The following is a 454,414-nucleotide window of genomic DNA, read 5'->3' as shown; positions in this document are numbered from 1 at the left end:
GCAAGGCCATGTACTGCCTGAACAGTGACCAGTTCACCATAGGAGTCCGGCTTTCCGCATATCCACTCATCAAATCAGAGAACGCCGAGATAACCAGCGGCATCCTCCACTCCACATAGAGCCGATCACGCCAGCGAAGATACGACTCTCCCTGCTGCCGCGAAATGTCGTATGGCTGCTGAAGACGCACGTAGTCTTCCAGAGGGAAGGCGCCCTGATTCACGTAATCCGAGAAAGGCTCGACTCCGATATGTGACCTCGACTGCACCTCATCCAGATCGAGGCCTTCCGTGTATGGCAGATCTCCACGTACCACACTCCGGAATCCACCATGAAAGAAACCAGCCCACATTGCGAACCCATCCGTATAGGCGTTGAAGTGATCGATCCGCCCCTCGCTTTCCCTAGCGAATCGCTCAAGCACCTCGTCATGACTCTCCGGCTTGGCTGGCAGCGCCAGGTCCATTAGCGGCTTACCATAGGCGCGAGCCACGCGCCGTGCGGCGACCTTGTCGTCAAACACGCCTTTCGCTGCCGGCACGCCCCAGTTGACCAGCGTGACCTTGTCCTCGATCCCGACGCTCCGGCAAAGTCCAAGCAACAGGCGACTGTCCAGCCCGCCGGACAGCGGCAGCAGGGTCTCACTCGGACCGGACTCGCTGACCATGCTGGACAGTGTCCCGGAGACCTGCCGTTCGAACTCCTGCAGGTACTCGTCCATGCGCATGGTGCCGGAATCAGGAAGCTCCATCCCCGGCTTCGCCCGCTCCGCCAGCGTCCAGGACGCGACGTCGAACACGTACTCCTGGCCAGGGCGGACCTGATGGACTTCCCGATCCCACGAAATGAATGGCCCTTGGCTCCCGGATGACAAGAACCACGCCAAGGCTTCGTCATTGCGACAGTAACGGCCCTTCAGGCCAACCACTGCCCGTTGCGAAGTTGACACGATGAGTAGCCGCTCATCGGTGTAGTACCACAGCGAGCGCGAGCCGAACTGGTCGGTAAAGAACGACACGGCATCCTGCGCGGCCTTGACCACGGCGTAGTAGCCGTCGGATTCGACACCGACCTGCGACGTGGCAGCCTCGGGCGCACCCACGGCCCAGCCGATCACCATCTGTCCAGCATCCGGAATAGCGACACCATCGCAGTTCTGGATGGCGTAACAAGCAGCAGGAACCCCGGGCCAGTCGGCAACCACGGTCTGGCACTGATCACGAATGAGGTCCGGCGTCAGCTCGGCGCAGATCTCCTGCATTCGCTGACGCAAAGGGGCGGAATCCCCAGGGCTCCGGGTCAAAGCAAAAATGTACTGCGCCATCCTAGCCTGCTCCGTTTGAGGCAGATCTCGCCTGCCTGACTAGCTTTCGCCTAGCCGGAGACGCAAACGTCAACACCCCACGAACCGCACGAAAGCCTGCGACCGCAATTGGCTGCGGAAGCCGAAGCAATCCATTCAAAATCATCGGCTTGATTCCGGCGGAAGCGAACCTTCTCTGCGTCCTGGTTGCGTGAAAGTGAAGCCTTGCTTGCGAGACAGCTTCGTCCAGAACGCTCTCGTCGATCATCGTGAGCACGAACCATGTCCCACGATGGATCTTGTCCGGCAGGACCTCCCTGGCTGCATCCTCAACTCCGAATTCCTGCAAACACTCGGCGATCAGCCGATGCGCCGTCAACAGATCAAGCAGCTTTCGTCCGCCCGAAAGCGTTACTGCGTCGCCGTGCTGCCTGTAGACATAAACAACTTCGTTGACGAAGGCCACCCCGGGCTGTCCGTTCACCAGAATGCGGGACAGGACAACAGAATCTTCGAGATAGCCGATCTCCTCAGGAAAGCGGGCTGTCAGCATGAGCTCGCGCCGCACCAGCTTGTTCCATAGAGCACTGTGATACTCCCCGGACAGGACCCTGGTCAGAACCTGTTGCGCTGTGTTCACCGGGGCGAGGGTCTGCCTTACAGTCCGGCCGTTGTCGAAGATCAGATAGTCGCCCATGACTATGTCGGCGCCGCTGGCATTGGCCTTGCCGAGCAAATGGACCAGGCCATCTTCTGTCACCCAGTCATCAGCATCGACAAACGCGATGTACCTGCCCTTGGCAAGATCAAGCCCGCTGTTGCGGGCAGCGGATACGCCTGCGTTTTCCTTCTGAATGAACCTGGCACGCCGCTCCTTCGCCACGTATTCGCGGCATATGGCGGCAGTGCCGTCCGTTGATCCATCGTCGACCACGATGATCTCGACATCATCGAGTCGCTGCCCGGAGATGCTGCGAAGACACTCCTCAATGAACCTCTCACCGTTGTACACCGGCACTATCACCGACACGCTAGGCATAGTCATCGCGCGTGCATTCCTGCCAGGCTTCGTGAGAGAAATGCTATGCCCTGATCACGCAACGCTAGGCGCCTCTGGTTCACTTGAATCCAGTCGATTGGCCGTTGGACCAATTCGTCCGTGACCTGCGCACTGTCCTCGACCAGCCGGTCGGAAAGGCCGAAAGCCTCAAGCAATGACTCGAACCGCGCGCGCCCCCGCTCAGGGTTGGCCACGGCGACGAAAGGCTTGTTGAAGATTATCGAAAAGACGCAGCCGTGGAAGGAATCCGTAACCACGAATCGACTCGCGTCGAAGGCGGCCAGCCAATGAGAAACGGGCGGAAACACGTAGTGATCCGGCTGCTTCCTGAATCCTTCGTCGAACGGCCGAGGCATCATGGTGAACAATGGCAAGGACAGCCTTCCGGCGATACCTGGGAGGCTGGCCATGCGTGGCTCCGACGCGTCTAGGACATAGGCGAAGACGCCATCATCGAAAGCCGGAGACTGGGGCTCCTGATCGAGCAGCGCCCGATAGTCTGCGGCTTCAAGCAGCATGGTGGGGTCGCACACCTGCGCCGATTCAAAGCCAACATTATCCCGGAGAAGGTCGACGGCACTGGCCTCGCGGACTGAGACTGCATCGAACCCGTCCAGCGCGTTCGCAATCCTGCGCGTCTGCTGTTCGTCGAACCTCCAATCCGCAGTTCCGAACGATGCAGCGTAGGCAACCTTGCCGATGCCGGCCGCAGCGAACTCAAGAAAGTAGGCGGCAAGCTCAGGCGCATACTCCGGGCGCCATACCTGGTCACTGCCGACAACGATCGCGTCCAACTCCTGGCTGACCGATGCGAGATCATTAAACGAGACAGCGCCGGTTGAAGGGACGATCTCTTTATCGACGAACGCCCTGGTGTGACGGGAGATGATCGCCCTCTCCCGCCAGTTCGGGTAATAGGGCGAAGCGTTGCCGCGCAGGCGGCGCCTGGCCATCCGCTTGATGTTGCGCCATGCGCCTGCCGCTGACGCAGGCTCTTCTCTCTGGACGTCGATATGCACCGCATCCATTCCAAGGCGGCGAAGTGCAACCTGCAATGCATACGCCTGCAGAATGCCACCGTAGTTGTGCCAAAGCGGGAGAGTGAGCACGCCAACCCTCATGGCTTCAATCCCGACAACAGGGAGAGCATGAGGCCTTGGCTCAACTCGGATGGCCCTTTAAGGCGGGAGTACTTGTTGATATAGATCGTGTCGCCGGACGACTGCACCACGCGACCCCGCCGATCCACGCATAGGGCTGCAAGCGACTTCACTTCGGCACCGTCAATGTTCCAGATGCCGCACTGCTGGAATGCATGAAGAAACATCAGAGTTCCGGACGAATCGATCTGCCTGTCGTTGGTGTGACCGAGAAACTGCGGCCAGTATCCGTAGGGCTCACGCAGGTCCCCAAGGATATCCGCGTAGCGCCGCATGGCCTCCATCAGCGCCGGATCGCGCGCTTCCCGCGCCACGACTGAAAGCCCCAGCGTGAGCCAACCCATGCCCCTAGCCCAATTCACCGAACCAAGCGCCTGCTCGCTCGCAAGATCGTAGGCATGAATTGCCAGTCCTTTGCTTGGTTCAACGCAGTTAGCAAGAGCGAATTTCACCTGAGCCTCGGCGTCGGCCATGGCTATAGGAACACCTGCAACCTGCGAATACCGCACCAAGAACGGACAAAGAAGACCTACCGTGTCGATGAAGAAGACATTCAGCCCTATCCGATATCTGTACAGTCCATCCTCTCCCTTGAAGGCTTGCATCTCCTCGAAAATGCGGCGCGCCCCAGTGAGGTAGCGGTCATCTTTAGTCAGCTCGAACAACGTTAGGAACATCAAACCGAAGGTGGCTTGATCAAGCTTGTCGATAGGGAACTTCAGCACCCCGGCCTCGTCAATAAACTCCTTGCTCTTGCTCTCCACTCTTTTGAGCACATCGCTATCACCAGTGGCGACTGAATAGTCTAGAAGCCCGTTGAGGAGAAAGGCAAAGGGGAAGTTGTAATAGGCATATGCATGATGCGTGCGCCTACCGAGTACACGGTTCTTCAGCTTCGCCAGCAGGGCATAGAGGCTTTCGTCGTCGTTGAAAGACATCGTTACGCGCCGGGAGGAGAGCATTCTCCTGCCTGCAAGCGCAACCGCACTCTTGATTGATGCAGCATCCTCCACCCTGAGCATGACGGTACGCTGTCGCAACTTTCGCTCAATGATTGGGTAAGCGATCAAGAAACATTGCATAAGAATCACCGTCGAGAGCAGACCAACGATCATGCCCACTCCTGGCCACCCTTTGATGTGTTGTTACCGCTCATGGCGGCGTCCGTCCGTCACGTTGCAACTTCCGCAGCAGGTTTCGAAATCCTCGCATCGCGGCATATCCGTAAGCCTGCGGCGGGATAAATCCCGGCCTATTTTTGCCTTCACTTACAATCTCCATTGCGTGGGCGCTCTTCAGCTTCATGGCGTCGTACAGGATCCGGCCTAAGTTGCTCGTCCGTTCAGATCTGTACAAGACGAGATCAAAGACCTGCGAGTAGGAGTCGAGCAGCCCAAGCGCATCAAGCGCAACCATCGTCTTTACGCACTTAAAGCATCGGGAGCAATTTCGCACGCTGCTCAAAGACTGATCAAGGAACTGGTTTGATTCAGCAATTACGCAGACATTCAGATGATGAAGCGCAGGCGGAAATGTAGAAATGGATGCAATTTTATCGATCCTGTCGTCATGCAAACCTGCGATCATGACCTCAAGGGTTTCAGTACACAACGCCTTGGACATCAGTAAATCGTAGTGGGTCGCGGCCACCACTGAAGCGTCCAACCGAAATTCGGATACGGGATAGCCTGAGGCGTAGTAAAACTTACTGAAGAGACGAGGGAGCAGTAGCGCGAACGACAAGTTACGAATGGAGTGCGTGCGCACAAACGACACCTGCAGAATTTCGCTGATGTTCGAGTCAATCAGTATTAACGGCAACCCCATTTCCGAAGCAGCTTCAGCGACATTTTCGGCGGTTCGCCAAAACAGCGACCTTGATTCGTCACCGCCATAGTCGCCAAAGGCGCCACTATTGAACAGCGTTAAGCTGGTCACTGGAAACGGTCCATCGAGGCTGCTCGCTATTGCATGAAACGAGTCCACGCCGAGCGAAAGCGCCGTCCCTGACTCCGTCGGAGTGAAATGGAAATCCCTTGTTTCAGCGACGACGCTAATCGCTGGCAGATTTGGGCTCAGAATCCGCAGCGCGGGAAGCAAGACCTCAGTGACACCATAGTAGAGACGCGCGGATACCGGCGTGGTGAATGAGATATCTTGGCTTCTGAGATGCGCCATGAGGACGAGAGCGACAAAGAAGGCATCGCCGCACTCGACCGACATGTGAATTAAATGTTCTTCGCTGACCTCGAACCAGAGGCGTTCTTGGCTGCTGTGCATCTCATAGTCACAGTAGACTCGGACTGCTCCAAACCGGTCTTCCGTGCATACTTTGCTTACTTTGATCATTCGTTTTTTGGCGACCTTGGTGGGGGGGCAGGCTGTAGCGCGTGAATCCACGCTCTGGATTCCCTATGGAGCCGCCAGAATCCAACGGCAGCAAGAGCTCCCATCAAAAAGACGCCAACAAGGGAGAAGAGTGCTACCGCAACCAAGTCTGAGCCAAAATAGTTGAGACCGACGAGCAGTGCTGCTGACCGCGTGGCGACCGACACCAGCTCTTGCGCAAGCAGGTAGGACTGCAGCCCCAGCGCCGGAAAGGCCGCCAGCACGGCTCGCGTTGCTAAGACGCAAGCAAGCCATAGGGCAACCCATCGGGAATACTGACCGGCAACACGCCATTCTTCGCCCAGTGCGAACGCAAACAGCTCCGGTCCAAATACCACGATAATGCCGAACGCAATCACTGCCAGTCCGCTCAACACGAGAGTCGCCTTGAGCATTAGTCTCCATGCATCATGCGAGCGACGACGGATTGCGGCGGTAATTTTTGGATAGAACACTTCGCCGATAGACTGTCCAAGGAGAACCACCGGTGCTCCAAGAACTAGGACTGTCACGGAGTATTGACCGGCCGCCGCAGAACCAGAAAAGGCGGAAAGGAGAATGACCGGCAGGCCAACGGCGGCCGCGTTGATCACGCTCTGCGGCATCCGGTACAGCGCAAAGTCCCGCTGCTCCCTCGCGGCCTGCCGTATCCCAGCCGCTCCGAACCAGCGACGCACCTCGAAAGCGCCCTGGCGCGGAACGCGGGCAAGCAGCATGGAATAATTGAGCGCCTTGCCCACCATCGAGATGACAATCAGCACCAGCCCCACGGGCACCAGCAGCCCGCCGGCCAGCTTGCCAATGTTCATTACCAGTGTACTAGCGACATGGGAGCCCGCTTTTGCCTTGAAGAGTCCCTCGCGGATGGCGGTCTGGTTGGCGACCGAAAGGAGCGCACCCAGCAACAGTGAAACCGGGATCAAGTAGAGAAAGCCTGGCGACGCCTCCAAGCCAGTCCATGCGGCCAGTTCGGATTGGAAGAGAGCTACAAAGAGCAGTGCGAGCGGTGCGACCAACGCCGCACACACCAGCGATAGCCGGGCAACGGCGGTTGCCTCTTCTTCCGTCTCCGGCATGACAATGGCGTTGGCGTACCCCAGCGTGGCCAGCGGGGTGATGATGTTGACCACCGCGGTGAACGCGGCCAGCGCGCCGAACGCTTCAGGGCCGTATAGGCGGGTGAGAAACGGCATGAACGCCAGCGAGATCGCCTGGGCGGCGGCAACCCCGGTCGCCACGGCGGCCACGTTACGGATGAAGCGGCTTTTACTGAGCGTCTGGGTACGGTCACGCAGACGGGCGACTACGCTAGTCATGGTGAGGCAGGCGTCGTGGCCGAAGCAGCTTCCTGCGAGTATCCGCTCGGGTGGAGGGACTGCCGAACCAAGTGTGAGCGCATATATCGGCCATTACGTACCCAGCCTCGACCTCGGCACTGCAGTTATAGAGTCCGATGTGTCCGGCGGCGCCGGTGGTAAGCACGCACATTTCCGCTCAGAGCCTTCCGTCCACTGCTTCCCGCGGCAAGACATACTTCACGTCATACAGCACCGCCCCCGGCTTGCCATGCGCGCGGATCCCTGCCGCACCCAGCTTCCGGAACTCCTCGTGCCCCACCGCCACGATGATGGCGTCGTACTCGCCCTCGCCCGGCTTGCACAGACTCAGCCCGTATTCGTGCTTCGCCTCGCCCGCATCCACCCACGGGTCGCACACATCCACGCGCGCGTTGTAACCCTGCAGGGCGCCGATGATGTCCACCACCCGCGTATTGCGCAGGTCCGGGCAGTTCTCCTTGAACGCCAGACCCAGGATCAGGATGCGCGCACGCACCGGGTTGATGCCGTTGCGCACCATCAGCCGGATCACTTCGCCCGCCACGTATGCGCCCATGCCGTCATTGGTGCGGCGGCCGGCCAGGATCACGTCCGGGTGGTGCCCCACCTCCTGCGCCTTGTGCGTGAGGTAGTACGGATCCACGCTGATGCAGTGCCCACCCACAAGGCCCGGGCGGAACGGCAGGAAGTTCCACTTGGTGCCGGCGGCTTCCAGCACTTCCAGCGTGTCGATGCCGAGCTTGTTGAACAGGATGGCCAGATCGTTGACCAGGGCGATGTTGAGGTCGCGCTGAGTGTTCTCGATGACCTTGGCGGCCTCGGCCACCTTGATGCTGCTGGCCTTGTGGGTGCCGGCGGTGATGATGCTGGCGTACAGCGCGTCCACGAAGTCCGCGGCCGCCGGCGTGGAGCCGGAGGTCACCTTCATGATGGTGGTGACGCGGTGCTGCTTGTCGCCAGGGTTGATGCGCTCCGGCGAATAGCCGCAGAAGAAGTCGACATTGAACGTCAACCCGCTCACCTGCTCCAGGATCGGCACGCACACTTCTTCGGTGCAGCCGGGATACACGGTGGACTCATACACCACGGTGTCGCCGACCTTCAGCACCTTGCCCAGCGACTCGCTCGCCTTGCGCAGCGGGGTGAGATCCGGGCGGCGGGCGCTGTCGATCGGGGTCGGCACGGTGACCACGAACACATTGCAGTCGCGGATGCCTTCCAGGTCGCTGGTGAAGCCCAGCTGCGTGGCGCTGGCCAGGAGATCAGGCTCGACCTCGAGCGTGCTGTCCTTGCCGGCGCGCAGTTCGGCCACGCGCGCGGCGTTGATGTCGAAGCCCACGGTGGCGTACTGCTTGCCGAACTCCACGGCGAGCGGCAGGCCGACATAGCCAAGGCCGACCACGGCGATACGGGTCTCGTCTTTCGACGGAAAGGTCTGCGTCACGTTGTCATGTCCCTTTGCAATCTGTGTGCGGTGCCTGCACGTTCGCGGCCCCCCGCGCTGTTACGTGTCCTGGCAGCCTGGACGGCCTGCCCCGCCGCAATTCCCGCCAGCGCGGCCGCCACGGCCAGCATGGCCGGGGTGCGCAGCGGATAGTCCACGACCGAGTGCGCCAGTATCACGCCCAGTGCGACCAGCGCGGTCACCCCGAGGCCACGCATCTGCGCCGGCCGGAGCAACAGCGCACGCAAGCCCAGTGCCAACGCGACGGCGCCAAGCGCCATGGCCGCCACGGCGGGCACGCCGGCCTCCAGCCACCATTGCGCGTACTCGTTGTGGGCGTGGTTGACGTAGTTGGCCATGAGCAGCTCGCGCGGGGCTTCCTGCTCGAACAGCGGCACATAGCTGCCGATTCCGGCACCCATGGGCGCATAGCGCGCGGCGATCTCGCCGGTGAGCGCGCGCAGCGGGCCGCGCAGCTCGTCGATGGCGTCGACCTGCATCCAGCGCAGCGAGAGGAACAGCGCCGCGGCGGCAATCGCCATGCTGGCGACCAGCACCGCGCGGCTCCGTAGCCCGCCGCGCCAGGCCGGCCAGTGCGCCAGCACCACCAGGGCACAGGCCAGGATGATCAGCACCACGCCGGCACGCGAACCGGTCAGCGGCAGCGCCACGGCCGCAAGCAACATCACGAGAGCCGCGACCACGCCGTGCATGACGCGATGCGGGCGGCCTGGAGGCCAGGCGCCGACCACCATCGCCAGCCGGGCGCAGGCCAGGGTGGCGGCGACCACCAGCAGGGTGGCCTGGTGGTTGGGATTGGCGAAGAAGCCGTTCATCGCCGGCGCCCACTGTGGATAGGGATTGAGCGGGCTTTCCTGCGGGGCGCCGAGCTGGGCCAGGCCCAGCAGCAGGCTGGCGATGGCCAGCGCGACGACCAGCTGGGCGAGGCGGCGCTGCGCGGCGTGCGGCAGCGAGAGCGTCATGGCGAAGATGGCGAGCGCAGGCAGCAGGTGGAAGGCGGCGTCGCGGCTGGCGGCCGGGGCGAGCGACCACCGGGCGGGCGCGTCGGCACCGAACTGTGCAAGGTCGGCTGCCAGCGCCTGTCGGCCCTCTGCGCCGGCCACGGAGCCAGGAAGCAGGGCCTGCAGTGCCGGAATCGCGAGCAGCACGACTGCGAACGCCAGCCACGCATACAGATATGTAGGGGACGGCTGGTGCGTGTCGCGCAGCAGGCGCCAGCCCCCCCAGCCGAGCACCGGAAGCGACATCAGCTGGGCCGCAAACACCCCGGCTCCGGATTCCTGCGAACTGCCGCCCGTGACCACGCACAGCGCCAGCAACGCGCCCACCGCCACCAGCCCCGCAAGGGACTGGCGGTCGAGAGCGTGCCCGCCGTGGTGTGTGTCGGCATCCGCGCCGTGCATGGGTGTCCTTGCCTCCAACGAAAACGGGACGGGGTCGCCCCGTCCCGCCGATCTTGCTGCCTGACGCCGGTATCAGCGGCTGACGGGCTCCGGTTCGACGTACTCGACGTCGTCCATGGTGGCCAGCGCGGCGGCACCGGCCGCGGCGATGCCGGCCACGGTGGCCAGTCCGCCCACGTCCACGCCGGTGGCGCCGGTGGCGCCGGCGGCGCTGCTGCCGGCCGCGGCCACGCAGGTGGCGGGCACGCCGTAGACGCCGGCGGCCGAGAGCGGCTGGGTGCAGCCATTCGGATACACCAGCGTCGCCTGGCTGCCTTCGGCCAGCATCACGCGGCTGCCGGCGGGCACCTGGGTGCCGGACGGGGCCGAGACGAACTCACCGCCGTTGCTCACCATGGCGCTGCCGATGTCGACGCGGAGCGTGGCGGCGCTGCCCTGGGCGAACACGGGAGCGGCGAAGAGCGCGGCGGCGGCGATGGCAGCGAAGCTGAGGATGCGTGGCTTGTTCATGGAATCTTCCTTGGGACGGGGGAGTCCGGCGATGCTGCAGTGCAGTACAGACTACGCAGCCGAGGTGGCTGATGCAAGCTGCATTCGGGCGGATGCCCTTGTTTTATCAGGAGAATGTGACGCGCGGCGTGACGATGCCCGTGTTCAGCGGCTGACCGGCGTCGGGTCGTCGCTGCCACCGCCGCCCGCCACGGCCGCGATCACCGCCACGCCGGCCGCCGCGGCGGCCACGACGGTGCCGGTGCTGTAGCCGCGCTGGGTGCTGGCGGCATTGCAAACGGCGGTAACGGTGTACACGCCGGGCTCGGACATCGCCTTCCGGCATCCGTTGCCATAGTCCAGCGACGCGCTGGCGCCTTCGGCCAGCATGACCCGGTGGCCCGGCGCGACAGCCTGCCCGGGCGCCGCCTGGACGAACTCGCCGCCACTGCTGACCAGGACCGAGCCCCCGTCCGCCTGCAGCCCGATGGGCGTGGCGGCGGGTTCCTGGGCCTGGACGGCCAGCGGAGCGAGGGCGAGCGCCAGTCCGAGCGCGATGAGCTTGCGATGCTGTGCCATGGTGGTTGAGCGTCCTTGTTCGTGTGCTCGGGAGTCTAGCGCAAAAAGCGTGCCAGTGATCACGGTCCGACCCGGAGATCGGCGAGGTGGAGTTCGCCGCGCAGGATCTGGGCGACGCCGCGTGGTGCCGGGTTGACCAGGCGCAGCCACTGGCCTTCGCAGCCCTCGCGCGCGGGGACGGTGAAGGTGAAGGCGAGGTCGGCCCAGTCCCGCGCTTCGCGCACCCGTGCGCCGGCGCCAATCGCGGTGCGGCCGTCACTGCAGGTCAGGCGCCATTCGAGTCCCTGGTCCGAGCGCAGGCCTTGGGTGCGGGCGCGCAGGTGGAGCACGTGGTCGCCGGGGGCGAGCAGCATCGGCACTTCCAGGCCGGTATCGCCGACGGGCCGGCCGAGGAACCGCAGCCGCGCCGCGTGGCGGCCGCCGTCGAGCGCGATCCGGTCGAACAGCACGCCGGGCACGCGGCGGACGCGCCAGTCGAAACCCGAGGAAGACGGGGCGCGGCTGAAATCGCCGTTCCACGGCACCGGGAGGCGCTCGGGCGGCGTCTCGAGGCCGCTGACCCAGCGGGCGTAGGCACTGCCCCAGCGGCCGTCGCGGAGCATGCCGTCGATCCAGCGGGCGGTGTCGTCGGCGTCGAGGGCGCCCTGGGCGCGCAGGGCGCCGTGCAGGTTGTCGGCGGCTTCCGGGACGCGGCTGGCGGTCGTGGCGCGCAGGATGGCCGCGCGCCACTGGGGCCGCTGGACGAGATGGGTGGCCAGGGCCTCGGCGAACGCCGGGTCCTGGGCGAGCTGGGCGATGAGTTCGAGCAGCTGCTGGCGCTGCGCAGGCGCCACGGTCAGCAGGGCGTCGAGATGATCGGCGGCGGCGGCGAAGTCGCCGGACTCCAGCGCGTGGGTGGCGAGCCAGCCGCGCACCTGCGGGTCGCGCGGCGCGCGGCGGGCGGCGGTCCCGTAGCGGGCGCGGGTGGCGTCGGCGCCGCCCTGACCGTCTTCCGCACGGGCAATGATGCCGAAGGCCCGCCCCATGACCGGCGCGCGCGCGAGCACGTCGCGGGCGATGGCGGCGGCGCGCGGCTTGTCGCCTTGCTGCAGGGCGGCGTTGGCGGCCGCGAGGTCCTCGTGCAGGCGCTGCAGCTCGCCCCGGGTGGTGACCAGGCCGTAGCCGGCGGCGACCAGCACGGCGATGAGGGCAACGAAGGCGATCCAGCGTGCGGGGCTCATCGCGCCGGGTCCAGGTGCAGGCGGGCGATGCGCCAGTGGTCGCCGCGGCGCTCCAGGCCGACGTGGAGCACGCCGGTTTCGGCCGGGCCACGGCGGCCGCCGAAGCGGTAGGCCCCGGACATCGACGCGGACTCGGTGCCGAGAGTCCAGTTGGGGTGCGTGACCAACATGCGGCTGCGCTGGCGGACGTCGTGGCGGGCGCGGAGGTCCTGACGCAGGGCCGCGGCCTCGAGGCTGACCGGAAGGTCGAGCCAGAGCGGCTCGCCGCCGCGTGCGGAGGAGAAGTACGCGGTGACGCTGTCGACAGCGGCCTCGGCCTGCCGGAACAGCTGCAGCGGATCCGCGGTATCCCGCCCCCCTGTAGGAGCGGCTACAGCCGCGATCTCCCTCCCCCAATCACCCTCGCTCACGTCCTCCGTCGCAAACGTCGCAGCTTCCCGCACCGGGTATCCGGCTGAGTGCGCCGCCGCCGTTTCTGTCTGCGCCGCCGCCGTCTCCATCTCCGTCGCCGGCTCCGGCACGGTCTGCGTCGCGGTTTCGGTCAGGACTTCGGGCTGCCCCTCCGGCACGCTCACCACCATCGCAGGCACCCGCACAGTCACTTCCTCCATCACCTGCGGCAATGGCGCCGCCATCCGCTGGCTGACGTCCACGCCCGTCTCCTGGAACCGGCTCGCATCACGCAGGTCGTCCAGCCGGTCTTCCCGGGTCACGGCAAGCCAGGCCAGGGCGAGACAGGCGATGGTGAGGAAGGCGACGGCGATGGGGCCTGTTGGGATGGGTTTCGGGGGTTGTAGGGGGGTGTAGGTGATGGGGATAGGGATCGCGGCTGTAGCCGCTCCTACAGGGGTAGCAAGCGCCAGATGCTCGGCGTCGTAGCGGGCGCGGGCGGCGGGGGTGCGGAGGTGGTTCCAGGCCTGGTTGACGCGGGTCGAGAGGGCGGAGTCCCACTGGGCGCCCTCGCTGCGGTCGGGGTGCAGCCAGCGCATGAGGAGGTGGTGGTGCTCGCGCAGCACGGCTTGGTCGGCGTCAGGGGCGGCGCCAAGCTGGCGGTAGGCATCGGCGCCCTCGGCCAGCAGCACCTGCTGCACGTAGAAGCGCGCGGCTTCGACGAGTTCGGCTTCGGCGCGGCCAGTGCGGGAGATCGCCCCACGCGTGGCATCGGACGTTCCCGACGCGATGGCCAGCAGTTCGCCGATGCCCTGCGGCAGCGGCCGGGTGCGCAGGGCCGTGCGCAGCGCCGGCGCGCGCAGCAGCCCCAGCGCCTGGTCCAGCGCTTCGCCGCCCTGCCCCACCATCCCCGCGTGCTCCCCCACGCCGGTCCCTACTTCCCGGCCAGCCTGGGCTGGGTCCCGTAGGAGTAGTACGAGGCGTAGTCATAGCCGTAGCCGGCGACCTTGGCGTCGTAGTGGGTCAGGACCGCGCCGATCACGTGCGCGCGCGCCGCGGCCAGGCGCTTGAGCGCGGCCTGCGCGGTCTTGATGCGGGTTTCGCCCGCCTGCACCACCACCAGCGTGCCGCCGGCGACGTTCGACAGGATCGGCGCGTCGGCGATGCCCAGCACCGGCGGGCCGTCGATGATCACCTGGTCGTACTTCTCCGCGGCGATGGTCAGCATCGACAGCAGGCGGCTGCCGGCCAGCAGCTCTGCGGGGTTCGGCGGCAGCGGCCCGGCGAGGATGATCTTCAGCCGCTCGTCGTCGGTGTCCATGATCACCTGGCTGGCGCTGGCGGCGCCCGCCAGCAGGCTGGACAGGCCGGTGTCCGAGCGCACGCCCATCATGCGGTGCATCGACGGATTGCGCAGGTCGGCCTCGATCAGCAGCACGCGCTTGCCCATCTGGGCGAAGTTGCGCGCCAGCGTGGTGGCGGTAGTCGACTTGCCTTCCGAGGCACTGGCACTGGTGACCAGCAGCACCCGGGGCACGCCGTGGTCGGTGGAGAACTGCAGCGCGGTGCGCACCGAGCGATAGGCTTCGGCGAACGCCGAGCGCGGGTCAGCCATCGCGTCGGTGACGGTCTGCTTCTTGAGGTGGGGGATGATGCCGAGCACGGCCATGCGCAGGTGCTGCTCGATGTCTTCCGGACCCTTGAGCGTGTCGTCCAGGAACTCGAGCACGAAGGCCAGCAGCACGCCCAGCATCAGCCCGAGCATCAGGCCGATGGCGAGGTTGAGCGGCAGGTTGGGCTTGAAGCGCCCGCCCGGCACCACGGCACGGTCGACGATCGAGATGTTGTTGGTGCCGACGCCGGCACCGGCGGCCACGCCGACTTCCTTGTAGCGCTGCAGCAGGCTGTCGTAGAGCTGGCGGTTGGTGTCGACCTCGCGGCGCAGGATGTTGTAGTCGATCGAGCGGTTGTCGACGTCGAGCGTGCGGCCACGCGCGGAATCGATCTGCGCGACCAGCATGTTCTCGCGCGCCTGCGCGGCGTCGTACTCGGCCTTGATCGAGGCGCGCACGGCGTTGCGCTCCTGCGCGATCTGGCGGTCGACCTCGTCGATCTGGCCCTTGAGCGCGAGCATGCTCGGATACTCGGGCTTGTAGGTCTTGAGCTGCTGCTGGTATTCGGCGTTGAGCGTGGCGCGTTGCTGCTGCAGCGAGTTGAGGATCGAGTTGCTGATCGCGCCCGCCGGCAGCTGCCCGCCGCCCGAAACCTGGCTCCACGACGCCTGCGCGCGGATGCGGTCGTCCTGCGCCGCGGCCAGCGCGGCATTGAGCGCGCCGAGGTTCTGGCTTTCCAGGCTCTGGCTGCCCTCGCCGCTGGTGACGATGTTTTCCTTCGTCGCGAACGCCACCAGCGCGCGCTCGGATTCCTCGAGCCGACCCTTGGCCAGCGCCAGCTGCTCCTCGATGTACTTGCTGGCATAGGACGAGGCGTCGAACTTGCGCTCGATGGCGTGTGCGATGAAGCCATCGGCCACGGCGTTCACCACGCGCGCCGAGAACGCCGGCAGGGTGGAGTCGAAATGGATGCGCACCAGGCGCGAGTTGCGCACCGGCTCCACGGTCAGGCCGCTGCGCACGATGCCCACGGCCTGGCCGAGGTCGACCATGGCGTCGGCTTCGGCGGTGGTGGCCGGGTCATCGCCCGGCGCATTCGCGGGCTGCGGGCGCAGCGCACCGGTGGCGCGCTGCCACCACGAGGTGGCGGCGAGGCGCTCGATGGTGCCGGCGTCGATCGCCAGCTCGTTGGCCACGCGCTCGGCCAGTGCGCGGCTCTTCAACAGTTCGTACTGGGTGGTCAGGAAGTCCGGCGCGGCGGCCTCGGCGCTGCCCGTGCCTTCGACCTGCAGGATCTGCACCGACTCGCGGTCGATCTGCATCACCGCGGTGGCGCGATACACCGGGGGCATCATCAGCGTGGCGATCAGCGCCAGGGCGACCACCGTGCCGAGCACGCCCAGCACCAGCCACTTGCGCTTGACCAGGATGCGCCAGTAGGCAAGGAGATCGATCTCGTCTTCGTCGCCTGCGCGCCTGTCCTCGAAGACGTCGAGCGGGAGCCCGCGCTGGCCGGTCGCGACGGCGAGCTGGCCCGGACGCTGGACCGGGAGCCGGTCCGGATTGCCGCTTTCGGGCTGCGCGGGAAGGTTGTCGTCTTGCATCAGCTTGCGTTGTCCATAACAGGTGTGGCTCAGAGGGCCAGGAACAGGCCCAGCGCAGGCACCGAGCGGATGAATTCGCGGAACGCCGACTTGCTGCCCGAACGTTCGATCACGATGATGTCGTCGCCGTAGACCTGGGGATCGGCGAGTTCGCCACGGCGCACCTTGGTCAGGTCGTAGGCCGCCGCCATGCGCTGGCCTTCGACATTGCGGAACAGCACCACGCCTTCGAGGTCGGCGAACTCGTCGGTGCCCTCGGCCATGGCGATGGCCTGCAGCAGCGAGGTCTTGCCGGTCAGCGGATAGATGCCGGGCTTCTTCAGCGCGCCTTCGAGCGTGACCCGCTGGCTGGTGTATTCCTTGACGAAGACGGTCACCTGGGGATTCTGCAGGTAGCCATCGGCGTACTTCTCGCCCAGCTCGCGCTCCAGTTCCGGCACGGTCTTGCCGCCGGCCATGACGCTGCCCACCAGCGGCAGGTTGATCATGCCGTTCGAGTTCACGCGCGCCTGGTGCGAAAGATCCTTGACGCCGAACACGCTGATCTCCAGCAGGTCCTGCGAACCGACGCGGTAGTCGGTGGCGCCCTCGTAGGCGCCAGAGGCGGCGGTGGTATCGGGCGGCGGGAGCGTGACGCCATGGGCCGCGTTGCGCTTGCCCGCGGAGGCACACGCCGCAAGCAGCAAAGCGAAGACGGCCGCGATCAGGAGTCGGCTGGCTTGTTTCATGGGGGACCTCGGTGGAACGGCGGGACTTCGGGCGGGAAACGTCAGGCGGAGCGCAGGAACCGGGCCAGCAGCCCGCGACGTGGCGCGCGCGGCGCTGGCGCCTTCAGGGGGGGCAGTGTATCCGGTGGAGCGTTGCCGACGATGCCGGCGGGACGCGTATTCACCATGTGATCAGCCTCCTCGGCACCCACCAGGGCCGCGGCCGCCTGGCGCGCTTCGGCCAGGAAGGGCGGCCGGCGCGTCGGATGGTGGGCGTCGGTCGCGAGGATGTGGCAGTGCCCCTCTCCGACGAATTTCTGGCCCCAGTACTGCGCCCGGCTGCCGTAGCGGCCGGTCAGCGCGCCGCCGGTGACCTGGATCCAGCAGCCGCGGTGGGCCAGGGTGACGAAGGTCTGGTAGTGCTGCTCAACCCAGGTGAGACGTTCCGGATGTGTGATCACTGGCACATATCCGGCGGCGAGCAGCTCGAACAGGGTCTCTTCCAGCCGCGGCGGGGCGACGTGGTGCGGCGGCTCGAACAGCAGGTAGCGCGAGCCGGCGAGCGTGGGCACGCGGCCGTCGCGAATGCCGGCCACCAGGTTCTGGTCGAGGTGCACGTCGGCGCCCTCCACCAGCTTCAAGGCGATGCCCTCGCGGTCGAGCTCGGCCTGCAGCTCGGCGATCGCGGCGCGGATGCCCGGGCCGCTGTTCTCGTACAGGCCGGGATAGATGTGCGGGGTGCAGGCGGTCACGGTGATGCCGTCGGCCACGGCCATGCGCGCCATTTCGAGCGACATCGCCAGGTCGGTGGCGCCGTCGTCGATGGCGGGCAGCAGGTGGCAATGGAGGTCGTACAAGGTCGCGAGTTCCGAGGTTGCACGCCGGACGACCGGGCACTCTAGCAGCTGGCAGGCGGGCGGGTCGGGAGCGGAGTCACATATGGCCCGCTCCTTGCTTCCCGATCTCGGCCCGTGCGCCGCCCCGAGGCCGCGCATCCGCCCTGACCGGGTCGCCTGTTCACGCCGCCCGGGCTAGAGTGCCCGCCCCCACCCCGAGACCGCCATGCCGAAAGGCCCGCCGCTGCGCCGCACCCGATGGGCCGATCGCTGCCTGCTCGCGTTCCTGATCGCGGGCACGTCATGGCTGTCGCTGACCTTGGCGCGTGGTCCGGGTGAGCTGGCCGCGATCTGGGTCGGCAACGGCATCCTCACCGGCTGGCTGCTGTCCCGGCGCAGCGTCACCTGGCCGCCCTACCTCGCCATCGCCGTCCTGGCCGAACTGCCGGCGCGCATGCTGGCCGGCGACGGCTTCACCTACGCGCTGTCGATCGCGGGCGCGAACCTGCTGGAAGTGCTGGTGGTGGCGGGCGTGGTGCGGCGGATGGTCCCGGATGTCCGCGATCCCGAGCGCTGGGTCACCCTGGGCGGCATCGCGATCGCGGCCACGCTGGGGGCCTGCGCGCTGTCCGGGCTGCTGGCCGCCTGGGTGGCGCATGCCATGAACGCCCAGGATTACGAACGCGCGTTCGCCGGCTGGTTCGCCGCGCACGTCGTGGGCATGGTGATCGTGGCCACCACCACCCTGGTCGTCCACCGCCGCAGCCTGCGCATGGCGGTGTCGGGCCGCCGCGGCTGGGACCTTGCCCTGACCACGGTGCTGCTGGCGGCGGTGGGGACCGCCGTCTTCCTCAGCCCCTATCCGATGCTCTTCCTCACCTATCCCCCGCTGCTGCTGGTGGCGATGCGCCACCGTTTCGTGGGCGTGGCGCTGGGCGTGATCGTGCTGGCGCTGATCGCCGCCGTGGCCACCCATTTCGGCCATGGCCCCCTTGCCGACCAGCAGGGCCTGGGCGACGACGGGCGCATCGCCCTGCTGCAGATCTTCCTGGCCGGAGGCTGCCTGATGACCTTTCCGGTCTGCCTGGCGATGGCCGAGCGCAAGCGCATGGACGAGCGCCTGGCCGAGAGCGAGCGCCGCTACCGCATGCTGGCCGACCATTCGCACGACCTGATCGCCCGCATCCGGGCCGACGGCCAGCGCGTCTACGTCTCGCCCTCGTCCTTCGAGATGCTGGGCTGGACGCCGGACGAGATGCTGGGATCGCGCTGGAACCTGGTGCACCCCGACGACCGCGCGCCGCAGCAGCAGGCCATGGCCGAGGTGCTGGCCACCGGCCGGCCGCGCACCGACATCTACCGCCTGCGCCACCGCGACGGCCACCACGTCTGGGTGGAGGTGGTGTCGCGCTGCCTGCCCGCCGACGAGCCGGGCGGCCAGGCCGACGTGATGCTGACCGCGCGCAACATCACCCGCCGGGTGGCCGCCGAGGAGGCGCTCGCCGAAAGCCGGCGCGAGCTCGAGCGCATGACGCGCACGGATCCGCTGACCGGGCTGGCGAACCGCCGCCAGGTGGACGAGCGCCTTGCGTTGGCGCTGGCCCGGCTCACGCGCGGCGGCGGGCCGGTCGCGCTGCTGTACCTGGACATCGACCACTTCAAGCGCATCAACGACACGCTGGGCCATGCCGCGGGCGATGCCGTGCTGCAGGCCTTCGCGCGCCGCCTGCTCGACAGCTTGCGCGCCACCGACCTGGCGGCGCGGTTGGGCGGCGACGAGTTCGTGCTGCTGCTCGAAGGCGTGGAGCCGGCCGCGGCCGAGCGCGTGGCGCGCAAGGTGCTGGAGGCCATGGGCGCGCCGGTCGATGCCGCGGGCACGCCGGTGGTGGTGGGGACGAGCATCGGCATCGCCTGGACCGACCGGCCGCTGGCTGCCGCCGACCTGGCCGCACAGGCCGACGCCGCGCTCTATGCCGCCAAGAAGTCCGGCCGCGGCACCTGGCACCTCGCCCCGCTGCCCGCCTGACAGACGACAAAAAGCCGCCCCTGCGGGCGGCTTCTGTCTGGAGGCCTCAGTCGGAATCGAACCGGCGTACGCGGATTTGCAGTCCGCTGCATGACCACTCTGCCATGAGGCCTGAAACTGGCGCCAGGCGAATTGCAGTGCCTGACACAACAAGACCCCGTTTCCGGGGCCTTGTCAAAATCTGGAGCGGGAAACGAGACTCGAACTCGCGACCCCGACCTTGGCAAGGTCGTGCTCTACCAACTGAGCTATTCCCGCGTTGAGCCCGCCATTCTACCGTTAACCAGGTGACTGTCAACACCTTGTTGCCGGAGTCTGCCGCCGATGAATGGCGTCGGGCGCGGCGCAATTATGCATACGCGCGACGCGTCCGGCAACGGCCAGGTGCCGCCTCAGGCGCGGCGTTCGCCGGCTTTCAGTGCGGGCCAGGCGGCACGCAGGTACAGCACGGCGGACCACAGGGTCAGCAGCGCGGCCACGGCCAGCATCCAGTCGCCGACGTGGAAGATCGGCTCGCCCAGCCAGGGCTGCGGGCGCGGCGGATTCTTGTCCGGCGTGACGGCGTACAGCAGGCACAGCAGCGCGCCCATCTGCACCACGGTCTTGATCTTGCCGATGGTCGCGACCTTGACCGTGGCGCGCTGGCCGAGCTCGGCCATCCATTCGCGCAGCGCCGAAACCGCGATCTCGCGGCCGACGATCACCGCCGCCCAGAACGCCATCCACGGCGTGGGATGGCCCTGCACGATCAGGAACAGCGCCGTCGCCACCATCAGCTTGTCGGCCACCGGATCGAGGAAGGCGCCGAAGGCCGAGCTCATGCCGTAGCGGCGCGCGATCCAGCCGTCCAGCCAGTCGGTGAAGGCGGCCAGCGCGAACACGCCGGCGGAGGCGAAATTGCTCCACTGCCAGGGCAGGTAGAAGGTCAGCACCAGCACCGGGATCAGGAGGATGCGCAGCAGGGTCAGCCAGGTGGGCAGCGTCAGTTTCATGCGGTTCCGGGGGCGTCCAACCCGTGCAGTGTGGCGTAAATCCGTTCGGCGAGTGCGAGGTTGACGCCCTCCACGCGGGCGATTTCCTCGACCCCGGCGGCGCGCAGGCCGCCCAGTCCGCCGAAATGCTTGAGCAGCGACGCGCGCCGCCGCGGGCCGATGCCGGGGATGTCCTCGAGCCGGCTGGTGCTGCGCGCCTTCTGCCGCCGGCCGCGGTGGCCGGTGATGGCGAAGCGGTGCGCTTCGTCGCGCACCTGCTGCACCAGCTGCAGTCCGGGCGACGCCGCGCCGGGCTTGAGCTCGCGCCCGTCCGGCAGCAGCAGGGTCTCGTCGCCCGGCTTGCGCGCCTCGCCCTTGGCCACGCCGACCACCGTGATCGCCCCGTCGATGCCGAGCCCGGTGAGCACCGCGTTGGCCTGGGCCACCTGCCCGGCCCCGCCGTCGATCAGCAGCAGGTCGGGCAGCACCGCGTCGGGGTTGCCGGCGGCGCGCTTGAAGCGGCGCGTCAGCGCCTGGTGCATGGCGGCGTAGTCGTCCCCGGGCTCGATGCCGGCGATGTTGTAGCGGCGGTACTGGCCGCGCACCGGGCCTTCGGCATCGAACACCACCTGCGAAGCCACGGTGGCCTCGCCCATGGTGTGGCTGATGTCGAAGCATTCGATGCGCCGCGCGGGCTCGGCCAGGCCCAGCAGCTCGCGCAGCGATTCGGCGCGCGCGGCCTGCGCGGCCTGGCTGCCGAGCTGGGCGGCCAGCGAGTTCTCGGCGTTGCGGCGCGCGAGGTCGAGATAGCCGGCGCGCTCGCTGCGCACGCTGGTCTTGATCGCCACCCGGTAGCCGGCATTGAGCGCGAAGGCTTCCTCCAGCAGGGGCACATCTTCGATCACCCGGTCGAGCACGATCTCGCGCGGCGGCTGGTGCGCGGTGTAGTACTGCGCGACGAAGGCGGCCAGGACTTCGGCCGGCTCCTCGACGCCGTTGGTCCTGGGGAAGAAGGCGCGGGTGCCGAAGTTGCGGCCGTCGCGGAAGGCCAGCAGCAGCACGCAGGCGCTGGCGCGCTCGGTGGCGATGGCGAGCACGTCCAGATCCGCAGCGCGGCCATCGACGTACTGCCGCGCCTGCATCCCGCGCAGGCTGGCGAGCGTGTCGCGCAGGCGCGCGGCGAGTTCGAAGTCCAGGCGGCCGGCGGCGGCCTCCATGTCGTTGCCCAGCTCGACCAGCAGCTCGTCGCTGTGGCCTTCGAGGAACAGGCGCACGCGGCGCACCGCGGCCGCGTACTCGTCGGCTTCGACCAGGCCCACGCAGGGCGCGCTGCAGCGGCCGATCTGGTACTGCAGGCAGGGCCGCGTGCGGTTGCGGAACACGCTGTCCTCGCAGCTGCGCAGCTTGAACAGCTTGTGCAGCAGGTTGAGCGTCTCGCGCACCGCCACCACGCTGGAGTACGGGCCGTAGTAGCGCCCCGGCACCGACTGCGGCCCGCGGTGCAGGGCGATGCGCGGCCACTCCTCGCGGGTCATCAGCAGGTGCGGATAGCTCTTGTCGTCGCGCAGCAGCACGTTGTAGCGCGGCTTGAGCGACTTGATCAGCTGGTTTTCCAGCAGCAGCGCCTCGGCCTCGGTGCGCGTGACCGTGACCTCCATGCGCGCGACCTGCAACAGCATCGCCGCGGTGCTCGCGTTCTTCGGGCTGGCGTTGAAGTAGCTGGCCACGCGCTTCCTGAGCGCGCCGGCCTTGCCGACGTACAGCACGCTGTCGTCCGCCGCGAACATGCGGTAGACGCCCGGTGCGGTGCTGAGTCCGCGGACGAAGGCCTTGCCGTCGAACGGCGGCGGGGCGGGCTCAGGCGGCGCGGCGGGCCCGGTGGGGTCGCCGGGCCTGGTCATTCGCCGATCGGGACGTGCTTCAGGCTGCCGTCCCGGGTGTCGTGGCGCAGCACCGCGTGGGCATCGGTGTCGGCGATCCAGACCACGCCGTCCGCGGCCGCCAGGCCGCAGGGCGCGTGCAGCCGCTGCGGCAGCGGCACGGTGGTGACTTCGCCGCCGCCCAGGCGCAGCGCCCGCAGGCAGTCGTTGCCGCTGTCGGCGATCCACAGCACCGGCGAGGTCTGGTCGAGCGCGATCGCCTGCGGCTGCTGCAGCCGGGCCTCGGTGCGCGCGCCGTCGGCATTGCCGTGGGTCCAGGCATCGGCGCCCACCAGCGTGGTGACCTGGCCGCTGCGCGCATTGGCCGAGCGGATGGCCGAGCCAGCGGCGTCGCAGACGTACACCGCCTGCTGCACGGTGGCGAGCGAGGCCGGCTCGGCGAACGCGGCCTGCGTCCCCACCCCGTCGGTCACCGCCAGCTCGCCCGAGCCGGCCACCAGCGCGATCTCGCGCGTGCCGAGGTCGAAACGCCACACGCGGTTGTCCCCGGCGGTGGCGATGAACAGGCTGCTGGCCGCGAGCGAGGCGGCGACCGCCCGAGGCTGGTCCAGCGCCACCATGCGCGGATCCGCGACCGGACCCTCGGTGGGCGTGCCGGGCCGGCCGGCGCCGACCACGGTGTCGATGTCGCCGCTGCGCAGCTGGACGCGGCGCACCGCGTGATTGCCGGTATCGGCGATGTACAGCGTGTCGCGTTCGATCGCCAGGCCCTGCGGCCGGTTGAACGCGGCCAGCTCCATCGGCCCGTCGATGAAGCCCGAGCCGCCGCTGCCGAACTGGCGCAGCACGCGCCCGCTGAGGTCGCACTCGAGCACGCGGTGGTGGCCGCTGTCGGCCACGTAGAGATAGTTGCCCGACAGCGCCAGGCCGACCGGGAAGCACAGCGGCAGCTGCGGCTCGCCGCCGCGGCGCATCTCGATGCGCTCGGCGTTGAGCGCACGCGGCGCGCCTTCGGCCTGCAGGCGGCTGATCGCGGCGTCGATTTCGCGCAGCTGACCATCGCCGACGAAGCGCTCGCGCACGCGGCCGCGCGCATCCAGCAGGACCACGGTCGGCCAGGCCTCGATGCCGTAGTGCTGCCACAGCGCCCAGTCCGCGTCGTGCGCGACCGGGAATTCGAAGCGGTGGCGGGCGAAGCGCTTGCCGGCGCGGCGCGGCTCGCGCTCGTGATCGAAGCGCGGCACGTTGACCGCGACCACGTTCAGGCGGTCGGGGTGGCGGTTGCGCAGGTGGTCGAGGTCGACCAGGGTCTGGTTGCACCAGGCCGAGCCGCCGTTGACGAAGGCCAGCGCGGTCACCCGCCCCAGCAGCTGCGACATGCGCAGCGGCGCGGTGGTGTTGAGCCAGTCCAGGCCGGCGGGGAATTCGGGGGCGAGCGCGGCGGCATCCATGCGCCCGATTATGCCTGTCCTGCTCCGCCCCCCGCGATCGCCCCGCCCCTCCTCCTGCAGGAGCGGCTACAGCCGCGATCAGCCCCATGCCCTGTGGGAGCGGCTATAGCCGCGATCAGCCTGCCGCCAGTCGCCGCTCAGCGCGCTCCAGGTCTTCCGGCGTGTCCACCCCCGGCGGGAACGGCTCCGGGGACAGGGCCACGGCGATCCGGTGGCCATGTTCGAGCGCGCGCAACTGTTCGAGCGATTCGGCGCGCTCCAGCGGCGTCGGCGGCAGCGCTGCGAAGCGCTTCAGGAACCCCGCGCGATAGGCGTAGATGCCGATGTGGCGCAGCCACTGGTGGCCGCCGGGCAGCTGGGCGCGCCCTTCGGCGGTGGCCCAGGCGTCGCGTGGCCACGGGATCGGCGCGCGGCTGAAGTACAGCGCGTCGCCGCTGGCGGCGCGGACCAGCTTCACCGCATTCGGATCGGCCAGCGTGGCCGCGTCTTCGACCGGCGTCGCCAGCGTCGCCATGTCGGCGGCGGAATCGACCAGGGCCGCGGCCACCGCACGGATGCCGGCGGCCGGCGCGAAGGGTTCGTCGCCCTGCAGGTTCACCACCACCGTGTCGTTGCTCCAGCCGGCGATGGCGGCGCATTCGGCCAGGCGGTCGCTGCCGGACGCATGGTCCGGCGAGGTCATGGCGATGCGCACGCCGCTGCCGGCCAGCGCATCGGCGATGCGCGGATCGTCGGCGGCGACCCAGACCGCGTCCGCACCGGCCGCGAGCGCGCGCCGCGCGACATGCAGGACCAGCGGCTCGCCGCCGAGCAACCGCAGCGGCTTGCCCGGCAGGCGCGAGGCGGCATGACGCGCCGGAATGGCGACGACGAAGGGATGGCTCATGGGGCGATTGTGCCACCTGCGCCACGAGCCGCGATCAGCCACAGCCCCGGACGTCCGCGATCGCCGCGGGCGATGCAACTGTAGGAGCGGCTATAGCCGCGATCCCGAGGTGTCCCGGCAACGGATGCTGCAATCGCGGCTATAGCCGCTCCTACAGGGAAGATGTCCCCGGGGCGCAGTTGTCCCGGGTGTCGCGGGTGCCGTGGGTGTCGCGGGTGCCGCAGGTATCCCGGGTGTCGCGGGTGTCACGGGTGTCACGGGCCGCCGGGGGTGGGCGGCGTGGCAGCGATGGCGCCCCGCTTGGGCAACTTCGCCAGCAAGGCGACCCAGAAGGCTTCTGGCAGTTCGGCCTGGACCGGGACGGCATAGTGCTTGTCGGTCAGGAAGGCGGCGCACTTCACCGCGTCCTTGGCGGTCATCAGCACCGGCAGGTCGCTGCCGAAGCGCAGGTCGTCGGCGACGTAGGCGTGGTGGTCGGGGAAGGCGTGCGGCACGACGGCGATGTCCAGCGCGCGCAGCATGTCGAAGAAGCGCTCCGGATCGCCGATGCCCGCGACCGCATGCACCCGGCGGCCGGCGAAGGTCGACAGCGGCAGCGGGCGGCCGCCGACCAGGGGCACGGCGTCGCCCGGCGCCAGCCACATCGGCCATTCGCCGAAGCCGGCGGCGAGATCCGGATCGCTGCCGACGTTGAGCACGCGGAAGTCGCAGCCCTCGCCGCGCTCGGCGGGTTCGCGCAGGGGACCGGCGGGAATCGGGCGGCCGTTGCCGTGGCGGCGGCGGCCGTCAATGACTTCGATCTCGATGTCACGGCCCAGGGCGTAATGCTGCAGCCCGTCGTCGCAGACCACGATGTCGCAGCCGGCCTTGGCCAGCGCGCGGGCGGCCGCGACGCGGTCACGGTCGACGCGCACCCGGGCATCGGACTGGCGCGCGATCAGCACCGGCTCGTCGCCGCCTTCGGACGCAGGCGTCGTGGCCTCCACCCACATCGCCTTCGACGCATTGGCCCGGCCGTAGCCGCGGCTGGCGACGCCGGGCGTCCAGCCCTCGGCGCGCAGGCGCTCGACGATCGCCAAGGTCAGCGGCGTCTTGCCGCTCCCGCCCGCGACCAGGTTGCCGACCACCAGCACCGGCACCTTGAGCGACTGCCGGCGCAGCAGTCCGGCGCGGTAGAGGCGCCGGCGCAGCGCCACCGCGGCGCCATAGACCGGCGCGACCGCCGCGGCCCACAGCGGCACGCGCGCGCCGGGCTGGTACCACCATTTCGGTGCCTGGCGGCTCATGACGTAGACCCTCGTCGCGCGCACTGGCGCACCCGCGGCCTCATGTCGTCGCGCCCTCGCGGAACTGCATGGCGTGCAGGTGCGCGTAAAGCCCGCCACGCGCCAGCAGCTCCACATGCGTGCCCTGCTCCACGATCCGGCCCTGGTCGAACACCAGCACCTGGTCGGCGTGCTCGATCGTCGACAGCCGGTGGGCCACCACCAGGGTCGTGCGGTCGGGCATCAGCCGCTGCAGCGCGTCCTGCACCAGGCGCTCGGATTCGGTGTCGAGCGCAGCGGTGGCCTCGTCGAGAATCAGGATCGGCGCGTCGCGCAGGATGGCGCGCGCGATCGCCAGGCGCTGGCGCTGCCCGCCCGACAGCAGCGAGCCGTTCTCGCCGATCGGCGTGTCCAGGCCCTGCGGCAGGCGCTCGATGAACTCCCAGGCGTTGGCGGCTTCGGCGGCGGCGCGGATGGATTCGCGCGGGGCGTCGATGCCGTAGGCGATGTTGGCGGCGACGGTGTCGTCGAACAGCGCCACGCGCTGGCCCACCAGTGCGATCTGGCGGCGCAGGTCGGCCAGCGGATAGTCCGCCAGCGCCACGCCGTCGAGCGTGATCCGGCCCGACGTCGGCTCGTAGAAGCGTGGCACCAGGCGGACCAGGCTGGTCTTGCCGCTGCCCGACCGGCCGACGATCGCGGTCACCGTGCCCGGCGCGGCGCGGAAGCTCACGGCCTCCAGCGCGCTGCCGTCGCCGCGGGCATAGCGCAGGCCGACGTCGTCGAACACCAGTTCGCCGCGCGCACGCTGCAACTTGTGGCGACCACGGTCGTCCTCTTCCTCGTCGTCCAGGATCGCGAACAGGCGCTCGGCGGCGGCGACGCCGCGACCGAGCACGCTCTGCACGTTGGTAATCCGGCGCAGCGACGGGATGATGCCCATCATCGCGGTCATCAGCTTGATGAACTCGCCGGGATTCAGCCGTCCGGCCAGCGACTCGTGGATCGCCACCCAGACGATCGCCGCCAGCGCCAGCGCGGCCAGGATCTGCACCAGCGCCGACGAGGTCGCACGCGTCGCCTCGACCTTCATGTTCAGGCCAAGCACGCGGTTGGCGAGCGTGGAGTAGCGCGACTGCTCGAAGCCCTGTGCACCATGGACCTTGACGTCCTGCTGCGCGGCCAGCGACTGCTCGGCGCTGTGTGCGAGGTCGCCCATGCCGGTCTGGATGCCGCGGCTGATGCGCCGGTAGCGCCCGCCCACGTACCACACCACCACGCCGATCAGCGGCGCGATCAGGATCATCGCCAGCGTCACCTTGACGCTGGTCCAGAGCATCAGGCCGAGCAGGAAGACGATGGTCAGGCCGTCGGCGATGATCATCTTCAGCGCGTCGGCGCTGGCCTGGGTCACCTGCTCGGTGTCGAAGTTCAGCCGGCTGACCATCTGCGGCACGGCTTCGGTGTCGAAGCGGCTGCTGGGCAGGCGCAGGTACTTGCCGAGCACGAGTTCGCGCAGGTCGCGCACCACGCTGCGGCCGACGCGCGCGATGCCGTAGTCGGTGCAGAAGGTGGCCAGTCCGCGCACCAGGAACAGTCCGATGATCGCGGCCGGCAGGATCAGCGCCATGCGCGGCTGCGGATCGACGAAGCCCTCGTTGGTCAGCGGCTCCATCAGCCAGACGAAGGCGGCGCCGGCGGCGGCCTCGACCACCATGCCGACCATCGCCACGACCAGCAGCGCGCGATAGTTGACCGTGTGGCCGAGCAGGCGGCGGTAGGTCTGCCAGGCGGAGGGCTCGGCCGCGGTCACGCCCGCCTGCCGCGGCGCGGATGCCTGCCCTGCTCCGCGCGGAACGTGTCCGGCCTCCGGCTTGCTCACTGCGCCGGCGCCTGCACGGCCGCGGCGCCGGCCTCCGGCGCAGTCGCGATCGAGATGCGGCGGAAGCCGAGCTGGCCCAGCGCGTCCATCGCGGTCACCACGGCCTGGTGCGGCGTGCGGGCGTCGGCGCGCAGCAGCACGGGGCGCTCGCGGTCGTCGCCGGCGACTTCCAGGATGGTGGCCTTGATCGCCTCGACGTCGGTGCGCAGCGCTTCGCGGTCGTCGATGAAGTAGCGGCCCTCGGCGTTGACCAGGACGCTCAGCGCAGGCTCCTCGCTGTCGGCGGCACGCGCATCGGCCCGCGGCAGTTCGAGCTTCAGCATCGAGCGCGTGTCGAAGGTGGTGGTGACCACGAAGAAGATGATCAGCACCAGGATCACGTCGATCAGCGGCACGAGGTTGATCTCGGGGATGTCCTCGGCGCGGCGGTCGCGGATGCGCATGCGCGGCTCAGGCCTCGGCCGGACGGGCGGCCGTGCCGTGGCCGGCAGGCGCACCGGGTGTACCGGCCTGCGCGTGGGTGCCTGCGGCGGTGGCGGTGGCGACGCGGCGGTTGCGCGGATCCAGCGTGTCCATCAGCGCGATCGCCTCGTGCTCCATCTCGACGATGTAGCCATCGATGCGCCCGCGGAAGTAGCGGTGGAACATCAGCGCCGGCACCGCGACCACCATGCCCGCGGCGGCGCAGACCAGGGCCTTGCCGATGCCGCCGGCGAGCTCGTTCATCTCGCCCATGCCGACGTCCATGATCCCGAGGAACATCTGGATCATGCCGACCACGGTGCCGAACAGGCCCAGCAGCGGGCCGATGCCGGCGATCGTGCCGAGCGCGTTGAGGTAGCGTTCCATGCGGTGCGCGAGATGGCGACCGACGTCCTCGACGCGCTCGCGCATCTCGTCGCGCGGGTGGTTGCGCATGTCGAGCACGCTGGCCAGCAGCGCGCCCAGCGGCGAGTTGCCGCGCAGCGATTCGATGTGCGCCGGATCGAGCTGTCCGCCGCGCCCGACCCAGTCGCGCACCTCGCGGCCGAGGCCGGGCGGCAGCACCTGCGCGCGGCGCAGGGTCCAGAACCGTTCGACGATGATCGCCAGCGCCACCGCCGACAGCAGCAGCAGGGGCAGCATCGGCCACCCGCCTGCCTTGACCAGTTCCAGCACGTATCCACTCCTGGGCCGGGGGGCCCGCGGGCTAACAGGGCGCATAGGATACCGCCAGCCGCCCCGCCCGCGACCGGGGCCGCCGGGGGGCCCCTCTCGTGTAGGAGCGGCTACAGCCGCGATCGCGAGGCGGCGTCGTTGACGCTGCTGGACCGCGGGACACGGCGATCGCGGCTGTAGCCGCTCCTACAGGGGCGGGGTGTCGCGGGTCGTGGCGTCCCAGAAGCGACGGCGGCGGGCGCGTTCGGTCTGGACCTGCAGGCCGGCGCTGGTCAGGCGCAGGTGCGCCGCGCCGCCTTCGGGCGTTCCCAGCACGGTCGTGCCACGCCGCTCCCACCGTTCCACCGTGCCCGCGTCCGGATGTCCGAAGCGGTTGCCGTGGCCCGCCGACACCAGCGCCAGCGTCGCGCCGGTGGCCGCCACGAAGTCCGCGCTCGATGAGTGCCGCGACCCGTGGTGCGGTATGAGGACGACCTCCGCGGGCAGGTCTTCTGGCAGGCGCCCCACCAGGCGCTCCTCGACCGCCTCGCCAATGTCGCCCGGCAGCAGGAGCGCGCCGTGCACGGTCTCGATGCGCAGGACGCAGCTGGATTCGTTGCGCAGGTCGGGGAAGTGCAGCGGTGGATGCAGGAAGCGGAACTGCACGCCATCGTGCTGCCAGCCGCTGCCGGCCAGGCAGCCCGCGGCGCCTGGAATGGCCGCGCTCTCGGGCGCCAGCAGGCGCGCCGCGGGAAAGCGGCGGCGCACGGCCGCCAGCCCGCCGGCGTGGTCGCTGTCGGCGTGGCTGACCACCATGGTGTCGATGCGGCGCACGCCCAGCGCCAGCAGCGCCGGGACCACCGCGCGTTCGCCGGCGTCCCAGCCATCGCGCACCGCCGGCCCCATGTCGTACAGCAGGGCGTGGCCGGCGGTGCGTACCAGCAGCGACGTCCCCTGCCCCACGTCGATCATCACCAGCTCGACCTCGCCGGCGCGCGGCAGGTGGCGGTCCGGCCACAGCAGCGGCAGCCAGAGCAGCAGGGCCAGCGGCCGGCCCGGCAGTCCGCGCGGCAGCAGCAGCCAGAACGCGCCGACCAGCGCCATCGGCAGCGCGAACCACGCCGGCTCGGGCAGCCACCACAGCGCCAGCGGGCTTTCGCCCAGGCGCTCGAACAGCGGCCAGGACAGTTCGAAGGCCGCGGCGGCCAGGCGCCAGGCGGCGTCGCCGCAGCCCGCCTGCATGGCTTCGAGCGCGGTGCCGAGCAGCGACAGCGGCACCACGACCAGGCTCCACCAGGGAATCGCGACCAGGTTGGCGAGCGGGCCCGCCAGCGAGGCCTGCCCGAACAGGATCGCGGTCAACGGCAGCAGGCCGAGCGTGGCCACCCACTGCGCGGACAGGAAATCGCGCACGGGCCGCCGGCCGGCCTGCGGCAGGCACCACAGCAGCCAGGCGACGCCGCCGAAGCTGAGCCAGAAGCCGGCCGACAGCAGCGCCAGCGGATCGACCAGCACGATCGCGATCGCGGCCAGGGCCAGCGACTCCGGGATCCGCAGCGGCCGCCGCCACAGCCGCGCAGCCACGGCCACCGCGATCATCAGCACGGTGCGCACCGTGGGCAGCGCGAAGCCGGCGACCGCGGCATAGCCGAGTGCTCCGGCGAACGCAGCCAGCGCCGCGCCCTGGGGACGCGGCACGACGAGGCCGAGCGCCGGGACCAGCCGCCAGACGGCCGTGCCCAGCAAAGCGAAGGCGCCGGCGACCAGGCCGACGTGGAAACCGGAGATGGCGATCAGGTGGGTGAGCCCCGTGGCGCGCAGCAGCTCCCAGTCGGTGTCGGTGAGCGCGCGGGTATCGCCAAGGGCGAGCGCGCGCACGTAGCGGGACCCGGTACCGGGCACGGCGGCGGCGATGCGCTGGGCGATGCGGTCACGCCACGCGTCGAGCCCGCGAGCCGGCGCCAGCTGCAGGGCGGTGGCCTGCTCGCGTACGTAGCCGGTGGCCGCGATGCGCGCGGCCAGCGCATGGCGCTCCGCATCGAAGCCACCCGGATTGCGCAGCCCGCGCGGCGCGCGCAGCCGCAGCTGGAGGCGCCACTCGGCGCCTGGCTGCAACTCGTGGCGCCGCGAGGGCTCGTCCGCCCATTCGTTGTCGTACCAGGACAGCCGCAGCTTCGCGCCTCGCAGGACGTCGGGAAGCGCGGGATCATCGTGGACGCGGAACTCGAAGCGCGTGCGGCGCGGTTCGGACTCGGGCAGGCCGGTGATGCGACCGGTCACGGTGAAGTCGCCGCGCTCGTTCTCGGCAGGCAGCTGGCCGTCGAGCGACGCTGTCGCGTGCAGGCCGCACAAGGCGAAGCCGGCCAGCAGCGCGCCGGTCCATCGCCATCGGCCCGCGATCTTCCACCAGGTGCCAAGCCCCGCGACGAGCAGCACGTAGAACAGCGCCACAGCCGGCAGCCGCGGCAGGGCCAGGCACAGGACCACGCCAACCACCAGGGCAGCGGCGGCCCCCACACCCAGCAGCGGCGCCTGCCCCGCTCGCGCCGTCACAGCCCCCGTCTCTGTAGGAGCGGCTACAGCCGCGATCCCGTCTCCCTCACCTGCTGCAGGAGCGGCTACAGCCGCGATCGCATCTCCCTCACCTGCTGTAGGAGCGGCTACAGCCGCGATCGCGCGCTGCGTCGCACTTCCACTCTCTCCGCAATCGCGGCTGTAGCCGCTCCTACAGGGGGTGCCTTCGGGTTCATCGCTCATGACGCGGCGTCTGCATCAGCGCTGATCCAGACGGCGTCCCAGTAGGAATAGCCGCCGAAGCTCCGGGAAATCCCGGCGCGGATCGGATTCGCGACGACGTAGCGGGCGGCCGCCAGCAGGTTGTCGTCCGAGCGCAGTGCGCGATCGTGGAAGCCCGGCTGCCAGAGCCGGCCTGCATCCGGCTTCCAGACGCGCGTGGCGTGGGCCTTGGCGCGGCCGACGGTCCGTGACAGGGATTCGGACTCGCCCAGCTCCAGCAGGCCGTGCCAGTGGTCGGGCATGAGGACCCAGCAGAGCAGCCTTGAACCGGGCCAGGCATCCCGCCCGGCGAGTGCACGTGCGACCGCGGCCGCGGGCTCCCAGTCCTGGAACCACGGCTTGCGACCGTCGGTGACGATGGTGACCAGGTAGATCCGGCCGGGTTCCGACCAGCGGCCCGATCGGAGCTCGGGGGAACGGCGTGTGGGCATGCACACGAGCGTGCGGCCCGCGGCGGCGGCAAGCAGCCCTCCCGCTTCCGGAAACCCCCTAGGAGATTCCCGCCACCCCCCTGTAGGAGCGGCTACAGCCGCGATCCGGGCCGCCGTCCCCCTGTAGGAGCGGCTATAGCCGCGATTGCGGGACGTTGATCGCGGCTGTAGCCGCTCCTACAGCGAGAGGAGGCGCGGGGGTCAGGCGCTGGCGGGGGCGATCTCGCGGAGGCGGCCTTCGTGGAGTTCGAGGACGCGGTCGAGGCGGCGGGCCAGGCTGCGGTCGTGGGTGACGAGGACCAGGCTGGTGCGCTCGGCACGGTTGAGTTCGAGCATCAGGTCGAAAACGGTGGCCGCGGTCTTCTCGTCGAGGTTGCCGGTGGGCTCGTCGCCGAGCACGCAGGCCGGACGGTTGACCAGTGCGCGGGCGACGGCGGCGCGCTGGCGTTCGCCGCCCGACAGTTCGCCGGGCTTGTGCTCGAGGCGATGGCCCAGGCCGACGCCTTCCAGCAGCGCGCGCGCGCGCGACGAGGCGTCGGGCACCGCGGCGCCCGACAGCAGCACCGGCAGCATCACGTTCTCCAGCGCGGTGAACTCGGGCAGCAGGTGGTGGAACTGGTAGACGAAGCCGAGCGCGCGGTTGCGCAGGCGGCCGCGGTCGGCGTCGGACAGTGCGCTCATGCGCTGTCCGGCCACGTAGACCTCGCCCGCGGTCGGCGTGTCGAGTCCGCCGAGCAGGTGCAGCAGCGTGCTCTTGCCCGCGCCGGAGGCGCCAAGGATGGCGACGGTCTCGCCCGCGGCGACGCTCAGGTCGAGGCCGTCGAACACCGGCGTATGCATCCGGCCCTCGGCATAGGTCTTGCCCAGGCCGTCGGCGCCGACCACTTCGTCGGCGTGGCGCGTGTCGGCATGCGCCCTGGCGCCTGCCATCGCAGCCTGCTCACTCATAGCGCAGCGCCTCCGCCGGGGCCGTGCGCGCCGCGCGCCGCGCCGGGTAGATGGTGGCCAGGAAGGCCATGACCAGGGCGACGATCGCGACGATGGTGATGTCCTGGGCGCTGAGGTCGGTCGGCAGGCCGGTGATGTAGTAGACGTCGGCCGGCATCAGCTCGGCGCCGGTGACCTTCTCGATCAGGCGCAGGATGCGCTCGAGGTTGAGCGTCAGCGCCAGGCCGCCGATGACCCCCAGCACCGTGCCGAGCACGCCGATCAGCGTGCCCTGCACCATGAACACCTGCATGACGCCGCGCGGCGTGAGGCCCAGCGTGCGCAGGATCGCGATGTCGGACTGCTTGTCGGTCACCAGCATCACCTGCGAGGACACCAGGTTGAAGGCGCCCATGGCGATGATCAGCGACAGCAGGATCGCGATCATGGTCTTCTCGAGCTTGAGCGCGCGGAACAGGTGCGCGTTCTCCATCGTCCAGTCGCTGACCATGTAGGGCCCTTCGAGCTTCAGCGCGAGATCGCGCGCCACCGCGTATGCCTGGTCCATGTCGTGCATCTGCAGGCGCACGCCGGTCACGCCGTCGCCCATGCGCAGCAGGCGCTGCAGGTCCTCGATGTTGACCACGGCCAGGCCGCGGTCGAAGTCCTGGTAACCGGCCTCGAAGATCCCGCTGACGGTGAAGCGCTTGAGCTGCGGCACCGCGCCCATCGGCGTGGCCTGGAAGTCGGTGGTGGCGACGACGCTGTCGCCCAGGCGTACGCCCAGCCACAGCGCGAGCTCGCGGCCCAGCACGATGTTGTAGCTGCGCGGCTCGAGCGTCCCGAGGCTGCCCTCGACCATGCGCTCGCCGAGGATCGAGACCTTGGCCTCGTCGTCCGGACGGATGCCGCGCAGCATCGCCGGCTCGCGGCGCTTGCCCGACAGCAGGGCCTCGGTCGAGATATAGGGCGCGGCGGCCGCCACGCGCGGGTCGGCATTGCCGGCCTCGACGGCCTGGCGCCAGTTGGCCATCGGCTCGCCGTGCGCGCTGACAGTGGCGTGCTGCGTCATCTGCAGCATGCGGTCGCGGATCTCGCGCTGGAAACCGCTCATCACGGCGAGCGTGGTGATCAGCGCGGTCACGCCGATGGCGATGCCGAGGATCGAGGCCAGGGAGATGAAGGAGATGAAGCCGTTGCGGCGCTTGGCGCGCAGGTAGCGCAGGCCGATGGCGACAGGCAGTGGTTTGAACATCGGGTCTCGCCGGCTGAATGCCGCTATGGTGCCACCGATGGTCCGGCGCGCGCAGGGTCCAGCCGCCCGGTGGCCAGCCGGAGTTCACGGCGCCGGTGCGGCGGCAGGGTGTCGGGCCACCAGGCGAAGCGCTGGCGGCGGCCGGTCGGGCCGCGCAGGACCATGAACGCCAGTGGTCCGCGCCACTGCAGTTCGATGCCGGAAACCTCGTCTCCGTCCAGCAGCAGGCGCCCGTCCGCGGTGAACAGCAGGCTGTGCAGCGGCTGGTGCCATGCGCGCCACGCAAGGGACAGGCCGTGCAGGAGCGCCGCCGCCGCGAGCATCCAGGCCGCGCCGCGTGGAAGCTCGCTCGCCAGCACCGCGAGCGGCGCCAGCGCGGACAGCATCAGCAGCGCCGCGAGCAGCCAGCGCGAGGGCCGCCACTCAATGCGGCAGGGCGCGGATCCGCCCGACGAGGGCTTCGAGTTCGGCGTCATCCGGACGTTCGTGGCCGAGGAACCATTTCCACAGCCTATCGTCCTCGCTGTCGAGCAGGCGCAGGAAGGTGGCACGTTCGGCCGTCGGGGAAGCCCGCCATTCCTGCTCGAGCCAGCGCTCGAGCAGCCGGTCGAGCTCGCGCATGCCGCGCCGGCAGCGCCAGCGCAGGCGACGCAGCTCGGCGTCGTCGTCCTGGAGGATCATCGCGTCACCGGGTACGAAAGCGCCGGCGTGGGCCGGCGCGTCGTTCCGCTCAGACCTGGCGCTCGAGCATCAGCTGCTTGATCGCGCCGATCGCCTTCGCGGGATTGAGTCCCTTCGGGCAGGTGCGCGTGCAGTTCATGATCGTGTGGCAGCGGTAGAGCTTGAACGGATCCTCGAGGTCGTCCAGGCGCGTGCCGGTGTCCTCGTCGCGCGAGTCGACGATCCAGCGGTAGGCCTGGAGCAGGATCGCCGGGCCGAGGTAGCGGTCGCCGTTCCACCAGTAGCTGGGGCAGGACGTGCTGCAGCAGGCGCAGAGGATGCACTCGTACAGGCCGTCGAGCTTGGCGCGGTCTTCCTTCGACTGCAGCCGCTCGCGGTCCGGCGGCGCCGGGCTCTGGGTGCGGATCCACGGCTGGATCGACGCGTACTGCGCGTAGAAGTGGGTCATGTCAGGGACCAGGTCCTTGACCACTTCCATGTGCGGCAGCGGGTAGATCGGCACCTCGCCCTTGCCCTTGCCGCAGTCGTCGATCGCCTTGGTGCAGGCCAGCGTGTTGGTGCCGTCGATGTTCATCGCGCACGAACCGCAGATGCCCTCGCGGCATGACCGGCGGAAGGTCAGCGTGGGGTCGATTTCGTTCTTGATCTTGATCAGCGCGTCGAGAACCATCGGACCGCACGCATCGAGGTCGACCTCGTAGGTGTCGGTGCGCGGGTTCTCGGTGTCGTCCGGGCTCCAGCGGTAGACCTTGAACTCGCGCACGCGGGTCGAACCCGACGGCGCGGCGAAGTGCCTGCCCTTGTGGACCCTGGAGTTCCTGGGGAGTGAGAATTCGGCCATCTGCTTATCGATCCTAGTAGACGCGCGCAACGGGCGGGACGACTTCGACCTCATCGTCGAGCGTGTACATGTGCACTGGGCGGTAGTCGATGCGGGTGTTGCCCGCCTCGTCGACCCAGGTGAGCGAATGCTTCTGCCACTCGGCGTCGTTGCGGTCCGGGAAGTCCTCGCGGGCGTGGGCGCCGCGCGATTCCTTGCGGTTTTCCGCCGACACGATGGTGGCCAGCGACAGGCCGAGCAGGTTCTGCAGCTCGAAGGTCTCGATCAGGTCCGAGTTCCAGACCAGCGAACGGTCGCTGACCTTGACGTCGGCGAACGAGGCGTGGATCTCGCGGATCTTCGCCACGCCCTCGGCCAGGGTCTCGCCGGTGCGGAACACCGCGGCGTCGGCCTGCATGGTGCGCTGCATGTTGTCGCGGATGACCGCGGTCGGCGTGCCGCCGTTGGCATGGCGCAGCTTGTCGAGGTTGGCCAGCGCCTTGTCGCAGGCATCCGTGGCCAGGCGCTTGTGCGGCGCGCCGGGGGCGATGGTCTCGGCGCAGCGGTTGGCCACCGCGCGGCCGAACACCACCAGGTCGAGCAGCGAGTTCGAGCCCAGGCGGTTGGCGCCGTGCACCGACACGCAGGCGGCCTCGCCGATGGCGTACAGGCCCGGCACGACCGCGTCGGGATTGCCGTCCTTCAGCTGCACCACTTCGCCGTGGTAGTTGGTCGGCACGCCGCCCATGTTGTAGTGGACGGTGGGGATGACCGGGATCGGCTGCTTCTCGACGTCGACGCCGGCGAAGATCCGCGCGCTCTCGGCGATGCCGGGCAGCTTCTCGTGGATGTCCTTCGGGTCGAGGTGGGTCAGGTCGAGGTGGATGTGGTCGCCGTGCGCGCCGACGCCGCGGCCTTCGCGGATCTCGATGGTCATCGAGCGCGACACCACGTCGCGCGAGGCGAGGTCCTTGGCGTTGGGCGCATAGCGCTCCATGAAGCGTTCGCCCTGCGCGTTGCGCAGGATGCCGCCTTCGCCGCGGACACCTTCGGTGATCAGGCAGCCGGCGCCGTAGATGCCGGTGGGATGGAACTGCACGAACTCCATGTCCTGCAGGCCGAGCCCGGCGCGCAGCGCCATGCCGCCGCCGTCGCCGGTGCAGGTGTGCGCGGACGTGGCGGAGAAATAGGCGCGGCCGTAGCCGCCGGTGGCCAGCACCGTGCCCTGGGCACGGAACAGGTGCAGCGTGCCCTCGGCCATGTCGATGGCCAGTACGCCGCGGCAGACGCCCTCGTCGTCCATGATCAGGTCGAGCGCGAAGTACTCGACGAAGAACTCGGCCTGGTGCGCCAGCGACTGCTGGTACAGCGTGTGCAGCATGGCGTGGCCGGTGCGGTCGGCGGCGGCGCAGGTGCGCTGGGCGATGCCCTTGCCGTAGTGCGTGGTCATGCCGCCGAAGGGGCGCTGGTAGATCTTGCCCTCCTCGGTGCGCGAGAACGGCACGCCCTGGTGCTCGAGCTCGATGATCGCCGGGATCGCCTCGCGGCACATGTACTGGATGGCGTCCTGGTCGCCCAGCCAGTCCGAACCCTTGATGGTGTCGTAGAAGTGGAAGCGCCAGTCGTCCTCGCCCATGTTGCCGAGCGCGGCGGAGATGCCGCCCTGCGCCGCGACCGTGTGCGAGCGGGTCGGGAAGACCTTGGTGATGCAGGCGGTGCGCAGGCCCTTCTGGGCCAGGCCGAAGGTGGCGCGGAGGCCGGCGCCGCCGGCTCCGACCACGATCATGTCGTACTTGTGTTCGGTGATCTTGTAGGCGTTGGTCATTTCGGTCTCGTCAGGCCAGCAGCGCGATCCGGGCGATCGCGTAGAGCGACGCCAGCGCGCCGAGGCTGCACAGGAGGATGTTGAGCACCAGCAGCACGAGCTCGGTCGCGCGGTCGTGGACGTAGTCCTCGATCACCACCTGCAGGCCGAGCTTGGCGTGCCAGAACAGCGCGACCACGAACAGCGCCATCAGGATCGCGTTCCAGGGCCGCGAGAAGACCTCGTGCACCTGGGCGAGGTCGGCGCCGACCATCGACACCAGGGTGCCGACCAGCCACGGCACCAGCAGGGCAAGCACGACGGCGGTGACGCGCTGCCACCAGAAGTGGCCGGTGCCGGACTTGCCGGAGCCGAGGCGGCGCGCACGCTTGAGCGGCGTGCGGTACTCGGGGATCGCCTTGGCGTCGACGTCGGTCATGCCGCACCTCCCATCGCGAAGAACCAGATCAGCGCGGTCAGCACCACGGTCAGGCCGAACACCGCATAGCCGGAGCGGTAGACCTCGGGAAGCTCGAAGCCCCAGCCCGAATCCCACAGCATGTGGCGGATGCCGTTGAGCAGGTGGTAGACCAGCGCCAGGGAGAAGCCGAACAGCGCGAGCTTGCCCAGCGGCGACGCCAGGCAGGCCGCGGCGGATGCATAGGCGTCACCACCGGCGGCGACGGCGAGCAGCCACCAGGCCAGTCCGAACGCACCGACCACCAGGGCGACGCCCGTGGCGCGGTGCAGGATCGACATGAGCATGGTGATCTGCCAGCGGTACACCTGGAGGTGCGGCGACAGGGGACGTTTGGGGTGGGTCATCGCGGCAGGCATCTCTCGCTGGGCGGCGGTGACGCCGCGTTGGCTTTCATGGACAGGTGGGACTTGCGGCCGCGTCCTGCAGCCCGCGGCATCAGAAGTCGATGCAGCGTCCGTTCTTTTCCCAGTCCCCGTAGCGCGTCGGATCCAGACCCTCGCGGCCACCGTGTTCCGGCGCCGCTGGCGGCGTCACGGGAGTGGCCCTGGAATCGTCCGACCTTGCGTCCGGAGCGGTCCGAGGCGGCGTTTCGCCTATGATTGCGGGGTCTGGCACGAGCCGAAGTTTACGTCCCGGAGCACAGTTTGGACAAGCCAGCCGCCGCCAAGGCGCCGTTTTTCGCCCTTTCCGACCACGCGCTGCTCGCCCTGGAGGGGCGTGACGCCGTCGCCTTCGCACAGGCGCAGTGCATGAGCGACGTCGCCACGCTTTCCGACGGGCAGTGGCAGTGGAGCGGCTGGCTCACGCCCAAGGGCCGGGTGCAGGCGCTGTTCGCGCTGCTGCGCGTGGGCCCCGAAGCGGTCTGGCTGCTGCTGCCCGACGGCGACGCACAGGCCCTGAAGGCGGCGATGGAGCGCTTCGTCTTCCGCAGCAAGGTGACGCTGCGCGTGCCCGACGGCCTGACGCTCTGCGCCTCGTTCAGCGCACCGGCGGCGGCCTCGGGCGCGATGACCGCGACCGATGCCAAGGGACGCGTCGAATTCGACCTCGGTGACGGCACCACGGCTCGGACGCTGCGCGTCTGCCAGGGCTGCCTGGCACCCGCGGATCCGGGCGCCCTCGCCCGCTGGCGGGCCTTCGACCTGGTGCATGGCCTGCCCCGCCCCGGCTCCGCAGGCCTGGAGGCCTGGACGCCGCAGCAGCTGTCGCTGGATCGCCTGGCGGCCTACAGCGTGCGCAAGGGCTGCTATCCCGGGCAGGAAATCGTGGCCCGCACGCATTTCCTCGGGCAGGCCAAGCGCGGCCTGGCGCTGTTCGGGTCCGCCGGTGAGGCGTCCGTCGGGGCGCAGGTGATGGAGGGGGATCGCACCATTGGCACGGTGGCCTCGTCGGCCCCGGCCGTCGATCTCGCCGGGGCGCACGGTGCCACCGGCGCACCTGCAGGGCTGGTGCTGGCGGTGCTTCCGCTGGACCGGCCCGCGGACGCCGCGCCGCTTGCCGTCGAAGGCCTGCCGCTGGCGCCCCTGCCACTGCAGGACGGCCTGGCCCGCTGACCGCCCAGCCACCCACGCACGCCAGCCCCCTGTAGGAGCGGCTACAGCCGCGATCGCCCCTCGCAACGCACTCCGCCCTTCGCGACGCACTCGGCCCTTCGCGACGCACTCCGCTCGTCCCGACGCACTCCGCCAGTCCGCCGCGTTGCGCGATCGCGGCTGTAGCCGCTCCTACAGGGGGGAACGTCGGCGGCTGCCGGAAACGCGACTGCGGTTGCACAAGTTTCACGGGCCTTGGCTATGCTCCGGCGCAGGGGATCCGGAGGGGGATGCCAGGCATGGGGCCTGGCGCCGCTGCACCACAGCTGAGGGGACATCCATGCATCGACACACGAAGCCGCTGCTGGCGGCGTTCGCGACCGCCTGCCTTGCCGCCGCCTGCGCCAGCACGCCGGCGCCCGCGCCTGCGCCCGAACCGGCACCGCCGGTGGCCTCGTTCGACCACACCCTGTCGGGCGATGCGCTGTTCGCATTCGGCCAGGCCAGCGTGGCCAATCTGAGCGAGGCCGGCCGCGCGGAGCTCGACGCGCTGGCCGCGCGCGTGCTGGCGACGCCCGGCATCGACATGGTCCATGTGATCGGCCACAGCGACCGCATTGGCAAGGACGCGGCCAACGTCGAACTGTCGCGCAAGCGCGCGGCGGCCGTGCGCGACCACCTGGTCGCGGCCGGCGTACCGGCCGGCAGCGTCACCGCCGTGGGCCGTGGCAGCGTCGAGCCGGTGGCGACCTGCGAAGGCGAACGCGGCCAGACCCTGATCGACTGCCTGGCGCCCAACCGCCGCGTCGAGGTACGCGTGGTCGCTCCCTGATTGCAGGCCCACCCCCTGTAGGAGCGGCTACAGCCGCGATGCGGGTAGCCGGTGATGTGGCGGGTTTCCGGCAGATTGATCGCGGCTTTAGCCGCTCCTACAGGTTCTTCTGGCGGCGGTTAGGGTCGGGCGGCTTCAGGCCGCCAGGCGGTCCGCGGCGGCCACGATCTGCTCCTCCGACGGGATCACCAGGAAGGCCGCGCCCGCCAGCGGGGTGAAGGTGTCCGCACCCACCACGCGCTGCAGCGGGACACCCGCCAGCCCGCCCTCGACCAGGGCGGTGATGATGCCCTCGCCCACGCCGGCGCTGCGCCGGCCTTCGTCGACCACCAGGATGCGCTTGGCGCCTGCGGCCTGTTCGCGGATGAAAGCGTCGTTGAGCGGCACCAGCCAGCGCAGGTCGACCACGCGCACCGACCAGCCGTGCTTCGCCTCGATCGTGCGCGCGGCACGCAGGCTCATCGGCACGCCGTTGCCGAAGGTGAAGACGACCAGGTCGTCGCCGCCTTCGCCGTAGACGCGACCCTCGCCCAGGGTCATCGCCTCGCCCGGCGCCGGGAACTCCGTCAGCCAGCCGCCATCGCCCGGCTCGTGCAGGTCCTTGGCCATGTACAGCGCGATCGGCTCGAGGAAGGCGCAGACGCGCCCGTCGACCTTGGCCAGCGCCATCAGCGTGCGCAGCATCGTGACCGCGTCGTCGCCGCGGCTGGGGCAGCCGACCACCAGGCCCGGGATGTCGCGCAGCGCGGTGATCGAGTTGTCGTTGTGGAAATGCCCGCCGAAGCCGCGCTGGTAGCCGAGCGAGGCGATGCGCATCACCATCGGGTTGCGGTACTGGCCGTTGGAGAAGAACTGCAGGCTGGCCGCCTCGCCGCGGATCTGGTCGCAGGCGTTGTGGAAGTACGCCAGGTACTGGATCTCGGGCATGGGCAGCAGGCCCATGTTGGCGTAGCCCTGGGCCAGGCCCAGGATCACCGTCTCGTCGAGCAGGGTGTTGAACACGCGGCGCGCACCGAAGGCCTTCTGCAGGCCCTTGGTGACCGTGTACACGCCGCCCTTCTGGGCCACGTCCTCGCCGAACAGCAGGGCTTCCGGGTACTTTGCGAGGAGGTCGTGCAGCGCCTGGTTGATCTGGATGGCGAGGTGCCTGGGCGGCTGGCGCTCGGGCAGCTTCGCCTCTCCGCCGAACGCTTCGAGGCGCCGCGCGCCATAGTCGGCACGCGCGGCCTCGGCCGCCACCGCCCCGGGCGTGTACGGCGCAAGTGGCGCCATCACATCCTCCAGCAGCTCCAGCCGCGGCCGGCGATCGGCGTCCTCGGCCGCGGCGAAGCACTTCGCCCGCGTGGCCTCGTACAGGTCGATCACCTCGTCCTTCGACATCAGTCCGGACTCCAGCGCGATCACCGCCGAACGCAGCAGCGGGTCGGTGGCCTCGACCGCGCACAGCTCCTCGATCGAACGCCACTCGATCTCGAAGTCGGTGCCGGCGTGGCCCATGATCCGGGTGGTGCGCAGGTGCAGGAAGGTCGGACGGCGCGTGCGGCGGCAATGTTCGACCGCGCGCTGCACGTCGCCGTAGCCGCCGGCCAGGTCGAGGCCGTCGGCGGCGAAATAGTCGAGGTCGGGCCGCTGGCTGAAGTTGCGCGCGATCCAGCCGTCGGGCGTCTTGACCGAAATGCCGATGCCGTTGTCCTCACAGACGAACAGCACCGGCGCCGGCAGCTTCTGGTACGCCGTCCATGCGGCGACGTTGAAGGCCGTCTGCGCGGTGGCATGGTTGCTCGACGCGTCGCCGAAGGAACAGATGGCGATGCTGTCGTCGGGAACCGGCAGCGCATGGCCGATGCGCCGCGCCTGCTCGATCGCCACCGCCGTCCCGAAGGCCTTGGGCAGGTGCGAGGCGATCGTGGACGTCTGCGGCAGCACCCACAGCGGCTTGCTGCCCCAGACCTTGTGGCGTCCGCCCGACGCCGGGTCGTCCTTGCTTGCGGCGAACGACAGCGCCGAGTCCATCACCGGGTCCATGCCCGGCAGCTTGCGGAAGCGCTCGGCCATGAAGCCGCCCGATCGGTAGTGCAGGAAGGCCGGATCGGTATGGCGCGTGGCGCGGGCGACCATCGCGTTGCCTTCGTGGCCGCTCGAGCCGATGGTGTAGAAGACCTTGTTCTGCACCCGCAGCACGCGCGCCATCAGGTCGAGGTGGCGGCTGACCAGCTGCGACTCGAACAGCTCGCGGAAACCGCGGGCGTCGAGCGCGCTGCCCTCCAGCACCGGATCACCCGCGGCGGGCGCCTGGCCCGCACGGCCGTCCCAGCCGAGCACGAACTCGCGGAAGTTGATGTCGCAGATCTCGGCGCGGTTGAGGCCCTTCATGCGGGCCGGGATGGGCGTGGGAACGGCTGCGAACATGGCGTTGCGTGTCCTGTCGGAAGGTGTGCGTGGCGGCTTCAGGCGAAGCGCTTGCGGGTGTCCTGCCACTGCGCGCGGGTCTGTTCCCAGACCTCCACGGGCGCATCCTCGTACGGCGCCGGCAGCTGTCCGGGGCCCCTCAGGCGCGAGCCCAGGCGGCGGGCCAGGGCCTGCGAGGCGAGGTTCGCCGGTGCGATGCAGTGGATGAAGTCGTCCCAGCCGAGGTTGGCGAGCGCCCAGTCGACCGCGGCGACCGTGGCCTCGCTGGCATAGCCGCGCCCCCAGGCGTCGGGATGGAAGGAATAGCCGATCTCGTTGCCCGGCCAGCCTTCCGGCTTCCAGGGCCCCGCCTGGCCCAGCCAGAGCCCGGTGTCGCGATCGATGACCGAGAACATGCCGAAGCCCTGCAGCATCCAGGCCCCCGGCTGTTGCAGGAAGCGACGCCAGGCGGCCGCGCGCGGCGCGTGGCCGCCGATGTGCCGCGCCGCATCCTCGTCGGCCAGCAGTTCGGCGAAGCGGTCGAAGTCGCCGATCCGCGGGAGGCGCAGGACCAGCCGTTCGGTTTCGATGCGGACCTCGTGCACGGACATCGGCCTGCTCCGTTGCTGACCTTGCGTGGCCGTCCGGCACGACGTGCCGGGCCGGGACTCCCTGGATCGGGGCTCAGCCGCCGAAGGCGTTGATGCCGGTCAGCTCGCGACCCACGACCAGCTGGTGCACGGTCTCGGTGCCCTCGTAGGTGATCACCGATTCCAGGTTCAGCGCATGGCGGATCGGGCAGTGTTCGGTGGTGATGCCGGCGCCGCCGAGCAGGTCGCGCGCTTCGCGGGCGATGTCGATGGCCATGCGGCAGTTGTTCCACTTCGCCAGCGACACCTGGGTCGGCTGCATCCTGCCGGCGTCCTTCAGGCGGCCCAGCTGCAGCGAGAGCAGCTGGGCACTGGTGATGCGACGCGCCCAGTCGGCCATCTTGATCTGCGCGCTCTGGGTCGCGGCCACCGGGCGGCCGAACAGGATCCGCTCCTTGCTGTACTCCAGCGCCTCGTCCAGGCAGGCGATGGCGGCGCCGATCGGGCCCCAGGTGATGCCGTAGCGGGCCTGGGTCAGGCAGCCCAGCGGGCCCTTCAGGCCCTTCACGTTCGGCAGCCGGTTGGCCTCCGGCACGCGCACGTTGTCGAAGAACAGCGCGCTGGTGACCGAGGCCCGCAGGCTCATCTTGTGCTTGACCAGCTGGGCCTTGAACCCCGGGAAATCCTTCTCGACAACGAAGCCCTGGATGCCGTCATCGGTCTGCGCCCAGACGATCGCGATGTCGGCGATGTTGCCGTTGGTGATCCACATCTTGGAGCCGTTGATCACCCAGTCGCCGCCGTCGCGCCTGGCGTGGGTCTTCATGTTGGCCGGGTCGGAACCGCCGTGCGGTTCGGTCAGGCCGAAGCAGCCGATGACCTTGCCCGCCGCCATGTCGGGCAGCCACCGCTGCTTCTGCTCCTCCGTGCCATAGGCGAAGATCGGGTACATGCACAGCGAGGACTGGACGCTGGCGAAGCTGCGCAGCCCGGAGTCGCCGCGCTCCAGCTCCTGGCAGATCAGGCCGTAGCTGACGTAGTTGAGCTCCGCGCCGCCGTATTCGGCCGGAAGCGTCGCGCCGAGCAGGCCCAGGCCCGCGATCTCGGGGATCAGCTCGCTGGGGAAACGGCCTTCGTCGAAGCATTCGCCGATGATCGGCAGCACGCGCTCGTCGGTGAACCGGGCCACGCTGTCCTGGACGGCGCGCTCCTCCTCGGTGAGCAGCGAGCGGACGTCGTAGAGGTCGTAGGGGTTCAGGGCCATGGGAGCGCAACCGTCGGCAGGAAACCCCGCATTCTAGCCACTCCGCCCCCCCTGTAGGAGCGGCTACAGCCGCGATCGCCTCGTCGCCGTGACAGGGATCGCGGCTGTAGCCGCTCCTACAGAAAGAAAAAACGCCCCGAGTGGGGCGTCTTTCTTCGCACGGAGGGAGGCGATCAGCCGCGGCCGGAGTCGCCATCGACCGAGGCGACCTGGGTCACGACCTGGCCGTCGATCACCGGCAGGCGGTCGCCGGGGCGCTCGTCCATGCGGATGCTGCGCTCGGCGCCGTCGTAGCGGTAGGTGACGTCGTAGCCCACCGTGACCTCGGTATCACCCAGGGCGATGCGGTTCGCCGGCTTGCTGTCGGTGCGCATGCTGCCGGTGGTGCCGTCCGGGTTGCGATAGGTCACGTTGTAGGCGACCACGCGCGAGGACTGCGAGCTGTCGTTCACCGTTCGGCACTGGCGGTCGACGCGTTCGACCACGCGGCCACCGACGTGGCGACGGTCGACCTCGCGGCCGGCGAAGCCGCCGCCCACGGCGCCTGCGACAGTGGCGAGCTTGCGCCCGTTGCCGCTGCCGACCTGGTTTCCGACCAGGCCGCCGATGACGGCGCCAGCGACCGTGCCGCCGACGTTGCCGTCTCGCTCGGCCATGCGCTCCTGCACCACCACGTCCTCGCAGACCTGGCGCGGCGAGCTGGTGGTGGATGTCTCGCGGATGGCCTCGGAGCCGATCACCGTGGCGTACTGCGGCTCGCGCTCGGTGATGGGCTCGATGGCGACCACCGGGGCGTACTCGAGCCGGCCTTCGCCGGGAAGCGCCTCGTCGAGCGCGAAGGCGTCACCGATGCGCGCGGCATCGCCGGTCGCGGCGACGTCGGCGCGCGGGCCGTCATCGCGGTTGCCCTGGAAGGCAGCCACGGCGACGCCGCCAACGAGCAGCGAGGCAAGTGCAATGGCGAGCGTGTTGTTCTTCATAAGGGGGCTCCTCGGGGGCGAAGCCGGTCGTTGCGAGCGAAGATCCGGCGGTGACCCGATTCGACCACTCCGCGCCTGAACAGGTCCCGATCAGGCGGTCCCGGACTGAGCAATCCGTGAACCCTGCCGCGATCGGCCGCGTGCTAGCGTGCCGCGAAGACGCATCTCCGGAGACTGCAGTGGCCAATCCCATCCTCGCCCCCGTGCTGCGCTGGCTGGGCCGGCTCAGCTATCCCAAGCTGTTCGCCATGGCGGCCGTCCTGTTCGCGATCAGCGTGGTCGTGCCCGATCCCCTGCCCTTCGTCGACGAGCTGCTGCTCGGCATGGGCGCGCTGCTGATCGCACGGCGCAAACGCAAGCCGGAAGCGCCGAGCGGTCGGGTCATCGATGGCGAAGCGCGCCGCGGCTGAGCCGATGCTGGTCGATTCGCACTGCCACCTGGACGCCGACGAGTTCGCCCACGATCGCCTCGAAGTGATCGCCCGCGCACGCACCGCCGGCGTGGCCATGCAGGTGCTGCCGGCCACCCACGCCACGGAATGGCCGGCGCTGCGCGAGGCCGCCGCGCTGGACCCCGGCCTGCACGCCGCCTACGGCCTGCATCCGACCTTCCTGCAGCACCACCGCGACCCGCACCTGCCGGAGCTCGAAGCGTGGATCGAGCGCGAGCGCCCGGTCGCGGTGGGCGAATGCGGCCTGGACTTCTTCGTCGAAGGCCTGGACGCGGATGCGCAGTCGTATTTCTTCGAGGGCCAGCTGCGCATCGCGCGCGACGCCGACCTGCCGGTGATCGTCCACGCGCGACGCGCGGTCGACCAGGTCACCGCCGCGATCCGCCGCATCGGCGGGCTGCGTGGCGTGGTGCACAGCTTCTCTGGCAGCCGGCAGCAGGCGGAAAAGCTGTGGGAACTCGGCTTCATGCTCGGCCTGGGCGGCCCGGTGACCTACCCGCGCGCCAACCGCTTGCGCACCCTGGCCGCGACCATGCCGCTGGAGTGGCTGCTGCTGGAGACCGACGCGCCCGACCAGCCGGACGCCGGCCACCGTGGCCAGCGCAACGAGCCGGCGCGGCTGCGCCGGGTCTGCGAGACCATCGCGCAGCTGCGCGATGTGGCCGCGGACGAGGTGGCGGCCGCCACGACCGCCAATGCCCGTCGGCTGTTCGCCCTGCCCGACTGAGTCAGCCGTCCCCGGCGGCAGCGGCAGTCGCCGCGGGAACCGCGTCGCGGATCGTCGCGCGCGCAAGCAGCAGCTCCAGCGCCTTGCCCGCGGCCGCGAACGCGAACGCGCCGGTGATGTGCGTCGCCGCCCCCAGGCCGCCGCCGCAGTCGAGCTTGAAGCCGTCCTCGCCACCGACCGGCGGGCGCAGGCCGCAGACGCTGCCGTCGGCCTGCGGATAGCGCACGTTCTCAAGCGAGTAGACCGCCGGGATGCCGAAGTAGCGCTTCGGTCCCTTGGGGAAGTTGAACTCCCCACGCAGCTTCTTGCGCACCAGGGCGAGCATGGCGTCATGCTCGGTCTTAGACAGGTCGCGGACGCGGACCAGGGTCGGATCGATCCGGCCGCCGGCCGAGCCCACGGCCACCAGCGGAAGCTTGCGGCGCCGGCACCAGGCGATCATCTCGACTTTGCTGCGGAAGCTGTCGCAGGCGTCGACCACCAGGTCATAGCCGCGATCCAGCAGCGCGTCGAGGTTGGACGGCGTCAAGAAACTCGGCACCTCGTGCACCACCATCGCCGGGTTGATCGCGCGGCAGCGCTCGGCCATCGCCGTGACCTTGGCGCGTCCGTACTGCCCGGCGAGCGCCGGAAGCTGGCGATTGGTGTTGGAGACGCACAGGTCATCGGCGTCGACCAGGGTCAGGGTGCCGACCCCGCTGCGCGCGAGCGCCTCGGCCACCCACGATCCCACGCCGCCAAGGCCGATCACGGCCACGTGGCAGGCGGCGAAGCGCTCCACCGCGCCGCGCCCGTAGAGGCGGTCGATGCCGGCGAAGCGCTGGTTCCAGTCTGCGTCCATCGGTCCATTTTACCGATGCGCCGCATACAATCGCCCCGCCACCCTCTGCCCGTACAGGAACCCGCCGCATGTCGACGCCACAGCCGCAGGCCACGAAGGTCGATCCCTCCGCGCCGCGCCCCCCGCGCAAGCCGCCCTCGGCCGCCGGCCGCTACCTGTTCCTGTTCCTGCTGGGCCTGGTGATCGGCATCATCACCGTGGTGATGCTGCTGCGCTCGCTCGAAGGGCGGAAGACGTGGCAGGACCACTACCCCACCGCGGCCATGCAGCTGATGTCCGCGCATACCGCGCAGCTGCGCCAGAAGCTCGATGCCAACCGCTGCGCGGCCACCGACGTCCTGCCGCACCTGCAGGCCCTGCGCATGGTCGGCAACGACCTCGACCCGGCCTTCCCCGACCTGCGCGACAGCACGCGCTTCGCCGGGCACACCGGCAGCTACCGCGCGACGCTTGACCAGGTGCTGTCCTCGCCGCCGATGAACTGTGCCGGCCTCAAGAGCACGCTCGAGGCGATCGGCGGTGACTGCAAGGCCTGCCACGGCGACTTCCGCGGCTGACGGCCATCCGGGCGTGTTGAGTGTCCAAATGAACGGACCCTGCATGGGTTCGGGATCCGCGCGTGCGGAGCGCCACGATTGATTGGCCGTTCACGGCCGTCTGACTAACTTCGCCTGCAAGGCATCTCCCCCGGTGCCATCGCAGGAGTCCCACCGATGAAGGTCCGACTGATCAGCGCCAGTGCGCTCATCGCCGCAGCCACCCTGGTCGGCTGCGCCAGCACGTCCCCCGGCTATTCCAGCGGCGGCTATGGCAGCAGCGGCAGCTACGGCAGCGCGGCGCGTTGCGACACCTGCGGCGTGGTCACCCGCATCGACCACCGCGCACGTGCGTCGAACACGCCCAACGCGACCGGCGCCGTCCTCGGCGGCATCGTGGGTGCGGTGGCTGCGCGCGAGATCGCCGAACGCAACACCGACAGCGATGGCCGGGCCAACACCGCCACGGTGGCCGGTGCGGTCGGTGGCGCGGTGGCCGGCAATGCCATCCAGAACCGCGTGCAGGGCCAGTCGGTCTACGACGTGCACGTCCGGCTCGACAACGGTCGCATGACGGTCGTCACCCAGAACGACCTCGGCGGCATCCGCGAGGGCTCGTACGTCAACGTCGCCGGCGGTCGCGCCAGCGTGCGCTGAGCCGCCGCACAGATCCAGCGTCATCTCTCTCTTTGACGGCCCGCCCTGCGGGCCGTTTTTCTTTGGCAGACTGTGCGGATGGACCTGCAGACCCTCTACTACGCGATCGCGGCCCTCCTGGTGCTGGTCGGGATCGCGGGAACCATCCTCCCGGCCCTGCCGGGACTGCCGCTGGTCTTCGCCGGCATGCTGCTCGGCGCCTGGGCCGGCCACTTCGAGTACATCGGGGTGCCGGTGCTCGTGGTCCTCGGGGTGTTGACGATGCTGTCGCTGGCGGTCGATTTCTGGGCCACCGCGCTCGGCGCCAAGCGCGTCGGCGCCAGCGGAAAGGCGGTGGCGGGCGCGGTGATCGGCACCTTCGTCGGCATCTTCTTCGGCCCCGTCGGCCTGTTCGCGGGCCCCTTCATCGGTGCGCTGGCGGGCGAGCTGCTGCACGGTCGCGACGTCGGCCGCGCCACCCGCGTCGGCTTCGGGACCTGGCTGGGCGTGGTCTTCGGCACGGTCCTCAAGCTGGCCCTGGCCTTCACGATGGTCGGCCTGTTCGTGCTCGCCTGGGTGTTCTGAACGCTACACTCGCGCGCCAACGCCGCCGCAGGAACGAAGACGCCATGGAACGACGCCACACGACGCCGCTGCTCATGCTCCTGTGCGCCGCCCCCCTGTCCGCCAACGCCCAGCCCGCGGGCCCCGAGCCCGCGCCGGCGCTGGCCGCCTGCGTCGCCGTCGAGACCGCCGCCGAGCGCCTGGCCTGCTACGACCGCGTCGCCCAGCGCGTCGCGCCCAGCCCGCAGGAGGCCGACGCAGCCGCCGAGCAGGCCCAGGCGGTGGTCGCCGACGCCCCGCGGCAGGCGCCCGAGACCCGCAGCGACCTGTTTCCGCACGATGGCGACCCGCGCCGCGCGCTGGCCAACGCCGGCCGCGGCTCGCTGCTCGACAGCCGCTGGGAACTGGCCGCCGACTCCAAGCTCGGCACCTTCAACATGCGCGCCTACAAGCCGGTCTACCTGCTGCCGGCGTTCTGGAGCAGCCGTCCGAACGCGACGCCGACCTCGTCGCTCGACGGGGCGCCGCTGGAATCCACCGACACCGACAGCATCGAGACGAAGTTCCAGATCAGCTTCAAGACCAAGGCGGTCGAAAACCTGTTCGGCGACAACGGCGACATCTGGATGGGCTACACCCAGAGCTCCCGCTGGCAGGTCTACAACACCGAAAGCTCGCGCCCCTTCCGGGAGACCAACTACGAGCCCGAAGTGCTGCTGGTCTTCCGCAACAACTATTCGCTGGGCGGCTGGAAGGGCCGCATGGCCGCGGTCGGCATCAACCACCAGTCCAACGGTCGTCCGGATCCGGTGTCGCGCAGCTGGAACCGGATCATGTTCAACGTCGGCCTCGACCGCGAGGACTGGGCCGTGACCTTCCGGCCCTGGATCCGCATCAGCGACGGCAGCGACGACGACAACCCCGGCATCGAGGACTACCTCGGCCGCGGCGACGTCACCGTGGTGCACACCCGCGGCGACCAGGTGTTCTCGCTGATGGCACGCCACTCGCTGCGCGGCGGCGACCGTTCGCGTGGCGCGCTGCAGTTCGACTGGGGCTTCCCGATCAGCAGCCACCTGCACGGCCACATGCAGCTCTTCAGCGGCTACGGCGAGAGCATGCTCGACTACGACCACCAGGCGACCTACGTCGGCTTCGGCATTTCCGTGCTGGACTGGTTCTGAGCGGCGGGCTTCACGCGCCGCTGAATAGGCACAGCGCACAGTGCGGCTCCGGCGTTGGTCGCCGAGGGTGTCGATGAGCCTCAGAACCTGGAGCCGCAAGCACATGGCCTGGACGATCGTCCTGACCGCCGCGATCACGGTCCTCGCCGTGGTGCTGGCGATGAACTTCTCCACTCCCGAGAAGAAGATCGAACGCAAGATCGAGCACCGGCACGCGATCGCCGATCCGCAGTTCCGCCGCGAGATGTCGGTGCTGCTGGGCCCGGCCATCCTCCCGGGCAACCACGTCATCGACTACGAGAACGGCGACGAGATCTTCCCGGCCATGCTGGGCGCCATCGCCTCGGCGCAGAAGACGATCACCTTCGAGACCTACATCTACTGGTCCGGCGACATCGGCAAGAAGTTCGAGCAGGCGCTGTCCGAGCGCGCGCGCGCCGGGGTCAAGGTGCACCTGCTGGTGGACTGGGTCGGCAGCATCAAGATGGACGAGGACATGCTGCAGTCCATGAAGGACGCCGGCGTGGAGGTCGAGCGCTATCGCCCGCTGCACTGGTACAACCTCGGCCGCATGAACAACCGCACCCACCGCAAGCTGCTGGTCATCGACGGCCATGTCGGCTACACCGGCGGGGTCGGCATCGCCGACCAGTGGACCGGGCACGCGCAGGATCCGGACCACTGGCGCGAGGCGCATTTCCGCATCGAGGGCCCGGCGGTGGCGCAGATGCAGTCGGCCTTCAACGACAACTGGATCAAGACCACCGGCACCCTGCTCAACGGCCCGGACTACTTCCCGCCGCTCGAGCCGGTCGGCGACATGGACGCCCACCTCTTCATCGCGTCCCCCGCCGGCGGCAGCGAGAGCATGCACCTGATGTACCTCTCGGCGATCGCCGCGGCCGAACACACCATCGACCTCACCGCGTCGTACTTCGTCCCGGACGAGCTGATCATGAAGGCGCTGGTGGCGGCACGGAAGCGCGGGGTGCGCGTGCGCGTGCTGCTGCCGGGCGAGCACATCGATTCCGAGACCGTACGGCTGTCCTCCAAGGCCAGCTGGGGCGGCCTGCTCCAGGCCGGCATCGAGATCCACGAATACCAGCCGACGATGCTGCACGTGAAGCTGCTGATCGTCGACGGCGAACTGGTGTCGCTGGGTTCCACCAACTTCGACATCCGCTCGTTCCGGCTCAACGACGAGGCCAGCCTCAACGTCTACGACCACGGCTTCGCCGCGCGCATGACCGAGGTCTTCGAAAAGGACCTCGAGTCGGCGGTGCAGTACTCCTACGAGATGTGGGACAACCGCCCGCTGCGCGAAAAGCTCGCCGAGAAGTTCGTCCGTCCGTTCCGGTCGCAGCTGTAGGAGCGGTTACAGCCGCGATCGCTCCTCAGGCCGTGGCAATCATCTTCAGCGGGATCTTGCCGATCCGCGACTGCCACTCCCGCGGCCCGGTCTCGTGCACCGAGACGCCTGCGGCGTCGACCGCCACGGTCACCGGCATGTCCTGCACGGTGAACTCGTAGATCGCCTCCATGCCGAGGTCCTCGAACGCGACCACGCGGGCCGCCTTGATCGCCTTCGACACCAGGTAGGCCGAGCCCCCCACCGCCATCAGGTAGGCCGACCGGTGCCTGCGGATCGCCTCGATCGCCGCGGGGCCGCGCTCGGCCTTGCCGACCATGCCGAACAGCCCCGTTTCCGACAGGATCTGGTCGGTGAACTTGTCCATGCGCGTGGCCGTGGTCGGGCCGGCCGGACCCACCACTTCGCCGGCCACCGGATCGACCGGGCCGACGTAATAGATGAAGCGCCCGGCCAGGTCGACCGGCAGTGACTCGCCGCGGTTGAGCATGTCGACCATGCGCTTGTGCGCGGCGTCGCGGCCGGTCAGGAGCCGGCCGTTGAGAAGCAGGGTCTCACCGGGCTGCCAGGCGGCGACCTCGTCCCGGGTCACGGTGTCGAGGTCGACTCGGCGGCCCTTGGACGCGTCCCAGGTGATCTTCGGCCAGTCCTCCAGCGACGGCGGATCCAGCATCACCGGTCCGCTGCCGTCGAGGCTGAAGTGCGCGTGCCGGGTGGCCGCGCAGTTGGGGATCATCGCCACCGGCAGGTTGGCCGCGTGGGTCGGGTAGTCCCTGATCTTGATGTCGAGCACGGTGGTCAGGCCGCCCAGGCCCTGCGCGCCGATGCCGAGTGCGTTGACCTTGTCGAAGATCTCCAGGCGCATCTCCTCCAGGCGGGTCGACGCGCCGCGGGCCTTGAGGTCGACGATGTCGATCGGCTCCATCAGCGCTTCCTTGGCCAGCAGCATCGCCTTCTCGGCGGTGCCGCCGATGCCGATGCCGAGCATGCCCGGCGGGCACCAGCCGGCGCCCATGGTCGGCACCGTCTTCAGCACCCAGTCGACGACGGAGTCGGAAGGATTGAGCATGGCGAACTTCGACTTCGCCTCCGAACCACCGCCCTTGGCGGCCACGATCACGTCGACCTTGCCGCCGGGCACCACCTTGAAGTTGACGATCGCCGGGGTGTTGTCGCCGGTGTTGCGGCGCGCGCCGGCCGGGTCCGCCAGCACCGAGGCACGCAGCTTGTTTTCGGGCAGGTTGTAGGCGCGGCGCACGCCCGCGTTGACCATCTCTTCCACGCCCATCGTGGCGTCCGGCCACGTCACCTCCATGCCGATCTCCAGGAACACGGTGACGATCCCGGTGTCCTGGCAGATCGGCCGGTGGCCCTCGGCGCACATGCGCGAGTTGATCAGGATCTGCGCCATCGCGTCCTTGGCCGCCGGGGACTCCTCGCGCTCGTACGCGGCCGCCAGGTTCCGGATGTAGTCCACCGGGTGGTAGTAGCTGATGTACTGCAGGGCGTCGGCGACGCTCTGGATGAAGTCTTCCTGGCGGATCTGGGTCACGGCGGGCTCGGATGGCGTGCTTGGACGCCCATTTTAAGCCGGCCGCCCCCGGGGCTTGAACCTTTCGCCGCGACGCTGCATCCGACTGGGTATGCTCGATGCCGCCATGACCGAAAGCCCGCAAGCCCCGGCGACCGACGCCGGGGACGGCGACCACGCCCTGGCGCTGGCCGCCGCGGCCGGCGATACGGCGGCGTTCGAGGCGCTCTACCGCCGCCACAGCGCACGCGTCCACGGCGTGGTGCTGCGCCTGGCCGGCTGGCAGCGCGCGCGGGCCGAAGACCTGGTCCAGGAGGCCTTCCTGCGCGCCTGGCAGGCCCTGCCCGGCTGGCGCGGCGACGCGGCCTTCGGCACCTGGCTGCACCGCCTGGCGGTCAACGTCGCGCTGATGGACCTGCGCGCCAGGCGTGTCCGGCCTGCGCTCGACGGTGACGACGCCGCCGCGCTCGACGCCCTGCCGGCGGCCGGATCCCCGGGCCACGGCGGGTCGCTCGCCATCGATCTCGCGCGTGCGGTCGCCACCCTTCCGCCGCGCGCCCGCGCCGTGCTGGTGCTCCACGACATCGAAGGCTGGACCCACGGCGAAATCGGCGCGGCCCTCGACATGGCGACCGGCAGTTCCAAATCCCAGCTGCACCGCGCCCGCGGGCTGCTCCGCGCACGCCTTGGAGACACAGCATGAACACCGGCCCGAACGAGCTGAAGAACGAGACCGGACCCTTGCCCGAAACCCTTGCATGCGGCCTGCGCGGCCTGCGCGTGGACGCGGCACCGGGGCGCGACCTGTGGCCCGGCATCGCTGGCCGGCTGCAGCCGCGTGGCCCGGCCACGCAGGCGCCAGGGCACGCGCCCATGCGGGTGCCGCGACTCGTCGGGCGCCGCCCGGCCTTCGCGCTGCGCAACGCCCGCTACGCCGCAGCCGCCGCGGTGGTGCTCGCGACCGGCATCGGCTGGCAGCTTTGGCCCGGGGCGGTCGCGCCGCAGGCGCCGCCACCGGCGCCGGAGGCCATCGTGGCGACAGGCCCGGTCGCCGACGCCGACGCGCCCCTGCTGCGCGCCGCCGATGCGCTGGCGCGCGAGTACCAGGGCGCGCTGCGCGAGGTCGCGGCCGGCAGCGCCGGCCTGGTCGCCGACGCGGGCACGAGCGGCCCGCCGTTGGCCGCCGCCGGCCTGGACGCCGAGCTCGCGCGCAGCGCCACCGAAGTCCGCGCCGCCCTCGCCCGTGATCCCGACGCCCTGCACCTGCTCCACCGGCTGCAGCGCATCTACGCCCACCGCCTCGCGCTCAGCCTGCGCCAGGCCTGACCCAGGAGAGTCCCATGACCCGATCCCTTGCCGGCCTCGCCCTCGCGGGCCTTGCCCTCGGTGCCCTTGCCTCCGCTGGCCTCGTGCGCCCCGCCTTCGCGGCCACGCCGATCAACGAAACCCGGCCGCTCGACGCACGCGGCGAAGTCGAAGTGACCAACCTCAAGGGGCGGATCGAGGTCCGCACCTGGGAGCGCAACGAAGTGCGCATCAGCGGCAGCCTCGGTGACGGCGTCGAGCGCCTGGAGATCGACGGCAGCGGCCGCAAGCTCGCGGTGCGCGTGCGCTACCCGCGCAACAGCCACAACAGCGAGCCGACCACCCTGGTGCTGGAGATCCCGCGCCAGGCGAGCCTCGACGTCGACTCGGTGGCCGCGGACGTCGACGTGCAGGGCATCGCCGGCGACGAACTGGAGGTCGACAGCGTCAGCGGCACCGTGGTCGCGGTGGGCGCGCCGCGCAAGGCCTCGATCGAGAGCGTGAGCGGCGACCTGCGGCTCAACCTCAACAGCCGCGACGTCGAGGTCGACAGCGTCAGCGGCAAGCTCCTGCTGCGTGGCCGCATCGCCGGCACCGTGGACGTGGAAACGGTGTCGGGCAACATCGACGTGGACACCCGCGGCGAGCGCCTTGCGCGGCTGGAGCTGAGCACGGTGTCGGGCGACGCCAGCGTGCGCAGCGGCATCGCCGACGCCGGCCGCTTCCGCTTCGAATCGGTCAGCGGCGACCTGCGCCTGGCGCTCCCGGCCAGTGCCTCGGCGCGGGTCGAGGCCTCCACCTTCAGCGGCGACATCGACGCTCCGGGTGCCAACGTGGTGCGCAAGCGCTACGGCCCGGGCGCGAGCCTCGAGCACCGCTACGGCACGGGTGACGCCTCGATCGCGGTCGAGACCTTCTCCGGCGACGTGCGCCTGGTGATGGAGTAAGCGCCGCCGCGCGGCGTCCTTCCCGCGCTCACGCGGCAGGCGGCATCATGGGCCGATGTCGACCCCAGCCCCCGGTGCCGCCGCCCGCACCACGCCCGCACCCGATCCCCAGGCCGGACGCCCCTCGTTCCGCGAGCGGGTCGACGCACTGGGGAACCTTCCGCCCTTCCTGCGCGAGATCTGGCGCACCAGCCGCCCGCTGACCATCGCCACCATGACGCTGCGCCTGCTGCGGGCGCTGCTGCCGGTGGCGATGCTCTACCTGGGCAAGCTGATCATCGACGAGGCGATCGGCCTGGTGGGCACGGGCGCCATCGATGGCGGCATCGCCGAGGCATGGCGCAGCGGCGTGCTCGATCCGCTGGCCGTGCTGCTGGCCGCCGAATTCGGCCTGGCGATCCTGTCCGACCTGCTCGGCCGCGGGGTGTCGTACTGCGACCAGGTGCTGTCGGAGATGTTCACCAACGCCGCGAGCGTGCGCCTGATGGAGCATGCGGCCACGCTCGACCTCGAGGACTTCGAGGATCCGGAGCTGCAGGACAAGCTCGACCGCGCGCGGCGCCAGACCATGGGCCGGATGAACCTGATGGGCCAGCTGTTCGGCCAGGTGCAGGACATCATCACCATCATCAGCTTCGCCGCCGGGCTGCTGGTCTACGCGCCATGGCTGATCCTGCTGCTGGCGGTGGCCCTGATCCCCGCCTTCATCGGCGAATCGCACTTCAACGCGCTGAACTATTCGCTCAACTTCCAGTGGACGGCCGAGCGCCGCCAGCTCGAATACCTGCGCCAGACCGGCGCCAGCGTCGACACCGCCAAGGAAGTGAAGATCTTCGGGCTGCACCACTTCCTGGTGGAGCGCTTCCGCACGCTGTCGCAGGCCTTCCTGGTCGCGAACCGCCGCCTGGCGCGGCGGCGCGCCGTCTGGGGCACCCTGCTCGCGGCGCTGGGGACCCTGGGCTACTACGTCGCCTATGCCTATATCGCCTGGCGGACGGTCCGCGGCGACTTCACCATCGGCGACCTGACCTTCCTCGCCGGCAGCTTCCGCCGCCTGCGCCAGCTGCTGGAAGGCCTGCTGGTGGGCTTCTCGCAGGTGGCCGGCCAGGCCATGTACCTGGATGACCTGTATTCCTTCTTCGAGATCGAGCCGGAGATCGTGTCCAGGCCCGGTGCATCCGCGATCCCGCGGCCGGTTGCCACGGGCTTCGTCTTCGAGGACGTCGGTTTCCGCTACCCCGAGGCCACGCGCTGGGCGCTGCGCCACGTGGACCTCGAGCTGCGCGCGGGCGAGGTGCTGGCCCTGGTCGGCGAGAACGGCGCCGGCAAGACCACCCTGGTCAAGCTGCTGGCGCGCCTGTACGACCCCGACGAGGGCCGCATCCTGCTCGACGGCCGCGACCTGCGCGACTACGACCTGGACGACCTGCGCGCCAACATCGGGGTGATCTTCCAGGACTTCGTGCGCTTCCACATGACCGCGGCCGAGAACATCGGCGTCGGCCAGATCGACGCGATGGACGACCGCCCGCGCATCGAGGCGGCCGCGCGCCGCGCCATGGCCGACGAGGTCATCGCGGGCCTGCCGCGTGGCTACGAGCAGGTGATCGGTCGCCGTTTCAAGACGGGCGTGGACCTCTCCGGCGGCCAGTGGCAGAAGATCGCGATCGCCCGCGCGTACATGCGCGACGCCCAGGTGATGATCCTCGACGAGCCGACCGCGGCGCTCGACGCGCGCAGCGAATACGAGGTCTTCCAGCGCTTCCGCGAGCTGTCCGACAACCGCACCACGGTGCTGATCTCGCACCGCTTCTCCAGCGTGCGCATGGCCGACCGGATCCTGGTGATGGGCGATGGCCGCATCGAGGCCAGCGGCACCCACGACCAGCTGATGGCCGAGGGCGGCCGCTACGCCGAGCTGTTCGAACTGCAGGCCGCGGGCTACCGCTGACGGGCCGCGGCAGCGGCGTACAATGGGCCGGTTTCCCTCCCCTCCGGCCCATATCCGCATGTCTTCCGCGTTTGGCACCGAGACGGTGCTGGACGTCCGTCACTGGACGGACGACTACTTCAGCTTCACCACGACCCGCGACGACGGCTTCCGTTTCGAGAACGGGCAGTTCGTGATGATCGGCCTGCCGGTGGAACAGCCGGGCGGCGGCAGCAAGCCGCTGATGCGCGCGTACTCGATCGCCAGCGCGAACTGGGAGGAGCAGCTCGAATTCTTCAGCATCAAGGTGCCGGATGGTCCGCTGACCTCGCGCCTGCAGCACATCCAGCCCGGCGACGAGGTGCTGATCGGCCGCAAGCCGACCGGCACCCTGCTGATCAGCGATCTCCACCCCGGCCGCAACCTGTACCTGCTGGGCACGGGGACCGGGCTGGCGCCGTGGATGTCGGTCATCAAGGATCCGGCGACCTACGAGCGCTTCGAGCGCGTGGTGCTGTGCCATGGCGTCCGCCACGAGGCCGACCTCTGCTACCGCGACTACATCGTCAGGGAACTGCCGCAGCACGAACTGCTGGGCGACATCCTGCGCGAGCGCCTGGTCTATTACCCGGCGGTGACCCGCGCCGACTTCACCTTCGACGGCCGCCAGCAGCGTGGCCGCCTGACCGACCTGATGGCCACCGGCCAGATGATGTCCGACCTGGGGCTCGATGCGCTGGACCCGGCGAAGGACCGCGCGATGATCTGCGGCAGCCCGGGGATGCTGGCTGATTTCCGCGCGCTGCTCGACGGCCGCGGCTTCAAGCCCTCGATGCGCATCGGCGCCATCGGCGACTATGTCTTCGAACGGGCCTTCGTCGAGAAGTAGCCCCGGCACCCGCCGCTGGCCACCGGCGTAGAATCCCGACCCAACACGCACAAGCCGAAGGAAACCCCGCATGAAGATCCTGGTCGCCGTCGACGGCAGCGATATCAGCGTCCGCGCCGCGAAGCACGCCAACGCCCTGGCCAAGCGCCTCGCCAAGCCCGCCAGGATCGTCCTGGTCGCCGTGGACGCCGCCCCGTTCCCGGGCGTGGTGAGCAAGATCGGCCGCGAGGCGATGGAGCGGATCCATGCGGAAAACCATGAGCGCATGCTGGCCCCGGTGCGCCGCGCGCTGGCCCGCAGCAAGGCCGAGGTGCGCGAACTCGCGGTGGTGGGCGAGCCCGCCGACGCGATCCTCGCCGCCGCGCGCGACAACAAGGTCGACCTGCTGGTCATGGGCTCCCACGGCCGCGGTTCGGTCAAGGGCATCCTGCTGGGCTCGGTCTCCAGCAAGGTCATCGCGCAGACCGACATCCCCGTCACCATCGTCCGCTGAGCCGGGCCGTCGCCACCCCGCGGGAGCGGCTGCAGCCGGGCCTTCACCGACCATGGCTTTAGTCACGTTGGGCCTCCGCCCTGACCGGGTACCCTAGGGAACTCAGTCGCGCAAGGAACCACCCGATGAAGCATCCGCTGTCGCTCGCCCTGGCCATCGCCCTCGCCGGGGCCGGCATGTCGCCCGCCCTCGCCCAGTCCACCGCCGACGCGGAGTCCACCATGGCCGCCAGCGCCGAGGCCCTGAAGGGCAACCCGTTCGCGGCACGCAGCACCCTGCCGCTGCAGTACCCGCATTTCGACCGGATCCGCGATGAGCACTTCGCGCCGGCCTTCGACGCCGGCATGGCCGAGCAGCTCGCCGAAGTGCGCGCGATCGCCGACAACCCGGAACCGCCGACCGTCGAGAACACCATCCTCGCGCTGGAAACCAACGGCGAGACCCTCGGCCGCGCGATGCGCGTGTTCTTCAACCTGGTCGGTACCGACACCAACGACGCGCGCAAGAAGCTGCAGGCCGACTACTCGGCGAAGTTCGCCGCGCACCGCGACGCGATCGCGCTCGACCCGAAGCTGTTCGCGCGCATCAAGACCCTGCATGACAACCGCGCCGGGCTCGGCCTCGACGCCGAGGGCGTGCGCCTGGTCGAGGAGTACTACAAGGACCTCGTGCGCGCCGGCGCCGCCCTGGATGAAACCCAGAAGGCCCGCCTGAAGCAGATCAACTCCGAACTGGCGACGCTGGGCACCACCTTCAGCCAGAACGTGCTGGCCGAGGTGAACGACTCCGCCGTGGTGGTCGATACCGCCGCCGAGCTCGAGGGGCTGACCCCGGAGCAGATCCAGGCCGCCGCCAACGCCGCGAAGTCGCGCGGCCACGAGGGCAAGTACGTCGTCACCCTGCTCAACACCACCGGCCAGCCGCCGCTGTCGCAGCTGGCCAACCGCGAGCTGCGCGAGCGCATCCACAAGGCCTCCGTGGTCCGCGGCGCGCGCGGCAACCAGTGGGACAACACCGGCCTGGTGGCCCAGGTGCTGAAGCTGCGCGCCGAGCGCGCGAAGATGCTCGGCTTCGACACCTATGCCGACTACGTGCTCGACGGAGAAACCGCCAAGACCACCGAGGCGGTCAACGCCATGCTGGGCCAGCTGGCCCCGGCCGCCGTCGCCAACGCGCGTCGCGAGGCCGGCAAGCTGCAGGCGATGATCGACGCCGAGCAGAAGGCCAAGGGCGAGCCGACCTTCCAGCTCGCGCCCTGGGACTGGGCCTACTACACCGAGAAGGTGCGCAAGGCCGAGTACGACTTCGACGAGGCCCAGCTCAAGCCCTACCTGGAAATGAAGAACGTGCTGGAAAACGGCGTCTTCCACGCCGCCACCCAGCTGTACGGCATCACCTTCAAGCCGCGCACCGACCTGCCGAAGTACCACCCCGACACCTGGGTGTACGAGGTCTCCAACGCCGACGGCAGCCAGCTCGCGTTCTTCATTTTCGACCCCTATGCGCGCGACTCGAAGCGCGGCGGCGCCTGGATGAGTTCCTACGTCACCCAGTCGGGCCTCGAGGACACCAAGCCGGTGGTGGCCAACCACCAGAACATCCCCAAGCCGGAAACCGGCAAGCCGACCCTGCTGACCTGGGACGAAGTGACGACCATGTTCCACGAGTTCGGCCATGCGCTGCACGGCATGTTCTCGGACGTGGAATACCCCTACTTCTCCGGCACCAGCGTCCCGCGCGACTTCGTCGAGTTCCCCTCGCAGGTCAACGAGATGTGGGCCGACTGGCCGTCGATCCTCGCCAACTACGCCAAGCACCACCAGACCGGCGAGCCGATGCCGCAGGCGCTGCTGGACAAGGTGGTCGAGACCGCCAAGTTCAACCAGGGCTTCGCCACCACCGAGTACCTGGGCGCGGCGATGCTCGACCAGTACCTGCACCAGCTGCCGGCCGACAGGCTGCCGGCAAAGGGCGACATCCTCGCCACCGAGGCCGCCGCGCTCAAGGCCGCCGGCCTGGACTTCGCCGCGGTGCCGCCGCGCTACCGCACCACGTACTTCAGCCACATCATGGGCGGCTACGCGGCCGGCTACTACGCCTACATCTGGTCCGAGGTGCTGGACGCCAACACCGTGGCCTGGATCGAGGAAAACGGCGGCCTGACCCGCGCCAACGGCGACCGCTTCCGCGCGACCCTGCTGTCGCAGGGCGGCAGCAAGGACGCGCTGCAGCTGTTCCGTGACTTCTCGGGCAAGGAGCCCGACATCCGCCCGCTCCTGGTCAAGCGCGGCCTGGACGGCGCGGTCGAGGACGGCGCACCGCCGGCCGGGGCAGCGCAGCAGGACTGAGTTGAACCACTTCCCCCGCTCCGGCGGGGGAAGTTCTTTCCGGGCCTCGAGCCGCCAGCGTGGGCCGGGCTCGGCCCGCGGCCCGGCTCAGCCGGCCGCGAACAGGTCGCGGTATTCCGGGGCAAGATGCGGCAGCAGCACGGACGCCGGCACCTCGACGGTCTGCATGCCGTCGGAATACGGCCCCACCTGGTAGGGCGGGAACACGAAGCGCAGCCCGCGAAGCCGGCCGCCTTCACCCGGCAGCGGTTCGAACTGGCCGAAATTCTCCGCCAGCGAACCGGTCCCGTCGTCGATCATCTCGCTGCCGCTGCGCATGAGCTTCACGCGGTCGGCCGGCGCGACGTCGTCGGCGTCCAGCCGCTGCGACAGCGCCGCGTGCAGGGACTCGCGGCAGAAGGCCGAGACCTCGCGCCAGCCGTCCTCGCCGGCCACCAGCTTCTCCGCGCGCAGCATCTCCTTGCGCTGCGGCAGCCAGACGAAGCGCGCCACCAGCGGGTTGCCGTGGGCGCCACCGGTATAGAGCGTGCCCCAGGCCTGGACCGCGACGATGGTCGGGGTCTCCATCAGGACGTCGTAGGCCAGGGTCAGGTCGTAGGGGATGCGCTCGCCGCCCTCGGCCGGGTCGTGCGCCTCGACCGCTTCCATCAGGTCGGCGCGCGCGGCGTCTGCGTAGCGCCTGAGCTCCGCCGCCAGCCCCGGGTAGCGATCCATGCCCGGCGGATAGCTGATGCCGACGATGTAGCGCGGATCGGTCTCCATCACGTCCTCGAGCGCCACCGGTGCGGCCGCGGCCGTGTCGGCCGCCGCAGGCGTCACGGAAGCATCCGGCCCGGCGGTGCCCCCGGGCACCTCGGCCTCCTGACGGCATCCGGCCAGCGCCAGCGCCAGCAGCAGTCCACTGGTCGCGAGCCCGCGTGTCGTGCGATACATCCTGTTCCCCTGTCCCAATCAGCAATGCAAAAAGGCTAGCCCGCCGCGCGTGATGCCGGCGATCACGACCTGGCAGCGCCGCGGCGCTTTGACGCATGGCGCCGCAGCACCGCCACGCGTCCCGCCTGTGGCCAATCCAGAACCAGCGCACAAACGAAAAGCCCCGGGCGTTTCCGCCCGGGGCCTTCTGGTGTCGCGAGACGCGGGCCTTAGACGGCCTGCACCTCGTCAGCCTGCAGACCCTTCTGGCCCTGCACGACCTTGAACGAGACCTTCTGTCCTTCCTGCAGCGACTTGAAGCCGGTGCCCTGGATGGAACGGAAGTGGACGAAGAGGTCCTGGCCGCTCTCGGGGGTGATGAAGCCGAAGCCCTTGGCGTCGTTGAACCACTTGACGGTGCCGGTCTGACGATCGGACATGGTGTTACTCCTTGAAACGTTTTGGAATTGGCACGGTCCGCGAACGGATCCGAGACTGCGAAGCAAGGGGTAACACAGGAACGATGGAGCGGATCGTCAGGACCCGGCCGTTGACCGGCCTTGAAACCTTGGATCTACCGCACCGGAGCCACGATGTACCGTGATCCCGCTTTGAACAGTGGACGCACCATACCGCACTTTCGACCGCAAATGTGAATGCCCGGCACCACCCGTCATCCCGGGGACCCGGATGGCCCGGTCACCAGGCGTCCTGGCCAGGCAACAGCGCCGCCAGCTCGGCTTCGCTGAGGTTGCGCCAGCGCCCCGGCTTCAGGTGGCCGATCTGCACCGGCCCGATGCGCACCCGCACCAGGCGCTTCACCCGATAGCCGAAGTGCGCGGCCATCAGGCGGATCTGGCGGTTCAGGCCCTGGACCAGGGTGACGCGGAATCCGTAGCGTCCGAGCTTCCCGGTGCGACATGGCAGGGTCACCTCGCCGTGGATCGGGACCCCGCGGGCCATCCCGCGCAGGAAGTCGTCGGTGACCGGGTTGTTGACCCCCACCAGGTATTCCTTCTCGAGCTTGTTCTCGGCGCGCAGCACGGCGTTGACGATGTCGCCGTTGCTGGTGAGCAGGATCAGGCCCTCGGAGTCCTTGTCCAGCCGGCCAATGGGGAAGATGCGCTCCTGATGCCCGACGAAGTCGACGATATTGCCGGCGACCCCGGTTTCGGTGGTGCAGGTGACGCCGGTGGGCTTGTACAGGGCGATATAGACGTGCCGGCGCTTGCCCGGCGCGGCGCTGCGCGCGCGCAGCGGGCGTCCGTCGACGAGCACCTCGTCGCCCTCGCCCACCTCGGCGCCGACCCGGGCCCGGATCCCGTTGACCGTGACCCGGCCTTCGCCGATCAGCCGGTCGGCTTCACGGCGCGAGCAGGCCCCGGTCTCGCTGATGTGCTTGTTGAGGCGAATCGACACAGGCGGCCCCGCGTGAAAGGGGCGCAAGTCTGGCAGATCGCGGGCGGCCGCGGGCGGTTACCCGTGACCGGCCGCCCTCAACGGACCAGGTCGGCGTACTCGGGGTGGCGGCGGACCCAGGTCGCGGCGTACTCGCACAGCGGCCGGACCTTCCAGCCCTCGACACGGGCGTGGTGGAACGCCGCCTCGACCAGCTTGCCGGCGATCCCCCGCCCTCCGATCGCCTCGGGCACCCGGGTGTGGGTGATGTGCATGACTCCGTCGGCCATTTCGTAGTCGACGTTGGCGACGTGGCCGTCGACCCCGGTCACGAAGCGCCCGGGGATGCGGTGGTGTGTGATGTCGAGATCGGACATGGCCGGGTCCTATTCGGTGTCGCCGCGGTGGTCGCGCTTGCCCTGGCTGCGGCGGTCGCGCGTCGAGCTGCTGCCCTGGATGGACGCCATCCTCGACTCGCCGGCATGCAGCTTGAGCGCCTTGCCGGCCGCCTCCTGCGACTGGTAGCCGGGCTGCGGTGCATGGTCGACGACCGGATCCAGCGCGTGCCACGGCAGGGTGGCGCGGGCGCGCTGCTGCTGCTCCTCGAGCAGGCGGCGGGTGTTTTCGAGCGCGCGTGCGCGCGAAACGCGCTTGCGGGGCTGGGCGTTCGCCGGGGCGGACCGCCTGGTTCGGGATGGACCCGGCTCGCCGACCGTCCCCTCGGCTGGCTTGGCCGCAGTTTTGTTCGCCACCGACTTCCGTGCTTCGGACTTCCCCGCCGCGGACCTCCTGCCCGAGGTCTTCGTTGCCTCGGTCTTCTTTGCCTCGGTTTTTTTTGCCGCGGCTTTCTTTGCTGCTGTCTTGGTTGCCGGTATCTTCGTTGCCGCAGTCTTCGCAGTCGTCTTCGCCGCGGTCTTCTCGGCTGCGGCCTTCCCGACCGTCCTGGCCGTCGTCTTCCGCCCGACGGCCTTCTTCGCAGCCGTCTTCTTCGCAGCGGCACCCTTCGTGGCCTTCCGGACAACCGGCTGCGCCGGGGCATTCCGGCGGGCCTCGCTGAAACGCTGCAGGATCTCCACCAGCAGCGCCTCCTTGCGAGCCGTCCTTCCGGCGATGCCCTCGTCCCGGCCTTCGCCGCGCTTGCGCGCTGCCAGCCGCTGCCGCTTCAGGAGGTCGCGGGCGCGGTCGCGCGAGGCACGCGCGCGCTCGACCCGTCCGGCCAGCGCCGTGCGATCGAAGCCCCGGAGCGCGTTGGCCCGGCTGTCGTCGAAAAGCTGCATCTCGGACTTGTTGAGCAGCGCGGTGGCCTGGGCGCGAGTGAACGGCATGGGCGATCTCCTGCGGATGGGAACGGCCAATGCTTAACACGCACGGGATTCAGGCCGGGTGAGCAGGGCCTGCCCGCGTCACAGGCCGCCGGGACCGAACCGCGACTGCCGCTCAGCGTCACCTGCCCACCAAAGCGCTGGGCGGCGCGCGCGATTGGCACGCTTGATGCGTCAGCCTTCGGCAGACCGACCACCGTGGAGCTCCGCCATGCACGCGATCCTCGATACCAGCGCCGGGCACGACGCCGTCACCCGCCTGTTCGACCTCTCCCGGGCCGGCGCGGTCGACAACGTCGAGTTCAGCCAGCTCGATTCGCTGGTGTATTCGCGCCTGCTCGAAACCTACGATGGCGACCGGGCCGGCAACGACGGCGCCAGCGAGTCGATCTCCTGACTCAGAAGGACGGCGAGGCCAGCCGCGCGAGGAACACCTCGAACACCCGCGGCTCCATCATCACCGTGAACAGCACGCCATAGCCGGCGCCCCAGAGATGGGCGCTGTGGTTGACGTTGTCGCCGCCGCGACGGTCCATCCAGATCGAGTAGCCGATGTAGAGCACGGCGTAGACGATCGCCGGCACCGGGATGAAGAAGACGAAGATCAGCGTCCACGGCTGCACGAGGATGAAGGCGAACAGCACGGCCGACACCGCGCCCGAGGCACCGAGGCTGCGGTAGGACGGATCGCGGCGATGGCGCAGGTACGTCGGCAGGATCGCGACCAGGATCGCCGACAGGTAGAACAGCGCGAAGCCCAGCGCGCCGATGTACGTCGTGAACAGCGCCTCGACGTGCCGGCCGAAGAAGTACAGCGTGATCATGTTGAACAGCAGGTGCTGCCAGTCCGCATGCACGAAGCCGTGGGTGACCAGCCGGTCGTACTGGCGCTGGCGCTCCACCGCCGGCGGCCACAGCAGCAGCCGCTCCAGCAGGCGCCGGTTGCCGAACGCCTGCCAGGAGACCAGCACGGTGACCGCGAGGATCGCCAGCGTCACCATCCCGTCCATCAGGCGACGCCCGCCACGCGGTAGTTGTCCTGCATCGGATAGCGCCGTGCATAGGCCGCGAACGCCGCCGCCGCCACGAAGGCGAACCCCGCGAAGAAGAACATCAGGAAGGCGTTCTCGCTGAGGCCGGTGTTGGCGATGGCGGCGGTGACCGCGTCGTTGCGCACGCCGGCATTGGTCAGCAGCACCCAGAGGCTGCCGAAGGTGCTGGTGAGGTACCAGAAGGCCATGATCACGCCCTTCATGGCCTGCGGCGCCTGGCTGTAGGCGAACTCCAGCGCGGTGGCCGAGACCAGCACCTCGCCGAAGGTCAGCAGCAGGTAGGGCAGGCCCTGCCAGGCCAGCGAGACCTCGCTGCCGCCGTCGAGCCACAGCTGCAGCATGCCGGCCACGACCCAGGACAGGCCGGAGATCGCGATGCCCCAGCCCATGCGGCGCAGCGCCGTGACCTGGAAGCCCATGCGCCGCAGCGCCGGGTACAGCACCAGGTTGTTGAACGGGATCAGCAGCATCACCAGCAGCGGATTGAGCGCCTGCATCTGCGCCGGCTCCTTGACCAGCCAGCTCGGCCACCACCACTGGTCGTGCGGCATCACCATCGCATTGCCCTGGATGATCCAGGTGGACGCCTTCTGGTCGAACAGCGACCAGAACGGGGTGACCAGCGCGAACACGATCAGGATCCGCAGTACCGCGCGCACGCCGTCGACGGCGGCGTCGGGATGCCGGCCGCGCGCGCGTTCCAATTGCAGCGAAGCGCCCCAGCCGCCGGCGGCGATCAGCACGCCGAGCGCCAGGCAGGCGGTGATGACGAAGCCGAACGAATCCGGCCACCACGGCAGGGCCACGCCCGCGGCCTTGAGCGCCCACAGCGCCAGCATCAGCACCGCAACCGAGATGCCCGTCCAGGCCACCAGCGAGCCGGCGTTGCCCTGCCCTTCGCGGCGCTCGCGCAGCGCAGTGCGGACCACGTTGAGGAAGGAATCGGGGTCGTGTCCCGACGGCGGCACGTTGACGTACTGCTTGCGGCCCAGCCAGAACACGAACGTGGCGATGAACATCAGCACGCCCGGCACGCCGAACGCCACCGCGGGCCCGTAGCTGCGCAGCAGCAGCGGCGCCAGCAGCGAGGCGAAGAACGAGCCGAAGTTGATGATCCAGTAGAACGCGTCGAAGACGATCTTGGCCTTGGACTTGTTGGTCTGGTCGAACTGGTCGCCGCAGAACGAGACCACCAGCGGCTTGATGCCGCCCGAACCCAGCGCGATCAGGAACAGGCCGGCATAGAAGCCGTTGCGGCTGTCCTCGAACAGCGCCAGGCAGGCGTGGCCGGCGCAGTAGATGAGCGAGAACCAGAGGACGGTGTTGTACTTGCCGAAGTAGCGGTCGGACAGCCATCCGCCCAGCAGCGGGAAGAAGTACACGCCGATGACGAAGGTATGGAAGATGTCCTTCGCCGCGCCCTCGCGCTCGGGGCCGGCCGGGAGGTAGGCCAGCAGCATCGAGCTGATCAGGAACGGGATGAGGATGTTCCTCATGCCGTAGAAGCTGAAGCGCTCGCAGGCCTCGTTGCCGATGATGAAGGGGATCTGGCGCGGCATCCTGCCGGCGTCGGTGGCAACGGGGGCTGTGCTCATGCGGCTTGGCGTCTTGCGGGCGGAAGCACGAAGGCTAGCGCATCGGACGCCGCGACGCTTTGGCCGAAAGGTCATGTACCGTCATCATGGCCGGGTCTTCCCAGCCCGGCCGCCCGCCCGATGACCCGTCCCTCGCCCGCCCTGCCCGCCAGCCTCGCACTCGCCCTGCTGCTGGGCCTCGCGCCCGCCACGGCGGCGCCTGCAGCCACCACGGCCACACGCACCTCGGCCGTCGCATCGCTGGTGACCGAAGCCGAACGCTCCGGCTTCCAGCGCACTGGCCGCTATGCCGAGGTCCTGGCCCTGTGCGACGCCTTCGCCGCCCGCTACCCGCAGGCGGTGCGCTGCATCGAGTTCGGCACCACGCCCGAGGGCCGGCCGATGAAGGCCCTGGTCGCCTCGCGCAGCGGCGCGCTCACGCCCGGGGCCGCGCGGTCGCGTGGCCTGCCGGTGCTGCTGGTGCAGGGCGGGATCCACGCCGGTGAAGTCGACGGCAAGGACGCCGGCTTCCTGGCGCTGCGCGAGCTGCTGGCCGGCGAGGCCGCCCCGGGGGCGCTCGACGACGTGGTGCTGGTCTTCGTGCCGGTGTTCAACGCCGATGGCCACGAGCGCTTCGGGCGGTGGAACCGGCCCAACCAGCGCGGCCCGGAGGAGATGGGCTGGCGCACGACCGCGCAGAACTACAACCTCAACCGCGACTACGTGAAGGCCGATGCGCCCGAGATGCGCGCGATGCTGGGCCTGGTGCAGGCCTGGGACCCGATCGCCTACGTCGACCTGCATGCCACCAACGGCGCGCAGTTCGAACACGACATCTCGGTCCAGATCGAGCCGTTGCACTCCGGGGACGCCGGCCTCGCACGCGCGGGCCTGGCGCTGCGCGAGGCGCTGCTCGCCGGGCTCGCGGAACAGGGTTCGCTGCCGCTGCCCTTCTATCCCTCCTTCGAAGTCCACGACGACCCGTCCTCGGGCATCGTCGACGGCGTGGCGCCGCCGCGCTTCTCGCATGGCTACTTCGCGCTGCGCAACCGCTTCGGGATCCTGGTGGAGACGCACTCGTGGAAGGAGTACCCGGTCCGGGTGCGCATCACGCGCAACCTGGTGGTGGGCATGCTGGAGCAGACCGCGCGGCATGGCCGCGACTGGCTGGCTGCCGCGGCCGCCGCCGACGCGCGCGCGGCGACGCTGGCCGGCACCACGGTGCCGCTCGAGTGGGTCGCCACCGACCGCGTGCGCACCGTGGATTTCCGCGGCTACGCCTGGACGCGGACGCCATCCGAAGTCTCCGGCACCCTCGCGACCCGCTATGACGAAACCACGCCGCAGCTGTGGAAAATGCCGCTGCGCGACGAGATCGTGCCCGGCCGCCGCGTGCCGGTAGCCGGCGCCGGCTACCTGGTGCCGCCCGCGCATGCGGCGGCGGCGGCGCGCTGGCTGGACCTGCACGGGATCGGCTACCGGCGCCTCGCCCACGCCCTGCCGGCGGCCCGCCTCGAGGTCTTCCGCGCCAGCGAATGGCGGGCTGCGGCGGCCTCGAGCGAAGGTCGCCAGCGGCTGGAGCTCGAGGGCGACTGGGCGCCGGAGACACGCGACGTGGCCGCGGGCGCGCTCTTCGTCCCGGTCGCACAGCCGCGCGCGCGGCTGGCGATGGCGATCCTGGAGCCGCAGGCGCCGGACTCGATGCTGGCCTGGGGCGAGTTCAACAACGCCTTCGAGCGCAAGGAGTACATGGAGGCCTACGTCGCCGAGGACGTGGCGCGCGACATGCTCCGCGACCCGGCGGTCCGCGCCGCGTTCGAACGAAGGCTCGCGGAGGACGCGGCGTTCGCGGCCAGTGCGTCGGCGCGGCTCGAATGGTTCCATCGCCGGCATGCGAGCTGGGACGAGCGGCTGGGCCTCTATCCGGTCTTCCGCACCGCCGTCACCCCGCCCTGAGCGGGCCGCGCACGGCTCAGTACAGCTGTCCGGCCAGCGTGCCGTCGGGCTCGACCCGGTTCCGCCCGCCGGCCTTGGCGCGGTACATCGCGGTATCGGCGCGCGTGAGCCACTCGTCGGTGGTCACCACCGACAGGTCGGCCTGGGCCAGGCCGATGCTGAGGGTGCAGCCCTCGGCCGCGGCCTCCGCCGTGCGCTCGGCCAGGAACGCGGTCCGCACCCGCTCGGCCACGCGCACGGCCCCGGCCTGGCTGGTCTCGGCCAGCAGCACGCCGAACTTGTCGCCGCCGTAGCGCGCGGGGGCATCGATCTCGCGCGTGCAGGCACGCAGCACCGACGACACGCTGCGCAGCACGGCGTCGCCGGCCAGGTGCCCGTGCCGCTCGTTGACGGCCTTGAAGCCGTCGACGTCGACCAGCATCAGCACCGCCGGCCGGCGGGTGCGCGCATGCCGCGCGAGCTCGGCGCCCAGCGTCTCGTTCCAGCCGCGCCGGTTGAGCAGGCCGGTGACCACGTCGACCCGGTTGAGGCGTTCGAGCTGGCGGTTCTTGAGCGCCACGCTGCGGCCCAGGCCGTAGGTGAGGGTGGCCAGCGCGATCGGATAGACGAACAGGAACGGCAGCGTCGCCAGCACGTTCGACATGCTGCTCTCCAGCCGCACCGCGAACCCGAGCGCGGTCGAGGTCAGCGCGCAGGCCGCCAGCAGTGGCAGCGTGGTGCGCCCGAGGAAGCGCCAGCCGCCCACGGCGATCTTGTCCATCGACACCATCGCCAGCAGCACCGCACTGGGCACCAGGTTGAACTGCATGATCGCGATCCACATGCCGGCGGCCGCGGAGTCGAAGACCAGGAAGCGCTGCGCGCTTTGCGCGGGCTCGGACGAGCGCAGGGTCAGCGAATGGGCGAGCAGCGGCCACAGGAACCCGTTGAACGCCCACAGCGTCCAGGTCCAGGCCGGCGCGCCGTCGCGTGCGAGCACCGAGGCGACCAGCAGCGCGGACAGCGCTGCGCCGAGCGTGCGGACATGGTGGACGCGCCGGGCGAAACGCAGTTCGCGCTGGCGGACGGGTTCGTCGTCGGTCGGGTGCATGCGCGCAGAGTGGCGGCGATCGGCGGCTCCGGCAAGCGTTTCCGCCCTTCAGCGGCGCCAACAACGGAACGCCGTCACGTTTGTCAGCGCGCCGCGCCGGAGCTCCGGATCCGCGAGGCCCGCGCGCTCAGCCAGACGCCGCGTCGAGCGCCTCCCAGCGCGCGTAGGCGGCGTCGAGTTCGGCCTGCGCCTGGGCCATCGCCGCGTTGTGCGCGGTGATGGCGGCGGCATCGGCACGGAAGAAGTCCGGGTCCGACAGCGCGGCCGCCATGCCGGCGAGCCGCGTTTCCAGCGCCTCGATGCGCGCCGGCAGCTGTTCCAGCTCGCGCGCGTCCTTGAATGACAGCTTCGCGCGCCCCGGCGCCGGAGCGGGTGCGCCGGCCGACGCGACCGCGGCCGATGCCCCCTGCTGCTCCGGACGCACGTTTGCCTGCGGCAGCCCCGGGCCCGACTGGCCAGGCCCCGACCGGCTCTCGCGCAGCCACGACTGGCTTTGACGAAGCCAGTCACTGTAGCCGCCGACGTACTCGCCGACGCGGCCGTCGCCCTCCATGACCAGGGTCGAAGTCACCACGTTGTCGAGGAACTCGCGGTCGTGGCTGACCAGCAGCAGGGTGCCCGGGTAGTCGGCCAGCAGTTCTTCCAGCAGCTCCAGGGTCTCGACGTCGAGGTCGTTGGTCGGTTCGTCCATCACCAGCAGGTTGGACGGCTGCGCGAACAGCTTGGCCAGCAGCAGCCGGTTGCGCTCGCCGCCGGACAGGCGGGTGATCGGCGCGCGCGCGCGTTCGGGCGTGAACAGGAAGTCCTGCAGGTAGCCGATGACGTGCTTGCGCTTGCCGCCGACCTCGACGAAGTCCTGGCCCTCGGCCACGTTTTCCAGCGCGTTCCAGTCCTCGCGCAGGGTGGCGCGGTACTGGTCGAAATAGGCGACCTGCAGCTGGGTGCCGATGCGGATCTCGCCGGCCTGGGGCTCCAGCTCGCCGAGCATCAGCTTGAGCAGGGTGGTCTTGCCGCTGCCGTTGGCGCCGATGAGGCCGATCCGGTCGCCGCGCAGGATGGTGGTGGACAGGTCGCGGACCATCACCCGGTCGCCGAACGCGAACGACACATCCTTGGCCTCGATCACCTTCTTGCCGGAAGCTCCGGCCTGCGCGGTATCCATGCGCACGGTGCCGACCTGCTCGCGCCGGGCGGCGCGTTCGTTGCGCATCGCCTTCAGCCGGCGCACGCGGCCCTCGTCACGGGTGCGGCGGGCCTTGATGCCCTGGCGGATCCAGACCTCTTCCTGCGCCAGGAGCTTGTCGAAGCGCGCGTTCTCCTGCGCCTCGGCGTTGAGCCGCTCTTCCTTGCGCCGCAGGTAGTTGGCCCAGTCGCCGGGCCAGCTGGTCACCTGCCCGCGGTCGATCTCGACGATGCGCGTGGCCAGCGCGCGCAGGAAGCGGCGGTCATGGGTCACGAACACCAGCGCGCCGGACCAGGCCTTCAAAAAGCCTTCGAGCCAGTCGATCGCCTCGATGTCGAGGTGGTTGGTGGGTTCGTCGAGCAGCAGCAGGTCCGGGGCCGACACCAGCGCGCGCGCCAGCAGCACCCGCCGCTTCATGCCGCCGGAGAGGCGCGAGAACGCCAGTTCGCCGTCGAGGCCGAGCTTCTGCAGGGTTTCCTCGACGCGCTGGTCGGCCGCCCAGCCGTCGGCTGCGTCGATCTTCGCCTGCACCGCCGACATCGCGTCGGCGTCGTAATGGTCGCCGTGGCTCAGGTGGTGGAACTCGGCCAGCCAGGCGCCAAGCTCGCCCATGCCCTCGGCCACCACGTCGAACACCGTGCCCGAGGCGCCGGCCGGCACTTCCTGCTCCAGCCGCGCCACGCGCACGCCGCCGTCGCGGCGGATGTCACCGTCGTCGGGCCTGATCTCGCCCGAGAGCAGGCGCATCAGGGTGGACTTGCCGGCGCCGTTGCGGCCGATCAGGGCGATCCGCTCGCCGGTTTCGATGGCCAGCTCGACTTTCTCGAGCAGGAGCGGGCCGCCGACGCTGTAGTCGACGGCATTCAGGGTGATGAGAGGCATCCGCCCATTCTACCGGCCCGCGCGCGGCGGCCGGCGGCTCAGGAACTGCAGGACAGCATCGAGCAGCCGGCGCGGTCCATCGCCCAGTCCGGGCGCAGCGCGGCAAAGGCTTCGCGCCCGGGCTGCTCGCCGTAGGGATCGCGCAGCACGTCCAGCAGCTCGGCGATTCCCGCCTCGTCACCCGCCTCGGCGCGGTCGATGGCCTGCTGGGCCAGGTAGTTGCGCGGCACGTAGCGGGGATTGGCCGCGTTCATGTGCGCGACCCGCGCCTCGCGTGGCAGGCCGTCGGCGCGGCAGCGGGCGGCGTAGCGCGTCAGCCAGGCCTCGAACCCTGCAGCCTCCCCTGCCAGTCGCTGCTCGTCGTAGAACGCGCCCCGCAGCGGTTCGAGCGAGGTCTGCGGGGCATCGATGTCGACATCGGCCAGCGCGCGGAAGAACCGCGTCATGTCGGCACCGGCGCGGTGCATGAGCGCCTGCAGCTCACGCATCAGCGCGAGGTCGCCGTCCGTGCAGCGCTCCAGGCCCAGCTTGGCGCAGGCGTTGTCGCGCTCGCAGCCGGCCCAGGTCGCGGCGTAGGCGTCGAGGCCCGCCTGCAGCGGCGCGGCGTCGGCGAACAGCGGCGCCAGCGCCTGCGCCAGCCGCCCGAGGTTCCAGTGCGCCACCCGCGGCTGCCAGCCGAAGCGGTAGCGCCGGTGCTGCACATCGGTGGTGTTGGGCGTCCAGTCGGGGTCGTAGTCGTCGATCCAGCCGTAGGGCCCGTAATCGATGGTCAGCCCGAGGATCGACATGTTGTCGGTATTGAGCACGCCGTGGACGAAGCCCACCCGCATCCAGTGGCCGACCAGGCGCGCGGTGCGCACGCAGACCTCGTGGAACCAGCGGGCGAACAGGGCCTCGTCGAAGGCCCCCGCCGCGCGCAGGTCGGCGAGCGAGCCCGGCCCGGTCGCCGGCAGGCCGACGCCGCTGGATCCGGCCCCTGCCGCATCGGCGGCGCCGCCCGGCGCGTGCAGCAGCCACGGAAAATCGCGCCACACGCAGAACTCCGCCAGCGCGCGCAGCAGCTCGGGATCACCGCGGGAGGCCGGAAGCTCGAAGGTGCCGAAGCGGATGAACGAGGGTGAAACGCGGCACACGACCGCGCCGGGCTCGGGCCGCGGATGACCGTCGTAGAACATGTCGCGGACCACCGGCTCGCCGGTGGCCACCAGTGACAGGGCACGCGTGGTCGGCACGCCAAGGTGGTGCATGGCCTCGCTGCAGATGAACTCGCGGATCGAGGAGCGCAGAACGGCGCGGCCATCGGCGCCGCGCGAATACGGCGTGGCGCCCGCACCCTTCAGCTGCAGCTCGTGGCGTCGTCCGTCGGCACCCACGGCCTCGCCGAGGCTGATCGCACGCCCGTCGCCGAGCTGGCCGGCCCAGTGGCCGAACTGGTGCCCGCCGTAGTTCGCGGCCCAGGGATCCATGCCGTCCAGCCGCGCATTGCCGCCAAACACTGCGGCGAAGACGGGCGACGCGACATCGGGCGCCCCCAGCCCCAGCATGTCGGCGACCTCCGCCGCATGTGCGACCAGGCGCGGGGACCGCACCGCGGTCGGCGACACCCGCGACCAGGCGGCCTGGACCTGGCGCAGGCCGGGCCCCTCGACCGGGTCGCCCGGCAGCTCGCGCAGGAACGCGTTGTCGAAGTCGAGTCGCATGCGCGCAGTATCGTCAGCGGCGCGCGAACGCGACGTGCGGGTCAGCCGCTGCAGCCTTCCAGGCGCAGCCGCTGCCCCACGCGGATCGCGTAGGACGGCGCCTGCAGGCGGTTGGCCTGGGCCAGCTCGCGCGCCTCGCAGCCGTACTGCCGGGCGATGCCGACCAGGGTTTCACCACGGGCCACGCGGTGCTCGCGCGGCGCGGACGCCGGCGTGGGCACGCCGGTGGCCACGGTCGTGCCTTCGGGGCGCACGACCTCGATCGGCCCGGTGCGCACCAGCGCCGCGTCCACCCGGCTGCCCATCAGCTGCTGGGCCAGGTCGGCGCGCCGGCCCTGGGCGCACCAGCGCTTGTACAGCGCGGCCATGCGCGTGGTGCCCTGGAGCACGGCGCCGGCGGGAATGACCTGGTCGGCCTCGAAGCGCGGGTTGAGGTTGCGCAGCTGGCGCATGTAGCCGTGGCGGCTGCCGCTGTCGCCCATGCAGATGGTCAGCTCGTAGATCGACGCCGGCCGCGACAGCGCGAAGTGCGTTGGTCGCACGTCGATCTTCGGGAAGCTCAGCCCGTATTCCCTGGGATGCAGGTACAGCCACGCCGCCGCGATCACCATCGGCACGTAGTCGCGGGTCTCCGCCGGGAACTGGCTGTAGACGTCGGCTTCCCAGAAGGCGCGGCCGCCACTGGCGTCATGGATGCGCCGCGCGCGGCCTTCGCCGCCGTTGTAGGCCGCCAGCCACTTCTCGACCTCGTTGCCGAACTCGGCGAAGCGCTCGGACAGGTAGCTCGCCGCCGCGTCCGCGGACTGCGCGGGATCGTAGCGGGTGTCGAAGCCGCTGCCGTCCGGCCCCAGGCCGAAGCGGCGCCCGGTCGCGGGCATGAACTGCAGCGGCCCCACCGCGCCTGCGCGCGAACCCGCATGCACGCGGCCGTTGGATTCCTTGGCCATGATCCCGAACAGCAGCGCCTCGGGCAGGCCACGCTTCTCGAAAGCCGGGGCCATCAGATGGCGCATGTACTGGTAGTTCTCGTGGCTGGTGACCAGCGACACGCGCATGTCGGTCAGCCAGCGGCGGATGCCCTCCTGCACCGCCGGATTGAACTGCACCATGCGCACGAAGCGCTGGCCGTCTTCGCTCAGCAGCGCCGCGGCGGTGGCCGCCTCGGGAACGTCGCCGGTGGGCATGCCGTCGTCGCCGATGTCGCCGATGTCGTCGGTCTCGACGCCGTCGGCGCCCCCGACATCGTCGGCCTGCGCCTTCAGCAGGCGCTTCACGCCCGGGAGCAGCGCCGAAAGCTCGCAGCCGCGCTGCTTCTCGCAGGCCAGCAGCACGTCCTCCACGTCCTCCAGCGCGGCGTCGCCCTGGGCGAGCGCCTCGGGATCGGCGTTGGCGGCCTTGACCAGCGACTCGCGGTAGCGCGCCTCGGCGGCGGCCATGCGTTCGGCCAGATCGGCCGTGGCGGCCCGGTCGCGCCGGGACTGGGCGGAGGCCTCGGGAACGTGGGAGAGCGAAACGACGACGGCCGTGGCGAGCACGAGCCGACGCAGGACTGCGGAATATGGGGGCATGCGACAACCGGGGACTGCGAAAACGCGAACCGCAGGGTAACGAGGCCCCGCTGCAAGCGCAAAGCCCGCGCGCCACGGGTTTCCGGTTCGCCGGGACGGTCAGGGCATTTGGCTAGAATCGCGGCATCACCCCAGGAGCTCCCATGGACCCGATCCTCGTCGGCAAGGCCGTCACCGCGCCCGACTCGCTGCCCGAAACCGGTGGCCGCGTCTTCCTGCAGCCGAAGTTCGGCAACCGCCACGGCCTGGTCGCCGGCGCCACCGGCACCGGCAAGACGGTCACCCTGATGACCCTGGCCGAGGGGTTCTCGCGGATCGGCGTGCCGGTGTTCATGGCCGACGTCAAGGGCGACGTCGCCGGTCTCGCGGTCCCGGGCGACATCGACGACAGGCTCCGCGAGCGCGCGGCGATGATCGGCGTCGACGGCTACGACGCCGAAGCCAGCCCGGTCATCTTCTGGGACATCTACGGCAAGCTCGGGCACCCCGTGCGCACCACGGTCAGCGAGATCGGTCCGACGCTGCTGGCGCGCATGCTCGAATTGAACGACACCCAGTCCGGCGTGCTCGACATCGTGTTCAAGCTCGCCGACGACCGCGGCCTGCTGCTGCTCGACCTTGCCGACCTGCGCGCCCTGCTCGGCCTGGTGGCCGAAGAGCGCAAGGCGGTGTCGACGCAGTACGGCCTGGTCAGCACGCCGTCGATCGGCGCCATCCAGCGCGCACTGCTGCGCCTGGAGTCGGACGGCGGCGAGGCCTTCTTCGGCGAGCCCGCCCTGGAGCTGGCCGACATCATGCGCACCACCACCGACGGCCGCGGCGTGGTCAGCATCATGGCCGCCGACCGCCTGATCCTGAAGCCGCGGCTGTATTCCAGCTTCCTGCTGTGGTTGCTGTCGGAGCTGTTCGAGACCCTGCCGGAGGTTGGCGACCTCGACAAGCCGAAGCTCGCCTTCATCTTCGACGAGGCCCACCTGCTGTTCGCCGACGCACCGCCGGCGCTGCTGCAGCGCATCGAACAGGTCGTGCGGCTCATCCGCTCTAAGGGCGTGGGCGTGTACTTCTGCTCGCAGTTCCCCGACGACGTGCCCGACAACGTGCTGGGCCAGCTCGGCAACCGCGTGCAGCACGCGCTGCGCGCCTACACCCCGCGCGACCAGAAGGCGGTGCGCACCGCGGCCGAGACCTTCGTGTCCAACCCGGGCCTGGACGTGGCCAAGGCGATCGGCCAGCTCGGCACCGGCGAGGCGCTGGTGTCCACGCTGCAGGGCAAGGGCGCGCCGATGCCGGTCGAGCAGACCCTGGTGGCGCCGCCGCGCTGCCGCATGGGCGCGATCACCGACGCCGAGCGCGCGCAGGTGCGCGCCGGCAGCCCGGTGGGCGCGAAGTACGACGCCGCGGTCGACCGGGAGTCCGCGTTCGAGCTGCTGGCGAAGAAGGCCGAAGGCCTGGCGGCGCAGGCCGGCGCTCCGCAGGCGCGCACCGCGAAGCAGGACGAGGAGGAGGCCGGTGGCGGCTTCGCCCAGGCGGTCAAGGATGCCGTGTTCGGCACGAAGCGCCGCCAGGGCATGGTCGAAACCATGGCCAAGCAGACCGCGCGCACGGTCGGCAACCAGATCGGCCGCCAGATCCTGCGCGGGATCTTCGGCGGCATCACGGGGCGCAAGTGAGCGCCGCCCTGGCTCACCGTGCGCGCGGCACGACGCGCGACATGGCGCGCTGAGACAACGATGTCGCGCTGGCGCCCGCCCGCGGAGAAATCCACCGCCCTGGTCACCGCCGAAGGCCATGCGCGGCTGAAGGCCGAACTCGACGACCTGTGGCGCGTCCGCCGCCCTGAAGTGGTGCGCGCGCTGGCCGCGGCCGCGGCCGAAGGCGACCGTTCGGAAAACGCCGAGTACACCTACCGCAAGAAGCAGCTGGGCGAAATCGACCGCCGCGTGCGCTACCTGTCCAGGCGCCTGCAGGATCTGCGCGTGGTCGACACCCGGCCAAGCGATCCCGACGCGATCTACTTCGGCGCGCTGCTCGAGGTCGAGGACGTCGCCAGCGGCGACTGCGCGCGCTACCGCATCGTCGGCCCCGACGAGACCGACGCGGCGCTCGGCTGGATCAGCATCGACTCGCCGCTGGCCAGGGCGCTCCTGAAGAAGCGCGTGGATGACGAGGTCGACGTGGAACTGCCCGGCGGAAAGCGCCGCTTCGCCGTGGTCGCGGTCGACTATCCCGCCGACTGAGCCACCGGCGGCAGCGGCCCGCGGTCTCCCGCGGCGCGCCGGCGGCGCCCCAGGCGCAGGAACGGCTGCTCGATCACCAGGTAGCTGGCCACCGAGACCACGACCACGACCGCCAGCACCGTCGCCGCGGCGGCCGGGCTGCCCACCGGAAACGGCAGCCAGCCCAGGTTCTCCAGCACGATCGCGTGCCAGAGGTAGCCGCTGAAGCTGACCACGCCGAACACCCGCAGCGGCAGCCAGCCGAAGCCGGCCTGCAGCCATGCCGGGGCCTGCAGCAGGGCCAGCATGAACCCACCCCAGATCAGCCCGTACAGCGTGTACGACTGGTGCCAGTGGTTGACCGCCACCGGCGCCCCGCGCAGCAGGCTCCACAGGCTGGGCGTCATCGCGATCGCCAGGGCGAAGAGCGCGCACGCGACGACGGCGGCCGGGCCACGCAGGCCTGCCTGCCATCCGGGCCGGCGCGACAGGTGGTGGTGGGCGACGGCCACCCACGAGCCGACCAGGAAGATCGCGATATAGGTCCGCAGCTGGAAGACGTGGAACTCCGGGGCCAGCCACTCGCGCGCGGCGATCGCCGCCGCGGCCAGCACGGTCGCGGCCCAGAAGCTGCGCCGCGCCACGTGGATCCAGGCCAGCACCAGCAGCGGCAGCACCAGGTAGTACTTGAATTCGACCGCGATCGACCAGGTGAGCCAGAACGCGCGCTGCAGCGTGAGGTGGTCCCAGACCTCGCGCGCCGACATCGGCGGCATCTGGTGCTGCAGCGGCAGCAGCCAGCAGGCGAGCAGGAACACGGTGTACAGCGGATAGATCCGCAGCACGCGGCGCCAGGCGTAGCGCCACCATTCGCCCGCGTCCAGGCGTCCCAGCGCATCCAGGTGCAGGAACTGGTGCATGAGCAGGAAGGCGCTGAGCACGAAGAACAGCCAGACGCCGGTCTTGCCGGTGCCGGACATGTCCACGCCCGGGACGAGGTGCAGGCCCATGTTGCTGCCGTGGCTCGCCACCACCAGCAGCAGCGCGAGCCCGCGCAGGCCATCCAGCGCGGCCATGTGGGTACCGACGCTGGGGAATGTGCGGGTGAGCATGCCCAGCGGGCTAGCCAAGGGGCTCCCCGGCGTACTCGACCTCACCGTAGAGGTCGTGCTCGTCGCTGCCCATGATCCGCACGTCGACGAACTCGCCGGCACGCAGGCCGGCCTCGCGGCCGTCCTGCACCTGCACCAGGCCGTCGATCTCGGGTGCGTCGGCCATCGAGCGCGCGATCGCGAGGTCGCCGTCGATGGCATCGACGATGCAGCGCTGCACCGTGCCCACCTTCGCCTCCAGCCGCTGCGCGGAGATCTCCGCCTGGCGCTCCATGAAGCGCGCGAGGCGCTCCTGCTTGACCGCTTCCGGCACCGGGTCCGGCAGCAGGTTGGCCGCGGCGCCGGTGACCGGCGAGTAGGCGAAGGCGCCGACGCGGTCGAGCTGGGCGGCGTCGAGGAACTCCAGCAGCGCCTCGAACTCGGCCTCGGTCTCGCCGGGGAAGCCGACGATGAAGGTCGAGCGCACGGTCAGCTCCGGGCAGGCCGCGCGCCAGGACTGCACGCGCTCCAGGGTGCGCTCCACGGCGCCCGGACGCTTCATCAGCTTGAGGATGCGCGGGCTGGCGTGCTGGAAGGGGATGTCGAGGTAGGGCAGCAGGCGCGGGGTCCCGTCGGCCTTGTGCTGGGTCATCAGCTCGATGATGGTGTCCACGTGCGGGTACGGATACACGTAGTGCAGGCGCACCCAGGCGTCGAGTTCCGACAGGCCTTCGCACAGCGCCTTCATGCGCGTCTGGTACGCGCGGCCGCGCCAGGTGCGTTCGGCGTAGCGCAGGTCGACGCCATAGGCCGAGGTGTCCTGCGACACCACCAGCAGCTCGCGAACGCCGCCATGCACCAGGCGCTCGGCTTCGCGCAGCACCTCGTCCACCGGGCGCGACACCAGGTCGCCGCGCATCGAGGGGATGATGCAGAAGCTGCAGCGGTGGTTGCAGCCCTCGGAAATCTTCAGGTAGGCGTAGTGCTTGGGGGTGAGCTTGATACCGGCGGCATAGTCCTCGCCGCCGAGCACGCGCGGGGCCGGCATCAGGTCGACGAAGGGATCGTGGCGCGGCGGCAGCGCGGCGTGCACCGCCTGCATCACGCTGCCGTAGTCCTGCGGCCCGCTGATCGACAGCACGCCGGGATGCGCCTCGCGGATCAGCTCCGCGCGCTTGCCCAGGCAGCCGGTCACGATGACCTTGCCGTTCTCCGCCATGGCCTCGCCGATCGCATCCAGAGATTCGGCCACCGCGGAGTCGATGAAGCCGCAGGTGTTGACCACCACCACGTCGGCGTCGTCATAGCTGGCCGACAGGTCGTAGCCCTCGACCCGCAGCTGGGTGAGGATGCGCTCGGAGTCGACCAGGGCCTTCGGGCAGCCGAGGCTGACGAAGCCCACGCGGGGGGCGGTCGGGGTGGCGGTGTCGTTCATGCGCTGCGGCGGCTCGGCGGTGTGGACCGCCGGTGGGGCGGGTTTGCGGGGGATGCGTGAGGGCGTGGCCGGGAGGGGCCGGCGGCGATTATACCGGCGGGCTAGAATCCGCCGGAGGCCGGACCCCACGGCCGGGCCTGGAGGCGACGATGGGCGCACGGGTGAAGCTGCAGGTCCCCGGAATCGGCGAGGTCGGCGGCTGGCTGGCGCGGCCCGAGGGCCCGCCGCAGGGCGGCGTGGTCGTCCTGCAGGAGATCTTCGGGGTGAACGCACACATGCGCGCGGTCACCGACCGCTATGCGCGCGAGGGCCTGCTGGCCCTGGCCCCCGCCCTGTTCGATCCGGTGGAGCGCGACGCCGAGCTCACCTACGACGAAGCCGGCTTCGAGGGCGGGCGCGCCCTGGCCGCCGCCCTGGGCTTCGACCGCGCGGTGGCCGTGGCGGGGGCGGCGGCCTCGACGCTGTCCATGCTGCTGGCGCCCCCTGGGGGCCGCCCGGCGCCCGCGACCAGGGTCCAGGCCAGCCCCGAGCCCGGTGAAGCGGCCGACCGGCGCGTGGCCGCCGTGGGCTTCTGCTGGGGCGGCAGCGTGGCGTTCCTGGCCAATACCCGCCTCGGCCTGCCCGCGGTCAGCTACTACGGCGCGCGCACCCTGCCCGTCCTGGACGAACCGCTGCGCGCGCCGATGCTGTTCCACTTCGGCGCCCGCGACCACAGCATTCCGCCGGCGGACATCGAGGCCCACCGTCGCGCGCATCCGCAGGCGGAGCTGCATGTCTACGATGCCGGCCACGGCTTCAACCGCGACGTCGACCCGCGCCACCACGATCCGGCATCGGCCCGCCTCGCCCACGTCCGCACCCTCGACTTCCTGCAGCGGGCCTTCCGGCCCGGCGCAGGCCATTGACCGGGAGACCCCCATGCCCAGGCGCAAGCAGCAGCCATCCGAACCGCACGCGATGCATCCCCAGCTCGCCGCCGACAGCCATCCGGTCGCGACCCTGGCGCTGTGCGACCTGCAGCTGATGGACGACGACAACTATCCGTGGCTGGTGCTGGTGCCGCGCGTGCCCGGCGCGCGTGAGCTCACCGACCTCGACCCCGCCCAGCGCGCCACGCTGATGGAGGAGATCGCGCGCTGCGAGCAGTTGCTGCTCGACGTGGTCCAGCCGCACAAGCTCAACGTCGCCGCGCTCGGCAACCTGGTGCCGCAGCTGCACGTGCACGTGATCGCGCGCTTCGAACACGATCCGGCCTGGCCGGCGCCGGTCTGGGGCCGCGTCGCCTCGCGACCCTATGCCCCCGAGGCGCTGGTGGCGCGGGTGCGTGACCTGCAGGCGGCGCTCCTGCAGGACTGAGGCTCAGGTGCGCGGCAGGGTGACGCCGGTCTGGCCCTGGTACTTGCCGCCGCGGTCGCGGTACGAGGTCTCGCAGACGTCGTCGGCATCGGACTGGAAGAACAGCATCTGCGCAACGCCCTCGTTGGCGTAGATGCGCGCGGGCAGCGGCGTAGTGTTGCTGAACTCCAGCGTCACGTGGCCTTCCCACTCGGGCTCGAGCGGGGTCACGTTGACGATGATCCCGCAGCGCGCGTACGTGCTCTTGCCCAGGCACACCACCAGGGTGTCGCGCGGGATGCGGAAGTACTCGACCGTGCGCGCCAGCGCGAACGAGTTCGGCGGGATGATGCATTCGTCCGCCTCGATGTCGACGAAGCTCTTGGGGTCGAAGTGCTTGGGGTCGACGATCGTCGAGTTGATGTTGGTGAAGATCTTGAACTCGCGCGAGCAGCGCACGTCGTAGCCGTAGCTCGAGGTGCCGTAGCTGACGATGCGCTCGCCGCCGGCGCCGCCCTTGTCGGAGAACTTGACCTGGCCGGGCTCGAAGGGCTCGATCATGCCCTGCTCCTCGACCATGCGGCGGATCCAGCGGTCGGACTTGATGCTCATGCGGCTCCCGGGTGCGGCGCCCCGGCGGCGGCGCGCGCCCCGGGGCAGGACCGGCGATTGTAGGGAATGGTGGCCGGGGCGGCACCCCGGGCCGGGACGCGCCCTGCTACAGCAGCGACGCGGAGATCGCCGCGGGCGCGCGCGGACGCTTCGCAAGCTCCGCGGCGACGTTGGCGGCCAGCTGCCGGTAGGCCGCGGCGGCAGGGGAATCCGGCGCCGCCAGGACCACCGGCGTGCCGGCATCGCCCTGCTCGCGGATGCTGCGCTCCAGCGGCAGCGAGCCCAGCAGTGGCACGCCGTACTGTTCGGCCATGCGCGCGCCGCCGCCTTCGCCGAAGACGTGCTCGGCGTGGCCGCACTGCGTACAGACGTGCACGGCCATGTTCTCCACCAGGCCCAGCACCGCGACCTCGACCTTCTCGAACATCTTCAGGCCCTTGCGCGCGTCCAGCGTGGCCACGTCCTGGGGCGTGGTGACGATGATCGCGCCGGCGACAGGAATCTTCTGCGCGAGCGTCAGCTGGATGTCGCCGGTGCCCGGAGGCAGGTCGACGATGAGGTAGTCGAGGCCCTCCTCGCCGCCCCACAGCGTGTCGTTGAGCAGCTGGGTGAGCGCCGAGGTGGCCATTGGACCGCGCCAGATCATCGGCGTGTCCTGCTCCACCAGCAGCCCGATCGACATCGCCTCGATGCCGTGCGCGCGCATCGGCAGGATCGACTTGTTGTCCGGGCTTTCCGGGCGGCCCGACAGGCCGAGCATGGTCGGGATACTGGGGCCGTAGACGTCGGCATCGAGGATGCCCACGCGCGTGCCATCGGCCGCGAGCGCGAGCGCCAGGTTGACCGCGGTGGTCGACTTGCCGACGCCGCCCTTGCCGGATCCCACGGCGATGATGTTGCGGATCCGCGGCAGGGGCTTGAGGCTCGCCTGCACGGCATGGGCGGGGATGCGGGGGGCTCCCCTGGCGGACGGGTTACTGGTGGACAACACGGCACTCCGGCGTCGACATCGGGCCTGCAAGCTTGCGCCAAAGCCGCGATCGCTGCGAGCGGCGCGTTGTGCCGCCGTTGTTCTTTTCCGCCGCGGCAGCGCGTATAAGGGCGGAGCGCCGAGGGCGCGGACCCTACGACCCTATTGGAGTGACCGATGCGCAAGACCTTCCTTTGCGGTGCCCTGCTCGCCGTTGCCATCCTGGCCACTTCCGGCGCCAGCGCACAGGCGAACGGCGCCACCGGGCGCTGGAAGACCATCGACGACCAGACCGGCAAGGCGAAGTCGATCGTCGAGATCACCCAGGCCGCGAACGGCACGCTTACGGGCCGCATCGTCGAACTGCTCGATCCGAGCCGGCCGAACCCGACCTGCGACAAGTGCAAGGACGACCGCAAGGACAAGCCGATCACCGGGATGGAGATCATCCGCGGCATGAAGGTCGATGGCGCGGCCTGGTCCGGCGGCACCATCCTCAAGCCCGACGAGGGCAAGGTGTACAAGTCGAAGATGGAGCTGGTGGAGAACGGTGCCAAGCTCAAGGTGTCCGGCTGCGTCGCCTTCATCTGCAAGTCGCAGCTGTGGGAACGCCAACCCGCCGCGCGGCAGGCTCCGTAACGGAATCGTCACCCCACTTTAACAACGAGTTCCCGGGTGATAGGGTCGGGGTTCGGGCGCGCTGGGGTAGCGCGTCCGGATCCCAACAGATCACCACCAGGGGAGTCAGCATGTCCAACCGCACCACTTTCAGGCGCAGCCGCCTGAGCGCGGCCTTGTTCGCCGCCATCGCACTGCCTGCCACCGGAATCGCATTCGCGCAGGATGCTGAGCAGGAGGCGCCCGCCAACGAGGCCGCCGCCGAGTCCGCGACCGACCTCGACCGCGTCACGGTCACGGGTTCGCGTATTTCGCGCGCCGGTTTCGTGACCCCGTCACCGGTCACCGCGATCACCGCCGAAGAGATCCGCACCACCGGCGCGGTGAACATCGGCGACCTGATGACCAAGCTGCCTGCGCTGTCGCCCAACTACACCCTGGGCAACTCGACGCGCTTCATCGGCACCGCGGGCCTTGGCCTGCTCGACCTGCGCGGAATGGGCACGGCGCGGACCCTGGTCCTCGTCAACGGCCGCCGCCACGTCGGCTCCAGCCCGGGCTCGACCGCGGTCGACGTCAACACGATCCCCACCGAGTGGATCGAGCGCGTGGAAGTGATCACCGGCGGCGCGTCGGCGGTCTACGGTGCGGACGCCGTCGCAGGCGTGGTGAACTTCATCCTCAAGCGGTCCTTCGACGGCTTCGAGCTGCGCGGCCAGACCGGCCAGGCCTCCGAGGGCGGCTTCGACCGCTCGTTCCTGAGCTTCTCCGGCGGCAGCGACTTCGCCGAAGGCCGCGGCTCGGCGGCGTTCTCGCTTGAATACAGCAAGCAGGACCGCTTCGGCCGCGGCGACCGGAGCATCGGCCGCGAGTACCGCGTCTCGGTGCCCAACCCGAACTTCGATCCGTCGCAGCCGCCCAGCCCGAGCAACCCGCAGACCGTGATTTCGGGCCCGGGTGGCAACCACGCCATTTCCTACGGCGGCACCTTCACGATCGGCAGCTTCAACCCGGCCAACCCGGCGACCTGGGCCAACCGCTACATCTTCGACACCGACGGCAGCTTCCGCCGGAACCGCTACGACGGCACCGTCGTCAGCGCCAGCTCCTGCGTCGACTGCGACTTCGCCGACCTCAATGCCGTGGCCGACCTGCAGCCGGCATTCGACCGCTTCAGCTTCAACACGGCGATCAACTTCGACATCAACGACAACCACCGGCTGTTCTTCGAAGGCAAGTACAGCAAGACCGAGTCGCAGTTCTTCGGCCAGCCGTCATTCGACCAGCCGATCCGCATCCGCCGCGACAACGCCTACATCTCGCCCGAACTGGGCGCGCTGATGGACGCGTCGGCGATCCCGACGCTCGACGGGCAGAAGATCCTGCAGGTGTCGCGCTTCAACGTCGACGCGGGCCGCCGCGGCGAGGACGTGGAGCGCCAGACCACGCGCGCGGTCATCGGCCTGGAAGGCTTCTTCGGCGAGAACTGGAGCTACGAGACCTCGGCCAACTACGGCCAGACCACCATCTCGCGCCTCAACGTCAACAACCGCATCAACGAGCGCTGGCACGCCGGCATGGACGCGGTTCGCGACCCGGCGACCGGCAACATCGTCTGCCGCACCACCCTCAACCCGAATGCGCTGAACCCGCATACCGGCACGGTCTACTCCACCTTCGCCCGCACCGGCTGCGTGCCCTTCAGCACCTTCGGCAACGGCGCGATCAGCCCCGAAGCCGCGGCGTGGTTCAACACGGACTCGCTCAACACCTCCAAGCTCGAGCAGCAGGTGCTGACCGCGTCGGTGTCCAACAGCGCGCTGTTCACGCTGCCGGCCGGTGACGTCGGCTTCGCCGGCGGCGTCGAGTACCGCAAGGAACGCAGCCAGGAGAACACCGATCCGCTGGCGGCCCTGGGCCTGACCTTCCTCAACGCCATCCCGAGCCGCGGCGGCGAGTACGACGTGACCGAGCTGTTCGCCGAGACCACGATCCCGGTGCTGGCCGACCTCCCGGGCGTCGAGCGCCTGGCGATCGACCTGGCCGGCCGCTACTCGGACTACAGCACCATCGGTTCGGCGGTGACCTGGAACGTGGGCCTCGACTGGACGATCATCCCGTCGCTGCGCTTCCGCGCCACCCACGCGCAGGCGGTCCGCGCGCCGAGCATCGGCGAGCTGTTCAACCCGCAGTCGCAGAACTTCGCGACCATCAACGACCCCTGCAACTACCTGACCACCAACTCCAACCGCCCGAACACGGCGCCTGACGTGGCACTGCGCCAGGCCAACTGCACGGCGCTGGGCATCCCGGTGGGCTGGGTCGACACCTACTCGGCGAACCGCCCCGGCGTGAGCGGCGGCAACCCGAACCTGGCCGAGGAAGAGGCGGAGTCGGTGTCGTTCGGCTTCGTCTGGCAGCCGGAGTTCGTCGAAGGCCTGGGCGTCTCGGTCGACTACTGGCGCATCACCCTGCACGACGCGATCGGCGCCGTCACCGCGCAGACCAACGCGACCCGCTGCGTGGACTCGCCCGGCGGCATCGACAACAAGTTCTGCAGCTTCATCACCCGCGCACCGGCCGGCGGCTACACCGATCCGCAGGGGCGGGACTTCCCGGCGTACAGCATCACCAACTGGATCGCGCTCAACGAGAACCTGGCCAAGTCCCGCCGCGTCGGCGTCGACCTCGAGGTCGACTACCGCTTCGAGGCGTTCGGCGGCAACAGCACGCTCCGCTTCGTCGGCACGCGCCTGATCCAGTCGCGCGAGTGGGCGTTCCAGGACTTCCCGGACGAGTTCCTCGAGTACGTGACCTACGTGCAGGATCCCCGCTGGCGCGCGCAGCTCAACGGCACCTACCGCCGTGGCAACTGGCGCGGGTCGTGGGACCTGAACTACGTGGACGGCAACCTCCGCGTGACCCCGGCGAGCTACAGCTCCAACCCGGGTTCCACGAGCCCGATCCGCAACGGTTCGTGGGTCTATCACAACATGCAGGTGGGCTACAAGTTCGCCGACAGCGGGCTTGACCTGTACCTGGGCGTCGACAACGTGTTCGACAAGGATCCGCCGCTGAACTACTTCGGCGCCGACATCCCGAGCGCGCTGTACGACAACATCGGTCGCTTCATCTACGTGGGCGCGACCTACAAGTTCTGATCACCCGCACCACGTCCACGGGAAGGCCCGGCGAAAGCCGGGCCTTCTTTGTTTGCGGCAGGCCTTCCCGGCTTCCGGCGCGCTCCGGGCGCCTTGCCGGCCCATGCGATAATCCCCGGCCTTCCGCACGCAGTCCTGCCATGCCCCGCCCCGCGCTCGTCACCAACGCCCTGCCCTATGCCAACGGTCCCCTGCACATCGGCCATCTGGTCGGCTACGTGCAGGCCGACATCTGGGTGCGCGCGCGGCGGATGGCCGGCGGCACCGTGCACTACGTCTGCGCCGACGACACCCACGGCACGCCGATCATGCTGGCCGCGGAAAAGGCCGGGACCACGCCGGAGGCCTTCGTCGCCGGCATCCAGGCCGGGCACGAGCGCGACTTCGCCGACTTCGGCGTCGCCTTCGACAACTACGACTCGACCCACTCCGCACGCAACCGGGCGCTGACCGAGGACATCTACCGCCGCCTCGAGGCCGCCGGACACGTCAGCCGGCGCTCGGTGGCCCAGCTCTACGACCCGGTCAAGGGCATGTTCCTGCCCGACCGCTACGTCAAGGGCAACTGCCCGCGCTGCGGCACCGCCGACCAGTACGGCGACAACTGCGAACACTGCGGCGCCACCTATTCCCCGACCGAGCTGCTGCAGCCGTATTCGGTGGTCAGCGGTGCGACGCCGGAGCTGCGCGAGAGCGAGCACTTCTTCTTCGAGCTGGCGCACTTCGAGGCCTTCCTGCGCGACTGGCTGGCCGGCGACGTGGCCGTGCCGGGGGTCAAGGCCAAGCTGCTCGAGTGGGTCGACGGCGAAGGCGGCCTGCGCGCCTGGGACATCTCGCGCGACGCGCCCTACTTCGGCTTCGAGATCCCGGGCCACCCCGGAAAGTACCTCTACGTCTGGATCGACGCGCCGATCGGCTACCTGGCGAGTTTCCAGGCGCTGTGCGAGCGCGAGGGCCTGGACTACGCCGCGTTCACCGCGCCGGGCAGCACGGCCGAGATGCACCACTTCATCGGCAAGGACATCGTCAACTTCCACGGCCTGTTCTGGCCGGCGGTGCTGCAGGGCAGCGGCCATCGCGTGCCGACGCGCCTGCACGTCAACGGCTACCTGACGGTCGACGGCGCCAAGATGTCGAAGTCGCGCGGCACCTTCGTGATGGCGCGGACCTGGCTCGAAGCGGGGCTTCCCGCCGAGGCGCTGCGCTACTACTTCGCGGCCAAGTCGGGCGGCGGCGTCGAGGACATCGACCTCAACCTCGCCGACTTCGTGGCGCGGGTGAACTCCGACATCGTCGGCAAGTTCGTCAACCTCGCCAGCCGCTGCGCCGGCTTCGTCGGCAAGCGCTTCGACGGCCTGCTGGCGGCCGAGCTGCCGGAGCCCGAAATGTACGCACGCTTCGTCGCCGCCCTGGCACCGGTCCGCGTGGCCTACGAGCGCAACGAGCCGGCCAGCGTGCTGCGCCAGGTGATGGCGCTGGCCGACGAGGCCAACCGCTACATCGACGAACGCAAGCCCTGGGTGATCGCGAAGCAGGACGGCGCCGAGGCCGAGCTGCAGGCGGTCTGCACCCAGGGGCTCAACCTGTTCCGCGTGCTGGCGGGTGCGCTGCGGCCGGTGCTGCCGGAGATGGCGACGCAGGTGGAAGCCTTCCTCGGCGCGCCGCTGGCGCAGTGGGAAGACCTCGACGCGCCGCTGCTCGCGCACCGCATCGCCAGCTACCAGCCGCTGTTCACCCGCATCGACCCGAGGCAGGTCACCGCCATGATCGACGCCAGCAGGGATGACCTGAAGCCCACCACGACCGCGGCGCAGGCGCCAGCGCCGGCGCCGGCCAGTGCGGCCCCGGCCGCTTCTGCGGGCAAGACCGGCACCGCTCCCGCTGCCGGTGGCGTCGCCACCATCGGCATCGACGACTTCGCCAGGCTCGACCTGCGCATCGGCCGGGTGCTCGCCTGCGAATTCGTGGACGGCTCCGACAAGCTGCTGCGCTTCGAACTCGACGCCGGCGAGCTCGGCACACGCCAGATCTTTTCCGGCATCCGCGCCAGCTACGGCGATCCGTCCGCGCTCGTCGGGCGCAGCGTCGTGTTCATCGCCAACCTCGCGCCGCGCAAGATGCGCTTCGGCCTGAGCGAAGGGATGATCCTGTCGGCGGGCTTCGACGGCGGCGCGCTCGCCCTGCTGGGCGCCGACGACGGCGCCGCGCCCGGGATGCCGGTGCGCTGAGCCCCGGATGGGCGCGCGCGACATCGACGCCCTGGTCGAACGCCTCGACCGCCTGCTGCCGCAGACCCAGTGCGGCCAGTGCGGCTACGCGGGCTGCCGTCCCTATGCCGAGGCGATGGCCGCCGGCGCGGCGCAGGTCGACCGCTGTCCGCCCGGCGGCGATGCCGGCGCCCGCGCGCTGGCGCGCCTGCTCGGCGCGCCGCCCCTGCCCTATGACCGCGCCCTGGGCGAGCACCGCCCGCCCGAGGTCGCGCTGGTGGTGGAAGCCGACTGCATCGGCTGCACCAAGTGCATCCAGGCCTGCCCGGTCGACGCCATCATCGGCGCCAGCAAGCGCATGCACGTGGTGCTGGAACCGCTGTGCACCGGGTGCAGGCTGTGCGTGCCAGCCTGCCCGGTGGACTGCATCGTGATGCTGCCGGCCGCGCCTCAGGGCGTGGCGCAGGCCGAGCACACGCGCTCGACCGCGTAGCCCTTCGCGCGCAGCTTCTCGACCACGCCGTCGTCGCCCAGCAGGTGCATGGCGCCGACGACGACCAGGGTGTCGTCCTCGCCGTCCTCGTGCAGGCGCGCCTCCAGCTTCGGCAGCCAGGCATCGTTGCGCTCGACGTTGATCGCGCGATAGAGCTCGGGGAAGTCGCGGCGCAGCTCGGCCACGGTGCCGGCGAGGATCGCCTCGACGTCGCCGGCGCGCCAGGCGGCGTGCAGCGCCAGGGTCTGGTCGGCGCCGGCTTCAGCCTGGTCCAAGGCCTGCTCCAGCATCTGCAGTTGCTCCCCGTCGTCCATGCCGTCGAGGAAGGCGATCTGCTGTGCCCCGGTTTCCAGCCCGGTCGCCGGCTTCTGCGCCTGGTGCGCCAGCCCGCCCATGTGCGCGTCGAGGCCAAGCGCGGGGTCGAAGCCGATGCCCATCATCTGGCTGATGGTCACCATCATGCCGACGAACCAGGGCTCGAAGCGCTGCAGCACCTCGACCGTCATGCCGGTGGCCGCCAGCTGCGCGGCGTTGTCCCGGCCCCAGCTGGCGAGCTTGGCGGCGAGCTCGGGGCCCAGCTGCTGGTCCAGCGTGCTGCCGTCGGTGCGCATCGCGGCCTGGGCCATCTGCAGGCCGAGCTGCGGCGAGGCCATTTCCTCGGGCGCCATCTCGAACACCAGCTTCTCCGCGTCGGCGAAGGCCATGTCGACGTCGCGCGACAGCGGATAGTCGCCAGGCAGCAGCAGGTGGAAGGACCCGAGCAGGTACAGCGAGTTGTCCGCGTCGGACACCTTCCACAGCAGCGGCACCGGCGGCGCCGTGGCGGCCGCGGGGAGCACCGGCGTCGTCGCGGGGGCGCTGCCGGCTGCGGACCGGGAGCCCGGGGCCTGCGGGCTGGCCAGTGCGGCGGCGGTGCAGAGCGCCACCGAAGCGGCGAGCGCGGCGGCGAGGACGGAAGACGGGGTGCGCGTGCGGGTGTCGGTCATGGGCTTCCTTTCAGTGGTCGACGGGTCGGCTGGCCACGCCGGGCGGATCAGGTGGCGGGCTTGGCGTAGGCGCGCTCGCCGGCGGTCACCGCCAGGTCCAGGCGGTTGTCCGGCGGTGGCAGCGGACAGGTGGCGAAGGCGGTGAACGCGCAGGGCGGGTTGTAGGCGCGGTTGAAGTTGAGCATCACCCGGCCCTGGGCGTCGGGCGCAGCGGTATCCAGGTAGCGACCGGCGCCGTAGCTGCCCTGGCCGCTGGTGCGGTCGGCGAGCACCAGGAACAGGCCGCCTTCGCTGCCTTCGAGCGCTTCCAGGCGGTAGTCGCGGCCGTCGCGCGTGAACTCGACCGCGCCGGGATTGGGCATCGCGTCCACGCCGCCGACGATGTTGGCGATTTCGATCGTGCGGCCCGCGGGGTGCGGCGTGAACCGGCCTTCCAGCACCCAGCCGGCGTCGATCGGCCAGTGTTCGATCGCGCCGAAGCCGGTGCGCGCCGGCGCGTCGGCGTGCTTCACCCGCAGGGCGTGACGCTCGCCGCGACGGATCAGCGACAGGCGCCCGCGCCCGTCGTCGAAGCGCAGCTCGGACGGCTCGTCGGCGCGGTCGTCGTGCAGTTCGATGCGGCCCTTCACCGGCTGCTCCCCGGCGCTGACCGCCACGCCGCGCTCCGGCGTGAAGTACACCCGGCCAGCTTCGCGCTGCACCAGGCCAAGCTTTTCCGGGCCCAGGGCCAACCGGATTCCGCTGGTCGCACTGCTGCCGACGTAGTGGGCGCGCAGCTCCAGCCAGTGGAGGCCGACCAGGCTGGTCCAGCCATCCTCGGCCAGCAGCCCGGCCCGCCGGGCCTGCCGCCACTCCGCTTCGGAGGCGGCGAAGGCGGCGCTGGCCTGCGGCGCTGCGCCGGCGGCGGCGGCGTCGGCGTTGGCGTTGGCGTCGGAGCCGGTATCGGACGTCTCGCCGCCGCAGGAAGCAAGGGAGGCCAGGGCCATGAGCAGGCCGGCCGCGGCGCAGGCCGCGCGCGGGATGGATCGGGTCATCAGCGTCCCCTCAGGAACCAGCGGTCGATATCGGCAAGCGGGATGCGCGTCCAGGTCGGACGGCCGTGGTTGCACTGCCCGGAGCGCTCGGTGGCCTCCATGTCGCGCAGCAGGGCGTTCATTTCGGCAATCGTCAGGCGGCGGTTGGCGCGCACCGCGCCGTGGCAGGCCATGGTCGAAAGCAGTTCGTCGCGGGCCGCGCGCACGCGCCGGCTTTCGCCGTGCTCGCGCAGGTCGGCGAGCACGTCGCGCAGCAGGGCTTCGGTGTCGCCCTGCGCGAGCAGCGCGGGCACGCCGCGCAGCAGCAGCGACTGCGGTCCGGTGCGGGTGACCTCGAAGCCGAGTTCGGCCAGCGTCGCCGCCTCGCGCTCGGCGATGTCGGCCTCGCGCTCGCTGACCGCCACCGCCTGCGGCACCAGCAGCGGCTGCAGGCGCAGGCCGGCGCCGTCATGCGCGTTCTTCAGCCGCTCGTAGCCGATGCGCTCGTGCGCGGCGTGCATGTCCACCACGACCATGCCGTCGGCGGCCTCGGCCAGGATGAAGATGCCGTGCAGCTGCGCGACCGCGAAGCCCAGCGGCGGAATGCCGTCGTCGCCGGTCGCGGGCATGGCCGTCGTGCCCGGCATCGCGTCCGCTCCCGCCGCGGCCTGTCCGAAGGCGCCGGGAGTCCCTGCGCCATAGAGCATCGCCATCGCGTCGCGGGTGGCGTCGTCGCGCAGCGACAGGCCCGGCTGGCCGGCCACCCGCGCGGCGAGCTCGCGGCCCACCTGCGCCTGCGTGCTGACCGCGGCCACCAGCGGCGCATTGCCTGCGCGCGTGGCCGACAGCGCGTCGTGCAGCGCGCGGTAGACGAAGTCGTGGACCATGCGCGCGTCGCGGAAGCGGACCTCGTGCTTGGCCGGATGCACGTTGACGTCCACCCGCGCCGGGTCCAGTTCGAGGAACAGCACGTAGGCCGGCTGGCGGCCGTGGAACAGCACGTCGGCATAGGCCTGCTTCACCGCGTGCGCGATGCTGCGGTCGCGCACCGCGCGGCCGTTGACATAGAGATACTGCTGGTCGGCGCTGGCGCGCGAGTACGTGGGCTGCGCGATCCAGCCGTGCAGGCGCAGCGCGGGCGCGGCCTCGCGGCCGTCGTCGGCGGGACGCGACGTGGTGGCGTGCTGCACGCGCAGCGCCGACTGTGCGAACGCCTCGCCCAGGGTTTCCACCAGGCGCGTGGCGCCATCGTCGAAATCCAGCCGTTCCTCGCCGCCCCCGCGGTAGCGGCGCGACGGCTTGCCGTTGTGCGCGACGCGCAGCTCGACGTCGGGTCGCGCCAGCGCCAGCGAGCGCAGCCATTCCTCGATGTGCCCGAGCTCGGTGCGCTCGGCGCGCAGGAACTTGCGCCGCGCCGGCACGTTGTAGAACAGGTCGCGCACCTCGACCGTCGTGCCCTGCGGATGCGCGCTGGGCGTGACCTCGCCGACGCGGCCACCGTCGACCTGCAGGGTCGCGCCATGTCCGGCGCCGGTGCGGCGCGAGCTGAGGGCGAAGCGGCTGACCGACGCGATCGACGGCAGCGCCTCGCCGCGGAAGCCGAGCGTGGCCACCACCTCGAGATCGTCGAGCGAGGCGATCTTGCTGGTGGCGTGGCGCGAGACCGCGAGCGGCAGCTCGTCGGGCGGAATGCCGAGCCCGTCGTCGCGGACGCGCACCAGGCGCACGCCGCCCTCCTCCAGGTCGATGTCGACGCGGCGGGCACCGGCGTCGAGCGCGTTCTCGACCAGTTCCTTGACCACCGACGCAGGGCGTTCGATGACCTCGCCGGCGGCGATCTGGTTGACGAGGGTGTCGGGAAGCTGGCGGATGCTCAAGGAACTGCGATCACCCGGCAGGTGCGCCGGGCCGGTATGGGCCAACCCCGATGATAAGCGAGGCGCGTGCCCTCAGCGGCTGCCGCCGCTGGCACCGGTGGACGATGCGCCGCCCGACCCCGCGCCCACCGCGAACAGCGTGCCGGGCGGCGGCTGGCTGGTGAAGTAGGTCTTGACGCCGTCGAGCACCGCGCGCGCGACGTTCGCCTGGAAGGTCGGGTCGATCAGCCGGCGTTCTTCTTCCGGATTCGACAGGAACGCGGTCTCGACCAGCATCGCCGGCATGTCCGAGGTGCGCAGCACGGCGAAGTTCGCCCGCTCGATATGCGGCTTGTGGTTGTTTCCGATGCGCTTGAGCCCCGCCAGGATGTGGTTGCCGGCATCCTCGGAGGCCTTCATCTGGCCGCTCTGGGTCAGGTCCAGCAGGACGTTGGTCAGCGTGCTGTCCGAGGTCGCGACCTTGCCGCCGCCGATCAGGTCGGCCGCGTTCTCCTTGTCGGCGAGCCAGCGCGCGCGCTGCGACGAGGCGCCCTTGAGCGACAGCACGTAGACCGAGGAACCCTTGGCGTTGCGGTTCTCGGCCGCGTCCGCGTGGATCGAGATGAACATGTCCGCGCCGGCTCCGCGCGCCAGCTGCGCGCGGCGGTTGAGCGGGATGAAGACGTCGGCGTCGCGGACCAGGTGCGCCTTGAGGCCGGGCGTGGCGTTGACCTGGCGCGCCAGCTCTCGGGCGATCGCCAGAGTGATGTCCTTTTCGCGCTTGCCGGTGGGGCCGACCGCGCCGGGATCCTGGCCGCCATGGCCGGCGTCGATGGCGATCACCAGGGGCCGCGCGCTGCGGGCGGCCGCGGCCTGCGCGGCGCTGCTGCGCGGCGGCGGGACGGGCTGCGCGGCGGGCTCGCGCTGGACCGGCGCGGGGACGCCAGTGGCAACGGTGGTCGGCACCGCCTGCCGCGGCGACGGGTCGCCCGATGGCTGCGGCCGCTGCGGCGATGCCGTGGACGTGGCCGCGGGCGCACTGGCGCCTGCGGCGGGAAGGCTTGCGATCAGGCGCGAGGTGGCGTCGGCGGACGCCCGCGCGGCGGCCTCCGGCGTGGGGGCGGGCTCGACGGCTATGGCGCTGGACTGGCTCGCGGCGGCGATGCGCGCGATCGGGTCGGCGGGAGTAGTGCCGGCACCCGCCGCTGCGGCGCGGCCCGCGGGCGCGGCGGTCGCGCCGGCCGTCGCCGGACCATGGTCTCCCGGCCACTCCAGCACCAGGCGGACGCCATCAGCGCCCGACTCGAAGCGCGGCTTGAGCGCGACCACCGGCATGGCGAGGTCGAAGACGATGCGCGTGGTGCCCGGCGCAGGCTGGCCGGTGCGGACCGACGTGACCACGCCGGCGCCGGCTGGAGGCGAAACCCGTTGCGCCAGTCGGCTGCCGGGGAAATCGACCACGAGGCGATCGGGGCCGGAGAGCGGAATCAGCCTGTACTCGGCTTCGGCATCGAGCTTCAGCTCCGCGCGCGTGCCGGTCGGCCCGGCGCTGAGCCGCAACTCGTTGATTTCAGACGCCCTGGCCAGATTCCAGACGAGGGCGGCCAACAAGGCCGCACCGAGCAGGAGTTGCTGGAGGTGGATTCCCCGTACGCGCATGGGCTGAAGTGAAGCACCCCGCGACGATCTTTGCAACACGTTTTCCTTTAGGAATCCGTCACCTGCCGTCCATTCCTCTGGCTACGGTTCAGGAAGCCGCCGCAAACGACAGGCATCTTCGAACGCGGCCAGCCAGCGGCCGCCCGCATCGCCGTTGAAGGACAGTCGGCAGCCGCGACCGGTGCCGCTGACCTCCAGCTCGACCTGCAGGTCGGGGGCCGGCAGCGCGCCCAGGCCGCGGTCGGGCCATTCGACGAGCCACAGGCGGGCGTCGGCGTCGTCCAGGCCCAGGAATTCGAGCTCCCCCGCATCCCCGATGCGGTACAGGTCGAGGTGCAGCGCCTCCCCGCCGCCGGCCAGCGGATAGCGCTCGACCAGGGTGTAGGTGGGACTGCGCACCGGACCGGTCACGCCGAGGGCGCGCAGCCAGGCCCGCGCGAGCGTCGACTTGCCGGCGCCGAGGTCGCCATGCAGGTGCACGACGGCCATGGCGGGCTGGGTCGACGCGAGCGCGGCGCCCAGCGCGCCCGTCGCCTCCGCATCGACCAGGGACAGATGGCGGGTCGTGCTCACGGCGTCGCCTCCACGTGGCGCAGCGCCGAGATCAGGTCGCTGGGCAGCAGGCCGCGGGAGCCGCCTGCGCCGGCGGCCCGATCGCCGGCCACCGCGTGCTGAAGCGCGCCCGCCACCGCCGCATCGGCCGCCGCCAGGCCCTGCGCACGGAGCGCGGCGATCACGCCGGTCAGCGCGTCGCCCATGCCGCCGACGGCCATGCCGGGGTTGCCGGCGTCGATGATCCACGCGATTTCGCCGGGCGCGGCAACCACGGTGCCCGCGCCCTTCAGGACCGCCACGCAGCCGAAGCGGGTACACAGCGCATGCGCGGCGGCGAGGCGGTCGTGCTGGACCTCCGCGACCGACTTGCCGAGCAGGCGCGCGGCCTCGCCCGGATGCGGGGTGAGCACGGTGTCCGCTGGCAGGCTGCGCGGGCTGGCCGCCAGCAGGTTGAGCGCGTCGGCGTCCACGACCAGGGCGTGCGCGCCGTTGAGCGCCGCGCGCAGCATGCCGACGGCCCACGCGTCACGCCCGAGTCCGGGACCGATGGCGCAGACGTCGGCGCTGGCCGACAGCCGCACCAGGTCTTCCGGCTCCTCGATGGCATGCGCCATTGCTTCCGGGGTCCGCGCCAGCAATGGCGCCACGTGGGCGGCGCGGGTGGCGACGCTGACCAGGCCGGCGCCTGCGCGCAGTGCCGCTTCGGCCGCCAGCAGCGCCGCGCCGCCCATGCCGTGGTTGCCACCGGCCACCAGCACGTGGCCGGCGCGGCCCTTGTGTGCAGTGCGCTCGCGTACCGGCAACAGGGCCTGCAGCGCCCCGGCTTGCAGGCGCCAGGCGGCCGGACTGACGCCGTCGAAGCTGCCCTCGGGCAGGTCGAGCGCCGCCATGTCCAGCGCGCCGACGTGGTCGAGCGCGGGACCGGTCGAGAGTCCGACATGGTTGGCGATGAACTGCAGCGTGCGCGTGGCGCGCAGCGCGGCGCCCGGCACCCCGCCACCGCCGGCCGAAACACCGGTGGGGACGTCGAGCGCCAGCACGTCGGTGCCGGAGCCTGCGATCGCGGCCACCAGCGCGTCGATGCCGGCATCCGTGCGCCCGTCGAAGCCGATGCCGAACAGCGCGTCGACCACCAGGTCCGCTTCCGGCAGCGCGTCCGGCGCGGCGAGCGCCATGCCGCCGGCCTCCACGAACGCCGCGCAGGCGCGACGTGCCAGCGCGCTGCGCGGCGCATGGCCGGCGGGATGCAGGGCCGTGACGTCGCGACCGGCCTGCAGCGCATGCAGCGCGAGGACATAGCCGTCTCCGCCGTTGTTGCCAGGGCCGCAGGCCACGACGATGCGCCGCGCCTGCGGCCAGTGCCCGAGCAGGCAGCGCCAGGCCGCCGCGCCGGCGCGTCGCATCAGCTCGTCGCCGTCGCCATCCAGCAGCGCGATCGCCTGCGCCTCCACCCGGCGGACCCCGGCGATGTCGTACAGCGGCGTGGCGGCGTCGGCGCGGGAGGCGTACATGCGCGGATTCTATACTTCAGGCATGTACCCGCCTTCCGACGATGCCGGTGTCGCGCCCCCGGGCGCGCTGCGCACGGCGACTCCCGACCCCGCCGCGCTGGCCGCGCGGATCCGCGAGCTGGTGAGGGAGGCCGGCTTCCAGCGCTGCGGCATCACCGGGATCGACCTGGGCGACGACGAAGGACACCTGCGCGCGTGGCTGGCGCGTGGCTTCCACGGTTCGATGGACTGGATGGCGCGGCACGGCGACAAGCGCTCGCGGCCGCAGGAGCTCGTGCCCGGCACCATCAGCGTGCTCTCGGTGGGACTCGACTACGGGCGGCGCGACGACGTCGAAGCCTGGGAGACGCTGGCCGACGGCGAGCGCGCATACGTCGCCCGCTATGCGCTCGGACGCGACTACCACAAGCTCATGCGCAACCGCCTGCAGAAGCTGGCCGATCGCATCGCCGGCGAAATCGGGCCATTCGGCCACCGCGTCTTCGTCGACTCGGCGCCGGTGCTCGAACGCGCGCTGGCGCGCAACGCCGGGCTGGGCTGGATCGGCAAGCACACCTGCCTGATCGACCGCGACGGTGGCTCCTGGTTCTTCCTCGGCGAGATCTACCTCGACGTCCCCCTGCCGCCCGACCCGCCCGCAACCGCACATTGCGGCAGCTGCCGGCGCTGCATCGAGGTCTGCCCCACGCAGGCCATCCTCGGGCCGAACGTGCTGGATGCGCGCCGCTGCATCAGCTACCTCACCATCGAGCACGAGGGCGCGATCGACGAGGCGCTGCGGCCGCTGATGGGGAACCGCATCTTCGGCTGCGACGACTGCCAGCTGGCCTGTCCCTGGAACAAGTTCGCGCGGCGCAGCGACGAGCCGGACTTCCGCGCGCGCAACGACCTCGACACCGCGAGCCTCGCCGACCTGTTCGCCTGGGAGGAAGACGAGTTCCTGCGCCGCACCGAGGGCACCGCGCTGCGCCGCAGCGGCCACGCACGCTGGCTGCGCAACATCGCCGTGGCGCTGGGCAACGCGCCGACCACGCCCGATGTCATCGCCGCGCTGGAGACGCGCCGCGACCATCCGGATCCGGTGATCCGCGAACACGTCGGATGGGCGCTGTCGCGCCACCGGGGCCGCTGATCGCGACGACCAGATCGGGATCACTCGATCGCGACCACTCGATCGCGACCACTCGATCGCGGCCAGCTGATCGGAACCACTCGATCGCGACCACCTGCTCGGGACCACCTGTAGGAGCGGCTACAGCCGCGATGGCGCAGGAGCTGCGGCCAGCGTGATCGCGGCTGTAGCCGCTCCTACAGGGCGATGCCGGCCGCGCGTCAGCTCCGCGCGCGGATCTCGTCGATCAGCGTGCGGGTCACCGCGTCGCCGGCATCGGCTTCCCCGCGCACGGCCGGCAGCAGTTCGCCCGCGATGCGCTTGCCGAGCTCCACGCCCCACTGGTCGAAGGCATTGATGCCCCACAGCACCGACTGGGCGTAGACGCTGTGTTCGTACATCGCGAGCAGGGCGCCGAGCGAATGCGGCGTCAGCGCGTCGAGCAGGAACAGGGTCGAGGGACGGTTGCCGGGATAGGCCTTCTGCGGATCCTCGGCGGCATGGCCATTGCCCAGCGCTTCCGCCTGGGCCAGCAGATTGGCCAGCAGCGCCTCGTGGTTGCCACGGTGGCCATGCGCCGGGCGCACCACGCCGATGAAGTCGGCGGGCACCACGTCGCTGCCCTGATGCAGGGCCTGGAAGAAGCTGTGCTGGGCGCCGGTACCGGCGCCGCCCCAGACCACAGGAACGGTGGCCACGCCGGGGACGCGGCCGTCGCTGCGCACCGATTTCCCCAGGCTTTCCATCACCAGCTGCTGCAGGTAGTCCGGCAAGCGCGCCAGGCGCTGGTCGTAGGGCAGCACCGCCTGCGTCGGCAGGTCCAGCGCATTGCGGTTCCACACCGCCACCAGCGCGTGCAGGATCGGCAGATTGGCTTCCAGTGGCGCTTCGACGGCGTGCGCATCCATCTCCGCCGCGCCGGCCAGCAGCGCCGCGAAGCCCTCCATGCCGATCGCCAGCGCGATCGCGAAGCCCACCGTCGACCACAGCGAATAGCGCCCGCCAATCCAGTCCCACATCGGCAGCACGCGCGCGGAATCGACGCCGAAGGCTTCCGCCGCCGGCACGTTGGCACTGACCGCGTACAGCCGCTCGCCCCCGCCCAGCCAGTCGCGCACCAGCGCGCCGTTGAGCAGCGTCTCCTGGGTGCCGAAGCTCTTGGACACCAGGATCGCCGCGGTGCGGGCGGGATCCAGCCCGCGCAGCGCGTGCTGCACCTCGCTGCCGTCGACGTTGCTGACGAAGTGCAGGCGGAAGCGGCCGTCGTTGAAGTCCTTCAGCGCGTCGACCGCCAGCCGCGGACCCAGGTCGGAGCCACCGATGCCGATATTGATGATGTCGGTGACGCCGGACGCGCGCAGCCCGTCGACCAGGGCTGCCATGCGTTCGCGCGCGGCCAGTGCTTCAGCGTGCGCGGCGCGTGCCACCCCGCCGTGGCCAATGTCCGAACGCAGCGCCGTATGCAACGCCGGACGCCCTTCGGACGCGTTGACCTCGGCACCGTCGACCAGCGCGCGCATCGCCAGCGACAGGCGCACGTGCCCGGCGAGCTCGCCCAGGGTGGCGAGCGTGGCGGCGTCCAGGCGCTGGCGCGCGAAGTTCGCATACACCGGGCCCACGCGCAGCGACATCGCGCCAGCGCGCGACGGGTCGGCGGCGACGAGATCGGGGATGCGTGCGCCGGCGAGGCGTTCCGCGTGGTCGAGGAACTGCCGGACCAGCGCTTCCCCGGCCATGCCTCAGGCGGCCTGTGCCGGGATGGCGTCGTTGGTGTGGGTCATCCGGTTCTGGCGGTCGACGTAGACCAGGCTGGGCTTGAACTTCGCCGCCTCGGCTTCGTCGCAGGCGCCGTAGGCGCAGATGATCACGAGGTCGCCGGGTTCGGCCTGGTGCGCGGCGGCGCCGTTGACCGAGACGATCCCGCTGCCGGCTTCGCCGCGGATGGCATAGGTCGCGAAACGCTTGCCGTTGTTGATGTTATAGATCTCGATGCGCTCGTACTCGCGGATGCCCGACAGGTCGAGCAGGCGGCCGTCGATCGCGCAGGAGCCTTCGTAGTGCAGCTCGGCGTGGGTGACGGTGGCGCGGTGGATCTTGGCTTTGAGGAGTGTCAGGAGCATCGTGGGGGACCGCTGGCTGCCGGCGCTCCGGCGTCAGGCGCGGATTCTACCGGAAGGCGCACGCCGCCCCGGCGGCGCGAGGCGCAGCGTACGGCCATGCCCTTGGCCGCGATTCAGCCGCGTCCAGCACGCGCCCGCTGTAGGAGCGGCTATAGCCGCGATTGCACAGACGCTGCGGCCAACGCGATCGCGGCTATAGCCGCTCCTACAGGTCGAGTGGCCGGACGCTGCGGCCAGGGTGATCGCGGCTGTAGCCGCTCCTACAGGTTCACGGGGCGGACGCTGCGGAGGGACGGTTGCGGCTGCAGCCGCTCCTACAGGTTGGGGTGCGCGCTGAATTCGAGGTTGTCGATCAGGCGCGTGCGGCCAAGGCGTGCTGCCACAAGCGCCACACGCTGGCCGTCGTCGCCCGGCGCGGGCGCGTCCGGCGGCTCCACCAGCAGCGGCGTGCGCAGCACCGCGTAGTCGACGGCGAAGCCGGCCTGCTGCAGTCGCGCGGTGGCGTCGGCTTCGGCCTGGCGCCAGCCCTGCCCGGCCTGCAGCGCGTCGCGCATCGCCAGCAGGGCGCGGTGGATCTCCGGTGCCTGCGCGCGCTCGTCCGCCGACAGGTACTGGTTGCGCGAGCTGCGCGCCAGGCCGTCGGCCTCGCGGACGATGTCGGCGCCCAGCAGCTCGATCGGGAAGGCAAGGTCGCGGACCATGTGCCGGATCACCGCCAGCTGCTGGTAGTCCTTGCGCCCGAACACCGCGACATCGGGCCGCACCTGGTTGAACAGGCGCGCGACCACCGTGCACACGCCGTCGAAATGCCCGGGGCGGTGCGCGCCGTCGAGCACGCCGGTGATGCCCGGCACCTGCACCCGGACCGCGCGCGCCGTGCCCAGCGGATACATCGCGTCCAACGACGGCATCCAGGCCAGGTCGCAGCCGGCGGCCGCGAGGCCGGCGACGTCGTCCTCCGGCGTGCGCGGGTACTGCTCGTAATCCTCGCCGGGACCGAACTGCGTGGGATTGACGAAGACGCTCGCGACCACGCGGTCGGCATGCGCGCGCGCCAGCCGCACCAGGCTGTAGTGGCCGTCATGCAGGTTGCCCATGGTCGGCACGAAGCCGATGCGCAGGCCCTCGCGCTTCCAGTCGTCGATGCGCGCGCGCAGTTCGTCCGGCTTGCGCACCACCGCGATCGCCCCGCTCATGCGTAGGAATGCGCGGCGTCGGGGAAGCTGCCGTCGCGCACCGCGGCCACGAAGGCACGCGCCGCGCCGGCGACCGAGCCGCCCTCGGCGAGGAAATCCCTGACGAACTTCGGCCGCCGGTGGCCGGAGTCGAGTCCGAGCATGTCGTGCATCACCAGCACCTGGCCGTCGCAGCCGGCACCGGCGCCGATGCCGATGGTCGGCACCGCGCTGTCGCGGGTGATCGTGGCCGCCAACGGCGCCGGCACGCCTTCGAGCACGATCAGCGTCGCGCCGGCTTCGGCCACCGCGCGCGCCTCGTCGCGCAGCCGCGCGGCCGCGGCGTCCTCGCGTCCCTGCACCTTGAAGCCGCCGAAACGCAGCACCGACTGCGGCGTCAGGCCAAGGTGCGCGCAGACCGGGATCTCGCGCTCGACCAGGAAACGGATCACCTCGAGCTTCGGACCCGCGCCTTCCAGTTTGACCATCTGCGCGCCGGCCTGCAGGAAGCGGGTCGAGGCGTCGAGCGCGCGCGCGGGCGTCGCGTCGGCCTGGAACGGCAGGTCCGCCACCAGCAGCGCGTGGGTCAGTCCGCGGGCAACGCAGGCGGTGTGGTAGGCGATGTCGTCGACCGTCACCGGCAGCGTCGACGTGCGCCCCTGGACCACCATGCCGAGCGAATCGCCGACCAGGATCAGCTCGACACCGGCGGCATCGAACACCCGCGCGAAGCCGGCGTCGTAGGCGGTCAGCATCGACAGCCGGTGCCCCGCGGCGCGCGCGGCGGCCAGCCCGGGTACGGTCATCGGGCGGCGGACGTCGTGTCCCTGGTCGGCGGTCTTGCTCATGGCGTCATGCATCCGGGGGTGTGGGCTGGGCACGCCATGTTACGCCCGCCATCTTTCGCCCGCGCCCCTGCACCGATCCCGCTCAGGCCGGAACGATGCCACCCGTATCGATGCCTTCGAGCAGGGCGGAAACCCGACCGAGACCCGGCACCTCAAGGTCGGACGCGACCTCGGCCAGCGGCACCAGCACGAATGCACGCCGGTGCAGCTGCGGGTGCGGCACCACCAGGCCCGGTGCGTCGATGACGGCATCGCCGTACAGCAGCAGGTCGAGGTCGAGGGTCCGTGGGCCCCAGCGGCTGCCGTCGCCCGCGCGTTCGCGTCCGTGTGCCCGTTCGATCCCGAGCAGCGCGTCGAGCAGGTCGCGGGGCGCCAGCGTGGTCTCGACCAGCGCAGCGGCATTGATGAAGTCCGGCTGGGCCTCCACGCCCCAGGCCGGCGTGCGGTAGAAGCGCGAGGCGGCCAGCAGGCGCGTGCCGGGCAAGCCGTCGAGCGCGACCAGCGCCGCCTGCAGCACCGCCCCAACCTCCCCGATGTTGCCGCCGAGGCCGATGCAGGCCCGGAGCGGCATGCTCATCCCGCGGTGGCGGTCGTCGGACGGCGCCGGCGCCGGCGCGGCGTCCGCGCCGCGTCATCGTCGTCGCCGGCCGGCGTGTGCGCGATCGCCATGTCGGGATCGAGCTGGGCCTCGCGCCAGAACGCGATGTCGTCGGCGTGCTCGTCCGACCCGGCCTGGCGCACCTGCAGGAAGTCGAAGGCGGCGCGGAAGCGCGGATGGGCCAGCATGCGCATCACCCGCTTGCGCTGGCGCAGGCCGAAGCGCGACTGCAGCAGCCAGATCTCCTGCATCGGCACCGAGAACCGGCGCGGCAGCGCCACCGCCTGCAGTTCGTGCACGGTGACCCGGTCGGCCGCCCGGCGCTGGGCATCGGCCGGCGGCACGTCCTGCGCCTGCAGCATCATCAGCGTGCGGCAATAGGCCGGCCACAGCAGCAGGGCGAACAGGAACGCCGGCGACACCGGCTCGTCGCTGGCCACCCGTGCATCGGTGCCGCGCAGGCCTTCGAGCACCACGGCGCGCAGCGCGCCGCTGCGGTTGGCCTTCATCGCCGCGGCCGCTTCCGGCAGCAGCGCCGGCAGCAGGCCGTGGCGCTCGAGACCCTCGAAGCTGGCCGCGGCGTGGCCGGACAGGAACATCTTCAGGCACTCCTCGAACAGCCGCGCGGGCGCGGCTTCCGACAGCAGGGGCGCCAGCGCGCGGATCGGCGCCGCGGTCGCCGGATCGATGTCGAAGTCGAGCTTCGCCGCCAGGCGCACCGCGCGCAGCATGCGCACCGGGTCCTCGCGGTAGCGGGTCTCCGGATCGCCGATCAGCTTCAGCACGCGGTTCTGCACGTCCTCGAAGCCGCCGACATAGTCGCGGACCGAGAAGTCCTCGATGGTGTAGTACAGGGCGTTGGCGGTGAAGTCGCGGCGCACCGCGTCGTCCTCGACCGTTCCGTACACGTTGTCGCGCAGCAGGCGGCCACCCTCGTGTGTCTCGCGGTCGCCGCTGCCGTCGTCGACGTTGGCGCGGAAGGTCGCGACCTCGATGATCTCGCGGCCGAAGACCACGTGCGCCAGGCGGAAGCGCCGGCCGATCAGCCGGCAGTTGCGGAACAGCGCCCGGACCTCTTCCGGCGTGGCGCCGGTGGCGATGTCGAAATCCTTGGGATGGCCACCGGCCAGCAGGTCGCGGACGGCGCCGCCGACCAGGTAGGCCTCGTGCCCGCCTTCACGCAGGCGGTACAGCACCCGGAGCGCGTTGGGGCTGATGTCCTTGCGGGAAATGGTGTGCTGTTCGCGCGGGATCGCCCGCAGGACCGGTGCGTGGGATGAAGTGTCGTTGGGCATCTGCGAAAAAGTACCTGCTCGGGTTGCCCAGCGGCAGCCTGTCGTTGCTATACTAGCAAGCTCGCAGGGCTGCATGGCCTTTGCGGGCCGGTTGTCCAGCCGGCGCCGCGCTTCCGGGAGTCCCCCGGGCAGCACGGCACGCTCCACTGCTCCCTTCGTCTAGAGGCCCAGGACGTGGCCCTCTCAAGGCTAAAACACGGGTTCGAATCCCGTAGGGAGCGCCATATCCCCAGGGCCCGCGCCGGCGACGTCGCGGGCCCTGTCCGTTCTGGTCACTGACTCAAGTCCCTGACCGTCGGTCCGCGACCACGACCGCGCGGATCATCCGCATCGTCGGCGCTACACTATGCGCGCCCCGGACAACCCGCGCAGCGAGCCCAGCGAACCATGCCCTTTGTCGTCACCGAGAACTGCATCAAGTGCAAGTACACCGACTGCGTCGAGGTGTGCCCGGTGGACTGCTTCCATGAAGGGCCGAACTTCCTGGTCATCGATCCCGACGAGTGCATCGACTGCACCCTGTGCGAGCCCGAGTGCCCGATCAACGCGATCTATGCCGAGGACGACGTGCCCGCCGGACAGGAAGGCTTCGTCGCCCTGAACGCCGAGCTGTCCAAGGAGTGGCCGGTGATCACCACCCGCCAGGAGCCGCTGCCCGGCGCCGAGGACTGGGACGGGAAGCCCGGCAAGCTGCCGCTGCTGGAGCGCTGAGACGCCGTCAGCTCCGGGCCGGCCGGACATGCAAAAGGCGCGGCCAGGGCCGCGCCTTTCGCGTTCCAGGGGAGCGGGATTACTGCGCCAGCGCCGCGCGCAGCGCCTCGATCACCCGCACCGCGTGCTCGCCGGTCGCCGCGACGCCGCGCGGGTCGACCGCCGAGACGTAGCTGCCGGAGTCGGTCTGGCTGACGCGCACCAGGAACTTGCTGTCGCCGGCGTCGACGTCGTAAGTGCCCAGCAGCTGGGCCTTGCTGACCACGGTCACGCCTTCGATGCCGGCCAGGATCGGCTCGATGCGACCGAAGGTCTCGTCGCGCGACGCGGACACGGTGAAGCCGTTGGACGCCTGCGGAGTCGCGGCGGCCGCGGTCATCCCCGAGCGGGTCACGCTGGTGGTGCCGGTGGCGGGCACGGCCATCGCCGAGCTGGTGTCCGGACGGTCGAGGTCAGGCGGCACTTCCAGCGGGCGGTCCTGCGGGGCGGCGGCGTAAACCGCGGTGTCCTTGCGGAACCAGCTGCAGCCGGCGGTGGCGACCAGGGTCGCGGCGATGGCCACGGCAAGCGCCGGGCGGAACATGGAACGGGAAGGCTGCATAGCTGTCTCCTGCTGGATCGGTCAGGCCGCGAGTGCGTCGCGGCAGGTCTGTTCGAGTGCCGCGATGCCGCCGGCGATGCGGTCGGCAGTGGCCGCGTGCTGCGCCGACAGGGGCAGCAGCGGCAGGCGGATGCCGTCGACGTGGCCGAAGCCGAGCCGCGCCAGCAGCGCCTTCACTGGAATGGGATTGGATTCTACGCCGCAGAACTCCACGAGCGCGGTGATCGCCGCGGCGTGGGCCGCGCAGCCATCGACGTCGCCACCACGCGCCAGGTCGCACAGGCGGCGGAACGCGGCCGGTGCGGCGTTCGAGGCCACCGAGACCAGGCCCTCCGCGCCGGCGAGCATCGCGCGCCCGGCGGTGGCGTCGTCTCCGCCGAGGATCGCGAAGCCCGGGCCCGCCAGCTCCAGCAGTGCCTGCATCCGCGCCTCGTCGGCCACCGCCTCCTTGATGCCGATGATGGCGTCGTGGTTGGCCAGCGCGGCAACCGTGCCGGGCTGCATGTCGCAGCCGGTGCGCGGCGGCACGTTGTAGAGAATCACCGGCAGCGCACCGTCGTCCGCAACCGCCCGGTAATGCGCCAGCAGCCCGGCCTGGGTCGGACGCACATAGGGCGGCGTGACCACCAGGGCGGCGTCGGCGCCACAGGCGGCGGCCAGGCGCGTGCGCTCGATGGTGTGAGCGGTTCCCGACTGCCCGGTGCCGGCGGCCACGGGCACGCGCCCGGCCACCCGCCCGACCGCGGCACGCAGCAGCGTTTCGTATTCGCGCGGCGTGAGCGCGGCGGCCTCGCCGGTGGAACCGGCCACGACCAGCGCCTGGGTACCGCCCGCGAGCTGCGCGTCGACCAGGCGCAGCCAGGCGTCGATGTCGAGGTCGCCGGCGGCCGTGAACGGCGTCGCCAGCGCGGTGATGCTGCCGGAAAGATGCAAGCTGGACCTGCGTTGGGAAGCCGTGCGGGGGTGCCGCGCGACGGGCGCACGGCTGCCGTGATCTTACTTGCGGCTTCGAAGCACGGGCAAGTATGCTGGCCGCAGCCTCAGGGCGGCGACAGCGCCCGCGTCCAGGGCCGCACGGCAGCCGGCAACCGGCGCCCCCACCGCACTCCGTGGACTCCGCTTTGACCGACACCGATACATCCCGGCCCGCGCCGACCGAGAACCACCTCCTCATCAACGCCTACACGACGCACCCGCGCTCGCCCCTGCTGGCGGTGTCGCGGCGCATCGCCGACAGCGGCTGCAACCTGGTGGATACGCGGCTGTCGACCGTGGGCCGCGACGTCTCGGTGACGGCGCTGGCCACCGGTTCCTGGGACGCGGTGGCCAAGCTCGAGGCGATGCTGACCCGGCTCGAGCGCGAGGAAGGCCTGAAGCTGGTCTGGTACCGCACCGGTCCGAAGCCGATCCAGTCCAACCTGCTGCCCTACATCGTCGAGGTCGTGGCGTCCGACAAGCCCGGCATCCTGTACCAGCTGGCCGACTTCTTCGATCGCCAGGGCATCACCATCGAGAGCCTGCACTGCTCGCGCTACCGCGCCATGCAGACCGGCGCCGACATGTTCTCGGCCCAGGTCACCATCGGCGTGCCGGCGGACATGCACATCGCCGCGCTGCGCGACGATTTCCTCGAGTTCTGCGACCACCTCAATCTCGACGCGATCATGGACCCGATGAAGTTCTGACCGCAGGCGAAGGGACGAATGAACGAAGGCGACACGCTCGACCGCACCACCCTCGCGCTTCCGCTGCAGCTGTCCGGCGGCGCGACCGCGACGCTTGCCGACCACGCCGGCCGCTGGCTGGTCCTCTACTTCTATCCCAAGGACTCCACGCCCGGCTGCACCACCGAGGGCCTGGACTTCAACGCGCTGCTGCCGGAGTTCGAAGCGCTCGACGCCGGCGTGCTGGGCGTGTCGCGCGACTCGGTGAAGTCGCACGACAACTTCTGCGCGAAGCAGGGCTTCGCGTTCCCGCTGGTGAGCGATGCGGACGAGGCGCTGTGCCGCGCGTTCGACGTGATCCGCGAGAAGAACATGTACGGCCGCAAGGTGCTGGGCATCGAACGCAGCACCTTCCTGATCGACCCCGAGGGACGCATCGCGCGCGCATGGCGCAAGGTGCGCGTTCCGGGCCACGTCGACGCCGTGCTCGAGGCGCTGAAGGAAGCCCGCACCCGGTGATCCACCGCCCTGCCCGCGCGCAGCGCCGCCCCGCCCCGCGGGCCGCGGCGGCCTTCGCGTGGGACACACACGCTCCAGCGCCACCCTTCGCCACGCACACCCGCACGGACTGAGGCCTTGATGAACCACGGCAAGCGGATCTACGTACTCGACACCAACGTGCTGATGCACGACCCCACCGCGCTGTTCAAGTTCGAGGAGCACGACGTCTACCTGCCGATGCAGGTGATCGAGGAGCTGGACAACGGCAAGAAGGGGACTTCGGAGGCCAGCCGCAACGCGCGCCAGGTCAGCCGCTTCATCAACGAGCTGATCGAGGCCCACGGCGCCGACCGAATCGCCTCGGGCCTGAAGCTTGAACGACCCGGCGGGCTGCAGCTGCGCGGGGCGGGCTCGAGTGGCCTGCTGCGCTTCCAGACCACCGTGCCGAAGGAGGACAAGACCTCGTTCGGCGCGGTGGCCCCGGACAACCGCATCCTCGGCGCGATCCTCGCGCTGCGCGCAGACGACGGCGCCGACCTGCCGGTGGTGTTCGTCTCCAAGGACATCAACCTGCGCATCAAGGCCGCGATCGCCGGAATCGCCAGCGAGGACTACGAGAACGATCGCGCGCTCGACGATTTCAGCCTCCTGTACACCGGCGCCACCGCGCTGCCCGAAGACTTCTGGCAGCGCCACGGCAAGGACCTCCGGTCCTGGACCGACAAGGGCCGCACGTACTACGAGGTGCGCCGCGGCGAGGACGACGACTGGCATCCCAACCAGTACCTCTACCTGCCCGGCGACGAGGAAGCCGAATTCCGCGTGGCCGCCGTCGAGGGCGAGCGCGCGGTGCTGCAGATCGTCGACGACTACCGCAGCCACCAGCATGCGGTCTGGGGCATCGTCGCCCGCAACCGCGAACAGAACTTCGCGCTCAACGCGCTGATGGATCCCGAGATCGACTTCGTCACCCTGCTCGGCACCGCCGGCACCGGCAAGACCCTGCTGGCGCTGGCCGCGGGCCTGGCGCAGACCATGGACGCGCAGCGCTACCGCGAGATCATCATGACCCGCGCGACGATCAGCGTCGGCGAGGACATCGGCTTCCTGCCGGGCACCGAGGAGGAAAAGATGACGCCCTGGATGGGCGCGCTGACCGACAACCTCGAAGTGCTGCTGCCGAGCAGCAACAAGGATGGCGGCAGCTGGGGCCGGGCGGCCACCAACGACCTGCTGGCCTCGCGCATCAAGATCCGTTCGATGAACTTCATGCGCGGGCGCACCCTGCTCGACCGCTGGCTGATCCTCGACGAGGCGCAGAACCTGACGCCCAAGCAGATGAAGACGCTGATCACGCGCGCCGGTCCGGGCACCAAGATCGTCTGCCTCGGCAACGTCGAACAGATCGACACGCCCTACCTCACCGAGACCACCTCGGGCCTCACCTACGCCGTCGACCGCTTCAAGCACTGGGCGCACAGCGCGCACATCACCCTGCGCCGCGGTGAACGCTCGCGGCTGGCCGACTACGCGTCGGAGGTGCTCTGACGGCCCAAGGGGCAGCGACCTTCCGGGGAGGCCTGCCTGCGTCGGAGCTTGCCTCTGTAGTAGCTTGCCTCTGTAGGAGCGGCTACAGCCGCGATCGGCCCCGCGTCGAATCGCGGCTGTAGCCGCTCCTACAGAAGACGATGGCGCCGTCTGCTAGCTGGGGGCGTCCTCATCCGCGGCGCGCAGGCCTTCGACGTAGCGCAGTGCCTCCGCCAGGTCGGTGAAATAGCTTCCGGGGATATCCCGGCTGACGACGTCCGCGCGCACCAGCTTGCGCAGCACCGCCATGTTCGCGCCGTTGAGCAGCACGTGCACACCGCGTGCGCGCAGGTTACTAATGGTGGATTCCAGGCGCTTCAGCCCGGTCGCATCGATGAACGGCACCCGCTCCAGGCGCAACGCCACGAAGCGCGGCGGCTGACGTGACCACGACAGGGCGCGCTCCAGCGAATCGACCGAGCCGAAGAAGAACGGCCCGTCGATGGAATACACCACCACGTCGGCGGGCAGCGCTTCCAGGCCCGCCTTCGCCAGCTCCGCGCGCAGCCCCGCCGGCGCCTGTTCCACCACGTCGACCGACGCGCTCATGCGGCGCATGAACTGCAGCATCGCCAGGATCACGCCGATGTTCACCGCCACCACCAGGTCGGTGAGGATGGTCAGCGCGAAGGTGATCAGCAGGATCACCGCGTCGGCCGTCGGCGCCCTGCGCACCATGCGGATGAAGCGCGGCGCCTCGCTCATGTTCCACGCCACCACGAACAGGATCGCCGCCAGCGCGGCCAGCGGCACCTTGCCTGCCCAGGGCGCGACCACCAGCAGGATCAGGACCAGCACCAGCGCATGCACGACGCCGGCGATCGGCGCGTTGCCACCGTTGCGGATGTTGGTGGCGGTGCGTGCGATCGCGCCGGTCGCGGCGATGCCGCCAAACAGCGGCGAGACGATGTTGGCGATGCCCTGTCCGATCAGCTCCTGGTTGGAGTCGTGCTTCGTACCCGCCATGCCGTCGGCGACCACCGCCGACAGCAGCGACTCGATCGCGCCCAGCATGGCGATGGTGAAGGCCGCGGGCAGCAGCAGCAGGACCACGTCGAAGCTGAGCGCGGGCACCGCGAATGCCGGCAGCGCGCGCGGGATCGCGCCGAAGGTCGACTCGATGGTGGCGACGCCGGGCAGGTCGAACGCCATGACCACCACGGTGGCCACCACCATCGCCAGCAGGGGTCCGGGGACTTTCGACAGGCCCGGGATGCGCGGCCCGCCCAGCGCCAGCGCCAGGCTGCCCAGGCCGAGCAGCGCCGTCGGCACGTGCAGCTGCCCGAACGAGCCGAGCAGGCCCCAGGCCTTGAGGTAGAACGGACCCTCGCCCGGCGATGGCAGGCCGAAGAAGTACGGCCACTGCCCGACCCAGATGATCACGGCGATGCCGGCGGTGAAGCCGACGATCACCGGATCCGGGATGAACCGGATCACCCCGCCCAAGCGCGCCAGTCCCATCGCGACCAGGATCACGCCGGCCATCAGCGTGGCCGCCAGCAGGCCGCCGACGCCGAACTGCGCGACCACGCCGGCCAGGATCACGATGAAGGCGCCCGTCGGGCCGGCGATCTGCACCCGCGAGCCGCCGAACAGCGACACCGTGATGCCGGCGATGATCGCCGTGTACAGGCCCTGCTCCGGCTTCACACCCGACGCGATCGCGAAGGCCATCGCCAGCGGCAGCGCGACCACGCCGACGATCAGGCCGGCGGAGAGGTTGCGCGGCCAGTTCGCGGCGCGCAGGAGCCCAGCGCGCTTCGCTTCAAAGAGGGCGATCATCGATCCATGCTAACGCTCAGCGGCGCAGCCGTGCCCGGAGCGCGAGCAGCGGCCGCTCGAGCAGGTAGTAGCTCGCGGCCGCCGCCAGCAGCACCAGCAGCAGCCGCGGCACCAGCGCCGGCATTCCCTGCCAGGCTTCGGTATCCAGGAACAGCTGCTGCCAGAGATACAGCGAGTAGCTCATCGAACCGAGCACCATGGCCGCGCGGGAATTGAGCACGCGTCCGGCCAGGCCGGACGGACGGGTCACTGTCCAGAGGACGGTGGTCGCGATGCCGAGGTTGACCAGGGTGGCGCCGAGCGGCAGGTGGAACGAGGGCCAGTCCATGAACCGCGCCGCGACCAGCGTCGCCAGCGGTGCCGCGACCCCGGTCCATGCCGGCAGCCACGCGCCCGCCCTGGCCAGCCCGACGCGGTCGACCAGCAGGGCCATCGCACAGCCGGTGGCCAGCGAGTCGCAGACGAACTGGAACTCCTCGTCCATGCCGTCGCGCGTGGCCGGGAGCAGGATCCAGGACAGCGTGCGCACGACCGGGGCCAGCGCGAGCACCAGCAGGGCCACCGACAGCGCGCGTCGGCCGGAACGCACGAACACCAGTGGCCAGAGCAGGTAGAACTGCTCCTCGACCGCGAGCGACCACAGGTGGCCCAGCGCCCAGCCGCGGTCGTGGTGGTAGTTCATCGTGTAGGTCAGCGCGTGCAGCAGGTCGCCCGGCAGCAGTCGCACCTGCCCTGCCCAGGCCGCGAGCGCCACGACCGCGATGTAGGCATAGGCGGCGGGGAAGATCCGCACGGTCCGCCGCGCGTAGAACGCGCCCAGCGAGACCCGCCCGGTCCTGGCGCGCTCGCCGATGAGCAGGGTGGTGATCAGGAATCCCGAGAGCACGAAGAAGACGGCCACCCCCAGGTGGGCGATGTTCACCACCAGCAGTGACCTCGCCGCGCCGGGGAAACCGGGGAAGCCGGCCGCGTGTCCGACGATGACCATCAGGACCGCGATCGCGCGCAGGCCGTCCAGGCCCGGAAGGTGTCCTTGCATCGCGTGCCCTGCCCCCACCCGGACGAACCGCCCTCGGTCTCTGCTGCCCAACGCCAATCGCGCCGGCAACCGGCAACCGGCAACCGCGGCTCGGGCAGTGGCGCGCGCCGGCATAATGGGGCCATGGCGAACCCCGGCACGATCTCCGCACTGACCATCGCCGGCTCCGACTCCGGCGGCGGCGCCGGCATCCAGGCCGACCTGAAGACCTTTGCCGCGCACGGCGTCCATGGGCTGTCGGCGATCACCGCCCTCACCGCCCAGCACACGCGCGGCGTGACCGCGGTGCACGTGCCCCCGGTCGGGTTCCTGCGCGCGCAGATCGACGCCTGCTTCGAGGACTTCGACATCGGCGCGGTGAAGCTCGGCATGCTGGCCTCGGCCGAAGTGATCCACGCCGTGGCCGATGCGCTGGCGGCGCACCGTCCGTCGCAGCTGGTCGTCGACCCGGTCATGGTGGCCACCTCCGGCGCGCGCCTGCTGGAAGAAGACGCGCTGGCGGCGCTGCGGACCCGGCTGCTGCCCGGTTCCGGCATCGTGACCCCGAACATCCCGGAGGCGGAACTGCTGCTGGGCCGCTCCATCGTCGATGCCGCCGATGCCGAAGCCGCGCTCGACGCGCTGCTGGCGCTGGGTGCGCGCGCCGTCCTGCTCAAGGGCGGGCACCTCGACGAGGGCGACACCGTCATCGACCGCTACGCCGACGCCACCACGCGCCGCGCGTTCCGCGGACCGCGCCTGCAGGTGGATGGGCACGGCACCGGCTGCACCCTGGCCTCGGCGATCGCCGCCAACCTGTGCCTCGGCCTGGGGATGGCCGAAGCCTGCGCGCGCGGAGTGGACTACATCCGAAGCGCGCTACGCGCCGGCATCCGTCCCGGGCGCAGCGAGGTCCTGGTGCTGGGCCACTTCGCCGCGCGCCCCGACGCATGAGCGGTCCTGCAGGAGCGGCTACAGGCGCGATGGCCGGCGATCGCGGCTATAGCCGCTCCTACAGGGCTTCGGTGGCATCCAACCATGGGCGCGAGGTGGCGTCGCACGCACAGTCCACCATGGCCATCGAGGCCTCGGACGGCCACCGCTTCGAGCTCCTGACCCGCATTCCCGAGCGGCCGCGACGCAGCCTGCTCTGGCTCCCCGCCCTCGGGGTCGCCGCACGTCATTACCTGCCGTTGGCGGACGCGCTGGCGGCGCGCGGCGTCGCGGTGTTCCTGCACGAATGGCGTGGACACGGCAGCAGCAGCCTGCGCGCCGGCCGCGACTGCGACTGGGGCTACCGGGAGCTGCTCACCCTCGACCTGCCCGCCAGCGAGGCCGCGATCGCGGCGGCGACGCCCGGGCTGCCGCGGATCGCCGGTGGCCACAGCCTCGGCGGCCAGCTCGCCGCGTGCCGGCTGGGCCTGGACCCGGCCGCGTGCGACGCACTGTGGCTGGCGGGTTCCGGCGCGCCCTACTGGCGCGCGTTCCCGCGTCCACAGCGGCTCGTGCTGCCGCTGGCGTATCGCGCACTGCCCTGGCTGGCGGCGCGGGCCGGCAGCCTGCCTGGCCGGCGCATCGGCTTCGGCGGCAACGAGGCGCGCGGGGTGATGCACGACTGGGCCGGCACGGCGCTCAGCGGGCGCTACGCGACCGGGAGCCTGGGCGACCTCGAGCCGCGCATGGCCACGGCGGCGGTGGAGCTGCGCACGGTGCTCTTCGCCCGTGACTGGCTCGCGCCCGCCACGTCGCTGCAGCACCTGGCGTCCAGGTTCCCGCGGGCGCGGATCGCCGGCACCATCCTCGACGACGCCGCGCTGGGCGTGCGCGCCGACCATTTCGCCTGGATGAAGTCGCCAGCGCCCGTCGCGGCCTGGTTCCAGCCGCTCTAGCCGTCGGCGTAGCCGCGCGGATTGGCCGACTGCCAGCGCCAGGCGTCACGGCACATGGCGTCGATGTCGTGCTCGGCGCTCCAGCCCAGCAGCTCGCGCGCCAGCGAAGCATCGGCATAGACCTCGGCGACGTCGCCCGGGCGGCGCGCGACGATGTCGCAGGGCACGCTGCGCCCCGAAGCGCGTTCGAAGGCCTGCACCAGCTCGAGCACGCTGGTGCCGCGCCCGGTGCCGAGGTTGATGTTGGCGCTGCGGCCCTCGCGGGCGAGGAAGTCGATCGCGTCGGCATGCGCGCGCGCCAGGTCCATGACATGGATGTAGTCGCGCACGCCGGTGCCGTCCGCCGTCGGCCAGTCGCCGCCGAAGACCGCAAGCCGCTCGCGCTGGCCCACCGCGACCTGGCAGACATAGGGCATCAGGTTGTTGGGCACGCCGCCGGGGGCTTCGCCGATGAGGCCGGAGGGATGCGCGCCCACCGGGTTGAAGTAGCGCAGGTTCACCGCATGGAAGCCCGGGTCACTGTCGCAGAGGTCGCCGATCAGCTGCTCCATGACCAGCTTGGTGCGGCCATAGGGATTGGTGACGCGCAGCGGCGCGTCCTCGCGCACCGGGACCGAGTCCGGATCGCCGTAGACCGTGGCCGAGGAACTGAACACCAGGCGCCGCACGCCGTGCGCCTGCATGGCCTGCAGCAGGTGGATGGTGCCGGCGATGTTGTTGTCGAAATAGTCCAACGGACGCTCGCAGGACTCGCCCACCGCCTTGAGCGCGGCGAAGTGGATCACCGCGTCGTAGCCGGCGCCGGCGAACAGCGCCGCGACCGCCTCGCGCTCGCGCAGGTCGACCTGCACGAGGTCCGGGCGGCTGCCGCAGATGGCCTCGAGCCGCTCGAGCACGCGGGGTGAACTGTTGCAGAAGTTGTCGGCGACCACGATCCGGTGGCCGCGCGCGGCGAGCACGGTACAGGTGTGGCTGCCGATGTAGCCGGCACCGCCGGTGACCAGGATGCGCATCGGGTGTCCCAGGCTGTCCATTCGGGCCGGCAGGGTACGCCAAAGCGGGTGCGTCGCGGGCGAAGCCCGGTGACCGCAGGATGCGTGCTTTGACGTTCTTTCTGGCAACCGCTGCCGTGGATGCCTTCCGATGACCGTGTTCCGCCTGCTCGCCACTTTCGCGCTTGCCGCCCTGTTCGGGGCCTGCGCATCGTCCGGCGGCATCGCCGACGTTCCCCCCGACCAGCCGCAGGCGGCGGTCGGCGAATACCTGATTGGCGTCGACGACATCGTCCAGGTCACCGTGTGGCGCAACCCGGAGCTGGGGATCACCGTGCCGGTGCGCCCCGATGGCCGCATCTCGGTGCCGCTGGTGGGTGACGTGGTCGCCGGCGGCCTGACGCCCTCGGCGGTGGCAGCCGACATCCAGGAGAAGCTCGCCGCCTATGTGCGCGATCCCCAGGTCGCGGTGATCCTCACCGACCTGCGCAGCCACGAATACCTGTCGCGGGTGCGCGTCACCGGCGCCGTGCGCCAGCCGGTCTCGATCCCGTTCCGCCAGGGCATGACCGTGCTCGACGCGGTGTTGGCCGCGGGCGGGGTGAACGAATTCGCCGCCTCCGACCGTGCCGCGCTCTACCGCCGCAACGGCCAGTCCACCACCAGCACCTACGCCGTGCGCCTGGACCGCATCCTCGACCGCGGCGACCTCACCACCAACCACCGCGTCGCGCCCGGCGACGTCATCACCATCCCGGAGCGCGCGTTCTGATGTCCTCCAACGCACTCGCCGCCCCGCGCCGCGCCGGCGTCGCCCTGCCCCGCGCGCCCGAGCTCACGCCCAACGAACTGCTGCCGATCCTGCTGCGCGAGGCACGCTCGCGCATCGTGCTGCTGGTGGCGATCTTCACCGCGATCGCGCTGCTGACCCTGGTGGTCGGCCTGTTCGTGATCCCGCGCAACTACACCGCCTCGGTGACCATCCTGGCGCAGGACAGCGACATCATCCAGCCGCTGCTGGAAGGCCGCGCGGTCCCCACGGGCGTGGCGGACCGCGCCGGCATGGCGCGGCAGATCATCTACGGCCGCAAGGTGCTGGAAGAGGCGCTGGCCATCGGTGGCTGGCTCGAAGACAGCCCGAGCGCGGTCGCGCGCGACCGGCTGAAGGAAGAGATCCGCAACCGCACGATGATCGAGAGCCCGCGCCCGGACCTGGTGCAGATCAGCTACCGCGACCGCGACCCCGAGCGCGCGTTCCAGATCACCCAGGCCTTCGGCGACCTGTTCATGCGCGAGGCCGCGGCCACCAAGCAGCGCGAGAGCCGCGAGGCCTACGAGTTCATCGACAGCCAGGTGCAGGCCTACCACGCCAAGCTCTCGGGCGCCGAAGGCAACCTGCAGGACTACCAGTCGCGCAACGTCGACGCGCAGCCGGGCAGCGCCGCCGACGCCACCACCCGCATCGGCGCCCTGCGCACCCAGCTGGAGCAGACGCGCATGGCGCTGCTGGAGCAGGAGTCGCGCGAATCCTCGATTGAGGCCCAGCTGTCGGGCGAGTCCGCGGTGACCGCGGTGCAGACGCGCGAAAGCCTGTACCGCACGCGCCTGATCGAGCTGCAGGCCGAGCGTGACCGCCTGCTGCTGGCCTACACCGAACAGCACCCCGACGTGATGCGCCTGCGCCACCAGATCGACGACATCAACCGCATGCTCGCCGACGAGCGCGGTCGCCGCGAGGCGCCCGGCAGCGCCGGCACCCTGTCGGACGAGGCCCAGGCCAACCCGCTGTACCAGGAACTGCGCAGCCAGCTGTCGCAGGCCCGGCGCGAGACGGCGGCCACCCGCTCGCGGCTGGCGATCGCGCAGTCGCTGCTTGACGACGAACTCGACCGCAGCCGGCGCATCGCGGCCTCGGAAGGCGCGCTCGCCGAGCTGACGCGCGACTACGAGGTCAACCGCGAGATCTACCAGGACCTGCTGCGCCGGCGCGAGAACGCGCGCGTCTCGATGGGACTGGACCAGGAGAACCGGGGCCTGACGCTCCGCATCCAGGACCCGGCCACCATGCCGCTGCGCCCATCCGGCCTGCGCTTCCTGCACATCGCCGCGGCCGGACTGCTGCTGGCCATCACCCTTCCGCTGGCGCTGGTGTTCCTGGTGGCGCGCTTCGACCCGCGCGTGCGCACGCCGCACCTGATCGTCAAGCACGCCAGCCTGCCGCTCCTCACCACCGTGCCGTCCTATCCCACGCCGGGCGAGCGGAGGCGCGAGTACGCGTCGATGGCCTTCGCCGTCGCCATGGCCGGCTCGGTGGTGCTGGTCTATGTCCTCACCTACGCCTACAGGATCGTGGCCGCATGAGCTCCGCATCGCTGATCGAACCGCAGCACGTGCGCGACGCGCACGACATCGCCGCCGAAATGCCGGCACCGCGCACCGGTGCGTCCAGGCAGCTGGCCCGCGTGCAGCCGCCGCCGCTGTCGCCGCGCGCGCTCGAGGAGCGCCGGCTGATCCATCGCCAGGACTCGGTGCGGGTGCAGGCCGACGCCTTCCGCGACCTGCGCACGCGCCTGCTCAACCTGCGCGGCAACCAGAACTTCATCACCCTGGTCGCGCCGGTCGGCCGCGCCTGCGGCGGCAGCTTCGTCGCGCGCAACCTCGCGCTGGCCTTCGCCTTCGACGAGGCCAAGACCGCGCTCCTGGTCGACTGCGACGCGCTGCATCCCAGCCAGCACCTGGCGCTGGCCGCGGGCAGCGACAACTGCGGGCTGATGGACTACCTCGACGGCAGCGTCGACGATCTCGGCGACATCCAGTACGCCACCGGAATCCCGCGGCTGCAGCTGATCCCCAACGGCAGCGTGCGCGAGATCGCGGGCGAATACTTCACCTCGACCCGCGCACGCACGATGATCGACTCGCTGCGCTCCGACGACCCCAACCGCTACGTGATCCTGGATGCGCCCTCGGCCCTGAACTCGCCCGACGCGCGCATCCTTTCCGACCTCGCCGACGTCGTGGTGCTGGTGGCCGGCTACGGCAAGGTCACGCTCGAGGCCATCGACAAGGCCGCCGCCAACTTCGACCCGGCGAAGCTCGCGGGCATCGTCTTCAACGACAACCACTGACCGCCATCGGAAAGGGATCGCCATGGGAAGCTGCAGCATCCGCGTCTCGCTGGTCGCGGCCGCGCTGGCGGTGCACATCGCCGCGCCGGCGCAGGCGGCGCGCATCGACTACACGGTCGACGCCGGCGTCGAGCACGACGACAACGTCCGACTGACGCCGGTCGACGCCGACAGCCAGCGCATCCTGCGCGCAGGGCTGGGCTTCCTGGTCACCCAGGACGGTTCGGCCGTGCAGGCCGCGGTCGCCGGCCGCGCCGACTACCGCGACTTCCAGGGCGGCCTCGATGACGGCGTCGAAGGCATGCTCTCGGCCTACCTCAACTGGGTCCTGCTCCAGGACCGGCTCAGCTTCACCGTGCAGGACGAGCTCGAACTGCAGGCGATCGACCGCTACGCCGCCGATGCGCCGGACAACCGGCAACAGGTCAACGTGCTGTCGGCGGGGCCGAACTTCCTGTTCGACCTGGGCAGCCTGCACGGGCGCCTGGAGGCGCGCTGGATCGACACCCGGGCCGAGGTCACCGATGAATTCGATTCCAGCCGCGTCGGCGCGGCCCTGCGCCTGACCCGCGAGTTCGACGACCGCAGCCGGCTGGGCTTCAACGCGCAGTGGACCGATACCGACTACGACCAGCCGCTGCTCGCGCGCGACCATCAGCGGACCGACGTCTATGCCCGTTTCGAGCGCCAGCAGGCGCACATCGACTACGCGATCGACGCCGGGTATTCCTGGCTCGACTACGCCGATGGCGAAACGCGCGACAGTCCCCTGCTCCGCCTCGAGGCCGGCTGGCGCCAGGGTGAGCGCAACCGGATCTCGCTGGCCCTGGCCTACCAGTTCTCCGACGCCGCCGACCAGGCGCTGGTCGACGGCGCCGCCGGCCGGCCGGAGGCGACCGTGCCCGGCGGCGTGCTGGTGGACGGCGGCGCGATCGTGCCCTCGGTCTATCGCCTGCAGCGCGCGGCCCTGGCCTGGGACCACGCCGGCGAGCGCTTCGGCCTGCGCACCGAGGCCTATGCCCAGCGCCTGCGCTACGTGGACGCGTTCGTGCCCGACGAGGACGACCGCGGGCTGCTGCTGGCGCTGACCTACCGCCTGGCGCCCAGCGTGACGCTCGCGGGCTGGGCCGATTTCGAGTGGATCGAGTACCGCCAGCTCGGCGCCGAGGACGAGGCCCGCCGCATCGGGCTGTCGCTGGAAAAGAGCTGGACCCGGCACTGGAGCACCTCGCTCAGCTACTACCGCTACGAACGCGACAGCGGCGTCCTCGACAACGAAGTGCGGCAGAACGTCTGGTACCTGTGGATGTCGTACCGGAACCGTCCGCGGTGAGCACGCTCGCATCGCTGCGCCACTGGGCCCGCACCTCGCCGCACCCGGCGGCGGCCGTGGCCCGGCGCACGCGGGGTGCGGCGCTTGCGTTCACCCTGCCCGCGCCGCGCGTCCTGGTCCGCCCCTACCTGTGGCTGTTCCTGGGGATGCGCGGCACGCTGTTCTTCCTCCGACGGGTGCTGGTGGCCGAACCGCTGTTCAAGGCCTATTGCGCCCGCGTGGGCCGAGGCGTGACCACCGGCATCCACGTGCCCTGGGTCCAGGGCAGCGGTGAACTCGTGGTCGGCGACCATGTGCGCGTCAGCGGCAAGATCTCGATCAGCTACGCGGCAAGCTTCACCAGCCGGCCGCGCCTGGAGATCGGCGACTACTCCGACATCGCGCACGAGACGCGCTTCGTCGTGGGGCGCGAGATCCGCCTCGGGCGCCACGTGCAGGTCGCAGGCGGCGTGACCTTCCGCGACTCCGGCGGGCACCCGACCGATCCGGAGCGCCGCCGGCTCGGCAGCGCACCCGACCCGGATGACGTCAAGCCGGTCATCGTGCACGACCACGCCTGGATCGGGACCGGGGCGCTGGTGATGCCCGGCACCGAGATCGGCGAAGGCGCGATCGTCTCGGCCCATGCGGTGGTCTCGGGCAAGGTCGCGCCCTACAGCATCGTCGCCGGCAATCCCGCGCGGCGCATCGGCATGGTCGGACAGGCGGCGCCCGGGGCCGCTGCCGCGACGGCGAGCGCGGCCGCCGCCTGACACCTCAGACCAGCGCTTCGGCCGCGTCCGGATGGCCGAGGAAGTCGCGCGGGCTGGCGCTGCGGCCATAGGCGCCCGACTGGAACACCACCACCAGGTCGCCGGGCGCCGCCACCCCGAGTGCCATGCGGTCACCCAGCAGGTCCAGCGGCGTGCACAGCGGGCCGACCACGCTGGCGGTCTCGAACGCCGCGCTGCGGCCATTGACCGCCACCGGGTAGTTGCGCCGCATCACCTGGCCGAAATTCCCCGAAGCCGCGAGGTGGTGGTGCATGCCGCCATCCACCACCAGGAACACCTGGCCACGCGACAGCTTGCGGTCGACCACGCGCGAGACGTACAGCCCCGCTTCTCCGACCAGGTAGCGGCCGAGCTCGACCACCAGGTGTGCTTCCGGGGCGTCGGCGCGCAGCCGTGCCGCCAGCGCCGCCAGGTTGGCGGCCACCGGCGCGAGGTCCAGCGCCGACTCGTTGGCCGCATAGGGGATCCCGAAGCCGCCGCCGAGGTTCAGGCTCCTGAGCGGCGCGGGCAGCAGCCCGGCCCACTCCATCGCGAGGTCGTAGCTGCGTGCCTGGGCCTCGACGATCGCCGCCGGGCGCAGGTTCTGCGAGCCCGCGAACATGTGGAAGCCCTCGAAGGCCAGGCCGGCGTCGCCGATCGCGCGCAGCGCGGCGGGTACCTCCTCGGCATCGATGCCGAACTGGCGCGCGCCGCCGGTCATCTTCATCCCCGACGCCTTGAGCTCGAACGGCAGGTTCACGCGCAACGCCACCCGCGCCGGCGTGCCCGTGGCGGCGCCGGCGCGGGCGAGGATGGCGATCTCGCGCGTCGATTCGATGTTGACCAGCACCCCGGCCGCCTGCGCCTGCGCCAGCTCGGCGTCGGTCTTGCCGGGGCCGGCAAAGGACACATCCGACGGCGTCGCGCCGGCATCAAGCGCCACGCGCAGCTCGCCGGCCGAGGCGACGTCGATGCCGTCGACCAGGCCGACCATGTGGCCGACCAGGGCCGGCATCGGGTTGGCCTTCATCGCGTAATGCAGCCGGACCGTCTCCGGCAGCGCGGCGCGGAGGCTGCGCGCCCTCTCGGCGATCCGCGCGCGGTCATAGAGGTAGCAGGGCGTGCGCCCGACCTCGGCGACGACGCGCGACAGCGGCCGGCCGCCGACCAGGAACTCGCCGGCCTCGTCCACCGGCCACGAAGGCAGCCCCACGCGCGCGCCTTCACCGTTCACGTGCGGACTCCGTCCGCCTGCAGCCGGTGGTGGAAATCCACCAGCTGCAGGATGTTGTTGCGCCACTGGTGGCGCTCGGCGACCCGGCGCCGGGCATTCGCGCCCACGCGCGCGAGGCCGTCTGGATCACGGCTGCGGGCGATGACGGCGTCGACCGCGGCGTCGAGGCGGCCTGCGGGGAACATCCAGCCGGTCTCGCCCTCCTCCAGCACTTCGCGGATCGGCTCGAAATCCGGTGCCACCGGCGGCACGGCGCAGGCCATGAACTCGAACAGCTTCACCGGCGAGGTGTAGTCGCCGGCGCTGGGCAGGATGGCCATGTCCATGGCCGCCAGCAGGCCCGGCACCTCGTCGTGGGCGACGCGTCCGGTCAGCACGACCTGGCCCGAGAGCCCGCGCTCCTCGACGAAGGCGCGCAGCGGCGCATAGGTCGCACCGTCGCCAACCAGCAGCAGCTTGAGCCTGGGCACGCCCGCCAGGCGCCCGGCGATGCGGTGCACGAAGGCGTCGATCGCATGCCAGGGCACGAAGGCCCCGAGGTAGCCACAGACCACGTGGCCCTCGAGCGCGAGCCGCTCGCGCGTCTCGGCGCGCTGCGCGGCGCTGAAGGAGAACTTGGCGATGTTGGCGGCGTTGGGCGTGACGATGGCGGGGGCCATGTCCGGATGCGCCGCGCGCGCGCGGTCGCGGAACACGCCGGACACGAACACCAGGCCGTCCGCATCGCGGAACGCGCGGCGCTCGACCGCCATCGCCAGGCGCTTCAGCGACAGCGGGCGCACGCGCTCGACGATGGCCGAGTCGTTGACCTCCAGGATCACCGGGATGCCGCGTCGGCGCGCCAGCCAGACCGTGGCGTACATGAAGAGCGAATAGCGCTCGTAGATGAAGTCGACGTCGGGATTGCGCCGCAGCCAGGCGGCGACGCGCCAGCCGGCGACGAGGTTGTAGCCCAGCTCGGCCAGCTCGAACAACGGCTCCGGAAGCCGCGTCACCAGCTTCATCCATGGCCGCGCCTGGCGGGTCGGCGACATCGCCCCGGGCGACGCATACGGGTCGGCGCCGGGCAGCGAGATCACCTCGACCTCGACGCCCTCGGCGCGCAGCGCATCGGTGATCCCGCGGATGTGCACGCCCTCCACGGCCTTGCCCTGGGTCCGGTGGTGGTACAGCACCTTGCGCACGCGGACCGCGGCGTTGACGGTGTCCATGGTGGTCAATCCCCTTGCGTGGACGGTGTGGCCAGGGCTTCGGCCAGCGAAACCCCGAGTGTGTCGCGGCCTGCCAGGCCGGCCCCGATGCGCTCGGCGGTGGCGCGCATGCCGGCGCGCCGCACGTCGATGGAATGCAGGGTGACCGCGTCGGTGGACAGGCGGCGCTTGTATTCCTGCTCGCCGGCGAGGAAGTCGAAGACCTGCGCGCCCTCGGCCGCGGCCTGCTCCACCGCCGCGTACAGCGAGGCGATGCCCGGCCGGTCGTGGCGGCCGAGGATCCCGTAGTTCATCCCGGCGTTGTAGTAGTAGACCCGGCCCTGCCAGCCCAGGTTGTAGAGGTAGCCCACCAGCACGTCACCGGCCTTCACCCGCGTCATGCGCACGAACCCGTCGTCCGTCGCGCGCGCGATCAGGGCACGGTGGAAGCGCCCGAAGAAGGGGCGGGAAAAGCACCCCCCGGCCCCGCGCTGCTGCCAATGGCGCGTGTGCAGATGCTCGAAGGCATCGAACCAGGCGAGCGCCGTGCCGGCATCCGGCGCGGTTTCCGCATGCAGCGGACCGAGTGCCGCGTAGGCCCGGAGCGTCTGGCGCAGCGCGCCGCGCGCCTTGCGTCCCAGGACTTCGACGTAGCCCCCCGCAGCAGTCCGCACAGCCTCCAGGTCGACCCGGTAGCAGGGCCGCGCGCGCACGCTGGCAGCCTGCATCCCCGACGGCAGCGCCAGGGCGATCGCACTGCCCTGCGCGGAGGTGGTGATGCGCAGGCGGCGCCAGTCGCGCGGGAGGCCCTCGAGCAGTCCGGCCAGTGCACTCCACGCATCGACCAGGTCGCCAGGCCGCGCCAGCAGCCCGCCGTACTCGACGGTGACCTCGTCGAGTTCCGTATCGCCGGTTTCCTGCATGTGCCAGGAATGGCGCCCGAACCAGCGCGTCCGCCCGCGCTCCGGGGCGGCCACCAGCAACGCCAGCGCGACGATGCCGTCGGGTCCCGTCGCGCGGAACAGCAGCGGCCGCACGGTCGCGGGCAATTCCCGCAGCCAGGTCGACACCCAGTACCAGCTGAAAAACGGGGCACACTCGATCACCGCCTCGAGTGCGGTCCACTCACGCTCCAGCTCCGACAGCTGCCCGATGGGCCGCAGCTCGGCGCGAAACCCGGAACGCGCCGTCGCCTGGTGTGTCGCCGTGGCGAGCGCGGGTGTTGCGACCAGGACCATCGTCAACCGTCCTGGTCGATATAGGTGAGATGCGCCGCCGGAGGCGAAGCAGCCAGGCGGGAGTCGAGCCAGCGCACGAAGACCTGCTGCCCGCCGCGCGGCCGGAATCCGCTCGCGCACCACGGCTCCGCCGCCTCCCGCGCGATCGCGGCGCGCAGGCTGACCGCCGCGCGCCCGTCCCGCCGCGCGGCGCGCATCAGCAGGTGCAGGGCCGCGCGGTCGATCGCACCACAGCCGTCGAGCGACCAGAAATCATGCACGTCCAGGACGTGTGGCCACTGCGGTTCGACGACGCAGGCGAACCAGGCCCGAACCGCATCCGCCTCGTCGGTGACCAGGAAGTAGCGCACCGGATTGCCCACGGCCGCATCGAAGCGCCAGCGCAGCATCGTTTCGTCGCGCACGGCGGTGATCGCGGGATGGTCCGCCGCCGCCGCCCATGGCGCGTCCATGGCGGCTTCGAAGCGCGTGGCCCAGCGCCCGCGCAGCCGCGGCCGGCGGCGGAACCGCCAGGCGCCGGCGGTGGCGTCCAGCGCATCCAGCGCCAGGCCAGCCGGCCGCGCGAGCCAGCGCGGTGCGCGCCGGTCCAGGTAGGGGCCGTGCCGGACAATGCGCACCCGGCGCTCGAGCATGGTCCACGGCTGCATTCCGGCGCGCCGGAGCGCGGCGGAGGCACCTTCGTTGGCGTTGGGGATCCCGTAGACAAGGTCGAACCGCCCGGCCGAAGCGGCCAGCACGGCGTCCAGCAGCATCAGCGCCGGGCCCAGCGAACGATGCGCAGGGGCGATGGCCAGGTGGGACAGCACGCCGGCGCGCAGCTCGCGCCCGCCCGCGCGCATCCGGCGCGGGGCCACGGCCAGGAAGCCCACCACCCCGTCGTCGCCATGCTCGACGAAGCGCAGCAGGGCGGGGCCGTTCGGCGCATGCACGCACAGGGCGTCGTAACGCGCACCGAGCACGAGGTCATCGTCACCCAGGCTGCCGCGCCAGGCGCGGATCGCCGCGGCGCGCGCGTCACCGGGGTCGCCGCCACCCTCGCAGATCCGGTACGTCGCACGGACGGCTGCGGTTTCCACGTTCAAGCCGGGATCTCCTCCCGCAGCGGCTGCGCGTGCAGCAGAACGGGACGCTCGTGCAGGTAGCGGGTGGTGCGCCGCTTGTTGCCGATGTCGGCCTGCACCGCGGCGGCCTGGTCCTCGTCCAGCCCGAGCGCGCGCGCCAGGTCCGCGGCCGGCCGGCCCTGCTCGACCGACCACAGCGCGAGGTCCATCTCGGCATAGGGCAGCGCGAAGTAGAACTCGTCCTGGCCCTGCTCGAGGCTGTAGGTGTCGGTTGTCGGCACCGCCGCGCAGATGCGCGCCGGCAGGCCCAGGTGCCGCGCCATGGCGTAGACCTGGGTCTTGTACAGGTGGGCGATCGGCTTGACGTCGGCCGAGCCGTCGCCGTTCTTGACGAAGAAGCCCTGGTCGTACTCCAGCCGGTTGGGCGTGCCGACCACCGCGTAGTTCAGGCGGTCGGCGTGGAAGTACTCGATGGTCTTGCGGATGCGCTGCTTGTAGTTGGTGGCGGCGACGATCTGCAGGTACTCGGCGCGGCCCAGCCTGCGCTCGTGCATGCCGCCGTCGGGATCACGGGCCACCAGTCCGAAGGTGTTGAACTGCCCCCGCGTGCCGCCGCTGATGACGATCTTGAACGACCAGCCGTCGGCGTAGGCTGGCAGCGCCTCACGCACGGCGGCGTCGCGCGCGGCATAGCAGCCGATCGCCTCGAGCGCCGGCGCGATGTCGAATTCGATCACGTCGATGCCGAGGTGGGTGGCGAGCGCATGCGCGCGCGCGGCGCTGTCGTCCGAGGAGTCGCGCTCGGGCAGCACCAGCCCGAGCACCCGCCCGGCGCCGAGCGCGCGCACTGCCAGCGCCGCGCAGCAGGAGGAATCGATGCCGCCGGAGATCGCGACCACCAGGCCACGGCGGTGCAGCACGTGCGCGGTGGTTTCGCGCAGGCCGGCGGCGATCCGGTCGGCCTCGGCCTCGAGGTCGAGATCGAGGACGCTGCGGTCGAAGGTCGCGGATTCGGATCGGATCACGGTGTCTCCAGGGCGACTGTGGGAGCCGCGACCAGGGCGGCGCGGCGGAGCTTCCCGGACGCGGTCCGGGGGAGGGAATCGACGAATTCGACCTGGCGCGGCACCTTGTGCGGCGCGAGGCGGACGCGGCAGTGGGCGCGCACGGCATTGGCCTCGCGCGCGCCGTCGACCACCAGCCAGGCCTTGACCACCTGGCCGAGCAGGGCGTCGTCGACGCCTGCAACGGCCGCCTCGCGCACCCACGACAGTTCGAGCAGCGCTTCCTCGACTTCCAGCGGATGCACGCGGTGCGCGCCGCTCTTGATGATGTCGCTGCGGCGGCCGCGCAGGTGCAGATAGCCGTCCGCGTCCAGGTGGCCGACGTCGCCGGTGCGCAGCCAGCCATCGCGCAGCACCAGCGCGGTGGCCGCGGGATCGTTCCAGTAGCCGGTCATGACGTTGGGACCGCGCGCCCAGACTTCGCCGACGGCACCCGCGGGCTGCACGTTCCCGGCTTCGTCGCGCACCTCGATGGCCACGCCGCGCAGCGGACGCCCGACGGAGCCGCGCTTGTCGTCCAGGCGCTCCGGCGGCACGTAGGTGAGACGCGCGGTGGCCTCGGTCTGCCCGTACATGAGGAACAGCCGCGCGCCCGGCAGCTGCGCGCGCAGCCGGTCGGCGGTGGCCGCGGTCATCGCTCCGCCAGCCTGGGTGAGATAGCGCAGGCTGTCGAGGCAGCGGCCCGCGAGCACGCCGCGCTCGAGCAGCAGGGTGAAGGTCGACGGCACGCCCGAGAAGCCTGTCGCGCGGGTGCGTTCGATGGTGTCCACCACGGCGTGCGGGAACACCAGGTTGGGCTCCAGCACCACGCTGGCGCCCACCGCCAGGTGGGTGTGCAGCACCGAGGCGCCGTAGGCGTAGTGGAAAGGCAGCACCAGCACCGTGCGGTCGGAGGGTCGCAGCTCCAGGTAGGCGACGATGGCATCGACGTTGGCGGCGAAGTTCGCGTGCCCGAGGGTCACTCCCTTCGGAGCCCCGGTGGTGCCCGAGGTGTACAGGATGGCGGCCTGCGGCCACGGCTGCGGCTGCGCGCCGGCTTCCGCCGAGGTCCAGGCGGGATCGGCGTCCTCCTCGCAGACCATGGCGATGGCCGCCGGCACCTCGGCCATCGCGGCCGTGACCGCATCGGCCTGTTCAAGTCCGTGCAGTACCAGCGAGGGCGTGCAGTGCCTGAAACAGGCCGACAGTTCCGCCGCCGTCGACTGCGGGCCGAGCGGAACCACGATGCAGCCCGCCAGCCAGCAGCCATACCAGGCCGCCGCCGCGTCCACGCCGTTGGCCAGGACCAGGGCCACGCGCTCGCCCTGTCCGAGCCCGCGCGCGCGCAACAGGCAGGCGAACCTGCGCGCGCGCGCCACCAGTGCGCCATAGGTGGTGCGGCGCGCGCCGTCGACGATCGCCACCGCGTCGGGCGTCGACGCGGCGGTATCGAGCAGGCGGAGGGCCAGCGGGCGCATCGCGTCAGGCCGCGAGCTTGCGCGAGAGGAAGGCGCAGATGGTGTCGACCGAGTCGAAGTTGGCCGGAACCATTTCCTCGGCGGCGACGCGGATGCCGTAGGTCTCCTCCAGGAACTCGATCAGCTCCAGCACGCCGGTGGAGTCGACGATGCCGCCGCGGATCAGCGACGCGCGGTCGTCAAGCGCGGAGCCGTCGCTGGTGAAGAGAAAATTGTCGAGGATGAAGGGCTTGACCGTGTGCCTGAAATCCATCGTGTTGACCGTATCCATATCCCTGCCTGGCTCGTCGCTGGGCGCATCGGCGCCGGGGTTTTCCGTCCTACGCAGTAACGCGAACGGCACCCGGAAGCGGCCCACGGATCTCAGCCACCACCGGTCTCCGGTACCGACGTGCAGGCAACGGCGCCCACCGCGGCCGCCCCCAGGACCTGTCTGCAGGCGGCAAGCGTCTCGGCCGCCACCTGGTCCCAGCCGCGCGACATCGCGCGCGACATCGCCGCCGCGTCCCACTCGCGGTCCAGGGCCGCGGCAAGCGCTGCAGCGAAGGCCGGCGCGTCGCGCGCCGGCACCAGCAGACCGTTCCCGGCATCGACGATCTCGGCCGCACCGCCCACGTCGCTCGCCACCACCGGGCGCCCGCTGGCGATCGCTTCCACCAGCACGTTGGGGTAGCCCTCGGACCAGCTCGGGAGTGCCAGCACGTTGCAGGCCGCGAGCCAGCGGGCGACGTCGGGCGGCTCCATCCCGCCGGGGAAATGGATCCGCTCGCCCAGTCCCGTCGCAGCGGCCAGCGCACGGAGCTCCGCTTGCATGACGCCGTGGCCGACCAGCACCAGTTCCACCTGCCGGTCGGCGGCCGCAAGCGCGGTGAACGCCTCGATCAGCTCGCGAAGCCCCTTGGCTTCGACCATCCGCCCGACGTAGGCCACCAGCCGCGCGTCCGGGCGGATGCCGAGCGCCGCCCGTGCGCTGCTGCGGTCCGCCGGCTGGAATACTGCCGTGTCGATGCCGTTGACGATGCAGCCGACGCGCGCAGGGGCGATGCCGTAGGCGTCGATCACCGCGCGGCGCATGGCCTGGCTGACGGTCAGCACGGAGTCCGCCTTGGCCAGGGTGCGGCGCGTGAGCCATCGGAGGAGCCCGCTTCGCTGGTGCACGTCGGATCCGCGCCCACCGACGATGCAGGGCACGCCGATCGCACGCGCTGCGCGCACGGCCGCATCGCCGTCGGGGTAGACCCAATAGGCGAGGACCAGGTCGGGCATGAAGGCACGCAGTCGCGGCGCCAGCGCCGTCGCGCCGACGACGCCATTGCCCACGCGCGAGAGGCCCGGCACCGCGGGATAGGAATAGGCCTGCAGGTCGATTCCCGGCAGCCGGTAGTCGTCCGCGACCAGCCCGTGCACGAATGTGCGGGGGCCCAGGGCTGCGGGCAGGCGCGGGTAGCGGACCTGTGGGAGGAACACCCGGACCTCGGCCAGCTTCGAGAGCTCGATGGCCGTGGCGTGGATGTAGCGACCGCGGGCCAGGTCGTGCGGCACGGGAAGGTTGGGGGTCACCAGCGCGATGCGCGGCCGCTGCGCGATCAACGGATCATCCTCCGCCCATGTGCTGCAGGCGCACCACCGCATACAGCACCAGGATGCTGGCCGGAAGCGCCGCGACCGTGAGCCCGACCCAGCGCACCGGTGCCTCGGCCAGGAGGGTGGGCCCGGGTGCGCCGTCCTCGATCGGGGCCTCCCAGTCGCGCGCGAGCGAGGCCTTCACCGCGCAGTGCCAGCAGGCGTAGCAGAGCCCCAGGAGGAGATACAGCGTCGGCACGAAGCTGCGCGACAGGAACACCGCGCACACCAGGAAACCGACCAGCGAGAACTGCAGCAGCCGCGCCCAGCGCGCCTCGTCGCTTTCCGGCTCGCTCATCCGCCTGGCCACCGCAAGCTCGCGGAAGGCCAGCACCAGCAGCGCCAGCCAGAACATGTAGCCGACCAGGCCGAGTTCGGAGAACGCCAGGACAAAGGAGTTGTGCGCGGTGTACGCGTGGTGCTGGGTGAAGTTGCCGTAGCCGACGCCGAACACAGGGTTGTGGCCCAGCATCGTCAAACCTTCGCTCCAGGCGTCGATGCGCCCGCCGGCCGAAGCCTCGTCCGCCGAATAGCCGCGGCCACCGGTGGCGCCGGTGGCGATCGCCGCGAGCGCGAACAGGCTGGCCACGATGCCTGCGCGCACCGGGCCCGTCCGCTGCAGCATGGCGTAAGCCAGGACCACGCCGAGTCCGAGCATGCCGCCGCGCGAACGCGTCAGCCACAGCGCGTACACCAGGATCGCCGCCGGCAGCCAGATCCGCAGCAGGTTGCGCACGCCCTGCCCGTCCATGCGCGCCCCGAACATCACGGTCAGGGCGACCACGATCATCTGCGCGAGGTCGTTGGGATCACTGAGGAATCCCCAGCTGCGAATGCGCCACAGGCTGGTTCCGGTCCTGTCGTGCGCGGGGGCAAGCGTGCCGTCGTAGACGGCAAGATGGTCAACCGCGCTGCTGCTGCCTTCGCGGATCACCAGGTCCTGGACCATGAAGCCCCAGTGGTAGGCGGCGATGCCGGCAATCGACAGCGCCACCATGCACAGCACGATCAGCGTGCAGGTCGCCTTGAGCCGCGACATCGTGGTGACCACCATCACCGTGGTGAGGAACAGCAACACCGAGGGCATGAAGTCGGTGAACGCCTGGCTGGCGCCGCCCAGCCAGCCCTGCGCCACCTGCGACATCACCACCGACGCGGTGAGCCCGCTGAGCACCAGCACGTGGCGCCCCCGGATCGCCATTTCCCCCGTGCGCATGGCCGAGCCGAGGGCCAGCGCGAACACCAGCAGCGAGAGCACCATCGCGATCCGCAGGCCGGCCAGTTCCGGCGCGAAGGCCTCGACCGGCTTCAGCAGCACCAGCACCAGCATGATCAGGTAGAGCGCGAACATCACGCCGGTGTCGCCGGGTCTGGCGTGGCCGGCGCCACCGGCTTGGTGCCGAGGCGCTGCTTGATGGCGAGGAAGGGCTTCTCGACCAGGCGATGGCAGGCGTACGCGGCGATGAAGGTCAGCACGATGTTCTGCGGGAAGGCCGTCGCCCAGCCGGTGCCGCGGAAGTAGAGGAACGGCTCCTGCCACAGGTACAGCGAGTAGCTCAGCACCCCGATCGCGACCATCGGCCCGGTGTTGAGGATCCGCCCCGCAAGATCCCGCGGGCGCGTGATCACGTGCAGGAGCAGCAGCAGGATGCCGAGGTTGGCCAGCGACTGGCCGGCGACATAGGCGATCGGCCGCGAGAACAGCGCGGAGCCGTAGCCGATGGCGATGCAGGCACCCGCGATCGGGATCGCCGGCCAGCCGGTGAGCCAGGCGAACGCGCGCCGGGTGGACATGGCATTGAAGAAGATCGCCCCCAGGCAGCCGGTCGCGATGGAATCGCACACGGCCTGGAAGTTGCGGCTCAGCGCGAGCTCGGGCCACTCGCCCGACAGGTGCATGCCCAGGCGGATGAAGGGCACCACCAGCAGCGCGGCAAGCGCGACCCTTGCCCCGCGCGCCAGCCCCAGCCACGCCAGGGTGAACGGCCACAGCAGGTAGAACTGTTCCTCGACCGACAGCGACCACAGGTGGTTGAAGTACCAGTTGTAGTCGAGCTTGTAGTTGTAGGTGAAGCTGAGCGCGTGCAGCAGCCCCGGCACCGCGCTTGTCGCCTGGGTGTCGGACAGGTGCTGGTAGCGCAGGTCGATCAGCCCGGCCATGTACGCGGCCCAGATCACCCCGATGTACGCCAGTGCCGCCGGAAGGATGCGCAGCGCCCGGCGCTTGTAGAACAGCGGCAGGCGCACATGGCCGTGACGGTCGAGGTCGCGCAGCAGCAGCGTGGTGATCAGGAAGCCGGAGATCACGAAGAAGAAGCGCACGCCGACGTTGCCCAGTGACGTGAAGCTTTCGCGGTCGAAGAACTCCGGGAACCCGCGCGTCGAGGCCGCATGAGCGAACAGCACGAGCATGATCGACACCGCGCGCATGCCGTCCAGCGACGGGATCTGCAGCGGCAGGTCCGGCGCGCGCAGCGCAGGCTCAGGCTGGGGCATGGCGCTCACCAGAGATGCAGCCGCGAATTGCGCGCGAACGCGAACGGTGCCTGCGCCGCATAGAGGTTCATGTGCCAGTACGCGGCGAGCAGGCGTACCGGCCGCGAGCGCGCGAGCGGCGCCCACAGGCCGGAAACCAGCAGAAGCCCGGCCGCTGCCAGCAGCAAGGCCAGCGCGAGGGCGTAGAAGGGATGCGTCGGCGCCAGCACCGCGGTCGCAACGGCGAGCCCGACGGTCAGCCAGGGTGCCGCGAGGCGCAGCAGCTTGTGGCAGGCGAAGCGGAACCAGGCGGGATTGGCGCGCGGATCGAGCAGCCATGGGGCCAACCGGAGGAGCTGGAGGTTGCCCGCGAGCGTCCGCACCTTGCGCGCGCGCTCCTCGAGCGACGACGACGACGGCCGGTCCCAGGCCCGCGCGCCGGGTTCGAACACCACGCGCGCGCCGGCGGCGACCACCTGCATCGGCAGCAGCACGTCGTCGAGCACGGTGCCCTCGGGGAGCGGCCGGAACAGTTCGCGCCGCATGGCGTACAGCGCGCCGGTCACGCCCACCACCGATCCGCTCCGGGCTTCGGCCAGCCGGATCGCCTTTTCGTAGCGCCAGTAGGCGTCCACGCCGCGGGCGAACCCGGTCTCGGGATCCTCGAAGCAGAGTTCGCCGCTCACCGCGCCCACCTCGGGATCGGCCAGGCAGGCCACCAGCGCGCGCACCGCGCCCGGCTCGATGCGCTGGCGAACGTCGACCATCAGCAGGACCTGGCCGCTGGCCGATGCCACGGCGTCATTGAGGCATGCCGCCTTGCCGCGCCGGTACGGGTGCGAGAGGAAACGCACGCGGGGATGCAGCGCCCACGCGTCCACGCCGTCCGGCACCCAGCCGTCGCAGAACACCACGACTTCAAGCGCGTCAGCGGGCCAGTCGAGGGCCAGCAGGTTGTCGATCCGTGCCGCGAGCGCGGGCCCTCCGACCTGCGCGGCGAGCACGGCACTCACCTGCGGTTCCCATGTACCGCGCCGCCAGGGGCGGGGCCTCAGCCGTGCCTGCAGCCGGACGAGCAGCGGATACCCTGCGAACGCCATGGCCAGCAGGCCGGCGCATCCCCAGAACACCAGTTCCATCACGTGCACGCCCTCAAGTTCCGTCCTCCAGAGAACGGCGGGCGGCGGCGACCGCGGACAGCACGCGGGTCGCGCGGGCGCCCGGGTCCATCGCCGCGGACCGCGGGCATGAGCGGGTCACGGCAGGCCACCGCGGCCTGCCAGGCGCGCGGCGCAGCGGCCTGCGATCGCGCCGAGCCTCGGGAAGCGACGTGCCAGGCCCGCGAACACCTGGGCGTCCTCGCTGCGCCAGGCGCGAAACGCCACGCTGGCCACCACGTACACCAGCACGTAGGCGACCGCCGCCGCGAGACCGCCCCAGCGGTCCGGCAACAGGCGCTCGAGCAGCAGCGCGGGCACCAGCGCCGTGGCCGCCGCCGAGACCAGGCGCAGCAGCTGCGACCAGGGCATGCGCAGCTGCAGCACGCGGGAGATACCGGCCCAGGTGACGGCGAAGACCAGCAGGCGCGAGGCTGCGTGCGCCAGCACCGCGCCGTGCAGGCCGTAGCGCGGGACCAGGAAGATCGCCAGCGTCGCGGTGACCAGGAGCGACAGCACCACGAAGCCGACCCGCAACTTCTGGTTGTCGGTGGTCGACAGCAGCGCGCCGAAGGCCGCCTCGATGAGCGTCAGCCCGCCGACCACCACCATGACCTGCAGCGGCAGCACGACCTCGCCGTAAGCGTCGCCATAGAGCAGCGCCACCAGCGGGCGCGCAGCCAGCGCGCCAGCGCCGGCCAGCAGCAGTCCAAGCGCGGCGTAGCACCGCACCGCTGCGGCGACGATCACGTTGGCCCGCGCGCTGCCGCCCGCGCCGTAGGCATGCGCCATCATCGGCATCAGCACCGTGCCGAGCCCGGACGACAGCATGTCGATGCCGCCGCGGGTGAGCGCGGCGGCGATGGCGAAGTAACCGACCGCTGCGGCGCCCACGGTCCGGTTGAGCAGCCACGTTTCGATCGACTTGTTGCCCAGCGCCCAGGCCAGCACCAGCAGCACCGTCCACCACAGGTGAGTGCGCACCCGGGGCAGCAGGGCCGGATCCAGCGGCCGGTAGGCCGGCAGCAGCGCCGCGCGCCGCCGCAGTGTCCAGCCCGCCACGGCATGGCCGACACCCACGATCGCGAACAGCACCACGTAGGTCTCCAGTCCCGCGCCCATCCACGCCAGCGCGAGGACCGCGACGATGCTGAGCAGGCTCATCAGCACCGTCGATCCCGCCTCGATGCCGTAGTGGCCGTGGCCCTTGGCGATCGACACGTCGAAGATGAACCAGGCCTTGCAGAGTCCGGCCGTCAGCGTGGCGGTGGCGAGCAGGCCGATGCCGTCGTGGCCCCAGCCGGTCGGCATGAACTGGGGCAGCAGGGCGAGGAAGCCAGCGGCCACCAGCAGCGCGCTGGCGAGCTGGCGCCGCGCCAGCCAGCCGTGCACGCGCGCGGCGTCATCGCCGGCCCCGCGGCCAAGGCTTTCGGACACGAAGCGGATCGCGGTGGTGGTGATGCCGTTGTTGGCCAGAACGACCAGCAATCCGGCCAGCCACACCACGTAGGAGTACCGGCCGAAGTCGTCGGGTCCCAGCGTGCGCGCGATGACGATGCTCGCCAGCATGCCCAGCGCGTAGCTGACATAGGTCGAGCCCGTCATCATCAGCGCCCCGCGGAAGGCCGACACGCCGCTGAAAAGGTGGTTCGACGTCGGGAGTGCCAAAGGAGGTTCGCTGGGCGAAGGGCGGCTGTCCCGATCAACGTGCAGCGCGACCAAAAGCGGCCATTCGTCGGGTCGCGCTGGCCTGCGCGCGCGGGCTTTCGCGTTGCCCTGGAGACAACCGGCGGGACGCTGGGGGAACCTTTTGGCAACGCCGCCGCAAGCCATGCATTACGAGGCCTACGACCGCGACGACATCGTCCGGGATTTCGCATCGCGCGACTACCTGATGCCGGCGGAAGTCGCCGCATTGGGCGAGGTGTGGCCGCTGGTGCGCGGCGACCTGCTCGACGTGGGGGTCGGCGGGGGACGCACGACCGGCTACCTGCGTGGCGTCGCGCGCAGCTACCGGGCGCTCGACATCAGTCAGCGCATGGTCGAGGCCTGCCGCGCCCTGCATCCGGGGGCCGACGTGTGCGCGGGTGATGCGCGCACGCTGGACGGCCACGCGGACGCGGCCTACGACCTGGTGCTGTTCTCCTTCAACGGCATCGACTACATCGACCATGGCGATCGCCGTCGGGTCCTGGAGGCGGTGTACCGAGTCCTGCGCCCGGGCGGGGCCTTCGTGTACTCCTCGCACAACCTTGCCGTGCTCGGTGGACACCCGCCCGCGCTCAGCCCACCGCCGCTGGTGCCGACGGTGGATCCGATGCGCCTGCTCGTCCGTGGCGCGCGCAGGCTGACCGCCGGCCTGCGCTGCCGCGTCAATCGCCGCCGACTCGGCGGCCGCCAGTACTTCGCCGCCGACCACGCCCTGGTGAACGACCCCTCGTACGACCACTCGCTGCTGACCATTTACGTCGACCCGGGTGCCGAGCGCGTGGCACTGGCCGCTGCGGGCTTCGTCGACGCGGTGACCTTCGATGCCCGCGGCCGCCGCGATCCCCCGCGCCACGCCGACCCCTGGGTCCACTACCTGGCGCGCAAGCCGGAGCGCCCGCCGTGTCCGCGGGGGACGCTCCCGCCGCGGTCGTCCAGCGGCCACGCCATGTGATGCAGGACGCCTCGCTGCCAGACGCGATGACCCGACGCGTCCACTCGATCCTGCACGTGGTGGATTCGCTGGAGACCGGGGGTCTCGAGCGGGTGGTGGTCGACCTCGCCATCGCGCAGCGCGACCATGGACACAGGGTCGCGGTGTTCAGCCTCACCGACACCGCGGGCCTCGGTCCGGAACTCGAAGCGGCCGGCATCCCCGTGATGGCCGGAGGCAAGCGGGCGGGATTGGATCTCGGCCTGCTGTCGCGCCTGCGCGGGGCGATGGACGCGCACGGCGCCGACATCGTCCACAGCCACAACTTCGTGCCCAGCTACCAGGCCGCGCTTGCACTCGCGCCCCGGCTGCGCGCGCGCGCCGCGCTGGTCAACACCTGCCACAACATGGGCGGTCGTCTTGCGCGGCCCAGGCTGCGCCTGCTGTACCGGCTGTCGCTCACCCGCACCGCCCGCGTGGCGGGGGTGGGTCGGCAGGTGGCGGAGCATCTGGTTGCAAGTGGCCTGGCGCCAGCCGCGCGGGTGAGCGCGGTGCGCAACGGCGTGCCCCTGCCGCCGGCGTCCACCTCCGCGACCCGCAGCCGGGCGCGCGCCGCGCTCGGCCTTCCGGCCGATGCCCTCGTGGTCGCGTGCGTCGGACGCCTGGTGGCGCTGAAGAACCACCGCCTTCTGCTCGGCCAGGTGCCGGAGCTGGCAACGACCTTCCCGCGGCTGCACGTCGTGCTGCTCGGCGACGGGCCGGAGCGCGCGGCCCTCGAGCGCCAGGCGCAGGCGCTCGGGATCGCGGAGCGCGTCCTGTTCGCCGGCACGCGACGCGACGTGCCCAAGCTGCTGCCCGGCGTCGACGTGTTCGCCCTGCCCTCGCTCACCGAGGGCCTGTCCATCGCGCTGCTCGAGGCCTGCGCCGCGGGACTGCCGGTGGTGGCCAGCGACGTGGGCGGCAACCCCGAGATCGTCCGCCATGGGCGTACGGGGCTGCTCGTCCCCGTCGACGACGGCGACGCGCTCCGGGCGGCGCTTCTGCGCATCCTCGGCGACCGGCCGCTCCGGCTCGCCCTGGGCCTGGCCGCGCGCGAGTGGGTCATGACCCATGCGTCGATCGACGCGATGCGTCTGAGCTACGACCGGCTGTATGCGGATGCGCTCGCGGGCGCACGGCACGACGTGACGCCCGGCCCGGTCCGCACGGCCTGAACCTCGACGGCGCGTCAGCGTTCCGCAGCGCCCGCCAGCGTCGCGAACGTCCGCGCCATGCCCTCGCGCGTGTCGACGCGGGGCTGCCAGCCGAGGGCCTTGAGCGCCGCATTCGAGTGTTTGAACGGCCGGTAGACCGAGCGGACCACATAGGGCGTGAAGACCGCCGGCAGCTGGCCCTTCGAGCGACGGTGGTAGGCCACGAGCACGCGCGAGCCGAGCAGCAGCGCCCAGTACGGCACCGGCAGCACGCGCAGGCCGCCGCGGCCGCGGCGGTAGGCGCGCAGGTAGTCGGCGCAGCTCGGCAGCGCATCGTCGACCACGCTGTAGGCGGCGCCATCCGGCGCGCGCAGGGCCGCCACCGCGATCGCGTCGGCACAGTTCTCGACATAGGTCAGGGGCAGCTCCGCGCGTCCACCCAGGCTGAAGAACAGGCCCATCGCCTGGATGCCGACGCGCGACGAGGGACCGGCGCCCCCCGGACCGTAGATCACGCCCGGACGCAGCGTGACCGTCTCCAGACCGTGCGCCGCGCGGTACTGCGCCACCAGGTGCTCCTGGCGGGTCTTGGCGTGTGCATAGGCGCCCTTGGCGATGCCGATGTCCTCGATCGGCACCGCCTCGTCGTGGCGCCCGCCGGTCGGCAGCGCCGCCGTGCGGTAGACGGCGAACGAACTCACCAGCACCACCCGGCGCACGCCCGCGGCCACCGCGGCGTCGAGCAGGTTGCGCGTGCCGACCACGGTGTTGGCGAACATGTCGGCGGCGGCCCCGCGCATGCCGGCCGCCGCATGCACCACGCAGTCCACGCCGTCGACCAGCGCATCGAGCTCGTGGCGGTACAGCAGGTTGGCGGCCGCGACTTCGATCGACGCCTGCGGAAAGCGCGCGCGCAGGTCGTCCAACAGGCCCTCGGGCGCGCGGGCGCGCACGTGCAGCCGCAGCCGCGTGACGCCCTGCTCCAGCAGGCTGGCCGCGACGTGCCTGCCGAGGAAGCCCGCGCCCCCCGTGACCAGCACCGTCATGGCCGCGGCTCCACGGCCGCCACGATGGTGTCGATCAGCGTCGCCACCATCAGGATCTGCGCGGGTGGCACCGGGTCTGCGCCGACGCCGCGGATCGCGGCATGGAAGCGCTCCAGCAGCACCCGCATGCACTGGAAATAGTGGAAGTCGCTGCGTGCGAACGCGGCCGCGTTGCCCAGGCCACCGCGTGCGAACCGCGCGGACTGCACCCAGGCCGGGAACAGCCGCCCCAGCGCGCTCGGCTGTTCCTGGCGCTGGCTGCGTACCAGCGTCCGGGCGGCGTAGTCCAGCTCCACCGTGTCGCGCGTGCCGCGCACGGTCATCGCGTGCGCCACCGGCCTGGCGTGCGAACTCACCATGCCGGACACCGTCACCCCGGCCGCATCGGCCAGCAGGAAGCGCAGCTCGTCGGGCATCGCATCGACCAGGGCGCTGCCGCTGGCCGCGCGCCTGCGCCAGGCACGCGCATGCACCTCGACCGGGCCTTCGAGGAAGGGCACCACCTTGGCCAGCACATGGTCGATCACGTTGTGGAACAGCTTGCCGGGCAGGCGGTGCACCCAGTGCGCCGGATCGCCCATGACCGCGATGCCGTAGTCGCCGGACAGGTTGTAGCCATAGCTGGTCTCGATGTGGACGATCCCGCCCAGCCGGTCGCGGTCCACCAGCTCCTGCAGGGCGAGCGCGGGTGACTCGAAGTTGTAGAGGTAGTTCACGCAGGCCTTGCGCCCGTTGCGCGCGGCGCAGTCGAGGATCTCGCGCGCGCCGGCGGCATCGAGCGCGAAGGGCTTCTCGACGAAGACGTGGCAGCCCGCGTCGAGCGCGGCGCAGGCCAGGGCCACGTGCGAATCCGGCGGCGTGGCCACGTGCACCACGTCCAGCCGCCCGGCGTCGAGCATGGCCGCGACTTCGGTGTAGCCGGTCATCCCGGGCCAGCGGTCCATGAACTGCCCGACCATGAGCGGCTCGCGGTCGCAGGCCGCGACCAGCTCGACGCCGTCGAGCGCACGCAGCTGCTCGGCATGGCCGTCGGCGATCTTGCCGCAGCCGATGATTCCGACCCGCATCACCTGCCCCCTGGCCTTGCCGGGTCCCTGGCCGTCGCCGTCACGAAGCCACCGCGGCGGCAGGTGCCGGCGTGGCCCTGGCGGAGGGCGCCTCCTGCTCCCGGTAGCCCGGCCGCGGCACCTCGTAATCGCGCCAGGCGTCGGGGTCGCCGGCAAGCCCGTCCTCGGCCGCGCGGGCGATGTTGTACATCTCGCGCGCGCTGACGTAGTGCAGCTTCCACCGGGTGCCATCGTTGTAGCGCGACTCGAGGTGACTGAAGCCCTCGTCCATGGCCGGTCCCAGCAGCGTGTCCATGTCGCAGTCCTCGGCGCCGTGGGTATGGACCTTGACGAAGGTCCATTCCGGACGCCCTTCGACATGGATGCCGGTGCGCACCCAGGCATCGATGCGCGCGGGCAGCGGCGGCGACACCGCGCGCACGTCGCCGTTCTCGATCCGCGGCAGCAGGCCGAACTTGCGGCTGCGCCAGTTCAGCCCGAGTGGTCCCTGGATGATCATCAGGTCGCCATCGCGGTGCCCGCCCACGCGCACACGCTCGCCGGTGTCGTGCGACTTGGGACGCAGCGGATCGTCGGTGGCGCGGTAGATGCGGTTGATCGTGCGCGGCTGGCACGGATCGGGGGCCGCCGGGAAGGTGAAGTCGGCATAGCAGCCCTCCTCCCGCAGCACGATGAGCTCGTTGTCGACGCCGCAGTGGCCGCCGCCCGGGTGGCTGTTGTCCAGCGCCCAGTCGCCGTGGATGAAGGCCCAGCGTGGCTGGCCGCTGACCGGGTCGCGCGGCAGCGCGTCATGGCGTGACGCGAGGATCTCCGTGAAGCCGGCGAGCTTGGCGCGCAGCGTCGCCGCGGTGTCGTCCTGATGGTGCAGGTGCACCTCGATCTCGCCCAGGCCCATCCGGCACAGCTCGACCAGCGCGTCGAGGTGTTCGGGGCGGTACTCGTCGCCGGGAAAGAAAAAGGAATGCACCGGCGGCCGGCCATCCGCATCGCGATGGCGGGCGCACAGCAGGGGCAGGTCTCGGCGCCAGCGGGCCACGCGCGCGCGCTCGCGCGCCAGGCCCGGCGAGCCCCAGCCGGGCTCGTAATGGTCGACGAAGCAGAACAGCAGGTGGCGCGTCGTGCCCTCGGGCACCGGCGCGCGCCAGTCCTGCCGCAGCCAGGACAGCAGCCACACGCCCATGTTGCGACGCTGGAACAGCCGGGCCATCGCGGCGGTGCCGGCGAGCGCGAGGAACAACAGGGCCAGCGCAGCTTGCCCCAGGGGCGAACGGGGCAGCACGGCCAGCGCGAGTGCGGCGGCGCCCTCTGGGAGGTCGGCCGCGGCCGGCGTACCGTGTGCGTCGTCCGTCGCGCCTGCCGCCGGTGCGGGCGGCGCCGGCAGCGGCGCGACCGCACCCATCCCGCCGGACGTGCCGTACGCCCCGATGACCATGTCGCCCGAGCGCGACGCGCCGGTGACGTCATCCACGACCCCGGCCACCGCGATGCCCGGCCCGGGAGCCGCGGACCCGCCCGCCAGGCGCCCGGCCGCGTCGACGCGGAAGCCGCCGGAGACGCTGTGCGCATCGGCCCCGGCCTGCAGCTTCCACTGCGCCAGCCGCCGCGGCACCAGGCGACCGGCCACCGTGCGCTGGTCGACGAAGCCGCAGTCCTCCGGGTAGGCGTTGTAGTCCGTGCCCGGCGCGCCGTCGAGGCCGACCAGCCCGCCAAGCTCGCTGAGCTGGCGGATCTCGATGCAGCGCCCGCCACCCACCACCAGGTTGTTCACGATGCGCGGGTTCACGCTCGGCGGCCGCCCGGCACGGTCGTCCCAGTCCTGCAGCGCGATGCCGAAGAACAGCGCCGCATGGCCCTGGCGCGCGGCATCGATGATCGTGTTGTTGGCGACCAGTGCGTCCTTGGACGCGTACAGGCCGATCCCCGCATAGCCGGTGTTGCGCACCACGTTGTTGCGCACCACGGCGCGCACCGACTCGTGCCACGCGGGGTTCACCTCGGGATCCAGGTACTCGGGACTGGTGTCGAATCCGACCAGGATGCCGGCCGTGCCCGCGTTCTCGATCCGGTTGCGCTGGACCAGCACGTCGGCAGCACCGCCCTTGAAGTACAGCCCGGTCGTGGCGGTGTCGTGGATGTGGCTGTCCTCGACCCGCATGCCCGAGCCATTGACGTTGTCGATGCCGTCGGCGTTCATGTCGTCGACGTGGGTTCCCGGCGGATAGATCGTGCCGGTATTGCGGATCTCGACCCGACGGATGGTGGCGTTGTCGGATTTCGGGGTGATCTTGATGCCGTCGCGGCCGGTGTCGCGGATCAGCAGGTCCTCGAGCACCACGTCGCGTGCCCCGTGTTCGCTGGCCGGCGCCCCCTGGTACCAGTGGCTGTGCAGCATCACGCCATAGACGCTTCCGCCGCTCAGCTCCAGGTTGCTGATGCGGCTCCCGGAACCACCCGGATCCACCTTGACGACGACGGTGTCTTCCTTGCTGATCGCGCAATGCACGTGCGCACGCTCGCCGGGATGCGAGCGCAGCACCAGGGGCACGCGCAGCCGCAGGTCGCATTCCTCGTAGGTGCGGTTTCCGGGCGGCGCGCGCAGGGTGATCGTGTCGCCGCCTTCCGCCAGCCCGAGCACATGGCCGACCGTGCGGAACGGTCGCTGCAGGCTGCCGGCGCCCTGGTCGTCACCCTCGGTCGAGACGAACCATTCGCGCGCATGGACCGGTGCCGCGGCGGCGAGCATGAGGATGGCCAGGGCCACGCTGGCGCGACGCCCCTTGGCGCGACTGGCGCCGATGGAGTCGGGTATCGGCGCTCGGAGCTGGTGCATGGATGGTCCTGTCTCGATGGCTGGTTGCGGCGTGGTTTTCCGTTGACATGGACAACGCGAATCTCGGCGGCGAGAGGCCGCCCCAGGGGGACGGCGGGATGATGAAGAGGGAACTGGCGGCAAAGGCACTCGCGACACCCGGCCTGCGCAGGCTGGTGGCCGCGGCCGCGCCGCGCACCGGCGTCGTGCTGCTCAACTACCACCGCGTCGGCGACAGCGGTGCCTCGCGCTACGACCGCGGCCTGTGGAGCGCGACCGCCGACGGCTTCGACGCCCAGGTCGCCTTCCTCAAGGCCAATTGCGACGTGATCGCGCTGGACGAAGTCCAGGACGCGCTGGGCCAGCGTGGCCGCCACGTCGCGATCACCTTCGACGACGGCTACCTGGACAACCACGACATCGCCTACCCGGTGCTGCGCCACCACGGCGTGCCGGCGGCGTTCTTCATCGCCACCGGCTTCATCGATTCCAGGCCGCTGCCCTGGTGGGACGCGATCGCCATGCAGGTGCGCGAGACCGTCCGCGCTTCGCTGGACCTTGCGCCATGGCTGCCCGACGCGCTGGCGCTGGGCGACGACCGCGAGCCGTCGATCCGCCTTGTGCTCTCCATCTACAAGGGGCTCGACTTCACCCAGGTCGCGCCCTTCCGCGCCCGGCTGGCGGCGGAGACGGGGATCGAGCCGCCGGAAACGGTCGAGGGCGAATGGATGGACTGGAACATGATCCGCGAGATGGCGCGCGGCGGCATGACCATCGGTGGCCACACGGTCAACCACCCGGTGCTGTCCAGCCTTCCGGTGGACGCGCAGCGCGCCGAGATCCAGGGCTGCGCGGCCCGGCTGCGCGAAGAGCTGGGGATCGGGATGCGGCACTTCGCCTACCCGGTCGGTAGCCGCCGCGCGTTCGACGCCGCGACCATGCAGCTGCTGCACGAGGCCGGGGTGCAGCAGGCCTATTCCTTCTATGGCGGGGTCGCGCAGCCGGGTTCGGCGCCGCTGGACCTGCAGCGCGTGGCGGTGGTCGAGGACATCGGAACCGAACTCTTCCGCGCCATGGTGCAGCTGCCCCAGGTGTTCTGCAGGCGGGACGCGGCGTGAACCGCACGGCCCGCGCCACCGCCGGCGGCATCGACTTCGCCAAGCTCTATGCCGAGCTCGGGGTGGTCCCGGACTGCGGACTCGCCGCGTTCAAGCACGCCTATCGCCGGCGGGTGGCCGGCCTGCATCCCGACCGCCCGCCCAGCATCGGCCGCGACCCGGACGCGCTGGTCGCCCTCAACCTGGGCTACGCCGCGGCCCTGGAGTTCCATCGGGGTTACGGACGGCTTCCGGGCGCATCCGCGGCGCCCGCGACGCCGCCCGCACGCCCGGCGGGCAGTGCTTCGCCCGCACCCGCGGCAACCCCGCCAGCCAGGCCCGCAGCCGGCATGGCGCGAAGCGTCCCGTCCATGCGCGGGCTGCGCGTGCTGACGCTGCCGGTCCTGCTGCTGGTCGTGGCGACCTGGCTGTGGCTGCCGGCGACGGCACCGCCGCCGGCCGGCTTCGACGCGCCCGTCGACACCCCGGACCGCCACGCGGCGCCGCCCCAGGGCATGGCCCAGTTCGGCATGGATCGCGCCACGGTGGCCACGCTGATCGGCGAGCCCGTGGCGCGCAGCAGCGACGATTCGCGCTGGATTTACGGTCCGTCCTGGGTGCGCTTCGAATGCGGTCGACTGGCCGACTGGTACAGCTCGCCGCTGCGGCCGCTGCGCATCGCTGCGCGGACGCCGGTGGCGCTGGCGGACAGGCCGCGCCACCGCCGCGCGGCCGCCTGTCCGCCGGCAGCCATCGCCGGCAGCGATCGCGTGTACAGGGAGGCCTGAGCATGTGCGGACTGGCCGGCTATGTCGGTACCCGCCCGGCGGGCGAAGACGGACGCGCCCTGCTCGGTCGGATGATCGGCACCCTCGCCCACCGCGGGCCGGACGGCTTCGGCTTCCACCTCGACCAGGGCGTGGGCCTCGCCCACGCGCGCCTGTCGATCATCGACCTGGCGACCGGCGACCAGCCGATGTCCAGCCCGGACCGCACGGTCTGGACGGTGTTCAACGGCGAGATCTTCAACTTCATCGAGCTGCGCGCGCGGCTCGAGTCGCAGGGCCATGTGTTCCGCACGCGTTCGGACACCGAGGTGATCGTCCACCTCTACCAGCGCCACGGGGACGCGTTCGTCGAGCACCTCAACGGCCAGTTCGCGATCGCGCTCTGGGACGCCGCGCGCCGGCGGCTGGTGCTGGCGCGCGACCGCCTCGGGATCCGCCCGCTGTACCACGCGCGGGCCCGCGGCGCGCTGTGGTTCGCGTCGGAAACCAAGGCGCTGTTCGCGGCGCTGCCCAACCACGCACGGCTGGATCCGCTCGGCCTGGCGCAGGCCTTCACCCTCTGGGCGCCACTCGATCCCGACACGGCCTGGCAGGGCGTCTCGAGCCTTCCGCCCGGGCACGTGCTGGCCGTCGAGGCCGACGGTCGGGAACACCTGCGCCGGTACTGGGACTGGAGCTTCCCCGACGCCGGCGACGGCCAGCTGCCGTGGCGCGACATCGACCACGCCGCCGGCGAGCTGCGCGAACGCCTGGTGGACGCGGTGCGTCTGCAGCTGCGCGCGGACGTGCCGGTGGGCGCCTACCTGAGCGGCGGCCTGGACTCCTCGGGCATCGTCGCGCTCATCCGCAGCGCCACGCGCACGCCCGTGCGCACGTTCTCGGTCGCGTTCGACCAGCCCGAATTCGACGAGAGCGCACACCAGCAGGCGATGGTCCGCCACCTCGGCACCGAGCACGACACGCTGCGCATCGGCGCGCGCGAGATCGGTGACGCCTTCCGCCGCTTCGTCACCCACGCCGAGACGCCGGTGCTGCGCACGGCCGGCGTGCCGATGATGCTGCTGGCCGATGCGGTGCGCCGCCAGGGCTACCGGGTGGTGCTCACCGGCGAAGGCGCCGACGAAGTGTTTGCCGGCTACGACCTGTTCAAGGAGGCCAAGGTGCGGCGGTTCTGGGCGCGCCAGCCCGCGTCCACCGCGCGGCCGAAGCTGCTTGGCCGGCTGTACGGCTACCTGGCGAACTCGCCCGCGGCCCATCCGGGCTTCGCGCAGGCGTTTTTCGGCCAGGGCATGGAGCACCTCGACCGGCCCGTGTTCGCGCACGTGCCGCGCTGGTCGACCTCGGCGCGTGCGCTAGCCTTCCTGTCGCCGGCGCTGCGCGCGGAGGTCGCCGGCTTCGACCCCCTGGCGCTGGTGGAATCGCGCCTGCCACCCGGGGTGATGGACTGGGCGCCGCTGGCACGCGACCAGTACGTGGAGGCGAAGACCCTGCTGCCGGGCTACCTGCTGGCGAGCCAGGGCGACCGCGCCGCGATGGCGGCATCGATCGAGGGTCGCTATCCCTTCCTCGACCACACCCTGGTCGAGTTCGCCAACCGGCTCCCGCCGCAGTGGAAGATCCACGGGCTGTCGGAGAAGCACGTGCTGCGCAAGGCCCTGGCAGGCCTGCTGCCACGGGACATCCTGCAGCGGACCAAGCAGCCCTACCGCGCGCCCGACAGCCAGAGCTTCTTCGTCGATGGACGACCGCTGGACTACGTCGCCGATGCCTTCGATCCCGACGGGCTGCGCGCCAGTGGCCTGTTCGACGTCGAGGCCGTGGGCCGCCTCTACGCCAAGGCGCGCGCCGGCCGCGCCACCGGCTTTGCCGACAACCAGGCCTTTGTCGGGATCCTCTCGACGCGGCTGCTGCAGGCCAGCACCGTCGCCCCTGCGGCAGCCCCCCTCTCCCCGGAACTGGAAACCACATGAGTACCCGAGACACCGTCCTGGCCGTCCTGCGGCAGTCCATCGACGCCATCAACGCGCAACTGCCCGCCGCGCGCCGACTCGGCACGTCCCCGGACCAGGCGCTGGTCGGCGCCGGGAGCGGAGTCGAATCGCTGACGCTGATGGGCCTGGTGGTCGACATCGAGGATCGCCTGATGGACGCGTTCGACCTGGAGCTGCCGCTGGCCGACATGCTCGGCCTGCCGCTGGAACACAACCCGTTCCGCTCGCTCGACGCGCTCGCGAGCGAGCTCGCCGGACGGGTCGAAGCGCGATGAGCCGACCGGTGCCGGGCATGCCGGACGTCCCGCAGCTGCGCTGCCTGCTGCTGTCGGATTTCAACATCGAAACGCTGGCCAACCACCTGGCCGCCGATGCGCGCGGCGCGGACCTGCACATCGAAGATGGCGGATTCGGACAGCTCACCCGGGTGCTCGCGGACGGAGGACACGCTGCCTGGCGCACGGCGCCCGACTGCGTCGTCGCCTGGGGCCAGGCGCAGGCGGTGTCTCCCGCCTTTGCGCGCCTGGCGGCAGGCGAGACCTGCGACCCGGGCGAGCCTCTGGCGGATGTCGATGCCTACGCCACGGCCCTGCGTGCGGCGGCCACCCGCTGCCGCCTGCTGCTGGTGCCCGCCTGGGTCGCGCCAGCCTCCGGGCGCGGACGCGGACCATTGGAATACCGTGAGGGAGTCGGCCTGCAGATGGCGCTCGCGCGCATGAACCTGCGTCTTGCCGAGCGGCTCCAGGACTGCGGCAACGCGCATGTCCTCGACACGCAGCGCTGGCTGCAGCTTGCCGGTCCGCGCGCCTACTCGCCCAAGCTCTGGTTCATGGCCAAGGTGCCGCATGGCGCGGAGGTCTTTGCCGCAGCGGCGGCCGACATCCACGCGGCGATCGACGCGCTGCAGGGGCGCACGCGCAAGCTGGTCGTGCTCGACCTCGACGACACCCTCTGGGGCGGCGTGGTCGGCGACGTCGGCTGGCCGTCGCTGGTACTCGGAGGCCATGACCATGCGGGCGAGGCCTTCGTCGCCTTCCAGGACGCGCTCAAGGCGCTGGCCCGCCGCGGCATCGTGCTCGCGATCGCCAGCAAGAACACCGAAGCGGTCGCCGTCGAGGCGATCGACCATCATCCCGAGATGCGCCTGCGCCGCGAGGACTTCGCCGCCTGGCGGATCAACTGGGCGGACAAGGCGGCCAATATCGCCGACCTGGCGGCGGAGCTTCGCCTTGGCCTGCAGTCGGTGGTGTTCATCGACGACAACCCGGTCGAACGCGCCCGCGTGGCCGAAGCCCTGCCCGAGGTGCTGGTCCCCGCGTGGCCCCGCGACCCGATGCTCTATGCACAGGCGCTGCGCGCACTCGACTGCTTCGATACGCTGCAGCACACGGCCGAGGACGTGGACAGGGCCCGCGCGTATGCCAACGAGCGCGAGCGCCGCGGCGCCCGCGCGGCGGTCGGCGACATGGGCGCCTGGCTGCGCGACCTGGACACCCGGGTGACGATCGAACCGCTGTCGCCGGCCAACCTGCAGCGCGCGGCCCAGCTGCTCAACAAGACCAACCAGATGAACCTCAGCACCCGGCGCATGGCCGCGCCCGAGTTCGCGGCCTGGGCGACGCTGCCGGGGCACCATGCGTGGACCTTCCGTGTCAGCGACCGGTTCGGCGATTCGGGCCTCACCGGCATCGCCACGCTCGCGCTGCGCGACGCGGAGGCGGTGGTCGTGGACTTCGTGCTCAGCTGCCGGGTGATGGGCCGCCAGGTCGAGGACGCGATGCTGGGCTGGCTCGCAGGCAAGGCGCGGCAACGGGGAGCCGCGCGGCTGGTCGTCGCGTTCGAAGCCACCGCGCGCAACCAGCCCTGCCTCGAACTGCTGCAGCGTTCGCCGCTCGACGCGGCGGACGCGCCCCGCTTCGCCTTCGACACCCGCGCGACATGGTGTCTCCCGGCCTCGGTGACCCTGCTGGAAGCCGACCACGTCGAGGAAGCGCACGCATGACCGCCGCGCCGGCGACGCCAGCCTGGCCCGATGGCAAGCGCTTCGCGTTCACCATCTTCGACGACACCGATCGCGGCACCCTCGACAACGTGCCAGCGGTCTACGCGCTGCTGCGCGACCTGGGGATCATGACCACGAAGTCGGTCTGGCCCCTGGCACCGAGCCGTCCACCGAGCGTGGTCGGAGGCGCCACCTGCGCCGAGCCGGACTACCTCGACTGGGTGCTGCGCCTGCAGGCGGAAGGCTTCGAGATCGGGCTCCACAACGTCACCTACCACACCTCCCTGCGCGGCGAGATCGCCGCGGGCCTGCAGCGGTTCCAGTCGCTCTTCGGCCAGCGGCCGCGCGTTCTGGCCACGCACACCGACTGCGGCGAAGGCATGTACTGGGGCAGCGCGCGCGTCAGTGGCGCGCAGCGCATGGTCTACGACGTGCTGACCCGTGGACGCCAGCGCGGCTTCGGCGGGCATGTGGAGGGGCACCCCTCGTTCTGGGGCGATCTGTGCCTGGAGCAGGTGGACTACGTGCGCAACTTCACCTTCCCCGGCGCCAACACGCTGACGTCGTGCCCCTGGATGCCGTACCACGACGCCGACCGCCCGTGGGTCAAGGCCTGGTTCGCATCCTCGGAAGGCGCGAACTGCGGCATCTTCAACGCCACCCTGGACGAGGCCGCCCAGGAGCGGCTGGAGGACGAGGGCGGCGCCTGCGTCATGTACACGCACTTCGGCAAGGGCTTCTGCAACGACGGGGTACTCGAGCCGCGTTTTGTCGAGCTGATGACGCGCCTGTCCAGGCGCGGCGGCTGGTTCGTGCCGGTGTCGACGCTGCTGGACCACGTCGCCGCGGCGCGCGGCGGCGTCCACGCGCTGACCCGCGGCGAGCGCGGACGCCTCGAGCGGCGCTGGCTGCGGCACAAGTTCAGCCACGGCACCTCCTGACCGTGGCGATCGAGGCCTACCTGCCCCGGCACGAGGACGCCGTGGCCCGCTTCAACCATCGGCTCGCCCAGGGCGGATCGCCGTTCCGGTTTCCGGCGACCAGCCGCATTCCCTGGCTGCCCAGGGATCCGGGGCGCGACACCTTCCTCGAGGGCCACGTCGCGATCGACGGCGACGAGGTGCGCGGCGGTTACATGGTCAAGCACCAGCCCTTCGCCCTGCGGGGCGAGCCGTGCGACGACATCCGCAACCTGCAGCTGCCGCTGTCGGAAGGCAGCATCGACTCCGGCTATGTGCAGGTGGGCGTCGAACTCCTCTCGACCGCCGCCCGGCGCAACCGCCGCATGTACGCCCTTGGCATGGGCGGCGCGCATACGCCGCTGCCCACGGTGCTGCGCAGCATGGGCTGGACGGTGTCGCTGGTCCCGTTCCATTTCCACGTGGTGCGCGCGGGACCGTTCCTGCGCAATATCCGCGTGCTGCGCACCAGCCGCGCGCGGCGCCTGCTCCTCGATGCGGCCGCGGCCACCGGACTCGCCGTGCCGGTGCTCGCGGTGGCGCAGCGGCGCGGTCGCGGCCGCAACGGAGCCCGGGCCCGCGCGGAGGTGGTGACGAGCTTCGGCGATTGGGCCGACGCGATCTGGGAGGGCGTCCGCGGCCACTACGCGCTGCTTGCGTTGCGCGATGCGGCGGAGCTCAACACGCTCTACCCGCCGGACGCGCCGAAGCCGATCCGGCTGAAGGTCTCGCTGGACGGCCGCGCGGTCGGCTGGGCCCTGCTGTTCGACAGCGCGCTGCGTGGCCACAAGCAGTTCGGTGACATGCGCCTGGGCACCCTCGTCGACTGCCTGGCCCTGCCCGGGCACGAGGGCGACGTGGTGCTCGCGGCGCGCGAGCACCTGCGCGCGGCGGGCGTCGACCTGGTGGTGAGCAACCAGCAGCACGAGGCCTGGTGCACGGCCCTGCACGCGCACGGCTTCCTGCGGGGGCCCTCGAACTATGCGCTCGCGGTGTCCAAGGCACTGCGCGCGGCACTGGAGCCGTGGGCCACCACGGCCGCGCGCATCCACATGACCCGCGGCGACGGCGACGGCCCGATCCACCTGTGACCGCTGGCGGCGTTCGCTGACCGCGGTCGCGACCCGGCACGGAAGCCGCGGCGCGGTGGCATCAGGCCTCTGCGACCTGCCGCCCCTCCGCCTCGGCCTGCAGCTCGCTGCGCCGGATCTTGCCGGTGCCGGTCTTCGGCAACGCATCGCGGAACTCGACCGTCCGCGGCACCATGAATTCCTCGAGGTGGGCGCGGCAATGGGCGATGACCGCGCGCGCGTCGATGCCGGGATCGTCGACCACCAGCAGCGCCTTCAGCGCGTGGCCCAGCACCGGATCGGGTACGCCGACCAGGGCGGCCTCGCGCACGCCGTGCATCGCGTAGAGCACGTTCTCGACCTCCTTGGGGCTGACCTTCTCGCCGCGCGTCTTGAGGATGTCGTCCTTGCGCCCGACGAAGTACAGGAAGCCCTCGGCGTCCATGCGGAACAGGTCGCCGGTGTGCAGCACACGTTCCCACGGGTAACGGCCCGGCCGCAGCGTGCGCGCGGTGGCTTCGGCGTTGTTCCAGTAGCCCTGCATCACATGGCCGCCGCGCACGACCAGCTCTCCGACCACGCCTGCCGGCACCTGGCGGCCCGCCTCGTCGGCCACCCAGGCCTGGGTGCCGGGAATGGCGATGCCGACGCTGTCCGGGCGCCGCGCCAGTTCCCCGGGTGGCAGCCAGGTGCAGCGCTTGGACTCGGTCATGCCGTACATCGAGTACACCCGCGCGGCCGGGAACAGTTCCTGCAACCGGAGGATGTGCGCCGGCGGCAGGGCCGCGGCGGTGTTGGTCAGGTAGCGCACGCTGCGCGCCCAGGCCGGATCGAAGTTGCCCAGCTGCACGATCAGCGCCGCCATGGTGGGCACCAGCGGGAAGGCGGTGACCCCTTCGCTGGCCAGCAGCGGCAGCACCTTCTGCGGGAAGGCGAAGGATTTCTCCAGCACCAGCGTGGCGCCGAGCTTCACGCACATCAGCAGCTGGTACAGGCCGTAGTCGAACGCCAGCGGGAGCACGCTCAGCACCACGTCGTCGGCGCTGGCCTGCAGGTAGCCGGTGATCGAGGTGGCGGCGAAGCGGACGTTGGCGTGAGTCATCATCACGCCCTTGGGATTGCCGGTCGAACCCGAGGTGTAGACCAGCATCGCGAGATCGGTGTCGATGCCGACCTGGGCCGGCAGGCGCGAGGGATCGGCGGCTGCCAGGAACCGCGCGTAGCTGGTGAGGCGCGCGCCGGGTTCCGCACTGACGTCGCTGCCGTCCCCGCCGACGCCGGCGGGTCCGATGTCGCCGGCGCGTTCGATGTCGTCATCGCCATCGACCACCACGACGCAGCGCAGGCCCGGCGCGCGCGCCACCGCCGACAGCGCCACCGGCAGCAGGCTGGTCTGGGTCAGCAGGACCGCTGCGCCGCAGTCGCCGAGCACGAAGGCGAGCTTGTCGGCCTTGGTGGTCGGGTTGATGACCGAGAACACGCCGCCTGCGCGCAGCGTGCCGAAAACGCCCACCGCCGCTTCGACCGAATTCTCCAGGAACACCACGCAGCGCTCGCCGTCGGCGAGGCCCGCGCCGTCGACCAGTGCAGCCGCGAAGCGTTCGCTCGCGGCGTGCAGCGTGGCGTAGTCGACCCGGCGCTCGCCGCGGACGATGGCCGGCGTGGACGGATGGGCGGCGGCCGCGCGGGCCAGCCAGCGTTCGCAGCGCGCCGTCACCCTGCGGCTTCCATCTCGACGCACTTGCGCACGATGAAGCCGTCGATGGCCGCGATGCTGTCGAGGTTGTCAGGGAGCACTTCGTCGTCGTCGACCACGAAGCCGAAGTCCTGCTCCAGCCAGGTGACCAGCAGCAGCACGCCCATGGAATCGATCACGCCCGATTCCAGCAGGCTGGCGTCGGTGGCAGGCACCACGCCTGCGTCCGCCGGCGGGAAGTTCTCGTCGAGGAAGGCGCGGATCCGGGCTTCGTACTGGCTCACAGGGTCATCCCTTCAATGGTCTTGTCGAAGGAACGCAAACCGCCGCCGGGCACGGCCTTTCAGCGCGCGCCGCGCCCGAACAGCACGACCTCGACCGTCTGCACCAGGATGATGAAGTCGAACAGCAGCCCGTGGTTCTTGACGTAGAACAGGTCGAACTTCAGCTTCTCCTGGGCGTCGGCGGCCGACGCACCGTAGGGATAGCGCAGCTGCGCCCAGCCGGTCAGGCCAGGCTTCACCGAGTGGCGCACGCTGTAGTAGCGGATCTCGTCGTTGAACTGGTCGACGAACTGCGGCCGCTCCGGGCGCGGGCCGACGAAACTCATGTCGCCGGCCAGGACGTTGAACAGCTGGGGCAGCTCGTCCAGCCGCGTCTTGCGGATGAAGCGGCCCACGCGCGTGGTGCGCGCGTCCTGCTGCGTGGCCCACTGGGCCACGCCGTCCTTCTCGGCATCGGTGCGCATGCTGCGGAACTTGACCAGCTCGAAGCACCGCCCGCTCTCGCCCACGCGCACCTGCCGGTACAGGACCGGCCCCCCGCCTTCGAGGTGGACCGCGAGCGCCACCAGCAGCATCGCCGGCCAGCCGACCAGCAGCAGCACGGAGGCCGCGGCGATGTCGAAGGCCCGCTTGCTCAGCCGGCGCACCAGTGAATGGTCGAAGCCGCCGGAAAACACCAGCGAGGACGGGTCGACCACCTCGAGCTTGATCATCCCGGCTTCGCGCTCGAAGAACGACGGCAGGTTGACCACCGAGACCCCACGCTGCGCACAGGCGAGGATTTCATCCATCGGCAGGCCACCGCGGCGTTCGTCGGGGGCGACCACGATCTCCTGCACGCCCAGCCGCTGCACCAGGCAGGGAAGCGACTCCAGGGTTTCAAGCAGAAGGCGGCTTTCGACGACGACGGGCTGCCCGGGCACCGGCAGGAAGCCGACCACGGCGAAGCTCTGTCGATCCGCGCGCCTGCGCATCCGCAGGTTGATCAGATCGGCATGGACCCCGGCGCCGTAGACCAGGACCCGACGCTTGTAGGCCTCACCGCCCAACAGGCGATCCATGGCGATCCGCACCGCCAGCACGCCGGCGAAGCCGAGCGCAAACGTGATCGCCAGCAGCCCGCGTCCGATATGGGTGGCGGGAATCAGGTAGTACAGCACCAGCAGCGCCACGCCGCCGAAGGCGAAGGCCAGCAGCAGGCGCAGCAGCAGCTCGCTGCGCCTGAGCCGCAGGTGCGACTGGTACAGCCCGAACGCCGCCATCGACAGCGTGAGGCAGGCCGCCACCAGGAGCGCCGGCACCGGACCGCGAGCGAAGAGCCAATCGCGGCCCTCCGGGTCGGCATGCGCCCGCAGCCAGATCGCGGCCACGACCGACAGCACGATCAGGACCGATTCGACGACCCAGAGCACGCGCACGATCCGGTTCGCGCGGCTTGCGAACGCCGGGATCACCGACAAGCCCCGGCGGACACACGGGCACTGCACACACCTGGAACGCGCTGGTCCTGCATCGTGGCCCCCGTCTGCATCCGCCCGGGACGATCCCGGCCGCGGTGCTGTACCCGGGAAAACTCCGGACGCGAGGGAAAGCGGCCAGCCGCGGAAACAGAAAGGCCCCGGCGTCACCCACCGGGGCCTGTCCTGACGTCCTGGCGGACGGGTCAGCGCTGGACGGCGTCCCGCGCGTCGCCGGTGCCAATCCACGACTGGATCCGCTCCCAGGCCGCCATGACCGGCGGCGTGATGCGGACGTCGGGCGCGCTCGCGGGCACCGTCGCGCCGCCGACGCCCGGCGGCCTCGGCCGCGGACCGGGGCCGGGGTTGCGACCGCGGTCGGCGGGGATTTCGATGTCGCGCACGCGCGAGCCCGGGCCGTTGCCGGAATCCGGCGGCGGCATCGGCACGTCGGCGCGGCGGCGCCTGCGATCGCGCGGCGGCGGCGGCGGCGCGGGCTCGTCGACCACGGGACCGCGGAATTCGTCGGCGCCGATGTCGTAGTTCACCGGGCGCGCGTCGCCGTCGATGTCGTCGAGCACCTGCGCCAGAGCCACGCCGCGATCGATCGCCGGGCTGCCCGCGGGCAGGTGACCGGTCGACGACACGCTGAAGCCGGCGGCGGTGCTGTTGACGTCGGCGCCGTTCGCGGCGCGCCACTGCGCGAGGGTGGCGTTGCCCAGGTTGCTGCCGGGACGGCCGTCGCGGAACGTGCAGTTGGACGGGAAGCCGTTGAAGTTGCTGTCCGGCGCACCGACCAGGCCCGAAAGGCCGCCCAGCTCCGACGAATGGCGGATGTCGATGCAGCGGCCGCCATCCTGGATCACGAGGTTGTTGCGCAGCACCGCAGTGCGGTTGGCCGGACGGCCCGCGGCGTCAGCCCAGTCCTGGAAGGTCACGCCGAAGTAGAGCGCGGCATGGCCACGACGCGCGGCATTGATGATCGTGTTGTTGGCCACCACGGAATCGCGCGAGGCATACAGGCCGATGCCCGCGTAGCCGGTGTTGCGCACCACGTTGTTGCGCACGATGCCGCGGATCGCCTCGTAATAGCCGGGGTTGAGCTGCAGGTCGAAGAACTGCGGACTGGTGTCGAACCCGACCAGGATGCCGGCGTCGCCGGTGTTCTCGATGCGGTTGCGCTGGATGACGACGTCGGCGGCGCCGCCCTTGAAGTAAAGGCCCGTGGTGGCGGTGTCGTGGATGTAGCTGTCTTCCACCACCATGCCCGAACCATTGACGTTGTCGATGCCGTCGGCGTTCTTGTCGTCGTCCGGCGTACCGGCCGGATAGCCGGCGCCGGTGGTATGGATCTCCACGCGCCGGATCGTCGCGTTGTCGGACTTCGGCGTGACCTTGATGCCGTCGAACCCGGTGTGGTGGACCAGCAGGTCCTCGAGCACGACGTCGCGCGCACCGTGGTTGCCGGACGGGCCGCCCTGGTACCAGTTGGTCATCAGCATCACGCCGTAGTAGCCGCCGCTGATCTCGAAGCCACTGACGCGGCTGCCGGAGCCCGCCACGTCGATCCGCACCGCGACGTCATTCGACATGTCGTTGCAGTGGATGCGCGGGCGTTCACCCGGATAGGCGCGCAGCACGAGCCGGTGGCGCAGGCGCACTTCGCACTCGTTGTAGGTGGCGTTGCCCGCCGGGCCGCGCACCGTGACCGTGTCGCCTGCCGACGAAACGCTGTTCGACGTGGCGCGCTTGATGGTGCGGAAGGGGTTCTGCAGCGAACCGTTGCCCGAGCTGTCGTTGCCGGCCGTGGAGACGAACCACTCGGCGGCGAAGCCGGGGACGGAGGCGGTGGCGAGCAGGAAGGTGGCCGAAGCCAGAAGGTGGCGCTTTGGGGGAAGCCTGCGCGAAGGCCTTGAAGCGGGACCGCCGGCGGCAAGGTGCGCAGGCGCAAACAGGTCAGTGCGTGAACATAATCGCATCGGGTGGACTCCAGGGGATTTGCGGCGTCGCCCCTGTTCGGCGCCGCGGGAAGGATCTTCCGGCGGCGGGGGCCACCGGAACGCCGCATGCTACCGGCGGTTCCTTCACGCAATCGTGCCCCCGATCACGTTTTCCCGGCGGGCAGATCCGCCGTCAGCCGGGCGTCAGGCGCTGTACGGACCGGAATCCAGCAAGGCCGCAATGCCGAAACAAAGATGCCGGAAAAGCAAAAAGGCCAACGGGATGACCGTTGGCCTTTCTACTCTGTGCGATGGCGCGCCCGGAAGGATTCGAACCTCCGACCCCCAAGTTCGTAGCCTGGTGCTCTATCCAGCTGAGCTACGGGCGCGTCGTGCAGAAGCGGAATTATGAAGAGGCGAATGACGTTCGTCAATCATCTCGATGGAACTGGCGGAGACTGAGGGATTCGAACCCTCGATGGAGCTTTTGACCCCATACTCCCTTAGCAGGGGAGCCCCTTCGGCCTCTCGGGCAAGTCTCCGGGTGAAACGCTCGCGGCCTGCGGCCGTCGAGGTGCGTAAGAATACCGGCTCGACGCGAAACCGGCAAACGTCAGTCCGCGTCCTCCTCCTGACCGCCCGGCGCCGCGGCGTCGTCGCGGTGGATTCGCTGGTAGATCTCCTCGCGGTGGACGGAGACATCCTTGGGCGCGGTGATGCCGACGCGCACCTGGTTGCCCTTGACGCCGAGCACGGTCACGGTGACCGAATCACCGATCATGAGCGTCTCGCCGACCCGCCTGGTCAAAATCAACATGTGGAACTCCTGAGCCGGTTCTGCGCCCGGTCTGGTGGAGGCGCCTGGAGGCGCCACCCGGTTTGATCACCTAGCTGAACATCATAGCGGGCGCTCGCACGGCCGCGATGTATGCAGAAAGTAACGGAGAATGGCTGCGTTCAGGACAGGTGTGCGGCGACCCAGTCGGGCACGGCGGCCAGCGCGGCCTGCAGCGCGGGCCCGTCCTCGCCACCGCCCTGGGCCATGTCCGGCCGACCTCCGCCCTTGCCGCCGACCTGTGTCGCCACCGCCGAGAGCAGCTCGCCGGCCTTGATGCGTCCGAGCGCTGCGCCGCTGACGCCGGCGACCAGGGCCGCGCGCCCATCGCTGGCGCCGGCCAGCAGCACCACGGCATCGCCAAGCTGCTGCTTGCAGCGGTCCAGTGCATCGCGCAGCGCACGTGCGTCGAGGCCCTCGATGCGCGCGGCCAGCACCTTGATCCCGCCCACCTCCACCGCGCCGGCCGACAGGTCGGCGGTCGCGCTGCTGGCGGCGCGCGCCTTCAGGGTGTCCAGCTCGCGCTCGAGCTTCTTCTGTCGATCGAGGAGTGCGCGGAGCTTGTCGGCGACCTCGGCCGTCGTGCCACCGAGGAGGCGCGCGGCCTCTTCGAGCCGGGCCTCCTCGCGCGCAACGTGTTCCAGCGCGGCGCGGCCGGTGACGGCCTCGACGCGGCGCACGCCGGCGGAGACACCGCCCTCGGACACCAGCTTGAACAGCCCGATCTCGCCGGTGCGCCCGACGTGGGTGCCGCCGCAGAGCTCGACCGAACCGCCCATCCTGACCACGCGTACGCGCTCGCCGTACTTCTCGCCGAACAGCGCGATGGCGCCGGCGTCGATCGCGTCCTGCATGCCCATCTCGCGGATCTCGACCCCGTGGTCGGCGCGGACCTCGTCGTTGACGCTGAGCTCGATGTCGCGCAGCTCGGCGGCGCTGATCGGCTCGAAATGCGAGAAGTCGAAGCGCAGCCGGTCGGGCGCGACCAGCGAACCCTTCTGTGCCACGTGCGTGCCCAGCCGCTCGCGCAGCGCGCCGTGCAGCAGGTGGGTGGCGCTGTGGTTGAGCACGATGGTGCCGCGACGCGCGGCATCGACCCTGCCGCCCAGCCGATCGCCGACGGCAAGCGTTCCCGCCTGCAGCTCGCCGACGTGGCCGTGGAACTGGCCGGCGAACTTGCGGGTGTCGTCGACGCGGAACACGGTTCCAGGGCGCCCGGCGCCTGCAGCGTCTGGCACGCCCGGCCCGTCCGCGTTCCCGGAAGCCAGGCTGCCGGTGTCGCCGACCTGCCCGCCGGACTCCGCATAGAACGGCGTGCGGTCGAGGAGGACGATCGCCTCGTCGCCGGCATCGATGCGCTCGACCGGAACCCCGGCGCGCAGGATGGCGACGACCTCGAGCCCTGCGGCCTCGACCTGGTCATATCCGAGGAAGCCTGTGGGCGCGATCCGCGCCACGAGCTCGGCCGGCAGCGTCGTGCCGCCGCCGAACTTGCCGGCCGCGCGCGCGGTCTCGCGCTGCTGGGCCATTGCGGCGTCGAAGCCCGCGGTGTCGACGCCCATGCCGCGCTCGCGCGCCATGTCGGCGGTCAGGTCCAGGGGGAATCCGTAGGTGTCGTAGAGGCGGAAGGCATCGGCACCCGGGATCACGCCGTTTGAAGCGGGACCGGCGCTGCGGGCCGCGACCTCGTCGAAGATGCGCATGCCGCTGTCCAGAGTCTCGGCAAAGCGCTCTTCTTCCGCGAGCAGCGCGCGCTCCACCAGCGCGCGCTGCTCGCGCAGCACCGGATAGGCCTCGCCCATCTGTGCGTCCAAGGTGCCGACCAGTTTGTGGAAGAACGGCTGGCGCACGCCCAGCATCCAGCCATGGCGCAGCGCGCGGCGGATGATCCGGCGCAGCACGTAGCCGCGGCCTTCGTTCGAGGGCAGCACGCCGTCGGCGACCAGGAAGCTGCAGGCGCGGATGTGGTCCGCAATCACGCGCAGCGACTTGTTGCCGAGGTCCGCGGTGCCGGTGAGCCGTGCGGCCTCGGCGATCAGCGCCTGGAACAGGTCGATCTCGTAGTTGCCGTGCACGCCTTGCAGCACCGCGGCCAGACGCTCCAGGCCCATGCCGGTGTCGACGCAGGGCGCCGGCAACGGGTCGAGGCGGCCGTCGGGCTGGCGGTCGAACTGCATGAACACCAGGTTCCAGATCTCGATGTAGCGGTCGCCGTCCTCGTCGGGCGAGCCCGGCGGGCCACCGGCGATGTGGGCGCCGTGGTCGTAGAAGATCTCGGTGCAGGGACCGCAGGGGCCGGTGTCGGCCATCTGCCAGAAGTTGTCGGAGGCGAACGGCGCGCCCTTGTTGTCGCCGATGCGGATGATGCGGTCTTCGGGCACGCCGATCACGTCGCGCCAGATGCCGTGGGCCTCGTCATCGGTGTGGTAGACGGTGACCACCAGGCGCTCGGCCGGGATATTCCACACCTCCGTCAGCAGCTCCCAGGCCCAGGCAATGGCGTCGCGCTTGAAGTAGTCGCCGAACGACCAGTTGCCCAGCATCTCGAAGAAGGTGTGGTGTCGCGCGGTGTAGCCGACCTGGTCGAGGTCGTTGTGCTTGCCGCCGGCGCGCAGGCAGCGCTGGACGTCGGCCGCGCGCACATAGCTGCGCTTCTCCGCGCCCAGGAACACGTCCTTGAACTGGACCATGCCCGAGTTGGTGAACAGCAGGGTCGGATCGTTGCCGGGCACCAGCGGGGCGGAGGGCACGATCGTGTGGCCACGGCCGCTGAAGAAGTCGAGGAAGTCACGGCGGATGTCGGCCGTGGTCGGGCGTGCGGGAGTCGGTTCGGAGGGCATGGAGGCTGCAGGCAGGGTGGGGGCGCAGCCGCGCCGGCGCCCTGCCGGCCTCGGCCTGCGCGGGTGCCGGGCGCTGGCGCTCGGGTCCCCGTTAGGTTAGCAGGCCGGGCAGATCCAGAGGCTCCCCCCCCCCCAGCGGTCAGGCGTCGTCGAAGTCGAACGCGGTGGCCGCGCGCACGGTGTCGCCGTCGAAACCGCGGCGGAACAGGAAGTCGGCGGCCTTGCGCCGCAGCGCCGGGTCATCGGCCACGCCGGCACCATGCCGGCGCTCCACCAAGCCGCGGGCCATCGTCCGCCAGTCGTCATCGCCGGACTCGGACAGGGCGTCGAAGGCCGCCTGGACCAGATCCTGGCCCAGGCCATGGGTCGACAGCTCGGCGCGGATCCTGAGCGGCCCGTATCCGGCCAGTGCGCGCGAGCGCGCCAGTCCGGTGGCGAAGCGCGCGTCGTCCTGCCAGCCCGCCTCCGCCATGCGTGCGACGGTGGCCGCGGCCTCGTCGCCGTCCACTCCGCGCGCTTCGAGCTTGCGCGCGAGCTCCTTGCGCGAATGCTCGCGCCGGACCAGCAGGCCCATCGCCCGCTGGCCGGGCGTGGGCTCCGGCCGACGCCTGCGCTCCGGCGCGGACGTCCCCTCCCCGGCTCCCTCGGCGGAGCCGGAGCCGGAGTCGACGCCCGAGCCAGAACCGGTGCCGCGGCGACGGCGGCCGAAGCTGCCGGCCCCGCCCATGCTCAGGCCCTGGCGCCCCGGCCGCGCTTGGCGACCGTCGCGCCCTCGCCTTCGCCTTCATCCTCGGCGCCGGCATCGTCATCCTCCACGACGGCGGCGGCCGCACCCTGGAGCGGCGCCATCCTCGCGCGCAGCTCGGCCTCCAGGCGCTCGGCCACCGCGACGTTCTCCTTGAGGTACTGGCGGGCATTCTCCTTGCCCTGGCCGATGCGCTCGTCGCCGTAGCTGTACCAGGCGCCGGCCTTCTCCACGAGCTTGGCATCCACGGCCATGTCGATCAGCTCGCCCTCGCGGCTGATGCCCTCGCCGTAGAGGATCTCGGTGATGACCTGCTTGAACGGCGGCGCCATCTTGTTCTTGACCACCTTGATGCGGGTCTGGTTGCCGATGATCTCGTCGCCCTTCTTGATCGCGCCGATGCGGCGGATGTCCAGGCGCACCGAGGCGTAGAACTTGAGCGCGTTGCCACCGGTGGTGGTCTCCGGGCTCTGGCCCGGCATCATGATGCCGATCTTGTGGCGCAGCTGGTTGATGAAGACCACCAGGCAGTTGCTGCGCTTGATGTTGCCGGTCAGCTTGCGCAGCGCCTGGCTCATCAGGCGCGCCTGCAGGCCGGGGAGCTGGTCGCCCATCTCGCCCTCGATCTCGGCCTTGGGCGTCAGCGCGGCGACCGAGTCGACCACCACCATGTCGACCGCGTTCGAGCGCACCAGCATGTCGGCGATTTCCAGCGCCTGCTCGCCGGTGTCCGGCTGCGAGACCAGGAGGTCGTCGACGTTGACGCCCAGCTTCTGCGCATAGGTGGGATCGAGCGCGTGCTCGGCGTCGATGAAGGCCGCGGTGCCGCCCTGCTTCTGGCACTGGGCGATGGCCTGCAGGGTGAGCGTGGTCTTGCCCGACGACTCCGGGCCGTAGACCTCGACCACGCGGCCCTTGGGCAGGCCACCGATGCCGAGCGCGACGTCGAGCAGCAGCGAGCCGGTGGGGATCACCGGGATGACTTCGGCGACGCGGTCGCCCATGCGCATCACCGAGCCCTTGCCGTACTGCTTCTCGATCTGGCCCAGTGCGGCGGAAAGCGCGCGCTTCTTGTTCTCGTCCATCGTGGTGTCCTCAGCTCGTGTATTCGGGAATGGAATCAGTGTGCAGGCAGGTGGTCGCAGGGACTGCGACCTGGAATGCCGATCCAGATTGAAGGGTGGAAACCGGGCCGGGCAGCAGGTGATGGCCCGTGCCGGCGTGGGTGGAAGGCGGTCGCGGCTGTAGCCGCTCCTGCAGGTGGGGCACCGTCGCCAGGCGAGGGCTGCCTGGCGGGCCGGCAGCCGCTCACCGGTTCGGCCTCACCAGGCCGCAGTAGAGGCCTTCGATCGCGAAGTCCTGGCCAGGCGCGACCTCGATCGGCTCGTAGTCCGGGTTGCGCGGCAGCAGGCGGATCCGGTCCTTGCCGACCTTCAGCAGCTTGACGGTGATCTCGTCGTCGATGCGGGCGATGACGATCTGGCCCGAACGCGCGTCGGCGGTACGGTGCACCCCGATCAGGTCGCCGTCGAAGATGCCTTCGTCGCGCATGGAGTCGCCGCGCACGCGCAGCAGGTAGTCCGGCGCCGGCGAGAAGAACGCGCGGTCCATCAGCACCATCTGCTCGCTGCCGATGTCGGCGCCGATGGGGACGCCGGCCGCCACCTGGCCCAGGACGGGGAGTTCCAGAACGTCCATGCCGCGTCCTGTTGGAGAGGCTGCAGCCGCGATTCCCGATCTGGCGGTCGCATCACCGGCTATCGCGGCTGTAGCCGCTCCTACAGAGGCGGCGGGGTCCGCGGCGGGCGCGCGCAGCACGCGGATGCCCCGCGCGCGGCCCGGCACGCGCTCGATCGCGCCGGCGGCCTCGAGCGCTTCCAGGTGGTACTGCGCGGCCCGCACGCTGCTGAAGCCGAAGGCGCGTGCGATCTCGGCCTGGGAAGGCGGCATGCCCTCCTCCGCGATGCGCTCGGCGATCAGGGCCAGGACGGCCTGCTGGGTGTCGGTGATGTCCATGGTTAGTAGTAATACTACTAACGAGATCCGGAATCAACGCCTGTGGGCGCCCTTCCAGATCGAATAGACGATCCACACCCCCAGCGCCGCCGCGCCGACGAAGCCCGCCACCCCCAGCGCCATCAGCCACTGGTTGCGCGCCCCGCCACCGACGCTGTTCATCACGATCGAGGAGCCGATGATCAGCGCCGCAGTGATCACCCCCATCGTCAACCGGCTGGCCGCGCGGTCGATGCGGTCGCCGAAGGCGTCGAGGGTGGGAATGTCGATGCGCGCGCCCAGCCGGCCGCCGCGGGCGGCGCGCAGCAGCCGCCGAAGGTCGCGCGGCAGCTCGGCGCCGAATTCCAGCATGCCGGCCAGCCCGCGGCGCCCGCGCTTCGCCAGCACCGACGGCGCATAGCGCCGCAGCATCACGCGCTCCAGCCACGGCCTGGCTTCGGTCGCCATGTCGAAGTCCGGATCGAGCTGGCGCCCGAAGCCTTCCAGGGTCAGGAAGGCCTTGATCACCAGCGCCAGGTCCGGCGGCAGCACCAGGCCGTGGGCACGCAGCAGGCCCGCGGCATCGGACAGCATCGTGCCCATGCGCAGGTCCTTGAGCGGCACGCCGCGGTAGCGGTCGACCAGGGTGGCGGTGTCGGACTCCAGCCGCTCCTCGTCGACCTCGCCACCGATGCTCCAGTGCAGCAGGATGTCGGCCACCGCTTCGGCGTCCTGCACCACCATGCCGTGCAGCAGGCGTGCGATCTCCAGCCGCCGGCGGTCGCCGAGGTGGCCGACCATGCCGAAGTCGATGATCGCGATGCGTCCGTCGCGCAGGAAGAAGAGGTTCCCGGGGTGTGGATCGGCATGGAACAGCCCGTCCTCGAGCAGCATCTCCAGCACGATGCCGGTGCCCGCACGCGCCAGCGCGGTGCGGTCCAGGCCCGCCGCGTCCACCGCGGCCAGGTCGCCCGCAGGGATGCCGTCGATGAAGTCCTGCACGTTGAGCCGCTCGCAGGTCCACTGCCAGTGCACCCGCGGGATCACCACGCCGGCATCGGCGGAGAAGTTGGCGGCGATGCGCTCGGCGTTGCGGCACTCGGCGGCGAAGTCGAGCTCGCGGCGCAGTGAATCGCGGAACTGCCGGACCACTTCGACCGGCCGGTAGCGCCGGAGGTCCGGCAGCTGCGACTCGATCATGTCCGCCAGCCGGGCCATCAACCGCAGGTCCGCCTCGACCACGCCGACGATGCCGGGGCGGCGCACCTTGAGGATCACCGCGGTGCCGTCGTGCAGCCAGGCGCGATGCGCCTGGGCGAGCGACGCCGCGGCCACCGGCACCGTCTCCACGCGGGCAAAGGCCTGTTCGGGATCCATGCCCAGGTCTTCCACCAGTTGCGGACGGATCGCCTCCCACGGCAGCGCCGGCACCGCGTTCTGCAGCAGGCTCAGTTCGGCGATCCAGTCCGGCGGCAGCAGGTCCACGCGCGTGCCCAGCACCTGACCGAGCTTGACGAAGGTGGGGCCGAGTTCCTGCAGCGCGGAGCGCAGGCGCCGCGGCGGGGTCATGTCGCGTCGCGCCTCGCCCGGATCCCGGTGCAGCAGGCGCCCGGCCCGCTCGAGCGCGCCGGCGATGCCGCTGCGCCGCACCAGGTCGCCGAAGCCGTGGCGCACGAAGACGCTGGCGATTTCCTGCAGCCGGCCCAGGTCGCGGACACCCGCGAGGGCGTCGAGCATGGTCACCGGCGGCCCTCCCGGACGGCAGGACCGGAGGGCACGGGACAGGCGTGGCCAGGGGTCATCGCGCAACTATACCGGCGGTACCCGTTGCCTCGCGGAAGCGCGCGGACCCGACAGGATGCGTTCCCTGCCCCCGCCCTGCCCGCACGATCAGAACAGCCGCTCCAACCCCGACAGCGCCTCCACCACGGTCCGCCGGCGCACCGCGTCGCGGTCGCCGGCGAACTGGAAGACCTGCGCCTGCGGATAGCCGCCGCGCCGCTTCCAGGCGATCCAGACCGTTCCGACCGGCTTGTCCTCGGTGCCCCCGCCGGGGCCGGCGATCCCGGTGACCGCCACCGCCACCGTGGCGCCGGAATGCACCAGGGCGCCGGAGACCATCTCGATCACGGTCTCGCGGCTGACCGCGCCATGTTCTTCCAGCGTCTGCGGGCGCACGCCCAGCAGCGCCTGCTTGGCCTCGTAGCTGTACACCGCCATGCCGCAGTCGAACCAGGCCGAGGAGCCGGCGATGTCGGTGACCACCTTGGCGATCCAGCCGCCGGTGCAGCTTTCGGCGGTGACCAGCATGTCGCGGTTGGCCTGCAGGCGGGCGCCGGTGTCGTGCGCAAGCTGTGCGAGGGCCTCGTCGCTGGAGACGTGCATGGCGTGGTTCCGGGGGAGGGTGTGCGCAGTATCGGCGGTGGGCGCCGGGTTTGTCGCGCGCGACCGGAACGGAAACGGCCCGCGTGTGCGGGCCGTCGGGTCGTGCAGGGACCGCCTGGATCAGAAGTAGTTGACCCGGAACGTCACGCCGTAGGTCCGCGGCGCGCCGAGGAAGGCGTTCCACGAGCCGGCCTGGATCGGCGCGTCGATGCCGACCTGCTTGTAGGTCTCGTCGGTCAGGTTCTGGCCCCAGAACTCGACCATCCAGCGCTTGTCCTGGCGCCCGAAGCCGATGCGCGCGTTGAGCAGGGTGTAGGCATCCTGCTCCTTCTGCGGATCGAGGTCGGAGCCGGTGTTGTAGTCGGACATGTACTTGGCGCCGATGTTGAAGCGGCCCAGGTAATTGGCGCCGAAGTCCCACTCGTAGGTGGCCGAGGCGTTGCCAGACCACTTCGGCGCGAAGCTCATCTGGCTGCCGGGCAGCAGGGCGAGGTCGGCGTCGGGCAGCAGGTCGTCGCCATACTCGGTCTCGGCATAGGTCAGGCCGCCCTGCAGCATCAGGCCCTGCATGGGGGTCTGCCACATCAGGTCCAGCTCGACGCCGCGCGACACCACCTCGGGGATCGAGCGCACCACGAAGCTGGTGCCCAGGAAGCTGTTGAGCTGGAAGTCCTTGTAGTCCTGGTAGAACAGCGCGGCGTTGAGCAGCAGGTTGCCGTCGGCCCAGGTGCTCTTGGCGCCGAGTTCGAAGCTGCTGACGAACTCGCCGGGGAACGAGGTGTCGTCGACCGGGAGGATCCCCTGGACGCCGCTCGACAGGCCGTTGGACGACTGCACGCGGTCGAGGTTGAAGCCGCCGGCCTTGTAGCCGCGCGCGACCGAGGCATAGGTCATGACGTCGTCGGACCAGTCGTAGGCGACCTTCACCGTGCCCGACCACTCCTTCTCGGTCCGCGACTGCTCGACGTCGCGGCCGTTGTGGGCGATGTTGGCCCAGGGCAGGCACATGAAGCCGGCCACCTGCGGGGCGACCACCGGCACCAGGGCGCCGAGCAGCTGCTGCTGCAGCGCCGGTGGCAGCAGGGCGAAGTTGTTGATGCGCTGCGCCAGCGCCCCGCCCACGCGCGCGGCCGGATTGGCCAGCGTGGAGCCGCAGCCGATGCTGCCGTTGGGATTGCTGTAGACCGAGTGCAGCTCCTTCTTCTCGTGCGTGTAGCGCAGGCCCAGGGTGATGTCGAGCGCGTCGGTGGCGTGGAAGGTGTTGTTGGTGAAGATCGCGGTGGTGCGTGCGTTCTGGTCGTGCCGGTCCAGCGCCGCCAGTCCCTGGTAGTTGGTTCCGAAGGGCCGGCCCGACACCTGCGAGAGGAAGGTCGCGGGATTGGCCTGGTTCACCGTCAGCCCCAGCGGCGCCAGCTGCGCGGCCACGGCGCCCAGCACCTGGGTGCCCACGAGGGTCGACAGATACGGCTCGTAGGCGGCACCGAAGCGGTAGGAGTCGTTGCGGTCCAGGTCCTCGTCGGAATAGAAGAAGCCCACCATCCAGTCGAGGCGATCGGTCGAGCCGGTCAGGCGCAGCTCCTGGCTGAAGGTCTCGAAGCGCGTCAGCGACTCGTCGGCGTCCGGCGCGCGATACAGGATGTCGGCGCCGCTGTAGTCGAAGTCGAGGCCGTTGATCGCCTGCCAGTCGCGGAAGGCGGTGATCGAGGTCAGGGTGGCGTTGCCGAACCAGGACGAGTCCCAGTCCACCTGCATCGACACGCCCTTGTCCTTGAGGTCCTGCTCGGTCGAACGGTTGGAGTAGGCCAGGCGGCGCTCCGGGTCCGCGGTCGGGATGATGCCCTCGCCGCCCGGCGTCAGCGCGTTGATGATCGCGGCCGTCGGGCCGCGCTGCGTGGTCACCGTGACGCAGCAGTTCTCCTCGCGGCTGCTGTAGTCGGCGCTGAAGTTGATGTCGAGCGTGTCGGTGGGTTCGAGCAGCAGCTGGCCGCGCACGGTGTGGTAGTTCTGGTCGCCGTCGTCGGTCGCCTTGCGCGGGCCGCCGCCGGTCCGGACCTCGTCGACGCCGTCGCGGTCGCGCTTGGCCGCGAACACGCGGAAGGCGGCGCGATCACCCAGCGCGTCGTTGTAGCCGCCGGACACGCCGATCAGCCCGTAGTTGCCGGCGGTGATCTCCGCTTCGGCGCTCTGCGAATAGCTGGGGCGACGGGTGACCACGTTGATCACGCCGGCCGAGGTGTTCTTGCCGAAGACCGTGCCCTGCGGGCCCTTCAGCACCTCGATGCGCTCGACCTCGCCCAGGTCGCCGAAGCCGACGCTGTTGCGCGAGCGGTAGACGCCGTCGATCACCACACCGACCGAGGATTCCAGGCCGGCGTTGTCGCCGACGGTGCCGATGCCGCGGATGCGCGCGGTGGTCTGCGCCGCGGACTGGGTACTGGTCACGGTCAGGCCGGGCACCAGCACCTGCATGTCCTTGATGTCGCGAACCCCGGTGTCCTGGAGCAGCTGCGCGTCGAGGACGTTGACGACGATCGGCACGTCCTGCAGGGCCTCCTCGCGTTTCTGCGCGGTGACCGTGATGCCGGCGAGCGTGGTGGGCCGGTCCTCGACCGCGGGCGTGGCGTCCTGGGCGTGGGCCGTGGACAGCAGGGCGGGACTTGCGAGGATGGCGAGAAGCGCGGTGGCGAGCGCGTGGCGTTGCGGATGGCCTGAGACCATGGTGTCCCCCTACGGATGGATGTCATCGACGTCGGTGCGACCGCTGCCATGGCATGCGCCATGAGACAGATGCGCCGGGCCTGCGTGGGGGGACTGGCCGGGCGCTGCGGTAACGCAACCTTGCGCCGGACGCTAGCACACTTCCGGACGCATGCGTATGTGCGTTCCACTCCCGGCGCGGCGCGTTCACCACGCGCCTGGCGGAGCGGGCGACAATATCCGGATGGCCGTCCATCCAGCCCCCCTTCCCGCCGCGGGCCATGCCCGTCCCACGGCCGAATCGACGCCGGATCCGAGGCTTGCCGCCGACTGGGCGCGCCGCGTCGACGCGCTGTCCGACGAGGTCCGGGCGCTGCTGGCGGTGGTCGTGGCCGAGGGCGGCCAGGTCGTGGCCGACCATTTCTATGGCGACATGCTGGAAGACCCCCGGGCCTCGCGCTACCTCAACGTCGACCAGGTGCGCGAGCGCCTGAAGCCGTCGCTGCAGCGCTGGCTGGTGGCGCTGCTGTCGGCCCGTGCCGGCGACGTCAACGCGCTGCAGGCCACCCAGGAGCACGTCGGCCAGGTCCACGCGCGGATCGGCATCCCGGTCGACCTGGTGGCGCGCGGCGGCCGCATGCTCAAGGACGACCTCCACGCCGGGATCCGCCGGCACGCCGGCAGCGAAGCGCTGGCGATCGAGGCGATCCTGTGCGCGAACGGCCTGGTCGACATCGCGCTGGAGTCGATGACGCGCGCCTACACCCGCTCGCGCGAGGCTGCCGGCCAGGTCGACGGCGCCTTCCGCCTGTTCTCGCTGATCCAGAACATCGGCACCGAGCGCGAGCGCCAGCGCGCGTTGCTGCTGACCTGGGAGAACGCGCTGATCTACGCGCTGATGTCCGAGCACCCGGGCGCGGCCACGCCGCTGCAGATCTCCAACTCCGAGTTCGGCCTGTGGTTCCTGCACAAGGGCATGGCGAGCTTCGGCGACACCGGCGAGACCCGCGAGGTGAACCTGATCGCCGCGCGCATCGACAGCACCCTGCGCGCACGCCTGCCCGAAGCGCTGACCCATGCCGACCGCCGCGAGCTGCTCGACGAACTGCGCGTCGGCGCCGACGCCATCCGCAGCCTGGTGTCGATGATGTTCGACGGCATCGGCGACCTGGAATCGGGCCGCGACGCCCTCACCCGGCTGCTCAACCGCCGCTTCCTGCCGACCATCCTGCGCCGCGAGATCGCGCTGCAGGCCAATACCGGGCGCCAGTTCGCGGTGCTCATGCTCGACCTCGACCACTTCAAGTCGATCAACGACACCCACGGCCACGAGGCCGGTGATCGCGCACTGAAGCACGTCGCCGCGCTGCTGGTGGAGAACACCCGCGGCAGCGACTACCTGTTCCGCTACGGCGGCGAGGAGTTCGTGGTGGTGCTCGGCTCGGTGTCGCGCGAAGACGCGGTCGCGATCGCCGAAGGCCTGCGCAACGCCATCGCCCTGGCGCCGGTCGCCCTGGCCGACGGCAGCACGCTCCAGCTTACCGGCAGCATCGGCGTCGCGGTCCAGGACGGCCACCCCGACTACGAACGGGTCCTGGCCCGTGCGGACGCGGCCATGTACGCGGCCAAGCGCGGCGGCCGCGACCGCGTCGTGGTCGACGACGGCGGCCTGCCCGATCCGCCCGGCGCGCAGGCCCTGCGCCGCTGAGCGGACCGCCCCGCCCGGCTACAATCCGGTGTCCTGCGCGCGCGCCGCGCGCACCCTGCACGCCGGACGCATGACGCTGGACAAGACGCCCGAACACACGCCCCTGATGAAGCATCATAGGTATGCGGGCACAGTGATATAAGTTTTCTCCAGCGTTATCAACGGCTTGCGCGGCAACTTAGCCAGTGTAGCACCACAACAGCAGTCCCGTGGCTATTGCTTGGCTATTTTTAGCTGGTCCACAGTGGTTCACTGGGGCTTACTTGGTACTCAGATAGCCAAGATTGGCGCTGTTCCCATACCGGCTGATGCTGCCCTCCCCGAGTAGGTAGAACGCTTAGCCACGGCCTATTAGCCACAGGAAACACACTCCCCTATCGCCAGGTCAGCGGGGTACGTTTCCCTGATCAGAGGCAGTCTCAGCACATGAGAGACAAGGCCGGTATGGTCCTGAGCCAACCGCGCTCAAATCCATGGACCAGACGACAAGCCCGGCTCATCGGAAGACCACCCTGGCTCACAACCCCCATTACGGGGTGCTGGACCTGGCCACGGGTGCCAACCTCACGCTCGGGGAGTTCATTGGCGTAGGGGATTACGGGGAGCTGATCGAGCATCGCCGCCTGGCCCTGGAACACGACCTGATCGAGGGCCGAGTCCGGTACGTCTGCCAGAAGTGCCGCAAGCCCATGGTCCTGCGCTCACTGCCGGCGGACAAGCACACCGAGAACCGATTTTTCCTCAAACACCGCTACCGCTCCGACGAGTGCGGCGGGACGAAGGGGCTGACGCATGAGGCCATCTGCGCCCTGCGCTACGCCAACACCAAGGAAAGTCCCGAGCACATCCGCTACAAGCAGCTGCTCATCGAAAGCCTGGCCTGCGATCGGCGGTTCTCCGACAAGAAGACTGAGGAGAGGTGGTTTGACCAGGATGGCGTACGGTGGCGCCAGCCCGACGTCCAGGCGATGTACGGCACTCAGCGGGTGGCTCTGGAAGTCCAGTTGTCCACGACGTTCGTTGAGGTCGTGGCCCAGCGCCAGGCGTTTTACCGCCGCAACGTCGGCCGGCTGCTGTGGTTCTTCCGCGACCTGGACATTGCGGCCTTCCGCCAAGCCGAAGACGACGTATTCCACACGAACAACCGCAATGCCTTCCTGGTGGATGAGGAGTCGCTGGCCTCATCGAAGCGGGAGGGCCGCTTCATGCTGTGGTGTACCTGGGAGGAGCCAAGGCTGAGAAATGGACAAGTACACAATGCCCAGATGATCCAGCTGGTGGGGTTCGACCAGCTGAGTTTTGACACCAGCTCAATTGGCGCGCCCAGGGCGTACTTCTTCGACTACGAGGCAGCTCGAGCGCTGCTTGGCCCTAGCGTTGAGTCGGAACCGACCGCAGAGCCAGTCGTCATACCTGACTTCGAAGGCGATGAAGCCCTGCGTGCACTGATGGATGAAATGATCCGTGGCTACCCCAACCACGTCGACAACAACGCGTTGTGGAGCGTGGTGAGAGCCAAGTTCGGAAAGCGAGGCTTCGCCCTGCCAGAACATTTTCGCCTGGATCCGATCTTTCCCTTGCTCCAGGCTGCCTACTCCGCCGTCCATGGGCGGCCGGTAGGCGGCAGCCAGACTCATCTCATTGAGCTTGCCAACACCCTTTACAACTCACACAAGCCAGCCTTGTTTGTCTTCTCAGTGATGATGGGGAAGTACAACCGGGGCGCCCAGTTGCTGGCCCGAGGTGATCGGGCCGCATGGCTGGAAAAAGTGCGGACTTACCACCAGGCTTGGGCCGACGGCGCGGTGGAATACGCACCGGCGACCCAGTACGCGCCACTGCTGGAATTTTTGTTCCCCAGTGCTCGGGAGGCGCTTGCAGAGACGCCCCAATCGTATGTGGCACGGGTGCGCGCAGCGAGAGTGGCGGATACGGCATCTGGGTGAGCGTTCCCCGTTGCGGAGCCGACAATCTGCATGCCAGTATCGGCGCTCACCACCAAGGAGGGGATCAGATGAAAGCGTACAAGTTCGGGGCCATGGTTGCGCGTACGGTGCTGCTGGGTTTTGTGGTGGCGGCAGGGGCCTGTTCAAGTGAGCCGGAAACACCGATTGCTGGGGAGTACTCGTCCCAGATCGCGCAGATCGACTTCAACACCACCGCCACGGCGGACGCCGCTTTTGCGGGCACCAAGCCCTTTTCCGGCGATGTCTATGGAGCTACCTGGAAGCGGAAAGGCGACAAGCTGACGCTGACCAGTCGCCCGAACTTCAAGGGCAAGTATCAGAATACCTATCACTTCGACATCATCGACGATGGGGCGCGGCTGGCTTTGACCAAGATCGAGACACTGACCGAAGCCACCGGGGAGACTGAGATTACCGAGGTTCCGGCAGAAGCCGCTGAGGGCCTTACCCTCAACAAGCACATCTAGGGGAACCCTATGCGCATGCTATTTATCGGTGTTGTGCTGATGTCATCCCAGGTTCTGGCCGCAGAGCCTTCCAATGCAGAACTTGCCGCCCGCATTGCGGGGCTGGAAGCGCGGATGGCGCAGTTGGAGGCTCGAGGAGCTGCTGGGAAAGCTCCCAGCACTTCGACTTCAGCGAAAGCTCTGGACATGGAGAACTGGCGGGAATGTAAGGCAGGGATGACCCGTGAAGAGGTTATTGAACTGCTGGGTGAGCCCACCACTCGACAGCATGTCTCTGCTGTCAATCAGTACTCGGAGTCCGAAACGCTCATGTATGGAAATGTCATGGGAGATCCGGGTGGGACGGTCGTTCTGATGTCTGGTCGGGTTATCCAGTGTATCGCCATGAATTTCGCGGCGGATTGACAGCGGAGAAGTAGACCCCATTCTGGGATTGGCACCGGGCTTCCCTCGCCCTCGGTGCTGGGCTCTATGCGCCCCACCCCCGGCTGACGCTGGGGGTGTTTTTGTGTGTAGCAATCGACCTTGGCGTGGTTGCCAAATCCAGTGGGTTTTCTAACCTGGATGGATGCCTACTTACTTTCGAATTCCTCACGCAGATCGAGCCCAAGCGAAAGCCTTAGGCGCCCGCTGGGCCAAGGATGTGGAGCTGTGGTTTGCCCCGGATGCTCTACCTGAGGTTGCCCAGGCACTGGCAAAGCACTGGCCTGCCATAGAACCAATTGTTCCCGTTTACGTCTTTCCTGGTGAGCACACCACCTTTGGAAATGACCCGCCCCTGGCGCTGGAACTTATTCCATCGACATGCTGGCTGACGAACCTGCGCTCGTGCCTGAGTCCTGAGGATTTCAAGCGGGTGCGGATGGGTATCCGGCAAAGGTCGGGCAAGACCTGTGAAGTGTGCAAGGGGCATGAACATCCCGACGACGAGATCTATCTGGATGTCCACCCTCGCTTCGAATACATCGAGGGCGTCCAGGTCCTGCGACGCCTGGTGTGTGTCTGTACCCGCTGCCTGCGGGCCATTGAGTTTGGTACCGCCCAACTCCATGGCTACCGCCAGGATGCGTTTGCTCATCTCCAACAGGTCAACGGCTGGTCTGCCGAGCAGGCCATGGCGCACGTCCACGCCGCCTTTGAGCAGTGGGCGGGGCGTTCGCGCATGGAATGGGATGTGGACCTGTCTATCATCGAGGCCGCGGGCATACAGGTGCTACTGCCAACCCCCGAACAGCAAAAGAAAGCGTGGATCCACCTGGACGATATCCGTCCCGCGGATATGGATATCTCAGCTTTCATGGCCACTTTGGCGCTCAACCCCAGGAAGGCGTGAGACCGCCTCGCCGAAGCGACTTTCAAATCAGGAAACGATGGCTATACGCCCTGGTGTTCGACTCTGAGCGTGCGGTTTATATCGGCCAGAGCACAGACCCGAAGCGTCGATTTGCCCAGCACAGTGCACCATCAGGAGGCTGGCATCGTTCCAATGAACATCCACTCCGGATGGTCATCTTAGAGGAAATCAGCGGCACCTATGCCCAGGCAGAACGTCGGGAGTTCGTCTGGCGTTGGATTGCGCATATCCGCTGGTGGCGGGTGTACGTCCTACCTCCCAACGTCGTAGTGAGGCTGGGGCGGCGGATGGGCCCATGGCGAAGGGCCCAGGCCTGGTACACGATGCTGACGAAGGGCTGGCCGGTCAGGCGCCAGGCTTCTCATTGACGTACCTGATTGCCGTTTCGAAGAAGTTTCCGCTGGGCTCTCGGGTCGCGCGCACCCTGACCTGCGGATCGTGGCAACCCTGAGCGTTCTTGCACAGCTTCTTGCCGTAGGCAGTGGCCGCTTCTTGGGTGGAGTGGCCGGAGGACACGATCGTGCCGCGGGCGGGGTTGTCGGGGTTGCACAAGACAACTTCCACGTTCCACAACCGGCTCACTGGGCCAACGACGACAGAGCACATGGCGATATCCGAAGAGGTTTGCCGACCATTGTGCCCGCCGAACAGGGGCGTGGGTACGGCGGGCTCTAAATCTCAAGTCCTGGGCTTGCGCGCCTGCGGTACTCCGGCTCCCTGACCGGCTTGATCCTGTGGGGCTGGTCGCCGATCAAGCCCTCCTGGGTGGCGTTTTGCTTGAAGCGGTCGACACCGAGGCGGTTGCGGATTTGATCAATTTCGAGCTCTGAGCCGTACATTCGGTAGCCACGGGGTGATGTCAGTCGGGTGAAAGCCACCATCGCAGACTGGTTGTCCATCATCTTCGCGTTGGCGAAGTGGAAGATGGCAGGATTGCCCTGCCCTTGGGCACCGTGGACCGTGCGGCAGTAGCCGTGAGAGAGATGGTTCCACTCCTGTGTGTCCACCGCCACAACAAAACTGGGCGCTCCTTTCTGACCCTCAACACGAAGGTTCAACGCCAAGGAACCAGTCTCCGTGCGGGCGATACCCTCGACTTCGGCGATATCCCCGTTGACCACGCCCAAGCTGTTGTCGTTTTTCGTAATGCGTACCCGATCCCCGACTGCCACGCTCATGTTGTAGACGCGCTCATTCTTGCCTTGGCCCTGGGCGGCCTGAAAGGTGTGGTCTTCGCCTTTCAATGTGCCCTGCCCCCGCAGCGCGTCGCGAACTTTACCCGTCAGTGCCGCGATGTCGGCGTGGTCATGAGCCAACAGGAGACGGTTGTCGATGCTGTGGGGGCTTTTCATCCAGTCCGACACGCAGGCGTTCATCGCCTGGTCGCGGGTGTCGAAAGCATCAATACAGTCGTTGGCCTCCAGCTTGTTGAAGATGAAAGCACTTTTCTGGGCAACTTCACTGCGCGATTTTGGTTCTACGCGAGGGCCGAGGATGATGCGGCCGTCGGCATCCTTGTCGTAGTACGACTCAGCAGTGTCTCGATCTGCCGCGTCCTTCTGCCGTCGAATTTCGGTCAGCTCCGCGTGGCCAATCTTGTCCATGACCAAGGCCATACCTGAACCAGCCGAAATCGCCTGTAATTGTTTCAAGTCTCCCATGAGAAGTAATTTACCTTGGCTCTTGTCTACGTGTTCCATCAAGCGCCGGACCCGCTCGGTGTCCACCATTCCCGCCTCGTCGATGACCACCACGGATTTGCTGTTCAGAGTGGGATGGTCCTTGGTCAGTGGTTTGCCTTGATCCAGCCGGTGGAGCATGGACTTGATCGTCAGGGCCTCAATGCCTGACTCGTCGGTGAGCTTCCTGGCCGCACTCTTGGCTTGGCATGCGCCGATGACATGCTGGCCGTTGGCTTCGAAGACACGCTTGTACAACTCCGCCACCGTCGTCTTGCCCGCACCTGCCACTCCCGCCATGACGGCATGGCCTCCTGAGTCAACACACAGATGCTCAATGGCTGCGCTTTGCTCAGAGGAGAGAGTGAACCCCTTCTCCTTCTGGAACTGGGCCACGACTTCGTCAAGGGTGGACTTGGGTACACGAACCGACTCGTCATCCTTACGCTGCTCGGCACGCGTGAGAACATCAACTTCGGATTTGACGATGAACTCGGCGGCGTAGCGGTACTCGGAGTGGCGTCGGGCAACGCTCGTACCTTGGTCAATCGCTGCCTGCCGCTCTGGAGCGACCTTGTACATATTGGCCTTGAGCCGCTCGACGTCGGCTTCTTGCTGCTGGGGTGCTTGCCCCGCTCGGGCCTGGTAGACGGCCCAGATGATGTCGGGCTCGCTGACCACGGCCGTGGTTTCGTGCAAAGCTCGCAGGATTTCTTCATCGCTACGGGCGGGAGCCAACACGCTGGCCAGTCCCTTGTAATTCTCGATATTTGTATCCAGGCCGTGGCTTGCCACAACCTGCTTCCACTCTTCGAACAGGTCGGTCATTTCCGGCTCGTCTTTGCTCTTGCGCGTCTGGTTCCATGCCTGCTGCTTGGATATGCCTGACTTCATGGCCTCGTGGATCTGGGCCTGGCGCTCAGAGAACAACAACTCCGTATCCCTGCTCACCCCTGCCACACGCCAAGCCCGCTCACCCGTGTCCTGCCCCTGGCTGTCGAGTTTGGCGTCTTGCTCGATGCCATACCCCAACTCTCGGAGCCCTTCAGCCAAGTGGGACATGTAGATGGCATCTGCGACCTTTTGGTGGCGGTAGATCTCCTTGGACTCGTACGTGCCCCATTTCCCATCCTCCCCACGCGCCACTCCGAACAAAATATTGTGCGTGTGGAGGTGAAATCCATTCTCCCGCTCCGTGGCGTGGTCGCAGGCCACCCAGACTGCGCCATCAATGCCGATGACATCCTTCCCACCCTTGCCTCGCCTCGTCTCAATTAGCCCGGCTAAGTGCTCCATGGAAGTGTTCGCCGCAGCACGATGAGCAGCGATGATCTTGCCGCGCTCCTCTGGGGTGGCTATGGCCATGAGAAAGGAGACGGATTTGGGCGCTGTGTAGGTACAGTCGTACCCGACCTGGTGGCCACCCTCCCACTTCGTGATCGGATCACCGTTGCTGTCGAGCCTGGGGTTACCCTGGGCGTCGAGCTTGACCTTCTTTTGCGGCTTGACGCCGGCGTTTTGGCACAGGGCAGTCTTCAACCCGTCGGGCGAGTAGCCCGCAGCGAGCTCCAACATGGCTTCTCGCTCAACTTTCTTACCGCGCAATGCGAGCATTTCTGCCCCTGCTCCACCCCAGCGCATGGTGTCTTCGGCCATGCCAGCATCGCCTACAAAATATATCGACCAGGGCTGGGTATTGAGCGCATAGTCAATAACCGCATCTCCGTATGCGTTATGTCCTGTGGAGTTGAGGTCTGTGGCTTTGAACATCTATCTAGTTTCGGTCAGGGGAGGGATTTGACAAGTCATGGCTCGACGACAGTGATGGTTGTTGTGCCGTCTTCATGCCGTCGAACCTGACGAGCTTGCCCGCGGGGAAGAGGTTTGGTGGTGTCTGAAATCAGGCGAGTGTCGAGTTTGGGCAAGATGACAACCCGGAAATGCACGGCAGCGGTTGCCCGACTCTCCCCCACCCCAAAAGCTGCAAACGCCTGAGCATTCAATAGCAGCCCCAGGACCAAGAACCACCTCAAAGCTCCGGCCTCGCTGCCTCGGGTCGAGGAAGTGCAACGACATGGGCCTGGAGACTGTTTCTGTCGTGCTCTGACAGAGTCAGCAGTGTGCTCAGGTACGGCCTGCGCTGATCCTCAGGTAGGGCTGCGCACTGACGCTGTGCGGCGTCAATTGGCCTGTCCCCTCGGTCATTTCGTGTCCTGGCGTTGGCCCCGACAGATAACAGCATCCGCACCATTCGGCTGTAGCCGTTCATTGCGGCCATGTGGAGGGCAGTGTTGCCGTCGCCGTCCGCCTTGTTGGGGTCAGCCCCGGCAATAAGCAACAGGCGTACCTTGTCTTCAATCGCCGTCAGTCCCGAGCCTGAGGAAGACAGCATGAGGCACTCGCGCAGCGGTGTACGGGTGGCCATGTTCACTGCATTGGGGTCAGCGCCGGAGGCCAGCAGCAATATCAGTGAGTGATGGGTAGAACTTTGACAGGCATAGTGAAGCGGTGTGGCCAGATAGGTATCCCGGGCGTAGCAAGGAAAGCCGGCCTGTAAAAGAAGGTTCAACGCAGATCCGTTGTTGTACAGTGCGGCCAGATGAAGTGCGGTTCGCCCTTCGTGGTCCGCCTGATTTCGTGCAAGTCCGCGATGACTCAGAAGCAACCGGAGCTGAGGTAGCAGTTCCGGATCCATAGCCGCTTCCAGGACTGGGGATTTGGCGGTCAGCTCGCCGTCCCGATCGGCCGTGAACAATTCATTGGGGTCTGCGCCTGCGATCAAGCGTTCTTTGAGCAGATCAGCGGGGAGTAAGAACCCGTCGGGAGTGAAAAGCGACATGTGGCAGACCTGTGGATGTGTCTGTCCACTTTCTCTGCAAAGTCGGTTTTGGCAACCTTGGGTAGACTATCTTGCGAATAGGTCATCAATTTCTTCGGCTGAGAATGACTGACCCATTTCCTTGCCTGACAGCGTCGTTTCAACTTTGTCCTTGACGGGCTCACGCTCGAAGCCTGCGGGGCGCTTTGTCCACTCCGCGGCCACCTGGCCTTTGCGCAGGTCAGGCATGGGTTGACCGGGGAAGTCCAGCAACAACAAATCCCCGCCTTGTTGGACGATTGCCCGGATGACAAAGCCCGGCTCCTTCTTGATCTTGCGGGGGCCGAGCATATCGGTGAGCTGGTTGGGGTACACCACAGGAGTGCCCTCGTTATGGAGCTTGGCACCTGGGCCGTAGTCCATCCGCGCAACTTTGTTCGTGCCCATGAGCCTGGATAGCTCGTCTCGAGTCTCACCCATCTGCACGCGGCAGATGATCTGTGTGCCCACCATGCCCTGTATGGCTTTGACCGTGTTGTCGCCATAGATATCCCGCAGCTGGGCCAAGTCCTGGACGCCAGCGACGAAGACAACCCCTTTTGAGCGGCCTTTGTCGACCAGGGGCGCGAAGTTGATTTTGCCCACCGACGACAGCTCGTCGAGGACGAAGGCCAAGCTTCTGCCCTCCTCGTTCTCGCTCAATTGTGGTGAGTTGATAGCCAGCTCTGCCACGTTGATCAAGGCGGAGATGTAAGCCTGGGTGAGAGCCCGATCGGCACCGCTTTGAACGATGACCTTCTTGGGACCCTTGTAGTCATCACGCACCCAATCCGTGATTGAGAACAGCCGGGGATTTGCCCTCCTGTCGTCGTAGTCCGGCCACGCACGAGCCAGGTCGTCAATGATCTTGGTGTGGGCGCCTAGAGTGGCCAGAATATTGAAGCTGGTTTGACCTTCAGTGTTGGCAATCAGGTTATGGGCTTTTCGGTAGTTCTCATCGAGGATCGGTGCCAGCTCTTCGGCTCGCATTGACACCCGACTGGCCAGATCAGTCCATGTCCACCTCAATGGCTTCTCGTTTTGCAGGGATATGACCACCCCGTACAAGATCTGGCGGGCTGCTTCTGTCCAGAACTTGCCACTGCCGCTGTCCTCAGGGATAAGGCTGTTGGCGAATGCTGAGGCCTGGGTTGTCGTCTGGACATCCCGGGCTACATGCCATATCCGCGAACGGCTATCGAATGGAGAAACAATCGAACATTGTGTAAATTTTGAAGAAAAATCGCCTTTGATGTCATACAGGAAGAGCTTGGCATGCTTGTTGGCGATGATCTGTTGAAGCATCGTCAACAGGATCTGGGTCTTTCCAGAGCCAGTGCTACCGAAAATCAACATGCTTTGGCTGAGCAAGCGCTTACTCATGAACAAGTCCGGGTGGATGTACATCCCGAACAGATCGTGCTTTCGCTCCTTTTGCGGTGGCCCTCGCCTCCTGGCTTCTGCGATGGCTTGCTTGCCTTCGAGCAGCCGCGGGCCTGACACCACCCAAGAATTGGACCGGGGGATGAGGCCGAGATATCCCAAGCTAGCTCCAGCTAGCAACCCACATGCAGTCGCCACACCTAACCAGCCCATGTCATGGACCCAGGTGTAGTTGTCGATGCGGGAGTAGAACGCAGGATCCAAGCTCAGGGCCCGGACGGTGTTGCGCAGGCCGATGGTGGCAGCGGCCAACGGCGTGAAGACTGCCCCAAAGCCCAGTGCGGCATAGCTCAGCCCCAGGTCCCAGCGGCGAACCGGGATGGATGCGTCGATGTGTGGGCCGGGGCGGCCAAAAGCGTCGTAAACCTTGGTGCTCATTGCCCCAGGATGAAGGCCGGTGGCAACTTGTCCACCGGCTGTCTTATGAAAACTATCATTTTTGATAGCTTTCGCACGACTACATCAGCTTGAAGGGGTGATCGGCCACCTGTGCATACACCCGATCTGTCCACCAGACCCGCCGCCCTTCAACCAGGTTCAGGCACATTCCGGCGTCCAGATCCAGCGTCGGGTCGGAGGCATCGGGGGACCACTTCGGCTTCTTGGGTGGGCGAGGCTGCCAAGGCCAGCGGAAGCGCTCACGGATCTTCGAGCCGGAGCAGTCAGCGATAGCTTCGGCCAGACCTTCCTGGTCCCCTTCGATCCAGAGGATGGCGTTGTCCAGGCCAAAGGCATTGAGCTGGTCCATGTCAGCGTAGGAAACGGCCGGACAGCCCTCGGAGCGCCCTGCCCAGCCATCGCGAACGTACTTCGACGGGTGGAGCACTACTGCCCTCTCGCGTGCCGCATCATTAAAGCCGACCATCAGCCCGTCCAGGCGTCGACGCTTGGAGTTGTCGGTGGTGTTGACGTACTGCTCGGACACTGCATACAGGCCCACGGATGTCATCAGCGAGCCGGGGGTGTTTGAAAACACCTGTGCTTTGCCAGCGTTGGACGGATCGGAGCCGCGACCATGGGCCACTTCGGTTCGCAGGATGACCTCGCTTGTGCGAGTGTCGATGGCCCACAGCCGTGCCGCAGATGAGGGCAGGCGCATGTCGGCCACGATGAGCAGGCCAGGATCCCTGCCCAGACGCTTTGAACAAGCCAGCGCTTGCTCGGCGTGAGCTCGCGTGGTCTTGGACATACCGTCAATATGCTTGGGCACGTTGGCCCAAGCCGTGGATGAGAACATTAGTGCTGAGATGAGAAAGGCCCCCGCCTGCTTGATCATCGTTCCAGCCCCCTGCTCCGCTCCCGCTCCATGACAGGCTCAGCCTGCTGCGTCCTGGAATTGGACTGCTGCTGTTCGCGCATCTTGTTCAGCTCCATGACCTTACTGGTGCCCTCTTCCACTGACATGTTCGACGAGGCCCGGAAGGATTTCTCGGAAGCTTGCTCGACGTTCTCGAGCTGTTTGGGCTCCAACTTGCTCAGCTCCTGGGCTTTCTGACTTGTGAATTCACTGGCTGAGGCGAACTCTGACAGCGATACCCTTGTGCGTACGGGAGCCTGCTGGGCTTGCTGATCCTGTGCAGATGTCTGCTGAGCTTGCTGCTGCCTGGCACTGACGCTCTCGTGAGCGTTGACGGTCAAGCCTTCGAGATATGTGTCCTTGGAGACGATATTGGGGCCAGCCCGTTGCGCCCATTTGTCGTAAGACGGGCCGTACTTCGCGTCAACTGCTTCGAACAGTTTCTGGCCGCGATCTGAGCGCCGCTCTTCAAGACTCATATCCAGCCACTTGTTGTTCGTAGCCGGGTGCTGGCCGAACGCCGGCTCCCGATCGATTGCCCATCGGTCTGCCTGGTTGGCATCCCACATCCGCTCCTCTTTAGGTGTGGGCTTGGTACTTGAGTTGGGGTGATCCAGGTACGCCGCCCGGGCATCCCGATCGTTTCCCCGGAAGGTTTCCAGGCGTGCCCACTGCTTGGCATCGGCCGGGGCAAGCTCATCGAATTTGCGATCTTGCTTGCTGGGATCTGCAGCGAAGGTGGCGTTGTACTGAGCTTCGTACTTGCTGTACTTAGCCTTGACCTCCGCGCCTTGCTTCTCGTGGTTGGTGTATGCCGACATTACTTTGTTCCTCCTGTGTTCTGATTTGAGCCCTCGGCCAACATCTTCTCGACGTCTTCGGCCTCGATATTTTTGGTGCGTACGAAGTCCAACCGGGTGTGGTCAGCGCGGTTGAGGAAGAACAGTGCGTGCCCTTTCTCAGCCAGGTGCGTCGTCAGGTCGGTATCTTCGATCACAGGAGCCTGGACATACGATCCACCGGAGTTGATCGCGATGTAGTTCTGGTGATCCAGGTCATCGAGCTTGATTTTGCGGGACAGCCCCATATAGCCCTTCAATCCACGGGCAATCACTTGTAAGCGTGTGGACCCACGGCGGCGAAGATCACGCAGGGCATGCGCCGAAGGGTGCTTGGGGTCGAAGTAGATCGTGTTGTGCCTGGTGTCCAAGCCCCGACTGATATCAATCGTCGACTGAACTGACACAGGCAATTGGAGCTTCTTGACCTCGCCTGCCCGGTTCTGGAACATCTTGTAAGTGGCCTTCGAGGAAACGAAGGTGATCTGGGAACGGAAGTTTTCCAGATACCGCGTCTTGGCATCTTGGGATTTGAGGATTTTGTCCAGGGACTCGATCATCTGAGTGGCGTAGATGAAATACAGTCCCATTGAGCGGCCGACCGCAGTCAGGTCCACTTCCATATTCGAAACCAGCTCCTGGCACTCGTCGGTCATGTCAATGACGACGGATTGGCCAGTATTCTCCTTCCACAACCCACCGTGCGTTTCAGTGCGCAGCTTGATCTCGCGGAAAATGCGGGTCTTCACGAGCTTGGTGATGAGCTTTCCGAAGTCCCCGTACTGGGTGTACGGGAGGTTGATACCCAACCGCGCTCCGTAAACGACTCGGGTGATGTCCACGCCCTCTTCCGTGTCAGCCCAGGCTTCGTCCTCACCTACGACGCCGTCATCGAGCAGGTGGCCGCGGAGCTTGTCGGATTTGAGGAAGCCCAAAATGTCCTCGTCCACATTGATGAGGAAGGAGGAGCGTTGCTTCTCATCGGTATTGGGCCACTTGTTGGTGAAGTAGCCAGCAGCACGGCTGAGCACTCTTCCCTGGAGGCGGAAGTCCGGATGGATTGACTCGGGGTCGAGCTCGAGGCGCAGTTCCATTTCCTTGATCAGAGCCGCTTGCTGCTCGTTTGCGTCGGCAATATCTATGCCGGCGATATCACCGAACCAGCCCAGCCAGCGGAGCAATGCCATCGTCTGCCTGTTGGCCTTGAACACTCCGCCAGCACCCATCACGGGTACGGAGATCATGTCCTTCATGTCTGCGTAGCACGCAGGCGTCCAGCGGTACTTGCGCTTTGCCTTGTAGGCTCGCAGCTCTCCGTCAATCGCCTTCGTCAGGCCACTAATAGCCCTGTCTTCCAGATCGGTAGGCAATCCAAGCTTTTCGTTCTTGAGCTTCTTAGCCAAGTAATACACGACTTGATGCTCGTACTGTTCCAGCCGCTTACCAGCACGAGCAATTGCAGCCTTCTCGTGGGCAACAGCGGCTTCCAGCAGTGCCAGGGCGAAGCGGTGGAACGTTCCAGCGCCTTGGGACCAGATCGAGTCGCTGTTCAGATCGTCGTTGCGTGATTCAGCAAACGCCGTAGTGATTTCCTCCGCACCCAAGCCCTGGAAGGGTGCGAACTTTGTTTCCGGCTCAATAACAATATCCAACAGTGGCCGCATTTCCGCGACGAGCGCGCCCTTGCCGTCGGATAGAATTACTCCGACCTTCTCTTTGAGTGTGGCCAGCCACAGCAGTATTGGCCGTATCACGGACGAGGTCTTGCCTGAGCCTGTCGCGCCGAAAATGTGGAGATGGGTGGATAGATCTTTGAGTGTCAGGCCCATGACTTGCCACATGTCAGGTGCGCTGGCCATGTCGTACTTGGCCATAACGCCTTTTGCCCAGCCTAGCGGGAGGAATGGGCTCTTATCCCTGGCTGCGAAGGCGATCTGCGTCATGCGGGCAGGTGAGAGCTTGCCCAGAGCTGAGTCGTCCTCTGACATTGCTCCCGCCTGCTGCTTACTCAGACGCTCCAACTCGATGGTGCGAGCGTTGTAGTTCTCCAGCGTGTAAAGGAGCGGGTATGCGCAGGACATGACCAGCAGCCCGATCGGACGGAAGAAATCCAGCGACTCGGGCAACATACCCAAGCCAAAGTTGATCGCCAGCACGGCCACAAGCACTTTGATCGCAAGCCAGAGACGGCCGAAGAATGAAACCAATGGAGCATCTTCGCTTCCAGTTTTCAGGGTCATCGTCAGAGCGACCAGCAGAACGGCGCCGATTGCCGCTGACTTCATCCCCCCGCTGGTGAGGTTCGCGATCTCACCGGTACCGACTGGACCAATACCACCCATGAGGATTGGAACGCCCCATGACAAAGCCAGGAGCTTGACCACGGTGGCCGTGTCTTCGGACTGGTACAGCGTAATCATGTGGAGCATCAGCAACGGCAAGCAGATAGCGCCGGCTAGCCACATACCACCGGGGAATTGAGACAGGAAGTAGCCCAGTGCGAACAGGATGGGGAAAGCGCCCATCACCAGGGCAGTGGCAGTGGAGTCGGAGCCGTCGCCCAGGTCCTCCGGGATGATGTAGCCGTTTGTGGGCTTCCCGTCGGCAGTCAAACGCCAATCCCTGATTGTCGACTCGAGGTCAGGCGTTGCCCGTGGGAACCATTTCTTGAAGTTCCAACGCTCGTCCTCGTCCACTTTCGGCATAAGCCACTTGCCACCGACATTGAGGGCGCCCATTTGCGTGAGCGTTGTCTCATCGCCAGCTTCCACGTTGAAAAGCGGCTGGCCTTCCAAAACGGGCGCGATGTTGATCAGATCACCACCCAACACAAGGTGGTCGTAGCGTTCATTGGCTCGCTGGTAAACACCCTTGCGGGTATCGGTGTCCGCTGGGTTGAAAGGTCGGCGACGGATGAGGGAGATGACACGCTCGCCCAAACTGGGGAGGATGTTCAATGAGTCGTAGATGGTTGGCAGGCGCATGGGAATTGTCCTCAGTTTGCTCGGGCGCGGATTTGATTGATGAACGGTTCGAGTGAGGCACGGAGTTCAGTTCCGAAGCGGCTCATACAGCCCCCACGCCACGCAAGGTCATCGGCCCAGGTCATTGAGCCGTTGCGGCCTTCCAGGTCCTCGAACAGGTGCCGACCAAAGGCTTCGCATTTGCTCAGGTTCATTGTTTGACCGATTTGACTGATCTCTTCGGCATTCTCTCGGCAACCTTTCTCAATGGCCGAATAGCGATCGTGGTCCTCTCGCTCATGCCGCACGCGGAGCTTGCTGGTTTCATCCAGACACTTTTGTGCTGAGTACGACTGCGCCTGGACGGTCCATTGCTGGATGTTGTCCTCTCGTTGCGCTTCGTACTTGGCCGCTTTCTCTGCCGCGGATTTGGCTTGCCGTTGCTGCCACCATCCGTCGGGGTTCGTGGTGGCTTTATGGACAGCGCCACCTGCTGCCATGAGCAGGGTGCAAATGACGATCGGATAGATGTATGCGGCAATCCCTACCTGCTTTTCTTCCTCGTCGCGCAACTGTGCTGTCCACAACTGGGAAATTTCCCAGTTCGCATTCCTCTTCAAAGGCATGCGCTCTGTGGAGATGTTGAAATAGGTATCGGAGATGCGTCGCTTGACGTCATCATCTGGCCCGGGGATATCTTCGGGCTTGGGCGCTCCTATAAACAGCTTGCCGTACCAGTTCAGTACATGGCTTGCCAGGAATTTGCCCGTGGTTCCAGTCTTGCGTAGGTGAATGAAAATCTTATCGAGGATCATGGAGTGATTTCAGTTTGAGATATCACTCCACGCTAGAAGCAAAGTCGGATTTGGCAACCATGGTTTTGCGAACTCATAAGCCGTTTTCGAACGCATCGAGGGCGTTGAGCGCCTCGTCCTGCCAGGTTTTCTCCGGCTCCGTCTTCGGAGCGGGTTTAGGTGCTGCTGGCTTGGGAGCTACGGGCTTTGCTGCGACCTTGGGTTTGTCGACGGCGGGCAGGGTTTCGGCCTGGGTCGGGGCAACTGGCTCAGGCTCTGGGTGCTCCACCACTACCTGGACCTGAGGCTCGGAGAGCACGTCGCCCACCAGGTCCGCGGTGGAAACTTCCGGAGCAGGTTCGGCAACTGGCTCAGGTGTTGGCTCAGGGATGGACGCAGCCGGCTGCAGCACCGGAGCGGACGCGACGGGTGGTGCAGCCGGCTCGGGCTCGGCGCCCGGCCAGAACACGAATGTTCCGATGCCAATGGCTAAGGCGGCGGCTACGGCTCCACCGATGATCAGCGGCTTGCGTGAACGCGGAGCGGGTGGGTCTTGGATCTGTTGTGGGTCTGGAACGAAGGTCGGCTCGCCTTGAGCTTCGGCATGCTCCTCCGGTGCCGGCTCCAAGCTTGGCTCTATAGAAGGAATAGCCTGCTCAGCCTCCACGGCGACAACTTCGTGGGCGGCTTGCTCCTCTATCGACTCCTCAGCGAGTCCCGACTCCTGTGCTTGACCGCTCTCCCCCACGGCAGGCATCTCCGCCTGAGCGGGCATCTCCGCCTGGGCAGGCTCCAAGGGGTGGGATTGCTGTTCTTCCTCAACGACTCGACCTTCCAGGCCGTCTTCCAGCTGCGGCAGTTCAACAACCACAGACGGCTCTTCTTCGGCAGGCGCGGCAATCGCCGGCTGCGGTTGCGGCACTGGTTCCGACGGCTCGGGCTCGTCTGGTTGGTGGACTTGCTCTTCAATGACCGACCCCTCCACCGGCTCGATCTCTTCGAGCTCAGGGAGATCCAACTCCCCCACCGGGTGCTCGGGCAGGGTCTCCTGTTCGTCCTCGTCCATGTCTAGCAGTGGAAGGTCAGGGAGGTCGTCGAGGTCGAAATCGTCTGTGGGGTTGGTCGGGGTCATGGTGTTGGTCTGTTAGCGGCGGGGCTTGTTTCGGGTGTGCTTGCTGCGCTGTTCAAAAGCCTTCTCCACGTCCTCGGCACTCAGGCCTTGGAAAGGTGCTGGTTGACCCTTCTCAATGAGGATGTCGATGATCGGACGCACGTCATGCTCAAACGTCCCCATCCCGTCGTGGAGGAAGCCCGCAGCCGCCGCTACTGAGAAGGACATCGGTAGGTTGGTTGTCTGGTCATAGCCAGTACGCTTCTTGTTGCTCATATAGGTTTCCTCGGAAAGAGGCCGGCCCCAGTGTTGAGGCCGGCCGAGTTGGTCAGGTCAGGTCGGGCACGGGAGAGATCAGGATCCGGGCCTGGCCGCTGCCGCAGTTGTCCACCGCGGTGGCAGGAGGGAAGGTTCCGCGGAGGGTGAGCTCGGCCAACGGAACTTGGCAGGCTTTCGCGTTGCGGCCTTCCACGGCGATGGTCAGGGGAGTCTTGGACTTCTTCGCCAAGGAGGAGATGCGGTCGAACACCTGGGCTGTGCTCTCATCGCCGTTGGCGACAGTGGCCGGGTCGTAAGCGATCGCGACCTGGGCCAGGGACTGGACCTTCTCCCCGTCCGCGTCGACTTCCTTGGTCTGGACGGTGGCAGTCATGCCGGCGGCGCGTGCCCGGTCGGCCAGTTCTTCGGCTTCTTTGAGTTGGGCCCGGTAGGAGCCAACGCCCCCGACGGCGGCACCGATGGCGCAGCCAGTCAGTGCTTTATCGCGTTTGCCGGAAAGGAAGGCGGCTGCGCCACCAGCCAGACATCCCAGGCCGCCGGCCTTGAATAAACGCTTCCGGTCGGTCTTGGGCTTGGTGGTCTCTTCGGATACCTGTGGTGTGTCGCTGGATTGCGCAATGGCAGGAGCAGTGGCTGCCAGCATTGCGGCGATGGAGAGGGTAAGGATGGTTGTCTTCATGTTTGATTACCTGTGAGTCGTGGGGAGGGTTGGGTTGAGGGAGGGAAGTCATCGAACGAAGAAAGTCTTGCCTTGGTTGGCCCCTGCCCTGCTGCGACCGCTTTCTTCACCGTTTGAATTTGTTCGTCAAACAGTTGGGAGCGGAACGCTTCCTGGGCTTGGCGGTCTCTCTCGTGAGCCAGAGCTGCGGTTTCGGTGAAACGAGCCAGGGACTTGGCAACGTCGGCACGAAGGTCTGCGGCCAATTGTTTGAAGTCATGAGAGGGGTCGGCCGGTGCGAGGACTTCCTCGGTACAAAGTTTCAGGAAGGTGGAAACGGATAGCCCACGCTTGTCAGCCGCCGCCTCATACCGTCGCAACTCCTTTGCATTGAGCCAAACCGATATCGCTTTTCCTGCCATTTCCTTTTTCCAATTCGTGAGTTATCCGTTGAGATTTCACGATAAAAGGAAAACCTACTTTGGCAATGGGGCTCTCACATATCTGCGAACCGCACAGCAATGCGGCTTTGATGGTGTTTTGGAGGCTTGCCCCTCATAGGGGCTCTCACAGGCGCGCAAGACCGCGCTGCTGCTGGGTTTAGGGGCGCTTTTGCATGGGAGGCCTCATAGGGCCGGCAAAACACAGAAGGTGCGTGGTGTCCATGCTTTCGACTTGCACTGCGCTACGACGTGGCTTCACCTCGTCAGGTACCGCACATCAAGTCGTACATTTCGCTTTCGATGATCATTCTGGCGCGTGCTCTTTCCGCCACGGTTGTCAGACAACGCTCCACCGGCTGACAACCGTGGCGGCGCCCAACTCACCTTTCACCGCTTCCCACAGTTGCCAAATAGCCCCTCCCTCTCAAACTGGTTATGTCGCCCCACCCCTCCCAGACATGACGCCCGCCAACACTTCCATTTCGCTTTCAGACTTCCAGCAGGCAATTGCGCAACTCGACGTCCGCCGCCCTCTGACTGCTCCCCGATATGCCAGGCGTAAAGTTCTCGCCACTGCCGGCCCGTTTTGCGCGTTATGCGACAAACCTTTCGACCACTCCAACCCACGCGGCTTCGACCACCCCGTCATTGCCTCTTGCGTCCACACCTTCCTCGGCGGCCCACTCGTCGTCGACAACCTTTTCGTTTGCTGCCGTCGCTGCCAGCAGGCCCGCTCCTCCTCTGACTTGTTGACCCACCCCAACCTTCCAGACGACTTACTCGCTCAGCGCTCTGCCGCTTTGCTGCTGTCAGACAACCACTTGGTCCACCTGCCCAAGTCCGCAACACTCGATGATGTCCGCACCACTCTTGCTGCCCGGCATACCTTCCCTCGCTCACGGGTCTACGCCGCACAAGCCGATGACGGCTCCTGCTTCATAGGAGTTGGGTCGCGTTATGGCGACGATCAGTCGAAAGGGTTGGCCCACTTCCTGGCCAGGTTCGCCGGCTCACTGGTTCACCAGGACAAGCAATTGAAGGTGTATGAGCTGCCCGACGCTGCGTTCCGGCGAACGGTCTGGGAACTCATTGAGGCCAACGCCTTGGTGGTGGGCGTGGCCCGCCGCAGCGTGCTTCGCGATCGGCAGGACTACTGGTGGCTGACCACAGCCAGCATCGGTGAGCTACGGATAGGCAGGGTTGCCGGCGTGTCGGTGCCGTTCGATGAGGCACCCAGGCAAGTAGGTCAGCGGGCGGTGCGAGCCAGGAAGTTAACTGCCCGCAGGCGTCTCGAGCGTCAGCTACGAGAGGCCGAAGGTGTGCTTGCCCAGGCAGATGCTCAGGCTGAAATGCTCATGGAGGCGAGAGCTAACACTTCGGGGAGCGCGTTCCCCACCGATCCGGGTGAGGGGTTGGAGATGCTTCGCCAATGGGCGCTGGCCCAGGAGTTGGTCGACCAACTCCGAGCCCAGCTTGCTCAGGCACGGACCCGCTGCTCGTACCAGTCGTAGGTCTCCGAGTGCGTTTCAGAAATGTATTTCTGCACCGAAGGAGGAAGATTGCGCTGGCCCAGCGCCTGGATGATGTTCGTGCCCTCGCCTCGGACGTACATGGGTCGCCCCTTGTGGGTGCCAGCCCGAACCATTGAACGACGGCCTTGGGCCCAGACAGTAGCGCCCTCTTCAACCAGCCAACCGATGATCTGATCCAGTGCGCGGCAGGCCATGCGATCGCCAGCAATAGCCTTGGCGCGATACAGGAGGCAGGCGTACATCAACAAGGTCAGGTCGTTTTCGTCGCGGGACTCGATGACGCTGTGCGTGGCTAATTTGACACAGGAGGGCACCGCCATCTCCTGCCCGGTGAGCACACCGTCTTGTTTCAGAGTTAGAGCGCAGTGCTTCCGGGCGCTGGCCAGGGCGGCTTTTACCTTCCCCAATTCGAGCGTGTCGATTGCCTGTGAGATTGGGTCGAAATAGGTTTCAGTGATCATGATGTGGATTTCCTTTCGTTGGATTGGGTGTGGGCGAGTTGACCGGAGCGGAGTTGTGCTTCGTGGTGGAGTGAGGCAATTCGTTCGAGCGTGGAAGGCAGGCAAGCCCAGGACTCCAAGACGTCGAACTCTTCGATGATTACAATTCCCGGCGTGCGTGAGACTGACCGCAATGTGTTGGCTTGCTGGGCCCAGTTCTGATTGCTCGACCGGATGAGGCGGTAGCGAATTGCAGGCTGCCCCGCCAGACCATCAGCGATGGGGTTGGCTATAACGGCGAATACGCCGGGGTGAAACAGGTCCTGATAGGTATCTTCAATTCGCATGCTGGATCCTTACTGGGCGTGCTGGCGAGCGAGAAGCTCAGCGCGCTCGGCGTCAAGACGAGCCATTTCAATCAGCACAGGACTTGTGCCGTCATCGGCAACGGTGGTGATGGTGGTACTGAAACTGTCAACTTGATCGAAGGCTTTCCCGCCCAGCCAGAGGAGAGATGCGGAGATGGCGATTGCGATGGCGCCGACGATTGCTTGTTCTGTCATGTTCATGTGGATGTTTTCCTTGTGGATTAGGGTTAGGCGACGATTGAGGGAAGGATGGTGGCAGTGAGAACTGCCAGGCCGATGAGGGCCAATACCACTGGGGCAGCGGAACGAAGTGCGATGAAGCTGTGTTCTTGGGAGTTGAGGATGCGGTCGTAGATGCTCATATTTTTATTCTCGGTTGACAGTGTAGGTTTTACCGGTTGACTTGATATGTTTACAGCTAGTGGTTTAGCGGGTTTGGTGTTGCTTTCTATATAACCAGTATGCGGTGAGACTTGGCTTTGGCAACTTTTTAGAGGCGTATTTCTGCGTGCCAATTCGCCGTTTCCAAACGAAAAACGCCCTGATTTCTCAGAGCGCCTCAATTACCCATTTTTAGTTGTATCAATGCTTCGATGGCGTCTCGGGGCCGGAAGTCTGGTCCTTGAAAGTAGATGATGTATTCAGGTCCCCAGCCATCGGAACAGTGTTCGCGGATCCGCGCCTCCCAGCCAACTCCCTCTTGAACCCAGGCCACGGCCCATCGAGCGGCTGCGTCATTAGACGGTACTGGCTTACGAAACCTGTCAAAAACGATATTCACCCCAAGAAGCCCTGTGCCTCCATGTTGCGCAGCCAGTCCACGACCACTGGGGCCGGAGACTCTTGTGCAAGCAGATCCACCACGTTCCCGTCGAAGAATTGCTCCACGAGCACTTCGTCTGGGACATCGATAGGCAACGGGAGTAGCGACCAGCGGACCTGCCAACCAGATCCGTCGAAGTGCTCGGAGACCGTGGCATGAGTCTGGCCCCGGAGCTTATGGACGGTGAACTGATACAACGCCCCAGGAAGCTCTTGGGTAGTCAATTTCAAGTCCGGCGTTAGATAGATGTTGCACGACATGGCACTTTCCTGGTTGGGGGGCGGAGCAGGCCGCGGATACGGCCTGTCCAAATATCCAAAAAAACGTTCTTAGCTCCTAGGCACGATCCGCCAGGTTTGGCCACCTGCTTCGAGCTGGTCTAACCCCTCTTCGATGATGGCGATCAGGGCAGTGGAGATGTTCCCCTCACCCGCCACCGCAGACGCAATGCGATCGTGGAGAGACTTATCCACCCTCAGGAACACCACCTGGTCGCCACGAGGGACCCGTTTTTCTACGACGATGACAGGCTGTCCTTCTTGGCGAAGGATCCTGACCCCTGGGGGCTTGTCGGTGTAGGAGACTTGGGCCAGCTCCTCGGCGTCGATATCATTCCAGCTCACTGTCCTGCTCCTCCTGTTTCATGATTTCGTTGACCCAGTCCAGCTCCGTCTGCGAGTGGATCAGCAACACGATCTGCTCTTCAGTGGCCTCTTCCACCTCAATGATTTCGTACTGCCCAGGCCCCAGGCACAGCAGAGCGCGGGTCATCTGACGGCTCCTTCGAGCAGCGCGTCCAAAGCCTTCCGGACGGAGGCAATCTCTGCCTGTGCACGATCCAGGTAGCGCACTGGTGGGGCATCGATGACGGTCAACCCTCGCCCGTAAAGGTTCGAGTACAGCGTTCTGTCGGATACGACTGGGCAGTGCGGGTAGCGTTCCTGCCGTACCTTCCTGGGCTGGGCTCGATCGGCGCGGAAGCGAGAGACCACCTCCAAAATCCTGTGTCCGCGTTCCTGGAGAACTGTCTTGCCTCGGAGGTGGACGGTGGCCGATGGGGCGTCGAGAACAACCGGCATGACCAGAACCTGGCCGGGGTACTGCTCCTGGATCCCCGGTGGGTGGTCATGGATGTACAGATCAAACCCACTGACACGGGCATTGGTCGGCACAAAGGAAAGCTCAACTTCGGCCTTCTGGGCGATCTTGCCGAACACCAGCACTGAGCCCTGAGGGTCATGATCGACTAGGCACACCCGCAGGCCGGAGCTCGCGTAGGAAGCGGCCAAGTTGATAGCCAGCATCGTCTTGCCGACTCCACCCTTGGGTGAGGTAATCGAGACGTGTTTCATCTGAAGTAGCTGTCGACGAAGCGGTCGGTGGAAGCTGCCTGGGAGTCAATGGCCGTAGTGGTCATCTTGTCCAGGTCGACCTGGGAGGCTGCGAGGAAAAGCAGGCTAAGAACTGTGTAAAGCATGAGATTGGTGGAGGTATTTGAGGTCTTGATACGCATGTGGATTGTTTCCTTATGGGTGCATGTACTCGGCTAGCTATGGCTAGCCATACGTTGACGCTAAATCCAAAGATGGATTTGGCAACCATAAGAAAGCGAGCGAATACGAAAAAGCCGCCTTTCGGCGGCTTGCGTATGCTCATCCTCAGCGTGCTCCAACTGGCCGACTAATCCCCTGCTCGACCTTTGGCCACCCTCTCCCAAGTCTTCTTACCTTCTTCGGTAGCGAAATAACTGTCCAGATCTACTTCGATGCCTGAGCTGTAGAAGCGAGCGTAGGGGCCTTTGGGCTCTTCGGCTTTGCTGTTCCCAGTTCTAGGGGCTTGGGGCGGGCGCTTGAACAGTGCGCGAAGGATCCTTTTCATGCCTGTGCCTGCTCACCGTGCCGACGTTCCCAGTACAGCTCCATAAGCTGCTTTCTGGTCATGATCCTGGCGTTGTCCGGAGTCATTGGCTGGGTGGAGTCAGCCGGTACCATCACAAGATTGTTCGCCTCACGGTGCTTCCAGTAGCGACGCCATAGCGCCCACCACTGCGGAAGGGTCATTTCCCAGCCGGGACATACCTGGTAGCGCTTCCGATGGAGATTGTACAGGCGAGCTGGTGAGTGCGGAGCAGACAGCCAGATACCCTTTTGGATCTTGCGGACTTGTCCGAGTGAACAGCCATAGATGTGCTCGATCCGCTGGGCGTCGAGGTTGTACTCCACGATGACGGTCTGGGTATAGGGTCGCTTGGGAACGCGCTTGGTATCCACGCCCTCTTCTTTGAGGATGTTGCGAACACGCTCATGCGACAGCCCACAACGCTGGGCGATATCCCTCAGTGGAAGCTTGTGATTGACGCGAAGGTCAACAATTTTTTCACGAATATCCATAGTAAGTTTTTCGCATGTGCTCGTTTAGGGCCTCCACTTGCTCGGGCATGAACTGCTTGGCCAGCACATAGGACTCAGCACAGACGTAAACCCCATCCTCGAGCAGTGCGTGGAGCTCCTCCACTTTTCGTGCTCGGATGGTCTCGGCAAGCTGTTGCTTTTCCATTCGGGGTTCGCGGGTCATTCGTACTGGTGTTTTCATGGAGGTGGGGTATGCGTGGATGAATATCCAACATAAGATCAATGTTGGTTTTGGCAACCCGCAATTTGCGAACCCGTACAACTTTATCTATCAGCCAGTCTGACAACGCGAGTTTGATTGCCATGCCCTACCAGTGCGACCAGGTCGCCAGGTGCCACGGCAACGTTGCCTTCCTGGACGATGGCAAAGGCCCGACCGTTGGCGTCCCTGACAATGATCTCAACGCCGCGGTTGTGCCTGCGCTCCTCCATTGCTTGACCAATTTCCCGACCAATCTGGGCGGTGATCTGGTTGACCCCATAGTTGCCGTTCCCCATGGAGTTGCCCAAGGAGTAGCCCACTTGGCTGCCGATATTGGCTCCAGCGTAGGAGTTCGTTCGGTTATCAATGCGGACTGGACTGATCTGGATGACACGGGCCAAAACAAGTTCCTGAGCACCTCGAACTTGTACGTGGCCGTAATTCTGAGCCAGGGCCGGGGTGGACAGAAGTAGGAATAAGGAGATGGCCAGAAGGCGCATGGGGTCTTCTCAGGGGGATTTGACCCACGATAGTTGCCGTGCTGGTTTTGGCAATCTCAGTTATGCCCCAGTTCTCGCAGTTCCGGGGGATTTCGTCGATAGCCGCGAGGCTAGCCACGGCCACCTTGGCGCCCGCGATACTTGTAGCCATGGGCCTGAACTTCAGCGATAGTTGGCCCGTACCATTCACACACAGGGATAGCGTATGAAGAAGTTCATCTTGTTCGGCCTTCTGGCCTGCCTTGCCTCACCTGTCGTCTTCGCACAGGAGGCCACGCCCATCTTCGATGTGTCCAAGCCGCACACGGTCGACACCTGGGAGCTGCTGATCAGGGGCAAGCTCAACCGGTCTGAGGTGGTGAAGCTTCTCGGCAAGCCTGACGTGGCGATGACCGGCTCGCTGACCTTCAACAACCGTGTCCAGGACGCTGATACGGACGAGATCCAGGCGCTGCATGTCATGTTCGCCCACGGCGAGAAGTTTCCTGCCTCCTACGTTGGCTACCTGCCCAACCATGAAGCTGGCAACCCGCCTCCGTTCGCCAGGTAATTGAAGCAACTTACAAGGACGAAACGATGAGCTTGAAGGAACGGCTGTATATCGATGAGTTTCTTGAGGCATACGGCGATATCGGCAGCGAAACATGGAGCGACGAAAGTGTTTTCTTCCTGCTCATGGTTATCGTGGTGGTGTCGGCATTGGCCTCCGTGATTACTATCCTCAGCAGGAAAGCGGGCGGAAGATACGGTTGGATGCTTATATGGACTCCAATCATATTTTTGTTCGCGTCCAATGTCTTTGAGCACGTTGCCGACTCGGTGTTGCCCAGCCTGTACATCGCGACGGTCATCACCATCGCCTACCACGTCATCATGGTGAGGCGGGCAATTCGCTGACAAAAGCTAACCGGCTAGCTTCTGCTAGCCGGTTGGTCCTCGCTGAGATAGCGAACTCGCATTATTACAGCGCGGGTCTGTCGAGTGCTCGCTCCTTTACTCCTCTGCCGAACCTGTTCAATAGATCCGCCCTGCGTTGATAGGCTTGCGCGAACACATAGCCCCGCCCTGCTTTGTAGCTGTCATCAACCTTTGCCCCATAATTCAGTAGTAGCAGAGCAACCGACTCTGCCCCTTCGCGAGCCCAGTTGATATTGTTGTAGGCTGAGCTCCCTAGGCAATCTCGGGCTTCTACGTCTGCACCACTTGCCAATAGATCCTCTACTTCCTGTGCGTCAACTTCCAACGCAGCGACATGGAGGGGAAAGCACTCTTCGTAGTGCGGCCGAAAATCTTGCGCCATTACCTCCCACTTATCATCCTTCCAGCCCTCGCCCCAACTATCCCCACAATATCTCTCATGAACGGTCAGCATAACTGCGCTAATCATGTTGATATCTAGGCAATCCCACGGCCGCTGCTTATTCGATATGGTGCTCATAGCATCTCCAAGTTGATTGGCTAGCCGAGGCTAGCTATATCTTCATCATGAAAGATAACTTGGTTTTGGCAACCTTTGTAACTGCGGAAGCTCTCGCAGATGTCAGGTGCGGAGCTGCGGCGTCAGCCGCATAGCCTGCCCCCAGCGCCAAGACAAATAGCGCGAAGCGCTGCTCGCTCGCATCGATGCTCTGCTCAGTGGAATGTCGCTCAGTCCTCTCCTGGCAACATCAAGGTCAGCACCGGCTCGCCATCATCCCCGCCCGAAACAACCAGTCGCAGGCTCACTGCCACAGGAGTCGTCGACCTACCTTCCACGGGCACCATCAGCACTTCGAACTGGACCACGCTTGCCCCCGCCTTCGCTGCAGCGTCTGCCGCCAGGCGAGCCATCGTCAGAACGTCGTGGAGCCTCCCGGTAGTGGACTGACCTGTGCTGTCGGCCTTGCGCTGCTCGATGTGTTCTGCCCAAGCCACCGTGTGCCACACCGCTGACGTACAGGCCATCGGGATCTTGAAGCCGTAGGTGCGTGCCGTGTCGGTCAGATCCACGAGCACGCCATCGGCGAGCGCCTGGGCGCGGGTGTAAATCGAGATGGGCTGGCCCCAGAAGTCGTTCATATCAGTCTCCATAGACAAAGGTTTGAGCCTGATCGGCCACGTTCTCCAGCCAAGTCATGACGTCTCCGGGCACCTCGCGAGCATTGGCGTTTCGCGCCTCGTCAACTTCGGCGGTGTCCAGTACTCGGCCCAGCGTTCCGCTGGCCGTGGCCTTGGGCGCGTACACCATCAGTGGTGTGCCATTGCCTGGATCATCTGGAAAGACTTCCCGGCGGTCGGCCACCAGCATCCAGCCGTGGGGCCCGTTGAAGGTGTTGGTGTTCATCAGTGTCTCGTTTCGTTGCCGGCCACCAGGGCGGGGTCGGTGTTGCGGTTGAAATAGCCCGTCAGCCAGCAGTGCGCGGCATGATCGCCAGCGTCGAAACCAATGCGTTCGGACCAGAAATTGATCGGCCAGTCCAGCCCATAGGGCACGTTGCGGGCGTAGGTTTTGGCCAGATAGCGCAGCTGCTCCATCTCCTCCACGCTCGAGCCGGTGAAGGGCATGACCGAGCAGGCGGTGGGCGAGGTACGCCGAACGTAGCCGGGGGCGATGGGGCCAGTGCGTCGTCTCATGTCAGCTTTCCTTGAAGTAGAAGGACTCGCCCGACCAGATGACCGTGGAGTTGCCGGGGTCGCGGCGGATCTCCACACGAAGATCGCCAGCGCAATTCGGGATGTGCCCACCCTCATCACTGATTTCGCGCTCGAGGCTGTTGGCCACTTCCTCTGCGAAGCTGCGAGGATCCACCAGCTCATCAGGGCCCAGGGGCCGCTGGAGGTGGATGTGGCCTTCTTCGGGACCGGTGGGGACGTAAGCCACCACGGTGAACTCCGGCGGCGTGCCAAAGAAGGGGTTGCCACAGCGCTTATCGTTGCGCGTGGTGCAGCTCTCGCACCAGTTGTTGTCCAGAAGCGACAGCACTTCCCAGGCCTGCTCCTCGGGGTCAAACCGCGCGATGGCGTCGTGCCGGATATCGCGGCAGCCGCAGTCTTGGCAGTACCAGGTTTCGGTGGTGTTGGTCATTTCTCGTTCCCTGCCCGGGGACATGCCCTCGGAATGTTCCTGATGGGAACCGGCCGCCGGCAGGCAACGCGAAGTCAAGGGAACAAGTGAGTGGGCTGGCGCGGGACGCAGGACACGGGCCCACGAACGACCCTTGACTGGATAGCGGCGCCGGAAGGCACACAGCGAAGTTCAACCATTCCAGCTGTGCTTTTGGGCCAGCGATTGAGCCCGCAGGGGCCATCCGTGATGGCTCGAAGACAAAAAGCGCGTCCGGCCCCAGCCTCAGTCAGGCACTTTTCAATTCAACCGGAAGACAAGTCTTAGTCGCGCGCCCGACGTCGATACTTTTCCGTTGAATGAGGACACCATCGATGAAATCGTAATCGAACAGGCTTATAGACTTTTCCTTTCCCCAAGCGTCGATATAGATAATTCTTTCCATAGATTTACAATACTCTTTTATGTCGGTGGCCTCCTCAAGCAAAGGCGTATCATCGCTCCGCTGAGAGCCCTTCATACGAGCAGCCTCCAACCAGGCTTCTTCAGCCTGGCTTAGATCTACTTGGCTTTGAGCATATACTTGAGGCTGAAAAAACAAGCCTATTACCAAGGACAACGCTGTAATTGAAACTGTACGCATAGCAAAACTCCATGTGGATGTTTCACCAGCATGCGATTGAAGTTGGATTTGGCAACCTTACTTTCGAAGAAGTGCGAATTGCCTTACATCACCATTTCGGCGGCCGGGACAACGGCCCGAGCCGCCACTTTTGCGATGTCCTTGGCAGCATCTTCCAGTGCAGGGATGGCGACGTCGGAGACCTCGACCTCAGGCTCTGGGGGCAGCATAGGCTCGTAGGAAAAGCGTTCCAGACCGACGAAGTCGCACACTTTCTCCGCGGCTGCGGCTGCGGTGTACAGGAACGACGGATCCTCTCCGGCAATCTTCATCCAGTGGTGGATGTAGGCGGCATGTTGAGACGGGTCGTGTCCAATCCCGAGCTCCACACCCATGAGGTGGCTTGCCGTCTCGGCGATCATTTCTTCTTTGGCATAGGACTCGGATCCGAACGCACCTGTCAGGTCGCGAGCCAGACGCGTTTCGTGTCCGCTCCAGTGGGCCAATTCATGAAGCGCCACGGCGTAGTAAGCGTCTGGAGAGACGAAGCGCTCCGGGTAAGGCAGGCCAATCTTGTCTGCTTTTGGCGCGTAATGTGGTTGGCTGGCGCCATGAACGATGACGGCCCCGGAGGCTGCCAGAAGTGCTTCACACCGCTCAATCCGCTGAGCGGGAGTGGTTTCAGGGCGCTGCGGAGGGGGCGGGAGCCCGTCGATATCTTCGGCGTTGAACACGTTGAAGAAGAACGTCCTGGGCTTGTCCATCCAAGGTTGGACGACAGTGGCTTGTTCCGCTTCCTGGCCGTTGGGAAACATCACATAGCGCAACGGGACGGACTTGGCTCCCTTTTTCACTTGCGCGCCAACGGACTGTGCCTGCTTGTACGTCAACCAACGGTTGTCTTCGTAGCCGTTGGTCATACCCACCAGGTACAACATCACACGGTTGCCGCCCCGGTAGGCTTTCCCGGTGGTCGGGTTGTAAGGCAGGTTGGCGATGGTGGATGGATCGCCGGGTTTGAGGACGGGCAAGAAGGGCTTGCCCTGCTTCATCAGCTCGATGAGGACTTTCGCCTGGGCCAGCGCCAAGTCCGCGTACTTCATGGCTCCAGAGGAACCTCGATACTGACTTCGTCGCCTCGTTCCAGTGCAACTCGAACAATGGAGAGAGCCTGTCTGGCGTCAAGCAGGTGATCGTCGGATGTGCCAACTTCAATGGCCACACCGTCGCGAATGCGAACAATGCGGTATCGCAGTGAGGCGTCTATGGCGTCTGAGGGTGAGAGTGCGTCTTCCATCCACCCACGTTATGAGTGGGTTCCAGGCTTTCCAGAACAAAGTTGCGGATTTCCGCTGCGGTTCGCAGATTTACCGATCGTGTCCCGGAGCTGGGCGGGACGGACGATAAATAGCCTTCGGCTTGGAACCAACGGGCATGTCATCGACCAGCGATGAGCGGGACTCAGCCTTATCACCAGTCATGGCCCTGACACCATTCTCGAGCCTCTGGGTTCGATTGGGGTCCCTCATGATCTTGTCGTACGCATCCCCGCGCACCTTCTGCGCCTCCTTGAAGGTTTGCTCGACCGTGGCTCCTTCGCGCCAGCGCTTCTCAACGAACGCCAGCGTTTCGTGCAAGGCAAGCCGATCCACGGCAATTTGAACTGCGAGAGTGCGGGTTCTCTTGGCCTCCACGCGCGCCAGGTCGATCTGATCTGCCTGAGCCTCGAAGAAGTCGGCATTGGCATTGCGGTTGATCTGGTTCAAACGTGCGTTGGCAATTTCAGTGGGTGTGTTGTCCGGAATGAAAAGCTCCTCAGGAGCTTGGCTTTTGTTTGCAGCAACACCGGCTAGAAAGGCGAGAGGGTCAAAACGCATGGCTGTCTCCTGTGATGAATATTCATCGTGGTGGACCAGGTGAAATTGGCAACTGCGATTGCATGATTTGCTTCGCAGTTGCCTATAGTCAAGTGGCCGGGTTAGACCCAGCCACGGGCGGCAAGCGAGGTATATCCCTCGGTGGAAACGACGAAGTGATCCAGCAGGCGAATATCAAGAATTTTGAGAGCTTCCTTGAGACGGGAGGTTAGAGCCATGTCCTGAGCGCTAGGCTGTAGATTTCCGGATGGATGGTTGTGCGAAACGAGTACCGCTGCGGCGTTGTGCTCCAATGCTCGCTTGGCGATTTCTCGAGGATGGATCTCAGCCCCGTCGATAGTGCCGGCGAACATGTCTTCCACGGCGATAACCTTGTGCCTCGTGGTGAGGAACGCAACTGAGAAGACTTCCCGGTCATGGCTCGCCAGGCGGTAGCGGAACATATTTCCGGCCGCTGAGGGGTCGCAGACCATGAGGCCTTCGCGGACGCGGGAGCGAAGAAGGGCTTCGGCTTGCTCGAGCGTCCTGTTCTGCTCGTTTGTAAGTGGTTTTGGAAAGCGCATGTTGGTTCTCCTGGCTCGCCTGGTTGGCGTGCGCAGGACCAACGCCGGGGCATGAAGGCCGCAGCGCACCGCAGGTCGAAACGGAAGCCAGGTGGGCGTGTCGCACACCTTCCCGACGGGTGGATGGAGTGGAGAAGCCGACAGGCTTGCGCTGTGGCCCGACCCGGCAAAGTGTCCAAAGCCCGCAGGCGAGCTGGGACCTACATTCGTCCAAACACAAAAAAAGGAGGTGGTACCGAAGCACCACCTCCCCCGCGTGGGGCCATCCACATGAAACCCCTTGCGGAAGCTCAGCGACCGCCGATCCGCATGCCCACTCCGACAACCGGCTTGTTGCCACCACCGAAGGCGGCACCTGCAGACACGCTGACCCGGTCATTGATCCTGCGCGACCAGCCCACTGCCAGAGCAGTCTCGCCACCGGAGTGGCCCAAGCCCACGGTCATGCCACCTTCGCCAGGAGTTGCGGCCATCATCGACATGGCGCCCATCTGGGCTCCGAGGCCGTTGATGCGCTTGTCGGTACGCTCGAAGCGGTTGTCGATGTCCGTCCAGCGGTCATCCCACTGCTGCTGGAGCTCGTAGAGCTGGCCACCGTTGACGGCATCGGTTGAGCCACGCTCAATCCGGCCGTTGGCGACACCCGTGATGCGCTGGTTGCCAGCGTCGATACCCTGCTGGGTCATTGAAGGGCCACCTTGGATACGAACGCCTTGGGCGTCGACGGTTGTGGCACCGACTGACAGGCTGCCCTGCTCGCTCAACTCGACGTTGTCGGCAAGAGCTACGGTCTGGGAGCCATCTTCGTTGTCGGACACTTCAATATTCTTGCCAGCTACCGCCTTGCTGCCGACTCCGTCCTTGCCATCTCGGCCGTGGAGAGACTCGAGCCATTCCTGCTCATCGCCCTCGAAGCCGTTGGCAACAGCGACTTCGTAGGCTGAGCGGCCGTCATCGCCGTCGATGCCATCAATCCCATCTCGGCCGTCAATTCCATCACGACCGGCTGGACCTTCAGGGCCTTGCGGGCCTTCTGGGCCTTCGGGGCCTTCTGGGCCTTCTGGGCCTTGGCCACCCTCACCACTTCCGGGAGGACCAGGCTCGCCGCGGTCGCCCTTGTCGCCCTTATCTCCCTTGTCGCCCTTATCTCCCTTCTCACCGCGCTCGCCGTCCTGACCGTCCCGGCCGTCGGCTCCATCACGACCATCGATCCCGTCGCGGCCATCCTGGCCATCTGCACCACGCAGGGACTCGAGCCACTCGGTTTCGGTGCCAGAGAAGCCATTGTTGACAGCCACCTGGTAAGCAGACGCACCGTCGGCACCTGCGGGACCTGCTGGACCTTGGCCGCCGCCACCAGGGTTTTGCTCCAAGTTCCACACGCGGGCGTCAAGGTCGTACAGACCACCTTCTACTGTGTTGTAGGTGGCTCCGGAGAGGTAGACGTAGGCCGGAGGGACAAACTGGCCCATGGAGTTGAAGCCCGCGCCTCCGCCAAAGCCTGAAGCAACAGGAGTCATTTGACTCATGTTGACTGCGTCGTTGGGAGCCAAGCCGTTGGCCACGTTGGTCAGACGTGCGGTTGAAGTATCGTTTCCAAAAGAAACCACGCCTTCTTCATCGCATTCCGAGCCATACCCAACGGCAACACACTCTGCACTTACCTTTGTCTCGGCTCCTACGCCGGTTCCCCGAGCGGCACTGACATTCGATCGATATCCGAGTCCAGTGGCAGCCACACCGTTTACGTTGGAAATTGCACCAAGAGCTGTTGCGCCCTGTTGGTGAGCTTGGCTATTGGATCCGTAAGTCGCCGAAAACATTCCAGTGGCGTTGGAGTTGTCCCCAACTGCGGCGGAGTACTGGCCACTGGATCGAGCAAAATATCCACCAGCAAAAGAATTTGCGCCCGAAGCATTACTATTTGCTCCGAAAGATGAGGCATTTTCTGCAGTGGATCTTGCGCCAGAGCCATATGTCGAAGAGTAGGCTCCGGTAGATTGGGAGGAGGCCCCATATGTGCTCGAATTGAGTCCTGTAGCCCTCGCCAGGTGGCCAGTGGATGTTGACCGCTCAGCGGACGCCTGAGCACTTGAACCAGTCGCAGTTGATTGAAGTCCAGTAGCTGAGGCTGCATGCCCAGTCGCCGTCGAATTCCCTCCGCTAGCTGTCGACTTTGATCCAGTCGCTGTGGCGGCTGTAGCCGTGGCCTTCGCATAACTACCAGTGGCAGTGGTATCAGTGCCATTGGTCTCCGCACCGTGGCCACACACTGTGCTCAACCGAGTCTGTTCGGTGTCAGCAAGAATTGCACCTTCGCAGGCGTAGTTTCCTTCACCTGGATCGTAAACTTGTGCATACACGCCGCCGGAGGCAGCCAATAACGCAAGAGAAAGGATTGTGTACTTCATGATGTGGATGGACCAATAGTGATAGGTCTACCCACGCTAAAAACAAAACATGATTTGGCAAGCATGCAGAAACGAGTAAGGCGGCCGTAGCCGCCTTATCGTGAAAAGTCGGTTCGATTTCTCGAACTGGATCGAGTAACTACTATCAGGCTGGCTGCTCTTCGGTCTTTTCCAGCTTCTCGCGGAGGATCTTCTTCACTCGCTCGCCGATTTCCTGACCGGAAGGGTCAGCGTCGGGGTTCTCGGTGAAGATCGCCATCAAGGCGCTGATGTAAGCCTCACCCATGGCAGTGGTCAGCGCTGCTGCGGTGGTCGAGGAGATGGCAGCACCTGCGGCAGTGCCCGCACCTGGGATGAGCTTGAGGAGGTTGCTGACCACAGCCCGACCCAAGAAGCTTGCGCCTGCCACACCAACGGCTGAGGTAACCAATGAGGCCATCATGGTGTTGCTCAGCGGCACGCCAAACACACTGGTGATCTTGGCGATCATGCCAATTTGGAAGGGAGCGATGAGGAACGCGTCTGACATCGGGAGAGGGCTCAGGCCCGCGGTGCCGGCGGCGGTTGCTGCGGCATAGACGAACTTGCGGGCCTCATTGCGCTTGGCATTGAGGTCAGCTTTCTGTGCAGCAGCGAAGGCCCGGCGATGACCGTCGGGGATGGCACCGTTGGTCAACTCAACGAGTGTGTCCAAGCCCAAGGGTGGCAGCGAGTGGCCCTCATCGAATTGTTCTCCGATCGCTCGCACGCGAACGACATTGCGACACAGGGGCAGGAGCTTTTCGACCTCGGACTTGAACCCGTTGTCGGCCCTGGCCTTGGTGATGACGCCAATGACGGGCAGCGTCTTTGCCAGGGCCTGGTGGAGGGCGATCTCAGCCTCTTCCACACGCCTGCTGTCTTCCAGAACACACAGCCACACGACGTGGATGTGTTTGTTCGGGTCGGAGTCGGCAGCACGAGTGGCCACGAGATCTTCCAGGGCCTTGACCGTCTCCTGGTAGTTGGCCATCTCCAGGCCGCGGGTGTCGATGACCGATACCGGCAAGCCTTCCTTGGTGTACTCCTTGATCTCCATGGTGATCGCGCGGCCCTGCCCGGTCTCGGCCAGGTTGGCGTGGAACATGGAGTTGATCAGCGTGGACTTGCCCACGCCAGAGCGACCTGCAATGAGGATGTTCACCCGGCCCATTTCCTTCGTGGCTTCTGCCACTGCCGCGGCGATGTTGTCCAAAAGTCCCTTATCCACCATTCCCCCTGATTGTTGTTCTCAGCCGTGCTTCGGCTGGTAGACATCCTACCCGCCGGGGGTGCGCTTGACACTGTCGTTGGGTCCGAGCGGTGAGCTACAACCCGCAGGGCAAGTTTTGGCGGGGCCCAGATGGCATGGCATCGAACGGCAACCCATTGGGCTGGGACTGACCAGTACCGGGGCGCCATGTCTTGTAGGGGGCATCGAGACCTCGTCCCATGTAATACCGAACCTCATCAACTTCGACATTGATCTCGTACCGCTGATGCCGGTCTTTCGGGCAGGTTCTCACCCCAGTGATCCGGTAAAAGATGGTGTGGAGGTGGTGGTTGTGAAAGTTCGGATCCCGATTGAATCGCACTGCTCGTGTTTCAATCTCTTGGGGAGACAGTGGGATGAAGAAGTTCAAGGTGTTCTTGTAGATGCTGTAAGCATCGAGCCCGTAATCGCCATCCAACGCATTGGGTCCGACGACCTTACCAGGCAGATCGGCAAGAGCTTTTGCAGGAATGCTGATTACCACACCATCGCGGATTTTGAGCACAGTACCGGCGCCGCGGGAGTAGTACTTGTTCGTAGCCCCAAGCGTAGCCACGCGCTGCGCGTACGCTGCGGCAACTTCTCCAGGTGGGACCTTGATACCGATACCGTCGACTTGAACGACGGAAACATTGGGTTTCCCTACCCCACCAATAATTTGCGCCTCTACCTTCTTGCAGCTGTAGGGTAGATCATCGAAGGCCACGTTGATCTTCGCATGGGCGTTCGCCAGATACATCGGATCGCAGGTACCCAAGCCTCGGAACATAAACGGCTGCCATGACCCACCTCCACGCCGTACGTGGGTGTAGCCTTCAAGCTCAGGTGGAATAAAGGAAGGATCTGGTGGATAGAACGCGCCCATAACAGGGTTGGCGTCCATATCACCAAGCATGGCCAATTTGGCGACTTCAATAGGGTCAGGAAAATCGATATCAACGCCACCGTCGAGCGTTGGCCTCACACGGGGATCGACAATTTCCTCTCGTCTCTCATCTTCAATCTGGTCCCTGATTTTTCCTTCGACCGTGTCATAGATCACGCCCAAAAGTCGGGCCCGCTTCGATTGCGCCTCAACATTCGTTGAGAGCATGACCAGTCCACATGCCAATGCCAGCGTCAATACGTTTTTCATCCATGATCCCCCTGTACCAACAGACATCCTGTGGCAGGATGTCTGTCTTGGCAACCATACTCAGAATGGAATTTCCGAGTCCTTGGCTTTGCCCTTCTCAACGGCCTTGGCTCGCGTCCGTGGCGTCTTGGGCAACGCAGCCGGCTTGACCTCGGCGGCAACCTGATTGCGGTCAAGCTTGTCGTACACCAGAGCCTCTACTCCCAGCTCTTTGACCGCCTTGTTCGCCTCGTCGATGGCCGACTCCAACTCGCGCCAGTTCGGACGCTTCTCCACGTAGGGAGCCAGGTCGTCAGCCATCTTCGGATCCAGCTGACGGGGCAGACCCAACCGGGCCTGTGCAGTGAGCATTGCAAGTTCCCGGCGAAGAGTGGCTTGCGCCTGCTGTTCGGGGGTCTCTCCGGCTGGAAAGCGCTCGGCCAGAACCTGGGCTAAGCGTTCGTTGTACTGCTGGGGCGTGGGCGTCTTCTTCCGGGGCGGGATCAAAGCATCCAGTCCAGCCTGACGGGTGGCCTGCTGCTGGGGTGTCAAACCGACAGTCCTGGGGATGTCCAGGTTGGAGATCTGGTCGGCGTTGAACACGGTCATGAGGATCGGCTCGTAGGGCTTGCCGTCCTTGCCTCCCATCCACGACAGGATTTTTGTGCCTACCTCACCGCGGCGAACGGTGCCGCCACAGGCTTTGGCCTGCTCGTAGGTCATCCAGTAGGGGGACTGAAAGCCTTGGGCTTTGGACGCCATAGCCAGCTGCGTGGCGTTGTCCCCTTGGAAGGGGTAGCCGGACACTCCCCGGGGCTCACCACCGATTTGTGGCATTGGGTTTTCCGGGTCTTGCCAGCGGAAAAAGACGGGGGCTGTCGCCTCCCGCAGGTTGGCGTAAAAACTACGTGCTTGGCGGGCTTGATACTCTTGAAGATCCATGGGGCACCTCGATGTTGACTTTGTGCCCTCGCTCCAATGCCGCACCCACGAACATCAAGCAGTCATCGATGGTCGAAAGGTGCTTGTCCGCTGGCATGAAGTCATCAGCCAGGCTAAGCACAGCCCCGGTTTCCGTTTTCTGGATATGAAATCGATGGGCTGCCAGCAGTATTTCGTCAATCGTGAATTGCTCGTTGTCAATGGTCATGGCGGGTCCTCTATGCTTTGACCAGTGTGAGAGCGTCAAAGCGGTTGGCAATATCCCCCTTGCGAAGTGGTTCGGGGAATTTGCCAACGCCAGGACTCGGGGTTAGCCCGCCTTTTGGTCGATGACACCTACCACCCTTTCCATCAGAGTTGGATCTGAGGCAACTGCCAGAGCCAATCGCTGAGCAAGCTCCTCGGGCGACAAGTTCGCCTTTCGCGCAGCCGTCAGAAAATCCTTCCCCGCATCCGTCCCAATTCGAAATCGGACATGAGTCCCGCCAGGCGTAGTCTGAACTGCGGGGGTGATGACCTGAGCCAACCGGCTGATCTCATTGAGTTCCGTGGAGTCATACACCGGCACCTGCTCGAGCCTATGGCTTGTGGGCTCGAAGAAGTCATCGGAGAAGGGGTCGTCGTTGGCAATCTGCTCTTCGAAGCGGCCTTCTGCGATCGCCTGCTCCTGGAGACGCGTCAGCTTTTCCTTGGCGATATCTTCGGGCTTGATGGCAATGGTGCGGATGAGAGCCGGACCCTTACCCCCCTCAGCCAGGTTCGGCCGGCGGGTAATGTCATCGATGTTGACGCCCATCTTGCGGGCGAGGATCTTCCAGAACACTGCCTCGCCCCTGGGCTTGTCGATACAAGCCTCATGGCAGTAGGCGATGTAATGCTCATAGACTTCGCGCTTGCGGACCTCGACATTCTGGTCTCGGGTCTTGACGATCTCGCAGTCGATAATCCATGCCTCGACGCTATCGTTGTCCTTCTTCAAACGCTGGGTGAACTTGCGCATCTCCATAGGCAGATCCTTGTCCCGGACCGGACCGCCCTGACGAAGGATCTTCTGGATGCCGTCGACAATCCAGCCAACAAGCAACTGCGGCTCCTGCTCAAACACGATTTTGTCCAGGTCGTACACCACATTCCCACGCCGCTCCATGGAGCCTTCCCACATTACAACCTGAAGGCGGCGCATCACGCCCCCGGACTCGTCCCGAACGACCGGTGCCTGGTTTGAGCAAACGACCATGAAAGCTTCGCACTGGTAGGAGAAGATCTTCTCGTTCTTGGGGTTGACGTCCACGGAGTCCCCTGCCGACAGCATCTTGAACGTGTCTTCACACCAGGGGCGGGCCACGTTGACTTCGCCGACAGACAGGAAGGTCTTGTCCACAATGTTTTCCAGGTAGTGCTCACCGTCGAGCTTGGTCAGGTCCAAAGCTCCGTAGTTGGTGCGACCCTGGTCATCCTTGCCGTGGACGTGATGGAGCATCTTCACCAGTACCGACTTACCCACGCCTGCATCACCCACCCACCAACCCACCAGGTGGTACTTGTTGCGCATGAACGACATCGCGCAGTGCTGCTGGACGATAGCGCGGGTCTCGGGGTTAGAAAGCGACGAGGCCAAGTACTTGCCAAACTGGCTGTCGGCGGGAATTCCCTTCGGAGAAAACGCCTGCATGTGCCTGAGGCCCAACTCCACGTTCGCGCAATGCTTGATCCCATAGTCGGGGTTAGCCTTTTCCATCCACGCCTTGTCGGCCGTGATGTGAAGGTAGCCGTCCTTGAACGGCAAGACGACGCAATGGCTTTCATCGGGCTTGGCCGAATTTCCTTTGAACATCAGCCGAGACTCGACGACCTTGTCGCGCAGGGTCTTCCAGGAGTCGTTGACGTTGTGGGGGGTACAGGAGCTTTCAGCGAACTGTTCGAGCCACTTCTGGATCTTGGGCTTGGCCACCTCCTCGAACACTTCTTGCCAGTACGTCCCGTTCCAGGCACGAATAACGATGTTCCGACCGCGGTTCTCTGCCGCCAGCCTCATACCGTCGATGCCGTGGCCGAAAAACCAGCGAGCACACCGCAAGCTAATCGGTGGGCCGTTCTTGGCCTTCTTATCCGACGCCGGTTCGGTGCTTTTCTTGCGAGTGGCCTTGCCGGTAGTGCCATTGGCCGCAGCGAACTGGACGACGTTGTCCTTGTGTTCTTCCTGGGCCAGCTCCTCCACAAGCTCTTCGACGGGCTCATCGTCTTCAAGGTGGTGGTACAGGTCCACAGGGCGCTGGCAGCGCAGGAGCTTTTCATGGATGCGGGGCATAGCCCAGGGTTGACTAATTGCGACAGCGTTCGTACTTTCAATAGGCGACATGGGATTTATCCTGTGTTGTGGGGCCTGGAAACCCGTTTCTTAGACACCTCGTCGCTGCTAACGACGGGGTGTTTTTTATGCGGCTTGCTCGAAACAAACCCGCTCTTCAACCATCAAGCGCAGATATGCCGACAGCGTCATGCGGTTTTGCTTGGCAATCACTTCGAGCTGCTGACGCAGCTTCGGTTGGAGCTTGACCATCGTCGGCACAAGATGCTTTTCATCTTTGGGCTTGGTAGGCCGACCCACTTTGCTTGTCTTCATTTCGTTGCTCATTCGTCCGATCTCCTTGTGGAGGACTGACGATATAAGGCGGCGGGTAATCGTCAACCCTGGTAAACCGAAAAGTGCGTAAGTCAGAGCAAAATCCATTTTGGAAGGTTTGTGCTGTCCTTCCGAGAGATACATTGCATCCTGCTGCTGCACTCGCAGTTGTAGCTGTGGGCCGTCGTTGTCCAGACAGGGAGACAGGGTAAGGATTCACCCTGTCCGCTTACCCTGTCCAGAGATATACCTTTTAGATTCAACGATTTACAAGCGTCCAGACAGGGAGACAGGGTAAGAATTGAATTTAGAGCTTTTGTATTGGAAATTACTAACTAAAGACTCCATTCACTAGTTCGACTACGTTTTCAATTCCGGACAGGGGTTTTTCGGTTCTTACCCTGTCTCCCTGTCCAGAGACCCCGGAAACCGCGCCACTACTGGCTTCCAGGCTGGACAGGGTGGGAAAGACAGGGTAAAACCTCACCCTGTCTCCCTGTCCAAGCTTTACGAACCGGTACGCAACCCTTCTTCATCTGCGAGTTCGTTCGCAAACGCCTGACCCAACACCGTATCCACGTACTCGTCAGTGCGCTCAGTCGCCTCGAAAACGATATCTCCGAGGTCGAAAAGCTTCCCCTCCGCGACCACTTCCTCGATTGCCGAATACACGGCACCCGCAATCAGGTCGACGGTGTAAGCGTCTGCCTGGCCGCAATCGGAATTGGCGTTGAAGTGGTCGAAGGCCGCTTCAATAAGAGACTGCTTGGCTGCCGCACTCCTAGCCTTGTCCTCAATCAGTGCCGCTTCGTGAGCCAGATCAGTGCTGATCCGGATCATCTTCTCGAAGACAGCACCAAAAGCCTGGGAGCCGCGAATTGGCTCTTTGAGCTCCAAGGTGTACCGCAGGTCCGTCCCCTTCAGCCTCAGGGTGGAATAGGAGATGCCGTTGGAGGTGCGCTGGTCCAGAACATCGAGCTGAATATTCTGCTCGGCCCAGAAGCGAACAATTCGGTGGCTATAAGCCTCGCCGGTGCACAGCAGTGGAGCGTTATTGGCGCTTTCGCGCCCAGAGTTGGTTTTGTTCATTTGAATGCCTAGATCAGGCCACCCGTTGCAGGTGGACTTGTTTGCGATCTAGGCAATCGCGAGGTGGGCCCGATGCCCTTGCTGGTGAACCGGCCAGCCGCCTTTAGCGCCTCATCATGCCGCCCTTGCGGGTCGGTCAGTGCCAGGCACGTTTCCCTGGCTCCACGACAGGGCTTGCCCGTCGATGTGGCAAGCCTATCCCGGACGTGGCAGAAAACTCAATCGGGCAAGCCCAGGACTCGGGGTTCTCGGTAATAGACCCGACGCATTTCTTTTCGGGAAAATGCCAGGCCCTTCAGTGGCTTAGCGATACTGAATGGAGTAGAACTGGCCCTAGAAAAGGGCCAACTGAGGCGGGGTCAGGCGTGCCTGCTCAGTGAGAAGCCACAGGATTTGGGCTCGCGCCCTGCCGATGTGGCCAGCCACAGCGGTGAGAGCTTGGGCAAGACCCACCTCAGGACCCATCTGGCGGTAGGCAATACCGATGTCGTAGTTCGACAGTGCATCCAGCCGGCGGGTTCGAAGGTCTTCGAAGCGGGTGATGTAGCCGGCCAGCTCGTCGGAGTACTGGGCCAGGATGACAGGCAGTTGCTCCCGACGGGCATCGTCGTTCGCCGGCAGGTCAGGCCACAGAACAGGGCTCAGATGCGCCCAGGGCTCGATGTCCCCGGCGCTGGGGAAGGAACCTACAACTGTGTCCAGCAATGTTGAGCTGGCGTTGGTGCGCAGCGTTGAGACGGTCTGCTCGAAGCTCATGGTCTTCTCCTGCGGGTGTGAGCAGGGAAGGCACGATCGGGCAAGAGCCAGGGCACCGTAGGGCGAAACGAAAGCTGCGCGGGCTGTGGCCGCGCCCTTTAGGGGAACAGCGTGTGAAGCAGCCGCCAGGCTTGCGCTTGCTCGCGATCGTGCTGTCTGGACAGCTACCCGCAGGAAGTCCTGAGTCCTGGGCTTGACCTACTTTGCGCCCCACTTGTCGAAGTGGGCATGGGCAGATTCAAACGCAGGTCTTGCAATCTGATCCTGCTGTTGTGGATCCAGTCGACAGTGGGACATCACAACGCCTAAGCCCAGCTGGACGAATACGAGGACGTTGCCGATGTGGTGGCCCAGCTCGTCCCAAGGCACCTCGATGTCGCCCCACTCCTCGCGCTGGGTGTACACGCCCAGGACTTCGCGTCCTCCGTGGACGGCGCTGGACAGGTCCTTCTGGTGGACAACCACCGTGCGCACCAGATGCTCCTTCTCCCAACCCATGTGCTCGGCGGCCTCCTCGGCCACCTGTTTGATGTAGATAGCGTTCTTGCCACGGTTGGGCATCTTGCCTTTGGTGCGGAAGCGCATGAGCTCCGCTTGGCTTGCCGCCTTGGCGAAGAAGGCTGCCCTGAGCACGTACTCCATCTGACTGCGTTGGAGGGCCAGAGCTGCCACCCATGCACGCTCCGGGCGCGTGGCCAGCAGCACATAGATGGCGTCAGCCATGTCCAGGGAGGCCAGCACCAAGGGCACGGTCGTAGCCGTGCGCTCGTCGATCCTCACTTCCAGGTTGGCAACGGCCTTGTACGTCTCGGCCAGCACCGACATTGCCTCGTACGAGCGGGTTTTGAGATCTTCGATCGTGGACATGACTGCTCCTGTATTGGAGCAGTGTGGCACCGGTGCCAGGACTCAGAGTTGCTTAGCGCTTGCCCTTGCCCGGGGCCGGCAGAGCCCCAGGACAAATCACAGCAAGTTCCGCGTTGAGCAGGTCGACTAGGTCGCCCCGTTCGATGAGGATGTGGGCGTTGCCATTCTTGAACTGCCGGACTTCGAAGTAGCCGGTGGCGTTGTCTGCCCTGTGCCACGAGCCTGATGGCTCGGGCCTGCCATCCAGGCGATACAGGGTGCGGAGCAAGTCATCCAAGGCATTGTTGCCGTAGGTGGAGGTAAAACCCTTGTAGTCGGCGAAGTGCTTGTAGATCAGCTTGCGGCCGAACAACGCTGGCTTGTTCGTGGCGTGGTCCCAGGACAGAGTGCGGTACAGGTCAAGGATCGCGGAGGCTCGCAGCTGGCTGCGTTGTCCCACATACGTTTCGAACGTAGCCAGGGCGGCGTCGGCAGTGAACTCGGGGCAGTCTTCAATGGGCCGGTACTTGTAGTCTCCCCACCCCAGCGCCTTGTGCCAGTCCTCGCGCACGGAGCGAGGAAACAAATCCCACAGACCACTGGCCTGGATGAACACTCCCCACCAGCGGCGGTCCTCGGCCTGGATGTATCTGGCCAGCCGCTCCTGGTCTGAGACGCTGTGCATGGTGTTGCCGGTGAGGAACTCCACGAAAGCCCGTGCGTCGGCTGAGGCCTGAACTGACCTTGCGGCTTCAATTCGCCGCTGCCTGTCGGCGACCAGGGAGGCCACTGAAATGGAGCGGATCAGCTGGCTCATCGGTTCAGAAAGCCTGCTTGTGGGCCGCGCCGCCCAATGAACACCATAACCAGGGCGATGATCCAACCGATACCGGACCATCCGAAGAAGAAGTTGATCAAGGCTGCGGGCATTGCCCACTTGGCATCGCGCCAGATACCAATAATGGTAGGGAGGAAATACGCCACCGCAGCACAGGTGAAGTACAAGACAAGCCAGACGCCGGGGTATTCGTTGAAAAAGCTTTCCATGGTTATATCTCAAAGGATGGTCAATCCACGTTATTCGAACAAATGGATTTGGCAACCTTGGAGATAAGAGCCACATCGCAGGGCAGACAGGCGATGTCGCGATAGCGGATAGAATATCTTGTCCGGGATAATTGGGGATAAAAGAAGGCTACATTGCCCTGCCGTAGCGTGCTTGGCGTGCGGCTAGAGCTTGTTCTGGCGTGGCCAGGTCTTCATCGATCCTGTTCTGCTTGGCGATATTTTCCAGCTGAGCTTTCTTCTGCGCTGTGCGAATAAGACCGCGTGAGGGATGTTCAAAACCGTCCCCCGGTAGCTCGCCCCAGCCGTTTTTGGCCAACACATCGGCTCCGGCTTCGATCAATAACGCCGCTGTCTCCTCACGCCAGTGGTGGTGGAGCACAGAATTGCCATCGACATCCCGGGCTTTGAGGTTGGCCTTCGCACCAATCAATACCTCGAACGCCTCGTACTCTTCGGACACAAGCAATGCCGTACGGCCCTGACCATCTACGGCTTCAACATCCGCCCCGCTGGCTAAGAGAGCTTCGATCAACTCACCCTTGCCAGCAAAAGCCGCCAAGTGAAGCGGGGTTGATTGATCCGCCTCGAATTTCTTACCTCTGTTGAGGGGATTTGGTTGGATACGGAAGGGAATGTCTGTGCGCTCGTTTGGATCTATGCCAGCCTCGATGAGACCGAGCGCGAGATATCCCCTATCTTGATCATTTTCCCGCAGCAGGTGGCCGTACTCTCTGCGTTCCAAAGACTCGATATCCCCCACGACAGCAGCGTGGAGCACTCCCTCCATCGCGGCACCCTTGCCTTTGAGTGTGCTGAGCATCCCAAGATTACCTACTCGGGCCGCCCTCATGGCTGGGGTGTGGCCAGGCTCATCGGTTTCACTGATTTCAGGATCCGAGAATTCGTGGACTTGAACCGTGGCCGGGACCTTGGCGTCAACGTTGGCACCTGCTTTGATCAGGGCATCGAACTTGTCTTGATCCTGACGGTCCACACTGATGTGGAGCGCAGTCAGGCCCTCGTCATTGGTTCTTTCCAAGTCTGCGCCAGCTTTGATCAGCGCTTTGAGTTGCGTGGCAGTTCCCTTCTCAGCCGCTGTCAGGAGCGCATCGTGCTCATTGGGGTCAGCGCCGGCAGCCAGAGCCTCTCGGAGGTACTTGGGGGATTTGAGCTCGCGGGCTGACCGCTCGCCGTCGTCATCTCCATAGGCAGTGTCGGAGTACCAGGTACGAGTGTTCCAGACAGATGCTTTGCTCATCACATCGCCCTCCCATACTTTGCTTGCCTGGTAGCCAAGGCATCCTCGGGTGTGGCCAGGTCTGCGGCATCGGCGTTGCGTGAGGCTTTGGCCACCTTAGCTAACAACTCTTGGCGATATACAGCTTTGACTTCGTGGGGAACGGAAGGGCAGTTATCTGCTCTTTGCCCTGAGTTGTCCTTGATTGTGGGATCCCCACCTGCTGCAACGAGCGCCTGGGCAATTTCGGGTGAGCTGGCCAGGAACAGAGCTGTCCTACCCTCCTTTTGCTGAATATTGGGGTCAGCTCCGGCATCAAGCAATGAGCTCACGATCCGGTCGTTGTCTGCCCCAGTCCTTCTCATATCAAGCATGCACTCTATCAATGCCGTGTGCCCCTGATGATCGCGGGCGTTTGGGTTCGCGCCGGCTTGGAGTAAGTACTCAACCGTCTGTGAATTTCCACGCTGGGCAGCGAAGTGGAGCGGGGTACGACCCATTCCTGCCACCGCATTGGGGTCGGCGCCAGCATCAAGCAGGATCTTTGCCACGTCGGGAGTTCTGACCACCAGATGTAGAGCAGAAGTATCGGTTACTCCCGTGGGCTCGTTGGGGTCAAAACCACCTTTTTGAACCAAGACGCCCAAGACGCCTTGGCCAGAACCGGATTTGTTTACATTCTGAGTAGCGGCCCACCAGGCTCGACCCATCTTCTCATCGTCTCCCTTGAAATCCTCCACATACCGGGAAACCGTGCTGACAGTGCCTCGCTGAATTCCTGTCATGAACCTCAGATGCTTTTCGGCCAGGGGCATCTCCTTTTTAGGCGGGGCCTTGTATGTACCCAAAAGCTTTTCGCGGTCCTCGCCCTGGGCCAGGTCTGCCCCGGTGAATCTTGAACCGCCGAAAGTCTTCGTCCACGGCGTGTATGAGTAGTCATCCACCCGATACTTATGCGCGAGTTTGCCGACCTGATCGACCTTCTCTTGATCTAGAACTTTCACATCAATGGAATTGCCGCCGGCAAAACGGCTCGTCTTCACCGAAGCCGTGATGCCGACATGTTTGAGCTCGGCACGCAGGTTCTTTGCGGCGAGCGTGAGACTGTCGGCTTTGCCGCCCATGGGGGTCAGATGCGGGTGGGCCGCTATGAGTTCTTTCGGCGTGCTCACATCGCCCTCCCATAGCTGCGAGGTTGAGCCGGCAAGTGAACTTGCTGCTGGGCCAGGGAATTCAGATCAGCTCGGCGCACCGTGCTTTGAAGCACTTCGAACATGCCGTCCTTGCCATCGGTCAGTAGTGCTGCCCGACACGCGGAGCCGACATCTGGGTCAAGCTGCTGGACCCTTGATACGAGAGCCCGGCACACCCGCCCTGATCCCGTGCGCCCGATGATATCGGCTTTCAGATAATACCCGGAGCTGCCTTGGAGGAAATCCGACCCACTCGTGTGGCCGTCGGCCGACAATGCCTTTGCGCGCTTCTCATCCAATACCCGTCCTGTCAGGTGCGGAAGCACCCCAGTTGCGTCGAGCAGCTTGAAGGACGGAGAGGAGTCGTCGACCAGCGGCAAACTCACACCCATCAAAGTGCTGATGGCCAGCATTTTCCGGAAGATTTCGATGTGTTGATCCATATCCACATCGTAGTCGCTCTTGTGGTTTTGGCAATAGCTTTTAGCTCGTTTTCATTCGCAAGTCTTGTTGTTCTTGTTCTGCGTTATATATCGCAAGCCAGAAGGTTGCCAAATCCATATTTCCTGCTTGGATGGTGAACCTTCCTTTTTCCTGCGGCCATGAAACTTATTGTATTTGTTCTAGCTCTTTTAATTTCTCTTCCCGCCTCAGCTATGAGGCTGACTCCAATGGCCCAGTACCTGGACGCGTCGGCGACCACGGGCGTGCTGCGGGTGGAGAACAACACCACATCGGCCAAGAGATATCAGATCCTGGTGGACACCTGGGCGGCCGATGCCAACGGCGAAAAGGTCCGTACACCAAACAGCGACATCACCTTTTACCCCTCCCTGGTTCAGTTGGAGCCAGGCAAGACGCAAGCCGTACGCTGGAAGCGCAATTCGCCTTCTGCCTCGGGTGAGTTGGTCTACCTGATCACCGTCCGCGAGTCGGGTGTGAAGAGCGGGGAAGCTATCGAGGGCATGCAGGTTGATATTGAGCCTGAGTTTTTGCTGCCTTGGGCGTTCACTCCCCCAGGCGCTGCCTCGAAGCTTTCCGCTGACTACCAAGCAGGCCAGCTGACGCTACGCAACACGGGGACTGCCGCAGCGCGGATCTCGGACTTGGTGTTCGGCGACAACCCGCAGCCCCCTGTATTGCTACTGCTGCCAGGTGAGCGTGTCTTGCTTCCAATGAAGCAAGCCGCTCCAACGGTTCGCTTCAAGCTGGGCAAGACCGATCAGACGTTGACTCTGGACTGAGTCGTGAAACGGCTCGTTCTGGCTGTTGCGCTGGCGTTGGCTGCCCCGGGCTCGGTTCATGCCGAAGAAACCCTCGTGGCGCTCATCGTCAATGGCAAGGAGGTCAATGGCGAGCCACGACTACTGGACCCGTCCGCAATCGCGTTTTCCTCGGCGGAATGGACGGATCTTGGGGCGATCGTGCCCAGTCAGATGCAGGGACAGGAGAGCATTTCGGCCCAAGAATTGGGTGTGGCAGTGGAGTTCGACACGTCCCAGCAGGCGGTGTTGTTGACCCTGCCCCCGGCCATGTTGCCTCGACAGACGCTGGGTCGCCGACGCGCCGTGCCGACAGAGGTCTCCCCCGCCCCTCGCGGGGTGCTCCTGGATTACGACGTCGCCGTGGCAAGCGTGGGGAACGACCGGAGGGTCTCTGTGGGCCATGTGGCCCGCACCCAGTTCGGTGGTGGCGTTCTGACCACCACGGGCCAGGCGAACTGGGTCGACGGCCAAGGCGAGTACCGCCGCGGGCTGACGACTTGGCAGCGGGACAACCTCAACTCAGGAACGACAGTGCAACTGGGTGATGTATTCACCCCGGCCAACTCGTTGAATGGGCCCGTCAATCTGCTGGGCGTGCGCGCTGGTACCGATCGGCATCTGGCGCAAAACGGGGGGCTGGCCGTGCCCCTGATTGGTGGGCTGGCCGATACGCGTTCGACGGCTGAGGTGTACGTCGACGAGCAGCGGCGCGCACGCGGGGAGCTCGAGCCAGGACCTTATGACTTGGCCCCGACCGTGGCCATCCCAGGCTTGAACAACTTGGATATCGTCCAAAGCGATGCCTTCGGGCGCCAGCAGCGGATCTCCCACCAGTTCTACACCCACCCTGACCTGCTTGGTCGCCAAGACAAGGAATGGGGAGTGTCAGCGGGTGCGGTGCGCTCGGGCAACACTGACCGCTATGAAGGTACTGCGCTTCATGCCTCCGGCAGGCGCGGCCTGACAGATACCTGGACGATGGGTGCCACGGTTCAAGCCGGCGACGGCCCCCATGGAGGTGGGCGCAACCTCACTGTCCACAACACCATTTCCCTGGGTGGAGCGGGCCTGCTCCAGGCGGATGTCTCGCGAAGCCAGACAGATACAGGCGAGTCGGGCTCTGCCTTCCGTGTGGGGTATGAGCGCAAGTCCCCCAACTGGTCGGTGTCAGCGTCCCACCAGCGCAAGTCCGAGGACTACTGGGAAATTGCCGATATGCGGCCGCGCAACTTCGACGTCAGCCAGCAGTCTCGGGCGACGCTGGCCTTCCACCCCTCCGGCTCACCGTGGTCTGGATCGGTGGGCTACTCCGACATTCGCTACGGAGAGGATCGACGGCTCAGGCAGGTCATGGCCCAGGCCACTTATCGCGGAGACCGGGCCACATGGTTGGCTGGCGTATCCCATGACCTGACCGCTGGCGACACCCAGGCGTTCGTCGGCGTACGTTGGGAGAACGACCGTCGGGGCAGCACGGCTTTCACTGCTCGGAGTGCGCCTAACGTTGGGCCAAGGCTGGATGCCTCCACCACAGGCGTGGCCACGTATCAGGGCCGGGACATTCGCTATCAGGTGGCAGCGTCTGCCGGCAGCCGAGAGGAAGTGTATGGAAGTGTCTTGACCGAGCTGGCCGGGGGCGAACTGACTGTCGACGTGCGCAAGCCCCTTGACGGGGAGCTCATGGTCAACGGGCGGTATCGAAACAGTGCTTGGATCGGAGAAGGTGGCGTCATCAACGGCCACGGGTATTCCAGGCCTTCAGGCTCTTTCGTGCTCGTGGAAGTTCCAGGGCAAGAGGGTGTGGGCATCCGGGCCAACCACCCCACACCGGTGAAAACGAACAAGAACGGCTACGCACTGCTGGCAAATACTGGATCGCTGACATCGGTGAACGTGCTGCTGGATGAGGAGTCGCTGGCACACGATATCCAGTTGGAGGACACCCAGAAGCAGGTAGTAGCACCACGCCGCGGAGGCGCGAAGGCGGTTTTCCCAGCCCAGACCTATTCATTGCGCCAATTTGAGGTGCGCTTGGGCGACACCTATGCGCCCCAGAATGCCATCGTTGAAAGCGACAGCGGGGAGGTCTTCTACTTGGGGGACCGAGGTGTTTTGGTATTGGAGCAGCCAGCCACTCACGCAACCTTGCGATCAGGTGAGCAGATATGCGAACTGGTACTACCAGGGCAAGGCGGAGTGGTTTCGTGCCAGCCTTGACGAATATGCCAAAGCTGTTTGAATGAATTTGATCACCACATGGGCACTTATACCCAGATCAACTTCCCTCAACTTGGATTATCCTCTCACATGAAAAACGTTCTTTCCCCCCTCGCTCTTGCAATCGCCATGGTTGCCGCCCCTTCCGCTTTCGCAAACGACGTTACGGCCAACGTGTCGGCAACCGTACCCCAGCAATGCGAAATCGTTCAAGTCCAGGACACCGACGTTACCTTCGCAGTCGGACAGACTGGCTCCAACGTTTATCAACAGATGATGGTTCGCTGCAACCTGGACCAGGCTTTCAACATCACCACTCCCACTACCGATGCGGCTGGTCGTTTCAACATCACCAACGGCGTCCAGTCCATGGCGGTGGAGTTGACCGCTGGTGATCTGGGTGTGGACATCTGGGACTCGTCCCTGGCCGTACCTGGCGTTGGAACCGGTGAGTACCAGTACTTTGACTACGGGTTGAGCTTCAACCCTGATAGCGGGTACTTGCCCGCCGTCGGTACCTACACCGGAACCATCATGTTCTCACTGACCGCGCTGTAAGCGAAGATTCACCCATCGGCAGCGATGCCACGGTCAACTCTTGCCAGGTGGAGAGGAAATCGGAAGGATCGAACCCTGGTGAACCCCCGGAGAAATCCGGGGGTTCTTCGTTGCATGGGCTAGTTCGCGCTAGGTTTGCTCGGCTGACGTATCCCTCATGTCCAGCCCGCGGTTTGCCGCCTCTTCCTTGAAGTCAGCCAAGGTCTGAGATACATGTTCGGGTGGGGTCGTTCCTCGGGGATGTGGTCCGTCGACGAGGAAGTACTCCATGTGTTTTTCTATAGCCTCTCGACCGAACTTCCTCAGGGCTGCATCATCTAAGCCCGATAGGTAGGGATTGGCTCGATACTTAGCCTTCCGGTACTCACCCAGCGAAAGCAGCCGTGGCTGCCTCTCGGATGCCCGCTCGACCTTTAGCGTTTTCAGTGCGCTCTCGTCCGCCGTTATCAAGGGACTGTTGTTGAAGTCGGCCCACATTTTCTGGAGGAGAGTGGAGAAGTCTTCAGCCCAAGCAAATCTGTCTATCTTGCTGCTCTCGATGAACAGGCAAGGTTGGGCGCCACTCATGAAATGAGCTTCCGAGAGAAACCACACGGCATCGATCGCCCAACCGCTCTCCTGACGCTTCTCGATCAGCACACTGATGGCAGGTACGAGATCAAGAGGGTCAAAGCCCTCAATGTCAGGGTTCATCAACACGAGGATACCCATAGGGTCATCCAACCCCAGCAGCTTCTTGGTGTTTTTGATCTGTCTCCTGGCGGCGCGGAAGTCATCCTCCACTGCCCGCATCACCGTTTGATGGAGTTTGAGCAGAAGGTCATTCCCATCTGGCAGGTGCTGTAGAACCTTGGTGGCGAGAACTGACCCGAACACGACTGGGAAATCGTCCCTCTTGCCCCACTCTTCAAACAGTCGATCGACTTTCAGCTGAGGGTCGCCACGCAACACCTTCAACTCGACGACTACTGACCGGCCCCGCCACAGGTAGTCCGCACGCCTGCCCTCAGCGCCCAAGGTCATGTCGTCGACTGACTCAGCGCCCGGTACCTTCAAGGCAAACCTGTGAAACCTCTCTTCCATCTCATGCATAGGATCTTCCTTCTCCCGTCAGGTGGTTCTGGGCGCCAGACTTGGGCCATACTCGGGCTTAGGGGGGAACATGCGTATCACAGAAGCGTTTCGAGAGTTCGGGGCCCATCTTGCCCATCCCGCGTGGGAAGTGTCCGCGGTGTCTGACCAGCCACGGCAGGTGGTCGTCAGCTTGTGGAGTCATGCCTTCAATGAGGACATGACCAAGTATGAGAGCGGCACTGCTCAGTGGCGCGGAGGCAAGTCAGTTCTGTACCGCCACCTGCGTCTGGCCATGGAAGAGGGTCTTCCGATCAGGGTGGTGGTGGCAACGGCTGAGGACGCTACCCAGGTGTATGAGGGGAACGCATCCCGTACGGAAAACGACTTTGAGCCTAATTTTTCGCTCGTCGGCTGGGTGGTCCGCTTGGAGGAGAACGAACTCGAGATCGCCTTTGAGCGAACGGGGCAAGCCCCCCTCAGTCGCTACGCCAAGACAGGCGCGAAGTACTGGCATCTTGCTGAGGCGGTAGAAGCTCTACCGTCGCCAACGACAACAGCACACATCAAGGCATGGCTTGCCCAACACTACCCTGGCGACAGCCGCGCAGACATTGCGGAAAACCTGGCCCACCTGACTGTCAACGATATCAATCGCCGGCACTACGACAGGAGCCGAAAGAGCTGGCGAACTGACTCCGGCCACCCCCGCGACAGACTTTTTCGTCGTGGCAAGAATAAGGCAACGACTTACGAACCATTTCGAGCTGCCACCCACGGACACTGGGATCTTCGACCCGGCGTCGACGGAAAATGGGAGGCCTACCAGCTCCCGACTTCAGAGCTCGCGCTGGCAGAAGCACAAGCCCAGGAAGAGGCTTTTGAACATCTTCCGCCGGTATCGTCGGATCACGACGCCCGCGTATGGACATTGACCGCAATTGCCCAAAGACAGGGACAAGGTGCATTCCGGGCGCAAATTCTTGATGCGTACGGCTCACGCTGCGCAATCACCGGCTGTACAGCTGTGGCGGTGCTGGAGGCTGCGCATATCGTGCCCTACCGTGGCGAACACACCCATCGTATCGACAATGGCATTCTGCTCAGATCTGATATCCACACCCTGTTCGACCTGGGTTTGTTGTGGATCTGCGAACAACTCCGAATTGCTATCTCCGATGTACTACGTGGCACGGAGTACGAGGCGTTAGAAGGCAAGACACTGAGGCTCCCCTCAAAAAAGGAACAGCACCCCAATCCAGCCCACTTGGCCGCGCAGGCTCAGTTGGCCAAGGACAAACAAAGATAAGGGCGCCGAAGCGCCCTACCCTGCGACTTGGTTTCAGCCGGCCGCATCCTCAATCAGCGGGAACTTCTGGCCAGGGTTAGCCTCCCGCCACGCCTTGCCTTTCTCACTTTCGGCCCACTGCCTGAACTCGCGGGTGGGATGCCCCCGACCAGACCACTCCTCACCACTGTCCAGCCGGAACTTGGCCGGCACCTTGGCCTTCGAGCCAGCCTTCTTCGCGGCCTTCTTGGCGGACTTCTTCGTAGCCTTCCGGGCCACCGGGGCGGCGTCGGCCGCGGCATCGGAGGTGGTACCGATGATCTTGGCAATTCGACGCCTCTGGACGTCGGACATCACGGACTGGTACTTGGCCAGGATTTCGATTGCAGACGGGACTTCATCGTCGCGCTTGTCCAGCAAGCCCTTGAGGGCCTCGAGGCGACGCATTTCAGCTTCAATTGCCTTAGATGACCGATAAGCCACTTTGGATCTCCCTGTGAATGTCCGGCTGTTATACCAGACAAATCGAGCGATTGGGATATATAAGCTGGCAGGGAGACATTGTTGAGGCCAAGCCCGGGGGTGAAGACCACCCCCGAAGCCTGAGTCCTGAGCCAAGCCAACGCTACACCAGCGACCAGCCCTGTTGTTCAAGCTGCTCGAGTATGGCGACGGCGTCCCCCACCATCCCGATGCGGATCTCACCGGGAAGCAGGTCGATGGTCTTGAAGTACTGCGCTCTATCCCAGCCTGCTGGCAGGTCGTGGCGGTGGGGTACGGCGATGAAGTTGGTGCGGTCTTGCTGGTAGATATCGATGTTCATAAGTTTCTCCTTTAGTTGAACACGGAAGGCTGTTTGCTTTCCTATATCTATTTAGCCTGACTGCACAAATTTCCACGATAAAAGTTCAATACAGTATAAAACTGCGAACCAGCCAGCGAACTTAGGGTTGCCAAATCCATATCCCCCGAGAGGATGAGAAAAACATCCACGGGATACAGTTATGTATATGGCAAGCTCAGAAGAAGTTATCTTCGAGAAGATCTATCGCAGGCGGGGGGTGTGCTCCAAGCGCCGGAATGAGCTGGCAGACCGCCGCGGTGAGGCGAAATTGCGTTCGGGCTCGGTTGGTTGCCGCAAGGTATCTTATGCCAGCAAGGCAGATGCCCAAGGGCATATGAGCCAGATCAATTCAAAGGGGTTGCACAAGCAGCTGAGGAATTCCTATCGCTGCCCCCGCTGCCAGGCTTGGCATTTGACCAGCCAGCACAAGCGGACGGCCTAAGGCTGACGATAGTTGATGAAATCGATGATGTAGTCGGCGTTCTTTTCCAGCCGCTGCTCATCTTCGCTCAACGCCTGCTCGTGCCGGGTCAGCGCTAATGTTTTCCACTCGTCGAACCCCGCTTGATGTTCTGGTGCGAACAGTTCGTTGAACGTACCCAGTACCTGCTTGGCTGCTTCGTACTCCAACGCCAACCTCACCAATAGCGACTCGCCGTTGTTGGAGGAAATATAGGCCTCCCTCATAACCCGATCCTTCTGCGCTTGGGTCATGGACTCATCGACCGGCTGGACGTACATCGATGTGTCTTGGGTCGTGTGATTTGACGCGTGGGTCAGATCACTTGCCCAAGCCCTCAGCTTCCCGATATAGGCATAGTCCACACCTAGCTGGCTTACCTTCTCCTTTATCCGCTGAGTGGATGCCTCTACCCATCCGGCCTGTCCACGAGCTTCCCAAGTGGCGCATGCTTCACTGATCGTAGCCATTACTGCCTGCTTTTTGAGCAGCAGCTCATTGGCCTTCAGATAAGCGACACCGATACGCTTCCCTGCGGTCTTGTACAAGGCCCGGATAGTACTTTGTTCCTGCTCTTCCAACAGCTGCAGGGCCAAGTCATCAGACGCCAGATTGCCGCTGCGCCGAAGGATATCGTTGGTGCGGTGGCGCCAGCGGACTTCTGCCAGCTTGACCTGCGTTTTGCCGTCTGGAACGTGTTCGGACATACATCCCCCCTGTGTTCTGGAAAACTTAGCACACGAGCCCCGCAAAGGGATGCGGGCATTTCTGTTTCTGCGAGTGTTTCGGCACTACCGCGGTTGCCAAAGTGCGATGTTCTGCGAACTTGGTTGTAGTTGAACTACTTCCGAGTCCATGGCCAAGCGCACACCCAAAGCAGTTGTCCAGCACGCAGCAACACTTCTTAGCCGCGCCGACTTTGACAAGGACCGGGCGGCCTCCTCCGCCTGGGCCGCTTGTAGGGCGCTGGACGACTTGCGGGATGAGCTGCCCAGCGCCAAGGCGTTTGAGGAGCGTCTTCGTGCGGATATCGGCATGTCCTATGCCGGTGCGCAGATGGTGTCGAAGGTCTTCGAGGACCGCGACGAGTTCATGCGCAACTCCGCGGCCGCCGTGGCCTCGGTACCTGAAAGCGAGGCGACCACCGCAAGGCTGGAAAAAGCCCATGAGCGCCACCTGGCCGATCCGGGCACTCGGACAGCGCTGGTGCGCTCGGCCGCGTCGAACAAGGGCTGGGAAGGCGACTCAATGGCGCCTTTGCTGGACTGGATCCACTCCTCGGAGAATGGCCTGGCCAAGACCGTGAAGGGCGAGGCCATTGGATGGATGGATGTGTACATCCGTTCGGGGCACGCCCAGAAGGACCTGGGGCCTCGCAAGGACGATGAGCAGCAAACCCCCAATGCTGCCCTGCTTCGCGACGTCTTCAACCGTATGCGAGAGGGAGAGAGGGTCGACTCCCACGAGGTCAAGTCGGCGTTAGATGCCCGGTGGAAGGAAATCGTTCCCGACGCCATGCGCGTGGACAAGGCCAGGCTGTACAACGAAGACGAGCCCACGCCAATCGCATATGCCAGTGGTGTGCCGACGTTCTCCATGGATGGAAAAGGGGCCACGGAAGCCGGGGGTCGGATTGACGTCTTTATGCCCGATGCCGAAGACCCCAAGGCCTGGCATATCGGATTTTCCTCCACGTCAGAGGACAGTCGCCGGCAGGGCGACCAGATGACGCGACATGTGGGAGGCGTTCTCAATGGCATGGCTATCGGCGCTCCCCCTTTTGAAAGCGGAGATCATCGGCTGGCCTCGACGGCCTACTACGCCCCGGCCATCGTGTCCGAGCGCAGGGCTGAGGCCATGGGCATCACACCCAAAGCTCAGGAGAACATCAACCGTCTGGCGTTGTATGCCCAGCTGGACGACCCCTACATCCGGTCCCAGGTCGGTGTTGGGGATGCGGTTCTTGCCACCGCCCACTACGCAATTGGCGCGGGCAAGACGACCCACGGCCAGGCGCTGCGTCCGGATGAGCTGCGAGACATGGACCCGAAAGCCCACGCCAAGCAGGCGGTAGCGGCTGTCTATGCGCTGTCGAACGTGGACTGGCAGAAGGCGCTCAAATCCATGGGCGAGAAATCAGGGCGGGAGACCATCATCCCCCTGGCCCAGGCAGCATTGGATGGCCTGGCAAAGCACTACCCCCAGATCCTGCCGGAACTGAAAAAAGCAGTGCCGCACTTGAACCGCCTGGCCAATGCCGAGGGCATCAAGGGCACAGGATTGGAGCGGGATCTGCGGACAACGGCGTTGGGCCTCAAACACGACAAGGGGCAAGTGCTGACTCCACCGCCGCCACTGGACTTCGACCGAACGGAGCAGCTGCGCAGGCACATCGCCGACAAGCAGGCGCAGGACTCCGATCGCATGGTGGTCCAGCTGGCTTTGAGTCGCGACGTCAACGCCCGCGACGAGGAAGGCAACACGGCTCTTCATGTGGCTGCGGGGGATCGCAACCTCCAACTGGTGCAAAAGCTCATCGCACGAAATGCCGACGCCACCCTGACTAACGCGGAGGGGCAGTCGGCACTCCATATCGCCTGCGCCACGTCGGCGAGGACTGCCAAGTCCCAGACCGACCAGGCCCAGGTCGTGGCCTTGCTGGCACCCCATTCGAGCATCGACGGGCAGGACAACAACGGCAACGCAGCTATCCACCTGGCAGCCGCCAAGGGTGTTGACCGGACCGTGGGCGAGCTACTCAGACACGGGGCAAACCCCTCCCTGCGCAATGGCGAGGGAGAGAAGGCGGTGGATTTGGCTCAGGACTACGCCAAACGAGTGTCGTCGCCGAACCTGCGATATCAGGCGGACCGCTCAGCCATGACCCTGGAAATTGCCGAACAGCAGCGAGCAATGGTGCTGGCCCAGTTCCAGCGGCAAGGTCAGGCAAGCCCAGGACTCGAAGCTGAAACCTTGGCCCCGACGCGGAGGAACGTGCGGGGAGCAGGACGGTGAAGCGCTGCAAGGAGATGTCCTACCCCACCCGCCAAAGAGCTGACAAAGCCAGGATACGGCGCAATGAAGCGATGACCGACGGAAAGCCGTATATGGGTTCAGTGTTTTGCCAGAAGTGCCAAGGCTTCCACCTGTCGACTGGTCGGAATTCAGACCCCCGCTGCTGGAAGAGGAAATACGACACCCGCGAGTTAGCCCTAGGGGATATCGACTCACGAAATGCCGCGATACACCCGGCCAGTGGGAGGGAGGACTACACCACAGCCTATCTGTGTTGGCACTGCGATTATTACCACGTGGGATAGAAATACTTAGACGCTTCACACCTGCGAGCAAGGATTGCCAAAGCCAATTTCTGCGAGTTTGCCGCTTCGAAAGGGTCGAAGGACAACCATCGGTTTACTGCAACGGCCGGGCACCCCACCGCGTTAGCAAAGAGCCGATCCGCATCGAGGTTGAGGAGATGGGCGTTAGTGAAGGTCAGCGCATGCTGGTCGTATTTTGAGTTCTGCGAACGTGGCCGCAGAGCCGACAGAGTACAAGCTGACCGGCACGATCGTGCCTGTTATAGGGTTGCCAAAGCAGCGGTGCCAGCTAGTATCAAAAAGAGGCCGGTTCCTAGTCCGGCCTCTCGGTAAGATGGAAAATCTAGGCTCGTTGGTTGATTTGAGCGTCAGGTCAACGAGAGCGACGGTTTCGACGAGGGGTCTTCCTTCGTTTTCGTGCCTGTGGAGGCTTTGGGGGATGAGGTTCGCCCCTCTTCCTCCTCTTACTTTCTAAGCAGAATCACCCCCCATCCAAGCCCACGCAAGCTCTGCTACATGAGCCGGGATACATAGATATCAACGAAATTGCCTCAACTTACGCAATATCGAAGGCGCGTCCAACTATTTCATCCTGAGTCAATTGACGGATTACCATCACGCCTTATCTTGAGTCAAATGACTCAATAAAAGGATATGGAAATGGCACGCAAACTACACCAGGCAATCGCAGACGAGAACAACACATACGCAGTCATTGAAACCACAGCGTCCAGTGGTGGTCGCAAGTGGGGCAATTACGTCAACCTATCCACCGTGAAGGTCGACAACGATATGGTCGACTCGCTGGAAGGCCGCAGGATTATTGGCAACCCGCTCATCGAGGTCATCGAGACCTGGGAGGTGGACTCGGCGAACCAAGGCCCACGCTCCGGCTACGGCAAGACGCTGGCCGCAATGCTCGAAGAGTTGCCGGGACATGTCCAGGGAGACGTCCGCTACGACACTGGCGTGCTTGCCCCCGACGGATCCACGAAAGAATTTACTCCGGCTATCGATCAAATCCAGACCGTGGCCGCGCTGGGCAAGAGCCTGGATCAAGCTGCGCTGGACGCAATAGGACAGGCGGACAGGAAGGGATCGGTACAGGTCAGCGAAGGGGTATACCTGCACAATCAGGAGGACATCATTTCTGAGCAGGCTCAGTGGAAAGAGCACGACCAGGCCAGGGGAACTGATTTCATTCAGGCACCCTATTGGCTTGCTGACGACAGCGGATCGGCTCCCGTCGCTATCCGAGGGGCAGACAGTGAGGATCTGCGCCAGGTGTTCAAGGAAAACACCCGTGTAGTCCTGGAACAGGGCAACAAGAAGAGCACTCGGGCTACTGGGAGCGATGAAGACCTAGCCACCCCAGAACAAGCCCTAGCCGCACGTCAAGCACGCTACGGGAGGTCGATGTGATGTCTTACAGCGAGGAACAACTCGACCAGGCGTCAGTAGCCGTTGGGATGATTACCCACACAACGTCGCATGCATCTGTTCGTTCGGAACTACGCAGTGGAAAGCTCCAAAACAGCACGAATATCTGGTTGGACACCACCAAAGCTCCCAAGGAGCTGGTTATGGAAACGCTGGAGCACTTGGCTGCTGACCCAATGGCTTGGGATGCGGTGGGCCAGCGAAGTGGTGCGTCTTTCGATAAGGAGAAGGCTCGGGATGCCGTAGTCAGAGTGGCCGTCAAGCCGGCAGAGGAGAGGCGGGAGAAACTCCAACAGATATCAGCCGCTGCCAGACCCCCCGAAGACCTGGCCACTCCAGAACAAGCCTTAGCCGCACGCCAAGCACGCTATGGGAGGTCGATGTGATGGCCACCTCTCCGAGCCTTTGGACGTTTACGAGGCCAACCCGTCTACGCTCAGCAGCTCAAATTGCCAAGGCTATAAAGGCCGGCGCGGACCCTAATGAGGACAATGGAAACGCGTTGATGTTTGCCACGCGCGAGGGCACGGCTGACCAAGTCAAAGCCCTCCTAGACGGAGGCGCGAGCCTTACAAATCAACCAGGCTACGACCAAGACTTTGATAAGCACAATTGGCTGATAACCGCGAGCTTATATGCCAAAGAGAGCGCCGACAAACTATTACACCTGAAAGAAGCTGGCCTTGATCTGGCGCACAAAAATGCTAATGGCCAGAACGGACTAGGCCACATAGGGCAAGCGCACGATAGAAGATCCGCCGATTTCGAAGGTCAGGATGTAGTATCCGCTGACTTGTCGTCGGCTATCAATGTGCTTCTCGACGGTGGCGCGGATATTGATGGATGTACCACTCACCTCGGCCAGACCGTCCTCCACCACTTCGCTCGCGTCGGAGTGGAGCCGTATGTGCTCGAACGTGTCATAGAGTTAGGTGCAGACGTCAATGCGCGCGACGTGTCAGGGACGACGCCCCTCTTCTATGCCAACAAGGCTGAAATTGTCCATTGCCTGATTGAACATGGAGCAGACCCTACGCACAAGGATCTGCACGGGAACACGCCCGCCCGGTCGCCCTACGCGTGGGCTGCTGCTGAAATACTTGAACTCGCCGCAAAGCGGCATTCCCTGACGCAGATCGCAGCCACCCAGCGTCCCCAAGAGGACCTGGCCACACCAGAACAAGCGCTGGCCGCACGCCAAGCCCGCTACGGGAGGGGGATGTGAGCCGCCGCAGCGTGTTCGACTATGAGCAAGACCCCGAGGGGTTGGAAAGCTTCCTTCGGGGTGGCGGGACGGTCAACGAACAAATAAGCCAAGGTGGCACCCTTCTCCACACAGCCCGGGATCCGGCGATAGCACAGGTCCTACTGGATTACGATCTGGACTTGGAGAGCACCAATGGCGACGGAGAAACCGCCCTTTTATACGCCGTCTCTTTGGGAGACCGTGATGAGTACGCTGCCTGGCTATTGGAGCAGGGAGCCCAGGTAAACGTATACGACTCAAATGGATGTTTCCCCATTCTGCTGACCCAATCCCCTGAGCTTACCAGCCTGCTCATCGAAGCTGGCGCAGACGTCTCATGTCGGGACAATGAGGGCATGACCCCCCTCCACATGGCTCACAACGCAGACCGAGCCACGTTGCTCATCGATGCCGGCGCTGACGTCAACGCGGCCACTGACGACGACGAAACACCCCTATCCATGGCCAAGAGTGTGGCTGTCTCTGCTCTCCTGCTAGACGCGGGAGCGGACGTCAATGCCAGAACTTCGACTGGAAGGACGGCTTTGCATGTGGCCAACAGCGGCGACCAGGCCAGGGTTCTCATATCAGCAGGTGCGGACGTCCATGCCCAGGACGTCGACGGACAAACCGCTTTGTTTGTCTCCGGTCGAAACCTTGAAGTTGCCCGCGAACTGGTAGCGGCAGGTGCCGATATTTCGCACAAGGATGCCGGGGGCAAGACGGCGGCTGACTACAACCCACCCGCTGAGGTCGCCGCCTTCCTCGAGTCTTACAAGAGGGTCCAGGCGCTGGAAAAGCTGGCTGGCATCTCTCGTCCCGACGACAACCTAGCCACCCCAGAACAAGCCTTAGCCGCACGCCAAGCACGCTATGGGAGGTCGATGTGAAAGACTTCAACGACGCCCTGCCCCTGTACAGGGCCGCAGCCGGTGGGGACACAGAGCTTTGCCGAGAACTTCTCGACGGTGGAGCCGACGTCAACGCTCACACAGAAGAAGGCCACAACACCGCTTTGCATGGTGCGGCCAAGTACGGGTATGCCGATATCTGCGCTCTGTTGCTCAACCGCGGGGCCGATGTCGATGCCCGAGATGCCAGTGGAAGCACCCCACTCCACCCTGCGGCTTTCAACCACCACAAGGACGTTTGCCAGGTGCTCATTGAGGCAGGTGCCGATGTCAGTGTGCGTAGCCACTCGGGCATAACGGCCGCAGATAAAGCCACCACCCATCAGAACTTCATGAGCATCGGCGAGGAAATTCGCCAGCTCATCGAAGTGGCGGGCCGACGTCAGGAACTCAAGCGCTTATCGGAGAAGGGTCGGCCGGAGGAGGACTTAGCCACTCCGGAGCAGGCCCTGGAGCGTAGGCGGTCGAGCTTCATGATGTAAAAACTGCGAGTGGTGGGGCAGTTCATAGGTTGCCAAAGCCAACTCTTCTCGTACCTTGGATGTATCTCAACCAAGGATATATTTATGGACCGCCACGCAATCAAGGACATCTCCAAATACATCGAAATCCTCGGTACGACTAGCGCGGTGAAAGCCAACCACTCAACCAGGATCGCCCGCATCGTTTCTCTGGGCTACCACCTGGTGCTGTTCTCGGCATATCGTCGCCACCCTTCTCCGATCCTGGGGAGGTTTCTCAATCGGCGGATTAGGAAGGATTGTGAGCGGCTCCAAGCACTTGGTGAGCGGCTCCAAGTGCTTGATGACACCAACTCTCAAGATCCCGTCCAATTGCATCTCACGGGTTTAAAATGGCTTTGCTTTGACCCTCTGTTTGGGATCCGCATACTTCAAAATCTCATTCTGCTTGTCGGTGAGGACGCTCTGCCGATGGACTGCATCCAATTTATTGAGGTACATCTATCGGATGCCAGTGATCATTTAACCCCAGCAGCCAAGGCGTTGTCCGATCAGTTGCGAGAGTTGCTATATCTGAACCGGCGTAATGCGCTGGGTGCCATCGCGGTTGGGCACAGACTTGCGGCCGAGGACGAGGGTGCGCAAAGGGGCCCAGACCGCTCAAACCAGCCGTTGATGTGAGAGATACGCCATGAAGAGACCTCGTATCGGATACATCATTGACGACGGCCAGGAGCATTCAATACAGCGAAAAGAGAGGCGAGTAGCTGCGTGGGTTTTCGTTTTCATCGCTGCGATCCATATCCTGGCTTCTGCGTTCAACCCCGGCTCTGGCTACGAAAATGAGCGCACCAGCTGTCCTCCCGACAACGCCCGGAGTTGTTTCAAGTCTGGGACTTCCTTCTGATCTATAGAACTGCGAAATCTCCCGCAGTTCAAAGGTTGCCAAAACCAACTCTTCTAATACCTTCGGATGTACATCAACAACTACATCCACACATGTCCCATATCACTATCGTCCCTCAAATCTCCGAAGAGAAGCAGTACCGCCGCGTCATCATCGAGTCGCCTTTTGCAGGCGACGTTCCTCGCAACGAGTCATATGCCAGGGCGGCACTGAAAGATTGCCTGCTGCGCGGTGAGGCACCCTTGGCCAGCCACCTGCTGTACACCCAGCCTGGCGTTATCGACGACAACGTACCCGAAGAACGAGTCCTGGGAATTGACGCAGGCCTGGCATGGGGCTGCTTTGCCGACGCCACCGTCGTGTACACCGACTTGGGCATTTCATCGGGGATGGCCTACGGGATTGAGCGCGCCCAGCGAGAGGGCCGGCCGGTTGAGTACCGCCAGTTGCCAGCGTTCGTTGCTGCAATGAGGGAGGCTGCGTGATGGGCCTTTCCCTCCAAGACTTGCAGAACCTCGCCAACTTGAACCCCTACCGATGGCATCAACTGAGCCAAGACCAGCTCGACCAACGTGTGTCCCGCTCGGGGTTGGTGCTGTCCTGCCGTCCTCTTGCCGTCGATCACCGACGGCCTGCTATTGGCAAGTCCGTTGTTACGAGGGCCGTTCTTCAACGGATTGCTGAGAATGATACTGACCTGGCCGTTGAATTAGATGACATCCGATATGCGCCCAGGCCAGTACTTTTGCAGGATGATTGGGAGAGAGAAGTATTCGAACGCCTTGAACTGTTGGTCGAGCAGATGGTTGCTGCCATGACGCACCGCAGGGGAGCGCTTTCAAAGATCGCCCAGTGTGTCCGGGGTAAGCCGATCCGAACCACCCCCTCCCTTCCCTTCATGTGAAAACCGTCATGAGTAAAACAAACGTCTTCGAACGCAATGTCGCAAGTAGCCTGAGGAAGTCCAAGGGTAAAGCTCGCACGCCCAGGACTCGTGAACCGAGAGATTACTTCCAGCAGCAGGTCGAAGTCTTCCTGGCGAGCCTTACCAAGACAAAGCCTGCGCCTGCGAATTAGTTGACGTAGGCCGGTCTTCCGGTCGACAAATCCGGTCGTCGCCATACCCTGGAAGAGATCCAATAAGGTTCTTTTCTATGCGCCAGCGACACAGCAAAGGGTTTGGTCTTCTCGAGTCGATCATCGCACTGGCGGTGGGGGCCTTTGTCGTTGCGGGTGTCTTCGCTTTCTATCGATCGGTTTCTGGGAGCTTCCAAGCCCACAAAGCTGCCACGCAGGCCTTGGATCTGACTGACTCGATCATGCGGGCCTATGTCTCCGCCCCCAGCTTCGTGGGCATATCCAACGGCCGAGTAGTTGCCGAAGGCCTACTTCCACCTGGCAGCGACACATCAGGGCCGCGGGTTGAGCCGGTCATCACCACGGCTTTTGGAGGGCGGTTGCTCATTGATCCGGCGCGGATCGATGACCAGGAAGGCCGGGGTATGACACTGACCTTCACCGATGTCCCAGCGCGGTCGTGCCGGGGCTTCGTCAGCCGGGCCAGCAGCTATGGCTATGACTCCATATCGGTCAATTCCCAGGACGTGCTGGACCCTTCGGGCAGACTCTTGGAGTCTGTCTTGGCCAGTGAATGTGGTCAGAAGGTCGAGTCGACCGTGGTGCTGACGGTGGCGCGGGATTTTGTCGGTGGTGGACCGCCCTCCCCAGGTGGGCCTGCCCTTCCCGGCGGCCCGCTACCCACACCTGCCTGTCAGGTTCCAACGCCTGCCACCCAAGTCCACACAGAGGCCTGCCCCATGGGCTATGTGGGCACGATCACATCGAGCAGAACTGCTTCGTGTCCTTCTCCTGCCGGTGCCGCCCAGTGGGGGCCCTGGAGTGTGGTCAGAACGTGCTTGCCGGCCTGTGCCAAAGCGGTTCACAGCCCGCAGCGACGCACCAGCGCGTGCCCACCAAGGCAGCTCGGGGCTATCACTGAAGAACGAGAGTCCACGTGTCCTGTCAGCACGGGCTCGCCGACATGGAGCGACTGGATGGAAGTGTCCAACACCTGTGCACCGCTGTGTACTGCGCCTGCCGACGAGCTGGACAACTCCTTGCCCTGCCCCGCGGGTCAGTCGGGCCTGATCGTTCGCCGCCGCACAGCAACATGCCCGGAGCCTGCGGGGCAGTGGCATTGGAACGAATGGGAAGTGATGAGCGACAGCTGCGGCTAAATCGCAGCAGGGACTACCTTCCCAAGGACGGCCGCACCCAGCAGCCCCTGGACGGTTCTCAATCAATCCAAGAACGCTCGAGCGAATTCTTTCGGCAGTACGCCTCGCTATGTGGCTGGTACGTCTTTTTCCGCTCAACCCAGCGTTCTACAACACCCCCGTGGTGCGAACAGGCCCCGCTTCGGCCAATGGAAGAGGAGGCCCAGCCGTCTGCGCAGGTTTTGTAGGACTCTCTGACCGTCTTCGTCTGCGGTGTCATGCATTGCTTGAAGTGAACTTCTGCCGGCACGAACCTGTTGTTCTGAACACCATCCACGATTGCTAGCACGCCTATGAAAAGCATGTAGCCCAGGCCAACCAGCAGAACAGCCCAACGCAGAAATTTATATACCGCATGGCGAGTCGCTTCCTCCATCCAGAACAGCAAGAGCTCCAGAACGTAGTAGCTGGTGAGAGTCGCAAACGCACCCAACCCCATCACCATACCGAAGGCGAACCACGCGATCAGAGGGAGCAGGAGGAACTCCCATCCATGGAAGGCTGTGCCTGTAATGACACCGAGAACTGCGAAGGCAGCAGCTGCGCAGCCCAGCGTCGAGAGCAAGCGAAGAATGGACATCTCTTGCCAGGGCACGCTCTCTGTCTCTTTCATGCCCGCGCCCGAGGATTGATGTTGCCAGTGGCCTTACACCCTTGCCGGTAGCGGGAGCAGCCGTAGAAGGGCCCTGTTCGACCATTCTTCTTCTCGATCCTCCCTTCTTGGCAGATGGGACAAGGGTCGCCAACCTCAACGGGCTGGGTGATCCTCTGGGATCTGGCAGCTGGAAGCTGGCGGACCTGCTCGCCCTCCGCCACTCGCCGGGTGTAGTCGCAGCCGGGGAACCGAGAACAGCCGTAGAACGCCCCATGCCGTCCGGGTCGCAGCTGCAGCACCCCTTGGCCACACTGCGGACAGGGGTCTACCGCCTCCCCGTCCACCGGCTCAATCTCCAGATGCTTTGCTTTGACCAGCTCAACGAGGAACTGGGAAGGCTTGCCCAGGGTGGTGTAGAACCGCACCTGCTTGCGGGCGCGGGTCATGGCCACATAGAACAGCCGGCGTTCTTCTGCGTAGGGGAACGGATCCGGCACGGGCATAGCCAGCTGTAGCGCCGGGTCATCTTGGATCTGGCTGGGGAAGCCTCGCGTACCCTGGACGACGTTGAGCACGAAGACGTACTCGGCCTCCAAGCCCTTGGAACCGTGTGCGGTATAGAAATCCAGCTGGATGGTGTTGGCGAAGCGTGCCTTCCACTGGTCCAGCGCAACTGGCCTGTCATCCCGATAGCGGCCCAGCAGCATCACGGTCATATGCCTGCCCTTGGCGGGGGTGAGCTTGCCAGCCCTCATCGCCCAGTCCATGAGCTCGAGCTGGGCCTGGACGTGCTCGATCATCGCCCCCTCGGTCTGGAAGCCGAAGGCCAGCAGTGGTGTTTTCGTCAGGGGGTTGGTCGTCTTGACCTTCTTCTTGATCTGGGCAGGGTTGGCCTGGATGAACTGGCTGGACACATCGCACAGGTGCTGGGGGCAGCGGAAGGTCGTGTTCAAGCTCAGGCGGGTGGAGTGCTCGAAGGTCTTCTCGAACTCGGTCATCACCGAGATATCCGAGCCGGCAAAGCGGTTGATGCCCTGCCAGTCATCGCCCACCACGCACAAATGCGTTGGCACGCCCGGATTGGCTGCCAGGGCTTTCAGCAGCCGAATTCGGGCCCGGGAGCTGTCCTGGAATTCATCGGCCAGAATGATGGTGTAGGGGCTCTTGTAGCGGCCCGACTCCACATGCTCTGCAGCCAGGATGAGCATGTCTTCGAAGTCAATGAAACCGCCTGCCCGAAGCCGGCGCTCCCATTCCTTGGCGATACGCTCATAGATGGACAGGTACATGCGAAGACGAGCGGCGAAGCCTTCCTCGGACTGCTCGGCCAAGGCTGCATGAAGCTGAGCATGGGTCAGGCTGTTGTTCTTGACGTGCTGCTGGAAGACCCGGAAGGAACGGGCCAACTCTTCTTGTGAGACAGGTGGAAGACCCGGTGCCTCACGATTGGGGTCGAAGTTCAGCACGACCCCGCATCGGGTCAGCTCGGCCTCCAACTGAGCAATCCACCGCCCCGTAGAAAGCGAGTGGGAGGTGGTCTCGATCAGGGCAGTACCCTTGTCCTTGTGGATCTGTCTTTTCCACTCAACGCCAGACAGATAGCCCTTGAACTCCTTGGGCGGCTGCCCCTTGGCGTTGAGCGCGAAATGCTCGTGATACAGCTTGGCCTGGGGGTAGTAAAAGTCAGGGAAGTACTGGCGGTGGTACTCGGTGGCCGTGTCGTGCTCGTACGCCCGCTCGTACTCGTACTCCACTCCGTTGTAGAACAGCCAGTCGCAGATCGTGCGCTCTTCCTTGCTCTTGACGATGTCTCCATTGGCCGTGAGGAAGCCCTGCTTCCCGTCTCCATAGGCCTCAGGCTCTTGGCGCTGCCCCCACTTGCCCACGTCCCGGCCATAGACCATCCGGAACAGATCCCAGTCTTTCTTGAACTGGGGGTCGCCGGCACACAGCTGGTCGATGATTGCGCCGACCTCGCGAACGTCCCCGCCCGGATTGTCAGGGCTGACCCACGGGGCCAAGGACGGCCTCTTTCCCGTGGCCTTGCCGATGACTTCGATGCCGAAGGCGTGGAAGGTGTTCGACCGCACCTTGCTGACATTGGGCACGCCCCGCAGCTGTTCGGTGATGCGCTGGCCCACCTCGTCTGCTGTTGCCCGGTTGAATGCCAAGAGCAGAATTTGCTCAGGGGCTGCCAGCCCCTCTTTGAGGGCGTAGCCGGTCTTTGCCACCATGGTCGACGTCTTACCTGAGCCTGCAGCGGCTACGACCATAACTGCGTCATCCATGCACACACACGCATGGATCTGTTCGTCGGTCAGCGGATTCTTCTCGACCGTGTCGAAGAACTCCTTGAGCACCCTCTTCTTAGCGTCAAGGCAGAGTCGGTTGTGCGCCTCGAAACGGGGACGGAGGGTTTCCTCAGGCGACACCTGACCAACCAAGTGCTTCCAGGACTTGCTCGGATGGATGGGAGCGGGATTGTCGGCCAAAAAGCGGTGTATTGCGCCCTTCGCGAGCCAAGGACCTCCGTGGAGAAAGTGCCCCAGCACTGGTTTGAGCGCTTGCTCGACGATCTGCTGAGGTGGAGCAGGTTGAGCCACAAATGGACCTGCGCTCCTGCCCGTGAAGCTGCGAACCCTTGTCAGCCACTGCTGCAGCGCCTCATGGAAGGCGTCGTCCTCTTGTTTCTCCTTGGCCCTCCGCTGGGCCTCTAACACTGGATCGACGGGCGGCTTCGGCGCAGGACGTGGTGGGGGCACAGCAGGCGGGGGCGTCTTCTTTCCGAAGATCGCCCCGATGAGCCACAGCAGTCCGATAATTACGAGAAATTCCATTACGTCCCCGCCCCACGCATTCCCTGCCCCCAGCGCTACCTCCTCAGAGGGGCTGCGCTTCCCTGTACTGCTTCACGAGGATACCTGCACTGGCCACTGCGTCCCCGGTCAGGTTGGCGCAGACGTAGTTGGCAACCCCCGCGGCTGCCAGGACTCGCGCCTTACTGATCCCATCCACTGACCAGTCGTCTGGCAAGGCCGCAATAGAGCTCATGGCTTGCTGCCCGGTCAGGTACTGGCAGGCAGTCAGCAGCCCCCAGTTCAATCCCACTCGCTGTCGCATCTCCGCGTTGGCTTCCTTCTCGCCCAGGCCCGAAGCCACCAATTCGATCAGCTCCGCGGCGGCGATGACCTTGCCCAGGCGTGTCAACGGCGACTTCTTCGTGGGAAAGGGGTTTCTCATGCTGCTTCGCTGTGCTCGTAGTACGAGTGTCAGCTTAGCCACGACGGGATCAAAGACCAGCATCGGCCAGCAATCGGTCCACCTGATCATTTACCCGTTTGTTGAAAGCAGGATCAGCAGAAACCTCGGCTGAAAGTGTTCGCATTCTGGATCCGTAACCGATATCAGACTTCTGGGCAACCTGACTCATAGCGAGTGCCTGCGAGATGGCATTGAAGAGCACCTCTTCCAACGTTCTAGCCCGCTGCAGTTCAGACGCACTCATTTGGCGAAAAGCCAAATGGCGATCGTATCTAGTGATCCCAACCGCGCGCAACCGCTTGAGGAAGTCATTGTCAACATAGACCTGAAACAGGTCCTGGTGCTTGATCTCAGACTCAAGCTGCTGCGCTTGCTTCTCAAATTCGGAGCTAGATGGATCGATTACCATCTGCAATAGCAGGTTCTGGCAGATTACATCGCAGATGGCTTCCTCAATTGCGGACGAGGTGTATTTTTCAGGGTTCGCGGCTTGGACCTCCTCCCGATCTTTTTGTGCCAGGCTCTCACGCCGGCGACGCCGCCTCCTGGCTTCGTTCTCTTCGTGAATAGCGCGACCCTCGCGGCGCATGTTGCGCCCCTCAGTTTCGATATTGGTTAGCTCGGTTTGCTGATTCATATAGAACAGATGAATAAGCTCTTCCGTATCATCGGTGGTCATCCTTCCACCCCAGAACAATCCGCTCATTTCCTTCCCCCTTTGAGTGTTCTGTCAGTACGAATTCCGGCATGGGCCAGAATAGAATTTATCAAGCCGCCTGCTTGATGACTTCGTAGTACGGATGGCGCTTGTCGTCGAAGATCGCGAACAGCTCCTCGTCGGTTCTGCCCTCAGGTGTCAGCCAAGCCATGGCGTGCTCGGGCTTGATGTTGATGATGGTCCGATCGTGGCCTGCAGCAGCGACTTCCGCCTCCGGTTCATCGGTAATGGCAGCGAACGACCACAGGTCAGGCTCTTCGCCTTTCGGATCTGTCCAGTGCGAGTACAGGCAGGCGATGTACATCGTCTCGCCGGTGCGCGGACGGAACTGGATTTCCTTGGATCCACCACGGCCGTTGTCGACGTTTTCGTAGAAGGTCTCGGCCAGCATCAGGGCATGGGTGGAGCCGAACTGCCGGCGCCAGAATTTGGTCAGGTTGTCCCGCCTGGCGTTGTACTTCCCAGACGCCTTGCCGTCCTTGGTGTAGTCGGTCGACGCTGCCATACCCTGGGGCCGGCACAGATAGCGCATTGGCCGGATGATCGGCTTGCCGTCCTCGACCAGTAGCACCGGGGCATACCAGAACGGAAAGATCCGATCGTCCTGGGCAGGCTTGTGGCTGGTGCGCTTGGCGTCGGCAATCCAGCGCTCCATCTGGGCAATCTTGTTCGTGGCGATCCGCTGCTCGTTGGCCGCGGTCTTCGTGGGCTTGGTGGCAAGCTTGGCTTCGGCCGCTTCCAGGCGGGCTTGCTGCTTGGCCAACTCTGCCTCGCTTTCGGCGAGCTTGCGGCCGTTCCACTCCCCGATCAGGTCCTGGATGTTTCGTTCCAGTTCGGTCTTGGGCCTGAGGAAGTTCAGATCCATGCCTTTGGGAATTTTCGTCCCGTCGGACAGCTTCTGCCGGACCCGATAAGCCTCATCCCGGCCCAAGTACAACTCCCAGAATGCCTTGATGTCGATGTCAGCCCCGAAGGTGGCCACATAGGAATCGTAAAGCGTCCAGGCTTCTGCCGAGTAGCACATGCTCAGGCCTCCTCGAAGTCCACCCCGGCCACGTAGCGGCCGTGCTCGGCCAGCATGGCGTTGATCCGGTGCATGACATGCTGGCAGTGCTCCCCCGCCTGGTCCTCAATGACGTCAGCCTCCCCGGCAAACGTCGCCCAAAAGTCCCCGTGATCAGGGTTGTCCTCGATCATCTGGGGCAGTTGAGCTGCAAGCTCGTCCAGCTGCGCATTGATCGCTTCCAGATCAGGCATTTACATTCTCCACCCAGGCTCTGGGGCTAATATAGCGCCATGGATGAGACGCTGACCGCGGCCCTGCGGGAGTTCCAGTTGGGCACCCGCCACGAGCACTGGTACGGGAAGACCTACCGGGAATTCTGGGCGTGGTTTGGTGAGCAGGAGACAGCCCTGCTGGCCCAGGCGTCGGAGGCCGACATGGAGGCCCTGCGCGAGGAGTTGTTCGAGCTGACGGCCGACTGCGACGACGCGGGCTATGCCATGCCTCCCGAGTACGACGACCGCCCCATCGAGCGCCCTTGACACCCCAGTGCCCCTACTGCCGGCAAGACGCCCGGCTGTTGGGCTGGGAAGAGCCGGGCTATCCGTATCCGGAGAACTGGGGGCCGGCATGGAAGTGCGCCCCCTGCGACGCGTACGTTCGCTGCTACCGGGGAACGACGAAGCCACTTGGCACGTTGGCCGATGCGGAAACGCGACACTGGCGCAGCCTGGCCCATGGGGCCGTCGATCCCTTCTGGCAGGGTGGCCAGATGAGCCGGTCAGCGGTGTATCGCTGGATGGCCCAGGTGCTGGGGGTGGAGGAAGCGCACATCGGCGAGTTGGACCCGGCGGGATGCCAGAGGGTCATTGCGGCGGTGGAACACTCCCCGCCTGGCAGACCCGTTCAGCCAATTACTAAATGACGCTCCCGGGGCCGTGGCGTAGCCTGTGGCCATGCTCTCCACTGAACTTCCCAGCCCGCCGACCCTGATCGGCCCCCTGACGGACTTCTCCCGCCTGCCCCTGCCTGCGCTTCGGCAGCGGGTGGCCTGTGGCTTCCCCTCCCCGGCTGAGGATTTCTTCGTTGAAGAAGACCGGCTGGACCTGAACACCAAGCTGGTGGCCAACCCTGCCGCCACATTCTTGGCCTGGGCCGACACGGGCGGGAGCATGGTCGACTTCGGGATCCAGGACGGGGATTTGCTGGTCATCGACCGCTCCGTCCGAGCCCGCCACGGGCACACGGTCTTGGTGCTGTGGGAAGGCGGCTTCATGGTCAAGAAACTAGATATCCAGGGCGGCCGGATCCGGCTGCTGGCCAGCCGCGGCGTGCCTGCCATTGAGGTGGGCGAAGGCGTGGAGCTGGATGTTTGGGGTGTGGTGCGCTGGTCGCTGACCAAGCACGTCTGACGTTCACCGCCTGCTAGCAGGCACAAGCACACGCTCAAACGCCAACGCCCCCGAAGGGGCGCTGGCGGCTTATCGGCGCTTGTGGGACGTGGGGCTTCCCTGCCCAACCGGTTGGGCGCTGGCCTGAACCGCAAAGCCAGTGTGCCGCATAGGCCAAGGCACAGGGATCAGGCGTCCTTGATCGATCGTGTAGGAGTTGTGCTCGGGAAGTCTCAGGTTCTGAGCAGCCAGCTGCCTACGCTCCCGGCCCCGCCACGGAGAGACGACATGACGAGTGCCGACAACTGGAAACAGCAGCTCAAACCGATGGAGGGCCAGCGCTGGCCCATCCGCTGCAGCATGACGTTGACGGTTCAGGACGTGGCCCGCCTGCGGGAAGGGCTATGGCCCCGGGACATGGACGACCGTTGGGCCGTCCACCTGGATGAGGAAGTGCTGCGAGCCTGGCGCTCCTGGACGGGCATCTGCGTGTACGAAGGCCAAGTGATGCTCGCCGACGACGGCTCGGCAACCGTTGGCGTGCTCGATGTGCTCGACGAGCCTGAGAGCTACCACAGGGCCAGCACGGAAGCCGGCGAGCTCGAGCGCTTCGAGGGAGTGGTGAGCCTGGCAATCAGCCGGCAGGTGGCGTGATGTACGGCCTGATCGACGGCAACAATTTTTACGTGTCCTGCGAACGGGTGTTCGATCCGAAGCTGCGGGGTAAGCCCACGGTTGTGCTGGGCAACGCTGACGGCTGTGCCATTGCCATCTCGCCGGAGGCCAAGGCCCTGGGGGTGAAGATGGGCACACCGATCTTCCAGGTCAGTCGAGAGGTTCGCGCCCAGCTGCAGGTGCGCTCAGCCAACTTCGCCTTGTACGGGGATCTGTCCGGTCGGATTGTGTCCATCCTCCGTGAGATGTTCCCCCGGGTGGAGGTGTACTCCATCGATGAGAACTTCGTTGATGTGGCGGGGATCAAGGATGTTGAAGCGCTGGCCCTGGAAGCTCGAGAGCGAATTTTGCGCTGGGTGGGCATCCCCTGCTGTGTGGGGCTGGGCGCCACGCGCACCTTGGCCAAGGCCGGAAACAAACTGTCCAAGGACCAATCCAAGCGGGCACTCAACGCCGGGAAGCTTGCAGTCTTCCACGCCACCCCGGACAACATAGACGCCCTTGCAGTCGGCGATGTCTGGGGTGTTGGCTCTCGCTACGCCGCCCGCTTAGCCCAGGAAGGCGTTCGCACTGCGGCCGACCTGGCCGCTCTCCCCGAGCATCACATCCGGGCACGCTATGGAGTGGTGCTGGCCCGGACGCATGCGGAGCTGCGAGGCATCCCCTGCGCCGACCTCGAGCTCGAAGAGCCCGACCGCAAGCAAATCGTGGTCTCCCGCACCTTCGGCCGCGATGTTTCCGACCCGCAAGCGATCTTCGACGCACTGGCCACCTTCTCCACCGTGGCCTGTGAGCGCATGCGGGGCCGAGGGCTGGCAGCGGGCGCGATGTGGGTGTGGCTGAGCGGCAACCCCCACAAGGGAGACAGCTTCCACGCCAGTCGAGCCGTGCCGCTTCCCTTCCCCACGCAAGACACAGGCGAAGTCATCCGGGCTGCTGGCTTTCTGGCCCGATCGATGATGAAGCCGGAGCAGGCGTACAAACGAGCCGGCGTTGGCCTGACGGATCTGGTGCGCGCAGATGCCAGGCAGCCCGATCTGTTCTTCGGTCCCGACCTCAAGAGAGAGGCCAACATGGCCGTTATGGACAAGATCAACGCGAAATTCGGCCGAGGGACGTTGGGCGTTGGCACAGCCGGCTGGCGTATCGGTGGCGTGCCTTTTCAAAAAGGGAAGCCAGCAGACCAGTGGAGGCCGACCCTGAAATCGCTGTCGCCCTCATACACGACGAAGTGGAGCGATCTGCTGCGGGTGAGGTAGACCCGGTCGCAGATGGTGGGGTACAAAAGCTGAGCCATTGACGGCGAAAACAGGGGGATTGGATGAGAGTTCAGATCAACACCGCGGCCATTGATGATGTGGTGCCGAACCCGAGATTGCAGCTGATCGCAGCAAATCTGCGGCACGAGCCAGAAAGGTTGGAGCTACTTCCGCTGACGATGAGGCTCCACACCGCTTGGCAACAGGATGCCAAGCAAGTCGTGATGTTCTTCATGCGAGATAATCCGAAGCTGATTCCTGAAGCTGAGGAGCTGCTCGCCCTTGACCATTTGACGGGATGGCGAGATGGGATGTGGGAGGCGGCCGTTGAAGAGGACTCACTGTCCAAGCTGGTGGTCCTTCACTTGGCTAATGTGGAGCCATCCCGACAGCCGGCAGCAGGGCTTATCGAGGCAATCCAGGCAGAGAAATACGAAGTAGCCGCGTACTACATTGCCTACTGGGGACATGTAGCTGGCCCAGGGATTAAGCATTGCTGGACTGACTTGTGCGCCGACCTGTGGAAAGCGGGCGACGGCCGTCCCCATGCCACTGCCCAGTTGATTTGCGCCATGATGAAGCGCAGCGCTGCCATGATCTGGAAACGGGATTTCGAGCGTCTGGCCAAGAAGTTTCCCGCTCAAGGTCGTCCTATCAAAATGGTCCGCGCATACCTGGAAGAACAGGCAGAGATGTTCGAACCGCTACCGACAGTCCTCCAACTCTACGCTAGCGGATCTGACATCGGCTCAAAGGTTCATGAAAACCTTTCCGACGCAGACAAATTGGCATTTGCCGCAAGCTCCTGCTGGCTTGGAATAGAAAAAGCCCGCACGTTGGATGTAAATGACCATGATCAGAAAAAACTAGCTGAGAAGATCATGGGCTATATGCGCGACGTATCCAAGGGTTTGGATCGTGGCCAGTTGGCTCGTAAGATGGCAGAAAAAGAGGGCGCTCCAGGGCCTGAGCAAATCATGAAGGCGCTTGACAACATTGGTGCAGGAGAGACAGCAGAAGAGGTATCTTCTCTTCCACCTGACTTGATGCGTAAGCTGGCTATTTCAGCTGCCAGCCTGGCCATCCTACTCGCTCAATCTCTGGACCTAAGCGACCCCGACAATCGCTCCCAACTGGAAAAGGCATTCGAAGCAGCTCGCGGCGTTTCGGAAGACCTCGACCGCAGCGCCCTCGTCGATGCTGTCATTGAAGATTTGCAGGAGAGCCTTCCACGAGATGTGGTCATGAACCTATTCACGAAAATGGGTATTGGGAAAGCAGATTGAAGGATTGGCCGGAGGTAGTGCCTCCGGCCTTTCTCGTTCAGTTGCGCTCCTTGAGCGGCGGGAGGCTTAGGAGGTCGACTTAGAGTTTTGGCACGGTGTTGACGCCCGCGCAAGCTGTCTGACCTCGTAGCATGTCCCGGTAGTCGGGCAACGTCGCACTGAGCGACATCAATGATCGACGGGGTGGTTGTTCGTGCGACACACGAAAATGAAGGGTGAAGAACTCTGTTGGCCGTGTCCAGTGATCGAACCCCAGTTCGCCAGTATCTTCAGCAGGGCTCACTATCCATCGATTGAGCAATGGCTCGATGAGCTCATCAAGCTCTCTGCGAGTGGCGGCGTGATAAAGACTAATTCCACCCACCCGCGCCCGTTGTTGTGTATCGCCGGCACCCGGCATGTCGCGAAAGGAGACGTTGAACTGCGTCCCATCAACGGAGATGTAATACAGCCCGTTGGACTTAGTCAGATCCGCCGTGCAGTTCCGCTCCCACTTGTTGTACTCATGTTCCACGGATCGCCCAGGCAAGGCGATAACATCGGCCAACGACATACCAAGACACACGTCGCCCATGCAAAAGGAGCTTGCCAGGGCCTTGTTGGCGAAGTCTGCCAGCTGCTCGCGCCGCTCCTGCGACTGGGCGGATGCGGACGTTGAGACGATCAGTGAAGCAGTGAGCACTACCGAACTGAGTACGCGCTGCACAAAGGAAATTCGGCTACTCATCCTTATCCTCCGAGGCCTCGTCGTTGTCGGCGCCTTCGCCTAGCGAAGCGCTCATTTCAAACAGGGCACGCAAGATATCTTCTTCCTCCATCGGCCAAGTCCAGCCGTAAGCCTGTGCGACCGCCACATCGAGCGTGTGGTGGAGCGATGCCAGCCACGCCGGCATCTCGTTGTACAGGCTGGTCATCGTGCGACCCGCCAGGTCCCTCTCGTGGCCCGGCTTGGCGATGATATAGGGAGGGAAGTCAGGAACGACTTCGTCGTGAAACTCAGCCCATTCCGGGGGATTGAGCCAGCGATCTCTTGCCTGGACTAGCGCCTTGGCGGCCGTGGCGATGTTCTCTGCGAATGGGCTGCGCTGAATTTCCTCGGAGGAAAGATCTGGAGTCATTCCCTCAGGAAATGGGAAGGTCTCAAACGAGGACGTGTGGGTGTAGCGAGGTCGGTTCTCCAACGCGCTACCTTGACGCAGGCCCCATACCTTATGGATGGAGGACTGGAGGATGCCGAAGGTGGCATCGTCGTCCTTGGCGACTACCACCAGTGCACTATCGGGCAGGACCGCCGGATGGACCCAGGAGCAAACATAGTGCTTCGAGTGGCGAGGGATGGCGATATACCGGGAAAGACCTTCAAGAGCGGAGACCATTTTTGGTCTGGGCCGGGACATCAGCCACCAACTCTCCCGATCATTCTTCTCCTTCATATGAGCCCGATGGAGGCGCACGTTCTCGATTGCTTTGAAGGGCCCATCGAACATCGAAGCTTCGGCTTGGGTACGGGTGCCGAAATTGATGGTGAACCTGTCGTATGGCCGGTCGGTGATGTCATCGGCAATCATGTAGGGCCGAATGACTGCTGACATGGGCTCCCCACCAGGTGTACTGGGCTGGACGAGCATCTGGCGGGCCACCGGCCCTTCCAGATTGAAACTAGCCGGCGGCAGATCAAGCCCGAGCTTGACCCGCTGCGTTCGTTTCAGTTCAGCCCTTGGGATGACACCTTGGAATGACACGCCTCGGTTGGCTGGCAGTCTTGGTGCCTTGGCAATATCGTGGTGAACCAGCTCAGTGAGGCTGGAGGTGATCTCGGGTACCGGCCTGCCGTCGAGAACTGCGTCAGGAGTTGGAGCTTGGGCGAAAGCGATCAGGGAGACATCAACTGCCGTTCCGTTGTCCCACCACTCCAAGCTGCTCCAGGCGGCCGTGATTTCCATATCGGATTTGATGCGACCCAGCACGAGGCGGTTCTTGCCGTGGCGGATGCTGTTGGTGGCCACGAGGCCGGCCCTGGTAGTCCGGCCATCGACAATGGCTTGCCTTGCCTTCTCGAACCAGAAGCAAACGAAGTCGGCGCCGGAAGACACTCGCCCCGCGTACATTGCCCGCACCTGATCGGTGTATTCCTCCCCCAACTCACTGCGCATCCTATGCCCGCCGATAAAAGGAGGGTTGCCCAGGATCGCGTCAGCCTCAGGCCACTCGGTCTCAGTGTCGTCGTCGTTGATCAATGCATCCCGACACTGGATCTGGTCCAGAGGATGGAGGATGGGGTTCTTCCTGGCTCCGTAGCCGTTTTGCACCATCCATTGAAGCTCGCCAATCCACACAGTGATACGCGCGAGCTCAGCGGCATACTCATTCAACTCAATGCCCATGACCTGGGCTGGGCCAACGCCGAGGATCTGGCGCTCCAACCCCAACTCGGAGCCTTCAATCATCACACGGTGCTCGAGGTCCTTGAGCGCCCGCAGAGACATGAACAAGAAGTTGCCAGAACCGCAGGCCGGATCCAGGACAGTGAAAGCGCGCAGACGATCGAGGAAATCTGAGAAGCGCTGCTTGGCCTGATTGTGTGCAAGCGTTCGTGAGGCCTTTTCGGCCTTGCTCAACCCCTGCAGGGATCCATGGAGATTGGCCTTCTCCATCAGCTCAGCAATGGCCAGCTTCTCTTCGCCCCATTGGGCCAGCAATGGTTCAATCACCACGGGCCGGACAAGCCGCATGATTGTTTCAGGGTCTGTGTAATGCGCACCAAGCTGCGAGCGCTTCTCCGGATCCAGTCCGCGCTCAAAGAGAGTGCCGAAGATGGACGGGTCGATCTGGTCCCAGGACAGATGGCAGGCAGCCAGCAGCGTTCGCAGCTCTTCCCGGTTCAGCGGTAGGGTGGAGTCGTCGTTGAACAGCCCACCGTTGAACCACTCGACCTTTACAAAGCCCGCCTGACCACCCTTGCGCATGGCCTCGAACAACTGTGCGGCATTGGTCTGGAACGCTTCCGGATCATTCTGGGAGGCGGCCACCATCCGGGTGAACAACTGGTCTGGAAGCAAGCCGATGTCTTCGGCGAACATGCAAAAGACCAAGCGGTTGAGGAAGTGGGCCACTTCCAGAGCAGCGTGCCCTCGATTGCGTAGATCCCAGGCCAAATCCGCGAACTTCTGAGCGGCTTCCTTAGTGATATCCGAGCGCTTCGTCCCGGGACGCAGCTCCTCGGGGTTGTGGAACATCGCCCGGACCTTGCGGAAGATCTGGGGCTGTACCAAGTCCTCAATGGTGAAGCGGTGGACTTCTTTGACCGTGTTGGTGAAGTTGGTGTGGATTTCGAAGGCATGAAGGTCCGAAACCACCAGCAGTGGCGGGTTCTGCAGGTCATCGGAGTACATCTTCAACTGGACATAGGCGTCTTGGAGGCTGCGCCCCGTGCCCTTCGCTTCCCAGCCGAAATAACCCTTCTTCCAGGCATCGGCAAACCCTTTGCCCCCGACAGTTTTCTCCGCCCCATACTCGAAGGCGAACCAAGTGCGTGTGGGGTCGGCTTCCCTGGGCGTCTGATGCCGCACCAGATGGCACAAATCGTTGAAGAACGACTGTGCTTCGGCTCGCTCCTTGCCACCACCTCGCCACTTGTCGATGAATTCGTTAGGCGTCATTTTCCTTCTTCCCCCTGACCTGCTCCATCAGTGCCATTCTCCTGTACCAGGCCTGTGCCGTCTGCTCCACTCGCTCCATCGTTGAGCTGAGCACTTCCAGCCACTGCCCCTGGCCCTCCAGATCACTCCACTGGCAAGCCAGTGCCTCCTCAACGGTGAGCCAGTCGATGTCCCCTGCCATCAGCGCTTCCGCGGAGACGCCCAGGGCATGCCCGACCAGCCCATCGCCGTTCAGCACCCATGGATGAGGCTGGGTCAGCGATGCTAGCCCCTCGAAGTTCAGGATGTGGCGATCGCCACTGTCGGACAGGGCGCGGCGTAGAGCCTGTGCCTGCTGCTCTAGCTGGGCCAGCTGGCGGCGCAATTCGTTCCGGTGAGCCTGCTCCCGCAACTCCTGCTTGGCTTGGGGACTGTCGTATTGCGTCCTAGCCTCGTCCCATGCCACCAGATCCCGCCAGGGAAAATGGATGTGCTGGTTCGCTGCCCTCGAAGTCGCCTCGTTCTTGATGAAGGGAGGCCCCTCCCCTGCGCTCATCAGCTTGGCCAGGGTCGTAAGCGACATCCCCAGGTACCGGGCGGCAGCTGAGCGGGAAACCTTGGACACCAGTCCGGCTTGTGCGTCGGCAATCTCCGTGTCCAACCGGGCCTGCTTGTGAGCGGCCCGGTCAGTGAAGTCCTCGACGCTGCGGACGACTTCAATACTCGTCATTCTTCCTCGTCCTGATTTTTCAGCGAGCGCCAGGACAGCTGGATGGGCGGGTCGTTGGCTTCGTCCAGCATCGGCTTGTCAGCGCCCTTGAGGTAGTTCCACACCCGAGGAGACGTCCGGATCATGGCCTCCTCCACCTGTGCCATGGCCCCGCGCACATCGTCCCATTCCTGGTCGGAGTAGTACTTGGCCGTGGTGGAGGACATCTTGTCCTCCCCATCGGTGCCATGGCTATTGAAGTGCTTGAGCAACTCGGAAACCATCCGCCCGGACAGGTGCTTTGAGGCGAAGCGGCCCAGGGTGCGGCGGAAGTCGTGTAACGTCAGGCCCTGGTCGATGTCCCGGGCCAGGTCCAGCCGCCCGGTATCCACGCGCAGGTACTGGAGCAGAGACTTGCTGTCCTTGTAGTGCCCTTCCTTGGCCTTGATCGAGCGAGCGGGAAAGACCCAGCCGACGTTCTTGCGCTGGAACTCGATCCTCCGGATGGCCTTCCGGTAGATCGCAAGCTTCATCTCGTCGTACGTGCGAGCCTCGGCAGCGGCAAGCTCTGCCTTGGCCTTAGCCAGCCGCTGAGGGTAGTTTTCGACGGTGTCCAGGCGGTCATCCCAGCGCATGCGCAGGATCCGTTCTGCGAAGTACGCAATGGGGATGTGCTGGACGGTGCCGGTTTTCGTGTCGTGGAGAAACGCCTGGGACCCGGTCTGGCGGGTGGTGGGGTTTCGCTCCTGAGGGTTGGGGGCAAGCCACACCCATGACCGCGTCTCCTGGAGCAGCTCTCCGGGCGTACAGTCTTCGTACCAGCGCAGGATCGTGCCCTCGTTGCGACGCAGGGCCCACAGCAGCACGATGAACAGGTAGTCCACGCCGACCTTTTGATGGGCGTCCAGGTAGTGCTGACGCCGGCCGATGAGCGCCTTCATCGCCAGCTGCAGCGACTGATCGCCCTCGGCCTCACCCAAGGGATTGCGCACCTGAGCCTTGCGGTAATGAGCCCGCAGCTTGGTGTGGTCGCGGAAGTAGCCCCGCTTGAACAGAATTTTGGTCGGGTTGATGGACAACTCGGGGGCACGCTTCTGGAGAACTGCCTGCTGGGCTTCCTCCTCGATGACCAGATCGATTGCCCGCTTGATGTCTCCGAACGTGTGCTCGGTGGCCGCAAGACCTGACGACAGCGCCTTCTGGATGTACCGGCCCTTGAAGCCCGCGGCTTCCATTGCCCCGGCATCGTGCCTCCACCACTCTCCCATCCCCCGCAGCGTCTTCTTCTGCTCGGTGGTCAGTTGGTTGGACAGCTCCATGCAGCTAGTCCGGCAAGCGTTCCATGCCTGGATGATCCGGGGCGTGGTCTTTGCCCCCTCCACTCCACCAGCCTCATCAATGAGCAGGTCCCGGACTTGGACGTTGGCCAGGCCCACCTCAGGCCGCTGGATGCGGGCCAGGCTCAACCGCACAGCCGTAACGCTGACGGGCTTGCGGTCGCCGTTGACCACCCGTTGGCTCAGATAGTCGATGTAGCGAGCCAGGCACTCCTCCACCGTAATCGACCGAACTTCCAAGGCATGGGCATGGGTTTTTTCCGCCCGCTTGGGGCTGTCCCCTCCACCCCGGATGGCTTGGCGAGTATCCACAGCCCGCCGGAAGGCTTCCTCAATGGTCAGCTCCATGACACTGCCCAGCGCCTCGCGCTTGGTGCTCGTGCCAGTGCCGACCTGGACCTCATAGGTGGTCTTGGTCTTGCCGACGTACACGCCAAAGCCGGAGACGTTGCTGCCACCCATGGACAAGAGGAAGCGGTAAGGCTTGCCCTTGGTGTTGGGTACCAACCTGGTCTTGCCGGTCGGATCGATGTCGGGACGCTCGGCCAGCGTCAGGCGGCGCAACTGCGCCTGGGTCAGGTGGTAGCGTTGACCGCGTTTGCTCATGCCACCCCCCTGCTCCGCACCCGCATAATGAACACGCTTTTTTACAGCCATGGGAGTCTGCCTCCAAATGGGAAGTTTGTCGCCACTTAGCCAAATCCGCAGTCTGGATGGCTGCCCACCCTCCATGGCTATGCGGTGGCTAGAAAAAGCTGGTTCACTGCGGTTCACTGCGGTCCAGTCCGAAGGCGACGCCTACTCATCCATTGCTCTAACTCATTGAATAAGCAAGCAAAACCGGCAATGGCAACTGACCTGCAATCCCACACGCCACTGATGAAGCAGTTCTTCGCCGCCAAGGCGGAGCACGCCGACGTGCTGCTGTTCTTTCGCATGGGCGACTTCTACGAGCTGTTCTTCGACGACGCGCGCAAGGCGGCCAGGCTGCTCGACATCACCCTGACCCAGCGCGGCAGCTCCGGCGGGCAGCCGATCCCGATGGCCGGCGTGCCGCACCATGCCGCCGAGGGCTATCTCGCGCGCCTGGTGGCGCTGGGTGAATCGGTCGCCATCTGCGAGCAGGTCGGTGACCCGGCCACCAGCAAGGGCCTGGTGGAGCGCAAGGTGGTGCGGATCGTCACGCCCGGCACGGTCACCGACGAGGCGCTGCTGTCGGAACGCCGCGACACCCTGCTGCTCGCGGTCAGCCGCGGCCGCGACGGCTATGGCCTGGCCTGGGCCGACCTGTCCGCCGGCCGCTTCCTCGCCAACGAGGTCACGGGTGACGACGCGCTGGAAGCCGAACTCGCCCGCCTCGACCCGGCCGAGCTGCTGCTGCCCGACGAGGAAGGCTGGCCGGCCTGCGCCACCTCGCGCAGCGGCCTGCGCCGGCGCGCGCCCTGGCTGTTCGACGCCGACAGCGGGCGCCGCCAGCTGCTGCGCTTCTTCGAACTGCACGACCTCACCGCCTTCGGCATCGACGACCGGCCGCAGGCGATCGCGGCGGCGGGCGCGCTGCTCGGCTACGTGGAGGAAACACAGAAGCAGCGCCTGCCCCACCTCACCTCGATCGCGCTCGAGTCCAGCGACGGCGCGATCGCGCTGAACGCGGCCACGCGCCGCCATCTCGAGCTCGACACGCGCGTCGACGGCGAGCAGAAGCACACCCTCCTCGGGGTGCTCGACAGCACGGTGACGCCGATGGGCGGACGCCTGCTCCGGCGCTGGCTGCACCGGCCGCTGCGCGACCGGACCGTCGTCGGCGAGCGCCAGCACGCCGTGTCGGCCCTGCTCGACAGCGACGCCGGACGCGACCTGCGCGAGCGCTTCCGCGGGCTCGGCGACGTGGAGCGCATCCTCTCGCGCATCGCGCTGCGCTCGGCGCGGCCGCGCGACCTGTCCACGCTGCGCGATGCGCTGGGCATGCTGCCCGGCGTGCGCACGCTGCTGGGCCCGGTGGATTCGCCGCGCCTGCAGGCGCTGGTCGACGGTCTCGGCGAGCACGCCGCGCAGGCGGCACTGCTGGCCGACGCCCTGGTGGAACAGCCACCGGTGCTGGCGCGGGACGGCGGGGTCTTTGCCGACGGCTTCGATGCGGAGCTGGCCGACCTGCGCCGGCTGTCGACCCATGCCGACCAGTTCCTGGTCGAGCTGGAGGCCCGCGAGCGCGAGGCCAGCGGCATCCCCACGCTCAAGGTCGGCTACAACCGCGTGCACGGCTATTACCTCGAGGTCGGCAAGGCGCACGCGGCCAGGGCGCCGACCCACTACACCCGGCGGCAGACGCTGGCCAACGCCGAGCGCTACATCACCGAGGAGCTGAAGGGCTTCGAGGACAAGGTGCTGTCCGCGCGCGAACGTGCGCTGGCCCGCGAGCGCCTGCTGTACGAGCAACTGCTGGACGAACTCAACCTGCACCTGGAATCGCTGAAGCGCTGTGCCGGAGCGCTCGCCGAGCTCGACGTGCTGGCGGGCCTGGCCGAGCGCGCGCATGCGCTGGACTGGGCGCGGCCCGAGCTGGTCGACGCGCCCTGCCTGGAGATCGAGCGTGGCCGCCACCCGGTGGTCGAGGCGGTGCGCGACGAGCCCTTCGAGCCCAACGACCTGGTGCTCGGCGACGACCGCCGGATGCTGGTCATCACCGGGCCCAACATGGGCGGCAAGAGCACCTACATGCGCCAGAACGCGCTGATCGTGCTGCTGGCCTACATCGGAAGCTTCGTGCCCGCCGCGCGCGCGCGGATCGGCCCGATCGACCGCATCCTGACCCGGATCGGCGCGGGCGACGACCTCGCCCGCGGGCAGTCGACCTTCATGGTCGAGATGAGCGAGACCAGCCACATCCTGCACCACGCGACGCCGCAGTCGCTGGTGCTGATGGACGAGATCGGCCGCGGCACCTCGACCTACGACGGCCTGGCGCTCGCCGAGGCCTGCGCGCGCCACCTGGCCGGCCACAACCGCTGCTACACGCTGTTCGCGACCCACTACTTCGAACTCACGGCGCTGGCCGCGCCCGGCAGCGGCATCGCCAACGTGCACCTGGACGCCGTCGAGCACGGCGAGACGCTGGTCTTCATGCACGCGGTGAAGGAAGGCCCGGCCAACCGCAGCTTCGGGCTGCAGGTGGCGGCGCTGGCCGGGCTGCCGAGGCCGGTGCTGCGCCAGGCCCGCGGCCGCCTGGCCGAACTCGAGCAGCAGGGCCCGGCCGCCCGCCCGCCGCTGTCGGCCGAGGTGCTCGACGCGCCGCAGCAGTACGGCCTGTTCTCGCCCTCATCGGCCGCCCTCGACGCGCTCGCCGGCATCGATCCCGACGAACTCACGCCCAAGCAGGCGCTGGAAGCGCTGTACCGGCTGAAGGCGCTCACGTGACCGTCGGCGGCGAAGACGACAGGCCCCGCTCCGACCACGGCGGCCCCGCCGGCGTCCTGTCCGCGGGCGTCCGTATCGACGCCCTGCTCACCGGCATCGCCGTGCCCTATACGCGCGCGGGCAGCCGCAGCGCCATCGCCAAGGCGCCGCGCGGCGGACCGGTGCACATCGGCACCTTGGGCCTCGACGGCGACGAACAGGGCGACCCGCGCGTGCATGGCGGCGTCGACAAGGCCGTCCACCACTATCCGCGCGACCACTACGCGGCCTGGCGCGCGGAACTCGGCGACCTGCCGCTGCTGGCCGCGCCCGGTGCCTTCGGCGAGAACCTGAGCAGCACCGGCCTGGACGAGGGCAGCGTCTGCCTGGGCGACCGGTTCTCCCTCGGCGGGGCGCTGCTGGAGGTGAGCCAGGGGCGGCAGCCATGCTGGAAGCTCAATGACCGCTTCGGCGTGTGCGACATGGCGCGACGCGTGCAGGACACCGGCCGGACCGGCTGGTACTACCGCGTGCTGCGGCCCGGCCACGCCAGCGCCGGCGACGTGCTGGAACTGGTCGAACGGCCCTGCCCCGGCTGGCCCCTGCGGCGCCTGATGCGGCTGCTGGCCGATCGCGTGCTCGACGCCGCACAGCTGGCCGAGGCCCTGCAGCTCCCGTTGGTGCCGTCCTGGCGCACGGTGCTCGAGCGCCGCCTGGCGACGAGCCAGGTCGAGGACTGGACGCGGCGCATCGACGGACCGGCGGACGGGTGACCCGCGCGCGGGGTCGCGCGTACGATCGGGGTCCCGGACGACAGGAGTGCTGACATGGCCATGCTCACCGACGATCTCGCCGCCCAGCTGCAGGGCGGCCCCGCCAGCCAGCTGGCCCAGCAGCTCGGCATCAGCCAGGAGCAGTCCTCGGCCGCGATCAAGGCGGCGCTGCCGCTGATCCTGGGTGCACTCGGCCGCAATGCCAGCCAGCCGCAGGGCGCACAGGCGCTGTTCGGCGCGCTGCAGAAGGACCACGCAGGCGTCGATCTCGGCAGCGTGCTGGGCGCGGTGCTGGGGGGCGCGCCGCAGGGCCGCCAGACCGACGGCGCGGGCATCCTCGGCCACATCTTCGGCGGCCAGCAGCCGCGCGCCGAGGCCGGCGTTGCCCAGGCCACGGGGCTCGGCCAAGGCCAGGCCGGCCAGCTGCTGCGGATCCTGGCGCCGATCGTGATGGCCTACCTCGCCAAGCGGATGATGTCCGGCGGGGGTTCGCAGCAACCGGCGGGCGCGCAGGCGCTGGGCGGGCTGCTGGGCCGGGAGCAGCAGGAGATCCGGCAGCAGGGCGGCCTCGGCGGCGGCCTGCTGGGTGCGGTGCTGGACCAGGACGGCGACGGCGAACTCGGCCTTGGCGACCTGGTGAAGCTGGGAGGACTGTTCGGGCGGCGATGATCATTAGGCGGGGCCTATCAATCGATTTCCATCATTCGATTTCACCTTTCTATCGGGCGGTCCTAGAGTCGAGGCACGACTCCGACCGCCACCCACACAGAAAGGGGAACCCCGCACATGAGCAGCAGCGACAGCAGGACGTGTCCGGTCACGCACCTGACCACCGACTTCGGCGCACCCGTGCCCGACAACCAGAACAGCCTGACCGCCGGGCCGCGCGGCCCGCTGCTGGCCCAGGACGTCTGGCTGCACGAGAAGCTGGGCAATTTCGTCCGTGAAGTCATCCCGGAGCGGCGGATGCACGCCAAGGGCTCCGGCGCCTTCGGCACCTTCACCGTCACCCGCGACATCACCAGGTACACCCGCGCCGCGATCTTCTCGCAGGTGGGCAAGACGACCGAGATGTTCGCCCGCTTCACCACCGTCGCCGGCGAGCGCGGCGCGGCCGATGCCGAGCGCGACATCCGCGGCTTCGCGCTGAAGTTCTACACCGAGGAAGGCAACTGGGACATGGTGGGCAACAACACCCCCGTGTTCTTCATCCGCGACCCGCGCAAGTTCCCCGACCTCAACAAGGTGGTGAAGCGCGACCCGCGCACCAACCTGCGCTCGGCGACCTACAACTGGGACTGGTGGACGCTGCTGCCCGAGGCCCTGCACCAGGTCACCATCGTGATGAGCGACCGCGGCATCCCGGCCAGCTACCGCCACATGCACGGCTTTGGTTCGCATACCTACAGCTTCTGGAACGAGGCCGGCGAGCGCTTCTGGGTGAAGTTCCACTTCCGCACCCAACAGGGCATCCGCAACCTGACCGACGCCGAGGCCGCCGAGGCCATCGGCAATGATCGCGAGACACACCAGCGCGACCTCTACAACGCGATCGAGAACGGCGATTTCCCCAAGTGGACGATGTACGTCCAGGTCATGCCCGAAGCGGACGCGGAGAAGGTGCCGTTCCATCCCTTCGACCTGACCAAGGTGTGGTCGAAGAAGGATTTCCCGCTGATCGAGGTCGGCGAGTTCGAGCTCAACCGCAACCCGGAAAACTTCTTCGCCGACGTCGAGCAGAGCGCGTTCGCGCCCGGGACCCTGGTGCCGGGCATCGGCGTGTCGCCGGACAAGATGCTCCAGGCGCGCCTGTTCAACTACGCCGACGCGCAGCGCTACCGGCTGGGCACGAACTACCACCAGATCCCGGTCAACGCCGCGCGCTGCCCGGTGCACAGCAACCACCGCGACGGTATCGGCCGCGTCGACGGCAACTACGGCGGCCTGCCCCACTACGAGCCCAACAGCTTCCAGCAGTGGCAGGAGCAGCCGCAGTACCGCGAGCCGCCGCTGAAGATCGGCGGCGTGGCCGACTGGTGGAACTTCCGCGAGGACGACGCCGACTACTACCGCCAGCCGGGCGACCTGTTCCGCCTGATGACGCCGGCGCAGCAGCAGGTGCTGTTCGACAACACCGCCCGCGCCATGGGTGACGCGCCCGACTTCATCAAGCGCCGCCACGTGGACAACTGCAGCAAGGCCGATCCAGCCTACGGTGCCGGCGTCGAGGCCGCGCTGCGCAAGCTGGGCGCGTTCGCCGCCGGGCAGTCGCCCAACAGCCTGGGCCAGGAGGAGGCGTCCGCGCTGGCGTGAGGCCGATCGCCGTGACGCACGCCGCCTGAGACCAGGGCCGCGGTTCCCTCCAGAGCCGCGGCCCCGCTGCGTCCGGACGGGCTCAGGTGGCGTCGATGTCGCCCAGGGCGCGGATGAGCCGGCGGGCACGCTTGTCGGGCCGGTGCTCCGGCGCGCGGTAGCCGTCGCGGGCCGCGCGCCGGGCAAGGAGCGCTTCGGCGCGCGCCCGGGCCGAGGCCTCCGATTCGCGATAGAGCTGCTGCGCGACGGCCGCAGGCCCGCGGTCGTCCGACAATCCCAGCACCTCGACCTCGAACACGTCCTCGCCGCGCACCACGCGCAGCGCGTCGCCCACCCGCACCGCGCGCGACGCCTTCGGCCGCTGGCCGCCGACCTCGACCTTGCCGGTCTCCAGCGCCTGCCGGGCCAGCGTGCGGGTCCTGAAGAACCGCGCGGCCCAGAGCCACACGTCGATGCGCACGCTGTCGGGGCGCGTGCTGCCGGTTTCGTCCTGCGTCATGCGCGGATTCTAGCGCCGCCTTCAACGCCGCTCTGGCAGGATGCGCCGATGCCGAAACCGTCCACGCGTGACCTCACCGACGGCGCCATCGGGCGCACCCTGCTGGTCTTCGCGCTACCGATCCTCGCCGGCAACGCGCTGCAGTCGCTCAACGGCTCGGTGAATGCGGTGTGGGTCGGACGCTTCCTCGGCGAGGAGGCCCTGGTCGCCACGGCCAACGCCAACAACATCCTGTTCTTCCTGCTGGGCTCGGTATTCGGCATCGGGATGGCGGCGACGATCCTGGTCGCCCAGGCGATCGGCGCGAAGGATGCGGTGCAGGCACGGCGGGTCATCGGCACCAGCGCCAGCTTCTTCGGCGGCCTGTCGCTGCTGGTCGCCGCCGCCGGCCTGCCGCTGGCGCGCCACGTGCTGGCGTGGATGGGCACGCCGGAGGCCTCGCTGCCGCTGGCCGAGGCCTACCTGAAGGTGATCTTCCTGGCGGTGCCCTTCCTCTACATGTTCGCCTTCATCAGCGCGGTGCTCCGGGGTGCCGGCGACACCCGCACGCCCTTCTTCTTCCTGGCGCTGGTGGTGGTGATCGACATCATCGTCAACCCGCTGCTGATCTTCGGCCTGGGCCCATTGCCGCGCATGGGCATCGCGGGCTCGGCCGCGGCCACCCTGGTGGCCAATGCCGCGAGCCTCGCGGCGCTCCTCGCCTGGCTGCGCTGGCGTCGCCATCCACTGTGGATCCCGCGCAGCGAACGCCGCGCCTACATCCCGGACCTCGCGATCGTCCGCGCGCTGGTGGTCAAGGGCGTGCCGATGGGGCTGCAAATGATCCTGGTCTCGCTGGCGATGCTGGTGATGATCAGCATGGTCAACGCGCACGGCGTGGACACCGCGTCCGCCTATGGCGCGACGCTGCAGCTGTGGACCTACGTACAGATGCCGGCCATGGCGGTGGGCGCGGCCTGCACCTCGATGGCGGCGCAGAACGTTGGCGCCGGGCGCTGGGACCGGGTCGGCGGCACCATGCGCGCCGGCGTGGCGTTCAATTTCCTGCTGACCGGTGCGCTGATCGCGCCGCTGCTGCTGTTCGGCCCGCGGATCCTGTCGCTGTTCCTGCCGCCGGGCAGTCCGTCGATCGAGCTGGGCCAGCACATCAACGTGATCGCGATCTGGTCCTTCCTGTTCTTCGGAGTGACCTTCGTGGTGTCGGGCGTGGTGCGCTCGACCGGCGCGGTGATCCCGCCGCTGCTGATCCTGGGCCTGGCCCTCTGGGGCATCCGCGTGCCGTTCGCCAACCTGCTGCAGCCGAGCCTGGGGGCCGACGCGATCTGGCTGAGCTTCCCGGTCAGCGCGCTCTGCGCGATGGCGATGTCGCTTGCCTACTACCGCTGGGGAGGCTGGCGGGAGGCGCGGATGCTGGCCGGCACCGGCGGCCACGAGGCCGATGCGGTCGCGATCCCGGCCGAGGTGCCTTCGCAACCCCCGGGTCCGGTGGCCGACCCCTGCCCGCGGACGTCTGACGAGGAAACGCGAACGGCCGCCCTGGGGCGGCCGTCCGGATCAGCGCTGCGATAGCGCCGGGGCGTTGCTCAGCCGGCCGACTTGGCGGCTTCGGCTTCGGCGGCGGCCTTGGCGCGCGCCTTGGCGTTGCCCGCCAGGTCTTCCTTGATGCGCGCCTTGCGGCCTTCCAGCTCGCGCAGGTAGTAGAGCTTGCCGGCGCGCACGGCGCCGCGGCGCTTGACCTCGACCGAGTCGATCGCGGCGCTGTGGCTCTGGAACACGCGCTCGACGCCGAAGCCGTGGGAAATCTTGCGCACGGTGAACGACGAGTTCAGGCCGGCGTTCTTCTTCGCGATGACCACGCCCTCGTAGGCCTGGACCCGCTCGCGGTTGCCTTCCTTCACCTTGACGTTGACCACGACGGTGTCGCCGGGGCCGAAGACGGGAAGCTGGCGCGTGGCCTGCTCGGTCTCGAAGGTCTGCAGCAGGGTGTTGAGCGAGGGCTTGTTCATGGTGGTTGGATGCCTGTTGGTAGTGCCCTGTGGGCTGTTGTAGCGCGAGTGCACGTGGACCCGCGTCTTGGCGTGGTGACAGCTAGCCGCGCATTCTACCCCGATTCCGACGGGCCGCGCCAGCGCCCGGCCTAGGTCCGGCCAGGCCCGACCCGCGGGAGACCGGCCTCGGCCAGCCCCTCGTCGAGCAGCCGGCGGTCAGCGGCCGGAAGGGCGTCGAGGTCCAGCAGGTCCGGCCGCCTCCGCCAGGTCCGGACCAGCGACTGCTGGCGGCGCCAGCGCGCGATGGCCGCATGGTTGCCCGAAAGCAGGACCGGGGGCACCGTGCCGAGCGCATGTTCGACCGGGCGCGTGTAATGCGGGCAGTCCAGGAGCAGCGGGCCGGCGCCGCCGGCCGGGGCTTCGAAGCTGTCCTGGGCGGCGGACTCGGCGTCGTTGAGCGCCCCCGGCAGCAGCCGGGCCACGGCATCGACCACGACCGCGGCCGCGAGCTCGCCGCCCGACAGCACGTAGTCGCCGATCGAGAGCTCCTCGTCGACCTCGGCCGCCAGCAGCCGCTCGTCCACGCCCTCGTAGCGGCCGCACAGCAGCACCAGCCGCGGCAGCGCCGCCAGCTCCCGGGCCTTGGCCTGGTCGAAGCGGCGCCCCTGCGGGCTCATGTACACGACGCGTGCCGGCGCCGGATCGGCGGCCCGGGCCGCGGCAATGGTCGCGCGCAGGGGGTCGAGCAGCATCACCATGCCGGGGCCGCCACCAAAGGGGCGGTCGTCGACGCGGCGGTAGCTGCCTTCGGCGTGGTCGCGCGGGTTCCAGCCTTCCAGCGACAGCAGGCCACGCGCGGTTGCGCGACCGACCACGCCGTGGCCGGCGACCTGGGCCACGAAGTCGGGGAACAGGCTGATGACGTCGATGCGCAGCGGCGGCCGCGCGGCCGCGTCGCCGGCGCCGGCCAGCTCCGTGGCGTCGGGCGCCACGCTAGAACTCCGGGTCCCAGTCGACCGTGACCAGGCCGGCCTCGAAGTCGACCGACACCACGTAGTCCGGGGTCACGAACGGGATCATGCGTTCGCGATCGCCACGCGCCACCAGCACGTCGTTGGCGCCAGTGGAAAAGAGGTGCGAGACGGTGCCGAAGTCGACCCCCTCGACGGTGGCCACGCGCAGGCCTTCGAGATCCACCCAGTAGTACTCACCGGGTGCCGGCGGCGGCAGCGCCGCGCGCGGGACCCAGACCTCGGTGCCGCGCAGGGCGTCGGCACTCTCGCGGTCTTCGACGCCCGGGAACGTGGCCACCAGTCCCTTCGCGCCGTCGCGCCCACGCACGCCCTCGAGCTCGCGCTCACGTCCCTGCGCGTCGCGCAGGATCCAGGGCTGGTAGCGGAAGATGGTGCGGGCCGGGTCGGTGAACGACTCCAGCTTCAGTTCACCACGCACGCCAAAGGCGCCGTGGACCCTGCCCAGCAGGATGCGGCGCCCTTGGCTGTCCATATGCAGGATGCGGCCGCGCGCGGAGGCGCGGCCCGGACATCAGGCGGCGGCTGCCGCCGTCGCCTTGGCCGCTTCCTTGTACAGGTCGCGGACCTTGTCGGTCAGCTGCGCGCCCTGCGAGACCCAATGGTCGACGCGGGCGGTGTCCAGCACGACGCGCTGCTCGGCGCCCTGCGCGACGGGGTTGTAGTAGCCCACGCGCTCGATGTTGCGGCCGTCGCGCGCGCTGCGCGAGTCGGTGACGATGATGTGGTAGAAGGGGCGCTTCTTGGCGCCGCCGCGGGTAAGGCGGATCTTGACCATGGTGGTTTCCGTGTTGCCCAGTCGCCAGGATGGCGAGGTAAGCCGGGAATTGTAGCCCAGGCCGAAGCCGCGCGAAACCCCGCCCCGCCTCCCCGTCCCGCGCCTAGAGGTCGTCCCAGGGAACGGCGTCCAGAAGGTCCCGCAGCGCGCGGCCGAACCCGGCATCACCGGGAAACACATGGGCATCGACCGCCGCGATGGCGCGGATTCCGCTCGAATTGACCGCGAAGGCGGCGCGCTGCCCGGCCAGCTCGTCGAGGCGCAGCGGCACGCGCTGCTGGGGGATCCGGGCCTCGTGGAGCGCACGCTCCAGCAGCCGCCAGGTCACGCCCGGGAGCGCAGGAGCAAGGGGCCAGGTCACCGTGTCCCCGTCCCAGAAGGCGACGCTCCAGAAGCTGCCTTCGGCGATGCGCCCATCGGGGGCGACCAGGAGTGCATCGTCGTAACCGGCGGACTGTGCCTCCGCGCGCAGCGCGAACTGGGGTTGCAGCGCAAGGTGTTTCACTTCCGGGCAGGCGCGAAGGCCGTGATGGCTGCGCACGCGCAGCGGCGATGCGGGAACGGTGCGCGGCCGCTCGATCTCGACGTCGACACGCAGCAGACGAACCGCGTCGCCCGGTGCCGACGTGTCGTACCGGAACGGCGAAGCGACGGCCGCGTCGTCGTCCGACGACACCCGGGACCCGCCGGGACGCACGCAGACCCGGAGCGTGCGATCGGTCCGGTCGCCGTGCCGCAGACAGGCATCGCGGATTTCCCGCAGCAGCTTGCCCTTGTCCGTACCGATCCCCCACAGGTGCCCGGACGCCTGGCGCAGCCGCAGCAGGTGCAGGTCGCGCCCCTGCACACGGCCCGCGCGCATCTGCATGGTGGTGAAGTGGCCGGCCTCCACGGGATCGTCCGCGGAGGTGGCAAGGGCTTTGGGCACCGCCGGATCCTCCGCCATGCGACGGGCTCCAGCGCTCAGCGGAACGGCATCGCGCCGCGGCCGCCCATCATCCCCTGCAGGCCGCGCATCATGCCCTTCATGCCGCCGCGGCCCAGCTTGGCCATCATCTTTTCCATCTGCTGGTACTGCTTCATCAGCTTGTTGACGTCGGCCGGCGTCACGCCGGAACCGGCGGCGATGCGCTTGCGCCGCGAACCGTTCAGCAGCGCCGGGTTGCGACGCTCCTTCTTCGTCATCGAGTTGATGATGGCGACCATGCGCGGCACTTCCTTGCCGGTGACCTGGTTCTTCACCGAGTCCGGCACCTGGCCCATGCCCGGAAGCTTGTCCATCAGGCCGTGGATGCCGCCCATGCCCTGCATCTGCTCGAGCTGGTCGCGCATGTCGTTGAGGTCGAACTTCTTGCCCTTGGCAACCTTCTCGGCGAGCTTCTGCGCCTTCTCCTTGTCGACCTGCCCTTCCACCTGTTCGACCAGCGACAGCACGTCGCCCATGTCGAGGATGCGGCTGGCGATGCGGTCGGGATGGAAGACGTCGAGCCCGTCGACCTTCTCGCCGGTGCCGATGAATTTGATCGGCCGGCCAGTGATGTAGCGCACGCTGAGCGCCGCGCCGCCGCGGGCGTCGCCGTCGGTCTTGGTCAGCACCACGCCGGTCAGCGGCAGCGCCTCGCTGAAGGCCTTGGCGGTGTTGGCCGCGTCCTGGCCGGTCATGGCGTCGACCACGAACAGGGTCTCGACCGGGTTCACGGCGGCATGCAACGCCTTGATCTCGGCCATCATCGCCTCGTCGATCGCGAGGCGGCCGGCGGTGTCGACCAGCAGCACATCGATGAAGGACCGGCGGGCGTCCTCGATCGCGGCGCGGACGATGTCGACCGGCTTCTGCGCGGCGTCGGACGGGAAAAAGCGCACGTCGACCTGCTTCGCCAGCGTTTCCAGCTGGGCGATGGCGGCCGGCCGGTAGACGTCGGCGCTGACCACCATCACCTTCTTCTTGCGCTTTTCCTTCAGCAGCTTCGCGAGCTTGCCAACGGTGGTGGTCTTGCCCGCGCCCTGCAGGCCGGCCATCAGGATGACCGCCGGCGCCGGCACGTTGAGGTTGAGGTCCGCGGCGGCGGCACCCATGACCGCGGTCAGCTCGTCGCGCACGACCTTGATCAGCGCCTGGCCCGGCGTCAGCGACTTGAGCACTTCCTGGCCAACCGCGCGCACCTTGATGCGCTCGATCAGGGCCTGCACCACGGGCAGCGCGACGTCGGCCTCGAGCAGCGCGATGCGCACCTCGCGGGTGGCCTCGCGGATGTTCTCCTCGGTCAGCCGGCCGCGGCCGCGCAGGCGCTCGATGGTGCCGGAGAGGCGCTGGGTGAGGGACTCGAACATGCGGTGGACCTGCGTGGGGCGTTGGACCGGCAAGTATAGCTTTCGGCCCGTAAGCCGACGCCCGGCCCGGCCCCGGCTCCCCCCTGTAGGAGCGGCTACAGCCGCGATCGCCGACAGGGAGGACGCACCTGGTCATGCCCATGACGATGCCCGCAGGACCACGCAGGGCGATCGCGGCTGTAGCCGCTCCTACAGGGTGGGGGGTGCGGGGGGTCCGGGGGGTGCGGGGGTTCCGGGGGTTCCGGGGGTTCCGGGGGTTCCGCGGGTTCCGGGGGTTCCGGGGGTTCCGGGGGTTCCGCGGGTTCCGCGATTGCCGCGGTTGCCGGGGTTACCGGGGTTACCGGGGTTACCGGGGTCGGCGGCGCGGTGGCGGGCCGCGGCGGCGGACGCTGTCGCGGACGTCGACCTCGAAGGCGAGCGCGAGAGCGGCGTCGCCCCCGCCCAGCGTGAACTCCAGGGCATCCCGGGAAGGCAGACCGGCGACGTAGCCACGGAGGTCGTCATCGGGCAAGCCGATGTGCCAGCCGTCGGAGCCGACGGCGAAGGTCGCTGCCGCGCCCTCGACGATGCGCAGGAAGTGCCCCAATGCAGCGCCCGGGGCCCGGGTCTCGTTCGCCACCACCCCGCCATCCAGGAGACGCGCCAGCTCGTCCTCGTCGATCCGCAGTCGCAACGACTGGCCCTGCAGCTGGACCTTCATCGCGGTCCGGGCTCCGCCGCGGGCGACGCGTCGTCCACGCCGCACAGCGAGCAGCCCTCGCTCCACACGCTGTCGCCGTCCAGGTAGTGCTCCTGCTTCCAGATCGGGCTGGTGTGCTTGACCCGCTCGATCAGCTCGCGGCAGGCGCGGAAGGCCTCGTCGCGGTGCGGGGTGCCGGCGGCGATCACCACCGCCAGGTCGCCGACCCCCAGCCGTCCCCTGGCATGCGCCACGTAGAGCTTCACCTTCGGCCCGAAGCGCGCGTCCATGTCCTCGCAGATGGCGCGGAAGCCGGTCAGCGCCAGCGGCTCGAACATGTCGTAGCTGACACCGGTGACGACCCGGCCGTGGTTCAGGTCGCGCACGCGGCCGGCGAACATGGTCATGCCGCCGAAGCCCGGATCGGACACGAAGGCGATCGCCGCCGCCGGATCCAGCGGGCCGCCGGCGATGTCGCTGACCGCACAGTGGAAGCGCTCCATGCTCAGCCTCCGCTCACCGGCGGCAGCACCGCCATCGGCACGCCATCGGGCACCTGCTCGGCGTCGCGCAGCAGCGTGGTCTCGCTCGCAAACGCCGAGGCCTTGAGCAGCTCGGGCCGGTACGCCGGCCAGTGTTCGCGCCCATGGCGGTCGAGCGCCTCGCGCAGGTCGGCGACGCGCGCCCCGTCGGGCAGGTCCAGTTCCAGCCTCGCGGCGGGGTCGTGCTCGCGAAACGCACCAAACAGGCTCACGACCACCCTCATCGCGCCACCTCCTCGAACTTCAGGCCCTCGGCATGCCCGGGTGCGTAGACCTCCACCATGTCGCCGGCCGCAAAGGCCATCGTGGCTGCAGGCACCACGATCCACGCATTGGCATCGATCAGCGGCTGCACCTTGAACGACTCCTGCCCGTGCAGCACCCGCGCGCGCACCACGCCGTCGGCCAGCTCGACCCGCGCCTTCAGGTGGAAGCGGAGCGCGGCGCGCTTCTGCCAGGGCGCGGCCAGCGGCATCCACAGCGGGCGCTCGGGCGCCAGGCCGGTGAACGCCCGCAGCGCCGCCTCGGCGAAGAAGCGCAGGCCGACCGCGGCCGAGGCCGGATTGCCGGGCAGCCCGAAATACAGCTGGCCGCCGGCCAGGCGGGCGAACAGCAGCGGCCGCCCGGGGCGGATGTCGACCTTGTGGAAGCGGATGTCGGCGCCGATGCCGCGCAGCGCATCCGGCACGAAGTCATGGCGGCCCATCGACACCGCGCCGGTGCTGAGCACCACGTCGGCACCGGCCGCCAGGGCACGCCCGAGGGCGGCGAGGAAGTCCGCCGGCTCGTCGGTCACCGTCTCGCGCAGCACCAGCTCCGCGCCCGCGGCGTCCACGCGCGCGGCGAGGAAGGGCCCGTTGCTGTTGCGGATCTCGCCCGAGGACAGGGGCCGGCGGGGATCATCGACCAGTTCGCGCCCGGTGTTGAGCACGGCCACCCGTGGCCGTCGCCGCACCGCGACCTGGTCGACACCCAGCGAGGCCAGCACCATCACCGCGGCGGCATCCACCGCCCGGCCGGCCGTGAGCACGGTCGTCCCGCGCTCGACGTCCTGCCCGCGCAGGCGCACGTTGTCGCCGGGCTGCACGTCGGCCGTGAGCCGGATGCGGCGCGCGCGCCCGTCGCCGTCGCGCGCCAGCACCTCGACGCGTTCCACCGGCACGACACTGTCCAGGCCGCCGGGCATGCGCGCGCCGGTCATGATTTCCCAGGCCCCGGCGCCCGCGGCGTGCGACGCCTCGTCGCCGGCGACCTGCGAGCCGGCGACCTCGAGCTCCGTACCCGCCGGCAGCGCCCTGCCGTCGGCGAGAAGCGCGAACCCGTCCATCGCGGAATTGTCGAATGGCGGCAGGTCGGCGCCCGCCACCACGTCCTCCGCCAGCACCAGGCCGGCGGCCTCGGCCAGGCTCCGGTGCTCGACCGCGAACGGCGCGGCCTCGTGCAGGATCAGCGCCAGCGCCTCCTCGTGGCTGACCGCGCCGCTCACGCGTGGCCCCCGCCATCGACCATCGCCAGCGCGTGCGCGAGCAGCGGCGCCAGGATGTCCATGCCCTGCTTCGCCGCGCGCTCGCTGCCCGGCAGCGCGAACACCAGCATCCGCCCGACCTGGACCACCTCGGCGCGGCTCAGCCAGGCCATCGGCGTGTGCTTCGCGCTTTCGCTGCGGAACATCTCGGCCAGGCCGTCGATGCGGCGGTCGGCCACCGCGCGCAGCGCTTCCGGCGTCGCGTCGTTCGGGCCGAGCCCGGTGCCGCCGGTGCACAGCGTGATGCGCACGCCCTCGCCGGCCAGCGCGCGCAGGCGTCCGGCCAGCGGTTCGACGCCGTCGGGCAGCACCTCGGCCTCGGGCACGCGTGCGCCCAGCCTCCGCAGGCCGTCGACCAGCGCCGGCCCGGACATGTCCTTGTACTCGCCGCGGCTCGCGCGGTCGCTCAGCGTCAGCACCGCGCAGGGCACGTCGGCCAGCGGCGCGATGTCGCGCGGCCGGTAGTGCATCCGCTCGTCGTCGTCCATGCCCTCGGGGTGCAGCCACAGGCCGCTCTTGCCGCCTTCCTTGAACAGCAGGCGGATGCCGCCGATGGCCAGCGCCGGCTCCACCGGCTTGGTCAGGTCATAGAGCGTCAGCAGCGCGGCATTGGCACCTGCCAGCGCTTCCATCTCCACGCCGGTGCGCGCCTCGGTGGCGCATTCGCAGTACACGCGGATGGCGTTGCGCGCCGCCACCGGCACGCAGCGCACCCGTACCAGCTCCAGCGGCAGCGGATGGCACAGCGGCATCAGCGCGGACGCCATCTTCGCGCCCTGCAGGCCGGCCACTTCGGCCATCACCAGCGCATCGCCCTTGGGCAGGCGGCGGCCGACGATCAGCGGGAAGGCGGCCGCGCCGGCGAGCAGCTCGCCCACGGCCACCGCGCGCCGGCGGGTCGCGCGCTTGTTGCGGATGTCGGCCATGTGGAAGGCGGCCGGGCTGTCTTGGGTCGGGCTTTCGTGCGCCATGCTGTGGCTCATCCTCCGATGGATGCCAGGTGCGGGGTGAGACCGGTCTGGCCCTGGTGCAGGCCGTGGCCGGCGGCCTTGAGGCCGAGCTGGGTGCTGATACGCGCGACCAGCGCGTCGAAGTCGTCGTCGGACTGCAGCAGCGGACGCAGGCCGATGCCGAAGTCGCCGAACAGGCACAGGCGCAGGTCGCCGCGCGCGGTGACCCGCAGGCGGTTGCAGCCGGCGCAGAAGTCCTTCGAGTACGGCGCGATGATGCCCACGCGGCCGCGATAGTCGGGGTGGGCGTACTCGCGCGCGGGGCCGGCGTCGGGCGCGCGCGGGCGCAGCGACCAGCCGGCGGCCAGCAGCTGCTGCTCGATCGCTTCCGCGCGCAGGTGGTGGCGCTCGAAGAAGTCGAGGTTGTCGCCGGTGCGCATCAGCTCGATGAAGCGGATCGCGACGTCGCGCCCGCGCAGGTAGTCGAACCACGCGGGCAGCTCGTCGTCGTTGCGGCCACGCAGCAGGACGGCGTTGAGCTTGACCGAGTCGAAGCCGAGCCCAAGCGCCAGCTCGACGCCTTCGGTGACCTCGGCGAAGCGGTCGTGGCCGGTGATCTCGCGGAACCGCCCGGCATCGAGGGTGTCGAGGCTGACGTTGAGCGCGGTCAGGCCGGCCTCGCGCCACGCGCGGACATGGCGCGGCAGGTGGGTGCCATTGGTGGTGATAGCGACGCGGCGGATGCCCGGTACGGTGGCGACCGTCGAGATGATCGGCAGCAGGTCCTTGCGCAACGTCGGCTCGCCACCGGTCAGGCGCAGCTTGCTCATGCCGAGCGCCGCGAAGCCGCGGACCAGGCGCCGGATCTCGTCGGGCTCGAGGAAGCGCGCGCGGCCCTCCGCGCGATAGCCGTCCGGCAGGCAGTAGCTGCAGCTGTAGTTGCACGCCTCCGTCAGCGAGAGGCGCAGATACGGGAACGACCGTCCGAACCGGTCGACCAGGGCCACCATGTTGTGCTCCATTCCGATACAGGGAGGCCGGTCCGTTTCCAGTCCGACCCGGTGGCCCGGAGGCCACGGCCCGGGAGCCATATCCGTGAGGACACAGGCCGCCGGGCTTGGAGTCGCGGAGCCAGGGCTCCGCTTGCCGCCAGCATAGCCGCTCCGCGCGCCGACCGCGGTGCGCGTTCAGCCGGAGAGTCCGTATGCGAAACTGCGCGGATGATTGCCGTGCTCGCCGCCGTCGCGCTGTATCTCCTGGCCACCGGCCTGCTGGTGGCGGAAGTCCGCCGCGGCGGCGCGGGCCGCGCCTGGCTGCCGGCCGCGGCGGTCGCGCTGGTGATGCATGCGGCCGAGCACGTATTTGCCTGGCGCCAGATCGGCGGCGCCGACATGCACTTCTACGCCGCGCTGTCGCTGGTGACCCTCGGCATGGCGGTGCTGACCACGGCGGTGGGCGCGCGTGGGCGCATGGCCACGCTCGGGATGGTGGTGTTCCCGCTCGCCTCCGCGGCGCTGGTGGCAACCCATCTGCACGGCCATCGTCCCCCGGAGCCGCTGGACTGGCGCCTGCAGCTGCATGCCTGGATGGCCCTGCTCGCCTACGCGACCCTGGCGGTCGCGGCGCTGCTCGCGGTCGGGCTGTGGCTGCAGGAGCGCGCCCTCAGCCGCCGCGAGATCCACCACTGGCTGCGCGCGCTGCCGCCCCTGGTCGAGCTGGAGACCCTGCTGTTCCGCACCATCGCGACCGGCTTCGTGCTGCTGAGCGCGACCCTGCTGACCGGCATCCTGTTCGTCGACGACCTGCTGGCGCAGCACCTGCTGCACAAGACCGTGCTCAGCCTGCTGTCGTGGCTGGTGTTCGGGGTGCTGCTGCTGGGGCGCTGGCGCAAGGGTTGGCGCGGCCGTACCGCCGTGCACTGGACCCTGGCCGCGATGGCGCTGCTGGTCCTGGCGTTCTTCGGCAGCAAGTTCGTGCTGGAGCTGGTGCTGCAGCGCGCCTGATCCTGGCTGGGCCGGTCACCCGGCGGCGTCGATGGCGTCGGCCAGGCGCTCGACGCCAACCACCTCCAGGTCCTTGTAGCGGCCGGACTTCGGGGCGTTGGCCTTTGGCACGATCGCGCGCAGGAACCCGTGCGTCGCGGCCTCCTTCAGCCGCTCCTCGCCATTGGGCACCGGGCGGATCTCGCCGGACAACCCGACCTCGCCGAAGGCGATGGTCTTGTCGGCCAGCGGCCGATCCTGCAGCGAGGACAGCACCGACAGCAGCACCGGCAGGTCGGCCGCGGTCTCCTGCACCCGGATGCCGCCGACGACGTTGACGAAGACGTCCTGGTCGCCGGTGGCGATGCCGCCATGGCGGTGCAGCACGGCCAGCAGCATCGCCAGCCGGTTCTGCTCCAGGCCCACCGCCACCCGGCGGGGGTTGGACAGTGGCGATGAATCCACCAGGGCCTGCACCTCGACCAGCAGCGGCCGCGTGCCCTCGCGCGTCACCATCACGCAGCTTCCGGGCTGCCGCGTGCCACCCGACAGGAAGATCGCCGACGGGTTGGGCACTTCCTTCAGGCCCTTGTCGCCCATCGCGAACACGCCCAGCTCGTTGACCGCGCCGAATCGGTTCTTGAACGCGCGCAGCACGCGGAAGCGGCTGCCCGAGTCGCCCTCGAAGTACAGCACCGCGTCGACCATGTGCTCGAGCACGCGCGGACCGGCGATCCCGCCCTCCTTGGTCACGTGGCCGACAAGGAACACCGCGGTGCCGGTCTCCTTGGCGTAGCGCACCAGGCGCGCGGCCGATTCGCGCACCTGGCTGACCGAGCCCGGGGCCGCGGTCAGCGTCTCGGTCCACAGCGTCTGCACCGAGTCGGCGACGATCAGCCGCGGCCTGAGCTTCGAGGCATGCCCGAGGATGTGCTCGACGCAGGTTTCGGCGAGCGCATTGACCCCGTCCAGCGGCAGGCCGAGCCGGTATCCGCGCCCGGCCACCTGGGCCAGCGACTCCTCGCCGGTCACGTACAGCCCGGGCAGCGCCGCCGACATGCTGGCCACCGCCTGCAGCAGCAGGGTCGACTTGCCGATGCCGGGATCGCCGCCCACCAGCACGACCGCGCCCTCGACCAGGCCGCCGCCCAGCACGCGGTCGAATTCGCCGATGCCGGTGCTCACGCGCACCTCGTCGGCCTGGCGCACGTCCGCCAGCGGCATGACCTTCGGCGCCTCGGCCTTGCCGGCCCAGCCGCCGCGGCGCGCCGGCCCGGCCGCCTTGGCCGAGGCCGCGCTTTCGAGCACGATCTCGGACAGCGTGTCCCAGGCCCCGCAGGCCCCGCACTGGCCCTGCCACTTGCTGAAATCGGCGCCGCATTCGTTGCAGACGTAGGCGGTACGGGCCTTGGCCATGGATCGGGATGCCTCGGGGGAAGTGGCCGGAAGGATAGCCGGCGCCCGTCGCGGGGCGCGAGACGCGGCCCGCGCGGTGTCCGATGCGTCGGCCTGTTCACGTTTCCAGTCGGGTCCCCCGCCGTGTTCGGCGGCATCCGGAGCGCAGGCACGTGATCCTCGATTACCTCGACCCGTCCACGCCCGATGACTTCAACTGCCATGTCTGCGTCATCGGGGCCGGGCCGGCGGGGATCGCCATCGCGTCGGCCTTCGCGCAGAGCCGGTTCACGGTCTGCGTGCTGGAAAGCGGCGGACTGGAGAGCGAGCAGGACAGCCAGGCGCTCAATGACGGCGAATCGGTGGGCCCTGCCCTGCTTGACCCCGCGCTGTGCCGGCTGCGCGCCCTGGGCGGCAGCTGCCGGCTCTGGGGCGGCGGCTGCGTGCCCCTGACGCGGCTCGACCTGGAGGCCCGCCCGTGGGTGCCGTCCAGCGGCTGGCCGCTCGATTTCGACGAACTCGTGGCCTGGTGCCGGCGCGCCCGCGACGCCTGCGGCATCGACGCGCGCCACGACATCGGTGACGGTTCGTTCGCCAACGCGCGCTTCCTGCACGCCCTTCCGCTGCGCGGTGAGCACGCCATCGACCGGGTCTGCATCGAGAGCCCGGTGCTGTTCCAGACCCACTACCGGACCCTGTTCCAGGAGTCCGGCAACATCACCCTGCTGCTGCACGCCAACCTGATGGAGCTGGCCGCCGCACGCGACGCCGGCCGGGTGCAGGCCGCGCGCATCGGCGCGCTCGACGGACGCCGCGGCGCCGTGCACGCCAGGCACTACGTGCTCGCCGCCGGCGGCATCGAGAACGCGCGCCTGCTGCTGGCGTCCGACGGCGTGCACCCGGGCGGGCTCGGCAACCGCCACGACCAGGTCGGGCGCCACTTCATGGACCACCCGCGCTGCGTCGCCGGCCAGGTGGTGGGCGGCGACCTTGCCGCGCTGCTGCGGCCGTACGATCGCGACGGACAGCGCGAAAGCCGCCCGCTCTACCGGGAGCTCGGGCTCGCCGACAGCGCGCAGCGGCGCCTGGGCCTGCTCAATGCGCGGGCGCGGCCGATCCCGGTCACCGACGCCGCGCCCGCGGGGCTGCAGGCACTGCGCGAACTGCGCGCGAGCTTCCGTCCACCGGCGCTGGAGGCGGCGAACAAGGTCGATGCCGAGGTGCAGCAGGCACTGGCCAGCGGCATTGCCGGCGCCTCCATGCCGGCCCCGGCACCGCGCAGGAGCAACGGCCGGCGCGCCCGCCTGGCGCTGCGGGTCGGCATGAACGCGAGCGACGTCGCGGGTGCCTTCGCGCGCAGGCTGCGCAAGCGGCCGGTCGACCGCTACAGCCGGGTCGACCTGATGGCCTACTTCGAGCAGGCGCCCAACCCGGACAGCCGGATCACCCTGGGCGAGGCGCGCGACGCGCTGGGCATGCGCAGGGTGCGGGTCGACTGGCGCCTGACAGCGCTCGACCATGCCTCCTACCGCACCAGCGCGGCCCTGCTCGGCGAGGAGGCGGCGCGGTGCTGCGGCGGGCGTTTCGAGGCTTCGCCGTGGGTGCGCGACCCGTCGGTGGAACCCGCCGTGGTCGGGACCGCCCACCACATCGGCACCACGCGCATGGCCAGTCGGCCCGAGGATGGCGTGGTCGATCCGCACTGCAGGGTCCACGGCATGGAGAACCTGCACGTGGCCGGAAGCTCGGTCTTCCCGACCAGCGGCTGGGCCTTCCCGACCTTCACCATCGTCGCGCTCGCGATGCGCCTCGCCGACCGGCTGCGCACCGGGCTGGAGATCGTCGGCCTCTGATGCTTTGACCCCGGCGCCGGGCGCCCCCTACAATACGCGGCCACGCCGGAATAGCTCAGTTGGTAGAGCGGCGCATTCGTAATGCGTAGGTCGTAGGTTCGATTCCTATTTCCGGCACCAGTTGCAGCGATACACCAGAGGGTTGGACGGATCCCGTCCAGCCCTTTGTCGTTCATGGCCGCGCAGGTTCACACGGCCGGTCACGTGCGTCAGTGCGCCCCTACTCCACCAGCTGCAGCCGCAGCTCCTTGGGCAGCGCGAACACCATGCTCTCGGGCTCGCCTGCGAGTTCGCGCACGCCGTCGGCACCCAGCTCGCGCAGCCGCGCCAGCACGCCCTCGACCAGCACGTCCGGCGCCGATGCGCCCGCGGTCACGCCGACGTGGCGGCGGCCCAGCACCCAGCCGGGCTGGATCTCGTCGGCGCCGTCGATCAGGTAGGCCTCCACGCCCTCGCGCTCGGCCAGCTCGCGCAGCCGGTTCGAGTTGGAGCTGTTTGGCGAGCCGACGACCAGCACCAGGTCGCACTCGGCGGCCAGCTCGCGCACCGCGTCCTGGCGGTTCTGGGTGGCGTAGCAGATGTCGTCGTTCTTCGGGCCCTGGATGGCCGGGAAACGCCGGCGCAGGGCCGCGATCACGCTGCGGGTGTCATCGACCGAGAGCGTGGTCTGCGTGGTGTAGGCGAAATTCTCCGGCTGGGCCACCTGCAGCGCCTCGACGTCGGCGACGTCCTCGACCAGGTAGATGCTGCCGCGGCCGCGTTCGCGGTTCCACTGGCCCATCGTGCCTTCGACTTCGGGATGCCCGGCGTGGCCGATCAGCACCACGTCGCGGCCCGCGCGGCAGTGGCGCGCGACCTCGAAGTGCACCTTGGTCACCAGCGGACAGGTGGCATCGAAGACCTTCAGGCCGCGGCGCTCGGCTTCGCTGCGCACGGCCTGCGAGACCCCGTGGGCGCTGAAGATGACCGTGTTGCCGTCCGGCACCTCGTCGAGCTCTTCGACGAAGATCGCGCCGCGCTGCTTGAGGTCGTCGACGACGTAGCGGTTGTGGACGACCTCGTGGCGAACGTAGATCGGTGCGCCCAGGGTCTCGATCGCGCGCTTGACGATCTCGATCGCGCGATCGACGCCGGCGCAGAACCCACGGGGATTGGCGAGCAGGATGTCCATGGCGCCCATTCTACCCGGCGGCGCCTTTACCAGCCCTACGAGCCGGCGGGACCCCTACCGTCCCTCCCTGTAGGAGCGGCCATGGCCGCGATCGGCATCGGGCGCCGCCTGGCCTAGGCAATACGATGGCGCGGGTGGCGATCGCGGCCATGGCCGCTCCTACATCGGCGGGCTGCGGCCGGCTTCCGGCTTCGGCGCCAGCAGGCCGAACAGCGCGATGCCGACGGCACCGCCGACGATCGCGGCGTCGGCGATGTTGAAGGCCGGCCAGTAATGCTCGCGCCAGTGCCACTGGATGAAGTCGATCACGTGGCCATGGACCAGCCGGTCGATGACGTTGCCGATGGCCCCGCCGATCACCAGCGCGAAGGGCAGCGCGGTGCGCCAGTCGGCGCGGGGGGTGCGCGACAGCCACACCGCGAGCAGGCCGCTGATGCCGAAGGCCAGCACGGTGAAGAACCACTTCTGCCAGCCGCCGGCGTCCGACAGGAAGCTGAATGCCGCGCCGGTGTTGTAGGTGCGGTACCAGTTCCAGAAGCCGTCGATCACCGGGATCGCGGTGTACTCGGGCAGGCTCGTCAGCACCCACTGCTTGGTCAGCTGGTCGAGCACCAGGACCAGCAGCGAGAGCAGCAGCCAGGACAGTGCATTGGGCTTGGGCTTCAGAACCACTGGCGATCCTCCCCCGGACCGTCGACGTTGGATGCGCAGCGCGTGCACAGCGCCGGATGCAGGGCCACGGAACCCACGTCGCCACGCCGCTGCCAGCAGCGCACGCACTTGGGCTTGTCCGTCTTCACCGCCGACACCCGGATCGCCTCGGCGCCGTCCTCGGCGACCAGGGCCACGTCGCCGCTGATGAAGAAGAAGCGCAGCTCGTCGACCAGGCCCGACAGCCGGTTCTGGTCCGCCACGCCGCAGGCCAGGGTGATCTCGGCATCGAGCGCGGCGCCGATCTCGCCGCTGGCGCGCATCGGCTCCAGCACCTTCGAGACCTGCTCGCGCAGGCGCAGCAGCTCGTCGAACTCGCGCGCCGACAGTGGCGCGCCATCGGCCAGCGGCTCCAGTCCCTCGTACCAGGTCGCGAACAGCACGTTGTCCTCGCGCTCGCCCGGCAGGTAGGCCCACATCTCGTCGGCGGTGAAGGCCAGGATCGGTGCGATCCAGCGCACGAAGGCCTCGCTGATGCGGTACATCGCCGACTGCGCGCTGCGTCGTCCGCGCGAGTCCTCGCGCATGGTGTACAGGCGGTCCTTGGTGACGTCGAGGTACAGCGAGCCCAGGTCGACGCTGCAGAAGTTCATCAACAGCTGCACCACCTCGGCGAAGTCGTAGCGCGCGCAGGCGTCGGTGATCTTCGCCTGCAGCTCCCAGGCGCGGTGCACGATCCAGCGGTCGAGTGCGAGCATGTCGTCCGCCGCCAGCAGGTGCACCGCGGGGTCGAAGCCGTGCAGGTTGCCGAGCAGGAAGCGCGCGGTGTTGCGGATGCGGCGGTAGGCGTCGGCGTTGCGCTTCAGGATCTCCTTCGACAGCGACATCTCGTTGCTGTAGTCGGCCGAGGCGATCCACAGGCGCAGGATGTCGGCGCCGAGCGTCTTCATGATCTCCTGCGGCTCGATGCCGTTGCCGAGCGACTTCGACATCTTGCGGCCGTGCTCGTCGACGGTGAAACCGTGGGTCAGGCACTGCCGGTACGGCGCCGCCTTGTCGATCGCGATACCGGTCAGGAGCGACGACTGGAACCAGCCGCGGTGCTGGTCGGAGCCTTCCAGGTAGAGGTCGGCCGGCTTGCCGATGCCGCGCGCGGCCAGCACGCATTCGTGGGTGACGCCGGAGTCGAACCAGACGTCGAGGATGTCGGTGACCTTGTCGTAGTGCGCGGCCTCGTCGCCCAGCAGCTCCGCGGGATCCAGGTCGAACCAGGCGTCGATGCCGCCCTGCTCCACCCGGTCGGCGGCGGCGCGCATCAGTTCGCTGGAGCGCGGATGCGGCTCGCCGGTCTCGCGGTGCACGAACAGCGCGATCGGCACGCCCCAGGTGCGCTGGCGCGAGATGGTCCAGTCCGGACGGCCCTCGACCATGCCGGCGATGCGCGCCTCGCCCCAGCCGGGGAACCACTCGACGCCCTGGATCGCGGCCAGCGCATCGCGACGCAGGCCGGCCTGGTCCATCGAGATGAACCACTGCGGGGTGGCGCGGAAGGCCACCGGCGTGCGGTGGCGCCAGCAGTGCGGATAGCTGTGCTCGAGCTTGGCGTACGCCAGCAGCGCGCCGCTGGCGCGCAGCACTTCGACCAGCGCGTCATTGGCCTTCCAGATGTGCGTGCCGGCCAGTTCGACGCCGTTGGCCGCGGGCGTCGAAGGCAGGTAGACGCCACGGCCATCGAGCGGGTTCATCTGCCCTGCCGTGTAGCGCTCGACCAGGCCGTACTGCTGCGCGGCGGTGAAGTCCTCCTGGCCATGGCCGGGGGCCGTGTGCACGGCGCCCGTGCCGTCGTCGTCGGTGACGTGGCCACCCAGGATCAGCGGGATATCGCGTGCGGCATAGAAGGGATGCGCGAGCAGCATGTGCTCCAGCGCTTCGCCCTTGGCATGGCCATGCACGACCGCCTCGCCTTCGACGCCGTAGCGCGCCAGCGCACGCTCGGCGAGCGACGCGGCCAGCACCAGCCAGCGCGGCGTGTCGCCATGCGCGGGGCCTTCGACGAGCGAATACTCGATGTCCGGGCCCAGCGACACCGCCAGCGACGCGGGCAGCGTCCATGGAGTCGTGGTCCAGATCGGCACCACAACCTCGACGCCATCCGGCAGCACCGCACCGAACGCACGGGCCAGCGCCGCGGCGTCGCGCGCCACGTAGGCCACGTCCACCGCCGGCGACACCTTGTCCTGGTACTCGATCTCGGCCTCGGCCAGCGCCGAGCCGCAGTCGAAGCACCAGTACACCGGCTTGGCGCCGCGCAGCAGGTGCCCGTTGTCGATCACCTTGGCCAGCGCGCGCATCTCGTCGGCCTCGAACTTCGGGTCGAGCGAAAGATAGGGATCGTCCCAGTCGCCGAGCACGCCGAGGCGCTTGAAGTCCTGCTTCTGCAGCGCGATCTGCGACAGCGCGTATTCGCGGCAGGCCTGGCGGAACGCGGCGGCGTCGAGCTTGGCACCGACGCGGCCGTGCTTCTTCTCGATCGCGATCTCGATCGGCAGGCCGTGGCAGTCCCAGCCCGGGATGTAGGGCGCATCGAAACCGGCCACCGTCTTCGAGCGGACGATGATGTCCTTCAGGATCTTGTTGACCGCATGCCCGAGGTGGATCGGACCGTTCGCATAGGGCGGGCCATCGTGCAGCACGAAGCGCGGCCGACCCGCGGCGTGCGTGCGCAGCTGCCGGTAGAGGCCGTCCGCCTCCCAGCGCGCGAGCGTGTCCGGCTCCCGCCTGGGCAGGTCGCCGCGCATCGGGAACGCGGTCTCGGGCAGGAGGATGGTCGGCTTGTAGCGCTGGCTGTCGTCGGTCACGCGGTTGCTCGCTGGGGGGCCTGCATCAGGATGTCGCGTGCCTGCGCGGCATCGCGATCCATCTGCGCGACCAGGGTCGGCAGGTCGGGGTACTTCTCTTCGTCGCGCAGGCGCGCGACGAATTCCACCTCGATGCGGCGACCGTACAGGTCGCCGGAGAAATCGAACAGGTGGGCCTCGAGCAGGGGTTCGAGGCCGTCCACCGTGGGCCGGGTGCCGAAGCTCGACACGGACGGCCAGGGCGCATCGCCCACGCCATGCACGCGGGTGGCGTAGATGCCCTGCAGCGCCGGCACCTTGCCGCCGAAGCGCAGGTTGGCCGTGGGGAAGCCCAGCGTGCGGCCGAGCTGGCGCCCGCGCACCACGCGCCCGCTGATGGCGTAGGGGCGGCCCAGCAGGCGCGCGGCGCTGTCGAAATCCCCGGCCAGGAGCGCGGCGCGGATGCGCGTGCTGGACACGCGCTCGCCGTCGAGCTGCACCGGCGCGATCTCGCCCGCGCTGAAGCCCAGGCCTTCGCCCGAGGCGCGCAGGGTCGCCAGGTCGCCGGCGCGCCGGCTGCCGTAGCGGAAGCACGGCCCGACCCAGACCTCGCGTGCACGCAGCCGGCCCGCCAGCACGCGCGCGGCGAACGCGTCGGGCGACATGGCGGCGAAGCGCGCATTGAAGCGCAACAGGCCGACGAGGTCCGCGCCCAGCGCCTGCAGCCCCGCTGCGCGCGCGCGCGGCAGCATCAGGCGGGGCGGCGGGGCGGCAGGCGCGAAGAACTCGCGCGGCAAGGGCTCGAAGCTCAGGGCCACCAGCGGCACGTCAAGCGCGCGTGCGCGCGCCGCGGCGTGGCGCACCAGCGCGCGGTGGCCGAGGTGCAGGCCGTCGAAGGCGCCGATGCAGGCCACGCTGCCTTCGGGGCACAGGGGCCCGCCGTCGACGTCGCGGAACAGCTGCTTCATGGGATCCAGTGTGGTGTGGCGCGGCCACCCGTGGCCGCGCGCCCGACCGGGGTCGGCCGCCCAGTATAGCGGCCGCGTCCCTGCACCCGGCTTCAGTGCCGCAGGTGCCGTGGTCGCAGGCCCAGCGCCAGCATCGCCACCCCGTAGGCCAGGGCACCGGCGGCGACCACCGCCAGCAGCAGCGCGGCGCGCAGCAGCAGGCTGTCGATGGCCGTCCAGTCGCCGATCCAGCGGCTGAGCGCGAGCACCGTGGCCGCCATCGCCGCGCAGGCGACCGCCATCCGCAGCCAGAACACGCCCCAACCCGGCTGCAGCCGGGCGAGGCCGGCGCGCTTCAGGTAGCGCCACAGCAGCCAGGCGTTGACGATGCCGGCCAACCCCGTCGCCAGGGCGATCCCGCCGTGGGCCCCGGGCACGTCCCACAGCCACAGCGGCGTGGTGAAGGCGATGGTCATGACGACGTTGGCGATCACCGTGATGATCGCCGCGCGCATCGGGGTCTTCGTGTCCTGGCGGGCGTAGAAGGCCGGCGCCAGCACCTTGGTCAGCATGAAGGCCGGGATGCCGATGCTCATCGCCGACAGGCTGAGCGCGGCCATGCGGGTGTCGTGCGGCGTGAAGCGGCCGCCCTGGTAGACGACCGCGGTGAGCGGCTCGGCCAGCAGCAGCAGGCCGACCGCGGCCGGCACGCCCGCCAGCAGCGCCATCCTCAGCGCCCAGTCGAGCGTGACGCCATAGCCCTCGCTGTCCTCGGCGGCGTGCCGGCGCGACAGGTGCGGCAGGATCACCGTGCCGATGGCCACGCCGAACAGGCCCAGCGGAAACTCCACCAGGCGATCGGACAGGTACAGCCAGGTCTGGCTGCCGGTCACCAGCAGCGACGCGAACACCGTGCCCACCAGCAGGTTGAGCTGAGCCACCGAGGACGAGAACAGGGTCGGCACCATCAGCCTGGCGACCCGGCGCACGTCGGGATGGCGGAAGCCGGGCTTGAAGGCCGGCCGCATGCCGAGCCGCCCCAGCGCCGGCCACAGCAGGGCCAGCTGCAGCACGCCCGCCACCAGGACGCCCCAGGCCAGGGCCTTCACCGGCTCGGCGAAGTAGCGCGACCCCCAGACGATGGCGGCGATCATCACCAGGTTGTGCAGCACCGGCGTCACCGCCGGCAGCGCGAAGCGGCCGAAGCTGTTGAGCACCGAGGCCACCAGGGCCATCAGCGAGATGCACACCAGGTAGGGGAAGGTGATGCGGAGCATGTCGGCGATGAGCGCCAGCTTCTCCGGATCGTCGATCGCGCCCGGCGCGAACATGCGCGCCAGCAGCGGCGCGGCCAGCATGCCGACGGCCGCGAACACCAGCACCACGGCCAGCAGCGCGCCGGCCATGGCGTCCAGGAACGCCTTCAGCGCGCGCGGGTCGCCGCGTTCGCGCAGCTCGTTGAAGACCGGCACGAAGGCCATCTGCACCGAGCCCTCGGCGAAGATCCGGCGCAGGTAGTTGGGGATCCGGTAGGCGATGACGAAGGCGTCCATCGCCACCGACACGCCGAAGACGCGCGACTGCAATGCGTCGCGCAGGAAGCCGGCGATGCGCGACAGCAGGGTCATGGCGCTGAACACGGCCGTCGAACGCAACAGGCCGCCGCCCCGCCTGGGGGCATTGGCGGGCGGCGGCGCGGGCGGCGTTCCTGGAGCCGAGCCCGCCGGCGTGGCGGCGGCCGGATCCAGCCCCGCGGCCCCGACCGCGCCGTCCACGCCCTCCCCCTTGGCCCCGCCCTGTACCATTGCACTCACGCCAGCAATCCCATGACCCGGGGATTGTTGACGCAAATCCATGATTCGGCCATACTTTCCTGCTTGTTCGACCCGAATTCCATCTTTACACCGTTTCCAGGATCCCGCCGTGGCCAACATCAAGTCCTCCAAGAAGCGCGCCAAGCAGGCCGTCGTGCGCAACCTGCGCAACAACAGCCAGCGCTCGCAGATGCGCACCGCCGTCAAGAAGGTGCTGAAGGCGCTCGACGCCAATGACGCCGCTGGCGCGCAGGAGGCTTTCAACTCCGCGCAGCCGCTTCTCGACCGGTTCAGCGCCCGTGGCCTGATCCACAAGAACAAGGCCGCCCGCCACAAGAGCCGCCTGGCCGCCCGCATCAAGGCGATCGCCACCGCCGCCTGAGGCAGCACGCCCGCGACACCCGAAAGCCCGGCTCCGGCCGGGCTTTTCGTTTGTGTGCTTCGCCCTGGGCGGGGCATTGGAGCAAGGCCTTGCCACGGATCACGCGGATTACGCGGATCTACACGGATCAGGCAAGGCTTTCTCGATGGAAGCGTCTGCCCTATCCGCGCGAATCCGCGTAATCCGCGTCATCCGTGGCAAAGGCTCTTCTTCAGAACTCCCCGGCATCCGCCGCATCTGCGGCGTCGCGGGACTGTTCGTCGAGGAAGGCCTGGATCTTCAGCATCACGTCGCGGGTGCCTTCGCGGGCAAGGCCGGAGACGATGAACCAGGGGGCGGTCCAGCCCAGGGTGGCCACCACGCGCTCGGCGTGGGCGCGGGCGTCATCGGCCGGCAGCAGGTCGGCCTTGTTGAACAGCAGCCAGCGCGGCTTGTCCATCAGGCCGGCGTCGAACTTCGCCAGCTCCTGCTCGATCGCGCGCACCTGGTCGGCGGCATCGGAGCCGTCCAGCGGCTCGACTTCCACCAGGTGCAGCAGCAGGTGGGTGCGCTGGATGTGGCGCAGGAACAGCGCGCCCAGGCCGGCGCCGTCGGCAGCGCCCTCGATCAGGCCGGGGATGTCGGCGATCACGAAGCTGCGCGCCGGCTCCACGCTGACCACGCCCAGGTTCGGGTAGAGCGTGGTGAACGGGTAATCGGCCACCTTCGGCGTCGCCGCGGAGACGGCGCGGATCAGGGTGGACTTGCCGGCGTTGGGGAAGCCGAGCAGGCCGACGTCGGCCAGCAGCTTCAGCTCCAGGCGCAGCTCGCGCTGTTCGCCCTCGGCGCCCGGCGTGGCCTTGCGCGGGGCCCGGTTGACCGAGCTCTTGAAATGCATGTTGCCCAGGCCGCCCTCGCCGCCGCGGGCCACCAGCAGGCGGTCGCCGTCGCCGACCAGGTCGCCGATCACCTCCTCGGTGTCGACGTTGAGGACCTGGGTGCCCACCGGCACCATGATCACCACGTCGTCGCCGCCCTTGCCGTAGCGCTGCTGGCCCATGCCGTCCTGGCCACGCTGCGCGCGGAACAGCTTCTGGTGGCGGAAATCGACCAGGGTGTTGAGGTTGCGCGTCGCCTCCAGCCACACGTCGCCGCCGTTGCCGCCGTCACCGCCGTCCGGGCCGCCGAGGGGAATGTACTTCTCGCGCCGGAAGCCGACGCAGCCGTTGCCGCCATTGCCGGCGATCACGGTGATTTCGGCTTCGTCTACGAGTTTCATGGGGTCGGCTGCCGGATCTGATGGGATGGACGGGGCTCCGCGAAGGATGCCCGGAAACGAAAAGCCCCGCCGGAGCGGGGCCCTTCACGGAACGTGTCGCGAGGCTCAGGCCTCGGCGATCACGTTCACGGTGCGGCGCTTCTTCGGACCCTTGGTCGTGAACTCGACCTTGCCGTCGATCAGCGCGAACAGGGTGTGGTCGCGGCCGAGGCCGACGCCCGAACCCGGGTGGAACTGGGTGCCGCGCTGGCGGACGATGATGTTGCCGGCGTCGATCGCCTGGCCACCGTACATCTTCACGCCGAGGTACTTCGGATTGGAGTCGCGACCGTTGCGCGAGGAACCTACGCCCTTTTTATGTGCCATGGCTGCGTCTCCTTACTTCTTGTCGCCGGAATCAGCGATCCCGGTGATCTCGATTTCGGTGTAGTGCTGCCGGTGGCCCATCTGCTTGCGATGGTGCTTGCGGCGGCGGAACTTCACGATGCGCACCTTGTCGGCGCGGCCGTGGGCCTTGACGGTGGCGGTGACGGTGGCGCCCTTGAGCGCGTCACCGAGCTTGATGCCATCGGAATCACCGAGCATGAGCACGTTGTCGAACGTGATCTCCTTGCCCGCTTCGACGTCCAGCAGCTCCACGCGCAGGGTCTCACCCTGCATCACGCGGTACTGCTTGCCGCCCGTTACCAGGACTGCGTACATGACCAGACTTCCTCTGTAGTTATTGTGGTCGCCTGCCGCCATCGAGGGCGGACAGGAGCGGAATTGTAGAGGAATCGGCAATTTGCGGTCAAACCTCGCTGAATGGCCGCTATACGGTTGCGCTTCCCGGGCGGCTTCCGGTAGGTTCGGGTTGTCGGACGGGTACAGGGGCCCATCCGCTGCACAACCAGCTGTCAGGCACCCGATGCCGGCGCCGTGGTAAGCGCCGCAAAGGCTGCGATCGCCTTCCGGAGATCCTCTGTACGTGCTCAGCCTGAACCACCCGGGTACCCGTTCCAGCCTTCGCGGCCGCCTCGCGGCGTGCGGACGCACGCGTCCCGCAAACCCGATTCACCGCCCCCGGATCCTCCGCGATCCGCCGGCCCCCGCAGCGCAGCGCGCCGCGTTTCCACCTGCACGTCCACAGGCCGCAGCCCCAGGGGCTGCGCCATGGGCGTGCGTACAGCTTCCACTGGAGTAGCACGAGCCACGACGTGGATGGGGCCGACCGCCAAGCGCGTTCGGATCGACGAAAGGAGAGAGGAACGAAATGACAAGCACGACTCGGAGCAACACAACGACCGCACTGGCAGTGGCGATCACCGCCGCCCTGTTCGCGGCGCCCGCCTACTCGGCCATGCGCACGCCAGCGGCCGGCAAGATCGCCCAGATGCAGAAGGCGGTGGCCAAGCAGCCGGTCTTTTCCAAGCCCGCGCAGGCCTATGGCACCAACCTGAAGGCCCCCGCCGACACGCACTACGACAGCTTCCTGGTGAGCTTCCACAAGGGCGCGAAGCCCGCCGCGGACATGCAGCGCCAGCTCGACGCGATCGGCAAGGCGCTCGGTGCCCGCATCACCATCGAGCGGACCACCGGCACCGGCGCCCAGCTGATCCGCACCAACCGGGATATCGACGTCGTCGAGCGCAGGCAGCTCGAAGTCGCGCTGATGAAGCACCCGTCCGTCCGGGCGGTCGAGCCGAACGGCCGCCTGTACCGCGCGTTCGAACCCAACGATCCGATGTTCGCGCAGCAGTGGCATTACAAGGGCGGCGGCATGGGCATCAATGCCACCGAGGCCTGGGACAACTACGACGGCGACGGCTACATCGTCGCCGTGCTCGATACCGGACAGCTCCAGCACGAAGACCTCACCGGCCAGTTCGTGGCGGGTTACGACTTCATCTCCGATCCGGCCAACGCGCGCGACAGCGACGCGCGTGACCCGGATCCGACCGACACCGGCGACTGGGACGACAAGTACGACAGCAGCTGGCACGGCACCCACGTGGCCGGCACCGTCGCCGCGCTGACCAACAACAGCCTCGGCGTGGCCGGCGTGGCCCACGGTGCCAAGGTCCAGCACGTACGCGTCCTGGGCAACGCGGGTGGCTCGTTCGCGGACATCAACGACGCCATCGTCTGGGCCTCGGGCGGCCAGGTCCCGGGCGTGCCGACCAATGCGACCCCGGCGCACATCATCAACCTGAGCCTGGGTGGCTCGACCGTCTGCCCGACGGCCATGCAGGACGCGATCGACATCGCCATCGCCAATGGCACCACGGTGATCGCGGCGGCCGGCAACTCCAGCTCCGACGTCGCCAACTTCAGCCCGGCGGGCTGCGAGGGCGTGATCGCCGTGGCCGGCACCGGTCCGAACAACACCAAGTACGCCAGCACCAACTATGGCTCGGGCATCAGCGTCGCGGCCCCCGCGGGCAGCGGCGTCAACCCTGCGACCAACCAGGTGCTGTCGACCCTGAACACCGGTCTCGAAGGCCCGCAGGACGACTCCTACGCCTGGTACGCCGGCACCTCGATGGCGGCTCCGCACGTGGCCGGCACCGCCGCGCTGATGATGGAAGCCGCCGGCGAGCATCTGCCGCCGGACGAGGTCGAGGCCATCCTGCGCAACACCGGTTATGACGCCAACGGCCTCGTCACCGGCTGCAGCACCGCGTCGCTGTGGTGCGCCAGCCTGATCGACGCGGGCCGCGCGGTGGCCGTGGCCGATGGCAGCGAGGACCTTCCGGACGACCCGCCGGAGCCGCCGCCGCCGCCGCCGCCGGTCGAGCTCGAGAACGGGGTCACGGTGAACGCCGGGCCGATGGGTGCGGGCGAGGACCGCTTCTACACCCTGGAAGTTCCGGAAGACATGGGCAGCCTGGTGTTCACCATGGCACCGGGCACCGGCGATTCGGACCTGTATGTCCGCTTCGGTGCGGCTCCGACCGATGCGCTCTACGACTGCCGCCCGTACACCGGTGGCGCGGTGGCCGAGACCTGCACCATCGACAACCCCGAGGCCGGCACCTGGCACGTCCGCGTCGATGCCTACAGCGCATCCGACAACTGGACGCTTACCGGTACCTACGACGAGGACGGTCCGCCGCCCCCGCCGCCGCCGCCGCCGACCGGCGAGCTGGAGAATGGCGTCACGGTCAGTGGCCTGAGCGTCGGCACCGGCGAGCAGCTGCTGTACTTCATCGACGTGCCGGAAGGCGCGACCGACCTGAACGTGCAGCTTGCGGGTGCGGCCGGCGGTGACGCCGACCTGTACGTCCGCCGCAACGAGGTTCCGACCAACACGCTGTACGACTGCCGTTCGTGGAACACCGGGAACAACGAGAACTGCGCGTTCCCGACCCCGCAGGCCGGCCAGTGGTATGTCCGCGTCCACGGCTATGCCGCGGCGTCCGGGCTGTCGCTGACCGCCAGCTACGTCGGCGGTCCGGGCGGTGGCGTGGCTCCGGACGACCTCACGGCCCGCTATGTGTTCGTCCTGCGCGGCCAGCGCGTCCGCGTTCCCCTGACCTGGTCGGGTGGCGAGGGTGAGCAGGTCGACGTGGTGTTCAACGGCGAGGTGGCCGCCACGGTCGCCAACAACGGCGAACTCATGCACACCTTCAACGCGGGCGCCGTCGGCCCCGGCAGCGCGACCTACCAGGTCTGCAACGCCGGCACCGATGAATGCTCCGCCGAGATCACGGTGAACTACACCGCGCGTCGCTGATCCCGGACGCAAGGCGCAACACGAGGGGCCCGGTTCGCCGGGCCCCTTTCTTTTGCTTCTTCTCCCGGACGAGGGAGGCGTCCGGGAGCAGCACGGCGGGCAGCGCGCGGCGACCCGAGGCCGGGGCCCGGTTCCTGGGGCGGCCAGCCTCCGCCCGAGCTGGAAATCCCCGCGATTGCCCCCATCAAGGGGGCTCGGTAGGCTGGTTGATCGCCCTCCGCTCCCCTTACCCGACCCCGGACCCCACCCGCATGGCGCTGGACCTCATCCGCATCCGCGGAGCCCGTACGCACAACCTGAAGGACATCAGCCTCGACCTGCCCCGCGACAAGCTGATCGTGGTCACGGGCCTGTCCGGTTCCGGCAAGTCGTCGCTGGCCTTCGACACCATCTATGCCGAGGGCCAGCGCCGCTACGTCGAATCCCTGTCGGCCTATGCGCGCCAGTTCCTGAGCGTGATGGACAAGCCCGACGTCGACCACATCGAAGGCCTGTCGCCGGCGATCGCGATCGAGCAGAAGTCGACCTCGCACAACCCGCGCTCGACGGTCGGCACGATCACCGAGGTCTACGACTACCTGCGCCTGCTGTATGCCCGCGTGGGCCAGCCGCGCTGTCCCGACCACCACTACCCGCTCGAGGCGCAGACCGTCAGCCAGATGGTCGACCAGGTCATGGCGCTGGCCGCCGACCCGGCCCACGCCGAGCGGCGCTGGATGCTGCTGGCGCCGGTGGTGCGCGAGCGCAAGGGCGAGCACGCCCAGGTGTTCGAGCAGCTGCGCGCCCAGGGCTACGTGCGCGTGCGGGTCGACGGCGCGGTGTACGAGATCGATGCGGTGCCGCCGCTCGCGCTGCGCCAGAAGCACACCATCGAGGCGGTGATCGACCGCTTCCGCGTGCGCGAGGACATGCAGCAGCGTCTGGCGGAGTCCTTCGAGACGGCGCTGAAGCTGGGCGACGGCATGGCCGAGGTGCGGGCGCTCGAGGATGCCGCGGTCGAGCCGCTGCTGTTCTCGTCGCGCTACAGCTGCCCGGTCTGCGACTACGCCCTGCCCGAGCTCGAACCGCGGCTGTTCTCGTTCAATGCGCCCGCCGGCGCCTGCCCCACCTGCGACGGCCTGGGCGTGAGCCAGTTCTTCGATCCGGGACGCGTGGTGGTGCATCCCGAGCAGTCGCTGGCCGCGGGCGCGGTGCGCGGCTGGGACCGGCGCAACCATTACTACTTCCAGCTCATCGCCTCGCTCGCGAAGCACTACGGCTTCAGCGTCGACACCCGCTGGCAGGAGCTGCCCGAGGACGTGCGCCAGGCGGTGCTGTTCGGCAGCGGCAACGAGGCCATCGCCTTCACCTACATGACCGAGGGCGGCGTGCGCAGCAAGCGTCGCCACCGCTTCGAAGGCATCGTCCCGAACCTCGAGCGGCGCTACCGCGAGACCGAATCAGCCGCCGTGCGCGAGGAGCTCGCCAAGTACATCAGCGAACAGCCCTGCCCCGACTGCGAAGGCGCGCGCCTGAACCGTTCGGCGCGCAACGTCTTCGTCGCCGAACGCGCGATGCCGTCGATCGTGGTGCTGCCGATCGGCGAGGCGCTCGCGTTCTTCCGCCAGCTGGAACTGCCGGGCTGGCGCGGCGAAGTGGCCGAGCGCATCGTCAAGGAAATCCGCGAGCGGCTCGGCTTCCTGGTCGATGTCGGCCTCGACTACCTGACGCTCGAGCGCAAGGCCGATTCGCTCTCGGGCGGAGAGGCCCAGCGCATCCGCCTGGCCAGCCAGATCGGCGCCGGCCTGGTCGGCGTGATGTACGTGCTCGACGAGCCCTCGATCGGCCTGCACCAGCGCGACAACGAACGCCTGCTGGGCACGCTGACGCGCCTGCGCGACCTCGGCAACACGGTGATCGTGGTCGAGCACGACGAGGACGCGATCCGGCTGGCCGACCACATCGTCGACATCGGGCCCGGCGCCGGCGTGCACGGCGGCGAGGTGGTCGCCCAGGGCAGCTACGCCGACGTGCTGGCCGCGCCGCGCTCGCTGACCGGCCAGTACCTGTCCGGCACGCGGCGCATCGAGGTCCCTGCCACGCGCCACGCGCCGAATCCGAAGCTGGCCCTGCGCCTGCTCGGGGCCAGCGGCAACAACCTCAAGGACGTCGACCTGGTGATCCCGCACGGGTTGTTCACCGTGGTCACCGGCGTCTCCGGCTCGGGCAAGTCGACGCTGATCAACGACACCCTGTACGCGCTGGCCGCGAACGAGATCAACGGCGCCTCGCACAAGCCGGCGCCGTTCCGCACGGTCGAGGGCCTGGACCTGTTCGACAAGGTGGTCGACATCGACCAGTCGCCGATCGGGCGCACGCCGCGCTCCAATCCGGCGACCTACACCGGGCTGTTCACGCCGCTGCGCGAGCTGTTCGCGCAGGTGCCCGAGGCGCGCGCGCGCGGCTACGGCCCGGGGCGCTTCAGCTTCAACGTGCGCGGCGGCCGCTGCGAGGCCTGCCAGGGCGACGGCCTGCTCAAGGTCGAGATGCACTTCCTGCCCGACATCTACGTGCCCTGCGACGTCTGCGGCGGCAAGCGCTACAACCGCGAAACGCTCGAGATCCGCTACAAGGGCCTGAACATCCACGAGGTGCTCGAGCTGACCGTCGAGGCGGCGCTGGACCTGTTCCACGCGGTGCCGACGCTCGCGCGCAAGCTGGAGACGCTGGCCGACGTCGGCCTGGGCTATATCCGCCTGGGGCAGTCGGCGACCACCCTGTCGGGCGGCGAGGCGCAGCGCGTCAAGCTGTCGAAGGAGCTCTCGCGCCGCGACACCGGGCGCACGCTGTACATCCTCGACGAGCCGACCACCGGCCTGCACTTCCACGACATCGACCACCTGCTGGGCGTGCTGCACAAGCTGCGCGACGACGGCAACACCGTGGTGGTGATCGAACACAACCTGGACGTGATCAAGACCGCCGACCACGTCATCGACCTGGGCCCCGACGGCGGGCACCGCGGTGGCGAGATCATCGCCCAGGGCACGCCGGAGGAGGTCGCCGCCATGCCGCAGTCGCATACCGGCCGCTTCCTCGCCAAGCTGCTCGAGGAACACGCCGCGCGCGCCACCGTGCCCACCATTGCCGAGCCGGCGAAGCCGCGTGCGCGCGGCAAGACCGGCATCCCCACGCGCCGCCGCAAGGCCCGGGACATCTCATGAGCCACGAACCCGACAAGCACGCCCCCGACAGGCACGCCCCCGCCCAGCGCGCCCCCGCCGAGCATGGCGCCCTCCTCCACCGCATGCCGATCGAGCTGCGCTGGCGAGACCTGGACGCCTTCAACCACGTCAACAACTCCAACTTCATGACCTACCTGGAGGAGGCCCGGATCCGCTGGTTCGAATCGCTGGACGAGGACTGGGTGACCGACGAAACCGCGCCGCTGCTTGCCGCGGTGCAGATGAACTACCGGCAGCCGATCCCGTATCCGGGCTCGATCGTGGTCGAACTGACCGCCGACCGGGTCGGCACCAGCAGCGTCACCATCGGCCACCGCATCACCGGCGCCGACGGCGGCACCCTGCACGCCGACGGCCACGTGGTGATGGTCTGGGTCGATCGCCGCACCGGCCGGCCCACCGCCCTGCCGGGGGCGGTCAGGCGGGTCGCCGGGGGCTGAGCCGCCTCAGCCGGTTCCGGTGGCGTCCTCGCCGCCGCGCAGCCCGTGCCGGTTCATCAGCCGGTAGAGGGTGACCCGGGAGATGCCGAGGTCGCGCGCGGCCGCCTGCAGGCGGCCGCTGTTGCGCAGCAGCGCACGCTCGATGGCGGCGCGCTCGCCTTCCAGCCGCGCCTCGCCCAGGGTCTGCAGCGCCACGCCCGCCTCCTGCAGGCGCAGGTCGCGCGCGGTGATCCGCGTGCCCTCGGCCATCACCACCGCCTGGCGCACGCGGTTCACCAGTTCGCGCACGTTGCCGGGCCAGCCGTGGTCGTACAGCGCGCGCAGCGCGTCGCGGGTGAAGCCGCGAACCCGGCTCCCCGCCTCCCCCGCATGCCGGTCCAGCGCCCAGGCCGCCAGCAGCGCGATGTCGCCGCCGCGCTCGCGCAGGGGCGGCATGTGCAGCTCGATGACGCGCAGGCGGTGGTACAGGTCCTCGCGGAAGCGGCCGCGCTCGACCGCGGTCGCGAGGTCGACGTGGGTGGCGCAGATGATGCGCGCGTTCACCGCGACGTCCTCGTGGCCACCCAGGCGCTGGATCGTGCCCTGCTCGAGGAAGCGCAGGAGCGAGGCCTGGGACTCCAGCGGCAGGTCGCCGATCTCGTCGAGGAACAGAGTGCCGCCGTCGGCATGCTCGAAGCGTCCGCGCTTGCGCTGGTTGGCGCCGGTGAACGCGCCGCGCTCGAAGCCGAACAGCTCCGACTGCACCAGGCTGTCGGGGATCGCGCCGCAGTTGATCACCACCAGGGGTGCGCCATGGCGGCGGGAATGCCGGTGGATCGCCGCGGCGGCGAGCTCCTTGCCGGTGCCGGTATCGCCGCCGATGCAGACCGGCGCATCGGTCAGCGCGGCGCGCTGCAGCTGGCGGTACAGGGCCTGCATCACCGGGCTGTCGCCGATCATGCCGTCCATCGACGGCAGCGGACGCGGCGCCGACACGCCGCGGTCCTCGAGCCGCGCCATGCCGTGGGCGTGTCCCAGCACCGTGGCCAGAAGGCCGTCGTCGCAGGGCAGCACCACGTAGTCGTGGCAGTGGTCGCGCACCAGCTGGCGGACCTGCTCCAGCCGCACCTGGCCCGGCGCCAGCCCGGCGACCCAGCCCAGGCCGCCGCGACCCAGCACCTCGCGGATGCGGTCCAGCGCGTGCGCGGTCGGCTCGGCGCCGCCGCGCAGGTCGAGCAGGCCGGCGCTGCAGCTGCCGCCGTCGGCCAGCAGGCCGGGGATCGCGTCGGCCGAGGACACCATCCGCGCCTCCCAGCCCCGCCCGCCCAGTCCGGCGGGCAGCGCCTCGACGACTCCGCTCCCCGCGACGACCCAATGGATGAATCCGCGCACTCCAGTGCGTCCAGGCATGCCGTTGCGCCGCACCCGCCCCCTTCGGATGGCCTCCCGTCTCCGTGTCCACCAGCCAACGCGCCTGCCTCCGCGAAGCGGACAGCACGACGCGCCGCCGGGGCGACGATCGCGCCGCGGCGCGGTCAGAAGCGGATCGGCAGCCGCGCGACCAGGGTGACGTCGGGGGTGTCGCGGGTCATGCCGGCGCCCAGCGCGATGTTGAGGCTGGTGCGCTCGCTGATCCGGTAGGTGGTGCCCAGCATCAGCGTGCCCAGCACCACCCGCACCGAACCGGGCAGGTCACTGCCGTTCTGCTGCGAGCGCTGCACGATGTTGTGGTCGTAGCCGATGCTGATCGCGGCGCGCTCGTTCAGGGCCAGGCCGACGCCCACGTTGAATCCGATGATGTCGCCCGCATCCACTTCGCCCAGGAACTCGGTCGTGGTCTGCGGGAAGCCTTCGGGCGCGCCGGTCAGCGTGGTGCGGGACACGTCCTTGCGCGCGAAGTTGTGCAGGTAGCTCAGGCTGCCGAAGAACACCACCGGGTCGGAGGCGTACATCCAGGTGACGCCTGGTTGCACCGAAGCGAAGCCGCTGCCCGTGGGCAACTCCAGCGGCAGGCCGGTGCCGGTGGCGTTGGCCACGCAGCGGGTGACGCAGTCGGTGGTGACGTCGAACAGGTCTTCGCCGGTGCGGGTCTTGTAGCGCAGCCAGAGCACGTAGAACGGCCGGTCGGCGCCCTTGTTGGGCAGCTGGTAGCGCGCCGTCATCTCGATGTCGCCGAGCCCGCTGCCGTCGGCGCTGAAGACGCTGTCCTGGGCGGAGCCGGTGAAGATCTCGCGGCTGACGGTGTCGCCGCGGAGGTACATGTACGGCACCTTCAGCTCGAGCTCGAAGCGGTTGGCGAGGCCATAGCGCGCCGCCAGGCCGACCGAGAGGCTGGTCGTCTTGACCTGGCGCACGTCGATGAGGCCGATCAGGATCGCCGGGATCACCGTGTAGCCGATCAGCGCCACGCGGTCATTGGAGTAATAGCCGGTCTGCAGCGAGGGCTCGAGCACCAGGGTGCCGCGCGGCGTGAGCACGCCCGGCTGGTCGAAGATCTGCGCGACCTCGGGCGGCCGCGTGGACTCCTCCGGCGCCTGCCCCACGGGCACCGGATGGTCTTCGCCGGACTGGCCAGCCACGACCGCCGCGGCCATCGCCGGTCCGGCCGGAAGCGCCGCTCCTGCCGCGCCGCGCGCGCGCAGGTCGTCCAGCCGCCAGGCGTCGACGCCGCCGCCGGCGCCCTCGTCCCAGCCGGTGCGCTGGCCCTGCACGTACTCGCGCAGCTCGCGGATCTGGCGCGCCTGTTCGTCGAGTCGCGCCTCCAGCGTGCGGATGCGCGCCTCGTCCGCCGCCGGCGCCCCGGCGTCCTGGGTCCAGGCCGGCAGCGGCATCGCCAGCGCCGCCGCCAGCAGGGCGAGTGCCGGGCCGCGGCCACGCGTGGCGGTCATGGCGTTCCCGCCGGACCCAGGCCGGCACGGCCCAGGGCTTCGCTGAAATTCATCGCCTGCAGCAGGCCGAGCGCCCCGGTGCCGGCATCGACCGTGGTCTGGACGCGGATCTGGGTCGCGTCCAGCGTGTTCTGGATGACCAGGCCCGCGCCCCCCGCCAGGGTGTCGAGGTTGCCGGGTCCCACCTGCACCACCTGCGTCTGCTGCAATTGGGCGAGCTCGCCTGCCTGGGCTTGGCTCATGCGCCCGACGTCGGGGATGTCGACCCTGAGCGACGCCACCAGCGCGCCGTTCACCCAGGCCTGGCGCTCGAAGCCGAATACGACCACCAGGCCCGACGGCAGCGCATAGCCGCCGCGCATCGCCGCGAGCCGCTCCGGGGCCACCGGTACCCAGCCGTCCGGCAGGGCGGGCTCCGCGGCCTCCGAGGGTGCCGGCCACCCCACCGCGGCCAGGGCCAGCAGCGCCGTCACCAGCAGCGGCCATCCAATGCGTCTGGCGGCACGAATCTTCATGTCAGATGTCCCCCGGTCCGCGGCGGCTGAGGACCACGTCCTGCAGGCCGGTGCGCTGTACCGCGCTCGCCAGCGGCGCCATCGGCGCCAGGCGCCAGTCGCGCGCGGCATTGAAGGCCGCGAGCTCGCGGCGGTTGTGGACCACGAACAGCACGCCGTTGTCCCACAGGCGCTCGAACTGGCGCCTGGGCAGCAGCCGCGTCCCGCGCGCGGGATCGCCGACCAGCACGCGACCGGCGCGCATTCCCTTGACCACCACGAAGTGGCGGTAGCCGCGGTCGTTGAGCAGCACGATCGCCGGCAGGCCTTCCTCGAGCAGGCGGTCCAGCGGCACCTCGAATCCGTCGGCGGCGTATCCCTGCGCCTCGAGATAGGCGCGCATGTCGAGCAGCGAGAACCCCTCGCGGCGGATCCGTGCCTGGTCGCCGCGGGCATACATCTCGCGGAACACCTCGGCCTCGCCGACCGGGTGCCCGTACTGGAAGGTCAGCAGGGTCGCGATCGCGGCCGAGCCACAGCTGAAGTCGTGCTGCTGCGGCACGGTGGTGCGGTAGCGCGCGGCCTTGAGGCTGGTCACGGGCACCGCGTAGCTGCCGCCGTAGGGCACGCGCACCTCGGCGGTCGACGCCTGCGCCGCTGCCGGCAGGGCCACCTGCCAGGCCAGGCCGGCGGCCAGCAGCAGCGTCGACGCCGCCGCGGCGGGCCGCTGCCTCACGGACCGCCCCCGCCGAACTGCACGTTGACCGCGGTGCCGCTCTGGATCAGCACGTTGGCCCCGCTGTTCTGGATCACGGTGTTGATGCCGGCCGCGTTGCCGAAGGCGCCACCGGTGACCGTGTTGGGGCCACCGACCGTGCCGACGGCGCTGTTGCCGTCCACGGTGCCGGTGTTGTTGGCCTCGACCACGACCACGCTCGACGACTCGCCGCCGCGCATGGCCTCGAGCGCCTGGCCGCCCAGCGCCTCGCCGAAGCCCTCGACCGCGACCGGCTCGTCCGGCGGCGACGCCAGCGCCAGCGCGCCGACGATGACTGGAATCACGATGACGGGCATGTCCGTCTCCTGGACAGGGGCGAAGCGCGCCGCGGGGGTACCCGCGGCGCGCGCCTGGACCCGGACCCGTCAGGGACCGACGTTGAGGTTGGCCTGCACGGTCACGCCCTGCTGGATGAGCGAGGTCGCACCGCTGTTCTGCGCCAGCACCATGATGCCGGCCGCGGCGTTCGCCGAGCCGTCCATCGAGTTCGACATGTCGAAGGTGCCGCCATGCGCCCAGCTGGTGCCGCCTGCGCCGCCCGCTCCACCGGTGGCTTCCCCGCCGGTCGCGCTGCCGCCGCCCGCGCCGCCGCCGGCACCGCCGGTTCCGGAGCTGGCCGTGGCATCGCCGCTGCTGCCCGAGTTGTCGGCCGTGGAGTCGCCGCCGCTGGTGGTGCCGTCGGCCGAGGCCGTGGCGTCGCCCGCGGTGGCCGTGGCATCGGAGTCGGCCCAGCCCAGGTCGCCGTCACCGACGTCGCCGTCGGCACCGGCACTGGCCGAGGAGCCGGCCGACGACGAACCCTGCGTTCCGGCCCAGCCGGACGCCGAGGAGTCACCGTCGCGATCGCTGGACGCGTCGGCATCGCCGCTGTCGCCACCGTCACCCGCGGATCCACCTTCCGCCAGCGCCATGCCGCCGAGAGCCGCGCCGCCGGCTCCGCCGTCGGCGCCGCCGTTGTTGGTGGCGATGTTGCCGAACACCTGCACGCCATTTCCGGACACGGTGGCGCTGAGGTTGGTGGTCGCGACCGCGGTACTGGTGTTGAACGAGCTCGCGATGCTCGTGCTGGCGGCACTGCCGTTGTTCGCGGACGCGGCGGACGCGCCCGAGGCGTCGGCCATGCCGGCGTTGTCGCGGCCGTCGCCGCTGCTGTTGTCTTCGGTATTACTGGCGTTGTTGTCGCCGGCGCCGCGTTCGTTCTGGGTGTTGTCCTGCGCCCATGCCTGGGCGGACAGTCCAAGGCCCAGCACCACGGCCATGGCCAACATGCTCTTGCGGATGCGCATCGTCGTTCTCCTAGGGGGATTGTTGCGCCGGCCTGCATGGGGGAGGTCATGCAGGTCGGAGCCAAGCCACTCCCGCAGGTTTGGTGCCAGTCGCCTGCATCGATATGCAAGCAGCTGATCCGCAAGGGTTTTCGGGCTTGCGATCGATGTCGGCGGACGCTGGCGCGCCGCGAAGGCCGCATTCCGCGCCGAGAAGGTTTCAGGCCTGCAACGCGGCGGGCCGTCCAGGCGGCGCATGGCGCCCCCACGCGAGGCCGGAGACCCGAGCGGAGCCGCACCGGCGCACGCGATCGCGCCCGGCGCGCTGGCGCCGGGCGGGTGTTTCAGTGCTGCAACCTGCCACCGCCCGGGCGTCCGCGGACGCCACCGGCCGCGGGCGGTCGGGTCAGCGCGCGCCTGGCGCGCGGACGACGAAGTCGGCGCCGATGCGGCGGCCGTCCGACAGCAGGAACTCGACGCGGGCGACGTCACCTTCGGCCAGCGGCGCCACCGGACGCATCAGCATCAGGTGCAGGCCGCCCGGGCGCAGGACCGTTTCATCGCCCGCCTGGACCGGCATCCGCTGCACTGCGCGCATGCGGCTGACACCGTCGACGACGCGGGTCTCGTGCAGCTCCACGCTGGCGAAGGCGGCGCTGCGCGCACCGGTGACCACCACCGTCCCGGGGCACGGGTTCTGCACGCGGGCGAAGCCGGCCATCATCGGCATCGGCATCGGCGGCGCGCGCAGCCATCCTTCGGCGATGCGCGGCGTACAGGCGGCTCCATCCGTCGGCGGCGCGGGCTCGGCAGACCGCACAGGCGGCGCAGCGACGAGGGTCAGCGCCAGCGACAGCAACGCGTGCGGCAGGAGGCGGAGGGAAGTGTGCATGGGCCTATGATAGCCACCACTTCCAACCAGGGCCGCTGCATGCGCGCATCCATCGACACCATCGGTCACGGCCCCATCGTCGAACTGCGGCTTGCACGCCCGCCGGTGAACGCGCTCGACCCCGCGCTCTGCGAAGGCATCACCATGGCGCTTCAGCGAGCCGTCGAGGCCGGCGCGCAGGGCATCGTGCTGTCGGGCGGCGACACGGTGTTCTCGGCCGGTCTCGACGTGCCGCACCTGATGGGCCTGGGTTCGCGCGACGCCGTCGGCGCGGCCTGGACCGGCTTCCTCGACGCCGCGCGCGCGATCGCCGCCTCGCCGGTGCCGGTGGTGGCCGCGATCACCGGCCACTCGCCCGCCGGCGGCTGCGTGCTGGCGCTGTGCTGCGACTACCGGGTCATGGCCGAAGGGCCGTTCCGGATCGGCCTCAACGAGACCCGGGTGGGCCTGGTCGCGCCCGACGGCATCCAGCACCTGATGCGCCGCGCCGTCGGTGCCCACCGCGCGGAGCTGCTGCTGGTGACCGGCGAACTCGTGGACAGCGCACGTGCGCTGGACATCGGTCTGGTGGACGAACTCGCCGCACCGGCCGGGGTGGTGGCACGCGCCGTGGCCTGGCTGGAGGCCCTGCTCGCCCTGCCCCGCCAGCCGGTGCTGCGCACGCGCGCGATCGCGCGCGCCGACCTGCTGGCCGCGCTGGCCCCGGAGAACATCGACATCGAGACCTTCGTGGATGCCTGGAACGACCCCGACACCCAGGCCGGGCTGCGCGCGCTGGTGGCGCGCCTGGGCAAGTAGCGCGGCTCAGGCCGCGCCGGTGCAGACGGGGCGCGCGGGATCCTCGATCCAGCCGCTCCAGGAGCCGGTGTACAGGCAGGCGCCGTCGAGCCCGGCATGCGCCATCGCCAGCAGGTGGTGGCAGGCGGTGACGCCGGAGCCGCACATCACCACCACCCCCGACGCGTCGCGCGTTCCGAGCAGTCCCGCGAATTCGGCGGCCAGCGCTTCGCGTGGCTTGAAGCGGCCGTCGACGAGGTTGCAGGCGTAGGGACGCGACGTGGCGCCCGGCACGTGGCCGGCGCGCCGGTCGATCGGTTCGACCTCGCCGCGGAAGCGCTCGCCGGCGCGCGCATCGAGCAGCAGGCCGCCGCCCTGCAGGTGCCGGTGCACGCGCGCGGCGTCGAACAGGCCCCGGCGGTCGAAGTCGACCGGATACGGCGTGGCCGCGGGCTCGAAGCGCGGCGGCTCCGCCTCGAGCGGCAGGCCGCGCGCGCACCAGGCCTCGAAGCCTCCATCGAGCACGGCCACCCGCGCGTGGCCGGCCAGCCGCAGCAGGCACCAGGCGCGGGCCGCGAAGGCCCCGTCGCCTGCGTCGTAGACCACCACCTGGTGCGCCGGTGTGATCCCGCGGGCCGCGAGCAGGCGTCCGAACTCCGCCGCGCCAGGCCAGGGGTGCCGCCCGGCGCCGGCTGCATGGGCGCCCGACAGGTCGCGGTCCAGGTGCACGTAGCGCGCGCCGGGGATGTGCGCCTGGTTCCAGGCGTTCTCGCCGGCCGACGCATCGGCCAGCGAGAAGCGCGCGTCGAGCACCACGAGCAGCGGGTCGCCCAGGGTCGGCGCAAGCACCTCGGCCTGCACCAGGGTGGTCCATCCGGTCGATCCGTTCATGGCAGTCCTCCAGCGGCCAGCAGGCGCTGGCGCAGGTTGTACAGGATCGAGGCGGTCGCGCCCCAGACCCGCTGCTCGGGTGCCGCCGCGTGGCGCTGGTATTCGAAGACCTGGCGTTCGCGGCCGCCGAAGGTGATCGCGATCCGGTCGAGGTTCTCCGGCGCCATCAGCCAGGACAGCGGCAGGCTGAAGACCTCGGCGACCTCGTCCGGCTGCGGCCGCGGCACGAAGCCAGCCGGCAGGCGGGCGACCACCGGCAGCACGCGGAAGCCGGAGATCGTGGCCAGGGGATCGAGGTAGCCGAGCACCCGCACCGCGCGCCGCGGCAGGCCGATCTCCTCCTCGGCCTCGCGCAGCGCGGCGGCCACCGGCCCGGCATCGCCGGGATCCACCCGTCCGCCGGGGAAGCTCACCTGGCCGCCGTGGTGGCGCAGGCCATCGTGGCGGCGGGTGAGGATGACGCGCGTCTCGCGCTCGCCGAGCAGCGGCACCAGCACCGCCGCGTCGGCCAGCGCCGCGCGCGCGGGCAGCAGGTCGCGCAGTTCGTCGAGGTTCCAGGCCGGGCCCACCGGCACGGCGTTGGGCGGCTCGAGCGCGGCCTGCAGCGCGGCATCGGCGGGCATCGGCGCCATCACCGGCCGCGCCGCTCCTCGCGCGCCGGCAGCACGGTGGCCATCATGTGATCGCGCTGCGCGTCGTCCATCGACAGCCAGGCCGCGATCTCGTCGCCGCTACGCAGGCAGCCATCGCACAGGCCCTCGTCGTCGAGGGTGCAGACGCCGATGCAGGGACTCTGCACGGCGCGGACTCGGGTGTTCATCCCGCCTCCCGGCGTTCCAGGGGTCCAGACGCGAACGCGCCGGCACGGGGCCGGCGCGTCCTTGGAGCGTTGGGGTGCGCGACGCGGGGCCGCGTACCGCTGCAGGGGCGCCAGCGGCGCCCCGCGGTCACTTGACGCTGACCAGCTTGACGTCGAACACGACGGCCTGGTTGGCCATGCGGCCGGCGCGGATGTCCGAGCCGTAGGCCTTCTCGCCCGGCATGACCACTTCCCAGCGCGAGCCGGCCGGCATCTGCAGCAGCGCCTCGCGCAGGCCCTCGAGCGGCACTTGGCTGACCTTCAGCGCGACCGGGCCGGGCGTCTGGCCCTGCGGCACCTGGTTGGTGTCGACCAGGACGGTGCCGTCGGGCAGCGAACCCTTGTAGGTCAGCTGCACGTCGCTGGCCTGGGTCGGCTTGGCGCCGTTGCCGGTTTCGATGACGCGGTACTGCACGCCACCCGGCAGGCTCTGAACGCCCGCCTTGGCCTTGTTCTGGGCGAGGAAGGTGTCGCTGGCGGTCTTGTTGGCGGCGGCGAGCTGGCGGAACTCGGCCTCCATCTTGGCCTGCTGGCGCTTCTGCATGTTCTCGACCGCGGTGCGCAGCTGGTCGACGGGAACGGTGGGCTCCTTCTTGCCGTACGCGTCCTGCAGCGCCTTGATGACGGTGTTGACGTCGACGGCTTCACCGCGCGCGGTCAGCTCGGCAAGCTCGGCGCCGGTGTTGTAACCGATCGCGTAGCTGAGCTTCCCCTTCTCGGAGGAGGTGTCCTGGGCGGCGGCCGTGCCGGCAACCAGGGTGGTGGCCGCAAGGGCGGCGGCAAGCAGGCGCAACTTCATTCGTGGGACTCTCCGGGATTGCAGATTGGGTGTGTCCGGTAGTTCGGAGGAGCGCGCTTGGCGCCCCGCCTGGACACGGTAGGATACTGGCGACCGTGCTTAACCGCCACTGACACCGCTGCCTCCGACCCCGCGCGGCACCCGGAGTTCCCGGCGCCGCGCCCGACCACGAGTGATCCCATGTCCGATCTGATCCTGGCCGCCGACCACGGCGCCGTCCGCGTCCTCACCGTCAACCGCCCCGACAAGCTGAATGCGCTGAACCGGGCGACCCTGGAGGCGCTGCAGGTGGCCTTCGATGCAGCCGCCGCGGACGACGCGGTGCGCGCCGTGGTGCTGACCGGCAGCGGCAGCCGTGCCTTCGTGGCCGGCGCCGACATCGCCGAGATGTCGGGACTCAGCGCAGTGCAGGCGCGCGACTTCTCGCTGGTCGGCCAGCGCCTCATGCGGCGCATGGAGCGCATGCCCAAGCCGGTGGTGGCGATGGTCAACGGCTTCGCCCTCGGCGGCGGCTTGGAACTGGCGATGTGCTGCCACCTGCGCATCGCCGCCGACAGCGCGAAGCTCGGCCTGCCCGAGGTGACCCTGGGCCTGCTCCCGGGGTTCGGCGGCAGCCAGCGCCTGCTGCGCCTGGCCGGCCGCGCCGCCGCGCTGGAGATGACGCTCACCGGCGCGCCGGTGGATGCCGCCCGTGCGCTGGCGCTGGGCCTCGTCAACCGCGTCGTGCCGGCCGCGGAGCTGGAAACCCAAACCATGGTGCTGGCGACGCAGCTCGCCGGCAACGCGCCGCTGGCGATGCGCGGCATCCTCGACGCGATCCATGTCGGCGGCGAGTGCGCGATCGACGACGGCCTGGAATACGAAAGCGCGCAGTTCGGCCTGGCGTTCTCGACCGAGGATGCGCGCGAAGGCATGGGCGCCTTCCTCGAGCGTCGCAAGCCGGCGTTCAACAACCGCTGAGGCCGCCGTGGACGCGACACGGGCCCGGCGGATCCTGGCGCTTCTGCGCGCCGACGACGTCGACGCCGCGATCGCCGCGCGCCTGCCGGCCTTCGCGCCGCTGCCCGGGCTGACAGCAGACGAGAACCGGGCGCTGGCCGACGCCCGCGAGCGCCTGCTCGCGGCGTGGGCGGCACGCGAGCGTCATCGCGCGCGCGCAGAGCGCCTGGAGCGCATCGCGCAGGCCCGGGCCCGCGCACGCGAGACCAGGCAGGTGGCGCCGGCGGCGGATGTGGCGGCACCGGATGACGCGGGTGTGGCGGCGCCGGCTGGCGCAAGCGTCGCGAGCCCCACTGCACCGTCCCTGCCCCCCGCCGCCGCGGCGGCGCTGGCCCGCGCCCGCGCGCGTGTCGCGGGCGGCCAGGCATGAGCCTGCTGCGCGAGCGGCGCGGCCGGGTGATGCCCAACGCCCACGTCGAAGAAACCTTCGTGCGGCTGTCCGAGCTCAACCCGAGCCCCAGGACGGAGCTGGAATACAGCACGCCCTACGAGCTGCTGGTCGCGGTGACGCTGTCGGCGCAGTCCACCGACGTGGGGGTCAACAAGGCGACGCGCCGGCTGTTCCCGGTGGCCAACACGCCGGCGGCGATCGCCGCGCTCGGCGAGGACGGCCTCAAGCCCTACATCAGCACCATCGGCCTGTACAACGCCAAGGCCGCGAACGTGGTGGCGATGGCCCGGCTGCTGCTCGAGCGCCACGGCGGCGAGGTGCCGCGCACGCGCGAGGCGCTCGAGGCCCTGCCGGGCGTCGGCCGCAAGACCGCCAACGTCGTGCTCAACACCGCCTTCGGCCAGCCGACCATGGCCGTGGACACGCACATCTTCCGCGTCTCCAACCGCACCGGCCTGGCCCACGGCAAGGACGTGCGCGCGGTCGAGGACCGGCTGCTCAGGCGCGTGCCGGCGCGCTGGCTGCACGACGCGCACCACTGGCTGATCCTGCACGGGCGCTATGTCTGCAAGGCGCGCAGGCCGGAGTGCCCGGCCTGCGTGATCCGCGACCTCTGCACCTTCCCCGACAAGACGCGCGACGCGGAACCCCGCTGAGCGGCGTGCCGGCAACCGCGCTCAGCGCGCGGCGGTCCAGGTGACGGTGACGGTCGGGTCCAGCGGCAACACCGTCTTGCTGGAGAAGCGCAGGGCGTCAGGGCCGGTCCAGCTGCAGGCCGAGACCGACGAGGCCGGGCCGAGGTAGCAGACCGGCCACAGCAGGGTCGACGGAACCGCCTTGCCGGCCACCTGCTCCGGCGAGAAACGCCACGCGCGCGAGGCGGCCTCGGCCGCGCGCGCCATCGTCCTTGAGACCGTGCCGGTGGCGGCGTGCACGCCCGCGTCGCGCACGCTGCCGTCCGCGGCCACCTCCAGGCGCAGCACCACCATGCCCTCGTTGCCGGCGAGCTGGTCGCGCACCGGATACGCCGGCGGCGTCATCGCGGCCAGCGCCGGACCGGTGGTGGCGGAGACCACGCGCCAGCTGCCATCCGCCGATTCGTCGACCACCACGCGCAGGTAGGTGCGCGTGCCTGCGGCGTCGCCCGAGGCGCCCGGGTTGAACACCCAGCCGCGCGCCTCGCGGACCAGGACATCACCCACCGCGCCGGACACGGGCCCGTGCGGGGAGACCTCGGCGACGCGGCCGTCGACGCCAAGGTCGACCGCGTAGGTATAGACCTGCTGCGTCGCCAGGTCTGCGCCGGATGCGAACGCGGCACAGGGCAAGGCAAGCCCGAGAAGAAGGAAATTGGTGGTCCGCTGCATGATGGAGCTCCCGCGCAAGGCGCCAGGTGGGTGATGCCCCGATCACACTACGCGTGGCCGCCTGGCGGGTTACAGCACGATTACAAACGACGGCCCTCATGACGGACGGCGCGGATGCGCCGACAAGCGGCCGCCCAGTCGTGCCCTGACACACGCAAAACCACTTCGTCGCCACCCACTTTCCCCCGGCAACCACGGGCGCACCCGCGTGCAGGCTCCCGGTCATGCGACATCCAGCGGTCTTGCGCCTGTCGCATGTGACGCCCGGAAAGCAGCTGCCATCCGCGTGCAAGAAAGCTGTCACGCACCGCCCCTAGTCTCCATCGGCGATTCATCCGGAACGCAGCGGTCGCTGCCCAGCAGGGCGCGCGCCGGCCGCGGTTCCACCGCTGCGTCCGCAGTCCATTTCTCCCGGAGACCTACCGATGTCCATGCGCCACAGTTCCAGGACCCTTGTCATGACCTTCGGCGCGGCGATCGCGCTGAGCGCCTGTGGCGGCGGTGCCGACCGCGTCGCCTCGCCGGGCGAAGGCGCATTCCCGCCGCCGACCGCGCCGCCGCCGAGCAACCCGCCCCCGACCGAGCCGCCGCCGACCACGCCGCCGCCGACCGGCCCGGCCGCGTCCTGCCCCGACGGCTTCCGCAACATCGGCACCATCGCCGAGTCCCGCGCCTGCGAACTGCCCGAGCGCATCATCGGCGAGCTCACCGTGCGCAAGGCGGCCGGCACCGTCTACGCCATCAACGGCGCGGTCCACGTCGGCGAGGACATGGGCGGTGACGTCGCGACGCCGCGCGCCGGTGCCCGCGAAGGCATCCTCAACATCGAGCCGGGCGTAACCCTGTACGCCTCGGCCGGCCCCGACGCGCTGATCGTCAACCGCGGCTCGAAGATCTACGCGCTGGGCACCGCTGCCGAGCCGATCATCATGACCGCGAAGATTGACGTCGAAGGCCGCGCCGGCGACGAGACCGAAGGCCAATGGGGTGGTCTGGTGCTCGCCGGCCGAGCGCCGGTGAACACCTGCATCGGCGACTTCCAGCCCGGCACCGCGCAGTGCGAGACCCGCATCGAAGGCGGCGACCTGGGCATGTACGGCGGCAACGCGACCACCGACAACTCGGGCACGGTGCAGTACATGCAGATCCGCTACTCGGGCTTCGCCTTCTCGGGCGGCAACGAGCTGCAGGGCCTGACCATGGGCGGCGTCGGCAGCGGCACCACGATCGAGTACGTCCAGGTGCACAACAGCTCCGACGACGGCATCGAGATCTTCGGCGGCTCGGTCAACGGCCGCCGCATCGTGGTCACCGGTGCCAGCGACGACAGCCTGGACATCGACTCGGCCTGGAACGGCGCCGTGCAGTTCGGCATCGTGGTCCAGCGCGACAGCACCGGCGACAACCTCAACGAGTGGTCGGGCACCAACAGCAGCAACACCATCCCGCTGACGGCCGCCCAGTACTCCAACCCGCACGTCGCCAACTTCACCTACGTCGGCCGCGCCGGCGGCAGCAGCGGCAACGGCTCGGGCTTCACCGTGAACCTCGGCGCGCGCGCGGAGATCTACAACACGGTGGTCACCCGCAAGCCGGGCGGCACGGGCAAGGGCCTCACCTGCCTCAGCATCGAGACTCCGGAGCGCGGCACCACCGCGGTGCTCGAGTCGGTGTTCTTCGCCTGCCCGAACACCTTCAACAACGCCGCCGCCGAGGCCTCCTTCACCGCGGGCGTCAACACCGTGGCCGGCAACTCGACCCTGACCAACGTGTTCGTCAACGGCGCCAACGAAAGCGCCGTGCCGGCGGCCGCCAATCTGCCGGGCAAGCACCCCTTCCTGCAGCAGGTCGACTACATCGGCGGCGTCAGGGACGCGAACGACACCTGGTGGCAGGGCTGGACCTGCGGCCTGACCGCAGACAAGCCCTGCTGACCGGGCCGGATGTTCCAGCAAGGGGCGGCCTTCGTGGCCGCCCCTCCCGTATACGCCGGCCCCGATCCCGCACAGCCCAAGGTCCCACTATGAAGCGCACTCCGTCACGCAGCGGCCTGTCCGTCGCGATCACCACCCTCCTTGCCTGCCAGGTCTCATGGGCCCAGCAGCCCGAAGCCCCCGGCGGCCAGGCCACGGTGCCGTCCCAGGCCACGATCGTGCACGCGACGATCGCGCAGTCGGCGGCCAGCGCCGCCGCGCAGGCGAGCGATGCGACGACGTCCGGGCAGTCGGCGCCAGGACAGGTCGGCGCCGGACAGGCCGTGCAACTCGACGCCGTCGAGGTGCGTGGCGAGTACATCCCCGAGCCGATGCTGCAGACCGCCGAGGTCGCCTCGTTCGTCACCCGCGAGGATTTCGTCCGCACCGGCGACTCCGACGCCGCGGATGCCCTGCAGCGCGTGTCGGGCGTGAGCATCGTCGGCGACAGGTTCGTCTACGTGCGCGGCCTGGGCGAGCGCTATTCTTCGGCGCTGCTCAACGGATCGCCCCTGCCCAGCCCGGAGCCGATGCAGCGCGTGGTGCCGCTGGACCTGTTCCCGGCCGAGGCCCTGCAGTCGATGACGGTGCAGAAGACCTACTCGGCGCGGTATCCCGGCGAGTTCGGTGGCGGCGTGGTCGACCTCAGGACGCTCAACATCCCCGACGAGCCCTTCTTGAAGGTCAGCGTGGGCGGCGGCGGCAACAGCGTGACCACTGGCGAGAAGGGTCTCACCTACTACGGCGGCGGCGGCGACGACTACTGGGGCTACGACGACGGCACGCGCAAGACGCCGCGCGCCCTGCAGGATGCGATCGCCACCGGCAAGCGCATCGACCGCACCAACTTCGGCAACGAGGACCTGGCGCGCATCGGCCGCAGCTTCGAGAACGCCAGCCTGAACCTGCTGCAGGAAAACGACAGCATCGATCCCGACGCCAACTTCGGCTTCAGCGCCGGCTGGTCCGGCGACATGGGCGACGACGCGCGTCTCGGCCTCATCGCCGTGGCCGGTTTCGACAACGAATGGCGCACCATCTTCGGCGACCAGGAGCAGGGCGTGTTCCTCGGCGACAACGCCGAGACGCTCTCCTATGCCAAGGACTACGAGTTCCTGAGCACCCGCAACAACGCGCGCGTCAACGGCCTGTTCGGCGTCGGCTACGCGCGGGGCAACCACCGGGTCGACCTGACCACGCTGTACGTGCACGACACGATCAAGGAAGCACGCAGCCGCGCCGGCATGGACTACGTCTCGGGCTACGGCTACCGCGAGGACGACACGCGCTGGTTCGAGCGCGAGATGATCAACCACCAGCTCAGCGGCAGCCACGCGTTCGGCGAGTACGGCGACGTCAAGCTGGAATGGCGCGGCGCCTGGGCGCGGGCGACCCGCGACGTGCCCTACGAGAAGCAGATCGGCTTCCGCGACGAGGGTGACGGCTACTGGGCCTACTCGGTGCGCAACCAGGAGAACTTCACCCGTTTCAGCGCGGTGGAGGACCAGGTCGCCAGCGGCGGCGTCGACCTGACCTGGCGCCTGCCGGTCGAGCGCGAGCTTACGCTTGCCGCCGGCGCCTCGTACATGGACAACGACCGCAACGCCTGGTCGCGAGAGTTCCGCTTCTTCGCCGGCGACGGCCCCGGCAACGGCGCCCAGCTGCCCGTCCACTTCCCGTACCAGCGCCCCGACTACCTGTTCTCCGACTACAACCTGAGCCAGGGCTGGCTGCGACTCGAGGAGACCACGGGCCTGGGCGGCCAGGCCGCCTACGACGCGACCCTCAAGGTGCTGGGCACCTATGTGCAGCTGGAGGGCGAGATCACCCCCAACCTGCGTGGCACCTTCGGCATCCGCCACGAGGACGCCACCCAGGCGGTGCATCCCTACGACATCTACACCGGCGCCCGCGCCGGCGCAATCGCGCCACTGGAGAACGACTACGTGCTGCCGGCGCTGACCCTGACCTGGAACATCGCCGACAACCGCCAGCTCCGCTTCGGAGCCTCGCAGACCATCGCCCGGCCGCAGTTCCGCGAGCTGTCGCCGCAGCTGTACACCGACCCGGACAAGGACCGCCAGCTGTACGGCAACCCCTGGCTGGTCGACAGCGAGCTGACCAACCTCGACGCCCGCTACGAATGGTTCTTCGGCTCGGGCGAGTACTTCACCGCCGGCCTGTTCCACAAGCAGATCGACAAGCCGATCGAGGCGATCATGTTCACCGGTGGCGGCGACGCCCTGTGGCAGACCTTCGTCAACGCGCCCGAGGCCACGGTCTACGGCGCGGAGCTGGAGTTCAGGAAGTACTTCGACCCGGCGTTCGCGGCGGAGTGGTGGGACGGCAACCGCCTGTATCTCGCCACCAACTACACCTGGACGCAGTCCGAAGTGAGCGCCGCCGAAGGCGACACCGTGGCGCTCGACAGCGGCACCGGCATCACCCAGCCGGCGCGCAGCCTGATCCTCGACGGCAGCGCGCTGCAGGGCCAGTCGGAGCACATCGCCAACCTCCAGCTCGGCATCGAGAACACGGCCAAGGACCTTCAGGCCACGCTGATCGCCAACTACGTCAGCGAGCGCATCTCGGCGCGCGGCAACAACCTGCGCCAGGACCTGATGGAAGAGCCGGGCCTGACCCTGGACTTCGTGCTGCGCAGGACCATGCGCTTCGGCGAGACCCCGGTGACCCTGGGCTTCGCGGCCCGCAACATCCTCGACAACGAGGTCGACGAGTACATCGAGGGTGGCGGCGGCCAGAAGATCCACGTGCTGCGCTACGACCCGGGCGTCTCGTACTCGTTCAGCATCTCGACCGGGTTCTGAGCGGATGGCGGGCGGCGGGCCGCGCGCCCCACCTCGGAGCGGCCGCCGCCCATGCGACCGCAATGTGTCACCTGAAACCAGCCTGTCACGAAACGTTCGCATGCTGTCGCAGCGGCGCGGCCCTCGCGCCAGGACGACCGGACATGCCCACGCTTTCCGCCCTTCGAGATCCCCACGTCGTGCTGGCCAGGCTTGGCGGCCGGGACAGGCTGGTGCGCGCGATCGAAGTCGTCATCGTGGTCCTGCTGGCATGCCAGGCCGCGCGCCTGGCGTGGCTGCTGCTGCCGCCTGCACCCCCGGCGTCCGCCGCGGCGGACTCGATCCCCCGACAGCACGCCGACCCCGCGCGCCTGTCGATCGACGCCTTCCATCCCCGGCGCGATGCCACGACGCCCGCCGACACCTCGGGCCTGCGCCTGTTCGCGGTCCGCCCCGCGGCGACCGGTGGCAGCGCCATCCTCGCGCTGCGTGACGGTCCGCAGCGCAGCCATGCCGTCGGCGAGGAAGTCGCCCCGGGCGTGGTGCTGGCGGAGGTGCAGGCCGACCACGTGCTGCTCGACGACGGCGGCAGCCGGCATGCGCTGCACTTCGCGCTGCCGGAGGGAACGCCGGTGCGCGTGCGGGCGCCGGTCACGCCGGCGACCGCCGGAGCGAGCGCCGCGCCGCGGTCGGCCGCACCGGTCGCCGACGCGCCCATGCCCGAAGTCGATCCGGTGGCACTGCTGGGTGCCATGGGGCTGCGTCCGGAGGAGACCGACGGCCGCGTCGCCGGCTACACCGTGGTTCCGCGCGGCAACGACGCCGTCCTGCGCCAGGCCGGACTGCAGGCCGGCGACGTGCTGCTGTCGGTCAACAACGAGGCGCTGGATGCCGAGCGCCACGCGGCCCTGGCCGAGACCCTGGGCCGCGCCTCCACCATCACCTTCACCTACCGCCGCGACGGCCAGATCCGCAGCGCGACCCTGCAGGCACCGACACCGTGAACCCGCGATTCCTCGCCGCCGCCCTCGTCCTCGCGCTGGCGGCGCATCCCGCCCCCCAGGCCTACGCCCAGTCGGGCGCTGGCGTGACCGCGCAGGACGCCGACATCCGCGCCTTCATCCAGGACGTGGCGCGCGCCACCGGCACCACCTTCATCATCGATCCCGCCGTGCAGGGCAGCGTCAGCATCACCCGCGACGTCGCCATGGACGAGTCGGAGCTGCTCGGGGTGCTGCTCGCGGTGCTGCGGGCCAATGGCCTGGTCGCGCTGAGCGCCGGCCCCGGCGCGTACCGGGTGGTGCCCGACGCCCAAGCGCTGCAGTCTCCCGGCGGCGGCTACGGCGCATCCGCCTTCACCACCCAGGTGCTGCCGCTGTCGACCGTCGACGCGCGCATCGCCGCCGAGACCCTCAAGCCGCTGATCGGCCGCGGCGGCGTGGTGGCGCCGACGCCCCAGGGCAACGCGCTGCTGATCGCCGACTACGCCGACAACATCCGCCGCATCCGCGGCCTGGTCGCGCAGATCGACAGCGACACCGCCGGCATCGACACCGTGACGCTGCGCAACAGCTCGGCGCGCGAAGTCGCGGCCACGGTCACCCAGCTGTTTGGCGGCGGCGAAGGCCGCGGCGGCCAGCTGTCGATCCAGGCCGTCGAGGGCAGCAATTCGATCGTGGTGCGTGGCGCGCCGAGCGCCGTGCAGCGCGTGGTGCAGACCATCCTCGACCTTGACCGCCGCGCCGAGCGCACCAGCGGCGTGCGCGTGTTGCGCCTGCAGCACGCCAGCGCCGAGCAGCTGCTGCCGGTGCTGCAGCAGCTGGTCGGCCAGTCGCCCGACGGCGACGGCGCAGCCGACTCCGCGGCCGCAGGCACGGCGGCGGCGGGCGACACCACCAGCGCCCAGGTGATCAGCGCGATGCCCGGCAAGCGCCCGACGATCGTGCGCTATCCCGGCTCCAACGCGCTGATCATCAACGCCGACCCCGAGACCCAGCGGCTGCTGGTCGATGTCATCACCCAGCTCGACACCCGCCGCGAACAGGTGCTGGTGGAGGCGATCGTGGTCGAGATCTCCGACAACGCCGCGCGCCGACTCGGTGCCCAGCTGCTGGTGGCGGGCAAGGAAGGCAGCAACGTGCCCTTCCTCGCCACCCAGCACCCCGGCGCCGGCACCGGGATCATGCCGCTGGCTGGCGGCTGGTATGCCGAACAGCAGCGCCGGGCAGGCAACGGCGACGATGACGGCGTGCTCGACCTCGCCCGCCGCGCGGCGGTGCAGTCGCTGCTGGGTATCAACGGTGCGCTCGGCGGCATCGCCGGCAGCAACGACAACGCGACCTTCGGCCTGATCATCGACGCGGTGAACAGCGACACCGCGTCCAACCTGCTGTCCACGCCCTCGATCCTGACCCTCGACAACGAGGAGGCGCGGATCCTCGTCGGCCAGGAAGTGCCGACCACCAGCGGCGAGGTGCTGGGCGACAACAACTCCAACCCCTTCCGCACCATCGAGCGCCAGGACGTGGGCATCCAGCTCGAGGTCACGCCGCAGATCAACGCCGGCGGCGGCATCACCCTGACCCTGCGCCAGGAAGTGTCGTCGATCGCCGGGCCGGTCAGCGACGACTTCTCCGAGCTGGTGCTCAACAAGCGCGAGGTCGAGACGCAGGTGCTGGTCGACGACGGCGAGATCGTCGCGCTGGGCGGGCTGCTCGACCAGAGCGACCGCAACACGCTGTCGAAGGTCCCGCTGCTGGGTGACATCCCGATCGTCGGCCACCTGTTCCGCCACCGCTCGCGCTCGCGCGACAAGACCAACCTCATGGTGTTCATCCGCCCGACCATCGTGCGCAGCACCGCCGACGCGCAGGCGATGAGCGCCGGGCGCTACGGCTACATGCGCGGCCAGCTGCCGGTGATGGGCGAGCGCGAGACCGCGCTGGACGAGCTGGTCCGCGAGTACCTGCGGACGACGCCACCGTCGATGCCGGACCCTGCGATGCCCGCGCCCGCACCTGCGCCCCTCTCCGCGCCTGTCGCCGCGCCGGTGTCACCGTCTCCCGCCGCCGATCCCGAATGAGCGAACCTCTTCCCGCACTCGCCTACGCCTTCGCCAAGCACCAGGGCGTGGTGCTGCTGGCGCTGGGCGCGCGCGCGCACGTGGGCCTGCGCGAGGACGCCGATCCCGTGGCCCTGCTGGAAGCGCGACGCAGCCTGGGCGTGGAGCTCGACGTCGAAGTGCTGCCACGCAGCGTCTTCGACCGCCGCCTGTCCGAGCTCTATGCCGACGCCGCCATGGCCGGCGCCGGCGGCGAACTGGATCTCCCCGGGGACCTCGATGCGCTGGCCGGCGACATCCCCGCCACCGCCGACCTGCTCGACGCGCAGGACGACGCGCCGGTGATCCGCCTGATCAACGGCCTGATCGCCGAAGCCGCGCGCATCGGCGCCTCCGACGTCCACATCGAACCCTTCGAGTCCGGCCTGGTCGTGCGCATGCGCGTGGACGGCGTGATGCGCGAGGCGCTGCGCCTGCCCGGCCGCATCGCCCCGCTGCTGGTGTCGCGCGTGAAGGTGATGGCGCGCCTGGACATCGCCGAGAAGCGCCTGCCGCAGGACGGCCGCATCGGCCTGACGATGGGCAGCAAGGCGCTGGACGTGCGCGTGTCCACCCTGCCCGCGCGCGGCGGCGAGCGCGTGGTGATGCGCATCCTCGACAAGGACCAGGGCACGCTGACGCTCGAGGGTCTCGGGATGCAGCCACACGTGCTGGAAGCGTTGCAGCGCGCGCTGCGGCAGCCCAACGGCATCGTGCTGGTGACCGGCCCCACCGGCGCCGGCAAGACCACGACGCTGTATTCGGCGCTGGCCTCGCTCAACGACGGCCGCCGCAACATCCTCACCGTCGAGGACCCGGTCGAATACGCCATCGACGGCGTCGGCCAGACCCAGGTCAACGCGCGCGTGGGCATGAGCTTCGCCACCGGGCTGCGCGCCATCCTGCGCCAGGATCCGGACGTGGTGATGGTCGGCGAGGTGCGCGATCCCGAGACCGCGCAGATCGCGGTGCAGGCGAGCCTGACCGGCCACCTGGTGCTGTCGACCGTGCACACCAACGACGCGCCGGGCGCGGTGACGCGATTGCGGGACATGGGCATCGAACCTTTCCTGCTCGCGTCGAGCCTGCGGCTTGTGGTGGCGCAGCGGCTGCTGCGGCGGCTGTGCACGGCGTGTCGCGAACCCGTCACCGACGAGGGCCGCACCAGCGCACTGCGACTTCTCGGTGCCGGCTCCGACGCCTATCGCGTCGTGTCCGTGGCCGACGCCGACGCCGACGTCAACGCCGATGTCGATGCCGACGCCTGCATCGACATCCAAGCCACGCTCTACCGCGCCGCGGGCTGCGCGCAGTGCAGCTACACCGGCTACGCCGGACGCCTGGGCATCCACGAAGCGCTGCAGATCGACGAGCGCATGCGCCAGCTGATCGGTGCCAACGCCGATGAAGACGCCTTGGCCGCGGCGGCCTTCGCGGGCGGCCAGCGCCTGGGCGATGCCGCCCGCGCCGCCGTGCTGCGCGGCGAGACCACGCTCGAGGAAGCCATGCGCGTCACCCGCCAGGAGCTGAAGGACCATGGCGGCGTTTGAGTATTCCGCGCTCGACATGCAGGGGCGCAGCCGCGACGGCGTGATCGACGCCGGCAACGCCGCCGAGGCGCGGCGCCTGCTGGAAGGCCGCCGGCTGCTGCCGGTGCGCGTGGAGCCGGCCACCGTGCGCGCGGAGCAGGTCTCGCGCGGCGGCGGCCGCTTCCGCGCCAGGGACCTGACCCTGCTCACGCGCCAGCTCGCGACGCTGGTGGCGGTGGCGCCGCTGGAGGAAGCGCTGCGCACCATCGGCAGCCAGTCCGAACGCCCGGCGGTACGGCGCGTGGTCATGGCCACCCACGCCCGCGTGGTCGAGGGCTTCCGCCTGTCCGATGCCATGGCGCGCGAGCCCCGCGCCTTCCCGCCGCTGTACCGGGCGATGGTCGCCGCCGGCGAAGGCACCGGAGCGCTTCCCGCGATCCTCGAGCGCCTGGCCGACCTGCACGAGCGCGACCAGCAGGTGCGCGGCAAGCTGGTCTCGGCGCTGGTGTACCCGGCGGCGCTGGCGGTGACCGCGGTGCTGGTGGTGATCGCGCTGATGGTCTTCGTGGTGCCGAAGGTGGTGGAGCAGTTCGAGTCCATGGGCCGCGAGCTGCCGCTGCTGACCCGGATCGTGATCGGCTTCTCCGAACTTCTCTCCACGTGGTGGCTGCCGATGGCCGTGCTGCTGGCCGCCGCCGCGATCACGGCATCGCGGCTGCTGCGCAGGCCGGCACTGCGTCGCCGGTTCGATGCCGCGCTGCTGCGCCTGCCGCTGCTCGGCCGGCTGCTGCGCGACGTCCACGCCGCGCGCATGGCACGCACGCTGGCCACCATGTCCGACAGCGGCCTGCCGCTGATCGAGGGCCTGGCGATCACCGCGCGCACCGTCGGCAACAGCGTGCTGCGCGAGGCCACCGAGTCGATGGTCGAGGTCATCCGCGAGGGCGGCAGCCTGTCGGGCGCGATGAAGCGCGCCGCGGTGTTCCCGCCGACCCTGCTGTACATGGCCACCAGCGGCGAGGACAGCGGGCGCCTGGCGCCGATGCTCGACCGCGCCGCCGACTACCTCGAACGCGAGTTCAACACCTTCACCACGGCGGCGATGAGCCTGCTCGAACCCCTGATCATCATCGTGCTGGGCGCGATGGTGGCGGTGATCGTGCTGGCCATCCTGCTGCCGATCCTGCAGTTCAACGCCCTCGTGGCCGGCTGACCGGAGGCCGACATGCACCACCGCACCCACCCCTTCCTTCTTGCATCCCGCCTGCGTCGCCACCACGCCACGCGCGCGGGCCGTCATCGCGGTGCCGGCTTCACCCTGGTCGAACTGATGGTCGCGATCGTGATCATCGGCCTGCTGTCGACGGTGGTGATGATCAACGTCATGCCCAGCCAGGACCGCGCGATGGCCGAAAAGGCGCGCGCCGACATCTCGGTGCTCGAGCAGGCGCTGGAGACCTACCGGCTCGACAACATGGCCTACCCGACCACCGCGCAGGGGCTGGACGCACTGCTGACGGCGCCATCGGGCCTCGCGCGGCCGGAGCGCTACCGCAAGGGCGGCTACATCCGCCGCCTGCCGGAGGATCCGTGGGGCCAGGCCTACCAGTACCGCCAGCCCGGCCGCAGCGGCGGCTTCGATGTCTACTCCTTCGGCGCCGACGTGGCCGAGGGCGGCGACGGCGACGGCGCCGACATCGGCAACTGGCGCTGAGGCCGGAGCATGCGGCGCGCGCGTGGCTTCACCCTGGTCGAGCTGATGGTGACCCTGGTCGTCATCGGCCTGGCCGGCGCGGCCGTGGCGCTGACCCTGCCCACCGGTGACGACATGCTGCGGAAGGACGCCGACAGGTTCGCCGCCCGCCTGGGCCACGCACGCGACGAAGCCATCCTCGGCATGCGCGCGGTGGAGGTCGCGGTGACCGCGCGCGGCTACGGCTTCTCGCGCCGCCGCTTCGAGGGCTGGCAGCCCATCGACGGCCGCGCCTTCGCCGCCGTGGACTGGACGCGGGGCACCCGGCCGCAGCTGGCCCGGCGCGATGCGCCGCTGGCGATCCGCTTCGATCCCACCGGCGCGGCCACGCCAGCCGCCCTGGTGCTGCTGCGCGACGGCGAGCGCGTGCGGGTCTCGGTCGACGGCGGCGGCGTGGTGAAGGTCGATGGCCAGCATCGCTGACGCCGGCGCGCGTTCGTGCGGCGGGCGTTCGTGCGGCGAGCGCGGCGGCCGCCACGGCGCCGGCTTCTCCCTGATCGAGATGCTCGTCGCCCTGGTGGTGTTCGCGCTGGCCGTGCTCGGCCTGCTCAACCTGGCCGGCGAAAGCACGCGCACGGCGGTGGCGATCGAGGAGCGCGTGCTGGCCGCCATCGTCGCCGACAGCGTCGCGGTCGAAGCCGCCGTGGTCGACCTGCGCGAACTGGGTCCGGATGCCGAAGGCCACGAGGACGCCGGCGGCCGCGACTGGCGCTGGACCCGCACCACCGCCGCGACCGCCGACCCGGAGCTGCTGCGCGTCGACATCCGCGTGTCGCCGCCCGGCGAGTCACGGGTGGCGGCCGAGGTGTCGCTGTTCCGGAGCATGCCGCAATGAGGCAGGCCGGCGGCTTCACCCTGCTTGAGGTCATGGCGTCGTTGGCGATCTTCGGCCTGATCGCCGCGGCCGGCGTCGCCGTGATGGCCTACGCCGCCGACAGCCAGGGCGTGCTGCGCGAGCGCATGGACCGGCTGGGCGAGCTGCAGCGCGCGCGCGCGCTCCTGCGCACCGACCTCTCGCAGGCCGCCGTGCGTCTGGTGCGCCGCGCGGACGGCAGCGCCGGGCGCCATGCCTTCATCGGCGGACGGCCCGGCGAGGCCGGACCGCTGTTCGCCTTCGTCCGCCGCGGCCACGAGAACCCGGACGGCGCGGCGCGCGCCTCGCTGGAATACGTCGAATACCACATCGCCGATGGCCGCCTGGAGCGGAGCGCGCGCGCATCGCTCGACGGTGCCACCGCGCCGGCTGCGCGCGTCCTGCTGGACGGCATCACCGCCGCGCGCGTGGCCTACTTCACCGACCGGGCCTGGAACGACGGCTGGCGCGGCGGCGCAACCACGCTGCCCGAAGCGGTGGAACTGGAGCTCCAACTCGAGTCGGTCGGCCGGGTCCGCCAGCGCTTCCTGCTGCCGGGGATGGCGCCATGACCCGCACCCCGGCTCCGCGGCCATCCAATCGCCGGCGCCTTGCGCGCCGCCGCGCACCGCGTCGCGCGGCCCAGTCCGGCGCGGCCCTGCTGACCGTGCTCCTGCTGGTCGCGGTGATGACCGTGCTGCTGGTCGCGGTCATGGACGACATTCGCTTCGCGCTGCGCCGTACCGGCAACGCGCAGGCACTGGCGCAGGCGCAGTGGTACGCGCTGGGCAGCGAGCAGCTCGCCCGCGCCCGCATCCACCAGCTCGACCGCGACGGCCGGACCACCCTCGCTGGCGGCTGGAACGGGCGACCCTTCCTGTTCCCGATCGACGGCGGCGTGATGCAGGTGCGGCTCGACGACGCCAGCGCCTGCTTCAACCTCAACAGCGTGGTCGAGGGCGCGCCGGGCCAGTGGCGCCGGCGCGAGGCCGGCGTGCAGCAATACCTGGCCCTGCTGGAGGCGCTGGAATTCGACAGCGCCAGGGCCAACGCGATGGCCGACGCGCTGGTCGACTGGATCGACCAGGACCCGCACCCGGGCCGCGCCGGCGCCGAGGATCCGGCCTATGCCGCACGCAGCCCGGGCGACCGCACGTCGGGCGCGCTGCTGGCCGAGGCCAGCGAACTGCGCGCCATCGCCGCCCACGATGCCGCCGCCTATGCGCGGCTGCGCCCGCACGTCTGCGCCCAGCCCGAGGCGGCGCTGTCGCCGATCAACGTCAATACGCTGGAAGACGGCGATGCGGTGCTGCTGGCGATGCTGGGCGACAACCGGCTGGACACGGCGGCGGCCCGGCGCGTGCTGGCCGCGCGCCCGGCCGGGGGCTGGCCGGACCTGCAGGCCTTCGCGGCGCAGCCCGCGATCCGCGCCGCCGGCCTGCCCGACCATGCGCTGCAGCAGATCAGCCTGCGCACACGCTGGTTCGCGCTCGAAACCCGGGTCGAGCATGCCGGCGCCGAAGTGGTGCTGAGCGCGCTGTTCGACCGCGACTCCCAAGGCCCCGCGCGCCTGGTGGCGCGCCGCTGGACACACGACGAATGAGCACCCGCATCCTGTTCCTCCCGCCCGACGGCGCGGACGACGCCCGCCTGCTGGACCTGGACGACGGCGGCCGCGTGCGCGCGCAGGCGACGCTGCCACCGGGCACGGCCGCGCCCGATGCGCCGGATGCGCGGCGCACCGTGCTGGTCGTGCCCGGCGGACCGGTGCGCATCGAGCAGCTGCCGCTGGCCGCGCACAGCGAGGCGCAGGCCCTGGCCGCCGCCCGTGCGCTGCTGGCGGGCAGGCTCGCGCGCCCCGTCGCGCTGCACGTCGTGCTGGATGCCGACCACGGTGCCGCGCTGCGGACCGTCGCCGCCGTCGAGGCCGACAGCCTGCGCGGCTGGCTGGCGCAGGCGGCCGCCTTCGGCCTGCGGCCGGACGCGGCGGTGCCGGAAGCGCTGCTCCTGCCCGATCCGGATGCAGGCGCCGTGCACCTGTTCGACGCCGGCGACCGCTGGCTGGTCCGCGGCGACGGCCTGGCCTTCAGCGCCGAGCCCGGGCTCGCCCGCCGGGTGCTGGGCGACCGCGAACCGTCGCACTTCGACGGTGGCTTGGAACAGCTCGCCGCCCGCGCCCTGCAGCCGCCGTTGGACCTGCTGCAGGGCGACTTCGCACCCGCGGCTGCCGGTCGCCGCCCCTCCGGGCGGCGGCTGGCCTGGCTGGCCGTGGCCCTGGCCGCCTCGCCGCTGCTGCTGGTCGCGGCCCAGGCGCTGCGGCTCGAGCTGGCCGCGCGCGCCCTGGAGTCACGCGCCGTCGCGGTGCTGGACGCCGCGTTGCCGGCGGTCCAGGGCGGCGCGGCCACGGCGGGCACGTCCGACGGCCAGGCCGGGCGCCTGCGCGCCGTGCGCGAGCCGCGCGCGTTCGCCGCCGCCTCCGGTGCGCTGTTTGCGGCGGTGGCGGCGCGCCCCGGCACGCACCTCGTCGAGCTCGAGTACGCGCGCGGCGACCGCCTGCGTGCCCTGCTGTTCCATCGCGATGCCAGGGACCTCGAAGCCCTGCGCGGCTTCCTGCGTGGCGACGGCTGGGAGCTGGTGGAAGGCGGCAGCGTCGACGTCGCCGGCGGCCTGCACACCGGCCTGGTCCTGGAGCCTGCGGCATGAACGACACCGTGGTCCGCCTGCGCCGCTGGTGGCAGGCCCGCGAACCGCGCGAGCGCGCCATGCTCGCGCTCATGGCGGCGCTGCTGGCCTGCTTCGCCTGGTGGTACGGCCTGCTGTGGCCGCTGCGCAGCCTGTACGACGCGGCCGAGGCACGCCATGACCACGCCGCGGCGGCGCTGCAGGCCGTCGAGGCGGACGTCGCGGCCCTTGGCGGGCACGGCGGCGCGCGCAGCGCGGCCCCCGGCGGCGAAGCGCTGCAGCGCCTGGTCCTCGACAGCGCGCGTGACGCCGGCCTGGCGCCCGGCCGCCAGCGCACCACCGCCGAGGGCGCCTTCGTCGTCGAATTCGACCGCGCGGCGTCGCCGGCGCTGTTCGGCTGGCTGGGTGGGCTGGTCGAGGCGCGGGGTGTGGCGCCTTCGACGCTGCGCGTGGAACGCGCGGACGGCCAGCTGCGCGCCGAGGTCGGATTCGGCGGCGGGGCTGCGCGGTGAGCGCGCGCGGCCTGGCCCTGTGGTTCGCCGGCGCCTTCGCCGTCGCGATGCTGCTTGCTGCGCCGCTGCAGCTTGCGGTGACGCAGCTCGGGCTGCCGCCCGGCTTGTCCGCTGCCGGCGTCGACGGGAGCGTGTGGCGGGGGCGCCTGCGCCAAGCGCGGTGGCATGGCATCGCGCTGGGCGACGTGCGCACAGGCCTGTCGCCGCTGCCGCTGCTGGCGGGGCGCCAGCGCATCCGGCTGCGGACCCCGCAGGCGTCGCTGTCGCTGCATGCCGGCCCGGTGCGCGGCGTGTCCGGCGCCAACGGCCTGCTGCCGCTGCCCGCCGTGTCGGGTCTTGGGCTGCGCGCATCGCTGGAGGATGCGCGCCTGCTGTTCGACGCCGGCGGCTGCCGCGAGGCCGGCGGCCGGGTGCGGGTGGACGTGGCGGTGCCGGGCGATGTGCTGCCGCCGCTGCGGCTGGCGGGAACGCCGGCCTGCGATGGCGCCGTCGGCCGGCTCGCACTCCTGCCCGAGGACGCGGCCGGCCCGCTGTGGCTCGAAGCCACCCTGACCGTGGAGGCGGACGGCCGCCGCTCGCTGCAGGCGCTGGCGCGGAGCGACGATCCAGTGCTGCGGGCAGCGCTGGTGGCCCATGGCTTCCAGGACGCGCCGGGCGGGCTCAGCCGGCTCATCGAGGCCCCCGGATCCCACTGAACGCGCTGCAAGCCGCCCCGCGATGGGACGCACCGTCCCCGGGCCGTCACCGGCGCGCACGCTAGACTTCACGGTCCCCCGCATGACAGTCCCGCGACGATCCCATGAAATTCCTGTTGCCGCCCATCGCTCTCCTTGCCGCCGCCTGCCTGGTGCCCGCCCACGCCGAGGTGCCGCTGGGCACGGTCGCGGGCTCCGACGTGGCGTTCGAGGGCATGTTCCAGGTCGACGGCTACTGGTTCGACAACGACGTGCTCGACCTCGACGCGCGCCCGGACGGCCGTGACCGCGCCACCGGCGTGCGCCGGTTCGAGCTGGCGCTCAAGGGCAGCGGCCCCGGCGGCCTCGGCTGGGTGCTCGGCTACGACGTCTACAACGAGACCTACCTCGACAACAACCTGACCTGGTCGTTCGGCGGCGACGGTGCGCCGAAGCACACCCTGCTGTTCGGCCAGTCCAAGCAGCCCAACAGCCTCGAGGAGCTGTCCTCGTCGCGCAACAACGACTTCATCGCCAAGGCCGCGGCCACCAGCACCTTCGCCACCGGCCGCCGCCTCGGCGCCTCGTGGGGCTATGACGCCGAGGACCACGGCGCCACCGTCAGCTGGTTTGGCCGCAACCTCGACGACGACGCGGGCGGCGCCGGCTATGGCGCGCGCGGCTGGTGGGCGCCGGTGCGTGAGGACGGCCGCGTGCTGCACCTGGGCCTGAGCCACGTCGACCGCGACACCGAGGCCGATGCGCTGCGCCTGCGCGCGCGCCCGAACGCCGACATGGCGGCCGTGCGCATGGTCGACAGCGGTGCCCTGGCCGACGTCGACCGCCTGGCGACCACCGGCGTGGAGGCGATGTGGATCAGCGGTCCGCTCAAGCTGCAGGGCGAGTACTTCCTGGCCAGCGCCGACCGCATCGGCAATCCCGGCTATGACGCCAGCGGCGGCTACGCCAGCGCCCTGTGGACGCCCGGCGGTGGCACCTGGGGCTACCGCGGCGGCCTGCCGCGCACCAGCGTCGCCGACGCCGGCCTGTGGCAGTTCGGCCTGCGCTACGACCAGCTCGACCTCGACGACGGCGCGGTGCGCGGGGGCCGCATGGAAGCCTGGACGGTCGGCGTCAACTGGTACTGGCGCAACAACACCAAGCTGATGCTGAACTACGTCGACGTCGCCAGCCGGCGCACCGACCCGGCGACCGGAGCCCGCATCGACGACGATCCGTCGATCCTCGAGGCGCGCGTCCAGCTGCACTGGTAATCGCGTCACACGGGCGTCGTCAAACCGCCACACGGACGACACCCTGGCGCGCCAGGCTTCGGTCAAACCGGAGCCCTCCATGCGCTACGCCATCGTCACCGAGACCTATCCGCCCGAAGTCAACGGCGTCGCCCTGACCGTGCGCGAGCTGGAGCGGGGCCTACGCGGCCGCGGCCACGAGGTGGAGCTGGTGCGCCCGCGCCAGCACCGGCAGGACCCGGGCGGCGATGGCCAGCTGCTGACCGCCGGACTGCGGCTGCCGCTGTACGCCGGCCTGCGGTTCGGCCTGCCGGCGGCGGCGCGGCTGCGCCGGCGCTGGCGCCGGAACCGCCCCGACGCGGTCTACATCGCCACCGAAGGCCCCCTGGGCTGGTCGGCGATGCGCGCCGCACGCGCCCTCGGCATCCCGGTCTCCTCGGGCTTCCACACCCGCTTCGACCACTACATGCGCGACTACGGCCTGCCCCTGCTGCAGCCGGTGGCGTTGGCGTGGATGCGGCGCTCCCACAACCGCTCCGCGGCCACCCTGGTCCCGACCCGGAAGCTGCGCACCGAACTGGAGACGCTCGCCTTCAGCCGGGTCGTGCACCTGGCGCGCGCCGTCGACACCCGGCGCTTCGATCCCGCCCACCGCGACGAGGCGCTGCGTGCACGCTGGGGCCTGGGCCCCGACGACCTCGCCGTGATCCACGTCGGCCGCGTCGCCGCGGAAAAGAACCTCGAGCTGGCGATCCGCGCCTTCCGCGCGCTGCAGGCCCTGCGTCCGGACGCGCGATTCGTCTGGGTCGGCGACGGCCCCGGCATGGCCGCCATCCGCGAGGCCAACCCCGACTTCATCCACTGCGGCCTGCAGCGCGGCGAAGCGCTGGCCCGCCACTTCGCCAGCGCCGACCTGTTCCTGTTCCCGAGCCTCTCGGAGACCTTCGGCAACGTGACCATCGAGGCCATGGCCAGCGGGGTGGCCACGGTGGCCTTCCGCTACGGCGCCGCGGCCGAGCACCTGCGCCATGGCGCGCACGGCGCCGCCATCGACCCGCACGACGAGGCCGGCTTCATCGCCGCCGCCTGCCGCCTGTCGCTCGAGGACGCGTCGCGCCGCGCGATGGGCGCGGCGGCCCGCACCGCCGTGCAGTCGCTGCGCCCGGCGCAGGTCGCCGCGGACTTCGACGCGGTGCTGCACGGCATCGCCCGCCGCGGGAGCCCTGCCGATGCCCACGCCGCCCTCGCCTGACCGCCTCGCCGGCGACCGCCTGCTGTGCCTGCGCACCAACGCCTGGTGCGCACGGACCGGCGTGCTGCAGGTCTTCGCCACCGTCAGCCGGCTGGGCGACGGGATCGGCTGGTACCTGCTGATGGCGGCGATGGTGCTGGCCGACGGCGTCGACGGCCTGCGCGCCTCGGCACACATGGCCGCGACCGGCGCGCTGGCCCTGCTGCTGTACACGACGCTCAAGCGCCGGACGCGCCGTCCGCGGCCGTTCGCCGCCGACGTGCGGATCCGCGCCTGGATCGCGCCGCTGGACGAGTTCAGCTTTCCCTCGGGACACACGCTGCATGCGGTGTCCTTCAGCATCGTCGCCCTGGCCCACTATCCGCAGCTGGCCTGGCTGCTGCTGCCGTTCACGGCCCTGGTGGCGCTGTCGCGCGTGGTGCTGGGCCTGCACTGGCCCAGCGACGTGCTGGCGGCGCTCCTCATCGGCGGAGGCCTGGGTGCCCTGTCGCTGCGCCTCGGCCTGCCGCTGCTGCCGGGCTGAGCTCCGCGGCGCGCTGGCCGGTCCCGGCGCCCCGCCGCGTAGAACCGGGTAGCAGCCGATGCCCATCGGCCGCAGCCCACCGCAGGGGAGCCCCATGGGACTGAGTTCGAAGGACTTCCACTTCTGGACCCGGCGCGCCGCGATCGCCGGCATCAACACCCTCCAGACCATGCTGCCGCCGATGCGCAACTACCCGCGGGTCCAGTTCCACATGGACACCGTGTTCTGGCACTGCGCCGCGCACGGCTTCCCGCTGCACCGGCCGCGCATCCTCGATCCGTTCTCGGGCTCGGGCATCAACATGTCGCACAGCTACGTCGACCGGGCCGGGACCGCGCACCTGTGCGACATCGACCAGGACTACGCCAAGCTCGCCGGCAAGCTCGCGCCCAACGTCACCGCGATCCACGGCGACAGCTTCCGCATGCTCAACGAGGGCGATCCGCGGCTCGGCGTCTACGACCTGATCGTGCTCGACAACAACCTCGGCGGCGTCTACTACGACTACTGCGAGCACTTCGACGCGATGCCCGCGGTCTTCCGCTACTTCGACCCGGAGGCGCCGCACGTGGTGCTGGCGCTGAACTTCATCACCGATCCCGAGCAGATGAACGCCGACCCGCGCTTCGCCACGCCCAGCTTCGAGCAGCAGATGGCGCGACGGGCGGACTTCTACCAGACCACCGAGCGCCGGATCACGCCCGCCACGGGTGCGGCGGCCTACGCGCGCGAGGCGAAGAAGGAGGGCTGGGAGGTGGTCGGACACGCGCTGGCACCGCGCGCCGAATTCTTCCACTTCCTGCTGCTGTTCATGCGCCGGGCGACGACCGTCGGCAACTGAGCACGCCACGGCTCAGCGCGCCGTCGCCGGCATGCCCGCGCCGACGCGGTACCAGTCGATCCTGCGGGTCACCACCATGATCGCGGCCAGGACCACGAACAGCAGCCCCGCGCCCAGCACCAGGGCGTTGTCCTCGGACACCAGCAGGCCGTAGAGCGCGGCGTACAGGGTCGCCAGCATCGCGGCGAAACCGGCGCCGCGCGCCGCGCCGCCCAGCACCGCCGACAGGTAGAACCCGATCAGGCCGATGCAGGCCACCGCCGCCGCCAGGTAGGCCAGGCCGAAGGCGATGTGTTCGCCCAGGCTGACCAGCAGCAGGAAGAACACCGCGATCGCGAGTCCGACCAGGGCGTACTGGATCGGGTGGATCGGCTGCTGCCGGATCAGTTCGAACATGAAGAAGGCGATGAAGGTCAGCAGCACGAACAGCAGGCCGTACTTGGTGGCGCGCTCCGCCTGCAGGTAGGCGTTCACCGGATCGACCAGGGTCACGCCGGCGGCGTCCGGATCGCCGGTGCCGGCGGTGTGCGCCAGCGACGCATGGCGGCGGTAGCGGGCCTGGGCTTCGGTGGCGAGCGAGGCCAGCTTCCAGCGCGCCTCGAAGCCCGCCTGGCCGATGTCGTGCACCGGCGACAGTCCCTCGAAGCGCGGGTGCCGCCAGCTCGAGCGCAGCCGCAGGTCGTTGTCGCGCGCCAGCGGCAGCATCGCGAACGATTCGGTGCCGCGCACCTCGAGCTCGAGCCGGCTGCCGAAGGCGAGGCGCGCACCGGGCACCGGCGTGTCCAGCCGCGCATGCACGCCGGGCCCGTCCTCGTGGCCGATGCCCTCGACCAGGGCGAGCGGGCGCCCGTCGACCTGCAGCCGCGGCAGGTCGCGCAGGCCACGCACGTCGGCGATCCCGAAGGCCAGCCAGGGCTCGCCGATGCGGCGGTCGCTGCCCTCGGGCGCGTCGTCGGGGATGCTGGCGTCGAAGCGTGCCTGCAGCGTGCCCTGCCACTGGTACACCCGGACCTCGTGCAGCCCGCGCCGGCGGACCTCCGGCGCCAGCGCACCGTCCACGACCAGGGCTTCCGGGAAGAAGGTCCAGTGCCGCGTGCGCCGGCGCAGCGTCGTGCGCATGACCCCGGCCGGATCGGCGACCTGCTCGCGCACCTCCTCGCTGTAGGGGACCACCAGCACCGGACCGGACAGCACCTGGCGGCCGCCGTGGCTGGCCGCGATGCCGGTCACCGCCTCCGCGCGCCGCGCCTGCCGCTCCTGGACCACGCCGCGCACCATCGACAGCGGCACCAGGATCGCAACCGTCATCGCCGCCACCATCAGGATCTTCACCCACAAGCGCATGTCCCACTCCCGTTGGAAACCGGGCACAGGCTGCCGCTGCGGGATGTGCGCAGCGCGGCGCGACGGTGAGGCGGGGGTGAAGCGCCGCGATCAGCCGACGGGCAGCACCAGCGAGGCGAGCGCGCCACCGCCCGCGCGGTTGTGCAGCGCCGCGTGGCCCCCGTGCAGCTGGGCCACCTCGGCGACGAAGGTCAGGCCGATGCCGCTGCTGCGGCCGCCCTCGCCCGGGCGCGGCAGCGAGTAGAAGCGGGCGAAGACCTGCTCGAGCGCGAAGTCCGGGACCCCGGGGCCGTCGTCGGCCACCTCGATGCGCACGCCCGCGGCGTCGACCCGCAGCGCCACCGCGACGGTGCCGCCGCGCGGCGAGAAGGCGATCGCGTTGTCCACCAGGTTCTCCAGCGCCTGGCGCAGCAGGAAGGCGTCACCATCAGGGCTGGGCAGCGGTTCGTCCGCGTCCAGCGCCAGGTCGACGCCCGCGGCGCGCAGTCGCGGCATCACCGCGTCCGCGACCTCGCGCGCCACCGCGGCGAGATCCACCGGCGCGGCGTGCTCCAGCCGCTGGCGGTGCTCGACCGCCGCCAGCGCCAGCAGCTTGTCGATCATCCCCGCCATGCGTTCGCTCTGCGTGCCGATGTGGCTGGCGAAACGTCGGCGGTCGGCCTCGGGCAGCGGCGATTCGAGCAGCTCGGCCGAGCCGCGGATCGCCGCCAGCGGCGACTTCAGCTCATGGGTCAGCGTGTGCACGTAGCGTTCGACGTAGCGCCGATCCTCGAGGCGTTCGCGCATGGTTTCCAGTGCCCGGCCCAGGTCGCCGAACTCGCCGGCGGCGTCGGGCGGCGACGCGCGTTCGCCGGCGGTCACCGCGTCGGCGTAGCGGCGCAGCGCGCCGAGCTGGCGCGACAGCCACCACGCGGCCGACAGCCCCACCAGCAGCGCGGTGCCGAGCAGCACCAGGCCCCAGCGCAGGATCACGCCCTCGCTGCGCGCGATGAACGGCGCCATCGCGCGGTTGGGCTTGGACACGGTCAGCGCGCCGACGATGCGTGCGCCGTCGCGGATCGGCGCCGCCACGTGCATGACCGAGCTGGCGTCGTCGTCCGGGTCGCTGCGCGTGGAACGCGCGCCGTAGCGTCCGCGCAGGGTCAGGTGGACGTCGTTCCAGCGCGAATGGTCGGCGCCCAGTTCGCGTCCGGCGGAGTCGAAGACCACGATGCCGCGCGCGTCGGCGATGGTGATGCGGTAGCTCGACTCGCGCTTCTCGAAGCCCCAGATGCCGGCACCGATGTCGCGTCCGGCCAGCGCGCGCACGCGGCTGGCGAAGGCGCCCTCGTTGATCCGGCCCGCGAGGAAGTCGTCGGTGGCCAGCTCGGCCAGCACGTTGGCGGTATCCACCAGCGTGTCCTCCATCGCCTGGCGCACCCCCGGCTTGACCTCGCGCAGGAACACCTGGCCCAGCAGCAGCGCGGCCAGCGCCACGATCACGAAGTAGCCGAGCAGGATGCGCAGGCCGATGCGCATGCTCAGCCCGCGTCGATCGAATAGCCGATGCCGCGGTGGGTGCGGATCGGGTCGGCGCCGGCGTCGCGCTCGCGCAGCTTGGCGCGCAGCGTCTTGACGTGGGTGTCGACGGTCCGCTCGCCGCTTTCGGGCGCGTCGGGCCAGGCGCGGTCGAGCAGCTGCGCGCGGGCCAGGATCGCGCCGGGGCGGCGCAGCAGTTCGGCCAGCAGCGCGTACTCGTGCCGGGTGAGGTCGAGGGCATGGCCGTCGAAGCGGATCCGGCGCGCCTCGGGATCGTGCTCGAAGCGCCCCGCGCGCTGCGGCCCACCGGCACCCGCGGCGTGGTGCCGGCGCAGCCGTGCGCGGACCCGCGCCACCAGCTCGCGCGGGGAGAACGGCTTGGCCACGTAGTCGTCGGCGCCCAGCTCCAGGCCCAGCACGCGGTCCACCTCGTCGCTGCGCGCGGTCAGGAACACCAGCGGCAGCGCGCTGAAGGCACGCAGCTGGCGGCAGACCTCGAAGCCGCCGATATCCGGCAGGCTGACGTCGAGCAGCACCAGGTCGATGCCGCCTGCACGCACGCGCTCGGCCACGCCGCGGCCGAGCATCCGGTGCTCGACGGTGAAGCCCTCGGCGCGCAGCGCGTAGGCCACGGTGTCGGCGATCGCCGGATCGTCCTCGACCAGGAGCACGGTGGATGGCGCGGGCGCGGCGTCGACGGACATGGCGCGCAGCATACCGGGCGCCGCGGCGGCCAGCGGCCCGGTATCCTGCAGCGATGAACTACCGCCACGCGTTCCATGCCGGCAACCACGCCGACGTCCTCAAGCACGTCGTCGTGCTCGCCCTGTGCGATGCGCTGGTGGCCAAGCCCGCACCGCTGTTCGCGCTCGACACCCATGCCGGCCGCGGGCTCTACCGGCTGTCGGGTGCCAGCGCGCAGGCGACCGGCGAGGCCGACGACGGGATCGCCCGGCTGATCGCCGAGACGCCGCGCGATCCGCTGCTGCGCCGCTACCTGGACGCGGTCGCCGCCTGCCGCAAGGCGCATGGCGCCGACGCCTACCCGGGCTCGCCATGGCTGCTGGCGCATGCGCTGCGCGAGGCCGACCGCATCGTCTGCTGCGAGACCCAGCCGGAAGAAGCGAAGGCCCTGGCCAGCCACCTCGCCGGCGACCGCCGCGTGCGCGTGCACGAGGGCGACGGCTACGCCGCCGTGCGCGCCACCCTGCCGCCGCGCGACGGCGAGACGCGGATCGGCCGTGGACTGGTGCTGATCGATCCCCCCTATGAAACCCAGCTGGCGGAATTCGACGATGCCCTGGGTGCGATCCGCGAAGGATTGCGCCGCTTCCCGCAGGGGGTGTTCGCGCTCTGGTACCCGATCAAGCTGCGGCGCACGCTGATGCCGTTCCAGCGGCGCGCGGCGGACCTGCCGGGCAAGTCGGTGCTGCTCGCCGAGCTCATGGTGCGACCCGACGACTCGCCGCTGCGCATGAACGGCAGCGGCATGCTCATCGTCAATCCGCCCTGGCAGCTCGACGTGGCGCTGGCGCCGGCGCTGAAGTCGCTGGCCCGCGCACTGGGCGAGCGCGGCGGCGATGCGCGCGTGCACTGGCTGCGCAAACCGGCCTGAGCGTGACGCCGGGTGTGGAGGCGGGCTTCACCCGCGTCGTGCCAGCATCGCCCACATGGTCGCCAGAAACCGCCTTCCGCCGTGGCACGAGGAGCTCCGTCTCCGCAACGGCCACGATGTGCTGATCCGCCCCATCCGCCCCGAGGACGCCCCCGTCCTGCGCGCCAGCTTCGAACTGCTCGAGCCGGGCGACATCCGCGGGCACCTGCTGTCCGGGGCCCCGGAGATCGGCGTCGAACGCTCGCGCCAGCTGTCCCAGCCCGATACCCGCAGCGAGTTCACCCTCGTCGTCACCGAGCAGCAGCTGGCGCCGGGTGACGCGATGATCCTGGGTCTCGCGCGTGCGGCCATCCTGTCCGGAACGCGCGAAGCCACCTTCACCATCCTGGTCGGCCGCAACGTCGAGGGCATGGGCCTGGGCCGGCACCTGATGCGCCGCCTGGCGCGCTGGGCGCGCGGCAAGCGCCTGGATGCGCTGACCGGCGACGTGCCCGAGGCGAATGGACCCCTGCTCGACCTGGCGCAGTCGATGGGCTTCAGCCAGAGCGACGAAGGCGCGGATCCCGGCTTCGTGCGCATCCGCCTGCCGCTCGGGCAGGCCACCCCGTCGGCCGGCATCGGCGACGAAGGCCCCTCCGCCTCGCCCTAGGCCGGCTTCACCGCCCCGCCCGTTAGACTGTGCGGTCCCGCGCAGGCTGCGTCGAACGCATCCTGCGCTGCCCCTATTTGCGTGCCGATGACCGACCAGACCCCGCTTCGCCCCTCTTCCGCCCCGGCCTCCATTCCCCCGCTTCCCGGCCCCGGACGCCCGCGCGCCTGGTGGCGCGCCCCGGCCTCGCGCTCGGCACTGGCCTGGTTCGTGGCCGCGGCCGCGCGTGCCCATGACGGCGTGCTGCTGGCCGTCGCCCGCGACAACCACGCCGCCACCCAGCTCGAAGCCGACCTGCACACCCTGGTCGGCGACGAGCGCGGCCTGCCGGTGCTGGCGTTCCCGGACTGGGAGACCCTGCCCTACGACCGCTTCAGTCCCCATCCGGAGATCGTCTCCCAGCGCCTGGCCACGCTGCGCCGCCTGCCGACGATGACCCGCGGGATCCTGGTGGTGCCGGTGCAGACGCTGATGCAGCGCCTGCCGCCCCTGTCCTACGTGGTCGGCAACAGCTTCGACCTGCGCGTCGGACAGCGCCTGGACCTCGACGCCGAGAAGCGCCGCCTGCAGGCCGCCGGCTACCGCAACGTGCCGCAGGTGTACGACCCGGGTGATTTCGCCGTGCGCGGCGCCCTGCTCGACGTCTATCCCATGGGCGAGGCCGCGCCCTTCCGCATCGAGCTCCTCGACGACGAGATCGACACCATCCGGGTGTTCGATCCGGAGAGCCAGCGTTCGCTGGACCGGGTCTCGGCGCTGCAGCTGATGCCCGGCCGCGAAGTTCCGCTCGACGAGACCTCGCGCACCCGCGCGCTCGACGCGCTGCGCGAGCAGTTCGACATCGACACCCGGCGCAGCGCGCTGTTCCAGGACCTCAAGGCCGGCGCGGCGCCCGCCGGCATCGAGTACTACCTGCCGCTGTTCTTCGAGCGCGCCGCCACCGCGACCCTCTTCGACTACCTGGGCAAGGGCGCCCTGCCGCTGGTCGACGACGGCGTCGGCGCCGCCGCCGACCACTTCTGGATGCAGGCCGGGCAGCGCCACGAGCAGCGCCGGCACGACGTCGAGCATCCGGTGCTTGCGCCGGGCGCGCTGTGGCTGGCGCCCGACGAGCTGCGCGCGCGCTTCAACGACGTGCCACGGATCGAGGTCGCGGGCGAGGGCCATCCGCGCCGCGACGAGGCCGCCACGCTCGGCGAGCAGCCCGCGCCATCGCTGCCCGTGGCCGCGCGCCACGACGCCGCCGCGGTCCCGCTGAAGGAGTTCCTCGCCAGCTACCCGGGCCGCGTGCTGGTGTCGGCCGACACGGCCGGCCGCCGCGAGGCGCTGCTGGAGGTGCTGGACGCCGCCTCCCTGCAGCCGCAGGTGCTGGCCGACTTCCGCAGCTTCGCCGCCGGCGACGCGCGCTTCGCGATCTCGGTCGCCCCGCTCGAGGACGGCTTCGCGCTCGACCCGGGCGTCGCCGACGCCGGGCCGATCGCGGTGCTCACCGAGCGCCAGCTGTTCCCCGAGCGCGCCGCGGCCCCGCGCCGCCGCAAGCGCGCCGGCCGCGAGCCGGAGGCGATCATCCGCGACCTCGGCGAGCTGTCGGACGGCTCGCCGATCGTGCACGAGGACCACGGCGTCGGCCGCTATCGCGGCCTCGTGACGCTGGAAGCCGGCGGCATGCCGTCGGAATACGTCGAGATCGAGTACGCCAAGGGCGACCGGCTGTACGTGCCGGTCGCGCAGCTGCACCTGATCAACCGCTATTCCGGCGCGTCGCCCGAGACCGCGCCGCTGCATTCGCTGGGCGGCGAGCAGTGGACCAAGGCCAGGCGCAAGGCCGCCGAGAAAGTACGCGACGTGGCCGCCGAGCTGCTCGAGATCCAGGCACGGCGCCAGGCGCGCGCGGGGCTGGCGATCGACGTCGACCGCGGCATGTACGAGCCCTTCGCCGCCACCTTCCCGTTCGAGGAGACGCCGGACCAGCACTCGGCCATCGAGGCCGTGCTGCGCGACCTGCAGTCCTCGCAGCCGATGGACCGCGTGGTCTGCGGCGACGTCGGCTTCGGCAAGACCGAGGTCGCGGTGCGCGCGGCCTTCGCCACCGCGGCCGCCGGCAAGCAGGTCGCGGTGCTGGTTCCGACCACGCTGCTGGCCGAGCAGCACTACGCCAACTTCCGCGACCGCTTCGCCGACTGGCCGATCCGGGTCGAGGTGCTGTCGCGCTTCAAGTCGACCAAGGAGATCAAGGCCGAGCTGGAGAAAGTGGCGGAAGGCACGATCGACGTCATCGTCGGCACCCACCGGCTGCTGCAGAAGGACGTGCGTTTCAAGGACCTGGGCCTGGTGATCGTCGACGAGGAGCAGCGCTTCGGCGTGCGCCAGAAGGAGGCGCTGAAGGCGCTGCGCGCCAACGTCCACCTGCTGACGCTGACCGCCACGCCGATCCCGCGCACGCTCAACATGGCCATGGCCGGGCTGCGCGACCTGTCGCTGATCGCGACCCCGCCGGCCAACCGGCTCGCGGTCCAGACCTTCGTCGTGCCCTGGGACGATGCCCAGCTGCGCGAGGCCTTCGAGCGCGAGCTTGCCCGCGGCGGCCAGCTGTTCTTCCTGCACAACGACGTCGAGTCGATCGGCCGCATGCAGCGCGAGCTGCAGGAGCTGGTGCCCGAGGCGCGCATCGGCGTGGCCCACGGCCAGATGCCCGAGCGCGAGCTGGAACGGGTGATGCTCGACTTCCAGAAGCAGCGCTTCAACGTCCTGCTGGCCTCGACCATCATCGAATCCGGCATCGACATCCCCAACGCCAACACCATCATCATCAACCGCGCCGACAAGTTCGGCCTCGCGCAGCTGCACCAGCTGCGCGGCCGCGTCGGCCGCTCGCACCACCGCGCCTATGCCTACCTGGTGATCCCGGACAAGCGCTCGATCACCGCCGATGCGCGCAAGCGCCTGGGCGTCATCGCCTCGATGGACGAACTGGGTGCCGGCTTCACCCTGGCCACCCACGACTTGGAGATCCGCGGCGCCGGCGAGCTGCTGGGCGAGGACCAGAGCGGGCAGATGGCCGAGGTCGGCTTCAGCCTGTACACCGAGCTCCTCGAGCGCGCGGTGCGTTCGATCAAGCGCGGCGAGCTGCCCGACGTCGACGGCACCGCCGCTCGCGGCGCCGAGGTCGAGTTGCACGCCCCGGCCCTCATCCCCGAGGACTACCTGCCCGACGTGCACACGCGCCTGACGCTCTACAAGCGCGTCAGCTCGGCGCGCGATGCCGATGCGCTGCGCGAGCTGCAGGTGGAGATGATCGACCGCTTCGGCCTGCTGCCCGAGCCGGCCAAGCTGCTGTTCGCCACCGCCGAGCTCAAGCTGCAGGCCAGCGCGCTGGGCATCGCCAAGATCGACATCGGCACCGGCGGCGGGCGGGTCAGGTTCGTCGAGAAGCCCTCGGTCGATCCGATGGCCATCATCCGCCTGGTGCAGGGCCAGCCGAAGCAGTACCGCATGGACGGGCCCGACACCCTGCGCCTGGCGCTGGAGCTGCCGACCCCGCTCGAGCGCCTGCAGGCCGCGCGCGGGCTGCTGGCGCTGCTGGCACCCGCCGGGCGCTGAAGCGGCGCGTCACACCGCTCCCGATTGACAGCGCCGCGGCGCGTGCGCATCCTGCGCCGCCCCGCGTTCGGGGGGCTCCCACTTCAAGGTACAAGGAACGTCATGCACAAGCCTCTCCTCTTCGCCGCTGCGCTGCTCGCCACCGCGTGCGCGCCGGCATTCGCCGCCGACGGCCGTGGCGGTTACATCCGCGCCGAGATCGGCCAGAGCGACATCGACCTCGACTACGCCGGCGCGTCCGCAAGCGAGGACGACACGTCGTTCGTGTTCTCCGGCGGCTACTGGTTCAACCGCAACATCGCCATCGAAGGCCACGTCGGCACGCTGTACACCGAGTACCTCGGCGACGACCTGGACCTCGACCTGGTCAGCATCGGCGTCGGCGTGGCCGCGAAGCACGGCTTGGGCCAGGACGGCACCGGCTTCTTCGTCGGCGGCCGCGCGGGCATCGCGCGCATCACCGCGCAGCTGCGCGAGGACGACTGGGACGTGATCGACGACGAGCATTCGAACAAGCCGTATTTCGGCGCCAGCGTCGGCTACGACTTCAGCCCGCGCTTCGGCGTGTCGCTGAACTGGGATCGCCGCCAGGCCGAGTTCGACGGCGTCGATCTCGACATCGACACCCTGGCCATCGGCGGCGAACTGCGCTTCTGATCGGCTGCGCAGGGGGGCTCCGGCCCCCCGCGCTCATTCCTGCGAGCGCTGGACCGGCACCACCGCGGACGCGGCCGCGTCGGCGATGCGCCACAGGTACAGGGCGGCGTGGGTCCGGAACGGACCCCAGCGTTCGCCGCGTGCCGCCAACTCGCGCGGCGTGGGCATCGCCTCCGCCGAGTCCAGCAGTTGCGCGCCCTTGCGCACGCCGAGGTCGTCGACCGGCAGCACGTCCGGACGGCCGAGGCGGAACATCAGCATCATCTCCACGGTCCAGCGGCCGATGCCGCGGATCGGCACCAGCGCAGCCACGATCGCGTCCGCGTCCATCACCGACATCCGCCGCAGGTCGGGAATCTCCCCGCGTGCCTCGCGGGCGGAAAGATCGCGCAGCGCGAGCGCCTTGTTGCCCGAGACCCCGCAGGCGCGCAGTGCGGCGTCGTCGATGCGGCCCAGCGTGTCCGCGTGCAGGCGGGTGCTGCCGATGGCGGCCTCCACCCGGCCGACGATCGTGGAGGCGGCCTTGCCGCTCAGCTGCTGGAACAGAATCGCGCGCGCGAGCGCGTCGACCGGGTCGAAGCTCCGCCGCCAGCGCGGATCCGGCCCGATCGGACCCAGGCGACGGATCCAGGCGCCGAGCCGGCGGTCGCGGCGGGCCAGCCAGGCGTCGGCCTCGACGGTGTCATAGCCGCGCCGGTAGCGGGGCATGGCTCAGCGCCCCAGGACCGCTGCGGCGTGGCCCAGCCAGCCGAGCATCATCAGTCCGCCACCCAGCGGCGCCAGCGCCGTCGGCAGGCCCAGGAAGTGCGCCCCCGCCAGGGATCCGGAAAACAGCAGCACGCCCAGCAGCAGGCCGGCCATCGCCGCGAGGCCCAGGCGACCGGCGGCGCGCGGGGCCAGCGCCGCCAGCGCCAGTCCATGTCCGAACGCGAACGCCGCCGCCAGGCCCAGGCGGGCGCCGGCGTCGGGCCCCGCGGCGTGCGAGGCATACGCGGCCAGCCCGACGGCGAACGCGGCCAGCACCGCGCCCGCGGCGGCAAAGCCCTTGCCGGCGCGCGCAGCGGCGCCCGGCGCGGTGGACATGGCGGCGGTCATGGCGGGAACGTGCTCCTGAAACGCGGAACGCCGCATCGTGTGATGCGGCGTTCCGAGGGTACTGCAGGCGAACGGGTCGATCAGCCCTTCAGGTTCCAGAAGACCTTGAACTGGCCGTCGGCGGTGAAGGCCGCATCGATGCCGTTGACGTAGTACTCGTACGGGCGGCCGATGGCCTCTTCACCCTGGGTCAGGGCCCAGGCGCGGGTGGCGTTGCGGGCCACGTCGAGCTCGGCCATGTAGCCGGTGTAATCGGCGCGGGCGACGCGGGTCGGCTCGCTGCGCACGAAGGTGACCGGGCCCAGCAGCTTCACGCCCTCGGCGTCCATCGGCTCGGAGTCGGTGACCGCGAAGGCCGGCCGCGCGGCAGGCGCTTCGGCGCTCTCGTCGGCATCGGCGTCGGCGGCCGGGGCATCCGCGGCGGGGGCAGCGGCACCGCCCTTGCGGCGCACGGCCTGGACCACGTCGAAGGTGTAGGTGTCACGCGCGAACTCGGTGGTCACGATGCGCAGCGGACCGATCGGCTCGAGGCCGCTCTCGTCCATCGTGCGCTTGATCCACTCGGCGTTGTCCTTCATCGCCTTCTTGACGACCTCGTTGTTGCGCTCGATCGCGCCGGCGTTGACCACCAGCAGGTTCTCGGCCGGGATCTGCGCGATCTCGAGGTTGGCGAGGTTGGAGCCGTCGACGCGGTAGTCGAAGTTCGGCACCGCGGCCAGCATGTTGGTCAGGCGGCCGAGGCCGAACTTCATCGTGTCGCCCACGTTGCGGCTGACGTACAGGCCGGCGTAGCGGCCCAGCAGGTCCCAGCCGTAGTCGATGCTGTAGTCCTGGGTGATCTCGACGTTGCGGCCACCGCGGCCGGTCGGCTTCAGGGTGATCGTGGACTGCTTGTTCGAGCCGCGGTTCTCATCGTCGATGCGGTAGACCACGCGCGAATCCTGCTCGGACTCGACGATCTCCCAGCTGCCCTTGCCCACGCCAGAGACTTCCGAGTCGTACTCGATGCGGGCACCGACGCCCTCGTCCGGACCCGAACGGTTGAGCTTGACCTGGCCCAGCGCGAAGGGATGCCAGTCGTCGAAGCGCTTGAAGCTGTTCACCGTGTCGAAGACGATCGACATGCGGCGGTTGGTCTCGACGCTTTCGCTCAGGGAGCGGCTGGACGGCAGCACCACGCCGACGATCAGGAACAGCACGGCGACGATCGCCATGGAAATCAGGAGCTCGAGCAAACGGGTCATTCAGGGTTCTCCGGGACCAGGACCGGCCAAAGCCGGGGCGCAGACCGGCAATCCTAGCAAGATTGCCTGCGTCGTCGCGACCTTCGGCGGCCGCTTTTTCATACCAGCTGCAGCTCGAAGGCCTTGAGGACCGCGCGGGTCCGGTCGCGGACCCCGAGCTTCGACAGGATGTTCGAGACGTGGTTCTTGATCGTGCCCTCGGCCACGCCCAGCGAATTGGCGATCTCCTTGTTGGAGAAGCCCGAGGCCATCAGGCGCAGGATCTCGGTCTCGCGGTCGGTCAGCGGATCGGGGCGGTCGAGACTGACGAAGTCGTTGCGCATGTGCTCCAGGCCCGACAGCAGGCGCTGGGTGACCGCCGGCTGCACCAGCGATCCGCCGCCGGCGACGGTGCGGATCGCGCCGACCAGCTGCTCCAGCGACACGTCCTTGAGCAGGTAGCCCTTGGCGCCGGCCTTGAGGCCGGCCAGCACCAGCTGGTCGTCGTCGAACGTGGTGAGGATGATGGTCGGCGGCAGGGTGCCGGCCGCGGACAGGGCCTGCAGGGCCTCGAGCCCGGACATCGCCGGCATGCGCATGTCCATCAGCACCACGTCCGGCGCGACCGTCGGGATCAGCTCGACCGCCTGCCGGCCGTCGACCGCCTCGGCGACGACCTCGATGCCGCCGTCCAGCGCCAGCAGGGAGCGGATCCCCTGCCGCACCAGGGTCTGGTCGTCGACCAGGCATACGCGGATCGCCGGCGCGCCGGCCTCGCGGGGTGCGTCGGTACTCATGTCGTCTCCCTGGTGGGTGCCGGCGGGCCTGCTGGCTCCGCCGTGGATACCGCGATGTCGGCGACGTCGTCGAGCGGCAGCCGCAGGCGCAGGGTGAAGCCCTGCCCCGGCGCCGTGTCCGCGTCGACCTCGCCACCATACGCCGCCAGCCGCTCGCGCATGCCGCGCAGGCCGTTGCCGGCGGTGAAGCCGTCCGCGCCGCGGCCGTCGTCGCGCGCCACCAGGCGCACCGCGCCGCGCTCCAGCGCGTACTGCAGCTGGAGCACGCTGGCCTGGGCGTGGCGCACGGCGTTGGTGATGATTTCCTGGGTGCAGCGCAGCAGCACGTGCGCGCGCTCGGGGTCTTCCATCGGGAACGGCCGCGGCAGGCGCATGTCGACCTTCAGCCCCGGCACGTTGCCGGCCAGCGGTTCCAGGGTCGCGGCCATGTCGATGGTCTCGTTGCCGCGGATCTGGCTGACCGCCTCGCGCACGTCGGACAGCAGCAGTCGCGCCAGGGTGTGGGCCTGGCCGACATGCTCCTGGGCCTTGCCTTCGGTCAGGTGGTTGGCCACCTCCAGGTTCAGGCTGAGCGCGGTCAGGTGGTGGCCGAGCAGGTCATGCAGCTCGCGCGAGATCCGCGTTCGCTCGTTGACCCGCACGCTTTCGGCGAGCAGGGCCCGGGTGGCCCGCAGCTCCGCATTCAGGCGGCGCTGCTCGTCGCGGGCCTGGGCCTGCTGGCGGGCGACCAGCCCGGTGACGAAGGCGAACCCGGTGAAACCGACGTACAGGCTGGCCTGCAGCACCGCCTCGATCCAGGAGAAGTCGTAGCCGCGCACGTAGACCGGCACGATCACGAACTCGCACAGCACCAGCAGCGCCACGCCCTGCCAGACCGGCAGCAGCCAGGGCAGCACGCTGGCCACCACCATCAGCAGGATGCTGCCCAGCCCGCTCTGGCTGTAGTAGCTGATCGCGATCGCGCCGCCGGCCAGTCCGGCCAGCAGCACCCCGTCCACGGTCCGGACCCGCTGCCGCCCCAGGCCGCGGGTCAGCCAGGCGTAGCTGGCACCGAAGACCGCCCAGGCGATCCAGGCCTGCAGGGCACCGGGCGCACCCGCGGCCGCGGCGCCGTCCCGGTCCGCCTGCGGCAGGGTGACCAGCAGCAAGGGCAGGCCGATCACCGCCCAGGTGAACAGTCCCGCGTAGCGCAGCAGCCGGTTGTGGTCGAAACGCTGGAGCATGGCCGCATGGTAGGCGCAAGCGCGGCCCGGGCGACGGTCCGGAAGTCATGGCCGCGGTCCCCGCCCGGTCGACCCCCATGCGATAATCGCCGCCGTCGACCGCCGCGCGATGGCTGGCCCCGCCCCACCGCGCGCGACGTTGGCGTCTTTGGCCACATCCCGGAGTCTGGAATGTCGATTGTCGTCCGCGACGTGCTTGAGCACGAGCTGGATTCCGTCCTTGCCCTGAACAACGCCGCCGGTCCCTCGATCCTGCCGCTCGACGCGGCCCGCCTGCGCCACTTCTACGACCACGCCGACTATTTCCGCGTCGCCCTGCGCGACGGCACCCTGGCCGGCTTCCTGGTCGGCTTCGGCTCGCGCCGCGGCCACGACGGCAGCAACTTCCGCTGGTTCGCCGAGCGCCACCCCGACTTCATGTACATCGACCGCGTGGTCGTCGCCAGCCGCCGCCGCGGCGGCGGCGTCGGCCGCACCATGTACGCCGACGTCCAGAGCTATGCGGAACTGCGCTATCCGGTGCTGGCCTGCGAGGTCTTCGTCGAGCACGACAGCGACACCGCGCGCATCTTCCACGGCAGCTTCGGCTTCCGCGAGGTCGGCCAGCACGTCATGCCCGACACCGGCATCCGCGCCTCGATGCTGACCAAGGAGCTGTGCAGCTACGCCTGGGTGCACGACACCTGGGGCGAGGACCTGCCGGACGTCACCTGGCTGGCCCAGCCGCGGCCGCTGGGCGAAGCGCGCCTGGCGACGGGCACCCGGTGATGGCGACGGCACCGGGCGCGACGGCCGCCAGCTTCGAACCCGCGGGCGAACTCCGCATCGGCCAGGTCGGCATCGCCAACCTGCGCATCCGCACCCTCGACATCGAACGCCTGGCCGCGGAAATGCGCGACCGGGTCCAGCGCGCGCCCAAGCTGTTCGCGCGCGGCGCGGTTGTCGTCGACTTCGGCGGCCTGTCCGCGCTGCCCGACGTGGCCACCGCGCGGGCGCTGCTCGACGCCCTGCGCGAGGCCGGCGCCCTGCCCGTCGCGCTGGCCTGGGGCAGCAGCGAGAACGAACAGCTGGCCGTCGAACTGGGCCTGCCGCTGCTGGCCAAGTTCCGCGCCCAGTACGAGCCGGCGGGCGGCAGCCCGGCCCCGGAGGCGAACCCGGCCCCACCGCCTGCAGCCGCCGAGCGCGCGCGCGCGGCCGCGAAGGCGCCGGTGGCGGACGTCCCGGCAGCCCGCGGCGGCGAGCCCGGTCTGATGCAGGCCAGCGCGGTGCGCTCCGGCCAGCAGGTCTATGCCGACAACCGCGACCTCACCGTGCTGGCCGCGGTCGGCGCCGGCGCCGAGGTGATCGCCGACGGCTCGATCCACATCTACGGCACGCTGCGCGGGCGCGCGCTCGCCGGCGCGCAGGGCAACACCAGGGCGCGCATCTTCTGCCGCGAGTTCCAAGCCGAACTCGTGGCGATCGCGGGACACTACAAGGTGCTGGAAGACATTCCCGCCGACCTGCGCGGCAAGGCCGTGCAGGTCTGGCTGGATGGCGACCAGCTGAAAATCGCAGCGCTCGACTGAAGCGCGCATACAGGAGACAGACTTTGGCCGAGATCATCGTAGTCACGTCCGGCAAGGGCGGCGTCGGCAAGACCACCACCAGCGCGAGCCTGGCCTGCGGGCTGGCGCGCCGCGGCAAGAAGATCGCCGTCATCGACTTCGATGTCGGGTTGCGCAACCTCGACCTGATCATGGGCTGCGAGCGCCGCGTGGTGTACGACTTCGTCAACGTCGTCCAGGGCGAGGCCACGCTCAAGCAGGCCATGATCAAGGACAAGCGCTTCGACAACCTGTTCGTGCTCGCGGCGTCGCAGACCCGCGACAAGGATGCGCTGACCCGCGAAGGCGTCGAGCGCGTGCTCAAGGAGCTGGCCGACGAGGGCTTCGAGTACATCGTCTGCGACTCCCCCGCCGGCATCGAGAAGGGCGCGTTCCTGGCGATGTATTTCGCCGACCAGGCGGTGGTGGTGGTCAACCCCGAGGTGTCCTCGGTGCGCGACTCCGACCGCATCATCGGCCTGCTGGACTCCAAGACCCGCCGCGCCGAGAACGGCGAGCCGGTGAAGTCGCACCTGCTGCTGACCCGCTACAACCCGGCCCGCGTCGAGACCGGCGAGATGCTGTCGATCACCGACGTCGAGGACGTGCTGGGCCTGAAGACCATCGGCGTGATCCCGGAATCGGGCGACGTGCTCAACGCGTCCAACAAGGGCGAGCCGGTGATCCTGGACATGGAGTCGCACGCCGGACAGGCCTATGACGACGCCGTCTCGCGCATCATCGGCGAAGAGCGACCGATGCGGTTCACACAGCTGGAGAAGAAGGGTTTCTTCAGCAAGCTGTTCGGGGGTTGAGTCATGGGCATGTTCGATTTCCTCAAGGCGAAGAAGAACACCGCGTCGATCGCCAAGGAGCGCCTGCGCATCATCGTCGCGCAGGAACGCTCCAACCGCGGGGCCCCGGACTACCTGCCGCTGCTGCAGCGCGAGCTGCTGGAAGTGATCCGCAAGTACGTCAGCGTCGACGTCGACGCGGTGAAGGTGGACCTGACCAAGGACGGCGAGCACGACGTGCTCGACATCACCGTGGCCCTGACCGACGAGCGCGCCGCGGGCTGAGCGGCGTGCCTTGAGCGATCCTGCGAGCGTCCTCGTGCTTGGCGACATCGCGCTCCGCGATGCCGCCGCCCTGCTCGCGGCCCATGGCCTCGAGCTCGTGGCCGTCGACGACGGCGCGCCGATCCCCGGCAGTTACTGGGGTGCGCCCGAGGCCGGCATCATCGGCTCGCGCGTGTACGCACGCGGCGACACGCCGGTGCATTCGCTGCTGCACGAGGCCTGCCACCTGATCGTGCTGCCGCCCGAGCGCCGGGCGCTCGTGCACACCGACGCCACCGACTCGGTGCCCGAGGAAGACGCCACCTGCTACCTGCAGATCGTCCTCGCCGACGCGCTGCCGGGCGTCGGCCGCCCGCGCCTGATGGTCGACATGGATGCCTGGGGCTACAGCTTCCGCCTGGGCTCCACCCGCGCCTGGTTCGAGCGCGACGCGGAGGATGCGCGCGCCTGGCTCGCCGCGCGCGGCCTGCCCACCGGCTGAGCCCGCGTCACTTGCGGGGTCGCCACCCGCCTACTAGCCTGCGTGGGTTTCGCGCCAAAGGCGCCACCGGAGATCCACAGTGAAGCCACGCACCCGCCTTGCCCTCGCCGTCGCCGTCGGCCTGGTCCTCGCCGCCTGCTCCCGCGGCCCGTCCACCACGCCCGGTCCGGATGGCGGTCCCTCGCAGGCCCAGCTGGAGAAGGAGACCGCGGACGAGTTCGTCGCCCGCGTCAACGAGGAGATGGCACAGCTGATGCCGGAGTACACAGCCTCGCAGTGGATCGCCGCGACCTACAGCAACGGTGACAGCGAACTGGTGGCCGCCAAGGGTAACGAGCGCTACCTGGCCCGCACGCAGCAGTGGGTCGAGCAGTCGCGCCGCTTCGAGGGCAAGGAGATGTCGCCGGCCACCGAGCGCGCGATCGCCCTGCTCAAGCTCGGCACCGCGATGCCGCCGCCGCGCGACCCGGCCAAGCTGTCCGAGCTGACCACGCTGGCCAGCAGGATGGAGGGCACCTACGGCCGCGGCGAATACTGCACCGGCGAAGGCGAGGCGCGCCGCTGCCGCCAGCTCGGCCAGCTCGAGGACGTGCTGCGCAACGACCGCGACTACGACGCCCAGCTCGAAGCCTGGCAGGGCTGGCACACGATCGCCCAGCCGATGCGCGAGGACTACGTGCGCTTCGCCGCCCTGGTCAACGAGGGCGCGCGCGACCTCGGCTTCGCCGATGCCGGCGAGCTGTGGCGCGCCGGCTACGACATGACCCCGGCCGAGCTTTCCACCGAGACCGACCGCCTGTGGAACCAGGTCGAGCCGCTGTACGAGCAGCTGCACTGCTATACCCGCACCCGCCTCGAGGCGGAGTATCCCGGCAAGGGTTCGGTCAACGGCATGCTGCCCGCGCACCTGATGGGCAACATGTGGCAGCAGGACTGGAGCAACCTCTGGTCGCTGCTCGCGCCCTACCCCGATGCCGGCCAGCTCGACGTCAGCGGCGCGCTGGAGCGCCAGTACCAGGCCGGCCTCAACGAACGCATGACCCGCGAGAACGCGCTGCTGCCGACCGACGGCCGGGTCGAGATCGCGCGCGGGGCGCAGCTCGAGCACGCGAAGGCGATGACGCGCCAGGCCGAGGGCTTCTACACCTCGCTCGGCATGCCGGCGCTGCCGGAATCCTACTGGGCGAAGACCCAGTTCATCAAGCCGCGCGACCGCGACGTGGTCTGCCACGCCAGCGCCTGGCAGATGAACGCCGACGCCAGCGACGTGCGCACCAAGATGTGCATCAAGCCCAACGAGGAAGACTTCACCACGATCTACCACGAGCTGGGCCACGTGTATTACTACCTGGCCTACGGCAAGCAGCCGCCGCTGTTCCAGAACGGCGCGCACGACGGCTTCCACGAGGCGATCGGCGACACCATCGTGCTGTCGATGACCCCCCAGTACCTGCAGTCGATCGGACTGGTCGAAGGCGCCGCGCCCGGCCAGGAAGCGCTGATCAACGCGCAGATGCGCATGGCGCTGTCGAAGGTGGCCTTCCTGCCCTTCGGCCTGATGATCGACCGCTGGCGCTGGGGCGTGTTCGACGGCTCGATCACCCCGGACAGCTACAACAAGGCCTGGTGGGACCTCAAGGCACGCTACCAGGGCGTGGCGCCGGTCACCGCGCGCGGCGAGGAGTTCTTCGATCCGGGCGCGAAGTACCACGTGCCGGGCAATACGCCGTACACGCGCTACTTCCTCTCGCACGTGCTGCAGTTCCAGTTCTACAAGGCGCTGTGCGATTCCGCCGGCCACGCCGGTCCGCTGAACGAATGCAGCTTCGCCGGCAACAAGGCGGCGGGCGAAAAGTTCCAGGCGATGCTGTCCAAGGGCAACAGCCAGCCCTGGCAGCAGACGATGAAGGAGCTCACCGGCGGCGAGGCGATGGACGCCTCCGCGGTGCTGGAATACTTCGCGCCGCTGCAGGAGTGGCTGGTGGAGCAGAACGAGGGCAAGACCTGTGGCTGGCAGGCGGCCGCGCGGCCGGCGCCCGCCGCGGCGCCGTGACGGCGGAGTGAACAGCGCGCTCACGCCTCGCCCGTATCGTTCCCTGTCGGATCGACGATCCACGCACAGGGGGCAGACAGGATGGGGACACCGACGGCCCGGGAGCGCAGCAGCGCCCCGGAACATGATGACGCCCGGGGCGGCTCCGACAGCGCCATGCAGCAGATGCTCTCGGCGCTGCAGGCGATGGCCCAGGGCGATTTCTCGGTGGAGCTCCCGGGCCACTGGGAGGGCCTCGAGGGGCGCCTCGCCGACGCGTTCAATACCGTCGCGCGCAGCAACCGCGGACTCGCGCTCGAACTGGCGCGCGTCGGCGAGAAGGTCGGTCGCGAAGGCCTGACCCGGCAGCGCATCGGGCTGCCGAACCGCCATGGCTCCTGGGGCGGCATGGAGGATTCGTTCAACGAGCTGGTCGACGACCTGGTGCGGCCGGTGGCCACGATCACCGAGGCCATCGCCGGCGTCGCCAAGGGCGACCTGACCCGCAGCGTCCCGCTCGAGGCCGACGGCCGCCCGCTGCAGGGCGAGTTCATGCGCTCGGCGACGATCGTCAACCGCATGATCGAGCAGATGGGCGAGTTCAGCTCGGAGGTCACCCGCGTCGCGCTCGAGGTGGGAACCGCCGGGCGGCTTGGCGGCCAGGCCAAGGTGGCCGGCGTCTCCGGCGTCTGGAAGGAGCTCACCGACTCCGTCAACCAGATGGCCTCCAACCTCACCGCGCAGGTGCGCAACATCGCCGAGGTGACCATCGCGGTCGCCAACGGCGACCTCTCGCGCAAGATCACCGTGGACGTGCGCGGCGAGATCCTGCAGCTGAAGGAAGCCATCAACACGATGGTCGACCAGCTCCGCGGCTTCGCATCGGAGGTCACGCGCGTCGCGCGCGAGGTCGGCACCGAAGGCAAGCTCGGCGGCCAGGCGATCGTGCCCGGCGTCGCCGGCACCTGGAAGGACCTCACCGATTCGGTCAACGCCATGGCGTCGAACCTGACCAGCCAGGTGCGCAACATCGCCGAGGTCACCACCGCGGTGGCGCGCGGCGACCTGTCGCGCAAGATCACCGTCGACGTGCGCGGCGAGATCGCCCAGCTCAAGGAGACCATCAACACGATGGTCGACCAGCTCAACGGCTTCGCGGCGGAAGTCACCCGCGTGGCGCGCGAGGTCGGCACCGAGGGCAAGCTCGGCGGCCAGGCCCAGGTGCCCGACGTCGCCGGTACCTGGAAGGACCTGACCGACCACGTCAACTCGATGGCGTCCAACCTGACCAGCCAGGTGCGCAACATCGCCGAGGTCACCACCGCGGTGGCCAAGGGCGACCTGTCGCGCAAGATCACCGTCGACGTGCGCGGCGAGATCGCCGAGCTGAAGGACACCATCAACACGATGGTCGACCAGCTCAACAGCTTCGCCGCCGAGGTCACCCGCGTGGCGCGCGAGGTTGGCACGGAAGGCAAGCTCGGTGGCCAGGCGCAGGTCCCCGGCGTCGACGGCACCTGGGCCGACCTGACCGACTCGGTCAACGCCATGGCGTCCAACCTCACCAGCCAGGTGCGCAACATCGCCGAGGTGACCACGGCGGTGGCGAAGGGCGACCTGTCGCGCAAGATCGCGGTCGACGCGCAGGGCGAGATCCTGCAGCTCAAGGAGACCATCAACACGATGGTCGACCAGCTCAACGGCTTCGCCGCCGAGGTGACCCGCGTGGCGCGCGAGGTCGGCACCGAGGGCGAACTCGGCGGCCAGGCCCAGGTTCCGGGCGTCGCCGGCACCTGGAAGGACCTCACCGACAACGTCAACTCGATGGCCACCAACCTGACCACCCAGGTGCGCAACATCGCCGAGGTGACCACGGCGGTGGCGCGCGGCGACCTGTCGCGCAAGATCGCGGTCGATGCGCAGGGCGAGATCCTGCAGCTCAAGGACACCATCAACACGATGGTCGACCAGCTCAACGGCTTTGCCGCCGAGGTTACGCGCGTGGCGCGCGAGGTCGGCACCGAAGGCAAGCTCGGCGGCCAGGCGCAGGTGCCCGGCGTCGCCGGCACCTGGAAGGACCTGACCGACAACGTCAACTCGATGGCGACCAACCTCACCACGCAGGTGCGCAACATCGCGGAAGTGGCAACGTCGGTTGCGCGCGGCGACCTGTCGCGCAAGATCGCGGTCGACGCGCAGGGCGAGATCCTGCAGCTGAAGGACACCCTCAACACGATGGTGGACCAGCTCAACGGCTTCGCCGCCGAGGTCACCCGCGTGGCGCGCGAGGTCGGCACCGAAGGCAAGCTCGGTGGCCAGGCGCAGGTGCCGGGCGTGGCCGGCACCTGGAAGGACCTCACCGACAACGTGAACTCGATGGCGACCAACCTCACCGCCCAGGTGCGCGGCATCGCCAAGGTGGTGACTGCCGTTGCCACCGGCGACCTGCAGCAGAAGCTCACCGTCGAGGCCAAGGGCGAGATCGCCGAGCTCGCCGACACCATCAACGGCATGACCGACACCCTGGCGATCTTCGCCGACCAGGTGACCACGGTCGCGCGCGAGGTCGGCGTCGAAGGCCGCCTCGGCGGCCAGGCCCACGTGCCCGGAACGGCCGGCATCTGGAAGGACCTCACCGCCAACGTCAACCAGCTTGCGGCCAACCTCACCACCCAGGTGCGCGCGATCGCCGAGGTCGCCACCGCGGTGACCCAGGGCGACCTCACCCGCTCGATCACGGTCGATGTCCGCGGCGAACTCGCCGATCTCAAGGACAACATGAACCTGATGATCGGCACCCTGCGCGCGACCACCGAGTCGAACAGCGAGCAGGACTGGCTGAAGACCAACCTGGCCAAGTTCAGCGGCATGATGCAGGGCCAGCGCGACCTGCAGACCCTGGGCCAGATGCTGCTGTCCGAGCTCGCGGTCCTGGTCGGCGCGCAGCAGGGGCTGATCTACGTCGTCGAATCCGACGACGCCAGCCAGCCGCGGCTGCGCCAGCTCGCGCGCTATGCCGATGCGCCGGGCGCGCCGCAGCCGGGGACCCTCGCGTTCGGCGAAGGCCTGGTCGGTCAGTGCGCGGCCGAAGGCCGGCTGATCCTCATCGACGACGTGCCGCCGGGCTCGGTGCAGATCGAGTCGGGGCTGCTCAACGCCGTGCCGCGCAACGTGATCGTGCTGCCGGTGCTGTTCGAGCGCCAGGTCAAGGCGGTGCTGGAGCTGGCGACGCTGGCCGGCTTCACCCCGTCGCAGCGGATCTTCCTCGAGCAGCTGTCGGGCAGCATCGGCATCGTGCTCAACACCATCGAGTCGACGATGCGCACCGAGCGCCTGCTCTCGCAGTCGCAGCAGCTCGCGGGCGAGCTGCAGGCGCAGCAGGACGAGCTGCAGCAGACCAACGAGGAGATCGCGCTCAAGGCGCACATGCTGGCCGAGCAGAAGGCCGAGGTGGAGACCAAGAACCGCCAGATCGAGCACGCGCGCCGCGAGCTGGAGGAAAAGGCCGCGGAGCTTGCGCTGACCTCGCGCTACAAGTCCGAATTCCTGGCCAACATGTCGCACGAGCTGCGCACGCCGCTCAATTCGATCCTGATCCTGGGGCAGCAGCTGGCGGAAAACCCCGGCGACAACCTCAGCGGGCGCCAGGTCGAGTTCGCCAAGACCATCCACGCCGCCGGCACCGACCTGCTGAACCTGATCAGCGACATCCTCGACCTGTCCAAGATCGAGTCGGGAACGGTGACAGTCGAAAGCGAGACCGTCCAGTTCGCCCACCTGCGCGACAACCTCCTGCGCGCCTTCGGCCACGAGGCCGAGCGCCGCGAGCTCGACTTCAGCATCGAACTCGACCCCGAGCTTGGCCCGGCGCTGAGCACCGACCCCAAGCGCCTGCAACAGATCCTGAAGAACCTGCTGTCGAACGCGCTCAAGTTCACGCCGCAGGGCAGCGTGCGGATGCGCGCGTTCAAGGCGGCGTCGGGGTGGTCGCCGGACAACGCCACCCTGCGCGAGGCCGGCACCGTGGTCGCCATCGAGGTCAGCGACACCGGCATCGGCATCTCGGGAGACAAGCAGCGGATCGTCTTCGAAGCCTTCCAGCAGGCCGACGCGGGCACCTCGCGGCAATACGGCGGCACCGGGCTCGGGCTCGCGATCAGCCGCGAGATCGCCGGCCTGCTCGGCGGCGAACTGCAGCTGCGCAGCGAGGCCGGCCGCGGCAGCACCTTCACGCTCTACCTGCCGCTGCATTACGCCGCGGGCGGCCAGCTCGCGGCGCTGCGCGTGCCGCGGACACCCGGGCGCGAGCGCCCGGCCGTCGAGCCCCCGCTGCTGGCGCCTGCCGACCGCGAACGAGGCGCCGCCCAGCGGGGCGAAGCCGCGCCGCTGGACGACACCCTGGTCGACCGGCGCGTGCTCGTGGTCGACGACGACGTGCGCAACATCTTCGCCATGTCCAGCGTGCTCGAACGCCACGGCATGCAGGTGGTCACCGCCGGAAACGGCCAGGACGCCATCGCCCGGGTGTCCAATGGCGCCGAGGTCGACCTGGTGCTGATGGACATCATGATGCCCGGCATGGACGGCTACGAAACGATGCGCGCGATCCGCCAGGTGCCGGCGCTGCGCACGCTGCCGATCATCGCGATCACCGCCAAGGCGATGAAGGGCGACCGCGAGAAGTGCCTGGAGGCCGGCGCATCCGGCTACCTGGCCAAGCCGGTGATCACCGACGAACTCCTGGGGGTGCTGCGGCAATGGCTGCGTCGTTGAGCCGCGACGCCCACGTCGCCGCCGCGCGCACCGGCCTGCCCGCCCCGGCGATCGAGCCGGTGCGCATCCTGCTGGTCGACGACCAGCCCGCGCGGCTGCTCACCTACACGGCGATCCTCGAACCGCTGGGTGAATGCCTGGTGCAGGCCAGGTCAGGGCGCGAAGCACTGAAGCGGCTGATGGAGGACGACTACGCGCTGATCCTGCTCGACGTGAACATGCCCGACATGGACGGCTTCGAGACCGCGGCCCTGGTGCACCAGCACCCGCGCTACGAGAAGACGCCGATCATCTTCGTCACCGCGGTCAACCTGTCGGAGATGGACCGGCTGCAGGGCTACCAGCTGGGCGCGGTCGACTACGTCATGGTGCCGGTGATCCCGGAGATCCTGCGCAGCAAGGTCGAGGTGCTGGTCGAGCTCTACCGCAAGCGGCAGGAGCTCGAGGCGCTCAACGCCAGCCTGGCCGCGCGCAACCAGGAGCTGCAGCGCGAGAAGGCACGCGAGCTCGAGGCCCTCAACGAATCGCTGCGCCTGGCGAACGAGGCGCTGGCCAGCCGCAACTCGGAGCTGCAGACGGAAGTCGCCGAGCGCGCACGCGCCGAGGAGCGCCTGCGCGGCGTGGACCAGCGCAAGAACGTGTTCCTCGCCACCCTCGCGCACGAACTGCGCAACCCGCTGGCGCCGCTGCAGAACGCGCTCGGCATCCGTCGCCTGCAGGGCGGCGGCGCGGCCGATGCGCTGCAGGACACCATGGAGCGCCAGCTGGATCTCCTGGTCCGGCTGATCGACGACCTGCTGGACATCGCCCGCGTCAGCCAGGGCAAGCTCGCGCTGCGACCGGACCCTGTCGCGCTCGCCGACGTGCTCTCCGGCGCGGTCGAGATCGCCCGGCCCTGGCTCGATGCCGGCGGCCATCGCTTCGCGATGCAGCTGCCGGGACAGGACGTGGTCCTGCAGGCCGACCACGCGCGCCTGGCGCAGGTCTTCGCCAACCTGCTCAACAACGCCGCCAAGTACTCCGACCCCGGCAGCCGCATCGAGCTCGAGGCCGCGCTGGACGAGGCGCGCGGCGAGGTGGCCGTGAGCATCCGCGACACCGGCATCGGACTGGAGAGCGACCAGCTGGAGGACATCTTCGAGGTGTTCCGCCAGGTCGACACCACGGTCGAGCGCTCGCACGGCGGCCTCGGCATCGGCCTGACCCTGGTGCAGAAGATCACCGAGATGCACGAGGGGCGCGTCGAGGTGGAGAGTGACGGACTGGGCCTGGGCTGCGTCTTCCGCGTGCACCTGCCGTGGCGCCCGGAGGCCGCGCTGCCGGCCAGCCGGGTCCCGGTGCCGACGGTCGCCGCGGTCGCCGCCGCGCCCGCGCCCGCCGCCCCGACCCGCGTCCTAGTGGTCGACGACAACCACGACGCGGCCAGCACCCTGGCGATGATGGTGCGCCTGCTCGGCCACGAAACCGCCGAGGTCCACGATCCGCTGCTGGTGGAAGCCGAAGTCGAGCGTTTCGCGCCCGACGTGGTCTTCCTCGACATCGGCATGCCGGGGCGCAGCGGCTATGACATCGCGCGCAGCCTGCGCGCCCGCGCGCCCTCCCCGGCCATCGTCGCGGTCACCGGCTGGGGACAGCCGGCCGACCGCGAACGCACGCGCGAGGCCGGCTTCGACGAGCACCTGGTCAAGCCGCCGCGGCTCGACGCCGTGCAGCGCCTCTGCACCGCCGCCGGCCAGCGGCGCGGGGAGGCCTGAGGTGCCGCTCGACAGGACCTGGCTCGACCGGCTGGCACACGACCTGCGTGGGCCGCTGTCGCCGATCCAGACCGCCGTCTACCTGCTGCGCGCGCCGGGCGTGGATGCCGGCCAGCGCGACGAGCTGCTGGCCGTGCTCGACCGCCAGGCGCAGCGCCTGGGCGCGATGATCGACGAGTTCAGCGACCTGGTGCAGGCGGACCGCGGCGGCCTGGTCGCCAGCCACGAGGTCGTTGACGTCGGCATGCTGGTGGCCGATGCGATCGCGCGCCTGCCGGCGCGGCCGCCGCGGGTGGACTTCGCCCCCGACGCGGGGCAGCTCGAGGTCGAGGGCGACGGCCGGCGCCTGGGCCAGCTGTTCGATGCCCTCCTCGGCCTGCAGGCGGCGCGGGGCTGCACCACGCCGGTCGAGGCGCGGATCGAGCGTTCGGCCACGGGCCTGCGCATGGCCTGCACCGCCCGCTGCCCCGACGCGTCCGACGCGCTGGCCGCCTCGCTGCTGGAATCCCCGCATCCCGATCCGCCGGACGGCGCGCTGGGACTGGGCCTGGTGGTGGCCTCGGCTATCGCCCGCGCCCACGGTGGCCGGCTGCTGGCCCATGCCAGCGGTGCGGACGCGCTCGAATTCGTGCTCGAGCTGCCGGCCGTCCCCGGCTGACGCGGGGCAACGGCCTCAGACGTGTTCCGCCGGATCCGGCATGCCGGGTTCGCATTGCCCCGCCGGCAGGCGGCGGATGCGGTAGCGCTCCAGCCGCCAGACCAGCCAGCCGCCCAGGGTGAACAGGCCCGCGGCGATGGCCAGGCTCGCGGTCGAGCCACTCACCAGAGGCGACAGCAGGCCGGCCACCACGGCGTTGAGCGCCAGGCTGGTGAAGGCCTGCAGCGACGAGGCCGAGCCGCGCTGGCGCGGATACATGTCGAGGATCGCCAGCGTCAGCACCGGGAAGACCATCGCGACGCCGAACGCGTTCAGGGCCACCGGCAACACGGCCCACGGCACCGTCGGGACGTCGACCAGCAGGCCGTAGGCGACGTTGCAGGCCGCCGCCAGCCCGCAGCAGGCGAAGCCGATGTTGACCTGCACCGCGTGCGCCATGCGCCCGGCAACCCGCCCGGAGGTGAAGGCGCCCAGCATCATCCCGCCGATCATCGGCGCGAAGAACCAGGCGAAGCTGCGCTCGTCGAGCTTCAGCAGGTCGAGCACGAACGCCGGCGCCGAGGCGATGTAGAGGAACAGCGCGGCGAAGTTCAGCGCGCCGGCCGCGGCCAGGCGCTGGAAGCGGCGGTTGCCGAGGATCAGCGCGTAGTCGCGCAGCATGCTGCGCGGCGCAAGCGCGCTGCGGTTCTCCGCCGGATGGGTCTCGGGCAGCCAGGCCCAGGTGGCCGCGAGCAGCAGCACCGCGAAGCCGACCAGGAACCAGAAGATGTCGTGCCACTCGCCCACGCCCAGGATCCAGCCGCCGATCACCGGCGCGATCGCGGGCGCGATGCCGAAGATCATCGACACCTGGCTCATCAGGCGCTGGGCGTCGTCGCCGTGCAGCACGTCGCGGATCACCGCGCGGCCCACGATCAGGCCCACGCCGGCCGACAGGCCCTGCAGCGCGCGGAAGGCGAGCATGGTCGGCAGGTCGTCGGCCAGCGCGCAGCCCACCGAGGCGCCGATGAACACGACCAGGCCGGCCAGGATGACCCGACGCCGGCCCAGGGCGTCCGAGAGCGGCCCGTGCAGCAGGCTCATGGCGGCGTAGGCGACCAGATAGGCGCTGATCGTCTGCTGCATGGCCAGCTTGTCGGCGCCCAGCGAGGCGCCCATGGCCGGGAACGCCGGGAAGATGGCGTCGATCGAGAACGGGCCGAACATCGACAGGCCGGCCAGCAGCAGGGCCAGCCGGCCCATGGACTTGGGGAGGTGCGGAGGCATGGGCAGGCGCCGGCACGGGGCCGGCGCGGACAAGGCGGAGCCGACAAGGATACCGGCTACCCGCCTACCCCTGTAGGAGCGGCTACAGCCGCGATGGCGGGACGTCACAGCAAGGGCGATCGCGGCTGTAGCCGCTCCTACAGCAGGCGGCGGGCTATAATCCCCGGGCAAGACCCTCCAGCGGGAGAAGCCGTCCACGTCCACGGACCGGCTGCCGAAGGCGCAACGCCCGTAATCGCTCAGGCCCACGTACCGCCGGCGGGGACAACTCTGGAGAGACCGGTCAAACCCGGCGCCGAAGGTGCATGGATGGGGCTCGCACCCCGTCCCGAACTCTCAGGCAAAAGGACAGAGGGGCGCCCCGCGTGCGTGCACGCGGCCCCTTCGCGCCCGCCAGAGTCCATAGCCATGTCCAAGCAGCCTGCCTCCCTCCGCTCGCTCGAGCATCACGACGCGTTCGTGGAACGCCACATCGGCCCCAACGCGGACGAGATCGCGCAGATGCTGCGCGTGGTCGGCCACGAATCGCTCGACGCGATGACCGACGCCATCGTCCCCGGCTCGATCCGCTCCGGCGACGCGCTGGCCCTGCCGCCGCCGATGACCGAGGTCGACGCGCTGGCGAAGATCCGCGCGATCGCCGACCGGAACACCGTGTTCCGCAGCTTCATCGGCCAGGGCTATTACGGCACCCACGTGCCCAACGTCATCCTGCGCAACATCCTCGAGAACCCGGCCTGGTACACGGCCTACACGCCCTACCAGGCGGAGATCTCGCAGGGCCGCATGGAGGCGCTGATCAACTTCCAGACCATGCTGGCCGACCTCACCGGCATGGAGATCGCCAACGCGTCCCTGCTCGACGAGGCCACCGCCGCGGCCGAGGCGATGACCCTGGCCAAGCGCTCGGCGAAGTCGAAGTCCAACGTGTTCTTCGTGTCCAAGAACGTGCATCCGCAGACGCTCGAAGTGCTGCGTACCCGCGCCGGCGGCCTCGACATCGAGCTGCACGTCGGCGACGACGCCGATGCCGCCACGGTCGACAGCTACGGCGTGCTGCTGCAGTACCCGGACACCTTCGGCCGCATCCACGACTACCGCGCCGTGGCCGAGGCCGTGCATGCGCGCGGCGGCGTCGTGACCGTGGCCGCGGACCTGCTGGCGCTGACCCTGATCGCCGCGCCCGGCGAATGGGGCGCGGACATCGTCATCGGCAACACCCAGCGCTTCGGCGTGCCCTTCGGCTTCGGCGGCCCGCACGCGGGCTACATGGCCTGCCGCGACGCGTTCAAGCGTTCGATGCCGGGCCGCCTGATCGGCGTGTCGGTCGATGCCGAGGGCAACCCCGCCTACCGCCTCACCCTGCAGACCCGCGAGCAGCACATCCGCCGCGAGAAGGCCACGTCCAACATCTGCACCGCGCAGGTGCTGCTGGCGGTGATGGCGTCGATGTACGCGGTCTACCACGGCCCCGACGGGCTGACGCGCATCGCGCGCCGCGTGCACCGCTACACCGCGATCCTGGCCGAAGCCCTGCGCAAGGCCGGCGCCAGCGTGGGCGGCGACTTCTTCGACACCCTGCACGTGAGCGGCATCGACGCCGCCGCCGTGCACGCGAAAGCGCGCGAGGCGCGCATCAACCTGCGCATGATCGACGACGGCAGCGTCGGCATCAGCCTCGACGAGACCACCACCCGCGAGGACGTGGCCGCGCTCGCCGCGCTGTTCGGCGGCCAGGTCGACGACATCGACGCGCTCGACTCGGCGACCGCCGACGCCCTGCCGGCCGGCCTGCTGCGCACCAGCCGCTTCATGACCCATCCGGTGTTCAACACCCACCACAGCGAGCACGAACTGCTGCGCTACATGCGTGCCCTGGCCGACAAGGACCTTGCCATGGACCGCACGATGATCCCGCTGGGCTCGTGCACCATGAAGCTCAACGCGACCGCCGAGATGATCCCGATCACCTGGCCGGAGTTCAGCCAGATCCACCCGCTGGCGCCGGCCGACCAGGCCGAAGGCTACACGGTGCTGATCGACGGCCTGGAAGAGATGCTGGCGGAGATCACCGGCTATGACGCGGTCAGCTTCCAGCCCAACTCCGGCGCCCAGGGCGAGTTCGCCGGCCTGCTGGCGATCCGTGCCTACCTCGCCTCGAAGGGCGAAGGCCACCGCGACATCTGCCTGATCCCCGAGTCGGCGCACGGCACCAACCCGGCCTCGGCGCAGATGGTTGGCATGACCGTGGTGGTGACCCGCTGCGACGCGAACGGCAACGTCGACGTCGCCGACATCCGTGCCAAGGCGGAAAAATACTCCGATCGCCTGGCGGCGATCATGATCACCTACCCGTCCACGCACGGCGTGTTCGAGGAGGACGTGGTCGAGATCTGCGAGATCGTCCACACGCATGGCGGCCAGGTGTATACCGACGGCGCCAACATGAACGCCCTCTGCGGCGTGGCGCGCCCGGGCAAGTGGGGCTCGGACGTCAGCCACCTCAACCTGCACAAGACCTTCTGCATCCCGCACGGCGGCGGCGGCCCCGGCGTCGGACCCTGTGCGGTGAAGTCGCACCTCGCGCCCTTCCTGCCGCGCGCCTTCGGCGGCGAGGGCGAGGTCGGCATGGTCTCGGCGGCCACGCACGGCTCGGCCAGCATCCTTCCGATCAGCTGGATGTACATCGTGATGATGGGCGCCGAAGGCCTGCGCCGCGCGACCCAGGTCGCCCTGCTCAACGCCAACTACGTCGCCAAGCGCCTCGAGCCGCACTACCCCACCCTGTACACCGGCCGCAACGGCCTGGTCGCGCACGAATGCATCCTCGACCTGCGCCCGCTCAAGGACCGCACCGGCGTCGGTGCCGAGGACGTCGCCAAGCGCCTGATCGACTTCGGCTTCCACGCGCCCACGCTGAGCTTCCCGGTCTCGGGCACGCTGATGGTGGAGCCGACGGAGAGCGAATCGCTGCACGAGCTCGACCGCTTCATCGACGCCATGATCCAGATCCGCGACGAGATCCGCGCGATCGAGGACGGCCGCCTGGACCGCGAGGACAACCCGCTCAAGCACGCCCCGCACACCGCGGCGCAGGCCTCGGCCAGTGAGTGGACCCACGCCTATCCGCGCGAGCTGGCGGTGTTCCCGCTGCCGTCCCTGCGCCTGCAGAAGTACTGGCCGCCGGTGGCGCGCGTGGACAACGTGCACGGCGACAAGAACGTGTTCTGCAGCTGCATCCCGATCGGCTCGGCCGAGGACGAGCCCGAGGCGTTCAGCGAGCCCGACGTCGCCTGAGCCGCCGGCGCGTCGCCCCCGCGGGCGGCGTGCCGCTCAGCCCGCTTGCGTCTGCGGACGCACGCGGAACACCACGCTCATGCGCGGGCCCACGGCCCGCGCCGTCTTCGGGATGCCGTGCTCGTGGGTCAGCTGCGAGGCATGGCTCATCGACAGCAGGCTACCGTGCACCAGGTCGATGGCGTGGCGCTCGCGCGCCCCGCCCCTGGCACGGACCAGCATGCGCCGCGGATCACCCAGGGACACCAGGGTGATCGGATATCCGGGCACGATCGTGTGCAGCTTGTCGTTGTGCATGGCCACGCTGTCGCGGCCGTCGCGATAGAGATTGAGGCCGACGGCGTTGTAGGGCGCCGGCACGTGCGTGCGCACCCGTTCCAGCATGTCCGCCAGCGGCAGCTCCGGCGGCAGCGCGTCGATGCGCCATGACGCGAGCAGGCGCGGCACGTCGACCATGCGGTCGTACATCTGCCGCCGGTGCGTGGTCCAGGGCACGCCGGACACCAGGGCTTCGAACCAGGCGTCCGCCTCGTCCGGTGCGGCGAAGGACGGCCAGCAGCGGATGCCGCCTTCGGCGTCATCGACAATCTGGACGCAAGCGGCGCCGAACAGGTCGGCCGGCGCAGGTGCACGCGGCGGCTTCATCGGCTGGTGCGCGAATGGGCCATGGTGGCAAGCCTCGCACCGGACGCATGAAGCACCCGTTGCAGGCACACGCCTTCACGGATCCGCAGCACACGCCGGCTACGCTTCCACGATGTCCGCCGCCCTCGCCGACCGCTACGCCTCGGTACGCTCGCGCACCGTCGCCCTTGCCGCCCCGCTCTCGCCCGAGGACGCCCAGCTGCAGTCGATGCCCGACGCCAGCCCGGCGAAGTGGCACCTGGCCCACACCACCTGGTTCTTCTCCCGCTTCGTCCTCGGCGATGCGCCGGAGGACATGCCCGCCGGCTGGGACTTCCTGTTCAACAGCTACTACGTGGGCGCCGGCCCGCGGCACGCGCGCGCCGAACGCGGCCTGGTCTCGCGGCCGACGCTGTCCGAGGTGCTGGCCTGGCGCCGCCGGACGGATGACCGCGTCCTCGCCCGTCTTGCGCGCGACGAACTGGGGCCGGAAGCGCGCGACGTGCTGGTCCTCGGCACCCATCACGAGGAGCAGCACCAGGAGCTGCTGCTGACCGACATCAAGCACGCGTTCTGGACCAGTCCGCTGCAGCCGGCGTATGCGCCGGCGGGCCCGGACCCCGGTACGGCGCTGGACGCCTGGCCTCCCGGCGACGCCTGGCAGGCCGGCGACGCTGCACATCGCACTGGCGCCGAATGGCTCCCCCGCGACGAAGCGATCATCACCGTGGGCGCGCCCGCCTGGCCATCGGCTAGCGCCGACTTCGCCTACGACAACGAAACCCCGCGCCACCGCGTGCTGATCGCCGCCCACGCGATCGCCCGTCGGCCCGTCGACAACGCCAGCTACGCCGCCTTCGTCGCCGACGGCGGCTACCGCACGCCGAGCCTGTGGCTGAGCGATGGCTGGGACCAGCTTCAGCGTGGAGGCTGGCAGCGCCCGCTGTACTGGCACGCCGACGGCGTGCGCGAGTTCACCCTCGCCGGCTGGCAGGCGCGCGATCCCGGGGCGGCCGTGCGCCATCTCAGCCACTACGAGGCCGATGCGTTTGCCCGCTGGGCCGGCGCGCGCCTGCCCACCGAGGCCGAATGGGAGGCCAGCGCCGCCGCGCTCCAGGGCGTCGGCCAGTGCTGGGAATGGACCTCGAGCGCCTACGGCGCCTATCCCGGCTTCCGCCCCCTGGCCGGCACGCTCGGGGAATACAACGGCAAGTTCATGAGCGGCCAGCTGGTCCTGCGCGGCGGCAGCCGTGCGACGCCGCCGGGCCACGCCCGCGGGACCTACCGCAACTTCTTCGCACCCCATGCGCGCTGGCAGTTCTCGGGCCTGCGCCTGGCCAGGGATCCCGCGTGAACACACCCCGCATCACCGACCTGCATCCCAGCGACGACGACATCGCCGGCGACGTGCTCCGCGGCCTGGCGTCGTCGCCCCGGCGGCTGCCGTCGAAGTATTTCTACGACCAGCGCGGCTCCGAGCTGTTCGAGGCCATCACCTGCCAGCCCGAGTACTACCCCACGCGGATCGAACTGGCGATGCTCGCCGACCACGGCGCGGACATCGCGCGTGCGGTCGGCCCGCGCGCGCACGTGGTGGAGTACGGCAGCGGCAGCGGGCGCAAGACGCGCCTGCTGCTGGACGCGCTGGTCGATCCGGTCGCGTACACGCCGATCGAGATCTCGCGCTCGGCGCTGACCGCCAGCGCACGCCGCCTGGACCGCGAGTTCGACGACGTCGAGGTGCTGCCGGTGCTGGCCGATTTCACCCGGCCGGTGCCGCTGCCCGTGCCTGCGCGCGCCGCGGCCTCGGCGCTGGTGTTCTTCCCCGGCTCCACCCTGGGCAACTTCACCCGCGACGAGTCGGTGCGCCTGCTCGCCGCGATGCGCGACACCATGGGCGGCGACGGCGCCGCGCTGCTCGGGCTGGACCTCGAAAAGGACCCGGCGATCATCGAGGCCGCTTACAACGACGACGCCGGCGTGACCGCCGCGTTCACCCTCAACCTGCTGCACCGCCTCAACCGCGACCTGGGCTGCGACTTCGACCCCGCCGGCTTCGCCCACCGCGCGCGCTACCTGCGCGACGAGGGACGCATCGTGACCACGCTGGAAAGCCTGCGCGCGCAGGTGGTGACGGTCGAAGGCCAAGCGTTCGCGTTCGCGCGCGGCGAGGAGATGCAGGTGGAGCAGAGCCAGAAGTACACCGATGCGCGCATCGCCGCGCTGGCCGCCGATGCCGGGCTGCGCGTGGTGGACGGCTGGAACGACCCGGACGACTGGTTCGCGCTGCGGCTGCTGCGCCGCGCGTGATCCCGCGCCCGGGCGCGGAACCCGGCCGCGCGCCACGCGCCGCCTGGCTCAGGAAACGACGTCCGGCCGCTGGCGCGGCACCACCTCGGGCGCCAGCATGATCTTCGCCCCCTTGAAGTACATCATCCGCAGCTGCCTGCCGCGCGGCGACCAGCCGATGAAGTGCGCCCGCGCCTCCTCCTCGAACATGTCGCGGTAGCGCTGGGCCATCTCGTCGTTCTGCAGCTCGATCATCACGCCCACCGCTTCGGGTTTCGGCAGCGAAGCGTTGTATGCCTCGAGCGTGTCGCGGATGCAATTGAGGAACGGCATGGTCTGCTTGAGGCCACGCACGCCGACGTCGAAGAACTGCCGGTACAGGTAGGTCGGCTGGCCGAAGGACGGCACGATGCCCAGTACCGCCGTGCCCACGCCCCAGATCGCACCGCTGTCGGCGTCGCGGCCGATCGCCACCGCCTGCGACGCGCGCTCGGCGGCCTTGGTCGGATCGGGAAGCGCCCGGTTGCGCGCCCACAGCGAGATCAGCTCCGACGACAGCTCGGGCGTCACCTGCTTCCAGACCGGCACGATCTCCAGGCTCATCCTTCCACCCCGTTGCACTGCATGCGATCGGACATCGGCACCCTCCTCCACGGACTGCGCCCGATCATGGCGCAAGCGGCAATGGCCGCGCAACGCGGGGTGCGGTCCGTGGCGGTGCTCACCAGCTGTAGCCCATGCGCACCCACAGCGTGCGGCCGGGCTCGTTGATGCGCACCGCGTCGGCCGGATAGCCGAAGTCGGCGTTGCCGGCGAGGTTGAGGTGCTCGCTGTAGGCGCGGTCGAACAGGTTGTCGACGCCCGCGGTCAGCTGCACGCCGCTGTCGAAGCGGTAGCCGGCGTTGAGCGCCAGCGTCGCGAAGCCCGCGCTCGGACCGATGTCCTGGCCGACCACGTTGCCGTAGCCCTCCGCCACGCGGTCCTGGCCGTCGGCCACGCGCACCAGCGCACCGGCCGACCAGCTGCCGCTGGTCCAGTCGGCGCTGAAGCGGCCTTCCAGCGGCGGCATCTGCGGCAGCGGGCGTCCGCTGTCGCGGTCCTTGCCGCGGGCATAGGCCAGGCTTCCACCGAGCTTCCAGCTGTCCGAGGGCCGGAACTCCACGCCCAGCTCGGCGCCGCTGGTCTGCGCGTCGATGTTCGACACCGTCGAGCGCGCGCCCATCATTCCGCTGGTGTAGCGGAACTGGATGAAGTCCTCGACGCGCCCGGCGTAGGCCGAGACCCAGGCATCGAAGCGCGCACCGCGGTACTGCAGGCCGACGTCGAGCTGGGTGGTCTTTTCGGTGTCCAGGCCGGCGAAGGCGTTGACCGCGCCCGCGGGGCCCGCGTTGGCCGAGAACAGCTCCCAGTAGTCGGGCATGCGCTCGGTGTGGCCGATGCCGGCGTACCAGCTCAGGGTCTTGTCGACGTCCTGCTCGAAGCGGACGAAGCCCGCGTTGAGCGTCTCCTCGCGCGACTGGCCGGCGGTGGGGTTGGGCATCGCGTGTCCGCCGTGGCCGCCGGCGATGCTGGCCCGACCGTCCTCGGCGCCCGCGCGATCCACGCGCGCGCCCGCGATCCAGCGGTTGCGCTCGCCCTGGAACCAGGTTCCCTCGGCGAAGGCGCCGAGGTTGTCGAAGCGCGCGTCCACCGTCCACGGCACCGCCAGGTAGGCGCCCCGGCCCATCGCGCTGCGGCGGCGGTGGCGGCTGTCCTGGGCATCGATGCCGGTGACCAGTTCGAAGGCCGCGCCGCGCCACGTGGCCGCCGCGCGTCCGCCGGTGGTGCTGCGCTCCACGTTCGAGGCCATCGGCATCGGCATGGCGCCGGCCGGGTTGGGATCGCGCAGGCTGTAGTTGTCCATCACGTGGTCGGCCACGTTGTGGAACAGGCTGGCCTCGAATGCCTGGAGGGCGCCGAGCTCGAGGTTGGACTTCTCGAAGCGCAGGCTGGTGTTGGTGCGGTCGAACCGGCTGCCGTCCATGCCGCGGGTGGCGTAGCGCGCCTGGCCGTCGCCGATGCCCAGGCCGAGCTCGAGCAGCGTGTCCGCGTCGGGCGTCCAGCCCAGCGCGAGGTCGGCGTTCCACTTCTTCCAGGCCGAACCGACGCGGTCGCCGTTGCCGTCGTCGTAGTCGCCGGACTCGGAGCGGTTGGCGCTGACCCGCGCATAGCCCAGCGGGGCGCCATACGTCGCATCCACCACCTGGTCGTTGCGGCCCCAGCTGCCGCCGAGCGCGCTGCCGGCGAACTTGAACGCCGGCTCGGCGAAGTACTCGCGGTCGCGCTCGAAGCGCACCGTGCCGGCCGATGCGCCCGGACCCCAGAGCACGGTCTGCGGACCCTTGGTCACCACCAGCGCGTCATAGGTCTCGGGCGCGATGTAGGACATGGCGTTGTCCATCCGCGACGGACAGGCGCCGGGCATCGCGCCGTCGTTGGTGAGCAGGTTGAGGCGCGAGCCGAACATGCCGCGCAGCACCGGGTCGCCGTTGCTGCCGCCGTTGCGCACGGTGCTGAAGCCCGGGATGGTCTTGAGGTAGTCGGCGCCGTCGCTGGCGGGCACCGGCTGGCGCGGGAGCTTCGGGCTGGTTTCCCAGGTGAGCGCGGACACCGGCGCGGCGGCGGTGACCACCATCGCGTCGAAGTCGACGGTGCGCAGCGGATCGGTGGCGGAATCACCGCCGGCTACCTCGTTGGCGAGGACCACGGGGCTGGCAAGCGCGGCGACGATGGCGATGAAGAGGCAGGACGAACGGATCGAGGGGCAATAGCGGACCGACATGGCGGTAGCTCCATGGGACAGACACAGGGGGTTTCGGATGCGCGCGGCGGGACGCGGCGCGCGGGGCGGTCGTCAGCCGAGGCGCGGCGGACCGCGGGAGCCGAGCCCGCTGGGATGCAGCCATGGCAGCCGCGGCGCGGCGGGGCTGGCGGGCCTGGTGGTTGGCGGCAGCACGGCCGCGGGTGTCGTCGCGAACCGCGTGGTGGCAAGCAGCGAGGACAGCAGCGGGCAGTAGTCGCAGTCGGCATCGCCCGGGGCGGCGAGCGGCGCGCCCGGCGCAACGGCGTCCGTGGCGGCGGTGGCGGCGTGCGCGTGGTGGCCCGCCTGGAGCGCCGAATGCGCGCCCGCGTCGTGCGCCGCTCCGCTGGCCACGTGGACCAGGCGACCGGCGGTGGGCACCGCCACGAGCATCAGCGCCGCCAGCAGTGCCAGCCGACCGATCCACTCCTGGAATGCACGCGCGTTCATCGTGGACGGATTATCGGAATCGACCGGCGCGTCGCCCCTGACCCAGGTCAAGCAGCCGCCATTTCCGTACCACCGCGTATGCGCTTGATCCAGGTCATGGAGCCGTCGTCCGCGCGTCATTAACGTGCGTCCCATCGGCGAAGGAGCACGCGCTCCCCAGCCCCAACGGCTCAGTCAACCCGCAAGGAAACCCGCCATGAGAAACCTGGTCCTGATGTTCGCACTCGCCGCCGCAGGCGGTTTCATCCCGCACGACGTCGCCGCCCAGGGCCCGTCCTCGGTCACCCCCGTCGCCGACGTCACCTTCAGCCTGCGTACCGCGATCCAGGACGGGCAGATGGTGTTCATCGGCAACGCCGGCCCGATCAAGGACCAGGTCAACCCGGACCTGCGCGTGCCTGAAGGCGCGGTGGTCGCGATCACGCTGACCAACGCCGACGGCGCGATGCATGACATCGCGGTGCCCGAGTTCGGCGCGCAGTCCGACCAGGTGATCGGCGAAGGCGCCGCCACCACGATCGTGTTCCGCGCCACCAAGGGCGGTGCGTTCGAGTACCTGTGCACGATCCCGGGCCACAAGCTCGCCGGCATGTTCGGCAAGCTGATCGTCGGTGACGTCAAGGAAGTGGTGAGCACGGCGATCGACGTCGCCAAGGATCCGGCGCAGGTCGGCGAGCCGGTGGGCGACCGCGCACCCAAGCACATCACCTACGACCTGCTGACCACGGAAGTGGAGGGCCAGCTGTCCGACGGCAGCACCTACCGCTACTGGACCTTCGACAACACGGTCCCGGGCCCGTTCCTGCGCATCCGCCAGGGCGACACGGTGACGATCAACCTGAAGAACGCCGAGGACAGCATCAACATCCACTCGGTCGACTTCCACTCGGTGACCGGCCCCGGCGGCGGCGCGGCGGTGACCCAGGTGCGCCCCGGCGAGACCAAGAGCTTCACCTTCAAGGCGCTGCACCCGGGCCTGTTCGTGTACCACTGCGCCACGCCGATGATCGCCCACCACATCTCCAACGGCATGTACGGAATGATCCTGGTCGAACCCGAGGGCGGCCTGCCCAAGGTCGACAAGGAGTATTACGTCATGCAGGGCGAGCTCTACACCGCGCAGAAGCACGGTTCCAGCGGCCTGCAGGAGTTCTCGGTCGACAAGCTGCTCGACGAGAAGCCCGAGCACCTGATGTTCAACGGTTCGATGAACGCCCTCACCAAGACCTTCAACATGAACGCCGTGGTGGGTGAGGAAGTGCGCATCTTCTTCGGCGTCGGCGGCCCGAACCTGGTGTCGAGCTTCCACCTGATCGGCGAAGTGTTCGACCGGGTCTACGACCTGGCCTCGTTCACCAGCCCGCCGCTGAAGGACGTGCAGACCACGCTGGTGCCCCCGGGTGGCGCGACCATGGTCGAGTTCAAGGTCGACTATCCCGGCAAGTACATCCTGGTCGACCACGCGCTGTCCCGCGCCGAGAAGGGCCTGGCCGGATTCCTGACCGTCACCGGCGAGGCGGATCCGACGATCTTCGACACGAGCGAGAAGATCGACGCATCGTCCGGCCACTGACCGGTCCGCGGCTCCAGCAACACGGACGGCCCCGCACATGAGGGGCCGTCTTTTTTCGTGCCTGTCAAGCGCCCGCGCGTCATCGCCCAGTCACGCGATGTGAGACGAAGACGGGGACAATAGGCGCATGCACCAGATGATCGAACTCCACCCGAAGCCCGACGCGCTCGATGTCCTCGGACTTCCCGCCATCCCCTATCCCGTCGCCCTGCCCGTGTTCCAGGCGGCGGTCGCCAACGACGGCGAGCCGCCGCTCGCCGACATGCTGCTCGGCCTGCAGCTGCGCGCCGCGGACGCCAGGGCGGACTGGCAGCGCATGGAGCCGGCGATGGCCCGCCTGGCCGAACTGCTGGCGGGCGACGACATGCGCGAGCGCATCCCGCTCGAGTGCGCGCCGTGGCTCGAGGTCGCGCCGGTCGATCCCGACCGTGCCGCGCTGGCACTCGTGCGCGGCGACCTGGCGCTCGCGGTGCTTTTCTTCGATGAGGACCGCTGGCAGGTGGCCGCCTGTCGCCCGCTCGACGCCGGCGCGCTGCGCCTGCTGCACGCCCTCCCGCGCGATCCCGCAACCGCCGGATCGCTCGCCACGTGCGCGGACGCCGATCCCGCGGTGGGTCCGGGCGCAACCTGCCTCGTGCGCTGGTCGCCAGGCCTGGCCGCGGACGCACCGGCGACCCGTCGTGCCGCCTGCGTCGCCGCCGAGATCCGCACCTTCGTCAGGCTGGGCGGCGCGGCCGGCTGAGTTCCGCCAGCAGCGCCGGCACTTCGCCCGCGATCTCGCGGGCGAGGAAGCCCAGGTCGCCGATGCGCCGCCCGAGCCGCGCACCGGCGCGCGCATGCAGCCACACGCCCCAGCATGCCGCCTGCGCCGGCGTCGCCCCCCGCGCGCACAGGCCGCCGACGATGCCGGCGAGCACGTCGCCTGATCCCGACGTCCCCAGGCCTTCGGAGCCACCCCGGTTCACCCACAGCGTGCCCGAGCCATCGGCGATCCAGGTCGTGGCGGACTTGAGCACCAGCACCACGTCCCATTCCTGCGCGAAGGCGGTCGCGATCCTTGCGGCGTCGGCCTCGACCTCGCTGGCGTCGCAACCCAGGAGCGAGGCCATCTCGCCGTGGTGCGGGGTGAGCACCAGGCGCGGACGCTCGCGCATCCGGCGCCAGGCCCGGAGCACGGCGAGATCGATCGCGCCGGCGTCGAGCACCGCGCTGCGCTGCGCGCGCGTGAGCAGCCGCGCCGCCATCGCGCGCAGCTTCGGACCGGACTCGGCGCCCGGCCCCAGCACCACCGCGTCCGCACCCGCTGCAACCTTCGGCAGTTCGCGTCCGGTGCCGGCTAGGTCGCCATTGGCGTCCTCCGGCAGGCCCAGCACGCGGGCTTCCGGCACGGCAACCGCAAGCGCGGGCGCCGCGCCGCGCGCCACCGCGATCTGCAGCTTGCCGGCACCGGCACGCAGCGCCGCCTCTCCGGCCAGGCGCACGGCGCCGGCCAGCTCGCGATGGCCGCCAACCACCAGGACCCGGCCACGCGCCTCCTTGCCGCCGCCGTCCGGCGTCGGCAGCGGCCAGGCACGCAACAGGCCGGCGCCCAGGGCGCGTGCCGCCGACGGCGCGCGCGGGACCGCGCTCATCGCGGGCCGGCAGGCACGTCGGCCGCGCCGGTCACCGCGGCGCCGGCTTCGCGCAGCGGCAGCGCAAGGTTCGCCACCTCCAGCGAGAAGCGCGCCTCCGGGTCCGAGCGGTCGAGCGCGTAGGCGGTCACCGAACAGTTGGGCACGTCGGCCTTGCGGTCGACGCCGAGGATCTCCGCCTCGTCCATGCATTCCAGCAGGTAGCGGAAGCAGTTGACGATCACCTGGTGGGCCACGATCAGCACGCGCTCGCCGACGTAGTCGCGCCGCAGAACCTCCTGCACGCTGCGCAGGCGCAGGATCACGTCGCACCAGCTCTCGCCGCCGGGCGGCCGGAAGTAGAACTTGCCGACGCTGTCGCGCTGCGCGGCGAGGTCGGGGAACTTCGCGCGGATGCCGGCGCTGGTATAGCCGTCCAGGATCCCGAACTCCTTCTCGCGCAGGCGCTCGTCGACCAGCACGTCGTCGTCCGGCGTGCCCAGCGCGCGTGCCACCGCCTCCATCGTCTGCCGCGAGCGGACGAATGGCGAGCTCATCAGGGTGGTCGGACGCATGCCCGGCGGCAGCCGCGCGAACCACTCGCCCAGCGCGCGGGCCTGCTCATGGCCGAGGTCGGACAGCGGCGTGTCCGCGTCGCGCGTCTCGAGGTCAATCAGGTGGTGGGCGGCCAGCTCCGCGCGGTCACGCGCGACGTTTCCGGCGCTCTGGCCATGGCGCACGATCCAGAGACGGTCGGGCCAGTCGGTGTGTCGCAGTCGTGCCATCGGTCGCTCGCCTTGCGGCACTGCAGGTTCGCCGCGGGCGCGTCAACGAGGCGCGAAACGCCCGGTGCGCAGACCGGGCGCCCGATCGGGCGTCCGGCTGCAGGGCGGCGCTCCTCAGGCGTCGCGGGCGCTCGTGTCATCCGCGCCGTCCGCGGACATGGTCACCTTGGTGGTCTTCTCCATCGTGCCTTCGGCCTTGCCGAGTTCGATGCCGGTTACCGGGTTGCTGCCCGGATCGGATGCGGTGCGCGCGGCCATCGCGGCGACCAGGCGCTCTTCCGCCGGATCCAGGCCAACGCCTGGCACGCCGTCGCCACCATCCACCGCGGTGAAGGCGTCGGGATCGCTGACGTAGTCGAAGTTGTCGTCGCTGTTCCACGGACCACGCATGTCGCCGTCGCCCTGCGAGGTGTTGACGTACATCTCCTGGAACTCCGGCATCCCCGCCAGCTTGCCCGGCGGGAAATTCGGCTCGATCGCGTACAGCGCCTTCTCGAACGACTTCTGGTGCGCCATCTCGCGGGTCATCAGGAACATCAGCGCATCCTTGACGCCCGGGTCGTCGGTCACGTTGATCAGCCGCTCGTAGACGATCTTGGCGCGGGCCTCGGCGGCGATGTTCGAGCGCAGGTCCGCGGTCGGCTCGCCGATGCTGTCGATGTAGCCGGCGTTCCACAGCTGCCCGCCGGAGTTGATCAGCGCGGGGCCACCGCCGTAGAGCACCTGGGTCACGTGCGAGCTGCAGCCGTTGCCCTGCAGCGAGCGGAACAGCTCGCCTTCGGCCTCGACGCCCTCGGCCAGCCGGCCCTTCGCGCCCTTGTTGAGCATGCCGACCAGCGAACCGATCACCTCGAGGTGGCTCAGCTCCTCGGTGGCGATGTCGAGCAGCATGTCCTTGCGGCCCGCATCGTCCTCGGCCAGCGCCTGGGTGAAGTAGCGCATCGCCGCGGCGAGTTCGCCCTGCGGGCCACCGAACTGCTCCAGCAGCAGGTTGGCCAGCGCGGGGTTCGGTTCGGCGACGCGCACCGTGTACTGCAGTCTCTTGTTGTGGGTAAACATCGTTGACGCTCCTTGGGTCAGTGGTCAGTCGCGCTTCTTCTGGTCGCCCTTGTCGCCCTGGCCCGACCTGACGGTGGTTTCGGCCTTCTTCGCCTTGTCCTGCTTCTGCGAACGGCCGACGTCGTCCTGCTCCTTGAACTTGCCTTCGGCGTCTCGCCGCACGTAGCGGCTGTCGCCTTCGTTGGGGGTGATGAGCTCGCGCTTGGACATGGTTTCGACGCACCTTCGGGGGGGAAAGGACCCGTAGGGTTCTCCCCGCCACGTCAAAGGCGCGCGACGGGATGCGCAGCCCGGTATTCAGTCCCGACCGGGCGTAGGATGGGAGCGGGCTGCCAACGGGGAGGAACCCTCTGCATGCACAGCGGACTGGCGGATTTCATCGAAGGACACCGGGCCAGGATCGTCGACGAGGCGATCCTGTTCGCCAGGACGATCGAAGTCGGAAGCCCTCTCGACGATGTGGAGCTGCGCGACCACCTGCCTCAGATCCTGTCGACCATCGTCGAGGACCTGCGCACCCGGCAGACGCCCGCCGAGGAGATCGCCAAGGCCGAAGGGCGCTGCCCGTCGGACGTCAGCGACGAGCGGTCACCCGCGGCGACGCATGCCCTGCATCGCGCGCGCAGTGGCTTCAGCATCTCCGATCTCGTCGCGGAATACCGCGCGATGCGAGCCGCGGTGCTGCGTGCCTGGGCCCAGTCTCCGGAGGCGATCGGGGCCGCGCCAGCCGACATTACCCGCTTCAACGAAGCGATCGACGAGGCGGTGGCGGTCTCGGTGAAGTACTACGCGGAGGAAGTCGATCGCTGGCGCGCCATCTTCCTGGGCGTGCTCGGCCACGACCTGCGCACGCCGCTGACGGCGATCATGCTGACGTCCGAGCACCTGTCCCGCATGGCGATGGATGCCCCCGTCGCAAAGGCCGTGCAGCGGCTGATCAGCAGCGGCGAGCGCATGAGCCAGCTGCTGGACAGGCTGCTGGTCTACAACCGGGCCCGGATGGGCATCGGCTTCGACGTGCAGAGGACGCAGGTGGACCTTGCGCAAGCCTGCCGCGAAGAGATCGGGGTGCTGCTGCAGTCGATGCCCGAGGCCCGGGTCGAATTCCGCGCTCCGCCAGCCCTTGAGGGCATGTTCGACGCGGAAACCATCCGCGAGGCCCTCTCGAACCTGGTCGTCAATGCCTGGAAATACGGCCGCGACGGGACCGGGATCGGCGTCGAGCTGCGCGAAGCCGGCGAGGCCGGCGAGGCCGTGGAGATCGTGGTTTCCAACTACGGTGAACCGATTCCGCGGGAACTGCTGGAACTGATGTTCGAACCGCTGCGGCGCGGCGCGATGGCCAGCGACGAGCTGGAACGCGGAAGCCTGGGGCTGGGGCTGTTCATCGTCAGCCAGATCGCCAAGGCGCACGCCGGCACGGTCCAGGCCGACTCCGAGGACGGCACGACACGCTTCACGCTGCGGCTGCCGCGCTCTCCGGCTGCGTGAGACGCCGCGTCAGGGCGCGCGTGCGAGCGCGTCGCGCAGGGGCTCCAGGTCTGCATCGCTGACCGGACGCACCACCCGCACCAGCTCCTGGCCCGAGCGCATCAGCACCAGCGTCGGCCACAGCTTGACGCGCAGGGAGCGCCCCAGCGGGCGCCCCCGGCCGTCCTCGATCTTGATGTGCCCGACCCCCGGCCGTCGCGCAAGCAGCGCGCGGATGGCGGGCTGGGCGGCCTGGCAATGGCCGCACCACGGCGCGCCGAACTCCAGCAGCAGCGTGCCTTCCATCGCGTCCAGGTCGCTGCGCGCGGGTTCCTGCCCGGCGTAGTCCGCCTGGTATCGGCCGGGGCTGGTGGCGTCATCCATCGGCTTGCCTCAGTCGTGGCTGCGCAGCGCCGTCTCGATGTCCGGCAGCGGCGAATTGGTCAGGGTCTTCGGCACCTCCAGCTTCAGGCGCTGCTGGACCTCCTTGTGCAGCAGCGGGCGCATGCGGCCGAGCGTGGTCGGGTCGGCGATCAGCACCAGGTCCGCGTAGTCCTGCTTCAGCGCACCCTCGTTGAGCGCGTTCGCCAGCTGCTTGGCGAAGGTGGCCTCGTCGATCTGCGAGCCGGTGGACTCGTGCGGCATCCGGCCGGCGGGACCGTCGTCGTCCATGTTGACCAGCTCGCGCAGGTCGACCTGGTGGAGCGCGATCGCGCCCTTTTCACCGGCATTGCGGAACAGGCGGGCACTGGTGCCATCGGCCACGACCACGAGCGCTTCTGAGGGAACCTGGGCCATGCGGAACTCCGTCGGGAAGGAAGGACCCCACGTTGGCCGATGGACGGTCAATACGGCGTGACCCGTGTCATCTGCCGGTGCGCCGCGCGGAACCCGGGCGCCGTCCAGCCGTCGTCTTCGGCGTCCGGATCCTCCAGGTCGCCGACTTCGCGCGCCCGGTGAAGCCTGCGCCGAGGCGCTGGCCCAGCGTGCACCGCGCATCGACACCGCGCGGCGCATCCTCGCCGCATGGACCGATCACGACGCTTCCAGGCCGGGCCGACCGGCCTGCTCCTTGCCCTCTCGCTCGCCGCCTGCACCGGTGACGGCGAGGTCCCGTCGCCCGAACCGGCCGGCGCACCCAAGGCACCCGGCACCGCCGTGCTCGAGACCGGCGCCCGCGCACTGCAGGACACCGCGCCGGTGGAAGCGCTCGACATGCACCTGATCGGCTTCCATCCGATGAAGGACGCGCCGCACATTCAGATGGAGGCCCACCACTTCTGCCGGCAGGTCAACGAGGACTTCGCGCAGTGCGCCCTCTTCGACGGCAACGGTGCGGATGCCAACCTCAACGGGGTCGAATACATCATCTCCGAGGCGGCGTTCGAGCGCCTGCCGCAGGAGGAGCGCGCCTACTGGCATCCGCACAATGCCGAGATCCTGAGCGGCCAGCTGGTCGCGCCGGGCATCCCGGAAGCCGCGGAACACGCGCTGATGCGGCAGAAGATCAACAGCTATGGCAAGACCTGGCACACCTGGAATACGCGCCACGGCGTGGAGCCGGGCGATGCGCTGCCGCTGGGTCCGGCGGCACTGGCGTGGTCGTTCAACCGCGATGGCGAGCTCGATCCGGCGCTGCTGGCCGAACGCGATCGGCGCATGGACATCGACACCGGCGAGCGGCGCGAATCGCGGCGGGAGCTGCGCGACCTCGCGCGGCCGCAGTCCGGCGTCGACGCGCTGCGCGAGCACTTCCCCAAGGCGACGCCAATCGATGGGGTGCAGGAGGCTCAGCAGGCCGTGGGCGGTCACGCGGATGCACGACCCGCGGCGGCAGGACAGCCCAACGGTCGGCCGGATGCGCTGATCCGCTGATTCGACGCCGAGGCACTGGTCTCAGCCTGAAGCCATCTCCGCCTGCAGCCGCCGGTGATAGGGCCACAACGCCACCGCGCGGGCCACTACATGGATCACGAAGGCCGCCCACAGCCCATGGTTGCCCCAGGCTGCGGCCACGGGCCACGCCACCAGCAGGAAGACCGCCAGCGCAAGCAGCGCGGCATTGCGCATCTCGCGCGTGCGGGTCGTTCCGATGAACACGCCGTCCAGCTGGAACGCGGCGACCGACACCAGCACATAGAGCGCGGCCCATGGCAGGTGCAGCACCGCCGCTTCCCGCACGGCCGGCAGGCTGGTCAGCGCATGCACCGCCGGACCACCGGCGAACAGGATCGCCAGCGCCAGCAGCAGCGCCGTGGCCACGGCCAGCTCGCTGGTGAGTCGCACCGACCTCCGGAACGCGTAGAGGTTGCGCGCGCCCCACGCGGCGCCCACCTGCGCCTCGGCGACGAAGGCGAAGCCGTCGAGGAAGAACGCGCTGAACGACACCAGCTGCAGCAGGATGTGGTTGGCGGCCAGGGTCACGTCGCCGAAGCGCGCGCCGGCGCTGGCGAACCAGGCGAAGGCGAACAGCAGGCACAGCGTGCGCACCAGGATGTCGCCATTGGCCGACAGTGCCTGGCGGATGCGCGGCAGGTCGGCGATGCGCGACCACGCCAGCACCGGTCCGTGATCCTGGTGGCGTTCACGCAGCACGCGCCACGCCACCGGCAGCGCCACCGCGCAGGTGACCCATTCCGCGATCGCGGTTCCAAGGCCGATGCCGCGCGCGCCCATGCCCAGCGCGCCCGCGAACCACAGGTCGAGCCCGGCGTTGAGGCCGTTGAGCAGCAGCTGGACCAGCAGCAGCTCGCGGCTGCGTCCCAGCCCGATCAGCAGGCCGCTGACCGCGAACAGGCACAGCGCAGCCGGCGCGCCCCAGATGCGCGCGCGGAAGTACGCGCCGGACACCGACTCCACCGCCGCGCTGCCGTCCATCCAGCCGAAGTAGAGCCGCGTCACCGGCCACTGCAGCGCCAGCAGCGCCACGCCGATCCCGGCCGCCAGCAGCAGCGCGCGCGCGAACGCCGCGCGCACCTCGGCCTCGTCGCCGGCCCCGCGGGCCTGGGCGACGAAGCCGGTGGTGCCCATGCGCAGGAAGCCGAAGCTCCAGTAGACGAAGTTGAACAGCAGCGCGCCCAGCGCCAGCCCACCGAGCTCGGTCGCGGTTCCGTAGTGGCCGATGACCGCCGTGTCGACCAGGCCGAGCGCCGGCACGGCGGCGTTGGCCAGGATGATCGGCCAGGCCAGGCGCGCCACCGCGACGCGTGTCAGCCCTCCGTCGCGTCCGGCCAAGGCGCGCCTACAGGTTGGACGCGTCGGCTGGCACGATGGTGGACGGCGGCGCGGCGCCGTCTTCGACCTCGCTGGGCGGCGGACACGGCGCGCCCACGGTGTACGAGGTCATTGACAGTGATCCATAGGCCGGCCCTTCCACCAGCACGTCGGCGCCGTTCCCCGCCGCGGCGGCCATGCCGGCCAGGTACAGCAGCGGCAGGAAATGTTCCGGCGTGGGCGCGGACGCCGCGTAGTCGCGATGCGTGGCCAGCCCCGCGGCGTCACCCGGGCGCTCGGCCAGCAGCTGCTGCGCATGCGCGTCGAAGCGCTCGTTCCAGTCGAAGCCGGCGTCCGGCTGCCTCCAGTCCATCGCGCGCAGGTTGTGCACCACGTTGCCGCTGCCCACCACCAGCACGCCGCGCTCGCGCAGCGCGGCCAGCCGCGCGCCCAGCGCCACGTGCCAGTCGGGCGGCTTCTGCGCGTTGATCGACAGCTGCACCACCGGGATGTCGGCGTCGGGGAAGGCGTGCACCAGCACCGACCAGGTGCCGTGGTCGAGGCCCCAGCCATCGTGGTCCGGACCGACGAAGTCCGGCTTCGCCACGTCGGCGACTTCCTCGGCCAGCTCGGGCAGGCCGGGCGCCGGGTAATCGACCTCGAACAGCGGGCGCGGGAAACCGTAGAAGTCGTGGATGGTGCGCGGCCGCGGCATCGCGGTCACCGCCGTGGCGTTGACGTACCAGTGCGCCGAAACCGCCAGGATCGCGCGCGGCCGCGGCACCGCGGCGCCGAACGCGCGCCAGGCCTCGGTGAAGCGGTTGCGCTCCAATGCGTTCATCGGGCTGCCGTGGCCGAGGAAGGCGGCCGGCATCAGGGGCTGGATGGCCATGGGGCGACTCCGGGCGGGGTGATGCTGCAGTCTACGTCCAGCCCCGCTACAGCCGCTCGACGGCGGTCGCGCGCACCAGCACTTCGTCCTGGTCGAAGCGCTGTTCCAGCGTCCCGCGGTAGTTGCGCCACCAGGCGTGGTCGACGTTGTCGACCATCACCTCGAACAGCACCACGTCGTCGCGCTGCACCTCGCCCTCGTCGTCCTCCCACAGCCCGGAGGCCGGCGCGCGGGTGAACGCGGTGACGCCGCCGAACACGTCCGCAAGCTCGGCGCGGACGCTGTCGTACAGGGCCTTGGGGAACGCCGCGCCGGAGTTGTCGCGCAGCGGGAGGAAGAGTTCGACGAGATGCATGGCGGAGGTGAGAATCCTGCAGCCGGTGTTCCGGGGTCGTGAATGCACGGACGAACCTGCGTCCCTGGCTCGCGCCCGGCCGGATCAGCTCATCGCAGGTTGCGGTCGCACCCACGGCGCGAGCAGCCGCAGGCGCCGGGGGCGACCAGCGATCACGAGCGCCATCGCGACGGCCGCCGCCGCGAGCAGCATCACCCACACCAGCACCGCCATGGTGGCGTGGTCGCTGCCGAGGCAGCAGGCCAATGCGAGCAGCACGGCACTGCCGCCCAGCCAGCGCAGGCGCGCGAGCTGGGCCGCGGAGGGCGGTGCGCCCCAGGCCTGCAGTGCGTGCACGGGCATGGCGAGGGCCAGCCAGCCCATGCCGGCGAAGGCGCAGGCTGCGGCGGCGAGCAGCCACGTGGTGGCGCCGGGCTCATGCATGTCCCGGATCCCGCGCAGCCGCTCCGGACAGTCGCGCCGCACGCTGCACGGCGGCCCGAGGGACGCCTTGTTCAGCCGGAACCGCCCGGGCGCGTTGGCCCAGCCAGCGTGCCGTGAAGCCTGCAATGGCCGCCACGGCGAGCAGCGCCAGGTCCACGCCCGCCACCGGCCAGTAGCCGTCCGCCAACGTGCGCAGCAGATGGTCGCCGGTCGTGAGCCCGTTGAGCATCACCGCCGCAATCGCCAGCGCGGCGATCGCCCAGGTCTGTTCGCGCCATGCGGGATTCGGCAATCCTTTGGTTACCGGCGCGCTGCGCCAGCCCGCGTGCAGCAGCGCCGCAAGCCACGTGAACCAGAAGGCGCGCTGCTCCCAGTCACCGCGCGCGGGCAGGTCCACGGGCAGCAGGCGATTGGCGACAAGGATGCCGAGCGTAGCCACCACCATGCCGGTCACCGTGGTCACCGCCAGCGCATCGACCACGCGCGCGCCCTGCACGCCGCGCGCCGCGTGCTGGCGCTTGCGCTTCTCGACGAAGAACACGAAGCCCGTCGCGATGCACACCGCGCCCGCCAGCCCGCCGAACACGTATAGCCAGCGCAGCAGCCAGTGGCGGAAATGCTGCAGGTGCAGGCCGGTGAGGAACTCGGCCACGCGGCCCACGGCGGTCGGCGGCGGATCGACGCGGATCAGCTCGCCGGTGGCGGCCTTGAAGTGGATGCCGTCGCCGACCAGTGCGATGCGGTCGGTGCCGGCGCGGTACACGCTCACGTAGCCGTTGGCGTCGCCCACGTGCATCAGCACCAGGAAGCCGACGTCACCCGCCTTGCCCGCCGCCTCCCAGCGCGCGCGCGCGTCGGCCACCATCGCGTCGACGTTGGCGAGGCCACCCGGCACGCCGGCGCGCTCGTGCGGCAGGCCGGTCTGTTGCGCTTCAAGTGCGGCGGCGCGGTCGTGCAGCTCGTGCAGCTGGGTGTGCCCGAGCGGGAAGTAGTAGGTCGCCGCGAAGATCAGCAGCCCGGTCAGCGCGAAGAAGAAGTGGAACGGCAGCGCCACCACGCCGGTCAGGTTGTGCAGGTCGAGCACGCTGCGCAGCCGCTGTTTGCCCGGCCGGAAGGTGAAGAACTCGCGGAAGATCTTCCGGTGCATGACCACGCCGCTTACCAGCGCCGCCAGCATCACCAGCGCCGAGAAGCCGACGATCCAGATGCCGAGGTTCTTCCAGTCCAGCGTCAGGCCGTAGTGCATGGGATAGAAGAAGCCGCTGCCGACCTTCAGCCGGTCGTCGCGCAGCACGTGGCCGTCGCGCGGGTCGACGGTGGCTTCGGCATGGATCTGCTCACCGGGGTGCCTGGCGTTGGGCACCTCGAAGCCGGCGAACAGCGCCACCACCGGGTCGCGGTGGGTGGTGTAGGCGCTCCAGTAGGCGATGGTGTCGAAGCGTTCGGGCAGCGCGCCGTTGGCGCGCGGGCGCATGGCGTCGATGGCCTCGGGCGTCGGCTGCATGCGCTCGAAGGCCGGGCGCAGCACGGCTTCGTACGAGGGCATCGGCTGCGGCTCGATGCGCGTGGCCGGAATCGCCCAGCGGTCAAACTCGCGGTCGAACACCGACAGCGCGCCGAAGAAGAACGCGGCCATCAGCACGAAGCCCAGCACCAGGCCGAACCAGGTATGCAGCCAGGCCATCGCCTGGCGGAAGGTGGCGAACATCGGCTGCATCCTCCTCAGATCAATGCGGCCTGTACGGCCGAGCCCACGCCGGCAAGTAGCGCACCGCCGCCCAGCAGCACAGCCCACACCGGCCACAGCCGACGTGCCGCGATCGCCCACAGCAGCGCGCCGAGGAAGGCCAGCACGCCAACGAGGCTCGACAGGAACTCCGCGTCGTGGAAGCCCATGCCGGCCGCGACCGCCAGGCTGGTGCACGCGGCCACCAGGCCCCAGGCCAAGCCGTAGCCGCCGAGCACGGCGGCGGCGAGGCGTGCGAGCACAGCCAGCCGCGTCGAGACAGCGGGCGTGTTTGCTGCGTTGCGCACCGCATGCCTGGCGCGTACAGCTCGGGTAGCCGACGGAGCGGGCGTGGCGGGCGTGGCGGGCGTGGCGGGCGTGGCGGGCGTGGCACGCGACGGCATCAGAACCTCCAGTCAAGGCTGAGCGTGTAGTTCGCGGGCGCGCCGTAATAGCCGCTGTAGCGCAGCGTGTTGATGTACTTCTCGTCGGTGATATTGTTGGCGTTGAGGCGCAGCGTGGCGTCGGGCGCGAAGTCCCAGGCGACGAATGCGTTCGCCACCGCGTAGCTGTCCTGGCGCACGCGGAAGCCGCTGGCTTCGGTATTGAAGATGCCGCTCTGCCAGCGCCCGCCAATGCCCCAGGACAGCGCCTCGTAGGCCGGGAAGCGCCCGCTCAAGAGCAGGTTGGCCGTGCGGCGCGGCACCCAGGGATAGGTGTCGCGGCCGTCGAGGCCGTCCAGCCGCAGCGCGGTGTAGCCGGCAACGAGATCCAGGTGATCGGTGATCCGCCCCACCGCCTCCAGCTCCACGCCCTTCGAGCGCACGTCCACCGGCGCATAGATCGCCATGCCGAACTCGTTGTACTGGCCCGTCGGCGTGGCCAGGCCTTCCTGGTCGGCCTTGAACACCGCCACCGTCGTCAGCAGCCGCCCGTCCAGCCAGTCGGCCTTGATGCCCGCCTCGTAGTTCACGCCCTGGCTGGCGTCGAGGTAGCGGTCGTTGGCATCCACCTGGTCCTGCGGCTGATGGATATCGGAGTAGCTGACATAGCCGAGCACGCGGTCGGTGAAGTCGAAGGTCAGGCCGCCGTAGGGGCTGGTGTGCTTCGTCGTCTGGTCGAAGCCCAGGTCATAGGAATTCCCGCTGCGGCGGTAGCGCGCGTGGTTGGCGCCGACGATGGCCTTGAAGCGATCGGTGAGCGCAATGCGCGTGGCCGCGAAGGCGCGCGTGAGCTCCTGGTCGAGTTCGGAGTAGAGGTTGGGCTCGCTCCAGTCGGGCTCCGGGATGGCGTTGGTCGGATACGGAAACGGTGGCAGCGGACCCCAGGCGGGTGACGAGAAGTCCGCGGTGCGCTCGCGGTTGTCGGTGGTGCTGCGCGCGCGGGCGAGGCCCACCATCGCCTCGTGCTCGCGCCCGAACATCTGGAACGTGCCGTTGAGCGTGGCGGTGCCGAGGTGCGCCGTGGCTTCGTCGTCGCCGCCCCAGGGATAGCCGGACAGGCCGAGGCCGGTCTCCGGATCCAGGCCCGTGCCCAGACCATCGAAGGCGTAGAACATGCGCTCGTCGCCGGTGTTGCGGCGGTAGTTGTAGGAGAGCTTCAACTGCCAATCGTCGGCCACGTCGTGCGTGTACTCGGCGAAGGCCGTGTGCGCGGTGGTGTCCCAGTAGGTCCAGTCCTGGGTGGTGCTGGTATTGCGCGGCCATTCGCGCTGCGTGCCGTCGCTGTTGGTGAAGGGCAGCGCGCCCCACATGATGCCGTCGGACTCCGCGCGCTGGTACGACCAGCCCAGCGTCAGCGTGCCGCGATCGCCGACCTGCCCATCGACCACGCCGTAGAAGAAGTCGCGGGAATTCTCGTTGGCGCGCAGCCAGGAATCGCCCTGCTCGTGCGCGGCCACCACGCGTCCGGCCCAGGTGCCATCGGCGGTGAACGGCGTGGAGTAATCCACCTCCGCGCGCAGCGTGTTCCAGGAACCGTAGGACAGGCCGAACCGACCCTCGCGTTCATTGGTCGGCCGCTTGCGCACGTAGTTGATGGTGCCCGCCGCGTTGCCCACGCCGGTCAGCAGCCCGTTGGCGCCGCGGATCACCTCCACCTTCTCGTAGCCGGCGGCATCGACCGCGCCGGTGGTGGTGCCCCAGCCGTTGGGGAGGCCTACGCCGTCGACCTGCGTGTTGAGGATGTCGAAGCCGCGCGCGCTGTAGCTGGTGCGGTTGGTCTCCCACTCGTCCACGCGCACGCCCGTGGCCAGGCGCAACGCGGCGTTGACGCTGTTGGCGCCGAACTGGCGCATCTGCTCGGCGGTGACCACGCTGATGGACTGCGGCGTCTCGCGGATCGAGAGGTCGAGGTTGGTGGCGCCATTGCTGACGCGGTTGGCGCGCTGGCCGACGACGCGGATGGTGTCGAGGTCGGTGGCGGCGAGGGTGCCGGTGCTGATGGTGGCCTCGGCCGCGGGCTGGGTGGCGAGCTCGGCGGACTGGGCCGCGGCCAGGCCGGGAGCCGTGGCGAGCATCAGCGGCAGGGCGAGCGCGATGGCGGCGCGGAGCGCGCTGGTGCGGAACGCGCTGGCGCGGAACGCGGGATCGGTGATGCGATCGCGGAAGGGCCGCGAAGGGATCTGGCAGGTGGGGGGCATTGAGGGTCGCTGGTTGTCGGACGAGGGACGAGCCCTGTGTCCGCTGGCGACCTCAGCTGGCGGGACGAATCGGGTGCATAGGCAGCCGACATGGCGTCGGCCGAGGCCCATTAGATGCGAACGATTCCCATTTTGCAATCCGAACGGCAGCGTCCACCGCGCCGGGATGGCGGATCGCGCCCGGTCAGGCGTATGCGGCCGAAGCTGCCAGCTTGGGCGATGATGGCCATTGCTTGACCTCCCCCACCACCCTCCGCAGGCGCCCCATGGATCCCGCCCCGCAGCCCTCGCCCCTTGGGGCCCCGTTGCCAGCCCGCAGCCGCGTACTGCGCACCGTCCTCATTGCGTTGCTTCTGGGCGCCGTGGCCGTCGGCGTCGCCGGCCTGCGCGGCGCGTTCGGCAATGGCGCAGAACACCGCGCCAGCGCGATCGTCGACACCATGCAGGGCGGCGGTGAGCCGATGCATGCCGGGTTCCGCCGTGCCCACGCACGCGGGCTGTGCGTATCGGGCCGCTTCATCGCCTCGGGCGATGCGGCGGCGCTGTCGTCGGCACGTCTGTTCGCCGCCGGCGAGTCGCCCGTGCTGGGGCGGATGTCGATCGGCGGCGGCAGCCCGGTCGCACCCGAAGCCAGCGCCGGCGTACGCAGCATGGCCCTGGCCATCACCCAGGCCGATGGGCAGCAGTGGCGGATGGCGATGAACACCCCGCCGGTGCTGGCGGTGGGCACGCCGGAGGCGTTCCACGACCAGCTGCGCGCGATGGCGCCCGACCCCGCCACCGGCAAGCCGGACCCGGCGCGCATCGCGGCGTTCTTCGAGGCCCATCCCGAAAGCGCCGCATTCCGCGCGTGGCAGGCGGGCTACACGGCCAGCGACAGCTGGGCGAACACGCAGTACCACGGCATCAACGCCTTCGTGCTGGTCGATGCGCAGGGCCAGCGCCAGCCGGTGCGCTGGGCGATGGTGCCGGAGGCCTCGTTCGTGCCGCTGGGCGACGGCGCGCACTCCGATGACGCGCTGAGCCGCGAGTTCCAGCAGCGCCTGGCCGACGGCCCGCTGCGCTGGACGCTGCGCCTGCAGCTGGCCGAACCCGGCGATCCCGTCGACAACGGCGCCCTGCCCTGGCCTGACACCCGCCGCACCGTGGATGCCGGCACCGTCGAACTCACCGCCGCCCGTGCGCAGGAGGGCGGCGACTGCAACGGCCTCAACTTCGACCCGCTGGTGCTGCCGGAAGGCATCGAGCCATCCGCCGATCCCGTCCTGCACGCCCGCCGCGCCGCCTATGCCGAAAGCCTGCGCCGGCGCGCGCGCGAAACCCTGCTGGACGGCGCGCCATGAGCCGCTACCCGTTGTCCGCGCGCCTGCTGCACTGGGCGATGGCCGCGTTGCTGCTGTCGCAACTCAGCCTGGGCGTGAGCATGGTCGACCGCTGGCAGACCTGGACCACGCCCGCCATCCAGCTGCACAAGGCCTTCGGCGTACTTGCGCTGGTGCTGGTGCTGCTGCGCCTGGCCAACCGCCTGCGCTTCCGCGCTCCGCCACTGCCGCACAGCATTCCCGCGCTGCAGCGCGCGCTTGCGCGGGCCAGTCACTGGGCGCTGTATGGGCTGATGCTGGCGCTGCCGCTCACCGGCTGGGCGATGCACGGCGCCGCCGGACTGCCGGTGCGCGTGGGCGGATTCGTGCTGCCCGCGCTCATGGACGCCGACCTCGCCCGTTATGGGCTGCTGCGCGAACTGCATGCATGGCTGGCCTATGGGCTGCTGGCCCTGGTGCTGGTGCATGCCGGCGCCGCGCTGCACCACGCCTGGGTGCGGCGCGATGGCGTGTTCGACCATATGGCATTCGGCAAGCGGCGGGCCGTGGACTCCAGCCCAGCCGACACGCCGCCCGGTGCTGCGCGGACGCCTCCGCCGCGCTGAGACGTCCGCCGCCGCATCACCGGGCCGGGCTCAGTACATGACCCGCAGGGTCAGGCCCCAGGTCCGCGGCGCACCGAGGAAGGCGTTCCACGACCCGGTCTGGATCGGCGCGTCGAAACCGACCTGGCTGTAGGTCTCGTCGGTCAGGTTGCGGCCCCAGAGCTCCACCGCCCAGCGGCGGTTGCGCGAGCCGAGCACGACGCGCGCATCGACCACGGTGTAGGCCTCCTGGAACTTCTGTGGATCGAGGTCGGAGCCGGTGTTGTGGTCGCCGGTGTAGCGCGCGCCCAGATACACGCGGCCCAGCATGCTGTCGGCGAAATCCCACTCGTAGGTCATCGACGCATTGGCCTGCCAGCGCGGCATGAACCCCGGCGTCGCCCCGGGCAGCAGCACCAGGTCGGCGTCGGGCAGCAGCTCGCTGCCGAACTCCGCGTCCAGGTACGTCGCGCCGCCCTGCAGCGACAGGCCGTCCACCGGCGTCTGCCACATCAGGTCGAGGTCGAGGCCCTGGCTCCTGAGCTCGGGGATCGAACGCACCACGTAGCTGGTGCCAAGGAAGCTGTTGAGCTGGAAGTCGGTGAAGGTCTGCTGGAACAGCGCGGCGTTGAGCAGCAGGTTGCCGCCGGCCAGGGTCGACTTCAGGCCGAGTTCGTAGCTGTCGACGAACTCGCCGGGGAACGCGGTGTCGACCACCGGAGTGATGCCGGCATCGCCCGACGACAAGCCGTTCGACGACTGCACGCGGTCCAGGTTGAAGCCGCCGGCCTTGTAGCCGCGCGCCGCCGACGCATAGGTCATCAGTGCATCGCTCCAGCGGTACGACGCCCGCAGCGAGCCGGACCATTCCTTCTCGTCGCGCTCCTGCCAGGTGTCGCGGCCGTTGTGCATCACGTTGCTCCACGGCAGGCACATGTAGCCGATGACCGTCGGCACCAGGCCGGCGATGTAGGGCCCGGGCACGCCGCGGCCGGCGAGCGCCGCGCCGACCTGGGCCGGATTGGCCAGGCCGTTGAGGCAGCCAATGCCGCCGTTGGGGTTGGACAGCTGCGAGCGCAGCGTCTTGCTCTCGTCGGTGTAGCGCGCGCCCAGGGTGATGTCGAGCGCGTCGGTGGCCCGCCACACGTTGTTGGTGAACAGCGCCGTGCTGCGCGCGTTCTGCTCGAAGTGGTCGTGGCTGCCGCCGCCGACGAAGGTCGAGCCGAAGGGCCGGCCCGCCGCCTGCGACAGGAACAGGAACGGGTTGCTGGTGTCGACCAGGCCGGCCGGGAACGCGTTGGCGATGTTGTTCAGCAGCGCGATCGACAGGTAGGACTCGTAGGCGCCGCCCATGGTGATGCTGTCGTTGCGCACCAGGTCCTCGTCGGCATAGAAGGCGCCGACCATCCAGTCCACCCGCTCGCTCGAGCCGGTCAGGCGCAGCTCCTGGCTGAAGGTCTCGAAGCCGACGTCGTTCAGGCCTTCGCCGTAGGGGCGGACCCAGATCGGCGCCGTGGTGAAGTCGAGATCGCCGGAGTTGAGGTTGGTCCACTCGCGCATGGCCGTGATCGAGGTCAGCGTGGCATCGCCCATCCATGGCATGTCCCAGTCGACCTGCACCGATACGCCCTTGTCCACCACGGACTGGCGGCTGCCGTCGTTGCTGTAGGCCAGGCGACGCTCGGGATCGGGCACGGGAATGACGCCCGCGCCACCGGCCAGGGCATCGACGATGGCGGCGGTGGGGCCGCGCGTGGTGGTGACCGCTGCGCAGCATTCCTCGTCGCGGCTGGCGAAGTCGGCGATCATGCGGATGCGCAGGCCATCGGTCGGCTCGAGCAGCAGCTGGCCACGCAGGCCGTGGAAGTCGAGGTCGTTGTCCTCGCGGCTGGTGCGCGGCCCCGCGCCGGTCTCGACGTCGAGGAAGCCGTCACGCCAGCGCTTGACACCATAGAGGCTGAACGCCGCGGTCTCGCTGAGCGCATCGTTGTAGCTGGCCGACACGCCGAACAGGCCGTAGTTGCCGGCGGTGAACTCGGCTTCCGCGCTCTGGGTGTACGACGGCGCCCGCGTCACGACATTGACCAGGCCGGCCGAGGTGTTCTTGCCGAACACCGTGCCCTGCGGGCCCTTGAGCACCTCCACCCGCTCGACCGGACCGAGGTCGCCGAAGCCCACGCCGTTGCGGGGACGGTAGACGCCGTCGATCACCACGCCCACCGACGATTCCAGGCCCGGGTTGTCGCCCACCGTGCCGACGCCGCGCAGGCGCACCGTGGTCTGGCTTTCCGAGGCCGTGCTGGTGACGCTCATGCCCGAGACCAGGTGCTGGAGTTCCTTGATGTCGCGCGCGCCCGCATCCTGCAACAGCTGCTCGGGCAGCACGCTCATCGTGATCGGGACGTCCTGCAGCGCCTCCTCGCGCTTCTGCGCGGTGACGATCAGGCCGTCGAGCGTGGTCGCCCGTTCGTTGTCCGCAGGCGCCTCCCCCTGGTTGCCCCCGTCCTGCATGGGGGTGGCCGCCAGCGCGCTCGTCGCGAAGCCGGCCAGCGCGCATGCCACTGCCGCGGCGAGCACGTTGCGATGGATCGTGTTTCCGTTCATGGGTCTACCCTCCCGTAGTCCTGCGTTGGGCCCTCGCTGGTCGCTACCGCCTGCGGCGACCCGGAAGCCTCGAATGTTTGCCTGTGCCGCGTGTCTTCCTGTTCTGCCGCGTCCCCTGCGTACGTCCGTCTCCTCCCTCCTGGCCACCTCGCGCCGTGGACGCGGGCCGCCGGTGTTGCCGCTACGCCGCCTCCGCCCGTGCAAGCCCATGCAGCGCACGCAGGTGCTCGTCGGTCGTCCCCATGCGCAGCTCGAAGGCCAGCAGCCGCCGGAAGCAGTGGCTGACATCGAGTTCATCGGTCATGCCCATGCCGCCGTGCAGCTGGACCGCCTCCTGCCCGACCCGCCGCGCGGCCTGGCCGACCACGACCTTCGCCCCCGACACCGCCTCGCGCCGCGCCTGCGCGTCGTCGCCCAGGCAGGCCGAGGTGGCGAGATAGCTCATCGAACGCGCCTGCTCGACCTGCATGTACATGTCCGCCATGCGGTGCTGCAGCGCCTGGAAGCGGCCGATTGGCGTGCCGAACTGCACGCGGTCGCGTGTGTACTGCACGGTGGTGGCCAGCGTGCGATCGAGCACGCCCAGCGCATCGGCGCACAGCGCCGCGAGTCCATGGTCGAGCGCCTGCTCCAGCGCCGCGGAGGCCTCACCCCCCAGCCGCGCATCTGCCGGCAGGTGCAGATCGAGTTCGATGTCCGCAGCACGCTGGCCATCGACCGTGCGCAGCGCCCGCAGCTCCATGCCTTCGGCATCGCGCTCGACCAGGAACACGCCGCTGCCGTCCTGCGTGCGCGCGCTCACCAGCAGCCAGCGCGCCATTGGCGCGTGGTAGACGCGCGCCTTGCGGCCATGCAGGCGCCAGCCGTCGCCATCCGGCTCGGCGGTGGTGCTGCGCGCATCGAACCAGCCGCCGTCCTCGTCGTGTGCCAGCACCGCGACCGCGTCGCCGGAAGCCAGCGCGTCGAGCAGCATCGTGCGCCGTTCGCCCTGCCCCAGCAGCGAGATGACGCGCGTGGCCAGCACCGCGCTGGAATGGAAGGGTTCGAGCAGCAGCCCCGCGCCGGTGGCCTGCGACACCAGCATGGTGCCGACCGGGCCGGCGCCGATGCCGCCATCGGCCTCCTCGATGTCGAGCGCGAGCAGGCCCAGGTCGGCCAGCGCCCGCCAGGTGTCGGCCGACCAGCCGTCCTCGCCGGCGATGGTCTTCGCGCGGTGCTCGAGCGGATAGTCGGACGCGAGATACCGCCGGATCGAGTCATGGAGCATCTGCTGTTCTTCGGTGAAGGAAACATCCATGCGTCGTGACCTCAGAGTTGCAGGACCATCTGCGCGATGATGTTTCTCTGGATCTCGTTGGATCCGCCGTAGATGCTCAGCTTGCGCAGGTTCATGTAGTGGCCGACGGCGCGCGGCACGTCCTCGCCGTCGCCCTCGTATTCCAGCGCGCGCGCACCCAGCGCCTCGACCTGCAGCTCGGTGATGCGCTGCAGGATCTCGGTGCCGCGGATCTTGAGCATCGAGGCCTCCGGTCCCGGCGCCTGCTGCCGCGCCTCGCCGAAGATCACGCGCAGGTTGGTGACCTCCAGCGCGCGCAGCTCCAGCGCGACCTGGGCGATGCGCGAGGCGAACACCGGGTTGTCGGCCAGCGGCGCGCCGTTGCGACCGGCCTCGCCGGCCATGCGCCGCAGCCGCGCCAGTTCGCGCCGGCTGGCACCGATGCCGGCGATGTTGGTGCGTTCGTGGCCGAGCAGGAACTTGGCGCAGGTCCAGCCCGCGTTCTCCTCGCCCACCAGGTTTTTCACCGGCACGCGCACGTTGTCGAAGAACACCTCGTTGACCTCGTGGCCGCCATCGAGCAGGCGCGTTGGCTGCAGGCGGATGCCCGGCGTGCGCATGTCGATGAGCAGGAAGCTGATGCCGCGCTGCGGCTTGGCGGCCGGGTCGGTGCGCACCAGGCAGAAGATCCAGCCGGCATGCTGGCCGAGCGTGTTCCAGGCCTTCTGCCCGTTGACCACGTAGTGGTCCCCGTCGCGCTCGGCGCGGGTCTTGAGCGACGCCAGGTCCGAGCCGCTGCCGGGCTCCGAATACCCCTGGCACCACCAGTCGCTGCCGTCGAGGATCCGCGGCAGGAAGCGCTGCTGCTGCGCCGGCGTGCCGTAGCGCATGATCACCGGCGCCACCATCTTCAGGCCGAAGGGCAGCTGGATCGGCGCGTCCGCCGCGGCGCACTCGATCTCGAACAGGTACTGGCGGGTCTTGTCCCAGCCGGTGCCGCCGAACTCGCGCGGCCACATCACCGCGCCCCAGCCGTGCGCGTGCAGGATCTCCTGCCAGCGGCGCAGGTCGTCGGCCACCTGGCTCTCGTCGCCGCGGCGCACGCGATCGCGGATGTCGTCCGGCAGGTGCGCGGCGACGAAGGCGCGCACCTCGGCGCGGAACGCGAGTTCATCGGGACTGAAGTTCAGGTCCATGCAGGCTCCGGTGGCTCAGGGCGCGTGCAGCGCGTCGAGGATCTGGCGCCGCAGCTGCGGCAGCGCGGCGTAGGGGTCGGGGGGAGGTGCGAGCGACCGCAGGGCGTCGAGGCGCGCGCGCACGCCCTCCAGCGCCTGCGGGTGCGGGAGGATCCAGAAGCGGCGTTCGGCGATGGCCTCGAAGGTCAGTTGCGCCACGTCCGCGGCGGTGGTCTTCGCCGAGGACACCGCCTTGTCGACCAGCGACTGGCCCACGGCGGCCGCGCGGCTGTGGGTGCGCAACGCCCGCGGGTCGCGGTTGCGGTCGGCCCGGGCAATCCCGGTGCCGACCCAGGAAGGACACAGCACCGAGCAGCCGACACGGTCGCCGACCAGCGACAGGTCCTGGTGGAGCGTCTCCGACAGCGACACCACGGCGTGCTTGGCGACGTTGTACGGGCCGGTCAGCGGCGGATTGACCAGCCCCGCCATCGACGCGGTGTTGACCACGTGGCCGCGATAGGCCGGCTCCTTGGCGGCGACCTCAAGCATGCGCGGCACGAAGGCACGCACGCCGTGGATCGTGCCCCACAGGTTGACGCCGAGCACCCACTCCCAGTCCTGGACGCTGGCTTCCCAGACCATGCCGGTGGTGCCGACGCCGGCATTGTTGAACAGCAGGTGGACCGCGCCGAAGCGCGCCCAGGTGTCGTGCGCCAAAGTCTGCATGGCATCGCCGTCGGCAACGTCCAGCCGGCGCTGCATCACGGTCGCGCCCTTGGCTTCGAGCCTGGCCGCGGTCCCGGCGAGCGCGTCGGCCTGCACGTCCACCAGCACCAGGGCCATGCCGGCATCGGCGGCCAGGCGCGCGAACTCGCGGCCGAAGCCGGAGCCGGCGCCGGTGATCACCGCCACCTTGCCGCGCAGGTCGCCCATGGCCGCCATCGCGCTCATACCGCCGTGTACCCGCCGTCGACCGCCAGCACCTGGCCGGTGATGTGCGCACCCGCGTCGGAGGCGAACAGCAGGGCCGCGCCCTTGAGGTCGGCATCGCCGCCGAGCCGGCGCAGCGGCGCATTGCCCATCAGCGCATCCTCGCCCAGCGCGCCGATCACGCCCTGGCTCATCTTCGAAGGGAAGAACCCGGGCGCGATCGCGTTGACGGTGATGCCGCGCCCGCCCCACTCCGCGGCCAGCGCGCGGGTCAGGTTCACCACCGCGCCCTTGGAGGCGTTGTAGGCGGCGGTCTTGAGCAGGGCGCCGGCATTGCCGCGCAGTCCGGCGACCGAGGCGATGTTGACGATGCGGCCGCTGCCGCGCGGCAGCATCGCGCGCCGCGCCACCTGCTGCGACAGCGCGAACAGCGCGCGCACGTTGAGGCCGAAGACCTTGTCCCAGGCCTCGAGCGGATAGTCCTCGGCCGGCGCGCCCCAGCTGGCACCGGCATTGTTGACCAGCACGTCGATGGCGCCGAACGCGTCCAGCGTCGCCTCGACCAGGGTCTCCGCGCCGCCATCGGCGGCGAGGTCCACCGCGCAGGTCTCGGCGCGGATGCCGCGGCTGCGCAGGTGCACCAGCGCGGCGTCGAGCTCGTGCTGCTTGCGCGCGGCGATCATCACCGCGGCGCCGTGGTCGCCCAGCGCCTCGGCGATCTGCAGGCCAAGGCCGCGCGAACCGCCGGTGACCAGCGCGATGCGTCCGTCGAGGTCGAACAGGGTGCGGTGGCCGGTCATCGGCTCAGGCCACCTCGAACAGGCCGGCCGCGCCCTGGCCGCCGCCCACGCACATGGTGACCACGACGTACTTCACGCCACGGCGCCGGCCCTCGATCAGCGCATGCCCGATCAGGCGCGCGCCGCTGACCCCGTAGGGATGGCCGACCGCGATCGCGCCGCCGTTGACGTTGAGCCGCTCGTCCGGGATGCCGAGACGGTCCATGCAGTACAGCACCTGCACGGCGAAGGCCTCGTTGAGCTCCCACAGGCCGATGTCGTCGACCGTGAGCCCGGCGCGCTGCAGCAGCTTCGGCACGGCGAACACCGGGCCGATCCCCATCTCGTCGGCCTCGCAGCCCGCGACCGCGAAGCCGCGGAAGATGCCGAGCGGGCGGATGCTGCGGCGCGCGGCCTCGGCGGCCGACATCAGCACGCTGGCCGAGGCGCCATCGGAGAACTGGCTGGCGTTGCCGGCCGAGATCACGCCGCCGGGCAGCGCCGTGCGGATCTTCGACACGCCCTCATAGCTCGTGTCGGCGCGGATGCCTTCGTCGGCCGAGAGCGTGACTTCGCGCGTGCCCATCGCTTTCGTCACCGGATCGGCCACCGCCTGGCGCACGGTGATCGGCACGATCTCGTCGTTGAAGCGGCCGGCCGCCTGCGCCGTCGCGGCGCGCTGCTGGCTTTCCGCGCCGTAGCGGTCCTGGCGTTCGCGGTCGATGCCGTAGCGCCTGGCGACGTTCTCCGCCGTCTGCAGCATCGGCATGTAGATCGCCGGATGGTGGCGCTGCATCCAGGTGTCTTCCAGCATGTGCTGGTTGATGGTGTTCTGCACCGTGGAGATGCACTCGACTCCTCCGGCCACGAAAACGCCGGTTTCGCCCGCCACGATGCGCTGCGCGGTCTGCGCGATCGCCTGCAGCCCCGAGGCGCAGAAACGGTTGACCGTGGTACCCGGTGCGCTCGACGGCAGGCCGGCGCGCAGCGCGATCTGGCGGGCGATGTTGCTGCCGGTGGCGCCCTCGGGCCAGGCGCAGCCCATGACCACGTCTTCGATCTCGGCCGGGTCCACGCCGGCGCGCTCGACCGCGTGGCGCACCACGTGGCCGCCGACCGTGGCGCCGTGGCTCAGGTTGAGCGCGCCCTTCCAGCTCTTGGCCAGGCCGGTGCGCGCGGTGGAGACGATGACGGCTTCGTTCATGGCGGGACTCATGCAGCGGCGGCGCGCGGGCGCGCGACCGGATCGTTGAAGGAACGGCCGGCGTCGGCCAGTTCGACCAGCAGCGGCGCCGGCTCCCAGGCCTCGCCACGGTGGCCGCGGGCATGGCGGCGCATCGCCGCCAGCACGTTGTAGAGGCCGACCTGGTCGGCATGGAACATCGGACCGCCGCGCCAGGCGGGGAAGCCGTAGCCGGCGAGGTAGACGATGTCGATGTCCGAGGCGCGCGCCGCGATGCCTTCGGCGAGGATGTGCGCGCCCTCGTTGACCAGGGCGTAGACCAGGCGCTCGACGATCTCCTGGTCGGAGATCCCGCGGCGCGTGATGCCCAGCGCCTTCGACTGCTCGACGATCATCGCCTCGACCTCGGCCGACGGATGCGGCGTGCGGTCGCCGGGCCGGTAGTCGTACCAGCCCTTGCCGGTCTTCTGGCCGTAGCGGCCCATCTCGCACAGCAGGTCGGCGTTCTTCGCATAGACCATGTCCGGCTGCTCGAGGTAGCGGCGCTTGCGGATCGCCCAGCCGATGTCGTTGCCGGCGAGGTCGCCCATCCGGAACGGCCCCATGGCGAAGCCGAACGCCTCCATCGCGCGGTCGACCTGCTGCGGCAACGCGCCTTCCTCGAGCAGGAAGGTGGCCTGGCGCGAGTACTGCTCGACCATGCGGTTGCCGATGAAGCCGTCGCACACGCCCGAGACCACGGCGGTCTTGCGGATCGCCTTGGCCATCGCCATGGCCGTGGCCATCACGTCCTTCGCCGTCTTCGCGCCGCGCACCACCTCCAGCAGGCGCATGACGTTGGCCGGGCTGAAGAAGTGCAGGCCCAGCACGTCCTGCGGGCGGCGGGTGAACGCGGCCACGCGGTCGACATCGAGCGTGGAGGTATTGGTGGCGAGGATGGCGCCGTCCTTCACCACCGCGTCGATCTTCTCGAACACCGCCTGCTTGACCGCGTAGTCCTCGTAGACCGCCTCGATCACGAGGTCGGCATCGGCCAGCGCGGCGTAGTCCAGCGCGGGCGCGAGCAGGGCCATGCGCTGCTCGACCTGTTCGGCGGTCAGGCGGCCCTTCTTCGCGCTGCCCTCGTAGTTGCGGCGGATGGTCGCCAGGCCGCGGTCGAGCGCCTCCTGCGAGGTCTCCACGATCGACACCGGGATGCCCGCGTTGAGGAAGTTCATGGCGATGCCGCCGCCCATGGTGCCGGCACCGACGATGCCCACGCGCGTGACCGGGCGCGGCTTCACGTCCGGGCCGATGTCGTCGATGCGGCTGGCCGCGCGTTCGCCGAAGAAGGCGTGGCGCAGCGCGCGCGATTCGGGCGAGTTCACCAGCACGGTGAAGCCCTCGCGTTCGACCGCCATGCCCTCGTCGAAGGGGCGCAGCGAGGCGGCGACCGCCTCCACGCAGCGCAGCGGCGCCGGATAGTTGGCGGACGCCGCGGCCACGCCCATGCGCGCCCAGGACAGATAAGCCTGCGCATCGTCATGTTCGACTTGGCGGTCGCGCACGCGCGGGTGCGCGGCGCCCGCTGTGATCCGTTCGCGCAGCAGGGCGATCGCGGCCTCGACCGGATCCCCGTCCACCACGCTGTCGAACAGGGCGGTGCCGGCGAGCCGCTCGGCCGCGACCGGCGCACCCGACACGATCATGTTCAGCGCGGTCTCCAGTCCGACCGCGCGCGGCAGCCGCTGGGTCCCGCCGCCGCCGGGGAGGATGCCGATCCTGACCTCGGGCAGACCGACCTCGACGCCGCGGAGCGCCACGCGGTAGTGCGCGCCCAGCGCCAGCTCCAGCCCGCCGCCGAGGGCGGTGCCGTTGATGGCGACGCAGACCGGCTTGGCGCTGGACTCCACCACGGCGATGACGTCGTGCAGGTCGGGCGCCTGCCCGGCGCGCGGCGTGTCGAATTCCTTGATGTCGGCGCCGCCGGAGAAGAAGCGGCCGCCGCCGGTGATGACGACGCCCTGGATCGCGTCGTCGGCATTGGCGGCCTCCACCGCCTCGGCCAGGCCGCGGCGCACGTCCAGGCCCAGGCCGTTGACCGGCGGGTTGTCGAAGGTGACGACGGCGATGCCGTCATGCAGTGTCGTGGTTACGGCCATGTCGTTGTCGGCACCGTGGCGTGTGGGGAAAGGACGTGGCGGGCCGCGGGACTCATGCCGCGGCTCCTGCGCGCTGCGCGAAGCGCCAGCCGAGCCCGGCCAGCATCGGCACCTGCGCACCGAAGCGCGCCGCCTGCGGATCGGTGGCCATGCCGGCGCGCGCACGCGCGCCGACGCCCTGCAGGATCGCGGCGAGGCGGAACAGGTTGTAGGCCAGGCAGAAGTCCCAGTGCTCGCCCGCGCGCAGCCCGGTGCGGCGCTCGTACTCGCGCACATACGCCTGCTCGTCGGGAATGCCGAGCGCGTCGAGGTCGAGCCCGCCCAGGCCGGGCAGGAAGCCGGGCGCGATGTGCCAGGTCATCACGTGGTAGCCGAAGTCGGCCAGCGGATGGCCGAGCGTGGACAGCTCCCAGTCCAGCACCGCGCGCAGCCGTGGCTGGCCTTGGGCGAAGATCAGGTTGTCGATGCGGAAATCGCCGTGGACCAGCGCCACCGGCTCATCGTCCTCGCGCGGCACGGCGCCGGGCAGCCAGGCGACCAGCTTCTCCATCGCGGCAATGTCGCCATCGCGACTGGCGACGTACTGGCGCGTCCAGCGGTCGATCTGGCGCGCGAAATACCGGCCGGGCCGGCCGTAGTCGCGCAGGCCCAGCGCGTCGACATCCAGCTGGTGCAAGTCGGCAATGGCCGCCAGCATCGCGTCGTAGCGGCGCGTGCGGCCTTCGGGCGGCAACTCCGGCAGCGCCGGGTCGCGGAAGATTTCGCCGTCGACGAAATCCATGATGTAGAAGCCGGCGCCGACGATCGACTCGTCCTCGCACAGGGCGTGCATGGCCGCGACCGGCACGGCGCTCCCGGCCAAGGCCTGCTGCACGCGGAATTCGCGCTCGATCGCATGCGCCGAGGGCAGGAGCTTCTCCCGCGGGCCGGGGCGCGCGCGCAGCACGCAATCGCGCGCGGCGGTCCGCAGGCGCCAGCCGGGGTTGGAGCGGCCGCCGGCGAGGCGCTCGACGTGCAACTCGCCGTCGAACCCCTCGAGGTGTGCGCGCAGCCAGGCCTGCAGGCGCGCGGCATTGGCCTGCACCGCCGGGAAGGCAGCGCTCATGCCGCTGCCCTCACCAGCACGCCATCGCGCAGCACCGGCACCACGTCGCAGGTGTCGCAGGCCGCGGCGTGCGCGATTTCCGCGTCCAGGCCCGCGCCCGACAGCATGCGTCCGACCCGCGACGTGGACAGCGCCTCGCCGGGATTCATGCCCAGGCTGGCGAACTCCGCCGCCAGCGCCGCGTCGCTCGGCGCGTAGACGCCGGCGGCGCGCAGCGCACGCACCAGGTGGCCGGCACCGACGAAGTCCTCGAGGCTGAAGCGCCCGAGCGAGCCCGCGCACAGCAGCAGCACCGGCTGCCCGGAGTGGCGCGCAACGACGTGCCGCGCCAGCGCGCCGGCGTTGCCCAGCGCACCCGCGTAGACCGCCGCCGCACCCGTGCAGGCAGCGATGGCGCGGGTTCCGTTGGTGGTCAGGTAGACCAGCTCGCCGCCAGCAGCCAGGTGCGGCGCCAGCGCCAGCGGCGTGGCCGGGGCATGCCCCGGCAGGGTCCGCGCCATGTATTCCCCCGCCACCACCACGCCGGGGCGGCAGGCCGCGGCGGCGCGCGCGTCGTCGTCATCGCGCGCCGGATAGACGGCCGTGGCGCCCGCACCCAGCGCATGCACGATCGTCGAGGTCGCGAACAGCACGTCGATCACCACCACCACCCGCCCCGCCAGGCGCGCCGGGTCGACGTCCTCCCGGCGGACGAGCACATGAAGCGAGGGCGGCAAGGCGACTGGCTGCATCGGTCTGTGATTCCGTATAGTGGAACTGACTTCTGTACTTCGGAACTACTCTAGGCTGGCAGTTCCGGCTACGCAACCGGTACATGTGCTGCGATGCAGCAGTTTCACTGGCGAAAACACGCGACTTGCGGCCCGCCGCATCCCCGAATAGGATCAACCCCCATAATGGAATCAAGTTCCATAAGGCGAAACTGATGGACCTCACCCCCTCGTCCCGAGCACGCGAACTCGAGCGCAGCCTGCAGGACTTCCTGCAGCGCCGCGTCTGGCCGAACGAAGCGGCGCATGCCGAAGAGGCAGCGGATGCCCGCGCCGCCGGCGACCCCTGGCAGCCCAGCGCCGTGGTGGCGCAGCTGCAGGCCGAGGCCCGCGCCGAGGGCCTGTGGAACCTGTTCCTGCCCGACTCGCCGCGCGCGCCGGAGGGCCTGTCCAATCTCGACTACGCGCCGCTGTGCGAGCTGATGGGCCGGGTCTACTGGACGCCGGAAGTGTTCAACTGCGCCGCGCCCGACACCGGCAACATGGAGGTGCTGGCCCGCTTTGGCAGCGAGGAGCAGCAGGCGCGCTGGCTCGACCCGCTGCTGGACGGCCGCATCCGCTCGGCCTTCCTGATGACCGAGCCGGACGTGGCTTCGTCGGACGCCACCAACCTCGAATGCGCGATCCGCCGCGATGGCGACGAGTACGTCATCGACGGGCGCAAATGGTACGCCTCCGGTGCCGGAGACCCGCGCTGCGCGGTGTACATCGTCATGGGCATCTCCAGCCCGGACGCGGACCGCCACCGCCGCCACTCGATGATCCTCGTCCCCGCGGATACGCCGGGCATCACCGTCGAGCGCGCGATGGACGTGTACGGCTACGACGACGCACCGCACGGCCACATGCAGGTCGCGCTGGTGAACGTGCGCGTGCCGGCATCGAACCTCATCCTGGGCGAGGGCCGCGGCTTCGAGATCGCCCAGGGCCGCCTCGGTCCGGGGCGCATCCACCACTGCATGCGCGCGATCGGACTGGGCGAGCGTGCGCTCGAGGCGATGTGCCGGCGGCTGGCCGCGCGCCACGCGTTCGGGCGGGCGGTCGTCGAGTATTCGGTCTGGCGCGAACGCATCGCGCGCTCGCGCTGCCTGCTCGACCAGGCGCGGCTGATGGTGCTGAAGGCGGCCCGCATGATGGATACCGTGGGCAACAAGGCCGCGCGCGCCGAGATCGCGATGATCAAGGTGATCGCGCCGCAGGCCGTCGAACAGGTGATCGACTGGGCCGTGCAGGCCCACGGCGCCGCCGGCGTGAGCCAGGACAGCTTCCTGGCCAAGGCGTGGGCGCATACCCGCACCCTGCGCCTGGCCGATGGCCCCGACGAGGTGCACCACGAGTCGATCGCCCGTCTCGAACTGCGCAAATACCGTGCGGAGGCCGGCTGACATGGGCAATCCCAGGCGCGATCCGCGATCACTGGCCGAAGCCGACGGCGGCACCCCACTGGTGAACTCGGTGGTGCGCGCGTTCTCGATCCTGCGCTGCTTCGAACACGGCCGTGGCCGCGGCGATGGCCGCTTCCTCGGCAACCAGGACATCGCCCGGCGCACGCAGCTGCCCAAGGCCACGGTGTCGCGGCTCACGCAGACGCTGGCCGCGCTGGGGTACCTCGAATACGCGCCAGCGCTGGAGAAGTACGCGCTCGGGCCTGCCGTGCTCGGGCTGGGCCACGCCTACATGGCCGGCCACGACGTGATCGACATCGCCCAGCCGCTGATGCAGGAACTGGCCGACTACACCCAGGCGGCAGTGATGCTGGCCGTGCCCGAGGGCCTGCGCATGCTGCTGCTGGACGTCTGCCAGGGCGATGCGATGTTCAACCTGCGGCTGGAGAAAGGCTCGCGCGTGCCGCACGGCACCACCGCGCTGGGCCGCGCCGACCTGGCCGCACGTCCGCGCGAAGTGTTCGAACAGCGCCTGGCCGAACTCGAGCGCACCAGCACGCCGGAGGCCTGGCCGAAGATCCGCGCCGGCATCGAGCGCGCGCGCAAGGACTACGAGACCTACGGCTTCGTGTTTTCGCTGGGCGACTGGAACCCGGACGTGTTCGCGGTCGGCGTGCCGATGGCCTCGGCCGACGGCAGCCGCCATTTCGCTTTCAACATCAGTGGCCGCGTGTCGGTGATGACGCGCGAGAAGCTGGTGCAGGACTTCGGCCCCCGGCTGGTCGCATTGCGGAACCGCGTGTACGAGGCCGCCGAGGGGCGTTTCTAGAACCGGGAGGAAGCAGCAGGATGAGAGCGGTCGTCTGCGAGGCATGGGGCACACCCGACACACTGCGCATCGGCGAACTGCCTTTGCCCGAACCGGGGCCCGGGCAGGTGCGCGTGCGCGTGCACGCGGCCGCGGTGAACTTCCCGGATGCGCTGATGGTGGCCGGGAAGTACCAGTACCGGCCGGAGCTGCCGTTCGCGCCGGGCCTGGAATTTTCCGGCGTGGTCAGCGCGGTGGGCGAAGGCGTGGACACCCTGCGCACCGGCGACAAGGTGGTCGGCACCGCAACGCATGGCGCCTTTGCCGAAGAGGTGGTGGCCGAGGCCGGCCACGTCGTGGTGCTGCCCGCCGACACCGGCGACGAGGCCCTCGCCGTGGCCGCCAGCTTCCTGCTGACCTACGGCACCTCCTGGCATGCACTCAAGGACCGCGCCCAGGCCAAGGCGGGCGAGACGCTGCTCGTGCTGGGCGCCGGTGGCGGCGTGGGGCTGGCCGCGGTGGAACTGGGCAAGCACATGGGCCTGCGCGTGATCGCCGCGGCCTCCAGCGCGGATAAGCGCGAGGCCGCACGCTCGCGTGGCGCCGACGCCACGGTCGATTCCGGCGTGGAGGACTTCCGCGACCAGGTACGCACGCATGCCGGCAAGGGCGGCGTCGACATCGTCTACGACCCGGTGGGCGGCGCGCTGACCGAAACCGCATTGCGGACCCTGGCCTGGGGCGGGCGCCACCTCGTGGTCGGCTTCGCCGCCGGCGACATCCCGAAGGTGCCCGCCAACCTGCTGCTGCTCAAGGGCACGGCGCTCGTGGGCGTGTTCTGGGGCGACTTCGTGCGCCGGGAGCCGGCGGCCAGCGCCGCCAACACCCGCCAGCTGCTCGAGTGGCTGCGCGACGGCACCCTGCAGCCGCTGGTCTCGCAGCGCTATCCACTGTCGAAGGCACCGGCCGCACTGGATGCCCTGCTCGCCCGCGAGGCCGTGGGCAAGCTGCTGGTCCTGCCACACCTCGCCGACTGAGGCACCGCCTGGCACATCCACAGGAGCCGACCATGCAACGTTCCCCGCACTGGCCGCCCGGCCTGCCCCACCACCTCGAGCTGCCGCAGACCTCGCTGTACGACAACCTCGCCGTCAGCGCACGGCGCTATCCGCAACGGCCGGCGACCATCTACTACGGCCAGCCGCTGGACTACGCCACGCTCGATGCGCAGGTCAACGCGCTCGCGGGCTACCTGCAGCAGCGCTGCGGCGTGGCGCGCGGCGACCGCGTCGCGCTGTTCATGCAGAACTGCCCGCAGTTCGTCATCGCCTTCCACGCCATCCTGCGCGCCGACGCGGTGGTGGTGCCGGTCAACAGCATGAATCGGCTCGAGGAAGTGCGACACATCGTCCGCGACAGCGGCGCGCGCACCGCGCTGGTGGCGCAGGAACTCACCCCCGAGCTGCTGCCGCTGCGCGGCGAACTGCTCGACCACGTCGTGGTCGCGACCTACTCCGACTACATCGACGCCGACACCGACCTGCCCCTGCCCGAGGTCGTCACCTTCGCGCGCGAGCACTTCGATGGCGCAGTCGCCTGGCAGGACGCACTGGACGAGCAACTGACGCCCTCGCCGCACCTGGCCAGGCCCGACGACCTCGCCGTGATGCCCTACACCTCGGGCACCACCGGCCATCCCAAGGGCTGCCTGCACGCGCACCGCACGGTGATGCACACCACGGTGGCGGGCCCGGAGTGGTGCTTCGCGCCCAAGGACACGGTGGTGCTGGCCTGCCTGCCCATGTTCCATGTCACCGGCCTGCAGAACGGCGTGACCACGCCGGTCTGGCGCGGCAACACCATCGTGGTGATGACGCGCTGGGACAAGGCCTGCGCGGCGAGGCTGATCGAGCGCTACCGCTGCGGCTCGTGGACCGCGATCCCGACCATGCTGATGGATTTCCTGCACCAGGACCTGTCCGCCTTCGACCTGTCCTCGATGCGCATCCTCACCGGCGGCGGTGCAGCCATGCCCAAGGCGGTGGCCGAGCGCATCCGCCAGCTCTGGGGCATCGACTACGTGGAAGGCTATGGGCTATCGGAAACCATGGCGCCGACCCACCTCAATCCCGTGCACCGGCCCAAGGCGCAGTGCCTTGGCCTGCCGATCTTCGACGTGGATTCGCGCGTGGTCGATCCGCTGACGTTCGAGGAACTGCCCGCGGGCGAGGTGGGCGAAATCGTCAGCCACGGCCCGCAGGTGATGCTGGGCTACCACGGCCGCCCCGCCAACGACCCGCAGACCTTCGTCGAGATCGACGGCAAGCGCTTCCTGCGCACCGGCGACCTGGCCTACGTGGACGGGGAGGGCTACTTCTTCATGGTCGACCGGCTCAAGCGCATGATCAACGCGTCCGGCTACAAGATCTGGCCGGCGGAGGTCGAAACCCTGCTCTACGGGCACCCGGCGGTGCAGGAGGCCTGCGTGATCGGCATGCGTGACCAGCACCGGGGCGAAAGCGCCAAGGCCGTGATCGTGCTGCGCGAAGACCACCAGGTGACCCCCGACGACATCATCGAGTGGGCACGCGGCCACATGGCCGCCTACAAGGTGCCGCACGAGGTGGAGTTCCGCACGGCGCTGCCGCGCAGCGCGACCGGGAAGGTGCAGTGGCGCGCACTGCAGGAAGCCGAAGACGGGCGGCCGTCGTGACCGGCGCGCCCCAGCCACCGGTGGTGGAAAGCACCGGCTGGCGCTGGGGGCCGTTCACCTTCCGCCTGCCCTTCCTGCACACACGTCCGCACTGGCCGGAAGTCGCCCAAGGGCTGCTGGTCGCGACCGCGACCGGCCTGGCCCTGGTGCCGATCCTGATGGGCTATTTCGGCATGTCGTTCGAGGAAGGCATCGCCACCTCGCTGCTGGTCAGCACCCTGATCGTGATCTCGCTGTGGGTGTTCGGCGATCCCTATGCGCCGGGCTGGATCACGCCGGCGCTGCCGCTGGTGCTGGCCTTCGTGCTGGCACGTTATGAGACGCCGGAACTGCGCTTCCAGGCGATGACCGCCCTGTCGCTGTCGTTCGCGCTGCTGGTATTCGTGCTCGGTATCACCCGCGCCGGACCACGCCTGATGGCGTGGCTGCCGCCGACGCTGCGCGCCACCATCCTGATCGGCTCCGCGCTTGCGGCGTTCCGCCAGGTGTTCGTGACCGATGCGCCGCGCTTCCTTGAGCAGCAGCCGGTGTCGATCCTGCTGGCCTGCGCGATCTGCCTGGTGGTGGTGTTCTCCGCGCCGCTGCAGCGGATGCAGGGCCGCATGCCGTGGCTGCGCCACCTGGTCGCGCTGGGCCTGCTGCCGGGCTTCCTGGCGGCCGCCATCGTCGGTCCACTGGTGGGCGAAGTGGTCTACGACGTGCAGTGGGGCTGGCTGCTGCCACCGGTGGGCGACGCACTGGCGAAGATGTCCCCCTTCTCGATCGGCTGGCCGCCGCTGTCGATGTACGTGGACGCGCTGCCACTGGTGCTGCTGACCTATGTCATCACCTTCGGCGACTGGGTCACCGGCGAGGCCGTGATCCGCGACGCGCAGCCCGCGCGCCCCGACGATCCCATCCGCATCGATGCACGCCGCTCGCACCTGGTCCTAGCCGTGCGCAATGCCGCCTCGGGCCTCTTCGCGCCGCTCTTTCCCACCCAGGGCGCGTTGTGGGCAGGCGTGCACGTGGTCGTGGTGTCGCGCTGGCGGCAGGGGCCCAAGGCCATGCGCGACCTGCACAGCGGCCTGATCTCCTATTACATGATGGGCCTGCCGGTGATCTATTTCCTGCTCCCACTGCTGACCGGGCTGCAGCCGCTGCTGGGCGTGGCACTCGCCATCACCCTGGTGACCACCGGCTTCGCCTGCGCCTACATCGGCATGGGCATCGCGCGCACCAATGCCGAGCGCGGCAGCGCGGTGCTGGGCGGCGTGGCCCTGTCGCTGTTCGACCCCTGGATCGCGCTCGCCGCCGCGGTGGCCTGCTGGTGGCTGCTGGTGGGGCGCGAACCGCGGACGGCCGCGTCGGCGCCTGGCGCCGCGGAGGACCACGGATGAGCACGCGCGCCGACTACCGGCACTTCCTGTCCATTCCCACGCGCTGGAAGGACAACGACGTCTACGGCCACGTCAACAACGTCGAGTACTACAGCTACTTCGACACGGTGATCAACACCTTCCTGATCACCGAAGGGGGCCTGGACATCCACCGCGGCACCGCGATCGGCCTGTGCGCCGAATCGCACTGCCGCTTCCTGCGTGAGATCGCCTTCCCTGGCAGCGTCGATGCCGGCCTGCGCGTGGAGAAGCTCGGCAACAGCAGCGTGCGCTACGGCATCGGCCTGTTCCGCTCCGGCGAGGACGCGCTGGCGGCGGAAGGCTGGTTCGTGCATGTGTTCGTCGACCGCGAGAGCCGCCGCAGCACGCCGATCCCCGACGCCATCCGCACCGCACTCACGCCGTTGCTGATGGAGGCGGCCACGTGACCACGATGCGCGCCGCGGTGCTGCGCCGGACGGGCGCAACGGCGCCGTATGCCGCCTCGCGGCCGCTTGCGATCGAAACCGTGCAGCTGCAGCCACCGGGCCGCGGCGAGGTGCGCGTGCGCGTGCGCGCGGCGGGCCTGTGCCACTCGGACCTGTCGGTGATCGACGGTTCGCGGCCACGGCCGTTGCCGATGCTGCTCGGGCACGAGGCCACGGGCGAAGTGGTCGAACTCGGCGAAGGCGTCTCCGGCCTGCGCCTCGGCGACCAGGTGGTGTTCTCGTTCGTGCCGATGTGCGGCCACTGCGATCCATGCGCCTGCGGCCGCCCGGTGCTGTGCGAGGCCGGCGCGGCCGCCAACGCCGCCGGGACGCTGCTCGACGGCGGCGCGCGCCTGCGCGATGCCGACGACGCACCGCTGCACCACCACCTCGGCGTCTCGGGGTTCGCCGAATACGCGGTCGTCTCCGGGCACTCGGCGGTGCGCATCGATCCCGACCTGCCGCCGTCCATCGCCGCCCTGTTCGGCTGTGCGGTCATGACCGGCGTGGGGGCGGTGGTGAACACCGCCGGCGTGCGCCCGGGCGAGTCGGTCGCCGTGTTCGGCCTCGGCGGCGTGGGCCTCTCGGCCCTGCTGGGCGCAGTTGCCTGCTCGGCCTGGCCGCTGGTCGCGGTGGACGTGGTGCCGGACAAGCTGGCATTGGCGCGCGAACTGGGTGCCAGCCACTGCATCGACGCACGCACGGGCGACGTTGCCGCGCAGGTGCGCGAGGCCACGGGCGGCGGCGTCGACCACGCCGTCGAAACCGCCGGCGACGAACGCGTGCTCGCCGCCGCCTACGCCGCCACCCGTCGCGGCGGCTGCACCGTCACCGTCGGCCTGCCTGCTCCCGACCGCATGTTCAGCGTGCCGGCCGTGGGCCTGGTGGCCGAGGAGCGCACGGTCAAGGGCTCGTACATGGGCTCGGCCGTCCCGCGACGCGACGTTCCCCGCTACATCGCCCTGCACCGCGCCGGCAGGCTGCCGGTGGAGCGCCTGCTCACGCATACCCTGGCCCTCGACGACATCAACGCAGGCTTCGACCGCCTGGCCTCGGGCGAAGCGATCCGGCAGGTGGTGCTGTTCGACTGAGCGGGCGCTTCGCGGTGCCGCGGCCGAACGTGCGCGTGGGTACGCCGGGATGGCGTGTCGAGCGCATGCCCTTGGGCCGGCCGCCCCGCCGCAGCGACCGCGCGATCAGTCGCGCAATTTCAGCGTGGGGTGTTCGTCCAGCGTGCCGTCCTCGTTGATCACCACGTGGCGCGTGCCCGCCTGGTCGAACACCACCGGGATCGGCGCCTGGAACAGCGGCCGGCGCACGAACGCCAGGCGCCAGCCAAAGATCTGCAGCGCTTCCAGCGTGACGAGCTGGGCGGGCGCCAGGCCTTCGCACAGCCGCGCGGAGTCGTTCGCTGGCACGGACCGGCGGCGTTCGGGCGTGCGGATGACCGGCGGATGGGGCCGGGTCCCCCAGGGTCCGGTGATGACGGTGGACTGTGCGGTGTGTGGCATGCGGCTACTCGGAAAACGGATCAACCGGCATCCCCATGCAAGTGTCGTGCCGGACCTCGCTTCACCAGGCCGGCTCAGCCCGCAGCGTTACAGCGCGGGCCGCCGTCGGCATCACCCGCATCGGCGAGGCAGCGCTCGCGCGCGATGCGCTGGCGGACCTCACCTTCCAGGCCGCCGAGGCCCCAGCGGCGGCCCTCCTCCACCGCGGACGCATCGTCCGCGCCCTGCAGCCAGGCCGCGCGCAGCGCCACCAGCGCACCCACGCGGTTGCCGCTGCCGCAGTGCACCAGCGCGGGTCCGTCGGCGGCCTGCAGCAGCTCGTCGAAGGCCAGCACCGCCTCCCGGTCGAGATCTCCGGCACCGGCGATGGGCAGCGCGTCGTAGCGCATCCCTGCCCCCCGCACCGCGGCCGCCTCGTCAAAGCCTGGCGTTTCGGAAGCCGGCGCGAGATTGATGACATGGCGGATGCCGGCGGCACGCAGCGTGGGAACCTCGGCCGCTGCGATGCGGCCGCCGGAGCGGAATCCGGCGACGGGGCTCTTGAAGCGATCGAGCACGGGCGATTGCATGGTCATCTCCTGGTGGGTGGGGGCGCGCGGCGCATCGCCGGGCGTGCCGCAGGCGGAGAGCGCGGCGGCCAAGGCGATCAGCGACATGGTGCGTCGTGAGGTCATGGCAGGGAATCCGGTGCTCATCGGGCATGCACCTCCCCGGCACAGAAGGCGGCATGCAGCGCCTCCAGCACACCCACCGCCGGTCCATCGGCCAGCGAGTAGTGGATGCACTGCGCTTCGCGCCGGGTGTGCACCAGCGCCATGTCCCGCAGCACGGCCAGGTGCTGCGACAGCGCCGAAGCGCCAAGTCCCGTAGCCGGCTGCAGTTCGCCCACGGTGCGCTCGCGCTCCACCAGCTGGCACAGCACCAGCAGGCGGGCGGGATGGGCCAGCGCCTTCAGCAGGGCGGCCGCCTTGCCGGCGTGGGCGGCCATGTCGGCCGCCAGCGTGTCTGGACCAGGCGGGTCGGAAGTGGACGTGGGCATGGGCGGGCGACTCGCTTGACAGGGCCGGGGAAGCGCCCCTACTTTAGCGCTTGCTAAACAACATGGGAAGCCCACGATGGATCCGCAGGTGGAAAGCTTCTACGACCAAGCCACGTCCACGTTTTCGCACGTGGCCTACGACCGCGACGGAGGCCGCGCAGCAATCGTCGACCCGGTGCTGGATTACGACGCGGCCACCGCTCGCACGTCGCTCGACTCGGCGCAGCGGCTGCTCGAGTTCGTGCGCGCGCACCAGCTGGACGTGGAGTGGATCCTCGAGACCCATGCGCATGCCGACCACCTCTCCGCCGCCGCCGGGCTCCGTGCCGAGACCGGCGCCCGCGTTGCCATCGGCCGGGGCATCACCGGCGTGCAGGCACGCTTCAAGGCGGTGTTCGGCCTGGAAGACGCGTTCGCAGTGGACGGCCGCCAGTTCGACCGGTTGTTCGCCGATGGCGACACCTTCTCCATCGGCGAGCTCCCGGCTCGCGTCATCGCCACCCCGGGCCATACCGACGACAGCCTGACCTACGTCATCGGCGATGCCGCCTTCGTCGGCGACACCGTGTTCGCGCCCGACACCGGCACCGCGCGCGCCGACTTCCCTGGCGGTGATGCGGCCACGCTGTACCGCTCGATCCGCCGCCTGTTCGAACTGCCGGACGACACCCGCGTGTTCCTCTGCCACGACTATCCGCCGGACGGCCGCGACGCGCGCGCGGAAACCTCCATCGCGGCCCAGCGCGAGCGCAACGTGCACCTGGCCGGCGACGTCGGTGAGGCGGCCTTCGTCCGCATGCGCAACGAGCGCGACGCGGGACTGGCGGCGCCGAAGCTCATCCTGCCCTCGCTGCAGGTCAACATCCGCGGGGGCGACCTGCCGCCACCAGACGCTGATGGCGTGCGCTACCTGCGGCTGCCGCTGAACCGCATCGGCAAGGACATATGAGTACGACCTGGCTGATGGCGCTCGCAGGCGGCGTGCTGATCGGACTGGCCGCCACGCTGCTGCTGTGGCTCAACGGCCGTGTTGCCGGCGTCAGCGGCATCCTCGCAGGCGTGGTGTTCCCGCGGCACGGGGAGGTGGCGTGGCGAGTCGCCTTCCTCGCCGGTCTGGTCCTGGCGGGCGGCGCGTCGATTGCGCTGTTGCCGGGCATCGCGACCCCGCGCGAAGGATTCCCGCCACTGCTGCTGGTGGCTGCGGGCCTGCTGGTGGGCTTCGGCACCAGCCTCGGCAACGGCTGCACCAGCGGGCACGGAGTGTGCGGGCTGGGCCGGCTGTCGCTGCGCTCGCTGGTGGCGGTGCTCACCTTCATGGCCACGGCGGTGGCGACCACATGGGTGGTGCGCCACGCGGGAGGCTGGGCATGAAGCGATTCGTCGCTGCGGCGTTCGCATCCGGTGCGCTGTTCGGTGTGGGGCTCGCGATGTCGGGCATGACCGATGCGCGGCGCATCCTCGGCTTTCTCGATGTCACCGGCGCCTTCGACCCCACCCTCGCGTTCGTGCTCGGTGGCGCGGTGGCGACGACCCTGCTGCTGTTCCGACCGGTGCTGCGGCGCGGGCGCCCCCTGTTCGCGGACGACTTCCGCCTGTCGCAGCTGCGTCAGGTGGATGCGCGGTTGCTGGCCGGGGCCGCGCTGTTCGGGATCGGCTGGGGACTGGCCGGTTACTGCCCGGGCCCTGCGCTGGCGGGCCTGGGCGTGGCTTCAATCGAGGCCCTCTGGTTCGTGCCCGCGATGGTCGCGGGCATCGTGATGCAGCGGGTGCTCAGCCGCGAAGCTCCGTCCCGGTAGGCACGCACCCGCGCCTTCACGCTGCGTCCACGTAAGCGAATGCCAGCTGAAGGCGTCACCGGGTGCCGGAATAAACGGGGCTATATTCGACCCCCCAAACGTAAGGAGGATTGCCATGTTCCCGACCAGGAAACATTGTGTGATGGCGCGGACCCTCGGCGTGGCGATGGTTGCCGCCGTCGGCCTCTCCGCATGCGCAACCTATGACGACGAGTTCGCAGGCATCAACTCGCGCCTCGACCGCCTCGATACGCAGGTGCAGGGTGCGGCCCAGAGCGCCGAATCCGCCAACCAGGGCGCGCAGCGGGCCAATCAGCGTCTGGACCAGATCGAAGGTCGCGTCCAGCAGCTGGAAGCCTCGCCGCGCCGCGTGCCGCGCGGCTGAGTGCGCGCCGGGACAGGTCGCGCCCAGCGGCCTGTCCCTGCCCGTGGCCCCTGCTGGCCACCGGTGCTGTTGTATTGACTGTTTCCGTTTCCAGGGCCGATCCCATCCGTAACCCTCACCCCCTTCCGATCCGGACCGCCCAGGTCGTCCTGGCCCTGGCACTGGCATCCGCAGGCTTCACTGGCGTGACACTGGCCCAGGATGCCGTTGCCGCAGATCCGGCGGTCGCCGCCGCTGACCAGCTTCCACCGGGACAGGACGTGTCGAGCACGGTGATCGACCTCGCGGGCTGGGTGGTCGCGTCCAAGGACAGCCAGGGCTATCCGTTCGCCGTGATCGACAAGGCCGCCGCGCAGATCCTGGTATTCGGCGGCGACGGCCGCCTTCGCGGAGCCGCACCCGGGCTGTTCGGCTCGGCGGTCGGCGACCACACGGCCCCCGGCATCGCCGGCCTCGCGCTGCGCGAGATTCCCGGCCGCGATCGCACGACTCCCGCCGGCCGCTTCGTCGGCGGCTACGGCCCGTCGATCGACGCCGGCCGCGTGCTGTGGGTGGACTACGAGTCCGCGGTCTCGATCCATCCGACCGCGACCGGCGTCCCGGCCGAGAAGCGCGCCGAACGGCTGGCGTCGCCGACGCCGGATGACAACCGCGTCACCCACGGCTGCATCAACGTCTCGCCCGAGTTCTATGAGCAGGTCGTCCGACCGACCTTCGAGCGCGGCGGGGTGTTCTATGTCCTGCCGGATGAGGATCCGATCAAGGAGACCTTTCCGGAGTTCGCGCAGAGTCGTGGGTGAGGCCAGCCGCGGGGATCGCCGAGGATGACCATCGGGCAGTACGCCGGCTGAAAGCAACCTCTGGTTTCTCCAGACGCATGACCCTGTCTCTCTCAAGCTGGTCTCCATGGCCGAGCAGCTAGTCGCCGCCGATCCCGAAACGCCCCAGATCACCCTCCGCCAGCTGGGCAAAGGGTTCGCGAAGGATCTCGCTGTCGGGGCTGGCTCGACGGGCTCCTGGACGACATCGGGGAGCAACTCTGGCACCAGGCTGGATTAGGTCCAGGTGAGCCGAATACGGGGCATATTCGGCTCATCATTCGAGCCAAATAGACCCGATACTCAGCTCATGCACGCCACGTCATGACCCCTTCCCGCTGGATCAGGCAGCAGCCCGCCTGGCCACGTTTCACATGGAATGCCGCGGCGCTGGCCTGCCTGCTGCGCGGCTGCCAGCAGCGCCCCGCCCGGAACGCAGCGCCTCATACAACTGGCCGGGTCCAAGCAGAATATCCTTCAGGCCGTCCCTTACCTTTTCCGACGCCAGCGCCTGGCTGCTCATCGTCGTATGGGCGTCCAGCGCATCCATGACGGCGTTGAGCAGCGCCGTCTTCAGGTCCGGCGAGTTGGCGAACTGCTCCTTGCTGTTGTCCGCCGCCTGCTGCAGCAGGGTCTCGTTCTCCAGCAGCTTCCCCTTGATCACACCGTTGACGTAGACCAGCTGGTCGCCGTCACTCAGGCCGCCCTCGAAGAGGCCGTTGACCTTCTCGATGATCTCGGCGAGGTAGGCCTGCTGCTTTTCCTGCACGTGACCGCTGCCGACCTCATCCATCGGCTGCAGCTTGTAGGCTTCCCCTGCCGCAAGGTCCAGGGCCTGCTTCCCGCGGTCGCGCAGCGTGTGATGCGTCAGCACCACCTTCGACAGGTCCACGGTGTCGCGCTCGCGCCCGAACTCCAGCAGCGGCAGCAGGCGTTTGTAGAACAGGAAGCGCTTCTCGATCGCCGTGTTGCCGTAGTCGATCATCTGCGACAGGAATGCGTACAACCGATTGAACGCGCCCATGTCGGACTTGAACAGCGCCAGCGCATCGAGCTTGTCCTTCTCGACCTTGGACACCGCATCATGCCCCCCGGCCTCGGCCGGGGTAGAACCCCGACAAGCAGAGGGAGATTCCAAGAAGAGAGGAACTTCAGAGCGACGCGCCAAGTTCAGAAAGAAGAGCGCCTGCAGTATCCGCGCGCCATTCGGCGGGCACCTCTGCCCCCTCCACCGAGACGATCGCCCGCTTTGATCTCGCCCATGCCGCTTCAACATGGAAAGAGCCACCCCTCCGCCCCGGGATATTCAAGGCGAACTCGGGCACATCCCATCGTTGGTGTCGGGCGAGTTCCAGCGTCGGGCGAACTGCGAGGTCTGCCATCCGAATCGCCTCATCCCACGTCCTGGGCTGAATGCCTTGCGCAGCACGTAAGCGCGAGATAATCCCCATCTCCCGCCGCGACACGAAGATATGCCCGTGTAAGGGCTGCTTCCGATGGCAGTCTTTGCAGAGAACACTGAGGTTCGGGGGCCGATCGTCGTTCTTGACGCCATTGACGTGGTGGACATGCAAGAGATCCATGTGCTCGCGGAGGACGATCTGACAATCCTCACAACGGTAATTGCTTGCCTCCCTCAGACGCCGCGAAGTCTCTTGCCAGTCCTTGCTGTAGGTCGATGCTTCCTCACTGCTGGCCAAGCCGCGTGGGAGTTGCCTAAAACGCGTGCTGTATGTTTCGAAGAACTCTAGCAGACTGAACGAAAGCCACTTCCCGCTCTTCTCCGTGCGCGACGCTAGCAGGTACGAGTTGAAGTTGAGCTTAGCCAAGCAGTTCTTGCAAACCTTCAGCCTCGCCACACCAGTAGTGGTCCGTCCCGTTGCGTAACTCCTGCCTGAAATCTCGAAATCGCCGCTGGTAGATTGTGTGACCACGTAGCGCTCAAAGCGCCCCTGCGTACGCATCGACTCGAGGGTTTCGCAGTCCGCGACATGAAACCTCTTCCCGCGCGTGGGATCCAGGATCGCTTCGTCCAGCTTTCCACCGTGGTCGCGAATGTACAGGATGACGTGACGCCCTTTGTATGACAGCAATCCGTCCTCGCTGTCCAGATCCTCCAACTGGATCTCGATACCCTTCACGAGATCGATATCGATTCGCTCGAGAGGGGGTTGGTTGTCGAGGTTCAGCTGAAACGTCCGCCGGGATTGAAACTTGCTCGCGACGGTCTCGAGCGCACTGAAATCAACATTCAGCCGCATGGGTCAGCTTCCGGGACGGTCGTTAATGATGCGCTTGATCTGAGTCTCGCTGTCGGTTACCACCCGAAAGGCAACACGTCGTGACCGATATACGTCTTCGACTCCATCCTCGGAGAGGACCGGCCGCGCGGAGGAGAATCCTACCGCCGCGACAGACTGGCGGACCCAATCGCGGTCTTCCCCCGGGGTGGCAAGGTCATACGCATAGCGCAAAACTTCATTAGTGCGAGCTTGCGAAAGCGCCATGTTGTTGAAGTAGGCGTTGTCGACAGACACTCCTTTCGCCCAGTCACTGCTGGTATGGCCCTCGATCCGCACCTCCTCAATGCGATCTCGATAGCGAAGGATCACTTCGAGATACCGGGGAACAAAATCAGCTAGCACCTGACGAAACGGCTGGTTGATGTTCGCGCGCCCAGATTCAAAGAGCATTTCTGGATTCAGGAACCGGACCTCGAGGGTCTGATCATCGATCTCGGCACCCCACCTTTGCAGATCGTCAGCGAACTCCGATGACAAGTCCTGGTAGAGGCTAACCTGCGTATCCCGGTATGCCATGGCGATCTCTTTGATGCTGTCGCGTTCAAGGCGAACGAAATGCATCATGGATACAGCGACGAACAGAAAGACGATCATTAGACCGGACATCAGATCGGCAACACTCAGCCAGTGATCCGAATCCCCGTCTGCTGAACTTGTGGTTCCGAGGATCTTTGCGACCGAAGCACTCATGCCACATCCTTCGACAGGTCGGACAGCCGCCGGATCAGCTTGAGATAATCCTGACTGAAGCCATCGGAGATCTGCGCAACCGAAGTACCGAACCGGTTCATCACACGCTCCAGTTCCTTGCCGACTGCATTGTCCAGCGCCTGAAGCTGGGCATTGACCGATTCGCCCGTTTTGTCGACTGCTGCGCTGATCTGTTGCTCTACTCCACCGAGCATGCGCGTGGTATCACGACGCACAGCTTCGGCCATCTCTTCAGTACATGCGCTGATTTGCTCGTGGACTTCTTTGCCTGCGCTTTCAAGGCTGCGGACCATCTCACGGGCGGCGACGGCCAGTTCTTCAACTGTCTGTGTAAGTTCCTTGCTCAAGGACTCCGTCTCGTTCGCGACAGTCATGGCCATCTCCCGCATGGACACTGTGCTGCGCTCGACGTGCGTAGCGAACTGCTCGGAACGGTCGGTGAGGGCAGTTGACATATCGTTGGCTGCCGAGCCCAACGAGGACACCATGTTCTCGATCTGCCCCTGGATCTCCGGCACCGCCGCAACTGCTTCATTTCGCATTGCGACGAATGCCTCCAAGTGCCGCTGCAGTTCCTGGATCTGGTGCTGGTTGACATCCAGCACCTCGCGAAGCTCGTCCATCGCCTCGGGGATGTGTTTGCATTCATCCTTAATCAGCGTGATGGCGCCGCCGGTGGTCTCAAGGGCTTCAACGCCCTTTGCGAACTGCTCGCCCATCGCTTCGACCTGTACGGCGTATTGTTGCTGCCACACGACGAGCTTTTTTACGGATTCGTCCAGCGCCTTGAAGTTTTCGCCGAACTGTTCGGTCAGATTGGTATTGAAGTCGACAATGACCTGCCGTAGCGCTTCGATCACCACTTCGGTGGCCGACTTCGACAGCAAGGTGGCGAAGCTTTCCATCTGGGTGAAGAGCTTTCCCTGGAACTCGGCCCGCTCCGTACGCAGCCGGGTGGCCTGATCTGAAAAGTCCGCACGGACCATCTTCAGCTGACCAACGACCGAGCCTTCCTCCGATGCCGAAAGTGACTGGGCGATCGTCGCGAGGCATTCGCCTTGCTTATCCAGAGCGGCCAGGATGTGAGTCGGCGAGACCTCGTCAGGCGCATTCGAGAGGTCGCGTGCAGGCGCAAACTTGAAAGCGTCCAGCGCCTTGAAGACGATCGCAAGCAGCATGCCTACCAAACTGGTGAGGAAGGCGGTCTTCATTCCTTCGAGCAGTGGGCCAATGCTGCCGTCGATGTCCTTCACGTTGAAGTCCAGCAACCCGATCACGATGCCAAAGAACGTGCCGAGGATGCCCAACGAGGTCATCACGCTGGGGGCTTGAGCTAGGAACCGTGAATGCCGGCCTTTCGAGGCCTGAAACACCGCGAAGGCGAACACCGCCAACGTCAACCAGATGAAAATGTCAGTTGCCGCGTCCGCCGATAGCCCGCGAATCAGTTCTTCCATGAAATTGCCCATTGCCGTGCTCTGCGTTCGAGGGAGTTCTCGACACGGAACAAGCAAGGAGCGTGCCACGGACCCGCCGCTGTTAACGGGCCACGGGGCCAAAAACCATGGACAGGGTTTAGGGACAGCCGCTTAAGTCGCCTCCTCCGGAGCAATGCGTACCCGGGATGACGATGGCAGCAGCCGACCTCCTAAGCCGTCGCCCCGGCACCGCGCTTACCCCGCCGCAACTTCCCCACCACCCACTCCTCCACATCATCCACCAGCGTAAACGCCGCCGGCACCACCACCAGGCTCAGCACCGTCGACGTGATCAGCCCGCCGATCACCGCCACCGCCATCGGCATCCTGAAGCTCGCATCCGCCGTCAGCCCGAGCGCGATCGGCATCATGCCCGCGCCCATCGCCATCGTGGTCATGATCACCGGGCGCGCGCGCTTGTGGCACGCATCCATCAACGCCTCGTGCCGGCTCATGCCCTTCTCTTCCGCCATGACGGCGTAATCCACCAGCAGGATCGAGTTCTTCACCGCGATGCCGATCAAGAGGATCAGGCCGATCAGCACCGACAGCGAGATATCCAGCCCGGTGATGAGCAGCGCGCCGAACGCGCCGCCCGCCGCCAGCGGCACGGCCACCAGGATGGTGATCGGTTGGCTGGCGTGGTTGAACAGCAGCAGCAGCACGCCGTAGACGCAGAAGATGCCGGCCACCATGGCCATGGCGAAGCCGCCGAACATCTCGGCGAAGATCTCGCTGTCGCCAGCGGCTTGGCGCTCGACGCCGGGGGGCAGGTTGTTGATCGATGGCAGCGCGTTGATCTGGCCTTCCACCTCGCCCATGGCCATGCCGTTGAGGTCGACGGTGATGGTCACGTTGCGGCGGCGGTCGAAGCGGTCGATCTGCGAGGGGCCGCTGGCGGTGGTGATCTCGGCCACGGACGACAGCGGCACGCTGCCGCCGGTGGCGGTGGGCACGCGCAGCTGGCCGAGCAGTGAGGGATCCGACAGCGCGCGTTCGTCCAGCTGCACGCGGATCGGCACCTGGCGCTCGGGCAGGTTGAGCTTGGCGAGGAACTGTTCGTAGTCGCCGCGGGTGGCCACGCGGGTGGCGGCGGCGATGTCGGCGGTCGACACGCCCAGGTCCGCGGCGCGCGCGGGGTCCGGGCGCACGATCACTTCCGGGCGCACCAGCGAGGCCGACGAGCCGACGGTGCCGAGCCCGGGCAGCTGGCGGATCTCGCGCTCCACGTCGCGCGCGGCGGTGGCCAGCTTCACCGGGTCGTCGCCGGCCAGCACCAGCTGCAGCGCGCGGCCGGGTTCGCCGCCCTGGAAGCTCAGGCGCACGCCGGGAAGATCGGCGAGGCGCTCGCGCACCACGCTTTCCAGCTCGTATTGCGTCAGGTCGCGGTCGTCGCTCCAGCGGATGGTGAGGGTCGCCTTGCGCAGCTCGGCGCTGGTGAGGTCGCCGGCGGGTCCATTGGCGCCGGAGTTGCTGCCGGCGGTCACGAACACGTGCTCGATCTCGGGGATGTCGGCGATGCGCTGGCGCGCGGTCTCGGCCACCTCTTCGGTGGTGGCCAGCGCGGTGCCCGGCGGCAGCTCGATCAGCACGTTGCTCTGGATGCCGTCGGTGGGCGGGATGAAGGTCACCTTCAGCAGCGGCAGCAGCGCCAGCGAGCCGATGAAGATCGCCAGCGCGATCAGCAGCGTGCGGTTGCGGTGTTTCAGCGAGTTGTCGACGAAGCCCAGGTACCACTGCATCAGCTTCGAGTCGCCCTTGTGCTCGGGCATGGGCTTGAGCATGTAGGCCGCCATCATCGGCGTGATCAGGCGCGCGACCAGCAGCGAGAACATCACCGCGGCTGCGGCGGTCCAGCCGAACTCGCGGAAGAACTTGCCGGGGATGCCGGGCATGAAGGCCACGGGGATGAACACCGCGGCCAGGGTGCACGAGGTGGCGATCACCGCCAGGCCGATTTCGTCGGCGGCTTCCAGCGCGGCCTGTTTCGGCGCCTTGCCCATGCGCAGGTGGCGGTCGATGTTCTCGACCTCGACGATCGCATCGTCCACCAGGATGCCCACCACCACGGCCAGCGCCAGCAGGGTGATCATGTTGAGGCTGAAGCCAAGCCAATGCATCACCGCGAAGGTCGGGATGATCGACAGCGGCAACGCGATGGCGCTGATGAAGGTGGCGCGGAAGTCGCGCAGGAACAGGAAGACCACCAGCACGGCGAGTGCGGCGCCCTCGTAGAGCATGTGCATCGAGGACTCGAACGAGTCCTCGGCCACCTGCGTGGTGGAGGCAACTTCCACCACGCGCACGCGCCGTTGCTCCTGCTGCAGCTTCGCCACGCTGTCGCGCACGGCGTTGCCGACATCGACCTCGCTGGTGCCGGTGGTGCGCTGCACGGCGAAGCCGATCACCGGGCGGCCATCGAGCGTGGTGCGCTGGCTGACGGTGGCGTTGCCGTCGCTCACGGTGGCCAGCGTCGACAGGCGCACGCTGCGGCCGTCGGGCATCGAGATCGGGAAGTTGGCGAGGTCGGCGGCGGTCTCGACGGTGCCCAGCGTGCGCACGGCCTGCTCGCTGCCGCCGACCGTGGTGCGGCCACCCGGCTGCTCCTGCTGGATGCGCGCGAGCTGCTGGCTGATCAGCGCCGGACTCACGCCGAAGCCCTGCACGGCCTCGGGCCGCAGGGCGACGCGGATCTCGCGGTCCACGCCGCCGATGCGCCGCACCGTGCCCACGCCGGGCACGGCGAACAGGCGCTTGGACACGGTGTCGTCGATGAACCAGCTGAGCTCTTCGTCGCTCCAGCCGTCGGCGGTCACGGCATAGGTCAGCATGTCGCCGCCGGTCACGTTGACCAGCGAGACGATCGGCGGCTCCACATCCGCCGGCAGGTCGATGCGCACGCGGTCGATGGCATCGCGCACCTCGTCCTTGGCCAGGGTGCCGTCCTTCTCGATCTCGAAGGTGAGGATGGTGGTCGACACACCCTCGTTGACGATCGAGGCGGTGTTGCGCAGGTTCGGGATGCTGGCGGTGGCGTCCTCGACCTTGCGCGTGACCTGGGTTTCCAGCGTGCTGGGGCTCGCGCCCGGAAGCAGCACTGTCACGTTGACCACCGGCACGGTGAGGTCCGGGAACTGGGAAACGGCGAGCCGGTTGAAGGCCAGCAGGCCCGCGGCGGTCAGCAGGATGAAGACCAGGATCGCCGGCAAGGGCCGGTGGATCGAAAAGGCGGAGAAATTCATTTGGCGACGGTCCCGGTCGCAGGCTTCGGGCCGGCCTTCGCGTCCGCGGGCCGGGCCGCCTCCGCGCTGTCGACCACGCGCACGAGGTCACCGTCTCCCAGGAAGCCGGCGCCACGCGCCACCACGCGATCGCCTTGTCCCAGTCCGTCGCGAACCTCGACGAGTTCGCCGTGCGGCCCGCCGAGCTCGACGGACCGCTCGTGCGCGCGCCCATCCTCGCCGACGGTGAACACGAAGGCGCGGCCGTCACGGCGCACGATGGCATCGCCCGGGACCAGCAGGGCCTGCGCCCGACCGAGGGCAAGGCGGCCCTGCGCGAACATGCCGGCACGCAGCGCGCCGGGATCCGGGAGATCGACGTACACGGTGCCGGTGCGGCTTTGCGCGTCGAGCGCCGGCGACACCGTACGGACCCCGCCTTCGACCACGCTGCCGCCCGGCGACTCCACGCGGACCGGGGTGCCGGTGTCGACCCGCAGCAGGTCGGCTTCGGCCAGCTCCGCGCGCCACTCCAGGCGGCCATCGCGGATCAGGCGCAGCAGTTCGCTGCCGCCGCCCACCACCTGCCCCGGCTGGACGCTGCGCGCCGAAACCACCCCCCCGACCGGCGCGCGCACCACGGTGAAGTCGCGCTGCACGCGGGCGGCGTCGCGGCTGGCAATCGCGGTATTGAGGCGCGCCTGGGCGTTTGCACGCGCGGCCTCGGCCTCTTCCGCGTCCTGCAGCGCCACCATCTGCGAATCGGCCAGTTCGCGGATGCGTGCGGCCTTGCGGCGCGCGGTCTCGAGATTGGTCTGCGCCTCGCGCACCTGCGCGTCGGACTGCGCCAGCTGCGAGGCGAGCGTGCGGTCGTCGATGCGCAGCAGCACATCACCCGCGGCCACGACGCTGCCGACCTCGACCGCGACGCTGGCCACGCGCAGTCCGGAAAGCTCCACGCCCACCGACACCTCTTCCCATGCCGCCACGGCGCCGGACGCAACCACCTCGCGGGTGACCTCGCGCAGCTGCGGCGAAGCCAGGCTCACGGTCAGGCTGGGCACGGCCTCTGGCGGGGCATCTTCCCCACAGCCGGACAACGCCAGGGCCAGGGCCAGTGCGCCGCACAGCGCCAGCGGTCGGGACAGGAAGGCCATCACGGGACTCGAACCGGAAAACGCGCAAGATATCAGCTTGCTGATAACTCCCAGGTGAGGATCACGCCACCATGCAGGATCCCCGGACATCCGCGCTTCACGCGTTCAGGCAATCACGCGCCTACCGGATCGGCACCCTCCTCCGGCGCCTGCACCTGGGCCTGACGGTCGTGGTGGAGCGGCGACTGCATGAGGCCGGGCTGACCCTGACCCGGCCGCAGGGGCTGGCCCTGTTGCTGCTGGCCGAACACCCCGGCGCATCGAACGCGGAGCTGGCCCGACTGCTCGACGTGTCCCCACAGACCATGCACCAGACCCTGCTGCGGCTGGAGCGCGACGGCCTGGTCACGCGCCGGCCGCATCCATGCCTCAAGCGGGTGCAGGCCCATGACGTGACCGCCCACGGCCTGGAGCTGATGGAGCGCGGCAGCGTGGTGGCACGCGAGGCGATCGAGGCCGCGATGGGCAGCCTGCATCGGGACGAGCAGGAGGCGCTGGTCGGACTCCTGGAGCGGAGCCTGGCCGGACTGTCCGAACCTTGACCGAAGTGGCGTCGCATCCCCATCCGGCGCCAAGGCAACGCACCGCTCGCGCTGCAACCGTTCCCGCACCTCGCCTTCCAGCCCACGCAAGCCCCAGCGCCGTCCTTCGGCCACCGCGGCCTCCTGCGGCTGCCGCTCAACCAGTTCGGCGGCGGCTGATGCGCGCGGTCTGGCTCTCTGCGCTGTCGGGTGGCGTGCTGATCGGACTGGCCGCCAGCCTGCTGCTGTAGCTCACCGGGCGCGTGGCCGGCGTCAGCGGCATCCTTGCCGGCGTGATGGTGCCCGGCGACGGCGAGCTGGCCTGGCGATGGCGACCCCGCGCGACGGCTTCCCGCCGCTGATGCTCGTGGCCGCGGGCCTGCTGGTCGGCTTCGGCGCAAGCCTGGGCAATGGCTGCACCAGCGGCCACGGCGTGTGCGGGCTGGGCCGGCTGTCGCCGCCCAGCGGCTGTCGGCGCGCCGCTGAGGGAGGGTCAGCCCCCGGCCCGGCGCACCAGGTCCAGCTGCGTCAGGTACAGGCGCGTATCGAACTCCAGCTGGTGATAGTCCGGCTCCATGTGCACGCACAGCCGGTAGAACGCCTTGTCGTGCGCGGCCTCTTTCATGTGCGCGAGTTCATGCACCGCGATCATCTTCAGGAACTCCGCGGGCGCGTCGCGGAACACGCTGGCGATGCGGATCTCGCGGCTGGCCCTGAGCCTGCCGCCCTGCACGCGCGAGATGGTGGTGTGCGTGCCCAGCGCGTGCTTCACCACCTGCAGCGTGCTGTCGTAAAGCACCTTGCCCAGCGGCGCGGACATGCGCAGGTGGCGGTCCTTCAGGTCCTGGACGTAGCCGTAGAGCTGGCTGTCGTTGCGTACCGCGTGGCGGTCGCCGTACTTCGCGGCCAGCAGGGTGCCTAGTCGATCCCGGTCGATGAGCTCCTGCACCCGCGCCTGGACCTCGAGCGGATAGCCGGCGAGATACTTCAGTGCTGCCATCCGCGCAGGATAGGGGCGATCCGGCCGCGCTACCATGCGTCCTCCACGGGGGCGCCATGAGTCAAGCAGGAATCTCGTTCCACCATCCCGTCGCCTTCTGGTTCGGCTGTGCCCTGATCCTGGCGGGCGTGCTCTCGCACGGGCCGATGTTCCTGATGGGCCAGCACACGGACTGGCACATGGTCGGCATGCCGATGACCACCGGAATGTGGATCGGCATGGCGATCATTCCGGTCGGGCTGGCGCTCTCCGCCTACGGGATGCTGCCGCGGACCCCGGCAGGCGTGCAGCCGGGCACCGGCGCGCCGCTCGACTTCCATGTCGCCGACGGGGTCGCGCTCAATCGCGCGCACTGGACGCTGGTGACGGTGCTGGTGATCACGCTCGCGATCGACGTGATGAAGCCCGCCACCCTGGGCTTCGTGATGCCGGGGATGCGCGCCGAATACGGCATGGACACCGCGGGCGCCAGCGTGCTGGCCCTGTTCGCACTGACCGGCACCACGGTGGGCTCGGTGGTGTGGGGACGGGTTGCCGACCGCTTCGGTCGACGCTCGGCCATCCTGCTGTCGGCGCTGATGTTCATCGGCACCGCCATCTGCGGGGCCATGCCCTCGTTCGGCTGGAACCTGGCGATGTGCTTCCTGATGGGCGCGTCCGCTGGCGGCCTGCTGCCGATCACCTTCACCCTGATGGCGGAAACCGTGCCGGCGCTGCACCGGGGCTGGCTGCTCGTGGCGCTCGGCGGCATCGGCACGTCCGGCGGATACCTGCTGGCGGCGGGCGCCGCCGCGGTGCTGGAGCCGATGTTCAGCTGGCGCGTGCTGTGGCTGCTCGGCCTGCCGACCGGCGCGTTGATCATCGTGCTCAACCGGTTCATTCCGGAATCGCCGCGCTTTCTTGCCAGCATGGGCATGCAGGGCCAGGCACATGCGCTGCTGGCGCGCTTTGCCGGCCCGGGAGGGCGGGTCGAGAAGGATGACGCCACGCACCCGGCACCGCCGGTCATCGACGAAAGCCACCCCGTTTCCGGCGTCCGTGATCTCGTGCGCGGCCGTCATGCACCGGTTTCGTGGAGCCTGCTGGTCGCGGGCAGCGCCTGGGGCCTGGTGAACTTCGGCTTCCTGCTGTGGCTGCCGACCAACCTGACCGAACTCGGCGTCGACGCGGCCGCCGCGAGCGCCTTGCTTGCCAGGTCGGCGGTCTATGCATTGCCCGGCATCGCGCTGGTGATCTGGCTCTATTACCGCTGGAGCAGCTTCAGGTCGCTGGTGCTCTTCCTGGGCCTGACGGCGGCATCCCTGCTGGCGTTCGCCGCGATGGATCTCGCAGGCGTGCGCTCGTCCGCGCTGACGACGGCGGCGATCGCCGCGCTCCTCGTCAGCGTCAGCGGCGTGATCGCCATGCTGATCCCGTACGCGGCCGAGATCTATCCATTGCGCCTGCGCGGCACGGGCTCGGGCGTCATCGCCGCGAGCTCCAAGTTCGGCGGGATCCTGGGGGCGGGCCTGGGCGTGCTCGGGTTCTTCGACCACTTCGCGCTGTCGGCCGCCCTGCTCGCGCTGCCCATGGCCGCGTCGGCGATCATGCTGGGGCGCAGCGGCGTGGAAACGCGGGCGCAGGGCCTCGAGGAAATCCAGGGCCGGTTCACCTGAGGACGCGCGGCTGACCCACGCGCCTGCAGCGTCCGGCGCCCGAAGGACTCCGGGCGGTCGAGCACGAGTCCACCCGGAACACGAACACGAACACGAACACCAGGTCAGGCTGCGCCGGCTTCGAGCCCCAGCAGGTAGTCCCCGAAGCCGTGCCGCGCGCGCGCGTCGCGGCGTGCGCTCGTCACCACCGCCGGCGTCGCCCGCCGCGCGACGGTGAAGCCGCCGCGGTCCAGGGCCTGGAGCAGCGCCCGGTCCTCGTGCGCAGCCAGCTGCGCGAACCCACCCACCGCCCGGTACGCGCCTGCCGAAACGCCCAGGTTCGCGCCATGCACGTGCGGATGCCCGTCGATGTGGTGCTCGGCGGCATGGAAGGCCGCGCGGACGCAGGTCGCGAAGTCGAGCCAATCGGAAACGCGCACCGTGCCGCAGAAAGCGTCGGCGCGGCAGGCAAGCTGTCCCGACAGCCAGTCGACGGGAACCTGGCTGTCGGCGTCTGTGGAAGCCAGCCAGCGCGCGCCGGCCCTCAGCAGAACCTCGGCGGCGGCGGCGCGGGCGCGTCCGACGCAGCGTGCGTCGATCGCCACCGTGCGCACTCCGAGCGCGGCGCAGATGTCGGCGGTGGCATCGGTGCAGCGGTCGAGCGCGACCACCACCTCCACCACCTCGCCGCCCAGTGCCGGGGCGCGGGCCGCGGCCAGGATCGAGCGCAGGCAGTCGCCGACCAGCACCTCCTCGTCGTGCGCGGGCACCAGCACGCCGATCACCGCAAGCCCTCGCGCTGCGCTACCGACACGCGGTCGCTGCTCCAGCAGTCAAGGACGAAGTCGGCGTCCCGGTAGTGCGCGATGCAGTCGAGCCCCCGGATCGCCGCCAGCTGCGCATGCACCTCGGCCGTGCCGCTGCGGCGGGCGTCGAACTCCGCCAGCCAGTGGCAGGCCGCCAGCATCGCCCCGGGCGCGAGACGCTCGCCGACCTGTCGGGCGAACGGCGCCAGCTCCCCCGGGTCGAGGTAGTAGCCCATCTCGCCGACGATGATCAGGTCGAACCGGCCGACCGGCCACGCGGCCGGCTGCTCCATCCGCTGGATGTCGACGTTGCCGACGCCCGCGCAGCGCCGGCGCGCAGCGGCGACCGCGCGCGGATGCATGTCGGTGCCCAGCAGGGACGCGCAACGAGGGGCGAGTCCGCGGGTCAGTTCGCCATTGGCGCAGCCGATTTCCCAGGCGCGGCCGAACGTCGGGCGCGGCAGTACGGCGAGCAGCAATGCGCGTTTGCGCGCCTCGTACCAGCGCGTCCGGTAGCCGTAGGGATCGTCGCCCTCCCGCCACACCTGGTCGATGTCCTGCGCGCGGGTCATGGCAGGTAGACCTCGAACGGGCGGCGGAAGCGCTCCAGCACGTGCGGCGGAAGGATCGCCCCGCCCGCCTCGCCCGTTTCGGTCTGCGAGGCGAAACGGGCGATCGCACGTCGCTTGCACGCCGCGGTGTCCGGGTCCAGCGGCAGCCGGAAGGCGGTGAACGGGGGTTCGTCGGTATCCGGCTCCAGCCAGTGCCAGGCCCATACCGGATAGCGCAGCAGGCGGATGCCGGGCGACCTCGCCGCCGCAAGCGCCGCATGCCCCACCGCGTCGTGGTCGGGATGGCCATCGTGCTCCCACGGCGCAAGCACGAGGTCGCCCGGGTGCAGCAGGCGCCGCAGCGCAGCCTCGAGCACGCGGCGGTGCGCGCCGATCCCGCCGTCCGGAATCCCCAGGCGCTGGATCCGGGCCCGCAGCCCCAGGACCGCCAACGCCTGCTCGACCTCGCGCGGGCGCACCTCGCGCAGGCGCTCGACGGGCCACTCCGCGCTGCCGGGGTAGCAGGCCTCCCCGTCGGTCACCGCCACCAGGTGGACGTCGACGGCCGCACCGCGCGCGGCGCGCATCAGGCCGCCGCAGGCCAGGGTTTCGTCGTCCGGGTGCGGCGAAAGCAGGACCAGTCGCCGGCAGCCGTCCAGCACCTCGCGCGGCGACTTGAGGGGCAGCGCGGCAAGCCACGGCGCCGCGCGCCAGGCCGCCTCGGGCCGGCCCTCGCCATGGATCCGCGGCGGCGCTACAGCGGCCATCGTACCTCCGCGTCGATGGCGGCGACCTCCGCGCCCAGCGCCGCCCAGTCGCGGTCGGCATGGCTCTGGCGCACGAACACCGCGAGGTCGGCGCAGCGCTGCGCATGTTCGCCGTCCCTGCACAGCGGTCCGGGTCCAAGGCTGCGCGCCGCCGCATCGAGCACTTCGTGGCAGGCGCGTTCGACCACCGAGCGCAGCCGCACCACCTCGCGGCGATGCGGCAGCAGCGGTTCGGCATCGATGCGCGCCGAGAGCTCGCGCAGCAGCGCGGCGGCTCCGGCCAGTGCCATGTCGACACGCCCCAGCGCCGCGGCCAGGTGCGGGTCGCGCGCCACGCGCTGCGGTTCCGCCATGCGCTGCGCGATCGCGACCGCGGCACCGAACCAGCATGCCGCGACGCCGGCACCGCCGTGCCAGAAGCCCGGCCGGTCCAGGTAGGCGCCATGCGCGCCGACGCGCAGGCAGGCCACGCCGTCGAAGTCCACCGGACCGCTTTCGATCGCGGCCATGCCGACCGCTTCCCAGCCGGAGTCGCCAACATGCACCCCGGGCTGGTCCAGCCCGACCAGAACCAGCTGCCGCGCATCGCCATCGACGACGGTGACGAGCGCCGCATCGACGAAGCGCGCGCCCGAGCACCAGGACTTGCGGCCGGTCAGCCGCGGTCGGTCCGCGCCCTGGTCCACCGCCACCGTCGATCCTGGCCCTTCCGCCGCCCACACCGCGAGGAGGTCGCTGCCGTTCGCGGGCGCCGCGCCCAGTCCGGCAAGGATCGCCAGCGCGTCGTGGTGTGCCTCCAGGACCTTGGCCAACGGCAGGTCGTCCGCGCCCAGGGCGGCCAGGGCCTGCCAGCGCGCAAGGGTCGCGCCGCCGCCGGGCAGCGGCAGCGCCGCGTCGCCGCGCAGGCGCGCGCGCGCGCGCGCCTCCAGGCAGGCGCGGGATCCGGTCAGGCGGTCGGGGGTGGACATGGCCCGGCAGTGGACCAGCCGCACCGTGCCCGTCGCGTGAGCCGCCCGTGCGCGGGTGGTCCACCACCGGACACCGTATGCGGCGCCCGGCGGGGGTCGATCAGGCGAACGGGTCCTGCAGCACCATCGTGTGCTCGCGGTCCGGCCCGGTGCTGACGATCGACAGCGGGCAGCCCGCCAGCTCCTCCAGCGCGCGCAGGTAGGCACGTGCCGCCGGCGGCAGCTTCTCCCACTCGGTGATGCCGTGGGTGTCTTCGGTCCAGCCCGGGAACTCCAGGTACACCGGCTCGCACTCGGCCCAGCCCTGGGCGTCCAGCGGCGCGTACTCGGTGCGCTTGCCGCGGTACTGGTAGCCGATGCACATCTTCAGCGTGTCGAAGCCGTCCAGCACGTCGAGCTTGGTGATGCACAGGCCGTTGATGCCGTTGATCGCCACCGCGCGCTTGAGCGCGACGATGTCGATCCAGCCGCAGCGGCGCGGGCGGCCGGTGGTGGCGCCGTATTCCTGGCCGCGGTCGCGCAGGCGCTGGCCGACGTCGTCCTCGAGCTCGGTCGGGAACGGACCGCCGCCCACGCGCGTGGCGTAGGCCTTGCAGATGCCCAGCACGTAATCGATCGCGTCCGCGCCCACGCCGGTGCCCGCCAGCGCGCCGCCGACCGTGGTGTTGGAGCTGGTGACGTAGGGATAGGTGCCATGGTCGATGTCGAGCAGCGAGCCCTGCGCGCCTTCGAACAGCACCTTCTTCCCCTGCTTGCGCAGGTCGTGGAGGATGCCGGCGACGTCGGACTTCATCGGCTCGACGTAGTCGCCGAAGGCCAGGGCATCGTCATAGGTCTGCTGGAAGTCGACGGCGTCGGCGCCCAGGTACCGGGTCAGCACGAAATTGTGGTAGTCGAGCGCGGTGCGCAGCAGCTCTTCCAGCTGCTTCGGGTAGTGCAGGTCCGCCACGCGGATGCCGCGGCGGGCCACCTTGTCCTCGTAGGCCGGGCCGATGCCGCGGCCGGTGGTGCCGATGGCCTTGCCGCCGGCGGCGCGTTCGCGCGCCTGGTCCAGCGCGATGTGGTACGGCATGATCAGCGGCGTCGCCGGGCTGATCCTGAGCCGCGAGCGCACTTCGACACCGGCCTCTTCCAGCTCGGCGATCTCCTTCATCAGCGCCGCGGGCGACAGCACCACGCCGTTGCCGATCAGGCACAGCGCGTCCTCGCGCAGGATGCCGGACGGGATCAGGTGCAGCACCGTCTTCTTGCCGCCGATCACGAGCGTGTGGCCGGCGTTGTGGCCGCCCTGGAACCGCACCACGCCACCGATGTCCTGCGTCAGCAGGTCGACGATCTTGCCCTTGCCTTCGTCGCCCCACTGGGCGCCCAGCACCACCACCGACTGGCCCATGGCCACTACTCCTGAATTGAAAGGTTCAGCCCTGCCGCAGCCACCACAGCGACAGCATGCCCGCGCCCAGCACGATGGCGCCGATCCGGCGCAGCCGGTCGTCGGGCGTGGCCAGCATCTGCATCATCGCCCGCTTCCAGGCGCCGGGTGCCGCGAACAGCACCAGGCCCTCGAGCACGGCCACCAGGCACAGCGCGGCCCACAGGTCATCCACCCGCGCGCACTCCCGCTCAGCGGTCGCTGCGCAGGTACTGCAGGAACGGGTCGTTGCGCTCCAGCACCACCACGGCGTCGCCGGACGCGAACGAACGGCGGTACGCGTTCAGGCTGCGCTGGAAGGCGAAGAAGGCGGGATCGCGGTTCGCGGCCTCGGCGTAGATGCGCGCGGCCTCGGCGTCGCCCTCGCCTCGCAGCACCTGGGCGTCGCGCTCGGCCTCGGCCAGCAGCACGGTCTGCTCGCGGTCGGCCTCGGCGCGCACGATCCGCGCCTGCTCCTCGCCCTCGGCGCGCAGCGCGGCGGCCACCTGGCGGCGCTCGGCGCGCATGCGGTCGTAGACCTGGCTGATCACGTCGCTGTCGGTGGGCAGGTCGATCTGCTTGAAGCGGATGTCGACCACCTGCATGCCCAGCGTCTTGGCGCCCTCGTTGATGCCCGGCAGCTGGCGGTCGATCAGCTCGGCGCGGTTGCCCGAGACCAGCTCGGTCAGGGTCTGCGAGTTGATCTCGTTGCGCAGCGATTCCTTGATGATCGGCGCCAGGCGCGCGGTCACCAGCTCCTCGTTGCCGCCGGTGGCGCGGTAGAAGTCCGCGGCGTCGACGATGAAGCCGATGGCGACGAAGTCCACGCTCACGTCCTTGCGCTCGGAAGTCAGCGAACGCTCGGGCGGGAACTCGTTGGCGGTGAAGCGGCGGTCGAAGACCCGCGCGCTTTCCACCAGCGGGATCTTGAAGTGCAGGCCGGGGCCGAGGTCGGTGCGCGCGACGCGGCCCAGGTTCAGCACCAGGCCGACTTGGCCTTCGCGGACCACGAACATCGAGCCCAGGAGACCCAGCAGCACGACCAGGATGACGGGGATGATCAGTTGCGGCTTCATTAGCGGGAGGCTCCCTCGCGCGGCGGGCGCGGCAGGTTGCTGGAGGCGGCGGGCACGACGGCCTCGGACTCGCGGGCGTCAGCCGCGGGCGCGACCATGTCGGGGGTCAGCAGCGGCTGCGCGCCGGCGCCCTGGCCGGCCATCGGCACGTAGATCAGCTGGCGACCGTCGCCGCCGATCACGGTGCGGTTCTCGGCCAGCACGTCCTCGACGGTTTCCAGCCACAGGCGCTTGCGGGTGACGTCGGGGGCCTTCTTGTACTCGTCGACCAGCAGGCTGAAGCGCTGCGCGTCACCGCTGGCGTTGGCGACCGACGCGGTCTTGTAGCCCTCGGCGGTGGTGCGCACGCGCTGGGCCTGGCCGCGGGCCTCGGGGACGATGCGCGCGGCATAGGCGCGGGCCTCGTTCACCAGGCGCTCGTTCATCTGCTGGGCGCTGTTGACCTCGTCGAACGCCGGCTTGACCTCTTCCGGCGGACGCGCGTCCTGCAGGCTCAGCTCGGTGACGATCAGGCCGGTGCGGTAGGTCTCGAGCGAGGCCTGCAGCGAGGTCGCGGCGGCCGCCGACAGCGGGCCACGCGCGTTGAGCGCGGAGTCGAGGTTGGCGCGGCCGATCTGCTCGCGCACGGCGCTCTGGGCCACCTGCTCGAGCACGCGGTCGGCGTCGCGCGAGCCGAACAGGTACATCTCCGGGTCGCTGATGCGGTACTGCACGTTGAACGAGACGGTGACGATGTTCTCGTCGCGGGTCAGCACCGGCAGCGCGTTGCTGAAGGTCCGCACGCCGGTGGTGTTGAGCTTGGTGACGCGCTCGATCGGCCACGGCAGCTTGAAGTTTGGCCCGGGCTGCATGACCCGCGAGAACTTGCCGAAGCGCAGCACCACGCCGCGATCCTGCTCGCCGACCAGCACGAAGCAGTTGAAGGCCAGCCACAGCGCCAGTGCGATGCCGATCCAGCGCAGCGGATGGCCGCCACCGCCGGCGCCGCCGAACAGGCCGCGGAGCTGGTCGACCAGGCCGTCGAACGGCCCGCGGCCACGGCCACCGCCGCTGCTGCGGCGCGGAGGCCACGGATTCTGGCGGCCGTTGTTGCCGCCGTCGCGGCCCGAACCGCGGTCATCGTTGTTCTTGCCGGGGATGTTCCAGGCCATGCTGGCTCCAGTCTGGGGATCCCGCCACCGGGGGACCGGCGACGAAGGGGCATTCTACAAGGTGCGGGCGCCGCGGTCCGGCCGCATCGCCCGCGCTTACTCCGCGGGCAGCAGCGCGCGCAGCGGCGCGCCGTCGTCCTGGGCGGCGAGCCGCCTCGCATCGCTGAGCGGCAGGTCGATGTCGAGCGTCCAGCCGTCCTCGTCGTGGGCTTCGCCGCGGATCGCGTCGACCTCGTGCAGGCGGGCGCGCAGGCGTCCGGCATCCGGCGACAGGCGCAACTCGGCCTGCAGCCGGCGCAGGCCCAGGCGCCTGGCCAGCGCCTCGCGCAGCAGGTCGAGGCCTTCGCGATCGCGCGCCGAGACCCAGACCCGCTCGCGCACGGCGGTCTCGTCGGCGTGGTCGCCATCGTGCGGGCGGTCGTGGCGCGCGGGCACGCCCAGGCGGTCGATCTTGTTGTAGACCAGCAGCTGCGGGATGTCGCCGGCGCCGATCTCGGTCAGCACCTCGTCGACCTGGGCCACGCGTTCGTCGCGCAGCGGGTCGGAGGCGTCGATCAGGTGCACCAGCAGGTCAGCCTCGCGGGCCTCGCTCAGGGTCGACCGGAAGGCGGCCACCAGCTCATGCGGCAGGTCGCGCACGAAGCCGACGGTATCGGCCAGCACCACGTAGCCGCCCGGCAGGGTGATCTTGCGCACCGTGGGGTCGAGCGTCGCGAACAGCTGGTCGGCGGCGTAGGCGTCGGCGCCGGTCAGGGCATTGAACAGCGTCGACTTGCCGGCGTTGGTGTAGCCGACCAGGGCCACGCGCGGCAGCTCGCTGCGCACGCGGGCGCGGCGCATCTGGGTGCGCTGCACCTCGACCTTCGCCAGCCGCGCCTGCAGCTGTTCGACGCGCTTCTGCAGCAGCCGGCGGTCGGTCTCGAGCTGGGTCTCGCCGGGGCCGCGCAGGCCGATGGCACCGCCGCGCTGGCTGTCCAGATGGCTCCAGCCGCGGACCAGACGCGTGGCCATGTGCTTGAGCTGGGCCAGTTCGACCTGCAGCTTGCCTTCGTGGCTGCGGGCGCGCTGGGCGAAGATGTCGAGGATCAGCCCGGTGCGGTCGACCACGCGGCGCTCGAGCAGCTTCTCGAGGTTGCGCTCCTGGCCGGGCGACAGCGGATGGTTGACCAGCACCAGGTCGGCGCCGGTGGCATCGGCCGCGGCCTTGATCTCCTCGAGCTTGCCGCTGCCCAGCAGGGTGGCGGGATTCGGGCGGTCGATGCGCGCCGGCATGACGTGGGCAACGGTGGCGCCGGCCGAGCGGGCGAGCTCGGCGAACTCCTCCAGCGCGCCTTCATCCGGCGGGCCGCCGCGGTGCGGCTGGATCAGCAGCGCGTGCTCGCCCTTGCGGGAACGTTCAAACAGCTCGGTGGGCATTCGGTCGTCGGCATCGGGTCATGGCCCCGAGATGGGGGCGCAGGCGGCCGACGCAAGCGTCACTCGGCCTCGTCGGCCCCTTCGGCCGCGGCGTGCGGTTCATCCGCAGCCTGCACGACGCCGCCGCCCGGGCCCACGCGCACGTTGCGCGCCGGCACCACGGTCGAGATCGCGTGCTTGTAGACCATCTGGCTGACGGTGTTGCGCAGCAGCACCACGAACTGGTCGAAGGACTCGATCGTCCCCTGCAGCTTGATGCCGTTGACGAGATAGATCGACACCGGCACGCGTTCGCGGCGCAGCGCGTTCAGGAAAGGATCCTGCAAGGACTGTCCCTTGGACATCAATGTTCCCCAGCTGATTGTTGTTGTTATGGATGCAGCGACCCCGGGCCGCGCCGCCGTGCCACTCCCCGTGGCGGCCGGATGATCTTATACGACCCGCGCGCGCGTGGGCCGGCCCTGCGTCGCAGCTCGGCCAAGGAAGTCGCCGATCGCCCGCTCGAGCTCCGCGGACTGCATGGCCGGGTCGAACCGGCGCGCGTCGAGCTCGCCGCGCAGCCAGGTGCCCTGGCGCTTGGCGAGCTGGCGGGTGGCGGCGATGCCGCGCTCGCGGAACGCGGCGGCGCTGCCCTGCCCGTCGAGGTATTCCCAGGCCTGGCGATAGCCGACGGCACGGATCGCCGGAAGGTCGAGGGGCGCGGGATGCGCCTGCAGTGCCGGCAGCGCGCGCAGCGCGCGCACCTCGTCGAGGAAGCCGGCCGCCAGCATCGCGTCGAAGCGGCGCGCGATGCGCTCATGCAGCACGGCGCGGTCGGCGGGCGCCACGACCAGCTTCAGCACGCGCAGCGGCAGGCGCGCCCGCGTCGCCGCGGCATCGTGCTGCCAGGCGCTGATCGGACGACCGCTGATCCGCCACACCTCGAGCGCGCGCTGGATGCGCTGCGGATCGTTGCGGTCGATGCGCGCGGCGGCCGCGGGGTCCACGCCGGCCAGCTCGCCGTGCAGGGCCGGCCAGCCACGCGCGCGCGCTTCGGCCTCGATGGCCGCGCGCACCTCGGCGTCGGCGGCCGGCATTCCGGCCAGGCCTTCGAGCAGGGCGCGGAAGTACAGGCCGGTGCCGCCGGCCAGGATCGGCAGGCGGCCGCGGGCGACGATGCCGTCGATGGCCGTGCGCGCGTCGCGGGCGAAGTCGGCGGCCGAGTACGTCTCCCAGGGCGCGCGCAGGTCGAGCATGTGGTGGCGCGCGCGCGCCTGCTCGGCGGCGTCGGGCTTGGCGGCCCCGATGTCGAGGCCGCAGTAGACCAGGGCGGAGTCGACGCTGACGATCTCGCCGTCGAAGCGCTCCGCCCAGTCCAGGGCCAGCGCGGTCTTGCCCGACGCCGTCGGGCCCATCAGCGCGATGGCGCAGGGCCGGCGGTCGTCGCGCCCCGTGCCGGGCCGGTCCTCAGTAGCCATGGTCCTTCAGCTCGCGGCGCACCGCGCGGTGCGTGGCCTGCACCGCGTCCGACGGCGCGCGGCCGAGCAGGCTGACCGCGACGATCGTGAGGGTGGCGGCGAGGAAGCCCGGGACGATCTCGTACAGCGCGCTGCCGGTGTGCTTCCACAGCACCACGGTGGCGGTACCCGCGATGACCCCGGCGAGCGCGCCGTTGCGGGTCATGCGCGCCCAGGTGAGCGACAGCAGTACCACCGGCCCGAACGCGGCTCCGAAACCGGCCCAGGCGTAGGCCACGAGCCCCAGCACGCGGCTGTCCGGGTCACGGGCGATGAAGATCGCCAGCAGCGCGACCGCCAGCACCATCGTGCGGCCGAACCACACCAGCTCCCGCTGGCTGGCCTGCGGGCGCAGGAAGCCGCGGTAGAAGTCCTCGGTCAGCGCGCTGGAGCAGACCAGCAACTGGCACGACAGCGTGCTCATGATCGCGGCCAGGATCGCCGACAGCAGCACGCCGGCGATCCAGGGATTGAACAGCTGCTGCGACAGCGCGATGAAGACGCGCTCGGCGTCGGCAGTGACCGGACCGGCGTCGGCGGGATGGGCGGCGTACCAGGCGATGCCGAACAGGCCCACCGAGACCGAGCCCAGCAGGCACAGCACCATCCAGGTCATGCCGATGCGCCGCGCCTTCGGGATCGCGGCCAGCGATTCGGCCGCCATGAAGCGCGCCAGGATGTGCGGCTGGCCGAAGTAGCCGAGGCCCCAGGCCAGCGCCGACACCACCGCGATCGCGCCGCCGGCGCCGACCCAGTCCAGGCGCGCGGGATCGACCTGCTCCACCAGCGCCAGCCCCTCGCCCACGCCGCCCACGCCCACGATCACCATGATCGGCACCAGCAGCAGGGCGAAGATCATCAGCGTGGCCTGCACCGTGTCGGTCCAGCTGACCGCGAGGAAGCCGCCGATGAAGGTATAGGCGATGGTGGCCGCCGCGCCCCACCACAGCGCCTGCGCGTAGGGCACGCCGAACACTTCCTGGAACAGCTTGGCGCCGGCGACGATGCCGGACGCGCAGTACACCGCGAAGAACACCAGGATCACCAGCGCCGAGACCACGCGCAGCACGCGGGCGCGGTCCTCGAAGCGGTGGGTGAAGTAGTCGGGCAGCGTGAGCGCATTCTTCGCGCGCTCGGTGTAGACCCGCAGCGGGCCGGCGACGACGTGCCAGTTGGCCCAGGCGCCCAGCACCAGGCCCACCGCGATCCAGCCCTCGGACACGCCGCCCAGGTAGGCGGCGCCGGGCAGGCCCATCAGCAGCCAGCCGCTCATGTCCGAGGCGCCGGCCGACAGCGCGGTCACCAGGCTGCCCAGCGAGCGGCCGCCGAGGATGTAATCGTCGAAGCTGCGGGTGCGGTACCAGGCCCAGAGCCCGATGCCGATCATCAGCAGCAGGTAGCCGGAAAAGGTCGCCAGCAGCGGCAGGCTCGCGGTCATCCTGTGTCCCCCGGCCCCGGATGGGGCGCGCACGAGCGGGGAACTGTACGCCAGCGCCCGGTCAGGCGGGCCAGTCGATGGTCACGGTTGGCACGGCGGGCGTGGTGCGCGGCACCGGCACCGCATCGACCGCCGCCAGCACCTGCAGCGCATCGACCGTGGCGGCGACGTCGTGCACGCGCAGCAGCCTGGCGCCGCGCTGCGCGGCGATCAGGTGCGCGGCCACCGAGCCGTGCACGCGTGCCTTGGCCTCCTCCCGCCCGGTGAGCTCGCCGATGCTGCGCTTGCGCGACAGACCCGCCAGCACCGGCACGCCGAGTTCGACGAAGCGCTCCAGGCGCGCCAGGAGGGTGACGTTGTGCTGCGTGGTCTTGCCGAAGCCGAAGCCGGGGTCGGCGACGATGCGCTTGCGCGGGATGCCGGCCATCTCGGCGGCAAAGATGCGCTCGGCCAGGAAGCGGTGCACGTCGCCGACGACGTCCTCGTACTCCGGCGCCTCCTGCATCGAGCGCGGCTCGCCGAGCATGTGCATCAGCACGACCGGAACACCCGACTCGGCCGCCGCATCCAGTGCGCCCTCGGCACGCAGCGCGCGGATGTCATTGATCATGCCGGCCCCGGCCGCCACCGCCGCGCGCATCACCTCGGGACGCCAGGTGTCGATGCTGACCGGCAGCGCGGTGTCGCGTACCAGGCGTTCGATTACCGGGACCACGCGACGGATCTCCTCCTCGGCACCGACGCCCTCGGAGCCCGGGCGCGTCGACTCGCCGCCCACGTCGAGGATGTCCGCGCCCTCGGCCGCCAGGCGCAGCCCGTGGGCGACCGCCGCATCCAGATCGAAGTGGTCGCCACCGTCCGAGAACGAATCCGGCGTCACGTTGACGATTCCCATGACCCGCGGGCGATCCAGCCGCAGCGCGCGGCCGCCGCAGTCCAGCGAGGGGACGGTGTCGAACATGGCACGCTCCTGCAGGCGGGCCCCGATTATCGCCCGGACGCAGGGCTCCCATGGGTCAGAACCTGCGTGTCGATGGCTGGCGCGCGGATGGAGGTGGATTGGCCGGGTTTGCGGGGATTTGCGCGGGTTTCGCTGGGGGCGTGCGGTGCCCGCCGCGGATGCAGGGGGGATGACCAGCCGGAATCTGCGCTGTCCTGCTCCCAGTTCCGGCCGCCGGCCATCCATGGCCGGCTCTGGCCATCCCCCCTGCATCCGCGGCGGGTCCGACCTCTTTCGCGATCCGGTGGCGGACAAGCCAGGCAGTGCGGCAAGCCGTTGCGTCTTGGTCATGTGAGCCGGTGCGTCAGTTGACCCGGAGTCTTCCCGCCGCGACCGCTCTTGCTTCCGGTTCCGAAGCCGATAAAGGCCGGAGCCCGTCCCGCGTGCAGGGGTGTGCGGAGAGCCGGCCATGGATGGCCGGCGCCCGGCCGCTGGCAGCAGGACGCGGAGACGGCCGGCGTAGCACGCCCCCTGTGCGCGGGACGGGCGGCGTGGACTCCAACGGAGCACTGCTAGCAACATCGCAGCCAGGGTGTCGTCAACATCGCGGCTATAGCCGCTCCTACACGGGGAGTGATCGGTCCTCCCGCCCTGCGCATCTCTCTCCCAACGGGGGGAATGAAGCAAGAAAAAGCCGGGCACGAGGCCCGGCTTTCAGGTTGCATCAACCGCGCGTCAGGCCTGCGGGGCCGGGTCCGGCGAGATCGGCATCGGGCGCTTGCCGCCGGCTTCGCCGTCGTCGTCGCCCTTGGGCAGGGGCTTGCTCCAGCCGATCGGCGGCGGCGGGTCGCGGCCTTCCATGATCGCGTCGATCTGCGGCACGTCGATGGTTTCGTACTCCAGCAGGAGCTTGGCCATCGTGTGCAGCTTGTCGAGGTGCTCGGTCAGGATCGCCTTGGTGCGGGTGTAGGCACTGGCGAGGATGTCGCGCACTTCCTCGTCGATCTTGCGCGCGGTCTCGTCGGACACGCTCTTGTGCTGGGTGACCGAACGGCCCAGGAACACCTCGTCCTCTTCCTCGCCGTAGGCGATCGGGCCGAGCTCTTCCGACAGGCCCCACTTGGTGACCATGGCACGCGCCATCTTGGTCGCGCGCTCGATGTCGTTCGAGGCACCGGTGGTGACCTTGTCCGAACCGAAGATCAGCTCCTCGGCCACGCGGCCGCCGTACAGCGTCGCCAGGCGGCTGTGCAGGCTCTCGCGGGTCGAGCTGTAGCGGTCGCCCTCGGGCAGGAACTGGGTGACGCCCAGCGCGCGGCCGCGCGGGATGATCGTGACCTTGTAGACCGGGTCGTGGTCCGGCACCAGGCGGCCGACGATGGCGTGGCCGGCCTCGTGGTAGGCGGTGTTGGTCTTCTCTTCCTCGCTCATGGCCATCGAGCGGCGCTCGGCGCCCATCAGGATCTTGTCGCGCGCCTTGTCGAAGTGGTCCATGCGGACGTCCTTCGCGTTCTCGCGCGCGGCGAACAGCGCCGCCTCGTTGACCAGGTTGGCGAGGTCCGCGCCGGAAAAGCCCGGCGTGCCGCGCGCGACGACCATCGGCTCGACGTCGTCGGCCAGCGGCACCTTGCGCATGTGCACCTGCAGGATCTGCTCGCGGCCCTTGACGTCGGGCAGGCCCACCACGACCTGGCGGTCGAAGCGGCCCGGGCGCAGCAGCGCCGGATCGAGCACGTCGGGACGGTTGGTGGCAGCCACCACGATCACGCCCTCGCCGCCCTCGAAGCCGTCCATCTCGACCAGCAGTTGGTTGAGCGTCTGCTCGCGCTCGTCGTGACCGCCGCCGAGGCCGGCACCGCGGTGGCGGCCGACGGCGTCGATCTCGTCGATGAAGATGATGCACGGCGCGTGCTTCTTGGCCTGCTCGAACATGTCGCGCACGCGGCTGGCGCCGACGCCGACGAACATCTCGACGAAGTCGGAGCCGGAGATCGAGAAGAACGGCACCTTGGCCTCGCCGGCGATCGCCTTGGCGAGCAGCGTCTTGCCGGTACCGGGCGGGCCGACCATCAGCACGCCGCGCGGGATCTTGCCGCCGAGCTTCTGGAAGCGCGAGGGGTCGCGCAGGAACTCGACCAGCTCCGATACTTCTTCCTTGGCCTCGTCGCAGCCGGCGACGTCGGCGAAGGTGACCTTGACCTGGTCGTCGCTGAGCAGCTTGGCGCGCGAGCGGCCGAAGGACATCGCGCCCTTGCTGCCGCCCTGCTGCATCTGCCGCATCATGAAGAACCAGAAGCCGATGATCAGCAGCACCGGCAGGAAGTTGAGCAGGAGCGACCACAGCGTGACGCCAGACTCCGGCGGCGCCTGCTTGATCTCGACGTTGTGGTTCATCAGGTCGTCGACCATGCGCTCGTCGCGGCGCGGCGCGGTGGTGATGCCGCTGCTGCCGTCCTTGCGCTGGAACTGCACCGAGCGCTCGTCGCTGGCGATGTCCACGGCCTTGATCCGGTCGGTCCGCACTTCGGACATGAACTGCGAGTACATGACCTCCTGGCTGCCGGGCACCTTGGGGCTGAAGCTGTTGAAGACCACCATCAGCACGACGGCGACCACTACCCACAGCATCAGATTCTTGACCAGGTCGTTCATTCCACTCTCCGCGGCATCGCCGCAATTTACTTCATCCGGCTTTACTTCATCCGGCTTTACTTCAGCCGGGCCAGCTTGCCCTGCGCCAGCGCATAGACTTCCGGCGAACGCTGGCGCGAGGCCGCAGGCTTGCGGACCACCACCTTCGCGTAACGCCGGCGCAACTCGCGCACGTAGTCGTCGAAACCGGCCCCGTGGAACAGCTTGATCAGGAAATCGCCGCCCGGACGCAGGTGCCGGTCACCGAAATCCATCGCAAGCTCGGCCAGGTACATGGCCCGCGGCTGGTCGACGGCTGTCACACCACTCTTGTTGGGGGCCATGTCCGACAAGACAAGGTCCACGCGTGCAGCGCCAAGGGTGGATTCCAGCTGTGAAAGTACCGCGTCCTCCCTGAAGTCTCCGTGGATGAACTCCACGCCTGCCAGGGCGGGCATCTCGAGGATGTCCAGCGCGATCACCCGGCCACTGTCGCCCAGGGCCTGGCGGACCCACTGCGACCAGCCGCCCGGGGCGGCGCCGAGGTCGACGACGGTCATGCCCGGCTTCAGCAGGCGGTCGCGCTCGACCAGCTCTTCCAGCTTGTAGGCGGCGCGCGAACGCAGGCCCTCGGCCTGCGCCTTCTTCACGAAGGGGTCGCTGAAGTGCTCCTGGAGCCAGCGCTGGCTGCTTTTGCTGCGGGTAGCCATCGCCTGCGTCGGGGGAGCGGGGGGTCGGCCATGATACCCTGCGTGCCCCTCCGTACCTGACCGCAGCCTCCATGACCGTCGAGCTCACCGCCGCCCAGAATCGTTTCCTGCGCGGGCAGGCCCATGGGCTCAAGGCCATGCTGCAGGTCGGCGGCAAGGGCGTGACCGACGCGGTGGTGGCCGAGATCGCCGGCGCGCTCGAGCACCACGAGCTGATCAAGGTGAAGGTGGGCGCGGCCGACCGCGAGGAGCGCGATGCGCTGATCGGCGACCTGGCCCAGCGCACCGGCGCGGCCCTCGTGCAGCGCATCGGGCACGTGGCCGTGCTCTACCGGCCCAACGCCGAGAAGCGCCAGATCGTGCTTCCGCGCGGCTGAGGACCCGGACGACGCGATGGACCTGGTCCAGGAACGCCCTGACTATGAATACGTGCTGCGCGGCGCCGATGGCCGCTCGGCCCTGGTCAACGACCGTCGCCTGCTGGCGAGCTTCATCGTCTCGCCGACCCGCCTGATCGAGGACTGGGCCGCTTCGCCCATCGCCGGCCTGGAGCCAGCCCAGCTGGACGCGCTGCTCGCGCTCGAGCCCGAAGTGATCATCCTAGGAACCGGCGATGCGCAGGCCTTCCCTCCGCCGCGCACGATGGCCGCGTGCCTTGCACGGGGCGTCGGCCTGGAGGCGATGACCAACGGCGCCGCCGCGCGCACCTTCAACGTGCTGGCCAGCGAAGGCCGCCGGGTGGTCGCGGGCTTCATCCTCTCCGACGACTGAGGCGGTCGTCAGCGCTGCGGCAGGTAGCGCAGCGGGTCCACCGGCTTGCCGTTGTAGCGGATCTCGAAGTGCAGCATGTCGCGGTCGGCGCCGGTGCGGCCCATTTCCGCGATCTGCTGGCCGGCCTTGACCCGGTCGCCCTCGCCCACCAGGCGCTTGCGGTTGTGGCCGTAGGCCGAGAGCCACTGCTCGTCGTGCTTGATGATGATCAGTTCGCCGTAGCCCACCAGGCCGGAACCGGAATACACGATCACGCCGTCGCCGCCGGCGCGCACCGCCTGCCCGGCGGAACCGGCCACTCCGATGCCCTGCTTCGTCGGATCGCCCTCGACGTAGCGGCTGACCAGGTTGCCGTCGGCCGGCCAGCGCCAGGACACCGCGCTGCGCACCGGCGCGGGCCCGGTCGGCTGCGGCGGCGCCCGGGTCGGCTGCACCACGCGTCCGCGGCTGTCGGTGGGCGGGCGTGCGCTGCCGCGGCTGCGCGACGCGGCCGCCGGCGTGGACGCGCGTGCGCCGGTCGCGCCCGACGAGGGATACAGCCGCAGCGTCTGCCCGGGATAGATCGTGTAGGGCGGCTGGATGCCGTTCCACATCGCCAGGTCGAGCGGGCTGATGCCGTTGTTCACCGCCAGGCGGTAGAGGTTGTCGCCCCGGCGCACGCCGACCGTCTGCCCCGGCTTGGGCGTGGAGGCGCGCGCCGCGCTGCCGCCACCCTCGCGGACCACCTTGCTCGTGCCGCAGCCGGCAAGCGCCAGCACCAGCGCGACGAGGGGGACCAGGGCGAGGCGGGCGGATCGACGGACCAGGGGCATGCGCGGGGAAACCTCCGTGTGGGACAGGGCGTGGCGACTCACCCGGCGAAGCGCTGCCACAGGTGCTGCAGGGCCAGGCCGCCGCCGCCGATCAGGACGCTGAAATAGACCACCGTGCCGATGGTGGCGAGGTGACCGAGGAGCACCGCGACGCCATCGCGCTGGATGAAGCCCACAGCGTAGAGCAGCAGCGCGATCGCGGGGATGGTGTTGCTGAACGGCACGAATCCGAACGGCGCCATCAGCAGCAGCGCGGCGAAGATGAAGGCCAGGTTGTTGAACAGCTGCTGCGCGCGGCCGTCGACCAGTGATGACATGCGGTAGGGACGGCTGATGCGCTCGAGCCGGCGCACCCAGGCCATGCCGCCGGTGAGCGCCGGCCGCAGCCGGTCGGCTGGCAGCGGGCGCGCGGCCAGCCGCGCGGGCACCCACAGCGGCCGGCCCGAGACCCGGCTCAGGCCCACCAGCAGGATCGCAGCGCCGAACACCGTGCTGACGCCGGGGATCGACACCGGGATCAGGAACACCAGCGTCAGCAGGATCGACAGCACCAGCAGGCCTTCGTCGCCGATGATGGCCAGCAGCTCCCCCAGGCTCATCGAGCCGGTGGGCAGGCGCTCGATGATCCCTTCCAGCTGGGTGCGCAGGGACTGTTCGCCCAGCGGGGCGGACGGCGGAATCGGTCGTGTCATGGCTCAGTCCACCAGTCCGGACAGCAGGGGCACGAAGGCGACGCTGGCCAGTGTGTCCTGCACGATCTGGCCTTCGGCGTCCTTGCGCAGGCGCAGCAGCGACTGCGCGCCCGCTGCGCCCACCGGCGCCACCAGCACGCCGCCGGGCGCAAGCTGCGCGGTGAGCGCCTCGACCAGCGCCGGGGCACCGGCGGTGACCAGGATGCCGTCGAAGGGCGCCTCCTCCGGCCAGCCGACGCGGCCGTCGTCGTGCTTGCTGCGCACGTTCAGGCCCAGCGAGCGGAAGCGCTTGCGCGCGACCCGCAGCAGGTCGCCGATTCGCTCGACCGTGTACACCTGCAGCCCGAGCGCGCCGAGGATCGCGGCCTGGTAGCCGGAACCGGTGCCGACCTCGAGCACGCGTACCGGCTGCGCGCCATCGGCGAACAGCGCCTCGGTCATCCGCGCCACCACCCAGGGCTGGGAAATGGTCTGGCCGTGGCCGATCGGCAGCGCGGTGTCCTCATAGGCGCGGGTGGCCAGCGCCTCGTCGATGAAAAGATGGCGCGGCACGGTGCGGATGGCGTTGAGCACGCGCTCGTCGGTGATGCCATTGCCGCGCAGCCGCTCGATCAGACGGTCGCGGACGCGCTGCGAGGTCATGCCCATGCCCAGCGCCTCGGGCTGCAGGCGCAGCCGCGGCGTCATGCCTGCCCTCCGTTGCGCAGGGCCTCCTCGAGGCCACCGACCCAGGCCGCGACCTGCTCCAGCGCCTGGTAGCGCGTCAGGTCGACCTGGATCGGGGTGATGGCGATGTGGCGGGTGCGCACGGCGTGGAAATCGGTACCCGGGCCGGAATCCGCTTCGGCACCGGCGCCGCCGATCCACCAGAAGTGGCGTCCGCGCGGGTCCTGCGCCGGGATGCAGGCTTCGGCGCGGTGGCGGTTGCCCAGGCGCGTGACCTCGAAGCCCTCGATCTCCGACCACGGCAGGTCCGGCACGTTGACGTTGAGGATGGTGTCGGCCGGCAGCGGATCGGCCCTGAGGCGCGCGACGATCTCGACCGCGGCGCGGGCGGCGGTATCGTAGTGCCGGCCCTGGTGGTCGCGGGTGACCAGCGACACCGCGACCGCGGGCAGGCCCAGGAAGCGGCCTTCCATCGCCGCGGCGACGGTGCCGGAATAGATGACGTCGTCGCCGAGGTTGGCGGTGTTGTTGATGCCGGAGACCACGATGTCAGGGTCGTGGTCGAGCATGCCGGTGATCGCGACGTGCACGCAGTCGGTCGGCGTGCCGTGCACGCGCCAGGTGCCGGCGTCGAGCTGCACGGCCTGCAGCGGCAGGTCGAGCGTCAGCGAATTGCTGGCGCCGGAGCGGTCGCGATCGGGGGCGACGACGGTGACCTCGTGGCCCGCGGCCCGCAGGCCGGCGGCGAGTGCGTGGATGCCGGGGGCGTCGACGCCGTCGTCGTTGCTAACGAGGATTTTCATTGCGTTCATGATAACGGAACGCGACGGCGCGGGTCCCCCGCGCTAGGCTTGCGGCATGGCCGGACGCGATGACACGCACGACGACGACGAGGATGCCGCGCTGTTCCGCGCGGCGATCGGTCCGGTGCGCGAACTGCCCGCCACGCCGGTGCCCCCCGAGCGGCCACGCCCCCGACCGCGCGCGCGCATGGCCGAGCGCGACGAGGCGCAGGCGCGCGAGGATTTCCGCCTGGGCCGCGGCGAGGGTTTCTCGATCGAGCGCGGCGACGTGCTGTCGCACCGGCGCGAGCAGGTGCCGCCGCGCACCCTCAAGCGGCTGTCACAGGGGCTCTATGCCGCGCAGGACGAACTCGACCTACACCACAGCGATGCAGCCACCGCTGAAATCCTGCTGCGCCGATTCCTGGGCGAGGCGCGCGACGCCGGCTACGGCTGCGTGCGCGTGGTGCACGGCAAGGGCATCAATTCCGACGACAGCCTGCCGGTGCTGAAGAACGTGGTCGACCGCATCCTGCGCCATCGCGCGGACGTGCTGGCCTTCCATTCCGCGCCTCCCGCCCAGGGCGGGACCGGCGCGGTGCTGGTGCTGCTCGCGCGGCGCTGACTCAGCGCGACGCCAGCCCGGCGGGGAACCGCCGCTGCGGCGGGTTGACCCACTGCACGTGGACGCCGCGGCTGCGCGCGACCCGTTCGACCGCCGACACGTACTCGCCGTCGGTGAGGATCCGCTCGCCCTGCTGCGAACCTGTCGCGGGACCCGGGGCCGACGCCATGCCGCCGCTGCTCGCGCATGCCGAAAGCGCCAGCGTCGCGGATGCGACCAGGACTGCCTGGAACAACCTGTTCATGGCCTTCTCCTGTGGTTGCGCCACGGTTTCCGGGGCGCGCTTCCACATATACGCCGCAGCGCGCGGCCGGCCAGTGCCGTGGCTCAGTTTCCGACGGGCGGCAGGCGCGGCGCGCCCGGCTCTTGAACCGGGCCGAGTTCGGCCAGCACCGAGGTCGCGTAGGTGCCCGCGGGCAGCGAAAAGCGCAGCTCCAAAGCGTCGGCCTCGCGCCACTGCCATTCCAGGCTGGCGGGGCGCAGGCGGGTGGCGCGGCGCTCCTGCGCCAGGCCCGCCGCTTCCAGGCCGGCCCTCAGCGCGAGGCTGGCGGCATCGGCAATCGCGTCGCGCTCCAGCGCCTGCGCGGCGCCCGCGCTGCGAAGCTCGCCGCGGCCCCACAGCGGCGCGCTGGGATGGATGTCGAACGCCGCCAGGCGCGCGGCGAGCGCGTCGCTCCAGGGCTCGGGCCCGAACACGCTGCGGCTGCCGTCGAGCATCCAGGCCTCGCCGTCCAGGCCCTGGTCCCAGCTGCCACCGGCGACGCGGGCCGCCAGCACCCGGTTGAACAGCTCCGAGCGCGCCGCCGACAGCAGCAGCGTGCGCTCCTCGCGGCGCACGCGCAGGCCGGCGAACATGCGCCCGGCCTTGTCGACGTTGCCGCCGCCGTGGCCGAAGCGCTGTTCGCCGAAGTAGTTGGGCACGCCCCGCGCGGCGATCGCCTGCAGCCGCTCGTCGATCGCCTCGTGCCCGCCGGCGACCCCGCGCAGCACGAGCACGAAGCGGTTCCCGTCCAGCGCGCCACGCGGGAGCTTGCGCGAATGCCGGGCCTGGCCAAGCACCCGCAGCCGCTGCCCCGTGGCCTGATCGTCGCGTTCCAGCGCGGCGTTGTCGGGCGCGGTGCGTCCCGGAAGCTGCACGCTGAAGCGCTGGCGGGTGACCGCGTGCCGGTCCTTGAGGCCGGCATAGCCGATCGCGCGCTCGTCGACGCCGGCCCATTCGGCCAGCAGCCGTGCGACGAAGGCAGTGTTCATGCCGCGCTTCTCGATGGTCAGCAGCAGGTGCTCGCCGACGCCGCTGGCCTCGAAGCCATCGAGTTCGGTGACATCGAAATCCTCGGGCGTGACGCGGATGCGCGCGGCCAGCACCGGCGCGCCGTGGGCGCGCGGCAGGTCCGTGCTCATGCGGCCGTGCTCATGCGGCCGTGCTCACGCGCGTGCGCGCAGGGAAGCGCTCATCGCCGGCATCGCTCAGGCCTCGACCAGCAGGCAGACCGCCTGCGCGGCGATGCCCTCCTCGCGACCGATGAAGCCCAGGCGCTCGCTGGTGGTGGCCTTGACGCTGACCGCGTCGAGCGCAATGCCGAGGTCGGCCGCGATCGCCTCGCGCATGGCCTGCGCGTGCGGGCCGACCCTGGGTCGCTCGCAGATCACCGTGGCGTCGATGTTGCCGGCCTTCCAGCCGCGCCCGGCGGCGAGCGCCACGCAGTGGCGCAGGAGCGCGCGGCTGTCGGCGCCCTTCCAGCGCGCTTCGGACGGCGGGAAGTGCAGGCCGATGTCGCCCAGCGCCAGCGCACCGAGGATCGCATCGCACAGTGCATGCAGGATCACGTCGCCGTCGCTGTGCGCGACGAGCCCACGGTCATGCGGCACGCGCACCCCGCCGAGCATCACATGGTCGCCCTCGCCGAAAGCATGCACGTCGTAGCCGTGGCCGATGCGGATGGTCACGGGCCCCTCCTTTCCAGCAGGAATTCGAAATAGGCCAGGTCGGCCGGCGTGGTCACCTTGATGTTGTCCTCGGCGCCCTCGACCAGCAGCGGCCGCAGGCCCTGGCGCTCCATGGCCATGGCCTCGTCGGTGACCTCGATGCCGTCGGCGGCCGCGGCGTCCAGCGCCCGGCGCAGCTGCAGGCGGCGGAACAACTGCGGCGTCTGCGCGCGCCACAGGCGCTCGCGCGGCTCGGTGGCGTCGATGCCGCCGTCGTCGCCGGCGCGCTTGAGCGTGTCGCGCACGGGCGTGGCCAGGATCGCGCCCACCGGATCCTCGCGGCCGCGCTCGAGCAACGCGGCAAGGTCGGCCAGCTGCAGGTTCGGGCGCGCCGCGTCGTGCACCAGCACGAAAGCGTCCTCGCGCACGTCGCCGGGCAGCGCGGCCAGGCCTGCCAGCACCGATTCGGCGCGGCTCCCGCCGCCGGTGCAGGCGATCACCGGGCGGCCGCTGCCGTCGCTCCAGCCCTGCCAGTGCGCGTCGCCGTCGGCCAACGCCACCACCACGCCCTGCACCGACGGATGCGCGAACAGCGCGCGCAGGCTGTGCACGAGCAGCGGCTCACCGCCGGCCTGCAGGTACTGCTTGGGCACCTCGCCCCCGAAGCGCGTGCCGCGCCCGGCGGCCGGGACCACGGCCCAGGTCATCGCGTCTCTCCTTCGTCCGCGTCCGACGGGGAGGCGTCCGCAGCGGGCGCGGGCGGCGTGCGCTCGACCACCCGGTAAAACGTTTCCCCGGGCCGGATCATGCCCAGCTCGGCGCGTGCGCGCTCCTCGATCGCCGCCTCGCCTGATTTCAGGTCGGCGACCTCGGCCGCCAGCGCCGCATTGCGGTCGCGCAGGCCATCGTTCTGCCGTGCCTGCTGCTCGACCTGGGCCTGCAGCCCGGCGACCTCCTGCGTGCCGCCGCTGCCGAACCACAGCCGGTACTGCAGCCACGCCAGCAGCGCGACCAGCACGACCAGCACGATCCGCAGCGTGCGCATGGCGGGTGGCGTCAGCGCTTCAGCGAAACGAAGGCGTCGCGACCGGCAAAGCGCGCCTGGGCACCCAGCGACTCCTCGATGCGCAGCAGCTGGTTGTACTTGGCCACCCGGTCGCTGCGGCACAGCGAGCCGGTCTTGATCTGGGTGGCCGTGGTCGCCACCGCGATGTCGGCGATGGTGGTGTCCTCGGTCTCGCCGGAGCGGTGCGACACCACCGCGGCGTAGCCGGCCTGGTCGGCCATGGCGATGGCTTCCAGGGTCTCGGTCAGCGTGCCGATCTGGTTGACCTTGATCAGGATCGCGTTGGCGGTACCGGTGTCGATGCCCTGGCGGAAAATCGACGGGTTGGTCACGAACAGGTCGTCGCCGACCAGCTGCACGCGATCGCCCAGGCGCTGGGTCAACAGCTTCCAGCCGTCCCAGTCGGCCTCGGCCATGCCGTCCTCGATGGTGACGATCGGGTACTGGTCGCTCCAGGAGGCCAGGAAGTCGGTGAACTGCTCGGCCGACAGGCGCTTGCCCTCGCCCACCAGGTGGTACTTGCCATTGTCGTAGAACTCGCTGGAGGCCACGTCGAGGCCCAGCAGCACGTCGTCGCCGGCGCGGTAGCCGGCCTTGCCGATGGCTTCGAGGATGGTGTCGAGTGCTTCGACGTTGCTGCGCAGGTCGGGCGCGAAGCCGCCCTCGTCGCCGACCGCGGTCGACAGACCGTGGCCCTTCAGCACCGACTTCAGCGCGTGGAAGATCTCGGTACCCGCGCGCAGGCTTTCGGAGAACGAATCGAAGCCCACCGGAAGCACCATGAATTCCTGCAGGTCGACGTTGTTGTCCGCATGCGCGCCGCCGTTGATGATGTTCATCATCGGCACCGGCAGCACCGGCGCGCGATCGCCGGCCAGCAGCTGCCACAGCGGGATGCGGCGCGAGGCCGCCACCGCGTGCGCCGCGGCCATGGACACGCCCAGCAGCGCATTGGCGCCCAGCCGGCCCTTGTTGTCGGTGCCGTCGAGGTCGATCAGGCGCTTGTCGAGGCCGGCCTGGTCGGCGGCGTCGAAGCCCTTGAGCGCCTCGGCGATCGTGCCGTTGACGTTGCCCACCGCCTGCGTCACGCCCTTGCCGAGGTAGCGGGTCCGGTCGCCGTCGCGCAGCTCCACGGCCTCGCGGGTTCCGGTCGATGCGCCCGAGGGCACCATGGCGCGACCGAACGCGCCATCGACGAGGGTCACCTCGGCTTCCAGCGTGGGATTGCCACGGCTGTCGAGGATTTCACGGGCATGGATCTTGGCGATATTGGTCATGGTCTCGCTTTGTCGCTTTATGTGGGATTACGGGAGAGCATTTTTTGCCACGGATTGACGCGGACAAGGGCGGATTCACACGGATAAAGCAAAAGCAGGATCATTTCTGATGTAGGAGCAGCTATAGCTGCGATCCCGACATCGCGACCGAAGTGCGGTCGCAGCTATAGCTGCTCCTACACTGGAAGGTCTTCGCTCTATCCGTGTGAATCCGCCCTTGTCCGCGTCAATCCGTGGCAAATCCTTCTTCTTAAATCTGGCTTTCCAGGAAACCGGCACGCTTGGTGACGGCATCCAGTTCGAGCATGGTTTCAAGCAGCGCGCGCATCCTGTCCAGCGGCCAGGCGTTCGGGCCGTCGCTCAGCGCCTTGGCGGGGTCCGGGTGGGTTTCCATGAAGACGCCGGCGACGCCGACGGCAATGGCCGCGCGCGCCAGCACGGGCACGAACTCGCGCTGGCCGCCGCTGGAGGTGCCCTGCCCGCCCGGCAGCTGCACCGAATGGGTGGCATCGAACACGACCGGGCAGCCGGTGTCGCGCATCACCGCGAGGCTGCGCATGTCGCTGACCAGGTTGTTGTAGCCGAAGCTGGCGCCGCGCTCGCAGACCATGATGTCCGGGTTGCCGGTGGCCTTTGCCTTCTCGACCACGGGCTTCATGTCCCACGGCGACAGGAACTGGCCTTTCTTGATGTTCACCGGCTTGCCGGCGGCGCAGACCTTGCGGATGAAGTCGGTCTGGCGCACCAGGAAGGCCGGGGTCTGCAGCACGTCGACGACGCTCGCGACCTCGTCCATCGGCGTGTACTCGTGCACGTCCGTCAGCACCGGCACGCCGATCTGCCGCTTCACCTCGCCGAGCACCCTCAGGCCTTCCTCCATGCCCGGCCCGCGGAACGCGGTGCCCGAGGTGCGGTTGGCCTTGTCGAAGCTCGACTTGAAGATGAAGTTGATCCCCAGCGCCGCGGTGATCTCCTTCAGCCGCCCGGCCACGTCCAGCTGCAGCTGCTCGCTTTCGACCACGCAGGGGCCGGCGATGAGAAAGAACGGCTGGTCGAGGCCAACGTCGAATCCACAGAGTTTCATTCAGAAGCCTTTTTTTGCCACGGATTGACGCGGATAGGAGCGGATTTTCACGGATGGGACAAAAGCGGATGCCATGGAAAAGGCGGGTACGTCCACGTCAACCACGGACCACTCCGGCTCTGCTTGATCCGTGCAGATCCGTGAACATCCGCGCAAATCCGTGGCAAAGCCTTTCACGCACTCGCCTCCTTCAGCAGCTTCCCGCCCGCCCTGCGCTCGCGCGCCGCGCGGACGAAGCCGATGAAGAGCGGGTGGCCGCTGCGCGGGGTGGAGAGGAATTCGGGGTGGGCCTGGCAGGCGATGAACCAGGGGTGGTCGGCCAGCTCGATCATTTCGACCAGCAGGTCGTCCATGGACTTGGCGCTGACCACCAGGCCGGCGTCCTCGAGCTGGGTGCGGTAGCGGTTGTTGAATTCGTAGCGGTGGCGGTGGCGCTCGGCGACCACGTCCTTGCCGTACAGCGCGCGCGCCCGGGTGCCCGGCTTCAGGCGCTGTTCCTGCAGGCCCAGGCGCATGGTGCCGCCCAGGTCGCTGTCCTCGCCGCGGCGCTCGACCTCGCCGGTCTTGGTGCGCCACTCGGTGATCAGGCCGATGACCGGGTGCGGGGTCTGGCGGTCGTTCTCGCTGCTGTTGGCGCCGTCCAGCCCGGCCACGTGGCGCGCGAAGTCGACCACCGCCGCCTGCATGCCGTAGCAGATGCCGAAGTACGGCAGGCCGGTCTCGCGCGCGTGCTTAGAGGTCAGCACCTTGCCCTCGAAGCCGCGGTCGCCGAAGCCGCCCGGCACCAGCACGCCGTCGACGCCTTCCAGCGTGGCCGCGGCACCGTGGCGCTCGATGTCCTGCGACTCCACCCACTTCAGGTTGACCCGCGTGCGCTGGCGGATGCCGCCGTGGCGCAGGGCCTCGGCCACCGACTTGTAGGCGTCCTTGTGGTCGACGTACTTGCCGACCACGGCGATCGTGACCTCGTCGATCGGATGCTGGGTGGCGTCCACCACCGCCTCCCACTCCGACAGGTCGGCCACCGGTGCGGCCTTGTCGGCCAGGCGCAGGCGCTCGACGACGAAGGCGTCCAGCCCCTGGTTCTGCTGCCACATCGGGATCTTGTAGATATTGTCCAGGTCCACCACCGAGATGACCGCCTTCTCGGAGACGTTGGTGAACAGGGCGATCTTGCGGCGCTCGCTGTCGGGCAGCGGCTGCTCGCTGCGGCACAGCAGCACGTCGGGCTGGATGCCGATCGAGCGCAGCTCCTTCACCGAGTGCTGGGTGGGCTTGGTCTTGAGCTCGCCGGCGGCGGCGATGTACGGCACCAGGGTCAGGTGCAGGAACAGGGCCTTGTCCGGGCCCCGCTCGGTGCGGATCTGGCGGATCGCCTCCAGGAACGGCAGCGACTCGATGTCGCCCACCGTGCCGCCGATCTCGACCAGGGCCACGTCGAAGCCGTGGGTGGCCACGTCGATGCAGCGCTTGATCTCGTCGGTGATGTGCGGGATCACCTGCACGGTGGCGCCCAGGTAGTCGCCGCGGCGCTCCTTGCGAATCACGTGCTCGTAGATCTTGCCGGTGGTGATCGAGTTCTTGCCCGACAGGCGCACGTTGACGTAGCGCTCGTAGTGGCCGAGGTCCAGGTCGGTCTCGGCGCCGTCGTCGGTGACGTAGACCTCGCCGTGCTGGAACGGGCTCATGGTGCCCGGATCGACGTTGATGTATGGATCGAGCTTCATCATCGTCACCCGCAGGCCGCGGGCTTCGAGGATGGCCGCCAGCGATGCCGCCGAGATGCCCTTGCCAAGCGAGGACACCACACCGCCGGTGACGAAGATCAGGGGAGTCATGGTCAGGCTGCCGCAGGAAAGCCATAGTCTAGCGGCTGGCGCTGGCAGGGGCGACCTTGACAGGCGGCGCCGGGCTCAGCCCTGCCGCGGCCGCAGGCCCTGCACCACCCGTGAAAACAGCCCGCGCGCGCCGTCCTGCGCGGGCCCGGGACGCACCGCGGCGGCCCCGTCGCGGGCCTTGAACGTGTCGACCACCACGCCCATGGCCTCGCTCCAGCGCGCCATCAGCGCCTCGTCGGCCTCGGGATCCGCCTCGCGCACCACCGTCAGCAGGCTCTCGACCCAGTCGCGGTACAGCGCATGCGGCACCGGGCAGCGGCCGTCCCGAGCGTGCACCCCGCCCATCTCGTTGATCCCGCGCTCGACCACCCGGCTGCCGCCCGCGTGGAAGATCGCCATGGTGATGCCGCGGCGGAGCGCCATGCGCTGCCGGCTGAAATCGGTGTGCGCGAACATCGCCGGAACGTCGGGGTTGCTGGCCAGGAAGACCTCGTAGAAGCGGCCGATGAACGCCTTGTCGCGCAGGCAGCGGCCATAGCTCTGGTGGAGGTCGGCATAGGGATCGGTGGTCGCGTTCAAGGCAGGCTCCTGGAGGGGGCCGGGCATGGTCGCCGGGGCGGGCCGAAGGCGGTTTGACCGCGGTCAAGGTGCGCCTTGACCCGCTACCCCCACCCCGCCATTCTGGGCGGCTCACCCCGCCAGACACCCCCAGACCCCGCTGATGAGCGCACGCTACGACGCCGCCGATATCGAAGTCCTGTCCGGCCTGGACCCCGTCAAGCGCCGTCCGGGCATGTACACCGACACCGCGCGGCCGAACCATCTGGCACAGGAAGTCATCGACAATGCCGTCGACGAGGCCCTCGCCGGGCACGCGCGCGCGATCTCGGTGACGCTGTACCGGGACGGCAGCTGCGAAGTCTCGGATGACGGCCGCGGCATGCCGGTCGACATCCACCCCGAGGAAAAGGTCCCGGGCATCGAGCTGATCATGACCCGGCTGCACGCCGGCGGAAAATTCAGCAACCGCAACTACGCCTTCTCGGGCGGCCTGCATGGCGTCGGCGTCAGCGTGGTCAACGCGCTGTCGACCCTGGTCGAAGTGCACATCAAGCGCGACGGCAACGAATACCGGATGGCCTTCCAGGACGGCAACGTGTCCAGCGGCCTCGACGTCGTCGGCGCCGTGGGCAAGCGCAACACCGGCACCCGCCTGCGCTTCTGGCCGGACCCGAAGTACTTCGACACGCCGAAGTTCAACCTGCGCGCGCTGCGCCACCTGCTGCGCGCCAAGGCCGTGCTGGCACCCGGCCTCACCGTCACCCTGTTCGACGAGGCCAGCGGCGAGCGCGACGAGTGGCACTACGCCGACGGCCTGCGCGACTACCTGGCGGGCGAGCTGCTGGGCCGCGAGCCCGTGCCGCCGCAGCTGTTCCTGGGCAGCCTGAAGAAGGACACCGAGATGGTGGACTGGGCGGCCGCGTGGATCCCGGAGGGCGAGCTGGTGCAGGAGAGCTACGTCAACCTGATCCCGACCGCCCAGCACGGCACCCACGTCAACGGCCTGCGCTCCGGCTTCACCGACGCGCTGCGCAAGTTCTGCGAGTTCCGCAGCCTGCTGCCGCGCGGCGTGAAGCTGGCGCCGGAAGACGTCTGGGACCGGGTCAGCTTCGTGCTCAGCCTGAAGATGAGCGACCCGCAGTTCAGCGGCCAGACCAAGGAACGCTTGAGCTCGCGCCAGGCTGCCGGGTTCATCGAGGGCGCGGCCGAGGACGCCTTCACCCTGTGGCTCAACAGCCATGTCGATCTGGGCGAAAAGATCGCCCAGCTCGCCATCGACCGCGCCAGCGCGCGGCTGAAGACCGAGAAGCAGATCGTCCGCAAGAAGGTGACCCAGGGCCCGGCGCTGCCCGGCAAGTTGGCGGACTGCATCAGCCAGGACCTGTCGCGCACCGAGCTGTTCCTGGTCGAGGGCGACTCGGCCGGCGGCAGCGCCAAGCAGGCCCGCGACAAGGACTTCCAGGCCATCCTGCCGCTGCGCGGCAAGATCCTGAACACCTGGGAGGTCGCGTCGACCAGCGTGCTGGCCAGCGAGGAAGTGCACAACCTTGCCATCGCCATCGGCTGCGACCCGGGCAAGGACGACATCTCGGGCCTGCGCTACGGCAAGGTGGTGATCCTGGCCGACGCCGATTCCGACGGCCTGCACATCGCGACCCTCCTGGCGGCGCTGTTCCTGCGCCACTTCCCGGCGCTGGTGCGCGCCGGGCACGTGTTCGTGGCGATGCCGCCGCTGTACCGCGTCGACGTGGGCAAGCAGGTGTTCTACGCGCTCGACGAGGAGGAGAAGCGCCTGCTGCTGGAGAAGATCGCGCGCGACAAGCTGAAGGGCCAGGTCAACGTCACCCGCTTCAAGGGCCTGGGCGAGATGAACCCACCGCAGCTGCGCGAGTCGACCATCCATCCCGACACCCGCCGCCTGGTACAGCTGACCGTCGACGAGCCCGAAGAGACCCGGCTGCTGATGGACATGCTGCTGGCGAAGAAGCGCGCCTCCGACCGCAAGTCCTGGCTGGAGGAAAAGGGCGACCTGGCCACGCTGGAGGTCTGATCGCGCCGGCGTCCACTCCCGCCACGCCATCCCCTTGTAGGAGCGGCTAAAGCCGCGATCGCCCTGCGACGCCGTCGCGATCACGATCGCGGCTGTAGCCGCTTCCTACAGCTCGCCCAGCGCGGCCTCCAGCAGCGCGCGCAGTACGTCCTGCAGCGACGCCGCCTTGGCCACGTCCCAGGCGAAGCTCGCCTCGTCCATGTAGCAGCGCTGGGCGATCTCCAGCTGCACCGCTTCCACGCCCAGTTCCGGGCGGCCGTAGTGGCGGGTGATGTAGCCGCCTTTGAAACGGCCGTTGGCGACCCAGTCGTAGCCGTCCTGCTTCGCCAGGGCCACCGCCAGGCGTCCGGCCAGCTCGGGCGAGCAGCTGACGCCGCCCGCGGTGCCGAGATTGAGGTCGGGCAGCCGGCCAGGGAACAGCCACGGCAGTTCGCCGCGGATCGAATGCGCCTCCCACAGCACCACGCCGCCGTGCGCGTCGCGCAGGCGCGCGAGTTCGCCGGCCAGGGCCACGTGGTAGGGACGCCAGTACGCCTCGACGCGTGCGCCTATTTCGTCCGGCGACGGCTCCTGTCCGTCGGCATACACGGCGCTGCCGTCGAACTGCCGCACCGGGCACAGGCCGGTGGTGTTCTGCCCCGGGTACAGCGAGGTGTCGTCCTCGCTGCGGTTGAGGTCGACCACGTAGCGCGAATGCGTCGGCACCAGCACCGAAGCACCCATGGCGCGCGCGAAGTCGTACAGCCGCGACACATGCCAGTCGGTATCGGGAACGCGACGCGCGCTGGCGGTCAGGCGCGCGGCGATCGCGTCCGGCACGTGGGTGCCGTCGTGCGGCAGGCTGACCAGCAGGGGCCGGGAGCCGTGGTGGAGGGTGAACAGGTCCATTCCCCGATCCTAACCGCTCAGCGCAGCAGCACGATCTCTTCGGCGCTGGTTGGATGGATGGCGACGGTGGCGTGGAAGTCGGCAAGCGTGGCGCCCATCTTCACCGCCACCGCGAAGCCCTGCAGGATCTCGTCGGCGGCCTCGCCCACCAGGTGCAGGCCGACCACGCGCTGCTCCTCGCCGACGCACACCGCCTTGAACATGCTGTGCTGCTGCACGTCGGCGAGCGCGTGCAGCATCGGGCGGAAGGTGGTGCGGTGGCAGCTGACCGCGTCGGCGCCGAAGCGCTCGCGCGCCTCGGCTTCGGTCAGGCCGACCTTGCCCAGCGGCGGATGCGAGAACACCACGGTCGGCACCTGGCGGTGGTCGACGCAGGCCCCGGCATCGCCGCCGAACACCCGGTCCATCAGGCGCCGGCCTTCGGCGATCGCCACCGGCGTCAGCGCCAGGCGGCCGGTCACGTCGCCGACGGCATGGATCCGCTCGGCACTGGTCGACTGGAAGGCATCGACCTCGATGTGGCCGTCAGCCGCGGTGCGCACGCCGGCGGCGTCCAGGCCCAGCCCGTCGCTGTTGGGCCGGCGGCCGGTGGCGAAGATCACGCTGTCGAAGGGCGTGCCGGCATCGCCGTCGCGCTCGCGCAGGCGCACGCCGCCGCCCTCGCCCGCCTCCAGCGCCGCCAGCGCCGCCAGCGGATAGCCGAAGTGCAGCACGATGCCCGACTGGCGCATATTGCCCTGCAGGCGCTCGACCACGTCCGGATCGAAGCCCTTGAGCAGTGCGTCGCCGCGCACGAACAGTTCCACCTGGCTGCCCAGGCCCTGCAGCACGCCCGCGAGTTCGACGCCGATATAGCCGCCGCCGATGATCGCCACCCGCGCCGGCGCGGCGGCCAGCGCGAAGAAGCCGTCGGAATCGAGGCCCAGCCCGGCGCCGGGGATGTCGGGACGCACCGGACGCCCGCCGGTGGCGAGCAGGATGTGCTCCGCCTGGACCTCGGTGCCGTCGTCGCAGTCGACCCGGCCGTTGCCGGCCAGCCGTCCGCGCGCGGGCAGCAGCACGATGCCGGCCTCGTCCAGGCGGCGGCGGTAGCTGCCATGGATGTTGGCGATGTAGCCCTGCCGGCTGGCCACCAGCTGCGCCCAGTCGGGGTAGCCCGGCTCGACCGGGAAGCCCAGGGCCTTCGCATGGCCGATGCGCGCGCCGAGCTCGGCCGCCAGCCACATCGCCTTCTTCGGCACGCAGCCGACGTTGACGCAGGTGCCGCCGAGTTCGCCCGGCTCCAGCAGCGCGACCCGCGCGCCGTGCTGCGCGGCGCGGAAGGCGGCGGCCAGGCCGCCGGACCCGCCACCCACCACGGCGAGGTCGACGTGGAGGCGACGGGCGGTGCTCACCGGAAGCGCTCCGGCGAATACGCGGCGGGATCGATCCGCGGCGCGGTCCCGGTGATCAGGTCGGCCAGCAGCTGGCCGGTGGCGGGACTCATGCTGACGCCCATCATGCCGTGGCCGGTCGCGACCCAGGTGCGGCGGCGTCCGGGCACGCGGCCGATGATCGGCACGTCGTCCACGCTCAGCGGACGCCAGCCGTACCACTCCTCGCGCTTCACCGGCCCGACGGGATCGTGCAGGAACTCGGCCGCGCCACGCTCCAGCGCCCGCAGCCGGCGGGGGTTGAGGTCGGTGCTGTAGCCCGACATCTCCATCGTGCTGCCCAGGCGATAGCCGCTGTCCCACACGGTCACGCAGACGCTGGGCTCGTGCAGGATCACCGGCCGCTTCGGCACCAGGGCCGGGCGGTCGTAGGTGATCGAATAGCCCTTGCCGGGCTGCACCGGCACGGCGCGGAGGCCCGCCGAGCGCATCAGCGTGGTCGACCAGGCACCGGTGGCCAGCACCACTTCGCGCGCGCGCACGGTGCCGCGGCTGCCGTGGACCACCACGCCGTCGGCGTCCTCGTCGATGGCGGTGACGTCCCAGCCTTCGTCGATCACGCCGCCCAGCGCGCGCAACGCGTCGGCCATGCCGCTGACGTAACGGTCGGGGCGCAGGTGGGCGTCGCCGGGGAAGTGCAGCGCGCCCTTCAGGCCCGGCTTGAACGCCGGGTCCTGGCGTTCGTACTCGGCGCCGTCGATGAGCCGTCCATGGACACCCAGTTCGGCGAGGTGCGGGAGGTCGCGCGCGGCGATCTCGAGCTCGCGGGCGTCCCGGAACACGTAGTCGGTGCCTTCCTGGCTGAACTCCGAGCCGGGCGCGTGGCGTGCGACCCAGTCGGGAAACACCTGGATCGAATCGTTGAGCAGGCCGGCCTTGGCGGTCATCGCCGTCTGCCAGTCGCGCGCGTTGCAGCGGCTGGCGAAACCCAGCAGCCACTGCCAGAGGCGCGGATCCAGCCGCGGCGCGACGTAGAACGGCGCGTCGGGCGTCAGCATCCAGCGCAGCGCGCGGCCGATCGTGCCCGGCGCCGCCAGCGGGAAGGCATGGCTGGGCGTCAGCGTGCCGCAGTTGCCGTGCGAGCTGCCGCTGCCGAGCGTCCGGGCTTCCAGCAGGCGCACGCTGCGCCCGGCCTCGACCAGCGACAGCGCGGTGCACAGGCCGATGACGCCGCCGCCCACCACGACCACATCGATACGTTCATCCATCGCGGAGCTTCCGGCGCCCGGGGGCGGGTCAGCCGGCCTTGCCCGCGTCGTCGCCCGCGTCGTCGCCGTCGTGGCCGTGGTCATGGCCGCCGTCGCCGTGCACGTGGCCGTGGTCGATCTCGACCTGCTGCGCCTCGCGCACCTCGACGATCTCGATGTCGAAATGCAGGTCCTTGCCGGCCATCGGGTGGTTGAGGTCGACGTCGACCACGCTCATGCCGACCTTCTCGACGGTGACCGCGCGCGGACCGAAGTTGGTCTGCAGCACGACCTGGTCGCCGACCGCGAGCTTCTGGCCGCCGAAGTGCTTCTTCGGCACGCGCTGGGTCATGCCGTCGCGGCGCTCGCCATAGGCGTCGGCCGAAGCCACGTCGGCGGAAAAGCTCTCGCCCGCCTCGCGGCCTTCCATCGCCTTCTCCAGGCCCGGGATGATGTTGCCGTGGCCCATCAGGATCGCCAGCGGCTCGCCGCGGTCCTTCGAGGTCTCCACCGGCTGGCCGTCTTCGGACACGGTGTAGTGGAAGCGGACGACGCGGTCTTTCTCGATCTTCATGGCAGGAATCCGGTGGCGCGGCACGCGGCCGCTTGTAAGGAGGTCGCCGGCTCGGCCAAGATGCCGGCCGATGGGCAAGACCTCGCATTATCCAGACAGCGGCCTTCGCGCGCCAATCGCCGTGTCCGGCCTCGTTGTCCTCCTGCTGGCCGCCGGCTGTGGACGCGACGACGTCCGCCCCGCCCCGCCGCGCAGCGAGCCGGTCGGCCAGCGCGACTGGCCCCAGGTCACCCCGGCGGACCCGGCCTCCGCCAACTCGGTGCTGATGCGCGCCATCAGCCTGGTCGGCACCCCCTACCGGTATGGCGGCAACACTCCCGAGGGCGGCTTCGACTGCTCGGGCTTGGTGAACTACGTTTACCGCGACATGCTCGACCTGCGGCTGCCGCGCACCTCGCGCGACCTGGCCGCCTGGCAGGGCCCGAGGATCGAACCGCAGCAGCTCGCCACCGCCGACCTGGTGTTCTTCGGCAGCGGCGGCAGCGTCACCCACGTCGGCATCTATGTCGGCGAGGGCCGCTTCGTGCACGCCCCCAGCACGGGCGGCACGGTGCGGCTCGACCATCTCGACGGACCTTACTGGCGGCGCAACTACAGCGGCTCGAAACGCGTTCTTCGCTGAATCAGTGACTTGGATCACTCTTTTCTTCACGCTACGCTGATGAAAAGTTAACAAACGGCCCGTCTCTCTACGTCACCATCACGCCTGCTTCGAAAACAGTGAAGAGCGCGTGATCGATTCCCACCAGACAGAACGCCGCCGTGCGCCCCTCCGGGCCCGCTCCCTCGTCATCGCTGCCGTTCTTCTGCTTGCGGGTTCTCCCGCCATCGCGGCGCCCTTCATGGGTGCCGATTCCGCCGACCAGCTGATGGGCGGCTCCGCCAGCCAGACGCTGGTGGGCAGTGCCTTCGCTCCCGAGCGCAACATGCTGAGCGCCGCGGACGTGAACCAGCTGATCGAAGCCAGCCAGTCGCTGGCCGCGGGCGACAAGGAGCCGACCGGCCGCATCCAGGCCCTGCTCCAGCGCGCCATGGGCCTGCTGGGCACGCCCTATCGCTGGGGTGGCACCTCGCCCGACTCCGGCTTCGACTGCTCGGGCCTGGTCAACTACGTCTTCCGCACCACCCTCGGCATCGAGCTGCCGCGCGTCTCGCGCGAAATGGCCAGCAACGGCGAGAAGGTCGAGCGCGCCGCCCTGAGCGCGGGCGACCTGGTGTTCTTCGGCCGCCGCGGCACCCGCGTCGACCACGTCGGCATCTATGTCGGCGACGGCCAGTTCGTGCACGCCCCGCGCACCGGCCGCGACGTGACCGTCTCGAGCCTGGATACCGGCTACTGGGCCAACCGCTTCCTGCAGGCGCGCCGCGTCGAGGGCCTGGGCAGCTGAGACCGTCCCCGGCCTCTGTCCTCCAGCACCGAGTGAAGGCCGCCTCCGGGCGGCCTTCGCGCATCTGCGGCACCGCGCCGCCTCCGCGCTGCGGCGCGGCGTGCACAGGCGCCCGCAGCGGCCCTAAGCTCGGCTGATCCCCGCCGGAAAGGATGCCGATGCAGGCCTCGCTGCTGACCAACCTCCTGCTGCCGCTGGCCCTGGGCGTAATCATGCTCGGGCTGGGGATGGGCCTGGCGCTGGACGATTTCCGCCGGGTGGCGCGCTACCCCAGGGCGGTGCTGGTGGGACTGGCGCTGCAGACCCTGCTCCTGCCCTGGGTGGCCTTCGGGCTGGCGCTGGGCTTCGGGCTTGAGCCCGAGCTCGCGGTCGGCCTGATGCTGCTGGCCGCATCGCCGGGCGGGGCGACCGCCAACATCTACAGCCACCTGGCGCGCGGCGACGTGGCGCTCAACATCACCCTGACCGCGATCAACAGCCTGCTCTGCCTGCTGACCCTGCCGGTGATCCTCGACCTCGCGCTGGAACATTTCCTCGGTGCCGGGCGCTACGTGCCTCCGCCGGTGGCCAAGGTCGTCGAAGTCGCGGTGATCATCCTGCTGCCGGTGGCCGCCGGCATGGCGGTGCGGCATTTCGCGCCGGGCTTCGCCGTGGCCTCCGTCCGGCCGCTGCGGCTGCTGTCGGTGCTGGTGCTGGCGCTGCTGGTCGCGGTGGCGGTGGCGCAGTCCTGGCAGGTCCTGCTGTCCTCGGTGGCCGTGGTCGGACTGGCCTGCCTGCTGTTCAACCTGGCCAGCCTGGGTGCCGGCTACGCCACGCCGCTCGCGCTGCGGCTGCCGCGCCCGCAGGCGATCGCCATCTCGATGGAGATCGGCATCCACAACGGCACGCTGGCGATCTTCATCGCGCTCAACGTGCTCGGCAGCGCCGCGATGGCGATCCCCGCGGCGGTGTACAGCCTGCTGATGTTCTTCACCGCCGGCGCGTTCGCGGTCTGGCTCAACCGCGAACGCGCCCACCCGGCGCCCGCGCGGGCGCCTACTTGAGGGTGGTGAACTCGCCCCAGTCGGCCAGCTGGTCCGCGACCGAGCCGCCGTCACCGACGACGATGATGCTCTGGCGCTCCGGGGCGAAGTACTTGGCCGCCATGGCCTGCACCTGGGCGGCATCGACGGCGCGCACCCGGGGCACGAACTCGCCCAGGTATTCCGGCGGCAGGCCCACCAGCCAGTTGCCGGCCAGGGTCGCCGCCACCGCCGCCTGCATCTGGTTGCCGATCAGGTACCCGCCGGCGACGTAGCGCTTGGTGTCGTCGAGCTCGGTGGCCGGCACCGGCTCGCTGCCGATCCGCGCGTACTCCTTGAAGAACTCCGTCAGCGCCGCCCCGGTGACCTCGTTGCGGACGTCGGCGGCGCCGCTGACGTGGCCACCCTGCGCCGAGGTGCTGGCACCGGCGCGCGCGCCGTAGGTGTAGCCCTTCTCCTCGCGCAGGTTCTGCATCACCCGGCTGGAGAAGCTGCCCCCCAGCACGGTGCCGGCGAGCTGCAGCGGGATCGCGTCCGGATCGGTGGCCGCCACGGCCGGGCTGGCCAGGCGGAGCGTCGACTGCACGCTGCCGTCGCGCTGCAGCAGCAGGCGCTGCGGACGGGCGTCGCGCGGCGCGGCGGCGGTCGGCGCAACCTCGGCGCCCGACGCGGCCCAGTCGCCGAAGGCCTGCTCGGCCAGGGCGAAGGCGGTGTCGGCGTCGATACGGCCGGCCACGACCAGCAGGCTGCGGTCGGGATGGAAGCGGCGCTGGTGCTCCCGCCGCAGGACCTCGGGCGTCACCGCGGTGATCGAGGCCTCGGTCTGCTGGGTGCGGGCATAGGGGTGCTCGCCGTAGACGGCCGACAGCAGCGCGCGGTTGGCGCGGAAGCCCGGCTGGGCCTCGGCCGCCTTCAGCGCCTGCAGCGCATTGGCCTGGGCCAGGCGCACCTCCCCTTCCGGGAAGGCCGGCGTACGCGCCACCTCGGCCAGCAGGGAGAGCATCGGACCGGCGTTGGCGGCCAGGGCGTTGCCATAGACGAGGGCGCCGTCGCTGGTGACGGACGCGCCGACGGCGCCGCCCTGCGCCTGGGCGAATTCCGCGATCTGGCGGGAATCGCGCTGCGCCGTGCCTTCGGCCAGCAGTCCGGCCAGCAGCGCGGCGAAGCCGGGGGCGTCAGGGGCATCGGCCACGTAGCCGGCGTTGCGCACCGCCAGCACGTAGTCCACGCGGGGGATGCCGTCGCGCGGCACCACCCAGACCTCGAGGCCGTTGGCCAGGGTCTTGCGGGCGATGTCGGGCACCGGCAGCGGTTTGTCGGCGGCGTAGGCCGGCAGGTCCTTGGGCAGCGCGGCGGCGGGGCCGGCGACGGCGGCGCCGCAGGCCAGCGCGGAGACGGCCAAGGCGAGCAGCGAATGCTGGAAGAAGCGGGTCATGGTCGTCTCCTCAGTCCTGGGTCGCGGCGGCGGCGGGTGCGGCCGTGTCGGCCGCCAGCATCGCCTCCGGCTTGCGGTCGATGACGGTGCGGTTGTCGCGCGTCAGGTAGGTGCGTGCGGCGCGCTGCACGTCGGCCGAGGTCACGGCGTCGATCCAGCCGGGGATGCGGTTGACCACCGTGGCGTCGTCCCACATCAGCTGCAGCTTGGCCAGCGCGTCGGCGCGGGAAAGGAAGGACTCCAGGCCGTTGTACCAGTCGGCCAGCATGCGGGTCTTGATCCGCGCGAGCGTCGCGTCGTCCACGCCCTCCTCGACCACCCGGGCGATCTCCTCGTCGATCGCCGCCAGGACCGCATCGGCGTCGGTGGTCGGCTTGTACAGCGCGAACACGGTGAACAGCGTGGGGCCGTCGTACTCCCATTCGCTGGTCAGGCCGTAGAGCGACTCGACGTTCAGCGCCAGCTCGCGGCCCTTCACCAGGCCCTGGTACAGGCGCGAGGCGTCGCCGTTGGCCAGCAGCGCGCCCAGCACCGCCATCGGCGCCTGGTCGGGGCTGCCGCGCTCGGGCATCTTCCAGGCGGCGGCGATCGCCGGCACCTGGGCCAGCTTGTCGCCCTGCTGGATGCGCTTCTCCTGCGTGTTGAGCCCCTCGCTGAAGTCCGGGGCCGGCGGCGTGGCGCGCGCCGGGATGTCGCCGAAGTACTTCTGGGCAAGCGCGAAGCCCTCCGTGGGCGAGATGTCGCCGGCAAGCGAGAGGATCGCGTTGTTGGGGCCGTAGTAGTCGCGGTGGAAGGCCTTGACGTCATCGAGCGACGCCGCCTCCAGGTCCTCGAAGCTGCCGTAGCCGTCGTGGTTGTTCTCCCACTTCTGGAAGGCCTGCATGCCGATGTCGATCCACATGAAGCCGCCGTAGGGCTGGTTCTGCACGTTGTTGCGGATCTCCTCCTTCACCACGTCCTGCTGGTTTTTCAGCGTGGCCTCGCTGAAATCCAGCATGCGCATGCGGTCGGCCTCGAGCCACAGGATCGGCTCGATCGCCGACGAGGGCGCGATCTCGATGTAGTTGGTGAAGTCGGCGCGGGTCGAGCCGTTGTTGCGCCCGCCGCCGCCGGTGATTACGCGGTCGAACACGCCTTCGGGCGCGTTCGCGGAACCCTCGAACATCAGGTGCTCGAACAGGTGCGCGAAGCCGGTGCGGTTGCGCGGCTCCAGGCGCATGCCGATGCCGTAGACCACGCTCACGCCGACCACCGGCGCGCTGCGGTCCTCGGACACGACCACGGTCAGGCCGTTGTCGAGCGTTTTCGTCGCGACCGGGATGTTCCAGCGGTCGCCGTCGGTCGTGGCCGCGAAGGCCGGTGCCGCGATCAGCAGCGTGGACAGCCACGCCGCTTGCCTGAGAAGTTTCATCGGTCCTCCATCTCCCTTGTGGACAGGGGGGACAGTAGCGCGGCCCGGGGCCGCGGTGGCAGGCCGGAAGTCATGCAGGCGGGGTCATCGTCGCCGGCAGCCTGCGCGATACTCGCGGTTTGACCACGAGACCGACCCGATGCCCCTCCGCGCCGCCGGCCACCGCGCTCCCCTGCTTCCCGCCCTCGTCGGACTCGCCGGACTTGCCGGGCTACCGGCGCTCGCCGCCGAGCCGCCGCTCCCCCAGCTCGAGGCCTATGCCGTCCACGAGAGCTGGCGCCAGCCGGTCGCGCCGGTGCGGATCGCCGACAACACCTGGCACATCGGCAGCGCGAACCTCTCGGCGATCCTGGTGAAGACCTCCGCCGGCGCCGTCCTGATCGACGGCGGCATGCCGCAGGCCGCGGACCTGCTGCTGCGGAACATGGCCGCGCTGGGCGTCGCACCGGGCGACTTGGAGCTGATCCTGCTGAGCCAGGCGCACGCCGACCACGCGGGTCCGCTGGCCGAGATCCGCCGGCGCACCGGCGCGCGGGTGGCGGCCAACGCCGAGTCCGCGGTGCTGCTGGCACGCGGCGGCAGCGACGACATCCACTTCGGCGACGCCATCGTCTATCCGCCGGTGCAGGTCGACCGCCTGCTGATGGATGGCGAGTCGGTCGAACTCGGGGAGATGCGCTTCACCGTGCACTTCATGCCCGGGCATACGCCCGGCAGCATGGCCTGGACCTGGACCGACCGCCGGGGCGACGAGCCGGTGCGCATCGCCTATGCCGACAGCCTGACCGCCCCCGGATACCGGCTGCTGGACAACCCGCGCTACCCGCGCATCGTCGAGGACTTCCGCCGCAGCTTCGACGTGGTGCGCGCCCTGCCCTGCGACGTGCTGGTGACACCGCACCCGGATTTCAGCGGATGGGATTTCGCGGACCCGACGGCCTCCCGCCACGTCGGCTGCGCCGCGTACGCCGACCGCTCCGAGGGCAACTTCGACCGGCAGCTGGAGGCCGAACGCGCGCGCAAACGCTGAGCGTGGGCCCGGCGGCGGGCGCGGGCGGCCTAGGCGACCGGCTCCCGCACGCGCTCGCCGGCAGCGCCCTCGTCGCCGTCATCGATGCCGACGTTGCTCGACGCCCGGTCATAGACCTCCCGATCGAGGATCCCGGTCTGCTTCGACACCAGCACCGGCACCAGCACCTGGCCGGTGACGTTGGTCATCGTGCGCATCATGTCGAGGATGCGGTCGATCGCCACCAGGTAGCCGATGCCTTCCAGCGGCAGGCCCGCGGCACTCAGCACCAGGGTCACCATCACGATCGCGGTGCCGGGCACGCCGGCGGTGCCGAAGCTGCCCAGCACCGAGGCCAGCATGATCACGAAGTACTGCGGCAGGCTGAGGTCGATGCCGAAGTACTGGGCCACGAACACCGCGGTCAGCGCCGGATAGATCGCGCCGCAGCCGTCCATCTTGACGCTGGCGCCCAGCGGCACGGCAAAGGCCGCGTAGTCCTTGTCCACACCCAGGTTGTGGGTCGCGCTGCGCAGGCTGGCGGGCAGCGCGGCGAAGCTCGACGAGGCCGCGAACGCCACCTGCATCGCCGGCGCGGCGCCGCGGAAGAACTTCAGCGGATTCAGCCCGTGCGCCAGCAGCAGGCTGCTGTACACCACGACGATGTGGATCGCGCAGGCCAGGTACAGCGCGCCGATGTAGTTGCCGAGCGGAAGAAGCTTCTCGAAGCCGTAGGTGCCCACCAGGGCCGCGATCAGGCCGAAGGTGCCGATCGGCGTGAACTCGAGCACGAAGCGCGTCACCTGGATCATCGCCTCGCTGCCTTCGGCCATCAGCGCGCGCAGGCGCCGGGTACGCTCGCCCAGCTTGACCAGCGCGAAGCCCAGCAGCGCGGCGAAGAAGATCACCTGCAGGATCCGGCCCTCGGCCAGCGCGCGGAACGGATTGGTCGGCACCACGTCCACCAGCACCTGCACCGGGCCGGGCACCTCGCGCACCACGTAGTCCGGCGCGGCCACCAGTCCGCTGACCCCGGCGCCGGGCTTCATCACCAGGCCCACCGCCAGCCCGACGCCCACCGCCAGCACCGCGGTGATCGCGAACCAGGCGAAGGTGCGCCCACCCAGCGAGACCATCGACTTCTGCCCGTGCAGGCTCGAGATCGCGCTGGCCACGGCGAAGAACACCAATGGCGTTGCGATCATCCGGATCAGGTTGACGTAGACATCGCCCAGCGGCTTGAACCAGACGCCGGCCGCCGGCCCGAAGGCCCAGCCGGCGAGCGCGCCGAGCACGAAGCCGGCGGCCACGCGCTGCCAGAACGGGATCCTCAACCAGGCGGTGACGAGCTTCATCGGAGTCCACGACAGCGGCAATAGGGAACCTTAGCCCAAGGCCCGGTCAGCGGCGACAGCGGTCACGGAACACCGGGGTGTCATCGGCGGGACGCCATCCGCCGGTCATAATCCGGGGCCCGTGCCCGACCCCGCTGAATTCATGACCTCCACGCTGCGCCTGTTCCTGCCTGCCCTCTGCGCCGGCCTCGCCGCCGGCTGCGCCACGCCTTCCGCCCCGACGGCCGATGCCGCCCGCCGCGCCCCCGCCGTGCACGCCGCCGCCGCGATCGCGGTCGACGTGCCCGCCATCGCCCGTCCCGCCGGCGAGACCCCCGCCTGGTGGTACCGCAGCGGCGCCGCCCACGCGGCCGCCAACGGCGCGATGTCCGGGCGCGCGAAGAACGTGATCGTGTTCCTCGGCGACGGCATGAGCCTGACCACGGTGGCCGCCGCGCGCATCCTCGAGGGCCAGCGCGCCGGCAACCCTGGCGAGGAGCACCTGCTGTCCTGGGAGCACTTCCCGGCCACCGCGTTCTCCAAGACCTACAACACCGACGCCCAGACCCCCGATTCGGCCGGAACCATGACCGCGATCGCGTCCGGCGTGAAGACCCACATGGGCGCGATCGGCGTCGGCGCGGGCGGCGTCGACGACTGCGCGCAGTCGCTGGACCGGGCGCTGCAGAGCTGGCTCGACCTGGCCGGCGCCGCGGGCATGGGCACGGGCATCGTCACCACCGCGCGCCTGACCCATGCCACGCCGGCGGCGACCTATGCCCACGTCCCCAACCGCAACTGGGAAGCGGACGCGTCGATGCCGGCCGCCGCGCACCAGGCGGGCTGCCGCGACATCGCCAGCCAGTTCATCGACTTCGCGCGCGTGCACGGCGGCCCGCAGGTGGTGCTGGCCGGCGGTGCCGCCCAGTTCCTGCCCGATGAAGAGGTGATGCCGGGCGTGCGCGGCAAGCGCCGCGACGGTCGCAACCTCATCGCCGAGTGGCAGGCGCTCAATCCCGAAGGCCGCTTCGTACACACCACCGCGCAGTTCGAGGCCGCGCGCGGCGCTCCGGCCGTGCTCGGCCTGTTCGAGCTGGGCCACATGCAGTACGAGCACGACCGCGACCGCGCCCCGGAAGGCGAACCCGACCTGGAGGCCATGACCCGCTTCGCGATCGAGTCGCTGTCACGCAGCGACCAGGGCTATGTGCTGCTGGTGGAGAGCGGCCGCATCGACCACGCCAACCACGACGGCAATGCCTACCGCGCGCTGGACGAGACCACCGCGATGTCGCGCGCGGTGCAGGCCGCGGCCGAGCTGACCTCGGACGAGGACACGCTCATCGTGGTCACCGCCGACCATTCGCACGTGCTCAACTTCGTCGGCTACCCGCGCCGCGGCAACCCGATCCTGGGCAAGGTGCGCGGGGTGGGCGATGACGACGATTCGCGCGATGCGCTCGGCCTGCCCTACACCACCCTCAGCTACGCCAATGGCCCGGGCTACGTCGGCCGCAGCGCCTCGCAGCCGGAGGGCCCCAAGCGGTTCCCGCATGCCACGCGCGGGGTCGAACCCGCCGCCGGCCGCCCCGACCTGACGCGGGTCGACACCACCGGCCCCGACTACCTGCAGGAAGCGATGCTGCCGCTGGGCTCGGAGACCCACGGCGGCGAGGACGTCGGCATCTGGGCGCGCGGTCCCGGCAGCCATGCCTTCCGCGGCACGCTCGAGCAGAACGTGATCTACCACGTGATCGTGCAGGCCACGCCGCAACTGCGCGCGCAGCTGTGCATGGCCGGCACCTGCGATGCGTCCGGCGTGCCGGTCGAGCTGCCAAAGGTCCGCGCCGGCCGCTGAGACCGCGCCGGGGCCTCATGGACCCGGCGAACGCCTCAGAACGGCTTCGCAAGCACCAGCCAGACGATCACCAGCAGGATCAGCACCGGCAGCTCGTTGCGGATGCGCAGCGCCTTCGTCGACGGCAGTGCGCCACCGGCCGCCACGCCCTTGAGCTGGCGGCCGTCGACGATGTACAGCGCGTACATCACCGCCACCAGCAGCAGCTTCGCGTGCAGCCAGCCGGTGCCCGTGCCGACCATGGTCGGGAACTCCGGCAGCACCCGGTAGCCCAGCCACAGCACGAGTCCGGCAACCACCGCCAGCCCGAACATCACGTGCCCGAAGCGGTACAGCCGGCGGCCCATCAGCAGCAGGCGCTCGCGCACCGCGCCCGGCGCGCCGTCCTCGACGATGTTGATCAGGATGCGCGGCAGGTAGAACGCCGCGGCCACCCAGGCCATCACCAGGACGATATGGGCGGACTTGATCCAGAAATAGCTCTGCATGGTGTTCGGGCACCCGGTATGGAATGGAATGCACACAGGATCGCACGGGCCGCGCGTCAGCCGGTATCGTGCCGCCCCATGGACAAGACCTATGACCAGGCCTATTTCGACCGCTGGTACCGCGACGGCGGCATCGGCGGCCGCCAGCGGCTGGCGCGCAAGGTCGCGCTGGCGGTGGCGACTGCCGAGTACCACCTGGAGCGTCCGCTGAAGAGCGTGCTCGACATCGGCTGCGGCGAGGGCGCGTGGCGCGCGCCACTGCTGAAGCTGCGACCCCGGGCGAGCTACATGGGCTTCGACAGCAGCGAGTACGCGATTGCCCTCCACGGCGCGCGCCGCAACCTGCACGCCGCGCGCTTCGCCGACTTCGCGCAGCTGCGCCCCTGCGCGCCGGCCGACCTGGTGGTCTGCAGCGACGTCCTGCACTACCTGCCGGCGCGGGAGATTGACCGCGGCCTGCCGGGACTGGCCGAACTCTGCGCCGGCGTCGCCTTCCTCGAGGCCTTTGCCCGCGAGGACGCCGCCGAGGGCGACGAGGACGGCTTCATCGCCCGCCCCGGCGCGTTCTACCGCCGCCGCTTCGAAGCCGCGGGGTTTCGCGCCCTGGGTTCGCACTGCTGGCTGTCGCCCGCGCTCGCGGCCGGGGCGACCGCGCTCGAGGTGTCCTGAACGGGGCCGGGCCGGGAGCCGGTCCGCACTCACTTTGCGGCCAGCGGCGCTGCGTTATGCTGCGCCGCACCAGGAACAGGGCCGACCGATGATCTACCAGCTCCACGAATTCAACCGCCAGCTGCTCGCGCCGTTCACCGAACTCGCGCAGGCGAACGCGAGGATCTTCGGCGCGGACGGGACCTGGCTGTCCTCGCTCCCCGGCGCCACCCGGCTGGCCGCCGGCAACGAGCTGCTGCACCGCATCGGCAAGGATTACGAGAAGCCGCCCTTCGCCATCCACCAGGTGGTCAAGGATGGCCATGACGTGCCGGTGGTGGAGAAAGTGGCGCTCGACAAGCCGTTCTGCCGCCTGCTGCGCTTCAAGCGCTACACCGACGACGCCGAGAACATCCTCGGCATGAAGGACCAGCCCACGGTGCTGGTGGTGGCGCCCCTGTCCGGCCACCACGCCACGCTGCTGCGCGACACGGTGCGCACCCTGCTGCCCGACCACAAGGTCTACATCACCGACTGGGTCGACGCGCGCATGGTGCCGAAGGAGGCCGGCGCGTTCACGCTCGACGACTACGTCGGCTACATCCAGGAATTCATCCGTCACATCGGCGCGTCGCGGCTGCACGTGGTGAGCGTCTGCCAGCCGACCGTGCCGGTGCTGGCTGCGATCTCGCTGATGGCGTCGCGCGGCGAGGACATGCCGCGCTCGATGGTGATGATGGGCGGCCCGATCGACACCCGCAGCTCGCCCACCGCGGTCAACAACCTGGCGGCCACCCGCCCGCTG

424 protein-coding genes, 6 tRNA genes, 4 pseudogenes and 3 riboswitches (2 of these 437 only partly in view) are annotated in these 454,414 nt (G+C 68.9%); of the genes and pseudogenes, 156 read left to right on the top strand and 278 right to left on the bottom strand.

All coding sequences use genetic code 11. From position 1 onward, the window contains the following. From JGR68_RS06140 to JGR68_RS06070, 15 genes are all read right to left on the bottom strand, one after another. On the bottom strand, positions 1-1,324 hold the 5' portion of the coding sequence (locus JGR68_RS06140; RefSeq protein ID WP_199361605.1) for a hypothetical protein. Its footprint begins 440 nt before the window's first position; 1,324 of the gene's 1,764 nt are visible here — the first part of the coding sequence; its start codon is at positions 1,322-1,324; its stop codon lies beyond the left edge, outside the window. Between the two features lies 1 nt (position 1,325). After that, positions 1,326-2,342, bottom strand: coding sequence for a glycosyltransferase (locus tag JGR68_RS06135; protein WP_235974042.1), 1,017 nt, complete (start codon positions 2,340-2,342; stop codon positions 1,326-1,328). Positions 2,343-2,344: 2 nt separating this feature from the next. Beyond that, positions 2,345-3,484 carry a polysaccharide pyruvyl transferase family protein gene (locus tag JGR68_RS06130; protein ID WP_199361607.1) on the bottom strand — a complete coding sequence of 380 codons (1,140 nt, stop codon included), beginning with the start codon at positions 3,482-3,484 and terminating at the stop codon, positions 2,345-2,347. Continuing rightward, positions 3,481-4,638: a glycoside hydrolase family 88 protein gene (locus tag JGR68_RS06125; protein ID WP_199361608.1), complete on the bottom strand. Its 1,158-nt coding sequence runs from the start codon at positions 4,636-4,638 to the stop codon at positions 3,481-3,483. Before JGR68_RS06125 ends, JGR68_RS06130 begins: the two co-directional genes overlap by 4 nt. A 37-nt stretch (positions 4,639-4,675) precedes the next feature. Further along, positions 4,676-5,803 carry a hypothetical protein gene (locus JGR68_RS06120; RefSeq protein WP_199361609.1) on the bottom strand — a complete coding sequence of 376 codons (1,128 nt, stop codon included), beginning with the start codon at positions 5,801-5,803 and terminating at the stop codon, positions 4,676-4,678. A 65-nt stretch (positions 5,804-5,868) separates the two neighbouring features. Next, the gene (locus JGR68_RS06115) at positions 5,869-7,227 is read right to left on the bottom strand and encodes a lipopolysaccharide biosynthesis protein (protein ID WP_199361610.1); all 1,359 of its coding nucleotides are present in this window, start codon (positions 7,225-7,227) and stop codon (positions 5,869-5,871) included. Positions 7,228-7,405: 178 nt separating this feature from the next. Next, the gene (tviB, locus tag JGR68_RS06110) at positions 7,406-8,692 is read right to left on the bottom strand and encodes a Vi polysaccharide biosynthesis UDP-N-acetylglucosamine C-6 dehydrogenase TviB (protein ID WP_199361611.1); all 1,287 of its coding nucleotides are present in this window, start codon (positions 8,690-8,692) and stop codon (positions 7,406-7,408) included. Further along, positions 8,689-10,116 carry an O-antigen ligase family protein gene (locus JGR68_RS06105; RefSeq protein ID WP_199361612.1) on the bottom strand — a complete coding sequence of 476 codons (1,428 nt, stop codon included), beginning with the start codon at positions 10,114-10,116 and terminating at the stop codon, positions 8,689-8,691. Before JGR68_RS06105 ends, tviB begins: the two co-directional genes overlap by 4 nt. A gap of 72 nt (positions 10,117-10,188) precedes the next feature. Next, on the bottom strand, positions 10,189-10,626 hold the full coding sequence (locus JGR68_RS06100) for a hypothetical protein (protein ID WP_199361613.1): 438 nt from the start codon (positions 10,624-10,626) through the stop codon (positions 10,189-10,191). Between the two features lie 144 nt (positions 10,627-10,770). Beyond that, positions 10,771-11,184 carry a hypothetical protein gene (locus JGR68_RS06095; RefSeq protein ID WP_199361614.1) on the bottom strand — a complete coding sequence of 138 codons (414 nt, stop codon included), beginning with the start codon at positions 11,182-11,184 and terminating at the stop codon, positions 10,771-10,773. A 59-nt stretch (positions 11,185-11,243) separates the two neighbouring features. Further along, complete coding sequence (locus JGR68_RS06090; RefSeq protein WP_199361615.1) at positions 11,244-12,404, bottom strand: hypothetical protein; 1,161 nt, start codon at positions 12,402-12,404, stop codon at positions 11,244-11,246. Continuing rightward, entirely contained in the window at positions 12,401-13,720 is a 1,320-nt protein-coding gene (locus JGR68_RS06085; RefSeq protein ID WP_199361616.1) for a J domain-containing protein, read from the bottom strand. Before JGR68_RS06085 ends, JGR68_RS06090 begins: the two co-directional genes overlap by 4 nt. A gap of 8 nt (positions 13,721-13,728) precedes the next feature. Further along, positions 13,729-16,011, bottom strand: a complete 2,283-nt coding sequence (locus JGR68_RS06080) for a polysaccharide biosynthesis tyrosine autokinase (RefSeq protein ID WP_199361617.1) — start codon at positions 16,009-16,011, stop codon at positions 13,729-13,731. Positions 16,012-16,040: 29 nt separating this feature from the next. Then, positions 16,041-16,739, bottom strand: a complete 699-nt coding sequence (locus JGR68_RS06075; RefSeq protein WP_199361618.1) for a polysaccharide biosynthesis/export family protein — start codon at positions 16,737-16,739, stop codon at positions 16,041-16,043. A 41-nt stretch (positions 16,740-16,780) separates the two neighbouring features. Continuing rightward, the gene (locus tag JGR68_RS06070) at positions 16,781-17,575 is read right to left on the bottom strand and encodes a CpsB/CapC family capsule biosynthesis tyrosine phosphatase (RefSeq protein WP_199361619.1); all 795 of its coding nucleotides are present in this window, start codon (positions 17,573-17,575) and stop codon (positions 16,781-16,783) included. Between the two features lie 205 nt (positions 17,576-17,780). Between JGR68_RS06070 and JGR68_RS06065 the strand changes: the two genes are divergently transcribed. Beyond that, entirely contained in the window at positions 17,781-19,580 is a 1,800-nt protein-coding gene (locus tag JGR68_RS06065) for a sensor domain-containing diguanylate cyclase (protein WP_199361620.1), read from the top strand. A gap of 38 nt (positions 19,581-19,618) precedes the next feature. On the opposite strand, the gene JGR68_RS06060 is transcribed toward JGR68_RS06065, so the two are convergent. The 21 genes from JGR68_RS06060 to JGR68_RS14110 all read right to left on the bottom strand — a co-directional run bounded on the left by JGR68_RS06060 (position 19,619) and on the right by JGR68_RS14110 (position 38,862). Further along, positions 19,619-19,692: transfer RNA gene (locus tag JGR68_RS06060), tRNA-Cys, on the bottom strand. A 70-nt stretch (positions 19,693-19,762) separates the two neighbouring features. Further along, positions 19,763-19,838, bottom strand: a tRNA-Gly gene (locus JGR68_RS06055). A 134-nt stretch (positions 19,839-19,972) separates the two neighbouring features. Beyond that, on the bottom strand, positions 19,973-20,572 hold the full coding sequence (pgsA, locus tag JGR68_RS06050) for a CDP-diacylglycerol--glycerol-3-phosphate 3-phosphatidyltransferase (RefSeq protein WP_199361621.1): 600 nt from the start codon (positions 20,570-20,572) through the stop codon (positions 19,973-19,975). Then, positions 20,569-22,452, bottom strand: coding sequence for an excinuclease ABC subunit UvrC (gene uvrC, locus JGR68_RS06045; protein ID WP_199361622.1), 1,884 nt, complete (start codon positions 22,450-22,452; stop codon positions 20,569-20,571). The genes pgsA and uvrC overlap by 4 nt, the downstream gene beginning before the upstream one ends. Continuing rightward, a complete protein-coding gene (locus JGR68_RS06040; protein ID WP_199361623.1) occupies positions 22,449-23,882 on the bottom strand; it encodes a redoxin family protein in 1,434 nt (477 codons plus the stop codon). The genes uvrC and JGR68_RS06040 overlap by 4 nt, the downstream gene beginning before the upstream one ends. Positions 23,883-23,997: 115 nt before the next feature. Beyond that, complete coding sequence (gene kdsB, locus JGR68_RS06035) at positions 23,998-24,768, bottom strand: 3-deoxy-manno-octulosonate cytidylyltransferase (protein ID WP_199361624.1); 771 nt, start codon at positions 24,766-24,768, stop codon at positions 23,998-24,000. Positions 24,769-25,022: 254 nt separating this feature from the next. Then, the gene (gene lpxK / locus JGR68_RS06030; RefSeq protein ID WP_199361625.1) at positions 25,023-26,054 is read right to left on the bottom strand and encodes a tetraacyldisaccharide 4'-kinase; all 1,032 of its coding nucleotides are present in this window, start codon (positions 26,052-26,054) and stop codon (positions 25,023-25,025) included. Positions 26,055-26,094: 40 nt separating this feature from the next. Next, a complete protein-coding gene (msbA, locus tag JGR68_RS06025) occupies positions 26,095-27,846 on the bottom strand; it encodes a lipid A export permease/ATP-binding protein MsbA (protein ID WP_199361626.1) in 1,752 nt (583 codons plus the stop codon). Positions 27,847-27,911: 65 nt separating this feature from the next. Then, positions 27,912-28,358: a biopolymer transporter ExbD gene (locus tag JGR68_RS06020; RefSeq protein ID WP_199361627.1), complete on the bottom strand. Its 447-nt coding sequence runs from the start codon at positions 28,356-28,358 to the stop codon at positions 27,912-27,914. A 7-nt stretch (positions 28,359-28,365) separates the two neighbouring features. After that, a complete protein-coding gene (locus tag JGR68_RS06015; RefSeq protein WP_199361628.1) occupies positions 28,366-29,073 on the bottom strand; it encodes a MotA/TolQ/ExbB proton channel family protein in 708 nt (235 codons plus the stop codon). A 186-nt stretch (positions 29,074-29,259) separates the two neighbouring features. Continuing rightward, positions 29,260-31,605 (bottom strand): DNA internalization-related competence protein ComEC/Rec2, encoded by a 2,346-nt coding sequence (locus JGR68_RS06010; protein ID WP_234446609.1) that lies wholly within the window; start codon positions 31,603-31,605, stop codon positions 29,260-29,262. 200 nt (positions 31,606-31,805) lie between these two features. After that, entirely contained in the window at positions 31,806-32,279 is a 474-nt protein-coding gene (locus JGR68_RS06005) for a transposase (RefSeq protein WP_199361630.1), read from the bottom strand. A gap of 201 nt (positions 32,280-32,480) precedes the next feature. Further along, positions 32,481-33,209, bottom strand: coding sequence for a lipoprotein-releasing ABC transporter ATP-binding protein LolD (lolD, locus tag JGR68_RS06000; protein ID WP_199361679.1), 729 nt, complete (start codon positions 33,207-33,209; stop codon positions 32,481-32,483). Between the two features lie 10 nt (positions 33,210-33,219). Beyond that, positions 33,220-34,461, bottom strand: coding sequence for a lipoprotein-releasing ABC transporter permease subunit (locus JGR68_RS05995; protein WP_199361631.1), 1,242 nt, complete (start codon positions 34,459-34,461; stop codon positions 33,220-33,222). A gap of 23 nt (positions 34,462-34,484) precedes the next feature. Beyond that, positions 34,485-34,937 carry a hypothetical protein gene (locus JGR68_RS05990; RefSeq protein WP_199361632.1) on the bottom strand — a complete coding sequence of 151 codons (453 nt, stop codon included), beginning with the start codon at positions 34,935-34,937 and terminating at the stop codon, positions 34,485-34,487. Beyond that, complete coding sequence (locus JGR68_RS05985; RefSeq protein WP_199361633.1) at positions 34,885-35,142, bottom strand: succinate dehydrogenase assembly factor 2; 258 nt, start codon at positions 35,140-35,142, stop codon at positions 34,885-34,887. Before JGR68_RS05985 ends, JGR68_RS05990 begins: the two co-directional genes overlap by 53 nt. Positions 35,143-35,191: 49 nt before the next feature. Then, positions 35,192-35,983, bottom strand: coding sequence for a succinate dehydrogenase iron-sulfur subunit (locus JGR68_RS05980; RefSeq protein WP_199361634.1), 792 nt, complete (start codon positions 35,981-35,983; stop codon positions 35,192-35,194). Between the two features lie 13 nt (positions 35,984-35,996). Beyond that, on the bottom strand, positions 35,997-37,787 hold the full coding sequence (gene sdhA / locus JGR68_RS05975) for a succinate dehydrogenase flavoprotein subunit (protein ID WP_199361635.1): 1,791 nt from the start codon (positions 37,785-37,787) through the stop codon (positions 35,997-35,999). A 10-nt stretch (positions 37,788-37,797) separates the two neighbouring features. Then, positions 37,798-38,205 (bottom strand): succinate dehydrogenase, hydrophobic membrane anchor protein, encoded by a 408-nt coding sequence (gene sdhD / locus JGR68_RS05970; protein WP_207748887.1) that lies wholly within the window; start codon positions 38,203-38,205, stop codon positions 37,798-37,800. Further along, on the bottom strand, positions 38,202-38,591 hold the full coding sequence (sdhC, locus tag JGR68_RS05965) for a succinate dehydrogenase, cytochrome b556 subunit (RefSeq protein ID WP_199361636.1): 390 nt from the start codon (positions 38,589-38,591) through the stop codon (positions 38,202-38,204). The genes sdhD and sdhC overlap by 4 nt, the downstream gene beginning before the upstream one ends. 91 nt (positions 38,592-38,682) lie before the next feature. Continuing rightward, positions 38,683-38,862: a succinate dehydrogenase assembly factor 4 gene (locus tag JGR68_RS14110; protein ID WP_255531890.1), complete on the bottom strand. Its 180-nt coding sequence runs from the start codon at positions 38,860-38,862 to the stop codon at positions 38,683-38,685. Positions 38,863-38,891: 29 nt separating this feature from the next. Here JGR68_RS14110 and JGR68_RS05955 point away from each other — a divergent pair, with 29 nt between their 5' ends. Next, positions 38,892-39,800, top strand: a complete 909-nt coding sequence (locus JGR68_RS05955) for a folate-binding protein (RefSeq protein ID WP_234446607.1) — start codon at positions 38,892-38,894, stop codon at positions 39,798-39,800. A gap of 319 nt (positions 39,801-40,119) precedes the next feature. Then, positions 40,120-40,611, top strand: a complete 492-nt coding sequence (locus JGR68_RS05950) for an OmpA family protein (protein ID WP_199361637.1) — start codon at positions 40,120-40,122, stop codon at positions 40,609-40,611. Positions 40,612-40,746: 135 nt separating this feature from the next. On the opposite strand, the gene JGR68_RS05945 is transcribed toward JGR68_RS05950, so the two are convergent. The 4 genes from JGR68_RS05945 to JGR68_RS05930 all read right to left on the bottom strand — a co-directional run bounded on the left by JGR68_RS05945 (position 40,747) and on the right by JGR68_RS05930 (position 45,833). Beyond that, the gene (locus tag JGR68_RS05945) at positions 40,747-43,020 is read right to left on the bottom strand and encodes a thiamine pyrophosphate-dependent enzyme (RefSeq protein WP_199361638.1); all 2,274 of its coding nucleotides are present in this window, start codon (positions 43,018-43,020) and stop codon (positions 40,747-40,749) included. A gap of 38 nt (positions 43,021-43,058) precedes the next feature. After that, on the bottom strand, positions 43,059-43,610 hold the full coding sequence (locus tag JGR68_RS05940) for a GNAT family N-acetyltransferase (RefSeq protein ID WP_199361639.1): 552 nt from the start codon (positions 43,608-43,610) through the stop codon (positions 43,059-43,061). A 73-nt stretch (positions 43,611-43,683) separates the two neighbouring features. Beyond that, a complete protein-coding gene (locus JGR68_RS05935; RefSeq protein WP_199361640.1) occupies positions 43,684-44,853 on the bottom strand; it encodes an acyl-CoA dehydrogenase family protein in 1,170 nt (389 codons plus the stop codon). A 173-nt stretch (positions 44,854-45,026) separates the two neighbouring features. Then, positions 45,027-45,833: a glycine zipper 2TM domain-containing protein gene (locus JGR68_RS05930; protein ID WP_199361548.1), complete on the bottom strand. Its 807-nt coding sequence runs from the start codon at positions 45,831-45,833 to the stop codon at positions 45,027-45,029. Between the two features lie 179 nt (positions 45,834-46,012). On the opposite strand from JGR68_RS05930, the gene JGR68_RS05925 reads away from it, so the two are divergent. Together JGR68_RS05925 and JGR68_RS05920 are read left to right on the top strand one after the other, a co-directional pair. Next, a complete protein-coding gene (locus JGR68_RS05925) occupies positions 46,013-46,243 on the top strand; it encodes a DUF6116 family protein (RefSeq protein ID WP_199361547.1) in 231 nt (76 codons plus the stop codon). Beyond that, positions 46,221-47,012 (top strand): TatD family hydrolase, encoded by a 792-nt coding sequence (locus JGR68_RS05920; protein WP_234446606.1) that lies wholly within the window; start codon positions 46,221-46,223, stop codon positions 47,010-47,012. The genes JGR68_RS05925 and JGR68_RS05920 overlap by 23 nt, the downstream gene beginning before the upstream one ends. Position 47,013: 1 nt before the next feature. Here the strand turns inward: JGR68_RS05920 and JGR68_RS05915 are convergent, their stop codons facing one another. Continuing rightward, positions 47,014-47,853: a tRNA threonylcarbamoyladenosine dehydratase gene (locus JGR68_RS05915; protein ID WP_199361546.1), complete on the bottom strand. Its 840-nt coding sequence runs from the start codon at positions 47,851-47,853 to the stop codon at positions 47,014-47,016. Between the two features lie 68 nt (positions 47,854-47,921). Between JGR68_RS05915 and JGR68_RS05910 the strand changes: the two genes are divergently transcribed. The 5 genes from JGR68_RS05910 to JGR68_RS05890 all read left to right on the top strand — a co-directional run bounded on the left by JGR68_RS05910 (position 47,922) and on the right by JGR68_RS05890 (position 52,142). Then, positions 47,922-48,410 (top strand): hypothetical protein, encoded by a 489-nt coding sequence (locus JGR68_RS05910; RefSeq protein ID WP_199361545.1) that lies wholly within the window; start codon positions 47,922-47,924, stop codon positions 48,408-48,410. Positions 48,411-48,566: 156 nt separating this feature from the next. Next, positions 48,567-49,046, top strand: coding sequence for a glycine zipper 2TM domain-containing protein (locus JGR68_RS05905; RefSeq protein ID WP_199361544.1), 480 nt, complete (start codon positions 48,567-48,569; stop codon positions 49,044-49,046). 78 nt (positions 49,047-49,124) lie between these two features. Further along, on the top strand, positions 49,125-49,610 hold the full coding sequence (locus JGR68_RS05900) for a DUF456 domain-containing protein (protein WP_199361543.1): 486 nt from the start codon (positions 49,125-49,127) through the stop codon (positions 49,608-49,610). Between the two features lie 44 nt (positions 49,611-49,654). Beyond that, on the top strand, positions 49,655-50,773 hold the full coding sequence (locus JGR68_RS05895) for a phospholipase A (protein WP_199361542.1): 1,119 nt from the start codon (positions 49,655-49,657) through the stop codon (positions 50,771-50,773). A 103-nt stretch (positions 50,774-50,876) separates the two neighbouring features. Further along, positions 50,877-52,142, top strand: coding sequence for a phospholipase D-like domain-containing protein (locus JGR68_RS05890; RefSeq protein ID WP_199361669.1), 1,266 nt, complete (start codon positions 50,877-50,879; stop codon positions 52,140-52,142). A gap of 25 nt (positions 52,143-52,167) precedes the next feature. Here the strand turns inward: JGR68_RS05890 and JGR68_RS05885 are convergent, their stop codons facing one another. Then, a complete protein-coding gene (locus JGR68_RS05885) occupies positions 52,168-53,694 on the bottom strand; it encodes a fumarate hydratase (protein ID WP_199361541.1) in 1,527 nt (508 codons plus the stop codon). A 106-nt stretch (positions 53,695-53,800) separates the two neighbouring features. On the opposite strand from JGR68_RS05885, the gene JGR68_RS05880 reads away from it, so the two are divergent. From JGR68_RS05880 to JGR68_RS05850, 7 genes are all read left to right on the top strand, one after another. Further along, positions 53,801-54,376 carry an RNA polymerase sigma factor gene (locus JGR68_RS05880; RefSeq protein WP_234446605.1) on the top strand — a complete coding sequence of 192 codons (576 nt, stop codon included), beginning with the start codon at positions 53,801-53,803 and terminating at the stop codon, positions 54,374-54,376. Further along, positions 54,373-54,999, top strand: coding sequence for a hypothetical protein (locus JGR68_RS05875; RefSeq protein WP_199361539.1), 627 nt, complete (start codon positions 54,373-54,375; stop codon positions 54,997-54,999). The genes JGR68_RS05880 and JGR68_RS05875 overlap by 4 nt, the downstream gene beginning before the upstream one ends. Before the next feature lie 14 nt (positions 55,000-55,013). Further along, positions 55,014-55,925: a DUF4097 family beta strand repeat-containing protein gene (locus JGR68_RS05870; RefSeq protein ID WP_199361538.1), complete on the top strand. Its 912-nt coding sequence runs from the start codon at positions 55,014-55,016 to the stop codon at positions 55,923-55,925. Positions 55,926-55,980: 55 nt separating this feature from the next. Then, positions 55,981-57,876: an ABC transporter ATP-binding protein gene (locus tag JGR68_RS05865; RefSeq protein ID WP_199361537.1), complete on the top strand. Its 1,896-nt coding sequence runs from the start codon at positions 55,981-55,983 to the stop codon at positions 57,874-57,876. Positions 57,877-57,934: 58 nt separating this feature from the next. Continuing rightward, entirely contained in the window at positions 57,935-58,744 is an 810-nt protein-coding gene (locus JGR68_RS05860; protein ID WP_199361536.1) for a ferredoxin--NADP reductase, read from the top strand. A 70-nt stretch (positions 58,745-58,814) separates the two neighbouring features. Continuing rightward, entirely contained in the window at positions 58,815-59,237 is a 423-nt protein-coding gene (locus JGR68_RS05855; protein ID WP_199361535.1) for a universal stress protein, read from the top strand. Positions 59,238-59,362: 125 nt separating this feature from the next. Then, positions 59,363-61,585 carry a M3 family metallopeptidase gene (locus JGR68_RS05850; RefSeq protein WP_199361534.1) on the top strand — a complete coding sequence of 741 codons (2,223 nt, stop codon included), beginning with the start codon at positions 59,363-59,365 and terminating at the stop codon, positions 61,583-61,585. A gap of 87 nt (positions 61,586-61,672) precedes the next feature. On the opposite strand, the gene JGR68_RS05845 is transcribed toward JGR68_RS05850, so the two are convergent. The 5 genes from JGR68_RS05845 to JGR68_RS05825 form a co-directional block, all read right to left on the bottom strand. Further along, positions 61,673-62,518 (bottom strand): DUF3298 and DUF4163 domain-containing protein, encoded by an 846-nt coding sequence (locus JGR68_RS05845; protein ID WP_199361533.1) that lies wholly within the window; start codon positions 62,516-62,518, stop codon positions 61,673-61,675. 209 nt (positions 62,519-62,727) lie between these two features. Then, the gene (locus JGR68_RS05840) at positions 62,728-62,937 is read right to left on the bottom strand and encodes a cold-shock protein (RefSeq protein ID WP_096297887.1); all 210 of its coding nucleotides are present in this window, start codon (positions 62,935-62,937) and stop codon (positions 62,728-62,730) included. A gap of 259 nt (positions 62,938-63,196) precedes the next feature. After that, entirely contained in the window at positions 63,197-63,916 is a 720-nt protein-coding gene (locus JGR68_RS05835; RefSeq protein ID WP_199361532.1) for a pseudouridine synthase, read from the bottom strand. 77 nt (positions 63,917-63,993) lie between these two features. Further along, positions 63,994-64,272 (bottom strand): GNAT family N-acetyltransferase, encoded by a 279-nt coding sequence (locus JGR68_RS05830; RefSeq protein WP_199361531.1) that lies wholly within the window; start codon positions 64,270-64,272, stop codon positions 63,994-63,996. A 9-nt stretch (positions 64,273-64,281) separates the two neighbouring features. Continuing rightward, entirely contained in the window at positions 64,282-65,220 is a 939-nt protein-coding gene (locus JGR68_RS05825) for a hypothetical protein (protein ID WP_199361530.1), read from the bottom strand. Positions 65,221-65,428: 208 nt separating this feature from the next. Here JGR68_RS05825 and JGR68_RS05820 point away from each other — a divergent pair, with 208 nt between their 5' ends. Further along, entirely contained in the window at positions 65,429-65,614 is a 186-nt protein-coding gene (locus JGR68_RS05820) for a hypothetical protein (RefSeq protein ID WP_199361529.1), read from the top strand. A 1-nt stretch (position 65,615) separates the two neighbouring features. On the opposite strand, the gene JGR68_RS05815 is transcribed toward JGR68_RS05820, so the two are convergent. Both JGR68_RS05815 and JGR68_RS05810 read right to left on the bottom strand, forming a co-directional pair. Beyond that, positions 65,616-66,218, bottom strand: a complete 603-nt coding sequence (locus JGR68_RS05815) for a rhomboid family intramembrane serine protease (protein ID WP_199361668.1) — start codon at positions 66,216-66,218, stop codon at positions 65,616-65,618. Positions 66,219-66,226: 8 nt separating this feature from the next. Then, entirely contained in the window at positions 66,227-67,864 is a 1,638-nt protein-coding gene (locus tag JGR68_RS05810; protein WP_199361528.1) for an oligopeptide:H+ symporter, read from the bottom strand. 120 nt (positions 67,865-67,984) lie between these two features. Here JGR68_RS05810 and JGR68_RS05805 point away from each other — a divergent pair, with 120 nt between their 5' ends. Beyond that, positions 67,985-69,799 carry a M14 family metallopeptidase gene (locus JGR68_RS05805; protein WP_199361527.1) on the top strand — a complete coding sequence of 605 codons (1,815 nt, stop codon included), beginning with the start codon at positions 67,985-67,987 and terminating at the stop codon, positions 69,797-69,799. 16 nt (positions 69,800-69,815) lie between these two features. On the opposite strand, the gene JGR68_RS05800 is transcribed toward JGR68_RS05805, so the two are convergent. The 4 genes from JGR68_RS05800 to JGR68_RS05785 form a co-directional block, all read right to left on the bottom strand. Next, positions 69,816-70,889 carry a diguanylate cyclase gene (locus JGR68_RS05800; protein ID WP_199361526.1) on the bottom strand — a complete coding sequence of 358 codons (1,074 nt, stop codon included), beginning with the start codon at positions 70,887-70,889 and terminating at the stop codon, positions 69,816-69,818. A 127-nt stretch (positions 70,890-71,016) separates the two neighbouring features. Next, a complete protein-coding gene (locus JGR68_RS05795; protein ID WP_199361525.1) occupies positions 71,017-72,954 on the bottom strand; it encodes an ATP-binding cassette domain-containing protein in 1,938 nt (645 codons plus the stop codon). Between the two features lie 38 nt (positions 72,955-72,992). Beyond that, the gene (locus JGR68_RS05790; protein WP_199361524.1) at positions 72,993-74,654 is read right to left on the bottom strand and encodes a protein adenylyltransferase SelO; all 1,662 of its coding nucleotides are present in this window, start codon (positions 74,652-74,654) and stop codon (positions 72,993-72,995) included. Between the two features lie 41 nt (positions 74,655-74,695). Further along, entirely contained in the window at positions 74,696-76,222 is a 1,527-nt protein-coding gene (locus JGR68_RS05785) for a transglycosylase SLT domain-containing protein (RefSeq protein WP_199361523.1), read from the bottom strand. Positions 76,223-76,365: 143 nt separating this feature from the next. Between JGR68_RS05785 and JGR68_RS05780 the strand changes: the two genes are divergently transcribed. Beyond that, positions 76,366-77,892: a helicase HerA-like domain-containing protein gene (locus JGR68_RS05780; protein ID WP_199361522.1), complete on the top strand. Its 1,527-nt coding sequence runs from the start codon at positions 76,366-76,368 to the stop codon at positions 77,890-77,892. 60 nt (positions 77,893-77,952) lie between these two features. After that, entirely contained in the window at positions 77,953-78,459 is a 507-nt protein-coding gene (gene greB / locus JGR68_RS05775) for a transcription elongation factor GreB (RefSeq protein ID WP_199361521.1), read from the top strand. On the opposite strand, the gene JGR68_RS05770 is transcribed toward greB, so the two are convergent. Continuing rightward, the gene (locus JGR68_RS05770; protein ID WP_199361520.1) at positions 78,444-79,550 is read right to left on the bottom strand and encodes an acyltransferase family protein; all 1,107 of its coding nucleotides are present in this window, start codon (positions 79,548-79,550) and stop codon (positions 78,444-78,446) included. The genes greB and JGR68_RS05770 overlap by 16 nt on opposite strands. A 10-nt stretch (positions 79,551-79,560) precedes the next feature. Next, positions 79,561-80,964, bottom strand: a complete 1,404-nt coding sequence (gene rimO, locus JGR68_RS05765) for a 30S ribosomal protein S12 methylthiotransferase RimO (protein ID WP_199361519.1) — start codon at positions 80,962-80,964, stop codon at positions 79,561-79,563. Between the two features lie 149 nt (positions 80,965-81,113). Between rimO and JGR68_RS05760 the strand changes: the two genes are divergently transcribed. Continuing rightward, positions 81,114-81,869 (top strand): dienelactone hydrolase family protein, encoded by a 756-nt coding sequence (locus JGR68_RS05760; RefSeq protein WP_199361518.1) that lies wholly within the window; start codon positions 81,114-81,116, stop codon positions 81,867-81,869. A 13-nt stretch (positions 81,870-81,882) separates the two neighbouring features. Beyond that, positions 81,883-82,320, top strand: a complete 438-nt coding sequence (locus JGR68_RS05755; RefSeq protein ID WP_199361517.1) for an HIT family protein — start codon at positions 81,883-81,885, stop codon at positions 82,318-82,320. Positions 82,321-82,323: 3 nt separating this feature from the next. Here the strand turns inward: JGR68_RS05755 and dcd are convergent, their stop codons facing one another. Together dcd and apbC are read right to left on the bottom strand one after the other, a co-directional pair. Then, complete coding sequence (gene dcd, locus JGR68_RS05750; RefSeq protein ID WP_199361516.1) at positions 82,324-82,911, bottom strand: dCTP deaminase; 588 nt, start codon at positions 82,909-82,911, stop codon at positions 82,324-82,326. A gap of 106 nt (positions 82,912-83,017) precedes the next feature. Then, a complete protein-coding gene (gene apbC, locus JGR68_RS05745) occupies positions 83,018-83,899 on the bottom strand; it encodes an iron-sulfur cluster carrier protein ApbC (RefSeq protein ID WP_199361515.1) in 882 nt (293 codons plus the stop codon). 159 nt (positions 83,900-84,058) lie between these two features. Between apbC and JGR68_RS05740 the strand changes: the two genes are divergently transcribed. From JGR68_RS05740 to rnfB, 4 genes are all read left to right on the top strand, one after another. Next, on the top strand, positions 84,059-84,520 hold the full coding sequence (locus JGR68_RS05740; RefSeq protein WP_199361514.1) for a DUF2147 domain-containing protein: 462 nt from the start codon (positions 84,059-84,061) through the stop codon (positions 84,518-84,520). Positions 84,521-84,630: 110 nt separating this feature from the next. Then, positions 84,631-87,660 (top strand): TonB-dependent receptor, encoded by a 3,030-nt coding sequence (locus JGR68_RS05735; protein ID WP_199361513.1) that lies wholly within the window; start codon positions 84,631-84,633, stop codon positions 87,658-87,660. Between the two features lie 140 nt (positions 87,661-87,800). Beyond that, positions 87,801-89,888 (top strand): methionine--tRNA ligase, encoded by a 2,088-nt coding sequence (gene metG / locus JGR68_RS05730; protein ID WP_199361512.1) that lies wholly within the window; start codon positions 87,801-87,803, stop codon positions 89,886-89,888. 7 nt (positions 89,889-89,895) lie between these two features. Next, positions 89,896-90,360 (top strand): Rnf electron transport complex subunit RnfB, encoded by a 465-nt coding sequence (gene rnfB / locus JGR68_RS05725; RefSeq protein WP_199361511.1) that lies wholly within the window; start codon positions 89,896-89,898, stop codon positions 90,358-90,360. On the opposite strand, the gene JGR68_RS05720 is transcribed toward rnfB, so the two are convergent. The 6 genes and pseudogenes from JGR68_RS05720 to JGR68_RS05695 form a co-directional block, all read right to left on the bottom strand. Continuing rightward, positions 90,318-91,346 carry a TraB/GumN family protein gene (locus JGR68_RS05720; protein WP_199361510.1) on the bottom strand — a complete coding sequence of 343 codons (1,029 nt, stop codon included), beginning with the start codon at positions 91,344-91,346 and terminating at the stop codon, positions 90,318-90,320. The genes rnfB and JGR68_RS05720 overlap by 43 nt on opposite strands. Positions 91,347-91,393: 47 nt before the next feature. Then, on the bottom strand, positions 91,394-92,380 hold the full coding sequence (locus JGR68_RS05715; RefSeq protein WP_234446604.1) for a DUF1684 domain-containing protein: 987 nt from the start codon (positions 92,378-92,380) through the stop codon (positions 91,394-91,396). Next, entirely contained in the window at positions 92,380-94,236 is a 1,857-nt protein-coding gene (mutL, locus tag JGR68_RS05710) for a DNA mismatch repair endonuclease MutL (RefSeq protein WP_199361509.1), read from the bottom strand. Before mutL ends, JGR68_RS05715 begins: the two co-directional genes overlap by 1 nt. A 72-nt stretch (positions 94,237-94,308) precedes the next feature. Next, positions 94,309-95,874, bottom strand: coding sequence for an N-acetylmuramoyl-L-alanine amidase (locus JGR68_RS05705; RefSeq protein WP_199361508.1), 1,566 nt, complete (start codon positions 95,872-95,874; stop codon positions 94,309-94,311). 162 nt (positions 95,875-96,036) lie between these two features. After that, a pseudogene (gene tsaE / locus JGR68_RS05700) lies at positions 96,037-96,429 on the bottom strand (tRNA (adenosine(37)-N6)-threonylcarbamoyltransferase complex ATPase subunit type 1 TsaE); the annotation flags it as partial. A 14-nt stretch (positions 96,430-96,443) separates the two neighbouring features. Further along, on the bottom strand, positions 96,444-97,940 hold the full coding sequence (locus JGR68_RS05695; protein WP_199361507.1) for an NAD(P)H-hydrate dehydratase: 1,497 nt from the start codon (positions 97,938-97,940) through the stop codon (positions 96,444-96,446). 22 nt (positions 97,941-97,962) lie between these two features. Here JGR68_RS05695 and queG point away from each other — a divergent pair, with 22 nt between their 5' ends. Beyond that, entirely contained in the window at positions 97,963-99,072 is a 1,110-nt protein-coding gene (gene queG, locus JGR68_RS05690; RefSeq protein WP_199361506.1) for a tRNA epoxyqueuosine(34) reductase QueG, read from the top strand. A 200-nt stretch (positions 99,073-99,272) separates the two neighbouring features. Here the strand turns inward: queG and pgi are convergent, their stop codons facing one another. The 6 genes from pgi to pcnB all read right to left on the bottom strand — a co-directional run bounded on the left by pgi (position 99,273) and on the right by pcnB (position 105,087). Beyond that, positions 99,273-100,787 (bottom strand): glucose-6-phosphate isomerase, encoded by a 1,515-nt coding sequence (gene pgi, locus JGR68_RS05685; protein WP_199361505.1) that lies wholly within the window; start codon positions 100,785-100,787, stop codon positions 99,273-99,275. Positions 100,788-100,790: 3 nt separating this feature from the next. Continuing rightward, a complete protein-coding gene (gene panD / locus JGR68_RS05680; RefSeq protein WP_199361504.1) occupies positions 100,791-101,171 on the bottom strand; it encodes an aspartate 1-decarboxylase in 381 nt (126 codons plus the stop codon). Between the two features lie 314 nt (positions 101,172-101,485). After that, complete coding sequence (panC, locus tag JGR68_RS05675) at positions 101,486-102,367, bottom strand: pantoate--beta-alanine ligase (RefSeq protein WP_199361503.1); 882 nt, start codon at positions 102,365-102,367, stop codon at positions 101,486-101,488. Further along, positions 102,364-103,194 (bottom strand): 3-methyl-2-oxobutanoate hydroxymethyltransferase, encoded by an 831-nt coding sequence (panB, locus tag JGR68_RS05670; RefSeq protein ID WP_199361502.1) that lies wholly within the window; start codon positions 103,192-103,194, stop codon positions 102,364-102,366. The genes panC and panB overlap by 4 nt, the downstream gene beginning before the upstream one ends. A gap of 82 nt (positions 103,195-103,276) precedes the next feature. Continuing rightward, positions 103,277-103,765 (bottom strand): 2-amino-4-hydroxy-6-hydroxymethyldihydropteridine diphosphokinase, encoded by a 489-nt coding sequence (gene folK, locus JGR68_RS05665; protein ID WP_199361665.1) that lies wholly within the window; start codon positions 103,763-103,765, stop codon positions 103,277-103,279. A gap of 2 nt (positions 103,766-103,767) precedes the next feature. Further along, positions 103,768-105,087: a polynucleotide adenylyltransferase PcnB gene (gene pcnB, locus JGR68_RS05660; RefSeq protein ID WP_199361501.1), complete on the bottom strand. Its 1,320-nt coding sequence runs from the start codon at positions 105,085-105,087 to the stop codon at positions 103,768-103,770. A 148-nt stretch (positions 105,088-105,235) separates the two neighbouring features. Between pcnB and JGR68_RS05655 the strand changes: the two genes are divergently transcribed. Next, a tRNA-Glu gene (locus JGR68_RS05655) sits at positions 105,236-105,311 on the top strand. A 163-nt stretch (positions 105,312-105,474) separates the two neighbouring features. Beyond that, a complete protein-coding gene (gene fdxA, locus JGR68_RS05650; protein WP_199361500.1) occupies positions 105,475-105,798 on the top strand; it encodes a ferredoxin FdxA in 324 nt (107 codons plus the stop codon). A gap of 79 nt (positions 105,799-105,877) precedes the next feature. On the opposite strand, the gene JGR68_RS05645 is transcribed toward fdxA, so the two are convergent. Both JGR68_RS05645 and dapA read right to left on the bottom strand, forming a co-directional pair. Next, positions 105,878-106,399 carry a hypothetical protein gene (locus JGR68_RS05645; RefSeq protein WP_199361499.1) on the bottom strand — a complete coding sequence of 174 codons (522 nt, stop codon included), beginning with the start codon at positions 106,397-106,399 and terminating at the stop codon, positions 105,878-105,880. A 21-nt stretch (positions 106,400-106,420) separates the two neighbouring features. Further along, complete coding sequence (dapA, locus tag JGR68_RS05640; RefSeq protein ID WP_199361498.1) at positions 106,421-107,332, bottom strand: 4-hydroxy-tetrahydrodipicolinate synthase; 912 nt, start codon at positions 107,330-107,332, stop codon at positions 106,421-106,423. A 188-nt stretch (positions 107,333-107,520) separates the two neighbouring features. On the opposite strand from dapA, the gene JGR68_RS05635 reads away from it, so the two are divergent. The 3 genes from JGR68_RS05635 (at position 107,521) to JGR68_RS05625 (ending at position 110,112) form a co-directional block, all read left to right on the top strand. Further along, positions 107,521-108,084 carry a glycine cleavage system protein R gene (locus tag JGR68_RS05635; RefSeq protein WP_229822980.1) on the top strand — a complete coding sequence of 188 codons (564 nt, stop codon included), beginning with the start codon at positions 107,521-107,523 and terminating at the stop codon, positions 108,082-108,084. An 18-nt stretch (positions 108,085-108,102) separates the two neighbouring features. Continuing rightward, a complete protein-coding gene (locus JGR68_RS05630; RefSeq protein WP_199361497.1) occupies positions 108,103-108,582 on the top strand; it encodes a peroxiredoxin in 480 nt (159 codons plus the stop codon). A 120-nt stretch (positions 108,583-108,702) separates the two neighbouring features. Further along, positions 108,703-110,112 (top strand): PhoH family protein, encoded by a 1,410-nt coding sequence (locus JGR68_RS05625; protein ID WP_199361496.1) that lies wholly within the window; start codon positions 108,703-108,705, stop codon positions 110,110-110,112. A gap of 153 nt (positions 110,113-110,265) precedes the next feature. Here the strand turns inward: JGR68_RS05625 and JGR68_RS05620 are convergent, their stop codons facing one another. Together JGR68_RS05620 and JGR68_RS05615 are read right to left on the bottom strand one after the other, a co-directional pair. Continuing rightward, entirely contained in the window at positions 110,266-111,933 is a 1,668-nt protein-coding gene (locus tag JGR68_RS05620) for a SulP family inorganic anion transporter (protein ID WP_199361495.1), read from the bottom strand. Positions 111,934-111,949: 16 nt separating this feature from the next. Continuing rightward, complete coding sequence (locus JGR68_RS05615; RefSeq protein ID WP_199361494.1) at positions 111,950-112,972, bottom strand: acyltransferase; 1,023 nt, start codon at positions 112,970-112,972, stop codon at positions 111,950-111,952. Positions 112,973-113,095: 123 nt separating this feature from the next. Between JGR68_RS05615 and thiD the strand changes: the two genes are divergently transcribed. Both thiD and JGR68_RS05605 read left to right on the top strand, forming a co-directional pair. Further along, the gene (thiD, locus tag JGR68_RS05610) at positions 113,096-113,905 is read left to right on the top strand and encodes a bifunctional hydroxymethylpyrimidine kinase/phosphomethylpyrimidine kinase (protein WP_199361493.1); all 810 of its coding nucleotides are present in this window, start codon (positions 113,096-113,098) and stop codon (positions 113,903-113,905) included. After that, on the top strand, positions 113,902-114,840 hold the full coding sequence (locus tag JGR68_RS05605) for an alpha/beta fold hydrolase (RefSeq protein WP_343225116.1): 939 nt from the start codon (positions 113,902-113,904) through the stop codon (positions 114,838-114,840). Before thiD ends, JGR68_RS05605 begins: the two co-directional genes overlap by 4 nt. On the opposite strand, the gene galE is transcribed toward JGR68_RS05605, so the two are convergent. After that, positions 114,837-115,853 (bottom strand): UDP-glucose 4-epimerase GalE, encoded by a 1,017-nt coding sequence (gene galE / locus JGR68_RS05600; RefSeq protein ID WP_199361663.1) that lies wholly within the window; start codon positions 115,851-115,853, stop codon positions 114,837-114,839. The two genes, JGR68_RS05605 and galE, sit on opposite strands and share 4 nt — an antisense overlap. Before the next feature lie 130 nt (positions 115,854-115,983). On the opposite strand from galE, the gene JGR68_RS05595 reads away from it, so the two are divergent. The 5 genes from JGR68_RS05595 to JGR68_RS05575 are packed head-to-tail and all read left to right on the top strand — an operon-like array spanning position 115,984 to position 121,045. Next, entirely contained in the window at positions 115,984-116,604 is a 621-nt protein-coding gene (locus JGR68_RS05595; protein ID WP_199361492.1) for an XrtA/PEP-CTERM system exopolysaccharide export protein, read from the top strand. Beyond that, on the top strand, positions 116,604-118,193 hold the full coding sequence (locus JGR68_RS05590; protein WP_199361491.1) for an XrtA system polysaccharide chain length determinant: 1,590 nt from the start codon (positions 116,604-116,606) through the stop codon (positions 118,191-118,193). The genes JGR68_RS05595 and JGR68_RS05590 overlap by 1 nt, the downstream gene beginning before the upstream one ends. Next, a complete protein-coding gene (locus JGR68_RS05585; protein ID WP_199361490.1) occupies positions 118,190-118,960 on the top strand; it encodes a CpsD/CapB family tyrosine-protein kinase in 771 nt (256 codons plus the stop codon). The genes JGR68_RS05590 and JGR68_RS05585 overlap by 4 nt, the downstream gene beginning before the upstream one ends. A gap of 22 nt (positions 118,961-118,982) precedes the next feature. Further along, the gene (locus JGR68_RS05580) at positions 118,983-120,293 is read left to right on the top strand and encodes a hypothetical protein (protein WP_199361489.1); all 1,311 of its coding nucleotides are present in this window, start codon (positions 118,983-118,985) and stop codon (positions 120,291-120,293) included. Next, a complete protein-coding gene (locus tag JGR68_RS05575) occupies positions 120,290-121,045 on the top strand; it encodes an acyltransferase (protein ID WP_199361488.1) in 756 nt (251 codons plus the stop codon). The genes JGR68_RS05580 and JGR68_RS05575 overlap by 4 nt, the downstream gene beginning before the upstream one ends. A 4-nt stretch (positions 121,046-121,049) precedes the next feature. On the opposite strand, the gene JGR68_RS05570 is transcribed toward JGR68_RS05575, so the two are convergent. From JGR68_RS05570 to JGR68_RS05515, 12 genes are all read right to left on the bottom strand, one after another. Beyond that, positions 121,050-122,279: a pyridoxal-dependent decarboxylase, exosortase A system-associated gene (locus tag JGR68_RS05570; RefSeq protein WP_199361487.1), complete on the bottom strand. Its 1,230-nt coding sequence runs from the start codon at positions 122,277-122,279 to the stop codon at positions 121,050-121,052. Further along, positions 122,276-123,490: a glycosyltransferase family 4 protein gene (locus JGR68_RS05565; RefSeq protein ID WP_199361486.1), complete on the bottom strand. Its 1,215-nt coding sequence runs from the start codon at positions 123,488-123,490 to the stop codon at positions 122,276-122,278. The genes JGR68_RS05570 and JGR68_RS05565 overlap by 4 nt, the downstream gene beginning before the upstream one ends. A gap of 5 nt (positions 123,491-123,495) precedes the next feature. Next, on the bottom strand, positions 123,496-124,707 hold the full coding sequence (locus JGR68_RS05560; protein WP_199361485.1) for a GNAT family N-acetyltransferase: 1,212 nt from the start codon (positions 124,705-124,707) through the stop codon (positions 123,496-123,498). Positions 124,708-124,709: 2 nt separating this feature from the next. Further along, positions 124,710-125,789, bottom strand: coding sequence for a hypothetical protein (locus tag JGR68_RS05555; RefSeq protein WP_199361484.1), 1,080 nt, complete (start codon positions 125,787-125,789; stop codon positions 124,710-124,712). Beyond that, the gene (nadE, locus tag JGR68_RS05550; protein WP_207750147.1) at positions 125,786-126,793 is read right to left on the bottom strand and encodes an NAD(+) synthase; all 1,008 of its coding nucleotides are present in this window, start codon (positions 126,791-126,793) and stop codon (positions 125,786-125,788) included. The genes JGR68_RS05555 and nadE overlap by 4 nt, the downstream gene beginning before the upstream one ends. Next, entirely contained in the window at positions 126,790-128,289 is a 1,500-nt protein-coding gene (locus JGR68_RS05545) for an AMP-binding protein (protein WP_199361483.1), read from the bottom strand. The genes nadE and JGR68_RS05545 overlap by 4 nt, the downstream gene beginning before the upstream one ends. A 4-nt stretch (positions 128,290-128,293) precedes the next feature. After that, positions 128,294-128,542 (bottom strand): acyl carrier protein, encoded by a 249-nt coding sequence (locus JGR68_RS05540; protein ID WP_199361482.1) that lies wholly within the window; start codon positions 128,540-128,542, stop codon positions 128,294-128,296. A gap of 110 nt (positions 128,543-128,652) precedes the next feature. Then, entirely contained in the window at positions 128,653-129,879 is a 1,227-nt protein-coding gene (locus JGR68_RS05535; RefSeq protein ID WP_199361481.1) for a glycosyltransferase, read from the bottom strand. A 4-nt stretch (positions 129,880-129,883) separates the two neighbouring features. After that, positions 129,884-131,263: an O-antigen ligase family protein gene (locus tag JGR68_RS05530; protein ID WP_199361480.1), complete on the bottom strand. Its 1,380-nt coding sequence runs from the start codon at positions 131,261-131,263 to the stop codon at positions 129,884-129,886. After that, positions 131,263-132,408, bottom strand: coding sequence for an acyltransferase (locus JGR68_RS05525; protein ID WP_199361479.1), 1,146 nt, complete (start codon positions 132,406-132,408; stop codon positions 131,263-131,265). The genes JGR68_RS05530 and JGR68_RS05525 overlap by 1 nt, the downstream gene beginning before the upstream one ends. Positions 132,409-132,413: 5 nt before the next feature. After that, the gene (locus JGR68_RS05520) at positions 132,414-133,526 is read right to left on the bottom strand and encodes a glycosyltransferase family 2 protein (protein ID WP_199361661.1); all 1,113 of its coding nucleotides are present in this window, start codon (positions 133,524-133,526) and stop codon (positions 132,414-132,416) included. A 117-nt stretch (positions 133,527-133,643) separates the two neighbouring features. After that, entirely contained in the window at positions 133,644-135,212 is a 1,569-nt protein-coding gene (locus JGR68_RS05515; RefSeq protein WP_200672739.1) for an oligosaccharide flippase family protein, read from the bottom strand. Between the two features lie 163 nt (positions 135,213-135,375). On the opposite strand from JGR68_RS05515, the gene JGR68_RS05510 reads away from it, so the two are divergent. Further along, the gene (locus tag JGR68_RS05510; protein ID WP_199361477.1) at positions 135,376-136,206 is read left to right on the top strand and encodes a class I SAM-dependent methyltransferase; all 831 of its coding nucleotides are present in this window, start codon (positions 135,376-135,378) and stop codon (positions 136,204-136,206) included. A gap of 26 nt (positions 136,207-136,232) precedes the next feature. Further along, on the top strand, positions 136,233-137,399 hold the full coding sequence (locus tag JGR68_RS05505) for a glycosyltransferase (RefSeq protein ID WP_199361476.1): 1,167 nt from the start codon (positions 136,233-136,235) through the stop codon (positions 137,397-137,399). A 14-nt stretch (positions 137,400-137,413) separates the two neighbouring features. Here JGR68_RS05505 and JGR68_RS05500 read toward each other — a convergent pair whose 3' ends face one another. From JGR68_RS05500 to JGR68_RS05490, 3 genes are read right to left on the bottom strand one after another with little or no spacing between them, the layout of a single operon-like run. After that, positions 137,414-138,424: an NAD-dependent epimerase/dehydratase family protein gene (locus JGR68_RS05500; RefSeq protein ID WP_199361475.1), complete on the bottom strand. Its 1,011-nt coding sequence runs from the start codon at positions 138,422-138,424 to the stop codon at positions 137,414-137,416. Next, positions 138,421-139,491, bottom strand: coding sequence for a Gfo/Idh/MocA family oxidoreductase (locus JGR68_RS05495; protein WP_199361474.1), 1,071 nt, complete (start codon positions 139,489-139,491; stop codon positions 138,421-138,423). The genes JGR68_RS05500 and JGR68_RS05495 overlap by 4 nt, the downstream gene beginning before the upstream one ends. A 40-nt stretch (positions 139,492-139,531) precedes the next feature. Continuing rightward, a complete protein-coding gene (locus JGR68_RS05490; RefSeq protein WP_199361473.1) occupies positions 139,532-142,321 on the bottom strand; it encodes a right-handed parallel beta-helix repeat-containing protein in 2,790 nt (929 codons plus the stop codon). A gap of 98 nt (positions 142,322-142,419) precedes the next feature. On the opposite strand from JGR68_RS05490, the gene JGR68_RS05485 reads away from it, so the two are divergent. The 7 genes from JGR68_RS05485 to JGR68_RS05455 are packed head-to-tail and all read left to right on the top strand — an operon-like array spanning position 142,420 to position 150,228. Next, the gene (locus tag JGR68_RS05485) at positions 142,420-143,418 is read left to right on the top strand and encodes a polysaccharide deacetylase family protein (RefSeq protein WP_200672737.1); all 999 of its coding nucleotides are present in this window, start codon (positions 142,420-142,422) and stop codon (positions 143,416-143,418) included. After that, the gene (locus JGR68_RS05480; protein ID WP_199361471.1) at positions 143,415-144,185 is read left to right on the top strand and encodes a J domain-containing protein; all 771 of its coding nucleotides are present in this window, start codon (positions 143,415-143,417) and stop codon (positions 144,183-144,185) included. The genes JGR68_RS05485 and JGR68_RS05480 overlap by 4 nt, the downstream gene beginning before the upstream one ends. Before the next feature lie 2 nt (positions 144,186-144,187). Then, entirely contained in the window at positions 144,188-146,155 is a 1,968-nt protein-coding gene (gene asnB / locus JGR68_RS05475) for an asparagine synthase (glutamine-hydrolyzing) (RefSeq protein WP_199361470.1), read from the top strand. Next, positions 146,152-146,451, top strand: a complete 300-nt coding sequence (locus JGR68_RS05470; protein WP_199361469.1) for a hypothetical protein — start codon at positions 146,152-146,154, stop codon at positions 146,449-146,451. Before asnB ends, JGR68_RS05470 begins: the two co-directional genes overlap by 4 nt. Continuing rightward, complete coding sequence (locus JGR68_RS05465) at positions 146,448-148,178, top strand: HAD-IIIC family phosphatase (protein ID WP_200672735.1); 1,731 nt, start codon at positions 146,448-146,450, stop codon at positions 148,176-148,178. The genes JGR68_RS05470 and JGR68_RS05465 overlap by 4 nt, the downstream gene beginning before the upstream one ends. Then, on the top strand, positions 148,175-149,119 hold the full coding sequence (locus JGR68_RS05460) for a hypothetical protein (RefSeq protein WP_199361467.1): 945 nt from the start codon (positions 148,175-148,177) through the stop codon (positions 149,117-149,119). Before JGR68_RS05465 ends, JGR68_RS05460 begins: the two co-directional genes overlap by 4 nt. 2 nt (positions 149,120-149,121) lie before the next feature. Next, on the top strand, positions 149,122-150,228 hold the full coding sequence (locus tag JGR68_RS05455; protein WP_199361466.1) for a hypothetical protein: 1,107 nt from the start codon (positions 149,122-149,124) through the stop codon (positions 150,226-150,228). A 61-nt stretch (positions 150,229-150,289) separates the two neighbouring features. Here the strand turns inward: JGR68_RS05455 and JGR68_RS05450 are convergent, their stop codons facing one another. The 14 genes from JGR68_RS05450 to JGR68_RS05385 all read right to left on the bottom strand — a co-directional run bounded on the left by JGR68_RS05450 (position 150,290) and on the right by JGR68_RS05385 (position 167,102). Beyond that, a complete protein-coding gene (locus tag JGR68_RS05450) occupies positions 150,290-151,924 on the bottom strand; it encodes an AMP-binding protein (RefSeq protein WP_199361465.1) in 1,635 nt (544 codons plus the stop codon). After that, a complete protein-coding gene (locus tag JGR68_RS05445; RefSeq protein WP_234446603.1) occupies positions 151,921-152,187 on the bottom strand; it encodes an acyl carrier protein in 267 nt (88 codons plus the stop codon). Before JGR68_RS05445 ends, JGR68_RS05450 begins: the two co-directional genes overlap by 4 nt. Before the next feature lie 59 nt (positions 152,188-152,246). Continuing rightward, complete coding sequence (locus JGR68_RS05440) at positions 152,247-153,599, bottom strand: TIGR03013 family XrtA/PEP-CTERM system glycosyltransferase (protein ID WP_234446602.1); 1,353 nt, start codon at positions 153,597-153,599, stop codon at positions 152,247-152,249. A 251-nt stretch (positions 153,600-153,850) separates the two neighbouring features. Beyond that, positions 153,851-155,623 (bottom strand): right-handed parallel beta-helix repeat-containing protein, encoded by a 1,773-nt coding sequence (locus JGR68_RS05435; RefSeq protein WP_199361463.1) that lies wholly within the window; start codon positions 155,621-155,623, stop codon positions 153,851-153,853. Between the two features lie 273 nt (positions 155,624-155,896). Continuing rightward, positions 155,897-155,973: transfer RNA gene (locus JGR68_RS05430), tRNA-Arg, on the bottom strand. Between the two features lie 60 nt (positions 155,974-156,033). Further along, positions 156,034-156,126, bottom strand: a tRNA-Ser gene (locus tag JGR68_RS05425). 71 nt (positions 156,127-156,197) lie between these two features. After that, positions 156,198-156,401, bottom strand: a complete 204-nt coding sequence (gene csrA, locus JGR68_RS05420; RefSeq protein WP_199361462.1) for a carbon storage regulator CsrA — start codon at positions 156,399-156,401, stop codon at positions 156,198-156,200. Between the two features lie 140 nt (positions 156,402-156,541). Then, positions 156,542-159,259: an alanine--tRNA ligase gene (gene alaS / locus JGR68_RS05415; RefSeq protein WP_199361461.1), complete on the bottom strand. Its 2,718-nt coding sequence runs from the start codon at positions 159,257-159,259 to the stop codon at positions 156,542-156,544. Positions 159,260-159,398: 139 nt separating this feature from the next. Further along, complete coding sequence (locus JGR68_RS05410) at positions 159,399-159,833, bottom strand: regulatory protein RecX (RefSeq protein ID WP_234446601.1); 435 nt, start codon at positions 159,831-159,833, stop codon at positions 159,399-159,401. A gap of 155 nt (positions 159,834-159,988) precedes the next feature. Next, positions 159,989-161,089, bottom strand: coding sequence for a recombinase RecA (recA, locus tag JGR68_RS05405; protein ID WP_199361459.1), 1,101 nt, complete (start codon positions 161,087-161,089; stop codon positions 159,989-159,991). A 223-nt stretch (positions 161,090-161,312) separates the two neighbouring features. Continuing rightward, on the bottom strand, positions 161,313-162,020 hold the full coding sequence (gene lexA / locus JGR68_RS05400; RefSeq protein ID WP_199361458.1) for a transcriptional repressor LexA: 708 nt from the start codon (positions 162,018-162,020) through the stop codon (positions 161,313-161,315). 33 nt (positions 162,021-162,053) lie between these two features. Beyond that, on the bottom strand, positions 162,054-163,736 hold the full coding sequence (locus tag JGR68_RS05395; protein ID WP_199361659.1) for an AarF/UbiB family protein: 1,683 nt from the start codon (positions 163,734-163,736) through the stop codon (positions 162,054-162,056). 153 nt (positions 163,737-163,889) lie between these two features. Then, on the bottom strand, positions 163,890-164,384 hold the full coding sequence (locus tag JGR68_RS05390; RefSeq protein ID WP_199361457.1) for a CinA family protein: 495 nt from the start codon (positions 164,382-164,384) through the stop codon (positions 163,890-163,892). A 120-nt stretch (positions 164,385-164,504) separates the two neighbouring features. Next, positions 164,505-167,102: a TonB-dependent receptor gene (locus tag JGR68_RS05385; RefSeq protein ID WP_199361456.1), complete on the bottom strand. Its 2,598-nt coding sequence runs from the start codon at positions 167,100-167,102 to the stop codon at positions 164,505-164,507. 223 nt (positions 167,103-167,325) lie between these two features. On the opposite strand from JGR68_RS05385, the gene JGR68_RS05380 reads away from it, so the two are divergent. From JGR68_RS05380 to JGR68_RS05360, 5 genes are all read left to right on the top strand, one after another. Next, a complete protein-coding gene (locus JGR68_RS05380; RefSeq protein ID WP_199361455.1) occupies positions 167,326-168,789 on the top strand; it encodes a diguanylate cyclase in 1,464 nt (487 codons plus the stop codon). A 473-nt stretch (positions 168,790-169,262) separates the two neighbouring features. Then, on the top strand, positions 169,263-170,735 hold the full coding sequence (locus tag JGR68_RS05375) for a DUF6035 family protein (protein ID WP_199361454.1): 1,473 nt from the start codon (positions 169,263-169,265) through the stop codon (positions 170,733-170,735). A gap of 68 nt (positions 170,736-170,803) precedes the next feature. Then, entirely contained in the window at positions 170,804-171,223 is a 420-nt protein-coding gene (locus JGR68_RS05370; protein WP_199361453.1) for a hypothetical protein, read from the top strand. 9 nt (positions 171,224-171,232) lie between these two features. Next, complete coding sequence (locus JGR68_RS05365) at positions 171,233-171,628, top strand: hypothetical protein (RefSeq protein WP_199361452.1); 396 nt, start codon at positions 171,233-171,235, stop codon at positions 171,626-171,628. Positions 171,629-171,791: 163 nt separating this feature from the next. Next, positions 171,792-172,556, top strand: a complete 765-nt coding sequence (locus JGR68_RS05360; RefSeq protein WP_199361451.1) for a DUF5710 domain-containing protein — start codon at positions 171,792-171,794, stop codon at positions 172,554-172,556. Between the two features lie 366 nt (positions 172,557-172,922). Here the strand turns inward: JGR68_RS05360 and JGR68_RS05350 are convergent, their stop codons facing one another. The 12 genes from JGR68_RS05350 to JGR68_RS05295 form a co-directional block, all read right to left on the bottom strand. After that, positions 172,923-173,183: a hypothetical protein gene (locus JGR68_RS05350; protein ID WP_199361683.1), complete on the bottom strand. Its 261-nt coding sequence runs from the start codon at positions 173,181-173,183 to the stop codon at positions 172,923-172,925. A gap of 65 nt (positions 173,184-173,248) precedes the next feature. Then, a complete protein-coding gene (gene mobF, locus JGR68_RS05345) occupies positions 173,249-175,912 on the bottom strand; it encodes a MobF family relaxase (protein WP_199361449.1) in 2,664 nt (887 codons plus the stop codon). 373 nt (positions 175,913-176,285) lie between these two features. Then, positions 176,286-177,095, bottom strand: a complete 810-nt coding sequence (locus tag JGR68_RS05340; RefSeq protein ID WP_199361448.1) for an ankyrin repeat domain-containing protein — start codon at positions 177,093-177,095, stop codon at positions 176,286-176,288. Positions 177,096-177,161: 66 nt separating this feature from the next. Beyond that, positions 177,162-178,934, bottom strand: coding sequence for a type IV secretion system DNA-binding domain-containing protein (locus tag JGR68_RS05335; RefSeq protein ID WP_199361447.1), 1,773 nt, complete (start codon positions 178,932-178,934; stop codon positions 177,162-177,164). A 79-nt stretch (positions 178,935-179,013) separates the two neighbouring features. Continuing rightward, positions 179,014-179,832 (bottom strand): murein L,D-transpeptidase catalytic domain-containing protein, encoded by an 819-nt coding sequence (locus JGR68_RS05330; RefSeq protein ID WP_199361446.1) that lies wholly within the window; start codon positions 179,830-179,832, stop codon positions 179,014-179,016. Then, positions 179,829-180,674, bottom strand: a complete 846-nt coding sequence (locus tag JGR68_RS05325) for a hypothetical protein (RefSeq protein ID WP_199361445.1) — start codon at positions 180,672-180,674, stop codon at positions 179,829-179,831. The genes JGR68_RS05330 and JGR68_RS05325 overlap by 4 nt, the downstream gene beginning before the upstream one ends. Then, positions 180,674-183,676 (bottom strand): ATP-binding protein, encoded by a 3,003-nt coding sequence (locus JGR68_RS05320; RefSeq protein ID WP_199361444.1) that lies wholly within the window; start codon positions 183,674-183,676, stop codon positions 180,674-180,676. Before JGR68_RS05320 ends, JGR68_RS05325 begins: the two co-directional genes overlap by 1 nt. An 11-nt stretch (positions 183,677-183,687) precedes the next feature. Next, entirely contained in the window at positions 183,688-184,470 is a 783-nt protein-coding gene (locus JGR68_RS05315) for a hypothetical protein (RefSeq protein WP_199361443.1), read from the bottom strand. Between the two features lie 73 nt (positions 184,471-184,543). Next, positions 184,544-185,581, bottom strand: coding sequence for a hypothetical protein (locus JGR68_RS05310; RefSeq protein ID WP_199361442.1), 1,038 nt, complete (start codon positions 185,579-185,581; stop codon positions 184,544-184,546). Between the two features lie 12 nt (positions 185,582-185,593). Next, the gene (locus JGR68_RS05305; RefSeq protein ID WP_199361441.1) at positions 185,594-185,836 is read right to left on the bottom strand and encodes a hypothetical protein; all 243 of its coding nucleotides are present in this window, start codon (positions 185,834-185,836) and stop codon (positions 185,594-185,596) included. 52 nt (positions 185,837-185,888) lie between these two features. Next, entirely contained in the window at positions 185,889-186,518 is a 630-nt protein-coding gene (locus tag JGR68_RS05300) for a hypothetical protein (protein ID WP_199361440.1), read from the bottom strand. Further along, positions 186,515-186,919, bottom strand: coding sequence for a hypothetical protein (locus JGR68_RS05295; RefSeq protein WP_199361439.1), 405 nt, complete (start codon positions 186,917-186,919; stop codon positions 186,515-186,517). The genes JGR68_RS05300 and JGR68_RS05295 overlap by 4 nt, the downstream gene beginning before the upstream one ends. Before the next feature lie 479 nt (positions 186,920-187,398). Here JGR68_RS05295 and JGR68_RS05290 point away from each other — a divergent pair, with 479 nt between their 5' ends. After that, on the top strand, positions 187,399-188,451 hold the full coding sequence (locus JGR68_RS05290; protein ID WP_199361438.1) for a hypothetical protein: 1,053 nt from the start codon (positions 187,399-187,401) through the stop codon (positions 188,449-188,451). On the opposite strand, the gene JGR68_RS05285 is transcribed toward JGR68_RS05290, so the two are convergent. From JGR68_RS05285 to JGR68_RS05235, 12 genes are all read right to left on the bottom strand, one after another. After that, positions 188,418-188,933, bottom strand: coding sequence for a hypothetical protein (locus JGR68_RS05285; RefSeq protein WP_199361437.1), 516 nt, complete (start codon positions 188,931-188,933; stop codon positions 188,418-188,420). The two genes, JGR68_RS05290 and JGR68_RS05285, sit on opposite strands and share 34 nt — an antisense overlap. Beyond that, the gene (locus tag JGR68_RS05280) at positions 188,930-189,259 is read right to left on the bottom strand and encodes a hypothetical protein (RefSeq protein ID WP_199361436.1); all 330 of its coding nucleotides are present in this window, start codon (positions 189,257-189,259) and stop codon (positions 188,930-188,932) included. Before JGR68_RS05280 ends, JGR68_RS05285 begins: the two co-directional genes overlap by 4 nt. 9 nt (positions 189,260-189,268) lie before the next feature. Next, on the bottom strand, positions 189,269-189,481 hold the full coding sequence (locus JGR68_RS05275) for a hypothetical protein (RefSeq protein ID WP_199361435.1): 213 nt from the start codon (positions 189,479-189,481) through the stop codon (positions 189,269-189,271). A gap of 26 nt (positions 189,482-189,507) precedes the next feature. Beyond that, entirely contained in the window at positions 189,508-189,642 is a 135-nt protein-coding gene (locus JGR68_RS14105) for a hypothetical protein (RefSeq protein WP_255527421.1), read from the bottom strand. 415 nt (positions 189,643-190,057) lie between these two features. Beyond that, positions 190,058-190,363 carry a hypothetical protein gene (locus JGR68_RS05270; RefSeq protein ID WP_199361434.1) on the bottom strand — a complete coding sequence of 102 codons (306 nt, stop codon included), beginning with the start codon at positions 190,361-190,363 and terminating at the stop codon, positions 190,058-190,060. A gap of 69 nt (positions 190,364-190,432) precedes the next feature. Next, positions 190,433-190,726 (bottom strand): hypothetical protein, encoded by a 294-nt coding sequence (locus JGR68_RS05265; protein ID WP_199361433.1) that lies wholly within the window; start codon positions 190,724-190,726, stop codon positions 190,433-190,435. After that, on the bottom strand, positions 190,713-190,874 hold the full coding sequence (locus JGR68_RS05260) for a hypothetical protein (RefSeq protein ID WP_199361432.1): 162 nt from the start codon (positions 190,872-190,874) through the stop codon (positions 190,713-190,715). Before JGR68_RS05260 ends, JGR68_RS05265 begins: the two co-directional genes overlap by 14 nt. Then, complete coding sequence (locus tag JGR68_RS05255; protein WP_199361431.1) at positions 190,871-191,455, bottom strand: ParA family protein; 585 nt, start codon at positions 191,453-191,455, stop codon at positions 190,871-190,873. The genes JGR68_RS05260 and JGR68_RS05255 overlap by 4 nt, the downstream gene beginning before the upstream one ends. Beyond that, complete coding sequence (locus JGR68_RS05250) at positions 191,452-191,616, bottom strand: hypothetical protein (protein ID WP_199361430.1); 165 nt, start codon at positions 191,614-191,616, stop codon at positions 191,452-191,454. The genes JGR68_RS05255 and JGR68_RS05250 overlap by 4 nt, the downstream gene beginning before the upstream one ends. Before the next feature lie 361 nt (positions 191,617-191,977). Further along, complete coding sequence (locus JGR68_RS05245) at positions 191,978-192,493, bottom strand: hypothetical protein (protein ID WP_199361429.1); 516 nt, start codon at positions 192,491-192,493, stop codon at positions 191,978-191,980. Next, positions 192,480-192,677 carry a hypothetical protein gene (locus tag JGR68_RS05240; RefSeq protein WP_199361428.1) on the bottom strand — a complete coding sequence of 66 codons (198 nt, stop codon included), beginning with the start codon at positions 192,675-192,677 and terminating at the stop codon, positions 192,480-192,482. The genes JGR68_RS05245 and JGR68_RS05240 overlap by 14 nt, the downstream gene beginning before the upstream one ends. 101 nt (positions 192,678-192,778) lie before the next feature. Next, positions 192,779-193,216 (bottom strand): hypothetical protein, encoded by a 438-nt coding sequence (locus tag JGR68_RS05235; protein ID WP_199361427.1) that lies wholly within the window; start codon positions 193,214-193,216, stop codon positions 192,779-192,781. Between the two features lie 205 nt (positions 193,217-193,421). On the opposite strand from JGR68_RS05235, the gene JGR68_RS05230 reads away from it, so the two are divergent. Then, positions 193,422-193,766: a hypothetical protein gene (locus JGR68_RS05230; RefSeq protein WP_199361426.1), complete on the top strand. Its 345-nt coding sequence runs from the start codon at positions 193,422-193,424 to the stop codon at positions 193,764-193,766. 26 nt (positions 193,767-193,792) lie between these two features. Continuing rightward, a complete protein-coding gene (locus JGR68_RS05225) occupies positions 193,793-194,113 on the top strand; it encodes a hypothetical protein (protein ID WP_199361425.1) in 321 nt (106 codons plus the stop codon). Positions 194,114-194,863: 750 nt separating this feature from the next. On the opposite strand, the gene JGR68_RS05220 is transcribed toward JGR68_RS05225, so the two are convergent. The 23 genes from JGR68_RS05220 to JGR68_RS05110 all read right to left on the bottom strand — a co-directional run bounded on the left by JGR68_RS05220 (position 194,864) and on the right by JGR68_RS05110 (position 214,334). Beyond that, on the bottom strand, positions 194,864-195,274 hold the full coding sequence (locus JGR68_RS05220) for a DUF6573 family protein (RefSeq protein ID WP_199361424.1): 411 nt from the start codon (positions 195,272-195,274) through the stop codon (positions 194,864-194,866). 1 nt (position 195,275) lies between these two features. Beyond that, a complete protein-coding gene (locus JGR68_RS05215; protein WP_199361423.1) occupies positions 195,276-195,539 on the bottom strand; it encodes a hypothetical protein in 264 nt (87 codons plus the stop codon). After that, on the bottom strand, positions 195,539-195,829 hold the full coding sequence (locus JGR68_RS05210; RefSeq protein ID WP_199361422.1) for a hypothetical protein: 291 nt from the start codon (positions 195,827-195,829) through the stop codon (positions 195,539-195,541). The genes JGR68_RS05215 and JGR68_RS05210 overlap by 1 nt, the downstream gene beginning before the upstream one ends. 1 nt (position 195,830) lies before the next feature. Continuing rightward, complete coding sequence (locus JGR68_RS05205; RefSeq protein WP_199361421.1) at positions 195,831-196,280, bottom strand: hypothetical protein; 450 nt, start codon at positions 196,278-196,280, stop codon at positions 195,831-195,833. A gap of 268 nt (positions 196,281-196,548) precedes the next feature. Next, complete coding sequence (locus JGR68_RS05200; RefSeq protein ID WP_199361420.1) at positions 196,549-196,902, bottom strand: hypothetical protein; 354 nt, start codon at positions 196,900-196,902, stop codon at positions 196,549-196,551. An 83-nt stretch (positions 196,903-196,985) separates the two neighbouring features. Continuing rightward, a complete protein-coding gene (locus JGR68_RS05195) occupies positions 196,986-197,984 on the bottom strand; it encodes a zincin-like metallopeptidase domain-containing protein (protein ID WP_199361419.1) in 999 nt (332 codons plus the stop codon). 264 nt (positions 197,985-198,248) lie between these two features. After that, positions 198,249-198,758, bottom strand: a complete 510-nt coding sequence (locus JGR68_RS05190; RefSeq protein WP_199361417.1) for a hypothetical protein — start codon at positions 198,756-198,758, stop codon at positions 198,249-198,251. 101 nt (positions 198,759-198,859) lie between these two features. Continuing rightward, complete coding sequence (locus tag JGR68_RS05185) at positions 198,860-199,231, bottom strand: JAB domain-containing protein (RefSeq protein ID WP_255527429.1); 372 nt, start codon at positions 199,229-199,231, stop codon at positions 198,860-198,862. A 380-nt stretch (positions 199,232-199,611) separates the two neighbouring features. Beyond that, positions 199,612-200,931, bottom strand: a complete 1,320-nt coding sequence (locus JGR68_RS05180) for a YadA C-terminal domain-containing protein (RefSeq protein WP_200672734.1) — start codon at positions 200,929-200,931, stop codon at positions 199,612-199,614. Between the two features lie 946 nt (positions 200,932-201,877). After that, complete coding sequence (locus tag JGR68_RS05175) at positions 201,878-202,966, bottom strand: DUF697 domain-containing protein (RefSeq protein WP_199361411.1); 1,089 nt, start codon at positions 202,964-202,966, stop codon at positions 201,878-201,880. A 112-nt stretch (positions 202,967-203,078) separates the two neighbouring features. Next, the gene (locus JGR68_RS05170; protein ID WP_199361408.1) at positions 203,079-204,158 is read right to left on the bottom strand and encodes a hypothetical protein; all 1,080 of its coding nucleotides are present in this window, start codon (positions 204,156-204,158) and stop codon (positions 203,079-203,081) included. A gap of 60 nt (positions 204,159-204,218) precedes the next feature. Further along, positions 204,219-205,079 (bottom strand): ArdC family protein, encoded by an 861-nt coding sequence (locus tag JGR68_RS05165; protein ID WP_199361406.1) that lies wholly within the window; start codon positions 205,077-205,079, stop codon positions 204,219-204,221. Next, on the bottom strand, positions 205,042-205,287 hold the full coding sequence (locus JGR68_RS05160; RefSeq protein ID WP_199361404.1) for a hypothetical protein: 246 nt from the start codon (positions 205,285-205,287) through the stop codon (positions 205,042-205,044). The genes JGR68_RS05165 and JGR68_RS05160 overlap by 38 nt, the downstream gene beginning before the upstream one ends. Positions 205,288-205,389: 102 nt before the next feature. After that, the gene (locus tag JGR68_RS05155) at positions 205,390-207,438 is read right to left on the bottom strand and encodes a DNA primase family protein (RefSeq protein ID WP_199361402.1); all 2,049 of its coding nucleotides are present in this window, start codon (positions 207,436-207,438) and stop codon (positions 205,390-205,392) included. A 75-nt stretch (positions 207,439-207,513) separates the two neighbouring features. Continuing rightward, positions 207,514-207,714 (bottom strand): hypothetical protein, encoded by a 201-nt coding sequence (locus JGR68_RS05150; protein ID WP_199361400.1) that lies wholly within the window; start codon positions 207,712-207,714, stop codon positions 207,514-207,516. Between the two features lie 495 nt (positions 207,715-208,209). Continuing rightward, positions 208,210-208,791: a hypothetical protein gene (locus tag JGR68_RS05145; protein WP_199361398.1), complete on the bottom strand. Its 582-nt coding sequence runs from the start codon at positions 208,789-208,791 to the stop codon at positions 208,210-208,212. 333 nt (positions 208,792-209,124) lie between these two features. Beyond that, complete coding sequence (locus tag JGR68_RS05140) at positions 209,125-209,547, bottom strand: hypothetical protein (protein ID WP_199361395.1); 423 nt, start codon at positions 209,545-209,547, stop codon at positions 209,125-209,127. Positions 209,548-209,745: 198 nt separating this feature from the next. Continuing rightward, positions 209,746-210,414, bottom strand: a complete 669-nt coding sequence (locus JGR68_RS05135; RefSeq protein ID WP_199361393.1) for a hypothetical protein — start codon at positions 210,412-210,414, stop codon at positions 209,746-209,748. A 52-nt stretch (positions 210,415-210,466) separates the two neighbouring features. Beyond that, a complete protein-coding gene (locus JGR68_RS05130) occupies positions 210,467-211,210 on the bottom strand; it encodes a DUF4942 domain-containing protein (protein WP_199361391.1) in 744 nt (247 codons plus the stop codon). After that, the gene (locus JGR68_RS05125) at positions 211,207-211,440 is read right to left on the bottom strand and encodes a superinfection immunity protein (protein ID WP_199361388.1); all 234 of its coding nucleotides are present in this window, start codon (positions 211,438-211,440) and stop codon (positions 211,207-211,209) included. Before JGR68_RS05125 ends, JGR68_RS05130 begins: the two co-directional genes overlap by 4 nt. Positions 211,441-211,588: 148 nt before the next feature. Beyond that, complete coding sequence (locus tag JGR68_RS05120) at positions 211,589-212,719, bottom strand: ankyrin repeat domain-containing protein (RefSeq protein WP_199361386.1); 1,131 nt, start codon at positions 212,717-212,719, stop codon at positions 211,589-211,591. Then, entirely contained in the window at positions 212,719-213,822 is a 1,104-nt protein-coding gene (locus JGR68_RS05115; RefSeq protein WP_199361384.1) for an ankyrin repeat domain-containing protein, read from the bottom strand. Before JGR68_RS05115 ends, JGR68_RS05120 begins: the two co-directional genes overlap by 1 nt. A gap of 44 nt (positions 213,823-213,866) precedes the next feature. Beyond that, on the bottom strand, positions 213,867-214,334 hold the full coding sequence (locus JGR68_RS05110) for a hypothetical protein (RefSeq protein ID WP_199361382.1): 468 nt from the start codon (positions 214,332-214,334) through the stop codon (positions 213,867-213,869). Between the two features lie 228 nt (positions 214,335-214,562). On the opposite strand from JGR68_RS05110, the gene JGR68_RS05105 reads away from it, so the two are divergent. The 3 genes from JGR68_RS05105 to JGR68_RS05095 are packed head-to-tail and all read left to right on the top strand — an operon-like array spanning position 214,563 to position 217,931. Further along, a complete protein-coding gene (locus tag JGR68_RS05105) occupies positions 214,563-215,135 on the top strand; it encodes a fimbria/pilus periplasmic chaperone (protein ID WP_199361380.1) in 573 nt (190 codons plus the stop codon). A gap of 3 nt (positions 215,136-215,138) precedes the next feature. Continuing rightward, positions 215,139-217,373 (top strand): fimbria/pilus outer membrane usher protein, encoded by a 2,235-nt coding sequence (locus tag JGR68_RS05100; RefSeq protein ID WP_199361378.1) that lies wholly within the window; start codon positions 215,139-215,141, stop codon positions 217,371-217,373. A 39-nt stretch (positions 217,374-217,412) separates the two neighbouring features. Beyond that, positions 217,413-217,931 (top strand): hypothetical protein, encoded by a 519-nt coding sequence (locus JGR68_RS05095; RefSeq protein ID WP_199361376.1) that lies wholly within the window; start codon positions 217,413-217,415, stop codon positions 217,929-217,931. A 129-nt stretch (positions 217,932-218,060) separates the two neighbouring features. On the opposite strand, the gene JGR68_RS05090 is transcribed toward JGR68_RS05095, so the two are convergent. Then, entirely contained in the window at positions 218,061-219,023 is a 963-nt protein-coding gene (locus tag JGR68_RS05090; protein ID WP_199361373.1) for a hypothetical protein, read from the bottom strand. 70 nt (positions 219,024-219,093) lie between these two features. Between JGR68_RS05090 and JGR68_RS05085 the strand changes: the two genes are divergently transcribed. Beyond that, on the top strand, positions 219,094-220,311 hold the full coding sequence (locus JGR68_RS05085; protein WP_199361371.1) for an HNH endonuclease: 1,218 nt from the start codon (positions 219,094-219,096) through the stop codon (positions 220,309-220,311). Positions 220,312-220,344: 33 nt separating this feature from the next. Here JGR68_RS05085 and JGR68_RS05080 read toward each other — a convergent pair whose 3' ends face one another. The 3 genes from JGR68_RS05080 to JGR68_RS05070 form a co-directional block, all read right to left on the bottom strand. Then, positions 220,345-220,737, bottom strand: coding sequence for an H-NS family nucleoid-associated regulatory protein (locus JGR68_RS05080; RefSeq protein ID WP_199361369.1), 393 nt, complete (start codon positions 220,735-220,737; stop codon positions 220,345-220,347). A gap of 178 nt (positions 220,738-220,915) precedes the next feature. Next, complete coding sequence (locus tag JGR68_RS05075) at positions 220,916-221,113, bottom strand: hypothetical protein (protein WP_199361367.1); 198 nt, start codon at positions 221,111-221,113, stop codon at positions 220,916-220,918. A gap of 459 nt (positions 221,114-221,572) precedes the next feature. Beyond that, a complete protein-coding gene (locus JGR68_RS05070) occupies positions 221,573-222,301 on the bottom strand; it encodes a hypothetical protein (protein ID WP_199361364.1) in 729 nt (242 codons plus the stop codon). Positions 222,302-222,449: 148 nt separating this feature from the next. On the opposite strand from JGR68_RS05070, the gene JGR68_RS05065 reads away from it, so the two are divergent. The 8 genes from JGR68_RS05065 (at position 222,450) to JGR68_RS05030 (ending at position 230,783) form a co-directional block, all read left to right on the top strand. After that, on the top strand, positions 222,450-224,609 hold the full coding sequence (locus JGR68_RS05065; protein WP_199361362.1) for an ankyrin repeat domain-containing protein: 2,160 nt from the start codon (positions 222,450-222,452) through the stop codon (positions 224,607-224,609). 965 nt (positions 224,610-225,574) lie between these two features. After that, positions 225,575-226,336, top strand: coding sequence for a hypothetical protein (locus JGR68_RS05060; protein WP_199361360.1), 762 nt, complete (start codon positions 225,575-225,577; stop codon positions 226,334-226,336). Between the two features lie 523 nt (positions 226,337-226,859). Continuing rightward, positions 226,860-227,579: an ankyrin repeat domain-containing protein gene (locus tag JGR68_RS05055; RefSeq protein ID WP_199361358.1), complete on the top strand. Its 720-nt coding sequence runs from the start codon at positions 226,860-226,862 to the stop codon at positions 227,577-227,579. An 11-nt stretch (positions 227,580-227,590) separates the two neighbouring features. Next, entirely contained in the window at positions 227,591-228,490 is a 900-nt protein-coding gene (locus JGR68_RS05050; protein ID WP_199361355.1) for an ankyrin repeat domain-containing protein, read from the top strand. After that, positions 228,487-228,993: an ankyrin repeat domain-containing protein gene (locus tag JGR68_RS05045; RefSeq protein WP_199361353.1), complete on the top strand. Its 507-nt coding sequence runs from the start codon at positions 228,487-228,489 to the stop codon at positions 228,991-228,993. Before JGR68_RS05050 ends, JGR68_RS05045 begins: the two co-directional genes overlap by 4 nt. 84 nt (positions 228,994-229,077) lie before the next feature. Then, positions 229,078-229,653 (top strand): hypothetical protein, encoded by a 576-nt coding sequence (locus JGR68_RS05040; RefSeq protein ID WP_199361351.1) that lies wholly within the window; start codon positions 229,078-229,080, stop codon positions 229,651-229,653. Positions 229,654-229,971: 318 nt separating this feature from the next. After that, on the top strand, positions 229,972-230,364 hold the full coding sequence (locus JGR68_RS05035) for a hypothetical protein (RefSeq protein WP_199361348.1): 393 nt from the start codon (positions 229,972-229,974) through the stop codon (positions 230,362-230,364). After that, positions 230,364-230,783 carry a hypothetical protein gene (locus JGR68_RS05030; RefSeq protein ID WP_199361346.1) on the top strand — a complete coding sequence of 140 codons (420 nt, stop codon included), beginning with the start codon at positions 230,364-230,366 and terminating at the stop codon, positions 230,781-230,783. The genes JGR68_RS05035 and JGR68_RS05030 overlap by 1 nt, the downstream gene beginning before the upstream one ends. 1,391 nt (positions 230,784-232,174) lie before the next feature. Here the strand turns inward: JGR68_RS05030 and JGR68_RS05020 are convergent. The 6 genes from JGR68_RS05020 to JGR68_RS04995 form a co-directional block, all read right to left on the bottom strand. Next, a complete protein-coding gene (locus JGR68_RS05020) occupies positions 232,175-232,768 on the bottom strand; it encodes a hypothetical protein (RefSeq protein WP_199361344.1) in 594 nt (197 codons plus the stop codon). Continuing rightward, positions 232,765-235,587: a UvrD-helicase domain-containing protein gene (locus JGR68_RS05015; RefSeq protein ID WP_199361342.1), complete on the bottom strand. Its 2,823-nt coding sequence runs from the start codon at positions 235,585-235,587 to the stop codon at positions 232,765-232,767. Before JGR68_RS05015 ends, JGR68_RS05020 begins: the two co-directional genes overlap by 4 nt. Before the next feature lie 43 nt (positions 235,588-235,630). Continuing rightward, positions 235,631-235,957 (bottom strand): hypothetical protein, encoded by a 327-nt coding sequence (locus JGR68_RS05010; RefSeq protein ID WP_200672732.1) that lies wholly within the window; start codon positions 235,955-235,957, stop codon positions 235,631-235,633. An 82-nt stretch (positions 235,958-236,039) separates the two neighbouring features. Further along, positions 236,040-236,690, bottom strand: a complete 651-nt coding sequence (locus JGR68_RS05005; RefSeq protein ID WP_199361338.1) for a hypothetical protein — start codon at positions 236,688-236,690, stop codon at positions 236,040-236,042. Positions 236,691-236,778: 88 nt separating this feature from the next. After that, complete coding sequence (locus tag JGR68_RS05000; RefSeq protein WP_199361335.1) at positions 236,779-237,753, bottom strand: SOS response-associated peptidase family protein; 975 nt, start codon at positions 237,751-237,753, stop codon at positions 236,779-236,781. 2 nt (positions 237,754-237,755) lie between these two features. Further along, the gene (locus JGR68_RS04995) at positions 237,756-237,986 is read right to left on the bottom strand and encodes a hypothetical protein (RefSeq protein WP_199361333.1); all 231 of its coding nucleotides are present in this window, start codon (positions 237,984-237,986) and stop codon (positions 237,756-237,758) included. Between the two features lie 39 nt (positions 237,987-238,025). On the opposite strand from JGR68_RS04995, the gene JGR68_RS04990 reads away from it, so the two are divergent. The 5 genes from JGR68_RS04990 (at position 238,026) to JGR68_RS04965 (ending at position 242,343) form a co-directional block, all read left to right on the top strand. After that, complete coding sequence (locus JGR68_RS04990) at positions 238,026-238,274, top strand: hypothetical protein (RefSeq protein WP_199361331.1); 249 nt, start codon at positions 238,026-238,028, stop codon at positions 238,272-238,274. A gap of 414 nt (positions 238,275-238,688) precedes the next feature. Beyond that, a complete protein-coding gene (gene umuD / locus JGR68_RS04980) occupies positions 238,689-239,144 on the top strand; it encodes a translesion error-prone DNA polymerase V autoproteolytic subunit (RefSeq protein ID WP_199361326.1) in 456 nt (151 codons plus the stop codon). A 267-nt stretch (positions 239,145-239,411) separates the two neighbouring features. Continuing rightward, a complete protein-coding gene (locus JGR68_RS04975; protein WP_199361324.1) occupies positions 239,412-239,777 on the top strand; it encodes a hypothetical protein in 366 nt (121 codons plus the stop codon). Beyond that, positions 239,777-241,057 carry a Y-family DNA polymerase gene (locus JGR68_RS04970; protein ID WP_199361323.1) on the top strand — a complete coding sequence of 427 codons (1,281 nt, stop codon included), beginning with the start codon at positions 239,777-239,779 and terminating at the stop codon, positions 241,055-241,057. The genes JGR68_RS04975 and JGR68_RS04970 overlap by 1 nt, the downstream gene beginning before the upstream one ends. Before the next feature lie 62 nt (positions 241,058-241,119). Continuing rightward, positions 241,120-242,343 carry a hypothetical protein gene (locus JGR68_RS04965; RefSeq protein ID WP_199361320.1) on the top strand — a complete coding sequence of 408 codons (1,224 nt, stop codon included), beginning with the start codon at positions 241,120-241,122 and terminating at the stop codon, positions 242,341-242,343. 79 nt (positions 242,344-242,422) lie between these two features. Here JGR68_RS04965 and JGR68_RS04960 read toward each other — a convergent pair whose 3' ends face one another. Genes JGR68_RS04960 through JGR68_RS04945 form a run of 4 tightly spaced genes read right to left on the bottom strand, consistent with a single transcriptional unit; the run spans position 242,423 to position 248,633 of the window. Beyond that, a complete protein-coding gene (locus JGR68_RS04960; RefSeq protein WP_199361318.1) occupies positions 242,423-243,070 on the bottom strand; it encodes a hypothetical protein in 648 nt (215 codons plus the stop codon). Next, the gene (locus JGR68_RS04955) at positions 243,063-246,002 is read right to left on the bottom strand and encodes a class I SAM-dependent DNA methyltransferase (protein WP_199361315.1); all 2,940 of its coding nucleotides are present in this window, start codon (positions 246,000-246,002) and stop codon (positions 243,063-243,065) included. Before JGR68_RS04955 ends, JGR68_RS04960 begins: the two co-directional genes overlap by 8 nt. Continuing rightward, on the bottom strand, positions 245,992-246,711 hold the full coding sequence (locus JGR68_RS04950; protein ID WP_199361313.1) for a hypothetical protein: 720 nt from the start codon (positions 246,709-246,711) through the stop codon (positions 245,992-245,994). The genes JGR68_RS04955 and JGR68_RS04950 overlap by 11 nt, the downstream gene beginning before the upstream one ends. Continuing rightward, positions 246,708-248,633 (bottom strand): integrase, encoded by a 1,926-nt coding sequence (locus JGR68_RS04945; RefSeq protein WP_199361310.1) that lies wholly within the window; start codon positions 248,631-248,633, stop codon positions 246,708-246,710. The genes JGR68_RS04950 and JGR68_RS04945 overlap by 4 nt, the downstream gene beginning before the upstream one ends. Before the next feature lie 240 nt (positions 248,634-248,873). Between JGR68_RS04945 and mutS the strand changes: the two genes are divergently transcribed. The 4 genes from mutS (at position 248,874) to JGR68_RS04925 (ending at position 254,506) form a co-directional block, all read left to right on the top strand. Next, positions 248,874-251,441, top strand: coding sequence for a DNA mismatch repair protein MutS (gene mutS / locus JGR68_RS04940; RefSeq protein ID WP_199361308.1), 2,568 nt, complete (start codon positions 248,874-248,876; stop codon positions 251,439-251,441). Between the two features lie 56 nt (positions 251,442-251,497). Then, positions 251,498-252,193, top strand: a complete 696-nt coding sequence (locus JGR68_RS04935; protein ID WP_199361657.1) for an MOSC domain-containing protein — start codon at positions 251,498-251,500, stop codon at positions 252,191-252,193. 54 nt (positions 252,194-252,247) lie between these two features. Beyond that, entirely contained in the window at positions 252,248-252,862 is a 615-nt protein-coding gene (locus JGR68_RS04930; RefSeq protein ID WP_199361306.1) for a DUF937 domain-containing protein, read from the top strand. A 117-nt stretch (positions 252,863-252,979) separates the two neighbouring features. Then, entirely contained in the window at positions 252,980-254,506 is a 1,527-nt protein-coding gene (locus JGR68_RS04925) for a catalase (RefSeq protein WP_199361304.1), read from the top strand. Between the two features lie 82 nt (positions 254,507-254,588). Here JGR68_RS04925 and JGR68_RS04920 read toward each other — a convergent pair whose 3' ends face one another. Then, entirely contained in the window at positions 254,589-255,005 is a 417-nt protein-coding gene (locus tag JGR68_RS04920; RefSeq protein ID WP_199361302.1) for an RNA-binding S4 domain-containing protein, read from the bottom strand. A gap of 48 nt (positions 255,006-255,053) precedes the next feature. Between JGR68_RS04920 and JGR68_RS04915 the strand changes: the two genes are divergently transcribed. Continuing rightward, complete coding sequence (locus tag JGR68_RS04915) at positions 255,054-256,574, top strand: MATE family efflux transporter (protein WP_199361299.1); 1,521 nt, start codon at positions 255,054-255,056, stop codon at positions 256,572-256,574. A 14-nt stretch (positions 256,575-256,588) separates the two neighbouring features. On the opposite strand, the gene rplS is transcribed toward JGR68_RS04915, so the two are convergent. The 12 genes from rplS to moaA form a co-directional block, all read right to left on the bottom strand. Further along, a complete protein-coding gene (rplS, locus tag JGR68_RS04910; protein WP_199361297.1) occupies positions 256,589-257,011 on the bottom strand; it encodes a 50S ribosomal protein L19 in 423 nt (140 codons plus the stop codon). Positions 257,012-257,142: 131 nt separating this feature from the next. After that, positions 257,143-257,928, bottom strand: coding sequence for a tRNA (guanosine(37)-N1)-methyltransferase TrmD (gene trmD / locus JGR68_RS04905; protein WP_199361656.1), 786 nt, complete (start codon positions 257,926-257,928; stop codon positions 257,143-257,145). A 58-nt stretch (positions 257,929-257,986) separates the two neighbouring features. After that, the gene (gene rimM / locus JGR68_RS04900; RefSeq protein WP_199361294.1) at positions 257,987-258,499 is read right to left on the bottom strand and encodes a ribosome maturation factor RimM; all 513 of its coding nucleotides are present in this window, start codon (positions 258,497-258,499) and stop codon (positions 257,987-257,989) included. 39 nt (positions 258,500-258,538) lie between these two features. Further along, the gene (gene rpsP, locus JGR68_RS04895) at positions 258,539-258,802 is read right to left on the bottom strand and encodes a 30S ribosomal protein S16 (RefSeq protein ID WP_199361291.1); all 264 of its coding nucleotides are present in this window, start codon (positions 258,800-258,802) and stop codon (positions 258,539-258,541) included. A gap of 103 nt (positions 258,803-258,905) precedes the next feature. Continuing rightward, complete coding sequence (locus JGR68_RS04890; RefSeq protein WP_199361289.1) at positions 258,906-259,748, bottom strand: aminotransferase class IV; 843 nt, start codon at positions 259,746-259,748, stop codon at positions 258,906-258,908. Positions 259,749-259,765: 17 nt separating this feature from the next. After that, positions 259,766-261,133 carry a signal recognition particle protein gene (gene ffh / locus JGR68_RS04885; RefSeq protein WP_199361287.1) on the bottom strand — a complete coding sequence of 456 codons (1,368 nt, stop codon included), beginning with the start codon at positions 261,131-261,133 and terminating at the stop codon, positions 259,766-259,768. 346 nt (positions 261,134-261,479) lie between these two features. Then, positions 261,480-261,833, bottom strand: a complete 354-nt coding sequence (locus JGR68_RS14010) for a hypothetical protein (protein WP_234446600.1) — start codon at positions 261,831-261,833, stop codon at positions 261,480-261,482. Next, positions 261,830-262,315, bottom strand: a complete 486-nt coding sequence (locus JGR68_RS04875; protein WP_199361281.1) for a molybdenum cofactor biosynthesis protein MoaE — start codon at positions 262,313-262,315, stop codon at positions 261,830-261,832. The genes JGR68_RS14010 and JGR68_RS04875 overlap by 4 nt, the downstream gene beginning before the upstream one ends. Positions 262,316-262,317: 2 nt before the next feature. Next, the gene (locus JGR68_RS04870; RefSeq protein ID WP_199361279.1) at positions 262,318-262,578 is read right to left on the bottom strand and encodes a MoaD/ThiS family protein; all 261 of its coding nucleotides are present in this window, start codon (positions 262,576-262,578) and stop codon (positions 262,318-262,320) included. Then, positions 262,575-263,840 carry a gephyrin-like molybdotransferase Glp gene (gene glp / locus JGR68_RS04865; RefSeq protein ID WP_234446599.1) on the bottom strand — a complete coding sequence of 422 codons (1,266 nt, stop codon included), beginning with the start codon at positions 263,838-263,840 and terminating at the stop codon, positions 262,575-262,577. The genes JGR68_RS04870 and glp overlap by 4 nt, the downstream gene beginning before the upstream one ends. After that, on the bottom strand, positions 263,837-264,862 hold the full coding sequence (moaCB, locus tag JGR68_RS04860; protein ID WP_199361277.1) for a bifunctional molybdenum cofactor biosynthesis protein MoaC/MoaB: 1,026 nt from the start codon (positions 264,860-264,862) through the stop codon (positions 263,837-263,839). The genes glp and moaCB overlap by 4 nt, the downstream gene beginning before the upstream one ends. Next, positions 264,859-265,839 (bottom strand): GTP 3',8-cyclase MoaA, encoded by a 981-nt coding sequence (gene moaA, locus JGR68_RS04855; protein ID WP_199361274.1) that lies wholly within the window; start codon positions 265,837-265,839, stop codon positions 264,859-264,861. Before moaA ends, moaCB begins: the two co-directional genes overlap by 4 nt. A gap of 6 nt (positions 265,840-265,845) precedes the next feature. After that, a riboswitch (molybdenum cofactor riboswitch) is annotated at positions 265,846-265,952 on the bottom strand. A gap of 97 nt (positions 265,953-266,049) precedes the next feature. Between moaA and ccsA the strand changes: the two genes are divergently transcribed. Beyond that, positions 266,050-266,832: a cytochrome c biogenesis protein CcsA gene (gene ccsA, locus JGR68_RS04850; protein ID WP_199361272.1), complete on the top strand. Its 783-nt coding sequence runs from the start codon at positions 266,050-266,052 to the stop codon at positions 266,830-266,832. Between the two features lie 15 nt (positions 266,833-266,847). Here the strand turns inward: ccsA and radA are convergent, their stop codons facing one another. Next, positions 266,848-268,227, bottom strand: a complete 1,380-nt coding sequence (gene radA, locus JGR68_RS04845) for a DNA repair protein RadA (RefSeq protein ID WP_199361270.1) — start codon at positions 268,225-268,227, stop codon at positions 266,848-266,850. 152 nt (positions 268,228-268,379) lie between these two features. Here radA and JGR68_RS04840 point away from each other — a divergent pair, with 152 nt between their 5' ends. Together JGR68_RS04840 and JGR68_RS04835 are read left to right on the top strand one after the other, a co-directional pair. Continuing rightward, positions 268,380-270,059 carry a GMC family oxidoreductase gene (locus tag JGR68_RS04840; RefSeq protein ID WP_234446598.1) on the top strand — a complete coding sequence of 560 codons (1,680 nt, stop codon included), beginning with the start codon at positions 268,380-268,382 and terminating at the stop codon, positions 270,057-270,059. 44 nt (positions 270,060-270,103) lie between these two features. Continuing rightward, positions 270,104-270,179 (top strand) — tRNA-Thr (locus JGR68_RS04835). A gap of 100 nt (positions 270,180-270,279) precedes the next feature. Here JGR68_RS04835 and ispH read toward each other — a convergent pair. The 5 genes from ispH to murJ all read right to left on the bottom strand — a co-directional run bounded on the left by ispH (position 270,280) and on the right by murJ (position 277,470). Further along, positions 270,280-271,230 carry a 4-hydroxy-3-methylbut-2-enyl diphosphate reductase gene (ispH, locus tag JGR68_RS04830; RefSeq protein WP_199361267.1) on the bottom strand — a complete coding sequence of 317 codons (951 nt, stop codon included), beginning with the start codon at positions 271,228-271,230 and terminating at the stop codon, positions 270,280-270,282. Between the two features lie 159 nt (positions 271,231-271,389). Then, the gene (lspA, locus tag JGR68_RS04825; RefSeq protein WP_199361265.1) at positions 271,390-271,902 is read right to left on the bottom strand and encodes a signal peptidase II; all 513 of its coding nucleotides are present in this window, start codon (positions 271,900-271,902) and stop codon (positions 271,390-271,392) included. Beyond that, on the bottom strand, positions 271,893-274,679 hold the full coding sequence (gene ileS / locus JGR68_RS04820; protein ID WP_234446629.1) for an isoleucine--tRNA ligase: 2,787 nt from the start codon (positions 274,677-274,679) through the stop codon (positions 271,893-271,895). The genes lspA and ileS overlap by 10 nt, the downstream gene beginning before the upstream one ends. Before the next feature lie 56 nt (positions 274,680-274,735). After that, positions 274,736-275,686 (bottom strand): bifunctional riboflavin kinase/FAD synthetase, encoded by a 951-nt coding sequence (locus JGR68_RS04815; protein ID WP_199361260.1) that lies wholly within the window; start codon positions 275,684-275,686, stop codon positions 274,736-274,738. Between the two features lie 92 nt (positions 275,687-275,778). Next, positions 275,779-277,470 carry a murein biosynthesis integral membrane protein MurJ gene (gene murJ / locus JGR68_RS04810; protein WP_199361654.1) on the bottom strand — a complete coding sequence of 564 codons (1,692 nt, stop codon included), beginning with the start codon at positions 277,468-277,470 and terminating at the stop codon, positions 275,779-275,781. Between the two features lie 118 nt (positions 277,471-277,588). On the opposite strand from murJ, the gene rpsT reads away from it, so the two are divergent. Next, entirely contained in the window at positions 277,589-277,861 is a 273-nt protein-coding gene (gene rpsT / locus JGR68_RS04805; protein WP_199361258.1) for a 30S ribosomal protein S20, read from the top strand. 211 nt (positions 277,862-278,072) lie between these two features. Here the strand turns inward: rpsT and cgtA are convergent, their stop codons facing one another. From cgtA to rplU, 3 genes are all read right to left on the bottom strand, one after another. Further along, positions 278,073-279,119 carry an Obg family GTPase CgtA gene (gene cgtA / locus JGR68_RS04800; RefSeq protein WP_199361255.1) on the bottom strand — a complete coding sequence of 349 codons (1,047 nt, stop codon included), beginning with the start codon at positions 279,117-279,119 and terminating at the stop codon, positions 278,073-278,075. 105 nt (positions 279,120-279,224) lie between these two features. Further along, positions 279,225-279,485: a 50S ribosomal protein L27 gene (gene rpmA, locus JGR68_RS04795; RefSeq protein WP_199361254.1), complete on the bottom strand. Its 261-nt coding sequence runs from the start codon at positions 279,483-279,485 to the stop codon at positions 279,225-279,227. A gap of 12 nt (positions 279,486-279,497) precedes the next feature. Next, a complete protein-coding gene (gene rplU / locus JGR68_RS04790; protein WP_199361252.1) occupies positions 279,498-279,821 on the bottom strand; it encodes a 50S ribosomal protein L21 in 324 nt (107 codons plus the stop codon). A 592-nt stretch (positions 279,822-280,413) separates the two neighbouring features. Between rplU and JGR68_RS04785 the strand changes: the two genes are divergently transcribed. The 3 genes from JGR68_RS04785 to JGR68_RS04775 all read left to right on the top strand — a co-directional run bounded on the left by JGR68_RS04785 (position 280,414) and on the right by JGR68_RS04775 (position 286,498). Beyond that, positions 280,414-282,834 (top strand): S8 family serine peptidase, encoded by a 2,421-nt coding sequence (locus JGR68_RS04785; protein WP_199361250.1) that lies wholly within the window; start codon positions 280,414-280,416, stop codon positions 282,832-282,834. Positions 282,835-283,085: 251 nt separating this feature from the next. After that, positions 283,086-286,037 carry an excinuclease ABC subunit UvrA gene (uvrA, locus tag JGR68_RS04780; protein ID WP_199361248.1) on the top strand — a complete coding sequence of 984 codons (2,952 nt, stop codon included), beginning with the start codon at positions 283,086-283,088 and terminating at the stop codon, positions 286,035-286,037. Further along, positions 286,034-286,498, top strand: coding sequence for a thioesterase family protein (locus tag JGR68_RS04775; RefSeq protein ID WP_199361245.1), 465 nt, complete (start codon positions 286,034-286,036; stop codon positions 286,496-286,498). Before uvrA ends, JGR68_RS04775 begins: the two co-directional genes overlap by 4 nt. A gap of 6 nt (positions 286,499-286,504) precedes the next feature. Here the strand turns inward: JGR68_RS04775 and JGR68_RS04770 are convergent, their stop codons facing one another. The 7 genes from JGR68_RS04770 to JGR68_RS04740 form a co-directional block, all read right to left on the bottom strand. After that, entirely contained in the window at positions 286,505-287,887 is a 1,383-nt protein-coding gene (locus JGR68_RS04770; protein ID WP_200672731.1) for a sigma-54 dependent transcriptional regulator, read from the bottom strand. A 125-nt stretch (positions 287,888-288,012) separates the two neighbouring features. Then, entirely contained in the window at positions 288,013-289,365 is a 1,353-nt protein-coding gene (locus tag JGR68_RS04765; RefSeq protein ID WP_199361240.1) for an autotransporter outer membrane beta-barrel domain-containing protein, read from the bottom strand. Next, complete coding sequence (locus JGR68_RS04760; protein ID WP_199361238.1) at positions 289,362-289,880, bottom strand: hypothetical protein; 519 nt, start codon at positions 289,878-289,880, stop codon at positions 289,362-289,364. Before JGR68_RS04760 ends, JGR68_RS04765 begins: the two co-directional genes overlap by 4 nt. Position 289,881: 1 nt before the next feature. After that, positions 289,882-290,595 (bottom strand): C39 family peptidase, encoded by a 714-nt coding sequence (locus tag JGR68_RS04755; protein ID WP_234446597.1) that lies wholly within the window; start codon positions 290,593-290,595, stop codon positions 289,882-289,884. Beyond that, positions 290,592-290,933: a hypothetical protein gene (locus JGR68_RS04750; RefSeq protein WP_199361236.1), complete on the bottom strand. Its 342-nt coding sequence runs from the start codon at positions 290,931-290,933 to the stop codon at positions 290,592-290,594. Before JGR68_RS04750 ends, JGR68_RS04755 begins: the two co-directional genes overlap by 4 nt. Positions 290,934-291,002: 69 nt before the next feature. Next, positions 291,003-291,923, bottom strand: coding sequence for a hypothetical protein (locus JGR68_RS04745; RefSeq protein WP_199361233.1), 921 nt, complete (start codon positions 291,921-291,923; stop codon positions 291,003-291,005). A 385-nt stretch (positions 291,924-292,308) separates the two neighbouring features. After that, complete coding sequence (locus JGR68_RS04740; protein ID WP_199361230.1) at positions 292,309-292,794, bottom strand: copper chaperone PCu(A)C; 486 nt, start codon at positions 292,792-292,794, stop codon at positions 292,309-292,311. Between the two features lie 39 nt (positions 292,795-292,833). Between JGR68_RS04740 and JGR68_RS04735 the strand changes: the two genes are divergently transcribed. Next, positions 292,834-293,592, top strand: a complete 759-nt coding sequence (locus JGR68_RS04735) for an enoyl-CoA hydratase/isomerase family protein (RefSeq protein WP_199361227.1) — start codon at positions 292,834-292,836, stop codon at positions 293,590-293,592. A gap of 6 nt (positions 293,593-293,598) precedes the next feature. On the opposite strand, the gene JGR68_RS04730 is transcribed toward JGR68_RS04735, so the two are convergent. From JGR68_RS04730 to JGR68_RS04720, 3 genes and pseudogenes are all read right to left on the bottom strand, one after another. Continuing rightward, on the bottom strand, positions 293,599-294,462 hold the full coding sequence (locus JGR68_RS04730) for a sulfurtransferase (RefSeq protein WP_199361224.1): 864 nt from the start codon (positions 294,460-294,462) through the stop codon (positions 293,599-293,601). Then, positions 294,459-295,282, bottom strand: a pseudogene (locus JGR68_RS04725) (CoA pyrophosphatase). Before JGR68_RS04725 ends, JGR68_RS04730 begins: the two are co-directional and overlap by 4 nt. A gap of 127 nt (positions 295,283-295,409) precedes the next feature. Next, entirely contained in the window at positions 295,410-296,120 is a 711-nt protein-coding gene (locus JGR68_RS04720; RefSeq protein WP_199361221.1) for an FKBP-type peptidyl-prolyl cis-trans isomerase N-terminal domain-containing protein, read from the bottom strand. Between the two features lie 180 nt (positions 296,121-296,300). On the opposite strand from JGR68_RS04720, the gene JGR68_RS04715 reads away from it, so the two are divergent. Genes JGR68_RS04715 through nth form a run of 3 tightly spaced genes read left to right on the top strand, consistent with a single transcriptional unit; the run spans position 296,301 to position 298,166 of the window. After that, positions 296,301-297,080, top strand: coding sequence for an enoyl-CoA hydratase-related protein (locus tag JGR68_RS04715; protein ID WP_199361218.1), 780 nt, complete (start codon positions 296,301-296,303; stop codon positions 297,078-297,080). Between the two features lie 7 nt (positions 297,081-297,087). Then, entirely contained in the window at positions 297,088-297,489 is a 402-nt protein-coding gene (locus tag JGR68_RS04710) for a hypothetical protein (protein ID WP_199361216.1), read from the top strand. Continuing rightward, positions 297,486-298,166 carry an endonuclease III gene (gene nth, locus JGR68_RS04705; RefSeq protein ID WP_199361214.1) on the top strand — a complete coding sequence of 227 codons (681 nt, stop codon included), beginning with the start codon at positions 297,486-297,488 and terminating at the stop codon, positions 298,164-298,166. Before JGR68_RS04710 ends, nth begins: the two co-directional genes overlap by 4 nt. Positions 298,167-298,187: 21 nt before the next feature. Here nth and JGR68_RS04700 read toward each other — a convergent pair whose 3' ends face one another. Then, positions 298,188-298,877: a TonB family protein gene (locus tag JGR68_RS04700; protein WP_199361212.1), complete on the bottom strand. Its 690-nt coding sequence runs from the start codon at positions 298,875-298,877 to the stop codon at positions 298,188-298,190. A gap of 425 nt (positions 298,878-299,302) precedes the next feature. Here JGR68_RS04700 and JGR68_RS04695 point away from each other — a divergent pair, with 425 nt between their 5' ends. The 18 genes from JGR68_RS04695 to JGR68_RS04610 all read left to right on the top strand — a co-directional run bounded on the left by JGR68_RS04695 (position 299,303) and on the right by JGR68_RS04610 (position 318,629). Beyond that, positions 299,303-300,811, top strand: coding sequence for a hypothetical protein (locus JGR68_RS04695; RefSeq protein WP_199361210.1), 1,509 nt, complete (start codon positions 299,303-299,305; stop codon positions 300,809-300,811). A gap of 89 nt (positions 300,812-300,900) precedes the next feature. Then, on the top strand, positions 300,901-303,678 hold the full coding sequence (locus tag JGR68_RS04690) for a TonB-dependent receptor (protein ID WP_199361208.1): 2,778 nt from the start codon (positions 300,901-300,903) through the stop codon (positions 303,676-303,678). Between the two features lie 143 nt (positions 303,679-303,821). Continuing rightward, the gene (locus tag JGR68_RS04685; RefSeq protein WP_199361206.1) at positions 303,822-304,661 is read left to right on the top strand and encodes a type II secretion system protein N; all 840 of its coding nucleotides are present in this window, start codon (positions 303,822-303,824) and stop codon (positions 304,659-304,661) included. After that, positions 304,658-306,739 carry a type II secretion system secretin GspD gene (gene gspD / locus JGR68_RS04680; RefSeq protein WP_199361204.1) on the top strand — a complete coding sequence of 694 codons (2,082 nt, stop codon included), beginning with the start codon at positions 304,658-304,660 and terminating at the stop codon, positions 306,737-306,739. Before JGR68_RS04685 ends, gspD begins: the two co-directional genes overlap by 4 nt. Then, positions 306,736-308,307 carry an ATPase, T2SS/T4P/T4SS family gene (locus JGR68_RS04675; protein ID WP_199361201.1) on the top strand — a complete coding sequence of 524 codons (1,572 nt, stop codon included), beginning with the start codon at positions 306,736-306,738 and terminating at the stop codon, positions 308,305-308,307. Before gspD ends, JGR68_RS04675 begins: the two co-directional genes overlap by 4 nt. After that, positions 308,294-309,499 carry a type II secretion system inner membrane protein GspF gene (gene gspF, locus JGR68_RS04670; protein ID WP_199361199.1) on the top strand — a complete coding sequence of 402 codons (1,206 nt, stop codon included), beginning with the start codon at positions 308,294-308,296 and terminating at the stop codon, positions 309,497-309,499. Before JGR68_RS04675 ends, gspF begins: the two co-directional genes overlap by 14 nt. Positions 309,500-309,511: 12 nt before the next feature. Beyond that, positions 309,512-310,000 carry a type II secretion system major pseudopilin GspG gene (gene gspG / locus JGR68_RS04665; RefSeq protein WP_199361197.1) on the top strand — a complete coding sequence of 163 codons (489 nt, stop codon included), beginning with the start codon at positions 309,512-309,514 and terminating at the stop codon, positions 309,998-310,000. A gap of 9 nt (positions 310,001-310,009) precedes the next feature. After that, the gene (locus JGR68_RS04660) at positions 310,010-310,462 is read left to right on the top strand and encodes a GspH/FimT family pseudopilin (RefSeq protein WP_199361652.1); all 453 of its coding nucleotides are present in this window, start codon (positions 310,010-310,012) and stop codon (positions 310,460-310,462) included. After that, on the top strand, positions 310,446-310,874 hold the full coding sequence (gspI, locus tag JGR68_RS04655) for a type II secretion system minor pseudopilin GspI (protein ID WP_199361195.1): 429 nt from the start codon (positions 310,446-310,448) through the stop codon (positions 310,872-310,874). Before JGR68_RS04660 ends, gspI begins: the two co-directional genes overlap by 17 nt. Next, positions 310,871-311,464, top strand: coding sequence for a type II secretion system minor pseudopilin GspJ (gene gspJ, locus JGR68_RS04650; protein ID WP_199361192.1), 594 nt, complete (start codon positions 310,871-310,873; stop codon positions 311,462-311,464). The genes gspI and gspJ overlap by 4 nt, the downstream gene beginning before the upstream one ends. Continuing rightward, entirely contained in the window at positions 311,461-312,495 is a 1,035-nt protein-coding gene (gene gspK, locus JGR68_RS04645; protein WP_199361190.1) for a type II secretion system minor pseudopilin GspK, read from the top strand. The genes gspJ and gspK overlap by 4 nt, the downstream gene beginning before the upstream one ends. Next, positions 312,492-313,595, top strand: a complete 1,104-nt coding sequence (gspL, locus tag JGR68_RS04640; RefSeq protein ID WP_199361188.1) for a type II secretion system protein GspL — start codon at positions 312,492-312,494, stop codon at positions 313,593-313,595. Before gspK ends, gspL begins: the two co-directional genes overlap by 4 nt. Continuing rightward, complete coding sequence (gene gspM / locus JGR68_RS04635; protein ID WP_199361186.1) at positions 313,592-314,086, top strand: type II secretion system protein GspM; 495 nt, start codon at positions 313,592-313,594, stop codon at positions 314,084-314,086. Before gspL ends, gspM begins: the two co-directional genes overlap by 4 nt. Beyond that, complete coding sequence (gspN, locus tag JGR68_RS04630; protein ID WP_199361184.1) at positions 314,083-314,781, top strand: type II secretion system protein N; 699 nt, start codon at positions 314,083-314,085, stop codon at positions 314,779-314,781. Before gspM ends, gspN begins: the two co-directional genes overlap by 4 nt. A gap of 104 nt (positions 314,782-314,885) precedes the next feature. Further along, complete coding sequence (locus JGR68_RS04625; RefSeq protein ID WP_199361182.1) at positions 314,886-316,034, top strand: porin; 1,149 nt, start codon at positions 314,886-314,888, stop codon at positions 316,032-316,034. A gap of 79 nt (positions 316,035-316,113) precedes the next feature. Next, positions 316,114-317,265, top strand: coding sequence for a glycosyltransferase family 1 protein (locus JGR68_RS04620; RefSeq protein WP_199361180.1), 1,152 nt, complete (start codon positions 316,114-316,116; stop codon positions 317,263-317,265). Beyond that, positions 317,243-317,788, top strand: a complete 546-nt coding sequence (locus tag JGR68_RS04615) for a phosphatase PAP2 family protein (protein WP_199361177.1) — start codon at positions 317,243-317,245, stop codon at positions 317,786-317,788. Before JGR68_RS04620 ends, JGR68_RS04615 begins: the two co-directional genes overlap by 23 nt. Before the next feature lie 94 nt (positions 317,789-317,882). After that, positions 317,883-318,629: a class I SAM-dependent methyltransferase gene (locus tag JGR68_RS04610; protein ID WP_199361175.1), complete on the top strand. Its 747-nt coding sequence runs from the start codon at positions 317,883-317,885 to the stop codon at positions 318,627-318,629. A gap of 12 nt (positions 318,630-318,641) precedes the next feature. Here JGR68_RS04610 and creD read toward each other — a convergent pair whose 3' ends face one another. The 3 genes from creD to creB all read right to left on the bottom strand — a co-directional run bounded on the left by creD (position 318,642) and on the right by creB (position 322,207). Continuing rightward, the gene (creD, locus tag JGR68_RS04605) at positions 318,642-319,973 is read right to left on the bottom strand and encodes a cell envelope integrity protein CreD (protein ID WP_199361173.1); all 1,332 of its coding nucleotides are present in this window, start codon (positions 319,971-319,973) and stop codon (positions 318,642-318,644) included. Positions 319,974-320,063: 90 nt separating this feature from the next. Next, a complete protein-coding gene (gene creC, locus JGR68_RS04600; RefSeq protein WP_199361171.1) occupies positions 320,064-321,491 on the bottom strand; it encodes a two-component system sensor histidine kinase CreC in 1,428 nt (475 codons plus the stop codon). Positions 321,492-321,493: 2 nt separating this feature from the next. After that, entirely contained in the window at positions 321,494-322,207 is a 714-nt protein-coding gene (gene creB / locus JGR68_RS04595; RefSeq protein WP_199361169.1) for a two-component system response regulator CreB, read from the bottom strand. 41 nt (positions 322,208-322,248) lie between these two features. Between creB and rlmJ the strand changes: the two genes are divergently transcribed. The 4 genes from rlmJ to JGR68_RS04575 all read left to right on the top strand — a co-directional run bounded on the left by rlmJ (position 322,249) and on the right by JGR68_RS04575 (position 328,012). After that, positions 322,249-323,106, top strand: a complete 858-nt coding sequence (gene rlmJ, locus JGR68_RS04590; RefSeq protein WP_199361167.1) for a 23S rRNA (adenine(2030)-N(6))-methyltransferase RlmJ — start codon at positions 322,249-322,251, stop codon at positions 323,104-323,106. Between the two features lie 55 nt (positions 323,107-323,161). Then, positions 323,162-323,755: a GNAT family N-acetyltransferase gene (locus tag JGR68_RS04585; RefSeq protein ID WP_199361164.1), complete on the top strand. Its 594-nt coding sequence runs from the start codon at positions 323,162-323,164 to the stop codon at positions 323,753-323,755. 87 nt (positions 323,756-323,842) lie between these two features. After that, positions 323,843-327,355, top strand: a complete 3,513-nt coding sequence (mfd, locus tag JGR68_RS04580; RefSeq protein ID WP_199361162.1) for a transcription-repair coupling factor — start codon at positions 323,843-323,845, stop codon at positions 327,353-327,355. 102 nt (positions 327,356-327,457) lie between these two features. Then, the gene (locus JGR68_RS04575; protein WP_199361160.1) at positions 327,458-328,012 is read left to right on the top strand and encodes an outer membrane beta-barrel protein; all 555 of its coding nucleotides are present in this window, start codon (positions 327,458-327,460) and stop codon (positions 328,010-328,012) included. Between the two features lie 33 nt (positions 328,013-328,045). On the opposite strand, the gene JGR68_RS04570 is transcribed toward JGR68_RS04575, so the two are convergent. From JGR68_RS04570 to JGR68_RS04550, 5 genes are all read right to left on the bottom strand, one after another. Continuing rightward, positions 328,046-328,720 (bottom strand): DNA-3-methyladenine glycosylase 2 family protein, encoded by a 675-nt coding sequence (locus tag JGR68_RS04570; RefSeq protein ID WP_199361158.1) that lies wholly within the window; start codon positions 328,718-328,720, stop codon positions 328,046-328,048. A 3-nt stretch (positions 328,721-328,723) separates the two neighbouring features. After that, positions 328,724-329,095 (bottom strand): DUF423 domain-containing protein, encoded by a 372-nt coding sequence (locus JGR68_RS04565; protein WP_199361651.1) that lies wholly within the window; start codon positions 329,093-329,095, stop codon positions 328,724-328,726. Between the two features lie 92 nt (positions 329,096-329,187). Further along, the gene (locus JGR68_RS04560) at positions 329,188-330,351 is read right to left on the bottom strand and encodes an SRPBCC family protein (protein WP_199361156.1); all 1,164 of its coding nucleotides are present in this window, start codon (positions 330,349-330,351) and stop codon (positions 329,188-329,190) included. Positions 330,352-330,449: 98 nt separating this feature from the next. Continuing rightward, entirely contained in the window at positions 330,450-331,127 is a 678-nt protein-coding gene (locus JGR68_RS04555) for a response regulator transcription factor (RefSeq protein ID WP_199361154.1), read from the bottom strand. After that, positions 331,124-332,350, bottom strand: coding sequence for a sensor histidine kinase (locus tag JGR68_RS04550; protein WP_199361151.1), 1,227 nt, complete (start codon positions 332,348-332,350; stop codon positions 331,124-331,126). The genes JGR68_RS04555 and JGR68_RS04550 overlap by 4 nt, the downstream gene beginning before the upstream one ends. 171 nt (positions 332,351-332,521) lie before the next feature. Between JGR68_RS04550 and JGR68_RS04545 the strand changes: the two genes are divergently transcribed. From JGR68_RS04545 to JGR68_RS04505, 9 genes are all read left to right on the top strand, one after another. Next, positions 332,522-333,118, top strand: coding sequence for a GNAT family N-acetyltransferase (locus tag JGR68_RS04545; RefSeq protein WP_199361149.1), 597 nt, complete (start codon positions 332,522-332,524; stop codon positions 333,116-333,118). After that, a complete protein-coding gene (gene minC / locus JGR68_RS04540) occupies positions 333,118-333,918 on the top strand; it encodes a septum site-determining protein MinC (protein ID WP_199361146.1) in 801 nt (266 codons plus the stop codon). Before JGR68_RS04545 ends, minC begins: the two co-directional genes overlap by 1 nt. A 23-nt stretch (positions 333,919-333,941) precedes the next feature. Continuing rightward, positions 333,942-334,751, top strand: a complete 810-nt coding sequence (gene minD, locus JGR68_RS04535; protein WP_199361143.1) for a septum site-determining protein MinD — start codon at positions 333,942-333,944, stop codon at positions 334,749-334,751. 3 nt (positions 334,752-334,754) lie between these two features. Beyond that, on the top strand, positions 334,755-335,015 hold the full coding sequence (minE, locus tag JGR68_RS04530; protein ID WP_199361141.1) for a cell division topological specificity factor MinE: 261 nt from the start codon (positions 334,755-334,757) through the stop codon (positions 335,013-335,015). A gap of 10 nt (positions 335,016-335,025) precedes the next feature. Continuing rightward, the gene (locus JGR68_RS04525; protein WP_199361138.1) at positions 335,026-335,496 is read left to right on the top strand and encodes a hypothetical protein; all 471 of its coding nucleotides are present in this window, start codon (positions 335,026-335,028) and stop codon (positions 335,494-335,496) included. A gap of 79 nt (positions 335,497-335,575) precedes the next feature. Continuing rightward, complete coding sequence (locus JGR68_RS04520) at positions 335,576-337,549, top strand: M2 family metallopeptidase (protein ID WP_199361136.1); 1,974 nt, start codon at positions 335,576-335,578, stop codon at positions 337,547-337,549. A gap of 156 nt (positions 337,550-337,705) precedes the next feature. Further along, on the top strand, positions 337,706-342,301 hold the full coding sequence (locus tag JGR68_RS04515; RefSeq protein ID WP_234446596.1) for a HAMP domain-containing protein: 4,596 nt from the start codon (positions 337,706-337,708) through the stop codon (positions 342,299-342,301). Then, the gene (locus JGR68_RS04510; protein ID WP_200672729.1) at positions 342,298-344,055 is read left to right on the top strand and encodes a response regulator; all 1,758 of its coding nucleotides are present in this window, start codon (positions 342,298-342,300) and stop codon (positions 344,053-344,055) included. Before JGR68_RS04515 ends, JGR68_RS04510 begins: the two co-directional genes overlap by 4 nt. 1 nt (position 344,056) lies before the next feature. Beyond that, positions 344,057-344,713, top strand: coding sequence for a HAMP domain-containing sensor histidine kinase (locus JGR68_RS04505; protein ID WP_199361128.1), 657 nt, complete (start codon positions 344,057-344,059; stop codon positions 344,711-344,713). Between the two features lie 15 nt (positions 344,714-344,728). Here JGR68_RS04505 and JGR68_RS04500 read toward each other — a convergent pair whose 3' ends face one another. Beyond that, positions 344,729-345,979 carry a multidrug effflux MFS transporter gene (locus JGR68_RS04500; protein WP_199361125.1) on the bottom strand — a complete coding sequence of 417 codons (1,251 nt, stop codon included), beginning with the start codon at positions 345,977-345,979 and terminating at the stop codon, positions 344,729-344,731. A gap of 171 nt (positions 345,980-346,150) precedes the next feature. Beyond that, positions 346,151-346,244: riboswitch (glycine riboswitch) on the top strand. Beyond that, a riboswitch (glycine riboswitch) is annotated at positions 346,245-346,336 on the top strand. Positions 346,337-346,387: 51 nt separating this feature from the next. On the opposite strand from JGR68_RS04500, the gene gcvP reads away from it, so the two are divergent. After that, positions 346,388-349,276 (top strand): aminomethyl-transferring glycine dehydrogenase, encoded by a 2,889-nt coding sequence (gene gcvP, locus JGR68_RS04495; RefSeq protein WP_199361123.1) that lies wholly within the window; start codon positions 346,388-346,390, stop codon positions 349,274-349,276. Positions 349,277-349,312: 36 nt separating this feature from the next. Here gcvP and JGR68_RS04490 read toward each other — a convergent pair whose 3' ends face one another. Then, the gene (locus JGR68_RS04490; protein WP_199361121.1) at positions 349,313-349,921 is read right to left on the bottom strand and encodes an alpha-ketoglutarate-dependent dioxygenase AlkB; all 609 of its coding nucleotides are present in this window, start codon (positions 349,919-349,921) and stop codon (positions 349,313-349,315) included. A gap of 112 nt (positions 349,922-350,033) precedes the next feature. Between JGR68_RS04490 and JGR68_RS14005 the strand changes: the two genes are divergently transcribed. Together JGR68_RS14005 and egtD are read left to right on the top strand one after the other, a co-directional pair. After that, complete coding sequence (locus JGR68_RS14005; RefSeq protein WP_234446595.1) at positions 350,034-351,254, top strand: ergothioneine biosynthesis protein EgtB; 1,221 nt, start codon at positions 350,034-350,036, stop codon at positions 351,252-351,254. Further along, complete coding sequence (gene egtD / locus JGR68_RS04485) at positions 351,251-352,210, top strand: L-histidine N(alpha)-methyltransferase (protein ID WP_199391975.1); 960 nt, start codon at positions 351,251-351,253, stop codon at positions 352,208-352,210. Before JGR68_RS14005 ends, egtD begins: the two co-directional genes overlap by 4 nt. Positions 352,211-352,258: 48 nt before the next feature. Here egtD and JGR68_RS04480 read toward each other — a convergent pair whose 3' ends face one another. The 3 genes from JGR68_RS04480 to JGR68_RS04470 all read right to left on the bottom strand — a co-directional run bounded on the left by JGR68_RS04480 (position 352,259) and on the right by JGR68_RS04470 (position 355,478). After that, on the bottom strand, positions 352,259-352,792 hold the full coding sequence (locus tag JGR68_RS04480; RefSeq protein ID WP_199361116.1) for a hypothetical protein: 534 nt from the start codon (positions 352,790-352,792) through the stop codon (positions 352,259-352,261). Between the two features lie 118 nt (positions 352,793-352,910). Continuing rightward, positions 352,911-355,010, bottom strand: coding sequence for a TonB-dependent copper receptor (locus JGR68_RS04475; protein WP_199361113.1), 2,100 nt, complete (start codon positions 355,008-355,010; stop codon positions 352,911-352,913). Positions 355,011-355,082: 72 nt separating this feature from the next. Further along, on the bottom strand, positions 355,083-355,478 hold the full coding sequence (locus JGR68_RS04470; protein ID WP_199361111.1) for a DUF2946 family protein: 396 nt from the start codon (positions 355,476-355,478) through the stop codon (positions 355,083-355,085). A gap of 196 nt (positions 355,479-355,674) precedes the next feature. Here JGR68_RS04470 and nirK point away from each other — a divergent pair, with 196 nt between their 5' ends. Continuing rightward, the gene (gene nirK / locus JGR68_RS04465; protein ID WP_199361109.1) at positions 355,675-357,051 is read left to right on the top strand and encodes a copper-containing nitrite reductase; all 1,377 of its coding nucleotides are present in this window, start codon (positions 355,675-355,677) and stop codon (positions 357,049-357,051) included. Between the two features lie 127 nt (positions 357,052-357,178). Continuing rightward, on the top strand, positions 357,179-357,793 hold the full coding sequence (locus JGR68_RS04460; protein ID WP_199361106.1) for a hypothetical protein: 615 nt from the start codon (positions 357,179-357,181) through the stop codon (positions 357,791-357,793). Here JGR68_RS04460 and JGR68_RS04455 read toward each other — a convergent pair. From JGR68_RS04455 to JGR68_RS04440, 4 genes are all read right to left on the bottom strand, one after another. Beyond that, the gene (locus JGR68_RS04455; protein WP_199361104.1) at positions 357,768-358,682 is read right to left on the bottom strand and encodes an NAD(P)H-hydrate dehydratase; all 915 of its coding nucleotides are present in this window, start codon (positions 358,680-358,682) and stop codon (positions 357,768-357,770) included. The two genes, JGR68_RS04460 and JGR68_RS04455, sit on opposite strands and share 26 nt — an antisense overlap. Next, a complete protein-coding gene (locus JGR68_RS04450) occupies positions 358,679-359,446 on the bottom strand; it encodes a histidine phosphatase family protein (RefSeq protein WP_199361102.1) in 768 nt (255 codons plus the stop codon). Before JGR68_RS04450 ends, JGR68_RS04455 begins: the two co-directional genes overlap by 4 nt. A gap of 114 nt (positions 359,447-359,560) precedes the next feature. Further along, a complete protein-coding gene (locus JGR68_RS04445) occupies positions 359,561-360,505 on the bottom strand; it encodes a manganese catalase family protein (protein WP_199361099.1) in 945 nt (314 codons plus the stop codon). Between the two features lie 24 nt (positions 360,506-360,529). After that, the gene (locus JGR68_RS04440) at positions 360,530-360,715 is read right to left on the bottom strand and encodes a hypothetical protein (protein WP_199361097.1); all 186 of its coding nucleotides are present in this window, start codon (positions 360,713-360,715) and stop codon (positions 360,530-360,532) included. Positions 360,716-360,859: 144 nt separating this feature from the next. Here JGR68_RS04440 and JGR68_RS04435 point away from each other — a divergent pair, with 144 nt between their 5' ends. Continuing rightward, entirely contained in the window at positions 360,860-361,996 is a 1,137-nt protein-coding gene (locus JGR68_RS04435) for a sensor histidine kinase (protein ID WP_199361095.1), read from the top strand. 9 nt (positions 361,997-362,005) lie between these two features. On the opposite strand, the gene JGR68_RS04430 is transcribed toward JGR68_RS04435, so the two are convergent. Both JGR68_RS04430 and JGR68_RS04425 read right to left on the bottom strand, forming a co-directional pair. Further along, positions 362,006-362,359 (bottom strand): thioredoxin family protein, encoded by a 354-nt coding sequence (locus tag JGR68_RS04430; RefSeq protein ID WP_199361092.1) that lies wholly within the window; start codon positions 362,357-362,359, stop codon positions 362,006-362,008. A 9-nt stretch (positions 362,360-362,368) separates the two neighbouring features. Beyond that, positions 362,369-362,773, bottom strand: a complete 405-nt coding sequence (locus tag JGR68_RS04425; protein WP_199361089.1) for a host attachment family protein — start codon at positions 362,771-362,773, stop codon at positions 362,369-362,371. A gap of 228 nt (positions 362,774-363,001) precedes the next feature. On the opposite strand from JGR68_RS04425, the gene JGR68_RS04420 reads away from it, so the two are divergent. Then, positions 363,002-363,850 carry an OBAP family protein gene (locus tag JGR68_RS04420; RefSeq protein WP_199361086.1) on the top strand — a complete coding sequence of 283 codons (849 nt, stop codon included), beginning with the start codon at positions 363,002-363,004 and terminating at the stop codon, positions 363,848-363,850. A gap of 21 nt (positions 363,851-363,871) precedes the next feature. On the opposite strand, the gene JGR68_RS04415 is transcribed toward JGR68_RS04420, so the two are convergent. The 7 genes from JGR68_RS04415 to JGR68_RS04385 form a co-directional block, all read right to left on the bottom strand. After that, positions 363,872-365,209 carry an MATE family efflux transporter gene (locus JGR68_RS04415; RefSeq protein WP_199361084.1) on the bottom strand — a complete coding sequence of 446 codons (1,338 nt, stop codon included), beginning with the start codon at positions 365,207-365,209 and terminating at the stop codon, positions 363,872-363,874. A 7-nt stretch (positions 365,210-365,216) separates the two neighbouring features. Next, entirely contained in the window at positions 365,217-366,080 is an 864-nt protein-coding gene (gene ygiD / locus JGR68_RS04410) for a 4,5-DOPA dioxygenase extradiol (protein WP_234446594.1), read from the bottom strand. 46 nt (positions 366,081-366,126) lie between these two features. Then, positions 366,127-366,435, bottom strand: a complete 309-nt coding sequence (locus tag JGR68_RS04405; RefSeq protein WP_199361082.1) for a hypothetical protein — start codon at positions 366,433-366,435, stop codon at positions 366,127-366,129. 84 nt (positions 366,436-366,519) lie between these two features. Further along, entirely contained in the window at positions 366,520-366,858 is a 339-nt protein-coding gene (locus JGR68_RS04400; RefSeq protein ID WP_199361080.1) for a DUF3325 domain-containing protein, read from the bottom strand. Next, positions 366,851-368,566, bottom strand: coding sequence for a PepSY-associated TM helix domain-containing protein (locus tag JGR68_RS04395; RefSeq protein ID WP_199361078.1), 1,716 nt, complete (start codon positions 368,564-368,566; stop codon positions 366,851-366,853). Before JGR68_RS04395 ends, JGR68_RS04400 begins: the two co-directional genes overlap by 8 nt. Positions 368,567-368,580: 14 nt before the next feature. Continuing rightward, positions 368,581-368,892, bottom strand: coding sequence for an iron uptake protein (locus JGR68_RS04390; protein ID WP_199361649.1), 312 nt, complete (start codon positions 368,890-368,892; stop codon positions 368,581-368,583). A 95-nt stretch (positions 368,893-368,987) separates the two neighbouring features. Then, positions 368,988-371,225, bottom strand: a complete 2,238-nt coding sequence (locus JGR68_RS04385) for a TonB-dependent siderophore receptor (protein ID WP_234446593.1) — start codon at positions 371,223-371,225, stop codon at positions 368,988-368,990. Positions 371,226-371,587: 362 nt separating this feature from the next. On the opposite strand from JGR68_RS04385, the gene JGR68_RS04380 reads away from it, so the two are divergent. Both JGR68_RS04380 and JGR68_RS04375 read left to right on the top strand, forming a co-directional pair. Beyond that, positions 371,588-372,568 (top strand): catalase family peroxidase, encoded by a 981-nt coding sequence (locus JGR68_RS04380; RefSeq protein ID WP_200672727.1) that lies wholly within the window; start codon positions 371,588-371,590, stop codon positions 372,566-372,568. Further along, entirely contained in the window at positions 372,565-373,152 is a 588-nt protein-coding gene (locus JGR68_RS04375) for a cytochrome b (protein WP_199361073.1), read from the top strand. Before JGR68_RS04380 ends, JGR68_RS04375 begins: the two co-directional genes overlap by 4 nt. Positions 373,153-373,182: 30 nt before the next feature. Here JGR68_RS04375 and JGR68_RS04370 read toward each other — a convergent pair whose 3' ends face one another. From JGR68_RS04370 to JGR68_RS04330, 9 genes are all read right to left on the bottom strand, one after another. Beyond that, the gene (locus JGR68_RS04370; RefSeq protein ID WP_234446592.1) at positions 373,183-375,735 is read right to left on the bottom strand and encodes a TonB-dependent receptor; all 2,553 of its coding nucleotides are present in this window, start codon (positions 375,733-375,735) and stop codon (positions 373,183-373,185) included. A 181-nt stretch (positions 375,736-375,916) separates the two neighbouring features. Beyond that, positions 375,917-377,032, bottom strand: coding sequence for an acyl-CoA dehydrogenase (locus tag JGR68_RS04365; RefSeq protein ID WP_199361071.1), 1,116 nt, complete (start codon positions 377,030-377,032; stop codon positions 375,917-375,919). An 11-nt stretch (positions 377,033-377,043) separates the two neighbouring features. Then, positions 377,044-378,207: an acyl-CoA dehydrogenase family protein gene (locus JGR68_RS04360; RefSeq protein ID WP_199361069.1), complete on the bottom strand. Its 1,164-nt coding sequence runs from the start codon at positions 378,205-378,207 to the stop codon at positions 377,044-377,046. Between the two features lie 15 nt (positions 378,208-378,222). Further along, entirely contained in the window at positions 378,223-379,140 is a 918-nt protein-coding gene (locus JGR68_RS04355; protein WP_199361067.1) for an SDR family oxidoreductase, read from the bottom strand. Then, complete coding sequence (locus JGR68_RS04350; RefSeq protein WP_199361065.1) at positions 379,137-379,919, bottom strand: SDR family oxidoreductase; 783 nt, start codon at positions 379,917-379,919, stop codon at positions 379,137-379,139. Before JGR68_RS04350 ends, JGR68_RS04355 begins: the two co-directional genes overlap by 4 nt. Positions 379,920-379,923: 4 nt before the next feature. Continuing rightward, positions 379,924-381,102 carry an acetyl-CoA C-acyltransferase gene (locus tag JGR68_RS04345; RefSeq protein ID WP_199361063.1) on the bottom strand — a complete coding sequence of 393 codons (1,179 nt, stop codon included), beginning with the start codon at positions 381,100-381,102 and terminating at the stop codon, positions 379,924-379,926. 8 nt (positions 381,103-381,110) lie between these two features. Next, positions 381,111-383,222 (bottom strand): 3-hydroxyacyl-CoA dehydrogenase NAD-binding domain-containing protein, encoded by a 2,112-nt coding sequence (locus JGR68_RS04340; RefSeq protein WP_199361060.1) that lies wholly within the window; start codon positions 383,220-383,222, stop codon positions 381,111-381,113. A gap of 52 nt (positions 383,223-383,274) precedes the next feature. Beyond that, positions 383,275-384,327, bottom strand: a complete 1,053-nt coding sequence (locus tag JGR68_RS04335) for a phosphotransferase family protein (RefSeq protein WP_199361058.1) — start codon at positions 384,325-384,327, stop codon at positions 383,275-383,277. After that, entirely contained in the window at positions 384,324-385,058 is a 735-nt protein-coding gene (locus tag JGR68_RS04330) for a 2-phosphosulfolactate phosphatase (RefSeq protein ID WP_199361056.1), read from the bottom strand. Before JGR68_RS04330 ends, JGR68_RS04335 begins: the two co-directional genes overlap by 4 nt. Before the next feature lie 194 nt (positions 385,059-385,252). On the opposite strand from JGR68_RS04330, the gene JGR68_RS04325 reads away from it, so the two are divergent. Genes JGR68_RS04325 through JGR68_RS04295 form a run of 7 tightly spaced genes read left to right on the top strand, consistent with a single transcriptional unit; the run spans position 385,253 to position 392,940 of the window. Continuing rightward, positions 385,253-386,482, top strand: coding sequence for an acyl-CoA dehydrogenase family protein (locus JGR68_RS04325; protein WP_199361054.1), 1,230 nt, complete (start codon positions 385,253-385,255; stop codon positions 386,480-386,482). 1 nt (position 386,483) lies between these two features. After that, positions 386,484-387,311: an IclR family transcriptional regulator gene (locus JGR68_RS04320; protein WP_199361051.1), complete on the top strand. Its 828-nt coding sequence runs from the start codon at positions 386,484-386,486 to the stop codon at positions 387,309-387,311. Between the two features lie 20 nt (positions 387,312-387,331). Further along, positions 387,332-388,327 (top strand): NADPH:quinone oxidoreductase family protein, encoded by a 996-nt coding sequence (locus JGR68_RS04315; protein ID WP_199361049.1) that lies wholly within the window; start codon positions 387,332-387,334, stop codon positions 388,325-388,327. 32 nt (positions 388,328-388,359) lie between these two features. Next, positions 388,360-390,003 (top strand): long-chain-fatty-acid--CoA ligase, encoded by a 1,644-nt coding sequence (locus tag JGR68_RS04310; protein WP_199361047.1) that lies wholly within the window; start codon positions 388,360-388,362, stop codon positions 390,001-390,003. After that, positions 390,000-391,382 (top strand): hypothetical protein, encoded by a 1,383-nt coding sequence (locus JGR68_RS04305; RefSeq protein ID WP_199361045.1) that lies wholly within the window; start codon positions 390,000-390,002, stop codon positions 391,380-391,382. Before JGR68_RS04310 ends, JGR68_RS04305 begins: the two co-directional genes overlap by 4 nt. After that, the gene (locus JGR68_RS04300; protein ID WP_199361042.1) at positions 391,379-391,810 is read left to right on the top strand and encodes a thioesterase family protein; all 432 of its coding nucleotides are present in this window, start codon (positions 391,379-391,381) and stop codon (positions 391,808-391,810) included. The genes JGR68_RS04305 and JGR68_RS04300 overlap by 4 nt, the downstream gene beginning before the upstream one ends. Positions 391,811-391,815: 5 nt before the next feature. Then, positions 391,816-392,940 carry a zinc-dependent alcohol dehydrogenase family protein gene (locus tag JGR68_RS04295; protein ID WP_234446624.1) on the top strand — a complete coding sequence of 375 codons (1,125 nt, stop codon included), beginning with the start codon at positions 391,816-391,818 and terminating at the stop codon, positions 392,938-392,940. Positions 392,941-393,045: 105 nt separating this feature from the next. Here JGR68_RS04295 and JGR68_RS04290 read toward each other — a convergent pair whose 3' ends face one another. The 3 genes from JGR68_RS04290 to JGR68_RS04280 form a co-directional block, all read right to left on the bottom strand. Continuing rightward, positions 393,046-393,360 carry a hypothetical protein gene (locus JGR68_RS04290; protein WP_234446591.1) on the bottom strand — a complete coding sequence of 105 codons (315 nt, stop codon included), beginning with the start codon at positions 393,358-393,360 and terminating at the stop codon, positions 393,046-393,048. Between the two features lie 74 nt (positions 393,361-393,434). Next, the gene (locus JGR68_RS04285) at positions 393,435-394,055 is read right to left on the bottom strand and encodes a sulfur transferase domain-containing protein (protein ID WP_234446590.1); all 621 of its coding nucleotides are present in this window, start codon (positions 394,053-394,055) and stop codon (positions 393,435-393,437) included. After that, positions 394,052-394,348 carry a metalloregulator ArsR/SmtB family transcription factor gene (locus JGR68_RS04280; RefSeq protein ID WP_234446589.1) on the bottom strand — a complete coding sequence of 99 codons (297 nt, stop codon included), beginning with the start codon at positions 394,346-394,348 and terminating at the stop codon, positions 394,052-394,054. The genes JGR68_RS04285 and JGR68_RS04280 overlap by 4 nt, the downstream gene beginning before the upstream one ends. A 127-nt stretch (positions 394,349-394,475) precedes the next feature. Here JGR68_RS04280 and JGR68_RS04275 point away from each other — a divergent pair, with 127 nt between their 5' ends. The 5 genes from JGR68_RS04275 (at position 394,476) to JGR68_RS04255 (ending at position 397,380) form a co-directional block, all read left to right on the top strand. Then, on the top strand, positions 394,476-395,348 hold the full coding sequence (locus JGR68_RS04275; protein ID WP_199361036.1) for an MBL fold metallo-hydrolase: 873 nt from the start codon (positions 394,476-394,478) through the stop codon (positions 395,346-395,348). After that, on the top strand, positions 395,345-395,770 hold the full coding sequence (locus JGR68_RS04270) for a YeeE/YedE thiosulfate transporter family protein (RefSeq protein ID WP_199361033.1): 426 nt from the start codon (positions 395,345-395,347) through the stop codon (positions 395,768-395,770). Before JGR68_RS04275 ends, JGR68_RS04270 begins: the two co-directional genes overlap by 4 nt. Continuing rightward, positions 395,767-396,195, top strand: coding sequence for a DUF6691 family protein (locus JGR68_RS04265; RefSeq protein WP_199361031.1), 429 nt, complete (start codon positions 395,767-395,769; stop codon positions 396,193-396,195). Before JGR68_RS04270 ends, JGR68_RS04265 begins: the two co-directional genes overlap by 4 nt. 115 nt (positions 396,196-396,310) lie before the next feature. Then, positions 396,311-396,580 (top strand): hypothetical protein, encoded by a 270-nt coding sequence (locus JGR68_RS04260; RefSeq protein WP_199361029.1) that lies wholly within the window; start codon positions 396,311-396,313, stop codon positions 396,578-396,580. A 149-nt stretch (positions 396,581-396,729) separates the two neighbouring features. Further along, positions 396,730-397,380, top strand: a complete 651-nt coding sequence (locus JGR68_RS04255; RefSeq protein ID WP_199361644.1) for a L,D-transpeptidase — start codon at positions 396,730-396,732, stop codon at positions 397,378-397,380. 388 nt (positions 397,381-397,768) lie between these two features. On the opposite strand, the gene JGR68_RS04250 is transcribed toward JGR68_RS04255, so the two are convergent. The 6 genes from JGR68_RS04250 to JGR68_RS04225 all read right to left on the bottom strand — a co-directional run bounded on the left by JGR68_RS04250 (position 397,769) and on the right by JGR68_RS04225 (position 406,268). Then, positions 397,769-398,536 (bottom strand): hypothetical protein, encoded by a 768-nt coding sequence (locus tag JGR68_RS04250; protein ID WP_234446587.1) that lies wholly within the window; start codon positions 398,534-398,536, stop codon positions 397,769-397,771. Positions 398,537-398,549: 13 nt separating this feature from the next. Continuing rightward, a complete protein-coding gene (locus JGR68_RS04245; RefSeq protein WP_199361027.1) occupies positions 398,550-399,659 on the bottom strand; it encodes an HNH endonuclease signature motif containing protein in 1,110 nt (369 codons plus the stop codon). A 3-nt stretch (positions 399,660-399,662) separates the two neighbouring features. Beyond that, entirely contained in the window at positions 399,663-400,391 is a 729-nt protein-coding gene (locus tag JGR68_RS04240) for an OmpA family protein (protein WP_199361025.1), read from the bottom strand. Next, positions 400,388-401,881, bottom strand: a complete 1,494-nt coding sequence (locus JGR68_RS04235; protein WP_199361023.1) for a MotA/TolQ/ExbB proton channel family protein — start codon at positions 401,879-401,881, stop codon at positions 400,388-400,390. The genes JGR68_RS04240 and JGR68_RS04235 overlap by 4 nt, the downstream gene beginning before the upstream one ends. 179 nt (positions 401,882-402,060) lie before the next feature. Continuing rightward, positions 402,061-405,132: an efflux RND transporter permease subunit gene (locus JGR68_RS04230; protein ID WP_199361020.1), complete on the bottom strand. Its 3,072-nt coding sequence runs from the start codon at positions 405,130-405,132 to the stop codon at positions 402,061-402,063. Next, the gene (locus tag JGR68_RS04225; RefSeq protein WP_199361017.1) at positions 405,129-406,268 is read right to left on the bottom strand and encodes an efflux RND transporter periplasmic adaptor subunit; all 1,140 of its coding nucleotides are present in this window, start codon (positions 406,266-406,268) and stop codon (positions 405,129-405,131) included. Before JGR68_RS04225 ends, JGR68_RS04230 begins: the two co-directional genes overlap by 4 nt. 71 nt (positions 406,269-406,339) lie before the next feature. Between JGR68_RS04225 and JGR68_RS04220 the strand changes: the two genes are divergently transcribed. Both JGR68_RS04220 and JGR68_RS14000 read left to right on the top strand, forming a co-directional pair. Next, complete coding sequence (locus JGR68_RS04220; protein WP_199361015.1) at positions 406,340-406,810, top strand: MarR family transcriptional regulator; 471 nt, start codon at positions 406,340-406,342, stop codon at positions 406,808-406,810. Positions 406,811-406,968: 158 nt separating this feature from the next. Continuing rightward, a pseudogene (locus JGR68_RS14000) lies at positions 406,969-407,246 on the top strand (YeeE/YedE thiosulfate transporter family protein); the annotation flags it as partial. 36 nt (positions 407,247-407,282) lie between these two features. On the opposite strand, the gene JGR68_RS04215 reads toward JGR68_RS14000, so the two are convergent. Further along, the gene (locus JGR68_RS04215; protein WP_199361013.1) at positions 407,283-407,789 is read right to left on the bottom strand and encodes a YgjP-like metallopeptidase domain-containing protein; all 507 of its coding nucleotides are present in this window, start codon (positions 407,787-407,789) and stop codon (positions 407,283-407,285) included. A 56-nt stretch (positions 407,790-407,845) separates the two neighbouring features. Between JGR68_RS04215 and JGR68_RS04210 the strand changes: the two genes are divergently transcribed. Then, entirely contained in the window at positions 407,846-409,444 is a 1,599-nt protein-coding gene (locus JGR68_RS04210) for an MFS transporter (protein ID WP_199361011.1), read from the top strand. 104 nt (positions 409,445-409,548) lie between these two features. On the opposite strand, the gene JGR68_RS04205 is transcribed toward JGR68_RS04210, so the two are convergent. The 15 genes from JGR68_RS04205 to rlmE all read right to left on the bottom strand — a co-directional run bounded on the left by JGR68_RS04205 (position 409,549) and on the right by rlmE (position 424,784). Then, entirely contained in the window at positions 409,549-410,208 is a 660-nt protein-coding gene (locus tag JGR68_RS04205; RefSeq protein WP_199361009.1) for a glycosyltransferase, read from the bottom strand. Next, entirely contained in the window at positions 410,205-410,801 is a 597-nt protein-coding gene (locus JGR68_RS04200) for an SAM-dependent methyltransferase (RefSeq protein ID WP_199361007.1), read from the bottom strand. Before JGR68_RS04200 ends, JGR68_RS04205 begins: the two co-directional genes overlap by 4 nt. Beyond that, positions 410,798-411,547, bottom strand: a complete 750-nt coding sequence (locus JGR68_RS04195; RefSeq protein WP_199361005.1) for a PIG-L family deacetylase — start codon at positions 411,545-411,547, stop codon at positions 410,798-410,800. The genes JGR68_RS04200 and JGR68_RS04195 overlap by 4 nt, the downstream gene beginning before the upstream one ends. Next, a complete protein-coding gene (locus JGR68_RS04190) occupies positions 411,535-412,515 on the bottom strand; it encodes an acyl-CoA dehydrogenase family protein (RefSeq protein WP_234446586.1) in 981 nt (326 codons plus the stop codon). The genes JGR68_RS04195 and JGR68_RS04190 overlap by 13 nt, the downstream gene beginning before the upstream one ends. A 100-nt stretch (positions 412,516-412,615) precedes the next feature. Continuing rightward, positions 412,616-413,908 (bottom strand): adenylosuccinate synthase, encoded by a 1,293-nt coding sequence (locus JGR68_RS04185; RefSeq protein ID WP_199361002.1) that lies wholly within the window; start codon positions 413,906-413,908, stop codon positions 412,616-412,618. A 25-nt stretch (positions 413,909-413,933) separates the two neighbouring features. Further along, positions 413,934-414,122 (bottom strand): DUF2065 family protein, encoded by a 189-nt coding sequence (locus tag JGR68_RS04180; RefSeq protein WP_199361000.1) that lies wholly within the window; start codon positions 414,120-414,122, stop codon positions 413,934-413,936. A 16-nt stretch (positions 414,123-414,138) separates the two neighbouring features. Beyond that, on the bottom strand, positions 414,139-415,002 hold the full coding sequence (gene hflC / locus JGR68_RS04175; protein ID WP_199360998.1) for a protease modulator HflC: 864 nt from the start codon (positions 415,000-415,002) through the stop codon (positions 414,139-414,141). Beyond that, positions 415,002-416,153, bottom strand: coding sequence for an FtsH protease activity modulator HflK (gene hflK, locus JGR68_RS04170; RefSeq protein WP_199360996.1), 1,152 nt, complete (start codon positions 416,151-416,153; stop codon positions 415,002-415,004). The genes hflC and hflK overlap by 1 nt, the downstream gene beginning before the upstream one ends. Positions 416,154-416,249: 96 nt before the next feature. Continuing rightward, the gene (gene hflX, locus JGR68_RS04165; protein ID WP_199361642.1) at positions 416,250-417,557 is read right to left on the bottom strand and encodes a ribosome rescue GTPase HflX; all 1,308 of its coding nucleotides are present in this window, start codon (positions 417,555-417,557) and stop codon (positions 416,250-416,252) included. Between the two features lie 71 nt (positions 417,558-417,628). Then, positions 417,629-417,913 carry an RNA chaperone Hfq gene (hfq, locus tag JGR68_RS04160; RefSeq protein ID WP_199360993.1) on the bottom strand — a complete coding sequence of 95 codons (285 nt, stop codon included), beginning with the start codon at positions 417,911-417,913 and terminating at the stop codon, positions 417,629-417,631. 87 nt (positions 417,914-418,000) lie between these two features. Then, complete coding sequence (gene miaA / locus JGR68_RS04155; protein WP_199360991.1) at positions 418,001-419,026, bottom strand: tRNA (adenosine(37)-N6)-dimethylallyltransferase MiaA; 1,026 nt, start codon at positions 419,024-419,026, stop codon at positions 418,001-418,003. Then, positions 419,016-420,503, bottom strand: a complete 1,488-nt coding sequence (putP, locus tag JGR68_RS04150) for a sodium/proline symporter PutP (protein WP_199360989.1) — start codon at positions 420,501-420,503, stop codon at positions 419,016-419,018. The genes miaA and putP overlap by 11 nt, the downstream gene beginning before the upstream one ends. Before the next feature lie 61 nt (positions 420,504-420,564). Continuing rightward, positions 420,565-421,464: a dihydropteroate synthase gene (gene folP, locus JGR68_RS04145; RefSeq protein ID WP_199360987.1), complete on the bottom strand. Its 900-nt coding sequence runs from the start codon at positions 421,462-421,464 to the stop codon at positions 420,565-420,567. A gap of 714 nt (positions 421,465-422,178) precedes the next feature. Continuing rightward, a complete protein-coding gene (gene ftsH / locus JGR68_RS04140; protein ID WP_199360985.1) occupies positions 422,179-424,095 on the bottom strand; it encodes an ATP-dependent zinc metalloprotease FtsH in 1,917 nt (638 codons plus the stop codon). A gap of 56 nt (positions 424,096-424,151) precedes the next feature. Continuing rightward, complete coding sequence (gene rlmE, locus JGR68_RS04135) at positions 424,152-424,784, bottom strand: 23S rRNA (uridine(2552)-2'-O)-methyltransferase RlmE (protein ID WP_199360983.1); 633 nt, start codon at positions 424,782-424,784, stop codon at positions 424,152-424,154. A 71-nt stretch (positions 424,785-424,855) separates the two neighbouring features. On the opposite strand from rlmE, the gene yhbY reads away from it, so the two are divergent. Then, a complete protein-coding gene (yhbY, locus tag JGR68_RS04130) occupies positions 424,856-425,161 on the top strand; it encodes a ribosome assembly RNA-binding protein YhbY (RefSeq protein WP_199360980.1) in 306 nt (101 codons plus the stop codon). 16 nt (positions 425,162-425,177) lie between these two features. Beyond that, positions 425,178-425,555 carry an Mth938-like domain-containing protein gene (locus JGR68_RS04125; protein ID WP_199360978.1) on the top strand — a complete coding sequence of 126 codons (378 nt, stop codon included), beginning with the start codon at positions 425,178-425,180 and terminating at the stop codon, positions 425,553-425,555. 8 nt (positions 425,556-425,563) lie between these two features. Here JGR68_RS04125 and JGR68_RS04120 read toward each other — a convergent pair whose 3' ends face one another. Genes JGR68_RS04120 through surE form a run of 4 tightly spaced genes read right to left on the bottom strand, consistent with a single transcriptional unit; the run spans position 425,564 to position 428,528 of the window. Next, positions 425,564-426,367, bottom strand: a complete 804-nt coding sequence (locus JGR68_RS04120) for a peptidoglycan DD-metalloendopeptidase family protein (protein ID WP_199360976.1) — start codon at positions 426,365-426,367, stop codon at positions 425,564-425,566. Between the two features lie 38 nt (positions 426,368-426,405). Continuing rightward, the gene (locus tag JGR68_RS04115) at positions 426,406-427,059 is read right to left on the bottom strand and encodes an exopolysaccharide biosynthesis protein (RefSeq protein ID WP_199360974.1); all 654 of its coding nucleotides are present in this window, start codon (positions 427,057-427,059) and stop codon (positions 426,406-426,408) included. Positions 427,060-427,062: 3 nt separating this feature from the next. Further along, on the bottom strand, positions 427,063-427,746 hold the full coding sequence (locus tag JGR68_RS04110) for a protein-L-isoaspartate(D-aspartate) O-methyltransferase (protein ID WP_199360972.1): 684 nt from the start codon (positions 427,744-427,746) through the stop codon (positions 427,063-427,065). Beyond that, positions 427,743-428,528: a 5'/3'-nucleotidase SurE gene (surE, locus tag JGR68_RS04105; protein WP_199360970.1), complete on the bottom strand. Its 786-nt coding sequence runs from the start codon at positions 428,526-428,528 to the stop codon at positions 427,743-427,745. Before surE ends, JGR68_RS04110 begins: the two co-directional genes overlap by 4 nt. Positions 428,529-428,583: 55 nt before the next feature. On the opposite strand from surE, the gene JGR68_RS04100 reads away from it, so the two are divergent. Next, positions 428,584-429,132, top strand: coding sequence for a Smr/MutS family protein (locus JGR68_RS04100; RefSeq protein WP_199360968.1), 549 nt, complete (start codon positions 428,584-428,586; stop codon positions 429,130-429,132). A gap of 1 nt (position 429,133) precedes the next feature. Here JGR68_RS04100 and JGR68_RS04095 read toward each other — a convergent pair whose 3' ends face one another. The 9 genes from JGR68_RS04095 to JGR68_RS04055 form a co-directional block, all read right to left on the bottom strand. Further along, positions 429,134-429,376, bottom strand: a complete 243-nt coding sequence (locus JGR68_RS04095) for a hypothetical protein (protein WP_199360966.1) — start codon at positions 429,374-429,376, stop codon at positions 429,134-429,136. An 83-nt stretch (positions 429,377-429,459) separates the two neighbouring features. Beyond that, entirely contained in the window at positions 429,460-430,533 is a 1,074-nt protein-coding gene (gene truD / locus JGR68_RS04090) for a tRNA pseudouridine(13) synthase TruD (protein WP_199360964.1), read from the bottom strand. A 66-nt stretch (positions 430,534-430,599) separates the two neighbouring features. After that, positions 430,600-431,079 (bottom strand): 2-C-methyl-D-erythritol 2,4-cyclodiphosphate synthase, encoded by a 480-nt coding sequence (gene ispF, locus JGR68_RS04085; protein ID WP_199360962.1) that lies wholly within the window; start codon positions 431,077-431,079, stop codon positions 430,600-430,602. Continuing rightward, positions 431,076-431,765 (bottom strand): 2-C-methyl-D-erythritol 4-phosphate cytidylyltransferase, encoded by a 690-nt coding sequence (gene ispD / locus JGR68_RS04080; protein ID WP_199360960.1) that lies wholly within the window; start codon positions 431,763-431,765, stop codon positions 431,076-431,078. Before ispD ends, ispF begins: the two co-directional genes overlap by 4 nt. Continuing rightward, the gene (gene ftsB, locus JGR68_RS04075) at positions 431,762-432,103 is read right to left on the bottom strand and encodes a cell division protein FtsB (protein WP_199360957.1); all 342 of its coding nucleotides are present in this window, start codon (positions 432,101-432,103) and stop codon (positions 431,762-431,764) included. Before ftsB ends, ispD begins: the two co-directional genes overlap by 4 nt. Positions 432,104-432,114: 11 nt before the next feature. Continuing rightward, positions 432,115-433,401, bottom strand: coding sequence for a phosphopyruvate hydratase (gene eno, locus JGR68_RS04070; RefSeq protein WP_199360954.1), 1,287 nt, complete (start codon positions 433,399-433,401; stop codon positions 432,115-432,117). 250 nt (positions 433,402-433,651) lie between these two features. Further along, on the bottom strand, positions 433,652-434,485 hold the full coding sequence (kdsA, locus tag JGR68_RS04065; protein ID WP_199360952.1) for a 3-deoxy-8-phosphooctulonate synthase: 834 nt from the start codon (positions 434,483-434,485) through the stop codon (positions 433,652-433,654). A 173-nt stretch (positions 434,486-434,658) separates the two neighbouring features. Then, positions 434,659-436,323 (bottom strand): CTP synthase, encoded by a 1,665-nt coding sequence (locus JGR68_RS04060; protein WP_199360950.1) that lies wholly within the window; start codon positions 436,321-436,323, stop codon positions 434,659-434,661. A 75-nt stretch (positions 436,324-436,398) separates the two neighbouring features. After that, positions 436,399-436,902, bottom strand: coding sequence for a globin (locus JGR68_RS04055; RefSeq protein ID WP_199360947.1), 504 nt, complete (start codon positions 436,900-436,902; stop codon positions 436,399-436,401). A gap of 142 nt (positions 436,903-437,044) precedes the next feature. Between JGR68_RS04055 and parE the strand changes: the two genes are divergently transcribed. Further along, complete coding sequence (parE, locus tag JGR68_RS04050; RefSeq protein WP_199360945.1) at positions 437,045-438,934, top strand: DNA topoisomerase IV subunit B; 1,890 nt, start codon at positions 437,045-437,047, stop codon at positions 438,932-438,934. Between the two features lie 105 nt (positions 438,935-439,039). On the opposite strand, the gene hutG is transcribed toward parE, so the two are convergent. Genes hutG through JGR68_RS04030 form a run of 4 tightly spaced genes read right to left on the bottom strand, consistent with a single transcriptional unit; the run spans position 439,040 to position 443,016 of the window. Beyond that, positions 439,040-439,822, bottom strand: coding sequence for an N-formylglutamate deformylase (hutG, locus tag JGR68_RS04045; RefSeq protein WP_199360943.1), 783 nt, complete (start codon positions 439,820-439,822; stop codon positions 439,040-439,042). Between the two features lie 17 nt (positions 439,823-439,839). Further along, the gene (gene gorA / locus JGR68_RS04040; protein WP_234446585.1) at positions 439,840-441,216 is read right to left on the bottom strand and encodes a glutathione-disulfide reductase; all 1,377 of its coding nucleotides are present in this window, start codon (positions 441,214-441,216) and stop codon (positions 439,840-439,842) included. Then, positions 441,213-442,463: an FAD-dependent oxidoreductase gene (locus JGR68_RS04035; protein ID WP_234446584.1), complete on the bottom strand. Its 1,251-nt coding sequence runs from the start codon at positions 442,461-442,463 to the stop codon at positions 441,213-441,215. The genes gorA and JGR68_RS04035 overlap by 4 nt, the downstream gene beginning before the upstream one ends. Positions 442,464-442,491: 28 nt before the next feature. Next, positions 442,492-443,016: a peptidylprolyl isomerase gene (locus JGR68_RS04030; RefSeq protein ID WP_199360939.1), complete on the bottom strand. Its 525-nt coding sequence runs from the start codon at positions 443,014-443,016 to the stop codon at positions 442,492-442,494. Between the two features lie 70 nt (positions 443,017-443,086). Here JGR68_RS04030 and JGR68_RS04025 point away from each other — a divergent pair, with 70 nt between their 5' ends. From JGR68_RS04025 to JGR68_RS04015, 3 genes and pseudogenes are all read left to right on the top strand, one after another. Next, positions 443,087-443,638 carry a C40 family peptidase gene (locus JGR68_RS04025; RefSeq protein ID WP_199360937.1) on the top strand — a complete coding sequence of 184 codons (552 nt, stop codon included), beginning with the start codon at positions 443,087-443,089 and terminating at the stop codon, positions 443,636-443,638. A 379-nt stretch (positions 443,639-444,017) separates the two neighbouring features. Beyond that, positions 444,018-444,404: pseudogene (locus JGR68_RS04020) on the top strand (C40 family peptidase); the annotation flags it as partial. Positions 444,405-444,562: 158 nt separating this feature from the next. Next, positions 444,563-445,447 carry a bile acid:sodium symporter family protein gene (locus JGR68_RS04015; RefSeq protein WP_200672725.1) on the top strand — a complete coding sequence of 295 codons (885 nt, stop codon included), beginning with the start codon at positions 444,563-444,565 and terminating at the stop codon, positions 445,445-445,447. On the opposite strand, the gene JGR68_RS04010 is transcribed toward JGR68_RS04015, so the two are convergent. After that, positions 445,440-446,861 (bottom strand): pitrilysin family protein, encoded by a 1,422-nt coding sequence (locus tag JGR68_RS04010; RefSeq protein WP_199360788.1) that lies wholly within the window; start codon positions 446,859-446,861, stop codon positions 445,440-445,442. The genes JGR68_RS04015 and JGR68_RS04010 overlap by 8 nt on opposite strands. A 10-nt stretch (positions 446,862-446,871) precedes the next feature. After that, positions 446,872-448,272, bottom strand: a complete 1,401-nt coding sequence (locus JGR68_RS04005) for a pitrilysin family protein (RefSeq protein ID WP_199360786.1) — start codon at positions 448,270-448,272, stop codon at positions 446,872-446,874. 139 nt (positions 448,273-448,411) lie between these two features. Between JGR68_RS04005 and bla the strand changes: the two genes are divergently transcribed. Continuing rightward, complete coding sequence (gene bla / locus JGR68_RS04000; RefSeq protein ID WP_199360784.1) at positions 448,412-449,302, top strand: subclass B3 metallo-beta-lactamase; 891 nt, start codon at positions 448,412-448,414, stop codon at positions 449,300-449,302. Positions 449,303-449,331: 29 nt separating this feature from the next. Here the strand turns inward: bla and JGR68_RS03995 are convergent, their stop codons facing one another. Next, positions 449,332-450,636: a dicarboxylate/amino acid:cation symporter gene (locus JGR68_RS03995; protein WP_199360782.1), complete on the bottom strand. Its 1,305-nt coding sequence runs from the start codon at positions 450,634-450,636 to the stop codon at positions 449,332-449,334. Between the two features lie 121 nt (positions 450,637-450,757). Here JGR68_RS03995 and JGR68_RS03990 point away from each other — a divergent pair, with 121 nt between their 5' ends. Further along, the gene (locus JGR68_RS03990) at positions 450,758-452,473 is read left to right on the top strand and encodes an alkaline phosphatase (RefSeq protein WP_343225019.1); all 1,716 of its coding nucleotides are present in this window, start codon (positions 450,758-450,760) and stop codon (positions 452,471-452,473) included. Between the two features lie 35 nt (positions 452,474-452,508). On the opposite strand, the gene JGR68_RS03985 is transcribed toward JGR68_RS03990, so the two are convergent. Beyond that, positions 452,509-452,961, bottom strand: coding sequence for a CopD family protein (locus JGR68_RS03985; RefSeq protein WP_199360780.1), 453 nt, complete (start codon positions 452,959-452,961; stop codon positions 452,509-452,511). Positions 452,962-453,039: 78 nt separating this feature from the next. Here JGR68_RS03985 and JGR68_RS03980 point away from each other — a divergent pair, with 78 nt between their 5' ends. Together JGR68_RS03980 and phaZ are read left to right on the top strand one after the other, a co-directional pair. After that, the gene (locus JGR68_RS03980; RefSeq protein ID WP_199360778.1) at positions 453,040-453,630 is read left to right on the top strand and encodes a class I SAM-dependent methyltransferase; all 591 of its coding nucleotides are present in this window, start codon (positions 453,040-453,042) and stop codon (positions 453,628-453,630) included. A gap of 88 nt (positions 453,631-453,718) precedes the next feature. After that, on the top strand, positions 453,719-454,414 hold the 5' portion of the coding sequence (gene phaZ, locus JGR68_RS03975) for a polyhydroxyalkanoate depolymerase (protein WP_199360776.1). It continues 591 nt past the right edge of the window; 696 of the gene's 1,287 nt are visible here — the first part of the coding sequence; the start codon lies at positions 453,719-453,721; the stop codon falls past the right edge of the window.

It is taken from the genome of Luteimonas sp. MC1750 (genome assembly GCF_016615955.1).
Taxonomy (GTDB): Bacteria; Pseudomonadota; Gammaproteobacteria; order Xanthomonadales; family Xanthomonadaceae; genus Luteimonas.
This window is presented reverse-complemented; position numbering and strand designations above follow the sequence as displayed.

Coding starts and splice junctions, on each gene's coding strand:
- JGR68_RS04750 (WP_199361236.1), bottom strand. CDS start 290,933: ATGCCCGTCATCGTGATTCCAGTCATCGTCGGCGCGCTGGCGCTGGCG.
- JGR68_RS04690 (WP_199361208.1), top strand. CDS start 300,901: ATGAAGCGCACTCCGTCACGCAGCGGCCTGTCCGTCGCGATCACCACC.
- JGR68_RS04760 (WP_199361238.1), bottom strand. CDS start 289,880: ATGAAGATTCGTGCCGCCAGACGCATTGGATGGCCGCTGCTGGTGACG.
- JGR68_RS04260 (WP_199361029.1), top strand. CDS start 396,311: ATGTTCCCGACCAGGAAACATTGTGTGATGGCGCGGACCCTCGGCGTG.
- bla (WP_199360784.1), top strand. CDS start 448,412: ATGCCCCTCCGCGCCGCCGGCCACCGCGCTCCCCTGCTTCCCGCCCTC.
- creC (WP_199361171.1), bottom strand. CDS start 321,491: ATGCGCATCGGCCTGCGCATCCTGCTCGGCTACTTCGTGATCGTGGCG.
- JGR68_RS05580 (WP_199361489.1), top strand. CDS start 118,983: ATGGGAAGCTGCAGCATCCGCGTCTCGCTGGTCGCGGCCGCGCTGGCG.
- rnfB (WP_199361511.1), top strand. CDS start 89,896: ATGGGCGCGCGCGACATCGACGCCCTGGTCGAACGCCTCGACCGCCTG.
- JGR68_RS05375 (WP_199361454.1), top strand. CDS start 169,263: ATGGACCAGACGACAAGCCCGGCTCATCGGAAGACCACCCTGGCTCAC.
- ftsB (WP_199360957.1), bottom strand. CDS start 432,103: ATGCGCACGCTGCGGATCGTGCTGGTCGTGCTGGTCGCGCTGCTGGCG.
- JGR68_RS05865 (WP_199361537.1), top strand. CDS start 55,981: ATGTCGACCCCAGCCCCCGGTGCCGCCGCCCGCACCACGCCCGCACCC.
- JGR68_RS05910 (WP_199361545.1), top strand. CDS start 47,922: ATGTCGACGCCACAGCCGCAGGCCACGAAGGTCGATCCCTCCGCGCCG.
- JGR68_RS06125 (WP_199361608.1), bottom strand. CDS start 4,638: ATGATCGTTGGTCTGCTCTCGACGGTGATTCTTATGCAATGTTTCTTG.
- JGR68_RS05790 (WP_199361524.1), bottom strand. CDS start 74,654: ATGCGACTCGACTTCGACAACGCGTTCCTGCGCGAGCTGCCGGGCGAC.
- JGR68_RS04435 (WP_199361095.1), top strand. CDS start 360,860: ATGCACAGCGGACTGGCGGATTTCATCGAAGGACACCGGGCCAGGATC.
- JGR68_RS05015 (WP_199361342.1), bottom strand. CDS start 235,587: ATGGAATTTCTCGTAATTATCGGACTGCTGTGGCTCATCGGGGCGATC.
- JGR68_RS04475 (WP_199361113.1), bottom strand. CDS start 355,010: ATGTCGGTCCGCTATTGCCCCTCGATCCGTTCGTCCTGCCTCTTCATC.
- JGR68_RS05070 (WP_199361364.1), bottom strand. CDS start 222,301: ATGTCCGAACACGTTCCAGACGGCAAAACGCAGGTCAAGCTGGCAGAA.
- mutS (WP_199361308.1), top strand. CDS start 248,874: ATGGCAACTGACCTGCAATCCCACACGCCACTGATGAAGCAGTTCTTC.
- JGR68_RS05620 (WP_199361495.1), bottom strand. CDS start 111,933: ATGATCGCCCTCTTTGAAGCGAAGCGCGCTGGGCTCCTGCGCGCCGCG.
- rimM (WP_199361294.1), bottom strand. CDS start 258,499: ATGGACAGCCAAGGGCGCCGCATCCTGCTGGGCAGGGTCCACGGCGCC.
- JGR68_RS04890 (WP_199361289.1), bottom strand. CDS start 259,748: ATGGCGGAGGATCCGGCGGTGCCCAAAGCCCTTGCCACCTCCGCGGAC.
- JGR68_RS04660 (WP_199361652.1), top strand. CDS start 310,010: ATGCGGCGCGCGCGTGGCTTCACCCTGGTCGAGCTGATGGTGACCCTG.
- eno (WP_199360954.1), bottom strand. CDS start 433,401: ATGACCAATATCGCCAAGATCCATGCCCGTGAAATCCTCGACAGCCGT.
- csrA (WP_199361462.1), bottom strand. CDS start 156,401: ATGTTGATTTTGACCAGGCGGGTCGGCGAGACGCTCATGATCGGTGAT.
- hutG (WP_199360943.1), bottom strand. CDS start 439,822: ATGGACCTGTTCACCCTCCACCACGGCTCCCGGCCCCTGCTGGTCAGC.
- JGR68_RS05335 (WP_199361447.1), bottom strand. CDS start 178,934: ATGAGCACCAAGGTTTACGACGCTTTTGGCCGCCCCGGCCCACACATC.
- JGR68_RS05285 (WP_199361437.1), bottom strand. CDS start 188,933: ATGATCACTGAAACCTATTTCGACCCAATCTCACAGGCAATCGACACG.
- JGR68_RS05160 (WP_199361404.1), bottom strand. CDS start 205,287: ATGACCATTGACAACGAGCAATTCACGATTGACGAAATACTGCTGGCA.
- JGR68_RS05840 (WP_096297887.1), bottom strand. CDS start 62,937: ATGTCCGATCGTCAGACCGGCACCGTCAAGTGGTTCAACGACGCCAAG.
- JGR68_RS04610 (WP_199361175.1), top strand. CDS start 317,883: ATGGGACTGAGTTCGAAGGACTTCCACTTCTGGACCCGGCGCGCCGCG.
- JGR68_RS05630 (WP_199361497.1), top strand. CDS start 108,103: ATGAACGAAGGCGACACGCTCGACCGCACCACCCTCGCGCTTCCGCTG.
- JGR68_RS05800 (WP_199361526.1), bottom strand. CDS start 70,889: ATGCACCCGACCGACGACGAACCCGTCCGCCAGCGCGAACTGCGTTTC.
- JGR68_RS05525 (WP_199361479.1), bottom strand. CDS start 132,408: ATGCCCCAGCCTGAGCCTGCGCTGCGCGCGCCGGACCTGCCGCTGCAG.
- JGR68_RS05200 (WP_199361420.1), bottom strand. CDS start 196,902: ATGCGTACAGTTTCAATTACAGCGTTGTCCTTGGTAATAGGCTTGTTT.
- murJ (WP_199361654.1), bottom strand. CDS start 277,470: ATGGTACAGGGCGGGGCCAAGGGGGAGGGCGTGGACGGCGCGGTCGGG.
- JGR68_RS05935 (WP_199361640.1), bottom strand. CDS start 44,853: ATGGCCCTGAACCCCTACGACCTCTACGACGTCCGCTCGCTGCTCACC.
- JGR68_RS04730 (WP_199361224.1), bottom strand. CDS start 294,462: ATGAACGGATCGACCGGATGGACCACCCTGGTGCAGGCCGAGGTGCTT.
- gspG (WP_199361197.1), top strand. CDS start 309,512: ATGCACCACCGCACCCACCCCTTCCTTCTTGCATCCCGCCTGCGTCGC.
- JGR68_RS04915 (WP_199361299.1), top strand. CDS start 255,054: ATGCCGAAACCGTCCACGCGTGACCTCACCGACGGCGCCATCGGGCGC.
- pgsA (WP_199361621.1), bottom strand. CDS start 20,572: ATGAAACTGACGCTGCCCACCTGGCTGACCCTGCTGCGCATCCTCCTG.
- JGR68_RS05225 (WP_199361425.1), top strand. CDS start 193,793: ATGAGCTTGAAGGAACGGCTGTATATCGATGAGTTTCTTGAGGCATAC.
- JGR68_RS05120 (WP_199361386.1), bottom strand. CDS start 212,719: ATGAGCAAAGCATCTGTCTGGAACACTCGTACCTGGTACTCCGACACT.
- gspM (WP_199361186.1), top strand. CDS start 313,592: ATGAACGACACCGTGGTCCGCCTGCGCCGCTGGTGGCAGGCCCGCGAA.
- ftsH (WP_199360985.1), bottom strand. CDS start 424,095: ATGAACGACCTGGTCAAGAATCTGATGCTGTGGGTAGTGGTCGCCGTC.
- JGR68_RS05860 (WP_199361536.1), top strand. CDS start 57,935: ATGTCTTCCGCGTTTGGCACCGAGACGGTGCTGGACGTCCGTCACTGG.
- JGR68_RS05390 (WP_199361457.1), bottom strand. CDS start 164,384: ATGCACGTCTCCAGCGACGAGGCCCTCGCACAGCTTGCGCACGACACC.
- JGR68_RS04385 (WP_234446593.1), bottom strand. CDS start 371,225: ATGCCCCCCACCTGCCAGATCCCTTCGCGGCCCTTCCGCGATCGCATC.
- JGR68_RS05510 (WP_199361477.1), top strand. CDS start 135,376: ATGCATTACGAGGCCTACGACCGCGACGACATCGTCCGGGATTTCGCA.
- JGR68_RS05190 (WP_199361417.1), bottom strand. CDS start 198,758: ATGCGTTTTGACCCTCTCGCCTTTCTAGCCGGTGTTGCTGCAAACAAA.
- JGR68_RS05760 (WP_199361518.1), top strand. CDS start 81,114: ATGGGCGCACGGGTGAAGCTGCAGGTCCCCGGAATCGGCGAGGTCGGC.
- JGR68_RS04920 (WP_199361302.1), bottom strand. CDS start 255,005: ATGACGCAGGACGAAACCGGCAGCACGCGCCCCGACAGCGTGCGCATC.
- JGR68_RS05595 (WP_199361492.1), top strand. CDS start 115,984: ATGACCGTGTTCCGCCTGCTCGCCACTTTCGCGCTTGCCGCCCTGTTC.
- lexA (WP_199361458.1), bottom strand. CDS start 162,020: ATGGACATCACCGACACCCAGCAGGCCGTCCTGGCCCTGATCGCCGAG.
- JGR68_RS06120 (WP_199361609.1), bottom strand. CDS start 5,803: ATGCACAGCAGCCAAGAACGCCTCTGGTTCGAGGTCAGCGAAGAACAT.
- JGR68_RS05930 (WP_199361548.1), bottom strand. CDS start 45,833: ATGAAGAACAACACGCTCGCCATTGCACTTGCCTCGCTGCTCGTTGGC.
- JGR68_RS06080 (WP_199361617.1), bottom strand. CDS start 16,011: ATGCAAGACGACAACCTTCCCGCGCAGCCCGAAAGCGGCAATCCGGAC.
- JGR68_RS05905 (WP_199361544.1), top strand. CDS start 48,567: ATGAAGGTCCGACTGATCAGCGCCAGTGCGCTCATCGCCGCAGCCACC.
- JGR68_RS04745 (WP_199361233.1), bottom strand. CDS start 291,923: ATGCGCATCCGCAAGAGCATGTTGGCCATGGCCGTGGTGCTGGGCCTT.
- JGR68_RS04035 (WP_234446584.1), bottom strand. CDS start 442,463: ATGGATGAACGTATCGATGTGGTCGTGGTGGGCGGCGGCGTCATCGGC.
- yhbY (WP_199360980.1), top strand. CDS start 424,856: ATGACCGTCGAGCTCACCGCCGCCCAGAATCGTTTCCTGCGCGGGCAG.
- JGR68_RS05250 (WP_199361430.1), bottom strand. CDS start 191,616: ATGCGTATCAAGACCTCAAATACCTCCACCAATCTCATGCTTTACACA.
- JGR68_RS05000 (WP_199361335.1), bottom strand. CDS start 237,753: ATGTGCTACTCGGCAGAAGCCTGGACGCTTTACGATTCCTATGTGGCC.
- JGR68_RS05130 (WP_199361391.1), bottom strand. CDS start 211,210: ATGAGCCAGCTGATCCGCTCCATTTCAGTGGCCTCCCTGGTCGCCGAC.
- JGR68_RS04480 (WP_199361116.1), bottom strand. CDS start 352,792: ATGAGCCTGGAGATCGTGCCGGTCTGGAAGCAGGTGACGCCCGAGCTG.
- JGR68_RS04545 (WP_199361149.1), top strand. CDS start 332,522: ATGTCGATTGTCGTCCGCGACGTGCTTGAGCACGAGCTGGATTCCGTC.
- JGR68_RS05330 (WP_199361446.1), bottom strand. CDS start 179,832: ATGATCAAGCAGGCGGGGGCCTTTCTCATCTCAGCACTAATGTTCTCA.
- creD (WP_199361173.1), bottom strand. CDS start 319,973: ATGCGCTTGTGGGTGAAGATCCTGATGGTGGCGGCGATGACGGTTGCG.
- JGR68_RS05065 (WP_199361362.1), top strand. CDS start 222,450: ATGGCCAAGCGCACACCCAAAGCAGTTGTCCAGCACGCAGCAACACTT.
- JGR68_RS05770 (WP_199361520.1), bottom strand. CDS start 79,550: ATGCTCACCCGCACATTCCCCAGCGTCGGTACCCACATGGCCGCGCTG.
- JGR68_RS05125 (WP_199361388.1), bottom strand. CDS start 211,440: ATGGAAAGCTTTTTCAACGAATACCCCGGCGTCTGGCTTGTCTTGTAC.
- JGR68_RS04870 (WP_199361279.1), bottom strand. CDS start 262,578: ATGAGGGTGGTCGTGAGCCTGTTTGGTGCGTTTCGCGAGCACGACCCC.
- JGR68_RS05245 (WP_199361429.1), bottom strand. CDS start 192,493: ATGGATATTCGTGAAAAAATTGTTGACCTTCGCGTCAATCACAAGCTT.
- JGR68_RS05270 (WP_199361434.1), bottom strand. CDS start 190,363: ATGTCGTGCAACATCTATCTAACGCCGGACTTGAAATTGACTACCCAA.
- JGR68_RS04265 (WP_199361031.1), top strand. CDS start 395,767: ATGAAGCGATTCGTCGCTGCGGCGTTCGCATCCGGTGCGCTGTTCGGT.
- JGR68_RS05465 (WP_200672735.1), top strand. CDS start 146,448: ATGAGCCGACCGGTGCCGGGCATGCCGGACGTCCCGCAGCTGCGCTGC.
- JGR68_RS04195 (WP_199361005.1), bottom strand. CDS start 411,547: ATGGCCGCTGTAGCGCCGCCGCGGATCCATGGCGAGGGCCGGCCCGAG.
- JGR68_RS06075 (WP_199361618.1), bottom strand. CDS start 16,739: ATGAAACAAGCCAGCCGACTCCTGATCGCGGCCGTCTTCGCTTTGCTG.
- JGR68_RS05290 (WP_199361438.1), top strand. CDS start 187,399: ATGACGCCCGCCAACACTTCCATTTCGCTTTCAGACTTCCAGCAGGCA.
- minC (WP_199361146.1), top strand. CDS start 333,118: ATGGCGACGGCACCGGGCGCGACGGCCGCCAGCTTCGAACCCGCGGGC.
- JGR68_RS04210 (WP_199361011.1), top strand. CDS start 407,846: ATGAGTCAAGCAGGAATCTCGTTCCACCATCCCGTCGCCTTCTGGTTC.
- JGR68_RS04345 (WP_199361063.1), bottom strand. CDS start 381,102: ATGAACGAAGCCGTCATCGTCTCCACCGCGCGCACCGGCCTGGCCAAG.
- putP (WP_199360989.1), bottom strand. CDS start 420,503: ATGACCGCGAGCCTGCCGCTGCTGGCGACCTTTTCCGGCTACCTGCTG.
- JGR68_RS04275 (WP_199361036.1), top strand. CDS start 394,476: ATGGATCCGCAGGTGGAAAGCTTCTACGACCAAGCCACGTCCACGTTT.
- JGR68_RS04700 (WP_199361212.1), bottom strand. CDS start 298,877: ATGCAGCGGACCACCAATTTCCTTCTTCTCGGGCTTGCCTTGCCCTGT.
- JGR68_RS04025 (WP_199360937.1), top strand. CDS start 443,087: ATGGGCAAGACCTCGCATTATCCAGACAGCGGCCTTCGCGCGCCAATC.
- queG (WP_199361506.1), top strand. CDS start 97,963: ATGTACCCGCCTTCCGACGATGCCGGTGTCGCGCCCCCGGGCGCGCTG.
- JGR68_RS04425 (WP_199361089.1), bottom strand. CDS start 362,773: ATGGCCCAGGTTCCCTCAGAAGCGCTCGTGGTCGTGGCCGATGGCACC.
- JGR68_RS05115 (WP_199361384.1), bottom strand. CDS start 213,822: ATGGGCGGCAAAGCCGACAGTCTCACGCTCGCCGCAAAGAACCTGCGT.
- JGR68_RS05385 (WP_199361456.1), bottom strand. CDS start 167,102: ATGGTCTCAGGCCATCCGCAACGCCACGCGCTCGCCACCGCGCTTCTC.
- JGR68_RS05590 (WP_199361491.1), top strand. CDS start 116,604: ATGTCCTCCAACGCACTCGCCGCCCCGCGCCGCGCCGGCGTCGCCCTG.
- JGR68_RS04450 (WP_199361102.1), bottom strand. CDS start 359,446: ATGGCACGACTGCGACACACCGACTGGCCCGACCGTCTCTGGATCGTG.
- JGR68_RS04190 (WP_234446586.1), bottom strand. CDS start 412,515: ATGTCCACCCCCGACCGCCTGACCGGATCCCGCGCCTGCCTGGAGGCG.
- JGR68_RS04965 (WP_199361320.1), top strand. CDS start 241,120: ATGAGAGTTCAGATCAACACCGCGGCCATTGATGATGTGGTGCCGAAC.
- JGR68_RS05090 (WP_199361373.1), bottom strand. CDS start 219,023: ATGCATGAGATGGAAGAGAGGTTTCACAGGTTTGCCTTGAAGGTACCG.
- JGR68_RS05830 (WP_199361531.1), bottom strand. CDS start 64,272: ATGTCCGATCTCGACATCACACACCACCGCATCCCCGGGCGCTTCGTG.
- JGR68_RS05815 (WP_199361668.1), bottom strand. CDS start 66,218: ATGGTGACGCTGGCGATCCTCGCGGTCACCGTGCTGGTCTCCTGGCAG.
- JGR68_RS05040 (WP_199361351.1), top strand. CDS start 229,078: ATGGACCGCCACGCAATCAAGGACATCTCCAAATACATCGAAATCCTC.
- JGR68_RS05705 (WP_199361508.1), bottom strand. CDS start 95,874: ATGCGCGTACGGGGAATCCACCTCCAGCAACTCCTGCTCGGTGCGGCC.
- JGR68_RS04270 (WP_199361033.1), top strand. CDS start 395,345: ATGAGTACGACCTGGCTGATGGCGCTCGCAGGCGGCGTGCTGATCGGA.
- JGR68_RS05295 (WP_199361439.1), bottom strand. CDS start 186,919: ATGGCAGGAAAAGCGATATCGGTTTGGCTCAATGCAAAGGAGTTGCGA.
- JGR68_RS05060 (WP_199361360.1), top strand. CDS start 225,575: ATGGCACGCAAACTACACCAGGCAATCGCAGACGAGAACAACACATAC.
- ygiD (WP_234446594.1), bottom strand. CDS start 366,080: ATGGCCATCCAGCCCCTGATGCCGGCCGCCTTCCTCGGCCACGGCAGC.
- folK (WP_199361665.1), bottom strand. CDS start 103,765: ATGCCGCTCCGGGCCTGCATCGGCCTCGGCGGCAACATCGGGGAGGTT.
- panC (WP_199361503.1), bottom strand. CDS start 102,367: ATGAGCGGGGCGATCGCGGTGGTGCGCAAGCCGGACGAACTGCGCGCG.
- JGR68_RS04515 (WP_234446596.1), top strand. CDS start 337,706: ATGCAGCAGATGCTCTCGGCGCTGCAGGCGATGGCCCAGGGCGATTTC.
- metG (WP_199361512.1), top strand. CDS start 87,801: ATGCCCCGCCCCGCGCTCGTCACCAACGCCCTGCCCTATGCCAACGGT.
- JGR68_RS04570 (WP_199361158.1), bottom strand. CDS start 328,720: ATGCCCCGCTACCGGCGCGGCTATGACACCGTCGAGGCCGACGCCTGG.
- JGR68_RS05540 (WP_199361482.1), bottom strand. CDS start 128,542: ATGGATTTCAGGCACACGGTCAAGCCCTTCATCCTCGACAATTTTCTC.
- JGR68_RS04235 (WP_199361023.1), bottom strand. CDS start 401,881: ATGGGCAATTTCATGGAAGAACTGATTCGCGGGCTATCGGCGGACGCG.
- gspI (WP_199361195.1), top strand. CDS start 310,446: ATGGCCAGCATCGCTGACGCCGGCGCGCGTTCGTGCGGCGGGCGTTCG.
- parE (WP_199360945.1), top strand. CDS start 437,045: ATGAGCGCACGCTACGACGCCGCCGATATCGAAGTCCTGTCCGGCCTG.
- JGR68_RS05810 (WP_199361528.1), bottom strand. CDS start 67,864: ATGAGCACAGCCCCCGTTGCCACCGACGCCGGCAGGATGCCGCGCCAG.
- JGR68_RS06065 (WP_199361620.1), top strand. CDS start 17,781: ATGCCGAAAGGCCCGCCGCTGCGCCGCACCCGATGGGCCGATCGCTGC.
- JGR68_RS05850 (WP_199361534.1), top strand. CDS start 59,363: ATGAAGCATCCGCTGTCGCTCGCCCTGGCCATCGCCCTCGCCGGGGCC.
- JGR68_RS05855 (WP_199361535.1), top strand. CDS start 58,815: ATGAAGATCCTGGTCGCCGTCGACGGCAGCGATATCAGCGTCCGCGCC.
- JGR68_RS05795 (WP_199361525.1), bottom strand. CDS start 72,954: ATGCCTCTCATCACCCTGAATGCCGTCGACTACAGCGTCGGCGGCCCG.
- asnB (WP_199361470.1), top strand. CDS start 144,188: ATGTGCGGACTGGCCGGCTATGTCGGTACCCGCCCGGCGGGCGAAGAC.
- JGR68_RS04575 (WP_199361160.1), top strand. CDS start 327,458: ATGCACAAGCCTCTCCTCTTCGCCGCTGCGCTGCTCGCCACCGCGTGC.
- JGR68_RS05410 (WP_234446601.1), bottom strand. CDS start 159,833: ATGGGCCTGCTGGTCCGGCGCGAGCATTCGCGCAAGGAGCTCGCGCGC.
- ffh (WP_199361287.1), bottom strand. CDS start 261,133: ATGTTCGAGTCCCTCACCCAGCGCCTCTCCGGCACCATCGAGCGCCTG.
- dcd (WP_199361516.1), bottom strand. CDS start 82,911: ATGAGCATCAAGTCCGACCGCTGGATCCGCCGCATGGTCGAGGAGCAG.
- sdhA (WP_199361635.1), bottom strand. CDS start 37,787: ATGACCAACGCCTACAAGATCACCGAACACAAGTACGACATGATCGTG.
- ispD (WP_199360960.1), bottom strand. CDS start 431,765: ATGACCTGGGCCGTGGTCCCGGCCGCCGGGCGCGGCACGCGCTTCGGG.
- JGR68_RS05740 (WP_199361514.1), top strand. CDS start 84,059: ATGCGCAAGACCTTCCTTTGCGGTGCCCTGCTCGCCGTTGCCATCCTG.
- JGR68_RS05360 (WP_199361451.1), top strand. CDS start 171,792: ATGCCTACTTACTTTCGAATTCCTCACGCAGATCGAGCCCAAGCGAAA.
- JGR68_RS05325 (WP_199361445.1), bottom strand. CDS start 180,674: ATGTCGGCATACACCAACCACGAGAAGCAAGGCGCGGAGGTCAAGGCT.
- JGR68_RS05780 (WP_199361522.1), top strand. CDS start 76,366: ATGGACCCGATCCTCGTCGGCAAGGCCGTCACCGCGCCCGACTCGCTG.
- JGR68_RS05135 (WP_199361393.1), bottom strand. CDS start 210,414: ATGTCCACGATCGAAGATCTCAAAACCCGCTCGTACGAGGCAATGTCG.
- JGR68_RS05980 (WP_199361634.1), bottom strand. CDS start 35,983: ATGGCCGAATTCTCACTCCCCAGGAACTCCAGGGTCCACAAGGGCAGG.
- JGR68_RS05870 (WP_199361538.1), top strand. CDS start 55,014: ATGACCCGATCCCTTGCCGGCCTCGCCCTCGCGGGCCTTGCCCTCGGT.
- kdsB (WP_199361624.1), bottom strand. CDS start 24,768: ATGAGCCATCCCTTCGTCGTCGCCATTCCGGCGCGTCATGCCGCCTCG.
- folP (WP_199360987.1), bottom strand. CDS start 421,464: ATGTTCGACACCGTCCCCTCGCTGGACTGCGGCGGCCGCGCGCTGCGG.
- rlmE (WP_199360983.1), bottom strand. CDS start 424,784: ATGGCTACCCGCAGCAAAAGCAGCCAGCGCTGGCTCCAGGAGCACTTC.
- JGR68_RS04335 (WP_199361058.1), bottom strand. CDS start 384,327: ATGAGCGCTGCCTTCCCGGCGGTGCAGGCCAATGCCGCGCGCCTGCAG.
- JGR68_RS05075 (WP_199361367.1), bottom strand. CDS start 221,113: ATGAACATCGATATCTACCAGCAAGACCGCACCAACTTCATCGCCGTA.
- JGR68_RS05820 (WP_199361529.1), top strand. CDS start 65,429: ATGCACGCGATCCTCGATACCAGCGCCGGGCACGACGCCGTCACCCGC.
- cgtA (WP_199361255.1), bottom strand. CDS start 279,119: ATGAAACTCGTAGACGAAGCCGAAATCACCGTGATCGCCGGCAATGGC.
- JGR68_RS04455 (WP_199361104.1), bottom strand. CDS start 358,682: ATGAGCGCGGTCCCGCGCGCGCCGTCGGCGGCACGCGCCCTGGGCGCC.
- JGR68_RS05915 (WP_199361546.1), bottom strand. CDS start 47,853: ATGGACGCAGACTGGAACCAGCGCTTCGCCGGCATCGACCGCCTCTAC.
- ileS (WP_234446629.1), bottom strand. CDS start 274,679: ATGCGCGGCGACCTGCCCAGGCGGGAGCCGGACACGCTCGCGCGCTGG.
- JGR68_RS05215 (WP_199361423.1), bottom strand. CDS start 195,539: ATGAACACCAACACCTTCAACGGGCCCCACGGCTGGATGCTGGTGGCC.
- JGR68_RS05950 (WP_199361637.1), top strand. CDS start 40,120: ATGCATCGACACACGAAGCCGCTGCTGGCGGCGTTCGCGACCGCCTGC.
- JGR68_RS05900 (WP_199361543.1), top strand. CDS start 49,125: ATGGACCTGCAGACCCTCTACTACGCGATCGCGGCCCTCCTGGTGCTG.
- JGR68_RS04230 (WP_199361020.1), bottom strand. CDS start 405,132: ATGAATTTCTCCGCCTTTTCGATCCACCGGCCCTTGCCGGCGATCCTG.
- JGR68_RS04615 (WP_199361177.1), top strand. CDS start 317,243: ATGCCCACGCCGCCCTCGCCTGACCGCCTCGCCGGCGACCGCCTGCTG.
- JGR68_RS04125 (WP_199360978.1), top strand. CDS start 425,178: ATGGACCTGGTCCAGGAACGCCCTGACTATGAATACGTGCTGCGCGGC.
- hflC (WP_199360998.1), bottom strand. CDS start 415,002: ATGAAGCCGCAACTGATCATCCCCGTCATCCTGGTCGTGCTGCTGGGT.
- sdhD (WP_207748887.1), bottom strand. CDS start 38,205: ATGACCGACGTCGACGCCAAGGCGATCCCCGAGTACCGCACGCCGCTC.
- JGR68_RS05395 (WP_199361659.1), bottom strand. CDS start 163,736: ATGCTCGACGCCCTCGCGGGTGTCCGCGACCTGGGCCGGCTGCAGGAA.
- JGR68_RS05310 (WP_199361442.1), bottom strand. CDS start 185,581: ATGACCCCGACCAACCCCACAGACGATTTCGACCTCGACGACCTCCCT.
- JGR68_RS05495 (WP_199361474.1), bottom strand. CDS start 139,491: ATGCGGGTCGGAATCATCGGCTGCGGCAAGATCGCCGACGGCCATGCC.
- gcvP (WP_199361123.1), top strand. CDS start 346,388: ATGTCCAAGCAGCCTGCCTCCCTCCGCTCGCTCGAGCATCACGACGCG.
- JGR68_RS05155 (WP_199361402.1), bottom strand. CDS start 207,438: ATGTCGCCTATTGAAAGTACGAACGCTGTCGCAATTAGTCAACCCTGG.
- JGR68_RS04280 (WP_234446589.1), bottom strand. CDS start 394,348: ATGGCCGCCCACGCCGGCAAGGCGGCCGCCCTGCTGAAGGCGCTGGCC.
- thiD (WP_199361493.1), top strand. CDS start 113,096: ATGGCGAACCCCGGCACGATCTCCGCACTGACCATCGCCGGCTCCGAC.
- JGR68_RS05140 (WP_199361395.1), bottom strand. CDS start 209,547: ATGAGCTTCGAGCAGACCGTCTCAACGCTGCGCACCAACGCCAGCTCA.
- JGR68_RS04975 (WP_199361324.1), top strand. CDS start 239,412: ATGACGAGTGCCGACAACTGGAAACAGCAGCTCAAACCGATGGAGGGC.
- nth (WP_199361214.1), top strand. CDS start 297,486: ATGAGCCTGCTGCGCGAGCGGCGCGGCCGGGTGATGCCCAACGCCCAC.
- JGR68_RS04945 (WP_199361310.1), bottom strand. CDS start 248,633: ATGAGCAAACGCGGTCAACGCTACCACCTGACCCAGGCGCAGTTGCGC.
- JGR68_RS05520 (WP_199361661.1), bottom strand. CDS start 133,526: ATGGAACTGGTGTTCTGGGGATGCGCCGGCCTGCTGGCCATGGCGTTC.
- JGR68_RS05035 (WP_199361348.1), top strand. CDS start 229,972: ATGTCCCATATCACTATCGTCCCTCAAATCTCCGAAGAGAAGCAGTAC.
- JGR68_RS05350 (WP_199361683.1), bottom strand. CDS start 173,183: ATGTGCTCTGTCGTCGTTGGCCCAGTGAGCCGGTTGTGGAACGTGGAA.
- JGR68_RS05170 (WP_199361408.1), bottom strand. CDS start 204,158: ATGAAAAACGTATTGACGCTGGCATTGGCATGTGGACTGGTCATGCTC.
- JGR68_RS14105 (WP_255527421.1), bottom strand. CDS start 189,642: ATGAGCATCTACGACCGCATCCTCAACTCCCAAGAACACAGCTTCATC.
- gspF (WP_199361199.1), top strand. CDS start 308,294: ATGGCGGCGTTTGAGTATTCCGCGCTCGACATGCAGGGGCGCAGCCGC.
- JGR68_RS05825 (WP_199361530.1), bottom strand. CDS start 65,220: ATGCCGTTCACTCGCGCCCAGGCCACCGCGCTGCTCAACAAGTCCGAG.
- JGR68_RS04100 (WP_199360968.1), top strand. CDS start 428,584: ATGGCCGGACGCGATGACACGCACGACGACGACGAGGATGCCGCGCTG.
- JGR68_RS04770 (WP_200672731.1), bottom strand. CDS start 287,887: ATGCCTGGACGCACTGGAGTGCGCGGATTCATCCATTGGGTCGTCGCG.
- JGR68_RS05020 (WP_199361344.1), bottom strand. CDS start 232,768: ATGAAAGAGACAGAGAGCGTGCCCTGGCAAGAGATGTCCATTCTTCGC.
- JGR68_RS14005 (WP_234446595.1), top strand. CDS start 350,034: ATGTCCGCCGCCCTCGCCGACCGCTACGCCTCGGTACGCTCGCGCACC.
- JGR68_RS04350 (WP_199361065.1), bottom strand. CDS start 379,919: ATGACCGGCCACCGCACCCTGTTCGACCTCGACGGACGCATCGCGCTG.
- creB (WP_199361169.1), bottom strand. CDS start 322,207: ATGCTGCGCGCCATGTCCGTCGACGCCGCGCCCGCGCCATCCACCGTG.
- JGR68_RS05275 (WP_199361435.1), bottom strand. CDS start 189,481: ATGAACATGACAGAACAAGCAATCGTCGGCGCCATCGCAATCGCCATC.
- JGR68_RS05990 (WP_199361632.1), bottom strand. CDS start 34,937: ATGACGCCGAACTCGAAGCCCTCGTCGGGCGGATCCGCGCCCTGCCGC.
- JGR68_RS05300 (WP_199361440.1), bottom strand. CDS start 186,518: ATGAAGACAACCATCCTTACCCTCTCCATCGCCGCAATGCTGGCAGCC.
- JGR68_RS05030 (WP_199361346.1), top strand. CDS start 230,364: ATGGGCCTTTCCCTCCAAGACTTGCAGAACCTCGCCAACTTGAACCCC.
- JGR68_RS04355 (WP_199361067.1), bottom strand. CDS start 379,140: ATGAGCGCGATGGCGGCCATGGGCGACCTGCGCGGCAAGGTGGCGGTG.
- JGR68_RS05095 (WP_199361376.1), top strand. CDS start 217,413: ATGGGCACTTATACCCAGATCAACTTCCCTCAACTTGGATTATCCTCT.
- JGR68_RS14010 (WP_234446600.1), bottom strand. CDS start 261,833: ATGAAGGTCCAGCTGCAGGGCCAGTCGTTGCGACTGCGGATCGACGAG.
- uvrA (WP_199361248.1), top strand. CDS start 283,086: ATGGCGCTGGACCTCATCCGCATCCGCGGAGCCCGTACGCACAACCTG.
- JGR68_RS04285 (WP_234446590.1), bottom strand. CDS start 394,055: ATGAGCACCGGATTCCCTGCCATGACCTCACGACGCACCATGTCGCTG.
- gspK (WP_199361190.1), top strand. CDS start 311,461: ATGACCCGCACCCCGGCTCCGCGGCCATCCAATCGCCGGCGCCTTGCG.
- fdxA (WP_199361500.1), top strand. CDS start 105,475: ATGCCCTTTGTCGTCACCGAGAACTGCATCAAGTGCAAGTACACCGAC.
- rimO (WP_199361519.1), bottom strand. CDS start 80,964: ATGAACGACACCGCCACCCCGACCGCCCCCCGCGTGGGCTTCGTCAGC.
- JGR68_RS05085 (WP_199361371.1), top strand. CDS start 219,094: ATGCGTATCACAGAAGCGTTTCGAGAGTTCGGGGCCCATCTTGCCCAT.
- JGR68_RS04430 (WP_199361092.1), bottom strand. CDS start 362,359: ATGGATGACGCCACCAGCCCCGGCCGATACCAGGCGGACTACGCCGGG.
- JGR68_RS05320 (WP_199361444.1), bottom strand. CDS start 183,676: ATGCGCCTGCCAACCATCTACGACTCATTGAACATCCTCCCCAGTTTG.
- galE (WP_199361663.1), bottom strand. CDS start 115,853: ATGCGCATCCTGGTCACCGGCGGTGCCGGCTACATCGGCAGCCACACC.
- JGR68_RS05585 (WP_199361490.1), top strand. CDS start 118,190: ATGAGCTCCGCATCGCTGATCGAACCGCAGCACGTGCGCGACGCGCAC.
- gspJ (WP_199361192.1), top strand. CDS start 310,871: ATGAGGCAGGCCGGCGGCTTCACCCTGCTTGAGGTCATGGCGTCGTTG.
- JGR68_RS04005 (WP_199360786.1), bottom strand. CDS start 448,272: ATGAAACTTCTCAGGCAAGCGGCGTGGCTGTCCACGCTGCTGATCGCG.
- JGR68_RS05695 (WP_199361507.1), bottom strand. CDS start 97,940: ATGTACGCCTCCCGCGCCGACGCCGCCACGCCGCTGTACGACATCGCC.
- kdsA (WP_199360952.1), bottom strand. CDS start 434,485: ATGAAACTCTGTGGATTCGACGTTGGCCTCGACCAGCCGTTCTTTCTC.
- JGR68_RS04970 (WP_199361323.1), top strand. CDS start 239,777: ATGTACGGCCTGATCGACGGCAACAATTTTTACGTGTCCTGCGAACGG.
- JGR68_RS04930 (WP_199361306.1), top strand. CDS start 252,248: ATGGCCATGCTCACCGACGATCTCGCCGCCCAGCTGCAGGGCGGCCCC.
- JGR68_RS05280 (WP_199361436.1), bottom strand. CDS start 189,259: ATGCGAATTGAAGATACCTATCAGGACCTGTTTCACCCCGGCGTATTC.
- JGR68_RS05380 (WP_199361455.1), top strand. CDS start 167,326: ATGGCCGTCCATCCAGCCCCCCTTCCCGCCGCGGGCCATGCCCGTCCC.
- rpmA (WP_199361254.1), bottom strand. CDS start 279,485: ATGGCACATAAAAAGGGCGTAGGTTCCTCGCGCAACGGTCGCGACTCC.
- moaCB (WP_199361277.1), bottom strand. CDS start 264,862: ATGAGCCACAGCATGGCGCACGAAAGCCCGACCCAAGACAGCCCGGCC.
- rplU (WP_199361252.1), bottom strand. CDS start 279,821: ATGTACGCAGTCCTGGTAACGGGCGGCAAGCAGTACCGCGTGATGCAG.
- JGR68_RS04315 (WP_199361049.1), top strand. CDS start 387,332: ATGAGAGCGGTCGTCTGCGAGGCATGGGGCACACCCGACACACTGCGC.
- JGR68_RS05080 (WP_199361369.1), bottom strand. CDS start 220,737: ATGCGTCGCCTCGAGGCCCTCAAGGGCTTGCTGGACAAGCGCGACGAT.
- JGR68_RS05230 (WP_199361426.1), top strand. CDS start 193,422: ATGAAGAAGTTCATCTTGTTCGGCCTTCTGGCCTGCCTTGCCTCACCT.
- mobF (WP_199361449.1), bottom strand. CDS start 175,912: ATGGCCGAAGACACCATGCGCTGGGGTGGAGCAGGGGCAGAAATGCTC.
- JGR68_RS06090 (WP_199361615.1), bottom strand. CDS start 12,404: ATGAGCCCCGCACGCTGGATCGCCTTCGTTGCCCTCATCGCCGTGCTG.
- JGR68_RS05220 (WP_199361424.1), bottom strand. CDS start 195,274: ATGAACGACTTCTGGGGCCAGCCCATCTCGATTTACACCCGCGCCCAG.
- JGR68_RS05490 (WP_199361473.1), bottom strand. CDS start 142,321: ATGCACCAGCTCCGAGCGCCGATACCCGACTCCATCGGCGCCAGTCGC.
- JGR68_RS04015 (WP_200672725.1), top strand. CDS start 444,563: ATGCAGGCCTCGCTGCTGACCAACCTCCTGCTGCCGCTGGCCCTGGGC.
- JGR68_RS04220 (WP_199361015.1), top strand. CDS start 406,340: ATGCAGGATCCCCGGACATCCGCGCTTCACGCGTTCAGGCAATCACGC.
- JGR68_RS04215 (WP_199361013.1), bottom strand. CDS start 407,789: ATGGCAGCACTGAAGTATCTCGCCGGCTATCCGCTCGAGGTCCAGGCG.
- hflK (WP_199360996.1), bottom strand. CDS start 416,153: ATGGCCTGGAACATCCCCGGCAAGAACAACGATGACCGCGGTTCGGGC.
- JGR68_RS05305 (WP_199361441.1), bottom strand. CDS start 185,836: ATGAGCAACAAGAAGCGTACTGGCTATGACCAGACAACCAACCTACCG.
- JGR68_RS04470 (WP_199361111.1), bottom strand. CDS start 355,478: ATGAACGCGCGTGCATTCCAGGAGTGGATCGGTCGGCTGGCACTGCTG.
- JGR68_RS04560 (WP_199361156.1), bottom strand. CDS start 330,351: ATGACCCGTTTGCTCGAGCTCCTGATTTCCATGGCGATCGTCGCCGTG.
- JGR68_RS03995 (WP_199360782.1), bottom strand. CDS start 450,636: ATGAAGCTCGTCACCGCCTGGTTGAGGATCCCGTTCTGGCAGCGCGTG.
- JGR68_RS04445 (WP_199361099.1), bottom strand. CDS start 360,505: ATGTTTACCCACAACAAGAGACTGCAGTACACGGTGCGCGTCGCCGAA.
- JGR68_RS05195 (WP_199361419.1), bottom strand. CDS start 197,984: ATGAAGTACGCGGACTTGGCGCTGGCCCAGGCGAAAGTCCTCATCGAG.
- JGR68_RS04625 (WP_199361182.1), top strand. CDS start 314,886: ATGAAATTCCTGTTGCCGCCCATCGCTCTCCTTGCCGCCGCCTGCCTG.
- JGR68_RS04360 (WP_199361069.1), bottom strand. CDS start 378,207: ATGGACCTGAACTTCAGTCCCGATGAACTCGCGTTCCGCGCCGAGGTG.
- JGR68_RS04310 (WP_199361047.1), top strand. CDS start 388,360: ATGCAACGTTCCCCGCACTGGCCGCCCGGCCTGCCCCACCACCTCGAG.
- radA (WP_199361270.1), bottom strand. CDS start 268,227: ATGGCCAAGGCCCGTACCGCCTACGTCTGCAACGAATGCGGCGCCGAT.
- JGR68_RS04365 (WP_199361071.1), bottom strand. CDS start 377,032: ATGGATGTTTCCTTCACCGAAGAACAGCAGATGCTCCATGACTCGATC.
- moaA (WP_199361274.1), bottom strand. CDS start 265,839: ATGGTGGCCCTGGTCGACCGGTTCGGACGGTCGTTCCCGTATCTGCGC.
- JGR68_RS04330 (WP_199361056.1), bottom strand. CDS start 385,058: ATGCAGCCAGTCGCCTTGCCGCCCTCGCTTCATGTGCTCGTCCGCCGG.
- JGR68_RS04715 (WP_199361218.1), top strand. CDS start 296,301: ATGTCCGATCTGATCCTGGCCGCCGACCACGGCGCCGTCCGCGTCCTC.
- JGR68_RS04185 (WP_199361002.1), bottom strand. CDS start 413,908: ATGGGCCAGTCGGTGGTGGTGCTGGGCGCCCAGTGGGGCGACGAAGGC.
- panB (WP_199361502.1), bottom strand. CDS start 103,194: ATGAGCAAGACCGCCGACCAGGGACACGACGTCCGCCGCCCGATGACC.
- sdhC (WP_199361636.1), bottom strand. CDS start 38,591: ATGACCCACCCCAAACGTCCCCTGTCGCCGCACCTCCAGGTGTACCGC.
- JGR68_RS04240 (WP_199361025.1), bottom strand. CDS start 400,391: ATGAGTGCTTCGGTCGCAAAGATCCTCGGAACCACAAGTTCAGCAGAC.
- JGR68_RS05105 (WP_199361380.1), top strand. CDS start 214,563: ATGGCCCAGTACCTGGACGCGTCGGCGACCACGGGCGTGCTGCGGGTG.
- JGR68_RS05545 (WP_199361483.1), bottom strand. CDS start 128,289: ATGCGCCCGCTGGCCCTCCGCCTGCTCGATACCGCCGCGTCGACGCCC.
- JGR68_RS05485 (WP_200672737.1), top strand. CDS start 142,420: ATGATGAAGAGGGAACTGGCGGCAAAGGCACTCGCGACACCCGGCCTG.
- JGR68_RS05530 (WP_199361480.1), bottom strand. CDS start 131,263: ATGTTCGCGCTCTACCTGATCATGCTGGTGCTGGTGCTGCTGAAGCCG.
- JGR68_RS06105 (WP_199361612.1), bottom strand. CDS start 10,116: ATGCACGGCGCGGATGCCGACACACACCACGGCGGGCACGCTCTCGAC.
- JGR68_RS04200 (WP_199361007.1), bottom strand. CDS start 410,801: ATGACCCGCGCGCAGGACATCGACCAGGTGTGGCGGGAGGGCGACGAT.
- JGR68_RS05240 (WP_199361428.1), bottom strand. CDS start 192,677: ATGACCCGCGAACCCCGAATGGAAAAGCAACAGCTTGCCGAGACCATC.
- JGR68_RS05470 (WP_199361469.1), top strand. CDS start 146,152: ATGAGTACCCGAGACACCGTCCTGGCCGTCCTGCGGCAGTCCATCGAC.
- hfq (WP_199360993.1), bottom strand. CDS start 417,913: ATGTCCAAGGGACAGTCCTTGCAGGATCCTTTCCTGAACGCGCTGCGC.
- JGR68_RS05940 (WP_199361639.1), bottom strand. CDS start 43,610: ATGTCCGTGCACGAGGTCCGCATCGAAACCGAACGGCTGGTCCTGCGC.
- JGR68_RS05255 (WP_199361431.1), bottom strand. CDS start 191,455: ATGAAACACGTCTCGATTACCTCACCCAAGGGTGGAGTCGGCAAGACG.
- JGR68_RS05365 (WP_199361452.1), top strand. CDS start 171,233: ATGCGCATGCTATTTATCGGTGTTGTGCTGATGTCATCCCAGGTTCTG.
- JGR68_RS05805 (WP_199361527.1), top strand. CDS start 67,985: ATGACCCGTCCCTCGCCCGCCCTGCCCGCCAGCCTCGCACTCGCCCTG.
- JGR68_RS04765 (WP_199361240.1), bottom strand. CDS start 289,365: ATGACCGCCACGCGTGGCCGCGGCCCGGCACTCGCCCTGCTGGCGGCG.
- greB (WP_199361521.1), top strand. CDS start 77,953: ATGTCGCGCTGGCGCCCGCCCGCGGAGAAATCCACCGCCCTGGTCACC.
- JGR68_RS04395 (WP_199361078.1), bottom strand. CDS start 368,566: ATGTTCGCCACCTTCCGCCAGGCGATGGCCTGGCTGCATACCTGGTTC.
- JGR68_RS05945 (WP_199361638.1), bottom strand. CDS start 43,020: ATGTTCGCAGCCGTTCCCACGCCCATCCCGGCCCGCATGAAGGGCCTC.
- JGR68_RS04585 (WP_199361164.1), top strand. CDS start 323,162: ATGGTCGCCAGAAACCGCCTTCCGCCGTGGCACGAGGAGCTCCGTCTC.
- JGR68_RS05145 (WP_199361398.1), bottom strand. CDS start 208,791: ATGAACAAAACCAACTCTGGGCGCGAAAGCGCCAATAACGCTCCACTG.
- JGR68_RS04325 (WP_199361054.1), top strand. CDS start 385,253: ATGGACCTCACCCCCTCGTCCCGAGCACGCGAACTCGAGCGCAGCCTG.
- miaA (WP_199360991.1), bottom strand. CDS start 419,026: ATGGCTACTGAGGACCGGCCCGGCACGGGGCGCGACGACCGCCGGCCC.
- JGR68_RS06095 (WP_199361614.1), bottom strand. CDS start 11,184: ATGGCACAGCATCGCAAGCTCATCGCGCTCGGACTGGCGCTCGCCCTC.
- JGR68_RS05715 (WP_234446604.1), bottom strand. CDS start 92,380: ATGACCCGATCCATCCCGCGCGCGGCCTGCGCCGCGGCCGGCCTGCTC.
- JGR68_RS04405 (WP_199361082.1), bottom strand. CDS start 366,435: ATGCATCTCGTCGAACTCTTCCTCCCGCTGCGCGACAACTCCGGCGCG.
- JGR68_RS04720 (WP_199361221.1), bottom strand. CDS start 296,120: ATGAAGTTGCGCCTGCTTGCCGCCGCCCTTGCGGCCACCACCCTGGTT.
- JGR68_RS05995 (WP_199361631.1), bottom strand. CDS start 34,461: ATGTTCAAACCACTGCCTGTCGCCATCGGCCTGCGCTACCTGCGCGCC.
- JGR68_RS05435 (WP_199361463.1), bottom strand. CDS start 155,623: ATGCGATTATGTTCACGCACTGACCTGTTTGCGCCTGCGCACCTTGCC.
- JGR68_RS04460 (WP_199361106.1), top strand. CDS start 357,179: ATGCACCAGATGATCGAACTCCACCCGAAGCCCGACGCGCTCGATGTC.
- JGR68_RS04550 (WP_199361151.1), bottom strand. CDS start 332,350: ATGCTCCAGCGTTTCGACCACAACCGGCTGCTGCGCTACGCGGGACTG.
- ispH (WP_199361267.1), bottom strand. CDS start 271,230: ATGGACATCCTGCTCGCCAATCCCCGTGGGTTCTGCGCCGGCGTCGAT.
- JGR68_RS06020 (WP_199361627.1), bottom strand. CDS start 28,358: ATGCGCATCCGCGACCGCCGCGCCGAGGACATCCCCGAGATCAACCTC.
- JGR68_RS05615 (WP_199361494.1), bottom strand. CDS start 112,972: ATGCAAGGACACCTTCCGGGCCTGGACGGCCTGCGCGCGATCGCGGTC.
- alaS (WP_199361461.1), bottom strand. CDS start 159,259: ATGCCCTCCGAACCGACTCCCGCACGCCCGACCACGGCCGACATCCGC.
- JGR68_RS04555 (WP_199361154.1), bottom strand. CDS start 331,127: ATGAGTACCGACGCACCCCGCGAGGCCGGCGCGCCGGCGATCCGCGTA.
- pgi (WP_199361505.1), bottom strand. CDS start 100,787: ATGGCCGGGGAAGCGCTGGTCCGGCAGTTCCTCGACCACGCGGAACGC.
- JGR68_RS04925 (WP_199361304.1), top strand. CDS start 252,980: ATGAGCAGCAGCGACAGCAGGACGTGTCCGGTCACGCACCTGACCACC.
- JGR68_RS05735 (WP_199361513.1), top strand. CDS start 84,631: ATGTCCAACCGCACCACTTTCAGGCGCAGCCGCCTGAGCGCGGCCTTG.
- JGR68_RS05560 (WP_199361485.1), bottom strand. CDS start 124,707: ATGGTCCTGGTCGCAACACCCGCGCTCGCCACGGCGACACACCAGGCG.
- JGR68_RS04685 (WP_199361206.1), top strand. CDS start 303,822: ATGCCCACGCTTTCCGCCCTTCGAGATCCCCACGTCGTGCTGGCCAGG.
- JGR68_RS05845 (WP_199361533.1), bottom strand. CDS start 62,518: ATGTATCGCACGACACGCGGGCTCGCGACCAGTGGACTGCTGCTGGCG.
- JGR68_RS06040 (WP_199361623.1), bottom strand. CDS start 23,882: ATGGATGCCGCCGCGCTCGCCCCCGAATTCCCCGCCGGCCTGGACTGG.
- JGR68_RS04815 (WP_199361260.1), bottom strand. CDS start 275,686: ATGAAGCAGCTGTTCCGCGACGTCGACGGCGGGCCCCTGTGCCCCGAA.
- panD (WP_199361504.1), bottom strand. CDS start 101,171: ATGCTCCTGACACTCCTCAAAGCCAAGATCCACCGCGCCACCGTCACC.
- JGR68_RS05500 (WP_199361475.1), bottom strand. CDS start 138,424: ATGACGGTGCTGGTCACGGGGGGCGCGGGCTTCCTCGGCAGGCACGTC.
- JGR68_RS05605 (WP_343225116.1), top strand. CDS start 113,902: ATGAGCGGTCCTGCAGGAGCGGCTACAGGCGCGATGGCCGGCGATCGC.
- lolD (WP_199361679.1), bottom strand. CDS start 33,209: ATGGCAGGCGCCAGGGCGCATGCCGACACGCGCCACGCCGACGAAGTG.
- JGR68_RS06130 (WP_199361607.1), bottom strand. CDS start 3,484: ATGAGGGTTGGCGTGCTCACTCTCCCGCTTTGGCACAACTACGGTGGC.
- JGR68_RS04620 (WP_199361180.1), top strand. CDS start 316,114: ATGCGCTACGCCATCGTCACCGAGACCTATCCGCCCGAAGTCAACGGC.
- JGR68_RS04955 (WP_199361315.1), bottom strand. CDS start 246,002: ATGACGCCTAACGAATTCATCGACAAGTGGCGAGGTGGTGGCAAGGAG.
- JGR68_RS04115 (WP_199360974.1), bottom strand. CDS start 427,059: ATGACACGACCGATTCCGCCGTCCGCCCCGCTGGGCGAACAGTCCCTG.
- JGR68_RS04225 (WP_199361017.1), bottom strand. CDS start 406,268: ATGGCCTTCCTGTCCCGACCGCTGGCGCTGTGCGGCGCACTGGCCCTG.
- JGR68_RS05890 (WP_199361669.1), top strand. CDS start 50,877: ATGGCCTGGACGATCGTCCTGACCGCCGCGATCACGGTCCTCGCCGTG.
- JGR68_RS05005 (WP_199361338.1), bottom strand. CDS start 236,690: ATGACCACCGATGATACGGAAGAGCTTATTCATCTGTTCTATATGAAT.
- JGR68_RS05785 (WP_199361523.1), bottom strand. CDS start 76,222: ATGCCCCCATATTCCGCAGTCCTGCGTCGGCTCGTGCTCGCCACGGCC.
- JGR68_RS05720 (WP_199361510.1), bottom strand. CDS start 91,346: ATGACCGACACCCGCACGCGCACCCCGTCTTCCGTCCTCGCCGCCGCG.
- JGR68_RS04400 (WP_199361080.1), bottom strand. CDS start 366,858: ATGCATGAGCCCGGCGCCACCACGTGGCTGCTCGCCGCCGCAGCCTGC.
- JGR68_RS05505 (WP_199361476.1), top strand. CDS start 136,233: ATGACCCGACGCGTCCACTCGATCCTGCACGTGGTGGATTCGCTGGAG.
- JGR68_RS05875 (WP_199361539.1), top strand. CDS start 54,373: ATGAACACCGGCCCGAACGAGCTGAAGAACGAGACCGGACCCTTGCCC.
- JGR68_RS04490 (WP_199361121.1), bottom strand. CDS start 349,921: ATGAAGCCGCCGCGTGCACCTGCGCCGGCCGACCTGTTCGGCGCCGCT.
- JGR68_RS04375 (WP_199361073.1), top strand. CDS start 372,565: ATGAGCCGCTACCCGTTGTCCGCGCGCCTGCTGCACTGGGCGATGGCC.
- JGR68_RS04740 (WP_199361230.1), bottom strand. CDS start 292,794: ATGCACACTTCCCTCCGCCTCCTGCCGCACGCGTTGCTGTCGCTGGCG.
- minE (WP_199361141.1), top strand. CDS start 334,755: ATGGGCATGTTCGATTTCCTCAAGGCGAAGAAGAACACCGCGTCGATC.
- JGR68_RS04110 (WP_199360972.1), bottom strand. CDS start 427,746: ATGACGCCGCGGCTGCGCCTGCAGCCCGAGGCGCTGGGCATGGGCATG.
- JGR68_RS04990 (WP_199361331.1), top strand. CDS start 238,026: ATGGATGAGACGCTGACCGCGGCCCTGCGGGAGTTCCAGTTGGGCACC.
- truD (WP_199360964.1), bottom strand. CDS start 430,533: ATGAGCACGGACCTGCCGCGCGCCCACGGCGCGCCGGTGCTGGCCGCG.
- JGR68_RS05315 (WP_199361443.1), bottom strand. CDS start 184,470: ATGATCCTCGATAAGATTTTCATTCACCTACGCAAGACTGGAACCACG.
- nirK (WP_199361109.1), top strand. CDS start 355,675: ATGAGAAACCTGGTCCTGATGTTCGCACTCGCCGCCGCAGGCGGTTTC.
- JGR68_RS06005 (WP_199361630.1), bottom strand. CDS start 32,279: ATGCCCACACGCCGTTCCCCCGAGCTCCGATCGGGCCGCTGGTCGGAA.
- JGR68_RS05920 (WP_234446606.1), top strand. CDS start 46,221: ATGGCGAAGCGCGCCGCGGCTGAGCCGATGCTGGTCGATTCGCACTGC.
- JGR68_RS05755 (WP_199361517.1), top strand. CDS start 81,883: ATGCCCAGGCGCAAGCAGCAGCCATCCGAACCGCACGCGATGCATCCC.
- JGR68_RS04565 (WP_199361651.1), bottom strand. CDS start 329,095: ATGTCCACCGCGCCGGGCGCCGCTGCGCGCGCCGGCAAGGGCTTTGCC.
- JGR68_RS05565 (WP_199361486.1), bottom strand. CDS start 123,490: ATGGACACCGTCAACGCCGCGGTCCGCGTGCGCAAGGTGCTGTACCAC.
- rlmJ (WP_199361167.1), top strand. CDS start 322,249: ATGAACTACCGCCACGCGTTCCATGCCGGCAACCACGCCGACGTCCTC.
- JGR68_RS06100 (WP_199361613.1), bottom strand. CDS start 10,626: ATGAACAAGCCACGCATCCTCAGCTTCGCTGCCATCGCCGCCGCCGCG.
- JGR68_RS06135 (WP_235974042.1), bottom strand. CDS start 2,342: ATGCCTAGCGTGTCGGTGATAGTGCCGGTGTACAACGGTGAGAGGTTC.
- JGR68_RS04960 (WP_199361318.1), bottom strand. CDS start 243,070: ATGAGTAGCCGAATTTCCTTTGTGCAGCGCGTACTCAGTTCGGTAGTG.
- JGR68_RS05460 (WP_199361467.1), top strand. CDS start 148,175: ATGACCGCCGCGCCGGCGACGCCAGCCTGGCCCGATGGCAAGCGCTTC.
- JGR68_RS04735 (WP_199361227.1), top strand. CDS start 292,834: ATGCGCGCATCCATCGACACCATCGGTCACGGCCCCATCGTCGAACTG.
- JGR68_RS04340 (WP_199361060.1), bottom strand. CDS start 383,222: ATGGCCGTAACCACGACACTGCATGACGGCATCGCCGTCGTCACCTTC.
- JGR68_RS04875 (WP_199361281.1), bottom strand. CDS start 262,315: ATGGAGCGCTTCCACTGTGCGGTCAGCGACATCGCCGGCGGCCCGCTG.
- JGR68_RS04245 (WP_199361027.1), bottom strand. CDS start 399,659: ATGCGGCTGAATGTTGATTTCAGTGCGCTCGAGACCGTCGCGAGCAAG.
- mfd (WP_199361162.1), top strand. CDS start 323,843: ATGACCGACCAGACCCCGCTTCGCCCCTCTTCCGCCCCGGCCTCCATT.
- JGR68_RS04500 (WP_199361125.1), bottom strand. CDS start 345,979: ATGCCTCCGCACCTCCCCAAGTCCATGGGCCGGCTGGCCCTGCTGCTG.
- JGR68_RS04290 (WP_234446591.1), bottom strand. CDS start 393,360: ATGCCACACACCGCACAGTCCACCGTCATCACCGGACCCTGGGGGACC.
- JGR68_RS04995 (WP_199361333.1), bottom strand. CDS start 237,986: ATGCCTGATCTGGAAGCGATCAATGCGCAGCTGGACGAGCTTGCAGCT.
- JGR68_RS05055 (WP_199361358.1), top strand. CDS start 226,860: ATGTTTGCCACGCGCGAGGGCACGGCTGACCAAGTCAAAGCCCTCCTA.
- JGR68_RS04320 (WP_199361051.1), top strand. CDS start 386,484: ATGGGCAATCCCAGGCGCGATCCGCGATCACTGGCCGAAGCCGACGGC.
- JGR68_RS05210 (WP_199361422.1), bottom strand. CDS start 195,829: ATGAGACGACGCACTGGCCCCATCGCCCCCGGCTACGTTCGGCGTACC.
- JGR68_RS05260 (WP_199361432.1), bottom strand. CDS start 190,874: ATGACCCGCGCTCTGCTGTGCCTGGGGCCTGGGCAGTACGAAATCATT.
- recA (WP_199361459.1), bottom strand. CDS start 161,089: ATGGACGAGAACAAGAAGCGCGCGCTTTCCGCCGCACTGGGCCAGATC.
- JGR68_RS04950 (WP_199361313.1), bottom strand. CDS start 246,711: ATGACGAGTATTGAAGTCGTCCGCAGCGTCGAGGACTTCACTGACCGG.
- JGR68_RS04775 (WP_199361245.1), top strand. CDS start 286,034: ATGAGCCACGAACCCGACAAGCACGCCCCCGACAGGCACGCCCCCGCC.
- surE (WP_199360970.1), bottom strand. CDS start 428,528: ATGAAAATCCTCGTTAGCAACGACGACGGCGTCGACGCCCCCGGCATC.
- uvrC (WP_199361622.1), bottom strand. CDS start 22,452: ATGACCAGGCCCGGCGACCCCACCGGGCCCGCCGCGCCGCCTGAGCCC.
- JGR68_RS05895 (WP_199361542.1), top strand. CDS start 49,655: ATGGAACGACGCCACACGACGCCGCTGCTCATGCTCCTGTGCGCCGCC.
- JGR68_RS04370 (WP_234446592.1), bottom strand. CDS start 375,735: ATGAACGGAAACACGATCCATCGCAACGTGCTCGCCGCGGCAGTGGCA.
- JGR68_RS05150 (WP_199361400.1), bottom strand. CDS start 207,714: ATGAGCAACGAAATGAAGACAAGCAAAGTGGGTCGGCCTACCAAGCCC.
- JGR68_RS05645 (WP_199361499.1), bottom strand. CDS start 106,399: ATGCAGCCTTCCCGTTCCATGTTCCGCCCGGCGCTTGCCGTGGCCATC.
- JGR68_RS03985 (WP_199360780.1), bottom strand. CDS start 452,961: ATGCAGAGCTATTTCTGGATCAAGTCCGCCCATATCGTCCTGGTGATG.
- JGR68_RS05185 (WP_255527429.1), bottom strand. CDS start 199,231: ATGGTCTGCGACCCCTCAGCGGCCGGAAATATGTTCCGCTACCGCCTG.
- JGR68_RS04675 (WP_199361201.1), top strand. CDS start 306,736: ATGAGCGAACCTCTTCCCGCACTCGCCTACGCCTTCGCCAAGCACCAG.
- rpsP (WP_199361291.1), bottom strand. CDS start 258,802: ATGGTCAAGATCCGCCTTACCCGCGGCGGCGCCAAGAAGCGCCCCTTC.
- JGR68_RS05625 (WP_199361496.1), top strand. CDS start 108,703: ATGAACCACGGCAAGCGGATCTACGTACTCGACACCAACGTGCTGATG.
- pcnB (WP_199361501.1), bottom strand. CDS start 105,087: ATGCCCAACGACACTTCATCCCACGCACCGGTCCTGCGGGCGATCCCG.
- JGR68_RS05110 (WP_199361382.1), bottom strand. CDS start 214,334: ATGGATCAACACATCGAAATCTTCCGGAAAATGCTGGCCATCAGCACT.
- JGR68_RS04095 (WP_199360966.1), bottom strand. CDS start 429,376: ATGAACAGGTTGTTCCAGGCAGTCCTGGTCGCATCCGCGACGCTGGCG.
- JGR68_RS05205 (WP_199361421.1), bottom strand. CDS start 196,280: ATGACCAACACCACCGAAACCTGGTACTGCCAAGACTGCGGCTGCCGC.
- gspL (WP_199361188.1), top strand. CDS start 312,492: ATGAGCACCCGCATCCTGTTCCTCCCGCCCGACGGCGCGGACGACGCC.
- JGR68_RS05880 (WP_234446605.1), top strand. CDS start 53,801: ATGACCGAAAGCCCGCAAGCCCCGGCGACCGACGCCGGGGACGGCGAC.
- lpxK (WP_199361625.1), bottom strand. CDS start 26,054: ATGAGCCGCCAGGCACCGAAATGGTGGTACCAGCCCGGCGCGCGCGTG.
- JGR68_RS06115 (WP_199361610.1), bottom strand. CDS start 7,227: ATGACTAGCGTAGTCGCCCGTCTGCGTGACCGTACCCAGACGCTCAGT.
- JGR68_RS05340 (WP_199361448.1), bottom strand. CDS start 177,095: ATGTCGCTTTTCACTCCCGACGGGTTCTTACTCCCCGCTGATCTGCTC.
- JGR68_RS04295 (WP_234446624.1), top strand. CDS start 391,816: ATGCGCGCCGCGGTGCTGCGCCGGACGGGCGCAACGGCGCCGTATGCC.
- ccsA (WP_199361272.1), top strand. CDS start 266,050: ATGATTGCCGTGCTCGCCGCCGTCGCGCTGTATCTCCTGGCCACCGGC.
- JGR68_RS04420 (WP_199361086.1), top strand. CDS start 363,002: ATGGACCGATCACGACGCTTCCAGGCCGGGCCGACCGGCCTGCTCCTT.
- JGR68_RS03980 (WP_199360778.1), top strand. CDS start 453,040: ATGGACAAGACCTATGACCAGGCCTATTTCGACCGCTGGTACCGCGAC.
- JGR68_RS04300 (WP_199361042.1), top strand. CDS start 391,379: ATGAGCACGCGCGCCGACTACCGGCACTTCCTGTCCATTCCCACGCGC.
- JGR68_RS05985 (WP_199361633.1), bottom strand. CDS start 35,142: ATGATCCTCCAGGACGACGACGCCGAGCTGCGTCGCCTGCGCTGGCGC.
- JGR68_RS04010 (WP_199360788.1), bottom strand. CDS start 446,861: ATGACCCGCTTCTTCCAGCATTCGCTGCTCGCCTTGGCCGTCTCCGCG.
- JGR68_RS05165 (WP_199361406.1), bottom strand. CDS start 205,079: ATGGATCTTCAAGAGTATCAAGCCCGCCAAGCACGTAGTTTTTACGCC.
- JGR68_RS04440 (WP_199361097.1), bottom strand. CDS start 360,715: ATGTCCAAGCGCGAGCTCATCACCCCCAACGAAGGCGACAGCCGCTAC.
- JGR68_RS04695 (WP_199361210.1), top strand. CDS start 299,303: ATGTCCATGCGCCACAGTTCCAGGACCCTTGTCATGACCTTCGGCGCG.
- JGR68_RS04030 (WP_199360939.1), bottom strand. CDS start 443,016: ATGAAGATCGAGAAAGACCGCGTCGTCCGCTTCCACTACACCGTGTCC.
- JGR68_RS05370 (WP_199361453.1), top strand. CDS start 170,804: ATGAAAGCGTACAAGTTCGGGGCCATGGTTGCGCGTACGGTGCTGCTG.
- umuD (WP_199361326.1), top strand. CDS start 238,689: ATGCTCTCCACTGAACTTCCCAGCCCGCCGACCCTGATCGGCCCCCTG.
- JGR68_RS04120 (WP_199360976.1), bottom strand. CDS start 426,367: ATGCCCCTGGTCCGTCGATCCGCCCGCCTCGCCCTGGTCCCCCTCGTC.
- JGR68_RS05235 (WP_199361427.1), bottom strand. CDS start 193,216: ATGCGCCTTCTGGCCATCTCCTTATTCCTACTTCTGTCCACCCCGGCC.
- rplS (WP_199361297.1), bottom strand. CDS start 257,011: ATGAACAAGCCCTCGCTCAACACCCTGCTGCAGACCTTCGAGACCGAG.
- JGR68_RS04060 (WP_199360950.1), bottom strand. CDS start 436,323: ATGACTCCCCTGATCTTCGTCACCGGCGGTGTGGTGTCCTCGCTTGGC.